The sequence below is a fragment of the Luteibacter sp. 3190 genome (genome assembly GCF_031456385.1).
Taxonomy (GTDB): Bacteria; Pseudomonadota; Gammaproteobacteria; order Xanthomonadales; family Rhodanobacteraceae; genus Luteibacter.
The window spans coordinates 1,590,697-2,048,774 of the sequence record NZ_JAVDUO010000001.1 but is presented as its reverse complement, the minus strand read 5'-3'; the positions used below and the strand labels follow the sequence as shown (position 1 = coordinate 2,048,774).

Annotated in this window: 399 protein-coding genes, 4 tRNA genes, 3 pseudogenes and 1 riboswitch (2 of these 407 only partly in view); of the genes and pseudogenes, 221 read left to right on the top strand and 185 right to left on the bottom strand. The window is 68.2% G+C overall.

The genetic code is table 11. The features are described from left to right. On the bottom strand, positions 1–292 hold the 5' end (the start) of the coding sequence (locus J2X58_RS09285) for a hypothetical protein (RefSeq protein ID WP_310047744.1). The gene continues 896 nt to the left of window position 1, outside the view; the window shows 292 of its 1,188 coding nt (coding positions 1–292); it begins with the start codon at positions 290–292; its stop codon lies off the left edge, out of view. A 301-nt stretch (positions 293–593) separates the two neighbouring features. Here J2X58_RS09285 and J2X58_RS09280 point away from each other — a divergent pair, with 301 nt between their 5' ends. From J2X58_RS09280 to J2X58_RS09230, 11 genes are all read left to right on the top strand, one after another. Continuing rightward, positions 594–1,865 carry an efflux RND transporter periplasmic adaptor subunit gene (locus J2X58_RS09280; RefSeq protein ID WP_090052195.1) on the top strand — a complete coding sequence of 424 codons (1,272 nt, stop codon included), beginning with the start codon at positions 594–596 and terminating at the stop codon, positions 1,863–1,865. 37 nt (positions 1,866–1,902) lie between these two features. Then, positions 1,903–2,613, top strand: coding sequence for an ABC transporter ATP-binding protein (locus J2X58_RS09275; RefSeq protein WP_090052197.1), 711 nt, complete (start codon positions 1,903–1,905; stop codon positions 2,611–2,613). A 27-nt stretch (positions 2,614–2,640) separates the two neighbouring features. Continuing rightward, the gene (locus tag J2X58_RS09270) at positions 2,641–3,948 is read left to right on the top strand and encodes an ABC transporter permease (RefSeq protein ID WP_090176621.1); all 1,308 of its coding nucleotides are present in this window, start codon (positions 2,641–2,643) and stop codon (positions 3,946–3,948) included. Between the two features lie 10 nt (positions 3,949–3,958). Continuing rightward, positions 3,959–5,173, top strand: a complete 1,215-nt coding sequence (locus tag J2X58_RS09265) for an FtsX-like permease family protein (protein ID WP_310047741.1) — start codon at positions 3,959–3,961, stop codon at positions 5,171–5,173. A 10-nt stretch (positions 5,174–5,183) separates the two neighbouring features. Beyond that, complete coding sequence (locus J2X58_RS09260) at positions 5,184–6,488, top strand: ABC transporter permease (RefSeq protein ID WP_310047740.1); 1,305 nt, start codon at positions 5,184–5,186, stop codon at positions 6,486–6,488. Then, positions 6,485–7,708 carry an ABC transporter permease gene (locus J2X58_RS09255; protein ID WP_310047739.1) on the top strand — a complete coding sequence of 408 codons (1,224 nt, stop codon included), beginning with the start codon at positions 6,485–6,487 and terminating at the stop codon, positions 7,706–7,708. The genes J2X58_RS09260 and J2X58_RS09255 overlap by 4 nt, the downstream gene beginning before the upstream one ends. Positions 7,709–7,783: 75 nt before the next feature. Continuing rightward, positions 7,784–9,118 carry a sigma-54 dependent transcriptional regulator gene (locus tag J2X58_RS09250; protein ID WP_090176609.1) on the top strand — a complete coding sequence of 445 codons (1,335 nt, stop codon included), beginning with the start codon at positions 7,784–7,786 and terminating at the stop codon, positions 9,116–9,118. 13 nt (positions 9,119–9,131) lie between these two features. Next, positions 9,132–10,523 (top strand): ATP-binding protein, encoded by a 1,392-nt coding sequence (locus tag J2X58_RS09245; RefSeq protein WP_090052208.1) that lies wholly within the window; start codon positions 9,132–9,134, stop codon positions 10,521–10,523. A 50-nt stretch (positions 10,524–10,573) separates the two neighbouring features. Next, positions 10,574–11,536: an SPFH domain-containing protein gene (locus J2X58_RS09240; RefSeq protein ID WP_090052210.1), complete on the top strand. Its 963-nt coding sequence runs from the start codon at positions 10,574–10,576 to the stop codon at positions 11,534–11,536. A gap of 19 nt (positions 11,537–11,555) precedes the next feature. Beyond that, positions 11,556–11,993, top strand: coding sequence for an NfeD family protein (locus J2X58_RS09235; RefSeq protein WP_255364485.1), 438 nt, complete (start codon positions 11,556–11,558; stop codon positions 11,991–11,993). After that, on the top strand, positions 11,986–13,269 hold the full coding sequence (locus tag J2X58_RS09230; RefSeq protein ID WP_310047737.1) for a threonine/serine exporter family protein: 1,284 nt from the start codon (positions 11,986–11,988) through the stop codon (positions 13,267–13,269). The genes J2X58_RS09235 and J2X58_RS09230 overlap by 8 nt, the downstream gene beginning before the upstream one ends. Positions 13,270–13,405: 136 nt before the next feature. Here the strand turns inward: J2X58_RS09230 and J2X58_RS09225 are convergent, their stop codons facing one another. The 4 genes from J2X58_RS09225 to J2X58_RS09210 all read right to left on the bottom strand — a co-directional run bounded on the left by J2X58_RS09225 (position 13,406) and on the right by J2X58_RS09210 (position 16,695). Next, complete coding sequence (locus J2X58_RS09225; protein ID WP_090052214.1) at positions 13,406–13,786, bottom strand: tautomerase family protein; 381 nt, start codon at positions 13,784–13,786, stop codon at positions 13,406–13,408. A gap of 39 nt (positions 13,787–13,825) precedes the next feature. Continuing rightward, positions 13,826–14,149 (bottom strand): H-NS histone family protein, encoded by a 324-nt coding sequence (locus J2X58_RS09220; protein ID WP_090052216.1) that lies wholly within the window; start codon positions 14,147–14,149, stop codon positions 13,826–13,828. A 354-nt stretch (positions 14,150–14,503) separates the two neighbouring features. Then, the gene (locus tag J2X58_RS09215) at positions 14,504–16,201 is read right to left on the bottom strand and encodes a proline--tRNA ligase (RefSeq protein ID WP_310047735.1); all 1,698 of its coding nucleotides are present in this window, start codon (positions 16,199–16,201) and stop codon (positions 14,504–14,506) included. A gap of 68 nt (positions 16,202–16,269) precedes the next feature. Next, the gene (locus tag J2X58_RS09210; RefSeq protein WP_310047732.1) at positions 16,270–16,695 is read right to left on the bottom strand and encodes a DUF4124 domain-containing protein; all 426 of its coding nucleotides are present in this window, start codon (positions 16,693–16,695) and stop codon (positions 16,270–16,272) included. Between the two features lie 156 nt (positions 16,696–16,851). Here J2X58_RS09210 and pssA point away from each other — a divergent pair, with 156 nt between their 5' ends. From pssA to rimI, 3 genes are read left to right on the top strand one after another with little or no spacing between them, the layout of a single operon-like run. Further along, positions 16,852–17,637 carry a CDP-diacylglycerol--serine O-phosphatidyltransferase gene (gene pssA, locus J2X58_RS09205; protein WP_090052225.1) on the top strand — a complete coding sequence of 262 codons (786 nt, stop codon included), beginning with the start codon at positions 16,852–16,854 and terminating at the stop codon, positions 17,635–17,637. A 4-nt stretch (positions 17,638–17,641) separates the two neighbouring features. Continuing rightward, a complete protein-coding gene (locus tag J2X58_RS09200) occupies positions 17,642–18,103 on the top strand; it encodes a hypothetical protein (protein ID WP_310047731.1) in 462 nt (153 codons plus the stop codon). A gap of 4 nt (positions 18,104–18,107) precedes the next feature. Further along, the gene (gene rimI, locus J2X58_RS09195; protein WP_090052228.1) at positions 18,108–18,581 is read left to right on the top strand and encodes a ribosomal protein S18-alanine N-acetyltransferase; all 474 of its coding nucleotides are present in this window, start codon (positions 18,108–18,110) and stop codon (positions 18,579–18,581) included. A gap of 15 nt (positions 18,582–18,596) precedes the next feature. Here rimI and J2X58_RS09190 read toward each other — a convergent pair whose 3' ends face one another. Then, on the bottom strand, positions 18,597–21,080 hold the full coding sequence (locus J2X58_RS09190; protein WP_310047730.1) for an FtsX-like permease family protein: 2,484 nt from the start codon (positions 21,078–21,080) through the stop codon (positions 18,597–18,599). Further along, positions 21,077–21,763 (bottom strand): ATP-binding cassette domain-containing protein, encoded by a 687-nt coding sequence (locus J2X58_RS09185; protein WP_310047727.1) that lies wholly within the window; start codon positions 21,761–21,763, stop codon positions 21,077–21,079. The genes J2X58_RS09190 and J2X58_RS09185 overlap by 4 nt, the downstream gene beginning before the upstream one ends. Between J2X58_RS09185 and J2X58_RS09180 the strand changes: the two genes are divergently transcribed. The 3 genes from J2X58_RS09180 (at position 21,762) to J2X58_RS09170 (ending at position 24,243) form a co-directional block, all read left to right on the top strand. Then, positions 21,762–22,376, top strand: coding sequence for an arylesterase (locus J2X58_RS09180; RefSeq protein ID WP_310047726.1), 615 nt, complete (start codon positions 21,762–21,764; stop codon positions 22,374–22,376). The genes J2X58_RS09185 and J2X58_RS09180 overlap by 2 nt on opposite strands. A 119-nt stretch (positions 22,377–22,495) precedes the next feature. Further along, complete coding sequence (locus J2X58_RS09175) at positions 22,496–23,224, top strand: response regulator transcription factor (RefSeq protein ID WP_036111366.1); 729 nt, start codon at positions 22,496–22,498, stop codon at positions 23,222–23,224. 26 nt (positions 23,225–23,250) lie between these two features. Beyond that, positions 23,251–24,243, top strand: a complete 993-nt coding sequence (locus J2X58_RS09170) for a HAMP domain-containing sensor histidine kinase (protein WP_090176583.1) — start codon at positions 23,251–23,253, stop codon at positions 24,241–24,243. A gap of 13 nt (positions 24,244–24,256) precedes the next feature. On the opposite strand, the gene J2X58_RS09165 is transcribed toward J2X58_RS09170, so the two are convergent. From J2X58_RS09165 to J2X58_RS09145, 5 genes are read right to left on the bottom strand one after another with little or no spacing between them, the layout of a single operon-like run. Further along, positions 24,257–24,718: a hypothetical protein gene (locus tag J2X58_RS09165; RefSeq protein WP_310047723.1), complete on the bottom strand. Its 462-nt coding sequence runs from the start codon at positions 24,716–24,718 to the stop codon at positions 24,257–24,259. Continuing rightward, positions 24,718–25,896, bottom strand: coding sequence for a sialidase family protein (locus J2X58_RS09160; protein WP_310047722.1), 1,179 nt, complete (start codon positions 25,894–25,896; stop codon positions 24,718–24,720). The genes J2X58_RS09165 and J2X58_RS09160 overlap by 1 nt, the downstream gene beginning before the upstream one ends. 2 nt (positions 25,897–25,898) lie before the next feature. Continuing rightward, a complete protein-coding gene (locus J2X58_RS09155; protein WP_090052240.1) occupies positions 25,899–26,477 on the bottom strand; it encodes a response regulator transcription factor in 579 nt (192 codons plus the stop codon). Continuing rightward, positions 26,474–27,754 carry an ATP-binding protein gene (locus J2X58_RS09150; RefSeq protein WP_254778989.1) on the bottom strand — a complete coding sequence of 427 codons (1,281 nt, stop codon included), beginning with the start codon at positions 27,752–27,754 and terminating at the stop codon, positions 26,474–26,476. The genes J2X58_RS09155 and J2X58_RS09150 overlap by 4 nt, the downstream gene beginning before the upstream one ends. A gap of 53 nt (positions 27,755–27,807) precedes the next feature. Further along, positions 27,808–29,343 (bottom strand): oligopeptide:H+ symporter, encoded by a 1,536-nt coding sequence (locus J2X58_RS09145; protein ID WP_090052242.1) that lies wholly within the window; start codon positions 29,341–29,343, stop codon positions 27,808–27,810. A gap of 297 nt (positions 29,344–29,640) precedes the next feature. Here J2X58_RS09145 and J2X58_RS09140 point away from each other — a divergent pair, with 297 nt between their 5' ends. The 4 genes from J2X58_RS09140 (at position 29,641) to J2X58_RS09125 (ending at position 32,098) form a co-directional block, all read left to right on the top strand. Further along, positions 29,641–30,015, top strand: coding sequence for a diacylglycerol kinase (locus tag J2X58_RS09140; protein WP_090052244.1), 375 nt, complete (start codon positions 29,641–29,643; stop codon positions 30,013–30,015). A 63-nt stretch (positions 30,016–30,078) separates the two neighbouring features. Then, a complete protein-coding gene (locus tag J2X58_RS09135) occupies positions 30,079–30,702 on the top strand; it encodes a LemA family protein (protein WP_310047721.1) in 624 nt (207 codons plus the stop codon). Further along, on the top strand, positions 30,702–31,598 hold the full coding sequence (locus J2X58_RS09130) for a TPM domain-containing protein (RefSeq protein WP_310047720.1): 897 nt from the start codon (positions 30,702–30,704) through the stop codon (positions 31,596–31,598). The genes J2X58_RS09135 and J2X58_RS09130 overlap by 1 nt, the downstream gene beginning before the upstream one ends. Continuing rightward, positions 31,598–32,098, top strand: coding sequence for a TPM domain-containing protein (locus J2X58_RS09125; RefSeq protein WP_310047718.1), 501 nt, complete (start codon positions 31,598–31,600; stop codon positions 32,096–32,098). Before J2X58_RS09130 ends, J2X58_RS09125 begins: the two co-directional genes overlap by 1 nt. Before the next feature lie 164 nt (positions 32,099–32,262). Here J2X58_RS09125 and J2X58_RS09120 read toward each other — a convergent pair whose 3' ends face one another. Continuing rightward, positions 32,263–35,130: a TonB-dependent receptor gene (locus J2X58_RS09120; RefSeq protein ID WP_310047717.1), complete on the bottom strand. Its 2,868-nt coding sequence runs from the start codon at positions 35,128–35,130 to the stop codon at positions 32,263–32,265. Between the two features lie 145 nt (positions 35,131–35,275). After that, complete coding sequence (locus J2X58_RS09115) at positions 35,276–37,252, bottom strand: prolyl oligopeptidase family serine peptidase (RefSeq protein ID WP_310047716.1); 1,977 nt, start codon at positions 37,250–37,252, stop codon at positions 35,276–35,278. Between the two features lie 150 nt (positions 37,253–37,402). On the opposite strand from J2X58_RS09115, the gene lgt reads away from it, so the two are divergent. Beyond that, positions 37,403–38,233, top strand: coding sequence for a prolipoprotein diacylglyceryl transferase (gene lgt / locus J2X58_RS09110; RefSeq protein ID WP_310047715.1), 831 nt, complete (start codon positions 37,403–37,405; stop codon positions 38,231–38,233). 11 nt (positions 38,234–38,244) lie between these two features. Further along, entirely contained in the window at positions 38,245–39,039 is a 795-nt protein-coding gene (locus J2X58_RS09105; RefSeq protein WP_090052254.1) for a thymidylate synthase, read from the top strand. A gap of 24 nt (positions 39,040–39,063) precedes the next feature. On the opposite strand, the gene J2X58_RS09100 is transcribed toward J2X58_RS09105, so the two are convergent. Both J2X58_RS09100 and J2X58_RS09095 read right to left on the bottom strand, forming a co-directional pair. After that, positions 39,064–39,408 (bottom strand): nuclear transport factor 2 family protein, encoded by a 345-nt coding sequence (locus tag J2X58_RS09100; RefSeq protein ID WP_310047714.1) that lies wholly within the window; start codon positions 39,406–39,408, stop codon positions 39,064–39,066. 32 nt (positions 39,409–39,440) lie between these two features. After that, positions 39,441–39,980, bottom strand: a complete 540-nt coding sequence (locus J2X58_RS09095; protein ID WP_310047713.1) for a zinc-binding dehydrogenase — start codon at positions 39,978–39,980, stop codon at positions 39,441–39,443. Between the two features lie 11 nt (positions 39,981–39,991). Between J2X58_RS09095 and J2X58_RS09090 the strand changes: the two genes are divergently transcribed. The 4 genes from J2X58_RS09090 (at position 39,992) to J2X58_RS09075 (ending at position 42,824) form a co-directional block, all read left to right on the top strand. Further along, positions 39,992–40,459 (top strand): helix-turn-helix domain-containing protein, encoded by a 468-nt coding sequence (locus J2X58_RS09090; protein WP_310047712.1) that lies wholly within the window; start codon positions 39,992–39,994, stop codon positions 40,457–40,459. Positions 40,460–40,532: 73 nt separating this feature from the next. Then, positions 40,533–40,898 carry a BlaI/MecI/CopY family transcriptional regulator gene (locus J2X58_RS09085; protein WP_090052261.1) on the top strand — a complete coding sequence of 122 codons (366 nt, stop codon included), beginning with the start codon at positions 40,533–40,535 and terminating at the stop codon, positions 40,896–40,898. Next, on the top strand, positions 40,895–42,007 hold the full coding sequence (locus J2X58_RS09080) for a M56 family metallopeptidase (protein ID WP_310047711.1): 1,113 nt from the start codon (positions 40,895–40,897) through the stop codon (positions 42,005–42,007). Before J2X58_RS09085 ends, J2X58_RS09080 begins: the two co-directional genes overlap by 4 nt. Before the next feature lie 85 nt (positions 42,008–42,092). Continuing rightward, positions 42,093–42,824, top strand: a complete 732-nt coding sequence (locus tag J2X58_RS09075; RefSeq protein ID WP_310047709.1) for a TlpA disulfide reductase family protein — start codon at positions 42,093–42,095, stop codon at positions 42,822–42,824. Between the two features lie 10 nt (positions 42,825–42,834). Here the strand turns inward: J2X58_RS09075 and J2X58_RS09070 are convergent, their stop codons facing one another. Continuing rightward, entirely contained in the window at positions 42,835–43,767 is a 933-nt protein-coding gene (locus tag J2X58_RS09070) for an NADP-dependent oxidoreductase (RefSeq protein WP_310047707.1), read from the bottom strand. Positions 43,768–43,875: 108 nt separating this feature from the next. Between J2X58_RS09070 and J2X58_RS09065 the strand changes: the two genes are divergently transcribed. After that, positions 43,876–44,763, top strand: a complete 888-nt coding sequence (locus J2X58_RS09065; protein WP_310047706.1) for a LysR family transcriptional regulator — start codon at positions 43,876–43,878, stop codon at positions 44,761–44,763. Between the two features lie 79 nt (positions 44,764–44,842). After that, the gene (locus J2X58_RS09060; protein ID WP_310047704.1) at positions 44,843–45,052 is read left to right on the top strand and encodes a DUF2945 domain-containing protein; all 210 of its coding nucleotides are present in this window, start codon (positions 44,843–44,845) and stop codon (positions 45,050–45,052) included. 74 nt (positions 45,053–45,126) lie between these two features. On the opposite strand, the gene J2X58_RS09055 is transcribed toward J2X58_RS09060, so the two are convergent. After that, positions 45,127–45,681 (bottom strand): DUF4142 domain-containing protein, encoded by a 555-nt coding sequence (locus J2X58_RS09055; protein ID WP_310047701.1) that lies wholly within the window; start codon positions 45,679–45,681, stop codon positions 45,127–45,129. A 190-nt stretch (positions 45,682–45,871) separates the two neighbouring features. Between J2X58_RS09055 and J2X58_RS09050 the strand changes: the two genes are divergently transcribed. Next, positions 45,872–46,000: a hypothetical protein gene (locus tag J2X58_RS09050; RefSeq protein ID WP_310047700.1), complete on the top strand. Its 129-nt coding sequence runs from the start codon at positions 45,872–45,874 to the stop codon at positions 45,998–46,000. A gap of 4 nt (positions 46,001–46,004) precedes the next feature. On the opposite strand, the gene J2X58_RS09045 is transcribed toward J2X58_RS09050, so the two are convergent. From J2X58_RS09045 to J2X58_RS08990, 12 genes are read right to left on the bottom strand one after another with little or no spacing between them, the layout of a single operon-like run. Beyond that, positions 46,005–46,298 carry a cytochrome C oxidase subunit IV family protein gene (locus J2X58_RS09045; protein ID WP_310047699.1) on the bottom strand — a complete coding sequence of 98 codons (294 nt, stop codon included), beginning with the start codon at positions 46,296–46,298 and terminating at the stop codon, positions 46,005–46,007. Continuing rightward, a complete protein-coding gene (locus J2X58_RS09040; RefSeq protein ID WP_310047698.1) occupies positions 46,295–46,939 on the bottom strand; it encodes a cytochrome c oxidase subunit 3 family protein in 645 nt (214 codons plus the stop codon). The genes J2X58_RS09045 and J2X58_RS09040 overlap by 4 nt, the downstream gene beginning before the upstream one ends. Next, positions 46,936–48,534 (bottom strand): cytochrome c oxidase subunit I, encoded by a 1,599-nt coding sequence (ctaD, locus tag J2X58_RS09035; RefSeq protein ID WP_310047697.1) that lies wholly within the window; start codon positions 48,532–48,534, stop codon positions 46,936–46,938. Before ctaD ends, J2X58_RS09040 begins: the two co-directional genes overlap by 4 nt. Beyond that, positions 48,521–49,456, bottom strand: a complete 936-nt coding sequence (gene coxB / locus J2X58_RS09030) for a cytochrome c oxidase subunit II (RefSeq protein ID WP_310047696.1) — start codon at positions 49,454–49,456, stop codon at positions 48,521–48,523. The genes ctaD and coxB overlap by 14 nt, the downstream gene beginning before the upstream one ends. Beyond that, positions 49,453–50,271 carry an SCO family protein gene (locus tag J2X58_RS09025; protein ID WP_310047695.1) on the bottom strand — a complete coding sequence of 273 codons (819 nt, stop codon included), beginning with the start codon at positions 50,269–50,271 and terminating at the stop codon, positions 49,453–49,455. Before J2X58_RS09025 ends, coxB begins: the two co-directional genes overlap by 4 nt. Continuing rightward, entirely contained in the window at positions 50,268–50,591 is a 324-nt protein-coding gene (locus J2X58_RS09020; protein ID WP_310047694.1) for a hypothetical protein, read from the bottom strand. The genes J2X58_RS09025 and J2X58_RS09020 overlap by 4 nt, the downstream gene beginning before the upstream one ends. Next, positions 50,588–51,391 (bottom strand): hypothetical protein, encoded by an 804-nt coding sequence (locus tag J2X58_RS09015; protein WP_310047693.1) that lies wholly within the window; start codon positions 51,389–51,391, stop codon positions 50,588–50,590. Before J2X58_RS09015 ends, J2X58_RS09020 begins: the two co-directional genes overlap by 4 nt. Further along, positions 51,388–51,945, bottom strand: a complete 558-nt coding sequence (locus tag J2X58_RS09010) for a cytochrome c (protein ID WP_310047692.1) — start codon at positions 51,943–51,945, stop codon at positions 51,388–51,390. Before J2X58_RS09010 ends, J2X58_RS09015 begins: the two co-directional genes overlap by 4 nt. Further along, complete coding sequence (locus tag J2X58_RS09005; RefSeq protein ID WP_310047691.1) at positions 51,942–52,469, bottom strand: DUF3341 domain-containing protein; 528 nt, start codon at positions 52,467–52,469, stop codon at positions 51,942–51,944. The genes J2X58_RS09010 and J2X58_RS09005 overlap by 4 nt, the downstream gene beginning before the upstream one ends. Next, positions 52,466–53,809, bottom strand: a complete 1,344-nt coding sequence (nrfD, locus tag J2X58_RS09000; RefSeq protein WP_310047689.1) for an NrfD/PsrC family molybdoenzyme membrane anchor subunit — start codon at positions 53,807–53,809, stop codon at positions 52,466–52,468. The genes J2X58_RS09005 and nrfD overlap by 4 nt, the downstream gene beginning before the upstream one ends. After that, a complete protein-coding gene (locus J2X58_RS08995) occupies positions 53,806–56,634 on the bottom strand; it encodes a TAT-variant-translocated molybdopterin oxidoreductase (RefSeq protein WP_310047688.1) in 2,829 nt (942 codons plus the stop codon). Before J2X58_RS08995 ends, nrfD begins: the two co-directional genes overlap by 4 nt. Before the next feature lie 5 nt (positions 56,635–56,639). Continuing rightward, a complete protein-coding gene (locus J2X58_RS08990; protein ID WP_310047687.1) occupies positions 56,640–57,290 on the bottom strand; it encodes a cytochrome c3 family protein in 651 nt (216 codons plus the stop codon). Between the two features lie 150 nt (positions 57,291–57,440). Here J2X58_RS08990 and fdhF point away from each other — a divergent pair, with 150 nt between their 5' ends. The 4 genes from fdhF to J2X58_RS08970 all read left to right on the top strand — a co-directional run bounded on the left by fdhF (position 57,441) and on the right by J2X58_RS08970 (position 62,421). Further along, positions 57,441–60,413 (top strand): formate dehydrogenase subunit alpha, encoded by a 2,973-nt coding sequence (fdhF, locus tag J2X58_RS08985; protein WP_310047685.1) that lies wholly within the window; start codon positions 57,441–57,443, stop codon positions 60,411–60,413. Further along, a complete protein-coding gene (locus J2X58_RS08980; RefSeq protein WP_310047682.1) occupies positions 60,413–60,892 on the top strand; it encodes a DUF1641 domain-containing protein in 480 nt (159 codons plus the stop codon). Before fdhF ends, J2X58_RS08980 begins: the two co-directional genes overlap by 1 nt. Before the next feature lie 111 nt (positions 60,893–61,003). Then, entirely contained in the window at positions 61,004–61,492 is a 489-nt protein-coding gene (locus J2X58_RS08975; protein ID WP_090052291.1) for a dihydrofolate reductase, read from the top strand. Next, a complete protein-coding gene (locus J2X58_RS08970) occupies positions 61,492–62,421 on the top strand; it encodes a Nudix family hydrolase (protein WP_310047680.1) in 930 nt (309 codons plus the stop codon). Before J2X58_RS08975 ends, J2X58_RS08970 begins: the two co-directional genes overlap by 1 nt. A 74-nt stretch (positions 62,422–62,495) precedes the next feature. Here J2X58_RS08970 and J2X58_RS08965 read toward each other — a convergent pair whose 3' ends face one another. The 4 genes from J2X58_RS08965 to uvrA all read right to left on the bottom strand — a co-directional run bounded on the left by J2X58_RS08965 (position 62,496) and on the right by uvrA (position 68,627). Then, the gene (locus J2X58_RS08965; RefSeq protein WP_310047678.1) at positions 62,496–63,254 is read right to left on the bottom strand and encodes an enoyl-CoA hydratase/isomerase family protein; all 759 of its coding nucleotides are present in this window, start codon (positions 63,252–63,254) and stop codon (positions 62,496–62,498) included. 356 nt (positions 63,255–63,610) lie between these two features. Continuing rightward, the gene (locus J2X58_RS08960) at positions 63,611–65,071 is read right to left on the bottom strand and encodes a DUF4139 domain-containing protein (protein ID WP_310047674.1); all 1,461 of its coding nucleotides are present in this window, start codon (positions 65,069–65,071) and stop codon (positions 63,611–63,613) included. A 179-nt stretch (positions 65,072–65,250) separates the two neighbouring features. After that, positions 65,251–65,691, bottom strand: a complete 441-nt coding sequence (locus tag J2X58_RS08955) for a thioesterase family protein (protein WP_090052298.1) — start codon at positions 65,689–65,691, stop codon at positions 65,251–65,253. Continuing rightward, positions 65,688–68,627, bottom strand: a complete 2,940-nt coding sequence (gene uvrA / locus J2X58_RS08950) for an excinuclease ABC subunit UvrA (protein WP_310047671.1) — start codon at positions 68,625–68,627, stop codon at positions 65,688–65,690. The genes J2X58_RS08955 and uvrA overlap by 4 nt, the downstream gene beginning before the upstream one ends. Positions 68,628–68,841: 214 nt before the next feature. On the opposite strand from uvrA, the gene J2X58_RS08945 reads away from it, so the two are divergent. The 4 genes from J2X58_RS08945 (at position 68,842) to cgtA (ending at position 71,389) form a co-directional block, all read left to right on the top strand. Then, entirely contained in the window at positions 68,842–69,366 is a 525-nt protein-coding gene (locus tag J2X58_RS08945) for a DUF2059 domain-containing protein (protein WP_090052301.1), read from the top strand. A gap of 281 nt (positions 69,367–69,647) precedes the next feature. Further along, complete coding sequence (gene rplU / locus J2X58_RS08940) at positions 69,648–69,962, top strand: 50S ribosomal protein L21 (protein WP_090052303.1); 315 nt, start codon at positions 69,648–69,650, stop codon at positions 69,960–69,962. Between the two features lie 20 nt (positions 69,963–69,982). Further along, positions 69,983–70,240 (top strand): 50S ribosomal protein L27, encoded by a 258-nt coding sequence (gene rpmA, locus J2X58_RS08935; RefSeq protein ID WP_072321611.1) that lies wholly within the window; start codon positions 69,983–69,985, stop codon positions 70,238–70,240. Between the two features lie 87 nt (positions 70,241–70,327). After that, entirely contained in the window at positions 70,328–71,389 is a 1,062-nt protein-coding gene (gene cgtA, locus J2X58_RS08930) for an Obg family GTPase CgtA (RefSeq protein ID WP_310047667.1), read from the top strand. A gap of 154 nt (positions 71,390–71,543) precedes the next feature. Here cgtA and rpsT read toward each other — a convergent pair whose 3' ends face one another. Further along, entirely contained in the window at positions 71,544–71,807 is a 264-nt protein-coding gene (gene rpsT / locus J2X58_RS08925) for a 30S ribosomal protein S20 (protein ID WP_090052307.1), read from the bottom strand. Between the two features lie 369 nt (positions 71,808–72,176). Here rpsT and murJ point away from each other — a divergent pair, with 369 nt between their 5' ends. The 6 genes from murJ (at position 72,177) to J2X58_RS08895 (ending at position 79,451) form a co-directional block, all read left to right on the top strand. Further along, positions 72,177–73,784, top strand: coding sequence for a murein biosynthesis integral membrane protein MurJ (gene murJ / locus J2X58_RS08920; RefSeq protein WP_310047665.1), 1,608 nt, complete (start codon positions 72,177–72,179; stop codon positions 73,782–73,784). Positions 73,785–73,873: 89 nt separating this feature from the next. Continuing rightward, a complete protein-coding gene (locus tag J2X58_RS08915; protein WP_310047663.1) occupies positions 73,874–74,827 on the top strand; it encodes a bifunctional riboflavin kinase/FAD synthetase in 954 nt (317 codons plus the stop codon). Between the two features lie 52 nt (positions 74,828–74,879). Further along, the gene (gene ileS / locus J2X58_RS08910; RefSeq protein ID WP_310047661.1) at positions 74,880–77,738 is read left to right on the top strand and encodes an isoleucine--tRNA ligase; all 2,859 of its coding nucleotides are present in this window, start codon (positions 74,880–74,882) and stop codon (positions 77,736–77,738) included. 76 nt (positions 77,739–77,814) lie between these two features. Further along, entirely contained in the window at positions 77,815–78,318 is a 504-nt protein-coding gene (gene lspA, locus J2X58_RS08905; RefSeq protein ID WP_090052314.1) for a signal peptidase II, read from the top strand. Positions 78,319–78,384: 66 nt separating this feature from the next. Beyond that, on the top strand, positions 78,385–79,326 hold the full coding sequence (gene ispH, locus J2X58_RS08900) for a 4-hydroxy-3-methylbut-2-enyl diphosphate reductase (protein WP_090052316.1): 942 nt from the start codon (positions 78,385–78,387) through the stop codon (positions 79,324–79,326). 49 nt (positions 79,327–79,375) lie between these two features. After that, a tRNA-Thr gene (locus J2X58_RS08895) sits at positions 79,376–79,451 on the top strand. A 265-nt stretch (positions 79,452–79,716) separates the two neighbouring features. Here the strand turns inward: J2X58_RS08895 and J2X58_RS08890 are convergent. Together J2X58_RS08890 and J2X58_RS08885 are read right to left on the bottom strand one after the other, a co-directional pair. Continuing rightward, positions 79,717–80,109 (bottom strand): hypothetical protein, encoded by a 393-nt coding sequence (locus tag J2X58_RS08890; protein WP_310047658.1) that lies wholly within the window; start codon positions 80,107–80,109, stop codon positions 79,717–79,719. A 495-nt stretch (positions 80,110–80,604) separates the two neighbouring features. Beyond that, positions 80,605–81,039 carry a hypothetical protein gene (locus J2X58_RS08885; protein WP_310047656.1) on the bottom strand — a complete coding sequence of 145 codons (435 nt, stop codon included), beginning with the start codon at positions 81,037–81,039 and terminating at the stop codon, positions 80,605–80,607. Positions 81,040–81,193: 154 nt separating this feature from the next. Here J2X58_RS08885 and J2X58_RS08880 point away from each other — a divergent pair, with 154 nt between their 5' ends. After that, on the top strand, positions 81,194–81,754 hold the full coding sequence (locus tag J2X58_RS08880) for a GNAT family protein (protein WP_310047655.1): 561 nt from the start codon (positions 81,194–81,196) through the stop codon (positions 81,752–81,754). A 15-nt stretch (positions 81,755–81,769) separates the two neighbouring features. Here the strand turns inward: J2X58_RS08880 and J2X58_RS08875 are convergent, their stop codons facing one another. Next, a complete protein-coding gene (locus J2X58_RS08875) occupies positions 81,770–82,030 on the bottom strand; it encodes a hypothetical protein (RefSeq protein ID WP_310047652.1) in 261 nt (86 codons plus the stop codon). Between the two features lie 119 nt (positions 82,031–82,149). Further along, positions 82,150–82,332: a hypothetical protein gene (locus J2X58_RS08870; protein ID WP_310047650.1), complete on the bottom strand. Its 183-nt coding sequence runs from the start codon at positions 82,330–82,332 to the stop codon at positions 82,150–82,152. Between the two features lie 184 nt (positions 82,333–82,516). Here J2X58_RS08870 and pilV point away from each other — a divergent pair, with 184 nt between their 5' ends. From pilV to J2X58_RS08825, 9 genes are all read left to right on the top strand, one after another. Then, on the top strand, positions 82,517–83,020 hold the full coding sequence (gene pilV / locus J2X58_RS08865; RefSeq protein WP_310047649.1) for a type IV pilus modification protein PilV: 504 nt from the start codon (positions 82,517–82,519) through the stop codon (positions 83,018–83,020). A gap of 11 nt (positions 83,021–83,031) precedes the next feature. Beyond that, complete coding sequence (locus tag J2X58_RS08860) at positions 83,032–84,165, top strand: PilW family protein (protein ID WP_310047647.1); 1,134 nt, start codon at positions 83,032–83,034, stop codon at positions 84,163–84,165. 5 nt (positions 84,166–84,170) lie between these two features. Beyond that, entirely contained in the window at positions 84,171–84,854 is a 684-nt protein-coding gene (locus J2X58_RS08855; RefSeq protein WP_310047645.1) for a PilX N-terminal domain-containing pilus assembly protein, read from the top strand. A 20-nt stretch (positions 84,855–84,874) separates the two neighbouring features. Continuing rightward, on the top strand, positions 84,875–90,349 hold the full coding sequence (locus J2X58_RS08850) for a PilC/PilY family type IV pilus protein (protein WP_310047643.1): 5,475 nt from the start codon (positions 84,875–84,877) through the stop codon (positions 90,347–90,349). 2 nt (positions 90,350–90,351) lie between these two features. Then, positions 90,352–90,774, top strand: a complete 423-nt coding sequence (locus tag J2X58_RS08845; protein ID WP_310047641.1) for a type IV pilin protein — start codon at positions 90,352–90,354, stop codon at positions 90,772–90,774. A gap of 1 nt (position 90,775) precedes the next feature. Continuing rightward, positions 90,776–91,210: a DUF4124 domain-containing protein gene (locus J2X58_RS08840; protein ID WP_310047639.1), complete on the top strand. Its 435-nt coding sequence runs from the start codon at positions 90,776–90,778 to the stop codon at positions 91,208–91,210. Between the two features lie 26 nt (positions 91,211–91,236). Beyond that, positions 91,237–91,812, top strand: coding sequence for a GspH/FimT family pseudopilin (locus J2X58_RS08835; RefSeq protein ID WP_310047637.1), 576 nt, complete (start codon positions 91,237–91,239; stop codon positions 91,810–91,812). A 45-nt stretch (positions 91,813–91,857) separates the two neighbouring features. Beyond that, positions 91,858–91,932: transfer RNA gene (locus J2X58_RS08830), tRNA-Val, on the top strand. A 474-nt stretch (positions 91,933–92,406) separates the two neighbouring features. Further along, positions 92,407–92,736 carry a lipid-A-disaccharide synthase N-terminal domain-containing protein gene (locus J2X58_RS08825; RefSeq protein ID WP_090052338.1) on the top strand — a complete coding sequence of 110 codons (330 nt, stop codon included), beginning with the start codon at positions 92,407–92,409 and terminating at the stop codon, positions 92,734–92,736. A 30-nt stretch (positions 92,737–92,766) separates the two neighbouring features. Here the strand turns inward: J2X58_RS08825 and metH are convergent, their stop codons facing one another. The 3 genes from metH to J2X58_RS08810 are packed head-to-tail and all read right to left on the bottom strand — an operon-like array spanning position 92,767 to position 97,483. Next, on the bottom strand, positions 92,767–95,466 hold the full coding sequence (gene metH / locus J2X58_RS08820) for a methionine synthase (RefSeq protein WP_310047636.1): 2,700 nt from the start codon (positions 95,464–95,466) through the stop codon (positions 92,767–92,769). Beyond that, positions 95,463–96,545 (bottom strand): homocysteine S-methyltransferase family protein, encoded by a 1,083-nt coding sequence (locus J2X58_RS08815; protein ID WP_090176315.1) that lies wholly within the window; start codon positions 96,543–96,545, stop codon positions 95,463–95,465. The genes metH and J2X58_RS08815 overlap by 4 nt, the downstream gene beginning before the upstream one ends. Then, positions 96,545–97,483, bottom strand: a complete 939-nt coding sequence (locus J2X58_RS08810; protein ID WP_310047633.1) for a metalloregulator ArsR/SmtB family transcription factor — start codon at positions 97,481–97,483, stop codon at positions 96,545–96,547. The genes J2X58_RS08815 and J2X58_RS08810 overlap by 1 nt, the downstream gene beginning before the upstream one ends. 145 nt (positions 97,484–97,628) lie before the next feature. Between J2X58_RS08810 and J2X58_RS08805 the strand changes: the two genes are divergently transcribed. Beyond that, the gene (locus J2X58_RS08805; protein WP_310047921.1) at positions 97,629–98,813 is read left to right on the top strand and encodes an acyl-CoA dehydrogenase family protein; all 1,185 of its coding nucleotides are present in this window, start codon (positions 97,629–97,631) and stop codon (positions 98,811–98,813) included. 416 nt (positions 98,814–99,229) lie between these two features. Here the strand turns inward: J2X58_RS08805 and J2X58_RS08800 are convergent. The 3 genes and pseudogenes from J2X58_RS08800 to J2X58_RS08790 all read right to left on the bottom strand — a co-directional run. Continuing rightward, a pseudogene (locus J2X58_RS08800) lies at positions 99,230–102,391 on the bottom strand (multidrug efflux RND transporter permease subunit); the annotation flags it as partial. A gap of 12 nt (positions 102,392–102,403) precedes the next feature. Next, positions 102,404–103,630 (bottom strand): efflux RND transporter periplasmic adaptor subunit, encoded by a 1,227-nt coding sequence (locus J2X58_RS08795; RefSeq protein ID WP_090052349.1) that lies wholly within the window; start codon positions 103,628–103,630, stop codon positions 102,404–102,406. Further along, positions 103,627–104,283: a TetR/AcrR family transcriptional regulator gene (locus J2X58_RS08790; protein WP_090052351.1), complete on the bottom strand. Its 657-nt coding sequence runs from the start codon at positions 104,281–104,283 to the stop codon at positions 103,627–103,629. Before J2X58_RS08790 ends, J2X58_RS08795 begins: the two co-directional genes overlap by 4 nt. A 270-nt stretch (positions 104,284–104,553) precedes the next feature. Here J2X58_RS08790 and J2X58_RS08785 point away from each other — a divergent pair, with 270 nt between their 5' ends. The 3 genes from J2X58_RS08785 (at position 104,554) to J2X58_RS08775 (ending at position 111,358) form a co-directional block, all read left to right on the top strand. After that, on the top strand, positions 104,554–109,473 hold the full coding sequence (locus tag J2X58_RS08785; protein WP_310047631.1) for an NAD-glutamate dehydrogenase domain-containing protein: 4,920 nt from the start codon (positions 104,554–104,556) through the stop codon (positions 109,471–109,473). 154 nt (positions 109,474–109,627) lie between these two features. Then, complete coding sequence (locus tag J2X58_RS08780; protein ID WP_090052354.1) at positions 109,628–110,386, top strand: NAD kinase; 759 nt, start codon at positions 109,628–109,630, stop codon at positions 110,384–110,386. Positions 110,387–110,428: 42 nt separating this feature from the next. Beyond that, on the top strand, positions 110,429–111,358 hold the full coding sequence (locus J2X58_RS08775) for a 5'-nucleotidase (RefSeq protein ID WP_090052357.1): 930 nt from the start codon (positions 110,429–110,431) through the stop codon (positions 111,356–111,358). 7 nt (positions 111,359–111,365) lie between these two features. Here the strand turns inward: J2X58_RS08775 and J2X58_RS08770 are convergent, their stop codons facing one another. Further along, positions 111,366–112,241, bottom strand: a complete 876-nt coding sequence (locus J2X58_RS08770; RefSeq protein ID WP_090052358.1) for a DMT family transporter — start codon at positions 112,239–112,241, stop codon at positions 111,366–111,368. A 77-nt stretch (positions 112,242–112,318) separates the two neighbouring features. Beyond that, positions 112,319–112,870 (bottom strand): hypothetical protein, encoded by a 552-nt coding sequence (locus tag J2X58_RS08765; protein ID WP_310047626.1) that lies wholly within the window; start codon positions 112,868–112,870, stop codon positions 112,319–112,321. 190 nt (positions 112,871–113,060) lie between these two features. Between J2X58_RS08765 and J2X58_RS08760 the strand changes: the two genes are divergently transcribed. Genes J2X58_RS08760 through J2X58_RS08750 form a run of 3 tightly spaced genes read left to right on the top strand, consistent with a single transcriptional unit; the run spans position 113,061 to position 117,130 of the window. Then, positions 113,061–114,230 carry an acyl-CoA dehydrogenase family protein gene (locus tag J2X58_RS08760; RefSeq protein ID WP_090052361.1) on the top strand — a complete coding sequence of 390 codons (1,170 nt, stop codon included), beginning with the start codon at positions 113,061–113,063 and terminating at the stop codon, positions 114,228–114,230. A 3-nt stretch (positions 114,231–114,233) separates the two neighbouring features. Continuing rightward, positions 114,234–114,845: a glutathione S-transferase family protein gene (locus J2X58_RS08755; RefSeq protein WP_175472731.1), complete on the top strand. Its 612-nt coding sequence runs from the start codon at positions 114,234–114,236 to the stop codon at positions 114,843–114,845. Between the two features lie 20 nt (positions 114,846–114,865). Beyond that, complete coding sequence (locus J2X58_RS08750) at positions 114,866–117,130, top strand: thiamine pyrophosphate-dependent enzyme (protein WP_310047622.1); 2,265 nt, start codon at positions 114,866–114,868, stop codon at positions 117,128–117,130. 13 nt (positions 117,131–117,143) lie between these two features. Here the strand turns inward: J2X58_RS08750 and J2X58_RS08745 are convergent, their stop codons facing one another. The 6 genes from J2X58_RS08745 to J2X58_RS08720 form a co-directional block, all read right to left on the bottom strand. Continuing rightward, positions 117,144–118,853, bottom strand: a complete 1,710-nt coding sequence (locus J2X58_RS08745; protein WP_310047621.1) for a diguanylate cyclase — start codon at positions 118,851–118,853, stop codon at positions 117,144–117,146. 180 nt (positions 118,854–119,033) lie between these two features. Then, positions 119,034–121,193, bottom strand: coding sequence for a polyphosphate kinase 1 (ppk1, locus tag J2X58_RS08740; protein WP_310047619.1), 2,160 nt, complete (start codon positions 121,191–121,193; stop codon positions 119,034–119,036). 101 nt (positions 121,194–121,294) lie between these two features. After that, positions 121,295–122,314 carry a UDP-N-acetylmuramate dehydrogenase gene (gene murB, locus J2X58_RS08735; RefSeq protein WP_310047919.1) on the bottom strand — a complete coding sequence of 340 codons (1,020 nt, stop codon included), beginning with the start codon at positions 122,312–122,314 and terminating at the stop codon, positions 121,295–121,297. A gap of 17 nt (positions 122,315–122,331) precedes the next feature. After that, positions 122,332–123,360, bottom strand: coding sequence for a quinone-dependent dihydroorotate dehydrogenase (locus J2X58_RS08730; RefSeq protein WP_310047617.1), 1,029 nt, complete (start codon positions 123,358–123,360; stop codon positions 122,332–122,334). Then, positions 123,360–124,127 (bottom strand): class I SAM-dependent methyltransferase, encoded by a 768-nt coding sequence (locus tag J2X58_RS08725; protein WP_310047615.1) that lies wholly within the window; start codon positions 124,125–124,127, stop codon positions 123,360–123,362. The genes J2X58_RS08730 and J2X58_RS08725 overlap by 1 nt, the downstream gene beginning before the upstream one ends. 16 nt (positions 124,128–124,143) lie before the next feature. Beyond that, positions 124,144–125,679 carry an aldehyde dehydrogenase family protein gene (locus J2X58_RS08720; RefSeq protein WP_310047613.1) on the bottom strand — a complete coding sequence of 512 codons (1,536 nt, stop codon included), beginning with the start codon at positions 125,677–125,679 and terminating at the stop codon, positions 124,144–124,146. A gap of 205 nt (positions 125,680–125,884) precedes the next feature. On the opposite strand from J2X58_RS08720, the gene J2X58_RS08715 reads away from it, so the two are divergent. Next, positions 125,885–126,145 (top strand): hypothetical protein, encoded by a 261-nt coding sequence (locus J2X58_RS08715; protein WP_310047612.1) that lies wholly within the window; start codon positions 125,885–125,887, stop codon positions 126,143–126,145. 45 nt (positions 126,146–126,190) lie between these two features. Here J2X58_RS08715 and J2X58_RS08710 read toward each other — a convergent pair whose 3' ends face one another. Both J2X58_RS08710 and J2X58_RS08705 read right to left on the bottom strand, forming a co-directional pair. Beyond that, positions 126,191–126,421 (bottom strand): hypothetical protein, encoded by a 231-nt coding sequence (locus J2X58_RS08710; protein ID WP_310047610.1) that lies wholly within the window; start codon positions 126,419–126,421, stop codon positions 126,191–126,193. A gap of 26 nt (positions 126,422–126,447) precedes the next feature. Next, a complete protein-coding gene (locus J2X58_RS08705) occupies positions 126,448–127,131 on the bottom strand; it encodes an aminotransferase class I/II-fold pyridoxal phosphate-dependent enzyme (RefSeq protein ID WP_310047608.1) in 684 nt (227 codons plus the stop codon). 383 nt (positions 127,132–127,514) lie between these two features. On the opposite strand from J2X58_RS08705, the gene J2X58_RS08700 reads away from it, so the two are divergent. Both J2X58_RS08700 and J2X58_RS08695 read left to right on the top strand, forming a co-directional pair. After that, positions 127,515–127,591 (top strand) — tRNA-Arg (locus tag J2X58_RS08700). Between the two features lie 81 nt (positions 127,592–127,672). Further along, positions 127,673–129,055, top strand: coding sequence for an FAD-containing oxidoreductase (locus J2X58_RS08695; RefSeq protein WP_310047607.1), 1,383 nt, complete (start codon positions 127,673–127,675; stop codon positions 129,053–129,055). On the opposite strand, the gene J2X58_RS08690 is transcribed toward J2X58_RS08695, so the two are convergent. The 5 genes from J2X58_RS08690 to J2X58_RS08670 all read right to left on the bottom strand — a co-directional run bounded on the left by J2X58_RS08690 (position 129,033) and on the right by J2X58_RS08670 (position 135,464). After that, a complete protein-coding gene (locus J2X58_RS08690) occupies positions 129,033–130,463 on the bottom strand; it encodes an aldehyde dehydrogenase family protein (protein ID WP_310047605.1) in 1,431 nt (476 codons plus the stop codon). The two genes, J2X58_RS08695 and J2X58_RS08690, sit on opposite strands and share 23 nt — an antisense overlap. Before the next feature lie 73 nt (positions 130,464–130,536). Next, the gene (xseA, locus tag J2X58_RS08685) at positions 130,537–131,883 is read right to left on the bottom strand and encodes an exodeoxyribonuclease VII large subunit (protein WP_310047603.1); all 1,347 of its coding nucleotides are present in this window, start codon (positions 131,881–131,883) and stop codon (positions 130,537–130,539) included. Positions 131,884–131,957: 74 nt separating this feature from the next. Next, a complete protein-coding gene (locus J2X58_RS08680; protein WP_310047601.1) occupies positions 131,958–133,565 on the bottom strand; it encodes a carboxyl transferase domain-containing protein in 1,608 nt (535 codons plus the stop codon). A 173-nt stretch (positions 133,566–133,738) separates the two neighbouring features. After that, positions 133,739–134,122 (bottom strand): hypothetical protein, encoded by a 384-nt coding sequence (locus J2X58_RS08675; protein ID WP_090052390.1) that lies wholly within the window; start codon positions 134,120–134,122, stop codon positions 133,739–133,741. A gap of 166 nt (positions 134,123–134,288) precedes the next feature. Beyond that, the gene (locus tag J2X58_RS08670; protein WP_310047600.1) at positions 134,289–135,464 is read right to left on the bottom strand and encodes an acetyl-CoA C-acyltransferase; all 1,176 of its coding nucleotides are present in this window, start codon (positions 135,462–135,464) and stop codon (positions 134,289–134,291) included. A 230-nt stretch (positions 135,465–135,694) separates the two neighbouring features. Between J2X58_RS08670 and J2X58_RS08665 the strand changes: the two genes are divergently transcribed. Beyond that, positions 135,695–138,556: a S8 family serine peptidase gene (locus tag J2X58_RS08665; RefSeq protein ID WP_310047598.1), complete on the top strand. Its 2,862-nt coding sequence runs from the start codon at positions 135,695–135,697 to the stop codon at positions 138,554–138,556. A gap of 69 nt (positions 138,557–138,625) precedes the next feature. Here J2X58_RS08665 and J2X58_RS08660 read toward each other — a convergent pair whose 3' ends face one another. The 16 genes from J2X58_RS08660 to J2X58_RS08585 form a co-directional block, all read right to left on the bottom strand. After that, a complete protein-coding gene (locus tag J2X58_RS08660; protein WP_090052399.1) occupies positions 138,626–139,783 on the bottom strand; it encodes an isovaleryl-CoA dehydrogenase in 1,158 nt (385 codons plus the stop codon). Positions 139,784–139,863: 80 nt separating this feature from the next. After that, positions 139,864–141,954, bottom strand: a complete 2,091-nt coding sequence (yccS, locus tag J2X58_RS08655) for a YccS family putative transporter (protein ID WP_310047596.1) — start codon at positions 141,952–141,954, stop codon at positions 139,864–139,866. A gap of 99 nt (positions 141,955–142,053) precedes the next feature. Beyond that, positions 142,054–142,782: a 3-oxoacyl-ACP reductase FabG gene (fabG, locus tag J2X58_RS08650; protein ID WP_310047595.1), complete on the bottom strand. Its 729-nt coding sequence runs from the start codon at positions 142,780–142,782 to the stop codon at positions 142,054–142,056. Then, entirely contained in the window at positions 142,779–143,252 is a 474-nt protein-coding gene (locus J2X58_RS08645; RefSeq protein WP_310047593.1) for a hotdog family protein, read from the bottom strand. Before J2X58_RS08645 ends, fabG begins: the two co-directional genes overlap by 4 nt. Next, positions 143,249–144,430: a beta-ketoacyl-ACP synthase gene (locus J2X58_RS08640; protein WP_310047591.1), complete on the bottom strand. Its 1,182-nt coding sequence runs from the start codon at positions 144,428–144,430 to the stop codon at positions 143,249–143,251. Before J2X58_RS08640 ends, J2X58_RS08645 begins: the two co-directional genes overlap by 4 nt. Continuing rightward, on the bottom strand, positions 144,427–145,149 hold the full coding sequence (locus J2X58_RS08635) for a class I SAM-dependent methyltransferase (protein ID WP_310047590.1): 723 nt from the start codon (positions 145,147–145,149) through the stop codon (positions 144,427–144,429). The genes J2X58_RS08640 and J2X58_RS08635 overlap by 4 nt, the downstream gene beginning before the upstream one ends. After that, complete coding sequence (locus J2X58_RS08630; protein ID WP_345784560.1) at positions 145,146–145,607, bottom strand: acyl-CoA thioesterase; 462 nt, start codon at positions 145,605–145,607, stop codon at positions 145,146–145,148. The genes J2X58_RS08635 and J2X58_RS08630 overlap by 4 nt, the downstream gene beginning before the upstream one ends. Next, positions 145,597–146,547, bottom strand: a complete 951-nt coding sequence (locus J2X58_RS08625) for a glycosyl transferase (protein ID WP_310047589.1) — start codon at positions 146,545–146,547, stop codon at positions 145,597–145,599. The genes J2X58_RS08630 and J2X58_RS08625 overlap by 11 nt, the downstream gene beginning before the upstream one ends. After that, complete coding sequence (locus J2X58_RS08620; RefSeq protein WP_310047588.1) at positions 146,540–147,712, bottom strand: hypothetical protein; 1,173 nt, start codon at positions 147,710–147,712, stop codon at positions 146,540–146,542. Before J2X58_RS08620 ends, J2X58_RS08625 begins: the two co-directional genes overlap by 8 nt. Then, positions 147,700–147,969 (bottom strand): phosphopantetheine-binding protein, encoded by a 270-nt coding sequence (locus J2X58_RS08615; RefSeq protein WP_310047586.1) that lies wholly within the window; start codon positions 147,967–147,969, stop codon positions 147,700–147,702. Before J2X58_RS08615 ends, J2X58_RS08620 begins: the two co-directional genes overlap by 13 nt. Further along, positions 147,966–148,751 (bottom strand): lysophospholipid acyltransferase family protein, encoded by a 786-nt coding sequence (locus tag J2X58_RS08610; RefSeq protein ID WP_310047583.1) that lies wholly within the window; start codon positions 148,749–148,751, stop codon positions 147,966–147,968. The genes J2X58_RS08615 and J2X58_RS08610 overlap by 4 nt, the downstream gene beginning before the upstream one ends. After that, on the bottom strand, positions 148,727–149,452 hold the full coding sequence (locus J2X58_RS08605) for a beta-ketoacyl synthase chain length factor (protein ID WP_310047581.1): 726 nt from the start codon (positions 149,450–149,452) through the stop codon (positions 148,727–148,729). Before J2X58_RS08605 ends, J2X58_RS08610 begins: the two co-directional genes overlap by 25 nt. Further along, complete coding sequence (locus J2X58_RS08600; protein WP_310047580.1) at positions 149,449–150,675, bottom strand: beta-ketoacyl synthase N-terminal-like domain-containing protein; 1,227 nt, start codon at positions 150,673–150,675, stop codon at positions 149,449–149,451. The genes J2X58_RS08605 and J2X58_RS08600 overlap by 4 nt, the downstream gene beginning before the upstream one ends. Next, positions 150,675–151,937 carry a beta-ketoacyl-ACP synthase gene (locus J2X58_RS08595; protein ID WP_310047579.1) on the bottom strand — a complete coding sequence of 421 codons (1,263 nt, stop codon included), beginning with the start codon at positions 151,935–151,937 and terminating at the stop codon, positions 150,675–150,677. Before J2X58_RS08595 ends, J2X58_RS08600 begins: the two co-directional genes overlap by 1 nt. Positions 151,938–151,947: 10 nt before the next feature. Beyond that, positions 151,948–152,736, bottom strand: coding sequence for a glycosyltransferase family 2 protein (locus tag J2X58_RS08590; RefSeq protein WP_310047577.1), 789 nt, complete (start codon positions 152,734–152,736; stop codon positions 151,948–151,950). 8 nt (positions 152,737–152,744) lie between these two features. Beyond that, positions 152,745–153,014, bottom strand: a complete 270-nt coding sequence (locus tag J2X58_RS08585) for an acyl carrier protein (RefSeq protein ID WP_090052427.1) — start codon at positions 153,012–153,014, stop codon at positions 152,745–152,747. 420 nt (positions 153,015–153,434) lie between these two features. Here J2X58_RS08585 and J2X58_RS08580 point away from each other — a divergent pair, with 420 nt between their 5' ends. Further along, complete coding sequence (locus tag J2X58_RS08580; protein ID WP_255364475.1) at positions 153,435–153,563, top strand: hypothetical protein; 129 nt, start codon at positions 153,435–153,437, stop codon at positions 153,561–153,563. 51 nt (positions 153,564–153,614) lie between these two features. Here J2X58_RS08580 and J2X58_RS08575 read toward each other — a convergent pair whose 3' ends face one another. The 5 genes and pseudogenes from J2X58_RS08575 to J2X58_RS08555 all read right to left on the bottom strand — a co-directional run bounded on the left by J2X58_RS08575 (position 153,615) and on the right by J2X58_RS08555 (position 157,857). Further along, positions 153,615–153,881: a cold shock domain-containing protein gene (locus tag J2X58_RS08575; protein ID WP_310047574.1), complete on the bottom strand. Its 267-nt coding sequence runs from the start codon at positions 153,879–153,881 to the stop codon at positions 153,615–153,617. A gap of 300 nt (positions 153,882–154,181) precedes the next feature. Beyond that, complete coding sequence (locus tag J2X58_RS08570; protein WP_310047572.1) at positions 154,182–154,964, bottom strand: hypothetical protein; 783 nt, start codon at positions 154,962–154,964, stop codon at positions 154,182–154,184. An 837-nt stretch (positions 154,965–155,801) separates the two neighbouring features. Next, positions 155,802–155,993, bottom strand: a pseudogene (locus J2X58_RS08565) (cold-shock protein); the annotation flags it as partial. A gap of 231 nt (positions 155,994–156,224) precedes the next feature. Further along, positions 156,225–157,328 carry a Glu/Leu/Phe/Val dehydrogenase dimerization domain-containing protein gene (locus J2X58_RS08560; RefSeq protein ID WP_090052436.1) on the bottom strand — a complete coding sequence of 368 codons (1,104 nt, stop codon included), beginning with the start codon at positions 157,326–157,328 and terminating at the stop codon, positions 156,225–156,227. A gap of 184 nt (positions 157,329–157,512) precedes the next feature. Next, positions 157,513–157,857 carry a YXWGXW repeat-containing protein gene (locus J2X58_RS08555; RefSeq protein WP_090052438.1) on the bottom strand — a complete coding sequence of 115 codons (345 nt, stop codon included), beginning with the start codon at positions 157,855–157,857 and terminating at the stop codon, positions 157,513–157,515. 187 nt (positions 157,858–158,044) lie between these two features. Between J2X58_RS08555 and J2X58_RS08550 the strand changes: the two genes are divergently transcribed. Then, on the top strand, positions 158,045–158,923 hold the full coding sequence (locus J2X58_RS08550) for an alpha/beta fold hydrolase (RefSeq protein ID WP_310047569.1): 879 nt from the start codon (positions 158,045–158,047) through the stop codon (positions 158,921–158,923). A gap of 90 nt (positions 158,924–159,013) precedes the next feature. Then, entirely contained in the window at positions 159,014–162,466 is a 3,453-nt protein-coding gene (locus J2X58_RS08545) for a methylmalonyl-CoA mutase family protein (protein ID WP_310047566.1), read from the top strand. 125 nt (positions 162,467–162,591) lie between these two features. Here J2X58_RS08545 and J2X58_RS08540 read toward each other — a convergent pair whose 3' ends face one another. Beyond that, entirely contained in the window at positions 162,592–168,036 is a 5,445-nt protein-coding gene (locus J2X58_RS08540) for an autotransporter outer membrane beta-barrel domain-containing protein (RefSeq protein ID WP_310047565.1), read from the bottom strand. 203 nt (positions 168,037–168,239) lie between these two features. Between J2X58_RS08540 and J2X58_RS08535 the strand changes: the two genes are divergently transcribed. Continuing rightward, positions 168,240–169,235 carry a hypothetical protein gene (locus tag J2X58_RS08535; protein WP_310047564.1) on the top strand — a complete coding sequence of 332 codons (996 nt, stop codon included), beginning with the start codon at positions 168,240–168,242 and terminating at the stop codon, positions 169,233–169,235. 36 nt (positions 169,236–169,271) lie between these two features. Continuing rightward, the gene (locus J2X58_RS08530) at positions 169,272–170,078 is read left to right on the top strand and encodes a DUF3014 domain-containing protein (RefSeq protein ID WP_310047562.1); all 807 of its coding nucleotides are present in this window, start codon (positions 169,272–169,274) and stop codon (positions 170,076–170,078) included. A 91-nt stretch (positions 170,079–170,169) separates the two neighbouring features. On the opposite strand, the gene J2X58_RS08525 is transcribed toward J2X58_RS08530, so the two are convergent. Together J2X58_RS08525 and J2X58_RS08520 are read right to left on the bottom strand one after the other, a co-directional pair. Continuing rightward, entirely contained in the window at positions 170,170–171,081 is a 912-nt protein-coding gene (locus J2X58_RS08525) for a peptidylprolyl isomerase (RefSeq protein ID WP_310047561.1), read from the bottom strand. A gap of 47 nt (positions 171,082–171,128) precedes the next feature. Beyond that, positions 171,129–172,547 (bottom strand): aldehyde dehydrogenase family protein, encoded by a 1,419-nt coding sequence (locus J2X58_RS08520; RefSeq protein WP_310047558.1) that lies wholly within the window; start codon positions 172,545–172,547, stop codon positions 171,129–171,131. Between the two features lie 221 nt (positions 172,548–172,768). Here J2X58_RS08520 and J2X58_RS08515 point away from each other — a divergent pair, with 221 nt between their 5' ends. The 3 genes from J2X58_RS08515 to J2X58_RS08505 all read left to right on the top strand — a co-directional run bounded on the left by J2X58_RS08515 (position 172,769) and on the right by J2X58_RS08505 (position 177,865). Beyond that, positions 172,769–173,656, top strand: coding sequence for a LysR family transcriptional regulator (locus tag J2X58_RS08515; RefSeq protein ID WP_310047556.1), 888 nt, complete (start codon positions 172,769–172,771; stop codon positions 173,654–173,656). An 82-nt stretch (positions 173,657–173,738) separates the two neighbouring features. Further along, the gene (locus J2X58_RS08510; RefSeq protein WP_310047554.1) at positions 173,739–175,964 is read left to right on the top strand and encodes a DUF5916 domain-containing protein; all 2,226 of its coding nucleotides are present in this window, start codon (positions 173,739–173,741) and stop codon (positions 175,962–175,964) included. An 83-nt stretch (positions 175,965–176,047) separates the two neighbouring features. Further along, positions 176,048–177,865, top strand: coding sequence for a glycoside hydrolase family 15 protein (locus tag J2X58_RS08505; protein ID WP_310047553.1), 1,818 nt, complete (start codon positions 176,048–176,050; stop codon positions 177,863–177,865). A gap of 19 nt (positions 177,866–177,884) precedes the next feature. Here the strand turns inward: J2X58_RS08505 and J2X58_RS08500 are convergent, their stop codons facing one another. Beyond that, entirely contained in the window at positions 177,885–178,184 is a 300-nt protein-coding gene (locus J2X58_RS08500) for a hypothetical protein (protein WP_090052459.1), read from the bottom strand. 96 nt (positions 178,185–178,280) lie between these two features. On the opposite strand from J2X58_RS08500, the gene J2X58_RS08495 reads away from it, so the two are divergent. Then, positions 178,281–178,877 (top strand): class I SAM-dependent methyltransferase, encoded by a 597-nt coding sequence (locus tag J2X58_RS08495; RefSeq protein WP_090176131.1) that lies wholly within the window; start codon positions 178,281–178,283, stop codon positions 178,875–178,877. Here J2X58_RS08495 and J2X58_RS08490 read toward each other — a convergent pair. Further along, the gene (locus J2X58_RS08490) at positions 178,874–179,650 is read right to left on the bottom strand and encodes a CPBP family intramembrane glutamic endopeptidase (protein ID WP_310047550.1); all 777 of its coding nucleotides are present in this window, start codon (positions 179,648–179,650) and stop codon (positions 178,874–178,876) included. The two genes, J2X58_RS08495 and J2X58_RS08490, sit on opposite strands and share 4 nt — an antisense overlap. A 121-nt stretch (positions 179,651–179,771) precedes the next feature. Between J2X58_RS08490 and J2X58_RS08485 the strand changes: the two genes are divergently transcribed. Beyond that, positions 179,772–181,349, top strand: a complete 1,578-nt coding sequence (locus J2X58_RS08485) for a TerC family protein (protein WP_090052465.1) — start codon at positions 179,772–179,774, stop codon at positions 181,347–181,349. A 6-nt stretch (positions 181,350–181,355) separates the two neighbouring features. Here the strand turns inward: J2X58_RS08485 and J2X58_RS08480 are convergent, their stop codons facing one another. Next, entirely contained in the window at positions 181,356–181,784 is a 429-nt protein-coding gene (locus J2X58_RS08480; RefSeq protein ID WP_090052467.1) for an MAPEG family protein, read from the bottom strand. 104 nt (positions 181,785–181,888) lie between these two features. Between J2X58_RS08480 and J2X58_RS08475 the strand changes: the two genes are divergently transcribed. After that, complete coding sequence (locus J2X58_RS08475; protein ID WP_310047548.1) at positions 181,889–182,755, top strand: neutral zinc metallopeptidase; 867 nt, start codon at positions 181,889–181,891, stop codon at positions 182,753–182,755. Positions 182,756–182,759: 4 nt separating this feature from the next. Then, positions 182,760–183,104, top strand: coding sequence for a YkgJ family cysteine cluster protein (locus J2X58_RS08470; RefSeq protein WP_310047546.1), 345 nt, complete (start codon positions 182,760–182,762; stop codon positions 183,102–183,104). A 39-nt stretch (positions 183,105–183,143) separates the two neighbouring features. Here the strand turns inward: J2X58_RS08470 and J2X58_RS08465 are convergent, their stop codons facing one another. Next, complete coding sequence (locus J2X58_RS08465) at positions 183,144–184,973, bottom strand: DEAD/DEAH box helicase (protein WP_310047545.1); 1,830 nt, start codon at positions 184,971–184,973, stop codon at positions 183,144–183,146. Between the two features lie 145 nt (positions 184,974–185,118). Between J2X58_RS08465 and fghA the strand changes: the two genes are divergently transcribed. Together fghA and rimJ are read left to right on the top strand one after the other, a co-directional pair. Continuing rightward, positions 185,119–185,967, top strand: coding sequence for an S-formylglutathione hydrolase (gene fghA / locus J2X58_RS08460; protein ID WP_310047542.1), 849 nt, complete (start codon positions 185,119–185,121; stop codon positions 185,965–185,967). Next, positions 185,964–186,518 carry a ribosomal protein S5-alanine N-acetyltransferase gene (gene rimJ / locus J2X58_RS08455; RefSeq protein WP_310047541.1) on the top strand — a complete coding sequence of 185 codons (555 nt, stop codon included), beginning with the start codon at positions 185,964–185,966 and terminating at the stop codon, positions 186,516–186,518. The genes fghA and rimJ overlap by 4 nt, the downstream gene beginning before the upstream one ends. A gap of 54 nt (positions 186,519–186,572) precedes the next feature. Here the strand turns inward: rimJ and J2X58_RS08450 are convergent, their stop codons facing one another. From J2X58_RS08450 to J2X58_RS08440, 3 genes are all read right to left on the bottom strand, one after another. Then, positions 186,573–187,949 carry a DEAD/DEAH box helicase gene (locus J2X58_RS08450; protein ID WP_090052479.1) on the bottom strand — a complete coding sequence of 459 codons (1,377 nt, stop codon included), beginning with the start codon at positions 187,947–187,949 and terminating at the stop codon, positions 186,573–186,575. Positions 187,950–188,172: 223 nt separating this feature from the next. Further along, positions 188,173–188,829, bottom strand: coding sequence for a class I SAM-dependent methyltransferase (locus J2X58_RS08445; RefSeq protein ID WP_090052481.1), 657 nt, complete (start codon positions 188,827–188,829; stop codon positions 188,173–188,175). 53 nt (positions 188,830–188,882) lie between these two features. Continuing rightward, positions 188,883–189,182, bottom strand: a complete 300-nt coding sequence (locus tag J2X58_RS08440; RefSeq protein ID WP_310047538.1) for a hypothetical protein — start codon at positions 189,180–189,182, stop codon at positions 188,883–188,885. Between the two features lie 123 nt (positions 189,183–189,305). On the opposite strand from J2X58_RS08440, the gene J2X58_RS08435 reads away from it, so the two are divergent. Together J2X58_RS08435 and J2X58_RS08430 are read left to right on the top strand one after the other, a co-directional pair. Continuing rightward, the gene (locus tag J2X58_RS08435; RefSeq protein WP_310047537.1) at positions 189,306–190,541 is read left to right on the top strand and encodes an MFS transporter; all 1,236 of its coding nucleotides are present in this window, start codon (positions 189,306–189,308) and stop codon (positions 190,539–190,541) included. Positions 190,542–190,593: 52 nt separating this feature from the next. Beyond that, positions 190,594–191,079, top strand: coding sequence for a peptidylprolyl isomerase (locus J2X58_RS08430; RefSeq protein ID WP_090176106.1), 486 nt, complete (start codon positions 190,594–190,596; stop codon positions 191,077–191,079). A gap of 68 nt (positions 191,080–191,147) precedes the next feature. Here J2X58_RS08430 and J2X58_RS08425 read toward each other — a convergent pair whose 3' ends face one another. After that, entirely contained in the window at positions 191,148–191,645 is a 498-nt protein-coding gene (locus J2X58_RS08425) for an Ohr family peroxiredoxin (RefSeq protein WP_090052490.1), read from the bottom strand. A 128-nt stretch (positions 191,646–191,773) separates the two neighbouring features. Next, positions 191,774–192,346 (bottom strand): C40 family peptidase, encoded by a 573-nt coding sequence (locus tag J2X58_RS08420; protein WP_310047534.1) that lies wholly within the window; start codon positions 192,344–192,346, stop codon positions 191,774–191,776. Positions 192,347–192,510: 164 nt separating this feature from the next. Here J2X58_RS08420 and gorA point away from each other — a divergent pair, with 164 nt between their 5' ends. Together gorA and hutG are read left to right on the top strand one after the other, a co-directional pair. Beyond that, complete coding sequence (gene gorA, locus J2X58_RS08415) at positions 192,511–193,872, top strand: glutathione-disulfide reductase (RefSeq protein WP_310047533.1); 1,362 nt, start codon at positions 192,511–192,513, stop codon at positions 193,870–193,872. A gap of 16 nt (positions 193,873–193,888) precedes the next feature. Next, complete coding sequence (gene hutG / locus J2X58_RS08410; protein WP_310047532.1) at positions 193,889–194,677, top strand: N-formylglutamate deformylase; 789 nt, start codon at positions 193,889–193,891, stop codon at positions 194,675–194,677. Between the two features lie 96 nt (positions 194,678–194,773). Here hutG and J2X58_RS08405 read toward each other — a convergent pair whose 3' ends face one another. The 6 genes from J2X58_RS08405 to asnS are packed head-to-tail and all read right to left on the bottom strand — an operon-like array spanning position 194,774 to position 200,044. Continuing rightward, on the bottom strand, positions 194,774–195,196 hold the full coding sequence (locus J2X58_RS08405; RefSeq protein ID WP_310047531.1) for a Rid family hydrolase: 423 nt from the start codon (positions 195,194–195,196) through the stop codon (positions 194,774–194,776). Beyond that, positions 195,186–196,637, bottom strand: a complete 1,452-nt coding sequence (locus J2X58_RS08400; protein ID WP_310047529.1) for an aldehyde dehydrogenase — start codon at positions 196,635–196,637, stop codon at positions 195,186–195,188. Before J2X58_RS08400 ends, J2X58_RS08405 begins: the two co-directional genes overlap by 11 nt. A 9-nt stretch (positions 196,638–196,646) precedes the next feature. Then, the gene (locus J2X58_RS08395) at positions 196,647–197,435 is read right to left on the bottom strand and encodes an SDR family oxidoreductase (protein WP_310047526.1); all 789 of its coding nucleotides are present in this window, start codon (positions 197,433–197,435) and stop codon (positions 196,647–196,649) included. Between the two features lie 35 nt (positions 197,436–197,470). Next, positions 197,471–197,803: a hypothetical protein gene (locus J2X58_RS08390; protein WP_090052504.1), complete on the bottom strand. Its 333-nt coding sequence runs from the start codon at positions 197,801–197,803 to the stop codon at positions 197,471–197,473. Between the two features lie 9 nt (positions 197,804–197,812). Beyond that, positions 197,813–198,625 (bottom strand): MalM family protein, encoded by an 813-nt coding sequence (locus tag J2X58_RS08385; RefSeq protein ID WP_090052506.1) that lies wholly within the window; start codon positions 198,623–198,625, stop codon positions 197,813–197,815. 15 nt (positions 198,626–198,640) lie between these two features. Continuing rightward, complete coding sequence (gene asnS, locus J2X58_RS08380; protein ID WP_090052508.1) at positions 198,641–200,044, bottom strand: asparagine--tRNA ligase; 1,404 nt, start codon at positions 200,042–200,044, stop codon at positions 198,641–198,643. A 121-nt stretch (positions 200,045–200,165) separates the two neighbouring features. On the opposite strand from asnS, the gene J2X58_RS08375 reads away from it, so the two are divergent. The 10 genes from J2X58_RS08375 (at position 200,166) to radA (ending at position 209,703) form a co-directional block, all read left to right on the top strand. After that, positions 200,166–200,492 carry an iron-sulfur cluster assembly accessory protein gene (locus tag J2X58_RS08375; protein ID WP_090052510.1) on the top strand — a complete coding sequence of 109 codons (327 nt, stop codon included), beginning with the start codon at positions 200,166–200,168 and terminating at the stop codon, positions 200,490–200,492. Between the two features lie 136 nt (positions 200,493–200,628). Beyond that, the gene (rpsF, locus tag J2X58_RS08370; protein ID WP_090052511.1) at positions 200,629–201,048 is read left to right on the top strand and encodes a 30S ribosomal protein S6; all 420 of its coding nucleotides are present in this window, start codon (positions 200,629–200,631) and stop codon (positions 201,046–201,048) included. A 15-nt stretch (positions 201,049–201,063) separates the two neighbouring features. Beyond that, positions 201,064–201,294 carry a 30S ribosomal protein S18 gene (rpsR, locus tag J2X58_RS08365; protein ID WP_045830959.1) on the top strand — a complete coding sequence of 77 codons (231 nt, stop codon included), beginning with the start codon at positions 201,064–201,066 and terminating at the stop codon, positions 201,292–201,294. Between the two features lie 106 nt (positions 201,295–201,400). Continuing rightward, positions 201,401–201,847: a 50S ribosomal protein L9 gene (gene rplI / locus J2X58_RS08360; RefSeq protein ID WP_090052513.1), complete on the top strand. Its 447-nt coding sequence runs from the start codon at positions 201,401–201,403 to the stop codon at positions 201,845–201,847. A 171-nt stretch (positions 201,848–202,018) separates the two neighbouring features. Next, positions 202,019–203,434, top strand: coding sequence for a replicative DNA helicase (locus tag J2X58_RS08355; RefSeq protein WP_090052515.1), 1,416 nt, complete (start codon positions 202,019–202,021; stop codon positions 203,432–203,434). 370 nt (positions 203,435–203,804) lie between these two features. After that, on the top strand, positions 203,805–204,560 hold the full coding sequence (locus J2X58_RS08350) for an SGNH/GDSL hydrolase family protein (RefSeq protein ID WP_310047520.1): 756 nt from the start codon (positions 203,805–203,807) through the stop codon (positions 204,558–204,560). A 160-nt stretch (positions 204,561–204,720) separates the two neighbouring features. Then, positions 204,721–205,689 (top strand): CsgG/HfaB family protein, encoded by a 969-nt coding sequence (locus tag J2X58_RS08345; protein ID WP_310047519.1) that lies wholly within the window; start codon positions 204,721–204,723, stop codon positions 205,687–205,689. 384 nt (positions 205,690–206,073) lie between these two features. Then, positions 206,074–207,003, top strand: a complete 930-nt coding sequence (locus J2X58_RS08340; protein ID WP_254779005.1) for a CsgG/HfaB family protein — start codon at positions 206,074–206,076, stop codon at positions 207,001–207,003. 151 nt (positions 207,004–207,154) lie between these two features. Next, complete coding sequence (gene alr / locus J2X58_RS08335) at positions 207,155–208,243, top strand: alanine racemase (protein WP_310047517.1); 1,089 nt, start codon at positions 207,155–207,157, stop codon at positions 208,241–208,243. 68 nt (positions 208,244–208,311) lie between these two features. Continuing rightward, the gene (gene radA, locus J2X58_RS08330) at positions 208,312–209,703 is read left to right on the top strand and encodes a DNA repair protein RadA (RefSeq protein WP_090052523.1); all 1,392 of its coding nucleotides are present in this window, start codon (positions 208,312–208,314) and stop codon (positions 209,701–209,703) included. A 265-nt stretch (positions 209,704–209,968) separates the two neighbouring features. Here the strand turns inward: radA and ccsA are convergent, their stop codons facing one another. Further along, positions 209,969–210,766, bottom strand: a complete 798-nt coding sequence (gene ccsA, locus J2X58_RS08325) for a cytochrome c biogenesis protein CcsA (RefSeq protein WP_090052525.1) — start codon at positions 210,764–210,766, stop codon at positions 209,969–209,971. Positions 210,767–210,879: 113 nt separating this feature from the next. On the opposite strand from ccsA, the gene ffh reads away from it, so the two are divergent. From ffh to rplS, 5 genes are all read left to right on the top strand, one after another. Continuing rightward, on the top strand, positions 210,880–212,259 hold the full coding sequence (gene ffh, locus J2X58_RS08320; protein WP_090052526.1) for a signal recognition particle protein: 1,380 nt from the start codon (positions 210,880–210,882) through the stop codon (positions 212,257–212,259). 132 nt (positions 212,260–212,391) lie between these two features. Next, positions 212,392–212,643: a 30S ribosomal protein S16 gene (gene rpsP, locus J2X58_RS08315; RefSeq protein WP_029213716.1), complete on the top strand. Its 252-nt coding sequence runs from the start codon at positions 212,392–212,394 to the stop codon at positions 212,641–212,643. Then, positions 212,643–213,158 carry a ribosome maturation factor RimM gene (rimM, locus tag J2X58_RS08310; protein WP_090176079.1) on the top strand — a complete coding sequence of 172 codons (516 nt, stop codon included), beginning with the start codon at positions 212,643–212,645 and terminating at the stop codon, positions 213,156–213,158. Before rpsP ends, rimM begins: the two co-directional genes overlap by 1 nt. 20 nt (positions 213,159–213,178) lie before the next feature. Beyond that, a complete protein-coding gene (gene trmD, locus J2X58_RS08305; RefSeq protein WP_090052531.1) occupies positions 213,179–213,922 on the top strand; it encodes a tRNA (guanosine(37)-N1)-methyltransferase TrmD in 744 nt (247 codons plus the stop codon). A gap of 48 nt (positions 213,923–213,970) precedes the next feature. Beyond that, the gene (gene rplS, locus J2X58_RS08300) at positions 213,971–214,372 is read left to right on the top strand and encodes a 50S ribosomal protein L19 (RefSeq protein WP_090052532.1); all 402 of its coding nucleotides are present in this window, start codon (positions 213,971–213,973) and stop codon (positions 214,370–214,372) included. A gap of 127 nt (positions 214,373–214,499) precedes the next feature. Here rplS and J2X58_RS08295 read toward each other — a convergent pair whose 3' ends face one another. Both J2X58_RS08295 and epmB read right to left on the bottom strand, forming a co-directional pair. Then, the gene (locus J2X58_RS08295; RefSeq protein WP_310047514.1) at positions 214,500–216,566 is read right to left on the bottom strand and encodes an EAL domain-containing protein; all 2,067 of its coding nucleotides are present in this window, start codon (positions 216,564–216,566) and stop codon (positions 214,500–214,502) included. Between the two features lie 100 nt (positions 216,567–216,666). Further along, the gene (gene epmB, locus J2X58_RS08290) at positions 216,667–217,692 is read right to left on the bottom strand and encodes an EF-P beta-lysylation protein EpmB (RefSeq protein ID WP_310047512.1); all 1,026 of its coding nucleotides are present in this window, start codon (positions 217,690–217,692) and stop codon (positions 216,667–216,669) included. Between the two features lie 87 nt (positions 217,693–217,779). Here epmB and efp point away from each other — a divergent pair, with 87 nt between their 5' ends. From efp to folE2, 6 genes are all read left to right on the top strand, one after another. Next, positions 217,780–218,361, top strand: coding sequence for an elongation factor P (gene efp, locus J2X58_RS08285; RefSeq protein WP_090052535.1), 582 nt, complete (start codon positions 217,780–217,782; stop codon positions 218,359–218,361). Positions 218,362–218,454: 93 nt separating this feature from the next. Then, entirely contained in the window at positions 218,455–219,792 is a 1,338-nt protein-coding gene (locus J2X58_RS08280) for a TRZ/ATZ family hydrolase (RefSeq protein WP_310047509.1), read from the top strand. Between the two features lie 23 nt (positions 219,793–219,815). Next, entirely contained in the window at positions 219,816–220,520 is a 705-nt protein-coding gene (gene ubiG, locus J2X58_RS08275; RefSeq protein WP_310047916.1) for a bifunctional 2-polyprenyl-6-hydroxyphenol methylase/3-demethylubiquinol 3-O-methyltransferase UbiG, read from the top strand. Then, the gene (gene gph, locus J2X58_RS08270) at positions 220,517–221,197 is read left to right on the top strand and encodes a phosphoglycolate phosphatase (protein ID WP_310047507.1); all 681 of its coding nucleotides are present in this window, start codon (positions 220,517–220,519) and stop codon (positions 221,195–221,197) included. Before ubiG ends, gph begins: the two co-directional genes overlap by 4 nt. Then, the gene (locus tag J2X58_RS08265; RefSeq protein ID WP_310047504.1) at positions 221,194–222,030 is read left to right on the top strand and encodes a squalene/phytoene synthase family protein; all 837 of its coding nucleotides are present in this window, start codon (positions 221,194–221,196) and stop codon (positions 222,028–222,030) included. Before gph ends, J2X58_RS08265 begins: the two co-directional genes overlap by 4 nt. Before the next feature lie 96 nt (positions 222,031–222,126). Then, positions 222,127–223,053 carry a GTP cyclohydrolase FolE2 gene (gene folE2 / locus J2X58_RS08260; protein ID WP_090052545.1) on the top strand — a complete coding sequence of 309 codons (927 nt, stop codon included), beginning with the start codon at positions 222,127–222,129 and terminating at the stop codon, positions 223,051–223,053. A 108-nt stretch (positions 223,054–223,161) separates the two neighbouring features. On the opposite strand, the gene J2X58_RS08255 is transcribed toward folE2, so the two are convergent. From J2X58_RS08255 to yidD, 3 genes are read right to left on the bottom strand one after another with little or no spacing between them, the layout of a single operon-like run. After that, positions 223,162–223,953, bottom strand: coding sequence for a M23 family metallopeptidase (locus J2X58_RS08255; protein ID WP_310047501.1), 792 nt, complete (start codon positions 223,951–223,953; stop codon positions 223,162–223,164). Further along, the gene (locus tag J2X58_RS08250) at positions 223,950–225,290 is read right to left on the bottom strand and encodes a dihydroorotase (protein ID WP_090052548.1); all 1,341 of its coding nucleotides are present in this window, start codon (positions 225,288–225,290) and stop codon (positions 223,950–223,952) included. Before J2X58_RS08250 ends, J2X58_RS08255 begins: the two co-directional genes overlap by 4 nt. Continuing rightward, entirely contained in the window at positions 225,283–225,489 is a 207-nt protein-coding gene (gene yidD / locus J2X58_RS08245; RefSeq protein ID WP_254779219.1) for a membrane protein insertion efficiency factor YidD, read from the bottom strand. Before yidD ends, J2X58_RS08250 begins: the two co-directional genes overlap by 8 nt. 766 nt (positions 225,490–226,255) lie before the next feature. Here yidD and dksA point away from each other — a divergent pair. Beyond that, the gene (gene dksA, locus J2X58_RS08240) at positions 226,256–226,744 is read left to right on the top strand and encodes an RNA polymerase-binding protein DksA (protein WP_090052550.1); all 489 of its coding nucleotides are present in this window, start codon (positions 226,256–226,258) and stop codon (positions 226,742–226,744) included. Positions 226,745–226,873: 129 nt separating this feature from the next. On the opposite strand, the gene J2X58_RS08235 is transcribed toward dksA, so the two are convergent. Both J2X58_RS08235 and cysS read right to left on the bottom strand, forming a co-directional pair. Further along, the gene (locus J2X58_RS08235; RefSeq protein WP_310047500.1) at positions 226,874–227,308 is read right to left on the bottom strand and encodes a SufE family protein; all 435 of its coding nucleotides are present in this window, start codon (positions 227,306–227,308) and stop codon (positions 226,874–226,876) included. Next, entirely contained in the window at positions 227,305–228,684 is a 1,380-nt protein-coding gene (gene cysS / locus J2X58_RS08230) for a cysteine--tRNA ligase (RefSeq protein ID WP_310047499.1), read from the bottom strand. The genes J2X58_RS08235 and cysS overlap by 4 nt, the downstream gene beginning before the upstream one ends. A gap of 224 nt (positions 228,685–228,908) precedes the next feature. Between cysS and J2X58_RS08225 the strand changes: the two genes are divergently transcribed. The 9 genes from J2X58_RS08225 to J2X58_RS08185 all read left to right on the top strand — a co-directional run bounded on the left by J2X58_RS08225 (position 228,909) and on the right by J2X58_RS08185 (position 239,242). Continuing rightward, a complete protein-coding gene (locus tag J2X58_RS08225; RefSeq protein WP_090052555.1) occupies positions 228,909–229,466 on the top strand; it encodes a glycine zipper 2TM domain-containing protein in 558 nt (185 codons plus the stop codon). 369 nt (positions 229,467–229,835) lie between these two features. After that, positions 229,836–230,867, top strand: a complete 1,032-nt coding sequence (locus tag J2X58_RS08220; RefSeq protein ID WP_090052557.1) for an N-acetylornithine carbamoyltransferase — start codon at positions 229,836–229,838, stop codon at positions 230,865–230,867. Between the two features lie 43 nt (positions 230,868–230,910). Continuing rightward, positions 230,911–232,116, top strand: coding sequence for an argininosuccinate synthase (locus tag J2X58_RS08215; RefSeq protein ID WP_090052558.1), 1,206 nt, complete (start codon positions 230,911–230,913; stop codon positions 232,114–232,116). A gap of 9 nt (positions 232,117–232,125) precedes the next feature. After that, positions 232,126–233,223, top strand: a complete 1,098-nt coding sequence (locus J2X58_RS08210; protein WP_310047498.1) for an acetylornithine deacetylase — start codon at positions 232,126–232,128, stop codon at positions 233,221–233,223. Beyond that, complete coding sequence (locus tag J2X58_RS08205; protein WP_090052562.1) at positions 233,213–234,529, top strand: acetylglutamate kinase; 1,317 nt, start codon at positions 233,213–233,215, stop codon at positions 234,527–234,529. The genes J2X58_RS08210 and J2X58_RS08205 overlap by 11 nt, the downstream gene beginning before the upstream one ends. 6 nt (positions 234,530–234,535) lie before the next feature. Continuing rightward, the gene (argC, locus tag J2X58_RS08200) at positions 234,536–235,483 is read left to right on the top strand and encodes an N-acetyl-gamma-glutamyl-phosphate reductase (protein WP_090052564.1); all 948 of its coding nucleotides are present in this window, start codon (positions 234,536–234,538) and stop codon (positions 235,481–235,483) included. An 18-nt stretch (positions 235,484–235,501) separates the two neighbouring features. Next, positions 235,502–236,794, top strand: a complete 1,293-nt coding sequence (locus J2X58_RS08195; RefSeq protein ID WP_310047494.1) for an argininosuccinate lyase — start codon at positions 235,502–235,504, stop codon at positions 236,792–236,794. 61 nt (positions 236,795–236,855) lie between these two features. Then, positions 236,856–237,974 (top strand): glutamate 5-kinase, encoded by a 1,119-nt coding sequence (proB, locus tag J2X58_RS08190; protein WP_310047489.1) that lies wholly within the window; start codon positions 236,856–236,858, stop codon positions 237,972–237,974. A gap of 11 nt (positions 237,975–237,985) precedes the next feature. Continuing rightward, positions 237,986–239,242, top strand: a complete 1,257-nt coding sequence (locus tag J2X58_RS08185) for a glutamate-5-semialdehyde dehydrogenase (RefSeq protein ID WP_310047487.1) — start codon at positions 237,986–237,988, stop codon at positions 239,240–239,242. A 108-nt stretch (positions 239,243–239,350) separates the two neighbouring features. On the opposite strand, the gene J2X58_RS08180 is transcribed toward J2X58_RS08185, so the two are convergent. The 12 genes and pseudogenes from J2X58_RS08180 to J2X58_RS08125 all read right to left on the bottom strand — a co-directional run bounded on the left by J2X58_RS08180 (position 239,351) and on the right by J2X58_RS08125 (position 251,171). After that, positions 239,351–240,052: a hypothetical protein gene (locus J2X58_RS08180; RefSeq protein WP_310047486.1), complete on the bottom strand. Its 702-nt coding sequence runs from the start codon at positions 240,050–240,052 to the stop codon at positions 239,351–239,353. After that, entirely contained in the window at positions 240,049–241,329 is a 1,281-nt protein-coding gene (kynU, locus tag J2X58_RS08175) for a kynureninase (protein ID WP_310047485.1), read from the bottom strand. The genes J2X58_RS08180 and kynU overlap by 4 nt, the downstream gene beginning before the upstream one ends. 20 nt (positions 241,330–241,349) lie before the next feature. Then, positions 241,350–241,850: a hypothetical protein gene (locus J2X58_RS08170; protein WP_310047483.1), complete on the bottom strand. Its 501-nt coding sequence runs from the start codon at positions 241,848–241,850 to the stop codon at positions 241,350–241,352. Positions 241,851–241,946: 96 nt separating this feature from the next. Then, on the bottom strand, positions 241,947–242,972 hold the full coding sequence (locus J2X58_RS08165; protein ID WP_090052581.1) for an amidohydrolase family protein: 1,026 nt from the start codon (positions 242,970–242,972) through the stop codon (positions 241,947–241,949). A gap of 53 nt (positions 242,973–243,025) precedes the next feature. Beyond that, complete coding sequence (locus tag J2X58_RS08160; protein ID WP_310047481.1) at positions 243,026–245,095, bottom strand: FUSC family protein; 2,070 nt, start codon at positions 245,093–245,095, stop codon at positions 243,026–243,028. Positions 245,096–245,206: 111 nt separating this feature from the next. Next, positions 245,207–245,773: an elongation factor P-like protein YeiP gene (yeiP, locus tag J2X58_RS08155; RefSeq protein ID WP_090052584.1), complete on the bottom strand. Its 567-nt coding sequence runs from the start codon at positions 245,771–245,773 to the stop codon at positions 245,207–245,209. A gap of 29 nt (positions 245,774–245,802) precedes the next feature. After that, the gene (locus J2X58_RS08150; RefSeq protein ID WP_090052586.1) at positions 245,803–246,570 is read right to left on the bottom strand and encodes an SDR family NAD(P)-dependent oxidoreductase; all 768 of its coding nucleotides are present in this window, start codon (positions 246,568–246,570) and stop codon (positions 245,803–245,805) included. 93 nt (positions 246,571–246,663) lie between these two features. Beyond that, complete coding sequence (locus J2X58_RS08145; protein ID WP_310047479.1) at positions 246,664–247,233, bottom strand: N-acetyltransferase family protein; 570 nt, start codon at positions 247,231–247,233, stop codon at positions 246,664–246,666. Beyond that, complete coding sequence (locus tag J2X58_RS08140; RefSeq protein WP_256374583.1) at positions 247,230–247,628, bottom strand: GNAT family N-acetyltransferase; 399 nt, start codon at positions 247,626–247,628, stop codon at positions 247,230–247,232. The genes J2X58_RS08145 and J2X58_RS08140 overlap by 4 nt, the downstream gene beginning before the upstream one ends. 87 nt (positions 247,629–247,715) lie before the next feature. Continuing rightward, positions 247,716–248,201 (bottom strand): annotated as a pseudogene (locus J2X58_RS08135) (GNAT family N-acetyltransferase); the annotation flags it as partial. A gap of 63 nt (positions 248,202–248,264) precedes the next feature. Beyond that, positions 248,265–249,164, bottom strand: coding sequence for a hydroxymethylglutaryl-CoA lyase (locus J2X58_RS08130; protein ID WP_310047478.1), 900 nt, complete (start codon positions 249,162–249,164; stop codon positions 248,265–248,267). A 12-nt stretch (positions 249,165–249,176) separates the two neighbouring features. Further along, positions 249,177–251,171, bottom strand: a complete 1,995-nt coding sequence (locus J2X58_RS08125; RefSeq protein WP_310047477.1) for a biotin carboxylase N-terminal domain-containing protein — start codon at positions 251,169–251,171, stop codon at positions 249,177–249,179. Positions 251,172–251,358: 187 nt separating this feature from the next. Between J2X58_RS08125 and J2X58_RS08120 the strand changes: the two genes are divergently transcribed. After that, entirely contained in the window at positions 251,359–251,841 is a 483-nt protein-coding gene (locus J2X58_RS08120; RefSeq protein WP_090052594.1) for a peptidylprolyl isomerase, read from the top strand. Positions 251,842–252,414: 573 nt separating this feature from the next. Here J2X58_RS08120 and J2X58_RS08115 read toward each other — a convergent pair. Together J2X58_RS08115 and J2X58_RS08110 are read right to left on the bottom strand one after the other, a co-directional pair. Further along, a complete protein-coding gene (locus J2X58_RS08115) occupies positions 252,415–253,425 on the bottom strand; it encodes a phospholipase A (RefSeq protein ID WP_310047911.1) in 1,011 nt (336 codons plus the stop codon). Between the two features lie 237 nt (positions 253,426–253,662). Beyond that, positions 253,663–254,202: a hypothetical protein gene (locus J2X58_RS08110; RefSeq protein ID WP_090052598.1), complete on the bottom strand. Its 540-nt coding sequence runs from the start codon at positions 254,200–254,202 to the stop codon at positions 253,663–253,665. A 114-nt stretch (positions 254,203–254,316) separates the two neighbouring features. Between J2X58_RS08110 and J2X58_RS08105 the strand changes: the two genes are divergently transcribed. Then, positions 254,317–255,585 (top strand): crosslink repair DNA glycosylase YcaQ family protein, encoded by a 1,269-nt coding sequence (locus J2X58_RS08105; RefSeq protein ID WP_310047476.1) that lies wholly within the window; start codon positions 254,317–254,319, stop codon positions 255,583–255,585. Here J2X58_RS08105 and J2X58_RS08100 read toward each other — a convergent pair whose 3' ends face one another. Beyond that, positions 255,586–256,056, bottom strand: a complete 471-nt coding sequence (locus J2X58_RS08100) for a hypothetical protein (protein ID WP_310047475.1) — start codon at positions 256,054–256,056, stop codon at positions 255,586–255,588. Positions 256,057–256,383: 327 nt separating this feature from the next. On the opposite strand from J2X58_RS08100, the gene J2X58_RS08095 reads away from it, so the two are divergent. From J2X58_RS08095 to J2X58_RS08075, 5 genes are all read left to right on the top strand, one after another. Beyond that, positions 256,384–256,593, top strand: a complete 210-nt coding sequence (locus tag J2X58_RS08095; protein ID WP_046967385.1) for a cold-shock protein — start codon at positions 256,384–256,386, stop codon at positions 256,591–256,593. 370 nt (positions 256,594–256,963) lie between these two features. Then, positions 256,964–257,167, top strand: coding sequence for a cold-shock protein (locus tag J2X58_RS08090; protein WP_090052602.1), 204 nt, complete (start codon positions 256,964–256,966; stop codon positions 257,165–257,167). 97 nt (positions 257,168–257,264) lie between these two features. Continuing rightward, positions 257,265–258,128, top strand: a complete 864-nt coding sequence (locus J2X58_RS08085; RefSeq protein WP_310047471.1) for an alpha/beta fold hydrolase — start codon at positions 257,265–257,267, stop codon at positions 258,126–258,128. A gap of 82 nt (positions 258,129–258,210) precedes the next feature. Beyond that, on the top strand, positions 258,211–259,092 hold the full coding sequence (locus J2X58_RS08080; RefSeq protein ID WP_310047470.1) for a pirin family protein: 882 nt from the start codon (positions 258,211–258,213) through the stop codon (positions 259,090–259,092). Between the two features lie 14 nt (positions 259,093–259,106). Next, positions 259,107–259,412 carry a DUF962 domain-containing protein gene (locus J2X58_RS08075; protein ID WP_090052604.1) on the top strand — a complete coding sequence of 102 codons (306 nt, stop codon included), beginning with the start codon at positions 259,107–259,109 and terminating at the stop codon, positions 259,410–259,412. A 17-nt stretch (positions 259,413–259,429) separates the two neighbouring features. Here J2X58_RS08075 and cqsA read toward each other — a convergent pair whose 3' ends face one another. The 4 genes from cqsA to J2X58_RS08055 all read right to left on the bottom strand — a co-directional run bounded on the left by cqsA (position 259,430) and on the right by J2X58_RS08055 (position 263,799). Next, positions 259,430–260,692, bottom strand: a complete 1,263-nt coding sequence (cqsA, locus tag J2X58_RS08070) for an alpha-hydroxyketone-type quorum-sensing autoinducer synthase (RefSeq protein WP_090052606.1) — start codon at positions 260,690–260,692, stop codon at positions 259,430–259,432. A gap of 254 nt (positions 260,693–260,946) precedes the next feature. Beyond that, positions 260,947–261,984, bottom strand: a complete 1,038-nt coding sequence (locus J2X58_RS08065) for a response regulator (protein ID WP_090052608.1) — start codon at positions 261,982–261,984, stop codon at positions 260,947–260,949. Then, a complete protein-coding gene (locus J2X58_RS08060) occupies positions 261,984–263,393 on the bottom strand; it encodes a HAMP domain-containing sensor histidine kinase (protein WP_310047469.1) in 1,410 nt (469 codons plus the stop codon). The genes J2X58_RS08065 and J2X58_RS08060 overlap by 1 nt, the downstream gene beginning before the upstream one ends. A 16-nt stretch (positions 263,394–263,409) precedes the next feature. After that, a complete protein-coding gene (locus tag J2X58_RS08055; RefSeq protein WP_090052612.1) occupies positions 263,410–263,799 on the bottom strand; it encodes a cytochrome c in 390 nt (129 codons plus the stop codon). Positions 263,800–263,863: 64 nt separating this feature from the next. Here J2X58_RS08055 and J2X58_RS08050 point away from each other — a divergent pair, with 64 nt between their 5' ends. Then, positions 263,864–264,682 (top strand): tRNA threonylcarbamoyladenosine dehydratase, encoded by an 819-nt coding sequence (locus tag J2X58_RS08050; protein ID WP_310047466.1) that lies wholly within the window; start codon positions 263,864–263,866, stop codon positions 264,680–264,682. On the opposite strand, the gene J2X58_RS08045 is transcribed toward J2X58_RS08050, so the two are convergent. Further along, positions 264,683–265,753 carry a PLP-dependent aminotransferase family protein gene (locus J2X58_RS08045; protein WP_310047464.1) on the bottom strand — a complete coding sequence of 357 codons (1,071 nt, stop codon included), beginning with the start codon at positions 265,751–265,753 and terminating at the stop codon, positions 264,683–264,685. It lies immediately after the preceding gene. 24 nt (positions 265,754–265,777) lie between these two features. Here J2X58_RS08045 and J2X58_RS08040 point away from each other — a divergent pair, with 24 nt between their 5' ends. Continuing rightward, the gene (locus J2X58_RS08040; protein ID WP_090052619.1) at positions 265,778–266,026 is read left to right on the top strand and encodes a GIY-YIG nuclease family protein; all 249 of its coding nucleotides are present in this window, start codon (positions 265,778–265,780) and stop codon (positions 266,024–266,026) included. Between the two features lie 11 nt (positions 266,027–266,037). Here J2X58_RS08040 and J2X58_RS08035 read toward each other — a convergent pair whose 3' ends face one another. Beyond that, entirely contained in the window at positions 266,038–266,436 is a 399-nt protein-coding gene (locus J2X58_RS08035) for a DUF3224 domain-containing protein (protein ID WP_310047461.1), read from the bottom strand. 129 nt (positions 266,437–266,565) lie between these two features. On the opposite strand from J2X58_RS08035, the gene J2X58_RS08030 reads away from it, so the two are divergent. From J2X58_RS08030 to J2X58_RS07995, 8 genes are all read left to right on the top strand, one after another. Beyond that, positions 266,566–267,423, top strand: a complete 858-nt coding sequence (locus tag J2X58_RS08030) for a 2OG-Fe(II) oxygenase (RefSeq protein ID WP_090052623.1) — start codon at positions 266,566–266,568, stop codon at positions 267,421–267,423. A gap of 140 nt (positions 267,424–267,563) precedes the next feature. Further along, positions 267,564–269,711, top strand: coding sequence for a M1 family metallopeptidase (locus tag J2X58_RS08025; protein ID WP_310047458.1), 2,148 nt, complete (start codon positions 267,564–267,566; stop codon positions 269,709–269,711). Next, positions 269,708–270,619 (top strand): hypothetical protein, encoded by a 912-nt coding sequence (locus J2X58_RS08020; RefSeq protein WP_310047457.1) that lies wholly within the window; start codon positions 269,708–269,710, stop codon positions 270,617–270,619. The genes J2X58_RS08025 and J2X58_RS08020 overlap by 4 nt, the downstream gene beginning before the upstream one ends. 536 nt (positions 270,620–271,155) lie before the next feature. After that, the gene (locus tag J2X58_RS08015) at positions 271,156–271,728 is read left to right on the top strand and encodes a hypothetical protein (protein WP_310047456.1); all 573 of its coding nucleotides are present in this window, start codon (positions 271,156–271,158) and stop codon (positions 271,726–271,728) included. 131 nt (positions 271,729–271,859) lie between these two features. After that, positions 271,860–272,291, top strand: coding sequence for a hypothetical protein (locus tag J2X58_RS08010; protein ID WP_310047455.1), 432 nt, complete (start codon positions 271,860–271,862; stop codon positions 272,289–272,291). Between the two features lie 821 nt (positions 272,292–273,112). Then, positions 273,113–273,883, top strand: a complete 771-nt coding sequence (locus J2X58_RS08005; RefSeq protein ID WP_310047453.1) for a hypothetical protein — start codon at positions 273,113–273,115, stop codon at positions 273,881–273,883. A gap of 12 nt (positions 273,884–273,895) precedes the next feature. Then, positions 273,896–276,631, top strand: coding sequence for a hypothetical protein (locus tag J2X58_RS08000; protein WP_310047451.1), 2,736 nt, complete (start codon positions 273,896–273,898; stop codon positions 276,629–276,631). Between the two features lie 73 nt (positions 276,632–276,704). Then, complete coding sequence (locus J2X58_RS07995; protein WP_310047449.1) at positions 276,705–277,172, top strand: hypothetical protein; 468 nt, start codon at positions 276,705–276,707, stop codon at positions 277,170–277,172. A gap of 30 nt (positions 277,173–277,202) precedes the next feature. Here J2X58_RS07995 and J2X58_RS07990 read toward each other — a convergent pair whose 3' ends face one another. The 3 genes from J2X58_RS07990 to J2X58_RS07980 form a co-directional block, all read right to left on the bottom strand. Continuing rightward, a complete protein-coding gene (locus J2X58_RS07990; RefSeq protein ID WP_090052637.1) occupies positions 277,203–277,745 on the bottom strand; it encodes a GNAT family N-acetyltransferase in 543 nt (180 codons plus the stop codon). A 15-nt stretch (positions 277,746–277,760) separates the two neighbouring features. After that, positions 277,761–278,222, bottom strand: a complete 462-nt coding sequence (locus J2X58_RS07985; protein WP_090052639.1) for an SET domain-containing protein — start codon at positions 278,220–278,222, stop codon at positions 277,761–277,763. Between the two features lie 141 nt (positions 278,223–278,363). Further along, positions 278,364–278,690 carry a helix-hairpin-helix domain-containing protein gene (locus J2X58_RS07980; RefSeq protein WP_310047447.1) on the bottom strand — a complete coding sequence of 109 codons (327 nt, stop codon included), beginning with the start codon at positions 278,688–278,690 and terminating at the stop codon, positions 278,364–278,366. Between the two features lie 193 nt (positions 278,691–278,883). On the opposite strand from J2X58_RS07980, the gene J2X58_RS07975 reads away from it, so the two are divergent. From J2X58_RS07975 to J2X58_RS07960, 4 genes are all read left to right on the top strand, one after another. Beyond that, entirely contained in the window at positions 278,884–280,326 is a 1,443-nt protein-coding gene (locus tag J2X58_RS07975; RefSeq protein WP_310047445.1) for a M20 family metallopeptidase, read from the top strand. Then, on the top strand, positions 280,323–281,033 hold the full coding sequence (locus J2X58_RS07970; RefSeq protein WP_310047444.1) for a YggS family pyridoxal phosphate-dependent enzyme: 711 nt from the start codon (positions 280,323–280,325) through the stop codon (positions 281,031–281,033). The genes J2X58_RS07975 and J2X58_RS07970 overlap by 4 nt, the downstream gene beginning before the upstream one ends. A 260-nt stretch (positions 281,034–281,293) precedes the next feature. Then, positions 281,294–281,992, top strand: a complete 699-nt coding sequence (locus J2X58_RS07965) for a C40 family peptidase (RefSeq protein WP_090052646.1) — start codon at positions 281,294–281,296, stop codon at positions 281,990–281,992. Positions 281,993–282,102: 110 nt separating this feature from the next. Further along, a complete protein-coding gene (locus tag J2X58_RS07960) occupies positions 282,103–282,885 on the top strand; it encodes a pseudouridine synthase (RefSeq protein WP_310047442.1) in 783 nt (260 codons plus the stop codon). A 154-nt stretch (positions 282,886–283,039) separates the two neighbouring features. Here the strand turns inward: J2X58_RS07960 and kbl are convergent, their stop codons facing one another. From kbl to tdh, 3 genes are all read right to left on the bottom strand, one after another. Continuing rightward, on the bottom strand, positions 283,040–284,239 hold the full coding sequence (kbl, locus tag J2X58_RS07955) for a glycine C-acetyltransferase (protein ID WP_310047440.1): 1,200 nt from the start codon (positions 284,237–284,239) through the stop codon (positions 283,040–283,042). Between the two features lie 79 nt (positions 284,240–284,318). Then, a complete protein-coding gene (locus J2X58_RS07950) occupies positions 284,319–287,852 on the bottom strand; it encodes a DUF748 domain-containing protein (RefSeq protein WP_310047439.1) in 3,534 nt (1,177 codons plus the stop codon). A gap of 140 nt (positions 287,853–287,992) precedes the next feature. Beyond that, complete coding sequence (gene tdh / locus J2X58_RS07945; protein WP_177191086.1) at positions 287,993–289,027, bottom strand: L-threonine 3-dehydrogenase; 1,035 nt, start codon at positions 289,025–289,027, stop codon at positions 287,993–287,995. Between the two features lie 158 nt (positions 289,028–289,185). Here tdh and J2X58_RS07940 point away from each other — a divergent pair, with 158 nt between their 5' ends. The 7 genes from J2X58_RS07940 to J2X58_RS07910 all read left to right on the top strand — a co-directional run bounded on the left by J2X58_RS07940 (position 289,186) and on the right by J2X58_RS07910 (position 297,758). Beyond that, positions 289,186–291,342, top strand: a complete 2,157-nt coding sequence (locus tag J2X58_RS07940; RefSeq protein ID WP_310047436.1) for a S46 family peptidase — start codon at positions 289,186–289,188, stop codon at positions 291,340–291,342. Between the two features lie 165 nt (positions 291,343–291,507). Continuing rightward, positions 291,508–292,488 (top strand): tRNA (adenosine(37)-N6)-dimethylallyltransferase MiaA, encoded by a 981-nt coding sequence (gene miaA, locus J2X58_RS07935; RefSeq protein WP_310047433.1) that lies wholly within the window; start codon positions 291,508–291,510, stop codon positions 292,486–292,488. 88 nt (positions 292,489–292,576) lie between these two features. Further along, on the top strand, positions 292,577–292,837 hold the full coding sequence (gene hfq / locus J2X58_RS07930; RefSeq protein ID WP_090052656.1) for an RNA chaperone Hfq: 261 nt from the start codon (positions 292,577–292,579) through the stop codon (positions 292,835–292,837). 97 nt (positions 292,838–292,934) lie between these two features. Then, on the top strand, positions 292,935–294,242 hold the full coding sequence (gene hflX, locus J2X58_RS07925; protein WP_310047431.1) for a ribosome rescue GTPase HflX: 1,308 nt from the start codon (positions 292,935–292,937) through the stop codon (positions 294,240–294,242). 164 nt (positions 294,243–294,406) lie between these two features. Continuing rightward, positions 294,407–295,537 carry a protease modulator HflK gene (locus J2X58_RS07920; RefSeq protein ID WP_090052659.1) on the top strand — a complete coding sequence of 377 codons (1,131 nt, stop codon included), beginning with the start codon at positions 294,407–294,409 and terminating at the stop codon, positions 295,535–295,537. Next, a complete protein-coding gene (hflC, locus tag J2X58_RS07915; protein WP_090052661.1) occupies positions 295,534–296,403 on the top strand; it encodes a protease modulator HflC in 870 nt (289 codons plus the stop codon). The genes J2X58_RS07920 and hflC overlap by 4 nt, the downstream gene beginning before the upstream one ends. Before the next feature lie 50 nt (positions 296,404–296,453). Next, entirely contained in the window at positions 296,454–297,758 is a 1,305-nt protein-coding gene (locus tag J2X58_RS07910; RefSeq protein WP_090052663.1) for an adenylosuccinate synthase, read from the top strand. A 72-nt stretch (positions 297,759–297,830) separates the two neighbouring features. Here J2X58_RS07910 and J2X58_RS07905 read toward each other — a convergent pair whose 3' ends face one another. Further along, positions 297,831–298,277 carry a DUF6491 family protein gene (locus J2X58_RS07905; protein ID WP_310047430.1) on the bottom strand — a complete coding sequence of 149 codons (447 nt, stop codon included), beginning with the start codon at positions 298,275–298,277 and terminating at the stop codon, positions 297,831–297,833. Between the two features lie 187 nt (positions 298,278–298,464). On the opposite strand from J2X58_RS07905, the gene egtB reads away from it, so the two are divergent. Continuing rightward, on the top strand, positions 298,465–299,733 hold the full coding sequence (gene egtB / locus J2X58_RS07900; protein ID WP_310047428.1) for an ergothioneine biosynthesis protein EgtB: 1,269 nt from the start codon (positions 298,465–298,467) through the stop codon (positions 299,731–299,733). Continuing rightward, positions 299,730–300,713 (top strand): L-histidine N(alpha)-methyltransferase, encoded by a 984-nt coding sequence (gene egtD, locus J2X58_RS07895; RefSeq protein WP_090052669.1) that lies wholly within the window; start codon positions 299,730–299,732, stop codon positions 300,711–300,713. Before egtB ends, egtD begins: the two co-directional genes overlap by 4 nt. A gap of 98 nt (positions 300,714–300,811) precedes the next feature. Here the strand turns inward: egtD and mfd are convergent, their stop codons facing one another. The 5 genes from mfd to J2X58_RS07870 form a co-directional block, all read right to left on the bottom strand. Beyond that, positions 300,812–304,261, bottom strand: coding sequence for a transcription-repair coupling factor (gene mfd, locus J2X58_RS07890; RefSeq protein ID WP_310047426.1), 3,450 nt, complete (start codon positions 304,259–304,261; stop codon positions 300,812–300,814). A 204-nt stretch (positions 304,262–304,465) separates the two neighbouring features. Further along, on the bottom strand, positions 304,466–305,374 hold the full coding sequence (locus tag J2X58_RS07885) for a cation diffusion facilitator family transporter (protein WP_310047425.1): 909 nt from the start codon (positions 305,372–305,374) through the stop codon (positions 304,466–304,468). Positions 305,375–305,435: 61 nt separating this feature from the next. Continuing rightward, positions 305,436–305,942: a Slp family lipoprotein gene (locus J2X58_RS07880; protein WP_310047423.1), complete on the bottom strand. Its 507-nt coding sequence runs from the start codon at positions 305,940–305,942 to the stop codon at positions 305,436–305,438. 28 nt (positions 305,943–305,970) lie between these two features. Next, entirely contained in the window at positions 305,971–306,870 is a 900-nt protein-coding gene (gene rlmJ, locus J2X58_RS07875) for a 23S rRNA (adenine(2030)-N(6))-methyltransferase RlmJ (RefSeq protein WP_090052678.1), read from the bottom strand. Positions 306,871–306,920: 50 nt separating this feature from the next. Beyond that, entirely contained in the window at positions 306,921–307,463 is a 543-nt protein-coding gene (locus J2X58_RS07870) for a hypothetical protein (RefSeq protein ID WP_310047422.1), read from the bottom strand. Between the two features lie 168 nt (positions 307,464–307,631). Between J2X58_RS07870 and J2X58_RS07865 the strand changes: the two genes are divergently transcribed. The 3 genes from J2X58_RS07865 to J2X58_RS07855 all read left to right on the top strand — a co-directional run bounded on the left by J2X58_RS07865 (position 307,632) and on the right by J2X58_RS07855 (position 310,455). Further along, positions 307,632–308,048: a hypothetical protein gene (locus J2X58_RS07865; protein WP_310047421.1), complete on the top strand. Its 417-nt coding sequence runs from the start codon at positions 307,632–307,634 to the stop codon at positions 308,046–308,048. Between the two features lie 104 nt (positions 308,049–308,152). Then, positions 308,153–309,430 carry a Vi polysaccharide biosynthesis UDP-N-acetylglucosamine C-6 dehydrogenase TviB gene (tviB, locus tag J2X58_RS07860; RefSeq protein ID WP_310047419.1) on the top strand — a complete coding sequence of 426 codons (1,278 nt, stop codon included), beginning with the start codon at positions 308,153–308,155 and terminating at the stop codon, positions 309,428–309,430. Positions 309,431–309,444: 14 nt separating this feature from the next. Continuing rightward, the gene (locus J2X58_RS07855; protein ID WP_310047417.1) at positions 309,445–310,455 is read left to right on the top strand and encodes an NAD-dependent epimerase; all 1,011 of its coding nucleotides are present in this window, start codon (positions 309,445–309,447) and stop codon (positions 310,453–310,455) included. 357 nt (positions 310,456–310,812) lie between these two features. Here J2X58_RS07855 and J2X58_RS07850 read toward each other — a convergent pair whose 3' ends face one another. After that, positions 310,813–313,494 (bottom strand): excinuclease ABC subunit UvrA, encoded by a 2,682-nt coding sequence (locus J2X58_RS07850; protein WP_310047415.1) that lies wholly within the window; start codon positions 313,492–313,494, stop codon positions 310,813–310,815. A gap of 231 nt (positions 313,495–313,725) precedes the next feature. Between J2X58_RS07850 and J2X58_RS07845 the strand changes: the two genes are divergently transcribed. After that, the gene (locus tag J2X58_RS07845; protein ID WP_310047413.1) at positions 313,726–314,109 is read left to right on the top strand and encodes a DUF202 domain-containing protein; all 384 of its coding nucleotides are present in this window, start codon (positions 313,726–313,728) and stop codon (positions 314,107–314,109) included. Between the two features lie 7 nt (positions 314,110–314,116). On the opposite strand, the gene J2X58_RS07840 is transcribed toward J2X58_RS07845, so the two are convergent. Both J2X58_RS07840 and J2X58_RS07835 read right to left on the bottom strand, forming a co-directional pair. Beyond that, positions 314,117–314,839: a pirin family protein gene (locus tag J2X58_RS07840; protein ID WP_310047411.1), complete on the bottom strand. Its 723-nt coding sequence runs from the start codon at positions 314,837–314,839 to the stop codon at positions 314,117–314,119. A gap of 11 nt (positions 314,840–314,850) precedes the next feature. After that, positions 314,851–315,924 (bottom strand): alkene reductase, encoded by a 1,074-nt coding sequence (locus J2X58_RS07835; RefSeq protein WP_310047409.1) that lies wholly within the window; start codon positions 315,922–315,924, stop codon positions 314,851–314,853. Positions 315,925–316,037: 113 nt separating this feature from the next. On the opposite strand from J2X58_RS07835, the gene J2X58_RS07830 reads away from it, so the two are divergent. Continuing rightward, on the top strand, positions 316,038–316,916 hold the full coding sequence (locus J2X58_RS07830; protein ID WP_090052701.1) for a LysR family transcriptional regulator: 879 nt from the start codon (positions 316,038–316,040) through the stop codon (positions 316,914–316,916). Here J2X58_RS07830 and J2X58_RS07825 read toward each other — a convergent pair. Further along, positions 316,888–317,772: a LysR substrate-binding domain-containing protein gene (locus tag J2X58_RS07825; RefSeq protein WP_090052703.1), complete on the bottom strand. Its 885-nt coding sequence runs from the start codon at positions 317,770–317,772 to the stop codon at positions 316,888–316,890. The genes J2X58_RS07830 and J2X58_RS07825 overlap by 29 nt on opposite strands. A gap of 123 nt (positions 317,773–317,895) precedes the next feature. Here J2X58_RS07825 and J2X58_RS07820 point away from each other — a divergent pair, with 123 nt between their 5' ends. Further along, positions 317,896–319,275, top strand: coding sequence for an NAD-dependent succinate-semialdehyde dehydrogenase (locus J2X58_RS07820; RefSeq protein ID WP_090052705.1), 1,380 nt, complete (start codon positions 317,896–317,898; stop codon positions 319,273–319,275). A gap of 72 nt (positions 319,276–319,347) precedes the next feature. Then, on the top strand, positions 319,348–320,538 hold the full coding sequence (locus tag J2X58_RS07815) for an MFS transporter (RefSeq protein ID WP_310047405.1): 1,191 nt from the start codon (positions 319,348–319,350) through the stop codon (positions 320,536–320,538). A 181-nt stretch (positions 320,539–320,719) separates the two neighbouring features. Here the strand turns inward: J2X58_RS07815 and J2X58_RS07810 are convergent, their stop codons facing one another. Continuing rightward, entirely contained in the window at positions 320,720–321,070 is a 351-nt protein-coding gene (locus J2X58_RS07810; RefSeq protein WP_310047403.1) for a hypothetical protein, read from the bottom strand. A gap of 119 nt (positions 321,071–321,189) precedes the next feature. Here J2X58_RS07810 and J2X58_RS07805 point away from each other — a divergent pair, with 119 nt between their 5' ends. The 11 genes from J2X58_RS07805 (at position 321,190) to J2X58_RS07755 (ending at position 334,122) form a co-directional block, all read left to right on the top strand. Then, the gene (locus J2X58_RS07805; RefSeq protein ID WP_310047402.1) at positions 321,190–322,098 is read left to right on the top strand and encodes a LysR family transcriptional regulator; all 909 of its coding nucleotides are present in this window, start codon (positions 321,190–321,192) and stop codon (positions 322,096–322,098) included. Positions 322,099–322,282: 184 nt separating this feature from the next. Beyond that, entirely contained in the window at positions 322,283–323,176 is an 894-nt protein-coding gene (locus J2X58_RS07800; protein ID WP_310047400.1) for a GMC oxidoreductase, read from the top strand. Between the two features lie 51 nt (positions 323,177–323,227). Next, the gene (locus J2X58_RS07795) at positions 323,228–324,130 is read left to right on the top strand and encodes a LysR family transcriptional regulator (protein ID WP_310047398.1); all 903 of its coding nucleotides are present in this window, start codon (positions 323,228–323,230) and stop codon (positions 324,128–324,130) included. A gap of 150 nt (positions 324,131–324,280) precedes the next feature. Next, on the top strand, positions 324,281–325,186 hold the full coding sequence (locus J2X58_RS07790; RefSeq protein WP_310047397.1) for an AraC family transcriptional regulator: 906 nt from the start codon (positions 324,281–324,283) through the stop codon (positions 325,184–325,186). A gap of 154 nt (positions 325,187–325,340) precedes the next feature. Continuing rightward, positions 325,341–326,273 carry a LysR family transcriptional regulator gene (locus J2X58_RS07785; protein WP_310047395.1) on the top strand — a complete coding sequence of 311 codons (933 nt, stop codon included), beginning with the start codon at positions 325,341–325,343 and terminating at the stop codon, positions 326,271–326,273. A gap of 103 nt (positions 326,274–326,376) precedes the next feature. Continuing rightward, the gene (locus tag J2X58_RS07780) at positions 326,377–326,991 is read left to right on the top strand and encodes a glutathione S-transferase (RefSeq protein WP_310047393.1); all 615 of its coding nucleotides are present in this window, start codon (positions 326,377–326,379) and stop codon (positions 326,989–326,991) included. 12 nt (positions 326,992–327,003) lie between these two features. Continuing rightward, on the top strand, positions 327,004–329,058 hold the full coding sequence (locus J2X58_RS07775; protein WP_310047391.1) for a pyridoxamine 5'-phosphate oxidase family protein: 2,055 nt from the start codon (positions 327,004–327,006) through the stop codon (positions 329,056–329,058). A 20-nt stretch (positions 329,059–329,078) separates the two neighbouring features. Beyond that, the gene (locus tag J2X58_RS07770; protein ID WP_310047389.1) at positions 329,079–330,206 is read left to right on the top strand and encodes a hypothetical protein; all 1,128 of its coding nucleotides are present in this window, start codon (positions 329,079–329,081) and stop codon (positions 330,204–330,206) included. Positions 330,207–330,334: 128 nt separating this feature from the next. Continuing rightward, on the top strand, positions 330,335–331,294 hold the full coding sequence (locus tag J2X58_RS07765; protein WP_310047385.1) for an MBL fold metallo-hydrolase: 960 nt from the start codon (positions 330,335–330,337) through the stop codon (positions 331,292–331,294). Positions 331,295–331,384: 90 nt separating this feature from the next. Then, on the top strand, positions 331,385–331,801 hold the full coding sequence (locus J2X58_RS07760) for a heavy metal-responsive transcriptional regulator (RefSeq protein WP_090052732.1): 417 nt from the start codon (positions 331,385–331,387) through the stop codon (positions 331,799–331,801). After that, entirely contained in the window at positions 331,798–334,122 is a 2,325-nt protein-coding gene (locus tag J2X58_RS07755; RefSeq protein WP_310047382.1) for a heavy metal translocating P-type ATPase, read from the top strand. The genes J2X58_RS07760 and J2X58_RS07755 overlap by 4 nt, the downstream gene beginning before the upstream one ends. Before the next feature lie 116 nt (positions 334,123–334,238). Here the strand turns inward: J2X58_RS07755 and J2X58_RS07750 are convergent, their stop codons facing one another. The 4 genes from J2X58_RS07750 to gcvP form a co-directional block, all read right to left on the bottom strand. After that, on the bottom strand, positions 334,239–336,635 hold the full coding sequence (locus J2X58_RS07750; RefSeq protein WP_310047908.1) for a GH92 family glycosyl hydrolase: 2,397 nt from the start codon (positions 336,633–336,635) through the stop codon (positions 334,239–334,241). A 274-nt stretch (positions 336,636–336,909) separates the two neighbouring features. After that, positions 336,910–337,785 (bottom strand): bestrophin family ion channel, encoded by an 876-nt coding sequence (locus tag J2X58_RS07745; RefSeq protein WP_310047381.1) that lies wholly within the window; start codon positions 337,783–337,785, stop codon positions 336,910–336,912. After that, positions 337,782–338,447 carry a carbonic anhydrase gene (locus J2X58_RS07740; protein WP_090055614.1) on the bottom strand — a complete coding sequence of 222 codons (666 nt, stop codon included), beginning with the start codon at positions 338,445–338,447 and terminating at the stop codon, positions 337,782–337,784. The genes J2X58_RS07745 and J2X58_RS07740 overlap by 4 nt, the downstream gene beginning before the upstream one ends. 232 nt (positions 338,448–338,679) lie before the next feature. Then, the gene (gcvP, locus tag J2X58_RS07735) at positions 338,680–341,559 is read right to left on the bottom strand and encodes an aminomethyl-transferring glycine dehydrogenase (protein ID WP_310047379.1); all 2,880 of its coding nucleotides are present in this window, start codon (positions 341,557–341,559) and stop codon (positions 338,680–338,682) included. Between the two features lie 28 nt (positions 341,560–341,587). Beyond that, positions 341,588–341,682, bottom strand: a riboswitch (glycine riboswitch). A 378-nt stretch (positions 341,683–342,060) separates the two neighbouring features. Here gcvP and J2X58_RS07730 point away from each other — a divergent pair. Next, positions 342,061–343,965 carry a ricin-type beta-trefoil lectin domain protein gene (locus J2X58_RS07730; protein ID WP_310047378.1) on the top strand — a complete coding sequence of 635 codons (1,905 nt, stop codon included), beginning with the start codon at positions 342,061–342,063 and terminating at the stop codon, positions 343,963–343,965. Positions 343,966–344,025: 60 nt separating this feature from the next. On the opposite strand, the gene J2X58_RS07725 is transcribed toward J2X58_RS07730, so the two are convergent. Then, a complete protein-coding gene (locus J2X58_RS07725; RefSeq protein ID WP_310047376.1) occupies positions 344,026–344,757 on the bottom strand; it encodes an SDR family oxidoreductase in 732 nt (243 codons plus the stop codon). On the opposite strand from J2X58_RS07725, the gene J2X58_RS07720 reads away from it, so the two are divergent. After that, positions 344,668–345,477 (top strand): TetR/AcrR family transcriptional regulator, encoded by an 810-nt coding sequence (locus tag J2X58_RS07720; protein ID WP_310047374.1) that lies wholly within the window; start codon positions 344,668–344,670, stop codon positions 345,475–345,477. The genes J2X58_RS07725 and J2X58_RS07720 overlap by 90 nt on opposite strands. 61 nt (positions 345,478–345,538) lie before the next feature. After that, complete coding sequence (locus J2X58_RS07715; protein WP_310047373.1) at positions 345,539–346,213, top strand: NAD-dependent epimerase/dehydratase family protein; 675 nt, start codon at positions 345,539–345,541, stop codon at positions 346,211–346,213. A gap of 10 nt (positions 346,214–346,223) precedes the next feature. Here the strand turns inward: J2X58_RS07715 and arsH are convergent, their stop codons facing one another. After that, positions 346,224–346,961 (bottom strand): arsenical resistance protein ArsH, encoded by a 738-nt coding sequence (gene arsH, locus J2X58_RS07710; protein ID WP_310047370.1) that lies wholly within the window; start codon positions 346,959–346,961, stop codon positions 346,224–346,226. 135 nt (positions 346,962–347,096) lie between these two features. Between arsH and J2X58_RS07705 the strand changes: the two genes are divergently transcribed. After that, positions 347,097–347,318 (top strand): hypothetical protein, encoded by a 222-nt coding sequence (locus J2X58_RS07705; RefSeq protein WP_310047368.1) that lies wholly within the window; start codon positions 347,097–347,099, stop codon positions 347,316–347,318. Positions 347,319–347,389: 71 nt separating this feature from the next. Here the strand turns inward: J2X58_RS07705 and J2X58_RS07700 are convergent. Next, positions 347,390–347,474: transfer RNA gene (locus J2X58_RS07700), tRNA-Leu, on the bottom strand. 219 nt (positions 347,475–347,693) lie between these two features. On the opposite strand from J2X58_RS07700, the gene rnr reads away from it, so the two are divergent. The 4 genes from rnr to sugE all read left to right on the top strand — a co-directional run bounded on the left by rnr (position 347,694) and on the right by sugE (position 351,682). Continuing rightward, positions 347,694–350,156 (top strand): ribonuclease R, encoded by a 2,463-nt coding sequence (rnr, locus tag J2X58_RS07695; RefSeq protein ID WP_310047906.1) that lies wholly within the window; start codon positions 347,694–347,696, stop codon positions 350,154–350,156. Beyond that, a complete protein-coding gene (gene rlmB, locus J2X58_RS07690; protein ID WP_090052749.1) occupies positions 350,153–350,899 on the top strand; it encodes a 23S rRNA (guanosine(2251)-2'-O)-methyltransferase RlmB in 747 nt (248 codons plus the stop codon). The genes rnr and rlmB overlap by 4 nt, the downstream gene beginning before the upstream one ends. Continuing rightward, positions 350,896–351,165, top strand: coding sequence for a hypothetical protein (locus tag J2X58_RS07685; RefSeq protein ID WP_090052751.1), 270 nt, complete (start codon positions 350,896–350,898; stop codon positions 351,163–351,165). The genes rlmB and J2X58_RS07685 overlap by 4 nt, the downstream gene beginning before the upstream one ends. A gap of 202 nt (positions 351,166–351,367) precedes the next feature. Then, positions 351,368–351,682 (top strand): quaternary ammonium compound efflux SMR transporter SugE, encoded by a 315-nt coding sequence (sugE, locus tag J2X58_RS07680; RefSeq protein ID WP_090175886.1) that lies wholly within the window; start codon positions 351,368–351,370, stop codon positions 351,680–351,682. A 135-nt stretch (positions 351,683–351,817) separates the two neighbouring features. Here the strand turns inward: sugE and phoU are convergent, their stop codons facing one another. The 6 genes from phoU to rnt form a co-directional block, all read right to left on the bottom strand. Further along, positions 351,818–352,531, bottom strand: coding sequence for a phosphate signaling complex protein PhoU (phoU, locus tag J2X58_RS07675; RefSeq protein ID WP_090175885.1), 714 nt, complete (start codon positions 352,529–352,531; stop codon positions 351,818–351,820). A gap of 22 nt (positions 352,532–352,553) precedes the next feature. Continuing rightward, positions 352,554–353,297 carry a phosphate ABC transporter ATP-binding protein PstB gene (gene pstB / locus J2X58_RS07670; RefSeq protein ID WP_255364499.1) on the bottom strand — a complete coding sequence of 248 codons (744 nt, stop codon included), beginning with the start codon at positions 353,295–353,297 and terminating at the stop codon, positions 352,554–352,556. 82 nt (positions 353,298–353,379) lie between these two features. Beyond that, positions 353,380–354,249 (bottom strand): phosphate ABC transporter permease PstA, encoded by an 870-nt coding sequence (gene pstA / locus J2X58_RS07665; protein ID WP_090052758.1) that lies wholly within the window; start codon positions 354,247–354,249, stop codon positions 353,380–353,382. After that, positions 354,249–355,280: a phosphate ABC transporter permease subunit PstC gene (gene pstC, locus J2X58_RS07660; RefSeq protein ID WP_090052760.1), complete on the bottom strand. Its 1,032-nt coding sequence runs from the start codon at positions 355,278–355,280 to the stop codon at positions 354,249–354,251. The genes pstA and pstC overlap by 1 nt, the downstream gene beginning before the upstream one ends. Before the next feature lie 120 nt (positions 355,281–355,400). Continuing rightward, positions 355,401–356,417: a phosphate ABC transporter substrate-binding protein PstS gene (pstS, locus tag J2X58_RS07655; RefSeq protein ID WP_090052762.1), complete on the bottom strand. Its 1,017-nt coding sequence runs from the start codon at positions 356,415–356,417 to the stop codon at positions 355,401–355,403. A gap of 146 nt (positions 356,418–356,563) precedes the next feature. Continuing rightward, the gene (gene rnt / locus J2X58_RS07650) at positions 356,564–357,232 is read right to left on the bottom strand and encodes a ribonuclease T (protein WP_090175879.1); all 669 of its coding nucleotides are present in this window, start codon (positions 357,230–357,232) and stop codon (positions 356,564–356,566) included. A 210-nt stretch (positions 357,233–357,442) separates the two neighbouring features. Here rnt and J2X58_RS07645 point away from each other — a divergent pair, with 210 nt between their 5' ends. From J2X58_RS07645 to J2X58_RS07630, 4 genes are all read left to right on the top strand, one after another. After that, positions 357,443–358,825, top strand: a complete 1,383-nt coding sequence (locus tag J2X58_RS07645) for a carbohydrate porin (protein WP_310047366.1) — start codon at positions 357,443–357,445, stop codon at positions 358,823–358,825. 295 nt (positions 358,826–359,120) lie between these two features. Continuing rightward, the gene (locus J2X58_RS07640; RefSeq protein ID WP_310047364.1) at positions 359,121–359,474 is read left to right on the top strand and encodes a hypothetical protein; all 354 of its coding nucleotides are present in this window, start codon (positions 359,121–359,123) and stop codon (positions 359,472–359,474) included. A gap of 133 nt (positions 359,475–359,607) precedes the next feature. Further along, positions 359,608–360,297 (top strand): carbonic anhydrase, encoded by a 690-nt coding sequence (locus tag J2X58_RS07635; RefSeq protein ID WP_090052770.1) that lies wholly within the window; start codon positions 359,608–359,610, stop codon positions 360,295–360,297. A gap of 17 nt (positions 360,298–360,314) precedes the next feature. Next, positions 360,315–361,832 (top strand): SulP family inorganic anion transporter, encoded by a 1,518-nt coding sequence (locus J2X58_RS07630; RefSeq protein WP_310047363.1) that lies wholly within the window; start codon positions 360,315–360,317, stop codon positions 361,830–361,832. 162 nt (positions 361,833–361,994) lie between these two features. Here the strand turns inward: J2X58_RS07630 and nth are convergent, their stop codons facing one another. The 4 genes from nth to J2X58_RS07610 all read right to left on the bottom strand — a co-directional run bounded on the left by nth (position 361,995) and on the right by J2X58_RS07610 (position 365,908). Further along, the gene (nth, locus tag J2X58_RS07625) at positions 361,995–362,609 is read right to left on the bottom strand and encodes an endonuclease III (RefSeq protein ID WP_310047902.1); all 615 of its coding nucleotides are present in this window, start codon (positions 362,607–362,609) and stop codon (positions 361,995–361,997) included. Between the two features lie 20 nt (positions 362,610–362,629). Continuing rightward, the gene (gene rsxB, locus J2X58_RS07620; RefSeq protein ID WP_310047361.1) at positions 362,630–363,238 is read right to left on the bottom strand and encodes an electron transport complex subunit RsxB; all 609 of its coding nucleotides are present in this window, start codon (positions 363,236–363,238) and stop codon (positions 362,630–362,632) included. A gap of 25 nt (positions 363,239–363,263) precedes the next feature. After that, positions 363,264–365,363: a methionine--tRNA ligase gene (gene metG, locus J2X58_RS07615; protein WP_310047359.1), complete on the bottom strand. Its 2,100-nt coding sequence runs from the start codon at positions 365,361–365,363 to the stop codon at positions 363,264–363,266. A 98-nt stretch (positions 365,364–365,461) separates the two neighbouring features. Continuing rightward, complete coding sequence (locus tag J2X58_RS07610; protein ID WP_090175869.1) at positions 365,462–365,908, bottom strand: DUF2147 domain-containing protein; 447 nt, start codon at positions 365,906–365,908, stop codon at positions 365,462–365,464. Between the two features lie 159 nt (positions 365,909–366,067). Between J2X58_RS07610 and apbC the strand changes: the two genes are divergently transcribed. The 3 genes from apbC to J2X58_RS07595 all read left to right on the top strand — a co-directional run bounded on the left by apbC (position 366,068) and on the right by J2X58_RS07595 (position 368,365). Beyond that, positions 366,068–367,153 (top strand): iron-sulfur cluster carrier protein ApbC, encoded by a 1,086-nt coding sequence (gene apbC / locus J2X58_RS07605; protein WP_310047356.1) that lies wholly within the window; start codon positions 366,068–366,070, stop codon positions 367,151–367,153. 66 nt (positions 367,154–367,219) lie between these two features. Next, positions 367,220–367,786: a dCTP deaminase gene (dcd, locus tag J2X58_RS07600; RefSeq protein WP_090052782.1), complete on the top strand. Its 567-nt coding sequence runs from the start codon at positions 367,220–367,222 to the stop codon at positions 367,784–367,786. 87 nt (positions 367,787–367,873) lie between these two features. Then, entirely contained in the window at positions 367,874–368,365 is a 492-nt protein-coding gene (locus J2X58_RS07595; RefSeq protein WP_090175865.1) for a hypothetical protein, read from the top strand. Between the two features lie 321 nt (positions 368,366–368,686). On the opposite strand, the gene J2X58_RS07590 is transcribed toward J2X58_RS07595, so the two are convergent. Both J2X58_RS07590 and J2X58_RS07585 read right to left on the bottom strand, forming a co-directional pair. Continuing rightward, positions 368,687–369,106, bottom strand: a complete 420-nt coding sequence (locus J2X58_RS07590; RefSeq protein WP_310047353.1) for an HIT family protein — start codon at positions 369,104–369,106, stop codon at positions 368,687–368,689. Continuing rightward, positions 369,103–369,774: a dienelactone hydrolase family protein gene (locus J2X58_RS07585; RefSeq protein ID WP_310047351.1), complete on the bottom strand. Its 672-nt coding sequence runs from the start codon at positions 369,772–369,774 to the stop codon at positions 369,103–369,105. Before J2X58_RS07585 ends, J2X58_RS07590 begins: the two co-directional genes overlap by 4 nt. A gap of 136 nt (positions 369,775–369,910) precedes the next feature. Here J2X58_RS07585 and rimO point away from each other — a divergent pair, with 136 nt between their 5' ends. Both rimO and J2X58_RS07575 read left to right on the top strand, forming a co-directional pair. Further along, positions 369,911–371,227, top strand: a complete 1,317-nt coding sequence (gene rimO, locus J2X58_RS07580) for a 30S ribosomal protein S12 methylthiotransferase RimO (protein WP_310047349.1) — start codon at positions 369,911–369,913, stop codon at positions 371,225–371,227. Between the two features lie 4 nt (positions 371,228–371,231). Continuing rightward, positions 371,232–372,020, top strand: coding sequence for a DUF3025 domain-containing protein (locus tag J2X58_RS07575; protein WP_090052787.1), 789 nt, complete (start codon positions 371,232–371,234; stop codon positions 372,018–372,020). Positions 372,021–372,116: 96 nt separating this feature from the next. Here J2X58_RS07575 and J2X58_RS07570 read toward each other — a convergent pair whose 3' ends face one another. Then, a complete protein-coding gene (locus J2X58_RS07570) occupies positions 372,117–372,761 on the bottom strand; it encodes a response regulator (RefSeq protein WP_090052789.1) in 645 nt (214 codons plus the stop codon). An 85-nt stretch (positions 372,762–372,846) separates the two neighbouring features. Between J2X58_RS07570 and J2X58_RS07565 the strand changes: the two genes are divergently transcribed. Further along, positions 372,847–376,398 (top strand): transporter substrate-binding domain-containing protein, encoded by a 3,552-nt coding sequence (locus J2X58_RS07565; protein ID WP_310047348.1) that lies wholly within the window; start codon positions 372,847–372,849, stop codon positions 376,396–376,398. A gap of 36 nt (positions 376,399–376,434) precedes the next feature. Here J2X58_RS07565 and greB read toward each other — a convergent pair whose 3' ends face one another. Genes greB through J2X58_RS07550 form a run of 3 tightly spaced genes read right to left on the bottom strand, consistent with a single transcriptional unit; the run spans position 376,435 to position 379,702 of the window. Then, a complete protein-coding gene (gene greB / locus J2X58_RS07560) occupies positions 376,435–376,932 on the bottom strand; it encodes a transcription elongation factor GreB (protein ID WP_090052793.1) in 498 nt (165 codons plus the stop codon). Next, positions 376,929–378,191, bottom strand: a complete 1,263-nt coding sequence (locus J2X58_RS07555; RefSeq protein WP_310047345.1) for a DUF4013 domain-containing protein — start codon at positions 378,189–378,191, stop codon at positions 376,929–376,931. Before J2X58_RS07555 ends, greB begins: the two co-directional genes overlap by 4 nt. A 2-nt stretch (positions 378,192–378,193) precedes the next feature. Next, positions 378,194–379,702 (bottom strand): helicase HerA-like domain-containing protein, encoded by a 1,509-nt coding sequence (locus J2X58_RS07550; protein ID WP_310047344.1) that lies wholly within the window; start codon positions 379,700–379,702, stop codon positions 378,194–378,196. Positions 379,703–379,838: 136 nt separating this feature from the next. On the opposite strand from J2X58_RS07550, the gene J2X58_RS07545 reads away from it, so the two are divergent. Further along, positions 379,839–381,368: a transglycosylase SLT domain-containing protein gene (locus tag J2X58_RS07545; protein ID WP_090052799.1), complete on the top strand. Its 1,530-nt coding sequence runs from the start codon at positions 379,839–379,841 to the stop codon at positions 381,366–381,368. Between the two features lie 6 nt (positions 381,369–381,374). Here J2X58_RS07545 and J2X58_RS07540 read toward each other — a convergent pair whose 3' ends face one another. Beyond that, positions 381,375–381,821: a hypothetical protein gene (locus J2X58_RS07540; protein WP_310047343.1), complete on the bottom strand. Its 447-nt coding sequence runs from the start codon at positions 381,819–381,821 to the stop codon at positions 381,375–381,377. Between the two features lie 137 nt (positions 381,822–381,958). Further along, the gene (asd, locus tag J2X58_RS07535; RefSeq protein ID WP_090175852.1) at positions 381,959–382,804 is read right to left on the bottom strand and encodes an archaetidylserine decarboxylase; all 846 of its coding nucleotides are present in this window, start codon (positions 382,802–382,804) and stop codon (positions 381,959–381,961) included. Between the two features lie 306 nt (positions 382,805–383,110). Between asd and J2X58_RS07530 the strand changes: the two genes are divergently transcribed. Beyond that, positions 383,111–388,483 carry an autotransporter outer membrane beta-barrel domain-containing protein gene (locus J2X58_RS07530; protein WP_310047340.1) on the top strand — a complete coding sequence of 1,791 codons (5,373 nt, stop codon included), beginning with the start codon at positions 383,111–383,113 and terminating at the stop codon, positions 388,481–388,483. A gap of 4 nt (positions 388,484–388,487) precedes the next feature. Here the strand turns inward: J2X58_RS07530 and J2X58_RS07525 are convergent, their stop codons facing one another. Then, positions 388,488–389,408, bottom strand: a complete 921-nt coding sequence (locus J2X58_RS07525; protein WP_310047339.1) for a LysR family transcriptional regulator — start codon at positions 389,406–389,408, stop codon at positions 388,488–388,490. A 123-nt stretch (positions 389,409–389,531) separates the two neighbouring features. Here J2X58_RS07525 and J2X58_RS07520 point away from each other — a divergent pair, with 123 nt between their 5' ends. The 6 genes from J2X58_RS07520 to J2X58_RS07495 all read left to right on the top strand — a co-directional run bounded on the left by J2X58_RS07520 (position 389,532) and on the right by J2X58_RS07495 (position 394,866). Beyond that, the gene (locus tag J2X58_RS07520; protein ID WP_310047337.1) at positions 389,532–389,744 is read left to right on the top strand and encodes a 4-oxalocrotonate tautomerase family protein; all 213 of its coding nucleotides are present in this window, start codon (positions 389,532–389,534) and stop codon (positions 389,742–389,744) included. Between the two features lie 143 nt (positions 389,745–389,887). Then, positions 389,888–390,820: an enoyl-CoA hydratase/isomerase family protein gene (locus J2X58_RS07515; protein WP_090052808.1), complete on the top strand. Its 933-nt coding sequence runs from the start codon at positions 389,888–389,890 to the stop codon at positions 390,818–390,820. Between the two features lie 84 nt (positions 390,821–390,904). Further along, the gene (locus tag J2X58_RS07510; RefSeq protein ID WP_090052810.1) at positions 390,905–391,615 is read left to right on the top strand and encodes an SDR family oxidoreductase; all 711 of its coding nucleotides are present in this window, start codon (positions 390,905–390,907) and stop codon (positions 391,613–391,615) included. Between the two features lie 79 nt (positions 391,616–391,694). Further along, positions 391,695–392,354, top strand: coding sequence for a DsbA family oxidoreductase (locus tag J2X58_RS07505; protein WP_310047334.1), 660 nt, complete (start codon positions 391,695–391,697; stop codon positions 392,352–392,354). A 347-nt stretch (positions 392,355–392,701) separates the two neighbouring features. Then, on the top strand, positions 392,702–393,172 hold the full coding sequence (locus tag J2X58_RS07500) for a hypothetical protein (RefSeq protein ID WP_310047332.1): 471 nt from the start codon (positions 392,702–392,704) through the stop codon (positions 393,170–393,172). Positions 393,173–393,429: 257 nt separating this feature from the next. Further along, complete coding sequence (locus J2X58_RS07495) at positions 393,430–394,866, top strand: catalase (RefSeq protein ID WP_310047330.1); 1,437 nt, start codon at positions 393,430–393,432, stop codon at positions 394,864–394,866. Positions 394,867–394,977: 111 nt separating this feature from the next. Here the strand turns inward: J2X58_RS07495 and J2X58_RS07490 are convergent, their stop codons facing one another. From J2X58_RS07490 to J2X58_RS07465, 6 genes are all read right to left on the bottom strand, one after another. Continuing rightward, positions 394,978–396,921 carry a CocE/NonD family hydrolase gene (locus J2X58_RS07490; RefSeq protein WP_310047328.1) on the bottom strand — a complete coding sequence of 648 codons (1,944 nt, stop codon included), beginning with the start codon at positions 396,919–396,921 and terminating at the stop codon, positions 394,978–394,980. A 10-nt stretch (positions 396,922–396,931) separates the two neighbouring features. Then, the gene (locus J2X58_RS07485) at positions 396,932–399,949 is read right to left on the bottom strand and encodes a TonB-dependent receptor (RefSeq protein ID WP_310047326.1); all 3,018 of its coding nucleotides are present in this window, start codon (positions 399,947–399,949) and stop codon (positions 396,932–396,934) included. Positions 399,950–400,032: 83 nt separating this feature from the next. Beyond that, positions 400,033–400,788, bottom strand: a complete 756-nt coding sequence (locus tag J2X58_RS07480; protein WP_310047324.1) for a DeoR/GlpR family DNA-binding transcription regulator — start codon at positions 400,786–400,788, stop codon at positions 400,033–400,035. Then, positions 400,778–402,439: an ABC transporter permease subunit gene (locus tag J2X58_RS07475; protein WP_310047322.1), complete on the bottom strand. Its 1,662-nt coding sequence runs from the start codon at positions 402,437–402,439 to the stop codon at positions 400,778–400,780. Before J2X58_RS07475 ends, J2X58_RS07480 begins: the two co-directional genes overlap by 11 nt. After that, complete coding sequence (locus J2X58_RS07470; protein WP_310047320.1) at positions 402,436–403,437, bottom strand: ATP-binding cassette domain-containing protein; 1,002 nt, start codon at positions 403,435–403,437, stop codon at positions 402,436–402,438. Before J2X58_RS07470 ends, J2X58_RS07475 begins: the two co-directional genes overlap by 4 nt. Before the next feature lie 29 nt (positions 403,438–403,466). Next, on the bottom strand, positions 403,467–404,468 hold the full coding sequence (locus J2X58_RS07465; protein WP_310047319.1) for an extracellular solute-binding protein: 1,002 nt from the start codon (positions 404,466–404,468) through the stop codon (positions 403,467–403,469). 191 nt (positions 404,469–404,659) lie between these two features. Between J2X58_RS07465 and hisN the strand changes: the two genes are divergently transcribed. From hisN to accD, 13 genes are all read left to right on the top strand, one after another. Further along, on the top strand, positions 404,660–405,451 hold the full coding sequence (hisN, locus tag J2X58_RS07460) for a histidinol-phosphatase (protein ID WP_310047317.1): 792 nt from the start codon (positions 404,660–404,662) through the stop codon (positions 405,449–405,451). Between the two features lie 7 nt (positions 405,452–405,458). Further along, on the top strand, positions 405,459–407,591 hold the full coding sequence (locus J2X58_RS07455; RefSeq protein WP_310047314.1) for a phospholipase C, phosphocholine-specific: 2,133 nt from the start codon (positions 405,459–405,461) through the stop codon (positions 407,589–407,591). Between the two features lie 173 nt (positions 407,592–407,764). After that, entirely contained in the window at positions 407,765–408,685 is a 921-nt protein-coding gene (gene prmB, locus J2X58_RS07450) for a 50S ribosomal protein L3 N(5)-glutamine methyltransferase (RefSeq protein ID WP_090052824.1), read from the top strand. A 17-nt stretch (positions 408,686–408,702) separates the two neighbouring features. Then, a complete protein-coding gene (gene aroC, locus J2X58_RS07445) occupies positions 408,703–409,806 on the top strand; it encodes a chorismate synthase (RefSeq protein WP_310047311.1) in 1,104 nt (367 codons plus the stop codon). Positions 409,807–409,809: 3 nt separating this feature from the next. Then, positions 409,810–410,808 carry a D-glycerate dehydrogenase gene (locus J2X58_RS07440; protein WP_310047309.1) on the top strand — a complete coding sequence of 333 codons (999 nt, stop codon included), beginning with the start codon at positions 409,810–409,812 and terminating at the stop codon, positions 410,806–410,808. Between the two features lie 30 nt (positions 410,809–410,838). Further along, positions 410,839–411,867 carry an aspartate-semialdehyde dehydrogenase gene (locus J2X58_RS07435; RefSeq protein ID WP_310047308.1) on the top strand — a complete coding sequence of 343 codons (1,029 nt, stop codon included), beginning with the start codon at positions 410,839–410,841 and terminating at the stop codon, positions 411,865–411,867. Then, positions 411,867–412,154 carry a hypothetical protein gene (locus J2X58_RS07430; protein ID WP_090052832.1) on the top strand — a complete coding sequence of 96 codons (288 nt, stop codon included), beginning with the start codon at positions 411,867–411,869 and terminating at the stop codon, positions 412,152–412,154. The genes J2X58_RS07435 and J2X58_RS07430 overlap by 1 nt, the downstream gene beginning before the upstream one ends. A 177-nt stretch (positions 412,155–412,331) precedes the next feature. After that, positions 412,332–414,884: a FimV/HubP family polar landmark protein gene (locus tag J2X58_RS07425; RefSeq protein ID WP_310047306.1), complete on the top strand. Its 2,553-nt coding sequence runs from the start codon at positions 412,332–412,334 to the stop codon at positions 414,882–414,884. Positions 414,885–415,625: 741 nt separating this feature from the next. Then, positions 415,626–416,393: a tRNA pseudouridine(38-40) synthase TruA gene (truA, locus tag J2X58_RS07420; RefSeq protein WP_310047304.1), complete on the top strand. Its 768-nt coding sequence runs from the start codon at positions 415,626–415,628 to the stop codon at positions 416,391–416,393. Next, positions 416,390–417,013 carry a phosphoribosylanthranilate isomerase gene (locus J2X58_RS07415; RefSeq protein WP_310047303.1) on the top strand — a complete coding sequence of 208 codons (624 nt, stop codon included), beginning with the start codon at positions 416,390–416,392 and terminating at the stop codon, positions 417,011–417,013. The genes truA and J2X58_RS07415 overlap by 4 nt, the downstream gene beginning before the upstream one ends. Positions 417,014–417,041: 28 nt before the next feature. Continuing rightward, on the top strand, positions 417,042–418,253 hold the full coding sequence (gene trpB, locus J2X58_RS07410; RefSeq protein WP_310047302.1) for a tryptophan synthase subunit beta: 1,212 nt from the start codon (positions 417,042–417,044) through the stop codon (positions 418,251–418,253). Then, positions 418,253–419,053 carry a tryptophan synthase subunit alpha gene (gene trpA, locus J2X58_RS07405; RefSeq protein ID WP_090052840.1) on the top strand — a complete coding sequence of 267 codons (801 nt, stop codon included), beginning with the start codon at positions 418,253–418,255 and terminating at the stop codon, positions 419,051–419,053. Before trpB ends, trpA begins: the two co-directional genes overlap by 1 nt. A 36-nt stretch (positions 419,054–419,089) precedes the next feature. Continuing rightward, positions 419,090–419,962 carry an acetyl-CoA carboxylase, carboxyltransferase subunit beta gene (accD, locus tag J2X58_RS07400; RefSeq protein WP_310047301.1) on the top strand — a complete coding sequence of 291 codons (873 nt, stop codon included), beginning with the start codon at positions 419,090–419,092 and terminating at the stop codon, positions 419,960–419,962. Between the two features lie 551 nt (positions 419,963–420,513). On the opposite strand, the gene J2X58_RS07395 is transcribed toward accD, so the two are convergent. Both J2X58_RS07395 and J2X58_RS07390 read right to left on the bottom strand, forming a co-directional pair. Beyond that, the gene (locus J2X58_RS07395; protein ID WP_090052843.1) at positions 420,514–421,056 is read right to left on the bottom strand and encodes a phosphatase PAP2 family protein; all 543 of its coding nucleotides are present in this window, start codon (positions 421,054–421,056) and stop codon (positions 420,514–420,516) included. Beyond that, positions 421,028–422,188: a glycosyltransferase family 1 protein gene (locus J2X58_RS07390; protein WP_310047298.1), complete on the bottom strand. Its 1,161-nt coding sequence runs from the start codon at positions 422,186–422,188 to the stop codon at positions 421,028–421,030. The genes J2X58_RS07395 and J2X58_RS07390 overlap by 29 nt, the downstream gene beginning before the upstream one ends. 385 nt (positions 422,189–422,573) lie before the next feature. Between J2X58_RS07390 and gltX the strand changes: the two genes are divergently transcribed. From gltX to J2X58_RS07375, 3 genes are all read left to right on the top strand, one after another. Then, complete coding sequence (gene gltX / locus J2X58_RS07385) at positions 422,574–423,977, top strand: glutamate--tRNA ligase (protein WP_310047295.1); 1,404 nt, start codon at positions 422,574–422,576, stop codon at positions 423,975–423,977. 135 nt (positions 423,978–424,112) lie between these two features. After that, positions 424,113–424,388 (top strand): hypothetical protein, encoded by a 276-nt coding sequence (locus J2X58_RS07380; protein ID WP_090052847.1) that lies wholly within the window; start codon positions 424,113–424,115, stop codon positions 424,386–424,388. A gap of 40 nt (positions 424,389–424,428) precedes the next feature. Beyond that, positions 424,429–424,908, top strand: a complete 480-nt coding sequence (locus J2X58_RS07375) for a transcriptional repressor (RefSeq protein ID WP_090052849.1) — start codon at positions 424,429–424,431, stop codon at positions 424,906–424,908. A gap of 122 nt (positions 424,909–425,030) precedes the next feature. Here the strand turns inward: J2X58_RS07375 and J2X58_RS07370 are convergent, their stop codons facing one another. Beyond that, the gene (locus J2X58_RS07370) at positions 425,031–427,046 is read right to left on the bottom strand and encodes a TonB-dependent receptor (RefSeq protein WP_310047293.1); all 2,016 of its coding nucleotides are present in this window, start codon (positions 427,044–427,046) and stop codon (positions 425,031–425,033) included. A gap of 85 nt (positions 427,047–427,131) precedes the next feature. Between J2X58_RS07370 and J2X58_RS07365 the strand changes: the two genes are divergently transcribed. The 3 genes from J2X58_RS07365 (at position 427,132) to J2X58_RS07355 (ending at position 428,819) form a co-directional block, all read left to right on the top strand. After that, positions 427,132–427,578 (top strand): MerC domain-containing protein, encoded by a 447-nt coding sequence (locus tag J2X58_RS07365; protein ID WP_310047292.1) that lies wholly within the window; start codon positions 427,132–427,134, stop codon positions 427,576–427,578. A 38-nt stretch (positions 427,579–427,616) separates the two neighbouring features. Beyond that, on the top strand, positions 427,617–428,576 hold the full coding sequence (locus tag J2X58_RS07360) for a cation diffusion facilitator family transporter (RefSeq protein WP_310047290.1): 960 nt from the start codon (positions 427,617–427,619) through the stop codon (positions 428,574–428,576). Between the two features lie 81 nt (positions 428,577–428,657). Further along, positions 428,658–428,819 carry a 30S ribosomal protein THX gene (locus tag J2X58_RS07355; protein ID WP_090052854.1) on the top strand — a complete coding sequence of 54 codons (162 nt, stop codon included), beginning with the start codon at positions 428,658–428,660 and terminating at the stop codon, positions 428,817–428,819. Between the two features lie 50 nt (positions 428,820–428,869). Here J2X58_RS07355 and J2X58_RS07350 read toward each other — a convergent pair whose 3' ends face one another. From J2X58_RS07350 to J2X58_RS07335, 4 genes are all read right to left on the bottom strand, one after another. Next, a complete protein-coding gene (locus J2X58_RS07350) occupies positions 428,870–429,622 on the bottom strand; it encodes a hypothetical protein (protein ID WP_310047289.1) in 753 nt (250 codons plus the stop codon). Then, a complete protein-coding gene (locus J2X58_RS07345) occupies positions 429,619–431,136 on the bottom strand; it encodes a hypothetical protein (RefSeq protein ID WP_310047288.1) in 1,518 nt (505 codons plus the stop codon). Before J2X58_RS07345 ends, J2X58_RS07350 begins: the two co-directional genes overlap by 4 nt. A 138-nt stretch (positions 431,137–431,274) precedes the next feature. Continuing rightward, positions 431,275–432,510, bottom strand: a complete 1,236-nt coding sequence (gene hutI, locus J2X58_RS07340; protein ID WP_310047287.1) for an imidazolonepropionase — start codon at positions 432,508–432,510, stop codon at positions 431,275–431,277. Then, on the bottom strand, positions 432,507–434,087 hold the full coding sequence (locus J2X58_RS07335; RefSeq protein WP_310047285.1) for a GNAT family N-acetyltransferase: 1,581 nt from the start codon (positions 434,085–434,087) through the stop codon (positions 432,507–432,509). Before J2X58_RS07335 ends, hutI begins: the two co-directional genes overlap by 4 nt. A 51-nt stretch (positions 434,088–434,138) precedes the next feature. Between J2X58_RS07335 and J2X58_RS07330 the strand changes: the two genes are divergently transcribed. Next, positions 434,139–435,491, top strand: a complete 1,353-nt coding sequence (locus tag J2X58_RS07330) for a formimidoylglutamate deiminase (RefSeq protein WP_310047284.1) — start codon at positions 434,139–434,141, stop codon at positions 435,489–435,491. Here J2X58_RS07330 and J2X58_RS07325 read toward each other — a convergent pair. Then, entirely contained in the window at positions 435,455–435,883 is a 429-nt protein-coding gene (locus J2X58_RS07325; protein ID WP_310047283.1) for a hypothetical protein, read from the bottom strand. The two genes, J2X58_RS07330 and J2X58_RS07325, sit on opposite strands and share 37 nt — an antisense overlap. A gap of 234 nt (positions 435,884–436,117) precedes the next feature. Here J2X58_RS07325 and asnB point away from each other — a divergent pair, with 234 nt between their 5' ends. From asnB to treZ, 13 genes are all read left to right on the top strand, one after another. After that, complete coding sequence (asnB, locus tag J2X58_RS07320; protein WP_310047282.1) at positions 436,118–437,788, top strand: asparagine synthase B; 1,671 nt, start codon at positions 436,118–436,120, stop codon at positions 437,786–437,788. 198 nt (positions 437,789–437,986) lie between these two features. Further along, positions 437,987–439,112, top strand: a protein-coding gene (prfB, locus tag J2X58_RS07315) for a peptide chain release factor 2 (protein WP_139206020.1) whose coding sequence is annotated in 2 segments (ribosomal slippage) — positions 437,987–438,061 and positions 438,063–439,112 — 1,125 coding nt in all. Because the reading frame shifts where the segments join, the coding sequence is not laid out codon by codon here. 63 nt (positions 439,113–439,175) lie between these two features. After that, a complete protein-coding gene (locus J2X58_RS07310) occupies positions 439,176–439,565 on the top strand; it encodes a four helix bundle protein (protein WP_310047281.1) in 390 nt (129 codons plus the stop codon). 47 nt (positions 439,566–439,612) lie between these two features. Further along, entirely contained in the window at positions 439,613–441,160 is a 1,548-nt protein-coding gene (gene lysS / locus J2X58_RS07305; RefSeq protein WP_310047280.1) for a lysine--tRNA ligase, read from the top strand. A gap of 4 nt (positions 441,161–441,164) precedes the next feature. After that, the gene (locus J2X58_RS07300) at positions 441,165–441,464 is read left to right on the top strand and encodes a YciI family protein (protein ID WP_310047279.1); all 300 of its coding nucleotides are present in this window, start codon (positions 441,165–441,167) and stop codon (positions 441,462–441,464) included. Next, positions 441,461–441,724 carry a BolA family protein gene (locus J2X58_RS07295; RefSeq protein WP_090052869.1) on the top strand — a complete coding sequence of 88 codons (264 nt, stop codon included), beginning with the start codon at positions 441,461–441,463 and terminating at the stop codon, positions 441,722–441,724. Before J2X58_RS07300 ends, J2X58_RS07295 begins: the two co-directional genes overlap by 4 nt. A gap of 247 nt (positions 441,725–441,971) precedes the next feature. Then, entirely contained in the window at positions 441,972–445,472 is a 3,501-nt protein-coding gene (gene smc / locus J2X58_RS07290) for a chromosome segregation protein SMC (protein WP_310047278.1), read from the top strand. Positions 445,473–445,497: 25 nt separating this feature from the next. Then, positions 445,498–446,481: a cell division protein ZipA gene (zipA, locus tag J2X58_RS07285; protein WP_310047277.1), complete on the top strand. Its 984-nt coding sequence runs from the start codon at positions 445,498–445,500 to the stop codon at positions 446,479–446,481. Positions 446,482–446,748: 267 nt separating this feature from the next. Next, the gene (locus J2X58_RS07280) at positions 446,749–450,021 is read left to right on the top strand and encodes a maltotransferase domain-containing protein (protein WP_310047276.1); all 3,273 of its coding nucleotides are present in this window, start codon (positions 446,749–446,751) and stop codon (positions 450,019–450,021) included. Positions 450,022–450,024: 3 nt separating this feature from the next. Beyond that, the gene (gene treS, locus J2X58_RS07275; RefSeq protein WP_310047274.1) at positions 450,025–453,342 is read left to right on the top strand and encodes a maltose alpha-D-glucosyltransferase; all 3,318 of its coding nucleotides are present in this window, start codon (positions 450,025–450,027) and stop codon (positions 453,340–453,342) included. Between the two features lie 38 nt (positions 453,343–453,380). Further along, a complete protein-coding gene (gene glgB, locus J2X58_RS07270; RefSeq protein WP_310047901.1) occupies positions 453,381–455,525 on the top strand; it encodes a 1,4-alpha-glucan branching protein GlgB in 2,145 nt (714 codons plus the stop codon). An 11-nt stretch (positions 455,526–455,536) separates the two neighbouring features. After that, on the top strand, positions 455,537–457,648 hold the full coding sequence (glgX, locus tag J2X58_RS07265) for a glycogen debranching protein GlgX (RefSeq protein ID WP_310047272.1): 2,112 nt from the start codon (positions 455,537–455,539) through the stop codon (positions 457,646–457,648). Continuing rightward, a protein-coding gene (gene treZ / locus J2X58_RS07260) for a malto-oligosyltrehalose trehalohydrolase (RefSeq protein ID WP_310047269.1) crosses the window boundary here: on the top strand, positions 457,645–458,078 show its 5' portion. It continues 1,321 nt past the right edge of the window; the window shows 434 of its 1,755 coding nt (coding positions 1–434); the start codon lies at positions 457,645–457,647; its stop codon lies beyond the right edge, outside the window. Before glgX ends, treZ begins: the two co-directional genes overlap by 4 nt.

Here is a 458,078-nt window from a genome sequence, read left to right as displayed (position 1 = left end):
CGGTACCGGAGAGCCGGTTCGGCTGCGCGAAAATCCAGGTCGTCAGTGCGTTTGTGTCGGAGGTTTCGGCCAAATATAGCGTACGGGTGCTGGATTGAGCCTCCATCTCCTTCCACTCGTACCTTATGTCGGAATCGTTCACTCGTTCGCGGCGGGTCGGGATATCCTCATATGTGAAAACGCGGGTGCCGTAGAGTGAGTTGCTCACTTTCGACAGCGCATTCAGAAGCGTCGTTTTTCCCTGCCCCGGCTCACCGAGCACCATGACTCTGATCGCTGACTTAGTGGCCATGATCTTACCCTCCCTGGATGTTGTTCCGTTTTGCCGCGTCGAGTTGCATTCGTCGATATGCCGTTCGACGTAAGCAACCGCGTAGCAGTCCGCGCGCTCGTCATGTAACCCGCGCCGGACGGTCGTTGGCGGAAAGACACGATTTGTACCCATCTGCCCGGCCGCGGCCAAGTGTCCGCGCGATCTGTCCGCGGACACTATGTTGCCTGCGAGGTCGAGGCTAAGTTATTGATGCCACGGGGGTTCATCTCTTGGCACGGCGCTTGCTGCATGGATCGGCAAGCACCTCAGGGAAGCCAACATGATCCGCGATACCTCCGCTCAGGACCGTCTCGTCGAAGTCCGCCCGAACCGGCACCGCAAGCTCCTCCTCATCGGCGGCGGCGTCGCGGCCGTGGCGCTGCTCGCGCTGGCGGCGCCGCGCGTCGCGACGATGTTTTCGGCGGACAGCTCGGTCAGCGCGTCGCGCCTGAACTTCGCCACGGTCACCCGCGGCCCCTTCGTCCGCGACATCGCGGCCGAGGGCAAGGTGGTCGCGGCAGTGAGCCCGACGATGTACGCGGCATCCGCCGGCGCGGTCGTGCTGAAGGTGCATGCGGGCGATGTGGTGAAGAAGGGCCAGGTGCTGGCCGTCGTCACCAGCCCCGAGCTGACCAGCAAGCTCGCGCAGGAGAAATCCGCCGCCGACGCGATGGAGGTCGAGTACCTCCGTTCGCAGATCGAGGCGAAGAAGAAGCGCTCCGAGCTGCAGAAGGCGTTCGACAACGCGAGCGTCGACGAGACTACCGCCGAGCGTGATCTCAAGCGCTACCAGGGCGCCTTCAGCAAGGGCGCCGTGCCCGAAGCCGACGTGGACAAGGCCAAGTCGACGCTCGACAAGGCGCAGATCACCACCAAGCACGCGAAGACCGATCTCGCGATGGACAACGACAGCCTCACGTTCGACGTGCAGGCGAAGAAGCTCGCCCACGATCGCCAGGTGCTGATGGTGAAGGACCTGGAGCGGCAGGTCGACGACCTCGAAGTGAAGTCGCCCGTCGACGGGCAGGTCGGCCAGCTCTTCATCGCCGAGCGCGCCACGGTCGCGAAGGATGCCCAGCTGCTCAGCGTCATCGACCTGTCGGCGCTCGAAGTCGAGATGAAGGTGCCGGAGAGCTTCGCGCGCGACCTCGCCATCGGCATGCCGGGCGAGATCAGCGGCAACGGCAAGCAGTGGGACGGCAAGGTGAGCGCCGTGTCGCCCGAGGTGGTGAACGGGGAAGTGTCGGCGCGCCTGCGCTTCGACGGCGACACGCCGAAACAGCTTCGCCAGAGCCAGCGCCTCTCGGTGCGCATCCTGCTCGACCGTCGCGACAACGTGCTCACCGTGCAGCGCGGCTCGTTCGTCGACGAGAGCGCCGGCCGCTACGCCTATGTCGTCAACGACGGCATGGCGGACCGCCGCGACATCCGCGTCGGTGCGAGCAGCATCGACAAGGTCGAAATCCTGGACGGCCTGAAGGAAGGCGACAAGATCGTCGTTTCCGGCGCCGATACCTTCGGTGACGCGAAACACGTCGCCATCAGCCGCTGACCGACCACACCACACACCATCACCCGAGGGACACCCCATGCTCAAGATGACCCACCTCGCCAAGGTCTACCGCACGGAAGTCGTCGAGACCTACGCCCTGCGCGACTTCAACATCGACGTGAAGGAGGGCGAGTTCGTCGCCGTCACCGGTCCCTCGGGCTCGGGCAAGACCACCTTCCTCACCATCGCCGGCCTGCTCGAGACGTTCACGGGCGGCCACTATCACCTCGACGGCGTAGAAGTGAGCCAGCTGGACGACAACGCGCGCTCGCGCATCCGCAACGAGAAGATCGGCTTCATCTTCCAGGCGTTCAACCTCATTCCCGACCTCAACGTGTTCGACAACGTCGAGGTGCCGCTGCGCTACCGCGGCATGAAGGCGGCCGAGCGCAAGCAGCGCATCATGGATGCCCTGGAGCGCGTCGGACTGGCATCGCGCGCCAAGCATTACCCCGCCGAACTCTCGGGCGGTCAGCAGCAGCGCGTCGCCATCGCGCGTGCGCTGGCCGGCTCGCCGCGCCTGCTCCTGGCCGACGAACCCACCGGCAACCTCGACACGCAGATGGCGCGCGGCGTGATGGAGCTGCTCGAGGAGATCCATCGCGAGGGCGCGACCATCGTCATGGTCACGCACGACCCCGAACTCGCCGCCCGTGCGCAGCGCAACGTCCACGTGATCGACGGGCAGGTGGTCGATCTCGCGGAGGAGCCACGCTTCCACGCGCACGCCCACGCCGCGCATTCCTGATCCCGACCCTACCGTCCCGGGGGCCCCATGTTCAGTTACTACCTCCAGCTTGGCCTGCGCAGCCTGCGCCGCAACCCGATGCTCACCGCCCTCATGGTGATGGCCATCGGGTTCGGCGTGGCCGCGTCGATGACCACCTATTCGGTGTTCCGCGCGACGTCGCGCGATCCGATTCCGCAGAAGTCCGACGTGCTCTTCAACGTGCAGGTGGACAACTGGGGCCCGGAGAACATCAAGAAGAACGAGCCGCCGCCGGCGCTCACGTACATCGACGCGACCACGCTGCTGCGCGCGCACAAGGCCAAGCGTCAGACGGTGACGTACCCGATCGGCGTGTCGGTCATCCCCGAGGATCCGGCGCGACTGCCGGTGCGCGAAGGCGCGTACGCGACGGGCGCCGATTTCTTCCCGATGTTCGACGTGCCGTTCCTGCAGGGCAGCGGCTGGACGCTGGACGACGATGAGAAGCACGCCAGCGTCGCGGTGATCACGAAGTCGCTCAACGACAAGCTGTTCAACGGCGGACAGAGCGTCGGCAAGCAGGTCAACCTCGACGGCCACCTGTTCCGCGTGACCGGCGTCATCGAGGACTGGGCGCCGCAGCCGCTGTTCTTCGACGTGCCGAACACCCAGGGCTTCGACGAAGGCGCGGCGCTGTATGTTCCCTTCAACCGCGCGGTCGACCTGAAGTTCCCGAACGACGGCAACAACAATTGCGTGTCCGAGCCGGGCGAGGGGTGGGAGGCCTATCTGCGTTCGGAGTGCATCTGGCTGTCGCTGTGGACCGAGCTGCCGACGAAGGCCGACGAACAGGCGTACCGCCAGTACCTCACGGGTTACGCCGCCGAGCAGCAGCGCACGGGTCGCTTCCGCTGGGCGCCGAACGTCCGCCTGCGCAACGTCGTCGACTGGCTGTCGGTGCAGGAGGTGGTGCCGCCGGAGTCGCAGGTGTCGCTGATCGTCTCGCTGGGCTTCCTGGCGATCTGCCTGGTCAACACGGTGGGCCTCCTGCTGGCGAAGTTCCTTCGTCGCGCCCCCGAGATCGGCGTGCGTCGCGCACTCGGGGCCTCGCGCAAGGAAATCTACGCGCAGTTCCTGATCGAGGCGGGCACCATCGGCGTCGCCGGCGGCCTGCTGGGTCTCCTGCTGACCGGCCTCGGCGTCCTCGGCGTCGGTCTCGTCTTCCCGGAACCCATCGCGCGGCTCGCCAAGCTCGATCCGGTGCTGGTCGTGCTGACGCTCGTCGTCTCGATCGCCGCCTCGGTGATCGCCGCCTTCTACCCCACGTGGCGTGCCGCCCAGGTCCAGCCGGCCTGGCAGCTGAAGTCGAACTGAGGATCGTCCCATGCAGATCAGACCCATTCTTTCGGCCCTCCGGCGGCACAAGGCCGGCACGATCCTCATCGCGTTGCAGATCGCGCTGACGCTGGCCATCGTGTGCAACGCCCTGTTCATCGTCCACGAACGCGTCGAGCGCGTGAGCCGCACCACGGGCATGAACGAATCGGACGTCGTGGCGATCCAGAATCGCTACGTCGGTACGCCGGCGTCGTACGTGCCGCTGGTGAAGACGGACATCCAGGCCCTGCGCGCGATGCCGGGCGTGGAGGATGCATACGCCACCAACGCCTTTCCGCTGCGCCAGGGTGGCTGGTCCACCGGCGTGCAGCTGAAGCCGGACGGCCAGAAGGACGGCGTCCAGACGGCGCTGTACTTCGGTGACGAGCACGCGCTGAAGACGCTTGGCGTGCAGCTGATCGCCGGCCGCAATTTCAACGCCGGCGAGATCACGCCTTTCAATCGCGACGATCGTCCGGCGCCGCCGCAGGTCATCGTGACCAAGAAACTCGCGGACAAGTTGTTCCCCAATGGCGATGCCCTGGGGAAGACGGTGTATTACTCCAAGGGCCGCCCCTCGACCATCGTCGGCATCGTCGCGAAGCTGACCGTGCCGTGGACCGAGGTCGACTTTCCGGAGATGGTGACGATCATGCCGCTGACGTTCAACAGCAGCTACCAGATCTTCCTGGTGCGTGCGAAGCCGGGCCAGCAGGATGCCGTGTTCAGGTCCGTGGCGAAGACGCTCTACGACGTGAACCGCATGCGCGTGCTGCCGGAGAAGTACGGCGTGCGCACGTTCGAGATGGTCCGCAGCCGCGCCTACGAAAAGGATCGCGGCATGGCGATCCTCATGAGCGTGGTCTGCGCGGTCCTTCTCGCCATCACGGCCGCCGGCATCGTGGGTCTGTCGAGCTTCTGGGTCGGGCAGCGGCGCAAGCAGATCGGCGTGCGACGGGCGCTCGGCGCGCGGCGCAGCGACATCCTGAGCTACTTCATGACCGAGAACTTCCTGATCGCGCTGGCGGGTGTCGTGGTCGGCGTGGTCCTCGCCGTCGGCATGAGCCAGTGGATGTTCACGCACTTCGAGATGCAGCGTCTTTCGTTCACGTACATCCTCGTCGGCGTGGTCGCCTTGCTGGCGCTCGGTCAGGCGGCGGTGTTCGCGCCGGCACTGAAGGCCTCCAAGGTGTCGCCGGTCGAGGCCACGCGCAGCGTCTGAAGGGTCGTCGATGTTCGGTTACTACCTGGAGCTCGCCCTGCACAGCTTTCGGCGAAGCAGGGCGCTGACGGCGCTGATGATCGTGGCCGTCGCCCTGGGCATCGGGGCAAGCATGACGACGTTGACCGTCCTGCACGTGCTGTCGGGCGATCCGCTGCCGGGGCGCAGCGGATCGGTCTTCCTGCCGCGGCTCGATCCACGCGACCGCGACGGCTACGACCCGTACGCCGCGCTGCCGTCGCAGGTGACGTGGACCGACGGGGTCGATCTGCTCCACGCGCGTCGGGCTGCGCGCCAGGCGTTGATGGTCGGGGGCGCGACGGCGGTGCAGTCCGACGAGCGTGAGGTCGATCCTTATCTGGTGACGGCGCGTTACACGACGGGCGATTTCTTCGCGATGTTCGGCGTGCCGTTCCGCTTCGGGGCGGGCTGGAGCGCTGCGGAAGATGACGGACACGCGCGCGTCGCGGTGATCGCCGCGTCGCTGAACGATCGGCTCTTCCACGGCAGGAACAGCGTCGGTCGCACGCTCCACGTGGACGGCGCGGATCTTCGGATCGTCGGTGTGCTGGAGCCATGGCGCGCCGTGCCGCATTTCTACGACCTCGCCACCGGCGAATACGCGGGTGCCGAGGAAGTCTTCGTGCCGCTGTTCACGGCGCGCGAGCTGAAGCTGAAGCGCAACGGCGGCATCGAATGCTGGGGACAGGGCAGGACGGACGACGACCGGATGGAAGCCGCGTCGTGCCTCTGGCTGCAGTTCTGGGTGCAGCTGGACGACGCGGCTGCAGTCGCGTCGTATCGCGCGTTCCTCGATGGCTACGCGCACGAGCAGGTCGCACTCGGACGCTTCACCCGGCCGCCGGCGTCGGACCTGACCAACGTGCGGCGTTACCTCGACGAGCGGCAGGTCGTACCCGGCGACGTCCGCCTGCAGGTGTGGATCGCGCTCGGCTTCTTCGTCGTCTGCCTCGTCAACACGGTGGGGCTGATGCTGGCGAAGTTCATGCGAGGCGCGGGCGAGCTGGGGGTCCGGCGGGCGTTGGGAGCATCGCGGCGCAGCGTGTTCACGCAGCTCGTCGTCGAGGCGACGCTGATCGGCGTCGCCGGTGGCGTCGGCGGCCTTCTCTTCGCGTTGCTCGGACTGGCACTGGTCCGCCTGCAGTCGACCGCCGCGGCGCAGCTGGCGCATCTCGACGGCACGATGCTGGCCGCGACGTTCGCGGCGTCGATCGTCGCCACGGCGCTTGCGGGCGTCGTGCCCGCATGGCGCGCGTGCCGCGTCCCGGCCGCCCTGCAACTGAAGAGCCAATGACCATGCGCCTCGACGTGCTGCCCATCCTCTCGACGCTGCGCCGGCATCGGCTGACCGCGACGCTCCTCGTGCTGCAGATCGCGCTCACGTGCGCGATCGTGAGTAACGCCATCTTCCTGATCGGCGACCGGCTCGGCTGGATGATGACGCCCACCGGCATCGCCGAGGATCGCCTCATGCGCATCGTCGTCTCGGACATCGGCCGGCGTGGCGACATCCACGCGCGCGCGCAGGCCGATCTCGCCGAACTGCGTGGGTTGCCCGGTGTCGAGGCCGCGACGATCGGAAACTCGTTGCCGTTCAGCGGTACCACGTGGAACAGCGACGTGAGCCGCTCGCCCGTGCAGGGGGCGACGGCCACCGCCGTCACGCTCTACTACGGCGAGGGTCTGGCGGAGCTCCTCGGGAGTCGCCTCGTCGCGGGGCGCTTCTTTCGTTCCGACGAATACGCCTGGCTCGACGATCACCTGGAGGGGAAGGCGCCCGGTCCGACGGTGACCCTGATCACGCGCGACCTCGCCACGCGTCTGTTCGGTGACGGCAATCCGCTCGGCGGGACGTTGTACATGCATGGCGACGTCCTCCGCGTCGTCGGTGTCCTGGAGCGGTTGCCCGGGGCGGCGGGTTTCACGCGCGACCGCGCCAACGACTCGATCGTCCTGCCGTGGCGGATGGTGCCGGCGTCCGGGGGCGGCTATATCGTGAGAGCGCGCGAGGGCGAAACGGAGAAGGCGCTCGTCGACGCGGTCAAGGCGCTGAAGCGGCTCGATCCGCGCCGGGTGATCGTGAGTGCGCGGACGTATCCGGCCATCCGCGCGCGATTCTTCGCCGACGACCGCGCGACCGCGGTCACGCTCGCCGCCGTCTCGATCGCGCTGCTCGTGATCACGGCGCTCGGGATCGTCGGGCTGGCGAGTTTCTGGGTCGGCCAGCGGCGACGCCAGATCGGCATCCGCCGGGCGCTCGGCGCGAGCCGCAAGGACATCCTCCGCTACTTCCAGACCGAGAACTTCCTGCTGGCGAGCATGGGGATCGGTCTCGGAATGGTGCTCGCCTACGGCATCAACATCGTGCTCATGCGCGAGTACGAACTGCCGGGCCTGCCCCTGGTCTACCTGCCCGTGGGAGCGGCGGTCCTCTGGGCGCTGGGCCAGGCGGCGGTGCTGGCGCCCGCGCTGCGGGCGGCCTCGGTGCCCCCGGTGGTCGCCACCCGTGGCTAGAATGGGAAAGAATGCCGGCGGGGATGCAACCCTTTCGCCGGGAGAGGCATCCATGCGTTCATGCGAAGGGACAAGATGCGCTGCGTACTGATCATCGACGACAACCCCGCCGTGGGCGAGGCGCTCTCGCTCGCGCTGAGCCTGCGCGACATCCGCGCGCTCGTCGCGCTGACGCCGGACGACGGCCTGGCCACGCTCGCTCGCGAGCGCGTCGACGTCGTCATCCAGGACATGAACTTCACCGCCGATACGACGTCGGGTGAAGAGGGCATCGCGCTGTTCAAGCAGATCCGGTCGCGCTACACCGATCTGCCCGTGATCCTGCTCACGGCCTGGACGCATCTCGAGGCGGCCGTGGAACTCGTCAAGGCGGGCGCGGCGGATTACCTCGCCAAACCGTGGGACGACACCAAGCTGCTGGCGACGGTCGAGAACCTGCTCGAACTCTCGGAATCCACGCGCGAGGTCACGCGCGCGCGCGTGGAACGGCGCCGCCGTCGCGAGGCGCTGGAAAGCCGCTACGACCTCGACGGCCTCGTTTTCGCCTCGGAAGCCATGAGCCGGACGGTCGAGCTGGCCTGCCAGGTCGCCCGCTCGGACGTGCCCGTGCTGATCACGGGGCCGAACGGCGCGGGCAAGGAACGCATCGCCGCGATCGTCCACGCCAATTCCGCGGTCCGTCGCGGTCCGTTCGTCGCCGTGAACTGCGGCGCGCTGCCGGGGGAACTGATCGAGGCCGAATTGTTCGGCGCCGACGCGGGTGCGTACACGGGCGCGAACAAGGCGCGCGAGGGTCGCTTCGAAATGGCCGACGGCGGCACCCTGTTCCTCGACGAGATCGGCAACCTGCCGTTGCCCGGGCAGATGAAGCTGCTGCGCGTGCTGGAAACGGGGCAGTTCGAACGTCTCGGCTCGGGTCGCACGCGCCATGCCAAGGTCCGCGTGGTCAGCGCCACCAACGCGGACCTGAAGGCGATGATCGCCGCGGGCACCTTCCGCGAAGACCTCTACTACCGCCTCAACGTCATCGACGTGAATCTGCCGCCGCTTTCCGAACGCGTGGACGACGTCCTTCCGCTCGCCGAGTTCTTCCTCGATGGCCGTGCCACGCTCAGCGAGGACGCGCGCGAAGCGCTGCTGGCGCACGCGTGGCCCGGCAACGTGCGCGAACTGAAGAACGCCATCGCGCGCGCCGCGCTGCTGGCCGCCGACGGCCGCATCGAGCCGGTGCACCTGAACCTGCCGCCGCCGGCGCCGGTGGCGACCCGCAACCTCGACGAGCCCAGCCGCGAATCGGTCGAGGCCGCGCTGGCGTCGGCGGGCGGCGTGGTGAGTCGCGCCGCGAGCAACCTCGGCCTCTCCCGACAGGCGCTTTACCGGCGCATGGAGCGTTACGGGCTGGCCGTTTGACCAGGGCGCCGGGATGAAGACCCTCTCGCTGGAAGGCAAGATGACGCTGGTCGTCGCCGGCTCGGCCATCGTCGGCGCGCTGGTCTTCGCCGGCGTCTCCATCTGGCCCTTCCCGCAGGTGCTCGCCTGGATCCGCGAAGTGCCGGAGAAGGCGGGCAGGGCGCCCGCGATCCACGTGGTGGAATCGTTCGACGGCCGCACCGCGCTGGTCATCTGCCTGCTGGTGCTGCTGCCGCTTTCCGCATGGGTCGCGCATGCGCTCGTGGAACCGCTGCGCCGCCTGATGCGCGCGCTGGAGAGCGCGGTGGCGAGCTATCGCGACGGCGACTTCAGCATGTCGATCGGCACCTCGCGTGGCGACGAACTCGGCGACCTGATCCGCATGCACAACACGCTGGGCCAGACGCTGCGCGACCAGCGGCAGCACCTGGCGCAGCGTGAGTTGCTGCTCGATACAGTGGTGCAGAACACGCCGGTCGCCCTGATCCTCACGGACGCGGCGGGCAAGGTGACCTACGCCAACATCGCCGCGCGCCATCTGTTCAACGAGGGAAGGGCGCTCGCGGGCCTCGATTTCGGGACGGTGCTGGAATCCATGCCCGAAAGCCTGCGCGAGGCGGCGAAGGGAGGAGAGGACGCCCTTTTCTCCGTGGAGATGGAGGGCAGCGAAGAAACCTTCCATCTGTCGCAGCGGGGGTTCCGGCTGCAGGGACGCCCGCACCGGCTGCAGCTCTACCGGCGCATGACGCGCGAGCTCTCGCGGCAGGAAGTCCACACGTGGAAGCGCGTCATCCGCGTCATCAGCCACGAGCTCAACAACTCGCTGGCGCCGATTTCGTCGCTGTCGCATTCGGGGGCCGAGCTCGCACGGCGCGGCGACCTCGCCCGATTGCCCGGCGTGTTCGCCTCGATCGGCGACCGCGCGAAGCACCTGCACAGCTTCATCGCCGGCTACGCCAGCTTCGCCAAGCTGCCGACCCCGCAGGCGCGCGAGGTGCCTTGGGGGCCGTTCCTCGACGGCCTGGCGCTGCACGCGTCGTTCCGGCTCGTGGCGGCGGCGCCCGACCAACCGGGCTGGTTCGATCCGACCCAGGTCGAACAGGTGCTGATCAACCTGATCAAGAACGCGCACGAGGCCGGCGGCGACGCGAACGAGGTCACGCTCGCGGTGCACCATGTCGGCCGCGAGATGCTGGTGGAGGTCGCCGATCGTGGTCCCGGGATGAGCGAAACGGTCCTCGCGCAGGCGCTGCTGCCGTTCTACTCGACCAAGCGGTCCGGGACGGGCCTCGGTCTGGCCCTGGCACGCGAAATTTCTGAGGCGCATGGCGGCCGCATCGCGCTGGCCAATCGCGACGGCGGCGGCCTCCGCGTGACGCTGGTGCTGCCCACGCAATCGCCTTGAGGCGCTTCCCCTATACTCCCGGAACACATCGGGAGAGGGAGAAACGGGCCATGGGAAGTCTTGTCGCGCTGGTCGTCGTGGCGGTGGTCGTGATCGTGCTGGCGAAGCTGATCCGCATCGTGCCGCAGGGCTACGAGTGGACGGTCGAGATGTTCGGCAAGTACACCGGCACCCTGACACCCGGTCTGCATTTCCTGATTCCGTTCGTCTACGCGATCGGGCGCAAGATGAACATGATGGAGCAGGTGCTCGACGTTCCCTCGCAGGACGTCATCACCAAGGACAACGCGGTGGTGCGCGTCGACGGCGTGGTGTTCTACCAGGTGCTCGACGCGGCGAAGGCGGCTTACGAGGTGTCGAACCTCGAAACCGCGGCGCTCGCGCTCATCATGACCAACATCCGCACGGTGCTCGGCTCCATGGATCTCGACGAGAGCCTCAGCCAGCGCGACGCGATCAACGCCAAGCTGCTCAGCGTGGTGGACGACGCGACGCATCCCTGGGGCGTCAAGGTCACCCGCATCGAGATCAAGGACATCTCCCCGCCGCGCGACCTCGTCGACGCCATGGCGCGCCAGATGAAGGCCGAGCGCGAGAAGCGCGCCAACATCCTCGATGCCGAGGGCTTCCGCCAGGCGGCGATCCTCAAGGCCGACGGCGAGAAGCAGTCGGCCATCCTCGAGGCCGAAGGCAAGAAGGAAGCCGCGTTCCGTGAAGCCGAGGCGCGCGAACGCCTCGCCGAGGCCGAAGCGAAAGCCACCACGATGGTTTCGCAGGCGATCGCCGGAGGCGACGTCAACGCGCTGAACTACTTCGTGGCGAACAACTACGTCGAGGCGCTGAAGGAAATGGCGAAGTCGCCCAACCAGAAGACGTTGCTGCTTCCGATGGAAACCACGGGCATCCTCGGCTCGCTCGCCGGCATCGCGGAACTGGCGAAGGATTCGCTGGCGGCGCAGGGCCGGCCTCCGGCCGACGCCGCGCCCAACCGCACGCCGCCCCTGCCGCGCTGACGCCATGGAAAACGTCGCCATGCACTACGTCTGGTGGATCGTCGCGCTGCTGCTGATCGGCGGCGAGGTGGTGCTGCCGGGCTACTTCATGCTCTGGATCGGCATCGCGGCCGCCGCCATGGGCATCGTCCTGCTCGCCGTGCCCGACATGGGCGCTCTGGCGCAGGCCATCGTGTTCGGTGTCTTCGCGTTCGTCTCGTGTTTCGCCTACTGGAAGCTGGTGCGCCCGCGCATCGAGCGCATTCCGCACGGCAACGAGCGCCTGAACCGCCGCGGTGAGCAGCTGGTCGGCCAGCGATTCGTTCTTTGCGAGGCGATCGTGAACGGGCGCGGCAAGGCGAAGGTCGGCGACGGCATGTGGCTCGTCGCGGGGCCCGACCTGCCGCTCGGCGCGCCGGTGGAAGTCATCGGCATCGACGGCACGACCCTGCGCGTGAAGGCGGTGGACGTTGGCTGAAGCCGTGCCGCTGGCGGTACCGGTGAGTTTCGCCACGACGGCGATCAACACCCGCATCGCCTTCCTTACCGAACTCGCCCGCCGGCTGCATCAGTACGGCACGACCGCACCCCGTCTCGAGACGGCCGTCTCGCGCTCGGCGCAACGGCTGGGCCTGTCCGCCGAGGTATGGTCCAGTCCCACGGCCATCATCGTGTCGTTCGCGGATCTGGGACAGGGCGAGGAGAGCGTCGCCCAGGTCACGCAGGTGATGCGCCTGCCCCCCGGTGACGTGAACCTGGGGCGCCTGTGCGAGGCCGACCGGATCGCGGACGCCGTCATCGACGGCAAGATGGAGTTGCGCGAAGGCTTTCATCTGCTGCGCAAACTGGGGGCACCCGAAACCTTCCGCGCGGAACTCGGCGTCATCGCCAGCTACGGGCTTTGCGCCGCCGCCGTCGTGGCGTTGTTGCTGCACAGCTCCTGGCCCGACCTCATCACCGCCGGCGTGATCGGCGTGATCATCGGACTCATCACCGTGGCCTCGGGCAGCCGGCCGCGCCTGGCGGCGGCGAGCGAGGCGATCAGCGCGATGGTCGCGACCGTCATCACCATCGTCGTCAGCGCCTATCTGGTGCCGCTGGCCGTGAAGTCCGTGATCCTCGGTAGCCTGATCGTGCTCATGCCCGGCATGGCGCTGACGACCGCCGTTCGCGAGATATCGAGCCAGCACCTCGTTTCCGGCGTCGCCCGCATGGGCGGTGCCATGGCGACCCTGCTCAAGCTCACGTTCGGTACCGTGGCCGCGAGCCAGCTGTGTGAGGCATTCGGCATCGAACCGCGCAACTACGCGCTGCCGCCGCTGCCGGGCTGGGCCGACTGGCCCATCCTGTTGCTGGGCGCGTTCTCGTTCGCGATTCTGTTCCGGGCCGCGCGCCGCGACTGGCCCGTCGTGATGGCCTCGGTGATCCTCGGTTATCTCGCCACCACGTGGGGCGGAAGCATCTCCGGTTCACTGCCCGGCGCACCCTTCGGCGTCTTCGTGGGTGGCGTGCTGCTGGGCTCGCTGAGCAACGTGTACGCCCGTTACGCGCAGCAACCGGGCGCGGTGGTTCGCGAGCCGGGGATCATCCTCCTGGTACCCGGATCGGTCAGTTTCCGCAGCGTGTCGTACCTGCTGGATCGCGACGCCTCGCTGGGTGTCGACACGGGTCTTCTCGGTGTGACGCTGCTGGTCTCGCTGGTCGCGGGGCTGTTGTTCGGCGACCTGCTGGTGGCGCCACGGCGGTCGTTGTAACCGCGACCGCGCCATTTGTAGGAGCGCACCCGGGCGCGACATCTTCTCGCCCCGATTCCCAAGGTGGCGCGCCAGCTCGGGGGCTCGGCCTCAAAAGATGTCGCGCGCAGGGCGCGCTCCTACCAGAGCACGCCGCTCAGCTGGCGTATTGCGCCACGCCGTTGCCGAACGACCAGTTCTCCTTCTTCACCTCGACGAGGCTGACGAAGACATCGCCGGGCTTCACCCCCGGCGATCGGCCGAGGTTCTCGGCGATCGCCTTGTACAGGGCCTTCTTCTGCTCGACAGTGCGCGTGTCGTTGAACGTGATCTGCACCAGAACGATGTCGTCGGTGCGTTCGATGCCGAGGTAATGGGCGTCGTAGACGAGGCCTTCCGTGTCGTGTTCGGCGATGACCTGGAAACGATCGTCGGCGGGCACGCCGATGCTGACGAGGGCATCGTGCACGGCGCGGCCAAGGGCGGTGCGGTAGGCGGCATCCTTGCCGCGACGCAGATCGATCCGGACGAGAGGCATGAGTGGCTCCCTATGAATGCCGCGGTGCGGTGATGGGGATCAGACCAGGAGGTCTTTTTCCTTCTTGCCGGCCTTGAGCGCATCGTTGAACCAGCGGGGGCGCTTGCCGCGGCCGGACCAGGTCTGCGAGGCGTCGGCGGGGTTGCGGTACTTGGCGGCGACGGTGGCGCCGGCGCGCTTCGACTTCGGGGCGCGGGCGCCGAACACGTCGTCGAACGTGAAGCCCTCGGCCTTGATCAGCGCGTTGATTTTCTCGCGCAGCCGGCCGACCTTTTCCTTACGCAGTTCGGTCTGACGGGTCTGGGCCTTGGCGATCAGCTCTTCGAGCTGGTTATGGTTGAGATTCTTGATATCGACGGCCATTGGCATCTCCTATTGCGTGGATTTGATCAGCGTCGACCCGGCGAATTACGGGTCGCGTAGTGCGCGATTAATGCGGACACACTGAATTGTGACCTAATCCGCGAAATAATGTCATCCATTATCGAGACCTCTGCATGTTTCCGACGTTAGTATCGGAAACGCCCTACAGTCCGGTCTTTACGCGTGCCTTTCCGAAATGGCGCCGACCATTCCCTAGATGGATCATTCGCATGGGATTCGGCCGCGTATCGAGACGGGCTTAGGGCGGTCATCGCATTGGATGTTTCGCATTAATCGAATTAACCCGCGTGCATGAAAAGCACGCGGGCATAATCCATCGGACGTGCGGTTGGCTCATGCCAGGATGGCGAAGAGCTCCTCGCGCGACACGTTGCGCGCTTCGCTGTCGGTGCGCGCTCGGTATTCGAACGTGCCGGCCTCCAGGCCTCGACCGCTGACGACCACGCGGTGCGGGATGCCGATCAATTCCATGTCCGCGAACATCGGGCCCGGGCGCAGGCCACGGTCGTCGAGCACCGCATCGATGCCTTCCTGCGCGAGCGCCTGGTAAAGCGACTCGGCGGCCTCGGCGACCACCGGGTCGTTCTTCGGATTGATGACGCATACCGCGACGCGCCAGGGCGCCATCGCATCGGTCCAGATCATGCCGGCATCGTCGTGGCGTTGCTCGATGGCCGCGGCGACGATCCGGCTGACGCCGACGCCGTAGCAACCCATGAACATGGTCCGCATCTTGCCCTGGTCGTCGAGAACGCCGGCACCCATCGCCTCGGCGTATTTCTGCCCGAGCTGGAAGATATGGCCGACCTCGATGCCGCGGCCGAGGCGGATGGTGCCCCTGCCGTCCGGGGACGGGTCGCCCTCGACGACCTTGCGGATGTCGGCGACGCGGTTGACGCGCGCGTCGCGCTGCCAGTTCGCGCCGGTGTAATGGGTGCCGTCCGCGTTGCCGCCACAGACGAAGTCCGCGAGCACGGCCGCGCTGCGATCGACGATCACGGGGATGGAATCGGGCAGGCCCACGGGACCGATGAAGCCCGGTCGCGTGCCGGTCGCGGCGAGGATCTCGGCCTCGCTCGCGAGCTCGGAGTCGTCCGGCAGCTCGGGCAGGTGCGCCGCCTTCACTTCGTTGATTTCATGGTCGCCGCGCACGCAAAGGGCGACGAGGCCCTCCCGGCCGCGCACGAGGATCGTCTTGACGACCTGCGACGCCGGCACGCCGAGGAACGCGGTGACTTCCTCGATCGTCCGCTGCTTCGGCGTGTCCACGCGCGTCAGCGGGGCGGACGGGGCAGGGCGCTCGACAGCGGGCGCGACCGCTTCCGCCAGTTCGATGTTGGCGGCGTAGGCCGACTCGTCCGAGAAGGCGAGGGCGTCCTCGCCGGCATCGGCCAGCACCTGGAATTCATGGCTCGCGCTGCCGCCGATCGCACCGGTGTCGGCGTCCACCGCGCGGAACGCGAGACCCAGCCGGGTGAAGATGCGGGAGTACGCGTCGTACATCACCTGGTAGGTCTCGGCGAGCGATTCCTGCGTCAGGTGGAACGAGTAGGCGTCCTTCATCAGGAATTCGCGCGCGCGCATCACGCCGAAGCGCGGGCGGATCTCGTCACGGAACTTGGTCTGGATCTGGAAGACGTTGAGCGGAAGCTGCTTGTAGCTCTTCAGCTCGTTGCGCGCGAAGTCGGTCACGACTTCCTCGTGGGTGGGGCCGTAGCAGAAATCCTGTTCCTTGCGATCCTTCATCTTGAGCAGCTGGCCGCCGAACTTCTCCCAGCGGCCCGTCTCCTCCCACAGTTCGCGCGGCTGCACCGACGGCATCAGCATTTCCACCGCGCCCGCGCGGACCATTTCCTCGCGGACGACCTGCTCGACCTTGCGCAGCACGCGCAGGCCCAGCGGCGTCCAGGTGTACAGGCCGGAGGCGAGCTTGCGGATCATGCCCGCGCGCAGCATCAGCTGGTGGCTGGCGATTTCCGCGTCGGCGGGGACTTCCTTGACGGTGGCGAGGTGGAACTGGCTGAGGCGCATCGGCGAGCGGTCCGGACGGTAAAGCCGGGATTATAGGCGTTTACGCCGCGCAGCCGCCGCTCGCTGCGTCACGACTTGCAGTAAAGCGTCATCTGCGCCTGCGTGGTCTCGATCTGCCGCTTGCGAGCGGCGTCGTCGAGGGGGGCCTGGCCCCCCTTCCCGTCATCGACCGACACGACCCGCTCGTTCGCCAGGATGTCGGTATTTTTCCGCAGCTGGTCGCAGAGCTTCTTGCGGTTCGCCGCGGTGTCCTCGGTCGAGGCCGGGTTCGCGGAGGCCTTGCCGTCGTCCGCGGGCCTGGAGTTCGCGGTGGAAGGCGGCGGCGCGGGCGCTTCCACGGTGCCGGTCGTCTTGATCTTCTCGTAGCGGACGCTGCCCGGCGGCGGCGCGTCCGCGTAGTGCGTCACACCCTGCGCATCCTTCCATTTATAGGCCTGGCCGAAGGCGAGCGGGCAGACCGATACGAGAATCGCAAGGGCGACGCAACGACGCATGGGGGCCTTCCGGCAACGATGGTAGAGGTGGGCGACACAAGTATCACCGGCCCGTCGGGCGCGCAAGCGACGGGATCGCGATGCCCGCCCGGCGGCGCCGCACTGACGCTTCACGGCGCCTGGGATACACTGTCGGCCCACGTCACGGAATGGCCCATGAGCGATCCGATCCAGGCCCAGGGGCCGCGTCATCGCGGCATCTACCTGCTGCCGAACCTCTTCACGACGGGCGCGATGTTCGCCGGTTTCTACGCGATCGTGTCCGCGATCGGCGGGCATTACGCGGTGGCGGCGCTGGCCGTTTTCGTCGCCGGCATCCTCGACGGCATGGACGGACGGGTCGCCCGCCTGACCAACTCGCAGAGCGAATTCGGCGTTCAGTACGATTCGCTCTCGGATCTGGTCAGCTTCGGCCTCGCCCCGGCGCTGGTCATGTACACGTGGGCCCTGTCGTCGCTGGCGGCGTATGGCCCGGTCTGGGGCAAGATCGGCTGGGCCGCGGCCTTCATATACGCCGTGTGCGCGGCATTGCGCCTCGCCCGCTTCAATACCCAGGTCGGGGTCGCCGACAAGCGTTACTTCCAGGGCCTGGCCAGCCCGGCCGCGGCCGGGCTGTGCATGTCGTTCGTCTGGACGATGGAGAAGTTCGACATCGCCGGCCCGTCGGTCGCGTTCGTCGCCATGCCCCTGGCGGTCATCGCCGGTCTGCTGATGGTCAGCAACGTGCGCTATTACAGCTTCAAGGCATGGCCGAAGGGCGACCGGGTGCCCTTCATCTGGCTCATCGCGGCGGTGCTGATCGTCGTGCTCCTGCTGGTCGACACCGCCCGGGTGCTGTTCGCCGTGGCGGTGATCTACACGATCTCCGGTCCGATCATGACGCTGTGGGGGCGCGCCACGCGCCGTCGCCGGGCACGTCGTCACGCCAGGGCGCCGGAGTAACGCCGTGGTCGCCGGGCCGGAACGTCGGGATCGTCTGCTCAGGGTGATGGGGGTCACGCCCTGGCGCCTGCGCGGCGCACCGGCCATGCCGGAGATGCCCGTCGACGCCGCCAACGATGCACCGCGTGGTCGCGTCGACTGCGTCGTCGTGCTGCCCGCGAACGCCACCGAGCGCGAACTGGATCTCGTCGGACGTGCCCTGCGCGGTCGAGGCCCCGTTCTCGGGCGCGCCCCGCGCATGCACGTCGACGCGCAGGGCCTTACGGGTGTGCCGGTGGCGCGGTCGTACCTCGTCTTCGGCGAGGCGCAGGCACGGGCGCTGGGTCACGAGCTTCCGGCGGCGGTCATGAGCGAAGCCCAGATCGTTCTCGTCGATCCGCCGGCGGCGATCGTCGCGGACGCCGCGGCGAAGCGACGGCTGTGGAACGGTCTGCGCGCGCTCGGACGCACGCTTCGCGGAGCCTGAGTCGATGGTCGCCGTGGCCCGCCCCTCGACGGAAGTCCGCGCCATGCGCCGCGAGGACCTCGACGCCGTCGTCGCCATCGAACACGCGTCCTACGACTTCCCGTGGAGCGCCGGCATTTTTCGCGACTGCCTGCAGGCCGGGCACAACTGCTGGGTGCTGGTGCACGACGGCGAGATCGCCGGCTACGGCATCCTTTCCGTCGCGGCGGGGGAGGCCCACGTGCTCAACGTCTGCATCGCCGATACGCATCGCGGGCTCGGCTACGGCCGGCGCATGATGCGCCGGCTGATCGATCTCGCCCGCTGGTACGGCGCGGAGCGCATCTTCCTCGAGGTGCGACCGTCGAATCCGGTGGCGAAAGCCCTGTACGACTCCCTCGGATTCACCCAGATCGGCAGACGCCCCTCGTACTACCCGGCGAAGGGCGGTCGCGAGGACGCGATCGTGATGTCGCTGGAGATGGTGGCGCCGGACTGAGCCACCCTCCTGGCATCATCCTTCCCGCAGCAGGGCCATCGGCGACGTGCGCAGCACCTTTCGCGTGCCGAGCAGCCCGATGATCATCACGATGAAAGCGGCGATCGCGGCCGCGGCGACGAGCGGCCATACCGGCGGCACGAAGTCCTCGATGCGGAACACCGCGTTGCCCAGCCACAGACCCGCGCCCAGCGCGCCGAACGCCGCCGTGAGGCCGGCGACGAGCCCGAGCAGCGCGAACTCGCACGCCGCGGCGGCGCGCAGTTGCGCGCGCGTCGCGCCGAGCGTGCGGAGCAGGGCGGCCTCCTTGCGACGCTCCTGCGCGCTCGCCGCGAGCGCGGCCGTCAGCACCAGCGCCCCGGCGAGCAGGCTGAATCCGAGCACCCAGCGCACGGCGCCGCCGACGCGGTCGACGATCTCGCGCACGCGATCGAGCAGCGCGTCGACATCGATGAGGCTGAGGTTGCCGAAGTCGCGCGACACCTTCGCGAGCGCGTCGCCGTGGCCGCGCGGAAGGTAGAAGCTGGTCAGCCACGTGTGCGGCAGTTCGCTCGCATGGGCCGGGTCGAGCAGCAGGAAGAAGTTCACGCGGAACGAACTCCAGTCGACCTTGCGCACGCTGGTGACGCGCGCGTCGAGCGTGCCTTCGCCGACTTCGAAGCTCAGCGTGTCGCCGAGCTTCAGCTGGTAGCGATCGCGCCACGACGTATCCACGGAGACCTCCGCCTGCGCTGGGGTCGCGCCGGCCCACTGGCCCGCGACGACTTCGTTGGAGGGCGGCAGTTCGGCGCTCCACGACAGGCGCAGCTGACGATCGGCGGAATCCCTGGCCTCGTCGTTGGCGAAGGCGATGCGGTCGATCGGCTGGCCGTTGATCGCCGTGAGCTTGCCGACGGCCAGCGGCATCATGTTCGTGCGGCTCGCGCCGAGGGCGCCCAGCGCCTGCGTGAACGCGTCGCGCTGGTCGTCCTGCAGGTTCAGCGCGAACCAGTTCGGCGTGTCGACGGGAAGCTCGCGGCGCCAGCCCTCGAGCAGCGATGGCGCGATGACCGCCAGGAGCAGGAGCGCGCACAGACCCAGCGAAAGCGCCGTGGCCTGGACCAGCGACAGGCCGCGGCGTCGCGCGAGCGCCGCGAGGCCCAGCCGCAACGCCGGGTGCGCGCCGGGCGCGACGCGTCGCGCGATCACGAGCAGCAGCGCGGACAGCAACGCCGCGACGACCGCGACCCCGGCGAGGCTGGCGGCGAGGATGCCGGCAAGCTTCGCGGAATCGCTCTGCACCCAGAGCAGACCGATCGCGGTCACCAGCGGCACGAGGTACAGGGCGTCGAAGCGGCGCACGCGCCGCTGCATCGATTCGCGAAAGACGGCGACGGGTGGCACTTCCGCCAGCCGCACGAGCGGCGGCAGCGCGAAGCCGGCGAGCACGGCGAGGCCCATCGCCGCCGCCGCGAAGGCGGGGCCCAGAGGGAGGCTGGTCGGGATGTTGTCGAACAGCTGGCTGGCGAAATACCACGCGCCCTGGGCGAGGGCCAGCGCGATCGCCATGCCGAGCGCGGCGGCGGGCAGCGCCAGCGCGGCCAGCGTGGTCACCAGGAGAGCGGCGACGCGCCGCCGCGGCGTGCCGAGCGCGCGCAGCAGCGCGACCTCGCCGGCCTTGCGCCGCGCGTAACGTGCCGACGCGAGGGCGATCGCCACGCCTGCGAGCAGCGCCGACAGCAACGCGGTGAGGCGCAGGAAGCTGCTCGCGCGGTCGAATGCCGTGCGCATGCGTTCCTGCATCTTCTCCGGGGTGATGAGCTCGGCACCCTGCGGAAGGGACTCCCGTTCGGCGCTGGCGCGCCACGCGGCGACCGCGCCCGGCGCGCCGGAGACGAGCAGGCGGTGCCGCGCGCGGCTGCCGATGGACAGCAGGCCGGCGTCGCTGGCGTCGTCGAGGTTCATCAGGGCGCGCGGCGCGAGCGCGAAGAGCTCGCCGCCGTCCGGCTGGCGCAGCAGTTCGGCGGCGACGGTGAGGTCGCGTCCACCGACCTGGATCGTCTGCCCCGCGCGGATCCCGAGGCCGACCATGGCACGATGGTCGAGGAACACTTCGCCGCGACCGGGTCCGTGCGCGACGCGGTCGCGGCCGTCGGCACCGCGGACTTCCAGCGTGCCGCGCAGCGGATACGCGCGGTCGGTGGCGAGCACGTCGAGGAGCTGGCTGCGGTCGCCGACGAAGGCGACGCTGCGGAACGAGGCGCCGCGGGTGACCGCGAGGCCATCCGCCTGCGCGGAACGCGACATGGGTTCGGGGAGCGCCGCCGGTGCCGAGACGCCGAGGTCGCCGCCGATGAGTTCGGCCGCGCTGGCGAGGATGCCGCGCTCGATGCGCGTGGAGAGGGTCGCGACGACGCCCAGGGCGATAACCGCGAGCACGAGCGAGGCGGCGAGCGTGCGCAGCTCGACCAGGTGCCACTCGCGGCGCAGCGTGCGCAGGGCGAGGCGCAGCACGTTCATGCGGCGACCCCGAGCCGGCCTTCGTGCAGTTCCGCCGAGCGCGCGCAGCGGGCCGCGAGGCGCGGGTCGTGCGTCACGAGGATCAACGTCGTGGCGTGCTGCCGGTTCATGTCGAAGAGCAGGTCGCCGATGTGCTCGCCGGTGTGCTGGTCGAGGTTGCCGGTCGGCTCGTCGGCGAAGAGGATGCGCGGACGGTGCACGAAGGCGCGGGCGAGGGCCACCCGCTGCTGTTCGCCGCCGGAGAGCTGGGCCGGGTAGTGCCGGCGCCGCGCGGCCAGGCCCACCGCGTCGAGTGCGGCGTGGGCTCGTTCGCGCGCCAAGTCGTCGCCTTCGAGTTCGAGGGGGAGCATCACGTTCTCCTCGGCCGTGAGGGCCGGGAGCAGATGGAACGACTGGAACACGAAGCCCACGAGGCGCCGGCGGATCGCGGCCCGGGCTTCCTCGTCCATCGCCTCCAGCGCCTGGCCGTCGAGCCGGATCCCACCCGTCGTGGGAACGTCGAGGCCCGCCAGCAGTCCCAGCAACGTGGTCTTGCCCGAACCGGAAGCGCCGACGATGGCGAAGCTTTCCCCCTCCGCGACGCGCAGGTTCACGCCCGAGAGGATGTCGAGCCTGCCCTCCGGGCCGAAAACCGACTTGCTAACATCCGTCACTTCGAGAAGAACCCGGGAAGAATCGCTCATGCGCCGTTGCCTTGTCCTGTTGCTGTTGTTCGTCGGATGCACCATCGCCCAGGCGGCTGAAACGCCGCGCAAGGTGCTGGTGCTCGGGGACTCGTTGTCGGCGGCGCACAACATCCCGGTGGAGGCCGGCTGGGTGCGTCTGCTGGACGCGCGCACTTCGAAGATGGCGACGCCGTGGACGATGGTCAATGCCAGCATCAGCGGCGAGACGTCCCTGAGCGGCCGCAACCGCCTTCCGGGCCTGCTGCAGAAGCAGCGCCCGGGCGTCACGATCATCGAACTGGGCGCCAACGACGGGCTGCAGGGACTGCCGCTGGCCCAGCTCGCGCAGAATCTCGACACCATGATCGGCGCCGCCAAGGCGGCCGGGTCGAAGGTGCTCCTGCTGGGGATCGAGCTGCCCGTGAACTACGGTCCGCAGTACCGCGACGGCCTGCGCAAGGTATACGCCGACGCCGCGCGCAAGCACGATGTCGCGCTGGTGCCGTTCCTGCTCGACGGCGTGGCGTTGGACGCCGCGCTGATGCAGGATGACGGCCTGCATCCGAAGGCCGCGGGCGAACCCCGGGTGGCGGAGAATGTGTGGAAAGCGCTTAGCCCGATGCTGCGTTAGTCGACGCCGCCTGCACGTTTCCCTACCCACAATGAATTCTCGTTTTCGGTCTTCACGCTGTTCTCACCGGTCCGGCCGTTAACTCTTCACATTTGTGAATCAGCGAAAGGAGTGGAGCGATGAGCAACCGCGACGAACAGGCAGGCCTGATCCTTCTGGTCGAGGACAACCGCCAGATCGCCGAGATGGTCGGTGAATTCCTGGAGCGCCGGGGCTATTCGGTCGACTACGCCGCCGATGGCGTGAGCGGCCTGCACCTGGCCGTGTCCAACAGCTATGACGTGATCGTGCTCGACCTGATGTTGCCCGGCATGGACGGCCTGGACGTCTGCCGCAAGCTGCGCAAGGACGGCAAGAAGTCCACCCCGGTGCTCATGCTCACCGCGCGCGACACACTGGAAGACAAGCTCGTGGGCCTCGAGGCCGGCGCCGACGACTACCTCGTCAAGCCGTTCGAAGTCCGTGAGCTCGAAGCGCGCCTGCGTGCGCTGATCCGTCGCGATCGCCGCCAGGTCTCGTCCGAGGTGCTCAACGTCGGCGACATGACGCTGGACACCGCCACCCTGCGCCTCACCCGTGGCGGCCAGGAACTCACGGTGTCGCCGATCGGCCTCAAGCTGCTCGCGATCCTCATGCGCGAATCGCCGCGCGTGGTCAGCCGCCGGGACATCGAGCGCGAGATCTGGGGCGACACGCTGCCCGATTCGGATACCCTCCGCTCGCATCTCTACAACCTGCGCCGCGTGATCGACAAGCCGTTCGATCGTCCGCTGCTGCACACGATCCACTCCGCGGGATACCGCCTGGCCGACCTCGACTCCGAAGTCGCCGCGTCGCAGACGGCATGACGCGGGAGCAAGGCCGGAACTGATCGATGGAAGGCAGGGCACCGAAGGAAAAACGGCGACGGCGCGGCTCGTTTCGCGCACGCGTGGCCGTCGTGTTCGTCTTGCAGACGGCGGTGATGATCATCGCCTCGCTGATGGCGGCCAACAACGTGGCCCCCGTCGGCGCGGTGATCGCGATCATCCTGTGCTCGGGCGGGCTGGCCTGGCTCGCCGTGTCGCGGGAGTGGATTCCCGTGGCGGCGCTTGCCCGCCTGCTCGATGGCTGGGATCCCGATCGCCCGAACATGGAAGGGCTCGACCGCGAGGGCGACAAGCGCGCGGACGGCGACATCGGCAGCCTGATCCGGGGCCTGCACGGACTGGCGACCCGAATCGAGGGTTACGGCGAACGGGAGCGAAACTTCACCCGCGATGCCAGCCACGAACTGCGCAGTCCGCTCACGGTCATCAAGATGTCGTCGGACATGCTCGCCGACGAAGCGGAACTCTCCGAGTTCGGCCACCGCTCGCTGGAGCGCATCCGTCGTTCCACGCGGGAACTGGAAGCCCTCGTCGAGGCGTTCCTGATCCTCTCGCGCGAGTCGGATCAGGGGCTGGCCGAGGAGGATTTCGTGGTGAACGCCGTGCTCCGCCAGGAGGTGGATTACGCGCGGGAGCTCATCGCCGGGCGCCCCGTGGAGCTGGTCCTCGACGAGCCGGCCAGTTTCGCGCTGCATGCGTCGCCGCGCGTTTTCGCGGTGCTCTGCGGGCAGCTGATCCGCCACGCGCTGCAGCAGACCGACCAGGGCACGATCGTCGTGACGGTCATGCCGGGCAGCGTCAGCGTGATCAATCCCGCGCTCGACGCGCCGGAGGAAGGCAGCCGCCGCCATGCGGCGGTCGACCGGCACGGCTTCGACCTCGCCATCGCACGTCGTCTCTCGGATCGCTTCCAGTGGCCGCTGGAACTGCGTGCGCTGCCGGGCGCCAGCCGTATCGCCAGCGTGCGCTTCCCGCATCCGCAGCCCGTGGAAGCCTGAGCGTACCCCGCCGTCAGCGGATCAGTCGATCGATCCGCGCGGCGTCGAGCAGACCGCTGGCCGCGTCGCGCGTCCCGTCGGCGCGGATCACCAGCGTGCGCGGCGTCTCGCCGCCCCATGATGGATCGAGCAGGAAGTTGATGCGGTCGGGCGTCGCGTCGGCGTAGGCGCGCGTGGGCAGGCTATCGAGCTTCGCCGTCTTCAGTCGCGCTTCGAGCGCCGCGGCCTGGCTGACGGGGTCCGTGGCGACGATCACGAGCTCGATCCCGGGATGCGATGCGCGGAACCTCGCGAGCGCGTCCAGATTGGCTTCGCAGTACGCGCAGTCGAGGGCCCACAGCGCGATCACGCGCGTCCCTTGCGCCGGTGGCTTCAGCAGGGTGGGAACATCCTTGGGCTGCAACGCCGTCGGCGGCACCGCGAAGGCGGGCGCCGCGAGCACGAGCGCGGCGAACGCAGCAAGCAGCCGCCGCATCACAGCGCCTCCGTCGGCACCAGACGGAACCGGCCGTCGGGGTTCCATGCGACGAACGCGCGATCCTTCCAGACGACCAGCTTCGGCCAGCCGGACGAGCCGTCGGCATGCGCGACGGCGCGCGGCTCGCTGAAGTGCTCGCCGCCGTCGGTGGATTCGCGCAGCGTAAGGTCGAGGCCGTTCGCGGTCATCTGGTGCCAGGCGATCCACACATGCGCGCCGCTGACCGCGACGTCCGCATGCGAGGCGCCGTTGCCGGCCACCGCGACGAGGTGCTTCGGGTCGGCGCCCGGCGCGAGTTGCCCGTACCAGATGGTGGGCTTGCCGTCGGCCGCGCTGAACCACACCGCGTGTCGCGTGCCGCGTCCGTCGATCGCCAGCGAGGGGCCGTGATGCGGGCAACCTTCGATGTGCCACCGCGTGAACGTCGCGCGCTTCACGTTCGGTGCGCCACCGTCCGTCGGCAGCGTCGCGAAGGCGTGGTCGCGGATGTTGTCGCCGTAGATGGCACGGAAGAACGCGTCGACGTGGCCATCGGGCGTCCGCGCGAGCGCGATGCGGCAGCATTCGCAGCTCTGGTCGACGATCTTGCGTTCGGGCGCGAACGTGGCGCCGCGATCGGCCGACCAGCTGTAATAGGTGGCGGCGCCGAGGTAGGGCGCCTTCTTCGCGGTCGCCGCCACGAGGTCGCGCTTGTCGATCCAGGCGACGATCACGTTGCCCTGGGCGTCGACGGCCAGCGAGTCGAAACGATGCGTGATTTCCGCGGTGTCCGTGTGCACCGTCTTCGGCGGGTCGAAATGCGCACCGCCGTCGAGCGATCGCGAGAAGCGCACGAAGCCCGTCCATGGCAGCTTGCGCGGCTGCGACCACGTCACATAGAGCTCGCCTGCCGGGCCCAACGCGACCTTCGGCCGGTTCTCGCCCTCGGCGTAAACGGGCTCGCCGGTCGGGTTGACGATGGTCGACAGAGCGAAAGTGCGGCCCATGTCGTCGGAACGACGCACGCGCACGTGCTCGCCCACGGTATCGACGACCCAGAGGTGTCCCGCGTCGTCGAGTGCCGCGTCGAATCCGAGCGGCGCCTCGTGGCCCATCGCCATGCCGGCCATGGCGTCGTGCGCCTGCCCGGCGGCGGTACAGGCGAGAAGGAAGGCGAGGGCGAGGATGCGGCGCATGTTCAGTGCTCGTCGGGGCGTTCGCGGACGGGGTGCTTGCTGAGCTTCCGCTGCAGCGTGCGGCGGTGCATGCCAAGGCGGCGTGCAGTTTCCGAAATGTTGCCCTCGCACTCGGTGAGCACGCGCTGGATGTGTTCCCATTCCAGGCGGCGCAGCGGTAGGGGTGCATCGGGCGCGTCGACCAGGTCGTCGAGGTCCGGGCCGGAGTCGCCGTCGAGCAGCGCGCGCACCACCGCGTCGGCGTCGACGGGCTTGGCGAGGTAATCGTGGGCGCCACGCTTGATCGCCTCGACGGCGGTCGCGATCGAGGCGTAGCCGGTCAGCAGCAGCACGCGCATGTCGGGCACGAGCGACTGCAGCTCGGGGATCAGGCGCAGGCCGTTCTCGTCGCCGAGCTTCAGGTCGAGCACGCAGAAGCGCGGCTGGTGCCGGCGGGTCAGCGCGCGCGCGTCGTCCGCGTTGTCGCAGGAGATCACCTCGAAGCCGCGCGAGGTGAGGGCACGCCCCAGCACGCGCGCGAAGGTGGCGTCGTCGTCGACGATCAGCAGCGGGCGGCCGGTGGGTGGAACGAGATCGTTCATGCGTGGTCTCCGATGACCGAAAGAGGCAGGCGCAGGCGCATCTGCGCGCCATGGCCCGTGTTGCTGGCCGCCAGTTCGCCGTCGAGGCGTTCCGCGGTGGCCTCGGCGAGCGCGAGCCCGATGCCGAGTCCGGTGTCCTTCTGCGACAGGCCGAGCGTGCCCAGGTCGTCGAACTCGTCGAAACCGGGACCCTCGTCGGTCACCGTCAGCTCCAGCCACGAGCCCACGATGCCGATGCGCAGCGACACCGCCGTGCTGTCGTTCATCGCGGAGGCGTCGGCCGCGTTGTTGAGCAGGTTGATCAGCGCGTGGCGCAGCCCGGGTGGCGAGCGCAGCGCGATGCGCCCCGCGCCGGGTTCGAGCCGGACGTCCACGTCGGCTTCCGGTCGCAGCAACTGGAAGCGTTCGAGGCAGACGTGCACGAATTCGTCGAGCGTGATGCGTTCCGGCACCTGCGAGAGCTGCGCCTGCCCGAAGGCGACCATCTCGCGCAGGATCGTGCGGCACCGCTCCACCTGGCCGTCGAGGAGGTCGAGGTCCTCGCCCAGCAGGTTGTCGGTCGCGTGCTCGCGCCGGATTTCGGGAAGCAGCGTGCGCATCGTCGACAGCGGCGTGTTCAGTTCGTGCGCCGCCCCGGCGGCCTGCGTGGCGATGGCGAGGATGCCCTCGTCGCGCAGCGCGCGTTCGCGGATGCGCTGCACCTCGCCCTGCTGGACGCGGATCGCCTTGGCGAGGTTGCTGATGAACACGCCCAGCAGGATCGCCATGATCACGAAGTTCACGCCCATACCCGCGACGTACAGATCGAAATCCAGGCTCTTGTTGCCAAGGGTCGGCAGGGGCAGGTGGTAGGGCACCAGCAGCACGTAGGCGACGCCGGTGAGGATCGCCACCAGCGACACGCCCGCGATCGAGAGCGCGGCAGCCGAGAGCGCGATGGGCACCAGAAGGAGCGTGACGAACGGATTCGACGCGCCGCCGGTGAAATAGAGCAGGTACCCCAGCACGAGCGTGTCGGCCGCGATGTGCACCACGGCCTCGACCTCCGTCACCTTCCACGGCATGCCGAGGCGGAAGGAGGCCGCGGCGGCGAAGACCGCGAGCACGCAGACGCCGATCATCAGGGGCAGCAGCGGCACGTCGAGCTTCAGCAGCGTGACGCAGGAGAGGATGGCGACGCTCTGCCCGGCGATCGCGCACAGACGCAGCCAGGCGAGGGTTCGTGCGAGCACGAACGGGCCGGAGCGGGACGATGGCGTATGCAGGGTGTCACTCACGGCGTTCTCTTCAAGGCGAAAGGGCCGCCCCGCGGGACGGCCCTTTCGCCGCGTTACAGGTCTTCGTTGTGGACGGGCGGCACCGGCGGCACGTTCGCCAGCGCATGATCGAGCGAGAGCTTCTTCATCAGCGGCAGCATGGCCAGTGCGATCAGCGTGCAGCCGAGGCCGACGAAGCCGAGCTTGTTGAACAGGCTGGTATAGATCGCCAGCGATTCGAGCGGGTTGGTGATGTTGTCGGGAATCGCCGCGACGTTCGCCACGACGCTGCCCATGTACTGAGAGACGCCCACGGCGACGTAATAGGCGCCCATCATGAAGCCGCCCATGCGCGCCGGCACGTAACGGGCGATCATCGCGAGGCCCAGGCCGCTGACCAGCACCTCGCCGAGCGAGTACAGGCCGTAGCCCCACACCATGTACCACGACGAGATCGCGCCGTTCACCGCGGTGGTGGCACCCAGGCCGTACATGAAGAAGCCGGCGGCCACGGCGGCGAAGCCGAGGGCGAACTTCGCGGCGACGGGGAAGTCCTTGCCGTGCTTGCCGAGCGAGTTGTAGAGCCACACGAGGATCGGGGAAAGGATCACGATCCAGATCGCGTTGAGCGACTGGAACTGCTCGGGAATCCAGCGGAACAGCTCGAAGCCGAACAGGCTGAACGACAGGTCGACGTTGCGCTGCGCGAACAGGTTCAGCGAGGTCGACATCTGCTGGTAGAAGATGAAGAAGAAGATCGTCTGCACCGTCAGCACCAGCGCCGCGATCAGGCCGGCGCGCTCGCCGCGCTCGCTCGAACGGATGAGGTGGATGAAGATGCCGAGGATCACGACGCCCGCGAGGTAGACGCAGGCCTTGGCGACGCTCTGGTTCTGCAGGATGTACGCCGAGGCGCCGACGACCGCGAGACCGCCGATGACGACGCCGATGACGTTCTTCGCGACGGGCGGACGCTCGTCGGGCGCGGAGCCGACGTGCGCGAGCGTCTGGCGCATGAAGTAGTAATTGACGAGGCCGAGCACGAGGCCGATGGAGCAGACGCCGAACGCGGTATGCCAGCCGAGCGCGTCGCCGTAGTGCTGGCCGACGTAGTCGCGGATCCAGGGCGTGAGCAGCATCGAGACGGTGGAGCCGATGTTCACCGCCATGTAGTAGATGGTGAACGCGCTGTCGATGCGGACCTCGTCGCCCTCGTAGATCTTGCGCACGAGGTTGCCGGCGTTGGGCTTGAAGAGGCCGTTGCCGAAGACGATCACGCCGAGGGCGAGATAAAGGGCGTACGTGTTGTTGGTCGGGATCCAGAGGAGGGCGTAACCGACCATCAGGACGACCGCACCCGTCAGCATGGTGCGACGGGTGCCGAGGAATTTGTCGCCGATCCAGCCGCCGATGGCGGGGGTGGCGTAGATCAGCGCGGCGGCCGCGCCCCAGACGAGGTTCGCATCGGTGTCGGCGAAGCCGAGCTTCTTCACCATGTAGGTGACCATCAACACCTGCATGCCGTAGAAGCCGAAGCGCTCCCACATTTCGATGAGGAAGACCGTGCTGAACGACTTGGTCTGAGAAACGGGTGGATTCTGGATGGGCATGTATTTTCCGGACACATTGGAAGCAGCGAGTCGGGCGGATCGCCCGGCTCCCATCGCCGGCCTCCTGAACGAAGGCACAACCGTTCAAGCGTAATACAAATGGTCCGACGGGTCGTGTTGCGGCGCCAGAGGGGCGCGGCGATTCGCCACGGCGCTTCGCCCTAAGCCGGCCGGAAGGCGGCCTGTGGCATGATACGGGCCGTTTCCCGCGTCCGAATCCGCTCCGATGCCGCACCGCACCCACTTCCTCACCGCCAGGCGCCTCTGCCCGGCGTCCGCTTCGGCGGCCTGACCGGCATGGCATCGACCGAGCGGCGCGGGCCGCGGCAGATCTATGCGGCCTTCCGCTGGTCGATGCAGGGCCTGCGCGCCTGTTTCCGCCACGAGGCCTCGTTCCGGCTGGAAGTCCTCCTGGCCATCGTGGTGGTGCCGCTCGGCCTGTGGCTCGGGCAGGGGGCGATCGAGAAGATCGTCCTGATCACCTTTCCCATGCTGGTCCTTTCGGCGGAACTGCTCAATTCCGCGATCGAGGCCGTGGTCGACAAGGTCAGTCCGGAATTCCATGAACTGGCCGGCCGGGCCAAGGACATGGGCTCGGCGGCCGTGTTCCTCCTCATGATGATGGTGCTGGTCAGCTGGGCGCTGATCCTCGGGCCGCGGCTGCTGGGGTAGGACATCCACGTGGCCCGGCTTTGCGGTAAGTTGTGCCCCGCACACCCCAAGGAAACCGCCGCCATGAAGACACTCCTCCGCGCGTTCGCCCTCGTCCTTTTCGCCGGCTTCCTGAGCGGCTGCGGATACAACGCCATCCAGCGCGAAGACGAGGCGGTCAAGGCCGCCTGGTCGGAAGTGCTCAACCAGTACCAGCGCCGCGCCGATCTGGTGCCCAACCTCGTCAACACGGTGAAGGGTTATGCGCAGCACGAAGAGCGTGTGCTGACCGAGGTCACCAACGCCCGCGCGAAGGTCGGCCAGACGCAGATCACTCCGGAACTTCTCAACGATCCCGAGGCGCTGGCGAAGTTCCAGGCGGCCCAGGGGCAGCTGACCAGCGCGCTTTCGCGCCTGATGGTGGTGAGCGAAAACTATCCGCAGCTCAAGGCCGATGGCTCTTTCCGCGACCTGCAGGCGCAGCTGGAAGGCACCGAGAACCGCATCACCGTGGCGCGCAACCGCTACGTCGCCGCGGTGCAGAGCTACAACACGCTGATCCGCTCGTTCCCGAACAACCTCACGGCGAAGGTCATGGGTTACCAGGTCAAGCCGAACTTCAGCGTCGAGAACGAGAAGGCGATCTCCACCGCCCCGACCGTCGATTTCGGTTCCACCCCGGCCCCGGCTTCCACGGCCGGTCGCTGATGCGTCGTTTCGCGGCAGCCCTGCTGTTCGCCGTCGCCCTGCTGGTGCCGCCCGCGGCGGCACTGGCGGACGACGTCGCGGTACCGAAGCTCGCGCGGCACGTCACGGACCTCACCGGGACGCTGACGGAGGCGCAGGTGGCGCAGCTCGACGCGCGCCTCGTGGACCTGGAGAAGGCCAAGGGCGCGCAGGTCGTGGTGCTGATGGTGCCGACGACGCAGCCGGAGGACCTCGAGAGTTACTCGCTCAAGGTAGCGGAGACGAACAAGGTGGGGCGCGAAGGGCCCGACGACGGCGTGCTCGTGCTGCTGGCGAAGAACGATCGCCGCGTTCGCATCGAAGTCGGCTACGGCCTGGAAGGGGCGCTGCCGGACGCGATCGCGTCGCGCATCATCCGCGAATACATGGCGCCGAAGCTGCGCGCGAACGATTACTTCGGTGGCATCGACGAAGCGCTCAACGCGATCACCCAGATCGTGCAGGGCGAAGCGTTGCCGCCACCCGTCGCGCCGGACGAGAGCCACGAGCGGCGCCGCGGGGGCCTCGGCCACCTGCTGATTCCGCTGCTGTTCGGGGCGATCTTCCTGCGCGGCATCCTCGGCCGCGCGCCGCTCGGCCTGCGCATGCCGGTCGGTGGCGCGATCGCCGGCGGCCTCGGCTGGCTGTTCCTGCAGTCCATCCTCGGCGGCGTGGTCGGCCTCATCGCCGGCGCGCTGATCATGGCGATTCCCCTCGGCGCCGGCCGTTCGATCGGCGGTGGTGGCTGGGGCGGCTTCGGCGGCTGGGGCGGTGGCGGCGGGTTCGGTGGCGGCGGCTTCGGCGGCGGCGGGGGAGGCGGCGGCTTCAGCGGAGGCGGCGGCAGTTTCGGTGGCGGCGGCGCATCGGGGAACTGGTGATGAATTTAGGACGCATGGCCAGCAACCTCTTCGGCGCCTGGTTCCAGATCGGTCGCCATTTTCCGCGTGAAACGCTGGACGCGATCACGAAGACGGTCGCCGAAGGCGAGGGACGTCACCGTGGCGAACTGCGCGTCGTGATCGAATCGCGCCTGTCCCTGGCCGACGTGGCGGCGGGCGTCACGGCCCGCGACCGCGCCACCGCGCTGTTCTCGCACCTGCGTGTCTGGGATACCGAGGAGAACTGCGGCGTGCTCCTCTACGTGCTGCTCGCCGAGCACCGCATCGAGATCGTCGCGGACCGCGGTATCGCGAAGGCGGTCACGCCGGCCGAATGGGCGGCGATCACGGCGCACATGCGCGACGCGTTCGCGCAGGGGCGCTACCGTGAGGCCGTGCAGACGGGTGTGGCGGAAGCCGGCGACCTACTCGCCCGCCATTTCCCGGGCGACGGCGAACCTCGCAAGAACCAGTTACCGGATCATCCGCTGGTGCTGTGATCCGGATGCCCGCGTTCGCCGCGCTTCCGCAGCGTCATCCCGGTGCAAACCGGGATCCACGGCCTCGGTTCCCATTGGTGCGTGGCGGTAGCGCCGTTCGACGACCGCCCCGCCGTAGGCACCGGCGTACGCCGGTGCGACGGTAAGGGGAGCCGCCCGGCGGCTCAGAAACTCTGCTGGTATCCGACGTACCAGTAGCGGTCGATGTCGAACGCCGGGTTGTACGGCGGGCTGCCGCCGCCGGCGCTCGACACGCTGTAGTAGAGCGGGCCCTTGCGCGCGAAGACGTTGTTCACGCCGACGCGGAAGCTGCCGTTCCACGGTGCCAGCCAGCGCACCTGCAGGTCGTTGAAGGCGACGCCGCCCTTGCGGCTGACGCCCGTGACGCCCGTGAGCGCGTTGATCGCGTCGGGGCGGTTGCATTCGACATCCGCGGACCAGCACGAATCCTTCAGGCCCGAGAACCAGCGTGTGGTCCACGTCGCACCGAAGCGCCGCCACGACCAGTCGAGCGAAAGGTTCGAGCGAACGCGGTAGAGCCCCTGCACCCCGTTCATGTATCCCGCCAGGTGTCGCGGCGCGCTGCCCGGGCTGCCGACCTGCGTGTAATCCTTCAGATAGGTGCTGTCGGAGAGCAGGGTGAACTCGCCGTAGCGCGTCTCGGGGAACCGGTAATGCAGGCCGAGATCGTAGCCTTCGGTGCGCAGCGAACCGAGATTCGCGAGGCTCTCGTCGAGCGATACGATCTGGCCGTCCGCCGCGCGCGTGAAGCGGCCGCACAACGAGGGGTCGTTGCGGACGTAGCAGAAATTGAGGATGTCGCCCGCGAGCACGGGCGTGATCACGTCGCGGATGTCGACCTTGTAATAGTCGAGCGTGATGTCCAGTCCTTCGACGTAGCTCGGGCTGTACACCACGCCGGCGGTGCGGGTGATCGACGTCTCCGGTTTGAGCGCGGGGTTCGCGCCCGTGGTGAAGGCGGTCGGGTTCTGGCCGCCGGTGGCGGAGCCGATGCGCGCACCGGACTGGTCGATCTGCCGGTAGTTCGCCGGCACGCCGGCGGCGGCGCAACGTGCGCGCACCGCGGCATCGGTGGCGGATGCGCCGTACACGCTGTCGCAGGGATCGAGGAAGCTCTCGAAGCTCTCGCTCGCGCCGGCGTACAGGTCGGCCACCGTGGGAGCACGGAACCCTTCCGCGAACGTGGCGCGGAGCAGCAGGTCGTCCACCGGCTTCCAGCGCAGGCTGTACTTGTTGTTCGTGCGGCCGCCGAAGGCGGAGTAGTGCGAGTAACGGCTCGACACGTTCGCCGCCAGTTCGCGCGCGAGCGGGAGGTCCGCGAGGAGCGGCACGTCGAGTTCGAGATAGGCCTCGTTCGCGATGTAGCCGCCGTTCGTCGGAGCGCTGGCGAGCTGGGTCGTCAGTCCCGCCGAATCGGCGGGGTACGGTACGTAACGACCGTTCTCGCGACGGTGCTCGATGCCGCCGGCGACGCGCAGCGTCCCTGCGGGAAGATCGACCAGGCCGCCCGTGAGGTTGGCGATGACGTCGTTCGTTCGCGTGGTCTGGTGCGACGTGCCCGTCGACGTCACGTAACGCCAGACGGCGTCGGGCGTGCCGCCGGGGCCCGCGAGGATGTTCCATGGCACGCAGCCTGCCGCGCGATCCTCGGCGCTGGCGCAGGCGGGCTGGCCGTCGAGCGTCGTCGTTGGCCCCAGCGCCTTGCGCGCGTTCACCAGGTTGATGTTGCCGCTGGTCGTCTGGCTCGCGCGCGTCTCCGAATAGGCGTAGGTGACGTCCCAGTTCCACGCGTGGTCGAGCCAGTCGAACGTGCCTTCGGCACCGGTGTCGAGATGCAGCGCCTTGCTCTTCGCCCAGTTCACGCGGGGCACTTCGGTGGTGCGACGGAAGAACGCGGTGTCGTAACCCGGGAACGGGTTGTAAGCGTTGTCGGCGTCGATCGCGAGGCCGGCGTCGCGTCCCGAACCGCTTTGCAGCGGATAGCCCGCCGCCTGCCAGCGCGTGTCGCGCACCCCGTAGTCGGCCATGCCGCGCAGGGCGATGTCGTCGGTGAGATTGTAGCGACCCGTCGCGAACAGGTTGCGCAACTTGCTGCCGGCGCGGAACGTCATGTCGCGGGCCGTCGCGTACTTGTCGGCGTTGCTGTCGACATCGTACGGGTGGTAGTTCGCGAGGTTGGACGTATCGACGACGCCGGGATGGTTCGCGACGTAGCGGTTGGCGATCCAGCTGCCGTCGCCGGCGTAGTTGCCCGCGCCGGGGGTGCCCGGTGCGCGCGGGTCGACCACGCCGCCCCATGGCCCCATGCCGAGACCGGCATCGGGGTGCCGTGGGCCGTACGCGCTGCGCGTGAGCGAACGCTTCGCATCGCGCAGGTCGTCCGCGTCGTCGTAACTCGCGCCGAGGATCAGCGAGCCGCGCTGGCCGCTCCGGCCCCAGGTGAACGCACCGTGCTTCGTGGCGCCGTCGCCCTTGCCGTTCTGGCCGTAGAGGACGTCGGCCGAGGCGCCTTCGAAGCGGTCGGTCGTGATGATGTTGACCACGCCGCCGATCGCGTCGGAGCCGTAGATGGAGGACGCGCCGTCCTTGAGCACCTCGATGCGCTCGACGATCGCGACGGGAATGGTGGAGAGGTCGGTCAGTCCGCCGAGGCTCGTGGTCCAGCGGCGGCCGTTGACGAGCACGAGCGTGCGCACGGCGCCGAGATTGCGCAGGTTCGCGTAGCGGCCGCCGGCGTCGCCGCTGGAGGAGAGGGTGTCCTGCGGCGTGACCTCGGGCGTCGCTGCCGAGGGCATGCGCGCGACGATGCTGCCGAGATCGGACAGGCCGGTGGCGCGGATGGCCGCGCGGTCCATGGTGAAGACGGGCTGCGCGGTTTCGACATCGGTGCCGCGGATGCGCGAGCCCGTCACGGTGACGTTGACCGGCGCCAGCATTTCGGCCGGCGCGGTCTGCTGGGCATGCACGGCGGTTCCGGACAAGGCGGCCAGGAGCGCACTCGCGAGCGCCATACGTCGCCTCGCGACCTGGCGCGTGTGCCCGGTACTCACGTGCATACCCCAAAACCTCCCAAGCCCCGCCTCACCCCACCCGGGCCCGACGATCGCGCCAACATAGCGCCTGCGGGCCGGGGGGGCAACCTCGCTGCGGATGGGCCTATGGCGCCGCCTGTGCCGTCGCCGGCCTGTCGCCGCCCAGGTGCTTGTCCAGGAACGCCTGCAGCCGGTTGTAGAACTCCTCGACGTTCTCCGGCTTGACGAAGCCGTGCCGCTCGTCGGGCTTGGTCAGCGTCTCGTACGGCTTGTGGGCGGCGTCGAGCGCGGCGCGCATCGCCTTGAACTGCGCGAACGGCGCGCGCTGATCGTCTTCGCCATGGACGAGGAACACCGGCACGTCGATCTTGTCCGCCAGGTGGGTGGGCGAGTTGGCGGCGAGATCGGCCTGGTCCTTGCCGATCACGGTGGTCAGGTAACTGCGGCCCGATTTCCTGTCCTTGATGTCGCCCTTGTTGTACATCATGTCCAGGTCGTAGATGCCGTCGTAACCCACGGCGCACCGGAACATGCCGGGCGCTCGGACGGGCACCATCATCGCCGAGTAACCGCCGAAGCTCGCGCCGTAGACGCACACGCGTCCCGGGTCGGCGAAACGCTGCGCGATGGCCCACTTCACGCCGTCGATCAGGTCTTCCTGGATGCGCGTGCCCCACTTCAGGTAACCCGCCTGCTCGAACGTGCTGCCGCGGCTGCCGGAGCCGCGATAGTTCACCTGCAGCACGAGGTAACCGCGGTTCGCGAGGAACTGCGCGTCGTCCTCGTAGAACCAGTCGTCGGAGACGCCGTGCGGACCGCCATGGGGCATGAGGACCAGTGGCAGGTTCGTTTCGGGCTTGCCCTTCGGGAAGGTCAGGATGGCTTCGAGCTCGAGTCCGTCGCTCGCCTTGAAGCGCAGCGGCCGCCGCTCCGACATCTTCGCCGGATCGATCCACGGCTTGGTGTCGAACAGCTTGCTGACCTTGAACGTCTTCGTGTCGATGATCATGTAGCGGCCCGGCTCGCGGTCGCTCGACACGCTGAACATCAATTGGCCGCCGTCCTCACTGTAATCGACGAAGCTGACGAATTGGCCCGGGAACTTCTGCGACAGGGCCATGTGCAGCTTGGCGATCGGCGACGCCGGATCGATGTAGGTCGGCTGCGGAATGCCCGTGTCGGCGATCGTGCCGAAGGGACGCAGCGGCGCGGGCGTCCACAGGCCGGACGCGCTCACCTCGCTGAAGTCGTCCTTGCGGATGATCTTCGGGTTGCCACCGTCCTCGTCCTGTTCGACGAACGCGCCGCCCTTGCCGTCGGGACTGTACTTCGCGTAGATGCGATTGCTGCCCGCCACGCTCGCGACCGGCGTGAAGTTCTGCTGCTGCGTGCTTCCGGAGAGCTTGTTCCAGCCGCTGCCCTCGCGATGGAACACGACCCAGCGGAACGAGTCGTCCGTGCCGAACGCGAAGCGCGCCTGGCCGTCGGGCGAGATCATGAAGCTCATGCCGCCGATGCCGATGTCGGCCATCTGCTTGCGCGTGCTCGTCTTCGCGTCCACGTCGTAGAGCGTGCTGCGATTCTGGTCGAGCCACGACGTGGCCCGCATGTAGAAGTGCCCGTTGTTCTGCACCGGCAGGCCTTCGATCTCGCCCCAGCCCTCGTCGGTGGCGCGGGTCGCCGCGCGCTTGCCCACGGCCTGGTAGCCGTACAGGTAGTCGGGATTCTTGCCATCGACGTCGATGGACATGATCTCTCCGGTGAGCATCGTCCGGCCGATGGAGCCGTCGACCTTGCCGCGCGCCACGACCAGACGGGTGGGGCTGGCCCAGGCGATCTTCGCCGGTGCCTCGTAGGGTGGCATGCGGATCAGGGTGACCGCCTTGCTCATGTCGCCCACGCGGTAGATCGCGAGGCCGTGCGTCTTGCCGTCCGGGTCGTGGAAGGCGAGCGAGACGTACTGGCCGTCCGGGGACAGGCTCGGGCTGGTCAGCGGCATGCGCCGCGCGAAATCGGCGACGGGCACCAGGTCGGCGGCCGAGGCGGCGGTCGAGGCGAGGCAAAGCGCGGCCAGCATGGGCCGCGCGAGGCGGTTGATCATGGAGTCTCCCCTGTTCGATGTGTCCGTATCGTGCCGTCCCCCCGGACGGCCTCCGTGGGCCGATATAGCCGATCCCCGGCCTCGCCACAAGGCGACCTGCGGACAGGGTGGGGCGGTACACTTGGCGCCTGCATCTCATCCGGGCGTTCCATGGCCACTCCGTACGTCGTCAACATCGATCCCGTCGCGCTCTCGCTCGGTCCGGTCCAGGTCCACTGGTACGGACTGATGTACCTCGGTGGTTTCCTCGGCGGCTGGGCGCTCGGCGAGTACCGTCGCCGCCAGGGCAGGCTGCCGGTCAGCTCCGAGCGCTTCGGCGACCTGATGTTCTACCTGATGATGGGCGTGGTGCTCGGCGGTCGCGTCGGTTACATGCTGTTCTATACGAACATCGACTGGATATGGACCGATCCCGTCGCGCTCTTCCGCGTCTGGGACGGCGGCATGTCGTTCCACGGCGGTCTCCTGGGCGTGCTCGTGGCGGGCCTCTGGTGGTCGCGGCGCAACGGCGTGAAGTTCTTCGACACGGTGGACTTCGTCGCGCCGCTCGTCCCGCTCGGTCTCGGCCTCGGCCGCCTCGGCAACTTCATCAACGGCGAACTGTGGGGCAAGCCCACCGATCTGCCCTGGGCCATGATCTTCCCCCACGCGCCCGACGCGCTGCCGCGCCACCCGAATCCGCTCTACGAATTCGCGCTCGAGGGCTTGGTGATGTTCGTGGTGCTGTGGCTGTATTCGATGAAGCCCCGTCCGCGCTACGCGGTGTCGGGCCTGTTCGGTCTGCTCTACGGATGCTTCCGCTTCGCCATCGAGTTCGTGCGCGTGCCCGACCCGCAGCTGGGCTACCTCGCGTTCGGCTGGGTCACGATGGGCCAGATCCTGTCGCTGCCGCTGATCGCGGTGGGCATCTTCCTGCTGCTGCTTTCGCGGCGGGCGCCCTATGCCCCCGTCGCGCCGGTCACCGCGACGGCGAACGGGTAAAGTCGACGCCCATGCAGCCCTATCTCGATCTCCTCCGTCACGTTCTCGAGCACGGCGCCGAGAAGTCCGACCGTACCGGCACCGGCACGCGCAGCGTGTTCGGCTGGCAGATGCGCTACGACCTCGGCCGCGGTTTCCCGCTGGTCACGACGAAGAAACTGCACCTGCGCTCCATCGTTCACGAGCTCATCTGGTTCCTCAAGGGCGATACGAACATCGCCTACCTCAAGGAAAACGGGGTGAGCATCTGGGACGAGTGGGCCGACGCCAACGGCGACCTCGGACCTGTCTACGGACGACAGTGGCGTGCGTGGCCCACGGCGGACGGCAAGGTCGTGGACCAGATCGCGTGGGTGGTGGAGGAGATCAAGCGCAACCCGGATTCGCGGCGCCTGATCGTTTCCGCGTGGAACGTCGGCGAGTTGCCGAAAATGGCCCTGATGCCGTGCCACACGATGTTCCAGTTCTACGTGGCGAACGGCAAGCTCTCGTGCCAGCTCTACCAGCGTTCGGGCGACATCTTCCTCGGCATTCCCTTCAACATCGCGAGCTACGCGCTGCTGACGCACATGGTCGCGCAGGCGACGGGCCTGCAGCCCGGCGACTTCGTCCACACGATCGGCGACGCGCACCTGTACTCGAATCACATTGAACAGGCGACGAAACAGCTCACGCGCGAACCGCGTCCGCTGCCGAGGCTGGTGCTGAACCCCGAGGTACGCTCGGTGTTCGATTTCCGCTTCGAGGACATCGCCATCGTCGACTACGACCCGCATCCCGCGATCAAGGCACCGGTCGCGGTCTGAGCGGCGCCCCGACCCACGATCGCGTCATGGCGCGATCGTGGCTTCCTCGATGCTGACGAACCGGCCGTCGGGTCCGCGCCGCCCGAAGACGTAGACCTCGCGCGCGATCCGTGCGCCGTTGCGCAGTTCGAGATCGATGACGTGGCGTTCCGCGTAGCGTTCGTCGACGACGAGTTCGTCGAGCACGGACACATCGACGCGGACCAGGTCCTCCTTCAGCACCTCGATGCCGGCGACGAACGCCGCACGGTCGATCCATGCGCCGTCGACACGCTGCCGGAAGGACGGATCGAAATGTCGCTCCGCGGCGTCGGTCGTCGGCACGCCGGGATCGAAGAGATCGAGAATGGCCTTGCGCAGGATCGTCATGGGACTGGCTCCACGGTGGGTGGCTGGTGTGATCAGTCCACGGTCAGCACGATCTTTCCCTGGATATGACCGCGCTCCGCCCGTTCGTGCGCACGGTTCGCTTCCGCCAGCGGATACGTGCTGTCCAGCACGACGCGGATGGCGCCCGAATCGAGCAGGGCCGCGAGTTCGTGCAGTTGGGCCCCGTTCGAGCGCACCTGCGTCGCCGACACCGTGACGCCGAGACGGGCAGCTTCGTCGGCATCCGCGAAGCCCAGCGGGAAGATCGGGAAGAGGGCGCCGCCGCGCTTGATGCTGCGCAGGAAACGGCCGCTGGTCGGTCCGCCGACGGCGTCCACGACGAGGTCGACGTCGCGCACCACGTCTTCGGGAACCGTCTTCGTATAGTCGATGACTTCGTCGGCACCGAGCGACTTCAGCATCTCGCTATGTCGAGACGACGCGGTCGCGATGACGCGCGCGCCCTTCAGCTTCGCCACCTGCACCACGAAATGACCGACGCCGCCCGCCGCGCCGTTGACGAGGACGGTCTTGCCGGCGAGCGGTACCGGATGGTGCGGCCCGGGCTGCACGGCGCGTTTCCATGCGCGATATCGCGCGGCAGGCGGATGTGGGCGTCGGCACGCTCTATCGCCACTTCCCGACCCGGGAGGCGCTGCTGGAAACGCTGCTTCGCTCGAGCTTCGACGATCTGGCCGCGAAGGCCGCGGCACTCGAGAACGACGCGGCCGCCGACCAGGCCCTGGTGGCGTGGCTGGCCGACATCATCGGCTTCACCCATGAGCACCGCGGGATCCTCGCGCCGATGATGAGCGCCATCGAAGATCCGGATTCGGCCCTGCACGACGCGTGCGTGCGGCTCAAGGCGGCGGGTGCCTCGCTGCTGCGCCGCGCCCAGAGCGCCGGGCTGGCGCGGGCCGACCTGGACGGCGCCGAGCTCTTCGATCTCATCGCCGCGCTCGCATGGCTGCGCGAACAGCCGGCGCACGCGGCCCGGTCCGAGAGGCTCTTCAGCATCGTCAGGGACACCATCCTGCGCGTCGACAGGTGAGGCATCTCCGCGACGCCCGTGAGCGCGCTACAGATGTAGTAGCATCGGTCCAACTGCGATGCGCGGAGCGACGATGGTCCCGGCCGACAGCGAACTCGAAGTACTGAAGGCGCTCTGGGAGCGCAGTCCTCAAAGCGCCCGTGAACTGCACGACGCGCTCGCGGAGCGCACGGGATGGGCCGTCTCGACCACGCGCACGGTGCTCGAACGCATGCGGGTGAAGGAGCTCGTCGTGCGCGAAGAGAGCCACGGGCTGGCCGTCTTTTCCCCGGCGCAGACCAAGGTCGAGGTGCTCGGCGAATCGCTGGGCCATCTGTTCCGCAACGTCCTCGAAGTGTCCGGTCGCGTGCCGGTCTCCGCGTTCACCGGCAGCGCGCTGCTCAACGATGCCGAACTCGCGGAACTCGAGCGCATGCTCAACTCGCGCGGCCGCGGATGAACGCCATCGCGCTGGTCATGAGCGGGGCGTGCGGCGTGATCGTCGGCGCCGGGCTCGCGCTGGCGCTGCGCTTCGTCGATCCCGCCCTGGACGCGCGGCGCCGGCATCTCGCCGCGTCCGTGGCGTTCTGGATCACCGCGGCGGTGCCCGCGGTGGTCGTCGCGTCGGTGGCCTGCTTCCCGAACGCGGCGCCGACGACGGGACTATCGATGCTCGGGCCGCTGCTGCCGGACGCCTTGCCGGCGCAGCGCTGGCTGCTCTGGCTGGCCCGCGCCATCGTGGGCCTGGCGGCAGGGTGGGCGGTCTGGCGCTGCCTGCGTCTCGTTCGACAGCTTCGGCGCTTCCGTGCCTTGGCGTTTCTGGGCGAAAGCGATCGCCGCGATACGCTCCCGGTGCGCATCGCGGACGTTCCGGGGGCGATGCTGGTCGGATACCGTCGACCCGCGATCCTGCTGCCGATGTCGGTCGCGACGCATCCTCGGGAGGTGGTCGACGCGCTCGTACGCCACGAGCGGGCGCACGCGCGGCGGCGTGACAACTGGCGACTGCTCGCCGAGCACGCCGCGCTGGCGATGCTGCCGTGGTGCCGTCCGCTGCGGGACCTGCATGCCCAGCTACTCGCCGCGCGCGAAGAACTCTGCGACGCCGACGCCCTGCGCGGCCTCGATGGCGAGACGCGGGCCGGCTATGCCCGTGCCTTGCTCGACGCGCTCCGGCGTTCGGCGAGCGCGGCGGGCGTCGCATCCACCATCGCCGGCCCCGCGTTCGCGGCCCGGCGCCGCGTGGCGGCGATCATCGCGCCCGATGGTCCCGCGCGGGCCGCACATCCGGGACGATGGCTCGCGGCGTTCGTCGCGCTGGCGCTCGCCACCGGCGGGGCGGCGATCGTCCGGCAGGCAGGATCCGCGGCGGAAGCGATCGCGGGATTGGGCGGGATGTCCATTCGTTTCGCAGCCGTCGGCGATGCGTCCGGCACCTACCGGGTATCGACCGTGGGCGGGGCATCGAGCGGAAGCACGCCGGCCCCCGGTGTCTACCGCGTGCGTTTCATCCAGGCGAAGGACGGTCGCTGGGTCGTATCGACGGCGCCTGCCGTGTCGCGCCAGTGAGGTGATCGAAGGACGGCACGGCTTGCGTGCGTCATGCTACACATGTAGCGTATCGCCTACACATGTAGCCCGTCGAGGTGCGTCCGTGATCCGTACGCTTCTATTCACCGCCCTCGTCGGCCTCGGCGCGACTGCCTCGGCGGCCGACGGTCGTCGCCCCGCCGAGGCGTCTTCCATGCTGTCCCAACTCGCGGTGCCCGACGATTACGACGTCGTGTTCCAGGACCCGGACGGGAAGGTCATTCCGTACGAACGCTTCAAGGCGGCGATGGCGTCGCGTCCGTTCGATGTGATCAAGGATGCGAAGGCGCACCGCGCCACGCTGAGGCTCGAAAGCGATGCTGTCATCGCGCAGCGTCGCGCGGCCGAGGCGGCGCCGGCGCCGCAGGTCGCCGCGCCGCGCGCCTTTCCGGACTTCGTCACGTCGACGATCGACGGAAAGTCCGTCTCGCTCGCTTCCTTGCGCGGGAAGCCCTTCGTCGCCAGCTTCTTCTTCGCGCAATGCGCGCCGTGCATCGCGGAAACGCCGGTCCTCTCCGCGTACCACCGGAAGCATCCGGAGGTCCCCGTGGTGGCCTTCACGTTCGACGATCGCGAGACGGCTCGTGAGTTCGTCCGCGCGCGCGGCCTCAACTGGCCGGTCGTCGCCGGCCAGCAGGCCCTGATCGATGCCGTCGGCGTCGCGGTCTATCCCACGCTCATGCGGATCGATGCACAGGGGCGTGTGACGAGCGCGGTGCGCAGCGACACGGTGAAGGCACCGGGCCAGCCCCTCGGCGTGGCCGACCTGGAGCGTTGGATCGGCCCGGTGCACTGATCTACGGCCGTCAGAGCGAGAAGTCGACGACGGTCTTGCCCGGCTGCGACGCCGTGCGGTTCCGCTCGATGGCGGCCGGCAGGTCGTCGAAGGGGACGGTGGCGGCGATGCGCGAGCGCAGCTGGCCGTCGGCGACCTCGTTCGCGATCGTTTCGAGGCGCGCGGCGTCCGGCGTGTTGACGAACCAGAGGCCACGCCGACCGGCCGGCGCCGTCGAAGCGATCGCCGGCGACGCGCTGCTGACGATGGCGCCATCGTCGGCGAGCACCGACCACGACCGGTCGAGGACCTCGCCACCCACGTAATCGAGCACGAGGTCGATGTTCGCGACGGTCTTCTCGAAGGCTTCCTCGTCATACGCGATCACGTGGTCGGCGCCCAGGGCGAGCACCTCGTCGCGGTGCGCGGCGCGGGCCGTGGCGAACACTTTCGCGCCGGCACGGCGGGCGAACTGCACCGCGAAACCGCCCACGCCACCGGCCGCGCCGTGGATCAGGATGCGCTGACCTGCACGGATGGGACCGGCATGATGCAGGCTCTGCCAGGCCGCGATCGCCGCGACCGGCAGCGCGGCCGCTTCGACGAAGTTCATCGACGGCGGGATCCGGCTAAGGATGGCTTCGTCCACGGCGACCAGATCGGCGTAGGCGCCCAGGCCGCCCCGGGGGCCCATCACCCGGTCGCCGGCTTTCAGAGCCGTGACGCCTTCGCCGACGGCCTCGACGGTGCCGGCGAGTTCGATGCCGAGAACGGTCGGCAGGTCGAGCGGGAAGACGTCGCGGACGTAGCCTTCGCGCACCTTCCAGTCCAGGCCGTTGATACCGGCCGCGTGGACCTTGACGAGCACCTGGCCGGGGGCGGGGCTCGGCGCATCGATGGAAGCGACGCCGATGGACTGGGGACCACCGTATTCGTTGAGCTGGAGCGCGCGGATCGTGTTCATGGGTAACTCCTCGATGTGGTGAGTGGCTGTGTGGAAAGACGATAGGTGCTATCGGATTCGAAACACAGTCGCTAGAATTTGGACATTCCGTATCAAATGTGAGACGGCATGGACCTGAACGCCTTGATCGACTTCCAGCTCGTGGCTACCCATGGCGGCTTCGGTCGAGCCAGCCGCGCGAGCGGCCGCTCGAAGGCGACGCTGTCGCGGCGGGTGGCCGATCTCGAGGAACAGCTGGGTGTCCGGCTCATCGAGCGGGGCGGCCAACGTCTCGTGCTGACCGAGGCCGGCCTCGCGCTGGCCGAACGCACGGCCGGACCGATGCACGAGGTGACCGATGCCTTCGCCGCCGCTCGCGATGGCGTGGACACCCCGCGCGGCCTGCTGCGGATCGCCGCGCCCCAACTGTTCTCGCAGCTCGCGCTGGGGCGGCTCGCCGCCGCGTTCCTGAGGCTCCATCCGGAAGTCGAGATCGAGACTGTGTCCGAGGACCGTCGGGCGGACCTCGTGGAAGAGAATTTCGACGTGGCGATCCGGATCAATCCGCCGAAGGACAGCGGGCTGGTCGGCCGCCGATTCGCGCGCGACCGCCTGCTGCTCGTCGCGGCTCCGTCGTTCGCCCAGCCTTCGGGCGGCGCGGATGAGCCGTCCGAGGTGCCGGCGGTCGTGATGGCGGCGAGCTACCGCGATGGCGACACGTGGGCGCGTCGCGATGGCACGCTCGTGCTGGCGCCGCGGCCGGTGCTGCGACTGTCGTCGCTGCTCATGGTGCGCGACGCGGTCGCCGCCGGTGCCGGCGTGGCGCTGCTGCCGCAGTCCATCGCAGGCGAGCTCATCGAACGCGGCGACGTCGTCGACTGGGGCGTCGCGGGCGACGATGTGGAGCTATGGGTACTGCACACGTCCCGTCGGCTCGAGAGTCCGAAGGTGCGTGCCTTCGTCGATTTCATGGCCAGCAGGTACCCCGGCGGCGAGTTCGCGCTTCCCGCGCGGTGATCGCCGACGACGCACGCGTCGCATGCCGTTCACCCTGCCGCTTTCACGCTGGGCATTCCTCAGCAACGGGAACGCAGCCATGGCATCCACCCTCAAGCGCGGCGAAAAGGTCAGCTGGAAAACCTCGCAAGGCACGACGACGGGCAAGGTGGAGAAGAAACTGACGAAGCCCACGAAGATCAAGGGGCACGAGGTCGCCGCGTCGAAGGACAACCCCGAGTACCTCGTCGTCAGCGAGAAGAGCGGCGGTAAAGCCGCGCACAAATCGGGCTCGCTGAAGAAGGTCTGACGTCGACATCGTTCGAGGCCCTGAGGGTCGGGGCCTCGAACGATGTGGCGCGCAGTGCGCGCTTCTACAGGGCGTCAGTGGCCCGCCATGGCGTTCGCACCCTTGCCGGGCAGCTTCTCCGCCATCTGCAGGTGTTCCTTGAGCGTCGGCAGCGTCTTCGCCGCGAACGCCTTCAGTTCGGGATCCTTGCCGCTGGTCGACTCCTTGCTGAAGAGCGCGACGGCCTTCTTGTGGTCCGCGACCATCTTCTTCGCGAAGGCCTGGTCGAAGGCATCGCCCGACTTCTCGCCGATTGCGGCGGCGGCCTTCGTGTCTGCGGGCTTCGGCGCGGTGGCCAGCGGGAGGTTCTTCTGGCCGGCGATGGTCTTCAGCTCGTCGTTGGCCTTCGTGTGATCGGTGACCATCTGCTGGCCGAACGACTTGGTCGCTTCGGAATTACCCTTCGACGCGCCCAGCTGACCAAGCGCGACTTCGGCGAGGCCCGACGCGCTGGCCTCGGTGACGAACATGGCGTCCGCCGCAGGTGCCGAATTCGAACCCGGCGTGTGTTCCTGGGCAAAAGCGGCGGCCGGCAGAACGGCCGCGGCGAGAAGGGCGGCAGCGAGGGCGTGGCGTGGCATGCGTGTCATGGTGTGGCTCCGTGCGGTTGGGCGCTGTGCGCTGGTACCCAAGATGTCGCACCCGGCTCATGAACAGCGCGTGCAGCGGGGATCAACGGCCTGCGTCTTCACGCACGTGCACGTCGCTTCACGTCGCGCCGCGCAAATGACAACGGCGCGTATCCGACGCTGAAACTTCACAGCGAACGGAGAGCATGCCATGAGCAAAGACGACAAACCGATCAACTCGCCGCGCGACTACGATCGGTCGGCGGCCGAACAGGTGGAGAAGAAGCCGAAGGAGCGCGAGTCCCCGCAGCAGGAACACGACAACGATGACCAGGGGTGATCCCTCAGCTGACGATCACGGGCGTGCGCAGCAATACGTCGCCGAGCGTCAGCGCGATCATGATGGCGATCCAGATCACGCCGAAGGCCAACGCGAATCGTGACGCCGGGCCGCTGCGCCGCAGCCTCATGAAGAACAACAGGACGATCGAGGCCTTCAGCGCGGCGATGGCGGGTCCCGCGAACACGTTGAATGCGCCGAGATGAAGACGGGCGATGCCGATGCTGGCGACGAGGAGGATCGCCAGCCCGGCGAGCGCGGCGACGTGTGCTCCGAACGATGGCGGTCGCTCGCTCATGCGCGGCCCACCAGGTAGTACAGCGGGAAGACGAAAACCCAGACGATGTCGACGAGGTGCCAGTACAGCGCCGACACCTCGAGCGCGTGGTGCGACTCGGGGAGGAAATCGCCACGGCGCGTCCGCCAGGCCATCACGCCAAGGAGCACGACGCCGATGGCGACGTGCAGCCCATGGAAGGCCGTCGTCACGTAGTAGAGCACGAAGAACAGCTGCTCCTGCGCGGCGAGGCCGCCCACTTCCTCGTAGCGGAAGCCCGGTATGACGGCGGCCTTGTAATCCGCGTGGTACTCCGCCGCATGGATGCCAAGGAACACGAGGCCGAGGACCGCCGTGAGGACGAGCAGCCACGCCGCGAGGCGCCTGCCGCCCAGCTGCACGTCGCGCAGCGCGAGGGCCACGCTGAAGCTGCTGACGAGGAGGACGCCCGTCTCGACGCCGCCCCACAGGAGATCCGTGTGCCGGCTGCCGGAGGCGAACGCGTCCGGCCACAGCGTCCGCAGGATGGTATACGCGGCGAACAGCACGCCGAAGAACAGTATCTCGGTGGCGAGGAAGGCCCAGATGCCCAGCGTGGCGGCCTCTCGCTGCTGCGCCACGTCGTCGAACGGTTCCGCGGTCCGGGCCTGCCTGATGTTCATGGATGCACGTACGCGTAAGGACCGCCGGTGACCACCGGCACATCGTCGAAGTTGTGCGTCGGCGGCGGGGAGGAGGTCTCCCACTCGAGCCCGCTGGCCTTCCACGGATCGGCGGGAGCGCGCGCGCCGTGCCGGAAGGACCATAGGAAATAGCCGACGGGAAGCAGGTAGGACGCGGCGAGCAGGACCGCGCCGGCCGACGACAGCACGTTGAGCAGCGCGAATTCCGCGGGATAGGTGTGGTAACGGCGTGGCATGCCTTCCGCGCCGGCGAGGAATTGCGGGAAGAAGGTCAGGTTGAAGCCGAGGAACATCAGGATCGCGGCGAAACGCGCCCAGGCCTCCGAGTACATGCGGCCGGTGATCTTGGGCCACCAGAAGTGGATGCCGCCGAGGTAGGCCATCACGGCGCCACCCACCATGATGTAGTGGAAGTGCGCCACCACGAAATAGGTGTCGGTGAGGTTGACGTCGAGCGCGGTGGCTGCAAGGAACAGCCCGGTGAGTCCACCGAGCAGGAACAGGCCGACGAAGCCGAGCGCGTAGATCATCGGCGCGCCGAAGGTGATGTCGCCCTTGTAGAGCGTGGCGGTCCAGTTGAAGACCTTGATCGCCGACGGTACCGCGATGATGAAGCTGAGGATCGAGAACACGATGCTCGCGTACATCGACTGCCCGGCGACGAACATGTGGTGGCCCCAGACGAGGAAGCCGACGATCGCGATGCCGATGATGGACCAGACCATGAACCGGTAGCCGAAGATCTTCCGCCGCACGCTGGCGGTGATCAGCTCGCTCACCACCCCCATGGACGGCAGCACCATGATGTAGACGGCCGGATGCGAATAGAACCAGAAGAAGTGCTGGAACAGCAGCGGGTCGCCGCCGAGCGCGGGATCGAAGATGCCGACGCCCAGCAGGCGTTCGGCCGCGATCAGCGAGAGCGTCATCGCCAGCACGGGCGTCGCGAGCATCATCACCAGCGACACGCCGTACATCGACCAGACGAACAACGGCAGGCGGAACCAGGTCATTCCCTCGGTGCGCAGCGTGTGGATCGTGACGATGAAGTTCAGGCCCGTGAGGATCGACGAGAAGCCGACCACGAAGACGCCGACCACGGCCAGCATGACGTGCGAGTTCGAGAACATCGTCGAGAACGGCGTATAGAACGTCCAGCCCATATCGACGCCGCCCAGCAGCAGGCACGCGACGGTGAAAAGTCCGCCGATGACGTAGAGGTACCAGCTGAAGAGGTTCAGGCGCGGAAAGGCGACGTCGCGGGCGCCGATCATGAGAGGCAGCAGGAAGTTGCCGAGCGTCGTGGGGATGGAGGGAATGAGGAAGAACCAGACCATCACCACGCCGTGGAAGGTGAAGGCCTTGTTGTAGGTATCGGCGGTCATGACGTCGCCGGCGGGTGTCGCCAGTTCCAGCCGGATGAGCGCCGCGGCGATGCCCCCGAGGAAGAAGAAGAACGTGATCGATACCGCGTAGAGGATGGCGATGCGCTTGTGATCGTGCGTGGACAGCCACGACCACAGCGTACTGCCGTCCGTGAGGTAGCTGGGCGGTGCGTGCTTAGCGTGACTCATGCTGTGTCTCCCTGGCCGTGCCGCTGACCTTCAGGTACGCCACGAGGGCGAGGATGTCGCTCTCGCCGATACGACCCTTGTAGCTCGGCATCAGCGGTGCGTAGCCCGCCGCGACTTCGCGGGCGGGGAGGGTGATCGCGTCGTGCAGGTAGCGTTCGTCGGCACGGACCTGGCGGCCATCGGCGAGCGGGACGGTGCTGCCATAGAGTCCGTCGAGACGCGGCGCATGGACCGACGAATGGTCGGCGTGGCAGCCGGCACAGCCGTAGCGGGTGAACAGTTCGCGCCCACGGTCGACGAGCGATCCGCCCGCATGGGCGGCGAGCCAGCGGGCGTGCGCGGCCGGCGTACCCACCACAACCGCGCCGCCCATGCGCGAGTGATCGGTGCCGCAGAACTCGGCGCAGTACAGGTCGTAGGTGCCCGGGCGCGTCGGCGTGAACCATAGCTCGGTGTACCGGCCTGGCAAGACGTCCTGCTTCACGCGGAACGCCGGGATCGACACGTCGTGGATGACGTCCTGCGAGGTCATGACGAGCCGCACGGGCTGTCCCTGGGCGACGTGAAGGATGCCGATCTCACGCTGGCCATCGGGATGCTGGAACTCCCACATCCATTGCTTGCCCACGACGTAGATCGTGGTGGCGTCGGCAGGCGGCGTGCGCATGTCGACCCAGAGCAGCGCGCTCCACACGAAGATGCCGAGGAACATCGCGAAGGGCACGAGCGTCCAGGTCAGTTCGATCCCCAGCTCCCGGTGCGATTCGCCGCTGCGATCGACGCGGCGCCCTCGCCGGAAGCGCACCGCGAAGACGATCATCGTGACGAAGACGCCGATCACCACCGCGACGGACAGTCCGAGCATCGTGTAGAAAAGGCCATCGACACGGCCGGCGAGACTGGATGCCTGGGGCGGCATCATGGCGACCTCCTGCTCAACCACCACGCGCCTGCCGCCATCGCGACCACGAAGAACGAGCCCAGCACCATCATCAGTCGCGTGACAAGCACGCTGTATTTGCCCGTCGACGGGTCGTAGTGCTGGCAGAACAGCACGAGGCGATCGATCGCCGTCCCCAGCCGGCCGCCGGACGCCTCCACGAGGGCGAGGCGCAGCGATGCGGGGTCGTGATCGACGCCGAAGAAGTACCGGGAGACGCGGCCGTCCGGAGTCACGATCGTCAGTCCGGCCGGATGCACGTACTGGCCGTCGCGTGGTTCGCGGAAGTAGCGGAACCCCACAGCGTGCGTCAGGGACTGCACGGTCGACGGCGTGGCCGTCGCCAGCGTCCATGCATCGACCCGCGCGTGCGGTTCCATGGTCGCCAGCATGTCCCGGGCCGAGCGCGCATCCGCGGTCGTTTCGTCCTGCGCGATGCTCACGAACACGATCCGGTAGTCCTTCGCGGGGTCGAGCGGCATCGTCGCCGCCGCGCGCGCCAGGCCATGCAGGGTGAGGTCGCACAGGTTCGGGCACCGGTAGTACCCGAACGCGAGCGCCAGCGGCTTACCGTCCGCGATGGACGCGAGCGAGCGCGTGCGTCCGTCGGCATCGGTGAGACGCACCTCCATGGGCACCGTCGCGCCGAGCCGCTGATCGAAGCCGGCGCGGGCGGCGAGGTCGGGGGGCGGGGGTGTCGAAGCGCCCGTGACGCGTGGTGCCAGCGACGCGAGCGCGAGCGCCGCGGTCAGCACCGTGGCGCGAGCGAGCGCGATGCCCACGCGACGGCCTCTCATCGTACGTCCCCCGTCTCGGGTGGCTGTTTCGCCATCAGCTCCATGGCCCGCTCCACCGGGATGCGTGCGATGCCATGTTCGCGGTCGACCCAGCCCCAGTACTCGGCGTTACGCTGCGCGCGGCGGTAGGTCGCGAGATCACGCGTGGGATCCGGTTGCAGGCGCGGCTCGGGCGGCCGGTGCACATGCTGGAGCGCGGGCGGTGCCCAGCTTCGCCAGAGGACGAAGCACACCGCGAGCACGACGAGCAGCGCCGCGAGCAGCACCGCGCCGGACCAGACGATGCGCCGCGTGTCGAGGTCCTGTCGCTGATGGCTCATGGCATCACCAGCCAGGCGAGGTGGCCGAGTTGACCGACCAGCATCGACAGCGCGGCGGCTCGCAGGATGCCGGCCTGCTCTTTCGCGCGCCGCGCGAGGAGCAGGACGAACGGGACGGCCAGGTGGAAGAAGGTCGCGGCAATGACCACGGCACCCCAGGTATCGCGTGTCCTCGGCAGGTACCAGCGTGCTTCGTACGGCAGGTCGGCCGACCATGCGGTGAGGTAGTCGACGCCGACGACGTACGCCCAGCCGAGGCACAAGGCGAAGAGCAGCGCGCCGATGTCGCGGCGGGTCGTCGCATCGGTTTCGTCGCGTCGCGTGCTCGCCACGGCGGTGGTCATGGCGAGCACGAGCTGGCCCAGCGCGACGACGAGGCCCATGGCGGCAGAACGCCAGTCCGGGGAGAGCGAGACGATCCAGTCGTTCGCGAACACCGTGCACGCGACGAACCAGAGGATGAGGCTGCCCGCCGGTGCGCGCGCCAGCATCGCCCAGGCCAGACCCCACGCGACGAAACATCCCACGGCGCGTCCGGCGAGGAACGGGTAATTCAGGTACCAGCGGCGCGCGTCGTCGACGTGGCCGTGCATCCAGGGAAAGACATGCGCCGCTCCGATCAACAACGGCAGGCCCACCATCGCGGCAAGCGGCAGGAGCGCGCGGAGCATGCGCCAGCGCGGCGCGAGCACGTCGCCCCACGCGCCGCCGGTGAGCCGATGGATCGCGCTCCAGGCGATGGCACCGGCGCTCGCGCCGGTGAGGCCCAGCCAGAACACGAGCCACGCGTGCGCCATCATCGTGCGCCTCCGCTGCCGGGAAGGTCGCGCAGGCGCGCGAGGTCCGACGGCTCCAGGCGGTCGACGGGGGCATGCCGGCTGAACTGCAGCGCGCGGATGTACGCGACGATCGCCTGCCGGTCGGCCGGCGCGACGCGATCGCCGTACGGATACATCACGCCCCAGCCGTGCGCGATCACGTCGTACAGGTGGCGATCGTCCGCGCTGCGCAATCGCGGCTCGTGATAGCTGGGCGGCGCGGGAAAACCCCGCCGCACCACCATGCCGTCGCCGTCACCGCCCGTCCCATGGCACGGCGCGCAGTACACCGTATACCTGTCGCGCCCGCGCTCCAGCACCGCTGGCGTGATCGCCGCCGCCGCGGGCATCGAGGCGGCTCCGCTCGTCGGCACTGAGCCCTGCGGCGGTCTGCGTGTCGCCACATGGTCGTCGAACCGCGCGGCGTCGCTCCCGCTGCGATACGCCGACGGTGCGTACATGTCGTGCATGCCGCGCTCGCAGCCGCACAACAAGAGCGCCACCGCGACACCCATGAGCCGACCGCGCGCGCTCACGACGGAACCTCCGCGTGACGCATGGGATCGAGTGCCGCGACGTCGCGCGCGGTGCCATGCGCGTCCCAGCGCGGGTCGTCGGCGCGCACGAGGAGCAGGAATCCGTCGCGGCTGGCCTCTTCGAACCAGGCGACGTGGAAGACAGGCTGATAGAGGGCGGGGAAGCCGCAGCCGACGAGGAAGGCGATGTAACCGGCGACCACCGCGCCGAGGATGGCGACCTCGAGGGCGGAGGGAACGAACGCGGGCCAGCTCGCGAGGGGCCGGCCGCCGACGTCGAGCGGATAGTCCACCGCCGCGGCGTAGTACTGGAGCAGGAGCAGCGCGATGCCACCCAGGACGCCGCCGGCGAGCATCGCCCGCGGTATCCGGCGCGGTGGCGGTCCGAGCTTTTCCATCAGTCCGTCGACGGCGTAGGGCGTGAAGGCTTCGAGGCGCGTGTACCCACGCTCGCGCAGCGCGTCGACCGCGGCGGAAAGCGCGTGGGCGTCGGGAACCTGCAGGAGGCGGCCATGGACGCTCATGCGCGCCTATCCACGAGCTCGGCGGCGTGCCGGCGCAGTTCGACGATCGACAGGACGGGCATGAGGCGAACGAACAGGAGGAACAGCAAGGCGAACAGGCCGATCGACCCGGCCAGGAACGCCGCGTCCCACCACGTCGGATAGAACATGCCCCAGCTCGATGGCAGGTAGTCGCGGTAGAGGCTGGTGACGATGAGCATGAAACGCTCCATCCACATGCCGGCCAGCACCAGCGCCGCGATCACCAGCAGCGCGGGCGTGCTCCGGCGCACGCGGGGCCACCACAGCGCCTGGATCGCGACGCTGTTGCAGGCGATGGTCAGGCCATAGAGCCAGGCGTAGGCGCCATGGAGGCGGTTCGACTGCACGGCGAGCTCCTGCGGATCGCCGCCGTAATACGCGGTGAACGCTTCCGCGGCGTAGCCATAGGTGACGACGAGGCCGGCGGCGAGCATCAGCCTGGCCAGCTTGTCGAGATGTCCGTCGGTGATGAAGTCGCCGAGCGCATAGGCGCGCCGCAGCGGCACCGCGAGCACGATCACCATGGCCGTGCCGGAGAACAGCGCCCCGGCCACGAAGAACGGAGGGAACAGCGTCGAATGCCAGCCCGGCAGGAGTCCTTCCGAGAAGTCGAGCGCCACCATGCTGTGCACCGAGAACACCAGCGGTACCGCCAGGCCGGCGAGGATCTTCGTCAACGTCGCATGGCGCTCCCACTCCCTGGCTTCGCCCCGCCAGCCCAGCGCGAGCAGACCGTAGAACACCTGCTGGCCTCGCCGCCGTGCGCGGTCCCGTACCGCGGCGAGGTCGGGAACCAGGCCGACGTAGAAATAGAGCAGCGAGACGACGACGTAGGCGCCGATGGCGAAGAAATCCCAGACGAGCGCGCTGCGCCACTGCGGCCAGAGTCCCATGCGATCCGGGTAAGGCGCGAGCCAGTAGGAAAACCAGGGGCGCCCAAGGTGCAGCACCGGGAACAGCGCCGACACGGCGAGCGCGAACACGGTCATCGCCTCCGCGAAGCGGTTGAGCGAGGAACGCCAGCCCTGCCGCGTGAGGTAGAGCGCGGCGGAGATGAAGGTGCCGGCCATGCCGATGCCGATCCACCACACGTAGTTGGTGATGGCGAAGCCCCAGGCCACGGGCATGGCGATGCCCCAGACGCCCACGCCGCGGACGAGCAGCACCGCGATGGACGCCGCGAGCAGGGCCGTGAGCGCGCAGGACGCGGCGAACGCGACTTTCCACGCCGTCCCCGCGCGCCGGTGCAGCACGATGCCGGTCACGATGTCCGTGACCTCGGCGGGCGTGGCGGGGTGGGCGGGTTCGCGGTCGCTCATGCATCCCTCCAGTCGGGCGCCGGGTTGCGCAACGCGGCGAGGTAGGTAGTCCGAGGGCGCGTGCCGAGCTCGTCGAGCAGTGCGTAACGTCGCGGAGAATCGCTGGCGCGCGCCACGGCCGACGCATCGTCGCCCCTGTCGCCGAAGACGATGGCGCGCGTGGGGCAGGCGTCCTGGCACGCGGTGGTGACCGCGTCGCGCGCGATGGGCTGGCCGTCGCGATCTGCGGCGATGTGGGCGCGCTGGATGCGCTGCACGCAGTAGGTGCACTTCTCCATGACGCCCCTGGCCCGCGCCGTCACCTCGGGATTGCGCATCGCCTTCAGGCTCTCGTTCGCGAAGTCCGCGTACTGGAGGAAATTGAATCGACGCACCTTGTAGGGGCAGTTGTTGGAGCAGAAGCGCGTGCCGATGCAGCGGTTGTACACCTGCAGGTTCAGTCCCTCGCGATCGTGCACCGTCGCCTCCACCGGACAGACGACTTCGCAGGGCGCATGCTCGCAATGCATGCAGGGCACCGGCTGATGGTAGGTGCGGGGCGCGCTGGCAGCTCCCTCGTGATAGCGATCCACGCGGATCCAGTGCATGCGACGCCCGCGCGCCACCTCGTCGCGGCCCACCACCGGAATGTTGTTCTCGGCCTGGCAGGCGATGGTGCAGGCGTTGCATCCGATGCAGGCGTTGAGGTCGATGGACATGCCCCACCGATAGTCGCCGCCCGGTTTCTCCGGGTAGAGACTGGCGTGCGGCTCCGGAGGCGGATACGCCGGCAGCCGGTCGGGTGTGCCGCTACGCACGACGTCGCGCCGGCCCATGTCCTGATGCGCCTGCGTCAGGGCAAGCGATGACCGTCCGTCGAGTCGCGTCAGGCGGACGTCGCCGGACGACCATGCGCCGTCGCCATCGCGCAGCGCATAGGCGTCGTGACCGTGGCCTTTCGCGATCCCATGGCGTCGCCCGTAGCCGAGCGTGAGCGTGATCGTGCGAGTGGCCTGTCCCGGCACGACGAGCACCGGCGCGTCGAGGGACCGCCCCTTGCTCTCGATGCGGACCATGTCGCCATCGCGCAGGCCGCGTTCCCGGGCGAGCTCCGGGGATAGCCAGGCCGCGTTTTCCCACGCCAGCGTGGTCACCGGCCGGGGGAGCTCCTGCAGCCACGCGTTCTGGGCGTGGCGTCCATCCCAGAGGTGATCGTCTGGACGGAACACGACTTCCAGCTCCCTTGCGTCAGCCATCGCAGGAGTGCCGGCGACGGAGGCGACGTTGGAGGGCGGCCGGGACACGGGCGCGAGGGAGGCATCCACGACGCCCGTGCGGAGCGCTTCCGTCCAGGCTTCGTCGTCGAAGGCTCTCCAGGTCGCACGTACGCGCGTTAGCGGATCGTCGGACGCGTCGCCCAGAAGCAGGTCGATCACGTCGTGCGCCGAGCGTCCGTCGACGAGCGGCGCGACGATCGGCTGCACGATGCTCGCGGTCCCCTCGACCGAGCGCAGGTCGGACCACGTCTCGAAGGGATGCAACGCGGGGAGGTGCCAATGCGCCGCCTCCGCCGTCTCGTCACGATAGCGTCCCAGGTGCGCGACGCGTCGCGCGCCCGGCAGCGCGGCGGCGAACCCGGGGGCCGTCATCACGGGGTTCGCGTCGAGGATCACGAGGGTATCGACGCGTCCCGCGCGCATGTCCTCGATGAGCGCGGAGGTCGTGTCGGTCGCCTGATCGTCCCGTGCGAGGTCGCGCAGCACGGATCCGCTGTTGCCGAGCCCGTCGTTGATGGCGCGGACCAGCGCGTGGACATCGTTCGCGACGCGCGGACCGGCGAGCACGGCCCCCGCGCCCGCGTGCGCGCGCAGGTCGTTCGCGATGATGTCGACGCGCTCGCGCGTGGCCGCGTCGAGGGCGGGCACCGCGACGTCGACGCCCGTCGCCGCCGCCAGCGCCGTGGCGATGGTGGCGATGTCCGCCGCCGCCACCGGCCATGCGTGGTCGGCGTTGCGGCCGGTCAACGATGGCGACGGTTCGATCGCGTAGAGTCGCGACATCTCGGCCGGATCCGCGCGGCCCGCCGCGAAGTCGCGCGCATGGCGCACATGGCCGGGCAGGGTACCCAGGATATCGGCGTCGAGCGTGACGATGACCCGCGCCTTCGCGAGGTCCGGCCAGGAGTCCGTCGGGCGTCCCGCCGCCGGCTCATGGACGTGCCAGCGCGCCTGCGGGTAGCGGGCGAGCAACGCGTCGCGCTGCCGGGCGAGCGTGGGCGAGTCGATTCCGCCCGAGAGCACGCGCAGGCCGTCGCCGCCGCTGGCGAAGCGGGAGCGCAGCGTGGCCATGTCGGCTTCGAAGGCGGACCAGCTCGCCGGCGCGCCGTTCGTGCGCGGGGCTTGCGAGCGGGCCGGGTCCCATAGGTCCAGGATCGACGCCTGCATGCGCGCGTCGCTGCCGCCGTGACTGGCCGGATGCCGGGGATTGCCATCGACCTTGATGGGCCGTCCATCGCGCAGTTCGACCAGCACCCCGACGACATCGCCGCCCGTGGCGAGCGCGGTCGCGTAGCGCGCCGTCTCGGGCGGTGCGTCGTCGGCGCCGCCGACCTGCGGCACGATCCGCTCGGGCGGCGGCCCCGAACAGGCCGCGAGACCCGCGAAGGCGATCGACGCACCCAGCAGACGCAGGAATCCACGACGGTCGAGCGACGGTTCGATGTCCGCGAGTTGCGGAAACGCCTCGGCGATCAACGGGCGACGCGACGGATCGGCGACCAGTTCGTCGAGCGAGGGCCAGAATCGCGGCGACCCCGGTGCCGGCAACGCGTCGCGGAGCTCGGTCATCGCGCTCATCGGTGGCACACCGAGCAATCGGTGAGCCGGCGCCGATCGATGCGATACGCGTCCACCAACGCCATGCCGAGCCGTTCGTCGTCGCCCGGCTGCCTGTCGTCCATGGCGAACACCTCGTCGTGCGGGCGCACGAAGCGCTCGGGATGGCGATGGCAATCGAGGCACCACCTCATCGACAGCGACGCGACGCGCCGCGTCAGTGGCATGCGGTCGACGCGACCATGGCACGAGACGCAACCCACGCCCTTGGCGACGTGGATCGAATGATCGAAGTAGACGAAGCCGGGCAGGTCGTGCACGCGCATCCAGCGCAGCGGAATGCCGGTACGCGCGCTCTCGATCAACGGGGCGAGCACCGGCTGGTTCGTAAAAAGTTGCGAGTGGCACGTCATGCATGTCGAGATGGAAGGCATGCCGGCCGATGCCCGCGTCTCCACCGTCGCATGGCAGTAGCGGCAATCGAGCCCGACTTCGCCGACATGGTGTTGATGACTGAAGGGCACCGGCTGCTCCACGGCTTCGTGTTCCCCATGCGGCTCCGCGGTCAGCGCGCGCCACGCCGCCACCAGGCCGACAACGACGACCAGCAGTGCGAGCATCGTCAGCTTCGCGTAGAGACCGGATCGCGGGTGGAAGATCTGCGCCATTTCCTCCTCGAGGTCCGGTGTAGCGCGTCGACGCTAGTCGCGTTTCCGTGCGGGCTTCGTGAAGTCCCGTACGGCGTGCGTACACCCGGCGTGGGCGCACGCGCGGCGACGATGACGCTCCGGAATGAAACCCATCGCATCGGGAGGCTCATGTCCGCCATCGAATCCACGGTCGTCGTCGACGGCCTGCCGCACCTCGCACGCGACGGCGAACGTCTCGTCGATCTCTTCGTTCGCAACGGTATCGACGTTCCGCATGTCTGCTACAACGAGGCCCTCGGCCCGCTGCGTACCTGCGACACCTGCTGGGTGGAAGTGAACGGCGAGCTGGTGCGCAGCTGCGAGTGCGTGGCGAGTGACGGCACCACGGTCGATACCCTCGGCGAGCGCCCGCGGGCCGCGCGCGAGGAGGGCATGGACCGCCTGCTCGCGAAGCACGAGCTCTACTGCACCGTGTGCGAGCACAACACGGGGGACTGCACGCTGCACAACACGGTGGCGGCGATGGACATGCCGATTCAGCGTTATCCGTTCGTGCGCAAGCCCTACGCCAAGGACGAATCGAATCCGTTCTATACCTACGATCCCGACCAGTGCATCCTCTGCGGCCGCTGTGTCGAGGCATGCCAGAACGTCGAGGTGAACGAGACGCTCGCCATCGATTACTCGTCCGCGCATCCGCGCGTGCTCTGGGATGGCGGGACCACGATCGAAGGGTCGAGCTGCGTCTCCTGCGGCCATTGCGTGACGGTCTGCCCGTGCAACGCGCTCATGGAAAAGACCATGCAGCCGGATGCAGGCCCCTTCACGGCGATGGACGAAAGGGTGAAACGGCCGCTCATCGACCTGGTGAAGTCGCTGGAGAACACGATCGGGGCCCGGCCGGTCACGGCGCTGTCGGAGATCGACGCCACGATGCGCCAGGCCGAACTCCGCCGCACGAAGACCGTATGCACGTACTGCGGCGTCGGCTGCTCGTTCGAGATGTATACGCGCGACCGGCACATCCTCAAGGTGCAACCGAACCTCGACGCACCGGCGAACGGGATCTCGACCTGCGTCAAGGGCAAGTTCGGCTGGGACTTCGTCAACAGCCCGCAGCGCCTGACCCACCCATTGATCCGCGAAAACGGGGCGTTTCGCGAAGCCACCTGGGACGAGGCGCTCGACCGCGTCGCCAACCGGCTGCGCGACATCCACCAGCGCCATGGTCCGAAGGCCCTGGGCTTCATCGGGTCGAGCAAGGCGAGCAACGAAGAGGCTTATCTCACGCAGAAGATCGCGCGCCTGATCTTCGGCACCAACAGCGTGGACAACTCTTCGCGGTACTGCCAGAACCCCGCGACCATGGGCCTGTTCCGCACGGTGGGTTATGGCGGTGACGCCGGCTCCATCCGCGACATCGAGGCGGCCGGGCTCGTCGTGCTGGTGGGTTCCAACACGGCCGAGTGCCACCCGGTGATCGCCTCCCGGATCAAGCGCGCGCGGAAGCTGCGCGGCCAGAAACTCATCGTGCTCGACCCGCGTCGCCACGAGATGGCCGAGCGGGCGGACATCCACCTCGACGGGCGCGCGGGAACGGATCTGGTGTGGGCCAGCGCGACCGCGCGCTACATCCTGGACGAAGGGCTGGCGGACGAAGCGTTCCTGCGCGAGCGCGTCAACGGTCTCGACGAGTACCGTCGCTCGCTCGATCCCTTCACCCTGGACTTCGCGGAGACGGTGACGGGACTCGCGCGCGAGCGGATCGTGGAGGCGGCGCGGATGATCGCCGGGGCGGGGAGCGTCTGCATCCTCTGGGCGATGGGCATAACGCAGCATACCCACGGCTCGGATACGAGCACCGCGCTGTCGAACCTGCTCCTGGTGACCGGCAACTACGGCCGGCCCGGAACGGGTGGCTACCCGATGCGCGGACACAACAACGTGCAGGGCGCCAGCGACTTCGGCTGCCTCAAGGACGTGTACCCAGGCTACGAGAAAGTCGCCGACGACAAGGTGCGCGAGAAATGGGCCAGGGCGTGGGGCGTGGCGCCGGAACGCCTCTCCAGCGAGCCCGGCCTCGACAACTTCGGGATGGTGGTCGAGGCGGCGAAGGGCAACGTCAAGGCCATGTGGGTGATCGGGGAGGAAACGGCGATCGCCGACGCCGACACCGCCAACGTCGAGAAGGCGTTCCGCGGCCTGGAGTTCTTCGTCGTGCAGGACATGTTCCTCGGGCGTACGGCGCAGTTCGCCGACGTCGTGCTCCCGGCGTGTCCCAGCGTCGAGAAGGAAGGCACGTTCACCAACACGGAGCGACGCATCCAGCGTTTCCATGAAGTGATGCCGCCGCTCGGCGAGAGCCGGCCCGACTGGTGGATCCTCACCGAGGTCGCGAAACGACTCGGCCACGACTGGGGCTACGCCGGTCCGGCGGACGTGATGCATGAATGCGCCGGTATCGCCACGTTGTTCGCCGGAGTCACGTACGAGCGGCTGGACGGCTGGCGCTCGCTGCAATGGCCGGTCGCCGCGGACGGCACGGATACTCCCTTGCTGTACAGCGACGCGTTCCACTTTCCCGATGGTAAGGCGAAGCTGTATCCGCTCGAGTGGAAACCTCCGGTCGAAGATACGGATGCGCAGTTCGACCTGCTTCTCGACAACGGCCGCATGCTCGAGCACTTCCAGTCGACGAACCAGACCGGGCCGGGTGGGCGTATCACCCAGCTTTCGCCGGACTGGTTCGTCGAGATCGGCGCGGACCTCGCGCGCGAACGCGGCATCGTGGACGGCACCTGGCTGAAGGTGACCTCGCGGCGGGCCAGCATCGAAGTCCGCGCGCTGGTCACCGATCGGGTCCATGGCAGGACGCTGTTCCTGCCGATCCATCATGCGAAGCCCGGTGTGAACGCGCTCACCGGCGAACACCACGACCCGGATGTGAATACGCCCGCATACAAGGAACTGGCCGTGCGAATCGAGCGCCTGCCGAAGGGTACGGGTGCATCGCCGTTGCCGCGGCACAACTTCCGTTACGGGAAGCGGACGCCCAACGGTGGCCCGGACGCGTCGGCCAAGTGGGCGCGCGAGGAATACGTCGAGCCGCCGGAAACGATCGAACGACCGGAGACGCTGTGATGGCCGAACCTATCGACTATGCCCCGCGCCCCGCGCGGACGGAGCCCACGGCACACGACGAGTGGGAGCGCCTGCTGCACACCCTGCATGAGCATGGCGTCCTGCGGCTCGCGAACGACCTCGTCGCCCGCAATCAGGACATCGCGCGCATCGTGCTGCGTGGCTTCGAAGCGGAGTCGACCCGGAACGCGCTGCAGAATGTGGCCGCGGTGGCGATGGTGCTCAGTCGCGTCCCTCCCGGCGCCGTCTACAAGTTCGCCGACGCGTTGCGTGAGGCGGCGACGGCATGGGAACCCGGTGCAGGCGAAGCGGGCGCCGCGCCGGGCATCCGTGGGGTCTACCGGCTGCTCAACGACGACGACGCGTGGCGCACGCTCACGCCACTGGTACGCGCGATCGGCCGTTTCGGCCGGGCGATGGCCAGGCCGGCGCCGGAGAAGCCCATCACCGCGCACACCGGCAAGGCAAGCGATGCCTGACGGGCGCCGGTCAAACGATCGTTAGTTCCACCATCACGCGGACAGGACTACTATCGCGAGCGCACGGGCCCGGTGCCCGACCGTTCCGACTGAAACCGTGAAGGATGTTCCATGGCCGTACACCTGGTTGCCGCGCTCGACGAAAACTTTGCCATCGGCAAACAGGGTGGACTGCCCTGGCATCTTCCGGACGATCTTCGGTACTTCAAGACGCTGACGCTCGACAGGGCCGTGCTGATGGGGCGTAAGACCGCCGAATCCATCGGCCGCGCGTTGCCGGGACGCGTGAACTACGTGCTCTCGCGCAAGGGCGAGGCGCCGTTTCCCGGACAGATCACCGTGCGTTCGATTCCCGAGGCGCAGGCGAGCTGCGGTCACACGGGCCTCATGGTCATCGGCGGTGGCGAGGTGTTCCGCGAGGCGCTGCCCTATGCCCGCACGCTGTATCTGACCTGGGTGTACGCCGCGGTCGATGGCGCCGACGTCTTCTTCCCCGGCGTCGATTTCAAGGAATGGACGGAGGTTTCGCGGGTGCGCCACGAGGCGGATGCCGAGCACGCCCACGCCTTCGACATGGTCGAATACGTCCGGAACGTCTGATGCAGGTCGTCGCCGGCGTGCTGGTCGACGCCAACGGACGCATCCTCATCGCGCAGCGGCCACCCGGCAAGCATCTGGCCGGCGCGTGGGAGTTTCCCGGTGGCAAGCTCGAAGCGGGGGAGTCCGCCGTCGCCGCGCTCGAGCGCGAACTGGACGAAGAGCTGGGGATCGCCGTCGATCCCGCGTCGTTCGAGTCGTGCATCCGCGTGCCGTGGGCGTATGGCGAGCGGTCGATGCTGCTGGAGGCGATGCTCGTCCGTCGCTGGACCGGGACGCCGCGTGCGCTCGACGCCGCGGCGATCGCATGGCATGCGCCGCGCGACATCGATCCGTCCATCCTCGCGCCGGCCGACCGGCCCATCCTGGCGGCCATCCGCCTGCCGGTCCATTACCCTATCTCGGCGCCCGACGTGTCGCCCGACGCCGTCATCGCAGGCCTGCTCGCCGCGCTGGCGCGCGGCGAGCGCCTGCTGCAACTGCGGTTGCCGGGGCGTTCCACGGACGTCGCACGCGACGTGGCGAAGGCGGTTCTGCCCGAGGCTCGCCGGGTGGGCGCCCACCTGTTGCTCAACGGCGACATCGAGGGCGCATCGATCCTCGGCACGGGCGTGCATCTTCGTGCCCAGCAACTCGGCGAGCTGAAAGAGCGGCCGCTGCCGTGGACGTCCATGGTGGGCGCGTCGTGCCACGATGCAGCGCAGCTCGCACGCGCCTCGGCGCTGGGCTGCGACTTCGCGACGCTGTCGCCCGTGCTGGCGACGGCCAGCCACCCCGGCGCCGAACCGCTGGGCTGGCCGCGATTCGCGCGGCTGGCCGAGGCGGCGTCGTTGCCGGTCTATGCGTTGGGCGGTCTCGGGCCCGACGATCTGGGAGAAGCGCGGATGCATGCCGCGCAGGGCGTGGCCGGCATCCGCGGGTTCGCTCGATAGCCGGTGATCGCTGCCACCACCTACCCAGGGGTGGGAGCCGATCGTATCGGCGATACAGGCTTGCGAGAGCTTGGCTAGTGCTTGGCCTTCAGCCGCGCCACCAGCGCCAGCAGCACGCCCTGCGTCTCCTCGGCGAAGAAGTCGTCGATGAAGCCCGGATCGAGCAGGTTCGACGTATCGCCCCAGACGGCGACGAGATCGGCGCGGGCGATCTCGCGGGTGCGCAGCATCGCCTTCGGCGGCAGCTTCATCAGGTCGGCGAGCCATAGCGTGGCACGGGTGACCACCTGTTCGACCGTCGCGAGCTCGTCGACCAGGCCGATCGCGTGGGCCTGCTCGGCGTCCACCATCGCACCGGCCACCAGCAGTCGCTCGGTGCGGTAGCCGCCGAGGATGCGGCGCATGGCGAACTGGATCGGCTCGGGCACGGAAAGACCGACCTGCACCTCGTTCAATCCGATCTTGTAGACGCCGTGCGCCATGACACGGTAATCGCAGAACAGCGAGATGACCGCGCCGCCCGCGGGACTGTGGCCGGTGATCGCCGCGACGGTCGGTACGGGCGAGGTCGCCAGTGCGCCGCACAGCGCGAAGAAGGCGTTCCAGAAGTCACGGACGCCCGCGCGGTCGCGCTGGAGCAGGGCGGGGACGTCGACACCCGCCGAAAACATGCCTTGCGCGCCGGAAAGCACGATGCCGCGCGCGCCGTTGGCGGGGGCTCCGACGATCGCCTCGCGCAACGCCTCGACGAGACCGATGTCCAGCGCGTTGACCGGCCCGCGAGCCATGCGGATTTCGTGGATGTCGCCGTCGTGCAGCAGGATGTCGAGCATGGGAGCGCGTCCGTCGGTGTGGGTTGCGTCGATTATGGCGTTTCGGCGGCCGGTGGTGCAGCCGCTTCACCGGCTTCGTTGCCCGCTGCCGCGGGATCGCCGATACGATCGGCTCCCACCGTCCTTTTCGAGCGATGGGAGAGGTAGCTACCGAAGGGTGGGAGCCGATCGCATCGGCGATGGATTGTCCTCACCGTTCCGGTAGCGGCCTTGTGGGAAGGCAGCTACCGAAGGGTGGGAGCCGATCGCATCGGCGATGGATTGTCCTCACCGTTCCGGTAGCGGCCTTGTGGGGAGGTAGCTACCGAAGGGTGGGAGCCGACCGTATCGGCGATCGGGCGCCTTAGCGATGCCGCTTACTGGGCGAGATCCGCGTCCGCCCAGGTATAGCGCACGGCGTAATCAAGCATCGCGCTGCCGTTCGCCGGAACGGTGGCGCTGAACTCCGCCACCTCCGGCGTGACCTTCGACGGCTTCATCGACGACGACGTGATCGTCCAGGCGCGCCAGCGGTTGGGATGTTCGCGAACGGTGACCGTGCGCGCCGTGTCGCCCGCGTTGGTCAGGACGATACGGGTGCTTTCGTCGATCCGGTGCCCCGGCATGTCCGCCGTGAACGCGGTCTGCTCGCGCGTGGCGGACAGGTCGAACGCGTTGCCGAGCGACACCGTGGTGTCCTTGTTCTTCGGCGTGTCGTCGATGCGTCCTTCGCCGAGCAGCTCGGCGTTGCCGTCGCGGTCGGTCGTCAGCACGCGGACGTAACCGGCGGGCAGGCTGTCGAACGCCCTGAAACGGAGGTTGGACACGATCGGCGTGCCGGCGTTGGCGAGGATCGGCTGGCGCTCGGCGTTCGGCCGCGGCGGGAACCACGTGTTGCCGCCGTCGTACACGGCCTCGCGCTGGCAGTCGAGGGTGTGGCGGTCGTACAGCGGCGTCTGGGTGACGCTGCCGTCGGGGAGGTCGACCGGCGTCGGCAGCGTGTAGGTGCGCAGGTCGCCCAGCGTGGCCTGTCGAGGCGCCATCGACTCGGCATCCATGGCGGCCGGGGCCGGCGCGGCACGGACCATGAAGAGCTTGTTCTGGATCGGCGCCTTCGCGCGTCGCGCGTCGCCGGCGACGAGCTTGAGCGAGACGTCCTTCCAGTCGCGTCCGCTACGGTTGGCGATGCTCGCCGCGGCGTCGAAGGTCATGCGGCAGGCGTTGCCCGGCGCGAGCGTCGCGACGTAGGCGCCGCGCCAGCCGAGGCCGGACGTGGGGTAATCGAGGTTGGCGTTCGTCCGGCCCGCCGCGCCGCCGGCGACACGCAACTGCAGCGTGGCGCCACGGGCGAAGTCCGTGCTGTCGGCGGCGCGCAGGGCGGCGTACTGGCGGATGAGCGTGGCGTGGCCGCTGCTGTCGCGCACGACGAGCGCATCGCCACCGCGAACGAGCGTGCCGCTGGCGAGCGCCTGGCCGCTTTCGCCGACCACGACGACATCGTGGCCGACGAGGCCGGCGACGGCACCGTCGAAGCCCTGGCCGAGCAGCAGGCGCTGCGAGACGACGCGGGTGCCCTTGCCGGGAAAGCGCAGCGACAGCGCTTCGCTGTCGAGCGCGGAGGGGAGGCCGTCGATGGAGAGATCCTGCGTGCCGCCCTTCAGGTCGAACGCGCGGCGCTCGTGCACCACGGCGTAACCGTCGCCGGAAACGGCGTCGCCTCCCGTGGCGAAGAGCGCATCGCCGTCGGCGCGGTAGAGCGTGAGCGCGGTGCGCTCATCGGCGGCGAACGCGGGAAGGGAAACGGCGCAAGCGATCGCGAGGACGAGGGGACGTTGCATGATGCTCTCCATGATGATCCTCGCGGATCATACCGGGGCGAAATGAACGGTCGCGATCTTTTGCGGCAGGGTTCGGCAACCGTGCCCGCCGCCGCGGGATCGCCGATGCGATCGGCCCCCACCATTCCGCTCGTGGCCCGAACGGTGGGAGCCGATCGTATCGGCGATGGATGCGTCCTCTAGTCCTGCCGGGCCGCGGCCACGGCGTCGCGGATGACCTGCGGAAGCGGGACCGGGCGGCCGGTCTTCGTATCGATCCAGACCATGGTGACGCTGCCGTCGCAATGGATGCGGGTGGCGTCCTGCGAATCGAGGATGCGGTGGCCGACCGTCATCGAGCTGGTGCCCATGCGATTGGCGTACAGCTCGATCTGGATGTCCGCCGGCCATTCGATGGGCAGGCGATAGTTGATCTCGCTATGGGCCATCACCGGCGCCGCGGACGGGCTGTACCAGTCGCCGGGGAGCTCCTTGAGCCACTTCAGTCGGGCTTCCTGCAGGTAGACCAGGTAGTTCGAATTGTTGACGTGGTTGTACGCGTCGAGATCCTGCCAACGGACGTCCATCGGCGTGATGAAGATCGGCGTCGGGCTCGGGGTCTGGGCGGCTTCGGTGCTCATGCGGTCCTTTTCTTCTTCGCGGGCGTTTTCTTGGCGGCGGCCTTCGTCGGAGCGGCCTTCGCGGTGGTCTTGCGGGCGGCCGCCTTCGCCGGCGCCTTCGTCACCGGCGCCGCCGGCTTGAGGTGCGGCAGCAGGAAGCGGCCGGTGTGCGAGGTCTTCGTCGCGGCGACCTTCTCCGGCGTGCCGCTGACGAGGATCTGTCCGCCGCCCGAGCCGCCCTCCGGACCGAGGTCGACGAGCCAGTCGGCCGTCTTGATGACGTCGAGGTTGTGCTCGATCACCACCACGGTGTTGCCGTGATCCACGAGGCGATGCAGGACGTCGAGCAGCTGCTCGATGTCGTGGAAGTGCAGGCCGGTCGTGGGCTCGTCGAGGATGTACAGCGTGCTGCCGGTGTCGCGCTTCGACAGCTCTTTCGACAGCTTCACGCGCTGCGCCTCGCCGCCGGACAGCGTGGTGGCGCTCTGGCCGAGCTTGATGTAGTCGAGGCCCACCGCCCGCAGCGTTTCCAGCTTGCGTGCGATCACCGGCACGTTCTCGAACAGCTTGAAGGCGTCTTCCACCGTCATGTCGAGCACGTCGGCGATGGTGTGGCCCTTGTACAGCACCTCGAGCGTCTCGCGGTTGTAGCGCTTGCCGTGGCACACGTCGCACGGGACGTATACGTCGGGGAGGAAGTGCATCTCCACCTTGATCATGCCGTCGCCTTCGCACGCCTCGCAGCGGCCGCCGCGAACGTTGAAGCTGAAGCGGCCCGGCGTGTAACCACGTTGGCGCGCCTCGGGCACCTGCGCGTAGAGCTCGCGCAGCGGCGTGAACAGGCCGGTGTACGTGGCGGGATTCGAGCGCGGCGTGCGGCCGATCGGCGACTGGTCGATGTCCACGACCTTGTCGAACAGCTCGAGGCCTTCGATCGATTCGTACGGCGCCGGCTGCTCGCTCGCGCCGTTGAGTTCCATCGCCGCGAGGCGGTAGAACGTGTCGTTGATCAGCGTCGACTTGCCGGAGCCCGACACGCCGGTGACGCAGGTGAACACGCCGACCGGGATGCGGACGTCCACGTCCTTGAGGTTGTTGCCGCTGGCGCCCTTGAGCTCGATCCACTGATCGTCGCGCGCTTCGCGGCGCTTCTCCGGCACGCGGATGCCGCGCTCGCCGGTGAGGTACTTCGCCGTGACGGAGCGCGGCGAGGCGAGCACCTGCTCGAGCGTGCCTTCGGCGACGATGTCGCCGCCGTGCACGCCCGCGCCCGGGCCGATGTCGAGGATGTGGTCCGCGGCGCGGATCGCGTCCTCGTCATGCTCGACCACGATCACCGTGTTGCCCAGATCGCGCAGGCGGGTGAGGGTACCGAGCAGTCGTTCGTTGTCGCGCTGGTGCAGGCCGATGGACGGCTCGTCGAGCACGTACATCACGCCGACCAGGCCCGCGCCGATCTGACTGGCGAGGCGGATGCGCTGCGCCTCGCCGCCAGAAAGCGAATCCGCCTGGCGATCGAGCGTGAGGTAGTTGAGGCCGACATCGTTGAGGAAGGTCAGCCGCTCGCGGATCTCCTTCACGATCTTCACCGCGATCTCGCCACGCCAGCCGGGCAAGGCCAGCGTCTCGAAGAAGGCCAGCGCGTTGTCGATGGCCAGCGAGGTGAGTTCGGGAATGGCGCGGTCGGCGACGAACACGTTGCGCGCCGCCGGGTTGAGGCGCTGGCCGCCGCAGTCCGGACACGGGTGGTCGGAGATGTAGCGCGCCAGCTCCTCGCGAACGGCCGTGGACTCGGTCTCGCGGTAGCGGCGCTCCAGGTTCGGCAGGATGCCTTCGAACTTGTGTTCGCGCGTGACCTTGCCGCCCCGGTCGGTGATGTAGCGGAACGGGATCAGGTCCTTGCCCGAACCGTTGAGCACGGCGTTCTGCGCCGACTTCGTCAGTTCGCGCCACGGCGTCTCCGGATCGAAGCCGTAGTACTTCGCCAGCGACAGGATCATCTGGTAGTAGTAGGCGTTACGACGATCCCAGCCACGAATGGCGCCGCCCGCGAGGCTGAGCTCGGGGTGGCCGACGACGCGCGCCGGGTCGAACACCTGGGTCACGCCCAGGCCGTCGCAGGTGGGGCAGGCGCCGACGGGAGAATTGAACGAGAACAGACGCGGCTCGAGTTCCGGCAGCGAGTAATCGCACATCGGGCACGAGAACCGCGACGAGAACAGCTGTTCGCTGGCCTTCGCGTCGTCCATGTCGACGAGGATGACGATGCCGTCGCCGAGACGAAGCGCGGTCTCGAAGGACTCGGCCAGGCGCTGCTTGATGTCCTCGCGCGGGCGGAAACGGTCGATGACCGCTTCGATCGTGTGCTTCTGGCGCAGGGTCAGCGGCGGGACGGCGTCGAGGTCGTAAACCTCGCCGTCGACGCGGGCGCGCACGAAACCCTGCGCGCGCAGCTGGTCGAACACCTGCACGTGCTCGCCCTTGCGCTCGCGGATCACGGGCGCCAAGAGCATCCAGCGCTTGTCCGGATCCAGCGCGAGCGCGGTGTCGACCATCTGGCTGACCGTCTGCGCTTCGAGCGGAATGCCGTGGTTCGGGCAGCGGGGCGTGCCGACGCGCGCGTAGAGCAGGCGCAGGTAGTCGTACACCTCGGTGATCGTGCCGACGGTGGAGCGGGGATTATGGGAAGTCGACTTCTGCTCGATCGAGATGGCCGGCGAGAGGCCTTCGATCGTGTCCACGTCCGGCTTTTCCATCATCGAGAGGAACTGCCGGGCATAGGCCGACAGCGACTCGACATAGCGACGCTGGCCTTCGGCATAGATGGTGTCGAAGGCCAGCGAGGATTTGCCGGACCCGGACAGCCCCGTAATCACGATCAGGCGATCGCGGGGCAGGTCGAGGTCGATATTCTTGAGATTGTGCGTGCGGGCGCCGCGGATGCGAATGCTGTCCATGTGCCGACGTAGATGGGGGAAGCCACTGACTATACCAAGGCTTTTCGGCCTTCATTCCGCGTCGACCTGTGACTGTTCATCACATTTGTCATGAGGCTCCGGACGCATGCTTCGAGCGGGTTGCCCGAACCGCCCCGGCGGCGGCTACCATGGCGCCGGCCCCTCGGGGGAGGGGATCCGACCCAAGCCAATCATCCGAAGAGGAAGACGACGCATGCGTAAGTGGACAGGGATCGCGGCCGGCCTGGTGCTGGCGTGTAGTGCGGGCCAGGCGCTGGCGGCGCCGCCCAGCGAGGCGCAGGTGCGCCAGCTGATGGAGGCCGTGGGCATGGGCAAGATGCTCAGCCAGATGAACAGCCAGATGGCCGGTGTGATGGCCACCGCGCTGCCGTGCGTGCCGGCCAGCTACTGGCAGGGCTTCGTGGACGCCAACGCGACGAATCAGCTGATCGGCCGCATGGTGCCCGTCTACCAGAAGCACTTCACGGCCGAGGACGTCGACGGCCTGCTGAAGTTCTACCGTTCGCCGCTGGGCCAGAAGGTGATCACGCAGATGCCGGCGACCATGGCCGAGGGCATGCAGATCGGCAAGGCCTGGGGCCAGGAACGCGGCAAGCAGATGATCGGCCAGCTCCAGACCCAGGGCACGCTCAACGCCCAGGGTCAGTGCCCGGCCACGGGCGCGGCGGCGAAGCCCGCTCCGGCGGCACCGGCTCCGGCGCCCGCGAAGAAGAAGTAGCCGCGTCAGGGGCGCGCCTTGTGGAAGCGGCCCTGGCCGCGACAGCCTTTCGCGAGGGGCCGCAGGTCCTGCGGCTCATCGCGAAAACATGTCGCGCGCAGGGCGCGCTCCTACGGTCATCTGGTAACATGCTGATTTTGTTGGTGTCTGGGTAAGGGAGCTAGAGACGCCCGATCTTAACCGCCTGATTGACCTTGCCTTTTGGGTCCCGCTATAATTCGCAGTTCGCAACACCCGTACGACCCTAAAAAGAACTACATAATCAGTAACAGGAATTCACCATGAGCTACGCAGTCATCAAGACCGGTGGCAAGCAGTATCGCGTGATGGCAGGCGAAGTCCTGCGCGTCGAGCTGCTCCCCGCCGAAGTCGATTCCACCTTCACGTTCGACCAGGTCCTCCTCGTCGGCGAAGGCGAGTCGGTCACGGTCGGCGCCCCGCTGGTCGCCGGTGCCACCGTCAGCGCGAAGGTTCGCGCCCACGGCCGCGCCGATAAGATCCGCATCATCAAGTTCCGTCGTCGCAAGCACTACAAGCGCACGCAGGGACATCGTCAGCACTACACCGAAATCGAGATCACGGGCATCAACGCCTGAGTCGCCGGAGGATATAAGTCATGGCACATAAAAAAGGCGTAGGTTCCAGCCGTAACGGCCGCGATTCGAACCCGAAGTACCTCGGCGTGAAGATCTACGGTGGCCAGGCTGTCGAAGCCGGTAACATCATCGTTCGTCAGCGTGGCACCAAGTTCCACGCCGGCGTGGGCGTCGGCCTCGGCCGCGACCACACCCTGTTCGCGCTGGTCGACGGCACCGTGTCGTTCAAGACCCGCGGCGACAAGGGCCGCAAGTTCGTCGACGTCGTCCAGGCGTAAGCCTCGCCCGACGCGATAGCGAAGGCCCCGCCCTAGGCGGGGCTTTTCGTTTGTAGCGCGGCATCACACTCTTTCCAGGTTTTTCCCATGAAATTCGTCGACGAAGCGCAAATCAGGGTCTCGGCCGGTGACGGCGGCAACGGTTGTGTCAGCTTCCGTCGCGAGAAATTCATCCCGTTCGGTGGCCCCGACGGCGGCGATGGCGGCAATGGCGGCTCCGTGTGGCTCGTGGCCGACGAAGGCCTCAACACCCTCGTCGACTTCCGCCACATGCGCTCGTTCAAGGCGCAGCGCGGGCAGGGCGGCATGGGCAGCCAGATGTACGGCAAGGGCGGCGAAGACACCGAGGTGCGCGTGCCCGTCGGCACCGTGGTCACCAACGTCGATACCGACGAGGTGATCGGCGACCTGACGTCGCACGGCCAGCGCCTGAAAGTGGCGCAGGGTGGTCGCGGCGGTCTGGGCAACATCCATTTCAAGAGCTCGGTGAACCGCGCGCCGCGCAAGTCGACGCCGGGGACGCCGGGCGAAGTGCGCGATCTGAAGCTCGAGCTGCGCCTGCTCGCCGATGTCGGTCTGCTGGGCTTCCCGAACGCGGGCAAGAGCACGTTCATCCGCGCCGTTTCGGCGGCGACGCCGCGCGTGGCCGATTACCCGTTCACCACCCTGCATCCGAACCTCGGCGTCGTGCGCATCGGCACGGACCAGAGCTTCGTGATCGCGGACATCCCCGGGATCATCGAGGGTGCGGCCGAAGGCGCCGGCCTGGGCATCCAGTTCCTGCGTCACGTGTCGCGCACCAGTCTCCTGCTGCACGTGGTCGACATCCGCCCCATCGACGGCTCGGATCCCGTCGAACAGGTCCGTGCGATCGAGGCCGAGCTCCAGCAGTTCGACGAGGAGCTCGTCGAGCGTCCGCGCTGGCTGGTGATCAACAAGTCCGACGTCATCGACGACGAGGACGAGCTGAAGACCGTGGTCGACGACATCGTCGCCCGCCTGGACTGGAAGGCGCCGTGGTTCGTCGTTTCCGCCGCGGGCGAGGTGGGTACCTGGGACGTCTGTCTTAAGGTGCAGCAGTTCTTCGATGCCGAGCGCGCGAAGCAGCGCGAGCGCACCGACGAACGCGACGACGTGCGGATGCGGTAGGAGCGCGCCTTGCGCGCGACAGCTTATCGCGAGGCGCAGCAGGGGCTGTAGCGCACGGCCTCAAAACATGTCGCGCGCAGGGCGCGCTCCTACAGACACACAAAAAAAGCCGGCGAACGCCGGCTTTTTTTGTGAGCAGCGATGTCGCGCAGGCTTATGCCAGGTCGCGGATCTTCGCGTTCAGGCGGCTCTTGTGACGAGCGGCCTTGTTCTTGTGGATCAGGCCGCGGGCGGCGTAGCGATCCATCACCGGCACGGCGACGGCGTAGGCGCTGGCAGCGGCTGCCTTATCCTTGGCGTCGATCGCCTTGACGACCTTCTTCAGTGCGGAACGCACCATGGAACGCGCGCTGACGTTGCGCAGACGGCGCTGCTCCGACTGACGCGCACGCTTCTTCGCGGACTTGATGTTGGCCAAGGTAAAGCTCCAGAGTTCGGTTGGTTTTAAAAAAGACGCTTAGTTTGACCTCAAAGGTGGGGTGAGTCAATAGGTTAGGCGGGTGTGGGTGGGGGCGCGACGCGAAGGGAGATGGGGGATGGGAAATGGGGGCGCGATCCCGACGGGCGGTTGAGGGCGCGACAGGCCACCGGCCGGGCGTCGACGCCGGCGCGGAGCTTCCAGCACCCTCTCGCGTCCGCCGGCTACATCGCCCCCAATTCCCAACTCCCACCCCCCGGCCACACCCGCGCCCCGATTTCCCGCCCGCCGCCACACCCCCGCCCCCACATCCGCCTCCCATCGCCCTCCCGGCCTGTCAAACTATCCCTTTTGCCAGCCCTCGACCGGATGAAAACCCCCAGCCTTCTTCGCGGCATGCTCAGTTTCAGCGGCATGACCATGGTTTCGCGCGTGCTCGGGCTCGTCCGCGACATGGCGATCAACGCCTCGTTCGGCGCCAACGCGGCGACCGACGCCTTCTGGGTGGCTTTCCGCATCCCCAACTTCATGCGCCGCCTCTTCGCGGAGGGGTCGTTCTCGACGGCCTTCGTGCCGGTGTTCACCGAGGTGAAGGAGACGCGGCCGCATGCCGATCTCAAGCGGCTGATGGGGCTGACGGCCGGCACGCTCGGCGGCGTGCTGCTCGTGGTCGTGGCCCTGGGCGTCATCTTCGCGCCGCAGGTCACCGCGCTGTTTTCGCCCGGGGCGGTCGACACGCCGGAGAAGTTCGGCCTCACGGTCGACCTGCTGCGGCTCACCTTTCCGTTCCTGCTCTTCGTCTCGCTCACCGCTCTGAGTGGCGGCGCCCTGAACAGCTTCCACCGCTTCGGCCTGCCTGCCCTGACGCCGGTGATCCTCAACCTGTGCATGATCGCGGGCGCGCTCTGGCTGGCGCCGAAGCTGCGGACGCCGATCATGGCGATGGGCTGGGCGATCCTCGTCGCGGGCCTGCTCCAGCTGCTCTTCCAGCTGCCGGCGTTGCGGCAGCTCGACCTGCTGGCGTTGCCGCGCTGGGGCTGGAGTTCGCCGGACGTGCGCCGGATCATGACGCTGATGGTGCCGACGCTGTTCGGCTCCTCGGTCGCGCAGATCAACCTGCTGCTCGACACCGTCATCGCCTCGCTGCTGATCGCAGGGTCGCAGAGCTGGCTGTCGCAGGCGGACCGCTTCCTGGAGCTGCCGCTGGGCGTCTTCGGCGTGGCGCTGGGCACGGTCATCCTGCCGTCGCTGTCGCGCCATCACGTGGCGACGGACAAGGCGGGCTTCTCGCGCGCGCTCGACTGGGGTCTGCGCACGACGCTGCTCATCGCCGTCCCGGCGATGTTCGCGCTGATGATCCTTTCGGTGCCGCTGGTGGCGACGATCTTCCAGCACGGGCGGTTCACGCCGTTCGACACGAAGATGGCGTCGCTGTCGATCTCCGCGCTGAGCTTCGGCCTGCCGGCGTTCGCGCTGGTCAAGGTGGTGCTGCCTGCGTTCTACGCCCGCAAGGACACGAAGACCCCGGTCCGCGCGGGCGTGGCGTCGCTGGTCGCCAACATGGTCTTCAACGTCGCGTTCCTGGCCCTGCTGTTCTTCCTCTGGGCGAGCCCGGCGCAGAAGGCGGGCTCGTGGATGACGGCCCTGGCGACGATCCCGGGCCTGCACATGGCGCTGGGCATGGCCAGCGCGCTGGCCAGCTACCTCAACCTGCTGCTGCTCTGGCGCTGGCTGGGCAAGGCCGGCGTCTACACCCGCCAGCCCGGCTGGCCGAGACACCTGCTTCGCCTCGGCGTGGCCTGCGCCGTGATGGTCGCGGTGCTCCTCGGCGGCCTGTGGGTCTGGCCGGAATGGAGCGACGTGGAGAAGTGGCAGCGGGTGGGGCGTCTCGCGGCGCTGGTGGTCGCGGGCGGCGGTGCGTATGTCGCGAGCCTGTTCGCGCTGGGCTTCCGCCTGCGCGACCTGCGCGCCCACTGAGGTTCCCGCGCGTCGCATTGTGCGGCGCAATGGGGCCGCTATACTGGCCCGATGGCTTTTATTCCGCATCGATTCCAGGACCCCCGGGCATGACGCTGCGACTGCATCGCGACGTCGACGGACCGTGCCTCGCGCCCGGTGGCAGCATCGTCGCGATCGGTGCGTTCGATGGCCTGCATCTCGGTCACCAGGCGATCCTCTCGGAGGTGCGTCGCCGCGCGGAGGCCGCGGGCCTGGCCCCGGCGGTCATCAGCTTCGAGCCGCTGCCGCGTGCGTTCTTCTCGAAGGAGCCCGTGGCGCGTCTTTCGGGGGTCCGCGAAAAAGCCGAGGGCATGACCGCGGCCGGCATCCGCGACCTGCTGTCGCTACGCTTCGACAAGGCCCTGACCGAGATGTCCGCCGAGGACTTCGTCCGCCGGGTCATCGTCGGCCGCATGGCCGCGCGCGAGGTCTGGGTGGGCGAGGACTTCCGCTTCGGTCACCGCCGTGGCGGCGATTTCGCGCTGCTCCAGGCGATGGGCGCGGAGCTGGGTTTCACCGCGCACGCGGTGCGGCCGGTGCTCGTCGACGGCGAGCGGGTGTCGTCCTCGCGGGTGCGCACGCTGCTGGCGGAAAGCGATTTCGCCGGCGCGACCCGCCTGCTGGGGCGGCCGTTCGTGATCGACGGCCATGTCGAGCACGGCCAGCAGCTCGGTCGCACCCTTGGATATCCCACCGCGAACGTCCATCTCACGGACAGGGTGAGCCCCATCCAGGGCATCTTCGCCGTGCGCATCGGTATCGGCGACGGCCCGTGCAGCTGGCCGGGCGTCGCGAGCCTGGGCCGCCGGCCGACGGTGAACGCGGTGCAGGAGCCCCTGCTGGAAGCCCATCTTTTCGATTTCTCCGGCGACCTCTACGGCCAGCGCATCGGCGTGGAGTTCGTGCGGAAGCTGCGCGACGAAGAAAAATTCGACGGCCTCGACGCCCTGACGGCGCAGATGCGCAAGGACGAGATCGCCGCCCGGCAGGCCCTTGGGATGAACCCCATACTTGTCGATTGACGACGGAACGCGCCTCGCGCGCGTCACGCCCCGAAACCCACGGTTCTAAGCGATGACCCAGGACTACAAGAACACCATCAACCTGCCGCAGACGGATTTCCCGATGCGTGGCGACCTGCCCAAGCGCGAGCCGAACTGGCTGGCGACGTGGGAACGCGTGGGGCGCTATGCGCAGATCCAGGAGAAGACGGCGGGCCGCGACAAGGTGTTCGTGCTGCACGACGGCCCCCCGTACGCGAACGGCGCGATCCACCTGGGCCATGCGGTCAACAAGGTGCTCAAGGACGTCGTCGTCAAGTCGAAGCTGATGGCCGGCTACCGCGCACCCTATGTGCCGGGCTGGGACTGCCACGGTCTTCCGATCGAGATCGCGATCGAGAAGAAGTTCGGCAAGGCGGGCGACAAGCTCGACGCCGCGGCATTCCGGCAGAAGTGCCGCGAGTACGCGATGGCGCAGATCGACCTGCAGCGCGTCGACTTCAAGCGCCTCGGCGTCCTCGGCGACTGGGAAAAGCCGTACCGCACGCTCGACTTCACGTACGAGGCCGACATGATCCGCGCGCTCGCGCGCATCGTCGACAACGGCCACGTGGTGCGCGGCGCGAAGCCGGTGTACTGGTGCTTCGACTGTGGTTCGGCGCTCGCCGAGGCCGAGATCGAATACGCCGACAAGACCTCGCCGGCCGTCGACGTCGTCTACGACGCGGTGGATTCGATCTCGTTCGCCGCGCTGTTCGGCGTCGCCGCGGGTGACGCCACCGTCGCCGTGCCCATCTGGACGACCACCCCCTGGACGCTGCCGTCCAGCCAGGCCGTGTCGCTCGGCGGCGAGCTCGAGTATTCGCTGGTCGAGGGTCCGTCGCGCGGCGGCAATCCGCTGCTGCTCGTGATCGCCTCGGCGCTTGTGGAGAAGGCGCTCGCGCGCTACGGCGTGGAGCGCGTGAACGTGCTCGGGCGCGTGCAGGGCGCGGTGCTCGAGAACCAGCCGCTGCGCCATCCGTTCTACGACAAGCAGCTGCCCATCATCCTCGGCGAGCACGTCTCGGACGAGGACGGTACCGGTGCCGTGCACACCGCGCCCGACCATGGCGCGGAAGATTTCACCGTGGGCCAGCACTACGGCATCGGCACGCTGAACTACGTCGACGGCCGCGGCGTCTACCGCGCGGAGGTGCCGCTGGCGGGCGACGTGTCGTTCGCCGGCGTGCACATCTGGAAGGCCAACGACCAGATCGTCGACCTCCTGCGTGACCGCGGCGTGCTGCTCGCCTCGTCGAAGCTCACGCACAGCTACCCGCATTGCTGGCGCCACAAGACGCCGGTGATCTTCCGCGCCACGCCGCAGTGGTTCATCAGCATGGAGCAGGCCGACCTGCGCCGCACCGCGCTCACGTCCATCAAGGGCGTGCGCTGGGTGCCGGGCTGGGGCGAGGAGCGCATCGCGGGCATGGTCGAGGGTCGTCCCGACTGGTGCATCTCGCGCCAGCGCACCTGGGGCGTGCCGATCACGCTGTTCATCGACAAGGTCACGCACGATCCGCATCCGGACTCCGTCGCGCTGATGGAGAAGGTGGCGAAGAAGGTCGCCCTCGAAGGCATCGACTGCTGGTTCACGCTCGATCCGCGCGAGCTGCTCGGCGACGACGCGGACAAGTACGAAAAGGTCACCGACGTCCTCGACGTGTGGTTCGACTCGGGCGTCAGCCACTTCGCGGTGGTGGGCGCGCGTCCCGAACTGCAGGCCGGCGACGCGGGCGAATACAAGGTGATGTACCTCGAAGGCTCCGACCAGCATCGCGGCTGGTTCCAGTCGTCGCTGCTCACGTCGGCCGCCATCAACGGCCGTGCGCCGTACGACCACGTGCTCACCCACGGTTTCACCGTGGACGCGCAGGGTCGCAAGATGTCCAAGTCGCTGGGCAACGGCATCGAGCCCCAGGACATCATGAAGACGCTCGGCGCGGACATCCTGCGCCTGTGGATCTGCTCGACCGACTACCGCAACGAGATGTCGCTCTCGGACGAGATCCTCAAGCGCGTCGCGGATACGTACCGCCGTATCCGCAACACCACGCGCTTCCTGCTCGGCAACCTCGACGGGTTCGACCCGGACAAGCACCTGCTCGCCACCGACGCCTGCCTCGATCTCGATCGCTGGGCGGTGCAGCAGGCGGCGGACACGCAGGCGGCGATCGTGGCGGCGTACGAGCGCTACGACTTCCCGGAGATCGTCCAGCGCATCCAGAATTTCTGCACGAACGAGCTGGGCGCGCTGTACCTCGACATCACGAAGGATCGCCTCTACACGATGCCGACGGACAGCCGCGGCCGGCGCAGCGCGCAGAGCGCGATGTACCGGATCCTCGAGGCGCTGCTGCGCTGGCTGGGGCCGATCGTCACGTTCACGGCGGAAGAGGCCTGGGCGCACATGCCGGGCTCGCGCAGCGAATCGGTGCTGTTCGAGACGTTCTACGACGGCCTCGACGTGCGCCAGGACGGCGAGGCGCGCGGCTGGTGGAGCACGCTGCTCGCCATCCGCGAGACGTCGTCGCGCGTGCTCGAGGGCATGCGAAAGGCCGGTCAGATCGGTGCGTCGCTCGACGCGACGCTGACGATTCACGCCGACCTGCCGACGCAATCCGCGCTGGCGGAATCCGCGAAGGAACTGCGCTTCTTCTTCATCACCTCCGAGGTGACGCTCGCGCCGCTGGAAGGTCGCCCGGCCACGGCCGAGCGTGTCGATCTGGATGGCGCCGAGGTCTACGTCTCGGCGGCGGTGAGCGACGCGGTGAAGTGCGTCCGTTGCTGGCACCATCGCCCGGACGTCGGCGTCGACCCGAACCATCCCGAGGTCTGCGGCCGCTGCGTGGAGAACGTGACGGGACAGGGCGAGGACCGCCGCTGGTTCTGATGCGGCGATCGTCGCCGAACCTTTCCGCGCCGCCGCCCGGCGGCGCGGACCCTCGCAACGCACCGCCCGGATCCGCATGACCGCACGCCCCAAACCCAACGCCCTGTCCTGGCTCTGGCTCGCCGCCGCCATGATCGTCCTCGACCAGCTGACCAAGTGGTGGGCGCTCACGGCCCTGCAGCCGGCCGAGACGCCGCATCCGGTCATCCCGGGCATCCTGAACTGGACGCTCACCTTCAACACGGGCGCGGCGTTCAGCTTCCTGGCGGACAGCGCCGGCTGGCAGCGCTGGTTCTTCGTCCTCCTCGCGGTGGGCGTCAGCGCCTCGCTCGCCGTATGGCTGTCGCGCACGCCGCGCGCCGACTGGCGCACCGCCGCGCCTCTGGCCCTGATCCTGGGCGGCGCGCTGGGCAACGTCATCGACCGGCTCCACGCTGCGAAGGTCACCGATTTCATCCAGGTGTTCCTGGGCAGTTACCCGTTCCCCGTCTTCAACGTCGCCGATTCCGCGATCAGCGTCGGCGCCGTCGCCCTGATCGTCTTCAGCCTCTTCGGCAGCCCGAAGGCTCCCATGCGATAATGGAGAGGTCGGGCGCCCGCGCGGCGCCCATCCCCTTTTCACGGCCCTGAAGGCCCCGAGGTCCCCTTGGACATCCTCCTCGCCAATCCCCGTGGCTTCTGCGCCGGCGTCGATCGCGCCATCGCCATCGTCGAGCGCGCCCTGGAGTCTTACGGCGCGCCGATCTACGTGCGCCACGAAGTCGTGCACAACCGTTACGTGGTCGAGCGCCTGCGCGCCGACGGCGCCGTGTTCGTGGAGGAACTGGACGACGTGCCCGATGGCGCCACCGTGATCTTCAGCGCCCACGGCGTGCCGAAAGCCGTGCGCGAGGAGGCCGACCGCCGCCGCCTCAACGTGTTCGACGCGACGTGCCCGCTCGTCACCAAGGTGCACATGGAAGTCGCGCGCCTCGGCCGCGCCGGCCATGACGTCGTGCTGATCGGCCACGCGGGTCATCCGGAAGTCGAAGGCACGATGGGCCAATGGAACCCGGCGAACACCGGCAGCATCTACCTTGTCGAATCGGTGGAAGACGTCGAGGCGCTGGCACCGGCGCAGCCGGACAAGCTCGCGTTCGTCACGCAGACCACGCTCTCGGTCGACGACACCATCGCCATCATCGGCGCGTTGCGCGCGAAGTTCGCCACCATCGAAGGGCCGCGCAAGGACGACATCTGCTACGCCACGCAGAATCGTCAGGACGCCGTGCGCCGCCTCGCCGATGCCGTGGACCTCGTGCTCGTCGTGGGCTCGGTCAACAGCTCCAACTCCAATCGCCTGAAGGAACTTGCCGAGAAGCAGGGCGTCACCTCGTACCTCATCGACGGCGCCGAGCACATCGAGCGCGAATGGCTCGAAGGCAAGGCCCGCATCGGCGTCACCGCCGGCGCGTCGGCACCGGAGAAGCTGGTGCAGGAAGTCATCGCCCGCCTGCAGTCCTGGGGCGCGGGCACCGTCCGGGAACTCGACGGCGAGGCCGAGAACATCACCTTCGCCCTGCCGAAGGAGCTTCGCCTCGCGGGTTGACCGCGAAGGCTTGCGCCCGGGCCCAAGGTTCCCTAGAATTCCGCTTCTCGCCGGAATAGCTCAGTTGGTAGAGCGCGTCATTCGTAATGATGAGGTCGTAGGTTCGATTCCTATTTCCGGCACCACGCATTCGCCCACGGCCGTCAGGTCGGGCACGAAAAACCCGCCAACAGGCGGGTTTTTTTATGGGCCGCGACGGGGCGCTCGTGTCAAGCACCCATCACGCCTCATAAGAACGCCCCGTTACGCGTTGGAGCGCACCTGGGCGCGATGGGGTGCTCGCGGCAGCACCATCACGCTGTTGGAGCGCACCTGGGCGCGATCAGGTGCTCGCGGCAAGCATCCATCACGCCCATGGCGCGCTCCCGCGACATGAGCGGGCGGTGACGATCAGCCTGGCTTCCTCAGTCTCGCCTTAAGCTCTGCAGACAGGTCCGGTCCATGACTGGGGTCGGATGTTCTGGCACACAGGGCGCTTGCCTGCGCGCCGAGCCATTGTTCGTACTTGGTCGTCCTGACTGTCACGAAGGGCTGCCATGACGGCGCGCCGGAACCTTCGCTCGCGAGGAACTCGCCGCACAGCATGGGCTGGGGAGTGCCATCAGATCCCTCGATGCTGGCCAGATGCACGCGGCGAAAGTCGATGGCCGTTGGCGGCTGATGGGCGCGGAAATCACTGGCAGCGGAGGTCAGCAGATACTCGGCATCCGGCGTCTGCTCCATTGCGGCAGCGGTGCCGGTGACGGCCAGCAGGGCGAGAATGAGGGCAAGTCTTTTCGTCATGGCAAAGCTCCTGGCGGGATGCGCTCTCTATTGAGAAACGGCCCGCCGGAGCGGGCCAAACATTCGTCGCGCTACGCGAGTTCGACCACCCTGTCGGCACCTTCCCGAGCTGTATATACCGGCAAGTACTCGACCCCAACCGTTTCAGCCTCTCTCGCGAGTTTGGAACGAGCTTCGGCGAGGAGCTGTCGCTGCTTTGTGCCGAGCGTCGCGTCATCGTCTCGCACGATAGCATTGACGAGTGCGGCGCGGCCTAGGGTTGCCCTTTTCCTTCGCACGCTGAAGTTCAAAAATCGTCGCGCGTGCGTCTCCGACGCTGGCGCTTGGTCGTTGCCCGTAAAGCACGCCGAAATGAACATAAGGACAACTTTGGCTGCCTGCGGCCATGACCGAGACCACCCGATTTGCCAAGGACCAAGCGCTGGCACTGTTCGATGGCAATCGGGCCGCGCTCTGGGCAAACACCCGATCGCGCCCAGGTGCGCTCCAACGGCGCTATGCCGCGAGGCGTGTGGCGTCTTTCAGGAACCGCAGGCCGATCGAGAGGGCCATGTCGTAGCCGGCCATGGCGTTGCCGGGCACGACGACGCTGACGAGCGAAGGGTGACCGGGTGCGAGCGACGAGGCGTCGGTCGCGGCGCTGCGATCGTGGACTTCGATGTAGGGAACGCGCAGCGCGGATAGCGCGTCGCGGACCGGATCGACCAGCGCGCTGGGCAGCTGTTCGGCGTCGACGTCGAGAAGGAGCAGCTCGGCATCGTCGCCGGGTGCTTCGAGGCATCCGCTGAGCTGCGCGAAGGTGTCGCAGCGGCGCCAGGCAAGATCGACACCGGCCGCCTGCGCGCGTTCCCACAGACGGCACATCGCCGAGCTGCCTGGGTCCGGCATGTCCGACTCGGCGTGCGGTCCGGTGATGACGACGATCGACATCGAAGCGTTCCTTGAATGGGGGACGCCAGTGTCCATGCGGGGTGCGTAAAAAAGCTGCGCCGGACGGGCGCTTTCCGGGTAAGCGCTGCGTAAAGTTTCGGCGGCCGTCGATGGCCGGCTTGCCTTACGCCGTCCGAGCGCCGACGATGCGGCGATGAACGGACCTCTCTTTACCTCGCACACAACTCCCAGGCTGCTGCTCGACCGGCTTCAGCCTTCCGATGGACCCATCCTGTTCGCGTATCGCGGTGACGACGCCGTCGCGCGGTACCAAGGCTGGAAGCCGGCCACGCCCGTCGAAGCGGACGATTTCATCGCCCGCCAGAGCGGACAGGCGTTCGCCGTGCCGGGCAGCTGGTTCCAGCTCGCGGTTCGCGACCGCGGAACGGGCAATCTCGTCGGCGACCTCGGCATCCATTTTCCCGCGACGGTCGACGACGCGATCGAATTCGGTGTATCGCTCCGGCCCGAGTGTCAGGGCCGGGGATACGCCCGCGAGGCCATGGCCGCGATGCTGACGCTGGCGTTCGGTGAGTGGGGTTATCGCCGCGCCGTCGGCTCCGTCGATCCGAGGAACGTGGCGAGCATCGCGCTGCTACGGTCGCTGGGCTTCCGGCAGGAGGCCCACCACGTGGAGAGCTACCGCTTCCGTGGCGAATGGGTGGACGACATGATTTTCGCGATGCTGGCGCGGGAGTGGCCGGCGGCCGGCTAGGGCGCCTCTCTATCGTCAGGCGGCGGCGAGCCGGGCGACCACGGCCGCGCTCGGCGGCGGCAGGTGGAGGAGGGCGGCTTCCGGGAGGTAGCGCCAGTCGCTCAGGCGGCGTGGCAACTTCGCTTCAGGAAACGCGTTCCGCAGATCGCGGATCGCGTCTTCCGGCGTGTCGTAGCGGCCCGCCTCGCGTTCGCCGAACAACGCGCGCCAGCGATGTCCGTGGCGAACGATGCGGAAAGGTGCGTTGGCGAAAGTGAAGACGTACTGGGCGAGCATGGAATGAAACTCCGTTCTTAGCCCGCCCATTTTCCGCGCGTTTTCGTGACCACTTCGTGTTGCCGAGGCGACGCCGGTGTGTCGGAGCACATCCCGGCGTCGTGTCGGTGGTCATTCGTTCAGTCGGGCGCCTTCGCGGGTACAAAGGGCGAAACCGGATCGCTGGCGGGGAAGGTCTCCTCGAGCGCATGGTCCTGGTTCTCGCTCGCGTGCTCCTTCCGCTCCTTCTTCTCCGCCTCGGTCTCCTCGTGCCTGGGCTGGCTGTGGTCGGGGTGCTTGACGTCCTGGCGGTCGTGGTTCATGGCGGTCTGTCTCCGGTTGAGGCCTCGCGCCATGGAGCGCCGGAGAGCGTGAAGGACCGGTCGTCGGTCGGTGGATGCCGCTTGTCGGGTAAAACTTGCCACCTGTCGGGCGGCACCTTGCGCTCTGGCGAGCGCGGGATAGTCTCGAACCTGCCGGATTGGGCCCGGCGAATGGGGGATTAAGGTGATTGATCTGGCATCGCGCCGGTCTGCGCGCGGCGTGTCGCTCATCGAGGTCATGGTAGCCATCCTGGTGTTCAGCATCGGGCTGCTGGGTATCGCGATGCTGCAGATGCGCGGTGCGCAGTTCACCAAGGAGTCGGCCTCCCGCACGAACGCCATCCTGCTCGCTCGCAGCCTGGCCGACTCCATGCGGGCGAATCCGTTGGGAGCACACCCCAAGTCCGGCGACAGCGCGTACGTCTTCGACGGTTCCACGAGCTACTCGGACGCCGATTGCACGACGACCTCCCTCGCCACGCCGGCGGACGTGGCCAAGCGCGACCTCGCGTGCTGGTCGGCCGCCCTGCGCAAAGGGCTCCCGGCGCCGGTGGACAACAAGCCGCAGGCGACGGTCACCGAGAACAAGACGCTCGGCACGCTCGTCATCACGGTGTCCTGGACGGGCGTGGCGGACGACGGCGAGACCGACCCGAACCAGTCCTACAGCTTCAGCTTCCTACAGTGACGGGCCGCCCGATGCAAACCTTCCGACGCGGGGCGAACGGCTTTTCGCTCATCGAGCTCATGGTCTCCCTGGTGGTGGGCCTCGTCGTGCTCGCCGGCCTGGTCAGTGTGCTGATGGGCAGTCGCCAGGCCTACAGCCTGCAGCAGGGCAACAACTTCAACCAGGAAAACGTCCGGTTCGCGGCCACCCGGCTGGCCTGGTCGCTGCGGATGGCCGATTTCTGGGGCGGTGTGAAGCCGGGCGACATCAAGCCCACCACCAACGTCGCGGGCATCGGCAACACGGGATGCACGGCCGCGTGGGTGCTCGACGTGGGCGACGCGACGCATCAGAACGGCATTCATGGTTACGACGGTGGTGCCAGTTTCCCGATCGCGGACTGTGTGCCCGACAGCAACTACGTGAAGGGCTCGGACGTGGTGGTCGTTCGTTACGCCGATACCCACGGTTACGATCCGGACAAGGGCGCGACGACGCCGCGCTTCGACTCCACCGACCTGAACGTGGTGCCGAATCAGACCAGCATCTTCCTCGTGGCAGGCGTCGGCCAGCAGGCGTCGTTCCTGCGCCGGGACGATGCCGTGCCGGCGTCCACCGTGACCACGCCGACGGGCCGTTACGTCTACCCGTTCCAGCTGGAGATGTATTACCTCCGGCCTTGTGCCGACCCGGGTGCCGACGCGCTGTGCGGCACGTCCGACGACGGCGACGCGGATGCGCGGACTCCGTCGCTGGTGCGCATGCGTCTGGATCCCAGCGGCGGCCTCGTCTCCGAGGTCGTCGTCGACGGCATCGAGCAGCTCAACTTCGAATACGCGACGCCCGTTGGCAGCGCTGGCGCCAAGCCCGGCCAGTTCGTCAGGGCTTCCGACGCCAACTGGGAAGCCGTGACCCAGGTGCGCGCCTCGTTCGTGGCGCGGTCGAGCGTGCGCGACACGCGCATGCCGCACCCGGCCGTCCTCACGCTCAGCCCGCATTGCGCCTATGAGATCTCGGCGACGGGCGGCGTGACGTACCCCAGCGTCACGGATACGAACACGTGTCAGCCGAACACGCCGCTTTCCGCCTATGGCGACAACCCCCAGCAGTACGTGCGCACGCTCAATACCCAGGTCGTGCTGCTCCGTAACCGGGTGCGAGGATGACTTCGATGCAGACTCCCATGCAGACTCGCGGGCAGCGAGGCATCGCCCTCTTCGTCGGTCTCATCTTCCTCGTCGTGCTATCGATCGTCGCCGTCATCGCCATGCGCGGCACGCTGGTCGAGATGCGCATGGTCACGAACTCGGCGCGTCACGAATCGGCCTTCGAGGCGTCGGAGGCGCTGCGCAGCCTGCCCGTGAAGCTCTTCGACGAGCATGTCTACGCGCGTGGATGGCCCACCTCGTTCAAGGGCGACGTCCCGGATTCCGAGTTCACGTATTCGACCGACATTCCTTCGGATCTGCTCGCCAAGGCGAAGCAGTCCCTGCAGAACGATTGCGGGTCGGGTACTCCCACGCTCTTCTACGGGCAGCTTCAACCGGCCTGCGGTACCGCACCGAAGGAAACGCTCTACGATCCCAGCACCTGGCGCCCGGACATGATCATCGCGATCTGCGATACCGGAACCAAGTCGTGCGCCGGCGATGTCAGCGCGAAAGTGGCGATCGTCCCCGACGGGTCGACCCTGAGCAAGGGCGCCGGCGGCGCCCAGGCCGCCGGCTACCGGGGACTGGGCATCGGCTCGGCTTCCGGCGGCGCGGAGATGTTCTTCGAAATCCGCAGTATCGCCACCGCTCCGGGCGGCGGCGCCGCCACCACGCACACCCAATACCACCAGATGATCCACTGATGGCATCGAGGATCCGATCGATGAAACGTTTCCCCAGCAACCGTGCGCGATTCTTCGGCGCCGCCCTCGTCGCCTTCGTGGCGGGCGGGTTCGCCGCTTCTCCCGCCGCGCGTGCCGACGCCATCTCGGACGCCGCGACCCAGCGTGCCATCAACTACGCGCTCGATCCACCGCTGGGCATCGCGGGTGCGGCGCCGCTGGTGATGCTCAACCTGTCGCGCGACCATCAGTTGTTCTACAAGGCCTACAACGACTTCACCGATCTGGATGGAGACGGCGCCCTCGATACCACGTACAAGAACTCGCTGACGTACGCGGGCTACTTCGATCCGAAGAAATGCTACGAGTACGCCTCCGGCGTCTTCACGCCGAAGAAGGCGGTCGACGCGAACAATTACTGTACGAGCCAGTGGTCGGGCAACTTCCTCAACTGGGTCTCCATGACGCGCATGGACGAGGTCCGGAAGATCCTGTATGGGGGATACCGGTCGACGGATGCGACGGATTCCACGGTCCTCGAGCGCGCGTTCCTGCCTGCGGATGCGCATTCGTTCGCCAAGTTCTACAACGGCAGCGACATCAACAAGCTGACTCCGTTCACGCCGCCGTCTCCCCCGTCGGTCACCATCAATTCGGTGGCTATCAAGACCGTCACCAGTCAGAAGGGTTCGCCGAAGTACTCGGTCGACTACTGGAGCCTGAAGTTACCGGTATCGCTGTCCACACTCCTGCCCCAGGTCGGCGATCAGATCCGGGTGGTCACCTCGGACCGGCAGACGATCCTGGCGCCTGTCGTGAGCGTGAACTCCCCCGCGGGGTACGTCGAGCTCTACGTCCAGAGCGGCATGGCCACGCAGGCGGATACCAGCGGGAACGTCACGCCGCTCGCTTGCACCGGGTCGAACTGCACCAATACCATCGACCTGATGAAAAAGGCGTCCTCCTGGACCGTCACGAACATGACGCGCACCGGGATCACGTTCTGCAACACCACGGCCGTGGCCAGCGGGCAGGCCTTGTCGCAATCGGTGACGAACGCACCGTCGATCCGGATGGCGTTCGGCGACTACGCTCTCTGGGCATCGAACGAGAAGCGCCAGTGCCGCTGGAACGGCGACGACAGGGACCTGCAGAACGGCTTTGCCGACGGCTTCCGCAGTAACGGCAACCGCATGGCGTATTCCGGGTTGAGTTCGTCGGCCGAGAATCCGGTCAACGACGGTGTCACCACCGCGGAATACACGGCCCGTGTGGCGGTCTGCGTCTCGAAGGCGCTGCTCGGCACGGAAAACTGCAAGCAGTATCCGGACGACAAGACGGCGACGAACAAATACAAGCCCATCGGCCTGCTGCAGAAGTACGCGGAGAACGGGAACATCAAGTTCGGCCTCGTCACGCCGACGTTCGACCACAATGCGTCGGGCGGTGTCTTGCGCGCCGCCCTCCCGGGGCCCGGTACGAACGACGGTAACTTCATCTCGAACGAGATCAATCCGGCCACGGGCCAGATCATCACGGGTACCAATGCTTACAAGGGCATCATCGCCAACATCAATGCCCTGCGCATCTACGGCTACAACTACAACATCGACGACAACTACGGCTCGAAGAACGGTTGTACCTATCAGCAGATCGGCATCGCCAAGACGGCGGATGCGAACAACCGTATCGTGCAGGAAGGCAACTGCTCGTCATGGGGCAACCCCATGGCGGAAAGTTATATCGAGACGCTGCGGTATCTCGCCGGCAAGAAGCCCAACGCGACATTCGCCAGCGGCGACGAGGACAAGGGCCTCGGCATGTCGGTGGTCGCGACCTGGAACGATCCCATCAGCCAGGCGAACTTCTGCGCGGCGCTGAACGTCATCAACTTCAACGCCAGCTCGCTGAGCTACGACACGGACGATACGGGCGGATTCGACGACCTGGCTTCCGGCAAGTCCGTGGCGGCCTGGACGGACCTGATCGGCATCTCCGAAGGCATCAACGGCAAGAGCTGGTTCGTAGGTAACTCCTCTGGCACGAGTGTCGGCAACGACCTTTGCTCGGCCAAGAACGTGACGTCGTTCTCCAGCCTCCAGGGTATCTGTCCGGAAGTGCCCGCGCTCAAGGGCGGCTACCTCATCGCCGGCGCGGCCTATGGCGCGCACGTGATGCCGATCCGAAACCTCGGCAAGGACGCGGACGGGCAACCGATCGTGCCGAGCGGCGACCATTCGTCGCTGAAGGTCAACACGTTCGGCGTGCAGCTGGCCACGAACACCCCGCAGATCCGGGTGGCGGTGCCGGGCGGCGGCGGGAAGTTCGTCACGATCATCCCGGCCTATCGACTGACCTATGTGACATCGGACAACAGGACGCTGATCGGTGGCGGCGCCCTGGTGGACTTCAAGGTCCTGAACCAGTCGTTGAGCGCCGACGGCACGAAGGCCACCGGTACGTTCTACGCCGTGTGGGAAGACAGTTTCGCCGGCGGCGATTACGACCAGGACATGTGGGGCATCATCTCGTATGAAATCACCGCGACGACGGTGAACATCACCACGAAGCCCGTCGCCGCGTCCACGAACCAGGGGCAGGGTTTCGGCTACATCATTTCCGGAACGACCCAGGATGGGCCGCATTTCCATTCCGGCATCTACAGCTTCTCCTACAACGACCCCTCGTCGATCAATGTCTACGACGCGACGGGTACGACCAAACTCAATGCGACCACCGGTCGCATCAACACGAGCGGCGGCTGCAACCAGTGCACGGTGTCCGACCAGGCGACGATGGCGAAGTACACCGTCGGTTCGACCGGTGCGAACACCCTGAGCGATCCGTTGCTCTACGCGTCGAAGTGGGGCGGTTTCCGGCTCGACCCCAACAAGGCGGATGGTACCGATACGCCGTTCAACGACATGAATCCGAGCGACACCAGCAAGTGGGATAGCTCGGGCAAGGGTATCCCCGACAACTACTTCCTCGTCAGCGACCCAGGCAAGCTGGAGACCTCGCTGGATGCGTTGTTCCGCAAGATCCTGGCGAAGATCTCGTCGGGCACGGCGGCCGCTACCGTCTCGAACAGCGCCAATGGCACGGGCGTCACGTATTCCGCCCTGTACGAAGCGGAGCGCACCGACAACAACGGCAAGCGCGCCACCTGGATCGGTTCGCTCACGGGATTGTGGACCGACCAGTACGGCCTGCTGCGCGAGGATGGTAACCACAACGGCCAGCTCGACGACTACAACACCGATCCGGTCATCGAGTACTCGTACCAGTCGTCCGCCCAGCGGACGCAGGCGATCCGCTATACGAGCACCAATCCCGACACCTTCGTGAAGGGGTCGCAGACCACGATCGAACTCACGGACCTGAACTACCTGTGGAATGCCCGGTCCGCCCTGTGGGATCCGACGCTCAACACCGCCACGCAGCGCGACTACGGTCAGCCGTTCAGCAACGCGAACGGCCGCTACATCTTCACGTGGATCGACACGAAGATGGACGGGACGGTCGCCAAGGCCGACGTGAAGCCGTTCATCTGGGACGGCACGGGGAGTAACGGCTTCACGAGCACGACGTACCGCTACCTCAACACGAACACGACGACCGAGGCGCAAGCCATCGTCGGATGGATCCGCGGCACCGAGAGCGCCGCGCTGCGCAATCGCACCGTGGATTACGGTACGACCGCGGCGCTGCAGAAGCGGGTCACCCGCCTCGGCGACATCGTCAACTCGACCCCGCTCGTCGTCGCCGCGCCGGCCGAATCGTACGACCTGCTCTACAACGACACGTCGTACGCGAGTTTCCGCGCCGCGTATCGCAACCGGCGGCAGATGGTGTATGTCGGCGCCAACGACGGCATGATCCACGCCTTCAACGCCGGCTTCTACAACACGAGCTGCCGTGCGTTCACGACGCAGCCGACCGACAAGGTCTGTACGAAGGACGACCGCAGCCTCGCAGGCGGGAACGTGACGGCCCGCACGGCGCATCCGCTCGGCGGGGAGGTGTGGGCGTACGTTCCGAAGAACCTGCTACCGCACCTGCGCTGGCTGACCGACCCCAACTATCGCCATACCTACTACGTGGACGGCACGCCCATCGCGTTCGACGCGAAGGTATGGACCGCGTCGACCAGCGACAAGGTCCATGTGGGCGGCTGGGGCACGATCCTCGTGGTGCCGTTCCGTCTCGGCGGCGGCAAGATCGACATCGATACATCCACCACGAGCACGCCGGCGTCGAAGACGTTCGAGTCGTCGTACGTGATCATGGACGTGACCGATCCGGAGAGCCCGCCGGTGCTGCTCGGCGAGATCGGTTTCGCCGGCGCCCGCGCCTTGTCCATTCCGGCGGTCGCCATGATTCGCGACGTCACCACCGGCAGTCCCAACCGCTTCTTCCTTGCGATCGGTTCGGGCCCGACGGATGCCACTCGCGTCGCCTCGTCGGAGAACCTGCGGGTGAACATCTACGACGTCGCGGCGCTCGCGACCGGCAAGGCCACGGTGGTCAAGACGTTCGATCTCGGTAGCTCGAACAAGGGAAAGAAGAGTTTCGCCGGCGACCTGATCGCATCCGACTACAACCTGGACGGCAAGGCGGAGGGCATTTATTTCGGCAGCGTCTACGACGCGGGCACGGACACGTTCGGCGGCCAGTTCTGGAAGGTGACCATCAACGGCGAGCCCGATGCGACCAAGTGGACGGCCGCGCAGATGCTCGAACTCGGCGACGGCACGAGCAACGGCATGCCGGTGACCATCCGGCCCACGCTCGGCCGGAACGACCGCGGTGCGCCCATGGTGTTCTTCGGTACCGGTCGCATGTTCACCACGAAGGACAAGGCCACCTCCGACCAGCAACGCGTCTACGGCATCATCGACACGTCCCTGCTGACGACCGGCGATCCGCAGGCTGGCCTCGCTCTCACCCAGGGCGCGCTGGTCGACGTCACCGGGCTGAACGTCTACACGGACAAGTCGATCAGTGGCGTGCCCGATGGCAGCCTCATTCCGAAGGGCACGAGCCTGTTCTCCGCGCTGGAATCGGTGTTCGACAACCCGAAGGTCGGGGGCTGGTACCGAAATCTGACGAAGAGCGGAACCAACCCGTCCGAACGCGTGGTCAGCGCGCAGTCCCTGCTCGGTGGCCTCCTGCTGACGGCCACCTACATTCCGGGTACGTCGATCTGCACGGGCCTCGGGACGTCGAACCTGTTCGCTCTCAACTACAAGACGGGGACAGCCGACCCGGGTGCCTTCTTCGGAACCGACGGAAGCAGCACCAAGCCGATGTCGGTGCCGTCGGTGTCGCTCGGGCAGGGCCTGCCGGCGCCGCCGAGCCTGCATGCGGGCGATACGTCGGACGACCGTAACGGCGGCAAGAAGGTGACCGCGTGCACGCAGACGTCGACGGGCGCGATCATCTGCCGCGATGTCGTTACACTCGATCCCGTGACCAGTGGCGAGACGTCCTGGCGCGAGCCCCTGGGGAACTGACGATGATGCAGACACGCTCCACCGTACGCGGCTTCACGCTCATCGAGCTCGTGATCGTGGTGTTGATCGTTGCGATTCTCGCCGCCGTGGCGATTCCTTCGTACCGTCGTTACATCGTGCGCTCCCACCGCGTGGACGCCCAGACGGCGTTGCTGGACCTCGCCGCGCGGCAGGAGCGCTTCTTCTACTCGAACAACGCCTATGCGGACACGCTGGCGAAGCTGAACGCGCAGTCGACGCTCGCCGGCCCGCTCTACGAGGTGAGCGTGGCGAGCGCGTCGAGTTCCGCGTTCGTGGTCTCCGCCAAGGCGCTGGACGGTCAGGCGAAGGACGACCACCAGTGCAAGACGTTGACCCTGAACAATGTCGGTGCCCAGGGGTCCACGGGCGATACCGCGAATGACCCGAAGTGCTGGAGCAAGTGAGATGAGGCATGTCATCCATGGCCTCGCGCTCGGTCTGGTTGGTTTCGCGTGCGCGGCGTCGGCGCAGAATGCGTACAAGTGGACCGACGCACAGGGCGTGACCCACTATTCGGACCAGCCTCCACCGGCGGGCAGGGCGGCCAACACGATCCGGTTGCAGGGGAGCAGCGAGCCGCGTACCGATGGTTCGCCTTCCGCGGTCGCGACATCGCCTTCGAAGGCGCAGGCTCAGGCGCTCGACGAGGCGGACGCGGCGGCCCGCGCGCGTAACTGCGAACGCGCGCGGCAGAACCTCACCACGCTGGCGAGCGGCGCCATGCTCGTGGATAGCACGGACCCTGCCACGGCGAAGCGGCTTCAGGACTTCGAAGTGGAGGATGCGAAGCGCCGGGCGCAGGGTGAGGTTTCCACTTATTGCGGGACGGCAGCCCGATGAAGGGGGCACGCGCGATGCGGAAGGGCATGGAAGGTTTCACCCTCGTCGAGCTGATGGTGACGGTGGCGGTCCTTGCCATCCTCGCGGGACTGGCGGCGCCTTCCTTCGCCGATTTCATGCGGCGCAACCAGGTCACCTCGCAGAGCGCCGAGTTCCTCGGGGCGCTACGGTTCGCGCGGGCGACGGCGATCGAGAAGAATCAGTTCATCTCGATCTGCCCAAGCGCGAAGCCCACGGATGCGAGTCCGCTTTGCGCGGACAGCAACGATTACAGCCAGGGCTGGATCATGTACACCGCCACGGCGGCGAACAAGGCGTTCGAAAGCGGTAACACGCTGGTGCGGGTAAACCAGGCGGCGCCCAACATATCCCTGCTTGCGCCGAGCGCCGGCAAGGTGATCACGTTCAGTTCGCGAGGCGCTTCCACCGCCGGGACGTTGAGATTCCTTCTCTGCTCACGGCGGGGCGGTGACGCGGGCCAGAGCACGCTGCGCGCCACCGGCCGTCGGATCGACCTGCAGGCGTCCGGGCGGGCAGGTATCGCGCCCCTCGACGGCTCGGCCTCGACCGATCAGGCCGAGAAGTACTGCAAGCCGACGTGATCCGTTGACGGTGGTGCACCGGTGACTTAGAATTCCGGGCTCGATGGGCGGTTAGCTCAGCGGTAGAGCACTGCCTTCACACGGCAGGTGTCACAAGTTCGATCCTTGTACCGCCCACCATCGAATCGACGAAAACCCGGCCCAGCGCCGGGTTTTCTTTTTTTCGGGACGGCCCCACCAGGGTCGCCGCAGTCGCACCGGCGCACGCCGGTACCCACGGCCCGAGTGGCTGGCAGGCGACATCGCCTCGGTGAAGGTGGTCGCCGTGGATACCGGCGTTCGCCGGTATGACGAGCGTGGCTGAGGCAAGGGGGTGGCCCGTCGCACCGGCGCACGCCGGTACCCACGTCCCGAGTGGCTGGCAGGCGACATCGCTTCGGTGAAGGTGGTCGCCGTGGATACCGGCGTTCGCCGGTATGACGAGCGTGGGTGAGGCGGGGGGCGGTCCGTCGTACCGGCGCACGCCGGTACCCACGTCCCCGGTTCGTGGGGAGCGAGGGCGCCAACCGCCGTGGTCGCCGGTATGACGAGCCCGCTAAGGCATCCTCACGGCCTGTCGCCTAGAATGCACCGATCGATCGCCCGGACACCGCCATGCACGAAGCCCTCGCCGACCTTCACCTCCTGACCCTGACCCCATGGAAGATCATCGGTCTCCTGGGCACGTTGCTCTTCACGGCGCGCTGGTTCGTCCAGTTCTACGCCACGAAGAAGAACAAGAAGGTCACGGTGCCCATGTCCTTCTGGTACCTGTCGGTAAGCGGCAGCGTGCTCACGCTGGCCTACTTCATCTGGGGCAAGAACGATTCCGTCGGGATCATCCAGACCGCGTTCCCGATGCTCGTTTCGTTCTACAACGTGTTCGCGCACCTGAAGCACCGGGACAAGCAGGAGACGGTGAAGCCGGGTGGGGCGGAGGACTGAGCGCAGGCCCACAAAGCCGGGCCCCGGCCCTCAGTCCGGGTCGTAATCGAGATACGGCGCGAGCCAGCGTTCGGCCTCGGTGCGATCCCAGCCCTTGCGCTTCGCATAGTCCTCGACTTGCTCGCGCGTGAGGCGGCCCACGACGAAGTACTGGCTGTCCGGGTGCGAGAAATACCATCCCGAGACGGCCGCCGTCGGATACATCGCGAAACTGTCCGTGAGTTCGATGAACGTGTGCGCCGTGGCGTCCAGCAGGTCGAACAGCGTGCGTTTCTCGCTGTGTTCCGGGCACGCGGGGTAGCCCGGGGCAGGGCGGATGCCGCGGTAGGCCTCGGAGATAAGCGCCTCGTTGTCCAGGGCCTCGTCCGGCTCGTAGCCCCAGAACTCCTTGCGGACACGCTCGTGCATCCGCTCGGCGAAGGCTTCCGCCAGGCGGTCCGCCAGCGCCTTGAGGAGGATCGACGAGTAATCGTCGTGCACCGCCTCGAAGCGCGCGACGTGCGCGTCGATGCCGATGCCGGCGGTGACGGCGAAGCCGCCGACCCAGTCCTCGACACCGCTGTCGCGCGGCGCGATGAAGTCGGCCAGGCAGAAATCCGGCCGCTCGACGGGCTTGTCGGCCTGCTGGCGAAGATGGCGCAGGGTGGCGACCGGCTTGCGCTTGGCGCTGCCGGGCTCGGCGTACACCTCGATATCGTCGCCGACCTGGTTGGCCGGCCAGAAGCCGATGACGCCCTTCGCCGTGAGCCATTTCTCCGCGATCAGTCGATCGAGCATGGCCTGCGCGTCGCGGTAGAGCTCCGATGCCTGCGTGCCGACGACCTCGTCGGTGAGGATGGCCGGGAACTTGCCCGCCAGCTCCCATGCGTTGAAGAACGGCGACCAGTCGATGTACGAGCGCAGCTCGGCAAGGTCGTAGTCATCGAAGACCGTCACGCCCGGCGTGCGCGGCACGGGTGGCGTGTACGCCTGCCAGTCGCCCTGGAAACGCTGCGCGCGCGCCTTGGCGAGCGGCACGAGCTGCTTGCCGGTGCCGCGGCTCTTGTGCCGCTCGCGCACCTCGGCATACTCGGCGCGCACCTTCGCCATGAACTCGTCGACGAGGTCCTTGCTGACCAGCGACTGCGCCACGCCCACGGCGCGCGAAGCGTCCTTCACCCACACGGTGGGCGACTTGTAGTGCGGTTCGATCCGCAGCGCGGTATGGGCGCGCGACGTCGTCGCGCCGCCGATCATCAGCGGGACCTGGAAGTCCTGCCTCTGCATCTCGCGCGCGACCTGGCTCATCTCCTCGAGCGAGGGCGTGATCAGGCCCGAGAGGCCGATGATGTCGGCGTTCTCGGAACGGGCGACGTCCAGGATCTTCTGCGTCGGCACCATCACGCCGAGATCGATGACCTCGAAGTTGTTGCACTGGAGCACCACGCCCACGATGTTCTTGCCGATGTCGTGGACGTCGCCCTTGACCGTGGCGAGCACGATCTTGCCGTTGTTCTTGCCCGCGTCGCCGGAGCGGAGCTTCTCTTCCTCGATGTACGGAATGAGGTGCGCCACGGCCTTCTTCATCACGCGGGCGGATTTCACCACCTGGGGCAGGAACATCTTGCCCGCGCCGAAGAGGTCGCCGACCACGTTCATGCCGGCCATCAACGGGCCCTCGATGACGTCGAGCGGCCGCTTCGCCGCGAGGCGCGCCTCCTCGGTGTCCTCGACCACGAACTGGTCGATGCCGTGCACCAGCGCATGGCTGAGGCGCTCGACCACCGGCTTCTCGCGCCAGGCGGCGGATTCGACCGCGACCTCGCCCTTGCCGCCCTTATAGCGGTCGGCGATCTCGAGGAGACGTTCGGTCGCGTCGGCGCGGCGGTTGAGCACCACGTCCTCGACGCGCTCGCGCAGCTCCTCCGGCAGGTCGTCGTAGATCGCCAGCGCGCCGGCGTTGACGATGCCCATGTCCATGCCCGCGGCGATCGCGTGGTAGAGGAACACGGAATGGATCGCCTCGCGCACGGGGTTGTTGCCGCGGAACGAGAACGACACATTGGAGACGCCGCCGGAGACGTGCGACGACGGGAAGCGCTTTTTCAGCTCGCGCGTGGCCTCGATGAAGTCGACCGCGTAGTTGTTGTGCTCCTCGATGCCGGTGGCGATCGCGAAGATGTTGGGATCGAAGATGATGTCTTCCGGCGGGAAGTGCACTTCGTCCACGAGCAGTTCGAAGGCGCGCGAGCAGATCTCGATCTTGCGCTCCTTCGTGTCCGCCTGGCCGACTTCGTCGAACGCCATCACCACCACGGCGGCGCCGTACTGGCGGACCTTGCGCGCGTGTTCGAGGAACGCTGCCTCGCCTTCCTTCATCGAGATCGAGTTGACGATGCCCTTGCCCTGCATGCAACGCAGGCCGGCCTCGATCACGCTCCACTTCGACGAGTCGACCATGATCGGCACGCGGGCGATGTCCGGTTCGGACGAGATCAGGTTCACGAAGCGCGTCATGGCGGCCTCGGAATCGATCAGGCCCTCGTCCATGTTGATGTCGATGATCTGCGCGCCGTTCTCCACCTGCTGGCGCGCGACCTCCACCGCCTCTTCGTAGCGGCCTTCCTTGATGAGCTTGCGGAACTGTGCCGAGCCGGTGACGTTCGTGCGTTCGCCGACGTTGATGAAGTTCAGGTCGGGCGTGATGACCAGCGGCTCGAGGCCGGAGAGGCGCGTATATCGGATGCTCATGCGGCTTGCGCGTCGTCCTTCGGCACACGCGGCGCGTACGGCGCCACGGCGGCGGCGATGGCCGCGATGTGGGCCGGCGTGGTGCCGCAGCACCCGCCGACGATGTTGATGAGGCCTTCGGCCGCGAAGCTCTCGATCGTGGCGGCCATGGTCTCGGGCGTCTCGTCGTACTCGCCGAACGCGTTGGGCAGGCCGGCGTTCGGATGCGTGCTGACGGCCGCGCCGGCGATGCGGGAGAGCATCTGCACGTGCGGGCGCAGATCCTCGGCGCCCAGCGCGCAGTTCAGGCCCACGGACAGCGGCTGGATGTGCTCGACGGAGTAGAAGAACGCCTCGGCGGTCTGTCCGGACAGCGTGCGGCCCGAGCGGTCGGTGATCGTGCCGGAGATCATCACGGGCACGCGCGCGCCGAGCTCGTTGAAGAGTTCGCTGAGCGCGAACAGGGCGGCTTTCGCGTTGAGCGTGTCGAAGATGGTCTCGACCATGATCGTGTCGGCACCGCCTTCGATGAGCGCGCGCGCGGCCTCGATGTAGTTCGCCTTCAGCTCCTCGAACGAGACGTTGCGGTAACCCGGGTCGTTGACGTCCGGCGAGATCGACGCCGTGCGGCTCGTGGGACCCAGCACGCCGATGACGAAGCGCGGGCGGTCCGGCGTGCGCGCCGTCATGGCGTCGCAGGCTTCGCGCGCGATGCGCGCGCCCTCGCGGTTGAGCTCCGGCACCAGATGCTCCAGGTGGTAATCGGCCTGGCTGACACGGGTGGCGTTGAACGTATTGGTCTCGATGAAATCCGCGCCGGCTTCGAGATAGGCCTCGTGCACGCCGCGGATGATGTCCGGCTGGGTCAGCAGCAGGAGGTCGTTGTTGCCTTTCAGGTCGCACTCGCCCGGATGGTCGTGACCGTGGTCGTGCGTGCTGTCGTGGCCGCCGGCGAAACGCTCGCCGCGGTAGCCGGATTCGTCGAGCCGGTGGCCCTGTAGCATGGTGCCCATGCCGCCGTCGAGGATCATGATGCGTTCCGCCAGCCCTTTCTGGATCAGGGCGACGCGGTCGGGGTGGAGCCAGGGCAGCGTGCTCATCATGCGTCTCCTTGGGGCTTGCGCGCGAGGAGGCTGACCACCTCGAAGTGCGGCGCGCGGCGTTCGCGGCTGAGGCGCTCGCAGCTGACCACCTCGAGGCCGGCCTTGCGGGCCAGCTCGGTCAGGCCGTCACAGGTGAAGCCGAGGTTGCGGTGATCGAACGGTTCCACCACGGCGCGGTGATCGTGTTCGCCAAGCGTCGAGGCCAGCACGCGACCGCCCGGCTTGAGGACGCGGGCGACCTCGTCGAAAACGGTCTGCGGCCGGTCGGAATAGGTGAGGGCGTGGAGCAGCAGGACAAGGTCGAACTGGCGGTCGCCGAGGTCCAGCGCGTGCATGTCGCCCGTGCGCACATCGACGTTGGAGAACGCCGAAAGGCGCTGGCGCGCCGCGTCGGCCACGCGTTCGGAACTGTCGATGCAGACGATGGAATGGGCGTGGGGCGCGAGCAGCTCGGCGGTGACGCCGTCGCCCGATGCGATGTCGAGGACGTCGCCCGTGGTGAGCAGCTGGAGAAGCGAACGGGCGAGCGTCTCCCACGTGCGGCCGGGCGAGTAGTGGCGTTCCATGTCGCCGGCGACGGTGTCGGCCCAGCCTTCCGCGCGGGCTCGCTGGGCCAGCACGGCGGGGAGGCGTTCGGCGTCTTCGCGCAACAGGGCGTCGCTCAGCGTGTCGCGAAGCGAGGCGACGAGTGCCACGAGGGTCGGATCGGCCTCGACATTGGCGCGGTAGTAGGCGGAGACGCCGGCGCGGCGGTCGCGGACGAGCTCGGCTTCCTTAAGCTTCGCCAGGTGGGTGGACACCCGGGGCTGGGCGAGGTGCAGCACGGCGGCCAGTTCGGCCACCGTCAGTTCCTCGCGGTCGAGCAGGGCGAGAAGCCGGACACGGGTTGGATCGGCCAGGAGCCGCAGCACCGTGGAGGCCGTCGACAGATCCATCCAACATCCTTATATCGCGATATAGAGATACGTAGGATGGGGCCGACGCGCGCGTGCGTCAAGCGGACATGTTGCAGTGCAGGGAGGCTTGTCGCCGCACGGTCGTTAGAATGGCGGGCTCGATTCCACCAGACTTTGCCGGCTCATCGGACCGGCGCGAGGAACACCCATGGATTTCCGTTTTACCGACGATCAGCTGTCGATCCAGTCCATCGCCCGGGACTTCGCCCAGAAGCGCATCGCACCCGTCGCCGCCGAACTCGACGCGAAGGGTGAATTCCCGCTCGAGAACATCCGGGAGATGGGCCAGCTGGGCCTCATGGGCATCGAGGTGCCCGAGGAATACGGCGGCGCGGGCATGGACCCGGTGGCCTACGTGCTGGCCATGGTCGAGATCGCCGCCGCCGATGCCGCCACGTCCACGATCATGTCGGTGAACAATTCGCTGTTCTGCAACGGCATCCTGAAGTACGGCAACGAAGCCCAGAAGCAGACGTACGTTCGCGCCATCGCGTCGGGCGAGGCGATCGGCGCCTATGCCCTCACGGAGCCGCAGTCCGGGTCGGATGCCTCGAACATGCATACGCGCGCCGTGAAGAACGCGGACGGCGACTGGGTCATCAACGGCAAGAAGAGCTGGATCACCTCCGGTCCGGTCGCGCGTTACATCGTGCTGTTCGCCGTGACCACGCCAGGCATCGGTGCCCGTGGGGTGTCGGCGTTCATCATCGACACGAAGCGCGAGGGTTTCCTCGCGGGCAAGACGGAACCGAAGCTCGGCATCCGCGCCTCGGCCACGTGCGAGATCGAGTTCCACGATTACGTCTGCCCGAAGGAAGACCTCCTAGGTGACGAAGGCAAGGGCTTCGGCATCGCCATGGGCGTGCTGGACGCCGGCCGCATCGGCATCGCGTCGCAGGCGGTGGGCATCGCGCGCGCCGCGTACGAGGCCACGCTGCAGTGGTCGCGCGATCGCAAGGCCTTCGGCCACCCGATCGGCACGTTCCAGATGACGCAGTCCAAGATCGCCGACATGAAGTGCAAGCTGGACGCGGCCCTCCTGCTGACGCTGCGCGCGGCGTGGACCAAGGGTCAGGTCGAGAAGACCGGCGGCCGCTTCGGCACCGAGGCTTCGATGGCCAAGCTGGTGGCCTCGGAAGCCGCGATGTGGATCACCCATCAGGCCGTGCAGATCCACGGCGGCATGGGCTATTCGAAGGAAATGCCGCTGGAACGCTACTTCCGCGACGCGAAGATCACCGAGATTTACGAGGGCACGAGCGAGATCCAGCGCCTCGTGATCGCGCGGGCGGAAACCGGCCTGCGCTGATCGCCCCGCGCTCCTCCTGTAGGAGCGGACCTGGCCGCGACGGCTCTTCGCCCCGGTCATCAAGCTCGCGCGCCAGTTCCGGGGTGATCGCGAGAAGATGTCGCGGCCAGGTCCGCTCCCACCATGTCGCTTGATGGGAGCGGACCCGGCCGCGACGGCTCTTCGCCCTGGTCATCAAGGTCACGCGCCAGGTCCGGTCCCGCAAAAAAAAGCCCGGCTTTCGCCGGGCTTTTTCGTTACGGTCGATCCGTTCCGCGTCGCGGGTCCGAGTCGAAGTGGGTGACGTCTCCCACATTCGGCGCGTGCGGCACGATGGTCGTCGACGGGTTGCCACCGCCTGACGGACCGTTCGAGGGGCCGCCGTGCGGGCCGTCGCCGTCCGGATCGTGGCCGGGCTTCGGCATGTTGTGCGACACCTCGTCGAGCTTGTCGCCCAGCAGGCGGCGGACGCTGACGTAGAAGACCGGGATCAGCAGCAGGCCGAGGAACGTGGCGAAGAGCATGCCGCCGATGACGCCCGTGCCGATCGCGTGGCGGGAGTTCGCGCCCGCGCCGGTGGAGATCGCGAGCGGGAACACGCCGAGGATGAAGGCCAGCGACGTCATCAGGATGGGGCGCAGTCGCAGGCGGGCGGCCTCGATGATGCCCTCGCGCAGCGTCTTGCCTTCCTGCTGCTGTTCGACCGCGAACTCCACGATCAGGATCGCGTTCTTCGCCGCCAGACCGATGACGGTGATCATGCCGATCTTGAAGTAGATGTCGTTCGGCAGGCCGCGGAGCATCGAGAAGACGACGGTACCGAGGATGCCGAGCGGCACCACCAGCAGCACGGAAACCGGGATCGACCAGCTTTCGTACAGGGCGGAGAGGCAGAGGAACACGATCACGACCGACAGCGCGAGCAGCAGCGTGGACGAGTTGCCGGACAGGATTTCCTGGTAGGACTGACCGGTCCAGTCGTAACCGAAGCCCTTGGGCAGCTTGTCGTTGACGATGCCTTCGACGATGCCCATGGCCTGGCCGGTGGAGTAACCCGGCGCTTCGTTACCGACGATTTCCACCGCGGAGTAACCGTTGTAGCGGTTGAGCGTCGGCGCGGCCATCGTCCACTTCGAACTGACCACCGTCGACAGCGGGATCATCGCGGCGTCCAGGCCGGTCGAGGCGCTGGCCACCGTGCCGCCCGTCGCGGTCGACGACGTCGAGGACGACGACGAGGAGGCGAGGCCGCTCGGGGTGAAGATGTGCTCGAAGGCGTCGGTGCCCATGCGGTAGGGCGCGTCGGCCTGCAGCATGACGCGCTTGACGCGGCCGCCGTACTGGAAGTCGTTGATGTACACCGGCGCGAGCGTGAGCTGGATCGCGGTGTAGATGTCGCTGACGGACAGGCCCATCGACTGCGCCTGCGTGCGGTCGACCTGCAGCTGGAGCAGCGGCGCGTCTTCCAGCGTGTTCGGACGGATGCCGACCAGCGCCTTGTTCTGCGACGCGGCGCCCAGCAGGATGTTGCGCGCCTGCTGAAGTTCCGCGCGCGACTGGCCGGCACGCGCCTGCAGGTACATGTCGATGCCGCCGAACTGCGACAGGCCACGGATCGTCGGCAGGTTCACCACGAAGATCGTGGCGTCGCGCACGGCCTGCATCTTGCCGTTCATCTGCTGGATGATCTGCGTGGCCGTGAGGTCGCGCTGGTCCCAGTCCTTCAGGCGGATGAAGTTCATGCCGACGTTTTCGCCGGAGCCGACGAAGCTGAAGCCGGAGATCTGGAACACGCCCTCGACCGACGGATCCTTGAGGATGATCGACCGCATGTCGGTCATCACCTTCTCGGTACGGGCGATGCTCGAACCCGGCGGCAGCTGCACGATCGCCAGCGCGTAGCCCTGGTCTTCGTCAGGGACGAAGCTGGTGGGCAGGCGGACGAACAGGAAGCCCATCACCACCGCGATCAGCACGAACACCACCATCCAGCGGGGGGCGTGGCGCACGGCGCTGCTGATGTGGCCCGAATAGGTGCCCTGCACCCAGTCGAACACCTGGTTGAACTTGCGGTAGACGATGTTCTTCTTGTGGTCGTGCGTCGGCTTGAGGATCGTCGCGCACAGCGCCGGCGTGAACGACAGGGCGAGGAAGGCCGAGAAGCCCATCGAGACCGCGATCGTCAGCGCGAACTGCTTGTAGATGATGCCGGATGCGCCGGGCTGCAGCGCCGACGGCACGAACACCGCGGCGAGCACCACCGTGATCGCGATGACCGCGCCGGTGATCTGGCCCATGGCCTTGCGCGTGGCTTCCTTCGGCGAAAGCCCTTCCTCGGACATGATGCGTTCGACGTTCTCGATCACGACGATCGCGTCGTCGACCACGATGCCGATCGCCAGCACCATGCCGAACAGCGTGAGCTGGTTGACGGTGAAGCCCAGCGGCGAGAGGCCGAGGAACGTGCCGAGCAGCGCCACCGGGATGACGAGCGTCGGAATGACCGTGGCGCGGAAGTTCTGCAGGAACAGCAGCATCACGAGGAAGACGAGGATGATCGCCTCGACGAGGGTGTGCACCACTTCCTCGATCGAGATCGTCACGAACTTCGTCGTGTCGTACGGCGCGAACCAGGTCACGCCGTCCGGGAAGCTCTTGGCGAGCTCCGCCATCTTGGCGCGCACGGCGTTGGCGACGTCGAGCGCGTTGGCGCCCGGCAGCAGCTGCACACCGAAAGAACCGGTCGGGGTGCCGTTCCACTGCGCGTTGAAGCCGTAGGTCTGCGGGCCGAGCTCGACGCGCGCGACGTCCTTCAGGCGCACGACCGTGCCGTCGTTGTTGGCGCGCAGGATGATGTCCGAGAACTCCTCGGCCGAGGTGAACCGGCCTTCGGCCGACACCGTGGCGCTGAAGCCCTGGCCGTCCACGGCCGGGTCGGTACCGATCGAGCCGGCGGCGAACTGGACGTTCTGCGTGCTGAGGGCGTTACGCAGGTCGGTGGCCGAGAGGCCGTAGCCGCGCAGCTTGTCCGGGTTCAGCCAGACGCGCATGCCGTACTCCGAACCCAGCTGGCGCGTGCTGCCGACGCCCGGGATACGGGCGATCTGGTCGAGCACCTGCGACGACACGATGTCGGTCAGGCGGTTGCCGTCGATGGTCGGGTTCGACGATGTCAGCGCCACGAACATCAGGAAGTCGGGGTTGGACTTGGCCACCACGACGCCCTGCTGCGTCACTTCCGAGGGCAGGCGGGGCGTCGCGAGCGACACCTTGTTCTGCACCTGGACCTGCGCGATGTCGGGGTCCGTACCGGTCTCGAAGGTCAGCGTCACGGTGGCCGTGCCGCTGGAGCTCGAGGCGGAGCTGAAGTAGAGCAGGTGGTCGATACCGGTCAGCTGCTGCTCGATGACCTGCGTCACGGTCTTCTCGGTCGTGTCCGCGCTCGCGCCCGGGTAGGTCGCCGTGACGACGACCTGCGGCGGTGCGATGTTCGGATACGACTCGATACCCATGTTGAGCAGGGAGATCGTGCCGCACAGGCTGATCAGGATCGCCACGACCCACGCGAAGATGGGGCGGTCGATGAAGAAACTCGGCATGACGAAACTCCCTTACTGCCCGGCCGCGGCGTGGGGTGCGCCGGCGGCGGTCGACGCGCCGGCCGGAGCGGCCTGCGCGGGCGATGCCTTGACCGGGGCGTTTTCCTTCGCCTTGGGCAGGCCCTGGACGATGATCTGGTCGCCCGGCTTGAGGCCGCCGGTGACGATCCAGTTGGGGCCGACGATGCGGTCGGTCTTCACCGAGCGATGGACGGCGGCCGACGGGATCGTCTTGTCCTGGCCCGTCTGGGGATCCTTGACGTGGCCCTCGCCGACGACCATCACGTAGGCGTCGTTGGCGTCGCGCAGCACCGCGGCCTGGGGCACCAGGAACACGTTGTGCAGGTCGCCGAGCGTGGCCTTCACCGTCACGAACTGACCCGGCAGCAGGCGCTGGTCCGGGTTGTTCAGCAGGGCGCGCAGGCTCACGGTGCCGGTCTGCGGATTGACCGTGGCCGACGAGAAGTCGAGCGTGCCGGCCTCGCCGAAGTCCGAGCCGTCCGGCAGCATGATGCGCACGGTCGTCTGGTCGGTCGGCGACAGCGTCGCGGCGCCGGCCGCGGCGGCGCGGCGCATGGCGTCGAGATCGGAGACCGAGACGCTGAAGTTCACGTAGACCTTGTCGAGCTGGTCGACCTGGGTCAGCAGCGTGGTTTCGTTCTGGCCGACGAGGGCGCCCTCGGTGACCTGCTGCTGCCCGGCGCGGCCGTCGATCGGCGAGACCACGTCGGTGAAGCCCAGGTTGATGCGGGCGGACTGCACGTTGGCCTCGGCCTGCTTCACGGCGGCGTCGGCCGTGCGCTGGTTCGCCTCGGCCGTGTCGAGGTCCTGGCGGGACACGTAGTTCTTGCCGATCAGGCCGCGGGCGCGGTCCGCCTGCGCCTTGGCGTTGACCGCCGAAGCACGTGCGGAGGCGAGCTGCGCGAGCTGGGCGTCGAGCTCGGCCTTGAGCGGCTGCGGGTCGATCTGGAACAGCTTCTGGCCCGCCTTGACGTCGGTGCCTTCGTCGTAGAGGCGATGCAGCAGGATGCCGGGCACGCGGGCGCGGACGTCCGCGGTGCGGAACGCGGAGACGCGACCCACCTGGTCCTGCACCAGCGGCGCGTTCTGCGGCTGGACGGTGATCGTGCCGACTTCGGGCGGCGGCGGCTGCTGGGGAGCTTCCTGCTTGTGGCAGGCGGCGAGCGCCGCAGCGAGGCCGAGGGCCAGCAGGGACGAGCGCAGGGGCAGGGGATTCATGGGGACTCCGATCCTTTTCCGGGTTTCTTGTTCGTTCGCGCCCCGGCATCCGGGTGGATGTCGTAAGCGTGCATAAATACTGTTACCGCGTGGCGGGCCCACGCGTCCTGTGCCTTCTGACCCCTCGCGCGCATTCCGAACAAACGCCGGTCGCCTTCGAGCCCATGCAGCATGGACAGGAACAGCTCCGCGGCGACGTCCGGGTCCTCGGCGCGCATGCGTCCCTGTTCCATCGCCTCGGCCATGCAGCGCGCCAGCCGGGTCGCGACGGTATCGATCGCGGTCCGGAAGAACGTCCGCGCCGCCGCGGGAAAGCGCGGCGCCTCGGCGATCAGCATGCGACCCAGCGCCACGTGCGCGTGGTCGATCACGTAAGTCTGGTGCGCCCTGGCGAGTGCATGGAGCATCGAGGCCAGGCCGGCGCTCTCCGGGGCGAGGCTGGCGTGGAGCGGCAAGACCAGTTGTTCGACGGCGGCGTGGAACAGGTTGTCCTTATTGTCGAAATGCGCATACACGGTCTGCTTGGACACGCCCGCCTCGCGTGCCACGGCGCCCATGCTGACGCGATATCCGTCGCGCAGGAAAAGCGCGCACGCCGCCTGGAGCACCCGCTGCTGGTGATCGGAAGCGGGGCGGGCATCCAGGTTCGACATTTCGCATACCTGCTGGACTATACCGTCCAGTTTAGAATCTCCGCCGGACCATCGTCAACGGTCATGCCACGCATTCGCATGCGTATTGTTGCGATGCACATGCGGCGAGGACGAGCAGCGCATGCCGCGACCGGGCGTTTCGTGCGCGATCGATGCGGCGACGCAGTGAAAATACGGCAACGGCGCGCCCCGGCCGGTGTGGCTACATGCCATGCGTGAGAGCTATGCTTTCACGGATTTCCCGACCTTCCCCACATCGATAATCCGCCCATGAATGCGATTCGCGCTGCCGAAAACGGCCCGTTCCACGCCGTTGTCTTCGATGAACTCAAAAAGATCGACTACCCCGCGGAGCGCCTCAACGAGGCGCGCTTTTTTATCGAGGCCTTCTTCGAGCGGATCGCCCCCGCCGACCACGCGCTGCACGCGCCGGATCGCTGGGCCGCGCTGATCGCCGACCTCCTGGGCTTCGCGCGCGAGCGCACGCCGGGTAAAGCGAAGGTTCGTGTGTACAACCCGGGCGTCTCGGGCACCCGCGCGGTGGTCGAGGTCGTCACCGACGACATGCCCTTCCTGGTCGACACCGTGTCGATGGTGGCCGCGGCCCATGCCGACATCCACGCGATCATCCACCCGGTGGTTCCGGTGGTGCGTTCGGCGTCGGGCGTGCTGGAGTCGATCGGTTCCGGCCCGACGACCGAGTCGATCATGCGCTTCGAGATCGATCGCATCGACGACACCGAGCTCGACACCCTCAAGGCGAACGTGGAAACCGCGCTCGCCGACGTCCGCGAGGCCGTGGACGACTGGCGCGCCATGCGCGCGAAGATGGTCGAGGTCGCGGAGGACCTGGGCCGTCGCTCGCTCCCGTACACCGCCGACGAAGTCCGTGAAGCCACCGATTTCCTACGCTGGGTGGCCGACGACCATTTCACCTTCATGGGCTACCGTGAATACGAAGTCGCCGCCGACGCGGGCGACGAGGTCCTGAAGGCTGTGGAAACGTCCGGCCTCGGCATCCTGCGCACCGCCGAACGCTCTCTGGCGCCGCGCTCGCTGCGCACGCTGGCGGCGAACGAGCTGCCGCGCTCGGGCTCCACGGACGCCATCATCCTGACCAAGACCAACGCGCGTTCGCCGATCCACCGTCCGGGCTACATGGACTACATCGGCGTGCTGCGCTTTGACGACAAGGGCCGGCCGGTCGCGGAACAGCGCTTCCTCGGCCTGTTCTCGTCCAACGCGTACATGGCGCACCCGCAGCACGTGCCGCTCGTGCGCGACAAGTGCGAGGCCGTGATGTCCCGCTCCGGCCTGAAGCGCGACTCGCACTCGGGCAAGGCGTTGCGCCACATCCTCGACACGCTGCCGCGCGACGAGCTGTTCCAGTGCAGCACCGACGAGCTCTTCGCGCTGGCCATGGGCCTGCTCGAACTGGCGCAGCGCACGCGCACGCGCCTGTTCATCCGCCGCGACAGCTACGGCCGGTTCTTCTCCTGCCTCGTCTACATCCCGCGCGACCGCTTCAACACCACGGTCCGCGAGCGCGTCGAAGGCGTGCTGCGCGAGGCCTTCCACGGCGAGCACGTCGACTCCGCGGTGCTGATGGGCGAGGCGGCGCTGGTCCGCCTGCACGTCGTGGTGCGCCCGCGCATCGGCGACCATCCGGTGTACGACGCGGCCGCCATCGAGGCGCAGATCGCCTCCATCGCCCGCAACTGGCACGACGAACTGCGCGACCGCCTCATCGAGAGCGCCGGCGAGCAGCAGGGCATCATCCTGGCCAACCGCTACGGCAAGGCGCTGCCGGCCGGCTACGTCGACGAGGTCGCGCCGCAGGTCGCCGCGGCCGACGTCCGCGCGCTGGCGGGGCTCGATGGCCCCGACGCGATCAGCATGTCGTTCTACCACCCGCCGCACCGGCCGGAGGAACTGCGCTTCAAGGTCTACCGTTCCGGCTCCGACATCGCGCTGTCCGAAGTGTTGCCGCAGCTGGAGAACCTCGGCCTGCGCGTGCTCACCGAGCACATGTACGAGGTGAAGGTGGCCGACAGCCGCCTGTTCATCCAGGACTTCGAGGTCCAGCCGGTCGGCCGCCTCGCGTTCGAGGTGGAGCAGGTCGGGACGCTCTTCGAGGACGCCTTCGAGCAGATCTGGCGCGGCAACGCGGAGAACGACGGCTTCAACCGCCTCGTGCTGGGCGCGAAGCTGGGCTGGCGCCAGGTCGCCGTGCTGCGCAGCTACTGCAAGTACCTCCTGCAGACGGGCGTGGCGTTCTCGCAGGCGTACATGGAAGACGCGCTCAACCATTACCCCGCCATCGCCGGCCTCATCGTCGAGCTGTTCAACGCGCGCTTCGATCCACGTCGCGAGAGCCTCGATGGCGCCGAGCGCGAGCGCGCGGAGAGCATGCTCTCGCACGAGATGCACACGCTGATGGACGCCGACACGCTGGCGGCCCATCCGGGCCTGATCGGCAACCTCGTCGCCTCGCTGGGCAGCGCGCGCGCGGACCAGGTCAAGGCGGTGGAGGAGGCGATCGAGGCGTTGCTCGACAACGTCTCCAGCCTCGACGAGGACCGCATCCTGCGCAGCTTCATCGCGCTGGTGCACGCCACGCTGCGCACGAGCTTCTTCCAGGCATGGGACGGCGCGTTCCGTCCCTACATCAGCTTCAAGTTCGACTCGCACAAGGTGCCCGACCTCGCCAAGCCGGTGCCGTACCGCGAGATCTTCGTCTACGCGCCGCGCGTGGAGGGAATCCACCTGCGCTTCGGTCCCGTCGCGCGCGGCGGCCTGCGCTGGTCCGACCGCCGCGAGGACTTCCGCACGGAGGTGCTCGGTCTCGTCAAGGCGCAGATGGTGAAGAACACCGTCATCGTGCCCGTCGGCTCGAAGGGCGGCTTCTTCGTTAAGCGTCCGCCTGCCGGTGCGGATCGCGACGCGCAGCTGGCCGAGGGCATCGCGTGCTATCGCATGTTCATCAACGGCCTGCTGGACATCACCGACAACCTCGTCGAGGGCAGCGTCGTGCCGCCGCACGACGTCGTGCGCCACGACAACGACGATCCGTACCTCGTCGTCGCGGCCGACAAGGGCACCGCCACGTTCTCCGACATCGCCAACGCGATCTCGACCGAGCACGGCTTCTGGCTCGACGACGCCTTCGCGTCGGGCGGTTCCAACGGCTACGACCACAAGGGCATGGGCATCACCGCCAAGGGCGCGTGGGAATCGGTCAAGCGCCACTTCCGTGCATTGGGCCGCGATTGCCAGGCGGAAGACTTCACGGTGGTGGGCGTGGGCGACATGTCCGGCGACGTGTTCGGCAACGGCATGCTGCTTTCGGAGCACATCCGCCTGCTGGCCGCGTTCGACCATCGGCACATCTTCCTCGATCCGGATCCGGATGCCGCGGTGTCGTTCAAGGAGCGCACGCGCATGTTCGCGCTGCCGCGTTCCTCGTGGGACGACTACGACAAGTCGCTGATCTCGGCCGGAGGCGGCGTGTACCCGCGCAGCGCGAAGTCGATTCCGGTGTCGCCGCAGATCCGCGCCGCCCTCGGCATCCGCGCCGAGGTGACGCACATGGCGCCGTCCGACCTGCTCTCGGCGATCCTCAAGGCGCCGGTCGACCTGCTCTGGAACGGCGGCATCGGCACGTACGTCAAGGCGACCAGCGAAACGCACGCCGACGTGGGCGACCGCGCGAACAACGCGCTGCGCGTCAACGGCAGCGAACTGCGCTGCCGCATCGTGGGCGAGGGCGGCAACCTGGGCATGACCCAGAAGGGTCGCATCGAGGCCTCGCAGGCCGGCGTGCTGATGAACACGGACTTCATCGACAACTCGGCCGGCGTGGACACCTCGGATCACGAGGTGAACATCAAGATCCTGCTCAACGACGCCGTGCAGCGTGGCGAGCTCACGTTCGAGGGCCGCAACAAGCAGCTCGCCGAGATGACCGACGAGGTCGGCCGCCTCGTGCTGTGGGACAACTATCGCCAGAACCAGGCGATCACCGTGATGGAGCACCAGTCCGTGCGCCGTCTCGGCTCGATGGCCCACTTCATCAGCACGCTCGAGGCCGAGGGCCTGCTCGACCGCCAGGTGGAGTCGCTGCCGACGGCCGCGGAACTGGCCGACCGTAAACTCCGCGGACAGGGCATGACGCGTCCCGAACTGTCGGTGCTGCTGAGCTACGACAAGATCCGGCTGTTCCAGCAGCTGCTCGATTCCGACGTTCCGGAAGATCCGTACCTCTCGCGCGAACTGGTGCGGTACTTCCCCGTGCCGCTGCACGAGAAGTACGCCGAGCACATGCAGCGCCATCGCCTGAAGCGCGAGATCATCGCCACCGCGGTGACCAACTCGACGATCAACCGCATGGGCGCGACGTTCATGATGCGCATGCAGGAGGACACGGGCCAGGGCCCGGCGGCGATCGCGAAGGCTTATACCGCCGCGCGCGAGATCCTCGACGCGCGCGACCTGTGGGCGGACATCGAAGCGCTCGACGGGAAGATCGCCGAGGACACGCAGATCGACGCCGTCCTGCAGATCTGGTCGTTGCTGCGTCACCTGACGCGCTGGCTGCTGAACCGTCCGGGTGGTTCGCTCGACATCGCCGCCAACGTCGACCGCTACGCCAACGACGTCACGACGCTGCGCAAGGCACTGCCCGATGCCCTGACGAACACGGGTCGCGGCGACTTCGCGGCCAGCCAGGAGAAGTGGGAAGGCCTGGGCGTGCCCAACGCGCTGGCGATCCGCCTGGCCCGCGTGCCGGTGCTGCGCTCCGCGCTCGACATGGTGGAAGTGTCGCGCCAGAGCGGCCGCGACATCGCGACGGTCGCGACGGTGTTCTACGAACTGGCCGAGGCGCTGGACCTCGACTGGCTGCGTGGCCAGATCGAGGCGCTGGCCGTCGAGGGCGCATGGCACGCGCAGGCGCGCGGTTCGTTGCTGGACGAGCTCAACGCCCAGCATCGCGCCCTCGCGCTTCAGGTGCTCAGCGTGGCCGGCGATCGCACGGATGTGAGCCCGGTGAAGGCCTGGCTGGACCGCGACGACCCGACGCTGAAGTACACCCGCGCGATGCTGGCGGAGATCCTCACCCAGAACGCGGATTACCCGATCGCCTCGGTCGCGGTCCGCAGGCTGGCGCAGCTGGCGCAGATCCCGGTGTGATCGATCGGCTCCCACCCTCCGGTAGAAGGCGGACTTCGCTACCGGAGGGGTGGGAGCGGATCGTATCCGCGATCGGATCTGCGGGATCGTTTCGGACTATCCGGGCGAGACACGACGCACTAAGCTCGCCGCTGGACCAGGAAGCTCCCAGCCCATGCGCCTAGCCTTCGTCGCCAGCGAGACCGAAGTCGCCCAACGCGCCCTCACGGCGCTCAAGAAGCGTTACCGCGGCGTCGCGCCGGGCGACGCGGACATCATCGTTTCGCTCGGCGGCGACGGGTTCATGCTGCGCACGCTGCATGCCCATCGCACGCTCGGCATCCCGTTCTACGGCATGAAACTGGGCCGGCTCGGGTTCCTCATGAACCAGCACGCCATGGATCACCTGCCGGAGCGCATCGAAAAGGCGCACCCCGCGGTCCTTCATCCGCTGGAAATGCACTCCACCTGCTGCGACGGCGTCGAGCACCGCGCCCTGGCATTCAACGAGGTGGCCATGCTCCGCCAGAGCAACCAGGCCGCGCACCTGACGGTCAGCCTCAACGGCGAGATGAAGCTCGACGAGCTGGTGTGCGACGGCATCCTCGTCTCGACGCCCGCCGGCTCCACCGCCTACAACCTCTCCGCGCACGGCCCCATCCTGCCGCTCGACGCGAACGTGCTGGCGCTGACGCCCATCAGCCCGTTCCGGCCGCGCCGCTGGCGAGGGGCGATCCTTCCTCACGCCACGCGCGTCGGCTTCGAGACGAAGGATCCGAACAAGCGCCCGATCAGCGCCACGGCGGATTTCCACGAGGTGCGCGACGTGCGTTCCGTGGAAGTGAAGCAGTCGCGGCGGCATGCCGTGCGGTTGCTCTTCGATCCGGAGCACAACCTCCAGCAGCGCATCCTCGACGAGCAGTTCGCGGAGTAGCCGCCGGCGCTTCGAGAAGGCCCATTGCGCTACGATGCCGCCATGAACGACGACACCCACAACGCCCACGCCGCCTCCTCGGTCCGCGACAACCGCCTCGTCGTGGCGATCTCGTCGCGCGCCCTGTTCGACATGGGCGACAGCCACGAACTCTTCGAGCGTGAAGGCCTCGACGCGTACCGCGCGTTCCAGATCGACCACGAAGACGAGCTGCTGCAACCCGGCGTCGCGTTCCCCCTGGTGCAGAAGCTGCTGGGCCTGAACGCGCTCTCCGGCGACCTGCCGCCGGTGGAAGTGATCCTGCTCTCGCGCAACTCGGGCGACACCGGCCTGCGGATCTTCAACGCCATCCAGCATTACGGCCTGAACATTTCCCGCGCCGCGTTCACCAGCGGGGCGCCGACGTCCGACTACATCGCGCCGTTCAAGGCGGATCTCTTCCTCTCCGCGAACGCCGAGGACGTCGGCCGCGCGCTGCGGGCCGGCGTGGCCGCGGCCACCATCCTGCCGTCCACGGCGCCGCAGCGTTCCAGCGAACAGCTGCGCATCGCGTTCGACGGGGACGCCGTGATCTTCGGCGACGAGGGCGAGCGGGTGTCGCAGGAGCAGGGCCTCGACGCGTTCCACCGCAGCGAGACCGAGCGCTGGGCCGAGCCGCTTTCCGGCGGTCCCTTCCGCGGCTTCCTCGCCGCGTTGCACCGTCTCCAGGCCGCGTTTCCGGCCGAGACCTCGCCCATCCGCACCGCGCTGGTCACAGCGCGTTCGGCGCCCGCCCACAAGCGGGTGATCCTCACGCTGCGTCGCTGGGGCGTGCGCATCGACGAGGCCCTGTTCCTGGGCGGCCGGGACAAGGGGCCGTTCCTCGACGCGTTCGGCGCCGACATCTTCTTCGACGACTCCCCGGCGAACGTCGAGTCGGCACGTCGGCACGTCGCCACGGGCCACGTGCCGCACGGGGTCAGCAACCTCTAGTCCGTCGTCAGACGATGTTCGTCCAGCGCCACCAGTTCGTCTTCTTCTCTTCGCGCACGAAGGTGAAGAGGCCGGCGCCCAGGATCATCACGATGCCGATGAGCATCGGCCAGTCCAGGTGGTCGTGGAAGATGAGGTAGCCGAAGAGGATCGCCCAGAGCATCTGGCTGTATTGCGTCGGCGCGACGCGATTGGCGGGCGCGTGCTGCGTCGCGAGCATGAGCAGGACGGCCCCCGCGGCGGCGAGCAGGCCGTAGCCGAGCACCAGGAACCACTGGTGGGCGTTCGGCCAGACGAAATGCGGCAGCATCATGATGAAGCCCGCGATCATCGGGCCGATCACGCCGGCGCCGTAGAGCGTGATGCGCTTTTCGGTCGCCCCGGCCATGCGCAGCGCGATGATCGAGAGCGCGCCGGTGATGCCGCAGATGATCGCCGCCACGTGTCCGACACCGAGGTGGCGGAAACCGGGACGAAGCACCACGAGCACACCGAGAAAACCGACGATGACCGCGGACCAGCGCCGCCAGCCCACCTGTTCGCGCAGGAACACCACGGACAGGATGGTCACGAAGATCGGCAGGAGGAAGATCAGCGAGAACGCCTCGGCCATCGGCAGCGCCGTGAAGGCCATGACCGCCGTGACATTGCCGATGGCGCCGGCCATGGCGCGGAGGAGCCACAGGCCGGGCATCTTCGAGATCACGATCTCGCTCCAGCGATCGCCGGGCTTCTTGAGGAACGGGAAGGCCGCCATGGCGAGCACCGCGCCGAAGAACACCGCCTCGTACGCGGGCAACGTGCCCTCGAGCGACTTCACGAAGGCGTCGCTCCACGCGTAAGCGGCGTAGCAGGCGAAGCCGAGGATGACACCTTTGATCATGGGCGGGCCCGGGTAAGGGTGAGCCCCATTATGCGCCGCCGCGCGTGATCTCCACGCGCGGGACGGCGCCGGGTGCCTCAGAGCTCCCAGTCGTGGAAGATGGCGCCGCGAAGGATCCGGACCGTGGGCTTGCCCGAGGTGCCGTCGAGCAGCGCCCAGGGGCCGCCGCGAGGGGTGCCGGGCCGGAAGCCCACGTAGAAATCCCTGTTGCCGACGCGGGTCCACAAGGCATCGTCGCGGAAGGTCCAGCGCTGCCGGTCGCCGCCGTCGCATTGCGCCCATTCGAGACCGGCCGTCCGGGTCAGGCAGCGGCCGGCATCGTTGACCACTCGACCCGTATCGCCAGGGTTGGGAAGGCTGATCTTCTCCAGTTCGAACGGGTTGTCTTCGCGAAAGACGCCGAGACGGTCGAGTTCCTTGGTGCTGAACCTGTCGAACAGCGTGCCGTCGCCCGGGTACACGGCGGGCATGAGCACGACGGGGCTGTTACGGGTCAGTGCCTGCACTTCGCCATAGGTCGCGGAATCGGTGGACTGCATGACGAGGGTGCCGAACATGTAGCCCTCCGCGGCGGAGGGCCCGGCGAGGGCGAGGCAGGTGAGGGCGAGCAGGTAACGTGAGGAGCGCATCGGAAGGTCCTGTATCGAGGGGGAGGGCGAGTATTCGCCCCGGGCACGGGCGACGGCTGTAGGCGCCGCGCGTCTTGCGCCGTCCGGTCCGGGCCCGTCGCGCCGTCCTCTTGCTGCATGCCCGCATGACCCGGCGTGAAGGCCGCCGCTACAATCGTGGGGTTTCCCCAACCGCATGTGATCGCCCGCCATGGCCCACCGTCTCGACCCGCTCGATCTTTACGACGTCCGTTCGCTGCTCACCGACGAGGAGCGCGCCGTGCAGGACGCCGTCGGCCGTTTCGTCGACGAAAAGGTGCTTCCGATCATCGGCGACGCCTTCGATCAGGGCCGGTTTCCGGCCGAACTGGTACCGGAGATCGCGTCGCTGGGCCTCCTCGGCGCCACGCTGCCCGAGGAATACGGCTGCGCCGGGATGAACGGCGTGAGCTATGGCCTGATCTGCCAGGAACTCGAACGCGGCGATTCGGGCCTGCGCAGCTTCGCCTCGGTGCAGAGCTCGCTGTGCATGTACCCGATCTTCGCCTACGGCTCCGAGGAGCAGAAGCGCCAGTACCTGCCGCGGATGGCCGCCGGCGAAGTGATCGGCTGCTTCGGCCTCACCGAGCCGCACGGTGGCTCCGATCCGGCGAACATGAAGACGGTCGCGCGCAAGGACGGCGGCGACTGGGTGATCAACGGCGCCAAGATGTGGATCACCAACGGCAACCTCGCGCACATCGCGATCGTCTGGGCCCAGACGGACGACGGCATCCAGGGTTTCATCGTGCCGACCGATACCAAGGGCTTCGCCGCGCAGGAAGTGCACAAGAAGATGAGCCTGCGCGCCTCGGTGACGTCGGGCCTGTTCTTCGACGACGTGCGCGTGCCGGACAGCGCGCGCCTGCCGAACGTGAAGGGGCTGAAAGGCCCGCTCGGCTGCCTCAACCAGGCGCGTTACGGCATCACGTGGGGGCCGATCGGCGCCGCGCAGGCGTGCCTGAAGGAAGTGCTCGACTACAGCGCGCAGCGCGTGCTGTTCGGTCGTCCGCTCGCCGCCAACCAGGCCATCCAGGTCAGGTTGGCCGACATGGCCCGGCGCATCACCACCGCGCAGCTGCTTTCGCTGCAGCTGGGCCGCCTGAAGGACGCCGGCCGTCTGCAACCGACGCAGGTGTCGCTCGCGAAGTGGAACAACGTGCGCATGGCGCTCGACATCGCCCGTGACTGCCGTGACATCCTCGGCGGCGCCGGCATCACGACCGAGCATTCGGCGATCCGTCACGCGCTGAACCTCGAATCCGTCATCACCTACGAAGGCACCGAGACCGTGCACCAGCTCGTCGTCGGCCGCGAGCTCACCGGCATCAACGCGTTCTGACCGATGACCGGCATGCCGACCGTCTACGGCCTGCGTTCGTCGGGCAATTGCTACAAGCTGCAGTTGCTGCTGGACATGCTCGGGCGTCCGTATCGCTGGGTCGATACGGACAGCACACGCGGGGCGACGCGCACCGCCGAATTCCTCGCGCTCAATCCCAACGGAAAGGTGCCCTTACTGGTTCTCGACGACGGGCGCCGGCTCGCCGAGTCGAACGCCATCCTGTGCTATCTCGCCGAAGGCACGCCGTACCTTCCTACGACGTCGTGGGACCGTGCGCGCACGCTGCAATGGATGTTCTTCGAGCAGTACAGCCATGAACCCTGCATCGCCGTGGCGCGCTTCATTTGCCGCTGGCTGCCGGAAGACCACGAGCGTCGCGCCGAGCTGCCGCGCCTGCGCGAGCGCGGCGCCCAGGCCCTCGACGTCATGGAAGAGCATCTCTCGCGCGAGCCGTTCTTCAGCGGCGGCGGTTTCGGCGTCGCCGACATCGCGCTGTTCGCCTATACGCATTGCGCCGCCGATGGCGGCTTCGACCTGTCCCGCTGGCCGCTCGTCGGCACCTGGCTGGAGCGCGTCCGCGCGCGGCCCGGTTTCTCGCCGATGTCCGCCTGATCTTTCCTTCCGAGCACGCCATGTCCGTCCCGCAGCCCATCGCCGCCCGTCACAAGGGTTTCAATCGCGCCGAGATCGTCGACCAGAACTTCGTGGAGTTCGTGAGGGAGTGGCGGGGCGACATCGGCCGGCCCCCCCGCGACGATGAGCCCGTGCTCCCCGGGAGCGCGCTGGACGCGAGGGGCTTCCGTGAGCTGTTCGAGTCGCAGCTGATCAGCCGTCACCTCGACCTGATGGCGCGCGTGCTGCGCGTGCAGAACAAGGTGTTCTACACCATCGGTTCGTCGGGCCACGAGGGTAACGCCATGGTCGCGCGGCTCACGCGGCACACGGATCCCGCGTTCCTGCACTACCGCAGCGGCGGCTTCATGGCGGAGCGTTTCCGCAAGCTGCCGGGCATGGATCCCGTGATGGATTCGGCCCTGTCGTTCGCCGCGAGCAGCGAGGATCCCGCCTCGGGCGGACGGCACAAGGTGTGGGGCAGCAAGCCGTTGTGGGTGCTGCCGCAGACCTCGACGATCGCGTCGCACCTGCCCAAGGCGCTCGGCACCGCGATCGCGATCGAACAGGCCCGCCGCATCGACCATACGCTGCCGATCCCGGCCGACTCGATCGCGATCTGCTCGTTCGGCGATGCGTCGTCCAACCACGCCACGGCGCAGACGGCGTTCAACGCCGCCGCCTGGACGGCCTACCAGAAGCTGCCCGCGCCGGTCCTCTTCGTGTGCGAGGACAACGGCATCGGCATCTCGGTGAAGACGCCGGGCGGCTGGGTCGCGAACAACTTCCGTCACCGCGCGAACCTCGATTACTTCTATGCCGACGGCCTCGACCTCGCGGGCGGTTACGCGGACGTCGAGCGCGCCGTCGCGCATTGCCGCGCCACGCGCCGGCCGACGTTCCTGCACCTCGGGACGACGCGCATCATGGGCCATGCGGGAACCGACTTCGAGATCGAATGGCGTTCGGTCGAGGAGCTCGTGGCCCTGGAGGCGACGGACCCGTTGCTGCGCAGCGCGGTCATCGCGCTCGCGTCGGGGCTGTACACGCGCGACGAACTGCTCGAGCTCAACGAGAGCATCCGCCGGCGCTGCTTCGCGGCGGCCGAGGATGCCGACAGCCGCCCGCGCCTCACGGCGCTCGCCGACGTCATGGCGCCGCTGGCGCCGTACACACCCGATGCCGTGCGTGCCGAAGCCACGCGGGCAGCCGATCCCGCCGAGCGCGAGCGCGTGTTCGGCGGAGAAGGAAAGCTTCCGGAGAACCAGCCGCCGCGGCATCTCGCGATCCAGATCGGCCAGGCGCTGCACGACCTGATGGCGAAGTATCCGGAGAGCCTGCTCTTCGGCGAGGACGTCGCGCAGAAGGGCGGCGTCTACACGGTGACCAAGGGGCTGCACAAGGCGTTCCGCAACGCCCGCGTGTTCAACACGCTGCTCGACGAGACGATGATCCTCGGACTCGCGCAGGGCTACGCCAACATGGGCATGCTGCCGCTGCCCGAGATCCAGTATCTCGCGTATTTCCACAACGCCTGCGACCAGATCCGCGGCGAGGCGGCGTCGCTGCAGTTCTTCTCGAACGGTCAGTACCGCAATCCCATGCTCATGCGCGTGGCGTCGCTGGGCTACCAGCGCGGTTTCGGTGGCCATTTCCACAACGACAATTCGATCGCCGCGCTGCGCGACATCCCGGGGCTCGTCGTCGGCTGCCCGAGCCGCGGCGACGACGCGGCGACGATGCTGCGCACGCTCGCGGCCCTGGCGAAGGTCGACGGACGCGTCACGGCGTTCCTCGAGCCCATCGCGCTGTACATGACCAAGGACCTTCACGAACCCGGCGACGGGCAGTGGCAGTTCGGGTATCCCCCGCAGGGCGAGGCCATGCCGCTGGGCGAGGGCCGCGTCTATGGCGAGGATGCCGACGACCTGGTGATCGTCACCTTCGGCAATGGCGTGCCAATGAGCCTGCGCGCCGCGCGGCGCATCGAAAGCGAGCGCGGCTGGAAGGTGCGCGTCGTGGACCTGCGCTGGCTGGTGCCGCTCAACGACGCGTTCATCGCCACGCAGGTGGCGACCGCGAAACGCATTCTCGTCGTGGACGAGGGCCGCAAGAGCGCCGGCGTGGGCGAGGGCGTGATCACCGCGATCGTGGAAGCCGGCCTCGGCCACGTCCCGCTGCGCCGCGTGGTCGGCGCCGATACGTTCACGCCGCTGGCCGGCGCGGCATTCCTGGTGCTGCCGGGCGACGACGACATCGTCGCGGCGGCGAACGAGCTGGCCTGACCGCGGAAGCGGGCTACTTCGCCTCGGCGCGCCTGACCAGCACCGGTCCGGCGTTCCCCGCGCAGACCGCGCGGTTGCGACCGGCGAGCTTCGCCGAATACATCGCGGCGTCCGCCCGCTCGACCAGCGACTGCACGGTGTCGGCCGGCGAGCGCATGGCGAGGCCGATCGACACGGTCAGCGTGGCGTCGGCGGCGTTCATGTCCAGGCGATGCACGCGCCGGCACAGCCGGGTGGCGACTTGCATCGCGTTTTCCTTGTCCACGCCCTGCAGCAGGGCGACGAACTCCTCGCCGCCGAAGCGGGCGAGCAGGTCGGATGGGCGCAGTTCGTGGCGGAGCGCGGTGGCGACGGCGACCAGCGCGCGGTCGCCCGCGGCGTGCCCGTGGCGATCGTTCAGCGCCTTGAAGTGATCGAGGTCGAAGAAGAGCAGGGCGACGGGACGCGCCGTGCCGGCCTCGAATACCCGCGTGGCGGCTTCCGTCCACGCGCGGCGGTTGAGCAACCCCGTGAGGGGATCCACGTCGGCCAGCTCACGGGCCCGGTCGCGATCGTGACGGATCGTCAGGGCGCGGTCGGACAGGCCGATCGACAGCACGATCGCCTCGAACGCGCCAACGGCGATCGCGGCGTCGGGCAGCCAGGGGGCACCCGCCAGCATGCCCTGCTGCTGCGCACCGCACAGCGCGGTCAGGATCAGCAGCGGCGTCCAGCTCACGAGGAAGAACCACGCGTGACGCGATCCGCGGAAGGCCGCGATGCCGCCGGCGACGAGCATCAGCAGCGCACCGAGGAGCACGAGCGGCTGGAGCAGCAGCTGGGCCATGTCGACCAGGAAATCGATGCCGGTCGCACGCAGCACCACGAGCAGGGGCATCACCAGCGCGAACGCGAGTACCGGCGTGCGCAGCAACGGCACGAATTCGTCGATGCGCGCGAAACGCAGCGCGAACAGGGCGGCGAACGAGACGGACAGGGCGGTCGCCGCCGCGCCCAGCACGTCCGCCATGCCGGCCAGCGATTCCATTTCCAGCGGGTGGAAAGCGAAACCGGAGCGCAGGCCCTGGATCAGCGCGTAGCAGAGCAGGTAGGCGGTGTACCAGCCGAAGGTCATGTCGCGCAGGATCACCGCGAAGCACAACGCCATGAGCGCCATCGTCAGCATCACGGCGAAGCAACCGGTGGCGAAGACCATCCAGCTGCCGTCGTCGCGCAGGTAGTCGGGCCAGGTATCGATCGCGATGGTCACCGCGCCGGGCGGCGCGTCACCGGCGTCGAACTTCAGCAACAGGGCCCGCGATGGCGGGATCGTGTCGGGGACGTTGAAGATCAGGCGCCCGTGGCCGTGCAGCGGTGGCCCGAAATCGTCGAGCGCCGTCGAGGCGATGACCTTGTCGCCGTCGAACAAGGACACGCGCCCGTAGCCGGGATGGCGGACACTGAGGACGCGGTCGCCGGCGGTCCACGGCGGCATGGTGCGCACGACCACCCAGGTCCCGGCCGGCGCGTTCGGCAGGATCTGCAACCGGGTCGGGTCGAAGGAGGGCAGCGGCCGCTGGTCGGCTTCGCGAAGGACGCCGGCCGGCGTATCGCCCGGACGGACCTCCCGCCAGTTGGCGGTGACCGTGTTGGCCACGGCGGACCCGGCGAACAGCAGGCAGCAGAGGAGCGTCGCCTGCAAGAGACGATGGATCCACCCGCCGTGCCGGTTGCCTGCCCGCATTCCGATTCCCGCAGATCGCGTTAGCGCGCCCCGACGGGCCGCGCGGCGTGGATCCGGAAGCGTTTCGATCGAGAAACCCCGTCTCCCCCAACTGCTGCGCCCCCATTCTGCCCGTTACCCGGCGCGTTGTCGCCTTGGTCTTTCGGGCTAGCCCTCATGTGGTGCGCGCGGATTCATCGTTCAGGCGGTTTCGGGGGCCGCCAGGCCGCCGAATCGCTCGAGCAACTGCGTCTGGGCGTCGCGGACCGGCTGGCCGGTCGCGGGCTGGAGCAGGACGTAGGTGCCGTCCGGCTGCTGGACCCAGGCCGAGTGATTGTCCGCGAGGTACATGTCGAGCTCCCGGCGCACGCGCTGGCGCAGTTTCTTGCCCTCGATGGGGAAGCAGGTCTCGACGCGGCGGTCGAGGTTGCGCTCCATGAGGTCGGCGCTGGCGAGGAACAGCGCGGGTTCGCCGTCGTTGTGGAACCAGTACACGCGGCTGTGCTCGAGGAACCGGCCGACGACCGAGCGCACGCGGATGTTCTGCGACACCCCGGGAATGCCCGCGCGCAGGCAGCACATGCCGCGCACGATCAGGTCGATCTTCACGCCCGCCTGGCTGGCGCGGTAGAGGGCCCGGATCAGCTTCGGGTCGGTGATCGCGTTGAGCTTGCAGACGATCTCCGCCTTGCGGCCCGCGGCCGCGTGCGCCGCCTCCCGCGCGATGAGGTCGAGCAGGCCCTTCTTCAGCGTGAATGGCGCGTAGAGCATGCGCTTCATCTTCAGCGCCTTGCCCATCCCCGTCAGCAGGCGGAACAGACGATGCACGTCGTCGCACAGGGCTTCGTCCGACGTGAGCAGGCTGTAGTCGGTGTACAGGCGCGCGTTGCCCGAATGATAGTTGCCGGTGCCCAGGTGCGCGTAGCTCACCAGCTTGCCGTTCTCGCGACGCTGCACGAGCATCAGCTTCGCGTGGGTCTTCACGCCGACGACGCCATAGGTCACCACCGCACCGGCCTGTTGCAGGCGCGAGGCGAGGCTCAGGTTGGACTCCTCGTCGAAACGCGCCCGCAGTTCGACCACGGCGGTGACTTCCTTGCCGGCACGGGCGGCCTCCACCAGCGCGTCGACGATCTCGGAGTTCGCGCCGCTGCGATACAGCGTCTGCTTGATCGTCAGCACCTGCGGGTCCTTCGCCGCTTGGCGGAGGAAGTCCACGACGGGCGAGAACGATTCGAACGGGTGATAGAGCAGGATGTCCTGCTTGCCGATCACCGAGAACATGTCTTCCGCTTCCGCCAACGCCTTCGGCAACGCGGGAACGAACGTCGGGAACTGCAGGCGCGCGTAGGCGGGCTGCAGCGTCATCTCGAAGAGGCGCGCGAGGTTGACCGGGCCGTTCACCTCGTAGAGCGCATCGGCTTCGAGCGAGTACTGCTTCAGCAGGTAGTCGACCAGCGGCTTCGGGCAGTTGTCGGCCACCTCCAGGCGCACGGCGTCGCCGTAGCGGCGCGAGAACAGCTCGCCACGGAGCGTGCGCGCGAGATCTTCGACGTCTTCCGGGTCGATGGTGAGGTCGGCGTTGCGGGTCAGGCGGAACTGGTACGAGCCGAGCACGCGCATGCCGGGGAACAGATCGTCGGCGTGCGCGTGGATGATCGACGACAGCAGCACGTAGTTGTCGCCGCCCTCGCTGACCTCGTCGGGCAGCCGGATCAGCCGCGGCAGGATGCGCGGTGCCGGCACGATGGCGAGGCCCGAATCGCGGCCGAACGCATCGGTGCCTTCCAGCTGCACGATGAAGTTCAGGCTCTTGTTCACCAGGCGCGGGAACGGGTGCGTGGGGTCGAGGCCGATCGGCGTGACCAGCGGCGCGACCTCATGCCGGAAATAACGGCGCACCCACAGCTTCTGCTTGTGCGACCACTGGTTGCGCCGGACGATGCGGATGCCTTCCTTTTCCAGCGCGGGAAGGATCTTCTCGTTGAGGATCGTGTACTGGCGCTCGATCTGCCTGTGCGCGACCTCGGCGATCTCGGCCAGCGCGCGCCGCGGCGGGATGCCGTCGGCGCCGATCATCTCGTGGTCGAACGCGATCTGCTGCTTCAGGCCGGCCACGCGGATCTCGAAGAACTCGTCCATGTTGGACGAGAAGATCAGCAGGAACTTCAGGCGCTCGATCAGCGGCTTGGACTCGTCCAGCGCCTGGTCGAGCACGCGGATGTTGAACTGCAGCTGCGACAGCTCGCGGTGGACGTAGAGGCTGGTGTCGTTGAGGTCGACCTCGGGCAGCTCCGGCGTCGGCGCGGTTCGCGCGGTGCCGGCCTTGGCCGGCGCGGTCGATTCGTTGGGTGGCGTCATCGTGTCCAGGGCTGCGTCCTCGTCGCGTGTCGCGACGCCCCCATGGTACGCCGCCCGCGGAAGCGTATGACCGGGGTGTTACAGGGCCGTGACCCGGTGCCTCACACCACCACCGGTTCGGGCTCCAGCGTCACGCCGAACTTCGCCTGCACGCCCGCGATCACCTTCTGCGCGAAAGCCCACAGTTGCGGCCCCGTGGCCTTGCCGTGATTCACCAGGACGAGCGCGTGGCGGTTGGACATACCGGCGTCGCCTTCGCGCTCGCCCTTGAATCCGGCGGCTTCGATCAGCCAGCCCGCGGAGATCTTCGCCGTATCGCCCGCATGCGGCCATACGGGCATGCCGGGATGGGCGAGGGCGAGGGCGTCCGCTTTCGCGGCCGGAACGATCGGGTTCTTGAAGAAGCTGCCCGCGTTGCCGATCACCGCGGGGTCGGGCAGCTTGCGCGAACGCAGGCGGACGACGGCCTCCGCCACGTGGTAGGGCGTGGCGCGGGCGACGCCCATCTTTTCCACTTCCTCGCGGATGCCCGCGTAGTCGAGCGACAACGGACGCTCGCGGGGCAGGGCGAACGTGACCGCGACGACGATCCAGCGTCCGGCCTGCTGCTTGAAGGTGGAGTCGCGGTACGAGAATGCGCAGGCGGCCTTGTCGAGCACGACGAACTCGCCCTTGTGCGTGTCCCACGCCTCGACCGTGTCGATGAATTCCGCGACCTCCACGCCGTACGCGCCGATGTTCTGGATCGGGGAGGCGCCGACCGTGCCGGGGATGAGGATGAGGTTCTCGAGGCCGGCGAATCCCTGCCCGAGCGACCAGCGGACGAAGTCGTCCCAGCGCTCGCCGGCGGCGACGCGGATGAGCACGCGATCGTCGCGCTGGAACGTCTCGACGCCGCGCGTGGCGATGGCCAGCACGGTGCCGTCGAAGTCGCCCTTGATCAGCAGGTTGCTGCCTTCGCCGAGCACGAGCACCTTGCCGCCCTTGACCGCCGGGTAGGCCAGCAGCTCGGGGATCTTCATGGGATCGCGCACTTCCGCCAGCAGCTTCGCGCGCGCATCGACGCGCAGCGTGTTGCGCTGGCCTAGCGGGGCGTCGCTGGCGAGCGAGAAGCCGCCCATGTCCACCGGTGCGTTGTTCATGCCACGACCCCGCGGCGACGGATTTCGGCGACCGCCTCGGCGATCAGCTTCGGGCCGCGATAGACGAGGCCCGAATACACCTGCACGACCGTGGCGCCGGCTTCCATCTTCCCGGCAGCGGTATCGCCGTCGACGATGCCGCCGACGCCCACGATCGGCAGCCTGTCGCCGACGCGCGCACGCATGGCGCGCAACACCGCGGTGGACTTCGCGAACAACGGCCGGCCCGACAGGCCGCCGGTCTCGCCGGCGTGCGGATGTCCGGCGACCTGGCCGCGATCGATGGTGGTGTTCGTGCAGATCACGCCGTCGATGCCCGAAGCCAGCAGCACGTCGGCGATGGCGTCGAGCTCGGCCTCCGTGAGGTCGGGCGCGATCTTCAGCAGCATCGGCCTGCGCTTGCCGTGCTGGCCGGCGAGCCGCTCCTGCGCGTCGCGCAGCGTGCCGATGAAGCGGCGCAGCGTTTCCTCTTCCTGCAGGTCGCGCAGGCCTTTCGTGTTTGGCGAGGAAATGTTCACCGTGATGTAGCTGGCGAGCGGATACGCGCGCTCGAGGCAGAACAGGTAATCGTCGATCGCGCGTTCGTTCGGCGTGTCCTTGTTCTTGCCGATGTTGATGCCGAGCACGCCGCGGAAGCTCGCCTTCTCCACGTTGCGCACCAGCGCGTCGATGCCGCCATTGTTGAAGCCGAGGCGGTTGATGACGGCCTCGTGCTCGGGCAGGCGGAACATGCGCGGCTTGTCGTTGCCGGCCTGCGGCCGCGGCGTCACCGTGCCGATCTCGACGAAACCGAAGCCCATCGCCGCGAGACCGTCGAGGTGGTCCCCGTTCTTGTCGAGCCCGGCGGCGAGTCCCACGGGATTCGGAAAATCGATGCCGAAGGCGCGCACCGGAAGATCCGCGGGCGGTTTCGCGATCAGGCCGGAGAGGCCGCTGCGCTGGGCGACATCCGAGGCGTAGAGCGTGAGACCGTGGGCCGTCTCGGCGTCCAGGGCGAAGAGCAGGGGGCGGATCAGGTCGTACATCAGGGTCCCGGATGACCCGCGAAGACGCGGGTGTCGTATTCGAAATCGACCGTGCCGCCGTCCTGGGTCGCGTCGAACAGCGACCGCAGCGCGTGGAGCATCGGTTCGTGGTTGGGGTGGCCGGGTTTCGGCGCGTAGGAGGACGACATGAGGCGCCCGAGCAGCGCCTCGTGATCGAGCTTCTGCGCGTGCGGGAACGACGCCATGCCGCGATAGCCATGGCCGAACCAGCGCGTCATCGCGTCGTCGTCCGCGTAGCGCTCGGCGACGCTGACGTAGTCGACGCCGTATTCGTGCAGCAGCCGTTCGTAGCCTTCCAGGAATGGCGTGCCGGTCAGCCGGCGCGAATTCCAGAACACGGCCACGAGACCGCGCGGCGACAGGATGCGCGCGAACTCCGCGCGCACCTTCTCCGTATCGAACCAGTGGAACGCCTGCGCGGCGATGACGAGGTCCGTCGAGCCGTCGGGCAGCCCGGTGGCCTCGGCGGAGCCATCGACGGCGACGAAGCGCGCTTCGTCGCGAAGCCACCGGATGGCGGCGTCGCGCATCTTCGCATTCGGTTCCACGGCGGTGACGCGGTGTCCCGCGTCGAGGAAGAGCTTGCTGGAGATTCCCGTGCCGGCGCCGACATCGGCGACGGTCCAGTCGGGGTTGACGCCGAGGCCATGCAGCCAGCCGACCAGCGCGACCGGGTAGTCCGGACGGTAGCGGACATAGTCCTCGACGCGATCGGAGAAGCGTTCGGTGGAGCGCAGGTCGGCCATGGCGTGGTTCTTCGCGTCAGAACTCGAACTTGATGCCTTGGGCCAGCGGCAGCGCGTCGGAGTAGTTGATGGTGTTGGTCTGGCGGCGCATGTAGACCTTCCACGCGTCCGAACCCGATTCGCGGCCGCCGCCGGTTTCCTTCTCGCCACCGAACGCACCGCCGATCTCGGCGCCGGACGTGCCGATGTTCACGTTCGCGATGCCGCAATCCGAACCCGACGCCGAGAGGTACTGCTCGGCGGCTTTCAGGTCCTGCGTGAAGATCGCCGAGGACAGGCCCTGCGGCACGGCGTTCTGTTCCGCGATGGCTTCGTCCAGCGAATCGAACGGCATGACGTAGAGGATCGGCGCGAACGTCTCCGTCTGCACGACCTCGTCGCTGTTCTTCAGCCCGGTGACGATGGTCGGCAGCACGAAGTTGCCCTTGCGGTCGGTGAGCGCCTTGCCGCCGGTGCGAACCGTGCCGCCGGCGGCCTTCGCCTTTTCGATGGCCGCGAGGTAACCCTGCACGCCTTCGGGGCTGTTCAGCGGGCCCATCAGCGTCGTCGGCAGCGTGGGATCGCCGATCTTCTGCTCGACCTGACCGTAGGCCTTGACCAGCGTCTCGACGACGGTGTCGTGCAGCGAGGAATGGACGAGCAGGCGGCGCGTGGTGGTGCAGCGCTGGCCCGCCGTGCCGACCGCGCCGAACACGATCGCGGGAATGGCCAGCTTCAGGTCGGCGGAGGCGTCGACGATGATCGCGTTGTTGCCGCCGAGTTCGAGGAGGCTGCGGCCCATGCGCTTCGCGACGCGCTCGCCGACCATGCGGCCGATCTTCGTCGAGCCCGTGAAGCTGATGAGCGGGATGCGCCGGTCGTCGACGAAGCGCTCGGCGAGCTCGGTGCCCGCGTCGTTGAAGAGGAAGAAGATGTCCGGGAAACCGCCTTCCTTCAGCGCCTCGTTGACGATCTTCATCGTGGCGATGGCCGAGAGCGGCGTCTTCGGCGACGGCTTCCAGATGCAGATGTCGCCGCAGATCGCGGCGAGGAAGGCGTTCCACGCCCACACCGCGACCGGGAAGTTGAACGCGCTGACGATGCCGACCAGGCCCACCGGGTGCCACTGCTCGTACATACGGTGGCCCGGGCGCTCGGAGTGCATCGTGTTGCCGTAGAGCATGCGGCTCTGGCCCACCGCGAAATCCGCGATGTCGATCATCTCCTGCACTTCGCCGTCGCCTTCCGGCTTGATCTTGCCCATCTCGAGGGCGACCAGCGAACCCAGGGCGTCCTTGTGCCTGCGCAGCGCCTCGCCGCACAGGCGGACGGCCTCGCCACGGCGCGGCGCCGGGGTGGTGCGCCATACTGCGAAGGCGTCCTGGGCGCGCTTGACGATGGTCTCGTAATCCGCGGCGCTCGAGGCGTGCACGGTGGCGACCACCTCGCCGGTCGCCGGGTTGGTGGGGCTGAGCGTCCCGGCATCGGTGGTGCCGGCCCACTGGCCCTGGCCGAGGTACGTGCCGGACTCGCTGCCGTTGAGACCGAGCGCTTCGAGAATCTTGGCTGACATCATGCTTTCCTGTGACGGCGCACCGACGGGATGCCCGCGCGCACGGGTAAAACCGGGATTCTAGCAAACACCCCCTTCACGGCCCGTTGTGCGGCGCGGGACGGATGTCGGCGCCGTGTCTGCGCCGCGGCGACCTTCGACCACCTTGCAAAGACGGGCCCAAGTGCACGCTTTGCCTCAACTTGTCCAGTTGACGGAGTGCCCCATGACACGTGTCTACGAGGTTCCCTACCTCCCCGACGACGGCTCGCGCTGGACGCTTCGCCTCGCCGGACAGCCCGTCGGCACCTTCGCATCGCGCTTCGAGGCGCTGCAGGCGGCGGTCAACCGCGCGTCCGCGGACGGCGGCGACGCCGGCATCGGGGTCGAGGGAGCAGACGGTATCTGGCGGCCCTTTGGCAGCGACGTGAAGCGACCGGAGCGCGTACCGCCCCTGCCGCCCAGACGCCTCTCCCTGGTGCGGTAAGCCGCCTCCGTCTTCCGTCCAGGGATCGGTCGGCCGGGCGCGGCGTCATTCCATGAGGCTTGCCAGCTCTGCGCTGCCGTCGCCGAAAGCCGCGATGATCCCGTCGGCCGCCTGGCGGATGTCCCCGGGAGTGTGCGTCGCCATCAGTTGCAACCGGAGCCGCGCCGTGCCCCGCGGTACGCCGGGGTATTCGACGAGGTTCGCGATCACGCCCCGCGCCGGCAATGCGCGCGTCACGAGGCGTGCGAGCGCTTCGTCGCCGATGGGAACTGGCACGATCGGCGAGCGGTTTCCCACGCAGGTCAGGCCCGCAGGTATTCCTTGACCGCCCGTGAGCGTGTCAGCACGAAGCCGCCGTTCGAGGCGAACGTTTTCGAGAAGCTCCCCATGACCAGGTCGATCCGCCCGGTCATGCCTTGTCGGCCGATGGCACCGAGCCCATCGGCGCCGGTGGCACCGAGGTCGTGGGCGACGTCGACGAGCAGCGTCGCGCGATACGCATGACAGACGTCCTGCAACGCTCGCAGGTCCGGGGTGTCGGAGTCCATCGAGAACAGGGACTCGATGACGACGAGGATCGCGTTTCGTGTGTCGCCTGCGCGGATCGTCGCGAGCGTTCGTTCGACCGCGGCCGTGTCGAGATGGGTCGTCGCATGGACGTTGCGCGTCGCATCCCGCGCGCCGCGTTGCAGGCAGGCATGCGCGCGCTCGTCGAGAACAACGTGATCGTCCGCGTGGATGAGGCCCTGTATCGTGCCGTAACCCGCTGCCCAGCCGGTAGGGAAGAGGACGGCATGCTCCATCTGCAGGTAGTCGCAAAGCGTGGCCTTGCCGTAACTCCACAGCGACCGATCGCGGCGCGCCTGCTGCCAGGCGTGGAAGGGGGCGACGCGCTCGAGCAGGTCGGGTCCCGTCGGGCAGGTGAAATCCTTCACGCTTCCCGTCAGCGCGAGCAGCATCCGATCGCGCTCCATCGCATGGTCCATCGCCTGATCCGCGGAGGCCCTCTCCTGGGACCAGCATGGGCGTATCGCGTGGCGCCGTCCACGCGAATCGGTGTGTAAAAGCGGCGCTTCGCGTCGAGAGGTTCGAGATGGGGCAGATCGGGCCGGATCATCAGCACGGACACCAGCCCTTCGTCGACCAGACTGAAGACATGGTGGATGTGGTGCCCGGGTCGCGAGAGGTACGAGCGACAGGTCGAGCGGGCGACCGTGCGAGCGACCTGACCTTGACCTTCTGACCGGAACCCAGCTGCGCCTGCACTCGCCTCACGGTTTCTTCGAACCGTCGGCGACGGGATTTTGTCCTCACGAGAGGCATCCGGTAGCATACGCACGCCGGCCAGCTCGCCCGGCCGGAATCCCGAGGCCCCGTAGCTCAGCTGGATAGAGCGTCCCCCTCCTAAGGGGAAGGTCGCCCGTTCGAATCGGGCCGGGGTCACCATTCCCGCGTCGCGGCTTCGTGCAAGGCATATTTCCCGCCATCCGTTACGATGGGCGGGTCATCGCCTCCGGAGAAAGCACAGTGGCCCGTACGTTCGACGCCATCATCGTGGGAGCCGGCCAGGCCGGGCCCGCGCTGGCCAACCGCCTCACCGGAGCCGGAAAAACCGTCGCCCTCATCGAGCGCCACCTCGTCGGCGGTACCTGCGTGAACACCGGCTGCAAGCCCACCAAGACGCTCGTCGCCAGCGCCTACGCCGCGCGCCTCGCGCAGCGCGGTGCCGAGTACGGCGTCGGTGTCGGCACGATCACGATCGACATGCCGACCGTCGCGGCGCGCGCCCGGAAGGTGATCCTCGATTCGCGCAAGGGCAACGAGGACTGGCTCGCGGGCATGCCGGGTCTCACGCTGATCCGTGGCCACGCGCGGTTCATCGGACCGCGCCGGATCGAGGTCGATGGCGAGACGCTCGAGGCCGCGCAGGTTTTCCTCAACGTCGGCGGCCGCGCACGCGTTCCCGATTTCCCGGGTGTCGACGAGGTCGATTACCTCACCAACAGCACGATCATTCCGCTCGAGTCGGTGCCGGAGCACCTGATCGTCGTCGGCGGTAGCTACATCGGGCTCGAGTTCGCCCAGATGTACCGCCGGTTCGGTGCGAAGGTGACGGTGGTGGAGCAGGGGCCGCGCCTCGTGCAGCGGGAGGACGAGGACGTCTCCGCCGAGATCCGCGCCTTCCTCGAGGACGAGGGCATCGCGGTGCGTACGGGCGCCTGTTGCATCACGCTCGCGAAACACGCCGATGGCGTGGCGGTGGGCGTCGACTGTACCGAAGGCGCGCCCGTCGTCACCGGCTCGCACGTGCTGCTCGCCGTCGGCCGTGTGCCGAACACCGACGATCTCGGCCTGGACAAGGCGGGCGTCGAGGTGGACAAGCATGGCTACATCGTCACCGACGACCATCTGGCGACGACCGCGGAAGGGGTCTGGGCGATGGGCGACTGCAACGGCAAGGGCGCGTTCACGCACACGGCGTGGAACGACTACGAGATCGTGGCCGCGAACCTGCTCGACGGCGGCGATCGCAAGGTGAGCGACCGCATCCTCGGTTACGCGCTTTACGTGGACCCGCCGCTCGGGCGGGTCGGCATGACCGAAACGCAGGCGCGTGCGAGCGGGCGGCCGTTGCTGGTGTCGAAGCGTCCGATGAAGCGCATCGGGCGCGCGGTCGAGAAAGGCGAGACGTACGGCTTCATGAAGATCGTCGCCGATGCGGAAACGAAGCGCATCCTTGGCGCCGCGATCCTCGGTACCGGCGGTGACGAAGCGATCCACGGCATCCTCGACATGATGAACGCCGATGCGTCGATCGGCACCCTGCAATGGGCGGTGCCGATCCATCCGACGGTGTCGGAGCTGATCCCGACCGTCATCGGCGACCTCAGGCCTCCCGCATCACCATGAGCCGGAGCTCGGTCATGTCCTCGATGGCGTAACGCACGCCTTCGAGGCCGATGCCCGACGACTTGGCGCCGCCGTAGGGCATGTTGTCCACGCGGAAACTCGGGACGTCGTTGATGATGACGCCCCCCTGTTCCAGTTCGTCCCATGCGCGCATGGCGTGGCTCAGGTCGTTGGTGAACACCCCGGCCTGCAGTCCGAAATCCGAGTCGTTGGCGATCGCGAGCGCTTCGTCGAAGGTCATGAAGCGTTGCAGGACCGCCACGGGGCCGAAAGCCTCCATGCGTTGCAGTTTCGCCTCGCGCGGCACGTTCTCCAGCAGCGTGGCTTCGAGCATGCTGCCCTTGCGCCCGCCGCCACAGAGCACGCGCGCGCCGGCCTTCCTCGCCTCGCGAATCCAGCCTTCCAGCCGCTCGGCCGCCGTCTCGTCGATCATGGGCCCGAGGAACGTCGACTTCTTCTTCGGATCGCCCGCCTTCAGTGCCTTCACCTTCGCGACCAGCTTGCGCCGGAGCGCGTCGTAGACGTCTTCGTGGACGAGGATGCGCTGCACGCTGATGCAGCTCTGGCCCGACTGATAGAACGCGCCGAAGACGAGGCGGTCGACGACGGCGTCGAGGCGATCGCCCTGGTCGGCATCGACGATGCAGGCGGCGTTGCCGCCAAGCTCCAGCGTCACCTTCTTGTGGCCCGCGCGAGCCTTGAGGTCCCAGCCGACCAGGCCGCCGGTGAACGACAGGAGCTTCAGTCGCGGGTCGGTCACCAGGGGGTCGGCGTGCTTGCCGTCCAGCGGGAGGATCGAGAACGCGCCGCGCGGCAGGTCCGTTTCGGCGAGCACGTCGCCGATGATCAACGCGCCGAGCGGCGTGCGCTCCGACGGTTTGAGCACGAACGGACAGCCCGCGGCGATCGCCGGCGCGACCTTGTGCGCGACGAGGTTCAGCGGGAAGTTGAAGGGCGTGATGAAGCCGACGGGTCCGAGCGGCACGCGGCGCGTATAACCGTGGTATCCCGCCGATCGCTGCGAGAGTTCGAGGTTGATCGTTTCGCCGTTGATCCGCACCGATTCCTCGGCGGCGATCTTGAACGTCTCGACGAGGCGGGTCACCTCGCCCTTCGCGTCGTTGATCGGCTTGCCGGCCTCGACGCAGAGGGCGTAGGCGAGTTCGTCGCGGCGCTGCGTGAAGCGCGTGACGCAGTGCTCGAGCACCGCCTGGCGTTCGTACGGGCGGAACCGCTTCATCGCTGGCGCGGCGGCGTGCGCGGCGGCGATCGCCTTGTCGAGGGCTCCCTCGTCGGGGAGCGCCACGCGAGTCGCGACCTTGCCCGTGTACTTGTCGACGACGTCGAGTTTGCGGGTCGACTTCACCGCGCGGTTCGCGAGGTAGTAGGGGTAGCTCTTGTCGAGCATGGCGATGCCTCGATGGGGTCGGTATGGCCGGAGTGTCGCGCCTGCGACGTTCATCCGCCGTCGACGCGGGATCTCAGTCCTCGCGGCGGACGTGGATCTCGCCGCTGCCGAGCATGACCCGCAGGAGGTCGCCGACGGCGACGTCGCCGGCACGACGGACCACGGCGTCGCGCTGATCGAACACGATCGCGTAGCCACGTTCCAGCGTCGCGAGCGGGCTCACGGCGTGCATGGTGCGTGCCTGCTGCGCGAGGCGCAGCCGGTCGCGCTCCAGGCGACGTTCGATGGTGGTCGCGAGGCGCTGCCGCAGTTCGGCGAGGCGCACGCGCGGCGGGGTCAGGCGCAGGCGCGGATGCTGCGCGGCGAGGCGTGCCTGCAAGCGTTCCAGGCGCGCGCGGCGGAGATGGTTCGACTGGCCGATGGAGAGCTCGAGCCGGCGGCGCAACGCCGCGAGGCGCTGCGCATCGCGCGCGAGCCGCGCCTGCGGACGCTGCGCCGAAAGACGCGCCTGCCATTGATCGGCACGCTGCGCGGCGGCCTGCAGGCGACGCGACATGACGGTGGCCATGCGCTGGCGCAGGCGGTCGAGCCGGCGCTGCAGGTCGGCGCGGTCGGGCACGAGCAGTTCCGCGGCGGCGGATGGCGTGGCGGCGCGAAGATCGGCGACGAAGTCCGCGATGGTGAAATCCACCTCGTGGCCCACGGCGGAGACGACGGGCACCGCGCTCGCGTGGATCGCCCGGGCGACGGTCTCGTCGTTGAACGCCCAGAGGTCTTCGAGCGAGCCGCCGCCACGGGTCACCAGCAGCACGTCGTAGCGATCGCTCGCCGACGCGCGTCGCAACATCGCGGCGATCGCCGGCGGTGCCTCGCGTCCTTGCACCGGCACGGGCAGGACCTCGACCTCGGCGAGCGGGCAGCGCCGGGCGAGCACGCTCAGCACGTCGCGGATCGCCGCGCCGGAAGGCGAGGTGACGACGCCGATACGGCGCGGGAAGGCGGGCAGGGCGCGTTTGCGCTCGGGCGCGAACAGGCCCTCGGCACCGAGTCGCGCCTTGAGCTGCTCGAATTCGCGCTGCAGCGCGCCTTCGCCGGCCGGCTCCATGTGGTCGGCCACCAGCTGGAACTCGCCGCGCGCTTCGTAGAGGCCGACTTTCGCGCGCATCAGCACGTGCATGCCGTCGACCGGACGGAAGCGCAGCCGCGAGGCGGCCGTGCGGAACATCGCGCAGCGCACCTGCGCGTTGGCGTCTTTCAGGGTGAAATACACGTGTCCCGACGCGGGGCGCGCCACGTTGGACAACTCGCCTTCGATCCAGACGCCCATCGGCAGGGCGTCCTCCAGCAGATCGCGCACCAGCCGGTTCAGGCCGGAGGGCGTGAAGATCTCAGCGGGCGCGCGGTCGTCGAAGGCGGACATGGGTCGACGAGGGTATCACGGCCGGAGGGAATGTCGATGGGGCGGGGACTTAGGTGACATTCCTCAGGTGTCGGCTACATCCGGAACACACCGAAGCGTCCCTGTTCGATCGGCGCGTTGAGCGACGCCGAAATCGCCAGGCCGAGCACGCGGCGAGTGTCGGCCGGATCGATGATCCCGTCGTCCCACAAGCGGGCGCTGGCGTAGTACGGATGGCCCTGCTTCTCGTACTGCTCGCGCACCGGCGCCTTGAAGGCTTCTTCGTCTTCCTTGCTCCACGAACCGCCACCGGCCTCGATGCCGTCGCGGCGGACGGTGGCCAGCACCGACGCGGCCTGCTCGCCGCCCATCACGCTGATGCGCGCGTTGGGCCACATCCACAGGAAGCGCGCGCCGTACGCGCGTCCGCACATGGCGTAATTGCCGGCGCCGAAACTGCCGCCGATGACGACCGTGAACTTGGGCACGTGGGAGCAGGCGACGGCGGTGACCATCTTCGCGCCGTCCTTCGCGATGCCGCCGTTCTCGTACTTGCGGCCGACCATGAAGCCGGTGATGTTCTGCAGGAACACGAGCGGCACGTTGCGCTGGTTGCACAGTTCGATGAAGTGCGCGCCTTTCTGCGCCGATTCGCCGAAGAGGATGCCGTTGTTCGCCACGATGCCGACGGGGTAGCCGTGGATGTGCGCGAAGCCTGTGACGAGCGTCTTGCCGTAGCGCGCCTTGAACTCGTGGAACTCGGAGTCGTCGACGAGGCGCGCGATCACCTCGCGGATGTCGAACGGGCGGCGGGTGTCCTCGGGAATCACGCCGTAGAGTTCTTCCGCCGCGTAGCGCGGCTCCACGGGCGCGCGCACCGCCAGCGGCTGTTTCTTGACGCGGTTGAGCGAGCCGACGATGTCGCGCGCTATCGACAGCGCGTGCGCGTCGTTCTCCGCGAAATGGTCGGCGACACCCGAGACCGACGTGTGGACGTCCGCGCCGCCCAGCGCCTCGGCATCGACGACCTCGCCCGTCGCGGCCTTCACCAGCGGTGGGCCGCCCAGGAAGATGGTGCCCTGCTCGCGGACGATGATCGTCTCGTCGCTCATCGCGGGCACGTACGCGCCCCCCGCGGTACACGAGCCCATCACCACGGCGATCTGCGGAATGCCCTGCGCGCTCATGCGCGCCTGGTTGTAGAAGATGCGGCCGAAGTGCTCGCGGTCGGGAAACACCTCGTCCTGCAACGGCAGGAACGCGCCGCCGGAATCCACGAGGTAGATGCAGGGCAGGCGGTTCTCCATCGCGACTTCCTGCGCGCGAAGATGCTTCTTCACCGTCATGGGGAAATACGTACCGCCCTTGACCGTGGCGTCGTTCGCCAGCACCACGACCTCCTGGCCCATCACGCGGCCGATGCCCGCGATGACGCCGGCGGCGGGCGCCGCGCCGTCGTACATGTCGTGCGCGGCGAGCGGCGCGATTTCGAGGAACGGCGAGCCCGGGTCGAGCAGCGCGCGGATGCGCTCGCGCGGCAGCAGCTTCCCACGGGCGACGTGCTTTTCGCGCGCTTTCGCACCGCCGCCTTCGGCCGTGCGCCGGAGCGTTTCGCGAAGATCGTCGGTCAGGCTACGAAGGCGCTGGCTCGCCGCATGGTAATCGGCCGAGCGGGTATCGAGCTGCGAGGTGATGATGGGCATGGAGGCGTTCGCGCGAGGACGAAACGCGAATGATAGCGGGCGGCGGCTAATGGAGAACGTTGCGGCGCGGCAATGCTCGGGGGATGGGAGATGGGAGGTGGGAGCTGGCGATTGCAAAAGAAACGGCCACCCGAAGGTGGCCGTTTCCTGATCCAACATGCAAGCGCGAGGGCTTACTTCTTGGAATCGTCCGCAGCGCTCTTGGCGTTGTCGGCAGCGTCCTTCGCCTGGTCGGCCGACTTTTCAGCCTGGTCGGCGGCGTTGGAAGCGGCGTCCTTCGCGGCGTCGGAAGCGCCACCGGCGGTCGAAGCCGAAGCGGCGGCCTGGGCCTGCGAAGCGGCGTCCTTGGCCTGCTCAGCCGACTGCTGAGCCTGGTCGGCAGCCTGGTTGGTCGCGGCGTTGGCCGACTGGTCGGCGGCCTGCTGGGCCTTGTCCGCCTGCTGCTGGGCATCTGCAGCCGACTTCTGGGCGTCTTGCGCGGAATCCTGCGCGCCGTTGCTGCAAGCTGCCAGAAGCGCGACGAGCGCAGAGGCGAGAAGGGTACGCGTCAAATTCATTGTGGTTCTCCTTAGCCGTGGAATGCCGTTAGGCGGGCGTATTAATAGCTCAGTTCTAATTGCTTAGCTATATGAGGGGCCGTGTCGCTTCAGGGGGCATTAAAGCCCATGCACATGGCGTGATTCTTTTCCTGAAACGTTCCGCCTTATGTCGTAGACATCCGGTTCACACCAGTTCGATGGCGATCGCCGTTGCCTCGCCGCCACCGATGCACAGCGCGGCGACGCCCCTTTTTGCCCCACGTGCCGTCAACGCATTGAGAAGGGTCACCACGATCCGGGCGCCGCTGGCGCCGATCGGATGACCCAGCGCGCAGGCGCCGCCATGCACGTTGACCTTGTCGTGCGGCACGCCGAGTTCACGCATGACGGCCATCGGCACCACGGCGAACGCCTCGTTGATCTCGAACAGATCCACGTCGCCGGCCTTCCAGCCGGCCTTGTCGAGCACCTTCGAAATGGCGCCGACCGGCGCGGTGGTGAACCACTCCGGCTCCTGCGAGTGCGTGGCGTGGGCGACGATGCGGGCGAGCGGGGTGACGCCGCGTGCCTTCGCGTCGTCCGCGGAAAGCAGCACGAGCGCCGCGGCGCCATCGGAGATCGACGACGAGCTCGCCGCGGTGATCGTGCCGTTTTCCTTGCGGAAGGCGGCGCGCAGCGTGGGAATCTTCGCGACGTCGGAGCGGCCGGGCTGCTCGTCCTCGGCGAAGTCCTGCGCGCCCTTGCGGCCCTGCACGGTCACGGGAACGATCTCGTTGGCGAAGGCGTTCGCCTTCTGCGCCGCCTGCGCGCGCTCGACCGACGCGATCGCGTAGGCGTCCTGTTCTTCGCGGGTGAAGTGGTACTTGTCGGCGCACTGCTCGCCGAAGATGCCCATGGCCTTGCCGTCGTACGGATTGGTGAGTCCGTCCCACGCCATGTGATCGACGAGCTGGCCGTCGCCGTAGCGAATGCCCGTGCGCGCCGCGACCATGTGCGGCGCGTTGGTCATCGACTCCATGCCGCCGGCGACGACGATGCTCGCCGAACCGGCCTTGATCAGGTCGTGGCCGAGCATCAGGGCCTTCATGCCGGATCCGCACACCTTGTTGATGGTGGTGCATCCGGTGGCGGTCGGCAGACCGGCTTCGAGCGAGGCCTGGCGGGCGGGCGCCTGGCCGAGGTTGGCCGGCAGCACGCAGCCCATGATCACTTCGCTGACGTCGGCGGGCGCGATGCCGGACTGTTCGAGCGCGGCCTTGATCGCGATGGAGCCCAGCTTGGGGGTGGGGACGCCCGTGAACTGGCCAAGGAAGGAACCGATGGCGGTGCGCTTGGCACCCGCGATGACGATGTCGGACATGGTGACTCCGTGATGCTCGGAAGGCCGCCCGATCGGGCGGAAAACCGTTCGAGTATCGCAAGCCGGCCGGTGGCGGGGCAATCTGCGCCGCGGCATGGCGGCTCCGTGCGCCAGCGCACGGATCGGGAAGGAGGGGGTTGATCTTTTTCTCAAATCTTGTGGCACCATTCTCCCAAGGGGTGCCCACGGATCGCGGGCACGGACATTGATGTCGGGGTCAGGGGAAAAACATGAACACGGTGCAGCTTCCGCGTCGGCGCGAACTCGCGCTCGCCATTTGCGTGAGTATCGGTCTGACCGCCTGCGGCGGCGGCGGAGGCAGCGGGGGCGTCCGCAGCTCGAACATTCCGCGCGACTCGGTGCCGTCGAACAACCTCCCCGCGGATGCGAATACCAATTACAACATCCCGAAGACGCCGAACACGCCCTCGTCGCCCGGCACCTCCATCAAGCAGCCGCCGATCGACGTCCAGATCGCCGCGACCAACGTCAAGCCCGCGCACGATGCCGGCTTTACCGGCGCGGGCGTGACGATCGGCATCGCGGATTCGGGAATCAACCCGAACAATCCGGCGCTCGCCGGGCGCGTCGGCAAGCAGTTCAACTATGTCGACCCGTCGAAGAACAACCTCGCCGTACCCGACGTGCTGGGCCACGGCACGTTCGTCGCCCAGGTGGCGGCGGGGCGGCCGGTCGGCCAGTTCGTCGGTGGCGTCGCGCCCGACGCGACCCTGGTCTCGGCGCGCATCATCGCCGACAAGGAACCGACCGACGACGGATCGGGACAGGGCAACAAGGTGACGTCCTCCGACCCTCTCGATGACGTGAACGACGACCTGCGCAGCGCGGGCGCGAGCATCATCAACAATTCCTGGGGCGGCATCTACTGGGCCGAGAGCGACACGGAGACCACGGCGAATTTCGCGGACGCCTATCTCGCCGCCAACTTCGGTTTCGCGTTGTTCGTCTTCGCGGCGGGCAACAACGGGCAGGCCGACCCGTCGACCATCGCCAAGCTGCCGAGCCTGTCGAGTGGCCTCGAGCATCACTGGATCACGGTGGTCGCGCTGGACAGCGACGACACCACGAAGATCGCCTCTTACTCCAATCGCTGCGGTGTGGCGAAGAATTACTGCATGGCCGCCCCGGGCACGGTCATCGTCACCTCGCCCGACAGCACCGCCGACAAGGTTGGCTACGTCTATGGCGCCGGTACGTCGTTCGCGGCGCCACAGGTGTCCGGCGCCGCGGCCGTGGTGTGGCAGGCGTTCCCGGGTCTGTCGCTGGAGGGTGTGCGCGATGTGTTGCTCGGTACCGCGGACGATCTCGGCGATCCGGGCCCGGACGCCGTGTTCGGCTACGGCCGCCTGAACGTCGGACGCGCGGTGCGTGGTCCGGCGAAGTTCGACTGGGGCGACTTCCAGATCAACGTTGACGTCCAGGACCAGACCTTCGCCAACGACATCTCGGGAGCCGGCGGTCTGGTCGCGCAGGGCGACGAACGCCTGACCCTGAGCGGCAACAACACGTACCAGGGCAAGACGACGGTCCGGTCGAGCCTGACGCTGGAAGCCTTGCATGGCATTCCCGGTGCGCTCGATGTCCAAAACAGTGCGACGGCGATCGTCCACGGCGACATCGGGGGGGACACGAACGTCTCGGCGACGCTGCAAACCGCCGGGACCAGCACGCACATCAACGGCAACTACACGCAGACCGCCACGGGGCGGCTGTCGCAGCTGCTGGGCGCGCCGCTGATCGTGAGCGGCACGGCGTCGCTGGCAGGCAACTTCTACGTGGCAGGCGCCGTGCCGGGCTACGTGCCGACGGCGCACCAGCAGGTGCTCACGGCGCAGTCGGTCAGCGGCACGTTCACCAGCACGACGATGGCGCCGCTCGTCTTCCTCAGCGCGACGCTGCAGTACCTGCCGACGGAGGTCTGGATCGATACCCGAACCCTCAGCGTCAGCCAGGTCGCCAGCACCACCATGACGCAGTCGGCGGCGGCGCAGTCGTCGGCGCAGCGCCTCGACGGAGCATTCCAGCAGATCGACCGGAGCCTGGCGAATCCGGCGGACAACGGCACGTCGTTCGCGACGGGCACGCTCGTCGCGGCGGGCGGCATCCAGCAGTCGCGCGACACGGCGACGGCGCGCGCCTCGCTCGAATCGCTCTCGGGCCAGCTCTACGCCGCGAGCACGGCGGTGACCCTCGCCGGCATCGAGGCGGGCAACGACGCGCTGATGAGCCACCTGGACAGCCAGGGTGCGGGCGGCGCGTGGATGCAGTCGCTGGACGGGCAGGGCGGCCTCAGCCGCTCGGGCTTCGGCAACGTCGGCTTCCAGCTCAACGGTGGCCTGGCGGGTAACGACATCCGCATCGGCAGCAACGGCTTCGCGGGCGTCGCGTTCGCGCAGATGCAGAGCAACGGGCAGCTGTCGGGCAACTTCGATCGCCAGCGCAACCGTTCGACCGAAAGCATGCTCTACGCCGGCTCGCGTGGCGCCAACTGGTACGGCGTCGGCCGGCTCGGCTTCGGCAACTTCCGCGGGAACACGCAACGCCTGCTGCGCTTCGGCGATCAGGCCGCGTTCGCCGGCGGCGACAACACCGGGCACTACAACGTCGCTTACGGCGAGGTCGGTTATCGTACGGATGCAGGCGCGTTCTCGCTGACGCCGTTCGCCAACGTGCAGTACGCCAGCATCCGTCGCGACGCCTTCGAGGAAACGGGCGGCCAGGGCTTCGGCCTCAGCGCGAACGGGCAGACGACCTCGCGTTGGCAGGCCGGCTTCGGCCTGCGCGCCGGCGCCTCGTGGTTCACGTCGATGGGCAAGCTGCACCTCGATGCGAAACTCGGCTGGCAGAACGCGTTCGCCACGAAGGGCGAAGTGTTCTCCGCGCGTTACACCGGCATCGCCCAGTGGGCGCCGGTGGACGGCATCGGTCTGTCGCGTCGCGCCGGCACGGCGGGCATGACGCTCGGATGGGACGTGAGCGACCGGACGCAGGTCGGGTTCGACGTGGACCAGCGCTTCGCGGATCGCGATCACGCGCGCTCGGCGAGCGCGACCTTCCGGATGAAGTGGTAAGTCGAAAATCGGATGTGGGAAGCCCGCGAGCGGGCTTCCCACAGGACATCGGTTATCGCATCGGTCGTTTCAGGACTTGCCGTGGAACAACTCGCGGCCGATCAGCATGCGACGGATCTCGTTGGTGCCGGCGCCGATCTCGTAGAGCTTCGCGTCGCGGAGCAGCCGGCCGGCCGGGAATTCATTGATGTAGCCGTTGCCGCCGAGCGCCTGGATGGCCTCGAGCGCGACCTGCACCGCGTTGGTCGACGCGTTGAGCAGGCAGGCGGCGGGATCGATGCGCGACTTCACGCCGTTGTCGAACTGCTGGGCCACCATGTAGGCGAAGCCACGCGACGATTGCAGCGCGGTGTACATGTCCGCGACCTTCGCCTGCATCATGCCGAACGTGCCGATCGGCGCGTTGAACTGCTTGCGCTCGCGCACGTAGGGCAGCACCAGATCCATGGCCGACTGCATGATGCCGATCGGGCCGCCGGAGAGCACGAGGCGCTCGGTATCGAGGCCGCCCATCAGCACGCGCACGCCCTCGTTGACCTCCCCGACGATGTTCTCGGCGGGAATCTCGCAGTTGTCGAACACCAGTTCGCAGGTGTTCGAACCGCGCATGCCGAGCTTGTCGAGCTTCTGGGCGGTGGAGAAGCCCTTCATGCCTTTCTCGACGATGAAGGCGGTCATGCAGCGGCTGCCCGCGGGACGCGGCGCCGTGCGCATGTACACGAGCAGCACGTCGGCGTCGGGGCCGTTCGTGATCCACATCTTGCTGCCGTTCGCCACCCACACGTCGCCGACGAGTTCCGCGTGGCAGCTCATCGAGCCGACCACGTCCGATCCGGCGCCCGGCTCGCTCATCGCCAGCGCGCCCACCCACTCGCCGCTGGCGAGTTTCGGCAGGTATTTGCGCCGCTGCGCGTCGTTGCCGTTGTGGTAGATGTTCTGCACGCACAGATTCGAATGCGCGCCATAGGAAAGACCCACGGACGCGGACGCGCGCGAGATCTCCTCCATCGCGATCATGTGGGCCAGGAAGCCGAGGCCGGAGCCGCCGAACTCTTCGGGAATGGTCACGCCAAGAAGGCCCATGTCGCCGAACTTGCGCCAGAGGTCTTCCGGGAACACGTTCTCGCGGTCGATGCGGTCGGCGCGCGGCGCGATCTCCTTCTCCGCGAAGGCGTGCACGCTTTCGCGCAGGAGGTCGAGGTCTTCACCGAGGGAGAACGGACGCATGGATGCAACTCCGGGGTAAGCGTGGAAAAAGCTACCCATCGTAGCGTGGGGCGGCCGTCAAGCCACGGCGCGTCGCAGCATCAGAGGGGCGGGAGGGCGGCCATCCGGTCGTGTATCTGGGTCAGCAGGCGGCACTGGGCGGTGAACAGTCGCAGCGCGTCGGGAGCGTCGGCACCCTCATCGGCGACGCTGGCGCCATCCATCGGAGCCTCGGGCGTGCCCGCCCGCACGTGTTCCGCCAGCGCATCGAACCGATGGGCGATCGCGGCGGCGAGCGCCGTGGCCGTCGCGGCGTCCGCCGCGGGCAGCGCCTGCCGGTGCGCGCCGAGCGTCGACAGGTGCGAGAGCCCGGCCTGGAGCTCGGCCACGAGCCGCAACCCCCGCTCGCCCCGCTCGCGCGGATGGCCCGGTTCGGCGAGCAGTTCCGCGACGTTTCCCGCGACGGCTGCCTGGGTGGCATGGGCGTCGCGCCGCGCGACGCGGTAGGGCAGGTCGTCCGCGCGGCCGTCCACGTACTGCGTCGCGATGGCTTGCAGGTAACGAGCGTACGCCAGTAGCGCGTCGGCGACGATGTCGTCGAGCCGGCGGACGCGCCAGTCGGGCAGCACGTAGTGGAGGACCGCGACGGCGACGAGCGCCCCGAGGAGCGTGTCCAGCAGGCGCGGGCCGATGGCCGCGTAACCCGCGCCGACGAGATCGAAGCAGAGCAGGACGAACAGCGTGATCACCGCTGTCGCCGCGGTATAGCGGCGCAACCGGAACGCGAAGAACGCGGCGCCGGCGGCGACGATGACCGGCAACCGCCACTCCCCGCCCGGCAACAGGCGCAGGAGTGCCCAGCCGACGACGAGGCCGATCGTCGTTCCGGCGATGCGCTGGAGGGTGCGCCGGCGCGTGGCGCCGTAGCTGGGCTGGCAGACGAAGAGCGTGGTCAGCAGCACCCAGAATCCATGGCCGGGATGCAGCGCCTGCACCAGCGCATAGCCGGCGAGCATGCCGGTCGTGAGGCGGACGGCGTGGCGGAAATGCATCGAGCGCCGGTTGAGCCGGACGCGGATGCGCGCGAGCGCTTCGCGTGGCGAGGCGGGTTCGCCGTCGTGCAACGCGTTGTCCGCGTCCGCGCGCAGGCTGCCGTCGTTGCCGAGCTCGGCCTGGAGTCGTTCCATGTTCGTCAGCAGCGCGGACAAGGCGTCGTCGACGGCCCGGTCGTCGTGTGCGCGTGCACGGTGCCAGGCGATCGCATCGCGCACGTCCGCGAGCGCGGAGTCGGGCAGGGCGATGGAAGCGATCGGGGCGCCGCGGCGGATCGCATCCGCGCGGTCTCGGCAGGCGATGGCCTGCAGGCGCAGCAGCCGTCCGAACCGGAACATGACGTCGCTGTGGTAGAGCGCCGCCGCAAGTTCGTCGTAGGGGTAGTGCGACGAACTGATCCGCTCGTGGATGTCCTGCGCGACGAAGAACATGGCCAGCCGGGCCGCGGCGCGCCCACGCGGCTGGCGGCGTCCGATGCGGTCGACCAGCGCGCCGCGCGCCGCCGCCAGCGCGTCGACCGTCTCGCGGTTGCGGCGCGCGAACGTCACCGCGAGGCCATGCCGATCGAGGCCGTGCACGGGTTCGAAGAGCGCGGCGCGCGCCTCCATCAGGTTCGCCAGCGAGCCGAACAGCCGGGCGAGCGCGTGGCGCACGGCACGGTGCGGCGCCATGACGCTCCACAGCAGCGAGAGCAGTCCATACCAGGCCGCACCGGCGAGGATGGCGAGTACCTCGCGCCCGTCCCCCGCGGCGTCGGACGCGATCATCGCGTAGACCGAGAGGATCAGGGTGGCGGTCGCGATGGTGGCGTAGCGCCCGCTCGCGGCCCCGAGCATCACGAGAAGGAACGTGCCGAGGCCGAGCACCAGCGCGAAGAGCAGCGGTGTCGCGATGGTGGCTTCGACCAGCGCGGCCGCGGCGGCGAAGCACAGCAGCGTGACGGCGAGGCCGCGCAGGCGTCCGCGCCACGCGTCGTCGGTTTCGGCGAGCGCGCAGGCGATGGCGCCGAGCAGCGCGGGAACGATCGCCGTCGCCGGTCCGCGCGTGGCGCACCAGACCACGATGCCCGTCAGCGCGAGGGCGACGCGGACGACGTCGGCGAAGCGGTCGGATTCGGCGAGGGAGCGAAGGGAGCGCATGGCCCTAGCTTAGGCGACGGACGCCGCGTCGGATGCATCGCCGATACGATCGGCTCCCACCCTTCGGTAGCGGGTCCCCGCGCGGGTCATGACGATCCGTCAGCAGAGTCCGCCGTTCACGGCGAGCACCTGCCGCGTGATGTAACCCGCTTCCGGGCTCATCAGGAAGCGGACGGCCGCGGCGACCTCCTCCGGCGTGCCGGTGCGCTCCATCGGGATGGCTTTCAGGATCTGCTCCACCGGCACGTCGGGATCGAGCATGTCGGTATCGATCAGCCCGGGCGCGACGCAGTTCACGGTGATCCGGCGCTTGGCCAGTTCGACGGCCAGCGCCTTGGCGGCACCGATCACGCCGGCCTTCGAGGCGCTGTAATTGACCTGCCCACGATTGCCGATCAGTCCCGACACCGACGTGATGCACACGATGCGCCCCGCGGCGCGGCGACGAATCATCGGCATCGCCAGCGGATGCAGCACGTTGTAGAAGCCGTCGAGATTCGTGCGCAGCACCTGGTCCCAGTCGTCGGACGTGAGGCCGGGGAACGCGCCATCGCGCGTGAGGCCGGCGTTGCAGACCACGCCGTAGTACGCGCCGTGCGCGGCGACATCGGCCTCGAGGGCCTGGGCGCATGCCGCGCGGTCGGAGATGTCGAACTGGAGGGCGCGCGCGGCGCGGCCTTTCGCCTCGATCGCCTGTTGCACGGCCTCCGCCTCCTCGCGCCGCGAACGGCAGTGCAACACGAGGTCGTAGCCGGCGTCGGCGAGGTTCAGCGCGATCGCGCGGCCGATGCCCCGGCTGGAGCCGGTGACGAGGACGGTGTCGGTCATGGTGGGGTACCCCGGGAATCGAGTGGGTTGCGCGGATCGAGGAATGGCGTGGGATCCGGCGGACTGAAAACGGTGAGGCGCGCCTCGGCGTGCATGCCCGGCGCGTCGATGCGACAGGCGAACGCGCCCATCCCGTCGTCGTCGTGGAACTGGCGCACGGCTTCGACGGTGAGTTTCGTGCCGGTCGGGAACGTGTCCGCGTCGGCGCGGTAGGCGCGCGTGCCGAGAAGGAAGCCCGGGCGCACGGCGCCACCCGCGGCGAGCACCTGGCAGCCGTTCCACGCGGCGATGGCCTGCGCCATGAGCTCCACGCCGGCCCAGGCCGGGAAACCGTGCGTGTCGACGAAGGCGTCGCCGGCCCGCACCACGCGTTCGCAGACGATGCGCTCGGCGTCCCAGGCGACCACGCGGTCGAGCAGGATCATGCGGCCGGCGTGCGGCAGGAGTTCGTCGATCGACCAGGTCGTCATGCGCCACCCGCCAGGATCACGCTCGCGTTGTTGCCGCCGAACGCGAACGAATTGCTCATGAGGTGGCGCCGGCCCGCCGGCAGCGCGTCGCCCACCCGCGTGAAGGCGAGAGACGGAAGGGTGGCATCGGCGTCGCCATCCCATGCATGCGGCGGCAGGCGGCGCCGCGCGTCGCCGAGCGCGAGCCAGCAGAATGCCGCTTCCAGGGCACCGGCGGCGCCGAGCGTATGGCCGGTGAGCGCCTTGGTCGACGAGCAGGCGACCGCGGAGGCGCCGAAGACGGCAGCCATGGCGCGGCTTTCCATCGCGTCGTTGTGCTCGGTGGCGGTACCGTGGAGGTTCACGTAATCGATGCTCGATGCGGCGATGCCCGCGGCGTCGAGCGCGCGACGCATCGCGTCGGTGGCGCCGTGGCCGTCCGGGTCGGGGGACGACATATGGTACGCGTCCGAGCTCGCGCCGCCGCCGAGGAACGCGATCGGCGCATCCTCCCGCGTCATCAGGAACAGCGCGGCGGCCTCGCCGATGTTGATGCCGCGCCGCGAGCGCGAGAACGGCGCGCAGCGCTCTGCCGCCGTCGCTTCGAGGGCGTGGAAGCCGTGGGTGGCGAGGCGGCACAGCGTGTCGGCGCCGCCGCAGATCACGGCGTCGCATAGGCCCATGCGCAGCAGGCGACGCGCGCTGAGCAGCGCGCGTGCGCCCGAGGTGCATGCCGTGGAGATGCCGTACGCGGGACCTGAGGCGCCGAGCCACTCGGCGAGGAAGGCGGCCGGGGCACCGAGCTCCTGGTCGGCATAGCGATAGCCGTCCGGCCACGTGCCGGTGACGCCGCGCGTGGCGATGCCGCGCGTGGCTTCCTCGATGCCGGTGGTGCTGGTGCCGACGACGATGCCCACGCGGGTGGCGCCGAAGCGCGCGATCGCTGCCCGCACGTCGGATTCGATTTCTTGCGCGGCGAGCAGGAGCAGCCGGTTGTTCCGGGTGTCCCGATGCTCGAGGCCGGCCGGCATCGGCGGGAGGTCCGTGTCCACGGCGCCCACCGGCAGCGCGCGCGACGGCACCCAGCCGTCGCGCGGTCGCAGGCCGTGCGCCGCCGCCGCGAACAGCGCGTCGGCGACCGCCGCCTTGCCGACGCCGAGCGAGCAGGCCACGCCGAGGGCGTTCAGGTACGTCCTCATGCGTCGAGGCGAGGCTTTCGCGCGGCCACGTTGACCAGCGTTTCGTCGCGCTTGCCCGGCGGTGGCGGCGCCTTGATGCCCCAGCGCTCCAGGAGGCCGAAATCCTTCGATCGGCTCCACCAGAGGTAGGGCAGCGATACGTGGGCGTCGTCGAAAGCGAAGCCGCGGCCGCGCAGCATCGCGAGGTATTCGTCGGCGCTCTTCTGCACGTGCATCGGATGGCGGAAGAACCAGCGGATCACCCACGTGTCGATGTACGCCCTGGTCGATTCGGCGAAGAGCAGCAGGCCGCCGGGCTTGAGCACGCGCCAGAACTCATCGAGCGCGCGCTCCTGTTCCACGAGATGGTGGAAGGTCTGGTGGCAGAACAGGACGTCGACCGATGCGTCGGGCAGGTCGATGCTGGCGCAGTCGCCAAGCAGGAGCGTCGCCTCGATGCCCTCGCGTCGCGCTTCGGCGTGCGACATCGCGATGCTGTGCGGGTCCGCGTCGAGCCCGATGAGCCGCTGCGGCGCGAACGCGTCGCGCAGCAGGCGGAAGGAGCGGCCCTGACCGCAGCCGACGTCCAGCAACGTGCCGCCCCGTGGCAGCGGCTCGCCGATCAGGCGTTTCAGGTCGTCGATGGCGACGCGCAGCACGTGGTGCTGCCACGTATGCGTGCGCAGGAAGACGAACCCGATCCGGGTTTCTTCGACGTAGGTGGCGCTGGCGTACTTCATGGGGGCGTTCCGTTGCTGCGGCGGGCGTCGTGCCGCGCCAGGCCGCGTTCGATGTCGGCGATGAACACGCCGGGCGACACCAGCTGCATCTCGCCGTCGGCGACGCGGACGGCCACCTGGATGGTGCTGGCGCGAGTCAGCCGTTCGCCGCTGGCGGCATCGCTGACGGTGTAGTGGATCTTCAAACGATTCTCCCATTCGACCAGTTCCGCGCGCACGGCCAGCACCTGGCCGAAGCGGGCGGCGCGCGCATAGCGCAGCTGGATGTCGATGATCGGCCAGACGTAGCCGGTCTCCTTCATCCGCGTGTAGTTGTGGCCGAGCTCGTCGAGCAGCGCGCAGCGCGCGATCTCGAGGTACTTCACGTAATGGCCGTGCCAGACGACGTCCATGGAATCCACGTCGAAGAACGGGACCGTGATGTCGACCCGCGTGGCGTGCACACCCTTAGCGCGCATCGGAAGCTCCGTTCGTACCTTGCCAGTACGGGTGGAAGTTGAACCATTGCAACGGTGCCGCGAGGCAGTGCTGCGCGAGCCACGCCGCGTAGCGCGAGACGGACGCGGCGATGATGGCGTCGCGCCGTCCCCGCTCCCATGTCGCCGCGTCGTCGAAACGGCGCAGGTGGATGCGGTAACGGCCGTCGTGCTTCAGGCAGCAGACGACGTTCACGGGGCAACGCAGCATCGCGGCCATCAGCCACGGGCCTTGCGGAAAGGGAGCCGCAGCCCCGAGGAAGTCGACGTCGATGGCGCGGCCGCCGTGCTCCGGCACGCGGTCGCCCGCGATGGCGATCCATTCGCCGCGATCCACGCGCTGGGCGAGGTCGAGCATCGCCGCGGTGTCGAGGTCGCCGACATGCATGAGGCGCAGGCGCCGGTCGCCCGATTCGCCGAGCAGGCGATTGAAGTGGGCGGCCTTCGGCAGGTGCATCAGCACGTTCAGCGCCACGCCTTCGCCGACCTCCGCCATCGCGCGGCAGACATCGAGGTTGCCCAGGTGCGTGCACACGAGCAGCTGGCCGCGGGCACCCGAAAGCAGCGCGTCGCGCACGCCGTCCGGATCGTCCATGTCGATCGACGAGAGCTTCAGCCTGCCGCGCCATACGTCGAAGCGGTCCAGCATGCACTCGCCGAAGGCGACGTACTGCGCGAAGACGGCGCGCGAGCGGGGAAAGAGGTCCGTGCGGCCGCTCCACGCGACCAGGCGTCGCTGATAGTGACGGACGTTGTGCCGCGCCTGCCGTCCGGTGGCGAAGAAGTAGAGCACGATCAGGTGGATCACCGGCGTGACCGCGCGGCGGCCGAGCAGCTTCACCGCGATCGCCGTGAGCTTCATGCCGAGGAAGCTGCCACGCTCCTTCTGCGCGGCCCAGTGCGACGTCGCCACCTTAAGCATGGGCGCCGTCGACGTGCAGGAAGCCGGACGACACGGCGTCGTCGTCGACGCGCCAGCTGAACTGCACGCGGCCTCGCGCGACATCGTGGCGCAGCGCGAGCTGCACGCGGTCGCCCGGGCGCAGCAGGCGCTGGAACTTCAGCGCGTCGATCGCACGGCATGCGGCAGGCGTGCCGAGGCGGGTCGCCGCCATGGCCAGCGCCCATTCCACCTGGAGGACGCCGGGAAGCACCGGCGCGTCGGGGAAATGCTCCGCGAAACAGGCCAGGTCGAGCGGCAACGCCAGGTCGACCAGCCACGTATCGCCGTCGCGTCGCTCGCCGAGCACGTCGGGCAGCGCGGGCAGCGGTGCCTGGAGAGTCGCGTCGACCTGCGTCCGCTCCGGCAGGGTGTCGACGAAGCGCCAGACGAGCGGCGTGGACAACGCGTCGTCGCCGGCGGCCTCCTGGCCGAGCTCGTTGATCAGTCCGGCGCGGCCATGACGCAGTAGCGCAAGACGTCCCGAAGGGGACAGCGCCACGACCATGCCGGGGCCGAGCTTGCCCGCGTAGCCGCCAGCGGCGTCGGCGACCCAGGGATGCGTCCGCAGCCTGAGCGCCGCGCCGTCCATCGGTGCCTTGTTGATGCGGCGACGCAGCCGCTGGCGCAGGATCCATTCGCCGACGAACAGCGCGCCCATGACGGAATAGGCCAGGATGCCGTTGTAGAACGTCCACCACGACAACGGACCCCATGCGGCGAGGACGCCGGACGCCGTGCCGTTGAGCGCGAAGAAGGCCACCCACACCCAGGTAACGCGTCGCGTGTAGCGCACGGCGACGGGCGGAAGGTCGGGCTCCGTCACGCGCGCGATCCGCTCGATCATCGGCGGGCCGAACTTCAGGCTGAGGCCGAACGCCGCGAGGAGCAGGGCGCAGATCAGGCTGGGATACCAGCGCAGCAGGTGGTCCTCGCCGCCGAAGCCGAGCACGGCGCAGTACACGAGCGTGATGCCGAGCATCCAGCGCCCGCCGGGCTGGCGCAGCAGGGCGGGCGCCCGAACCAGCCACAGGGCACCGAGGATGAGCCCGAAGAGCGGCGTCGACACGTGGTCCATGCCGAAGTACACGATGAACGGGTAGAGGATCCCGATCACCACGAGGACGAGGTTGCTCAACCGGCGCATGGGCTACCGCTCGCTTGCACGTAGAGGGCGAGGCTGCGCACGGTTTCGAAATGCGCGCGCGCATCGCGCGAATCCGCCGCGATGCGCAGGCCGTAACGGTTCTGCAGGGCGAGCGCCAGTTCGAGCGCGTCGACCGAGTCGAGGCCGAGACCCTGGCCGAACAGCGGCTGATCGGCCGCGATGTCTTCCGGGCGGAGGTGGTCGAGCGCGAGCGTCTCGACGATCAGCCGGGCGATGTCGCGTTCCAGTTCGTTCATGCCTTCAGTTCCCTGGCGTAAAGGGCGTGGAGGTGTTCGTTGAGGCGGCGCGAGGCTATCGGCGCGGGAACGCCGTCGCTGAAGCTCGCGACGGGGATATCGTCGCCCACACGCAGCTCCATGCGCACGCGACGGTGCGGCACGCGGTACCACGGTTCCGCCTTGGTCAACGTCGTAGGGCGCACGGTGATGTACACCGGCGTCACCACCCGGGCACCCCGCACCGCGATCGCGGCCGCGCCGCGATGGAACACCGGCGGCTCGCCGGGCGTGGTGCGCGTGCCTTCCGGGAAGACGATCAACGTCTGGCCCTCGCGCAGCACGTCCGCCGCGCGGTCGAGCATGTCGGCGCTGCCGTCGTTGCTGATGTATTGCGCGACGCGGACCGGGCCGCGCATGAAGGGATTCCGCCAGAGGCTGTGCTTCACGACGCAGTTCGCGTCGGGCACGTGCCCGAGCAGGAAGACCACGTCGATCAGCGACGGATGGTTGGCGACGATCAGCTGACCCGGCCGGCCGAGCCGCTCGAGGCCGTCGAAGCGGTAATCGAGTACGCCCATCCGATACATGAATTGCGAGTGCAGCCAGAAGGCGCGTCCGACGGTGCGTCGCGCGCGGCGGCGGCGCAGGGCGGGCGGTCCGGGCCAGTGCAGCACCGCGGGGAGGATCAGCACGCGCAGCAACAGGCCCCCGATGCCGAACAGGGCGAAACTGAGCGCGGTGCCGACGAAGCGCCAGGCCCAGGCGTCGCGGCGGGTCACGCTGTCGGCTGCCAGGTCCATCGTCGCGTCTTCCACGGGTGATCGAGGGTGGCACGATCGTGCAGGGCGCGCACGAAACGCAGCGCGTGCGGGAAGTCCCGGACGGGTGCCGCGCCCTCGTTCGCGTCGAGCGAGAGATGCCAGCCCTGTCCATCCGCCGCGTGCGAGAGGCGCAGTGCCAGCGTATACGAGAACGGCACGTCGTCGATCCATCCGTCGTAAGCGGCGGCAGGCACTTCTTCCGCGACGACGGCGACCACGGCCGGGGCACCCTCGTCGAGCAGTGCGGCCGCCTCCACGATCGCGTGCTCGAAGGTGTCCGCTTCGCCAGCCAGCGCGACGGATTCGCCACGCTGGCCGCGCAGGATCGACCACTGGCCGGCGATCGCGTTGTGCACCGACAGGCCGAACTGCGTGGGGGATAGCGGCGCCTCGCGGCCGATCTCGTCGAGCATCGCGAACGTGCGGGTCGTCTCGCCATGCCGCGAGGCGAAGACGAACGGCAGCTGCTCGTCGTCGCCGCACAGGGGCCACGCGGCGTGCATGACGATGCGCGCCAGCCGGCTGAGGCGGCGCCGCTGCATCGGTGGCACGAACTCGCAGGCCGGCTGTTCGCCGTGGTCGACGATCGCGTGCGGCGCCGCGGCCCATGCCGCCCAGCCGGCGGCATCGTCGATTCCCGGGGCCCAGGCACGCCACGCGTCGACGCTGAGCGCGATCATGCGCCGGCCTCGTGGTAGCGGCGGATCATCAACGCGGCGCAGCTGCCGCCGAAGCCGAAGGTGTTGGAGAGCACGCTGTCCACGGGTGCCGCGAGCTCGCCCTCGACCAGCGGCGCATCGGCGAACGCGGCATCGCGCTCGCCCGCGGGGGCCGGGCCCAGCAGGACGTCGTTCTCCATCATGCCGATGGCCGCGATGGCGTCGAGGGCGCCCGCGGCCGCGGGCGCGTGGCCGATGAGGCCCTTGATCGAGGACATCGGCGGCACGGGATGCCCGCGATCGCCGAAGACGCGGCGCAGCGCCTGCCATTCGGCGAGGTCGCCCGCCACCGTGGCGCAGGCGTGCGTATTGACGTACCCAGGCAAGGTCCCCGCCAGATCGATCGCCTGATGCATGGCCTCGGCCATGCCGTCGGCGGCGGGGCTGATCATGCCGTCGGGATCGGATGCGGCGCCGTACCCGGCCATCTCGGCGAGGATCGTCGCGCCTCTCGCGAGCGCCGAATCCAGCGATTCCAGCACCAGCACGCCGGCGCCGCCGCCGAGCAGGATGCCGTCGCGATCCGCGGCGTACGGCGTGGACACACGCTCGCCGGCCACGCTCGTGGTCGACAGCGCGTTCATCACGTCGAAGCACATGGCGGCCTTGTCGTGCAGCTCCTCGGCGCCGCCGCAGATCACGATCTCCTGCCGGCCGAGCTGGATGAGCTCCATCGCCTGGCCGATCGCGTGGGTGGCGCTGGTGCACGCCGAACCCACCGTGAAACCGCGACCGCCGAAGCCGAACGCCTGGGTGAGCGTCGCGGAGACCGCGCTGCCCATGCTTCGCGGCACGATGAAGGGCGACAGGCGTGAGATGCCCTTCGCATGGAAGACGTCGAGGCCGGCCTCGTATTCGCTCAGCGCCGCGGCGCCCCCCATGACGATGCCGACGTCGCGTTCGCGCACGCGCGACGCGTCGAGGCCGGCTTCGCCGAGCGCTTCGCGCGTGGCGTGCCACGCGTGTTCGGCGGCCTGCGGCAGATAGCGGCGCAGCTTGCGCGGCGGAGGTTCCAGCGCCGAAAGGTCGGCCGGCGCCGCGACCTGGCAGCGCATGCCGAGCGCGGCGAAGTCGGGCATCGCGCGGAAGCCCGCGCGACCGGCGCGCAGGCCGTCGAACAGGGCGGCGCGGCCTGCGCCCAGGCAGGACACCGCGCCCATGCCGGTGACGACCACTCGCCGCATCAGCGGTGCGCCCGGAAGATCAGCGACGTGTTGATGCCGCCGAACGCGAAGTTGTTGTTCATCACGTGATCGGTGCGGATGTCGCGCCCCTCGCCGGTGACGTAATCGAGGACCGCGCATTCCGGATCGGGCGTGTCGAGGTTGATCGTCGGCGCGAACCACCCGCCGCGCATCATCTCGATGGCCCACCACGCTTCCAGCGCGCCGCAGGCGCCGAGCGTGTGGCCCACGTAGCTCTTCATCGAGCTGATCGGCACGCCGCCGCCGAGCACGTCGGCGGTCGCGTGGCTCTCCGCGACATCGCCGCGATCGGTGGCCGTGCCGTGCGCGCTGACGTAGCCGATGTCCGCGGCGGCGAGGCCCGCGTCGTCGAGCGCCATTCGCATCGCGGCGGCCATGGTCTCGCGCGTCGGCTGGGTGATGTGCGCGCCGTCGGAGTTGGTGCCGAAGCCGACGACCTCGGCGTAGATGCGCGCACCGCGGGCCATCGCGTGCTCGTATTCCTCGAGCACGAGCGTCGTGGCGCCTTCGCCGACGACCAGGCCGTCGCGACGCGCATCGAACGGACGCGGCGTCAGCGCGGGTTCGTCGTTGCGCGTGCTCGTGGCGAAGAGGGTATCGAACACGGCCGCGCCGGGACCGGAGAGTTCCTCGGCGCCACCGCAGAGCATCAGGAGCTGCTTGCCCTGCTGGATCGCCTCGTAGCCGTAACCGATCGCCTGGCTGCCGGACGTGCACGCGCTGGACGTGGTGACGACACGGCCCTTCAATCCGAAGAACACGCCGACGTTCACGGCCGTCGTGTGCGCCATCATCTGGATGTAGCTCGTGGCCGTGACGCCCTGCATCGAGCCCGTCTCGAGCATGCGGCCGACCGTGCGCGCGGGTTCGATGCTGCCGCCCGACGAGCCGTACGCGACGCCCATCCGTCCGTCGGCGATGCGTTCGTCGCCGAGGAGGCCGGCGTCGTCGAGCGCGCGTTCGCTCGCCGCGACGGCGAGCTGGGCGACGCGTCCCATCGAGCGGACGTGCTTGCGGGACCAGTGCGCCGGTTGCGTGAAAGCGTCGACCGGCGCGCCGAGGCGTCCGTTGAGCTTGTCGAAGTAGTCCCACTCGCCCATGCGGCGCACGGCGTTGCGGAACTGGCGCAGGCGCGCCTCGATCGTCGGCCAGTCGTTGCCGAGGGCCGTGATGCCACCGATGCCGGTGACGACGACGCGCTTCGGCGCGCGGCCCGGGGTAGGGTGCTGCGGTGCGTTCATGTGCTGACGTTCATCGTTGGCCGGCACGGCCGAGCCTGCGCGCGAGCAGGCGAGGCGCGCGCGGGAGCATGCCGAGGATCAGGCGGGTGTGCATGGCGGTGATGCGGACGTTGTCGCGCCACATGCGGAAATGCGAAAGCCCGCCTTCCGGATAGGTGACGCGCGTCGGGACGTTGCGCACCGGCACGCCCCGCCAGTGCAGTCGCACGGCGATCTCGGTGTCGAAATCCATGCGGGCGGGGAGGGGTTTGCGCGCGATCTCGGCCCGGGTGGCGGCCAGCGGATAGAGCCGGTACCCGCACATCGAATCGTCGATGGCGAACGACAGCGTCTCGAGCCACACGCACGCGTGCGTGAGGTAGCGGCCGTACAGGCGTGCCTTCGGCACCGAATCGTCGTACACGGGGCGACCGCAGATCATGGCGTCGGGCGCGTTTCTGGCTTCGGCGAGGAAGCGCGGCACGTCCGCCGTGTCGTGCTGCCCGTCCGCGTCGATCTGCAGCACGTGCGAGTGTCCGGCGTCGTGCGCCGCGAGGAAGCCGGCCGTGAGGGCGGCGCCCTTGCCGCCATTGCGAGGCAGCCGGATCAGGCGCAGGTCGGCGCGTCCGGCGACCAGCGCGTCGAGGATGTCGCGCGTCGCCGCGTCGGAACCGTCGTCGACGATGATGACCGGAAGGCCGTGCGCGGCAAGCGCGTTCGCGGTCGCCGCGATGGTGCCGCCATGGTTGTAGATCGGAACGACCGCGCAGGGCGCGAAGGTTCGCGCCGCGGTATCGCGCGGTCCGCTGCTGCCCGGCATCGGATCGTTCAGCGCGCGACGAGCGCCTGCACGGTGGCGACGACGTCGCCGACCGTCCGGACGCTCTTGAAGTCCTCCGGCTTGATGCGCGTGCCGGTCATGTCCTGCACCTGGATCGCCAGGTCGATGGCATCGATGCTGTCGAGTTCCAGATCGGTGAACAGGTTGGCATCGGGCGTCACCCGGGCCGGGTCGATCTCGAACGTCTCGTGCAGGACGGACCGCAGGCGCGCGAGGACATCGTCGGAGGTGAAGGTTTCAGCTGGGATCGCGCTCATAGCTCGGTAAGTCCATTTCATCCCCGGGTCGCGCCGGTACCGTGCCCTGCGAGGGCGAACGGTTCCGCGCCACCGCCGAGGCGACGAAGGTGATCGGAATGCTCTGGTTGTTGCCATCCGCCGGATGGCGTCCCCTGACCTAAAAGCGTCGTGCAGGCAAAGCCTTACAAGATCGCCAAGGCCGGGAAAGTGTACCAGATCGCAGTCCATGACAATCGGACTTACGAAAAATCTCAGCTCATCCCCGGCCTGGGCCTGTCCGGCCGTCCCGGACACAACGTCCGCGGACACCGGCGCGCGGAAGCGCGTGGTGCGCCGGACCGCGCGGGAATGCGGTCCGCGGGCCTTCTCCGCGATTGGCACGCCTCTTGCGACACACCTCGCGAGAGCCTGACCGACCACTGCCCGAGGACGATCCCCATGAAATTCGAAACCGCCATCCTGAAGACCTTCTTCGTCGTCGCCGTCCTGACCTGCGCCCTGACGTTCGGCGCGATGGTGACCGCGCCCGTGCCGTCGGCCGCGAACCTGGTCGCGGCTGCGCGATGACCTGGCGCGAGTTCCACCCGTCCGCGAGGACGGGTGGGCGACCTGCGGGAGCTATCCAGGCACGACCGCGCAGGCTTGCAGTCCCTTCGGGCCGTTGCAGGACGTGAAGCTGACTCGCTGTCCTTCCTGCAGGGTCTTGAAGCCCTCGCTTTTGATCTCCGAGTAATGGACGAAGTGGTCATCGTCCTTCGTCCCCTTCGAACCGTCGCTTGAATCGGCCGTGATGAAGCCGAACCCCTTCGCTTCGTTGAACCACTTCACCGTTCCGGTGAGGGAAGTGCCCACCGCGCGCGCTCTATCTTTCGTTGCAATGCTCATGACCGTATCCACTCCTTGATGTGGTGCAGCCTGCGACGGCTTAACATTGCCGTCACCGACAGCGTATGTCGGTCACGCCGATTCCGCGCATCGCCGGGTATCGGCCATGCGTCGTAGGGGCAGCGCGAAACGCGATGACACATCAACATCATCGCGTGAGCCGTTCCGATTTCGCTTAGGCATCGTCGAACGATCGGCGCCTTCGCCGCTGACGATGCAGACGGGCGGCGCGCTCATTCTTCGATGTACTCCGTTCCCTGGTGTCGATGCATGAGCGGCAGCTCCATGCCTCCGTCTCAACTAGCCTGTCTTCGCGCGCCGCCATCGCGCCCACAGGGTCCGGAGCCAGGCGCAGGGCGACCATCGGTCGACCGGTTCTCTTTCGTTGGGCGTCGGTTGTTCGGTGAAACCGGCTCGAGGGAAACGAAAGCGGCCGAAGATGACTTTCAGATCATAGTTGTCAGCGGATCCGGTCAGTCCTGCCATTACCACATGGCTGCCTTCCTGCACGGCGACGCCTGCGGAACGGATGACGTATTCGAGTGGGTCCCAGGCGAAACCGCGGTCCCCAAAACCATGGTCGAGCTGACCATCAACGAGGTACCGGGCGGCAAGGAAGCCGGCGCGCTTGTTGCTTTCCGTCCGTTCGCCCGTCACGACGACGCTGCCGGCTCTGTCGATCGCAGCATCCATGTAGAAGCAGCCGCCGACCCAGGGCGGAGTGGTAGCGATTCCTCCCCTGGCGAACGTGGTGTCGGGACGGCCGTCCTTCGTGATGCCGACCACGAAGCCGAGATTGGCGTTTCTGCGCCCTGCGAGCACGTAGCCGGAGTTCGTCTCCACGAATCCGACCAGCAGGTCCGCGGCGTCGCTGGGGTTGGCATCGTTCGGTACCACGTACGTGCCGTCCGTGCCGAACGTCGTGTCCAACGCCATCTCGCCGTCGTCGCCGGCCACATAGCGGCGCACTTCGGCCCGGCTCTGGGTGCTTCCGGCCAGCAGAAAGCGGTCGCCATCGATCGGTCGCCCGAACATCCGCTCGCCGGCGTACGGGCGGTCCCCGACATGGAACGGCATGAGCATGTATCCGAGGTCGCGGTTGAACGATGAGTCCTGCTGAAAGGGCGTATCCGGATCAGGTCGTACGAGGCGTATGGCGAATCCCCGCGTTTCCTGCAGAGCGTTCTGGGCGCGGCCGATACATAAATGGTGTCGGCCGCTCGCATGAAAAGATCGATCCCGTGAATCGGCGCGAAACCGTCGCCGAGTTTCGGGACGAGGATGCCTCGCTCGCCAAAGGCCGTATCGAAGGCGCCGTCCGGTGACATCGTCGACAGACTCGCAAGATTGATGTCCTCGCCTTCGGGCTTTAGATGGAGCGCGATCAGTATCCGGCCTTCGGGTAACACGCAGATGCGCGTAGGCTCGCGCCGATCCGTTGCCGGCCCGAAGCCGAAGCCATTGCCGGATGGACCGAACGCCGTATCCGGGGTGCCGCCGGGCCTGGATTTGAAGATGGCCCATCGGACCGGTGCGTCCGCCTGCCTGCGTGCAGCCCAATAGCCGATGTAGAGGCTACCGTCGGGGCCAACGGCAGGCGGGGAGGCGTTCGCAGCCCATGCGCGATCGCCCTGCGCGAGCAGCACGCCCTCGTTCCCGAAGGTCCCGTCGATTTTCGACGCCTTCAGCGGCTCGGCGCGGTGATGATCCCCGTCGTGCGTATGTTTGCGAATCACTGTTTCTTCCCTGATCTGCGTGTGGCGGCCAACGAGCTCCTTCGTCGGCTCGGCTCGACTTCACACGGGGTGTGCGTGTCACGCGTCGTTCTTCAAGCCTCGAGACCGTCGGTTGCTGTCACCGGTGCCGATGGGCTGCCTGGTCCCTGTCGTGCGCGTGGTTTTCGCTGGCGCGCCCGCACTTTCGCACGTTGGCGGCTTGCGGGCCTTTGGGGCCATGGTCGAGGTCGAACTCGACTTCCTCTTGCTCATTCAGCGACTTGAATCCCGAGGCCTGTATGGCGCTGTAATGGACGAAGACGTCCTTCTCTCCATTGTCGGGCGCTATGAACCCATACCCCTTTTCCGCATTGAACCACTTCACCTTGCCTTTCATCTCCAAGCTCCACTCCCTGGTCGTCTAGCGATGGCTCCATGCCATCGTGGTGTTATGCAACTGACCCGCCGTGGTACGCGCCTTCGTGGTGGGTTCGTTTCCGGTGCCCACCGTACGCCTGGACGGTTCGCTCCGCGATCTCCCATCGGGTGTAGGAGCGGAAGCCCGTTTCAGGCAAGAAAAAGGCCGCCGGCTTTCGCGGGCGGCCTTTTCGGTGCGACGAAGCGACGCTTACTGACCGCGCATGCGGCCCTGGAAACGTGGCGCGCCGTTACCCATGTGGGGCAGGCGGATCTTGCCGATCGCGTTGATGCGTTCTTCGGCCATGCGATCCGCGGCCTTGTAGGTCGGGATGTTGTCGCGCGAGGAGATCTCGAAGATGCGGCCGACGTTGTAGTAGATCGTGCGCATCATGCGCATGGCGCGCTCGCGGTTGTAGCCGTCGATCTCCAGCGACACGTTCATCACGCCACCGGCGTTCACCGCGTAGTCCGGCGCGTAGAGCACGCCGCGACGGGCGAGCTCGTCGCCGATGGCGTCGGTGGCCAGCTGGTTGTTGGCCGCGCCGCAGATGATCTTCGCCTTGATGCGGTCGATCGTCTGCTCGTTGACCGTGCCGCCGAGGGCGCAGGGGCTGTAGACGTCGGCGTCGACGTCGTAGATCTCGTCGAGACCGACGGCCTCGCAGCCGAGTTCGTCGACGCAACGCTGCACCGCGTCCTTGTTGATGTCGGTGACGAACACCTTGGCGCCCTGCTCGCGGAGCAGCTTGATGAATTCACTGCCGACGTGGCCGCAGCCCTGCACGGCATAGCTGTACTTGCCCACGTCCTCGTTACCGTGCTTCGCCTGCAGCGCGGCCATCAGGCCCTGCAGGGTGCCGAACGCGGTGAACGGCGACGGGTCGCCGGAGCCGCCGTGCACCTGGTGCACGCCCGTGACGTATTCGGTCTCTCGATAGACGTATTCCATGTCGTTGACGTCGATGCCGACGTCCTCGGCCGTGATGTAACGGCCGTTGAGCGAGTTGACGAAGCGGCCGAAGGCGCGGAACAGCGCTTCGGACTTGTCCTTGGAGGGATCGCCGATGATCACGGCCTTGCCGCCGCCGAGGTTGAGGCCGGCGACCGCGTTCTTGTACGTCATGCCGCGCGAAAGGCGCAGGACGTCGTTCACGGCATCCTGCTCGCTCTTGTACGGCCACATGCGCAGGCCGCCCAGGGACGGGCCAAGCACGGTGTTGTGGATCGCGATGATGGCCTTCAGGCCTGCGTCCTTGTTATGGCAGAAGACGACTTCTTCGTGGCCCGTGTTGGCGATGGTTTCGAAAATCATCGAACGAAAACTCCAGTTACAAGCGGCAGCAGCACCGCCCTCGAGGTGAAAACCGGCATGGACCCGGTGGGACGTGACGGTCCAAAAAAATCGCCCCGACCTTGGCAGGAGGGGGCGATATGTCGTGTCAGCTGCCTAGTTTAAACCGTTGCGGGCGTCCGTGTGGGTGCGCCGCAGCACGGGCTCAGCGGTGGCGCCAGTACGGGTCGCGGTGCCAGGTCTCGCGCTCGATGCGCCAGCCGCGGCCATAGGGGCGCCAGACGGGCGGACGGTACACGTAGCCCGGACGCGCCGCGTACCAATGGCCGCCGACCCAGACGTAGCGACCACCGGCCCAGTTCCAGTAGCCGGGCGCCCAGACGTAGCCGGCTCGCGGCCCCGGGACGCGTTCGAAGCGCGGCGGCGGCGGGCGCGTGCCGACGGTGACGGAGACGTATTCCCGCGCGGCCGCGGGCGGGGTGTAGCTCGCGGCGCCGACGGCCAGGCCGAGGGCGGCGACGGCGGCGAGGGTGCGGGTCAGGGAGGCCATGGAATATCTCCTTCGCTCGTAAGCCCGCGACGCGCGGGTTCTCGCGAGGAAAAACGCCGGCCGGTGCACCGGGTTGACCGCGGGCCATCCGGAATGTTCAGCTTCGTGAAAGCCTGGCGCAGGGGAACCCGAGGCACGCTTCCGCGCTCCAAGCCGCACGACTTCCGTATCCACTACCGGTTCCCGCATGAAGCCACCTCGCCGATTCGGTGTACGCACCGTCGCGACCCTGCTCGGTATCCGCGTCGCCTACCGGTTCGGCAGCCGGTTCGCGCCCGCCAGGACGATCGGCCACGCCGCGCGTGTCTTCCAGACGCCGCTGCCGAGCAGCCGCGAACGCGCGGCGCATGCGCTCGCGACCATGACGGCGCGGCGCGAGACGGTGCGGGTCGACGGCGAAGCGGTGGCCACCTACGTCTGGGGCGATCCGTCGACGCAGCCGTACGTGTTGCTCGCGCACGGGTGGTCGAGCATGGGACTACGCTGGGAGAGTTGGGCCCCGCAGCTTCTTGCGAAAGGCTGGGCCGCCGTGGCATTCGACCAGCCGGCGCATGGCCACAGCGGCGGCGGGCTCTGCACGTTGCCGGACTTCGTCCGCACCGTCGCCGCGATCGGACGGCATTACGGCGATGCCGAGGGCGTGGTCGCGCATTCACTCGGCGGTGCCGCGGTGACCCTGGCGCTGGACGACGGGTGGACGGCGAAACGCGTGGTGCTCATCGCTCCGGCGGCGGACCCGCAGGCGGCGACGCGACGGTTCGCCCGGTTCGTCCGGCTGAGCGAACATCTTCGCGGTTCGCTGCACGACGCGCTGGCGAAGCGCACCGGCATCGCGATCGACACGTTACATATCCGGCACCACGCGCCAGCCCGCAGGCAGCCGGTGCTGGTCCTGCACGACATCTTCGATCGGGACGTGCCGGTGGAGGAGGGCGAGCAGTACGCGGAGCACTGGCCCGGCGCCACGCTGCTGAAGACCCGCCACCTCGGCCATCGCCGCATCGTCGACGACGAAGCCGTCATGGCCGCGGCGCTGTCGTTCCTGAGCGGCACGGAGTTCCGCTGACGCACGTTGCGGCGCAGCAAGGGGTCCGGGCACCCCGGCAGTAGAATCGACCGGTTCCCATCCCCGTCGTCGGTCGTACCCGGAGTTTCCATGAGCTCGCAGCCCAAGCACATTCCCGCCAGCCACACCGACGCGGAGACGACGCCGCTGCGCTTCGTCACGGCGGCGAGCCTGTTCGACGGCCACGACGCGGCCATCAACATCATGCGCCGGATCATCCAGAGCCAGGGCGCCGAGGTGATCCACCTCGGGCACAACCGCTCGGTGGAGGACGTCGTGCGCGCGGCCCTCCAGGAGGACGCGGACGCCATCGCGCTGTCCTCGTACCAGGGCGGCCACGTCGAGTATTTCAAGTACATGGTCGACATGCTGCGCGAGCGCGGCGCGGGACACGTGCGCGTGTTCGGCGGCGGCGGCGGCACCATCACGCCCGAGGAGATCAAGGAGCTCCAGGCGTACGGCGTCGAGCGCATCTACCATCCGAACGACGGCATGAAGCTTGGCCTCACCGAGATGATCGAGGACGTCATGGCGCGCACGCGCGCCGCCGTGAAAGAGCGCGGCACCGCGGCGCAGGCGACGGCCTCCGTCGACGACGAGATATCGATCGGCGCCATGCTTTCGGCGATCGAGGAAGACCAGCTCTCCGCGGACGACCTCGCTCGACTGCGCAAGGCGTGGAAGCTCGCCGGCGGCAAGACGCCGGTGCTCGGCCTCACCGGCACCGGCGGTGCGGGCAAGTCGTCGGTCGTCGACGAACTGCTGCTGCGCTTCCTGCACGCGTTCCCGCGGATGCGCATCGCCGTGCTGGCGGTCGACCCGACGCGTCGTCGCAGTGGCGGTGCCCTGCTGGGCGATCGCATCCGCATGAACTCGCTGCGCAGTCCGCGCGTCTACATGCGTTCCATGGCGACGCGCCGGCAGCACGCGGCGACCTCCGTCGTGTTGCACGACTGCATCGATTTCCTCAAGGCGCAGGCGTACGACCTCGTGATCGTCGAGACCGCCGGCATCGGCCAGAGCGATTCGGAGATCGTCGACCTCGTCGACTTCCCCGTCTACGTGATGACTAGCGAATACGGCGCCGCCAGCCAGCTCGAGAAGATCGACATGCTCGATTTCGCCGAGCTGGTGGTGCTGAACAAGTTCGACAAGCGTGGCGCGGAAGACGCCCTGCGCGACGTGCGCAAGCAGTGGAAGCGCAACCGGACGGCGTTCCAGCTCGCCGACGACGCCGTGCCGGTGTACCCGAGCATCGCCAGCCAGTTCAACGACCCGGGCGTCACCTGGATGTTCGCGAACCTGTGCCGCCTCATGCGCGAAAAGCTCGCGCTGCCCGCGGCGGAGTGGACGCCCGACGTCGACACGAGCCTCCGCGAGCCGCGCGCCACGGTGCTCATCCCGGGTAGTCGCGTGCGTTATCTCGCCGAGATCGCGGAGCAGGGGCGTGGCGTCAACGCAGGCATCGCGAAGCAGGCGGAAGCGGCGAGCAAGGCCCAGCACTATTACGAGTCGCTCCGGGACATCGGCGACGAAGACCTCCCGCGCGCGTTCGACCTCTACGACCACGAGCTCCTGGCCATCCACGGCGACCGCTCGCTCGCCGTGCTCCGCCAGCGCTACAACTCGGCCGTGCGCGAACTATCGAGCGAGGCGATCCACCTGCTGCGCGAGTGGCCGGCGCGATTCCAGTCGGTGACGGCGGAATTCAACGAGTACCAGGTGCGCGACAAGGTGATCCGCGTCGAGAACTACCGCGAATCGCTGAGCCACCAGAAGATTCCGAAGGTGTCGCCGCCGAAGACGAAGGACTGGGGCGAGCTGCTGTCGTTCCTCATGCGCGAGAACCTGCCGGGTCATTATCCGTACACCGGCGGCGTCTTCCCTTATCGCCGTGCCGGCGAGGATCCCACCCGCATGTTCGCGGGCGAGGGCACGCCCGAGCGCACCAATCGCCGCTTCCATTACCTGTCGCTCGGCGGCGGCGCCGCGCGCCTGTCGACGGCCTTCGACTCGGTCACGCTCTACGGCGAGGATCCGGCACCGCGTCCGGACATCTACGGCAAGATCGGCAACTCCGGTGTCTCGATCGCCACGCTCGACGACATGAAGAAGCTCTATTCGGGCTTCGACCTCTCCGCGCCGTCGACGTCGGTCTCGATGACGATCAACGGCCCGGCACCGATCATCCTGGCCATGTTCATGAACACGGCGATCGACCAGAACGTCGAGAAGTACCTCAACGAGGAGCCGTCGCGCTGGGAGGCCGCCAACGCGCGCATCGGCGAGCTCTACCCCGACGGCGACCGTCCGCGCTACAACGGCGAACTGCCGCAGGGCAACGACGGCCTGGGACTCGGCCTGCTCGGCGTCTCGGGCGAAGAGGTCGTCGACGCCGAAACGTACGCGCGGATCAAGGCATACACGCTGGCCACCGTGCGCGGCACGGTGCAGGCGGACATCCTGAAGGAAGACCAGGCGCAGAACACGTGCATTTTCAGCACCGAGTTCGCGCTGCGCATGATGGGCGACATCCAGCAGTACTTCGTCGACCACAAGGTGCGCAACTTCTATTCGGTGTCGATTTCGGGGTACCACATCGCCGAAGCTGGCGCGAATCCGATCAGCCAGCTCGCCTTCACGCTGTCGAACGGCTTCACGATCGTCGAGTACTACCTCGCGCGCGGCATGAAGATCGACGACTTCGCGCCGAACCTGTCGTTCTTCTTCTCCAACGGCATGGATCCGGAGTACGCCGTGATCGGCCGCGTGGCCCGGCGAATCTGGGCCCGCGCGATGCGCGAGCGCTACGGCGCCAGCGCGCGCAGCCAGATGCTGAAGTACCACATCCAGACCTCCGGACGTTCGCTGCACGCGCAGGAGATCCAGTTCAACGACATCCGCACCACGCTGCAGGCCCTCTACGCGCTGTTCGACAACTGCAACAGCCTGCACACGAACGCCTACGACGAGGCGATCACCACGCCGACCGAGGAGAGCGTGCGTCGCGCCGTGGCGATCCAGCTCATCATCAACCGCGAGCTGGGCCTGAACTTCAACGAGAATCCCTGGCAGGGAAGCTACGTGGTCGACGAGCTCACCGACCTCGTGGAAGAAGCGGTCTACAAGGAGTTCGAGGCGATCAGCGAGCGCGGCGGCGTGCTCGGCGCGATGGACACGATGTACCAGCGCGGCAAGATCCAGGAAGAGTCGATGTACTACGAGCACAAGAAGCACGACGGCTCGCTGCCGCTCATCGGCGTCAACACGTTCCTGCCGAAGGACCACGGCGGGGAGATCGCCACCGAGATCGAGCTCATCCGCTCGACGCCGGAAGAGAAGGGACAGCAGATCGAGAACGTGCAGCGCTACGGCCGCGCCCGCAACGGCCTCGCGCTCGACAGCCTGAAGACCCTGCAGGCCACCGCCCGCGAACGCCGCAACGTCTTCGAGCAGCTGATGGAAGCCGTGCAGCACAACTCGCTCGGCCAGATCAGCCACGCCCTCTACGACGTGGGCGGGGAGTACCGCCGCAACATGTGACTGTGCCGGGCCCCTGTGGGAAGCGCGCTTGCGCGCGAATGGGTGCTCGCCACCAGGTCGCCCGCTGCCGCGGGATCGCCGATACGATCGGCTCCCGCGGCAGCGGGCGGGTTGCACGTCTCGCTCTAGAAATCCCAGCGCGCGCCCAGGTTGAATCCCCAGCCGCGTGCGCCCGCATCGCCCAGCTGCTTCTGCCAGTCGGCTTCACCGTAGAGCGATAGTCGGTTGGTGAACGCATACGTCCCGCCGAGGCCCACTTCGACCATGCGGCCGAAGGAGCCGCCCGTGAAGCGTTGCGACAGATCGTAGCCTTCGGCGCCGACATCGACGGATGCGCGGCCGCCCCAGCCCCTGACGTAGTTGACCCGAGCGTACGGCGTGGCCTTGGCGCCGCTTTCCGCGGTCCAGTCCCGGTCGACGCGCATGCCCGCTCGCCCGATGGTCTGGGCATAGGGCCGGAAGTGTGTCGTCGAGCCGTCGACATCCGTCTGGTCGCGCAGGGCGATGTGCTGGCGCGTCAGCTGCAGCTGCGGTTCGATCTGCCAACCCTTGCCGAGCTGGAAGGGGTAGCCGGTTTCGACGGATGCGCTCCAGCCGGAGCCGCGGATGCGCGCGGTGTCCTTCGATCTGGCGGTATCGACGTCGCCGGTGTGGCGATCGCCCTGGGCGATGGCGTCGACGTAGAAGCCGTCGGCGTGCTGCCAGGTGACGAACATCGCGATGGAGTTGGTATCGAACCTCGCATGGCTGTAGCCGTCGGCGGCCCTGGGGTCGACGCGTGTCGTGCCGTGCGTGTAGGCGACGCCGGTGCGCAGGACCGAGCGGTCGGCATCGAGCGCGAAGATGTTCATGCCGAGCTGTACCGCATGCGTGTCGATGTCGGCGTCGTAACCGTACTGGCTGAACGAGCGGTCGGTCGTGTAGTCGTAGTTGCCGCCGATGTAGCGGACGAACGGTTCGCCGCCGAGTCCTTCGCCCATGTCGGCCATGTCGCGCGTCTCGCCGAGGCGCCGATGGAGGTTGTCCAGGCTGCGGTAACCGGAAAGCGCGAGTGCCGACGGCGAGGCGATGTACGACGGCAGCTGCGGCACGACGGCGGGCCGCACGTTGCCCGCCGCGATGGGCGTGATGCCGCCGGCGGAGGCCGCCTGCGGCGCGCCATAGGCCTGTCCGGGCGCCGGCGTCGGCGCCGGGGTGTCGGCGGTGGGCGTGGGGCAGGGGCCGTCGCAGACGAGGATGTTCGCGAGCCGGTAATCCCAGTACGCGTTGCCGGCGCCGCCGACGACGCGCTGCGACGCGTCGCTGCTGCCGGGCTGGAACGCGTAGAGGCCGTACTGCCACGGGCCCGCGGCGACATAGCCGCCGTCGAGGCGGAACGCGCCACCGGAAGACGCGCCGGCCACCTGCACGACGGAGATGCCTTCGTCGCGGCCGACGTAGCCGTTCGCGTTGCGGTCCGTCAGGGCGCCGGTGCTGGCGACGGATGGCGTCACGTGCAGCACGGTCTCGCCCGCGGCATCGCCGTTCACCAGCAGGCGATCCGTGTGCTGCGCCGCCAGCGGCCCACCGGCGTCGAGCGTGCTCGCCAGAATCAGGTGCCCGTTGTCGCCGCTATAGTCGCCATCGATCGTCAGGCGGTTGCCCGGCGACCCCGCACCGTTCGTGAGGTCGATCGTTCCCGCGTTGATCACGCGCGCGCTGCCGGCCGCGGAACCGGCGACGAGCGGGTGGACGCCGTCGCCGCCGAAAACGGTGGAGGCGGGGCCGATGAGGAGGTCGCCGTCGGCGAGGCGCAGGTTGTCGGTGAGCGTGAATTTGGCACCGTTGGTCACCGCGACCGTGCTCCAGCCGTTTCCCAGGTCGATGCCCCTGGCGAGGTCGTCGGTGCCGAACGAGCCGCCACGCACGGTCGTGCCATTGAACGTGAGGGCGTTGCCGCCGCCCGATCCCGCCACGAGGTGATAGGTGGTCGACGTGTCGACGTCGCCCAGCGTCGCGCGGTTGCTCGTTCCATCGTCCATCGTCAGGCCACCGTCGAGCGCGCCGCCGGTCCAGGCGAAGGTGTCGCTGCCCGCGCCTGTCGCGATGTCGCCACGGACCAGCCCGCCCTCGAGGGTGACCGCGTCGTTCCCGGCGCTTCCGCGTATCGCCTGCGCCCGGGGCGAGGCGCCCGCGATCGTGCCGCGGTTGACGAACGACGTGCCGCTACCGTTGGCGAGGTCCACGACGGGCGCCGATGCCGATGCCGAACTCAGCGTGCCCGACTGAAGCACCGACGCGGCGGTGCCGGCCACCAACGCGGAACCGCCGGCGGACGAGGCGATGTCGACGTCCGCCGCGGTCGCGACGCTGCCCGTGGTCAGGGCCTGGATGCCGGTCGCGCCGGCCCCGTTCCCGTGGATCGTGAAGCCGCTGCCGACGGCGAGATCGCCGAGCGTCGCGCCTCCATCCGCCGATCGGAACGCGTATCCGGTGCCAGCCCCGTCCACCTCGAACGTGGCCTTCGACGCCGCATCGATGGGCGTCGCCGTGCGCAGGGCGGCACCGTCTCGTACCCGCAGCGTGGCGTCGGCCAACGTGATCGCGCCGGTCCCGGCCGCGTTCTCGATGGCGTTGCCGGAGCCGTTCGTGACGATCGTCGTGCCGCGCACGTCGAGGGACGAGGCGCCTGCGCCGAGCAGGACGCCGTGCGCGCGACCGCCAGCCGTGATCGCCGACTGGCCGGCGCCGAGCATCAGGCCGGCACCGTCCACGAGGTGGACGCCCGCGATACCGTCGTCGACGGCGATCGTGCCGGCCGGGTTCAGTCGCTGCGTGCCGGTGCCTTCGACGCGCACACCCGTGCCGTTGGCGACATGGATCGTGCCGTTGTTCGCGAACGTGCCGCCGGTGCGCAGGAGGGCACCCGTCGCGTCCGGTCCGCCGAGATCGACGATGCGTCCATTCACGCCGCGTCCCTGGTCTTCGACGATGAAGCCGGTCGCGCGCGCGCCGGAAAACGCGACGACACCGGTATTGGTGAGGATCGCACCGTTCCGGGCGACGTAGCCGACGACGTCGCTTGCCGACGACGTGAGGTTCGCCTGGCTCGTCAGCGACGTGCTCGCCAACGGCGCCCCCGTCGCGTCGCCGGTGAGGCTGTGCTTCTGCCCGTCGGCGACACCGGCGATGGCGCCGCTTCCGGTGAGCGTGACGCGCGTCGAGGCGTCCATCGCCGCCATGGAGCCGCCTTCCGCGACCACGCCCCGCGCACCGTTGCCGGACACGGTGATGTCGGCACCGCGCGTGTCGACGAGCGAACCGGTGCCGCTGCCGAGGATGCCGATGGATTCGCTGCCGGACGCCGTGATCGCGAGTCCGCTCGCATCGAAGTTCGCGCCGCCATCGAGGCGGAACAACGTCGACTGCGCGGTGGACACGTCGAGCGCATTGCCACCCGCGACGTTGATCCGAGCGTCGTTGCCGAACGCGTAGAAACCGATCTGCCGGGAACCGGAGGCGAACCGCGGGGCGGCGCCGGTCGCGACATCGACGGTCGCCCGCCCGCGTGCGTGGATCCCGATCGCGCCGTCGCCCAGCAGGTTCACGGCGCCGCCAACGTTGGCGCGGGCGGTCGCGCTGCCCTGGCCTTCGGCCCACACGCCGTAGTTGCGGGTGCCGCTCGCGGGATCGGAAACGCCTGCCACGTCGATGATGCCGGTGTTGGTGACCAGCGACTCCGTCGCGCTCGTGGAGAGCGACTTCAGGCCCGTGCCGTTCACGCCGTTGAGGCGGATCCTGCCGCTGTTGACGACGTTGCCCGCGGCACCGGCGTTCTGCGCGAGGATGCCGACGTTCTCCCGCGGTACGGCCGCGGCCCGCCCGTTCACGTCGATCGTTCCCGAACTGTCGACGTTGGCACCGGCCGCCGTCACGTAGATGCCCGCGGCGTTCTGCGTGAGGGAGCCGAGGGTGATCGTGCCGCGGTTGCGCACGGACGCGGCGTACGGAACATAGATGCCGGTCGTCATCGTGCCCTGGTTGACGGCGATGTCGGCCGCCGGCGACCCGGTCGATGTCTGCGGTCCCCGCCCGACGTAGATCGTCCCGGTGGCGGCGTTGGTGAACGCCGACGACGAATCGCCGAGCGCCACGCCGTCCATCGAACCGTTCGACCGGGAACCGGTGACGCCGACGTTCAGCACGCCGGCATTGGTCGCGCGCGCGTTGGTGCCGACGCGGATGCCGATGGATTTGCCGGCGCCGTTCGCCGAGCCCGTCGCGAGATTGATGACGCCGCCGCTCGCGTTGACGAAACGGCTGCCGGATTGAAGATCCACGACGGTGGAGCCGACCGCGCCGTAGGTGATCGTGTTGTTGGCGTTGCGGAAGAAATTCCCGTTGATGACGCCGTTGTTGCTGCCTGTGGTACCGGCGCCCGTCAGTACCAGCGCCGAGCCGTCGCCGGTATTGTGCGTGGCGGCCAGCGTGCCGTTGTTCACCACGCGCGCACCTGCCTCGCCTCGGACCGCGCCGCCGTTGCTGTTGACGGCTTCGAGCGCCGCGCCCGACGCGATGTTGCCGACCGCCGAGGGACCGACGAGATGCATCACCACGCGGTTACCGATCGCCTGGGCGACCTCGTCCGACGGCCGGTCCGCGCTGACGGCGTAGCCGATCTGTTCGCTGGTGCTGGTGTAGCCCTGGGCGAAAAGCGCACCGTAGCGCGTGGGATCCAGGTTGCCCGTTCGCAGGTTGGCGATGAGGAAGTCGTTGTAGTCGCGCAGTTCCGCAGCGTTGGTGACGGTGTGCGACGAGGTCGTTCCGTCGGAGGTGGTCACGTCGAACGTGCCGCCGTAGTGGGCGACGTAGCTGACGTAGAGGTTGCGCGGCAGCGTGGGGTCGGCGACCTCGCCGGTGAACGTGATGCGGTTGCGCGACGTCCAGTCGATGGCACTCGTCGCGGTGCCGCTGCCGTCGGCGTAGAAGAGCGAGCTTTGCTTGGCCGCCATCGTCCAGCCATTGGTCGCCGAATCGGTGGGGACGCCGCCGCTGCCTATGTTCACCTTCAGCGTTCCACCCGCGCGGGTGACCGTGCCGACGCGGACGTCGAGGTACTGCTGGCCATTGACGTTGACGACGTCCGGTACCGTGGTGCCGCCGTCCACGGCGTTCAGGCCGACGAGGTTGGCCGTGTCGTAGGTCGATACGACGCGACGACCGCCCGTGATCGGATCGGGCACGCTCACGCCGACGTTGCGTGTGCCGGGATTGAGGCGCGGCGCACCGATCCACTGTGAGCCGGAGAGGATCCGGCCGCGTTCCTGCAGCGATGCGATGGTCGTGTTGCGCGTACCGGTATCGCCGGCGGCGAAGCGCTGCGGTCCCGTCAGGGTGAGCGTGGCGCCGGGATCGACGACGGCCGCGCCGGACTGGTTGTCGTTGATCGATGGATCGTACGCGCCGAGCGTCACCGTCTGTGCGTCGGCGCGATGGGTTCCGGAGGAGAGCGCCGCGGCGACGGCGAGGAAGAGGGTGGCGCGTCGACGCCTGCCGCTGGAGACGCGGCATGGTGCGATGGGAGAGCTCATCGTGTTCGTTTGTCCGGTCGGGCACCGACGACTGCGGGTGCCGTGAGGCACGGCCGGTGATCCCTTTCCCGATGCCGCGAACACAGGGGCCCGCCGCAACGTGCCCTTCCCGGGGCGCCATGCTTAGCGATGACCCCACCAACGCGTCAGCGCAAAGTCAGGCCGGTCGCGAATCGGTATAAAGGGCGATTCATGAACCCGACGTGCAGAATCTTGCCGAATACGTGCAATGTTTTTTCGACATCCGGGGCGCACCCATTGCGGCGCACCGTGCGGGAGACACCGCGCGCGATTGCCTGGCATCGTTACCAGAGGTGAATTTTGTGACGCGCTTATCGGTTATTCGGCTAACGTTGTTCGCGACCCTCGCGTCATGCGCTCACGCCGCGGACGTTCCACGGCGTGTGCTCTTCATCGGGAACAGCCTCACCTACGTCAACGACCTACCGAGCGCATTCGTATCGCTCGCTCCCGCCGGCATGGATATACATGTCGATATGATCGCGCGGCCGGGCGCGGCGCTCGCCGACTACGTCGACGATCCCGTGGTTCGCGACGCGCTGGCGAACAACCGATATACCGATGTGGTCCTGCAGGAACGCGGCGGTGACGCGTTCTGTCCGGCTGAGTGCCAGTCCTCCAGAGCGACGCTGGCGGCGGAAACGTCGGCCGCGAAGCTCGCGGGGCTCGCGCGCGCCTCGGGAAGCCGGCTCTTCTATCTGGGCACGTGGCAGACGAGCGCGTCGACCAACGCCGCGCTCGAGTTCGGCGAGCGGAAGATCGCGCAGGCGATCGGCGCGTCGTACATCGAGATTGCGGAGCCGCGGCGCATGCTGATGGTGGAATACCCGTCGCTCCCATGTACGCACTCGGATGGCCAGCATCCCGGGTATGCGACCACGGCGATGATGGCATTGCGGACGTGGAGGGTCGTGGTGGGCGTAGCTTCCACGCGAACTCCATGCGTTGCGGGCGAGGTGCACTACCGCGCGCCGCTGCCGGACGGCGTGTTGCATGTCGACCGGTTGTTAAAGCCTTCGACCTGTCTGATTTCCCGCGATGTGACTGGCGGTCTCGCGGGGGGGCAGTTGATTCCGGGCGATCACGCGAGCACCGATCGCGCGCGAGCGCGCTCCCACCCGAAGTGTGCGGACGTGCCTGGCTTCACGGTCGATTTGAACTCGACCACCCATTCGTAGTCCCATGGGAGCTTGGTTTTTCGTGGGAGCAGCAGGTTGAGCAGTCAGTCGTCGGGTTCGAAGTGGGTCGCGGGACTTCTCGTCGTGGCCATCGCGGTGGTGGTCGGTGTGTTCGTCTATCGCGAGAAACAGGCGCGCGACGGCGCGTCCGCGCCCCCGTTCTCGGCGGTCGGTGCGTCCACGAGCGCGGCGCCGCAGGGCGCCCAGGGCGCGTCGCCGCCGTTGCATCCGGTCGATCCCGCGCATGCGTCGACCGCCGCGTTGCCGTCGCTCGATCAGAGCGACGACGCGATCCTCGCCGGGCTGCTGGGACTGACGAGCGACGAGGCGCTGAAATCGCTGCTGCGTAGCGATGCGATCGTCTCGCGCATGGTCGCCACCATCGACGCGCTGCCGAAGCAGACGATCGGCATGAACGTGCTTCCGCTGCGGACGCCGACGGGGCGGTTCCAGGTACAGTCCGACGACGGCATGTTCGTCGAGTCGAAGAAGAACGTCGAACGCTACGGCACCTACATGTACGTGGCCGAACGCGTGGATCCGCAGGCCGCGGTGGCCTGGTACAAACGCCACTATCCGCTGTTCCAGAAGGCCTATGCGGATCTCGGCACCGGCGGCTATTTCAACGACCGGCTGGTGCAGGTGATCGACCACCTGCTCGACGCGCCGGAGCCGAAGGGCGCGCTGCAGCTGATTCCGGCGAAGGTGGGCTACGTCTACGCGAACCCGGCGTACGAGCAGCTGTCCGTCGGGCAGAAGTTCATGATCCGCGTGGGCGCGGAGAACGAGGCGAAGCTCAAGGCGAAGCTGCGTGCGTTGCGCGAGGCGATCGTGGCGGAGTGAAGACCGCCGCTGCGATCGGCTCCCCCGCTTCGGTCACCGGCACGAGGCACGGCTACCGGAGGGTGGGAGCCGATCGCATCGGCGACAGGCGTCAGGATTTCTTCGACGGGTCGCGCACCGGCACGTTGATGTTGCACAGGTCGATCTTGCCGGCAGGGCGGGTGTAGAACGCGTCCCTGCGGTTGCGCTTCGCTTCGACCAGCGCGGCGAACGTCTTGCTGTCGGTGCGCAGAACCTGGATCGGCGTGCGCTGGGCTTCCGGTACGTCCGCGGCGAGGCGAACGGAAGAGATGGTCACGCGCTGCGCCGGCGTGTCGTAGAAACCCATCGGTTCGCCGCCACGCGGGTAGGCCGACAGGATCTCCATGCCCTTGATCACCTTGCCGGCGACCGCGAGATTGCGGTCGAGGTTGCGCGGCGCCTGTCCGATGATCGCGTACAGCGAGCTGCCGTTGCCGGTTTCCGCGCCCGTGTCGCGCGCCACGCCGACGGTGCCGTAGCAATGCGTGATCCAGGCCTCGCCCTGGCCGTCGCGAGCGACGGGGAAGCCGTCCGAAAAGCCCACTTCCGCGGCATAGACGTCACCGTCGGGCAGCTTCGTGAAGGGATAGGCCTTGCCGTCCTTGCGTGTGAATTCCGGCGCGAGGGTTTCCTTTGCCGTACCCAGCGATTTGGCCTTCTTCTTGTCGTCGCCGTCGGGATCGCCCCATTGGGTGACGAAGTTGTCCTGGACGCGGATGACCTGCGTGCCGTCGAAATAGTGTTCGCGGATCAACGTGCGGATGTTGGCCGCGTGCAGCGGCGACCACTCCTGCGCGAGCTCGATGACGACACGTCCCTGCGGCAGGTCCATGTAGACGAGGTTCTGCGGGTCGGGCGTCCGCCATTCGGCGGGCGTGGCCTTCGCGAGCAGTTCCTTGGGGGTGGGCGTCTTGGCCTCGTCCGCGAGGGAGGGCAGGGCGGCGAGCGCGATGGCGAGGGCAAGGCAGGTGCGTGCGAGCATGGGATCCCCGGGGTGTATGGACCCCGGGGACGTTAGCAGAGCGGCGCTCAGGCGGACAGGATCGCCTTCGGCTCCAGATAGGCTTCGAGCCCGAGAACGCCGTATTCGCGGCCCTGGCCCGACTGCTTGAACCCGCCGAACGGCGCCTTGGGCTCGTGCGCCAGCGTGTTGATCAGCACGCGGCCAGCGTCGATCCGCGAGGCGACGCGAAGCGCGCGGGCGTCGTCGGTCGAATGCACGTACGCCTGCAGACCGTAGGGCGTGTCGTTGGCGATGGCGATCGCTTCCTCCTCGTCGTCGTAAGCGATGATGGACAGGACGGGGCCGAAGATTTCCTCGCGGGCGATCGTCATGTCGTTGGTGACGTCCGTGAACAGGGTCGGGCGCACGAGCCAGCCGCGGTCGTGGCCGTCCGGACGTCCTTCGCCACCGGCGAGCAGCCGGGCGCCTTCGTCGATGCCCTTGCGGATGTAACCCTGCACGCGCTCCCACTGCTTCGCGCTGACCATGGGACCCACGGTGGTCGCCGGATCGTTCGGATCCCCCGACACCACGGCATCCACGGCGTCCTTCGCCATCGCCTCGAACTCGGCCAGCCGCGCGCGGGGGACGAGGATGCGCGTGCCCGCGATGCACGCCTGGCCGCTGTTGTTGAATCCCGCCATGACGGCGAGCGGCACGGCCTTGCCGAAGTCGGCGTCGTCGAGGATCACGCTGGGCGACTTGCCGCCGAGCTCCAGCGTCACGCGTTTCAGCGTCGCCGCGCCGTCGCGGACGATGCCCTTGCCCACGGCGGTGGAGCCGGTGAACGAGATCTTCGCGACGTCCGGGCTGCCGACGATTTCCGCGCCGACGACGTCGCCGCGACCGGTGACGATGTTGAACACACCCGCCGGCGCGCCGGCCTCGTGCAGCGCCTCGGTCACGATCTTCGTCTGCAGCGCGCTCATCTCGCTGGGCTTGATGACGACCGTGCAGCCGGCGGCGATGGCGGTGGCGAGCTTGCCGCAGATGAAGCCGGCGTTGCTGTTCCACGGCGTGATCAGGCCCGCGACGCCCACCGGCTGCATGACGACGGTGGCGATGCCCATGCGGCGTTCGAAGTCGTAATGGCGCAGGGTGTCGATCGCGTCGAGGAAGACGCTCGAGGCGTGTTTCGCCATCCAGCTGCCGCGCGACACGGGGGCGCCGTATTCGAGACGGATCGCCTCGAAGAGGTCATCCTCGCGCGCGGCGATCGCGTCGTGCATGCGCTGGAGCAACGCGATGCGCTCCGCGACGGTGCTGCGCGAGAAGCTTCGGAACGCGCGCTTCGCGGCGGCGATCGCGCGGCGGGCATCCTCGGCGTCGGCGAGGCGCACCGTGCCGATGACTTCCTCGGTCGCGGGGTTGAAGAGCTCGAAGCGTTCCTCGCCGTGGGGGACGACGAAGGCGCCGTCGATGTAGACGTGGTCGATGGTGTGCATGTGGGGAACTCCTCGGAACAGGTGGGTGGGGGTAGGAGCGCGCCCTGCGCGCGACATCTTCTCGCCGCTGTCCCTGGACTCGCGCGCCAGCTCCGGGTCATCGCCTCGGACCATGTCGCGCGCAGGGCGCGCTCCTACGTGCCGTTTCCCCAAAGATGCAGTCGCGCGATTAATCTGATAAGACGGACAAATGCGGATGACCTGTTAAGCGAGGGCGGACAATGCGACCGGGACTGACCGAACTGGAGGCCGTGCTGGCGGTGGCGCGGAAGGGCAGCTTCCGCGCGGCGGCGGCGGCGATGGAAATGTCGACGTCGGCCCTCAGCCAGGCGGTGGCTTCGCTGGAGACTCGGATCGGGACGCGTCTTTTCCACCGCACCACGCGCAGCGTCCGGCTGACGGAGGCGGGCGAGCGCTTCGTCTCGGAGATCGGCCCGGCGCTCGCGGACATCCACGGCGCCATCGAGCGCGCCGGCGACGAGGCGGGCGAGCCGTCGGGCACCCTGCGGATCAACACCTCCGCCGGCGCCGCGCGCCGGGTGATGCGGCCGTACCTGATTCCCTACATGCGACGTTTCCCGGGCGTGCATCTGGATCTGGTCACCGAGGACCGGCTGATCGACATCGTTCGCGAGGGTTTCGACGCGGGCTTCCGCACCGCGGACACGGTGCCCGGCGACATGGTCGCGGTGCCCTTCGGCGCGCCCGTGCGGTTCGCCGTCGTCGGCTCGCCCGGGTACTTCGCGGAACACGGCAGGCCGCGCAGCCCCGCCGATCTGTCGAGGCACGCCTGCGTCCGCGCGCGCATGCCGGCCGGGCACATCTACCATTGGGAGTTCGAAAAGCGTGGCGACGCGATCGCCGTGGACGTCGACGGCCCGCTGACCCTCGACGAGCCGGAACTCATGCTCGCGGCCGCGGAAGCGGGGCTGGGGCTGACCTATCTCGAGGAATTCAACGTGGCCGACTCGCTCGCGGCCGGACGCCTGGAACGCGTGCTCGACGACTGGACGCCGTCGTTCGACCGGCTGTGCCTGTACTACCCGGGACGCCGCCACGTGCCGGCGGCGCTCCGCGCGTTGATCGACCTCATCAGGGAGACCGGCTGAGCGCCATGTGCCAAGGGTCATGGCAAACCTTCGCGGCGCGACAGGCATCCTTTCCCGCAAGTTCTCACGTCCCGGATCCCGCATGCGCCGTCGCGCCCTCCTTGCCTGCCTGCTCGGCCTCGCCGCGCCCGTCCATGCGGACGTGACGATCGACGGCCGGATCGATCCCGTCGAGTGGGCCGGTGCGCGGCGGATCGCCGATTTCCGTGATACCCAGCCCATGACGGGCAAGCCGGGCAGCCAGCCGACCGAAGCCTGGGTGCTGTCGACGCCGAAGGGCCTCGCCGTCGCGATCCGCGTCACGCAGTCGCCGGACATCCCGCGATCGCGCCAGCAGAGCCGGCGCGACGAAGACGCCAGCGTCGACCGCGTGAACGTGATGGTCGATTTCGACGCGGACGGGCGGGTCGGATACGACTTCGAGATCAAATCGCAGGGTGGCATCGCCGACGAGGTGATCACCAACGAATCGGATTTCAGTTACGACTGGGACGGGCGATGGGACCATGCAGTGAGCGAAGACGCCGAGGGCTATTCGGTCGAGGTGCTGATCCCCTGGTACATCGCGCCGATGCGCAAGGCCGGCGGCGAAACGCGCACCATCGGGCTGTACATCGACCGCGTCATCGGCAGCACGGGCGAGCGCATGGCGTGGCCGGCGATCAGCTTCGATCGCGGGCGATTCCTCTCCAGCTTCCAGCGCGTGGAGCTGCCGGCGTATTCGCAGTCGCTGTTCGCCGTGACGCCGTACGTCGTCGGACGCGTCGACCGTGCGAACGGCGGGGCCTCGTTCCAGGAAGGCGCGGACATCCTCTGGAAGCCGAACGGCCAGACGCAGCTGACCGCCACGATCAATCCCGATTTCGGCCAGGTGGAGAGCGACGACCTCGTGGTGAACTTCTCGCCGGAGGAAACGTTCTTCACCGACAAGCGTCCGTTCTTCACCGAAAATCAGGGCATCTTCGACTTCAGCCTGCTCAACGACGACTCGCAGCTGGTCTATACGCGTCGCGTGGGCGGCGCCTCCGACGACGGCCGCGGCGCCGCGGACATCTCCGCGGCCGTGAAGGTCAACGGCAGCGTGGGCTCGACCAGTTACGGCATCCTCACCGCGCAGGAGAAGGGCGACGCGGGGCGGTCGTTCGGGGCGCTCCGGCTCAGCCAGAACGCGGGAGCGCAGACATTCGGCCTGCTCGCCACGCACGTCGGCCATCCCTACCTCGACCGCGACGCGAACGTCCTCGGCTTCGATCACCGCTGGCAACCGAACGGCGCCTTCACGATCACGAGCAACATCGTCGGCAGCAAGATCGACCAGCCAAGGGCGGGCACGTCGGGCCTGGGTGCGACCAGCGTCGCGTTCTGGGAGATGAACGATGTCTGGAGCCAGCAATGGCTGGGCATGTATTTCGGCAAGCGGCTGGACATCGACGATTTCGGCTATCTGCCGCGCAACGACATGACGTATCTGCATTACGAGGTGCGTCGGCGCGTCACGGGTCTGCCGGAGGATTCCGCCTATACGTCGCACCTGTGGCGCTACCGGATATCGGCGCTGCACAACACCGAAGGCCGTGCCGTGAACCGCCGGCTGCGCATCCAGCGCAACAGCCAGCGCCGCGACGGCGGACACGAGCTATGGCGGCTGGACACCTTCACCGCCGCGTACGACGACCTGCTGACGCGCGGCAATCACCCGCTGCGCACGCCGCCGACCGCGCGGCTCAGCTACGAGCGCGATCGTCCGCGCATCGGTCGCTGGGCGTGGGAAGCGGAGGGTGTCGTCATGGGCAACCAGCTCACCGGTTACCGCCGGCTGAGCTATTACTTCAAGTTCACCCCCACGTATTTCATCACCGACGCCTTCAGCGTCTTCGCGGGGGCCAGTTACGAGTGGGACCCGAACTGGCTCATCTGGCAGCACGACAACCTCGTGGGCTCGTTCGACGGGCGCACGGTGGGCATCGACAGCGGCGTGAACTGGAACTTCGGCAACCGGCAGGAGCTGCGGGTCAAGCTGCAGACGCTGGCGGTGGGCGCGACGCTGCGCCAGCGGCTCGAAGTGACGCCGTCGGGCGGCACGGTGCCGAGCGACGCGCCGATCGACGGGCTCGGCGTGGCGAATCTGGGGTTCCAGATCCGCTATCGCTACGAGATCGCACCGTTGTCCAATCTCTACGTCGTTTACAACCGTGGCGGCTATCGCGACGACACCGACGACGATGTCGGATCGCAGTTCCGCCACGGCTTCAGCCTGAAGGACGTGAACGAGGGGCTGGTCAAGGTGGCGTACCGCCTGGAGTTCTGACGCGCCGCCGGTTCAGGGAGTAGAGCCGGGCTTCACGCGGCCTATGGCATTCCTTCGCCGGACGAGGGTCGAAGGAGACCGCAGTGCCACACCGAGCCAATCCGATGCCGGGCCGGACCATCGGCGATCACGGCATCATCGGCAACCTGGATACCACCGCGCTGGTGGCGCTCGATGGCACGATCGACTTCATGTGCTGGCCGCACATGGACAGCCCGTCGGTGTTCGCGTCGCTTCTGGATCCCGACAAGGGCGGCGAGTTCTCGATCTCGCCCGCATTGCGCGACGCGAAGAACATCCAGCTCTACATCCCTGAGACGAACGTCCTGCTGACCCGCTGGATGGCCGACGAGGGCAGCGTGGAGCTCGTCGATTTCATGCCGCACCCCGATGCGGACGCCCGCGTGCCACGCAGCCTGATGCGCCGCATCCGCGTGCAGCGCGGTACCGTGCGTATCCGGGCCTGCTGCCGCCCCCGGCTCGACTACGCGCGCTGCGTGCCGGAAGCGGAGGCGTACGGCGATACCGTGGTGTTCCATGACGGCGCGCATTCGCTGCGGCTGGGCGCGAGCGTGCCTTTGCTCGCCGGCGACGGCGAGGCCTCCGCGGAGTTCGAGCTGCGGCCGGGCGACGAGGTCTGGTTCGCGCTCTGCGACGAGTCCATCGATCCGCCGGACGTCGCCGAGAGCGCGGCGGCGCTCGAGGCGACCGCCAACGCGTGGCGCGCGTGGACCCGGCGGTCCACCTATCGTGGCCGCTGGCGCGAACGCGTGGAGCGTTCGGCCCTGGTGCTGAAGCTGCTGACGTCGCACGAGCATGGCTCCATCGCGGCGGCGGCCACGTTCGGCCTGCCGGAGGCCACGGGCGCGGAACGCAACTGGGATTACCGCGCGAGCTGGATACGCGACGCGTCGTTCACTGTCTACGCCTTCATGCGGCTTGGTCACATCGAGGAGGCCGAGCATTTCCGCCGCTGGACGGCGGCACGCATCATGGACCTGGACGAAGAAGCGTCGCTGCGCATCATGTACGCCCTCGACGGCGAGGAGGCGCAGGAGGAGTCGACGCTCGATCATCTCGCCGGCTATGCCGGATCGCGACCCGTGCGCATCGGCAACGCCGCGCGCACGCAGACCCAGCTCGACATCTACGGCGAGCTGATGGACAGCGTGTACCTCTCCAACAAGTACGGCACCGCGATCAGCCACGCGGAGTGGGAGCACGTGAAGCGGTTCGTCGACCACGTGCGCACGCACTGGAACGAGCCCGACGAAGGCATCTGGGAAATCCGCGATGCGTCGCGCCATTTCCTCCACTCGCGCCTGATGTGCTGGGTGGCGCTCGACCGGGCGGTGCGCCTGGCGATCAAGCGTTCGCTACCGGGGCCGCTCGTCGAATGGGCCGCCGATCGCGACCGGATCGCCGAGGACATCTGGACGAACTTCCGCCATCCGGAGCACGGCTATTTCGTGCAGACGCGTGGTGGCCTGGATCTCGACGCGTCGCTGCTCATGATGCCGCTGGTGCGTTTCGTCTCGGCGACGGATCCGGTCTGGCTGAAGACGCTCGACGCGATCCGGGACCACCTGACGGACGACGGGCTGGTCTTCCGTTATCGCAACGCGGACGGGCTGGACGGCGGGGAGGGCGCCTTCACGACCTGCACGTTCTGGTACGTGGAGTGTCTGGCGCGGGCGGGACGCCTGCACGAGGCGCGCGAGGTGATGGCGCGCGGAGTGGTGTACGCGAACCACCTCGGCCTGTTCTCCGAGGAACTCAGCCTGCGCTCGGACCCGCTGGGTAATTTCCCGCAGGCCCTCACGCACCTGGCGTTCATCAGCGCGGCGTACTACCTCGACCGCCAGCTGTCGAACCCGCAAGGGCAGGTCTGGCAACCCTAGGCGCGCGCCGCGCCCGGCATCAGATCTCGTTCTCGTCGGGGTCGACGAACTCGATGGCGGCCTCGCGCGTGCCGGCCGTTTCCTCGGCGACCTCGCGGACGCGCTCGCCGACCTTTTCGTTGGGCACTTCCACTTCGAGCGTGTACGTGCGCGAGCTCATGTCGTCGGAAAGGTTCTGCGAGCTCGAGTCGTCGCGGAAGTCGTTCATGAAATCGTCGATCTCCTCGACGCGCTCCACCCGGTCGAGGCCGTGGATCGCGGTCTGGACGTCCTCGAAGACGTCGCGGTCGCCGGTGATGCGGAGCTGGATACGGGGCATGACGGTCTCCTGGTTCGATATCGTTCGATGCTGCGGCGGGCCATGTATGCCTGAAGTGTACGCCCCGCTACCATGCATGCTTTGCCGATACCGCCCATGACCAAGACCTACGACCAGGCGTATTTCGACAAGTGGTACCGCAGCGCGGACCACGCCGTCCGCTCGCCCGCCGAGCTGCAGCGCAAGGTGGCCATGGTGCTCGGCCAGGCAGAGTTCTATCTCGGCCGTCCGGTGCGCAACGTGCTGGACGTCGGATGCGGCGAAGCCCCATGGCGCGCCGTTCTGCGGCGCCTGCGCCCCGGCATCGCCTACCGCGGCCTGGAGGCCAGCGAATACGCGGTGGCGCGCTACGGCCGGTCCCGCGACATCGGCCTGGCGCGGTTCGGCCAGCTGGCCCACCTGCGCTTCGACACCCGCTTCGACCTGATCGTCTGCACCGACGTGATGCACTACCTCAAGCCGGCCGAGATCCGCGACGGGCTGATCGGCATCGGCGAGATGGTCGAAGGGCTCGCGTTCCTCGAGGTCTACACCCGCGAGGACGATCCCGGCGGCGATCGCGACGGGTTCATCGGTCGCCCGGCCGCGTGGTATCGCCGGGCCTTCGCCGAGGTGGGGCTGATCCCCGTCGGCTCGCAGTGCTACGCGAGCCCCCGGCTGGCCCGGCACGTGGCGGCGCTGGAAACCTTCTAGCTCGTCGTGGCGGTGAACCAGGCGATGGTGGCCAGGGCGTTGTTCGCCGCGTGCGTCACGAACGCCGGCCAGATCGAGCCGCTGCGCACGCGGAGCCAGGCGCAGAACACGCCCACGAGGATCAGATTGGGCACGGCGTACCAGAGCCAGCCCAGATCGGGCAGGTGCACGGTGCCGAACACGATGGCCGAGATCGCGATGGCCCAGCCGTCGCCCAGGCGCGTGCGCAGAAGGGAGAGCAGGGCGCCGCGGAACAGCAGTTCCTCCACGGCGGGGCCGACGAGCACCACCACGGGCAATAGCGCGACGCGCATGACGATGTGGGCCTTGTCGGCGATGTCGGAAACGGCCTGGCTCACCTCGTGCCCGCCGGCCAGCAGCTGGGTCAACAGCCCGCCCAGGATGGGCGCGGCGATACCCATCGCGGTGCCGATGGCGATGTACGTGCCGGACGGAGCGTTGAAGCCGAGCCCGCCCGGACCGGCCTCGTGCGCCCGGGCCCGTCCCCAGCGGCGCAGGACCAGCCAGTAGGTGAGCGAGGCCGAGCACGCCAGCGTGAGGATGACCACCACGATCAGGCGGTCGGGCGCGTCGGGCACGGACGCCGGGAAGAGGCGCGCCAGTTGCATGGATAGCCCGCCGAACAGTCCGCCGAAGCCGAACTGCATCGCGAAATAGGCGGCGATGCACAGAAGCGTCTCGATGACGCCGGGAGCCCGGCGCGGGGGAGCGAGGTTCGTCGGTGGAAAAGCGGAGGTGTCGTCGTAAGCCATGCGCCAGCCTAGCCAAGCCCCCCGCCACCCGCAACGCGACGACCGGCACAGACCGTCACGCGAGGCCTGTATAGTGGTCCGTCCCTGACGGAGGAAAACGGGCGCCCCGACGCGCCGACCCATGTTCGCATTCGACTGGTTAGCCGACCCATCGGCCTGGGCAGGTCTTCTCACGCTGATCGTGCTGGAGATCGTGCTCGGTATCGACAATCTCGTCTTCGTCGCGATCCTCGCCGACAAGCTCCATGCCCGCCAGCGCGACCACGCGCGCCTGCTGGGCCTCGGCCTCGCGCTGGTGATGCGCCTGTGCCTGCTCGCCGCCATGTCCTGGCTGGTGACGCTCACGCAGCCGCTCTTCGAGTGGCGCGGCTTCGGTCTGTCCTGGCGCGACCTCATCCTGATCGTCGGCGGCGCGTTCCTGTTGTTCAAGGCCACGCTGGAACTGCACGAACGCCTCGAGGCCTCGGAGCACGACGACGGCAAGGCCGGGCGGCGCGCGAGCTTCTGGCTCGTGGTGGCGCAGATCGTCGTGCTCGACGCCGTCTTCTCGCTGGATTCCGTGATCACGGCCGTCGGCATGGTCGATCACCTCTCGATCATGATGATCGGCGTGGTGATCGCGATGGCGCTGATGATCACCGCGAGCAAGCCGCTGACGACGTTCGTCAACGCCCGCCCGACGGTGGTCATCCTCTGCCTGTCGTTCCTGCTGATGATCGGCTTCAGCCTCATCGCCGAAGGTTTCGGATTCCATATCCCGAAGGGCTACCTCTACGCCGCGATCGGCTTCTCGATCATGATCGAGGTCTTCAACCAGACGATGCGGCGCAATCGCCGCCGCTCGCTGCTGGTGGGTGGCCGCGTGATGCGCGACCGCACCGCGAAGGCGGTGCTGCGCCTGCTCGGCGGCAAGCCGGACGGCGAGGAAGGCGATACGGGCAAGGGCGAGGCCGTGCCGGCCGTGGCCGAAACATCGGTCTTCGGCAAGGACGAACTCGAAATGGTGCAGGGCGTGCTCGATCTCTCCCAGCGCCCCGTGCGCTCGATCATGACGCCGCGCACGGAGATCGTCTGGGTGGATCCGGACGAGGACGCGGCGACGCTCCTCGCCGAGGCCCGGGAATCGCCGCATCACTGGATGCTGGTCGCCCGCGGCGACCTCGACGAACTGGTGGGCGTGGTGTCCTCGCGCGACCTGCTCGCCAGCCTGGGCGACCACGGCCGGCTCGACACCGATGGCGTGGTCCGCAAGCCCGTCACGGTGCTGGAGTCGCTCAGCGTGCTCCGCCTGATCGACGAGTTCCGCCGCGCCCCGTTGCAGATGGCGCTGGTGGTCGACGAGTACGGCAGCATCCTCGGCCTCGTCACGCCGGCCGACGTGCTGGAAGTGATCGCGGGCGAGTTCCCGAACGAGACGCGCGAGGGCGATCCCTCGGCGGTGAGCGAGCCGGACGGCGCGTGGCTGCTCGACGCCAGCCTCGACGTGCGTCGCGTGGAACACCTTCTTGGTCACCGCCTCCAGGGTGCGGCCGACGGTAACTTCTCGACGCTGGCAGGGTTCGTGCTGCAGCAGCTGGGTCGCCTGCCCACGGCCGGCGACCGCTTCGAGGCCGACGGCATGGAGTTCGAGGTCACCGCGATGGAAGGCGCCCGTATCCAGCGCGTGCGCGTGATGGCGCTGGCGAACGACGACGAGTGACGGAACTCAGAGCGCCGCGGCGTCTTCCGGCGGCGTCGCGGCGTTTTCCATGATGGCCATGCCCATGCCGCCGGCCGCCATCAGCATCAGCGCCGCCCAGGCCAGCATCGAGACCATGTAGCCGGGACCGCGCCGGCTCGCGTCGCGCACGTAGGCCACGGCGTACCACACGCGACCGGCCAGCCAGACCAGCCCCGCGATGCCCGCCCACAGCGGATCGACGTACTGGGCCGCCAGCCAGAGCGCGGGGATGAACATCACCGCGTTCTCGAGCGTGTTCATCTGCACCCGCCAAGCCCGCTCGAACGCCGGGTCGCCGGAGATGGACGGCGCCTTGATGCCATAACGTTCACGGGCACGGCCTACCATCCAGACCGTGGCGAACATCAGTAGCAGGGTGAGCAGGGTAACGACGGCGGGGAGCTGACTGGTCATGAAACGATCCGGGGGATGTCATCGATCGCGGAGTGTACCGGCAACGGCCCGTGCGATCATGCCGAGCGCGTCCCAAAGAGGGCGCCTACATGGGAGGAACAGCCATGCTGTGGAACAAAGGCCGTAGAAGCGACAACGTGGAGGACGCGGGCGAGGGCGGTGGCGGGCCGTCGTTCGGCGGCCGCGGGCTCGGTATCGGCGGCATCATCGTGCTGGCCATCCTCGGCCTCGTCTTCTTCAAGGATCCCACGGCTCTGCTCGGCCAGGGGGACCCCGGCGCGGGAGCGCCCACACAGACGCAGCAGGCGCCGCGACAGGCCGCCGGCGACGATCCGCAGGTGGATTTCGTCCGTGCCGTGCTCGGCGAGACGGAGGACACCTGGGGCGAGATCTTCGCGGCGAACGGGCAGAGCTACGAGCAGCCGAAGCTGGTGCTATTCCGTGGCGGCGTGCGCACGGCATGCGGTTCGGCGTCGTCGGCCGTCGGCCCCTTCTATTGCCCCGGCGACCACCGCGTCTACCTCGACCTCGGTTTCTTCCAGGACATGCAGACTCGGTTCCACGCCGCGGGCGATTTCGCGCGGGCATACGTCATCGCCCACGAGGTCGGTCACCACGTGCAGAACCTCACGGGCGTGTTCGACAAGGTCAGCGACGCGCGCCGTCGCGGTGCGCGCCTCGAAGGGGCCAGCGGCCTCTCCGTCCGCCAGGAGCTCCAGGCCGACTGTTTCGCGGGTGTCTGGGCGAACCGTTCGCAGCAGCGCCTGCAGTGGCTGCAGGACGGCGACATCGAGTCCGCGCTCAACGCCGCCACGGCGATCGGCGACGACACGCTGCAGGAACAGGCGCAGGGCAGGGTGGTACCGGACTCGTTCACCCACGGCACCTCGGCGCAGCGGGTACACTGGTTCCGCACCGGTTTCGAATCCGGCGACGTCGGCAAGTGCAACACCTTTTCAGGCTCGATCTAGACCCATGACTCACCCCTGCCTGCGCTGCGGCGCATGCTGCGCGACCTACCGCGTCGCCTTCCACTGGATGGAAACGGATCTGGCCGGCGGCATCACGCCGGCCGCGCTGACCGAACACCTCGACCCGCATCGCGTCGCCATGCACGGCACCAATGCGTACGAGCCGCGTTGCCGCTCGCTCGTCGGCGAGGTCGGCGTCGCCGCGCATTGCGGCGTGTACGAGGTGCGGCCTTCGCCGTGCCACGACCTCCAGCCCGCGTGGGAAAACGGCCAGCCCAGCCCGCAGTGCGACAAGGCGCGCATCCGCCATGGCATGCCACCGCTGACACCGGCGGACTTCGCGGCCTGAATCCAAAAAAAAGGCCCCGTTTCCGGGGCCTTTCTTCGATCAGTAATCGCGCTTCTTGCGCGGCGGCTTGCCGCCGCCCGGGCGATTGCCGGTCGGGCGGAAGTTGCCGCGCGGGCGCGGGGCGCCGCCGTGCGGGGCGCCGCTCTGCGGCGATTCCGTGCCGTCCCACTCGCTGATCTTCAGCTGCTGCTGCGCGACCCACACCTTCTTGAGGTGGTTGAACACGTCGGGCGGCATGCCGTCCGGCAGATCGATCAGGCTGTAGTCGTCGCGGATGCTGACGCGGCCGATGAACTTCGCCTCGACACCACCCTCGTTGGCGATGGCGCCGACGATGTTGCCGGGCTTCACGCCGTGCTCGTGGCCGACCTCGATGCGGTAGGTCTTCTTGCCGTTCTCGGTCACGTGCGGACGCGGCTGGCGCATGCCTTCGCGCACCGGACGACGGTCGCTGAAGTCGCCACCGTCGCGCGGCGGACGCTCGCGGTCGAACTCGCGCGGCGGGCGCTCGGTGTACTCGCGCTTCGGCGGCGGCTCGAGCAGCAGCGGCTGGTCGCCCTGGGCGATGCGGGCCAGCGCGGCGGCGATCTCGATCGCCGGCACGTTGTGTTCCTGCTCGTACTTCTCGACCAGCTGCTGGAAGAGACCGAGATCGCCGGTGGCGAGCGTTTCGGTGATGCGCTGGTTGAACTTGCTCACGCGCGTGTCGTTGACCGCCTCGATCGTGGGCAGCTGCATCTGCTCGATCGGCTGACGCGTCGCGCGCTCGATCTGGCGGAGCAGGTTGCGCTCGCGCGGCGTGACGAAGAGGATCGCCTCGCCGCTGCGGCCCGCGCGGCCGGTACGGCCGATGCGGTGCACGTACGACTCGGTGTCGTGCGGGATGTCGTAGTTGAGCACGTGGCTGATGCGCTCGACGTCGAGGCCGCGGGCGGCCACGTCGGTGGCGATCAGGATGTCGAGCTTGCCGGTCTTCAGCTGGTCGATCACGCGCTCGCGCTGCGCCTGCGCGATGTCGCCGTTGATCGCGGCCGCGGCGAAGCCACGCGCCTGCAGCTTGCTGGCGAGTTCTTCGGTGGCGGACTTGGTGCGCGCGAAGACGATCATCGCGTCGAAGCTTTCCGCCTCGAGGATGCGCGTCAGCGCGTCCAGCTTGTGCACGCCGCTGACCCACCAGTAACGCTGGCGGATGTTCGCCGCGGTGGTGGTCTTGTTCTTGATCGTGACTTCGGCCGGATCCTTCAGGTAGGTCTGCGCGATGCGGCGGATGGGCGCCGGCATGGTCGCGGAGAACAGCGCCACCTGGCGGCCCTCGGGCGTCGCCTGGAGCAGCTTCTCGACGTCGTCGATGAAGCCCATGCGGAGCATCTCGTCGGCTTCGTCGAGCACCACGAAACGCAGGCCCGAGAGATCGAGCGTGCCCTTGTCGAGGTGGTCGATGACGCGACCGGGCGTGCCGACCACGACCTGCGCGCCGCGCTTCAGGCCCTGCAGCTGCGGGCCGTAGCTCTGGCCGCCGTAGATCGGCAGGACCTGGAAGCCCGGCAGGTACGTCGCGTACTTCTGGAAGGCCTCGGCCACCTGAATGGCCAGTTCGCGCGTGGGCGCGAGGACGAGCGCCTGCGGCTTGCCCGGCTTCAGGTCGATGCGCGACAACACCGGCAGCGCGAACGCCGCGGTCTTGCCGGTGCCGGTCTGCGCCTGGCCGATAACGTCACGGCCTTCGAGCAGCGCCGGGATCGTGGCGGCCTGGATGGGGGAGGGGGTCTCGTAGCCGACTTCGGTCAGCGCGCGGACGACGTTGGCGTCGAGCGAAAGCGCGCTGAAACCGGGCAGGGCCGGAGCGTTTTCTGTATCGGGGGATGACATGGCGACCTCGGGAGGGGCGCGGCGGCGACATTCGGCGCCGGGCAGTAGCGGTATTGTAGCAGCGATATGCCCTTTCCGCCGTGAGCGTGGGCTACTGTCGCGTGCGCGTTACACTCTTCGGTCAGCTTTCGGAAGGGTCGGGCGGATGTCGGATATCGAAACGGTTTCGGAACAGCGCTGCTTCGGCGGTGTGCAGGGCTTCTTCACGCATCGCTCGGAGGCCTGCGGCGGGCCGATGCGCTTCGCCGTCTACCTGCCCCCCGCTGCGGAGAAGGGCCCGGTTCCCGTGCTGTGGTATCTGGCGGGGCTGACCTGCACGGCCGAGACCTTCACGATCAAGGCCGGGGCGCAGCGCCTCGCCGCAGAACTCGGTCTCGCCCTCGCCATGCCCGACACGAGTCCGCGCGACACCGGCCTGCCGGGCGCGACGGGCGACTGGGAGTTCGGCGAAGGCGCCGGGTTCTACCTCGACGCCACGGAGGCTCCGTGGAGCGACCGGTTCCGCATGTACAGCTACGTGGTCGACGAACTGCCGCGCGTCGTGTCCGGGGCGTTCCCGCTGGACATGGGTCGCCAGGGCATTTTCGGCCACTCGATGGGAGGCCACGGCGCGCTCACGATCGCGTTGCGCAACCCGGGACGGTTCCGCTCGGTCTCGGCGTTCGCCCCGATCGTCGCGCCGTCGGCCGTGCCGTGGGGCGAGAAGGCGTTCCCGCGTTACCTCGGAGACGATCGCAAGGCGTGGTCGCGGTACGACGCCACCAAACTGGTGAAGGACGGCGCGCGCTTCGACGGCACGATCCTCATCGATCAGGGCGAAGCGGATGGCTTCCTCGTGAATCAGCTGCAGCCGCAGCGGTTCGAGGCCGCGTGCGAAGAGGCGGGCCAACCGCTCGAGCTGCGGATGCAGCCCGGCTACGACCACAGCTACTACTTCATCCAGACGTTCGTGGAAGACCATCTTCGCCATCATGCGAAAGCGCTGCTCGCATGAGCGAGCCGGTCAGGATGCGCACGGCGCGGACGATCGTGCGCCTGCTCGACACGGACGAAGCACCGCTGCTCCAGCGCTATCGCGTGGAGAATCGCGATCACCTGCGGCCATGGGAGCCGCTGCGCACGGAGTCGCATTACTCGCTGGAGTGTTGCCGGCTGGCGATCGAAGCCGGACTCGAAGCGGCGCGCGCCGATCGCGGCTACCCGTTCGCCGTGCTTACCCCGGACGGCTCGGAGATGATCGCGAGCTTCACCTTCGCCAACGTCGTGCGGGGTGTCTTCCAGGCCTGCCATCTGGGTTATGGCATCGCGGCGCGGCACGAGGGCAAGGGCCTGATGTTCGAGGCGCTCGACGCCGGTGTCCGCTATGCGTTCGGACCGCTGGACTTCCATCGCGTGATGGCGAATCACATGCCGCACAACGAGCGGAGCGGGCGGCTGCTCGAGCGACTCGGCTTCGAGAGGGAAGGCTACGCGAAGCGTTACCTGAAGATCGACGGTCTATGGGAAGACCATGTCCTGACGGCGAAGGTCAGGACGCAGGGCTGAACGGCGGCGCGAGCCGCGGGAGCGAACGATCGCCCCCGTGGCCGGCCCATCGGATCAGGCCTTGTTGGTCGCCGGGCCGCGACGCTGGCGACGGCGCTTGTGGTTGCCGGTGTTCTCGCCGGTGCCCGCGGCCGAATGGCCGTGCGGACGGTGCGCCGGCGAGCGGTTGCCGCCGGTGCCGCCGTTACGCGCACCGCCGTTGCCGCCCGGACGGCCCTGACCGGCGCCACCCTGCGAACGCGGCTGGCGCTGCTGCTGCTTCGGGCGCGGGGCGCCCGCGTCGAGGCGCAGCGGGCTGCTGGGTTCGAAGCCGGCGACGTTGCTGATCGAGAGATCGGTTTTCAGCAGGCGGCCGATGTCGCGCAGCAGGCCGGACTCGTCGTGGCTGACCAGCGAAATGGCCTGACCCTCGGCACCCGCGCGGCCCGTGCGGCCGATGCGATGCACGTAGTCTTCGGCCACCATCGGCAGGTCGAAGTTGATCACCACGGGCAGCTGGTCGATGTCGATGCCGCGCGCGGCGATGTCCGTCGCGACCAGCACGGTGATGCGGTTGGTCTTGAAGTCGGAAAGCGCGCGTGTGCGCGCGTTCTGGCTCTTGTTGCCGTGGATCGCCGCGGACTTCACGCCCGCCTGTTCCAGGTGACGCACGAGCTTGTCGGCACCGTGCTTCGTGCGGCTGAAGACGAGCGTCTGACGGCGGCTGTCCTGCGCGAGGATGTGCAGGAGCAGGTCGCGCTTGTTGGCGGCATCCACCGGATGCACGACGTGCGTGACCGTGTTGGCGACGGTGTTGGCCGGCGCGGTCGAGACCTCGCGCGGCTCGCGCATGAACTGCTGCGCGAGCGCCTTGATCTCCGGCGCGAACGTCGCGGAGAACAGCAGGGTCTGGCGCTGGCGCGGCACGGCCGCGAGGATGCGCTTGAGCGCCGGCAGGAAGCCCATGTCGAGCATGCGGTCGGCTTCGTCGAGCACGAGCACGTCGACCTTCGACAGGTCGACCGAGCGCTGCTGCATGTGGTCGATGAGGCGGCCCGGGGTGGCGACCACGATGTCGACGCCGCGGCGCAGCGCCTGCAGCTGGTTGCCCATGCCGACGCCGCCGAAGATCACGGTGCTGGAGAGGCGCAGGTACTTGCCGTAGTCGCGCAGGTTTTCCTGCACCTGGGCGGCGAGTTCGCGAGTGGGGGTGAGGATCAGCGCGCGGATCGGGCGACGGCCCTCCGTGCGGGTATCGCCGGCGAGGCGCTGCAGCACCGGGAGCGAGAAGGCGGCGGTCTTGCCGGTACCCGTCTGGGCGGCGGCCATCAGATCGTGGCCGGCGAGGACCTCGGGGATGGCGGCGGCCTGGATCGGCGTGGGCTTCTCATAGCCCGCTTCGGACAGCGCGCGCAGCAACGCGGGCGCGAGGCCCAGCGAATCGAAAGACATGGAGGAACTCCTGCGTGACTCGAGCGTTCCCTGGAACCGCGCTGCGAGTTATGGATTCGGCGACCGCGAGCCGTGACGAAGACGGCAGGCTGGTCGGTGTCGTGCGCGCTTCCGGGGGTGGGGGAACGGGCGGGAAGATCTCACGCCGGGGGTCCGCAAGGGAGTCGGAGCGCAGGCACGACCGGGTCAGTATACCTTATTGCGGCGCACAATGGGATTGGCGTCAACGGGATGCCGTCATCAACCAGCTGTTGTACGGGGTGCGGCCGAACAGGGGCCGGAACGCGACCCGGATGCCGCGAGGCTCCAGCACGCCCCGGATGTCGTCCTCGGTGGGGAAGTACTGGGCGCCGCCCGGGATCCAGCCGACCGCCTTGATGAATTTTTCTTCCCACACGGTCGCCCGGTAGCGCCATGAGCCGTCCCGGATGACGTTGCGCAGGATCAGCACGCCGTCGTCGGCGAGGTGGTCGACGGCGAACGTGAGCAGTTCGCCCTGCCGCTCCCGTGGGAGGTAATGCAGCACGTCGAGCATGGCGACGTGGCCGCGTACCCGCTGTGGCGTCGCCGCATCGGTTTCGCGCAGCGCGATCGCGTCGCCCAGGCCCGCACGCTCCGCGGCGTCGCGTCCCATGGCGATCTTCCGCCCGTCATGGTCCAGCCCGAGATAACCGTCGAGCACGTCGCGGTCGTGCAGGTAATGGCCCAGCAGGCCGAGGCCGCAGCCGATATCGAGCAGCGGGAGACGTCGCCCCGCGATGGCCTCCGCCGTGGCGGCATAGACGGGATCGGTCGCGAGCTTGCCATGGATGTAGATGCGGTCGCCGGGGCGGCGAAAGCGCGAGGCGATGCGGCGTCGCGTGTGGCTGTCGGGGATCATGCGTTCGTCCGTCCTTAGAGAGGCCGGGGCGAGGATGGCCCCGGCCCGTACGCTCAGTTCTGGTTCTGCGGCCGCGCGCTCGCCTTGTTGACGTACGCGTCGTACTCGCCCTTGTCCACCTTGCCGTCGTGGTTCGTGTCGGCTTCGTTGTAATGCGCGCGAAGCTCCTTCACCGCGTCGTTGTCCTTGGGCAGGTCGCTGCGCTTGACGTACTTGCCGTCCTTGCTCACTTCCGAGAACGCGGGCGCACCGCTCTTTCCGGCGTCGTCCTGGGGCGTACCGTGCGCGAAAGCGGCGCCGGTGCCAAGGGTGGCGAGGAGGGCGAATGAAACGATCGATCGCGAGAACTTCATCGAGTACTCCGTCTGTCGTGATGTGGGCCAGTGTAACGAGACACCGTCATGGCGCCGTGAGGCGCCCGGTCGATCTTAGCCCTGTGCTAGCCTCGGCGCCGCCCATGGCTTAAGGAATTTCTCATGCCACTGCCTGCCGCGCTGCGCGATCTCGATCACACGCAGCGGCACACGGTCATCGCCAGCTTCCTCGGCTGGACGCTCGACGCGTTCGACTACTTCCTGCTCACCTTCGTCATCCTCGCGGTGGCCGCCGAATTCCACGTGCCGAGGCAGGAGGTCACCTACGGCCTGTTCCTGACGCTCGCGGCGCGACCCATCGGCGCGCTGATCTTCGGCCGTCTCGCCGACCGCTACGGGCGTCGTCCCGTGCTGATGTTCGACATCGTGCTGTTCTCGGTGCTCGAAGTGCTGTGCGCGTTCGCGCCGTCGCTGGGCATCCTGCTCGGTCTGCGTTTCCTGTTCGGCATCGCGATGGGTGGCGAATGGGGCATCGGCGCGTCGCTGGCGATGGAATCGATCCCCGCGAAGTCGCGCGGGTTCGTGTCGGGCCTGCTGCAGAGCGGCTATCCGTGCGGCTTCTTTCTGGCCGCGCTGGCGAACTGGCTGCTGGTCGACCACATCGGCTGGCGCGGGCTTTTCGTGGTCGGTGCGCTTCCCGCGCTGCTGGTGCTCTACATCCGCCGCAAGGTGCCCGAGTCGCCGGTCTGGGAAGGGCGTCGCGCGCATGCGCGAGAGAGCGTGTTCGTCTCGATGCGCGGGCACTGGAAGCTCTTCGTCTACCTCATGCTGCTGATGGCCGCGTTCAACATGTTCAGCCACGGCTCGCAGGACATGTACCCGACGTTCGTGCAGGAGACGCTGAAGATTCCCGCGGGCTCCGGAACGGCATTCATGCTCACGGCGCTGCTCAACCTCGGCGCGCTCGCGGGCGGTCTCACGTTCGGATCGCTGTCCGAGAGGATCGGCCGGCGCCGGGCGATCATCCTCGCCGCCTTGCTCGCCATCCCGGTAATCCCTTTGTGGACGTATGGCGGCTCGCTGATCCTGCTTGGCCTCGGTGCCTTCCTGATCCAGGTGATGGTGCAGGGCGCCTGGGGCGTGGTGCCGACGCACCTCAACGAGTTGTCGCCCGACGCGGTGCGCGGCACGCTGCCGGGCTTCGCCTATCAGATGGGCAACCTGCTGGCCGCCATCACGGCCACGGCCCAGACCTGGCTGGCGGACCGGCACGGCGGCGACTTCGCCTTCGCCATGTCCACGTGGATCGCAGCGGTGGCCGTGCTCCTGGCCCTGCTCACGTGGCTGGGTCCGGAGGCGAGGGGCGTCGGCTTCGGCAAGGACCGGGGGACGGCGTGACGCCGCGCCCCGGCGCGGCTAAAATGGCGGTTTTCCTCGGGTAGAAATCAACATGCAGGCTGGCAAGGACAAGGTCATCTCGTTCCACTACACCCTTTCCGTGAATGGCGAGAAGGTCGAAAGCTCCTTGGACGGCGGCGAGCCGCTGTGGATCCTGCTCGGCCACGGCCAGCTGATCCCGGGCATGGAAGCCGGCCTCGAAGGCAAGTCCGCCGGCGACAAGGTCGATCTCACGATCGAGCCGGAGCAGGGCTACGGCGTTCGCCAGGAAGGCATGACCCAGCGCGTGCCGAAGAAGTACTTCCCGCAGCAGGGCAAGGGCCTCAAGGCCGGCGACAGCACCGTGCTTTCGCTGAAGGAAGGCGGCAACCGTGTCGTCGTCGTGCAGAAGGTGGGCTCCAGCGTCGTCGACATCGACCTGAACCACCCGATGGCCGGGAAGACCCTCAACTTCAGCATCGACGTGCAGACCGTCCGCGACGCCTCGGAAGAGGAAATCGCGCACGGTCACGCGCATCCGAACGGCGACGCGCACTGAGCGCTTCTCCGCACGAAAAAAAAGGCGCCCATCGGGCGCCTTTTTTTTGCTTCGCTTCCGGTGCCCGATCAGGCGGCCGGGAAGACCTTCGTGCCGTTCACGGTGATCTCGACGTCGATGTTGCCGTGCGTGGCATGCGAGTACGGGCAGACCTCGTTGTGCGCCTGGAGGACGATTTCCTTGGCCTTGGCGGCATCGTTCTCGAGGCTCGGCAGGTGCACGTCGAGCTTGGCGCGGATCGCGAAGCCCTTGCCGTCCTTGCGCTTGCCGAGCTGCACTTCGCTGTCGACGCCGACGCCGTCCACCTTCACCTTCTGGTTGCCGGCGACGAAGCGCACGGCGCCCTCGAAGCACGCGGCGTAGCCCACGGCGAACAGCTGCTCGGGATTGTTGCCACCGCCGTTGCCACCCATCGACTTCGGCAGGCGCAGGTCGACCTTCAGCGGGTCGTCGCCCTGGGTTTCGCCGTGACCGGTGCGGCCGCCCTCGACCTTCGCCTTGACGAAGTACAGCTGGTCGCCGTCGAACTGGGAGATGGTGCCGTCGAACTTGGATGCGTCGCTCATTGCAGTGTCCTTGTCGTCATCAGGGGAGGAGAGGTCCGGCGTCGCCGGCCACGGAGATAATGAAAGCACGCTATTGAATAGCGCGCAACTTAAATTTTCAGCGGTCAGCCCGCGGCGTTGCCATCCGTTCAGTTCAGGACGCGCCGTCCGTAGACGAAGTTCTCTTTCCAGTAGGCGCCGTCGAGCTCGTCCAACCGTACCGTACCGCCCGAGTTCGGGGCGTGGACGAAACGACCCTTGCCGACGTAAACCCCGACGTGGTTCACGTGGCCCCGGCCGAAGAACACGAGGTCGCCGCTGGCGAGTTCGTCCTCGCCGACGCGGGGCTTGTCCAGCGCGGCCATCTCCGCCGACGTGCGGGGGAGCTTCAGGCCGGTGGAGGTGAGGTAGATGTAGTTGATCAGGCCGCTGCAGTCGAAACCGCCCTGCGGGGTATTGCCACCCCAACGATAGGGCGTGCCGACGAGGCCGATGGCGCGGAACAGCACGTCGTTGGCCGCGTCGGCCGGCGGCGCGGCGGCGGGTTGGTTGGACCAGCCCAGGTTCTTCGCGATGGGAACCGCCGAGGCCGGATTGCGGCGCTGCGAGGAGGACGGCTTGTGCGGGGCGCTCCCGCACGCGACGAGCAGCGCCAGCACGGCGCTCATGACGAACGGGCGGAGCCATGTCCGGGGCTGGGCGAAGCGAGCAAAGCGGTGCATCGGGCGTTTCCCCTGTCAGGATCGGCGCACCGAGGTTATCAAATCAATGGGTTGCAAGGAATACCTGTCAAACCGCGCGAATGTTCGATCCGGACGGCGTTTCGATCAAGCCGGCCCCGCAGGGCTTCTGCTACGGTGTGCGATCCCCATCGCTGGAGTGATGCATGACCGTGGAATCCTTCGACCTCATCGTGATCGGCGGTGGCTCGGGTGGGCTCGCGGCGGCGATACGCGCCTCGAAACACCGTGCGCGGGTCGCCTTGCTGGAACCGAAGGAGCTGGGCGGAACCTGCGTCAACGTAGGTTGCGTACCGAAGAAGGCCATGTGGTACGCGGCGCAGATGGCGGAAGCGCAGTACATCGCCGTCGATTACGGCTTCGCCGACAAGCCCGGCAGCCTCGACTGGCCGCGCTTCATCGAGCGACGCGACGCGTACATCGATCGCATCCACACCAAGTACAAGCAGACGCTCGACACCGGTCACGTCACGCTGATCCGCGAGGCGGGGCGCTTCCTCGCGGCGGACCGCATCCAGGCGGGTGCGCGCGAACTCACCGCGCCGCACGTGATCGTCGCCACCGGCTCCAGTGCGAACACGCTCGACAAGCCCGGCTTCGAACGGGCCATGACGTCGGACGACTTCTTCGACCTGCGCGCGTGCCCGCGCCGCACGGCGATCATCGGCGGCGGGTACATCGCCGTCGAACTGGCCGGGGTGCTACGCGCGCTCGGCAGCGATGTCGATGTCTTCGTGCGTGGCCGGCTGATGAGCGGATTCGACGAGGAAATGGCCTACGGCCTTGGCGACGAGATGCGCCAGCACGGCATCCGCATTCACTACCGCTGCCAGATCGACGCGGCGCACGAGAAGGACGGCATGCTGCTGCTCGACTGCGATACGGGGGACCACCCTGGACCCTACGACGCGCTGATCCTGGCGGTGGGCCGGCACGCGAACACCGGGTCGCTGGATATCGGCCGGATCGGTCTGGAGACGGATGCGGACGGCTTCATCGCCATCGACGATTACCAGAACACGAACGTTCCCGGGGTCTACGCGATCGGCGACGTCACGCCGCGCCTCGCGCTGACGCCCGTGGCGGTCTCGGCGGGCCGCAAGCTCGCCGACCGCCTGTTCGCGGGCAAGACCGAGGCGAAGCTCGATTACCAGAACATCCCCAGTGTCGTGTTTTCGCACCCGCCGCTGGGCACCATCGGCATGAACGAGCAGCAGGCGCGCGAGCGTTACGGCGCGGACGTGCACCTCTACAAGCAGTCGTTCGTGCCGATGCAGCTGGCGCTGGCGCATCGTCCGATGACGACGCGGTTCAAGCTCATCTGCGTCGGCGACGATTCGAAGATCGTCGGCATGCAGATGCTGGGGCCGGGCGTGGACGAGATCCTCCAGGGCTTCGCCGTGGCCATCAAGATGGGCGCCACCAAGGCGGATCTGGACGCCACCCTGGCGATCCATCCGACCTCGGCGGAGGAGATGGTGCTGATGGGCGATCGCGTGCCGGGTTGAGCGCTACACTGGCGGCATGACTCCGTACACCCTGCACCGCGGCACCGCGCCGCTCCTGATCAGCCTGCCGCACAACGGCAGCGCGATTCCCGACGACCTCGCCGCGCGCATGAAGCGGCCCGCGCGGCGGAGTCCGGACACCGATTGGCACGTGGCCGAACTCTATGACTTCGCCCGTGCCCTCGGCGCCAGCGTGATCAAGCCCTTCGCCTCGCGCTACGTCGTCGACCTCAACCGTCCTGCGGATGGTCATGCGCTGTATCCAGGCCGGAGCGAGACGGGACTCGTGCCGACGATCCTCTTCAGCGGCGAGCCCATCTACCGTCCCGGCGCCGAGCCGGATGCGACGGAAGTCGCCGACCGGGTGAAGCGCTGGTGGAAGCCTTATCACGCGGCGCTCGCCGACGAGCTGAGGCGCCTGCGCAAGCAGTTCGGCCGCGTCGTGCTGTGGGAAGGCCATTCGATCCGCAGCCATGTGCCCATGCTGTTTGAAGGGCGGCTTCCGGACTTCAATCTCGGCACCGCCGACGGTGCCAGCTGCTCGCCGGCGCTGCAGGCCAGACTCGCCGGGCTCCTGGAGGGGCAGGCCGATTATTCCTGGGCCGTGAACGGCCGCTTCAAGGGCGGGTACATCACGCGTCACTATGGCAGGCCCGACGACGGCGTCGACGCCGTGCAGCTGGAACTCGCCCAGGTCAATTACATGGACGAGGACACGTTCGAATACCTGCCGCGGAAGGCGGCGAACGTGCAGGTGCTGATCGGGGAGATGCTGAAGGTGTGTCTGGAGCCCGCAACGGCCTGAACTCCGTCGTGCGCCATCGCCGATACGATCGGCTCCCACTCCTTCGGTAGCTACGCCTGGCGGATTCCGGTCGGAGCCGATCGCATCGGCGATAGCCTACGAAGCGAGCGCCGCCACGCACTTCAGCTCGATGGCGATCGCTGTCGGTAGCGCGTTCACCTCCACCGTCGTGCGGCACGCGTCCACGCCCGCGAAGGCCTCGGCGTAGAGCCGGTTGTACGTGGCGAAGTCGTTCGCCATGTCCGTGAGGTAGACCGTGACGTCGACGAGGTCTTCGAAGCGCGCGCCGCTGGCCTCGAGCACGGTACGGACGTTCGCGAACACCTGCCGGCATTGCGCCTCGATGTCGTGCGAGACCAGGCGGCCGTCATCGTCCACGACGTTTCCCGGAATGGCGTCGGTTCCCGGCACCCTCGGGCCGATGCCGGAGAGGAACAGCAGCGGGCCGACGCGGCGCGCGTGCGGGTAGGCGCCGACGGGCGCGGGGGCGCCGTCGGCGTGGATGACGTCAGTGGCCATGGTCGATGCAGATGTTCCTGGCTTCGGTGAAGAAACGCATGGCCTCGAACCCGCCTTCGCGCCCGACGCCCGACTGCTTGCTGCCGCCGAATGGCGTGCGCAGGTCGCGCAGCATCCAGCAGTTGACCCAGACGATACCGAAGTCGAGTTGCGCGGCGAAGCGGTGCGCGCGCGACACGTCGCGCGTCCAGACGGAGGCGGCGAGGCCGTACGGCGTGCCGTTGGCGATCGCCAGCGCGTCGTCCTCCGTGTCGAAGGGAATCAGCGTGACGACGGGACCGAAGATTTCTTCCTGGTTGGTCGCCGCATCGGCGGGCAGGCCTTCGATGACCGTGGGCTGGATGAACCACCCGCTCGCGCAGCGTCCCTCCACCGCCACGCGGCCGCCACCCGCGAGGACGCGGCCGCCTTCGTCGCGTGCGCGCGCGATGCAGCCGGTCACCTTCGCGAAATGCGCTTCGGAAACCAGCGCGCCAAGATCGCTGCGCTCGTCGAGCGGATCGCCGACCCGCAGCGCACGGACGCGCTCGAGGTAAGCGTCGCGAAAACGCGCGTAGATCGACCGCTGCACGAGCAGGCGCGAGCCGCACAGGCAGATCTCGCCCTGGTTCGCGAATCCGGAGCGGACGATCGTCGCCATCGACGCGTCGCTGAAATCGAAGTCGTCGAACACGATCGCGGGATTCTTGCCGCCGAGTTCCAGCGACACCTTCTTCAGGCGTGGTGCGGCTGCAGACGCGATCGCCATGCCCGTGCGCGTGCTGCCTGTGAACGAGATCGCCTTGACCGCCTCGTGCGTGACGATGGCCTCGCCGACGACGGGGCCCGTCCCATGCACGATGTTGAGCACACCCGGTGGAAATCCCGCCTCGTCGAGCAGCGTGCCCAGCAGCCACGCGGTGTACGGCGTCACCTCGGAAGGTTTCGCCACGACCGTGTTTCCCGCCGCGAGCGCGGGCGCGATCTTCCAGGTGAACAGGTAGAGCGGCAGGTTCCACGGGCTGATGCAGCCCACCACGCCGAGCGGCAGGCGCAGGGTGTAGTTGATGGCGCCGTGCTCCATCGCATGCGATTCGCCGCTGAACTGACCCGCGGCCGCCGCGAAGAAGCGCAGGTTGGCGACGGCTCGGGGGATGTCGAGCGTGCGGGCGAGGGCGAGCGGCTTGCCGCTGTCCTGCGATTCCGCCGCGGCGAACGCTTCCAGGCGCGCCTCGATGGCGTCGGCGAGACGATGCAGGCATCGCGCCCGGGCCTCGGCCGGTGTCCGGGCCCATCCCGGCGCGGCACGCACCGCGGCGGCCACCGCATCGGCCACGTCGTCGGCATCGGACGCCGGGCAGCGCGCGAAGCTCGCGCCGACGGCCGGGTCGACCACGTCCAGGTAGCCGCCCGCGCGCGGCGCGCGCGAACGACCGTCGATCAGGTTCGCGAGCGCGAGCACGGCCGCCCTTCAGTTCAGGCCGCGGGTGCGGCCGCCGTCGATGGGGATGCTGGTGCCGTTGACGTAGCCGGCGGCGGGGGAGGCGAGGAAGGCGATCATCGCGGCGACTTCCGAGGGCTCGGCGAACCGCGCGGCGGGCACGCTGGCGAGCAGCCCGCGCTCGACCTCGTCGCGGGAGCGCCCGGCCCGGCAGCTTTCCTCGACCAGCGCCTCGAGCCTCGGCGTGCGCGTGTAGCCGGGCAGGATGTTGTTGACGGTGATGCCGTCCTTCGCGACCTCGGAGGCGAGCGTCTTCGCCCAGCCCGCCATGGCCGCGCGCACGGTGTTGGACACGCCGAGGTTTGGAATGGGCTCCTTGACCGACGTGGAGATGATGTTGATCACGCGCCCGTAGCGCGCTTCGCGCATGCCCGGCAGGCAGGCGCGCGTGAGTACCTGCGCGGCGATCACGTGCTGGCGGTAGGCGCTCAGGAACGCCTCGGTGTCGGCGCTCGCGACCGGTCCCGGCGGCGGGCCGCCGCTGTTGTTGACCAGCACGTGCACCGAGTGGTCCGCGACGACGCCCTCCACCGCGGCGGCGAGCGCGTCGGTGTCGAGCATGTCGACGGCGACGTAGCGGTGGGTCTGGCCGGGTTGCGTGGCCGGCAGTTCGGCGGCAAGGGCGGCCAGCGCGTCGGCGGATCGGGAGAGCAGCGTCACGCTGGCGCCGAGTTCGGCCAGCTCGAACGCCGTGGCACGTCCGAGGCCTTGCGAGGCGCCACAGACGAGTGCGTGACGGCCGGTGAGACGAAGATCCATGCGTTCGCTCCCTGGGGCGGTTGGGGTCGGGCGGATCAGCCCTGCTTCATCGCCCACCACTGTATCGCCATTGCGGCGAACCAGCACGGCCACGCGAACCAGGGCGCCAGGCGCCACCAGCGCTGCCAGCGGTTGAGGGCGTCGTCGTTGAACAGGGCCGGCGCGTCCGAGCGCAGCACGCGCCGCACCCGAAGCCAGTTCGCCATGCCGTTCGGCCGGCCGGTGTCGGCTTCGGTGATGGTCTTCCACTGGTCCGGGTAGCGCTGGCGCAGCAGCACGGTGAAACGCCACTGCGCGACGAAGTGCACCAGGAAGAACGCCACGGCGCCGAGCAGGAGCAGCAGATAGAGATAGACGGCGGTCACCATGGCGTCAGCTCAGCTTCCCTTGTCCTTGTCTTTCTTCGTGTCCGGCTCCTGGCGCAGCAGGTCGGTGGTGACCACGCTGCGGATCGTCTGGATCACGCCGTCGCCCTGCTGCGGCTGCTTGCAGACCGCGTTGTTGATCGCGCGCTTGTAGGTGTCGTTCTGGACACCGACGAAGAGCACGCCGTCCGGACCGTGGGCGATCTTGAAGCTGCCGGCCGGGTTCATCTTCACCGGTGCTTCAGCCGAGAACGTGGTGGGCGACTGTTCCCAGTACGTCTGGCCCTGCTGCTGCTTCGCCGAGGAATACACGACGAGGTAGCGCGCCTTGTCGTCCACGACCTTGAACTTGCCGAACGCCCCCGTCGTCTCGCTCGTCCACCCGATGTATTCGCACAGCTGGATGTCTTCGGAATGCAGCGGCTGGAACGCGTCGTCGAGCAGCACCACCGTCGGTGCGAACAGATAGCTCGAGCTCAGCCAGCGTCCGTTGAGTTCGGACTTCATCGCGATGGTGTACGGCAGCGCCGCACCCTGCGGCAGGCGGAACGCGAGGAAGTAGCTGCGGTCGCCATTGAGATTGGCGACCGGGCTGTCCTTGTTGAGCTCGAAGCGCTGCGGCTGCCACGGCAGCATGTCCTGGTAGGACAGGTCGGCGAAGCTGCCGCAGCAGGGTGCCGCGCCTTCGAGCGTCTTCCTCGCGATGTCGATCGTGTTCGTCGGGTTCTCCGGCGGGCGGAAGTTCGGCGGCACGATGCTCCGGCAGGCGCCGAGCGCCACGAGGGCCGCGCCGAGGAGCAGGAGACGGGGTAGGGAAGGGGGCATGATCGTCTCAGGGGTTCAGAAGTCGGCACTCCCGGCCGCTCGGGGGTAGGGGATGGCGTCGCGGATGTTCGACAGGCCGCAGACGTACACCAGCAGGCGCTCGAAGCCCAGGCCGAAGCCGGCGTGGGGGACGGTGCCGTAGCGGCGCAGGTCGCGATACCAGTCGTACGTCGCCTTGTCGAGATGGAACTGGTCCATGCGGCGGTCGAGGTAGTCCAGGCGCTCCTCGCGCTGGGCGCCGCCGATGATCTCGCCGATGCCCGGCGCCAGCACGTCCATGGCCGCGACCGTCTTCCCGTCGTCGTTCAGGCGCATGTAGAACGCCTTGATCTGCTCCGGGTAGTTCATGACGACCACCGGGCGACCGATATGTTCCTCGGCGAGATAGCGCTCGTGTTCGGTCTGCAGGTCGACGCCCCAGGCGACGGGGTGCTCGAACTTCTTGCCCGACTTCTGCAGGATCGAGACGGCCTCGGTGTAGTCGATGCGCTCGAACGGCTTGGCGATGAAGGCTTCCAGGCGCGTGATGGCGTCGGGCTGGACGCGTTCGGCGAAGAACGCCATGTCGTCCGGGCGCTCGTCGAGGACGGCCTTGAAGATGCCCTTGAGGAACAGCTCGGCGAGGTCGGCGTTGTCGTTGAGATCGGCGAACGCGACCTCCGGCTCGACCATCCAGAACTCGGCCAGGTGACGCGTGGTGTTGGAGTTCTCGGCGCGGAAGGTCGGGCCGAACGTGTAGACCTTGCTCATGGCGAGCGCGTAGCCCTCCACGTTGAGCTGGCCCGACACGGTCAGGAACGCCTCGCGGCCGAAGAAGTCCTTGCGGAAATCGATGTTGCCCTTGTCGTCGCGCGGCAGGTTGGCGAGGTCGAGCGTCGACAGGCGGAACATGTCGCCGGCGCCTTCGGCGTCGGAGGTCGTGATGATCGGCGTGTTGATCCAGAAGAAGCCCTGCTCCGTCAGGATGCGGTGGATCGCCGTCATCATCGTGTGGCGCACGCGCGTGACCGCGCCGAACAGGTTCGTGCGCGGACGCAGGTGGGCGACCTCGCGCAGGAACTCCATCGAGTGCTGCTTGGGCTGGATCGGGTAGGTGAGGGGGTTCTCGACGAAACCGGTGACCTCGATGCGGGTCGCCTGGATCTCGAAGGCCTGGCCCTTGCCCTGCGACGGCACGAGCTTGCCGGTGGCGATGACCGCGGCGCCCGCGGAGAGGTGCTTCACGTCCGTCTCGTAGTTCGCGAGATCGGCGGTGGCCACCACCTGGATCGGGGCGAAGCAGGAGCCGTCGCTCACGTTCACGAAGGAAAGCCCACCCTTGGACTCGCGCAGGGTGCGGACCCAGCCGCGGACCGTCACCTCGTGTTCGCCCGCGGATGCACCGCCGGCGAGGGCCTGCTTGACGCTTACCACCGTCATCGATTGAAACTCCAGAAAGGGCGCCGCATGTTGAGGCGCAAGGGACGCGACCCGGCATGATAATGTAAGGGTCGCGTGAACGGCACCGTTCATCGATATACCACGGCCAGAAAACGTTTTCATGAGCATTCAGATCACACCCGCCGCGTCCGACCGCATGCGCGCCTTCCTGGCCAAAGCCCCCGAGGCCAGCGGCGTGCGCTTCTCCGTCAAGCGCATGGGCTGCTCCGGATTCGGCTACGTGGTCGACCTCGCGGGCGACATCGCCGCGGACGACCGGGTGCTGGACATCGACGGCATCCGCGTGGTGGTCGATCCGAAGAGCCTGCCGCTGGTGGAGGGCACCCTCATCGACTTCCAGCGCCAGGGCCTGAACGCCTCGTTCGTCTTCCACAACCCCAACGCCACCGGCGAATGCGGGTGCGGCGAGAGCTTCACGGTCTCCTGAACGCGCGGCCGCTTGCCCCGGGCGGCCCAATCTCCTTACAATGCGCGGCTACCTCTCCGCCCGGAGGGGTTTCTTGCCTCACCGGCCCGCCGGGAGGCTGCCATCCCCGCGAGGGGTGCATCCACAAGGAGCCACCATGCGTCATTATGAAGTCGTGTTCCTGGTCCATCCGGACCAGAGCGAACAGGTGCCCGCCATGATCGAGCGTTACAAGACGCTGATCGAAGGCGACAACGGCAAGATCCACCGTCTGGAAGATTGGGGCCGCCGCCAGCTGGCTTACCCGATCGAGAACCTCGCCAAGGCTCACTACGTGATGCTGAACATCGAGGTTTCGCAGAACGCCCTGAACGAGCTCGAGACGGGCTTCCGTTTCAACGACGCCGTCCTGCGCCACCTCGTGATTCGTCGCGACGAAGCCGACGTCGAGCAGTCCTTCATCCTCAAGAGCAAGGAAAAGGACGAGCAGAAGGGTTCGCGTCGCCGTGACGACGACAACGACGGCGAAGGCCGCGTTGGCCGCGATAACGACAACGATCGCGACAGCGACGACTAATCGGGGATCACAGACATGTCCAAGTTCTTCCGCCGCCGCAAGTTCTGCCGTTTCACCGCCGAAGGCGTGAAAGAGATCGATTACAAGGATCTCAACACCCTGCGCCAGTACATCACGGAGAACGGCAAGATCGTCCCGAGCCGCATCACGGGCACGAAGGCACGCTACCAGCGCCAGCTGGCGACCGCGATCAAGCGCGCTCGCTTCCTCTCGCTGCTGCCGTACACCGACAACCACGACGTCTGATCGTCGGGCGCCCTCGCCATGAGGCCGGGGCGCTCACCTGCAGATATTTCGGACAACCGTCCTGGCTGCACGGGGCCCATTCCGTGCTAACGAAAAGGAACATCCCATGGAACTCATCCTCCTCGAGAAGGTGAAGAACCTCGGTAATCTCGGCGACAAGGTCAACGTCAAGCCGGGTTACGGTCGTAACTTCCTCCTCCCGACCGGTAAGGCCGCTCGCGCGACCGCCGCCAACCTCGAAGCGTTCGAAGCCCGTCGCGCCGAGTACGAAGCCAAGGCCAAGGAGCAGCTCTCCGGTGCCGAGGGTCGTGCCGCCAAGCTCGAAGGCGCCGAGGTCACGATCGAAGTGAACGCCTCGCCGGAAGGCAAGCTGTTCGGTTCGGTCACGCCGCGCGACGTCGCCGAAGCCCTGACCGCCAAGGGTCTGGAAGTCGACAAGAGCGAAGTGATCCAGGCCGAAGGCCCCTTCCGCAACGTGGGCGAGTACGACGTCATCGTCGTCCTCCACGCCGACGTGCAGCAGACGGTCAAGGTCAAGGTCGTCGGCGCGTAAGCCCCGATTCACCGCGATCCACGACGACGGGCGCCGCAAGGCGCCCGTTTTCGTTTCCGTCCACAAGTTATCCACAGACTTATCCTCTCAACGCGTGAGACGTCTGCGCGTATGATCGTCCCCACGGCCAGCCGATCCGGTGTGGGCGCCGTCTGCAACACGAGGTAATCCATGTCCTTCAATCCCGAGCGTGGCGAGCGCGGCGACCGCAAGCGCCGCCGCGAGCCATCCGCCATCGACTCGCTGCGCATCCCGCCCCATTCCATCGAGGCCGAGCAGGCCGTGCTCGGTGGCCTGATGCTCTCGCCGGATTCGCTGGACAAGGTCGCCGACAAGCTCACCGACGACGACTTCTACCGCCGCGACCATCGCATGATCTGGCGCGCCATCAACGAGCTGGCGAACAAGGGCATGCCTTGCGACGCCATCACGCTGGGCGACTGGTTCGTCGCGAACGAGATGGCGGAAATGGTCGGTGGCGCCACGTACCTCATGGAACTGGCGAACTCGACGCCCAGCGCGGCGAACATCGCGGCTTACGGCGACATCGTTCGCGAGAAGTCGGTGATGCGCCAGCTGATCGACGCGGGCACCGCGATCACCGAGGACGGTTTCCGTCCCGAGGGAAAGAGCGTGCAGGAAGTGATGGAACTCGCCGAACAGCGCGTGTTCCGCATCGCCGAGTCGGGCGCGCGTGGCAAGAAGGACATCGTCTCGGTGCGCGAAGCCGCGGGCGAGGCGTTCCGCATGCTCTCGGAGCGTTACGAGAAGCGCGGCCAGCTCACGGGTCTGTCGACCGGATTCACGGACCTGGACGAACTGACGTCCGGCCTGCAGCCGTCCGACCTCGTGATCATCGCGGCGCGTCCGTCGATGGGCAAGACGGCGTTCGCGCTGAACCTCGCCGAGGCCGCGGCGATGCGCGGCAAGAAATCCGTGGCGGTGTTCTCCATGGAAATGTCCGCGTCGCAGCTGGCGTTCCGTCTGATCTCGTCGCTCGGCCGCGTCCACGCGCAGCACCTGCGCAACGGCGACCTCGCCGAGGAGGACTGGCCGCGCGTCACCTCGGCGATCACGATGCTCGCCGACGCGAAGATCTTCATCGACGACACGCCCGCGATGTCGCCGGTGGAAATGCGCTCGCGCTCCCGCCGCCTGCAGCGCGAACACGGCCTGGGCCTGATCGTCATCGACTACCTGCAGCTGATGCAGGTGCCCGGTAACTCGGAAAACCGCGCGACGGAAATCTCGGAGATCTCGCGCGGCCTGAAGGCGCTGGCGAAGGAACTCAATGTGCCGGTGATCGCGCTGTCGCAGCTCAACCGCTCGCTGGAACAGCGCGCCGACAAGCGCCCGATGATGTCCGACCTGCGCGAATCCGGCGCTATCGAGCAGGACGCCGACGTCATCATGTTCATCTACCGCGACGAGTACTACAACAAGGAATCGCCCGATAAGGGCCTCGCCGAAATCATCATCGGCAAGCAGCGAAACGGCCCCACCGATACCGTGAAGCTGGCCTTCCTTGGCCACTACACGAAGTTCGAGAATTGGGCGCCGGATTCGTACGTCGGTACGTTCGACTAGCGGCTGGGCTGGATCGGTGGGAGCCGATGGTATCGGCGATCCCGCGGCAGCGGGCAAGCTCGCCGCAAGCACCCATCGCGGATACGATCCGCTCCCACCCTTCGGTAGCACCGTCACGAGAACCGGGTGGGAGCCGATCGCATCGGCGATCCCGCGGCAGCGGGCAAGCTCGCCGCAAGCACCCATCGCGGATACGATCCGCTCCCACCCTTCGGTAGCACCGTCACGAGAACCGGGTGGGAGCCGATCGCATCGGCGATCCCGCGGCAGCGGGCAAGTGCGCCCCAGGTGTCGGTAGAGCGAACCGCTACTCGCTCCGGGATGACCGGACGCTTTAGGATGCGACGGACCTGTCGAAAAGGATGCTCCGATGCGCCGTATCGCCCTGATGCTCCCGCTCCTCTTCTGCGCCACCGCCACGATCGCCGCCGAGCGCATCGTGCTCCCCGAAACGCCGACCCCCGAACAGCGCGCGGACATCGAGCGCCGCCTCAACGACTGGCCCGACCTCGCGCGCTACGCCGCGGAGAACGCGTCGCTGCCTGCGCCGCGGTCCGGTGAGAAGCGCGTCGTCTTCATGGGCGATTCGATCACCGATGGCTGGGGCAGGGAGGTCGGCGAGTTCTTTCCCGGCCGCGGTTACATCAACCGAGGGATCAGCGGGCAGACGACGCCCCAGATGCTGATCCGCTTTCGACCCGACGTCATCGCGCTCAAGCCGGCGGTGGTCGTGATCCTCGCCGGCACGAACGATCTCTCCGGCAACACCGGTCCCTCCACCGTCGGAGCGATCGAGGACAACCTGTCGTCCATGCTGGACCTGGCGCGCGCGAACGGGATTCGCGTCGTGCTCGCGTCCCTGCTGCCGGTGAACGACGTGCAGAATCCGAAGCAGACGACGCAGCGGCCGCCCGCGTCGATTCGCGAACTGAACGCGTGGATGAGCGCCTATGCGGCGCGCCACCACGTCGTCTATCTCGACTATCACGCGGCCATGGTCGACAAGGACGGCATGCTCAGGAAAGAGCTGAGCGACGACGGCCTCCACCCGAACGCGGCAGGTTACGAGGTGATGGCGCCTCTGGCGCAGAAGGCGATCGACCAGGCCCTCCACGGGCGCCCCTGACAGCGCGCCGCGGGCGATCCGAAGTCTTTTTCGGGGTCACGACCTAAAGACCGTCAGGACCACGATTCCTAGCATGACGCCCCCGTGATGCCTTCGCGTGGGGAGCGCCCGACTGCGCGCGAGGCGAGCCGTTGGGCGCACCTCATAGACAGGATCGATCATGCAAACCACATTCCGACGCGCCGCCTCGGCGACGCTCGCGCTTGCCTGCGTACTGGCGATTTCCGGCTGTACGACCGGCAACCCGATGGTGACCCGCTCGCAGAAGGAGCACGAGGCCAAGGTCGCCGCCATCCCGAAATGCACGCGCAAGCTCGGCACGATTTCGGTCATCGAGCCGGAGGGCGATGTGCACTGGTGGACCCAGCAACAGCTGCCTTCGCCCACGAAGCTCATCAAGGTATTCGTCAGCAAGTCGGGCTGCTTCACGTTGCTCGACCGCGGCATGGGCATGAGCGCCGCGATGCGCGAGCGCGAGCTGGCCGCAGGAGGCGAATTGCGTGGGGGTGCGAACGTCGGGAAGGGTCAGGTCAAGGCGGCCGACTACGTCCTGGTGCCGGACCTCGTCTCGAAGAACGCCGACGCCGGCGGCAGTGCGCTCGGCGCGATCGCGGGCGGGCTGATCGGGGGCAACGTGGGGCGCCTGGCGGGCTCCCTCAACATCAGTTCGAAGACGGCCGACGTCACGCTGACGATCACCGATGTGCGCTCGTCGGAGCAGGTTGCGCTGACGGAAGGCCATGGCGAGAAGAACGATATCGGCTTCGGCGCTTCCGGGCTCTTCCGTGGTGGTAGCGGTGGCATGGGGGCCGGCCTCGGCGGCTACGAGAACACCACCATCGGCCAGGTCATCACGATGGCCTATCTCGACGCGTACACGAAACTCGTGAACGAGATGGGAGGCATGCCGGGCGACGCTTCGGCGGCGAGCAGCCGTCAGTCGGGCCGCATCCGTGTCGCCACGCGCATGTTCGAGAGCTCGACCATGAAAGGCAAAGCGGTACGCACGCTCGACCCCGGCATGACCGTCTACCCGACCGGGGAGAAGTCCGGCGTGAACTGGCAGGTGGAGGACGAGCACGGCAACCGCGGTTGGGTCTCGTCGGCGAACTTCGACCTGGCTCGCTAGCGCTCCTGCGGAAGCCCGGCGCGCGGACCGGGCTTCCGCGTCGGTCGACGCCTTGCGGTGGTCGTGGGTGCCACGACTTGATACCATCGGGCGCGCACCATCCGGCAGGATGGAAACCAAAGGGACGCATCGGGGGATGCAAAGGTGCCGTGTGCATGACCGGCTTCACGACAAGGATCGTCCATCTGCTGGCCGCGCTGTCGCGGTCGCCGCATTCCGTTTCGTTCAATCCATGGCGCACCGCGACTGTTTTTTCAGATCGCGGCGTTCGTCGTGGAAAGTCCGTCGTCCCGCATTCCGATCCGGGCGGGCCGATGGTTGCATACCCGCCGGATCACAAAGGGGCTGGATGATATGGAAGGCACGAGAACTCGGCGCATGGCCATGGTAGCGATCGCCGCGATGGCGACGGCCGTACCCGCCGCACAGGCACAGATCAAGAGCGCGCAGACGTTGCGCAACGAGAAGATGACCGAGATCCCGGTCTGTGCCAAGCCGCTGGGCACGCTCGCGGTGCAGGAGCCCGACGGCGGACAGAGCTGGTGGACAGCGCAGCAACTCCCGGCGCCGTCCAAGCTCATCAAGGTGTTCGTCAACAAGTCGCACTGCTTCACTCTCGTCGATCGTGGCGCGGGCCTGGATTCGGCGATGCGCGAGCGTGAGCTGGGTGCCAATGGCGAATTGCGCGTGAGTTCCAACGTCGGCAAGGGGCAGCTCAAGGCGGCGGATTACGTCATGGTGCCCGACCTGATCTCGAGCAACTCGGATTCGAGTGGTGGCGGTGTAGGCGGCTTGCTGAGCGGCCTCATGGGCAGCAAGGCGGGGCGCATCGCGAGCAATGTGAGCTTCCGCTCCAAGACCGCGGATGTGGTGCTCACCATTACCGATGTCCGGTCGAGCGAACAGGTCGCGATGGCGCAGGGTCAGGCCAAGAAAACGGATCTGGGTATCAACGGTTCGGGCGCCCTCTTCGGCGATTCCGGCGTGGGTGCCGCGGGCGTGGGTGGCTACGCGAACACCGAAATGGGCCAGGTGATCACCATGGCGTACCTTCAGGCCTATTCGGATCTGGTACACGAGCTCGGCGGCCTCAACGGCAACGCGTCCGCGAGTAACGCCCAGCAAGCCGTCACGATGGCGAAGCCGGGGCGACTGCTGGCGAACGCGCAAGGCACCGGTGCGGCCGTGAGGACGCTCGATCCGGGCATGATGCTTTATCCCACGGGTGCCAAAGAAGGCATGATGTGGGAAGTGCAGGACGAACTGGGTAACAAGGGTTGGGTTTCTTCGACGCTGATCCAGTTGGCTCATTGAGTCCAGGCGCGGATCGGAGCGTCTGCTGGCGCCCGATCCGCGGCGGCCGCCTCCCGGGCCGCCGCGTTTTGTCATGCGGTGGCCCCGTGGTCGCCTGACGTAAGCGGCTAAACTGGTGGGCCTGCCAGCCAGCGTCCCGCACTTCGAGCCCATGAGCCGCACCACCGTCGCCACCATCCATCTCGGTGCCCTGCGCCACAACCTCGCCCGCGTTCGCACGCTCGCGGAGGGCGCCCGGGTGATGGCGGTGGTCAAGGCGGATGCCTACGGACACGGGCTGGAGCGGGTCGCACGCGCGCTCGACGGCGAGGCCGAGGCGTTCGCCGTGGCGGCGATCGCCGATGGTCTGCGCCTGCGCGCGGCGGGGCACCGCCAGCGCATCGTGGTGCTCTCGGGTCCGGATACCGCCTCCGACATCGCCGAAATGCAACGGCTGCGGCTGGAAGCGTTGATCCACCACGACGCCCAGCTGCCGTGGCTGGCGAAGGCGGACCCGGCGCGCGGCGCGCTTCGCGTATGGATCAAGGTGGACACCGGCATGCACCGCCTGGGCTTCGACCCGGCACGCGCGAGGGACGTGCATGCGGCCCTCCGCGCCATGCCCGCGATCGATGCCGAGATCGGCCTGATGACGCATTTCGCCTCGTCGGAAGAGTTCGGCGGCAAGGAGACCGCGCTGCAGATCCTGCGTTTCAGGGAAGGGACGGCGGGGCTCCCTGGACCGCGCGCGATGTCCAATTCGGCCGCCGTGCTCGGCTGGCCCGACGCCCGTGGCGACTGGGTCCGCACCGGCGGGCTGCTCTACGGGCTGTCGGTGGTGGAAGGGCGCTCGGGCGCCGACTTCGGATTCCGGGCGGCCATGACCCTGTCCACGCGGCTCGTCGCGATCAATCGCCTCGCGAAGGGCGAGCGCGTCGGCTACAACGGTACCTACGAGTGCCCCGAGGACATGAACGTCGGCGTCGCGGCCATCGGCTACGGCGACGGTTACCCGCGCAGCGCCGCGCCGGGCACACCGCTTCTCGTCAACGGCCGCCGCGCGTCGCTCGTCGGCCGTGTCTCGATGGATCTCATCACGATCGACCTGCGCGCCGTTCCCGATGCGCGTCCGGGCGATCGCGTGACGCTCTGGGGCGAGGGCCTGCCCGTCGAAACGGTCGCCGCCGCCGCGGGCACGATCTCGTACGACCTGACCTGCGGCATGACCCGTCGCGTACTCTTCGTCGAAGACGAGTCCTGAAGGCCGTATCGTCTCCTGCGACGCCTTCGCGATACAAAGACGCATCACTTTCCGGAATCCACGCATCGATGGCCAAGGCCAAGACAGCTTACGTCTGCACGCAGTGCGGCGCCGAACACAGCAAGTGGCAGGGCCAGTGCGCCGAATGCAACGAATGGAACGTGCTTTCCGAGTTCGTGGTGCAGCCGGCCAAGCCCAACGCCGTGGCGACCGGCGCGCGCCGCGGCGGCTATGCCGGCGAGGCGGCAGGCGCGCCGCGCATCACGCCGCTCACCGAGGTGCTGCTGACGGCGGAGGCGCGCACGAACACGGGCATCGGCGAACTCGACCGCGTGCTCGGCGGTGGCCTGGTCGACGGCTCGGTGGTGCTCATCGGCGGCGATCCGGGCATCGGCAAATCGACGCTGCTGCTGCAGATGCTCGGCACGCTCGGCGCGACCCTGCCCAGCCTCTACGTCACCGGCGAAGAGTCGCTCGGCCAGGTGGCACAGCGCGCGCAGCGCCTCGATCTGCCGCTCGGGCCGCTGCACGCGCTGGCCGAAACCTGCATCGAGCGGATCCTCGAGCAGGCGGCGTCCGCGCGGCCCCGCGTGCTCGTCATCGACTCGATCCAGACGATCTGGACCGAGATGCTGACCGCGGCACCGGGTTCCGTCAGCCAGGTACGCGAATCGGCGGCGAAACTCACGCGTTTCGCGAAGGAGACCGGCACGTCCGTCTTCCTCGTCGGCCACGTCACCAAGGAGGGCGGCATCGCCGGTCCGCGCGTGCTCGAGCACATGGTCGACGCCGTGCTGTATTTCGAAGGCGAATCCGGCAGCCGCTTCCGCGTGCTGCGCGCGTTCAAGAACCGCTTTGGCGCGGTGAACGAGCTGGGCGTCTTCGCGATGTCCGAAAAGGGACTTCGCGAAGTGCCGAACCCGTCGGCGATCTTCCTCTCGGCGCATGCGGGCCCCACGCCGGGCAGCGCGGTGATGGTGACGCGCGAAGGCACCCGTCCGTTACTGGTGGAGGTCCAGGCGCTGGTCGACCAGTCGTCGCTGGGCAACCCGCGCCGCGTGGTGCTGGGCCTCGAGCAGAATCGCCTCGCCATGCTGCTCGCGGTACTGCACCGGCACGGTGGCGTGGCGGCCTACGACCAGGACGTCTTCGTCAACGTCGTCGGCGGCATCCGCGTGCAGGAAACCGCGTCCGACGTTCCCGTGCTCATGGCCGTGCTCTCGAGCCTCCGCGATCGGCCGTTGCCGGAGAAGACGATCGCGTTCGGCGAGGTCGGCCTCTCGGGCGAGATCCGCCCGGTGCCCAACGGTGAGGAGCGCCTCAAGGAGGCCGCGACGCACGGTTTCCGCCGCGCCGTGGTACCGGCGGCGAACGCGCCGAAGCGCGGCCGCGTCGGCGACATGGAAGTGATCGGCGTGGAACGGCTGGGGCAGGCGATCGACGCCAGTCGCGACGCGTAGGAAGCGCTCCGCGTCAGGTAGGAGCGGACCTGGCCGCGACGGCTCCTCGCGACACGCCGCAGGACCTGTCACCCGGTCGCGAAAGGCTGTCGCGGCCAGGTCCGCTCGCACAAGAGCTGTCGCGGCCAGGTCCGCTCCCACAAGAGCCATCGCGGCCAGGTCCGCTCCAACGAGAGCCATCGCGGCCAGGTCCGCTCCAACGAGAGCCATCGCGGCCAGGTCCGCTCCAACGAGAGCTGTCGCGGCCAGGCCGGAGGGTGGCGCTTCAGGGCGTGCGGTGAAGGATCAGTTCCAGTACCGCCTTGGTGCCGAAGAACGCCAGCAGCAGGATGCCCATGCCCACGAGCGTGAGGTACACCGCACGGATGCCGCGCCAACCGTGTCGCCAGCGGCCCCAGAGCAGCACGCCGAACACGATCCACGCGATGATCGAGAGCACGGTCTTGTGCACGAGGTGCTGGCCGAACAGGTCGCCCACGAACAGGGCGCCGGTGACGAGCGTGAGGGTCAGCAGCACGAAGCCCACGGCGATCAGCCGGAACAGCAGCACCTCGGTGAGGGTCAGCGGGGGCAGGGCGCGCAGCCAGTGACCGAAGCGGCTGCGTCGCAGCGCGCGCTCCTGGATAGCGAGCAGGATGGCAAGCGCCGCGGCGATCGAGAGGATGCCGAACGCGAACACCGCGATCGTCACGTGCATCTCGATTTGCCAGCTCATCGATTCGGGCGCCGTGCGCGGCGCCAGGAAGGCGTCGATCGCGACGAGGGCCGCCGACAGCGGAAAGATGAGTATTCCCAGCCCGGCGACGGGGCGCGACAGGTTGACCACGAGGGTCAGCGCCGAGGCGATCCAGGCGACGAGCGAGAGCGCCGCGAAGAAGTGCAGGTCGAGGGTGCCCCGATGGGCGGTCAGCAGCACGGCGGCGTGCGCCAGCGCGGCCCCCGTGGCGAGCGTCATGCCGACGCGCGCGAGCGGCTGCCCGCCCGTCGCCAGCGGCCGGGCGAGCACGCCGGCGGCGGACAGGTAGAGCGCGATGGCGGCCAGGGTGAGCGCGGTGACGATCATGGACGCGCAGTGTGGCATAGCGGGTCGCGACCGTGAATGCGACACGATGGCATTCGCCGTGCCCGCTATCCAGCTATAATCCGGAATTCACCGCATCTCATGCCGAATTCCCCATGTTCGAATCGCTCAGCCAACGCCTTTCCGACACCGTCAACCGCCTGCGTGGTCGCGGCCGGCTGACCGAGGAAAACATCCGCGAAACCCTGCGCGAGGTGCGTATCGCCCTGCTGGAGGCCGACGTGGCCCTGCCGGTGGTGAAAGCCCTCGTCGAGCGCGTGAAGGTCCGCGCCGTCGGCCAGGAAGTGCTGAAGAGCCTTTCGCCGGGCCAGGCGCTGGTCAAGGTCGTCAGCGACGAGCTGACCGCGCTGATGGGCGCGGCGAACACCGAGCTCAATCTCGCGGCCCAGCCGCCGGCGATCGTGCTCATGGCCGGCCTGCAGGGCGCGGGCAAGACCACCACGGTCGCGAAGCTCGCGCGCTTCCTCAAGGAGCGCAAGAAGAAGCGCGTGATGGTGGTCAGCTGCGACGTGTACCGTCCCGCCGCCATCGAGCAGCTGCGCACGCTCGCCGGCCAGGTCGACGTGTCGTTCTTCCCGTCGGAAGCCGGGCAGGATCCGGTCGAGATCGCGAAGGCCGCCGTGGTCGCCGCTCGCCGCGAGGTGATCGACGTGCTGCTGGTCGACACGGCGGGCCGCCTGCACGTCGACGACGCGATGATGACCGAGATCAAGGCGCTGCACGGCGCGCTCGATCCGATCGAGACCCTGTTCGTCGTCGATTCCATGACGGGCCAGGACGCCGCCAACGTCGCCAAGGCGTTCTCGGAAGCCCTGCCGCTCACCGGCGTGGTGCTGACCAAGACGGACGGCGACGCCCGCGGTGGCGCGGCGCTCTCGGTGCGCTACGTCACCGGCCGCCCGATCAAGTTCCTCGGCGCCGGCGAGAAGACCGACGCCCTCGAGCCGTTCCATCCGGATCGCGTGGCCCAGCGCATCCTCGGCATGGGCGACGTCCTGTCGCTGGTCGAGGAAGTCGAGCGCAAGGTCGATCAGGAAAAGGCCCAGAAGCTGGCCGAGAAGGTCATCAAGGGCAAGCGCTTCGATCTCAACGACATGCGCGACCAGCTCGAGCAGATGAGCAACATGGGCGGTCTCGCGGGGCTGATGGACAAGCTGCCGGGCATGTCGAGCATCCCGGACAGCGTCAAGTCGAAGGTCAACGACAACGAGCTCAAGCGCATGGTCGCGATCATCGGCTCGATGACCAAGAAGGAGCGTCGCCATCCCGACCTCCTCAACGGATCGCGCAAGGCCCGCGTGGCGCGCGGTTCCGGCACGCAGCCGGCGGATGTGAACCGCCTGCTGAAGCAGTTCATGCAGATGGAGAAGATGATGTCCAAGCTGTCCAAGGGCGGCAGCAAGGGCCTTCTCCGTCAGATGCGGGGCGCCATGAAGGGCATGGGCGGCATGGGCGGGATGATGCCGCCGCGCTGACGCGGCCCGATGAGTCGGGAAGGGGCTGATACCCCTTCCATTTTTCTAAACTTTCGCTAAAATGTCCGGCTTTACCGCGCCCGCTTCTCGCGCGCGCCTTGCCGGTCTGCGGCATTCTGGAGCTCGTAACTTATGGTCAAGATTCGTCTTTCGCGCGGTGGCGCCAAGGGCCGTCCGTTTTATCACGTCGTCGTTACCGACCAGCGCAGCCCGCGCGACGGTCGTAACATCGAGCGCGTCGGCTACTACAACCCGGTCGCTTCGGGCGCTGACAAGCGTCTCGAGCTCGACGTCGCCAAGGTCCAGGCCTGGGTCGCGAAGGGTGCCCAGCTGACCGACAAGGTCCGCGCCCTCGTGAAGGAAGCCGGCAAGCTGGCTGCTTGATGTCGACGGAGTCCGGTAAACGCGTCCGGGTCGGGCGCATTGTCGGACTCCATGGCGTGCAGGGTCAGGTCAAGCTCGAAAGCTGGACCGAGCCCCGCATCCAGATCTTCCGCTACCAGCCATGGCTGCTCACCGCGCCGGGCGTGCAGCGGGAAATGAACGGAGTCCGCGGGCGCGCGCAGGGTAAGGGCATCGTCGCCACCCTGCCGGGCATCGAGGACCGCGACCAGGCCGCTGCGCTCGTCGGCTGCGAGATCACGGTCTCGCGTGACGTGCTGCCGCCGCCCGCGCCAGGCGAGTTCTACTGGACCGATCTCGAGGGCCTCGAGGTCGTCACCACGGAGAACATCGGCCTGGGTCGGGTAAGTCATCTTTTCGCCACCGGTGCCAACGACGTCATGGTGGCGAAGGACGGCGACAAGGAGCGCCTGATCCCGTTCATCCAGGGCCCCTACGTGCATTCGGTCGATCTGGTCGCCGGGCGCATCGTGGTGGACTGGGACCCCGAGTTCTGATCGACGAAGCCTGGACGGTCATGCGCATCGACGTGGTTTCGTTGTTTCCCGATTTCGTCCGCCAGTCGGCCGCGATCGGGGTGGTCGGAAGGGCGCAGCAGCGCGAACTGTTGCAGGTGGAAGCCTGGAACCCTCGCGACTACGCCACCGACAATTATCGCACCGTGGACGGCAGGCCCTTCGGGGGCGGACCGGGCATGGTGATGCTGATCGATCCCCTGCGAGCCACGCTCGCCGCGGTTCGGGCGGCGGCACCGGAACCGGTGCATGTGATTTACCTCAGCCCGCAAGGTGCGCGGCTGACGCAGAAACGGGTGGAAGCGCTGGCGAAGATGCCGCGAATCGCCCTGATCTGCGGACGTTACGAGGGTGTGGACGAACGCCTGATCGAGCACGAGGTCGACGAAGAGCTTTCAATCGGCGATTATGTGCTGTCTGGCGGGGAACTCGGCGCAGCGGTGGTCATCGATGCGGTGGGTCGTCTACAGGAAGGCGCGTTGAACGACGTGCAGTCCGCCCAGCAGGACTCCTTCTCGGATGGCCTGCTGGATTGCCCGCATTACACCCGTCCCGTGCAGCACGATGTATGGGGTGGCGTGCCGGAGGTCCTGCTTTCCGGCGATCACGCGGCCATTCGCCGCTGGCGTCGCAAGCAGTCGCTGGGTCGTACCTGGCTGCGCCGGCCGGATCTGCTAACGCAGCGTGCGCTCGACGATGAGTCGAGAGCATTGCTGGATGAATTCCGCCGTGAGTTTCACGGTTAAACGGTGCGGCCGATATCGACCGCCGTAATAAAAATTGACAGGTGCGCCATGAACAAACTCCTCCAACAGTTCGAAGCCGAGCAGATCACCCGCCAGCTGCCGGATTTCGGTCCTGGCGACACCGTGATCGTCAACGTCAAGGTGAAGGAAGGTAACCGCGAGCGCGTCCAGGCGTTCGAAGGTGTCGTCATCGCCAAGCGCAGCCGCGGCCTGCACTCCGCCTTCACCGTGCGCAAGATCTCGCACGGCACGGGCGTCGAGCGCGTGTTCCAGTCGCACAGCCGTGCGATCGACTCGGTCGAAGTGAAGCGTAAGGGCAAGGTCCGCGGCGCGAAGCTGTACTACCTGCGTGGCCTCGAAGGCAAGGCTGCCCGCATCAAGGAAGACGTCGCCGCCGCCGCTGCCGCCAAGGTCGCGAAGAAGGCTGCCGCCGCTGCCGCCGCCGAGTAATCGGTCGCCGCAAGGTCACGAAAAAGCCCGCGAGCGATCGCGGGCTTTTTTGTTTTCGCCGTCGTTGGAGCGCACCTGGGCGCGAATGGGTGCTTGCCGCAAGCACCCATCGCGCCCAGGTGCGCCCCTACACCGGCATGTATTCCTCGGCCAGCACCTTCGCGGGTTCCTGCAGGAAGTTGCCCTGGATGAAGTCGACGCCGGCCGCGAAGAGCAGCGAGGTACTCACGGCGTCCTCGACCCATTCGGCGACCGTCTGCTTGCCCGACGCGTGGCCTTCCTTGCAGATCTCGGCGATCCGTTTCTGGTTCTCCGGATGCTGCGGCAGGTCGGTCATGAAGCTGCGGTCGATCTTCAGGAAGTCGGCCTCGACGTGGTTGAGCATCTGGAACGAGTTGAGGCCCGATCCGAACTGCTCGATCGCGAAGCCGCCACCCGCCTTGCGCCAGCCCGCGACGAATTCCTGCGTGGGGCGCAGGCTCGTGAGCACCTTCGACTCCGGCATCTCGATGACCAGCCTGCTGCGGCGGAGCTTCGCCGACTCGAGCCGGCGGACGAGCCAGGGCAGCAGCTCGGGGTCTTCGAGCGATTGCAGCGTCATCTTCACGAAGTAGGTCGTGGTCAGGCCGTCGTTCTCGCGGTGGGCGAGGGCGTCGATCGCATGGCCCAGCACCCAGCGGTCGATCGCGGGTAGCAGGCCGTTGCGTTCCGCCACCGGAAAGAAATACGACGGCAGCACGTCGCCCTTCGGGCCGCGCATGCGGACGAGGATCTCGTAGAACTCGCCCGCGGCGTCCTGCAGGCTGATGATCTGCTGGTGGTAGAGACGCAGGCCGTCCTGCGCCAGCGCCTCGCGCACGAGGTCGAGCCAGTACTGCTCGCGCTCGGCGTCGGCTTTCTCGCGGGCGCTCGGGTCGTGCAGTTCCACCCGGTTGCCGCCCTGGTTCTGCGCCGCGCGCAGGCAGGCGCTGGCCTGGTCGAGTACGGCTTCCGTATTGGCGTTCTTCTCGGCGATCAGGGTGCCGCCGATCGTGATCGTGACGGTGAGCGAGCGCGAACCGGCATCGAAGATGGTTTCCGCGATGGTGGTGCGGAGACGCTCCGTGAGCGCCGCGTGCTCGAGGTCGCCGCGCGGGGAGAGGATCAGGCCCAGGGTGTGGTCGCCGAGCACGCCGGCGACGTCCTCGTCGGGGTCGATCGATTCCGTGACCTTGGCGGCGAGGGCCGCGAGCAGGTGGTCGGCGTTGCCGATGCCCGCGCTGGCCACGATCTCCTTCCAGTTGTCCGGTTCCACCAGCAGGACGGCCTGGCCGGCGCGACCGGCCGCCGCCGCAGCGACCGCTTCATCGATGCACTCGAGCGTGCGCGAACGGTTGTAGAGGCCGGTGACGGGGTCGCGCTGGAGTTGCGCGACAAGCGCCGCATCGACCATCTGCTGCCGGAAGACGATCTGCAGGCAGGCCTCGCCCTCGAAGGTCGCATGCGCGAATTCGACCGACGCCTTGAACGTGCCGCCATCGTCGCGCCGCGCGAGCAGCTCCATCGGCGGCGGGATCCTGTCGCCCTTGGACAGGCCGCGCAGCGTGTTCTTGAAGTCGTCCGCATGCGTGCCGGCGACGAGGTCCAGGATCGGCAGGCCGATGATGTCGTCGAACTCGGCGAAGCCGAACGCTTCGAGGTACGCCTGGTTCACACGGACGTGCATGCCTTCGTGCACGTAGGCGATGGCGTCGCGCGACGAGTCGAGCAGGGCGTCGCAACGGCGCTCCGTCTCGCGCAGCGCGGTTTCCAGCCGGCGTACCTGGCGCCGCGTGGAGAGCGCTTCGAATTCACGCTGGACGACGGCGAGCACCTGGTCCGAGCGCTTGCGCAGGGCAACGCCGCGTGCCCCCGCGGCGAAGAGGTCGGCGATGGTGTCGTCGTCCAGGCTGTCGACCACCGCGATCATCGCGAGGTCGCGGCCGCTCGCGTCGAGCTGGCGCATGGTGGTCGCCGTGTCGATGCCCGGCACGCCGGGATTCATCAGCACGAGGTCGGGAATGCTCTCGTCGAGCGCCGCCTGGATGTCGTCGGGCGTGGTCGCCCGCGCGGGGCGGACGGCGATGCCGCCGTTCCGCAAGACATTGATCAAAAGCTCGGCGTCTTCAACCGAGTTTTCGATGAAGAGAATCCTGATGACGTTGTCGTGTTTCATGCCGTTCCGAATTGCCGCTTGCCCATCCCGCGAACCGGCTTGCCGGCCCGCTCCCCCCAGCGCGGTCCGGTCGGATCATGCTGACCGGAAGGTCACCATACTAACGCGCGAAATCGGCAATAGGGCGCTTCGACGGGTCGCCAGGCAGTTCGCGGACCAGCCGGGGCACGAGGTAGCCGGGCAGGCGGGCACGCAGGGCGTCGACGAGCCAGACCGCCCGGTCGTCGTCCACTTCGAAATGGGCCGCGCCCTGCACGCGGTCCAGCTGGTGCAGGTAATACGGCAGGACGCCGGCCGCGAACGATCGCTCGCACAACGCGGCGAGGGTCTTCACCTCGTCGTTGATCCCGCGCAGCAGGACCGCCTGGTTGAGCACCGTGGCGCCCGCCCCGCGCAGGCGGGCACAGGCGGCGTCGACCGCCGCGTCGAATTCGTTGGCGTGGTTGGCATGCAGCACGACCACCTTCTGCAGCGGAATCGCCGCGAGCCAGTCCGTGAAGGCGTCGTCGACGCGCTCGGGAAGCACGACGGGCAGGCGCGTGTGGATGCGCAGCCGGATGACGTGGGGCAGTTCCGCGAGGCCGCGGGTCAGTTCCTCGAGCTTGTGGGTCGCCAGCGAAAGGGGATCGCCACCGGACAGGATGAGCTCGCGGATCGAGGTGTCCTCGCGAACGCGCGCGAGCGCCTCCCGCCATTGGCCCGCCGCCGCGATTTCCTCGCCGTAGGGAAAATGACGGCGGAAGCAGTAACGGCAGTTGACGGCGCAGCTGCCGCTCGCGATGAGCAGGGCGCGGCCGTCGTACTTGTGCAGGATCCCATGGCCGGCCTTCGACGCCATGTCGCCGACGGCGTCGGTCGAGTAGCCCGGGGCGGCATCGTGCTCGGCGCGGCGCGGCAGCACCTGCAGCAGCAGCGGATCGCTCGGGTCGCCGTGGCGCATGCGCGCCGCGAAGCCGCGCGGCACGCGCAGCGGAAAGCCGGCGTCGTCCGGCGGAAGCAGGTCGGCGCGGTCGGCGAGACCGACGGCCGCGAGCAGGGCGGCGGCGTCCGTGAACGATTCCCGCCAGAGCTCGCGCCAGTCCCGGACGGGCGGCGATAGGCGGGAAGTGGGGCTTGCGGTTATCATTGGCGGCCTTGGATCGGGCCCGCGGGCCCGTGACGACCCCATTTTAGCCGCCCAGCGGGGCGGATTTAACTCTGGAGCAGAAAGCGCATGGCGACCCTTGGCCTCAATGACGTCAAAACGGGCAAGAAGATCCTTCACAACGGCGATCCCTGGGTCATCACCGAGGCCGACTTCATCAAGCCGGGCAAGGGCCAGGCGTTCACGCGCATCCGCGTGCGCAACCTGAAGGACGGCCGCACCACCGAGCTGACGCTCAAGTCCAGCGATTCGTACGAAGAGGCCAACGCGGTCGACACCGACGCCACCTTCTCGTACATCGAAGGCACGGGCAACGATCGCGAGTGGGTCTTCATGCACTCGGAAACCTTCGAGCAGTACCGCGCCAACCTGGCCGCCATGGGCGACGCCTGGAAGTGGCTCAAGGGCGACGAGGAGTGCCAGATCACGCTCTTCAACGAAACGCAGATCATCGCGGTGCAGGCGCCGAAGTTCGTCGAGCTGAAGATCGTCGAGACCGATCCGGGCGTCCGTGGCGACACCTCGGGCGGCGGCGGCAAGCCGGCCACGCTCGAGACCGGTGCCGTCGTGCGCGTGCCGCTCTTCGTGAACCAGGACGAAGTGATCAAGGTCGATACCCGCACGGGCGAGTACGACAGCCGCGTCAAGTAAGGTTCCGCACGTTCGACCGACAGGAGCGGCACGGCAGCCCAAGGCGCCGTGCCGTTCTTGTATGAGGCTCCCGACTTCCCCACCGAGGCCCCCATGAGCGAAAGCCCCACCCCGATCGATCTCCTCGTCGAAGCCCGATGGGTCGTCCCCGTCGAGCCGCACGCCGTCGTGCTCGACGACCACGCGGTCGCCGTGCGCGATGGGCAGATCGTGGCCGTGCTGCCGATCGCCGAGGCGCGCACCGCGTTCGCGCCGCGCGAGCGCGTCGAGCTGACCGAGCACGCGGTGATTCCCGGCCTCGTCAACGCGCATACGCACAATCCGATGACGCTGCTGCGCGGACTCGCCGACGACCTGCCGCTGATGACCTGGCTGCAGGAGCACATCTGGCCCGCCGAAGGCCGCGTGATGGGGCCGGACTTCATCCGCGACGGCGTGGAACTCGCCGTGGCCGAGATGATCCGCGGCGGCACCACCTGCGCCAACGAGAACTACTTCTTCCCTGACGTCATCGCGGCCACGTATCGTTCGATGGGTTTCCGCGCCGTCATCGGCCTGCCGGTGATCGACTTCCCGACCGCCTGGGCGAAGACGTCCGACGAATACTTCGACCGCGCGCTCGAGGTCCACGCGTCGCTGCGCGGCGAGTCGCTTCTGACCACCGCGTTCGTGCCGCATGCGCCGTACACGGTGTCCGACGACAACTTCGTGCGCATCCGCGATCTCGCCGCCGAACTCGACATTCCCATCCACCTGCACACGCACGAAACCGCGCAGGAAGTGGAGGAGGCCGTGGCCAAGGACGGCATCCGTCCGTTCGCGCGCCTGCAGAAGCTGGGGCTCGTCAACGAGCGCCTCGTCGCGGTTCACATGACCCAGCTGACCGACGACGAGATCGCCGCGTGCGCGGCGGCCGGCGCGTCGGTGGCGCATTGCCCGGAATCGAACCTCAAGCTCGCCTCGGGCTTCTGTCCCGCGGAAGAGCTGCGCGCCGCGGGCGTCAACGTCTGCATCGGCACCGACGGCTGCGCGTCGAACAACGACCTCGACATGTTCGGCGAAATGCGTACCGCGGCGCTGCTCGCCAAGGCCGTGGCCGGCGACGCGGCCGCCTTCGACGCCGCCTACGCGCTGCGTGCCGCCACGCTCAACGGCGCGAAGGCGATCGGTCTGGGCGACCGCATCGGCTCGATCGAGCCGGGCAAGCGCGCCGACTTCGTCGCCGTGCGTCTGGACGCGCTGGAAACCCAGCCCCTGTACCACGTCGCCTCGCAGCTGGTGTACGCCACCGGGCGGCACCAGGTCAGCGACGTCTGGATCGACGGCGTGCGCAAGCTGTCCGCGGGCGAGCTCGTGGGCATCGACAGCGCGGCGATCCGCGCCAAAGCCCGCGCGTGGCGCGAACGCATCGCGGCGGCGGATCCGGCATGAACGAACCGATGGAGTCCCCAACCATGCAGAACGCCAACGTCAGCGCGGAAGAGATCGCGCGCTTCGAAAAACTCGCCGCGCGCTGGTGGGACCCGGACGGTGAATCCCGGCCGCTGCACGATCTCAATCCCGTGCGTGCGGCCTACGTCGGGGGCCGCGTCGAGCTGCGCGGGGCGAAGGTCGCCGACATCGGCTGCGGCGGCGGTCTGCTCAGCGAGGCGCTGGCGCGCGCCGGTGCGAAGGTCACCGCGATCGACCTGGGCGAGAAGCTGATCCAGATCGCGAAGCTGCATCTGTTCGAATCGAATCTCCAGGTCGACTACCGCGTGCAGTCCTCCACCGAGCTCGCCGAGGCCGAGCCGGCGTCGTTCGACGCCGTCTGCTGCATGGAAATGATCGAGCACGTGCCCGACCCGCTGGCGATCGTGCGCGACCTCGCGGCGATGGTGAAGCCCGGCGGGCAGGTGTTCCTCTCGACCCTCAACCGCACGCCGGCGGCGTTCGGCGCGGCGATCGTCGGCGCGGAGTACCTCATGCGCCTGCTGCCGCGTGGCACGCACCACTACGCGCAGTTCCTCAAGCCGTCCGAGCTGGCCGCGATGCTGCGTCGCTTCGGGCTGGAGATCGAGGACATCCAGGGCCTCGCGTACAACCCGATCACGCGCAATGCGAGCCTTTCCCGGAACACTTCCGTGAACTACGTGCTCGCGGCGAGGAAGGTGGGATGAACCCGCTGCCGTTCAAGCCCGACGGGGTGTTCTTCGACCTCGACGGCACGCTGCTCGACAGCGCGCGCGATCTCTATGCCGCGCTGACCGTGCTGTGCGCGGAGCAGGGCGTCGACGCGCCGCCGTTCGAGCGCGTGCGCGAGGTCGTTTCGCGCGGTTCGCGCGCGATGCTCGGCGTAGCGTTCCCCGCGGCCGACGAGGACGCGATTCTGGCCCTCGTGCCGCGTTTCCTCGAAGTCTACGAAGCGGACATGGCGAGCCACACCACGGCGTTCGACGGCGTGGAGGCCATGCTGGCCGGGCTCGACGCGGCCGGCGTCCGCTGGGGGATCGTGACGAACAAGCCGGGCTTCCTCACCGACGCGCTCCTACCGCGCGCGGTGCGGCACTGGAAGCCGGCGGCCGTCGTGTCGGGCGATACGTTGCCCGTCCGCAAGCCCGATCCTGCACCGGTGCTGCACGCCTGCGCGACCGCGGGCTGCGACCCGGCGCGCTCCGTCTTCGTCGGCGACGACCGTCGCGACGTGCTCGCCGGCAACGCGGCGGGCCTGTACACGGTGGCCGTGCGCTGGGGGTACCTCGACGGCGGCGATCCCGATACCTGGGGTGCCGATGTCGTCGTGGACGGCGTCGCGGATCTCGCCGCGCTGCTCGGCCTGAAGGAGGTCGCGGCATGAGCGACGGCGCCACGCAGAACTTCGTCGACAAGTGGTTGGCCGTACAGCCGCAGCAGCGGATCGCGCTCGGTTTCGTGGACGAGGCCTCGCGCGACGAACGCGTCGCGCTGGCGGCGCTCGAACAGGAGCTGATCTCGTCCGCCTACGGCATCCGCGAGCCACAGGTGGCCGCCGCGAAGCTGCAGTGGTGGGCCGAGGAACTTTCGGGCGCCGCAGCCAGCGGCGGTCGCCATCCGCTCACCAAGGCCCTGTTCGCGAGTCCGCGCGCGAAGCAGGTGCCGTCCGCGCTGTGGGTCGCTCCCGTGCTCGCGGCGATGGCGCAACTGGAGCAGGGCACCTCGTCGGACTTCGCCGCGCAGGTCGCCGCGTCGCGCGGATTGCACGGGGCGCTCGCGGCGCTGGAGAACGCCTGGTGGTTCGGTGTCGACGCGCCGGTGGAATCCGCCGCGCGCGTGGCCACGCTGGCGCACCTCGTCTTCGCGCTGTCGCGGCTCGAGCTCGACGCCGAGCGCGAGCGACTCCCCCTGCCGATGTCGCGACTGGCGCGGCATGGCCTGTCCCGCGGGCAGCTCAAGGCCGACTCGCCGGCGCGCCGCGACGCGATCCGCGCGCAGCTCGCCGAGCTGGCGCAAGGTCTGCGCGAGGCGCTCGCGCTGGCGGAACCCTTGAGTACCTTCCGGGGTGTTGAAGGACGCACGGCGCTCGCCACCGCGAAGTCCGCCTCCCGCGCCGCCGAGCCGTTCGCCGAACTGCACCGGCGCCAGGCGCGCACGGGTCCCGCCACGGCGATCCGCGCCTGGCTCGCCGCCCGGCACGCCGGCCGGTTCGGCTGAACGGATCGTTTCCACGGCGAGCCATTGAGCCAATCAACGCGACCCCCATCTCGGTCACCGTAAGCCGGCCGACGGCTCGTCCCAAGGATCTTCCCCATGTACATCCACGATTCCCCCACCCGCCTGCTGCCCGATGTCGCCTCGCAGGAACACGCCCTGGCCATCGGCACGCTCGACTGGGTGGGCATGGACGGCATGGAAATGCCCGTCGCGTTCGATGCCGGTGACGGCGACGTCCGCTCGACGGGCGCCCGCGTCGGTGCGTTCGTGAACCTCACCAAGCCGGAAGCGCGCGGCATCCACATGTCGCGCCTGTACCTGCTGGTCTCGGACGCCCTCTCGGCGGGACCGCTGACGGTCGCGGGCGTGCGCGGTCTGCTGGAATCGTTCCTGTCGTCGCATGAAGGCCTGTCAGACCATGCGCGCATCACCATCGGTTTCGAGCACCTGGTGCGCCGCAAGTCGCTGCGGAGCGACAACAGCGGATGGCGCGCCTACCCGATCACCATCGACGCCACCCTGAGTGGGTCGGAGTTCTGCCTGCAGATCACCACCGACGTCGTCTATTCGTCCACGTGTCCGGCGTCGGCCGCGCTGTCGCGCCAGCTGATCCAGGACAACTTCGCGAAAACCTTCGCCGCCGACCAGCCGCTCGACCGCGAGACGATCCTCGCCTGGCTCGGCACGGAGCAGGGCATCGTCGCCACGCCGCACGCGCAACGCAGCACGGCGACGATCCGCGTCAAGCCGACGGGCGAGGGCGTGTTCAACCTGATCGGCATGATCGACAACGTCGAGAACGCGCTCGGTACGCCGGTGCAGACCGCCGTGAAGCGTGCCGACGAGCAGGCCTTCGCGCTGGCCAACGGCCAGAACCTGATGTTCTGCGAAGACGCCGCCCGTCGCATCCAGAAAGCCCTCTCGGACGACGGCAACATCGCCGACTTCCACCTTCGCGTGGCGCACCACGAAAGCCTGCATCCGCACGACGCGGTGGCGTTCGCTTCGAAGGTGCAGCGCTAAAGCGAACCGCAGGACCGTAGGAGCGCGCCCTGCGCGCGACATCTTTTCGCGAGGAGCTCAGGCTCTGCAGCTCACGGCTCTCAAGGATGTCGCGCGCAGGGCGCGCTCCTACCGGATCCCCGGCAACAGCAGGGGATCGAGCCTCACCCCGAACCAGTTGAAGCCCCAGTGCACGTGCGGTCCCGTCGCGCGGCCCGTCTTGCCGGCCGCACCGATCACCTCGCCCTGGCTGACGCGCTGACCGACCTTCACGTCGATCCGTGAAAGATGCAGGAAGTTCGACGACAGGCCGAACCCGTGATCGAGCAGCACGGTGCCACCGGTCAGGTAGAGGTCGGGGTTCGCGAAGGTGATCACGCCCGCCGCGGGCGCCTTCACCGGCGTGCCTTCCGGTACCGCGATGTCCATGCCCGAATGCGGCGCCTTCGGATCGCCGTTGTAGATCCGCTGGTTGCCGAAGCGGCCGCTGATCCGCCCCGTCACCGGCCAGACGAAGCCTTTCGCGAAGTCCTCGCGGTCGTCGTCGCGGTTGCGCGCGGCGACCACCGACGCCTGCTCGCGTTCGATGCGAGCCGCGATGGCCGGGGGCGGATTGACCGTCTTCGGCGGCACGCCTTCCACGCGTTCGATCGGCCAGTCGCGAGGCGTGACGGCCACGCTCCGCGTCGTTTTGCCGAGCGTCACGGCCACCGGACCCTGCTCGTCGCGGCCCACGCCGAAGACGAAGACGCCGTCGTCGCCGACGTGCACCGGCTTGCCGGCGACGGCCACCTTCGTGCCGGGCGCCACGTGGCCGATCACCAGCGCGCCTTGCGAGACGGTGGCGGGAAGGTCGGGCACGGCGGCGAGCGCCGTGCCAGCCATCGCCGCCGCGGCGAGCGCCGCTACGATTCTTCTCATCGATCGAAGGTCAGGCGCTGGCCGCGAACGTTTCCGTCCACCGTCTTGCCGTCGAAAACGCGCTGTCCGTTGACGAACGTCGACGCGATGCTGCTGCTGAAGGTGTAACCCTCGAACGGCGACCAGCCGCACTTGGACAGCACCTCTTCGCGCGTCACGGTGTGCGGCTTGTTCGGATCGACGAGCACGAGATCCGCGGCATAGCCTTCCCGGAGGAAGCCGCGGTTCTCGACGTTGAAGAGCTTCGCCGGGTTGTGGCAGACCGTCTCCACGATGCGCTCCAGGGTGAGCCTGCCCTCGGTCACGCGCTGCAGGGCGGCCTGCAGGGCGAACTGCACGAGCGGCAGGCCGGAGGGAGCCTTGTCGTACTTCTGCTCCTTTTCCTCCAGCAGGTGCGGGGCATGGTCCGTGGCGAGCACGTCGAGCCGGCCCTCGGCCAGCGCCTTCGTGATGGCCTCGCGATCGGCTTCCTCCTTGATCGCGGGATTGCACTTGATGAGGAAGCCCTTCTCGTCGTAATCGGCCTTGCCGCCGAAATGGAGGAAGTGCACGCAGGTCTCGGCCGTGATGCGCTTGCCCTCGATCGGGCCCGGCTCGAACAGCGCGAGCTCGTCGGCGGTCGAGATGTGCAGCACGTGCAGGCGGGTGTCGTGCTTCTTCGCGAGCGAGATCGCGAGACGCGTCGACTTGATGCAGGCCTCGCGCGAGCGGATGTTCGGGTGCTCCCACGCCGGGATGTCCTCGCCGTACTTCTCGTGGGCCTTCGCGAGGTTCGCGTCGATCATCGGGGTGTCTTCGCAGTGCGTGATGATCGGCACCGGCGTGTCGCGGAAGATGCCGTCGAGCGTCTCCGGGTTGTCCACCAGCATGTTGCCGGTGGACGCACCCATGAACACCTTCACGCCCGGGGCCGCCTTCGGATCGAGCGCCCGGATCGCCTCGAGGTTGTCGTTGCTGGCACCCATGTAGAACGCGTAATTGACCACGGACGAACCGGCCGCGATGTCGTACTTGTTCTCGAGCGATTCGCGGTCGAGCGCGGGCGGCTTCGTGTTGGGCATCTCCATGAAGCTGGTGATGCCGCCGGCGGCGCAGGCGCGGGATTCGTGCGCGATGTCGGCCTTCTGGGTGAGACCCGGCTCGCGGAAGTGCACCTGGTCGTCGATCATGCCGGGAAGCAGCCACAGGCCCGTGGCGTCGATCACCTGCTCGTCACGTTCCTTTTCCAGATTCTGCGCGATGGTCGCGATTTTTCCGTCACGGACGCGGAGGTCGGCGACGAACCGCTTGCCCTCGTTGACGAGTTCGGCGTTCTTGATGAGCCAGGCATCAGTCATGGGTATGTGCTCCTTGGGCGCCGCAGCGGCGCAGGACGAAGTGATCGGGAACGGGATCGTGGCCGCCGGCGCACATCGGCTGGCACCGCAACAGGCGCCAGGCGCCGAGGGTGCCGCCGCGCAACGGACCGAAGCGCGCTATGGCAACGCGTGCATAATCGGAACAGGATGGGTGGAAGCGGCAGCGGGCTCCCAGCATCGGGCTGAGCCACCGCTTGTAGAAGGACAACAGGAATAGGAGGAGGCGGGTCACTGTGGGTCCGGTGTCGACCGGCGTAGGCCAATGCACAGTATCCCAGAAGATAGGTTGCTGGGGTAACGCATCTGGGCTATAACACCCCGCCGCCACGGCTACCGAGGTGAAGGATATGGCGAAAAACGCTCGTAGTTCCGCAGCCGCCAAAGGCGCCGCCAAGAAGGGCGGGGCAGGCGACGTGAAGAAGACAGGGAAAGTCGTGGCCGGGGCGAAGGCGACGAAGGCGCCGGCGAAGACCGCCGTGCGCGCCGCGGCGAAACCCGCCACGAAGAGCGCCGCGAAGCCGGTTGCCAAGAAGGCGGCCGCGCCCGCGAAGAAGGCCGCTGCCGCGCCGGCGACGAAGGCCGCCGCGAAGAAGCCGGTCGCGAAGGCGGCGCCCGCGAAGGCGGCTCCGGTGAAGAAGGCCACCGCCGCGAAGAAGGAAGCGCCGCGGGCCACCAGCAAGACCACGGCGAAGCCGGCGCCGGCCAAGGCCGCACCGGTCGCCACGACCAAGGCGGCACCCGCGAAGTCCGCCAGCAAGACACCCGCGGCCCCGAAGGCCGCACCCGCCCCGGCGCCGAAGCCGGCGGCCAAGACCGCCGCGGCGGCCGTACCCGCGCCCGACACGGGTCGCAAGGCATCGGCCGTTGCCGCCACACCGCCCCGGACGGCGTCCGCGGTGGGTGGCGAATCCTCATCCAGAACCGAGAAGTCCGCGCAAGCCAGCATGAACAGCACTGCCCCCAATTCCGCCGACAACGGCATCACGCGCGAAGACGGCCGCTACGCGCTGCCCGCTTCCACCATCATCGACCTGCCGAAGGGCTATCGCCCGAACGACGACGAGGAGTACATGAATCCTCGCCAGCTCGCCTACTTCCGCAACAAGCTGAAGGATTGGCGCGAGCAGCTCGTCGAGGAGTCGCGCCAGACGATGGACAACCTCCGCGAGGAAGTCCGCGACGTGGGCGACGAAGCCGAGCGCGCCACCCGCGAGACGGAAAACTCTCTCGAACTGCGCACCCGCGACCGCTACCGCAAGCTGATCTCCAAGATCGACAAGGCGCTGCGCCGCATCGAGGAAGGCCGCTACGGCTTCTGCGAGGAGACCGATGAGGAAATCGGCGTGGACCGTCTCGACGCGCGTCCGATCGCCACGCTCTCGCTCGATGCGCAGGAGCGCCGCGAGCACCTGCAGAAGCAGATGGGCGACTGACGCCTTTCCGGCTTCGCCATGAAGAGCCCCGCATCGCGGGGCTTTTTTTTAACTGCCGTGAGCCGGACGGGAGCCGACCGCATCGGCGATTCCGCGGCGGCGGGCCGCCGGAGCGATAGAGCGAACCCGTCAGTGCCCCAGAGCCTCCGCCGCGTACGCTTTCAGCCTCGCCAGCATCGCTGCCAGCCCGTTCGACCGCGTCGGCGACAGATGCTTGGCCAGCCCGATCTGCTGGATGAAATCCGGCGGCGTGTCGACGATCTCCTGCGCCGACCGATCGGAGTACACCCGCAGGACCAGCGCGATGAGGCCTGAAACGATCGCCGAATCGCTCGCGGCATCGAAGTGCATCTTCGATGCGTCGCCCGAGGGGATCAGCCACACCATCGACTGGCAGCCGTGGACGCGGTTCTCTTCGGTCTTGCGATCGTCCGGGAAGGGCGGCAGCTGCCGGCCGAGGTCGATCAGGTACTGGTAGCGCTCCGTCCAGTCGCCGAAAAAGGCGAACTCCTCGGCGATGGCGGCCTGGGCGTCGAGGGCGGTGGGTTCGAGAGGCGTGCTCATGCCTTCACCACGCTCCAGCGGGTGCCCTGCGCGCCGTCCTCGATCGCGATGCCCAGCTCCTTGAGCTGGTCGCGGATGGCGTCCGAACGGGCGAAGTCCTTCGCCGCGCGGGCCGCGCGGCGCTCCTCGAGGAGCGCCTCGATGGCGGAGGCGTCGATCTCCTCGCCGGTATTGCCCTGCCGGAACCAGGCTTCCGGTTCCTGCTGAAGCAGGCCCAGCAGCGCGCCGCCGCCAATCAGCGCGGCCTTGGCGGCCGCGCGCTCGTCGCCCGTGGCGCGACGGGCCGCATCGGCGAGCTGCGAGAGCTCCGCCAGCGCCTGGGGCGTGTTCAGGTCGTCGCACAGCGCGGCCTCGACCGCCGCCGGCACGACGGGATCGCCCGCGACGACGTTGGCCATGTCGCGCAGCACGCCGTACCAGCCGTCGAGCGTGCGCACGGACTGCGTCATCGCCGCGTCCGACCAGTCCAGCGGCTGGCGGTAATGGCCGCGCAGCAGCATCAGGCGCAGGGCCTCGCCGGGGTGCTTGCCGAGCAGCTCGTGCAGCTGGAGCACGTTGCCGAGCGACTTCGACATCTTGCGGCCGTCGAAGGTCAGCATGCCGTTGTGCAGCCAGAAGCGGGCGAACGTCTTGCCGCCGTGGGCGCACATGCTCTGGGCGATCTCGTTCTCGTGGTGCGGGAACGTCAGGTCGACACCACCGGCGTGGATGTCGATGGTGTCGCCGAGGTGGGCCTCGCTCATGGCGGAGCACTCGATGTGCCAGCCGGGCCGGCCACGGCCCCACGGGCTGTCCCAGCCGGGCAGGGTGTCGTCGGACGGCTTCCAGAGCACGAAGTCGCCCGGGCTCTTCTTGTAGGGGGCGACCTCCACGCGCGCGCCGGCGAGGAGCTCGTCGGGATCGCGGCCCGACAGCGCGCCGTAAGCGGGGAAGGACTCGACGTGGAACAGCACGTGCCCTTCGGCCTCGTACGCGTGCCCGGTGGCGATCAGGCGCTCGATCATCGCCACGATCTGGGGAATGTGATCCGTTGCGTGCGGCTCGACGTCCGGGGGCGCCACGCCGAGGCGGGCGGTGTCCTCACGGTACGCCTGGGCGAAGCGCTCGGTGATCTGGGCGATGGGCACGCCCGCGGCGGCGGCCGCCTTGTTGATCTTGTCGTCGACGTCCGTGATGTTGCGGGCGTAGACCACGTGCGGGAAATGCCGGCGCAGCAGCTTCACCAGGACGTCGAACACGACCGGAGGCCGCGCGTTGCCGATGTGGATGTAGTTGTAGACGGTCGGTCCACAGACGTACATCGTCACCCGCTGCGGATCCAGGGGGGCGAACGCCTCCGTGCGGCGCGAAAGGGTGTTGTAGAGCGAGATCGGCATCGAGGTTCCGTGGGGGCAGCGCGCTTCGGGTGACCGGCCGGAGATAGTAGCAAGGGATGGCCCCGTTCTGGGGCGGGTCGGCCTGCCTCGCACGCGCGGGGGGCGAATCGGTTGACATGGAGAACGCCCTTTTTCTCAGGGCCTTCTAAGCGTGGATTCAGCGTGATCTTGATGAAATGCTCGCCAGCGGGCGCGCCTGTGCACCTGCCTGGAGGTTTACCTACATGTCTCGCCTGCTCATCCCCGCGCTCATCCTCGCGGTTTTCGCCACCGGTGCCAGCGCCCAGGACGGACGCTATGGCCCGCCGCCGGGTCCGCCGCCGGCCGGTCCGGACGACAACACCCATTTCGGCTGGGCCGACGTGCTGCGCGTCGATCCGGTCTACGGCGTCGCGCGTGTCGAAACGCCGCGCCAGGAGTGCTACGACCAGCCGGTGGTCCGCCGCGAATCCAGTGGTAACTCCACGGCCGGCACGATCCTGGGCGCCGTCGTGGGCGGCGTGCTCGGCAACACCGTCGGCAAGGGCGACGGCCGCAAGGCCGCGACCGTGGTCGGCGCGGTCGCCGGCGGCGCCGTCGGCAACAACATCTCCCGCAGCGGCGACCGCACGTACGAAAGCACCGAAACCCGCTGCCGCGACGTCAGCTCGATCTCCGAGCAGCGCCGCATCGCGGGCTACGACGTCGAGTACCGCTACCGCGGCGAGGTCTACGTGTCCCGCCTGAACTACGATCCGGGCGAGCGCCTGCGGGTCCGGGTGAACGTCTCGCCGGCGGATTGAGGCGGGCGACGCGGCGCGACGGAAGGCCACGGGGAACCGTGGCCTTCTCGTTTCCGGGGCCGGCCACCACGCCCGCCTTACCGCCCACCCATTGCGCGCCGCACCAATACCCGGCATCATCGGCGTTCCTTTCAAGGCTCCGACCCTGTGTCCCACACCGTCTACACCGCGATCGTCCTGACCAGCGCCCGTATGGCCGCGGGGATGACGTCGCGTGCTCGTCGACCGTACATCGGATACTCGGCCGGGTAGGCTGTCGCGCGCGTTTCATTCGTACCGACTAAAAAACCCGGCCATGCGCCGGGTTTTTTCGTTTCCGATTCCTCCTTTCCATCACGGCCCCCGGGCCACCGACCGATCTGGACCGCCATGACCGTTCGCCATTTCCTCTCCACCCAGGACTACAGCCGCGCCGAGATCGACGCGCTGCTCGAGCAGGCCGCCGCGTTCAAGCGGTCGCCGCAGGGCCAGCAGCTGGCCGGCAAGTCGATCGCGCTGATGTTCTTCAACCCGTCGATGCGGACGCGGACGAGTTTCGAGCTGGGCGCGTTCCAGCTGGGCGGTCATGCGATCGTGCTCTCCCCGGGCAAGGACGCCTGGCCGATCGAGTTCGAGGTCGGCTCGGTGATGGACGGCGACACGGAAGAGCACATCGCCGAGGTGGCGCGCGTGCTCTCGCGCTACGTCGACCTGATCGCGGTCCGCGCGTTTCCCAAGTTCGTCGACTGGTCCGTCGATCGCCAGGACAAGGTGCTCAACGCGTTCGCGCGGTACGCCACGGTGCCCGTGATCAACCTCGAGACGATCACCCATCCCTGTCAGGAGCTGGCCCACGCGCTGGCGCTGAAGGAGCATCTCGGGGATCTGCAGAACAAGAAATACGTGCTGACCTGGACGTACCATCCGAAGCCGCTGAACACGGCGGTGGCGAATTCGGCGCTGCTGATCGCCACCAAGATGGGCATGGACGTCACGCTGCTGTGCCCGACGCCCGAATACATCCTCGACGAGCGCTACATGGAATTCGCCCGGACCAACGCCCGCGAAAACGGCGGCTCGCTGCAGGTGTCGCACGACATCGAGTCGGCCTACAGCGGCGCGCACGTGATCTATGCGAAGAGCTGGGGCGCCATTCCTTACTTCGGCCGCTGGGACGAGGAAAAGGCGATCCGCGACGCGAACAAGCACTTCATCGTCGACGAGGCGAAGATGGCCCTGACCGACAACGGCCTCTTCAGTCATTGCCTCCCGCTGCGCCGGAACGTCAAGGCGACGGACGCCGTGATGGATTCCCCGGCCTGCATCGCCATCGACGAAGCCGAGAACCGCCTGCACGTGCAGAAGGCGGTCATGGCGTCCCTCATCTCCCAGCCGGGCACGACATCCGGCCTCGGTTTCTGATCCTTCCCATCCGCCAAGCCCACTCTTTTTCCTCGGAGCCCGCATGTCCAGCAACGATATCGTCCTCGCCTTCTCGGGCGGCCTCGACACCAGCTTCTGCGTTCCCTACCTGATCGAGCGCGGCTACGCCGTGCACACCGTCTTCGTGGACACGGGCGGCGTGTCGGCCGAGGAGCGCGAGTACATCGAGCAGCGCGCCCACGAGCTCGGCGCCGCGTCGCATCGCACCGTCGACGCCGCCCAGGCGATCTGGGACACCTTCGTCACGCCGCTGATCTGGGCCGGCGAGTTCTACCAGGGCCAGTACCCGCTGCTGGTCTCGGACCGCTACCTGATCGTGAAGGCGTCGCTGGAGCGCTGCGACGAACTCGGCACGAAGCTGTTCGCGCACGGCTGCACCGGCATGGGCAACGACCAGGTGCGCTTCGACCTCACCGTGAAGGCCCTCGGCGACTACACCATCGTGGCGCCGATCCGCGAGATCCAGCGCGAGCACACGCAGGTGCGCGCGTACGAGCAGAAGTACCTCGAGGACAAGGGCTTCGAAGTCCGCGCCAAGACCAAGCACTACACGATCAACGAGAACGTGCTGGGCGTGACCATCTCGGGCGGCGAGATCGACGCATGGGAGATTCCGGAAGAGGGCGCCGTGGCCTGGTGCGCGCCGCGCTCCGAATGGCCGGTCGAACCGCTGCGCATCGAGCTCGGCTTCGAGAAGGGCACGGCCGTGTCGCTCAACGGGAAGGCCGCGTCGGGCCCCGAGATCCTCGGCTTCCTCAACCGCGAGCTGGCGAAGTACGGCGTCGGCCGCAGCCTCTACACCGGCGACACGAACATCGGCCTGAAGGGCCGCATCGTGTTCGAGGCGCCGGCGCTCACCGCGCTGCTCACCGCGCATCGCGCGCTCGAGGAGACCGTGCTGTCGAAGCAGCAGAACCGCTTCAAGCCGGAGATCGGCCGCAAGTGGACCGAGGTGGCGTACGAGGGCTTCTTCAACGACCCGATCAAGGCGGACCTCGAGGCCTACCTCGTGTCGACGCAGCGAAAGGTCGACGGCAAGGTCGTCATCGAGACGCGCGGCGGCACCGTCTACGCGGTCAAGGTCGAATCGAAGAACATCCTGCATTCGAAGAAGGCCACCTACGCGCAGGCCGCCGACTGGGGCGTCGCGGAGGCCGAGGGCTTCATCAAGCTCTACGGCATGAGCTCGACCATCTGGGCGGAAGTCGACCGCGCGAACGGGAACTGATCCGGACTCATGGACACGCTTCTTCAGGACACCCTCACGCACCTGCGCGCGCTCGTCGGATACGACACGCGCAACCCGCCACGAACCATCGGCACCGACGGGATCTTCGACTACCTCCGCGCGAACCTTCCGGGGTTCCAGGTGGAGGTCACGGACTTCGGAGCTGGTGCCGTGAACCTCTACGCCGTGCGCGGCACGCCGAAATACCTGTTCAACGTGCACCTGGATACCGTGCCGGACTCGCCGCACTGGACGGCGAGCCCGCACGAGCTGCGCGTGACGGAAGATCGCGCGATCGGCCTCGGCGCTTGCGACATCAAGGGCGCCGCGGCCGCGCTCGTGGCCGTCGCCAACGCGAGCCAGGGCGACATGGCGCTGCTGCTGTCGACCGACGAGGAAGCCAACGATGCGCGCTGCATCGACGGCTTCCTCGCGACGCCGCGCGACTACGAGGCGGTGATCGTCGCCGAGCCGACGAAGGGTGAGGCGGTGCTGGCGCATCGCGGCATCCATTCGGTGCAGATGCGTTTCCAGGGCAGGGCGGGGCATGCGTCCGGCGAGCAGAAGCCGTCGGACAGCGCGCTCCACCAGGCGATCCGCTGGGGCGCCGCCGCGCTCGACCACGTGCAGGCGCAGTCGCACGAGCGCTTCGGTGGCCTCACCGGCCTGCGCTTCAACATCGGCAAGGTCGAGGGCGGCATCAAGGCCAACGTGATCGCGCCCACCGCCGACGTGCGCTTCGGCTTCCGGCCGCTGCCGTCGATGGACGCCGACCGTCTCCTCGAGACGTTCCGCACGCTCGTCGAGCCGCATCCCGTGGAATACGGCGAAACGTTCCGTGGCGACTCCCTGCCGGCGGGCGACACCGCCACGGCGGAGGCCCGCCGCCTCGCCGCGCGCGACCTGGCGGACGAACTCGGCATCCCGGTCGGCAACGCCGTCGACTTCTGGACCGAGGCCGCGCTGTTCTCGAAGGCCGGTTACACCTGCTTCGTCTACGGCCCCGGCGACATCGCGCAGGCGCACAGCGCCGACGAATGGGTCGCCCTCGACCAGCTCGCGCATTACGCCCAGACCATCCATCGGACCGTGGACAGTGGACTCTAATAAGCACACCAGGAAAACGATCGTCCGCCTGCTCTCGTCGATGGGCAGCGCGCGCGAAATCCAGCAGTACCTCAAGCGTTTCTCGCAGGTGGACGCCGCGCGCTTCGCCGTGGTGAAGGTCGGCGGCGCGGTCCTGCGCGACGAGTTGCCGGACCTCACGTCGTCGCTGTCGTTCCTGCAGCAGGTCGGCCTGACGCCGATCGTGCTGCACGGCGCGGGTCCGCAGCTCGACGAAGAGCTTTCGGCGGCGGGCATCGAGAAGAAGACCGTCAACGGCTTGCGCGTCACCTCGCCGGAAGCGCTGGCGATCGTGCGCCGCGTGTTCCAGGCGCAGAACCTGCGGCTGGTCGAGGCCCTGCAGGAGGTCGACACGCGCGCCACGTCCGTGCCGTCGGGCGTGTTCACCGCGGACTACCTCGACCAGGACACCTTCGGTCTGGTGGGGCGCGTGCGCGACATCAACCTCGCGCCGATCGAGGCGAGCCTGCGCGCGGGTTCCATTCCGGTGATCGCGAGCCTCGGCGAAACCGACGCCGGCCAGATCCTCAACATCAACGCCGACTTCGCCGCGAACGAGCTCGTGCGCGTGCTGCAGCCGTACAAGATCGTCTTCCTCACCGGCACGGGCGGCCTGCTCGACGGCGACGGCAACGTGATCGATTCGATCAACCTGTCGACCGAGTACGACCAGCTGCTGCAGCAGCCGTGGCTGCATTCGGGCATGCGCCTGAAGATCGAGCAGATCAAGGACCTGCTCGACGACCTGCCGCTGACCTCGTCGGTGTCGATCACGCGGCCCGCCGAGCTGGCGAAGGAACTGTTCACGCACAAGGGTTCCGGCACGCTGGTCCGGCGCGGCGAGCGCGTGCTGCGCTTCGATTCGTGGAACGACGTCGATCTCGACCGCATGCGCCAGCTCATCGAATCGAGCTTCGGCCGCACGCTCGTCGGTAACTACTTCGAACGCACGAAGCTGTATCGCCTCTATGTCTCGGAGAACTACCGCGCGGCGATGATCCTCACGCAGGAGGAAGGCTTCGCGTATCTCGACAAGTTCGCGGTGCTGGACGACGCGCAGGGCGAAGGCCTCGGTCGCGCCGTATGGCAGGTGATGCGCGACGAGAACCCGAAGCTGTTCTGGCGTTCGCGCCACGGCAACGTGATCAACCACTTCTACTACGCGGAGTCGGACGGCTGCTTCAAGCAGACGCGCTGGAAGGTGTTCTGGTACGGCCTGGACAGCTTCGCCGACATCGAACGTTGCGTCGCGCACAGCGCCACGCGCGAACCCACCCTGCAGGACTGAACGGTCATGGCGAACAAGACCATCGGCATCGTCGGCGCGCGTGGCCACACGGGCGCGGAACTGATCAAACTCATCGTCGGTCATCCGGGCCTCGATCTCGCGTTCGTCTCGTCGCGCGAGCTCGACGGGCAGCGCCTGGCCGATCACAGCGACGCCTACGCGGGCGAGCTCCTCTTCAGCAATCTCGATCCGGCCGGCGTGGCGGCCGCCGGCGCCGACGTGGTGGTGCTCGCGCTGCCCAACGGCAAGGCCGCGCCGTACGTGGAGGCGATCGACAAGGCGGGGGGATCCACGGTGATCGTCGACCTCTCGGCCGACTATCGCTTCGACGAGCGCTGGTACTACGGCCTGCCCGAGCTCTACCGCGACCGCTGGCGCGGCGAGAAGCGCATCAGCAATCCCGGTTGCTACGCGACCGCCGTCCAGGTGTCCATCGCGCCGATCAAGGACCTGCTGGCGGCACCCCCGGTGTCCTTCGGCGTGTCGGGTTACTCGGGCGCCGGAACCACGCCGTCCGACCGCAACGATCCCGAGAAGCTGCGCGACAACCTGATGCCGTACTCGCTGACGGGACACATGCACGAGAAGGAAGCGAGCCGCCATCTCGGCCTGCCCGTCGAATTCATGCCGCACGTGGCGCCGCACTTCCGCGGCCTCACCGTCACCACGAACCTGTACCTGGCGAAGCCGGCGAAGCGCGAGGACATCGTGCGCCGCTACGAGGCCCGGTTCGAGAACGAGAAGCTTATCCATGTCGTCGACGAGGCGCCGTGGGTCAGCCGGATCGCGAACCGTCACCATCTCGAGGTCGGCGGCTTCGCGCTGTCGACGGATGGCCGTCGCGTGGTCGTCGTGGCCACCCTCGACAACCTGCTCAAGGGCGCGGCGACCCAGGCCATGCAGAACGTCAATCGCGCGCTCGGCTTCGACGAGCTCACCGCCATCCCGCTGTAGCGCACCAAGGAACCATCGATGACCCAGCCGCTCTGGCAGAAATCCGACACGCAGGTCGACGCGCGCATCATGCGGTTCCTCGCGGGCAACGACGTCGTGCTCGATCGCGAGTTCTTCCTCCACGACATCACCGCGAGCAAGGCGCACGTCGAAGGCCTCGCCAACATCGGGGTCGTCAGCCCGGACGAGCGCGACGCGCTCAAGCGCGAACTCGACGCGCTGGCCGCCGACTTCTCCGCGGGCAGCTTCGTGCTCGACGAGCGTTTCGAGGACGGGCACTCGGCGATCGAGGCGCGCCTGACGGAGCGTCTCGGCGACGCCGGGCGCCGTGTGCATACCGGGCGTAGCCGCAACGACCAGATCCTCGTGGCCACGCGTCTGTGGCTGAAGGAGAAGCTGGCGAGCCTCGAGGCCCTGTGCCGCCGCGTCGCGGAGGTCTGCCTCGAGCGGGCCGCCGGCGAGGCGCTGCCGATGCCCGGCTACACGCACATCCAGCGCGCGGTGGTCTCGTCCACCGGCATGTGGTTCGCCGCGTTCGCGGAGGCGTTCATCGACAACACGCTGCGCGCCCGCCAGGCGCTGGAGCTGATCGACGCGAATCCCCTCGGCACCGCCGCGGGCTACGGCGTGAACGTGGGGCTCGACCGCGCGCATACGACGCAGGCGCTCGGCTTCGGCCGCATGCAGGTGTCGCCGATCTACGCGCAGCTGTCGCGCGGCAAGTTCGAGATGGCGGCGCTCGACGCCGTCGGCACGGCGCTGCTGGACACGCGCCGGCTCGCGTGGGATCTCTCGCTGTTCACCACCGCCGAGTTCGACTTCGTGAAGCTGCCCGCGGAGTACACGACGGGCTCGTCGATCATGCCGAACAAGCGCAATCCCGACGTCGTCGAACTGCTGCGCGCCAGCTACGCGAGCGTGGCGGCGGCGCGTACCGAGATCGAGCAGCTGCTCTCGCTGCCGTCGGGCTACCAGCGCGACCTGCAGTTCTCCAAGGGCTCGCTGTTCCATGGCTTCTCCATGGGGCTCGGCGCCCTGGAACTGCTGCCGGACATGCTCGCCCGTTTCGAGTGGAAGGCCGACCGCATGCGCGCGGCCATCGAGCCGGCGATGTACGCGACCGACGTCGCGATCGAGCAGGCCGTGGCCGGCGTGCCGTTCCGCGACGCGTATCGGGCGGCTGCGGAGACGGCGGCGTCGGCGGGCGAGGGGCGCTCGCCCGAATCGAGTCTCGCCGCGCGCACGTCGCCCGGCGCGGGCAACGACCTGATGCTCGACACGTTGCGCGCGCGCCTCGCGGCGCTGGGCTGACGGCGGATCGCCGCTGGGCGGCGATCCGGGCGGTCGCAAGAGGCGTGGCAGGGGAGGATCGATGGCGTTCACCGAACAAGCGCTGCCACCCTGGCGGCGCGCCGTCCTCAAGGTCGGCAGCAGCCTGCTGACGACGCCGGAGGGCGCCTTGACCGGCGCCCACGCCGTCGCGCTCGCGTCCTTCGTGGCGGCCTCCCGCGCGCAGGGACGCGAGGTGGTGATCGTTTCCTCGGGCGCGGTGGCGGCGGGCCGTGGCCTCGCCGCGCCACAGCAGGGCAGCGGACTGGTCGGACGCCAGGCGCTCGCCGCGCTCGGACAGACGCACCTCGTCGCGCTCTGGCAGGGATTCTTCGACGACGCGCCGGTGGCGCAGGTGCTGCTCACGCACGACGACCTGCGCCACCGGCGCCGTTACCTCAACGCGCGCTCCACGCTGCGTGAATTGCTGGCCCTCGGCGCCATTCCGGTCATCAACGAGAACGACACCGTCGCGGTCGACGAGCTGAAGGTCGGCGACAACGACAACCTCGCGGCCATCGTCGCGGCGCTCGTCGACGCGGACCTCCTGCTCATCGCGTCCGACGTGGCCGGCTTGTACAGCGCGGACCCGCGCGCGGTCATCGACGCGGTGGCCATCGACGATGTCGCGGCCGTCACGCCCGCGCTCCTGGCCAGCGCCGGCGGCGCCGGCAGTCGGGCCGGCACGGGCGGCATGCGCACGAAGCTCGAAGCGGCGGACAAGGCCGCCTCGGCGGGCATCGGGACGGTCATCTTCGACGGCCGGAACGCGGCCGTCGTGGGCCGGCTCGCCAGCGGATCGCTGTCCGGCACGCGTTTCCGCGCGCAGGGCGGCCGTGTCGCCGCGCGTACGTCCTGGTTGCGCCACGCGCCGGTCGCGGGGCGTATCGACATCGACGCGGGGGCGGCGGCCGCGCTGCGTTCGCGCGGGGCGTCGCTCCTGCCCGGCGGCGTGACGAGCGCCACGGGCGACTTCGCACGGGGCGACGTCGTCGAGGTGGGCGAGGGCGACCGCGTCATCGCCCGCGGCATCGCGCAGTACGCGGCGAGCGACATCCGCCGCCTCGCCGGCAAGCACACGCGCGAGATCGAGGCCGTGCTCGGCTACAGTTACGGCGAGACGATCATCCACCGCGACGACCTCGTCGTCCTTCCCGGCTGAGGGAGCGCGCCATGACATCGAATCTTCGCGAACGCGCACTGGCCTGCAGGGACGCCGCCGCCGCGGTGGGGGCGCTGGACACCGCGGCGAAGCGTCGCCTGCTGCACCGGATGGCGTCGTGCCTTGCGGAGGACGCGTCGCTCGTCGTCGCGGCGAACGCGCTCGACATGGAGTCGGCCCGCGCGAACGGGTCGAGCGATGCCATGCTCGATCGCCTGCGCCTCGATCCGTCGCGGATCGACGGCATCGTCACGGCGATCCGCGACGTCGCCGCGTTGCCCGATCCGGTCGGCGTCGTCACGCGTCGCGACGTGAGACCCAACGGCATCGTCGTCGAGCGCGTGCGGATTCCGCTCGGGGTGGTCGCGATGATCTACGAAGCGCGCCCCAACGTCACGGCGGATGCCGCCGCGCTCTGCCTGATGGCCGGCAATACCGTGATCCTGCGCGGCGGATCGGACGCGATGCGCTCGAACCTCGCCATCGCCGCGTCGCTGCGGCGCGCGCTGCGCGAGGAGGGCCTGCCGGAAGCGGCCATCTCCCTGCTGGACGATCCGCGTCGCGAGACGATGGTCGAGCTGCTCCAGCTCGCCGACATCGTCGATCTCGCGATTCCCCGCGGCGGCGAAGGCCTCATCCGCTTCGTCACGGAGCACGCGCGCGTGCCGGTGATCAAGCACTACAAGGGCGTCTGCCACCTCTACGTCGACCGCTCGGCGGACCCCGAGCTCGCGCTGCGCCTGCTCGTCGACGGCAAGACGAGCCGACCCGGTGTGTGCAATGCGCTCGAGACGTTGCTGGTCCATCGCGACATCGCCCCAGCGTTCCTTCCGCTGGCCATCGCGCGACTGCGCGAACTCGGCGTCGAAGTCCGCGCCGACGACGCGACGCGCGCCCTCGTCCCCGGTCTGTCGCCGGCCAGCGAGGACGACTACGCCGCGGAATTCCTGGCGCTGATCCTCGCCGTCCGTATCGTCGACGACATCGACGACGCCATCGCGCACATCCGGCGCCATGGCTCGGATCACACCGAAGTGATCGCCACGACGGATGCCGCGGCGGCAAGCCGCTTCGTCCACGCGCTGCGTTCGGCGGTGGTGATGGTGAACGCGTCGTCGCGCTTCAGCGACGGCGGCGAACTTGGCCTTGGCACGGAAATCGGCATCTCCACGACGCGCCTGCACGCCTACGGCCCCATGGGCGCCGAATCCCTGACGATCGAACGCTTCGTCGTCCGCGGCGAAGGCCAGACCCGCCACCCGACCTGACCCGAATCGCGCCCAGGTGCGCTCCAACAGCCAGTGGGAGCGCACCTGGGCGCGATGGGTGCTTGCGAACGCGCCAATCGCGGCCAGGTCCGCTCCAACGGAGCGAGGTCAGGCGATGGTGCCGAGGCCCGCGCGGATGCGCGTCGAGACCGACAGCATGGCGGCCCAGGCGCGCTCCAGCGCGTCGGCGAGTTCGGCGCGGTCGAGGGCGACGGTTTCCGCGCGGCCGCCTTCGTCGGGCACGTATTCGATCAGCACGCGGTGACCGTCGATCCATGCCTGTTCGCCTACGAGGAACGACGGATCCTCGAACGCGGCGGTGCCCGGCTCGGGGGGCATGGCGAAGGCCGTGCGGGCATCGACCGGTGCCTTGCGCAACAGATCGAGGGCTCGTTCGTACGAACCATCCTCGTCGTCAAGGTAGAGGTCGACGCGATCCATGCGTGGCCCGACGAACAGCTCGACCGAACCGGTGAAGATGGCGTGCGTGGCGTAGCCGTCCAGGCGCAGGCGCGGGTGGGTGAGCACGTCGCGCAACGCGGCCACGTAACGGTCGGTGACATCCGTGTTCTCGCGGAGCCACACGCTGCTGACGTCGTCGATGGCGGTGACGTGGCCGTCCACCTTCGCCTCGACGCCGGCATGCGATACGTGTGCCGGTCGTTCCGGAAGCGCCACGGGGAGGCCGCCGGCGCGAAGGCCGAACATCACGCGGCCGGGCGCGGTGCGCAGCCAGTGCGTCACGCCCTGCATGACGAAACCGTTGCCGCGTTCGCTGTACGGAGCGGGGAACAGTTCCTGCTCGCTCATGCGTTCGCTCCGCGCCACGCTTCGATGGTTTCCACCGCGCCCAGGCAGTCCGCGTAGCGGTTGTACAACGGCGTGGGCGAGAGGCGGATCACATCCGGTTCGCGCCAGTCGCCGACGACGCCGTGGCGCTCGAGATGGGTGAAGAGCGCGCGGCCCGCGTCGCGGCCCGCGCGCACACGCACGGACAACTGCGCGCCGCGCTGCGCCGGGTCGTCCGGCGTCACGATGTCCAGCGTGTCGTCGAGGCGCGTGCGGATGAGCCAGTCGAGGTAAGCGGTGAGGCGACGGCTCTTGGTCGCGAGACGCGGCATGCCCGCGCGCGTGAAGACGTCGAGCGATGCGCGCAGCGGCGCGAGCGCCAGGATCGGTGGGTTCGACAGCTGCCAGCCATCCGCACCGGGCGTGGGCACGAACGTGGGCCCCATCTGGAACCGTGTCGTCTTGTCGTGGCCCCACCAGCCGGCGAAACGCGGGACGTCGTCGCTTGCATGACGCTCGTGGACGAAGGCGCCCGCGACGGCGCCCGGTCCGGCGTTGAGGTACTTGTACGTGCACCAGACGGCGAAGTCCGCGCCGCTGTCGTGCAGGGCGAGCGGAAGGTTGCCCACCGCATGGGCGAGATCGAAGCCGACGACGCAGCCTTGCGCGTGTCCGAGGCGGACGATGGTGGCGAGATCGAACACCTGGCCGGTGCGGTACTGCACGCCGGGCAGCAGCACCAGCGCGACGCGTCGGCCGTGCGTGGCGATGGCGCGCTCGATGGCATCCATCGACAGCGTGCCGCCCGGACCGTCGGGCTCGATCTCGATGAGGTCGGTCGCCGGATCGAAACCGTGGAAGCGAACCTGCGATTCGAGCGCGTAGCGGTCGGTGGGAAACGCTCCGGCTTCCATCAGGATGGCGGGGCGTTCCGTGGTCGGCCGGTAGAAGCTGACCATCATCAGGTGCAGGTTCACGCCCAGGCTGTTCATCGCGACGACTTCGCCGGGGCGTGCGCCCACGACCTCGGCCATCGCGTCGCGCACGTACTCGTGGTAGTGCATCCACGGCGAGCGGCCGCGGAAGTGCGCCTCCACGGCGAGGGCCGCCCAGTCGTCGAGTTCGGCCTCGATCGCCGCGCGCACGCCCTTCGGTTGCAGGCCCAGCGAGTTGCCGCAGAAATAGAGGCTGTCGCGTCCGTCGTGCGGCGGGATGTGGAACTCGTCGCGGAAGGCGCGCAGGGAATCGGCGGCGTCCTGGGCGTCGGCCCAGGCGCGCGTCGCTTCGAAGTCGGTCATGGATCGGGTATCCGGAAGCATCAGGACGGGATGCGCGAGGCGACCTCGGCGCAACCCTTGTCGAAAGCGGCGGCGAACTTCGCGTCGTCGGCCGGACGCACGCAGCGAAGCTGGATCGCGTAGCCGCCCGTGTAGAAGTAGCGCTCGTAGTAATCCTGCTTCACCGGACCTTCCTTGGCCGTGTAGGCATTCTCGGTTGGCGAGGAAGCCTTCCGCGGCGCGTAGTCCTTGAGGCCGGAGGCGCGGCTGCGCATGGTGCCGGCGAATTGCTGGAAGCCATTGAGGTTGGGCACCGGCTGCAGCGTGATCGACACGCGTGCGAGCGTCGCGTCCGCCTGCGTCGAGCCCGGCACCTGGAAGACCTGGCTTTCGCTGTCACGATCCTGCGACTGCATGATCGGCACCCACGCGTCGGGAACGGCGAAGCGGATCTTGCCGTCGGCCATGGCGACGTCGGTGGCGCCCAGGGTGGGGCTGGCGAAGGCGAGGGCGGTCAGAAGGACGCGCAGGGTGCGGTTCACGGTGTGGGTTCCCCAATGGATCGCGGCGCATGCCGCGTAACGGCGGCATTCTGGCACAGCGGACGCGACGCGTTCGCCTGGCGGCCGTGAGGCGCGTCACGCCACCGCGGCGACGGGCTGGAAGCGCGCCATGGGCATGCCCAGCCATTCGAGCGCGGTGCCGTGGAAGAGCCGGGCGCGGTCGGCGTCGGACAGGCCCAGCGCTTCGATGCCCGCGCCCGGCTCCTGCTCGCCGAGCGGGAACGGGTAATCGGTGCCGAGCATGACCCGGTCGGTGCCGGCGGTGGCGAGCAGGTAGCGCAACGCCGCGTCGTCGTGCACGCAGGAATCGAAGTAGAGGCGGGACAGGTACTCGCGTGGATTGCGCGCGTTGTCGGTGGCGACCAGGTCGGGACGCATGCGGAACCCATGCTCGATGCGGCCGATGGAGTACGGAAAACTGCCGCCGCCATGGGCGAGCATGATCTTCAGCGACGGCAATCGCTCCAGCACGCCACCGAAGATCAGCGCGCACGCGGCGCGCGATTGCTCGGCCGGCATGCCGACGAGCCAAGGCAGCCAGTACTTCGGCATGGTGTCGGTGCCCATCATGTCCCAGGGATGGACGAGCACGGCTGCACCGAGGTCGGCCGCGGCCTCGAAGAACGGGAACAGCTCCGGCGCGTCGAGGTTCCATTCGTTGCAGTGCGAACCGATCTGCACGCCCTGCAATCCGAGCTCGTCGATGCAGCGCTCCATTTCCCGGATCGCCAGGGAGGGCGATTGCAGCGGAACCGTGCCGATGCCCGCGTAATGCCGGGGATGCGCCTCGCACACCTGCGCCATGCTGTCGTTGAGGTGCGTGTGCAGCTCGAGCGCCTGGTGGCCCCTCGCCCAGTACGAGAACATCACCGGCACCGTGGACACCACCTGCACGGCGACGCCGAAGCGCGCGTAGTCGGCGATGCGCGCCTCCGCGTCGAACGCCGATTCCCAGACCTCCCGGAAGAACCGGCCGTCCTTGTAGATCCGGTGGTGACCGCTGGTGTGGGTCATCACCGGGAAGCGGTCGTCGCCGTACCGGGCCGCGAGATCGGGCCAGTCACGGGGCAGGATGTGCGCGTGCGTATCGATCTTCAGCATGCGCCCGAGTGTAGCGCCGGGCGCATGACGGAGCCTCTCGCGGTGCAACAAGCCTAGGCCGGGGCGGTCGAACGGCGGGCGACGACGTGGGCGATGGTGTCGACGTTGTCGGTGAGGCGGTCGGTCAGCCGCTCCACGGCGTCGGCCAGCTCGCGGTCGACGCCGCGCGCCAGCGCCTCGGCCAGGGCGCGCTGGTGCTCGCGCAGGGCCGGTGGGGGCGCGACGGCTTCGGTGCGCGTGAGCGCCCCGGACTGCGCGCGCAGCGCCGCCGAGGCCTCGCGGATGAATGCGCCGACGTGCGGCCATGCCTGCGCCGCCGAGGCGTTGTCGATCAGCGATTCGAGCGCCATCGACGTACGTGCGAGGCGGTTGCCGTTGGCGTAGAGCGTTTCGGCCAGTTCGAGCAGCACGGCGGGCGTTCCGGGTTCCGCGCGCATGCGGTCGACCGACGCCTGCGCGTTCGTGCGCGCCGTGCGCGTGCGCGTGCGGACCTCGTACCGGGTCGCCACGTCGGCGGGCGCGACGAGGGCGTCGAGATAGTCCGCATAGGCGCAGAGCATTTCCGAGAGGGCCGAGCGGGCCTGGTGCCGCTCCCACGACGGCCAGAGGAGGTAGGCGAGCAGCGCGAGCGCGCTCCCTAGCGCGGTGTTCAGAACGCGGTCGGACATGGCCGAGAACGGATCGACGCCTTCGAACGAGAGCAACACGACGACGGTGCCCGTGAGCGCGGCCACCGCGATGCCGTAATGCGCGCCGGCGAGGTAGCGGAAGATCACGCAGAGCAGGGCCATGACGGCGAGGTGCGCGACGACGGCATCCGGCGTGATGCGCAGGACGAAGGTGGTCAGCAGGAGGCCGAGCACCGTGCCGACGACGCGCAGCAGGCCGAAGTTGAACGTCGCGGCGAAATCGGGGCGAAGCACGATCGCCGCCGTCATCGGCAACCAGTAGCCATGCGGCAGGGCGAAGTGACGTGAGACCACGAACGCCACCGTGAGCACCACCGCGCAACGCACGGCGTGACGGAAGGCGACCGATCCCGGCGTGACGTTCGCACGCAGGATCGACAGCGCCGACGCGCTCCGTAGCGTCTTGGGCAACGCGGTTTCCGCGCGCTGCGCGCGTTCCTCGCCTCGCGAGCCGGCCCAGTTCGTATTGCGCACGACGGCGGCGAGCTGGCCGGACAACGCCTGGATGTGCGCGCCGATGCCGATGGGCGGGGCGCCCGACAGCAACGCGCGCTCGCTGGCCTGCAGGGTGGCGAGCGCCCGTTCGGCCCGTTGCGGCGGCTCGGCGGCATCGAGGGCGTCGGCCGCGGCGATCAGCACGCGCGAGGCGTCGTTGCGGAACATCTCGCCGACGCCGTGCCGGCCCGATTCCAGTTCGGCGATCGCGACGAGTTCGAGACGGATGCGCTCCGCCAGTTCGAGCAGCACGCGGAAGGCTTCCATGGCGCGCCCATGCGCGTGGTGCCGGCCGAGCAGGGTGACCTGCAGCGTGTTCATCGCGTCGGTGAGGCCGGGAGCCTCGCCGTCTTTCTGCGGCTTGCGCGCGAGTTCCGCCAGCCCGCGGAAGACGACCGCGAGGGCGGCGCGCTCGGGACGATAGCGCTGCAGCGGCCACGCGGCGATGGAGAACACGGCCAGCAACATGCCGCCAGCGAAGATCAGGCCGCCGCCCGCGAAGGCGCCGCGCAGATCCGTGGGGGTCGCCGCCGTGATCACGAGCAGCAGCATGCTGGTCATGCCGACGCGGGCGATGTCGGGGCCGAAGACGACGAGCATGCCGCCGGCGAAACCGCAGACGGCGCAGGCGAGGGCCATCGGCGCGACGTAGTTGCCGATGAGGAAGCCGACGAGCGATGCCACGCCCGCCGCGAGCGCGGCGAGGAACAGGCGGCTGAGCCGCTGCTGGTAGGGACCGGGCTGGTCCGAGAACATGGTGTCGAGCGCGCCGGCGGCGATGCCGATGCCGACCTGCGGATGGCCGGACCAGATGCCCAGGGCGAGCGGCAGGATCACCGCCGCCGTGTTGCGCAGGGCGACGCGCATCGGGACGTCGGGACGCTTCGTGCGGATCAGCGTTTCGATGACGCTGGCACGTAACGAGTAGCCGTTGCTCATGGTTCGGGTGGGCTCATCCATTGAGCCGACCATTCTGCACAAACCTGCCTGACTGAAGGGCAAGCGGGACGAGGGGGACGGAGAACGCGGCCGCGTTTCCGTCCCCGTGCATCACGAAGCGCGACCTGCGAAATCGCCGGTCAGCGTGTTCACGGTGACCTTCTCGCCGGTGGTGATGTACTCGGGCACCTGCACTTCGATCCCGGTGCTCAGGGTCGCCGGCTTGGTGCGCTTGGTGGCGCTGGCACCCTTAAGCTCGGGCGCGGTGTCGGTCACCGTCAGGACGACCGACGTCGGCACCTGCAGGCCGACGGGCGCATCGTCGATCACCTGCACGTAGTAGCCCTCGAGGTCTTCGACGATGTAGCCGGCGTTGTCGCCGACCACCGAGGCGTCGAGCGTGTACTGGGTGTAATCCTCGTCGTCCATGAAGACGAACGCGTCGCCATCCATGTACGAGAACTTCGCCGCGCGGCGCGCGAGCTCCACTTCCTTCAGGTCGTCGTCGGCGCGCAGGCTCAGGTCGAACTTGCGGTTGCCCGGGATCGAGTAGAGCGTGAAGCGGAACGTGACGTTGCCGCCGCGGGCCGTGGGCGAGCTGCGCTCGATGTCGCGGACCTGGTAGACCGTGCCGTCGTTCTCGACGACGTTACCTTTCTTGACTTCGGATGCTTTCATGGGTGTTCGACTTCGATGTCGTGGTTGGATTATTTCGGCGCGAGACGCACGGCGCCGTCGAGGCGGATCGTCTCGCCGTTGAGGTAGCGGCTGGTGAGGATGAAGGCGACCGTGTCGGCGAACTCGTCCGGCTTGCCGAGGCGGGACGGGAAGGGGATCGAGGCCGCCAGCGACTCCTGCACCTGCGGCGGCATGCCGTCGACCATCGGGGTCCAGAAGATGCCCGGCGCGATCGTGTTCACGCGGATGCCGAAGCGGGCGAGTTCGCGTGCCATCGGCAGCGTCATGCCCACCACGCCGCCCTTGGATGCCGAATACGCGGCCTGTCCGATCTGGCCTTCGTACGCCGCGACCGAGGCGGTGTTGACGATCACGCCGCGCTCGCCGTCGTCGCCGGCGCTATTGGATTGCATCAGCTGCGCGGCCGCCTTGGCGACGTTGAAGCTGCCGACCAGGTTGACCATCACCGTGGTGGAGAACGTGGACAGCGGCATGGCGCCGTCCTTGCCGAGGACGCGGCCCGCGCCCAGGATGCCGGCGCAGTTCACGACCACGTTCAGGCCACCCATCGCCTCGCTGGCGGCGGCGACGTTCGCGGCGACGCCATCCTCGGAGGTGACGTCGGTGCGCTGGAACGAGGCGTTCGCGCCGAGCGCGGCGACGGCGGCGCGGCCCTTCTCCTCGTTGACGTCGAAGAGCGCGACCTTCGCGCCCGCGGCGACGAGTCGCTGCGCGACGGCATGACCCAGGCCGGATGCGCCGCCGGTGATGACGGCCCTGACGTGTTCGAGCTGCATGGGAACTCCGGAAAACTGGCAAAGAAGCGCATCTTAGCCGAGGGGGCCCGCGGATGCTTTCCGCGGCAGCACACGGGTTGTGGGAGTTACGGATTACACGGCGGCCAGCAGGTCGCGGAGTTCGCGCGACTGCGCCAGTCGCGCGAACGGGACCACCGGACGGGGCGGATTCGCGGGCTCGGAGAGGAAGAGGCTCCACACGCCGACATCCCACCAGCGGCCCAGCTTGTAGCCCGCCTTGGGCCAGACGCCCGCGGGGGCGAAACCCATGGCCTCGTGCATCGCCACGCTGGTATCGCCGGGCAGGGTGATGACGCCGACCGCCTGGTTGATGCCCTGCAGGCGCATGGCGTCGAGCAGCGTGCCGTAGAGGCGGCGGGCGATGCCGCGGCGGCGGGCTTTCTCGTGCACGTAGATCGAGGTTTCCGCGATCCAGTCGTACGCCGCGCGCTCGCGGAAGCGGCCCGCGTAGGCGTACGCGAGCACCTCGCCGTCTTCCTCCCAGACGAGCCATGGGTGATGGGCGAGTCGTGTGCGAATGCGGCCGGCCATGGCGTCGTCGCCCGGCAGTTCCGTTTCGAAGGTGATGGCGCTGCTCTCGACGATCGGCGCGTAGATGGCGTGGCAGGCGGCGGCGTCGGTGTCGACGGCGATACGGATCACAGGGGCTTTTCCATGAAGATGCTGGACGGGGAGGCGTGATGGTCGCCGAAGGGGCGGCAGCGGCGATAGCCCGCGCGTTCGTAGAGCTCGATCGACTCGGTCTGCGCCGTGCCCGTCTCCAGCTTCACCATGCGTCCGCCGGACGCGCGGATCTCGCGTTCGAGCGCCTCCAGCATCTGCTTGCCGAGACCCATGCCACGGCAGGCCGGCAGCACGTACATGTATTTCAGCTCGGTGTAGTCGCCGTGGTCGACACCCGCGCCACAGGCGAGCGGTGTGCCGTCGACACGCGCGGTCATGAACGTCGTCTGCGGCTGGCGCAGCGCGAGCACGCTGATCGCCGGCGGAGGCACCGGGCGATCGAGGTCGGACAGGTAGATGTGCAGTTCCTCCATCAGCGAGAGCACGTCGGCGCGCCCGGGATCGTCGATGGCGAACACGAGCGACGGCGGCGTCGGCGGGACGATCAGGTCGCCGTCGTTGAGGCTGCGGAGGAAGAAGCGGTCGCAGCTGAAGTGTCCCGTGCCACCCATGGGGGCGTCGATGCGCGTGAAGCCGAGGCGCAGGTACAACGCCTGCGCCGCGTCCATCCCGGTCAGCGTTTCGAGGTAGCAGCGGGAGAAGCCGGCGCGACGTCCCGCGTCGAGGCAGCGGCGGAGCAGCTGCGTCGCCGCGCCGGTGCCGCGCGCTTCCGGCAGGAAGTACATCTTGCGCAGCTCGCAGGTTTCGTCGTCGCCGCCTTCGAGCGGCGCGATGCCGCCGCCGCCCACGGCGCGGCCGTGCATCTCGACCACGAAATACGCGCAGCGCGGCGCCGAATAGGCCGAGGACATCGTGTCCACTTCGCGGTCGTGGATCGCGAAGCCGGGCCCGTCCGCGCCGAACTCGGGCATCACGGTGCGGATCACGGCGGCGATGTCGGCATCGTCGCGGGGGTCGATCGGGCGGATCAGGAAGTCGGCAGGCATGCGTCGATGCTGCCACGCACGACCACGCGCGCCAAGGCGTCCTTGGGCGGCGCTGCCGACGCGTTACGCGGCCGTACGCGCCCGCGTGACCCGGCTCGCCGTCTCCTTGCCCAGCTGGGCCGCCAGCCATGCGCCCGTCTCCACGAGGCGGTCGAGGTCGACGCCCGTCGTCATGCCCATGCCGTGCAGCATGTAGACGACGTCCTCGCTGGCGACGTTGCCGGTGGCACCCTTGGCGTACGGGCAGCCACCGGTGCCGGAGACCGCGCTGTCGATCACGCGCACGCCTTCCTCGAGGCAGGCGAGGATGTTGGCGAGCGCCTGGCCGTAGGTGTCGTGGAAGTGGATGGCGAGCGCGTCCATCGGCACCTCGGCCGCCACGGCGCGCAGCATGGCGCGCGCCTTCGCCGCCGTGCCGACGCCGATGGTGTCGCCCAGCGACACCTCGTGGCAGCCCAGTTCATGCAGCCGGCGCGCGACGCGGACGACGTCCGCGATGGGAACCTCCCCCTGGTAGGGGCAGCCGAGCACGGTGGAGACGTAGCCGCGCACGGCCACGCCATCGGCGCGCGCGCGCTCCATCACGGGCGCGAAGCGATCGATGGACTCGTCGATCGACGCGTTGATGTTCGCGCGGTTGAAGGTTTCCGACGCGGCGGTGAACACGGCCACCTCGGTCGCACCGACCCCGAGCGCGCGCTCGTAACCCTGCAGGTTGGGCACCAGCACGGGATACACGACGCCGGCCGCCTTGCGGATGCCGCGGAAGACCTCGGCGGCGTCGGCGAGCTGCGGCACCCACTTCGGGCTGACGAAACTGGTGGCTTCGATCGTGGCGAGACCGGTGGCCGAGAGGCGGTCGATCAGTTCGATCTTCACCGCGGCCGGAAGCAGGACCTTTTCGTTCTGGAGGCCGTCGCGCGGACCGACTTCGACGATGCGGACATGGCTGGACGTGTTCAATGCGCTCTCCGGTCAGGCCGTTTCGGCGAAGCGCACGAGTACCGCGTCCGCGTCCACGAAATCGCCTTGCGCCGCCGATATCGATTCGATGGTGCCGGCGCGGGGAGCCTTCAAGGCCAGCTCCATCTTCATCGCTTCCATCACCAGCAGTTCCTGTCCTTCCTCGACGCTGTCGCCGACGGCCGCCCGGACGAGGACGATCCGTCCCGGCATCGGCGCGACCAGCTGGCGCGCGCCGGCGGTCTCCTCGCCGGTCCACGCGAACGCGGGCGCGCGTTCGAAGGTCCAGCGGCGTTCGTCGGCGTCGTGCAGGCGGATGTGCGACCCGTGGACGGCGATCGGCACACGCCGGGCCTGGCCGTCGAAACGGGCGGAGAGCACGCCGTCGCCAAGCCGCGCGCCGGACACCGTGCACGCGCGGTCGCCGAGGTGGAGGATGTAATCGCCACCGTGCCCATGGGCATCGATCTCGTGGCGGCGGGCGCCTTCCATGAGCGCGACGACGCGCTTGCCCGGATGGCCCAGGCGCCAGGCATCCGAGGCGGCCCACGGCGAGTGCGGATCCGCGGCGGGCGCGTGGCGGGTCGCCTCGTCGCCGAGCAGGAACGCCGTCGCCGCCGCGAACCGGTCCAGATCGGTGGGCGTGGCGTCGCCGGTGAGGAATTCATCCAGATGGCGGTCGAGGTAGCCGGTGTCGATGCGGCCCTCGACCACGACCGGGTGACGCGCGAGGCGTTCGAGGAACGCGACGTTGGATTTCGGTCCGACGATTTCCGTGTCGGCGAGCGCGGCGCGCAGCCGTTCGAGCGCCTGGGTGCGGTCGCGGTCGTGGACGATCAGCTTCGCGATCATCGGGTCGTAGAAGATCGTGACGGTGTCGCCGGCGACGACGCCGCCGTCGAGCCGCACGTGCGCCGACGCGCGGGGCAGGTCGAGCGAGACGAGGCGCCCCGAACCGGGGAGGAAGTTCGCCTCGGGATCTTCCGCGTACAGCCGCACCTCGATGGCGTGACCGCTCGCGCGGATCGCGTCCTGGGCCAGCGGCAGCGGCTCGCCGGCGGCGACGCGCAGCTGCCACTCCACGAGGTCCAGCCCGAGCGTCTCCTCGGTGACGGGGTGCTCCACCTGCAGGCGCGTGTTCATCTCCATGAAGAAGAACTCGCCGTCCTGCGCGACGATGAATTCCACGGTGCCCGCGCCGACGTAGTCGACGGCGCGGGCCGCCGCGACGGCGGCGGCTCCCATGCGTTCGCGGCGCTCCGCGTCGAGGAAGGGCGAGGGCGTCTCCTCGAGCACCTTCTGGTAGCGGCGCTGCGCGGAGCATTCGCGCTCGTTCAGATGGATGATGTTGCCGTGCGTGTCGCCGAACACCTGGAACTCGATGTGCCGCGGATGCTCCACGTAGCGCTCGAGGATCACGCGCGTGTCGCCGAAGGCGTTCGCCGCTTCACGCTGCGCGGAGGCGAGCGCCTCGGCGAATCCCTCGGCATCGCGCACGATGCGCATGCCCTTGCCCCCGCCACCGGCGGCGGCCTTGATCATCAGCGGAAAGCCCGTGCGCTTCGCTTCGTCGGCGAGATGTGCCGGATCCTGGTCGTCCCCGTGGTAGCCGGGCACCAGCGGCACGGCGTGGCGCTCCATCAGCGCCTTGGCGGCGGCCTTGGAGCCCATCGCGTCGATGCTTTCCGGTCGCGGGCCGATGAAGGCGATGCCGGCGGCCGCGCAGGCGCGCGCGAAGTCCGTGTTCTCCGAGAGGAAGCCGTAGCCGGGGTGGATCGCCTGGGCGCCGCTGCGGAGCGCCACCTCGATGATCGCGTCGCCACGCAGGTACGACTCGGCGGGCCGCGGGCCGCCGATCGGCCAGGCCTCGTCCGCGAGGCGCACGTGCTGGGCATCGGCATCGGCGGTGGAGTACACGGCGACCGTGCGGATGCCGAGGCGGCGGCAGGTCCGGATGACGCGGCAGGCGATTTCGCCGCGGTTGGCGATCAGGATGCGGTCGAACATGCGACTCCCGGCACGGGTCAGGGGCGGAGGGGAAAGGCGGGAAAATTAGCAGATCGCGCGATGTCGGCGGGTTGCGCCGCAGCATCGCGAACGCTTCGTGATTTGCAGTCGCGGAGCGGGTCTTCTAGCCTTGGGGGCCCGGATGGCGCGTCGCGCCGTCCTTTATCTCCTCCAGAGCGAGAATTCCATGCAGATCGCCAACCGCCACGCCGTCTCCTTCCACTACACGCTGACCGACGACCAGGGCAACGTCATCGACAGCTCGGAAGGCCGCGAGCCGCTGGCCTACATCCATGGCGAAGGCCATATCGTCCCGGGCCTCGAGAAGGCGCTGGAAGGCCGCCAGCCGGGCGATCAGTTCAAGGTGGACGTGGTGCCGGAGGAAGGCTACGGCGTGCGTCACGACGAACTCGTGCAGGTGGTTCCGCGCGCGGCGTTCCAGGGCGTGGAAGACCTCCAGCCGGGCATGCAGTTCCAGGGTCGCAACGACCAGGGCAGCATCAACGTCACCGTGAGCAAGATCGAGGGCGACAACGTCACCGTCGACGGCAACCACCCGCTCGCCGGCCAGACGCTGCACTTCGCGGTCGAGATCACCGACGTGCGCGAGGCGACGGAGGAAGAACTGTCGCACGGCCACGTCCACGGCGCCGGCGGTCACCACCACTAAGCCCCGGCGAGAGCACCTGTAGGAGCGCGCCCTGCGCGCGACATCTTTTGAGGCCGTGACCCGGAGCTGGCGCGCCAGCTTGCGGACCGGGGCGAAAAGCCGTCGCGGCCAGGTCCGCTCCCACCATCGCACCTGTGGGAGCGCACCTGGGCGCGACATCTTTTGAGGCCGTGACCGGGAGCTGGCGCGCCAGCCTGCGGACCGGGGCGAAAAGCCGTCGCGGCCAGGTCCGCTCCCACCATCGCACCTGTAGGAGCGCGCCCTGCGCGCGACATCTTTTGAGGCCGTGCCCCGGAGCTGGCGCGCCAGCTTGAGGACCGGGGCGAAAAGCCGTCGCGGCCAGGTCCGCTCCTACCACCATCGCACCTGTAGGAGCGCGCCCTGCGCGCGACATCTTTTGAGGCCGTGACCCGGAGCTGGCGCGCCAGCCTGGGGACTGGGGCGAAAAGCCGTCGCGGCCAGGTCCGCTCCCACCATCGCACCTGTAGGAGCGCGCCCTGCGCGCGACATCTTTTGAGGCCGTGACCCGGAGCTGGCGCGACCGGGTCTGTCCCGGAATCGCCCTCGGCTAACTCAGTACCAGTCGAGCAGCGACACACCCAGGCCCAGGTACGTGGCGCGGTGGTTGTAGTCGATCAGGCTTTCGCCGTAGCCGTTGAACACCTCGAGGTAGCCGCGCAGGTTACCCGCGACCGGGAAACTCCACGTCCCGCGCAGCGAGCCGTGCGAGCGATCGCCGGAGCGGAACGAGTGCCGTGCCGTGAGGCCGAATTCCTGGCGGCCGATCTCGTGCACCACCTGGATCTCGCCGCGACCCATGTAATCCTGGATGTCGGGATTGTCGTCGTCCTTGCGATCCTCGGGGATGCGCCACCACGGACGAAGCATCACCGTCCAGCCTTCGCGTTCGAAGCCGATGTCCGCGATGACGCGGTTCCAGCTTCGCGACAGCGGATCGGCGCGGCCGTTCGATTGATGGTTGACGCCGATGCCGGCGAGGCGGCCCGTCCAGCCGAGGATCTGGTAGTTCGTGTTGAACACCAGCATGGCCTCGGGCTCGTAGTTGGTTTCGCGGAAGGGCCGCGAGTTGTCCTTGTTGTAGACCTGCCAGCGGGACGACTGCGTATAGCCCACCCACACATCGCCGTTGTCGTCGAACAGGTTTTCCGCGACCTTGGTCTTCAGGCTGATCTGGAACTTGGCCTCGACGTTGTCGAGTTTCTGCGGCGTGATCACCGTGTGGTCCGGCGCGGGGCTGTGCGGGCGCGTGTTCTGCTTCGAGCTGGCGAAGATCGGCAGCACGTAGGTGGGCTTGTAGCCGCGCAGGTTGAACGTGCCGAGCTTCGATTCCGGCGACAGTTCCCAGCGGCTGTCGAGCAACGACAGCGGGCGGGCGACCTCTCCGGAATTGCGTGTCGCGAGGTCGACACTGGGCGATCGCGCGGCCGGGTCTTCCTTCTTCGCGGCCTGCGGAAGCCGGTCGCGGCCCACGGCCTTGTCGTAGCAGAGCAGGCGCTGCGCATCGGTTTCGATACCGGCGCAGGCGCGGATGTCGGTGGGGCTGGGGTTCTGCGCGAAGGCCATCCCCGCGTGCAGGCAGGCGTAGACACCGGCGGCGCCAACGGCGCGAATGGATTTCATGGCTTTCGACTCCCTGCGGTCCGGCATGGGGCCGGCGACCCGGGAGTGTAGCCGCCGCAAATGTCTGCGAATCGTGGAGCGCGATCGCCGTCATGCGCGCGTTCATGCGGCGCGTCGGTTCAGTCTGTTCGGGGGCGAGCGCGGAACACCTCGCCCCCGAACGGCATCGGCTGGCGGCGATTACTGACCGCCGGCACCCGACTGGCGCACCCACTTCTCATACGCGGACTTGCTCAGCGTTTCGCCCTTGGTCGCGTACAGCCAGTCGTTGGCGAGCAGCGGATAGGCCTTGGCGTCTTCCTTGGTGATCGACTTCTTGCCCTTGGCCAGCGTTTCGAACGACGGCGGCGGACCCGCCTTCGTCGCCGGAGCCGGGCCGCTGTTCACCGTGACCTGGCCCTGGGGCGTGGGCATCGTCGCGCCCGTGGAGCCCGCCTCCATGCCGGCGGCTGGCGCCGGAGGCATCGGCGCACCGGGCGGCGGCGGAGGCGGCGGCGGGGCCTGGGCGGCCGGCGGCGGCGCGGCCGGATCCGGAGGCAGGGCGTCCGTCGGGGGAGGCGGCGGAGGCACGTTGCCCGGCGGCGGAGGCGGAAGCGGGGTGGCTTCGCCGGGCGGCGGTGGCGGAACCTGATTGGGGGATGATGGCGGGTTCTGGGCGAACGCCGCGCCTGCCAGCAGCAGCGATGCGCCAAAGCCGATGGCGCGTGCACGGTACTTCATGGATGGCCTCCTTTCGTCAGCGGTGGGGGTGCCGTCGAGTGGAGACGACGGCATCGTTGCCGACGCTAGCAAGGAACGATTTAATGGCGACCCAACTGCGAGAAGGCCTCTACCGTGGCGTCACGTGCAACCGACGTGCCTTCGACGGGCACCGTGATCCGGCTGTCTCCGCGGTCCGCCCAGCTGATCCACCTGGGTGCGCAGGGCCTCCTGCGACGAAGCACGCGCAGGGCGCGTCGCGGCGATGTCGTGCCCACGATCGCACGCATGGGCGTGCTGCAGATCGACACGATCAACGTCGTCGCGCGTAGCCCCTACATGGTGCTCTTCTCGCGCCTCGGACCCTATGCGAACGACTGGCTGGACGACGCGCTCGCCGAGGGACGCATCGCGGAGTGCTGGGCCCACGAGGCATGTTTCGTTCCGTCGACCGAGTTCCGCTGGCATCGCGATTATCGTTCGGGCCGCGCGGGGCACTGGGCGCATCGGAGCGCGGAGCGCACGTACGCCGAGGCGCGGATCGACATGGAGACGCTGCTCGACCGGATCCGCCGCGAAGGACCGTTGCGTGCGGCCGACTTCGAGCGCGAGGGCACCGGCACGAAAGGATGGTGGGGCTGGAAGCCGGAGAAGCGATGGCTCGAGGCATGGTTCGCGCTGGGCAGGCTGATGGTCGCCCGGCGCGATCGCTTCCAGCGTGTCTACGACCTTTCGGAGCGCGTTGTCGCCGGCTGGCCGGAGCCACCACCTTCGGGAACGCTCGACGAGGCGACCGTCCGGCGGCATTTCATCGTCGAAAGCGTGCGTGCGCTCGGCATCGCGAAGGCGCGCTGGATCGCCGATTATTTTCGCCTGAAGCCGCGCGTCACCGACGACGAGCTCGCGCCGCTCGTCGCGGACGGCACGCTGTCACGCGTCGAGGTCGATGGGTGGAGCGACGCCGCGTACGTGCACCGGGAGCACGGCGATCTTCTTGCAGAGGGCGCGCGCAACGCGCTGCGTGCTTCCCGGACCACCTTGCTGTCACCGTTCGATCCGGTGGTGTGGGACAGGACCCGGGCCCTCGAGCTGTTCGGGTTCGAATACACGATCGAGTGCTATACGCCGGCGGCGAAGCGGAAATACGGCTACTACGCGTTGCCCATCCTGCATCGAGGCAGGCTCATCGGTCGCGTCGACGCCAAGGCGCACCGGCAGTCGGGCATGTTCCAGGTGATCGGGATATGGCTCGAGGACGGCGTGCAGGCGTCCGTGCCGGTCGTGCAGGGCGTGGCCGAAGCGATATCGACGTGCGCCGCGTGGCACGGCACCCCAAGGGTGGTCGTCGAACGCGGCCAGCCAAGGGGGCTGGCCGCGTTGGTCCAGACGGCGCTGGACGCCTGATCAGCGGGTGGAGGCGGGCGCCGGCACGTCCGCGCAGGACTTGCCGTGCAGGGCTTCCTTGAGCTGGTTCGCGAGCGACGTGCAGCGGTTGCCGAGCTGGTCGCGCATGTCCGGATCCTGCGATTGCTTCAGCAGGCTCGTCCGCATCATGTCGTAGCGGGTGTCGATCTGGTCGCGGGCGTAGATGCCGGCGGCCAGGTGGCAGCTCTTGTAGCTGGCGAGATACTCGTCGCAGGACGCGATGCCGGTGCTCTCGGGCAGCGGCGCGTCCTTGACGCTCGTGCGGGTGGTCGTGCGCGTGGTCGTCGTGCTGGTGCTGCCGGTGGACTTCGTGCCGCCGGTCGCCGGCGTCGCTGTGGTGGTCACGGTGCGGGTGGTGGTCGGGGCCGGCTTCGTCGCGTGGTCCGAACAGGCGGCCAGGGCGAGGGCGCCTGCGAGGAAAGGAATCAGTCGGAGCGTGTGGCGGTTCATGGTCGGCGGTCCCCCTTTCGGTAACGGTGACGGTGGCAAAAACGGACAGTCGAGTCGCACCCCGGGTGCGACGCGGCGCAAGCATGTTCCCACACGGGGTGAAAACCGCGTCAGCGCGGGGCGGTTCGATCGGCGCCCATCGCTATTTGCGTCGAGCGCGAGTATAGTCGGCGGACTGTGTTTGCCGGGGTCATAGAGTTACGTTGACCCGATGCAGCTGATCACGTATCCGCAACATCGCTTCGCTCCTCGCGTTTCCTTGCACACCAGTAACGCAGCGACTTACGTCAAGTCGCTGGTTTCATTCGTAAAAATTGGAGTGTTTCTATGTCGGATCGTGAGATCGGCACCGTCAAGTGGTTCAACGATGCCAAGGGCTTCGGCTTCATTTCCCGTGAGAACGGCCCGGACGTGTTCGTGCACTTCCGCGCCATCCAGGGTAACGGCTTCAAGTCGCTCGCCGAAGGCGAGAAGGTCTCCTTCAAGGTCGTGAACGGCCAGAAGGGCCTGCAGGCCGAAGAAGTCAACAAGGCCTGATACGTCTTGCGACAAGCTTCGTGAAAAGACCGGGCGGAAACGCCCGGTTTTTTTTTGCCCGACGGTCGTGCAGTCTTCCCAGGTCGGCGCCTTTATTCCTAGGCCATTTTCTTATTTGTGAAGCCGGATAAGGCTTTAATCGCATTCATTGGCGTGATCGGCGTCAAAAAATCGACCTGTGTAGGCATTCCCCTACAGAACTTTGGCGAAATGTGGTTATCATCCGACTTACTGTGTCTGCGCGGTCACGAGAGTGACCCGATGTAAGCGAGTAATCCGACGCTCCATCGCCTCACCCGGTCCTGCATGCCCAGTAAGTCGCCGGCTCACGCGAGCCGGGTTATTCGTGTGTTGGATAGAGGTGTGTGTGATGGCAACTGGTACTGTTAAGTGGTTCAACGACGCCAAGGGCTTCGGCTTCATTACTCAGGATGAGGGCGGCCCGGACGTGTTCGTGCACTTCCGTTCGATCCAGGGCAACGGCTTCAAGTCGCTTGCCGAGGGTCAGAAGGTGGAATACACCGTGACCCAGGGCCAGAAGGGCCCGCAGGCGGACAACGTCATTCCCAAGTGAGTCTTGCGGGCAGGCCTTCGGCCGCCCGATATTGCACGACTTCCGCTCCTCCGGCGCCCTGCGCCGGAGGAGCTTTTGCGCGCACGACGGATACCGCATGACGGACGCCACGGACGAACGGGTCGCACGGGAAACCATCCACCTGAGGATGGACGACGGGGCGACCGCCGATCTGCTCTTCTTCTGCCCCCGCGAGCGCTCCCGCGCGGCGTTGCTCTGGGTTCCCGCGCTTGGCGTGGCGGCACGCCACTACGAGCCGTTCGCCCGGGCGCTCGCCGCGCACGGCATCACCGTGGGCATCCACGAATGGCGTGGCCACGGATCGAGCGACCGCCGGGCTGGTCGCCGATGCGACTGGGGCTACCGCGAACTGCTCACCTACGACCTGCCGCGTAGCCTCGATACGCTCGCCACCACCGTCGGGGACATCCCGCTGCACGTGGGCGGCCATAGCCTCGGCGGACAGCTCGCCTGCCTGCTCGCCGGCATGACGCCGCACGAGCTGGCCGGCGTCGCGCTCGTCGCCAGCGGCGCCCCGTACTGGCGCCGCTTCCCCCCGTGGGTGCTGTTCGCGTACGTCGCCGCGCCGATGCTCGCCCACATGGTCGGTCGCCTGCCCGGCAGGCGGATCGGGTTCGGCGGCAACGAGGCGCGTGGCGTGATCGACGACTGGTCCCGTAGCGGCCGCCGTGGCGTTTACGCCGCGGCGGGGCTCGCGGTGGACCTCGAGGCTGCGCTCGGTCGTCAGCGTGCGCCGGTGCGCGCGTTGAGGCTCCAGGACGACTGGCTGGCGCCGGCGTCGTCGCTGGATTTCCTGCTCGACAAGATGCCCGACGCGCCGCGCGACACGGGTGTCGTGACGCCCGACGAGCTCGGCGGCGAACGCGCCGATCATTTCGCCTGGATGAAACAGCCGGCCAGCGTGGCACGCCGCCTCGCGAACGGCATGTTGCAAGGCTGAGCGGCACGCACGGCGACACACGCGTACCATCCGTCCACCCCCACGTTTGCTAGGCTCTCGTCTGTTTCCCGGGGAGAAGCCCATGACCACCATTCCCATCGACGGCAAGCAACGCGACCTTGGTGGCGGCTTCGTCGTACGCCGCATGCTCCCGCATCTGAAAGCGCGCCATGTCGGCCCGTTCGTTTTCTTCGACCAGATGGGGCCGGCGTCGTTCGAGGACGACGCCGGTCTCGACGTGCGTCCGCACCCGCATATCGGTCTGGCCACCGTCACGTGGCTGTTCGATGGCGTCATCCGCCACCGCGACAGCCTCGGCAGCGCCGTCGACATCCGTCCCGGCGAAGTCAACTGGATGACCGCCGGACGGGGCATCGTGCATTCCGAGCGCACGCCGCCGGAGGTCCGCCCCGCCGGCGAGGCGCACAACGGGAATCTGCACGGCATCCAGGTATGGGTGGCGCTGCCGAAGAGCCACGAACGCATCGAGCCCGAGTTCCACCACCACGCCGCGAGCGAACTGCCCGTGGTGGAGCGCGACGGTGCGCGGCTCGTCGTGATCGCGGGCGACGCGTTCGGCGAACGATCGCCGGTACGCGTGTTCGCACCGATGTTCTTCGTCGAGGCGCGGCTGCGGAAGGGCGCACGCGTCGCGATGCCGGCGCAGCACGCCGAGTGGGGCGCCTACGTCGTCGAGGGTGCCGCGCGCTTCGGCGACGTGGAACTCGGCAAGCTCGACATGGCCGTGGCGCACGATGGCGATCCGCCCGAACTCGTCGCGCACGAGGATTCGTTGATCATGCTGTTCGGCGGCGCACCGCTCGATGGCGAGCGCCACCTGTGGTGGAACTTCGTCGCGAGCTCCCCGGAGCTCATCGAGGCGGCCAAGGCCGACTGGTCGGAAGGCCGTTTCCCGATCGTGCCCGGCGACGAATACGAACGCATTCCCTTGCCCACGTACTGAAGACGAGGCGCGTCATGGCACGGTTCGCCAGTTTCCGCGAGTTCTATCCCTATTACCTCGGCGAGCACGCCGACGTGCGCTGCCGGCGCCTCCATTTCGCGGGCAGCTGGGTCGTGCTCGTCGCGCTCGCGATGCTCGTGGCCACCGGCCAGGCCTGGTGGCTCCTGGCGGCCCTGGTCGGTGGCTACGGTTTCGCATGGGTGGGTCACTTCGTCTTCGAGAAGAACCGGCCGGCGACGTTCCGGCATCCGTTCTACAGCTTCATGGGCGACTGGGCGATGTTCCGGGACATCCTGCGTGGACGCGTTTCACTGCGCTGAACGCGTCCACGCGACCGTCACGCGACTTCCGCGGCTGCCGCCTTGCCCTGTTCGCGCTGCTCCCTGCGCGCCGCGCTCCACGTCGGCAACGCCATGTCGTCGCGCGCGACGCGGCACGCGTGCAGGAGCCGCTCGACGTCGCCGTCGCTCATGCCCGCATTCAGCGTGAGGCGGAGCAGCGAACGGTTGACCGTCGTCGCCGGCGCGCTGAACACGGAGCCGAAGATCCCATGCCGCTCCATCACGTCGCGCACGTGGCCGGTCAGGATTTCCTGGCCCGCCTCGAACGCGATGATCTGCTCCGTGCCGTCGCCGATGGGATAGCCGAGCTCGGTCAGCTCGTGGCGCACGCGTCGCGTGACGGCGCGCAGCCGCTGCCTGCGCCAGCCCTCCGTCTGGATCACGCGGTGCGCCGCCGAGAGACCGGCGAGCTCATGCGGGAGTAACGACGAACTGAAGATCGCCGGCAACGCCTCGCAACCGAAGTAATCCTTGAAGCGCGTCGTGCACGCGATGAAACCGGCGCGCGAGCAATACGCCTTCGCGAGGCTCGCCGTGATGAAGTGCACGCGGTCGTTGAGGCCGAGGCTGGCGACGAGGCCTTCGCCGCGCGCGCCATGCGTGCCGAGCGAATGGGATTCGTCGACCACCAGCACGCATCCGTGCGCTTCCGCCACGGCGGCGATGTCCGTGAGCGGCGCGAGGCTGCCGTTCGTGCTGTACACGGCGTCGACGACGATCACGCCGGCGCCGTTGCGCAGCACCTGCCTTTCCAGGTGCGCGACGTCGTTGTGCAGCACCGGCACCGCTTTCGCTCCCGCGCTGCGTATGCCTTCCCATAGCGAGGCGTGCGCGAGCATGTCGATGTAGACCGGAATACGCTCGCCGGCCAGCGACTGGATCAGCCCGACGTTCGCGGCGAAGCCCGACTGGGCGAGGATGCCGTCCTCGCTGCCCACGGCACGGGCGAGCTCGGCCTCGGCCCGATGCAGGGGCTGATCGGCATCCTGCTGGAAGAGGGCGGACATCATCATGCCGAGGCCACCCGTCGCGAGCGCGTCGCGCTGGGCCTCGACGATGTCCGGATGGCCGGCGATGGCGAGGTAATCATTGCTCTGGAGCATCAGGTCGCCGTCGGACGGGCGGCGGCCGCGCAAAATGTGACGGCCACCCCAGTCGATGGCCACCCGTTCATTGTGAAATCGATCGACCCTGCGTGCGACGAATGCCGGAAGCTCCGGCGCCTTGACGATCGGGTGGAGGATGGAAACGTTTTCCATGGTCTGCTCTCTCTGTCAGCGGGCGAACTTCGCCGCCGCCCGACGGACGGCGCACGCGCGCCGGCCTCGCCCTGCCAGGCGCGAAATCGTCACAGAGGTACGCGAACGACCGCCCGCGAGGGCCTGCCGCACCCCATGGCTTTGAGACAGAGAGGGCGCGGCCAGGGGCCGCACCGGTTGGATTTCACGGGCGACAGGGCGCCGCTGCGCCGATCCCGCCGGCGCATGAGAGTGGCGAGCCTGGGATAAAGGCCCTAGATGCGGTGTGAACGGCTGTCCGCGGCCAGGCTGAGATCCTGTTCGCGCAGCCACGTGCGGTACGACTTCACGTGTTGCAGCCGGAAACGCTCCACATCGTCGATGAGGGCGTAGTAGTACCACTGTTCGCCGGAGACGGCAGTCGCGGGGTGCAGCTGAGACTCGGGATCGCGGACGCCCCGGTGGTAGAAGCCGTCGCGGGAGTTGAACCAGGGCAGGGCCGCACCCTGGCGAAGCGCCTCGAGGACGGCCGGAGGCGCCCCGAGATCTGCCGCAATTTCATAGTGGGTGCGCAGGTCCTCGTCCGTCTGGACGAGGAGGAAGCGCCCGATGCCCCAGGCGTCCACCAGCAGCAGGCCGGTCGGATTGCAGTGCACGTAACACTCGACGGGCTGGAAGGTGGCGGTCACCGACTGCAGGACCTCGCGGAACGCGGGATCGCGCAGGAAGCGGAAATTGCCGAGCGCCAGGGTTTCGGCGACGAAGGCGCTGGCGCGCTCGAAGTAGCGGCGCTGCAGTTCCGTGATGGCCGTCTGCAGCTTGGAGATCGCCTCGGGATCGTTCTTGCGGATAAAGCGGTCGATGACGCCCGAATTGAAGGCGTCGATGGCGGTGGCGTCGTCCGCGCGGCCGGTCAGGAGGATCTTGCCGATGTGCGGGTTGGGCAGGCGCTTGCAGAAGCTGATGCCGTCCATTTCGGGCATCGCCTGATCGACCACCACGACCGAGATCTCGGCGAAGCGCTCCGGGTCGTAGACCACGCGGTGGATGGAATCGATGTCCAGCGCGACCAGTTCCTGGGTCTCGGACGGGCGGTCCTTCCAGCGGTAGAGCCAGCCGCCGCCGGGAACGGGCCGGCTGCCGTTGTTGCCCAGCGTCGCCAGCGCGTTGCGCGGCGAGCTGAAGGTCCGCACCCGCATCATCGGGTCGAGCAGCAACGGGACCACGTCGAGGTATTCCTCGTGGTCGTCGACCAGCACGGTGGTGGTCGGGAAATGGAAGGGCTGGATGTCGCCCTGCGAGTTCAACGTCATCACTGCCGGTCCCCGGTCTCCGGATGCGGAAAGGAGAGGGTGAACTCCGTGAATTCCCCCAGATTGGTACGGCACGAGATGCCTCCGCCCATATGCTCCATCGCCGCGCGACAAAAAGCGAGTCCTATACCGAGGCCGGTCACGTTGCCCGTCCCCGCGCTGTCGCTGGCATGGGAGTAAAACCGGTTGAAAATGCGGGGAAGAACGTCCGGAGGGATGCCCGGGCCGGTGTCGTGGACCCGTATCCGGTTGACCAGTTCGCCCGGCTCGACGAAGACCCGGATGTCGCCCTTGCCGGCCCGATCGGTATGAAAAAGTGCATTCCTCAGCAGATTGAAGAGGACGTGGACCACCAGGGCCTCCTCGCCGAGCAGCCGGAAGTCGCCCGCCACCGAGAGGGTGATGCGCTCGCGCTCCGCGCGGGAACCGTAGGGGAAACGTCGCAGCGCCTGGTCCACCAGTTCGCGGGCTGCCAGCGGAGTGAGTGGCACCTCGCCGATCGGCCGGGCCGACAGCAGCAGCATGTCGATGATCGTGTTCGCGTAGGTGACCTCGCGCTCCATGACCCCGATGCTGCGCTCCAGCGCGTGCAGGTTCTGCGCGCGGACCTCCGGCACCGGCAGCCCCTCGGATTCCGCGAGCCGGTGGCTGCGGATCAGGTCGGGCATGAACCGGGCCACGGCGCGGGCCGCGATGCGCAGGGACCCCAGCGGCGTGCGCAGTTCGTGGGCGATGTTGTTGGACGCGGCGGTCAAGGCGTCGATGCGCGACTGCTCCGCCATGTTGGCCGAGACCGTGCACGTCGCGCCGCCGACCATGCCGAACATCAGCAGCGGGACGTATTCGAGCATCGTCCGCGCGTGCAGGTGGGCCTCCGGCGACAGCGCGAAGACCAGCGCGGCCAGCGCGCTGCCGATGGTGAACACGACGAGGAAGCTGGCGATGTCGAACAGCATCATCAGCAGCATCACGCACGCCAGGTGCGTCATCAGCCAGGCCGGCGTGGCGTTGCGCAGGGTCATGTAACCGACGAAGAAGGGCATCGCGATGGTCATCGCGAAGTACCAGTAGGTGGGCAGGTGCGTACGCAGCCGCCGCGGCCACCAGGGCAGCAGGGCCAGCGGGATGAACGTGGCGCTGCAGATCAGCCGCATGGGCAGGTTTTCGTACGGCTGCGGGAAGAGGTACGCCCAGATGGGGTAATACACGGCCAGGCAGAAGCTGCCGACGACGCCGATGGCCACCATCTTGGGCTGCGAGTACCGCGTCCGCAGGAACATCGTGGTTTCGAAGCGCTCGAGCGCGCGCATCAGCAGCCACAACTGCAGCCGGAAGAACTGCCGGGGCCGGGTGGTATCCGGCGTCGCGGCGGTGCCCGGCAAGGCGTCCGTCGTTCGGTCGTCGCTCACGGCTGGGCACCGCCGCTCATCGGTACTGCCGGTGACAGGACTGACACGCCTCGCCGACCGGGGCGAGCGTGGCCGTCAGCGCCTCGCAGTTCGCGGGTGCCGCCGCCACGGCGGCGTCCAGCGCCGTGCCGAGATGGTCGGCCGCCGCGTAGAACGCCGCGTCCATGTCCGGGAAGGCGTCGCGCACGTCCGTGGCGGCGGCGCGCATCCGCCCGAACCGGAGCACGGAGGCCTTGGCATCGCACTGGTTCGCCCGCACGTTGGCGCGCAGTACGCCCATGTGGTGCTGCATCACGGCCATCACGCCCCGATGGAAGGGGGTGCCCTGGTGAAGGGCGGACAGGGCGAAGGTCGCCCCCATCGCGCCTGTCACGAGGCCGAGGATGACGAGTAGCAGCGGGCGCATTGGTGGTCCATCGCATACGAGGACGCCAGCATAGCCCACGGTCACGTTTGTTCAATATGAGACAATGAGCACCTATTCCCCCAGCGAGTCCCCCGTGAGCACGGCCCAGGCCGAACGTTTCGCCGGCATCGAGCGACTGTACGGTCGCGGCACCCTCGACCGCCTCGCCCATGCGCACGTCTGCGTGATCGGCGTGGGCGGCGTGGGCTCGTGGGCGGCCGAGGCGCTGGCACGCAGCGGCATCGGCCGGCTGACCCTGATCGACGGCGACGACGTGTGCCTCTCCAACACGAACCGCCAGATGCACGCGCTGGACGGTCAGTACGGCAAGCCGAAGGTCGGCGTCGTGGCGGAGCGCGCCCATGCCATCAGCCCGACGATCCGGCTCGAGGCGATGGAGCGTTTCCTCACCCCGTCGACGCTCGACGAACTGCTCGACCGCGGCTACGACGTCGTCATCGACGCCTGCGACGCGCTCAAGGTCAAGCTGGAGACCATCGTGTGGTGCCGGCGCCGGAAGGTGCCGCTCGTCACCGTGGGCGCGGCGGGAGGCCGGACCGATCCGACGCAGATCCGCGTGCGCGACCTTTCGCGCACCGAGCACGACGCGATGCTCAGCATGATCCGCAAGAAGCTCCGCCAGGAACATGGCTTCCCGCGGAATCCGGATCGCTTCTTCGGGGTGTCGGCCGTGTACTCGATGCAGAACGTGCAGTATCCGCAGGCGGACGGCACGGTGTGCGGCGTGCGTCCGCCGGGCAGCGATGCGCTCAAGCTCGACTGCGGCGGCGGCCTGGGCGCGGCGACGCACGTCACCGGTGCCTTCGCGTTCGCGGCGGTGGGCAAGGCGCTCGAGAAACTGACCGCGAAACCGAAGGACTGATCAGCGCGCCTCGGCGACGATCGACAGCGCCTCTTCGAGCCGGCCGATGTCCTCCTCGGCGCCGAGCGACAGCCGGACACCCCGCGGCCGTCGGGGCCGCGACACGAAGTTCGACGAGCGCGCCACGCGCACGCCGCGAGCGAGCAGGCGACGCTCCACGCCCACGGGATCCGTCGCCGGAAGCCAGGCGTGCAGGCACGCGCCGTTCACGACCAGATCGTCACCGACGATGCGCCGGGCGAGCCGTCCGCGCTCGCGCATGCTTCCGGCCAGCCCCTGCAGGTGCGCGTCGAGGCTGCCGTCGTCCATGCAGCGCGCGACGACGCGCGGCCAGAGGGTCGGAAGTCCGTCCTGCTCCCGCTGGATCAACGCGGTGGTCGACGCGTGCGATTCGCGGTCCGGGTGGAGCAGCCAGCCGACGCGCAGGCCGGGGCCGAGGATCTTGCCGATGCCGCCCGCGTGGAAGACGCGTTCGGGCGCGAGCGACGCCAGCGACGGCAGCGCCTCGCCGCTGAAGGTCGCGAGCGGCGAATAGACGTCCCCCTCGATGAGGATCAGTCCGAGCTCCCGCGCCGTGGCGACGATCGCCTGGCGCCGCGCGAGCGGCATGGTGACCGTCGTGGGGTTCTGGTACGTGGGCTGGACGTAGAAGACCTGCGCGGCGTGACGGCGCGCGGCCTGGGCGAGCGCTTCGGGCCGGGCGCCGTGCTCGTCCGCCGCGACGTCGACGCACTGGATGCCCATGCCCCGCGCGGCGGTCCGGAAGCCGTGGTACGTGCGCTCCTCGACCAGCACGACCCGGTTCCGCGGCATCGCCACCTGGAGCAGGGTGAGCCCGAGTGCATGCCGCGCGCCGATGGTCAGCGCGATCAGCGCCGGATCGACCTCCGCGTGCCCCGATGCCCGCGCGAGCCAGCGCGCGATCGCTTCGCGGACGTCGAGGGGACCGGCGAGATCGGGATAGGCCAGCGCGTCGGCGTCCACCGTGGTCCGGGCGAGTCGCGCGTTGAGCAGCGTCGCCGCGTTCAGGCGAAGGGGCAGGTTGACGGCAAGATCGTAGTTCGGCGCCATGCGGGCATTGTAGGCTTGCCCACCATGTGGTGCGTCTATCTCATCGAATGCCGTAACGGCGCCTGGTACGCGGGCATCACCAACGACCTGGAGGCGCGCTACGCCGCCCACGTCGCCGGAAAGGGTGCCCGCTACACGCGCGCCAATCCGCCGGTGCGCCTGCTCGGTTCGCGCCCGTTCCCCGATCGCTCGGCCGCGTCGAAGGCCGAGCACGAGGTCAAGCGGCTGCCGAAGGCACGCAAGCTCGCGTGGCTCGGGACGCAGCCTGCGTGACCAGGCGCGGATCAGGGCAACGCGTAGCTCAGGTCGTAGAAGTGCTTGCCGTCGCGGATGTCGATCGTCAGCGTCCCGCTGATCCCCTTGAGGTCGCCGCTGCCTGAGTCCGGCACGATCGTGATGGACAGGTCGCGGCCCGCGGCGGACATGACGCCGCGATGGACGAGCGCGAACGCGCCCTTCCTGCCGCCCAGCGTGCCCTCGAATCGTTCGACCGCGACGTAGGCCGCGGAGCCCGGGGTCGCCGTGCTGGAGGCGGTCAGCATGGTGCCGGCGGACGTTCCATCGAGGTCGCCGTGGAAGACCTTGGCCAGGGTCATCGCCCCGAGTGCCGACCCGTCCCGCTCGTCCGGCTTGCCGGAGGGCGTCAGGGTGACGTCGAACGAACCGTGCGCTTGCTGTGACATAGGGTACCCGTAGGCGATGGAGTGACTTAGGATGAGCGCGACAAGCACGCTCCGGCGCAGGAAACGCATGACGTCCTCCGGTCGGAAAATGGAGCCCTCACGGCTTCCACCGTCGACGAAGATACTGCCATGGAAGCCCGCCCCCATACGAAGATCACCCCCGACTGGCATCGCTGGATCGGCGAGTCGCTGGCCGCCGGCCACGGTCCCGCGGATCTCCTGGCCACGATGCGCGAGCACCGGTTCGACGAGCGCGCCGCGCGCGACGCGATCGCCGACGCCGTGTTCGGCGGGGCCGCGCCGCGCGAGGCGTCCGACGCGGTGCCGGCGTCCTTCCGCAGCCGCCTGGGCGAGGGGCACGTCCTCGACGCCGGCGATCGCCGCGTCCGCGTCCTCGCACGGGTAGCGCGTCCGCTCATCGCCATCCTCGATGGCGTGCTCGACGCCGACGAGTGCGCGGCGCTGCGCGAGATGGCGACGTCGCGTCTCGCGCGCTCGCAGGTCGTCAGCCCCGGCACGGGGCAGGGTGTCGTGCAGTCCATCCGCACCAGCGAGGGGGCCAACTTCGGCCGTTCCGAAAACGAACTGATCGCGCGCGTCGACGCACGCGCGGCGCTCCTCATGCGACTGGGCGAAGAGCACGGCGAAGGCCTGCAGGCGATGCGTTACGGCGTCGGCGCGGAATACGTCGCCCACTACGATTACTTCCCGCCCGACGACCCCGGCAGCAAGGCGCATCTGGCGAGCGGCGGGCAGCGCGTGTCGACCCTCATCATGTACCTCAACGACGTGGAAGCGGGCGGCGAGACCATCTTCCCGCGCATCGATTTCAGCTACGTCCCACGCCTTGGGCAGGCGCTCTATTTCGAGTACACCACGCCCGAAGGCGCGCTCGATCCGCTGTCGCTGCATGGCGGCGCGCCGGTGCTCCGGGGCGAGAAGTGGATCCTGACGAAATGGATGCGCGAGCACGCCTTTCCCGGCTGACGTTGGTGTAAGGTCGACGCTTCGTCGTCCAGGGGGAAGGGGGAACAATGCGCCGCGAGGCTGCCAGGATCGTTCGTTTCGTCGCGGCGGGATGCCTGCTGTGCGCTCAAGCCGCGTGGGGCCAACAGGCGCCGCAATCCGTGCCACCGGCGACGCTTCCCGCGCCCGCCACTTCCGCGGCTCCGCCTCCGCCGCCCGTCGAGATTCCCTTCGCATCGCGCGACGCCGCCTGGGTATCGACGCCCAGCGCGCCCGATGCATGGGGCGGGCCGCGCACCGGTAGCGAGGCGACGCTGTCGGATCGCGTGGTGTCGTACCGCATCCAGGCGCGGCTCGATCCCGAGAAGCACACGGTGGATGGCCAGCAGCAGCTGACGTGGCGCAATCGAAGCGACCGCCCCGTATCGGCCGTGTTCCTCCACCTGTATCTGAACGCCTTCGAAGGGGAGGGCAGCACGTTCTTCACCGAGCGCCGCACGCTCGCCGCGCATGGCGGTTCGCGCGGCACCGACGCCGTGAAGAAAGGCGAGTGGGGCTACATCGACCTGGGCGACGTGGAACAGGACGGCGCGCCGCTGAAGTGGCGCTACGTACATCCCGACGGCGGCCCCGAGACGGACCACACCGTCGTTCGCGTCGATCTCGCGCAGCCCGTGCCCGCGGGCGCGAGCGTCACGCTCGATATGAACTTCCACAGCCAGCTGCCGCGCGTGATCGAACGCACCGGCTACGTCGGCCGCTTCCATCTCGTGGCGCAGTGGTTCCCGAAGATCGGCGTGCTGGAACTGCCGGGCGAGCGCGGCGCCACCGAGCCACGCTGGAACGTGCACGAGTTCCATTTCAACAGCGAGTTCTACGCCGACTTCGGCGAATACGACGTCCGCATGACGCTGCCGAAGGATTACGTGGTCGGCGCGGTGGGCGAGCAGCAGGGCGAACCGACGCCCGAGGGCAACGAGCTCACCTGGCACTTCATCCAGGGCGACGTGCACGACTTCGCGTGGATGGCGGCCCCGGGCTACGCGACGCTCGACGGCGAATACACCGGCCCCGGCAGCCCGAAGGTCAAGGTGCGCGTGATCTACCCGCCGGAATACAAGGCGAGCGCCGCGCCGGCGCTGAAGGCGTCGCTCGATTCGCTGGCGTATTTCTCCTCGACGCTCGGGCCGTACCCGTACAAGACGCTGACGGCGGTCATTCCTCCGTTCAACGCGACGGAAGCGGGCGGCATGGAATATCCGACGTTCTTCACGGCCGGCAGCTACCGCAAGGTGGCGCCGAAGACGCTCGACGAGTTCCTGCTCGATTTCGTGACGATCCACGAGTTCGGTCACGGCTACTTCTACGGACTGCTCGCGTCGAACGAATTCGAGGAGCCGATGCTCGACGAAGGGCTCAACGAGTACTGGGACGATCGCATGCTGCGCGAGCGGAACCAGTCGGTGTACCTCACCACGCCGCTGTGGAAGTTCTTCGGCATCGAGCCGCCGATCGCTCCGTTCCAGCTCGAACGCATGCTGGCGAGGCTGCGCCGCCCGGCCGATCCGCTCGGTCAGAACGCGTGGAACCGGCTTTCCAGCGCCCACTACAGCACTGTCTATTCGCGCACGGCGACGGCCATGCACGATCTCGAGGAGCGACTGGGCAAGGACGTCATGGAAAAGGCCTTCCGCCAGTACTACGCGAGCTGGCACTTCCGCCATCCGTCCATCGCCGACCTGCAGGCGACGCTCAGCGACGCATCCGGCAAGCCGGAGGTCGTCGCGCAGGTGTTCAACCAGTTCGTGTTCGGCACCGACCGCATCGACGACCGCGTGAGCGACATCGTCAGCGAAGAGGTGTTGCCGCTGGCTGGCACCGTCGTGAAGGACGGGCGCCGCGGCGAAGTCGATGGCGAGTCGATCGATGCCTCCGTCGAGAAGCAGCGTGCAGGCTGGAAGAAAGCGCACAAGGACGCGGCTCCCGGCACGGGGCCGTTTCCGTGGAAGACCACCGTGACGGTCTGGCGCGACGGCGCCCGCGTGCCGCAGACGCTGAAGGTCACCTTCATGGATGGCTCGGAGCGGACCGTGCGCTGGGACGACGATCGCCGCTGGGCGCGCTTCACGTTCACCGGCTCGGTGAAGGCGAAGTCCGCCGAGCTGGATCCCGAGCGGAAGATCTATCTCGACCTCGACAAGCTCAACGACAGCCGCACCGTCGAGGAAAATCACGCGGCCTCGCGCCGTTGGGGTTCGGATTTCGCCGCCCTGCTGCAGGGCTTCTACGCGTTGCTGGGGACGCTATGAACACCGATCGCAAACGTTCGTCGCTGGGCGCGCTGGCGCAGGGTGCGCTCGGGGGCCGGCAATGGCGCCTCGCGCTGCTGTGGATCCTCGTGACGCTGCTGCCGGCCGCGGTCGTCGCGCTGCCGTTGTGGCGCGTGCTGGATGGCCTGCTCGGCCACTCCGTGCACGCCGACGCCTGGGCGTCGCACTTCGACGGGTTGATGTTCGGCGATACCTGGACGGCACTCACCACGGACAATCCATGGACCGGCATGGCGCTCGTCGCCGGCACGCTGGTCACACTGGTGTTCGCGCCGTTCCTCGCCGGCATGGTCGTCGCCGGCGGACGCGCCAACCGCGCACTCGGCTTCGGCGGGCTGCTGCAGGGCGGGGCGACCGAGTACGGCCGCATGCTCCGCCTCGGCATCCTCGCCCTGATTCCGTATGGTCTTTTCATCGCCGCGGCGTACGGCGTGACGTCGCTGGCCGACGACCGGGTCGAGACGAGCCTGCTGGCATCGCGTGCCGAGATGTACGAGCACGGCGCGCTGGCGGTCGCCGTCCTGCTGTTCGTCGTCGCGCACGCGATCGTCGAATCGGCACGCGCCCAGTTCATCGCGGACATCGGCCTGCGCTCCGCATTCGTCGCGCTGGGTCGCGGATTCGTGCAGTGCCTGCGCCGACCGTTCGCGACGCTCTTCGTCTATCTCGTGATCACGCTCGTCGGCAGCGTCCTCCTCGTCACCATCGCATCGTGGCGCGGCCACACCACCGCAACCGGCTCGGGATTCTGGACGGGCTTCCTGATCGTGCAGATCGGCGTGATCGTCACGGCGTGGATGCGCACCGCGCGCCTGCTCGCACTCGCCGGCCTCGCCGCGATCAGCCCCCACCGCCGCCGCCGCACGGACTTCGCCCCGGCGCTGTGACAAAGGCCCCGTCGCGCGGGACCGCTGACAAGCATCCTCCTACGGAACGGTAGGAGCCGATCACCCTTGCGACACCCCACCTACCGAAGGGGTGAGAGCCGATCGCATCGGCGACCCCGCGCAGCGGGCAATCTCGCGGGCATCCCCCTACGGAACGGTGGGAGCCGATCGCATCGGCGATCCCGCGCAGCGGGCACCCCACAAGTGAAGCCGCGAGACCGCTGTGCCCTCAACGCCGGCGCGAGGCGACGCAGCATGAGCCGCCAAACATCACCTACAAATCGCCCCACACCGCACCCGCCCCACAACGCCGTCAACCGAAAACATAGAAGTTTTCTGAAAAGTTGCCGTCGCCGCCCACGAATCGGTTGCCATAAGGCACACTCCGCATCCTCGGCAACGCCGTCAGACTCTGCTCCCATGTCTGGCATGACCCGACGGCGTCGTCATCTGTGTGTTTGCGACGATCGTGCCTGACATGCCTCACGGATTTGCGGCATTGGCGACGATTAGGTTGTGCTGCCAAGGAGAGTTTCGTGGGCGACTACAGCAAAACATTCGACTGGATCGAGTTTCCAGAAGGCCGCGTTCGCTACGTAGGACAGAAGCGAGGGAGAGAAGAGCCGCCGATAGATGTCTTTTCCGTGAATATCCAAGGCTGGACCTACTTTGGAGAGATCCGGAGAAGCTACTTGGCGGACCGTAATCACTACGACCTCGAAGTTGCTTCCTTCGGATGGCTCCATGATGACTGGTTTGGCACTGAGCCCGATCCAGCGTACTGCGCAAGCTTTTCAGTTGAACAACTTGCGGGTGTCCAAAGAGCGGTGGTCCAGGCTGTCGCCGTTTGGTACGCGATGAACAAGAGGCCGGCGCTCCTGTACACATCCGAGAAGTCGGGCTTTACAGGAGACATCCGCTTTCTCGGTGGTTGGGCGCTCCTCAAGGATGGGATGTTGACGGGCCGGAGCGTGCGCTACGCGCTGGAGTCGCATGCGCGGCGTGAACATCTCGTCCGACGCTCGACCTGCGCGAAATATGGAGGTTTTCTGAAAAATCGCCGTAACTGTCCACGACCGGATTGCCATCGGTCAGAATCCGCTTCGTAGAGTCGGTTGCGTACCGCCTGGGTCGCGAGGACAGGTGGTTTCTGGCTTCGCGCGGGCTGTGATCCCTCAAGGAAGAAGGATGCGTCCTAGGAACTCACAGGCTCGGATCAAGCTCGACGAGGATCACGCTGGTGGCTAGCTACGAAAAAACGCTTGAATGGATCGATCTTCCCCAAGGAAGGATTCGTTATGCCGGCGGAAGGCGTGGCCGGGATGAGTCTCCGATGCAGACGTTCGCTGAGGAGGTTCGCGGACGGACTTACTACGGTGAAATTCGAAAGTCCTTTCTTCCTGATCGACACACTTACAATCTTGAGGTCGTCTCATTTGGGTGGACGAATCATGACTGGCTCGGTGCCGAGCCGGATCCACGGTACTGCGCGGCGTTTAGCTCGATAGAGCTGTTAGAAGTACAGCAGCTGATCCTTCAGGCAGTGCCTGCATGGCTCGCGCTTGAAGACAGGCCTTCGGTCCTGACCGAGTACGTCGATTCTCGTTTTGCAGGCGAGATCGTCTTTCGGGACGGGTGGGCGCTGGTCAAGGACGACGAGGGCATTGCGTGAAGGAATTCGAGCGCGAAACTGAGCTCATCAACGGTGCAAGGTCCCTGGCGCAGTTTCATGCGACCGGTCGCGGTTAGTGCGTTGAAGTGGGGCAGACCTGCGGATCGTGGAAAGACGGTGCGCGATATCGGCCACGGAAGGAGCGAAGGATGCCGAAAGGTTTTATGTGCCATGCGATGGTCGTGCTGTCGTTCTCCGCGTGCGGCACGTTCGCGGGGCCAGTCGCAACCGAAGCGGCTCGGGACGTGGCAATGAAGTTTTCGATGTCTTCACATTTAGCTGCGTCGTCTTCCGAGGAGGTCTCACAACGAAGCCGGTCCTTGGAAATCAGGCCGTCTATTTCGCCGGCGGTTGCTGACGTCACAGCGCGCCTGATGTCCTACCTCGCCGCAATGACTAGCAACGCCGATGTTGCGCCCGATGCGGTAGGCCTCGGGTTCAATGTGCCGATGACACAACGTGCGGAGGATTCGATTTATCTCAGCCCGCAAGTCGGTGGCGGGTGGAATTACAGTATCAGAACCTGGTCCGGCTTTGGATCCGTTAGGCCAGGCTTATCCTTCCAATTCTATAACTCGTCAGAGAGTGCCGATCCGACCCCGATTTGCGCTCTGAGAATAGACGATGTCCGTCGGCACCTGCTAGCACGGGGTTTCGCTGAACACGTGGTTGCTGGGCACCTTGGCCGTGTTGAATGGCATGAGTTCATTAGAGGTGGAATAAGTCTTATCGTGACTCCGCGAGATGTCGTCACAGCACCCAACGGTGACGAATGTCTCCGGGCGATTGCGACAAATGGAAGCCGGTAATAGGAGGAACAAATGAAGAAACGGAACTTTGCGCTCGAGTCCGCGATTGCATTCTTTGAGCATCCATGGGGCGTTTATGTCGAACGTTGCGGGGGCGCACGAACGGCGCTTGGAGGGGATAATGCTGGTCGCAATCGCTTCGTCGCGGCAGCCTTCTCCAGTCTCGCTGTATGCCTTGCAGGGATCATGCTTCCGTTCGCCGTGGCCAGTGCTCCCTCGACGTCCGCGATGATCATCGCGCACGATCTTGATACGGCCGTCGTTCCAGCGCCTCTTGAACATACCGCGGGTTCGAGATCAAACGCTGCGCCGATACGGTCGCCTGATGCAGTCCATGCCGTCCAACAACTCATGTCGTTCCTGACCAGCCTAAGGAGTCGTGACGAGTTGACGCCTGAGATCGTCGGTCGCGGTTTTGGTGTCCCCATGGTGAGTCAAGCCGATGGATGGTTCTACACCAGCCCAGCGCTTGGCGGCGGATGGAACTATGGTATCGCGATCACCCTGGGCGGCAAGACCATCAAACGAGGATTTTCGTTTGGATTCTACAATCCTGATAGGCGCGCCGACCCAACGCCGGTTTGTCTGCTGACCCTCGAGAATCTGCGCCGGGATCTGGTCGCAGTGGGGTTCGATGAGGTCGCTACGCCAACCGAAATCGGCGGAACCGCCTGGATTAACTTCGCCCGGGGAGACATCGATCTGATCATTGCTGCGCAGGATCAGGTCGCCGCACCGAACGGTGAGCGCTGTCTTAGAGAGATTGCTACGGCTGACGGTTAAAAGGAGTAAGAAATGCCAAGAAGGAACTTTGAGCTTGATTCGGTCATGCGCAAGTCTGTCGACAGCCACGAGTTCGCACCAGAGCAGGTCGAGCGAATTCGACGGGCGCTGGTAGTCGACGCGAACCTTGCGAGTGCTCTGGATCGCGCAGCGAACAGCGGATTTTTTCGTGGTTTTGCGAAAGGATCTGTCGGCGCCCGGGGCCGGCAGATCGGGCACTACGATCGCGAGAGCGGCATCATCGCGCTTCCGCAGACTGTTTTCGCCGATGGAGGAGAGCGCGATCTAAGCGCTGTTCTGCGCATTCAGGCGATGATGGTCGATTTGTCGACGAAGTCGTTTGCCGATGGATCAGGCGTAGGGAGGCTCGTTAGCCAGGATATGCTCGATAATCTCCAGGATACGATCAATCGGTCTCCTGTTCTTGTCTCGGAGATTAGTCGGGCCGTTACCACAAGCGATCCGGCGGACTCGAAACATCGAGTTCTCGAGTCCTTTAATCTTGTCGGACTTGGTAGTGGTGTGGGTGGCAGCTTCGATACATCGGCGCGCGCGATGAACTTCGTCCCCGGCTCATTGATGTCGCAGCCCCTATTCGGGAGTAGCGTTAAGTACAACGCACACGACCTTACTTTTGTCATTGGGCACGAGATACAGCACGGGTTCAACGCAAAGCGAGTTCGGGAGGAGCGTGCGGCATTCGTTCGAGGCGTTCGAGAGATCGCGGAGAGTCGTGATCTGATTCACGATTATACGTCGCTGCTTGAGCAGCGAATCCAATCCGCGCGGAACGACGAAGCTATCGCGGAGATAGCTGGTTGGAATGCACTGATAAGTCGCATCGGGTCTGATGGTGACGAAGTGACACTTGCGCATGTCTTTAAAGTGTCAAAAGGTCGCGCGCTCGATTTTGTTGAGCGCCGACAGGGGGACACGTTCGTGCTGCGTGACAACCTCAAGCTCGACAGCGACATGACGCTTCCGGTGACATTCGAAAACATCGAAGCCATGGGATACAACTATTTCGACCGGCCGGTTGAGCCGGGGCCAGGCGATACCCGCCAAGCTATGCGTCTGGGCGCTGGCGGTGGTTCGGATTACCGGAACTATTATGCAGGGTGGGCCGTGGCGACCATCGCTCACGAAGAGTCGAAGGTTCACCGTCGAGGGAGTCGGCCTGAAATCCAGATCGATATGCGTCATGCTGGTCTCGACGAAGGGATCATGGAGCGCGCAGGCCTCGACCTCCGGCCATCGGAATCGATGCCTTACCTCGACAGCAGTATGCAGCCGGCGGTGCGTCATCGTTTCGATCACACGGCAGATGGGCCGAATCGATTCAAGCATGTGCCTATTTCGGGAGAGTCAGAAGTATTCGACTCCTCTTCCAGGGAGCTTCCTCACGACGAGGACGTGTCCGGAACATCAAGCGCCGGGGGCACGAACGGCACGTTGTCGACAGGCGCACTCATGCGGAAGCACGATGCGCCGGCCGGGGGCTTCGCCGTGCCGCTCGGCGTCGCGCCGCGCTCCTTCGGTTCAGGCCGCCCGAGCGTTGGCGGTTTAGGCGACTCCCATAACGGAGATTTCTCGCGCGCGTCAGGCGCGCGCCCATCGCCGCGTCATGCACTTCATGACACGCCGGGCCTCCCCGCGAACTTTCCCATCTTCGACGCAGCGGAACACCACCGTTTGTTCCTCGAAGCGATGAATCGCCATCGGGAAGAGCAGGCGGAGGCGGTGGAGCATGCGCGGGAAGCGCGCGACGAAAGGCGACACGAGAATGATCGCGTCATCGACGAACGCGCACGGGCCGATCGCGCGCGCGATCAAGAAGAACGGTACTGGGAGGGTCGCGAGGCGTCGGAGCGTGAGCGACGATACGACGATGAGCGATTCGCCGCGGGTCCGCCCGACGAGCATGGCCTGCGTGGCGAGAACGAGGCGGCGCGAAGTGCACAGTCGGCGACCCACAGCCCGCCATTCGCGCATGACGACGCATGGCGCCACGCGTCGCATCTCGAACGGGAGTACGACGGGATCGAGAGCAGCCCATCCGCGGATCGCTCATGGGACAACACGCCTCCGTGGCAGAACGCCCATACGTCCGGGCACGATCCGCTGATGCACGACGCACGGAACGCCGAAACATCACACGATCCCTCGACGATCGACGATGCGTGGTTCATGAGCCTCGACACGCCACGCTGGGACGACACCCGGGAGGCCGAGAGCATCGTGTTTCACCGGGACACCAGCGACAGTCATGGCCGCGGCAGGACCTATGAGAACCCCTTTCCGACGCCGATGCACCCTGTCGTCGGCCCGCCCGCGCCCGATCCCTACGCCAACCTCGACCCGGCCGACCCGTTTTCGTACAACCCCTATCTCCCGGGTATGCCCGAGGAAGACAAGGACATGGCCGACATGTGGCTGGCGTTGCAGTCCAATGACACCCAGGCGATCGATAAGGCGTTCGACAAGCTGGGTGAGCGGCCCGAGGTCCAGCAGCTATTGCAGGAGGCGGCGGACATCATCGAGCGCGAGCGCGTCGAACTGGCCGCGCAGCGCGAGGCGGAGCTCGCGGAGCAACGCAGGATCGACGAGATGATACGCGCGCAACAGGAGGCCGAGTCGCTGCAGCACGGGCCGCGAGGGAAGGTACTCACGCTCGACCTGCAGCCCCTGACGGCGGCGGACATGGGCGGTGCGGTCGGCGGCGGCGACGGCGGCGGCGGCGGCGGTTGAGTTTTTCAGTGGCGAAGGAGCGAGGTCTTCAATGGACGGTTATCGAAACGAACGGGGCACGATGGTACCGGCCATGCAAATCGTCGCGCTGCAGAAAATGGCGGACAGCCAGATCATGCGGCTGGAGCGGACCATCCGCAACGAGGCGGAAGCGGCCGCGCGACTCTTCGACGTGCAGGTCGCGGCATCTCTCAGGACGGCACGCGACGACCAGCAGGTCGTTCTCGGTCAATTGAAGGCCGCCGTAAGCAAGGTGGAGGCGTCGCACGACACGTTCTTCCGCTTCCGCCGGCGCCTCTACGTTGGTATCGGTAGTCTGCTCGTCCTGGCGATCGTCAGTCTCGTGATCGTGTATCAGGTGCTCTTCGGGCATTACCGGCAGGAGTATTCCCGATTGCTCGAGGAGGTGGCGTACCTGAAAACGGTGGACGAGGCCGACGTCGCACCGTGCGGCGACGGGCGGCTGTGCGCGCGCATCGTCAAGGGCGGCGCGCGTTTCGGGGAGAAGAAGGACTATCGGCTCGTCGAGCTGCGCAAGTAGCCGACGAGCCGCGTCACCATCGGCGGGCGCTCAGCCCGCGCGGCGCACTTCGCGGTGCGGCGGGTAGTAAGCGAACAGGTGCGTCGCGCCGCCGAGGAAATCGATGTTGTCGATGTGTTCGCCACCGAGGCGTTCGGCCACGTGGTCGGACGCCTCGTTGCCGATGCGCACGAGGCTGATCACGCGCTGCGCGTGCATCTCCTTCCACGCGAAGTCGAGGATGGCTTCGCCGGCCTCGGTCGCGTAGCCGTGGTGACGATGCTCGGGCTTGAGCATCCAGCCGAGTTCGAGGTCGGGCCAGCCTTCGGGCTTCATCAGACCTGCGCGGCCGATGAATTCGCCGGTGTCCTTCAGTTCGATGGCCCACATGCCGCAGCCGCGAAGCGCCCAGTGACCGAGCAGCATCGCCATCGAACGCCATGCGTTCATGCGATCCAGCGGCTGGCCGTCACCGATCCAGCGCGTGCTGTCGGCGTCCGCGAGCATGGCCGCGTAATCGTCGAAGTGGCGTTCGGTGAGGGCGGTGAGCCGCAGGCGCGGCGTTTCGAGAACGGGAATGTCTGCAAATGGCATCGAAGTGACCAGGTGTCAGCCGAGCAGGCGCGCCAGGGCGCGGGTGCTCTGCGCGAGGCTGTCCTGCCAGGACAAGCCCGTTATTTTCCCACCAGTGGCGGCGTCTTGGAAGCTCTCTTCCTGGCCCGGTGCGAGAAGGTGGCGATAATCGACTGTGATTTCAGTGCCTTGCGGAAGGTCCTTCGCCGCGAAGATGAAGCCGAGGTGCCAGAGGCCGGTCGGCTCGAAACTGTGGTTCACGTAGCACTCGTCGGGCCAGTCCGGCGACACGGTGTAGCGGTCCCCGAACCAGCGGGCGGCGGCGAACAGGTTCGCGGAGAGCTCGGGCGACGACGTGATGTCTTGCCAGCTGTAGGTGGCATCGATGCCGTCGGGGGCGGTCACGATCTGGCCGGCGGCCACGAATTCGTCGACGAACAAGCCCTTGCCGGCGCCGGGGATGGCGGAATCGGCGATGCGGTAACGCGGAAGGATCATTGCTGCATGACGCCCCTGTACCCGCGGGAAGGCAAGTGCCTGCCCGGCATGGGGCGCGAGTGTAGCGCGATCGTCCGGTAATGAAAGAGGGGAGGACCCCGCCCGGCGCCAGGCGGGGTCGTGAACGGCCGGACGGCCTCGTCAGCCCTCGTCGGCGTCCGCTTTCGCCTTGGCCGCGCGGGGCGCTTTCGCTTTCCTGGCCGGTTTGCCGCCGTCGACCTGGATCGCGTCGCGATTGCGGTCGACCAACGAGGCGCCGATTCCCTTGACCTCGGTCAGCTGGTCGGCCGACTCGAACGGACCGTGCGCCTCGCGGTAAGCGACGATGGCCTTCGCCTTGGAAAGGCCGACGCCGTCGAGCGATTCGGCGAGGGTGGAAGCGTCCGCGGTGTTGACGTTCACCGGCGTGGAGGCGAAGGCGAGCGGCGCGAAAAGCAGTGCCGCGAGCGCGGCGAGGTGGCGTTTCATGGTGGTACTCCTCATCGACGCGTCGAATGACGCCGGGGCACTCTGCGGCGCGCCGCGGTTTTCGCGAACCGGCGGCGCGCGCCGTCCCATGTGGGCGCGCGCACCGCCGGCGCCTCGCCGGCACCCACGGCGCCACGGGCGCGGCTGTCGGCGCTGTTACAATCGGTCTTTGTCCCCCACGAGTCCGTTCCCCATGGATACCTCCCGCATCACTTCCTTCGTCAGCGGCCTCTGGGACGCGGAAATCGTCCCGCAGCTGGTCGAGTACATCCGCATCCCGAACAAGTCGCCGATGTTCGACGCGCAGTGGCGGGAACACGGCTACATGGACCAGGCCGTGACGCTCATGGAGACCTGGGCGCGCGGGAAGCTTTCGGCGTTCGAAGGCGCGACGCTCGAGGTCGTCCGCCTCGAAGGCCGTACGCCGCTCATCTACATCGACGTGCCGGCGCAGGGCGTCCAGGGCAAGGGCACGGATGAGACCGTCGTGCTCTATGGTCATCTCGACAAGCAGCCGGAGATGACGGGCTGGGCCGAGGACCTCGGTCCGTGGACGCCGGTGATCAAGGGCGACAAGCTGTACGGCCGCGGCGGCGCCGACGACGGCTACGCCATCTTCGGTTCGCTCGCCGCGCTGCTCGCGCTGCGCGACCAGGGCGTGCCGCACGCGCGCTGCGTCATCCTGATCGAGGCCTGCGAGGAGTCCGGCAGCTACGACCTGCCGTACTACGTCGACCACCTCGCGGACCGCATCGGCAACCCGGCGCTCGTCGTGTGCCTGGATTCCGGTTGCGGCAACTACGATCAGCTGTGGCTGACCACCTCCCTGCGCGGCATGACCGGCGGCAACCTCACCGTCCAGGTGCTGGAAGAGGGCGTGCATTCGGGCGACGCCTCGGGCGTGGTCCCGTCGAGCTTCCGCATCCTGCGCGACATCCTGGGTCGCCTCGAGGATCCGAAGACCGGCACGATCCTTCCGCGCGAGCTGTACGTCGACATCCCGCCGCAGCGCGTGGAGCAGGCCCGTCGTTCGGCCGAGGTGCTCGGCACGGCGGTCTACGACAAGTTCCCGTTCGTCGAAGGCATGAAGCCCGTCACCGACGACCTCTCCGAGCTGGTGCTCAACCGCACGTGGCGCCCGCAGCTCGCGGTGACGGGCATCGGCGGCATGCCGCCGCTCGACAGCGCCGGCAACGTGTTGCGTCCGAAGACGGCGGTGAAGCTCAGCCTGCGCGTGCCGCCGACGCTCTCGGGCGCGGAAGCCGGCCGGTTCCTGAAGCAGCTGCTCGAGAAGGATCCGCCGTACGGCGCGAAGGTGACCTTCGATCTCGAGAAGGACGGCAGCGGCTGGAACGCGCCGGCCCTTTCGCCGTGGCTCGAAGACGCCGTCGCGCAGGCGTCGCAGCACTACTTCGGCGCCCCCGCCGCCTACATGGGCGAAGGCGGCAGCATTCCGTTCATGGGCATGCTGGGCGAGAAGTTCCCCCAGGCGCAGTTCCTGATCACCGGCGTGCTCGGCCCGCATTCCAACGCGCATGGCCCGAACGAGTTCCTGCACATTCCCACCGGCAAGCGCGTGAGCATGGTGGTCGCCGACGTCGTCGCCCGTCACTTCCAGGAAGCGTCGAAGGCATGACGGCCGGGCAGGACACCCTCGCGGGGCGCCTTGCCGCCGTGCGGTCCTCGATCGCGGAGGCCTGCCGGCTCGCCGGGCGCGATCCCGCGGAGGTGACGCTCCTGCCCGTCAGCAAGACCTTCGGCGAGGACGTGGTGCGCGAGGCGGTGGCGCTCGGGCTGCGCCGCTTCGGCGAGAACAAGGTCCAGGAGATCCAGGCGAAGGCCACGGCCCTCGCCGCCGAGGCTCTGGACTGGGTCGTCATCGGCCACCTGCAGACCAACAAGGCGAAGGCGGTCGCGAAGTTCGCGAGCGAGGTCCAGTCGCTCGACCGGCTCGACCTCGCCGTGGCGCTCGACAAGGCCCTCCAGGCGGCGGGGCGGGGCATCGACGTGCTGGTGCAGGTGAAGACCTCGCCCGAGGAGACCAAGTCCGGCCTCGATCCGGACGAGCTTCCCGCCTTCCTCGACGCCCTCCGCGCGTTCTCCAGCCTGCGTGTGCGGGGTCTGATGACGCTGGCCGAGGCGAGCGAGGACGAAGCCCGGGTGAGGGCCTGTTTCCGTACCCTGTATCGGCTGCGTGACAGTGCCCGGCAGGCCGGCCACGCGGTCGACCGGCTGTCCATGGGCATGAGCGGGGACTTCGCTCTGGCCATCGCCGAGGGCAGTACCGAGGTGCGGATCGGCAGTTCGATCTTCGGGGCAAGGGCTTACAAGCCCGCACGATAACCCCTACACATTTTCGGCAAGGAAAAGACGCCCGGACGCGGTCGCGGCCTCACGTTTGTGAAGGCAAGTGGCTCAATCCGTTCAGGATTTCGTCCCACAGCCCGCAGGTTTCTGCGAGATGTCTGAATGTTTCCTAGGAACGGCGTTTTTTAACTTTATGCCAACAACAGGACCAAACGGGTTTGGTAACTTCACCACTCGTTCACGGTCGTCTCACCTTCACGGCGGCTTAACTCCACGATGAATAGGCCTTCTCGCTCATGCACTTAAAGCGACTGACCGCTCTCGCGTTAGCCACCTGCTGTATCGCCATCGTTACACCCGCCGTCGCCGACACGATCACCGCTCCACAGGGTCTCGACCAGTCCGCCACGCTGCTGCTCACCGATCTTCCGGTCTTCGCGCCCGCCACGGGTCTCGCGCAGTCCACCATCCCCGATGTCGCTTCGCTCATCGCCCCGCAGACCGCCGCCGTCGCCGTGAACGACGCCGCCGCGCCGGATGCCGACGATGAAGACGACAGCCTGGTCGCCGCCGCGACCGACAAGCTGGCCGGTCATGTCGACGGTCACGCCCGCGAGGCCCTGATGGCCTTCGCCATGAAGCTCCGCGATATCCGCTACCGCCGTGGTGGCCGCGCACCGTCCACCGGCTTCGATTGCAGCGGCTTCGTCCGCTACGTGTTCATGCACAGCATCGGTCTCGACCTCCCGACCAACTCGGCCAGCCAGTTCCTCGCCGGCCTCAAGGTCAAGCGCAACGAAATGAAGACGGGCGATCTCGTGTTCTTCCGCACCCGCGGCAAGGCGATCTCGCACGTCGGCATCTACATCGACAACGGCCAGTTCATCCACTCGCCGTCGGCCGGCAAGACCGTCCGCGTGGATAGCCTCAACGAGGCCTACTGGTCCAAGCACTTCGTCGGCGCCAAGCGCCCCGAAGGCATCGCCAAGATCTGACGGAAGCCCTTCAACGTATATTTCCGAAACGGCATGCTCCGGCATGCCGTTTTTTTTTGTGCGTTTCCAGGGGCGGTGGCGCTGCCGGGCGCGCATGTATCCTATGCGCCATGCCCCGTCAGCCTCCTCGTGCGCCCGCCACGCGATCGCGCCGTCCCTCCGTTCCCGTCTTCGGCCTGGCCCGCGTTCTCTCGAAGCGCGGCCTCTGTTCGCGCAGCCAGGGCGAGAAGCTGGCGCGGGAGGGCAGGGTCCGGGTGGACGGAAAGATCGTGCGCGATCCCGAGTTTCCGATCGCGGGTCCGGAGCGGATCGAGATCGACGGCGGTGCCGCGCAGGCGGCCGCGCCCGTGTACGTGGCGATGAACAAGCCGCGCGGCATCGTGGTCTCCGCGTCCGACGAGCGCGGCCGCGACACGGTGTATTCGCTGCTCGCCGACGCGGGCTTGCCGTGGCTCGGCCCCGTGGGCCGCCTCGACAAGGCGAGCGAGGGGTTGCTGCTCCTGTCCAACGACACGGTGTGGGCGGCGGGCATCACCGATCCGGCGACGCATGTGCCGAAGACCTACCACGTGCAGGTCGCGGGGCAGCCGGACCAGACCACGCTCGACGCCATGCTCGCGGGCGTCGTCGACGCGGGCGAGACGCTCCGCGCGGGCGCGGCGTCGTTGCTGCGGCAGGGCGAGAAGAACGCGTGGCTCGAAGTGACGCTCGACGAGGGCCGGAACCGCCATATTCGCCGGCTGATGTCCGCGCTCGGATTCGACGTGCAGCGCCTCGTGCGCGTGGCGATCGGCGATCTGCCGCTGGGCGAACTGGCGAAAGGCCAATGGCGGCCCCTGACCGAGGCGGAAGTGGCGATGTTGCGGCGACGTCAGGCGCAGCGGCGGGAGTGAGCTCTTCGCGAAAAGATGTCGCGCGCAGGGCGCGCTCCTACCGGGGCCACGGCGGCATCCCGTGAACCATTGTGCCGCCGATGGCCCCTCGTAGGAGCGCGCCCTGCGCGCGACATCCTTTCGCGGGGCGCCCAGGCCCCGATGCCAGGGGGCGTCAGGCCTTCAGGATGCCCAGGTTCCTCGCCACCTTCGTGAACGCGGCGATGGCGCGGTCGAGGTGCTCGCGCGTGTGCGCGGCGCTCATCTGGGTGCGGATGCGCGCCTTGCCCTGCGGGACCACGGGGAAGAAGAAACCGGTGACGTAGATGCCTTCCTCGAGAAGCTGGCTGGCCATGGCCTGCGCCTGCTTCGCGTCGTAGATCATGACCGGCACGATCGGATGCTCGCCCGGGCGAATGTCGAACCCGGCCTCCGTCATCTTCTCGCGGAAATAGCGGGTGTTCTCCTTCACGCGCTCGCGCAGGTCGCCCGCGGACGCGAGCATGTCGAACACCTTGCTGCCCGCGGCGACGACGTGCGGCGGCAGCGAGTTGGAGAAGAGATAGGGGCGCGAACGCTGGCGCAGCATCTCGATCACTTCCTTGCGACCGGTGGTGAAGCCGCCGAGCGCGCCGCCGAGCGCCTTGCCCAGCGTGCCGGTGAAGATGTCGATCTTGTCCATCACGCCATAGTGTTCGGCCGAGCCGCGGCCGGTGTCGCCGAGGAAGCCGGTGCAGTGGCATTCGTCGATGTGCACGAGCGCGTTGTATTTCTTCGCGAGCGCGGTGATCTCGTCGAGCGGAGCGATGAAGCCGTCCATCGAGAACGCGCCATCGGTCGTGATGAGCTTGGTGCGCGCGCCCGCGGCGTCGGCCGCCTGGAGCTGCGCCTCGAGATCGGCCATGTCGCAATTGGCGTAGCGGAAGCGCTTCGCCTTGCACAGGCGAATGCCGTCGATGATGGACGCGTGGTTCAGCGCGTCGGAGATGACCGCGTCCTCTTCGCCGAGCAGCGGCTCGAACAGGCCGCCGTTGGCGTCGAAGCAGGCGGCGTAGAGGATGGTGTCCTCGGTCCCGAAGAAGTCGGCGATCTGCTTTTCGAGGGCCTTGTGCAGGTCCTGCGTGCCGCAGATGAAGCGCACGCTCGCCATGCCGAAGCCGTGGGTGTCCAGGGCGTCCTTCGCCGCCTGGATGACGTCGGCGTGGTCGGCGAGGCCAAGGTAGTTGTTCGCGCAGAAATTGAGAACTTTTCGACCGTCGGCCAGTTCGATCTCGGCCGACTGCGGGGAGACGATGATCCGCTCCTGCTTGAACAGACCCTGTTCGCGGATGGATTCGAGTTCGCTGGCGAAGCGGTTCTGGCCGGGGTAAGTCATGGCGGGGAGCTTCCGGGACGGAGAAGCCCCCGATTGTGAGGCCTTTGGGCGAGTGAGAAAACCTCGATATCGCCCCGTATCAATGAAGGCCGAAATCCACCCGTGTCGTGGGTCCGCCGTCGTCGATTCCGCTGGCGTCCTTCTTCGGGGCGACGACGAAGACCCGCTTGTCGTCCACCTTCCCCTGGAGCCACTGGCGCACGGCGTTGGCGCGTCGTTCCGCGAGGTGGCGCAGGGCGTCGGCATCCACGGGCATGTTCGTCTCGAGCAGGCGGCGCATGTCCTCCGGCGGCTGCGACTTCGTCAGGCCGATCAGGTTCTTCGCCTTGGGGAACGAGGCGTGGCGGTAGGCGCGTTCGAGGTACTTCTCGCGTTCCTCGTCCGTGGGCGGCGCCGGGTCGTCGCCCTTGTCGTTGACCTGTTCCTGGCGGATCAGGTCGTCGACCATCACCTGGCGCAGCCCGTTATCGTCCTTCGCCGGATCGATCCGGCCGACGATGTCCAGGCTGATCGATGGCTTGTCGTTCAGCACCTTGACCACGTCCGCCAGCTTCGCCTGCGCGCCGGCATCGAGTTCGGCGGAGCCGGGCGCGAAGCCGATGTAGCCGAGGTCCTCGCGACCGCCGCCGATCGACGCCAGCAGCCGGAACGGCGAGGTGACGGCCTTCACGATGAGGTTGCCGATGGCGCGCCAGACCAGCCCGCCGACGCTGAACTGCGGATCGTCGAGCGAGCCGGAGACCGGTATCCGCACGTCGATGCGGCCCTGGCTGTCCTTCAGCAGCGCGACGGCGAGTTTCACCGGCAGGTGCGTGATGCCCGGGCCTTCGATGCGGTTGCCGAAGGTCAGCTGGTCGATGAAGATATGGTTCTCGGCGGTGAGCTTGCGCTGGTCGAGCAGGTAGTGGACGTCCACGTTGAGGCGTCCGCGGGTGATCGGGTAGCCCGCGTATTTGCCGGAGTAGGGTGACAGGTTCGCCAGCGGGATGCCCTCGGCCTTCGCGGCGATGTCGAGGAAGGCCACCGGCGTGAGCGGATTGATGGTGCCGCGGATGTCGACCGGCGCGTTGTTGTCGAGCTGGCCCTGCAGGGTGAGTTCGGCCGGCGCCCCGCCGCCCGTCGTGCCGAACGCGCCCACGTTGCCGGTGAGGCCGGTGACGTCGGCCGTGTAATTGGGCTTGATGAAATTGTCGGTGTAGTTGAGTCGTCCCCGCGTCAGGCTGACGCGGCCGATGCGGATCTCGGGCGCCGGCCCGGACGGCGCGGTGTCGGACGGTGCGGCTTCGGCGGGTGGCGCCGTCGTGCCGCGGGCTTCGGTGACGGACACGGCACCCGGAGGCGCCTCGGGGCTGGCGACGACGTCCTGCAGGTTCAGCCGACCGCTCGCGTTGACGATCACGCGGGCGTAGAAATCGTCCAGCGCGATACCGGCGATGTCGACCTTGGACGCGCCGTTGCCGAGATGCACGCCCATGCCGCTGGCGGAGAGCGAGCCCACGCGGAGGAAATCGGCGTCGGTGAGCTTGTCGAGGATGCGCACGCGGCCGAGCGTCGCGTCACCCTGGTAATCGATCCGCGCCGGCGCGTTTGCACGCAGCACGGCGCGCAGGCGCCCGTCGAGACTGAGCAGCGCGCTGGCGATGCGCACGTTGAGCGGGACGGTCACCAGCGCCTGCAACGGCGCGAGGTCGAGGCGCGTCGCCTTGACGGTGAGGTCGGCGCCGAGCGGTCGCGGCGTGACCTGGCCGGCGATCGCGAACGCGGCGCCCTTGCCGAGTTCGCCGGCGAGGTCGAGGCGCAGCGGCTTCGTCAGGTCGTCGGACAGGCCGTCGATGCCGAACGCCGTCGCCCGCAGCGCGATGGGCCGGCGCTTCGCCGCGTCCGCGTCGCGCAGCGTGACCAAGCCGTCGCCGAGTCCCAGATGGCCGATGCTCCAGCGCCATGGCGTCGCGGCGGGCGCGGGCGTGGCGGGGGGCGCGCTGGTGCGCAGGATCGCCGGTAGGTCGAGGTCGCCGCTGGCGAGCCGTCGCAGGTCGACCGCGAGGCCGTCCAGCGTCAGCCGGTCGAGCCGTGCTTCGCTCGTCGCCAGGTCGAGCGACGCGACGTCGGCGGCGAGCGAGCGCCAGGTGACGGGCGAGATGCGGCCGTCGTGCGGCACGAGGCGGAACCCGTCGAGGTTCGCCTTCGCCGTCGTGACGCGAACGGTGGCGGCGTCGTGCCACTCGAGCGCGAGGTCGCCGTTGGCGCCGAGCGTGCCGCCGGTGATGTCGGCATCGAGAAGTGGCGGTGCCAGCGGCATCAGCGCGGCCAGCGAGATGTCCTTCAGCGTGAGGCGCCCGAGGTAGCGGCTCGCGGCGACGTCGAGCTTGCCCTGCGTGGCAAGGCTGCCGCCCGCCATGCGCGCGGTGGCATCGAGCGTGGCGACGGGAGCCTTGACGGTGCTCAGGCCGCGCAGGTTCACGGCGAGGTCGTCGAGCACGAGGCGAGCCGGCGCCGGCGCGGCGAGGTCGGCGTACTCGAGCCGCGACCCCTTCACGACCAGGCCGTCCACGCGCACGTCGGTCGGCCGGGCGTCGGCGGCCGGCGTCGCGTCGGGGGCCGGGAGCAGGGCGTCGATGCTGCTCTTTCCGCCAGGCAGCCGGGCGTAGCGCACGTCGAGTCCGTCGAGGGCGATCGTGCCGAAGCGGTAGCGCGAGGTCAGTGGCTCGAGCGCGGTCAGCGCGACATCGCCGTGCGCCAGTGCGACGAACGGCTTGCCTTGCGCGTCTTCGATGCGCAGGTCGTCCAGCACCAGCCGGCCCCCGAGCACGATGCGCGGATGGGATTCCGCCATCAGGAAGCGCAGGTCGAGCACGCCGGAGAGCTTGCCGGCAGGAACACGGATGGGCAGGGGGCCCGGGACGAAGCCGATGTAGCGGGAGAGGTCGAGACGATCGAGCCGGAAGGAGACGGTCGATTCGCGGCTGCTGGCGAAGGGTTTGGTGTGTCCCTGCGCGCGCAGCGGACTGCCGTCGACGGTCATCGCCAGCAGCGGTTCGACGAAGATGTCCGTCGCGCTCGGCAGGCTGGCGATGAACGGGATACCGAGCTCGATGCGGTCGACCCGATGCGTCGCGTCGAGCACGCGGTCGTCGAAGTCGATCCGGCCGTCGTGCAGGGCGATGTTCGACAGCGCGAAGCGCGCCGGACCCGTGTCGGGAGTCTTCGGATCGCCCGCGAAGCGGTCGAGGATGTCGGAGATGTTGAATCGTCGTGCCGTGTCGCGGCGCAGGTGGATGCGCGGGCGGTCGATCGTCAGCGCGTCGAGGATGGGCGCCGCGCGGAACAGCGACGCCCACGAGGCGTTGGCGTCGATGCGGTCGACGTCGACGAACGGCGTGCGTCCGTCGGCCTCGGCGATGTGCAGCCGTTCGACGGTCAGGTCGAGCGTGAACGGGTTGAGGTCGATGTCGCCGATCGTGACGGGGCGGCCAAGCGCCGCGCTGGCGTGCTTTTCGGCCTGCGCGCGGATCAGCGGCGGCGCGGCGAGGAAGCCGAGCAGCGCGAAGACCAGCACGACGCCGGCGCACCATGCCGCGATGCGGCGTGCGCGATGTGACCTGTAGACCGTCATCCCATGCTCGCGCGCCCGGCGCCAGTGGGCCCTGCTTCTCTCTCTCAGCGATTCCATGCCGCCGCTCCCGCAATCAAAAAGGCCCCCGCCGGAGTCTACCCGGCGGAGGCCTTCGTGAGCGTGGCGTCAACGCCGGTTATTCAGGTCCAGGAACAGACGACCTTGCCGCTCTGGCCGGCGTCCATGAGGTCGAAACCCTTCTGGAAATCGTCGATGGCGATCTGGTGGGTCAGCACCTTCTGCAGCGGGAAGCCGGTGAGGACCATCTGGGTCATCTTGTACCAGGTCTCGTACATCTTGCGGCCGTAGATGCCCTGCAGGGTGAGGCCCTTGAAGATGACCTTGTCCCAGTCGATGCCGGCGCCGCGCGGCATGATGCCGAGCATGGCGATCTTGCCGCCGTGGTACATGCAGTCGAGCATGTCGGCGAAGGCGCGCGGGTTGCCGCTCATCTCCAGGCCGACGTCGAAGCCCTCGATGTGCAGGTCCTTCACGACGTCCCGCAGCGACTGGTTGGCGACGTTCACCACGCGCGTGGCACCCATGTCGGCGGCGAGCTTGAGGCGGTAGTCGTTGACGTCCGTCACCACCACGTTGCGGGCGCCCACGTGCTTGGCGATGCCCGCGGCGATCACGCCGATCGGGCCGGCGCCCGTGATCAGGACGTCCTCGCCGATCAGGTCGAATTCCAGCGCGCAGTGCGCGGCGTTGCCGTAGGGATCGAAGAACGCGGCCAGCTCGGACGGGATCTGGTCGGGGATCGGCCACAGGTTCGAGGCCGGCATGGTCATGTACTCGGCGAACGCGCCGTTGCGGTTCACGCCGATGCCGATCGTGTTCGGGCACAGGTGCTGGCGGCCCGCGCGGCAGTTGCGGCAGTGGCCACAGACGATGTGGCCCTCGGCCGAGACGCGGTCGCCGACCTTGTAGCCCGTGACGCCGGGGCCGATCTCCGCGATGCGGCCGACGAACTCGTGGCCGATCGTGAGGCCCGGCGTGATCGTCCGCTGGGACCACTCGTCCCACTTGTAGATGTGCAGGTCGGTGCCGCAGATGGCGGTTTTCTCGACCTTGATCAGGACTTCGTTCGGGCCGACCTGCGGCACCGGCACTTCTTCCATCCAGATGCCTTGTTCGGGCTTGCGCTTGACCAGCGCCTTCATCGTCTGCTGCATGGGGATCGGGGGTTCCTGCGAGCGGCCCGCGGCGCGGACCCAAACCGCCATTATATGCCGGGGCGGGTGCTTTTCGTGGTGCGTCGCGCCATTGCCAGCGGCGGGGAGGCCCTCTATGGTCGGACCGCTCTGCACGACCCACAGGGGACATGAGAAACATGCGAATCCGCTCGATGATGCTGGGAGCCGCCATGGCGCTGACGATCGACGCGAAGGCCGACGAGGGCATGTGGATGCCCTCGCAGCTGCCTTCGATTGCGAAGAATCTCAAGGAGGCCGGCTTCCGGGGCGATCCCAGGGACCTCGCCGACCTCACCCGCGCGCCGCTGAACGCGGTCGTCCGGATCGGTGGCGGGACGGGCGCCTTCGTCTCCGCCGAGGGCCTGGTCGTCACCAACCACCACGTGGCCTTCGGCGTCATCCAGTACAACTCCCGGCCCGACCGCGATCTGATCGCGAACGGCTACGTCGCCCCCGACCGGGCGGGCGAGCTCCCGGCGAACCCGGACTACCGCCTGCGCGTGACGGTCGGCTTCGACAAGGTGACCGACACCGTGCTCGCCGCCGCGCGCGGCAAGACCGGCAAGGCCTACTACGACGCGGTCGACGCCGCGAGCAAGGCGCTCGTGGCCGAGTGCGAGAAGGGCGACGGCATCCGCTGCAGCGTCGCCAACATGTTCTACGGGCGCGACTTCTATCTGGTGAAGCAGCTCGAGCTTCGCGACCTGCGCCTCGTCTACGCGCCGCCGCGGGCCATCGGCAACTACGGCGACGAGATCGACAACTTCGTCTGGCCCCGTCACGCCGGCGACTTCACCATCCTGCGCGCGTACGTCGGACCGGACGGCAAGCCGGCCGACTACTCGCCGGAGAACAAGCCCTATCGTCCGCCGTCGCACCTGACGCTCGCGACCGCCGGCGTGGCGGAGGGCGACTTCGTGATGCTCGCGGGCTATCCCGGCATCACCTACCGTCACCGGACCGCCGCGGAGTTCGCCGACCAGATCGAGTGGCGCCTGCCGACCTACGTCGCCGCGATGAAGGCGCTGCAGGACGTCATCGAGACACAGGGCAGGACGGACAAGGAGGCCGGCATCCGCTATGCCTCGCAGCTGCAGTCGCTGAAGAACGGCATCAAGCGCTTCGAAGGCGAGCTGGAGGGCCTGCGCCGCAGCGATGCCGTCGACGTGCGCCGCCAGGACGAGGCCGCCATGCTGGCGTGGCTGGCGAAACAACCCGACGGCGCCGCCCTGAAGCCGGAGATCGACCAGGTCATGGCGCTCATCGCGCAGGGCAAGGACAGTCGCGATCGCGACATGGTGCTCGCGCTGCTGGCCAGCCAGACTCAGCTCATGCGCGGCGCGCTCGCCATCGATCGCCTGTCGGTCGAACGACCGAAGCCGGACGCCGCGCGCGAGACGGGTTACCAGACGCGCGACGAGGAACTCATCAAGAGCCAGCTGAAGCAGGCGCAGCGGCGCTACGATCCGCGCGTGGAAAAAGCGCTGGTGACCTCGCTCATGCTTCGCTACCAGACGCTGCCGGCCGTCCAGCACCTGCCGGAGCTCGACAAGGTCTTCGGCCGCACGCCCGCCGAACTGGCGTCGGCGCTCGATCGCATCTACGGATCGACGAAGCTCGGCGACGAGGCGGAGCGCATGCGTCTGTTCGCGGCGAGCCCGGCGGACGTCGGCAAGAGCGACGACGCGCTGCTGGTCGCGGCGCGCACGCTGCGCCCGGCGCTGCTGCGGCTCGACGATGAGCGCAAGGCGCGCGAGGGCGACCTGCTGCGGCTGCGCCCGGCGTACATGCAGGCGCTGATCGGCTACCGCGAATCGCAGGGCAAGGCGGTCTATCCGGACGCCAACTCCACGCTCCGCGTCAGCTACGGCAAGGTCACGCCGCTCGTCGCGCGCGACGCGGTCACCTACGCGCCGCTGACGACCGTCGCCGGCATCGTCGAGAAGAACACGGGCAAGGCGCCGTTCGACGCGCCGAAGCCGTTGCTCGACGCGATCGCGAAGAGCGACTTCGCCGGCTACGCCGACCCGAAGACCGGCGCGATGCCCGTCGACTTCCTCAGCAACCTCGACACGACCGGCGGCAACTCCGGCTCGCCGGTGCTCAACGCGAAGGGCGAGCTCGTCGGCCTGAACTTCGACAGCAACTGGGAGGCGGTCAGCGCGAGCTGGATGTACGACCCGCGGTACAAGCGCGCCATCCACGTCGACATGCGCTACATGCGCTGGCTGATCGACAAGGTGTATCCGTCGCCCGCGCTGCTGAAGGAGCTTGGCGTCCCCGCGTCGCGTTGATCGCAGGCGTCCGTCGCTTATCCACAACCGGTGTGGATACCGCCTGCATAACCGTGTGGACAAGTCCGTTTCGCCCTTGCGTGGCACGCACTTGCGTCGCGCTGGTCAGTATCTGACCAGCGCGCATGCGCTACCCTTGCGGCCGTTCGCCAGCGCAGTGCCGTCATGAGTCTCGATACACGCCCCCTCGCCATCTTCCTGATGGGCCCGACCGCCTCGGGCAAGACGGCGCTCGCCTGCGAACTGGCCGATCGCTTCCCCGTGGGTCTTGTCAGCGTCGATTCGGCGCTCGTGTATCGCGGGCTCGACATCGGTTCGGCGAAGCCCGACGCGGCGACGCTCGCGCGCTATCCGCACGAGCTGATCGACATCCGCGATCCGTCGCAACCGTATTCGGCCGCCGATTTTCGCGCCGACGCGCTGGCCGCCATGACGCGGATCACCGCGCAGGGCAGGGTGCCGCTGCTTGTCGGCGGCACCGGTCTGTATTTCCGCGCGTTGCAGCGCGGGCTCTCCGATCTGCCCGAAGCCGATCCGGCGCTGCGCGAGACGCTGGCCGCCGAAGCCGCGACGATCGGCTGGGAGGCGATGCATGCCCGCATGGCCGCACTCGATCCCATCGCCGGTGCGCGGATCCGGCCAGGCGATGCGCAGCGCATCCAGCGGGCGCTCGAGGTGATGACGCTCAGCGGGCGCACCTTGAGCGAACTGCAGACGGGCGGGAGTCGCGAGCGCCTGCCCTGGCGGGTGCTCAAGCTGGCGCTGCTTCCCGCCGACCGGACTACGCTGCACGCGCGCATCGCCACACGCTTCGACGCGATGCTGGCGGACGGCTTCCTCGACGAAGTGCGTGGGCTGCGCGAGCGCGGCGACCTTCATCCGGACCTCCCGGCGATACGCGCGGTGGGGTACCGACAGGCGTGGGAGTACCTCGATGGCGACGGCGACGCCACGGAATTCCGCAACCGTGGTATCTATGCAACGCGTCAGCTCGCGAAGCGCCAGATCACGTGGCTCCGGGCCGAGCTCGACGCCCGCACGTTCGACCCGGACCGGGGGGATCCGTTGCCCGAGGTGGAGCGCGCGGTGGAGCAGTTCCTGGGAATGCCGAGGGCGTCACGCTCGGCGCTTCCAGCGGGCATTTAAATGCAGTTAAGATTCAAGACACTTGGGCCGGGGCGCCGTCAGGCGTTTTTTCCCGGACCCGCTCGAGAGGCGTAGGGGAGAACAAGAAATGTCCAAAGGGCAATCGTTGCAGGATCCGTTTCTGAATGCGCTGCGTCGTGAGCGCGTGCCGGTCGCCATCTACCTGGTGAACGGCATCAAGCTGCAGGGCACGATCGAGTCGTTCGATCAGTTCGTCGTGCTGCTGCGCAACCAGGTCAGCCAGATGGTCTACAAGCACGCCATCTCGACCGTGGTGCCGAGCCGGAACGTCCGGGTCGGCGGTCACGAGAATCATTCGGACGCGTCATCGGGTGACGGCGAGGGTTGAGGGGCCCTTCGTCGAGTCCCATATGGAACAAGGACGGGGGCGCGTATGCTTTCCGCTACGCGCGCCCCGTTTCTCATCCATGAGGTCACACCACTAAGTGTTCGATAGACAAAAGAAAGGCGACCGCGCCATCCTGGTGCTTCCGCATTCGCGGGGCGAGGGCGACGCGATCCGCCGTGGCGAGGAATTCGCCGAACTGGTGTCCTCGGCGGGTGCCGAGATCCTCACCAGCATTTCCGCTCGCGTGGCCGAGCCGAATCCCCGTTTCTACATCGGCAGCGGCAAGGCCGACGAGGTCGCCGAGGCCGTCCGCGCGCTGGAGGCCGACCTGGTCCTCGTGGACCACGTGCTCACGCCGGTCCAGGAGCGCAATCTCGAGAAGCATCTGAAGGCCCGCGTGGTCGACCGCGCCGGGCTGATCCTCGACATCTTCGCCCAGCGCGCCCGTTCGCACGAAGGCAAGCTCGAGGTCGAGCTGGCCCAGCTCAAGCACATCGCCACCCGGCTGGTCCGCGGCTGGACCCATCTCGACGCCCAGCGCGGCGGTGCCATCGGCAACCGCGGCCCGGGCGAGACCCAGCTCGAAACCGACCGCCGCCTGCTCGCCGAGCGCGTGAAGATGCTGACGAAGCGGCTGGAGAAGGTGCAGGTCCAGCGCGACCAGCAGCGTCGCGCCCGTCTGCGCAACACCGTGCCGCGCGTCGCGCTGGTCGGCTACACCAATGCCGGCAAGTCGACGCTGTTCAATGCCCTGACCACCGGCGGCGTCTACGCGGCCGACCAGCTGTTCGCCACGCTCGACCCGACGGTCCGCAAGATCGACGGGCTCGCGTGCGGCCCGGCCGTGGTGGCCGACACCGTCGGCTTCATCCGCGAGCTCCCGCACGACCTGGTGGCCGCCTTCCGCGCGACGCTGGCCGAGGCGCGCGACGCCGATCTGCTGATCCACGTCAGCGACGCCGCCGACGAGGAACGCGAGCTGCTCCAGCGCGTCGTCAACGAGGTGCTCGAGGAAATCGGCGCGGGCGACGTGCCCCAGCTGTCGGTGATGAACAAGATCGACCTGGTCGACACCGCGCCGCGCGTCGACCGTGGCGACGATGGCAAGCCCCGCCAGGTCTGGCTCTCCGCCGCGAGCGGCCTCGGCATCGACGGCCTGCGCGAGGCGCTCGGCGAGCTGCTGGGCGGCGACCGCATCCGCGCGGGCCTTGAGCTTCCTCTCACGGCAGGGCGCCTGCATGCCCGTCTGAAGGCGGCCGGCGCCATCGCCGGCGAGGCCGTCGACGAGCACGGCTGGCACCTCGACATCGACGCCCCGCGCTCCGTGCTGGCCCCCTTGCTGGGGGACGATGTGCACGCCCGGCCGCTGCGCGACCTGATCGATCCCCCGCACGCCGAGTTCTGAGCGACCACTCGGCGGTACCCATCTGGTAGAATTCACGTCGTTTGCGTGCCCCAACGGCGCGGTCCCGGGCGCTCGCGCGTCCGGAGCCTACCCCCACCGTCGCGGGTTCACCCCATTGGCTTGCCAGCCGCCCACCCTCCGGTCCCCGAAGGAGACTGTCGCCCATGGCTTGGAACGAACCCGGCAACGGCCAGAAGGATCCCTGGAACCGCAACAGGCCGGGCGGGCGCAAGCCCGACATCGATGCCGCCATCAAGAACCTGAAGGCGCGTTTCGGCCGGTTCGGCGCAGGCAGCGGCGGCGTGTTCGCCATCGTCGTGGTCTTCATCGTGGCCTGGCTGCTGGTCTCCAGCTACACCGTGATCGACGCCCGCCAGGTCGGCGTCGTGCTGCGCTTCGGCCAGTTCTCGCGCGTGCTCCCGCCGGGCTTCCACCTCAAGGCGCCGAGCCCGGTCGAGACGGTCACCAAGGTCGAGACCACGCAGGTGCGTTCGGTGTCCGACAACGTCTCGATGCTCACGCGCGACGAGAACATCATCGCCATCGACTTCAACGTGCAGTACCAGGTCTCCGATGCCCGGAAGTTCCTGTATTCGAACGCCGATCGCGAAGAGACCACCATCCACAACGCCGCCGAGGCGGCCGTCCGCTCCGTCGTCGGCGCGAACATCATGGACAACATCCTGACCACGCCGGGCGTAGACACGCCGGCACCGGCGCAGGCCCCCGTGGCCGGCGTGGCGCCTGCGGCGAAGGAAACCCTGCAGCAGCAGACGCGGGACATCCTCCAGGCCACGCTCGACAAGTACGACGCCGGCATCCTGGTGACGGGCGTCAGCTTCCAGAACGTGTCGCCGCCCGCGCAGGTGAAGGACGCCTTCGACGACGTCAACGCCGCGCGCGAGGACAAGCAGAGCGAAGAGAACAAGGCCCGCGCCTACGAAAGCCAGGTGGTCCCGGTGGCCCGCGGCGAAGCCGCGCGCATCGCGGCGGAAGCCGACGCCGAACGCGTCGAGCGCATCGCGCGCGCCAACGGCGACGTCGAGCGCTTCAGCCTGCTGCTCAAGGAATACCGCGCCGCGCCTGAGGTGACGCGCCGGCGCCTGTGGCTGGAAACCGTCGAGGAAGTCATGGCCGGCAATCCGAAGGTCGTCGATGGCAGCAACGGCAAGAACATCGTCCAGCTCCCGGTGGAGCCCAACAACGGCACCGTCCGCAACGTGCCGGGCGTCGGCACCGTCATCCAGTCCGCGACCACCGACGCCAATCCGAATCCGCAGGGGAGCGCCCAGTGAAGATCGTTTCCGGCCTCATCGTCGTCGCGCTCGTCCTGCTCGGCTTCAACAGCGCCTTCATCGTGAAGGAAGGCGAGAACGCGCTGCTCCTGCAGTTCGGGCGCATCGTGCGCGCGGATTACAAGCCCGGGCTGCACTTCAAGATCCCGGTCGTCCAGCAGGTGATGCGCTTCGACAACCGCATCCTCGGCCTCGACTCCCAGCCCGAGCGTTACTTCACGCTCGAGAAGAAGAGCGTCAACGTCGACTTCTACGTGAAGTGGCGCATCGCCGACAACGCCGCCTACTATCGCGCCACGTCGGGCGAGCAGCTGCAGGCCACGCAGCGCCTCACGCCCATCGTGAAGGACGCCCTGCGTTACGAGTTCAACGCCCGTCCGCTCGAAGACCTCATCGCCGGCGGCCGCAAGGACATCACCGAGCGCGTGCGCCAGCAGACCGACACCGTGGCGCGCAAGAACCTCGGCATCGCCGTCGTCGACGTCCGCATCAAGCGCATCGATCTTCCGGACGAAGTCAGCGGCTCGGTGTACAAGCGCATGCGCGCCGAGCGCCTCCAGCTCGCCAACGAGCTGCGTTACACGGGACAGGAGAGCGCCGAGAAGATCCGCGCCGACGCCGATCGCCAGAAGCTCGTCCTGCTCGCCGACGCCAATCGCGACGCGACGAAGGTCAAGGGCGACGGCGACGCGCAGGCCGCGGCCATCTACGCCCAGGCGTACAGCCAGGACCCCGAGTTCTTCGCGTTCTATCGCAGCCTTTCCGCTTACCGGAAGGCCTTCGCCGACGGCAAGGGCACGTTCGTGCTCAAGCCCGACTCCGAATTCCTGCGCTATCTCAACGACGGCCCCGGCCGCCAGCGCTGATCCCGATCCACATCGCCCGCAAGGGCAACCGCAACGAAGAGAACCATCACATGGGTAAGTCAGTCGTCATTCTCGGCGCGCAATGGGGCGACGAGGGCAAGGGCAAGATCGTCGACCTCCTGACGGAGCGCGTCGGTGCCGTCGCTCGTTTCCAGGGCGGCCACAACGCCGGCCATACGCTGGTGATCAAGGGCAAGAAGACCGTCCTGCACCTGATCCCGTCGGGCATCCTGCGCGACGACGCGCTCTGCCTGATCGGCAACGGCGTGGTGCTCTCGCCCGCGGCGCTGATGAGCGAGATCGCCGAGCTGGAAGAGCAGGGCGTCGACGTCCGCCCGCGCCTGAAGATTTCCCCGGCGACGCCGCTGATCATGCCGTACCACATCGCCGTCGATAAGGCGCGCGAAGTCGCCTCCGGCGCCAAGGCCATCGGCACCACCGGCCGCGGCATCGGTCCGGCATACGAGGACAAGGTCGCCCGCCGCTCGATCCGCGTCGCCGACCTGATGTACCCGCACGAGCTGCCCGAGAAGGTGCAGGCCGCCGTCGAGTACCACAACTTCGTGCTCACCCAGTGGCTGAAGGCCGAGCCGGTCGATTACCAGACCGTCCTCGACGAAGCGCTGACCTGGGGCGAGTACCTGCGCCCGATGGTCGACGACGTCGCCACGATCCTGCACGACGTCCGCCAGGAAGGCGGCAACATCCTGTTCGAGGGCGCGCAGGGCGCGCTGCTCGACATCGACCACGGCACCTACCCGTACGTCACCTCGTCGAACACGACGGTGGGCGGCGCGCTCGCCGGCACCGGCGTCGGCGCGCGCGACATCGACTACGTGCTGGGTATCTGCAAGGCGTACGCCACGCGCGTAGGCGGCGGTCCGTTCCCGACCGAGCTCAACGACGACATGGGCGAGCTCCTGCGCAAGAAGGGCAACGAGTTCGGTGCCAGCACGGGCCGCCCGCGCCGCTGCGGCTGGATCGATCTCGTGGCGCTGAAGCGCGCGGTGCAGATCAACGGCATCGACGGCCTGGCGATCACGAAGCTCGACGTCCTCGACGGCCTGGAAACCATCAAGGTCTGCATCGCGTACGAGTACCGCGGCAAGCGTCGCGAGCTCGCGCCGCTGGACGCCGACGGCTGGGCCGAGTGCAAGCCGGTCTACCTCGAGTTCCCGGGCTGGGAAGAATCCACCGCGGGCATCCGCGACTGGAACAAGCTGCCGCCGGCCGCGCGCGCGTACCTCCGCGCCGTCGAGGAGCTCTCCGGTTGCAAGCTCGCCCTCGTGGCGACGGGTGCCGACCGCGACGACACGATCGTCCTCGACGACCCGTTCGGCGGCGACGACTGCTGATATTCCAGCGGTAAGCGAAAAAAAAACGCCAGCCGGAAGGCTGGCGTTTTTCATTGGAGCGGATCGACCGGGTTACGGCACCGCGCCGGTCGGGCCGGCGCCCGAGCCCTTGGATTGCGCCGCGTCGAGCATCTTGTCGAAGCTGCCCTTGTCGACCTTCTCGATGGACTTGATCTGGCACGGCGGATCGTCGCGGCGGACGATCTGCTCGTTGATGCCGCCGCACATGCGGATGTCCGGGCCGCTCACCGCCTTGTCGCTGTTCGACTGGCGGAAGCGGATGCCGCCACCGAGATCGGCGCGCGGGCAATCCGTCGTGGTGCGGATGCGGTAGTAGTTGGGACCGTTCGCCACGGCAAAGGTGCTGCCGTCGACGACCGCCCAGCGGTTGATCTGGTCGGCACGCATGCAGTCGGCGTAGGGAAGCTCGTCGCGCGCCTGCAGGCCCGACGAGGCGCAACCGGCGGAGAGGGCGCTCAGGGCGAGCAGGGATGCGGAAAGAAGATGTCGGACGTTCATGGCGCTGTCCTTTCGTGGGGTGTCCCCACGTTAAGCCTGAATCGGCGAGGTTGCGAGTATCCATGCGGCCTGGGTGCACCGCTCGTTAAGGTGGCGGACGGCTCCGCTCACGTCCGTTGAACGTTTCCTCCGGCATCGTTTCGGGCATTGGCCGTCGCGTCCCCGGCGGCACCGGAACCGTAGCGTCATGACCGTCCGCCCGCTTGGCACGTCCCCCCACCCATCGGCCAGCACGGAGCTTCTGAATCGTTTTTCCAGCGTACGCCAACGTACGGTGCAGCTGTCCGCGCACCTGCGACCGGAAGACACGGTCGTGCAATCGATGCCGGATGCCAGTCCCACGAAGTGGCATCTCGCCCACACCACATGGTTCTTCGAGCAGTTCATCCTCGAACGCGATCCGGCCTACGTATCGCCGAATCCGGAATGGCACTTCCTCTTCAACTCGTACTACCAGTCGGTGGGGCCGATGCACTCGCGGCCGCGGCGCGGCATGCTCACCCGGCCCACGCTCGACGAAGTGCGGGATTATCGGTCGCGCGTCGACGAGGCGATCGCGGAACGCATCGTGCGCCATGGCGATCCGGAACTGGCGACGCTCATCGAGCTGGGCTGCCAGCACGAGCAACAGCATCAGGAATTGCTGCTGACCGACATCAAGCACGCGTTCGCGCAGAATCCGCTCGAGCCGGCCTTCGCTCCGGACGCGCCGCGTGCCCTGTCGATGGCGGCGCCGGCCCTGGGCTACGTGCCATTCGATGAGGGCGTGGTCGAGGTCGGTTACGCCGGCGACGGGTTCCATTTCGACAACGAGGGCCCGCGTCACCGCACCTACCGGCAGGCGGGCTCGCTGGCCAATCGTCCGGTGACGAACGCGGAGTTCCTGGCCTTCATCCAGGACGGCGGCTATCGCGAGCCGACGCTCTGGCTCTCCGACGGCTGGGCGACGGTGCAGGCGGAGGGCTGGTCGCGGCCCCTGTACTGGGACGAGGCCTGCGAAACCGAATTCACCCTGCATGGGCGCCGTGCCATCGACCCGCACGCCCCCGTTTGCCACGTCAGCTATTTCGAAGCCGACGCCTTCGCACGCTGGGCCGGCGCGCGGCTGCCGACGGAAGCCGAATGGGAAACGATGGCCGCCGGCATTCCCGTGCAGGGCAACTTCCAGGAATCGGGCCTGTTCCACCCGCGCGCGACATCGTTCGAAACAGCCCTGGGCCAGATGTACGGCGACGTTTGGGAATGGACGATGAGCCCTTATGTCAGTTATCCGGGTTTCCGTCCCCTGGCCGGCGCCCTCGGCGAGTACAACGGAAAATTCATGAACGGCCAGTGGGTGCTTCGCGGGGGATCCTGCGCCACGCCCGCCGATCATGTCCGCCCGACGTACCGCAACTTTTTTCCTCCCCATGCCCGCTGGCAGTTCACGGGGATACGACTGGGAACCGATCGATGAGCGCTCAACCGAAAGACATCCGCGTCGACGACCGTCATCCGGATGTCGAGGACACCCTCGAAACCGTCCGTCGCGGTCTGGCGGCGACGCCGAAGCGGCTGCCGTCGCGACTCTTCTACGACGAACGCGGATCGGCCCTGTTCGAGGCGATCTGCGAACAGCCGGAGTATTACCTCACGCGCACCGAGATCGCGATCATGCGCGACCATGCCGCGGACATCGCCGCGACGCTCGGTCCGGATGTCCGCCTGGTGGAGTACGGTAGCGGCAGCGGCATCAAGACGCGCATGCTGCTGGAGCATCTCGAGACGCCGGTCGCGTACGTTCCGGTGGAGATCTCGCGTTCGGCGTTGATGGAGAGCGTCGCGGAACTGGCGACGCGTTTCCCGGACGTGCCGATGCAGCCGGTGTGCGCCGACTTCACGCAGCCGCTGCGCCTGCCGGTCGCGTCGCGCTCACCGCGTCGCACCGTGATCTATTTTCCGGGCTCGACCATCGGCAACTTCGAGACGAAGGACGCCATCCGGATCCTGCGCCAGATGCGCGCCGAGATGAGCGACGGCGGTGGCGTCGTCGTGGGCGTGGACCTGAAGAAGGACACGGCACAGATCGAGGCCGCCTACAACGACGCCGCGGGCGTCACGCGCGACTTCACCCTCAACATGCTGGTGCGGCTGAACCGTGAGATCGGCGCCGACTTCGACGTGGCATCGTTCCGCCACCGCGCGCGTTACAACGCGCTCGCGGGTCGCATCGAGACCGACCTCGTCAGCACGAAGCGGCAGGACGTGCGCGTGGGCGGCGAGACCTTCGCCTTCCGCGAGGACGAAGCCATGCATGTGGAATACAGCTGCAAGTACTCGCTCGACGATTTCGCGCAGATGGCCAGCAAGGCCGGACTCGCGGTGGAAAAGGTCTGGATGGACGAGGACCGCCGTTTCAGCGTGCAGTACCTGGTGCGGTCCAGCCCGGTAGCCTGAGGGCGCGTAATCGCCGATGCGATCAAGGCCTTCGAAGAGCTCCCTACCGAAGGGTGGGAGCCGATCTTATCGGCGATGGGGAGCAGGTGGCCGGAGGCCTAGCCCGGCCTAGGCGCCCCCAGCGACACCAGCAGATCCTGCGCCGTGCGCACTCGCTCCGCCGAACCCGGCAGATCGAGGATCACGCGCAGCTTGTCCTGTCCGTCCATCTTGAACACGCGCGGCTGCTGCTGGATCAGCTTGATCAGTGCCATCGGATCGATGTCGGGCTTCTCGCGGAAGGTGACGCGTCCGCCATTGGCGCCGAAGTCGAGTTTCCGGATGCCCAGCGGCGTCGCCATCAGCTTCAGCTGCGCCACGGCGAACAGGCATTTGGTCTGGTCCGGGAGCAGGCCGAAGCGGTCGATCATCTCCACCTGCAGCTCGCGCAGCCCTTCCTCGTTTCGTGCGCTCGCGATGCGCTTGTACAGCGTCAGGCGCGTGTGGACGTCGGGCAGGTAATCCTCGGGAATCAGCGCCGGCAGGTGCAGTTCGACCTCGGTCTCGTGTTCCGAGGTGAGGTCGAAGTCCGGCACCTTGCCCGATTTCAGCGCACGCACCGCGCGATCGAGCAGCTCGGTGTAGAGCCCGAAGCCGATCTCCTGGATCTGACCCGACTGCTCCTCGCCCAGCATCTCGCCCGCGCCGCGGATCTCGAGATCGTGCGTGGCGAGCGTGAAACCGGCGCCCAGTTCCTCCAGCGACGCGAGCGCTTCGAGGCGCTTCTCCGCGTCGGCCGTCATCGCCTTGCGGTCGGGCACGATCAGATAGGCATAGGCACGATGGTGCGAGCGTCCGACGCGGCCACGCAGCTGGTGCAGCTGCGCCAGGCCGAAACGGTCGGCGCGATTGACGATGATGGTGTTCGCGGTGGGAATGTCGATGCCCGACTCGATGATCGTGGTCGACACGAGCACGTTGAACCGCTGGCGGTGGAAGTCCGCCATCACCTGTTCCAGTTCGCGCTCGGGCATCTGTCCGTGCGCGACGCGGATGCGCGCCTCGGGCACCAGTTCGCCGAGCTCGCGCGCCGTGCGCTCGATGGACTCCACCTCGTTGTGCAGGAAGTACACCTGGCCGCCGCGCGCGAGTTCACGCTGGACGGCTTCGCGGATCAGCGCGGGCTGCCAGGTCGAGATCAGCGTGCGCACGGCGGTGCGATGCGCCGGCGGCGTGGCGATGATGGACAGATCGCGCAAACCGCTCATCGCCATGTTCAGCGTGCGCGGGATGGGCGTGGCGGTCAGCGTGAGCAGATCGACCTCGGCGCGCAGCTTCTTCAGCTGCTCCTTCTGGCGCACGCCGAAGCGCTGTTCCTCGTCGACGATGACGAGGCCGAGGTTCTTGAAGCGGATGTCCGGCTGCAGGAGCTTGTGCGTGCCGACCATGACGTCGACCTGGCCGTCGGCGAGGCGTTCGAGCGCCGCGTCGACTTCCTTCTTCGACTTGAAGCGCGACAGCACGTCGACCCGCACCGGCCAGTCGGCGAAGCGGTCCGCGAAGTTGCGGTAGTGCTGCTGCGCGAGCAGGGTGGTGGGCACGAGCACCGCCACCTGCTTACCGGCCGTGGCGGCCGCGAACGCCGCGCGCAGCGCGACCTCGGTCTTGCCGAAGCCCACGTCGCCGCAGACCACGCGGTCCATGGCGCGCGGCGCGGCCAGGTCGACGATCACCGAATCGATGGCCGCCTGCTGGTCCGGCGTTTCCTCGAACGGGAACGTCGCGGCGAATTCTTCGATCATCTGCCGGTCGACGGGCAGCGACTCGCCCTGGCGCGCTTCGCGCTGGGCGTAGATGGCCAGCAGCTCCGCGGCCACGTCGCGCACCTTCTCGGCGGCCTTCTTGCGGGCACGCTCCCACGCGTCGCCGCCGAGCGAATGCAGCGGCGCCAGTTCCGGCGCGGTGCCCGTGTAGCGGCTGACGAGGCCGAGCTGGGCCACGGGGACGTAGAGCTTGTCGCCCTTGGCGTACTCGATGGTGAGGAATTCACCCGGCATGTCGCCGACGTCGAGCGAGACGAGGCCCTGGTAGCGGCCCACGCCGTGATCGATATGGACGATCGGCGATCCGACGGAGAGTTCCGTCAGGTCCTTGATGATGCTCTCGGGATCGCGCGCGGCGCCGGCGCGGCGCTTGCGGTCGGTGCGCACGCGCTCGCCGAACAGTTCGCGCTCGGTGAGCACCGTGAGCGCCGGTTCCGTGAGCGCGAAACCCTGTTCGAGCGACGCGGCGGTGATGGCCAGCGCCTCACCGCGCGCGAGGAAATCCTTCCAGCCGTCGACGATGACCGGTTTCAGTCCCGCGCCGGCCAGCTGCTCGATGAGCGCCTCGCGACGGCCGGCGGAGTCGGCGGCGATCAGCACGCGTCCCGGGTAGCTGGCGAGGAAATGGCGCAGGGCGGTGCCGGGTTCCTCGCCCTTGCGGTTGAGGGGCACCTCGGGCGCGGGCTGCGTGCCGAGATCGACGGCGTGCTCGTGGCCCTTCGCCACGACGTCGACGCGCGCCTGGCGGTTCAGGCGCTCGCGCAACTGTTCCGGCGGCAGGTAGATCTCCGCCGGGGGAAGCACGGGGCGCTCGATGTCGTGCGCGCGCTGGTCGTAGCGCTCGGCGGTCTGGGTCCAGAACTGTTCGGAGGACTCGAGCGTGCCCTCGCCGAGGACGAACAGCGCGTCGCCCGCGATGTAGTCGAACAGCGTTTCCGTCACCGGGAAGAACAGCGGCAGGTAGTACTCGATGCCGCCCGGCGTCATGCCTTCTTTCATGTCCTGGTAGAGCGGGCAGCGGCGGATGTCGATCGGGAAGCGTTCGCGCAGGTTGGCGCGGAAGTTCTTCGCGGCGTCTTCCGTCAGCGGGAATTCGCGCGCCGGCAGCAGGTCGACGCCGTCGACCTGCTGTTGCGAGCGCTGCGTTTCCGTGTCGAAGGTGCGGATCGACTCCACTTCATCGTCGAACAGTTCGACGCGGTAGGGCTCGCTCGCGCCCATCGCGTAGATGTCGATCAGCGCGCCGCGCACCGCGAAGTCGCCGGGCTCGGTCACCTGCGGCACGTTGCGGTAGCCGGCGGCTTCCAGGCGGCGCTGCTCGGCGGCGAGATCGAGCTTCTGCCCCTTGCGCAGCACGAGGCCCGACCCGGTGATGTGCGTGCGCGGCGCGATGCGCTGCATCAGCGTGGCGACCGGCACGACGAGCACGCCGCGCCGCGTGGTCGGCAGGCGGTACAGGGTGGCGACGCGCTGCGAGACGACTTCCGGATGCGGGCTGAAGACGTCGTACGGCAGGGTTTCCCAGTCGGGGAAATGCAGCACGGGCAACTCGCCCGCGAAGACCGCCAGCTCGCTCTCGAGGTTGTCGGCGCTACGGGTATCGCGCACCACTACGACCAGCAGGCCGTCGTGGGCGCGCGCCGCCTCGGCGATTTCCAGCGCCCAGGACGAGCCGTGCGGCGCGGCCCAGTAGCGGCGGGTCTTGGCGTTGACGGGGAGCGGAGGGCGGGGAAGCGCTACGGGCATGGAATCGGGCGACGGCCTTGCGGACAAGTCGTCGATTGTACTACCCCACGGTCACGCCCCCGTGAGGCGCAAGGCACGGTAGGAGCGCGCCACGCGCGCGACATCTTTTCGCGGAGAGCTCAGGACCTGATGCTCACGGCCTCAAGACATGTCGCGCGCAGGGCGCGCTCCTACCTCAAGGGCGAGCCACGCGTCCGTGGGAGCTCAGTCGGCGATATCCGGCTCGAAGAAGCTCCAGCGGACGTCCCGGAACTTCGCCTTGAAATCGGCCTCGACGATGTTGATGGCCTCGACCATGGCGCGGGCCGTGGGCGTCGGCGCCATCTTCGCCTTGATCGCCACCATGACGTCCGTACCCATCTGCAGGGTCAGGACGTTGTAGACGGTGTCGATCTCGGGGCGGGCCTCGAGGAACGCGAGCATCGCCGCCCGCTGCTTCGGTTCGACGCCCTGGCCGATCAGCAGCGCCTTCACCTCGCGGGCGACGGCGATGGCGACCACGATCAGCAGGACGCCGATGGCGATGGTGCCCAGCGCGTCGAAGAGCAGGTTGCCCGTGAGCATGGTCAGCAGGACGGCGACCAGCGCCAGGCACAGGCCGACGAGCGCGGCGAGGTCCTCGCCGAAGATCACCAGCAGCTCGCTGGCGCGAGTCTCGCGGAACCACTGCCAGAGGGTCCGGCCCTCGCGCGCCTTGTTCACCTCCTGCATGCAGCCGTGCATCGAGATGCCTTCGGTCACGATCGAGAAGGCGAGCACGCCCACGGCCAGCCATGCGTAACGCAGCGGCTCCGGGTGGGTCAGCTTGTGGATGCCCTCGTAGACCGAGAACATGCCGCCGACGCTGAAGAGCAGGATGGCGACGAGGAACGACCAGAAATACAGCGCGCGACCCCAGCCCAGGGGGTAATCCGGCGAGGGCGGCCGCTTCGCCTGGCGCATGCCGAGCAGCAGCAGGCCCTGGTTGCCGCAGTCGGCCAGCGAGTGGACCGCCTCGGCCAGCATCGCGCCCGAACCCGTGAAGATCGCCGCGACCAGCTTGGCGACGAAGATGGCGAAGTTGGCACCGAGCGCGAGAAAGATCGCGCGCTTCGAGTCGGCATGTCCGGACATGAGGTTCCTAGCGTCGAAGGAAGGCCCGCGGCATCTTCCGCGCGGGCCGATCCGCAAGATCTTACCGTATGACGCCGACGCCCACGCCGAAGCTCACGTTCGGATGGCCGCCGGACATCTCCTTGGCCGTCCAGACGTGCGACTGGTTCACCGAGACCAGCGGGAAGGTGTACTGCGCCTGCCCGACGTTGCCGGTACGCGTGCCGTTGAGGCGACCGGCGATGGTCACGAGGCCGCCGGCGGGGTAGTCGAGGCTTTCGACGTAACCCGGCATGGCGGCGATGAAGCGGCCGTTGCCGGTGTCGTTCGACTGCGGCCGCTGCGAGCCGTCGAGCGGATAGGCGAGGACTTCGATCTCGCTGTGGTCCGCGAAGTTGCGGACGTTGACGATGCGGCCGCCCCAGATCACGTCGGCCGAGGCGTAGCGCTCCGGCTCGCGCGCGACCTGTGCCGGCGGCACGGCGGCGTTGTTGGGCGTGGGCTTGTAGATCGGGGCGGGTGCGCAGCCTGCGAGCGCGGCCGCGAGGACGGCGGCGGACAGGGCGAGACGGGCGTTGGTCGGGCGCATGGGTCGACTCCTGGCGTGTGGAGCGACTTTAGCGCCTCCGGACTGAATGCGGCGCGTGCGGACCGTGGGCGGGAGCTTCATCCTTGCCTTCTTCCACCAGCCAGGTCAGCCGGTATTCGGATTCGCCCGGCGTGCCGAGCAGCTTCGGCAGCAGCCGCAACGAGTCGCGAAGGGCGTCATCGAGTTTCCACGGGGCGTTCACGATCACCATGCCGGTGCCGTTGAGGCGTAGCGGGGAGTCGTCCGGCCGCAACAGCAACTCGACCGCCAGCACGCGCTTCGCGCCGCATTTGCCGAGCCAGCGGTGGAACGGCTGCACGTGGCTGCGCAGCTTGATCGGATACCAGACGGCGAACACGCCGGTGGGCCATTTCGCCATGGCCGCCTTCAGCGATTTTTCGATCGTGCGGAACTCGGCTTCCTGCGCCTCGAACGGCGGGTCGATCAGCACCAGCCCGCGCTTTTCCTTCGGCGGCACGAGCGCGTTGAGCGCCTCGTACCCGTCGCGCTGGTGCACGTGCACGCGCTTGTCGTGGTGGAACAGCTGGCGCAGCGCGCCGGCCTCCTCGGGGTGCAGCTCGCACAACTGCGCGCTGTCGGTGGGTCGCATCAGGTGCGCGGCGATCCACGGCGAGCCCGGGTAGAAGCGCATCTCGTCGCCTTCGTTGCAGGCGCGGACGATCTCCAGCCATTTCCACAACAGGGGCGGCAGGCCGGTCGCGGTCCGGAGGACACCGAATCCCGCATCCGCTTCGTTCGTCTTGCGGGCTTCGGAGCCCTTGAGGTCGTAGCGGCCCCGACCCGCGTGGGTGTCGATGTAACAGAAGGGCGAGGCCTTCTGCTCGAGGGCGTCGATCAGGGCCACGAGCACCATGTGCTTGAGGACATCGGCGAAGTTGCCGGCATGGTACGCGTGGCGGTAGTTCATCGACGGAGTATAGCGGGCGCCACCCCCGCCCGCCGCCCCGGAAGGGCGGGTCAGCCCAGCTGGCTGCCCAACCGCAGGTTGATGCCGAGCCGCGTGGCGACGATCCGCATCGCTTCGTCGTCGCGCGACGACGTGATCCAGCCGGCCAGCACCTCGTCGTCGGCCTCGCGGGACCAGAGGGTGTAGCCGTGCTGGTTCAGCTGATCGAACGCGCGCGCGAACACCTCGGCGCCATCGAGGTCCTCGTGGAACTCGTCGTCGTCCGGGTCCCCGTCCCAGTCGATCGTGAGGTTCCAGCGGCTGACCAGCTCGTTGATGGCCTCCACCAGCGTGCGGGTGTCGTCTTCGTCGACCTCGAACCCCGAGCGCCAGTCCGTCACCCGCGCCACGATGTGCATCGGGTCGTCGTCGCCTTCTTCCTCCGCCGTCTCGCGGTAGGCGTTGAACTGCTGGAGCGCGCCGTCCTCGTCGCCCGGATTGATGAGCAGCAGCAACTGCCAGACCTGCTTCTCGACGGTGTCCTCGGCATCCTCGTCGTCGTCGTCGTCGTGGTCGAAACGGTCGTCGTAGTCGTCGTCTTCCCAGGAGGCCATGGCGTTCCAGTGATCGGGTGGGGACGCCCATTATGTGGCAACCGCGCCCGCCCGGAGCCCTTCGCCTACCCATTTTTCTTATTGACCCGTTGCCGAAAACGCGGTGTCCTTGGTTTAGCCATCCATTCGGCTCGGTCCGCGCAGGGCCGGTATCAAGGGGGAATACCTATGAAAGCCGTCACTTTCGCACGGGCGACGGGCGTCGCCATCCTGCTGTTCGCCAGCGGCATCGCCGCGGCCCGGTCCGACGACACGCCGCCGGACTCGATCTGCAGCGTCGTCGGCACGGCCCAGCGTTACGTCGGGACCACGGTCACGGTCAGGGGCGTCGCCAGCACCGAGGGCAAGGTCACCACGCTCTCGGACACCCAGTGCGCCGCCTCGCTGAGCCTGAGCATGGACGACAACGCCAGCAAGAAACGCGACGTGTCGGCGTTCCGCCGGACCGTGGGCGAGAAGGGCGTGAAGGCCGATGCCACCGTCTTCGGGCGCTTCAAGGCCACCGGGGACGCGAAGGCGCCCTACGGGATCGACGTCTACAGCGTGCGCGACGTCAACGAGCTGCCGGCCGCCGAAGGCGGCTGACCGCGCGGCGCTGGCGCGCCGCACGGACGATCCGCTAGGCTTCCGGGCTCCACGGCCATGCCGGGTTCGAGCCCGGTCGCGCCGTTTTCGCCAACGGATGCCCGATGCAGCAGCTGGACAAGGTAAGGGTCGGGGTGATCGGCCTCGGATACGTCGGGCTCCCGCTGGCCGTCGAGTTCGGCAAGCGCTATCCGACCCTTGGGTTCGACATCGACGCCTCCCGCGTGGAGGAGCTGCGTGCCGGCACCGATCGCACCCTGGAAGTGGACAAGGCCGCGCTCGACGCCGCGGCCCGGCTGACCTACGCCAGCGACCTGGATGCGTTGCGCGAGTGCACGGTCTACATCGTCACCGTGCCCACCCCGATCGACAGGGCGAAGCGCCCCGACCTGACGCCGCTCACGCGTGCCAGCGAGACGCTGGGGAAAGTGCTCAAGCGTGGTGACGTGGTCGTCTACGAATCCACGGTCTATCCCGGGTGCACCGAAGAGGTCTGCGTCCCGATCCTCGAACGCGAGTCGGGTCTCGTGTTCAACGAGGATTTCTTCGTCGGCTACAGCCCCGAACGCATCAATCCGGGCGACCGGCAGCATCGCGTTACGACGATCCGCAAGGTCACGTCCGGATCAACGCCGGCGACCGCGGAGTTCGTCGACGGCCTCTACGCCAGCATCATCGACGCGGGCACGTACAAGGCGAGCGCCATCAAGGTCGCCGAGGCCGCCAAGGTCATCGAGAACACGCAGCGCGACCTCAACATCGCGCTGGTCAACGACCTGGCGATCCTGTTCAACAAGCTCGGTATCGACACGCTGGAAGTGCTGGAAGCCGCGGGCACGAAGTGGAATTTCCTTCCGTTCCGACCGGGCCTCGTCGGCGGCCATTGCATCGGCGTCGATCCGTATTACCTCACGCACAAGGCGCAGGAGGTCGGCCACCATCCGGACGTCATCCTCGCCGGTCGTCGCACCAACGACGGCATGGGTCCGTACATCGCGGGTGAGCTGATCCGCCTGATGGTCTGCAAGGGGCTCAACCCGGTCGGCGCGCGCGTGCTCGTGCTGGGCCTGGCCTTCAAGGAAAACTGCCCCGACCTGCGCAACACGCGTGTCGTCGACATCATCGCGTCGCTGAAAACCTATAACGCGACGATCGACGTCCACGATCCCTGGGTGGATGCCGCGGAGGCCGAGCACGAATACGGCCTGCGCACCGTCGCGGCGCCGGACGCCGGCGCGTACGACGCCATCGTCGTGGCCGTGGCGCACCGGCAGTTCCACGCGCTGGGCGCCGAGGGCATCCGCGCCTTCGGCAAGCCGGGCGCGGTCATCTACGACGTCAAATACGTGCTGCCGCGCGACGCGGTGGACGGCAGACTCTGAAGCGGAGCGGATCGATGAAGGTACTGGTCACCGGCACGGCGGGCTTCATCGGGTCGCACGTGGCCATGCGGCTGCTCGAGCGGGGCGACGAGGTGATCGGCCTCGACAACCTCAACGACTACTACGACGTGACGCTGAAGCAGGCGCGCCTCGACCGCTTCCGCGAGCATCCGCGCTACACCCACGTGCATGCCGACCTCGCCGACCGCGAGGCCGTCGCCCGGGTGTTCGCGACGCACCGGCCGCGACGGGTGGTGCACCTCGCGGCGCAAGCGGGCGTGCGCTACGCCGCGCAGAACCCGCATGTGTACGTGTCGAGCAACGTCACCGGCTTCCTGCACGTGCTCGAAGGCTGCCGCGACCTCGGCGTCGAACACCTCGTGTTCGCGTCGACGAGTTCGGTCTATGGCGCCAACCGCACGATGCCGTTCTCGGAGCACGATTCGGCCGAGCATCCGCTGACGCTGTACGCCGCGACGAAGAAAGCCAACGAGCAGATGGCGCACAGCTACGCGCACCTCTACGGCATCCCGAGCACCGGCCTGCGTTTCTTCACGGTATATGGCCCCTGGGGCCGCCCCGACATGGCGCTGTTCCTGTTCACCCGCGCGATCCTCGCCGGCGAGCCGCTGCGCGTGTTCAACCACGGCCGGCATCGGCGCAGCTTCACCTACGTCGACGACATCGTCGAAGGCGTCATCCGCTGCCTCGATCGGCCGCCGACCGTTGACACCGACTGGAACGGCGCCTCGCCCGATCCGTCGTCCAGCGGCGTGGCGCCGTTCCGGCTCTACAACATCGGCAACGAGCAGCCTGTCGAGCTGCTCGACTACATCCGCCGGCTGGAGCAGTGCCTCGGCCGCGAGGCGATCCTGGAGATGCTCCCGCTGCAACCAGGCGACGTGCCCGACACGGCGGCCGACGTGAGCGAGCTGCAACGTGCGATCGACTACGCGCCGCAGGTGTCGGTGGAAGAGGGCGTCGACCGCTTCGTCCGCTGGTACCGCGATTACTACAAGGCCTGACCCGGCATGCTTCGGTAGGATCCGGCCGCGACAGTTCTCGCCAGGGGCGACAGGCCCTGCGGCTCACGGCCCCAACGGCGTCGCGGCCAGGTCCGCTCCAACAGATATCGTGTGGGAGCGGACCCGGCCGCGACAGCTTTTCGCCGGACGCATCAGGCCCCGCGGCTCACGGCCCCAACGGCGTCGCGGCCAGGTCCGCTCCAACAGGTACCGTGTGGGAGCGGACCCGGCCGCGACAGCTTTTCGCGGGGCGCATCAGGCCCCGCGGCTCACGGCCTCAACGGCGTCGCGGCCAGGTCCGCTCCAACAGATATCGTGTGGGAGCGGACCCGGCCGCGACAGCTTTTCGCGGGGCGCTCAGGTCCCGATGCGCCCGGCTCCAACGGCATCGCGGCCAGGCCCGCTCCCACCGCGGGAGACCTCCCGCGCAAGGTACGGGGCCGTGCGGCTATCCGCCGCCGCGGCCACCTCGGTCGGCGGACCCGACGCGACGATCCGGCCGCCCGCCGCGCCCGCGCCGGGTCCGACATCGATGACCCAGTCGCTGCCCGCCACCACACGCATCTCGTGTTCGACGACGACGACGGTGTTGCCGGCGTCGACCAGTCCCTGCAGTTGCGTCACCAGCTTGTCGACGTCCGAAGGGTGCAGGCCCGTCGTCGGCTCGTCGAGCACGTAGAAGTTGCTGCCGCGCTGCGTGCGCTGAAGTTCGGTCGCCAGCTTGATGCGCTGCGCCTCGCCGCCGGATAGCTCCGTCGCCGGCTGTCCGAGGCGCAGGTAGCCGAGTCCGATGTCGCGCAGGAGCAGGAGGGGCTTCAGCACGGCCGCCTCGTCGGCGAAGAATTCACAGGCCTCCTCGACGGTCAGACGCAGGACCTCGGCGATGTTCTTGCCGTTCCAGACGATCTTCAGCGTCTGTTCGTTGTAGCGCGCGCCGTGACAGGTGGGGCAGGGCGCGTACACGCTCGGCATGAAGAGCAGCTCGACGCTGACGAAGCCCTCGCCTTCACAGGTTTCACAGCGCCCCTTGGCGACGTTGAAAGAGAAGCGCCCCGCGTCGTAACGCTTCGCCTTCGCCGCTTTGGTGCTTGCGAACAGCTTGCGTACGTGGTCGAAGAGACCGGTGTAGGTCGCGAGGTTGGAGCGGGGCGTGCGCCCGATAGGTCGCTGGTCGACCTGCACGAGCCGCGTGATCGCTTCGGCACCGGCGTGGATGTGGCCGCCGCCAGGGGTGAGAACGCTCGGTTCCTCGTCCTCGTCGTCGGGACGAGAAGGCTCATGGCCGAGATGTTCGCCGAGCAGCTCGACGAGCGCCTGGCTGACGAGGCTCGATTTGCCCGAGCCCGAGATGCCGGTGACGGCCGTGAACGTTCCCAGCGGGAAGGCGACGTCGAGGTTCGAGAGATTGTTGCGCGTGATGCCGCGCAGTTCGAGCCAGCCGCGCGGCGTCCGGAGCGTTCGCGGTGCGACGGTGCGGTCGCCGAACAGGTAGCGCGCGGTATGCGATCCGCGAACCTGCGCGAGTCCCTCGGGCGGGCCGCTGTACAGGATCTCGCCGCCGCGTTCGCCCGCGTCGGGGCCGACGTCGATCAGCCAGTCCGCACGGCGCATCACGTCGAGGTCGTGCTCGACCACGAAGATCGTGTTGCCCGAACGCTTGAGCTGTTCCAGCGCGGCAAGCAGCGCTTCGCCATCGGCAGGATGCAGCCCCGCCGACGGTTCGTCGAGCACGTAGACCACGCCGAAGAGGTTGGAACGAATCTGCGTCGCGAGGCGCAGGCGCTGCAGTTCTCCCGGCGAAAGGGTGGGACTGCTCCGGTCCATCGAGAGGTAGCCGAGTCCCAGCGCCTGCAGGGTGCCGACGCGTGCGACGAGGTCCTGTGCGATGCGCTGCGCGGCGATGCGTTTTTCCGCCGAGAGATTCGGGGTTCGGCGCACGTCCGAGGAACCGTCGTGCGACGCACCGCCGCCCGCCACACGCTTCGCCGTCGCCGCCTTGCCCGCGGCGCGGCTGCGCGTCGTCGCGGTGCCTGCGTCCTCGAATCGTCCCTCGGCCGCCGGGCGCAACGTCGTGGCCAGCTCGTCGAACGACATCGCGGCGAGGGTGCCGATGTCGACGCCTGCGAAGGTCACCGAGAGCGCTTCGCGCTTGAGCCGCTTGCCACCGCAGACGGGACACACGCTGCCGACCATGTAGCGCGACACCCGCTTCTTCATCAGCGGACTCTGCGTGGTGGCGAACGTGTGCAGCACGTAGCGCCGCGCGCCCGTGTAGGTGCCCATGTAGCTGGGCTCCGTCCTGCGCTTGAGCGCCGCGCGCGTCTCGGCCGGCGTGAAGCCCGCATACACGGGCACCACGGGCTGTTCCTCGGTGAACAGGATCCAGTCGCGTTGTTTCTTCGGCAGGTCGCGCCATGGGACATCGACGTCGTAGCCGAGCGTGACCAGGATGTCGCGCAGGTTCTGCCCGTGCCATGCGGGCGGCCAGGAGGCGATGGCGCGCTCGCGGATCGTCAGGGACGGATCCGGCACCATGGTCTTCTCCGTCACCTCGTAGACCTTGCCGAGGCCATGACAGTGCGGACAGGCGCCCTGCGGGGTGTTGGGCGAGAAATCCTCGGCGTACAGCATCGGCTGCCCCGGCGGGTAGCTGCCGGCGCGCGAGTAGAGCATCCGTACGAGGCTCGACAGCGTGGTGACGCTGCCGACCGACGAGCGCGTGCCCGGCGTCCCGCGCTGCTGTTGCAACGCGACCGCGGGCGGAAGCCCCTCGATGTCGTCCACGTCGGGGACGCCGACCTGGTCGATCAGCCGTCGGGCATATGGCGCCACCGATTCGAAGTAGCGGCGCTGCGCCTCGGCGTACAGCGTGCCGAACGCCAGCGACGATTTACCCGAGCCGGAGACGCCGGAAAACACGACGAGGGCGTCGCGCGGCATCGCGACGTCGATGTCCTTGAGGTTGTGCTCCCGCGCACCGCGAACCTGGACGAAACCCTGGTTCGCCATGGCGTCCATCCCGTCGTTTCGCTTCTTCATGCCGCCATTATCCCGCGCGGGGGGTGCATGGGCCGTGTCGAGCGATCCTCAGTGGGAGCGGACCCGGCCGCGACGCCGTTGGAGCCGTGAGCCGCAGGGCCTGCTGCTCACGGCGAAAAGCTGTCGCGGCCAGGTCCGCTCCAACCAGCGCTCGTCGGTCGAAAGAACAGGCTATTGCGCGACGACATCGGTGCGCGCAGGCTCGACGCCATCGTCCCGCGGAGGCCTGCCTTGATCCCACGATTCACCGACCACTCGGCCAACGAGCGTACCTATCTCGCCTGGGTGCGCACGGCGATCGCCGTGATGGCCTTCGGCTTCCTGGTCGAACGGTTCGACCTGTTCCTGGCGTTCGCCGCGGCGGAGCGTGCGCACGCGTTGCCGGCGCTGCACGTCCGCCTTTCCGAACTGGTCGGTCTTGGCCTGATCCTCGTCGGCGCGCTGATGACGCTGCTCGCGACGCGTCGCTACCGCCGCAACCGTCAGCTGATCGCGGAAGAGGAGCTGCACGAGTACTCGGGCGCCGCGCCGGAGGGGATTCTCGCCACGCTCGTAGTGATCGTGGCGATCTTCCTCGTCGGCTACGTGGCGCAGCAGCTGATCGCGATCGCCTGAACGGCGATCAGTGCACCGGCGGGCCCGAGAAGAACACAGCCAGCGCACGCGCGTCGCCGGCGCGCACGGTGACGGTGCGTGAGGCCTCGGAGGGCCGCCAGCGTGGCGCGGTCATGCCGTTGGCGTCCATCGCCACGCCGTCCACCGTGATCGTGCCGTAGATCGGCAAAACGAAGAGGGCCCGGCCCGCGGCGACCGGCATCGTCCATTCCGCGCCGGGCTTCAGGCAGACGTCGAGCATGGTCACGTCCGTCGGCGGCGCGAGTGGCGAACGCACGTTCTCGTAGCCGCCGAGCGGCACCCGGACGCGCACGCCGGGCTTGAGCACGGTCGGCACGTCCTCGGGTTCGAGCGACAGCGCGGCCGCGGGCATGTTCCGATCCGCCGGCGCGAGGTCCACGAAGATCTGCAGCGAGTGCACGGTCTTGCCTTCGACGGCCGGTACCTCGTCATGCGTGATGCCGCGGCCGGCGGTGGTCCAGTGCAGGCCGCCGGGCCGGATGAGGTTCTCGGTGCCGAGGCTGTCCCGGTTCTGCACGCCGGACTCGGAATCGAGGAACACGTACGACACGGCGGACATGTGCTGGTGCATGTGCGGCGGGAACGTAGGCGCGCTCATCCAGGCGTGGTCGACGCCGAGGAAGGGGCCCAGCTCGCCGGGCGCACCACGTAGCGTGGTGGCCCGGAAGTGCGAACCGAAGTTCATGCGGTGCAGCTTCAGGAGGTTCATCGCGGTCACCGTCAGGCGATTTCGTCGGCGGACAGGGGCGCGTAGTCGATGTAGCCCTCGTCGCCGCCGCCGTAATAGAACTCGCGACGAGCTTCGTTCAGTGGCGCGCCGGTGCGGATGCGTTCGACGAAGTCCGGGTTGGCGAGCACCATCTGGCCGTACGATTCCAGGTCTGCCAGGCCCGCGGCGACATCGGACCCGATGGCATCGCGCGGCCGGCCCGGGCGGTTCACGATGAGGCGGCTGTTCCACATCCCGCGTACCTCGCGCAGGAACGCGTCGTCGCCGAGATGCAGCAGGTGCACGTAGGCGAGGCCGAGGGTGTCGAGTTCGGCGACGAGGTAGCGATAGAGGTCCTTGCCCTCCGGACCTTCGTCGATGCCGTAGTGCGTGAGCCCCGGCGACAGGCGGATCGCGGTGCGGTCCGCGCCGATCTCGTCGACGATGGCGCGGGCGACTTCGAGCGCGAAGCGCGCACGATTCTCGATCGAGCCGCCGTACGCGTCGGTGCGCTGGTTCGCGCTGGGAGCGAAGAACTGCTGCACGAGATACGCGTTGGCGCCGTGGATCTCGACGCCGTCCGCGCCCGCCTCGATGGCGAGCCGCGCGGCGTGACGGAAATCCTGGACCGTCTGCGCGATCTCCGCCGTGGTCAGCGCGCGGGGTGCCGGGATGTCCTGCATGCCGCTGCGCGTGAACATCTGCGCGCCCGGTGCGATCGCCGACGGGGCGACGCCCTGCGTGCCGTGGGGCGTGTTGTCCGGATGCGACATGCGCCCGGCGTGCATCAGCTGCATGAAGATGTGGCCGCCCTTCGCGTGCACCGCGTCGATGGTCTCCTTCCAGCCTTCCACCTGCACCTCGTCATGGATGCCCGGCGTGGTCAGGTAGCCCTGGCCGGCCTCGGACGGCTGCGTGCCTTCGGTGATGATCAGGCCGACGCTGGCGCGCTGGCCGTAGTAGGTGGCCGAGCTGGTGCCCGGGCTGCCGTTGGTCTGCGCGCGCGAGCGGGTCATGGGAGCCATGACGAAGCGGTTGGAAAGCGTCAGGCGACCCAGGCGGACCGTTTCAAACAGGGTGTTCATCGCAGCATCCTCGGGCGGGACCACCCCGCCGCTCTTGACGCAAAGATTGGGCTGCCTCGCGGGCGGGATAAAGATGGTAATCTGGATCAAATTGATCCATTGGTGGAACGGTCGTGGACGATTACCTACGGGAAATGGCGCTGTTCGTCGAAGTCGTCAAAGCGAAGGGCTTCCGCAAGGCCGCCGAGGCGACGGGCATACCCAACTCCACGCTCTCGCGCCGTATCACCGACCTGGAAAAGTCCATCGGCCTGCGCCTCCTCCACCGGACCACCCGGCGCATCGAACTCACCGAAGCGGGGCAGCTGTACTACGAGCGCAGCAAGCGCATCGTCGACGAGGCGCGCCTCGCGCACGAACAGCTCGGCGACATGCTGGCGCAGCCCACGGGCGTCCTTCGTGTATCGCTTTCGGTGGATTTCGCACTGACGTTCCTCGCGCCGCTGATCGCGGAGTTCGCGGGCATCTATCCGGGACTCACGTTCGACTTCGACCTCACGCCCCGGCGGGTCGACCTCGTGAGCGAGCCCTACGACCTGGCGATCCGGATGGGCGAGTCCGCCGACTCCAGCCTCGTCGCGCGCAAGCTCGCCACGCTCACGCCGTATCTCTTCGCATCGCCCCGGTATCTCGAGCGCTCCGGCGAACCGTCGACGCCCGAGGAACTGCTGCACCACGAGTGCTTCTGCATCGCCCGCAACGGTCAGTGGCAATTGCACGGCGAAGGACGCGTGGTGGATCTTCCGATCGGAGGACGCTTCTACGCGAACAGCATCGGCATGATGAAACGGCTCGCGTCGCTCGACCAGGGCATCGTGCTCATGACGGAGCAGGTCGTCGCCGACGAAGTGGCCCAGGGCAAGTTGCGTCGCATCCTGCCGGGGTGGAACGGCAGCCCCATTTCCGTGTACGCGATGACCGAGACGCGCCTGGTTCCGGCGAAGACGCAGCGTTTCATCGATTTCATGAAGGAACGGCTGGCGGCTCGCTGAGCGCCTGGCGCAGCTGCACGAGCGCCGGGCGCTGCCGGCGCGATTGTTCGACGACGAGGTAGTAAGTCTCGTCGCCCTTGTCCACGCGCACGTCGAACGGAGCGATCAGCTTGCCGGAGGCGAGTTCCGCGTCGACGAGGATCTCCTGCGCGACCACCACGCCGAGCCCCGCCTGGGCCGCCTCGTACGCGATGGCCGAACTCTCGAAGTCGCGCCGACGTGCCATGTGCGATGGATCGACGCCGGCGGCCGCGCACCAGGTATCCCAGTCGTCCGGTCGCGCCGTGACGCGCAGCAGCGTCTGCTCGGCGAGCCAGTTCGCGTCGACCGGGCGGCTGCGCTGCACGAGCGACGGCGAGCAGACCGCCACGAGCACGTTGCTCACGAGGGGCGTCGCTTCGTGGCCGGGCCAGTGTCCGTCGCCGAGCCGGATGGAGGCGTCGACGTCGTTGCCGGGAGTCCACTCGGACGACGTCGTCAGGCGGATCTCGATCTGCGGATGCGTCACCTGGAATTCGCTCAGACGAGGAATGAGCCAGCGCGTCGCGAACGTGGTGTACGAGTGCAGGCGGAGGATGGTGCGGGTGCCGTCGCGGAGCATGGCCGCCGTCGCGTTGCGCAGGCCTTCGATGTGACCGGCCACGCGCTGGAAATACGCCGCGCCGCTCGGGGACAGCGCGAGACCGCGGCCTTGCCGTTCGAACAGGTTGGTCTCGAAGAACTCGTCGAGCACCTTGAGCTGCCGGCTGATGGCGCCGGGTGTGACGAACAGCTCGTCGGCCGCGGCACCGACCGCGCCCGTCCGGGCGACGGCTTCGAACGCGACCAGCGCGGTGAGGGGCGGAAGCGGGCGCATGACACTTTCCATAAACTCAACGATTGACCAAAAATAGTCGATAGTCCTCCCCGCTGTCGAGGTGGAGACTCTCTCCCATGCCGCGAATCCGCGGTCGATATCCCCCTGTCGAGGAGTCTTCACATGATCAAGGTCTACAACCCGGCCGACGGCAGCGTCGTCGGCGAAGCCCCCGAAATGACCACGGCCGAGGTGCTGGCCGCCGTGGACCGCACCTGCGACGCCTTCCCGGCGTGGTCGCGCCTGCTGGCCAAGGAGCGCGGCGCGAAGCTGCGCCGCTGGTTCGAACTGGTCAGCGCCGATCGCCGCGCGTTCGCCGAGCTGATGGTGAAGGAGAACGGCAAGTGCCTCAGCGAGGCCCTTGGCGAGATCGCCTACGGCCTGGGCTTCATCGAGTGGTACGCGGAGGAGGCCAAGCGCGTCTACGGCGACACCATCCCGACCCACGCGCATAACGCCCAGGTCATCGTCACGAAGGAGCCCGTGGGCCCCACCGCGGCGATCACGCCCTGGAACTTCCCCTTCATGATGGTCACCCGCAAGATCGCGACGGCGCTGGCCGCCGGCTGCACGATGATCATCAAGCCGTCGGAAGAAACGCCGCTCACCGCGTACAAGCTGCTGGAATACGCCCGCGAGGCCGGGATTCCGGAGGGCGTGTTCGAAATGGTGACGGGCGATCCGAAGACGATCGGCGAGGCGTTCACCAGCGACCCGCGCATCCAGAAGATCTCGTTCACCGGCTCGACCAACGTGGGCAAGCTGCTCGCGCGCAACAGCGCCGACACGCTGAAGAAGATGACCATGGAGCTGGGTGGCAACGCGCCGTTCATCGTCTTCGACGATGTCGACGTCGACGACGCGGTCGCCGGACTGGTCGCCGCGAAGCTGCGCAACTCGGGCCAGGTATGCATCTCGCCGAACCGCGTGTACGTGCAGGACGCGATCTACGACACGTTCGCCGCGAAGCTCAAGGTGGCCATCGAGCGGATCCGCGTGGAGCAGGGCCTGCAGGAAGACTTCGTGGTCGGTCCGCTGATCAACCAGTCGGCGGTCAACAAGGTGGATGCGCTGGTCGCCGACGCGGTGAAGCACGGTGCGACGGTGCTGTCGGGCGGTGAGCTGGCCAGGCCGGATTCGCTGTTCTACAAGCCGACCATCCTGACCAACGTTCCGGACGATGCGCAGGTGCGCACCACGGAAATCTTCGGACCCGTGCTGCCGCTTTACCGGTTCACGACCGAAGAGGAAGTGGTCAGGCGCGCCAACGACAGCGAGTACGGCCTCGTCGCCTATGCCTTCACGCCGAACCTCGGCCGCGCGTTCCGGATGTCGCGCGACATCAAGGCCGGCATGGTGATCCTCAACAGCGGTTCGGTCGGCACGGAATCGGTGCCGTTCGGTGGCGTGAAGCAGTCGGGCTACGGACGCGAAGGCAGCTATTACGGCATCCAGGAATACGTGAGCGTCAAGTACACGCTGATGGCGGGCCTCGACAAGTAACGTCGCCCGTTCCCCCCTCCCGCGCCGTCGTCCGGGTCACCGCGCGACGGCGCTTTCGTCTTCAGGATTCCCATGTCCACGATCCCGTCGATCGCCGGCACGCTCACGCGTGCGCAGGTCGCGAGCATGGCGGTCGCCACCGGCACGACCGTCGCGAACCTCTACTACAGCCAGCCGATCCTCGGCGACATGGCGGCGTCACTTCACGTGACCGGCGCGCAGGCGGGCGTCGTGCCCATCCTTTCGCAGGCCGGGTTCGCGATCGGCCTCGTGTTCGTCGCGCCGCTCGGCGACCTGATCGATCGCAAGCGGCTGGTCATCGCGCTGGAAGCGATGCTCTGCGTCGCCTTGCTCGCGCTCGGCGTCGCGCCGACCCTTCTCGCCGTCTACGTCGCCGCGTTCCTCACGGGCGTCTGCGCCACCGCCGTGCAGGTGATCGTGCCGCTCGCGGCGACGCTCGCTCCGCCGGAACGGCGGGGGCACGTGGTCAGCCAGGTCTTCACGGGCACGCTCACGGGCATCCTGTCCGCGCGGATCGTCGCCGGACTGGTGGCGGCATCGTGGGGATGGCGCGCGATCTTCGAACTCTCGGCGTCCGCCGCCGCGGGCGTCGCGTGCCTGACCGCCGCGATGGTGCCGTCCGAGGGCGTCCGCCATGGGCCGCCGTACCTCAGGCTGCTCGCGTCGACGGCCGCCCAGTGGGGGCGGTTCGCGACGCTGCGCCGGGTGTCGCTGCTCGGTGCGCTGACCTTCGGCGTCTTCTGCGCCTACTGGACGACGCTGACGTTCGAACTGCGCGGCGCGTTCGGCTTCGATACGCGGCAGATCGGCCTCTTCGGCATCGCGGCCGTGCTCGGCGCGGCCGTTTCGCCGCTGGCCGGAAAGCTCTCCGACCGGCTGAAGCCGTCGCGCATGCAGCTCGTCACGCTCGGCGTCCTGCTCGTCGGCACGCTGCTCGCGGCGGCCGGGGCGTCATCCGTCTGGCTCCTCGCGCTCGCGACGGTCGTCATCGACGTCGGCGTGCAGGCGACGCAGGTCAGCAGCCTCGCGCAGGTCTACGCGCTGGATCCGTTGGCCAACAGCCGGATCAACACGGTATACATCGCGACGTTCTTCACGGGCGGCGCGCTGGGAACCACGCTTGGCATCCAGGCCTGGCGCCTCGATGGCTGGACGGCCGTGTGCGTGCTGCTCTGCCTGCTCAGCGCCATCGCGCTCGTCGTCGCCTGGCGCAACGCGGGCGACCGGTCGGCGGCGGACTGATCGGTACCGTCGCCGGGAATGAACAATTATCGATGCTTCGTCCGATAAAGCGGACGGCAGGGTTCCGTAGACTTCGGTGTCCAGCCGTCGGGTGTTCGCCCGGTGGCGCGAAAGCGTTGCGCCGCGCCGCGCTGCGGGGAGAACCATGGTCGATCGACGCACCCGGCGAGGGCGCACAAGCCTAGGAGGACGTGATGTGGAGGTCGCTCTCCCGATGGAGGGGCGAGGGACCGTCGTCGCCAGGCGAATCGCTGTCGAGCGCGGCCGATGCGCGTTCGACTTCCTCGACGAGGCCCACCACGCCCGCGTCCACCGGATGCGGCATCGCGTGACCATCCCGGGCGAGCGTCGTCTGCACGACGATCGCCGCGGACCACACGCGCATCAATCGGGCATCGTGCGCAAGGGTCACGATGCGCCGTGCGCAATGCGCGGCATCTTCGTAATTTCCTGCTTCGAACAGCCGGACCAGAGCGATGGTGTCGTGACTGATCGCGCGAAGCGCATCGATGACGAACGGCTCGGTAGACATCGTTTGGTCCTGACGGCAGGGGTCCCTGCAACGGCATTTCATCACACTTTTCCGGGCCGTGCCGTATGACAATCAGAAACCAGCCTTCCAGGAGCCGCGGCATCGATCGGTTCGAATCGATGCAGCTGCTGCTCAAGGTGGTGGAGACGGGAAGCCTTTCCGCCGCGTCGCGCGACCTCGACATCCCGATCGCGACGGTGAGCCGTCATCTGAGCGAACTCGAGGCACAACTCGGCGCGCGTCTTCTGGTCCGGTCGTCGCGGCGTACGATGCTTACCGAGGCCGGCGAGGCTTACGTCGCTTCGATCCGCGGCATCCTCGATCTGCTGAGGCAGGCCGAGCAGGCCGCGGCCGGTGCCTACAGCGAGGCCAAGGGGGCGATCTACATGACCGCGCCCGTCGTGATGGGACGCACGCACATCGGCCCGCTGATCGCCGAGTTCCTCCCGATGCATCCGGAGGTCGACGTGCGCCTTCAGCTGTCCGACAAGGTCATCCCGCTCGTCGACAAGCAGCTCGACCTCGCGATACGCATCGGCCACCTTCCGGACAGCACGCTCATCGCCAGCGAAGTGGGCAGCGTGCGCCGCGTCACCTGCGCAAGCCCGCTATACCTCGCTCGCCGTGGCATGCCACGCGTACCCGACGACCTCGCGGTCCACGATTGCGTCACCTTCGACAACCTGGCGACGCCCGAGGCATGGCGGTTCATGGAAGGCGGCACGACGCGCAGCGTGCCGGTCCGTTCCCGTCTGGTCGTCAGCGCCGCGGAAGCCGCGCTCGACGCCGCCGAAGCCGGGCTCGGCATCACCCGTCTCCTTTCATACCAGGTTGGCGACGCGGTCCGCCGCGGCGGCCTGGAGATCGTCCTTGAACGCTACGAGTTGCCCGCCTGGCCGGTCCACGTCGTGTATCAGGGGCTGCAGCGCATGCCGCGGCGGCTGGCGGCCTTCCTCGAGTTCGTCACGCCACGGCTGCGCGCTCGACTCTCGGAAGAAGCCTCGTCGTTCGACCGCCGGGTCGTATGAATGTCGATCACGGCGCTACGTGACGATCGATGTGGCGCTTTCGTCAAGAACTGCGTCGGAATGCAAGCCTATCCGCGACGGCCGGCCTAGTATCCGGTGACAAGGGTCCGACGTGTTCGGCCGTCCAGGGGTTCGCTCGGTGTGCATGGGATATGACGTCATCCTCGTCGGCCGGACGTGCTCCATGGACACGCTGGCGCGCCACGCCGGCCTTGGACGCGGACTGCGTGTGCTACACATGGAATGGCGCGCTCCGGGAGACGTGGCTTCGCCGATCGCCGACGGGGCCGGGCCGCCTTCGCTGCTTGCCGCGCGCACACGCGTCGCCGCCGATCGCGTCGTCTTCGATGGCCATCGCGTGGCCGGCGTCGTCGACGCCGACGGGCGCCTGCACCGATCGGCGAACGTCGTGCTCTCGGCGGAACTGATGCTCGGCCCCGCCATCCTGCTTCGATCGGGCATCGGACCGGCGGCGCGCCTCGAAGAGTTCGGCATTCCCGTCGTCCGCAACCTCCCCGTCGGCGAGCGCCTCCTCGTCAAACCGCGTTACCACATCGTGTACGGGTTGCCGCATCGGGGGAAGGACGAGGGGAACGTCGAGGCCCACGCGGTCTACGCCTGTCCGGTGCCCGGCACGGACATCGATCTTTCCCTCCTTCCGCTGAATATCGGGAACGCGCAGGACGATCCGGCGCTTCGCTCGATCGCGCTGGTCGTGTCGATGAGCCGCCCGGAGTCGGTCGGTTACCTGCGGCTTCGCTCACGCGATCCGCGCGTCGCGCCGCGTGTGACTTACAACCTGCTGGCGACGGCGGGGGACAGGAAGCGCATGCTCGGGGGCGTGCGTCTCGCCCGGGCCCTCGCGCGGCAGGGCGAGCTTTCGACGATGCTGGGGGAAGAGCGGGTTCCCGGTGTCGCGACATCGGACGAGCATCTCGAAGCGATGATCCTCGAACAGCTCGCGTCCGCCGCGTCGCCGTCGCCGCGTATCCCGATGGAGTTGGAGGACATCGCGGACGCGTCCGGATCCGTCCACGGTGTGGAAGGGCTTCGGGTATTCGACCCGCTGGGCGCTTGAGTGTCGTGATCGCCTGGATGACACTGCCCGCATCTCCCGAGCCGGCATCGCATGGACCTCCAGTCGCTTTCCGATTTCAACGTGGTCGCCCTGCATGGCGGCTTCAGCGAGGCAAGCCGCAAGACGGGGCGGCCGAAAGCGTCGTTGTCGCGCCGCGTTCGCGAGCTTGAAGAATTCCTCAAGGTCGCCCTCGTCGACCGCGGCGCGAAGCCGTTCCGCCTGACCGACGAAGGTGTGCGCTTCCACGAGGAGACACGCGCGATGCTGGATCGCATCGACGACATCGCGACGGAGTTCGCCTCGACGGCCGAACATCCCAGGGGTAGCCTGCGCGTGAGCGCGCCCATGCTGTTCGCGCATCGCGGCATCGGCAAGATGGCGGCGCGATTCGCCCGCAGCTATCCGGACGTCCAGCTGGAGATCGTCGTCGACGATCGCTTCGTGGACGCGTTCAAGGATGGATTCGACCTCGTCATCCGCGCGAACCCGGAGCCGAACACCGAACTGGCGGGGCGGTGTCTCCGCCGCGACCGCGCCGTCATCGTCGCAGCACCTTCGATTCCCGTGCCGAAGGATGGCGAGGGGTTCCCCGCCATCTTCCTCAGCGCCGCGCGTGCGCAGCGCACGTGGCACATCGACACGGAGGAGGGCGTCCTCGTCACGCATCCGCGCGAGGTGCTGTGCCTGTCGTCGCTGCCGATGATCTGGGACGCCGTTCGCGAAGGCCTCGGCGCGGCCATCCTTCCCGCGTCGCTCGTTCGCGACGACATCCGCGAAGGCCGCCTCGTGCGGTGGGGCGAGCGGGTCGGTCGTCCTATCGAGGTATGGGCGCTCTACCCCGAACAGCGTCGCGGGTCGCCCAAGGTCGTCGCCTTTCTCGACATGCTGGTCGAGGAGTTCAGCACCCACGACGTGGCCGACCCGTCCTCGACCGAAACGCGGTCGCGTCCGTGATGGGCCATGCTTCACGATTCTGAAACGGTGCGTTTCAAAACGACGGATAGATAGCCTCTCCCTAGCGCGCTTACCATCGGGACGTTCGATACGCGGTCCCGCGCAGCCATCGTGTTCGCGCCGGAGTCGGCGTGAATCACGGGACAGCGCATGGCACACGTCGAAGAAATCGACGCGACAATCGTTTCAGGGGCAACTTTCCCGCCCGAAGACTGGACCGTGGACGCGTCTGGCAAAACGCTCTGCCACGGCGGTGTTCTCAGCGTGGGGCCGGGTGTCATTCGTCATGTGGCCGCGCTGGGCGCGGACGCCCAGGTCCTGTTCGTCTCCCTGGACGAAGCGACGGAATTCCGCGTGCGTGCCGTCGATCGCGACGACGACGTCGACGCCGGGGTGGTTCGCCTCCGCCCGGGAAACCGGCCATGGCTGGTGGAAGGCACGGGATCCCCGGGTCGAGTGCTGGTCATGCATTGCGTCGATGTCACCGGGAAGGCACTCAAGGGACTCGCCTGGGCGGATGCGCCCGGCCTGCCGTGCGTGGACCGACCCCTGGTACAGATGGCCGGCGCGCTCGTCTCGCTCGCGAAGGACATCGATGCGCACGGCGACTCGATCGAGCACCTCGTCCGTGCGCTCGTCGCCCACCTCGTCGGCACCCGAGGGGCCGACCCCGCGAACGCGCAGCGTCGCCAGGAAGGGCTCGCTGCGTGGCAGGTGCGACGGGCGACCGATCTGATGCTTTCCCGTCTCTCGGAGCGGGTCTCGTTGCCGGAGATCGCCAGCGCTTGCGGTCTCTCTCCAAGCTATTTCAGCCGACTCTTCAAGGTCTCGACCGGCTTGAGCACGTACCAGTGGTTGCTCGACCAACGAATTGAAAGAGCGAAGACACTGCTCGCGGACACGACGTTGCCTCTGTGCGAAGTCGCTTATGCGTGCGGATTCTCCGACCAGACGCATTTCACGCGAGCGTTCTCGCGGCGTGTGCGCACGACGCCGCTGGTGTGGCGACGCGAAGCCACGTGCGACCATGCCGATGGCGAAAATCGTCATCTGTGATGCGTGAACTCCGTCGCGGGAGCGAATGCTTCCGGCACGCACGAAAGCGGCTGAAAAGTTGATTTCCACATGGGTTTAACGTGCAAGCCACGGCTCGGCACCGCGGCAAGAATGTCGCCTTGCCGTTTGATGACGTTCACGGGCGCGAGGGCGAATGGACCGACTACAGGCGATGGCGATCTTCCTTGCGGTGGTGGAGGAGGGGGGCTTCGCATCCGCAGCGAGGAAACTGGAACTGTCGGCACCCATGGCGACACGCGCCGTGAGCGAACTCGAGAACGCGATGGGTGTGCGTCTGCTGACGCGCACGACGCGCGTCGTGCGCGTCACCGAGACGGGTGCGCGTTACGCCAACGACTGCCGGCGGATCCTCGCCGACGTCGCCGAATCCGAGGAGGCCGCCGCCGGATCGCACGGTGAAGTGCGCGGACGTCTGGTGGTGACAGCGTCGAGCGTATTCGGTCCGATGCGCGTCACGCCCATCGTCACCGAGTATCTGCGCCGTTATCCGGAAGCCGAGGTGGAATGCCGTTTCGTCGATCGCGTCGTCAACATGATCGACGAAGGCGTGGACGTGGCCGTGCGGATCGGCCCCCTCCAGGACTCCGCCTACCAGGCCCGATGTGTGGGGCGCGTGCGACGCGTCGTCTGCGCCTCGCCTTGCTACGTCGCCCGTCACGGAGCGCCTTCCAGTCCGGCGGACCTCGTGGATCACACGATCGTCATGGCGAACGGCATCACGCCGTCCGTCGACTGGCGGTTCGTCGTGGGCGATCAGGCGACGGTCGTCCGCGTGCGCCCGCGCATGACGGTATCCAGCAACGAGGCCGCGATCGGCGCCGCGCTCGCCGGCTTCGGCCTGACGCGTGTCGTCTCCTACATGGTGGACGATCACCTGGCGTCGGGGCGCCTGGTGGAAGTGCTGCGGGACCACGAATCGGTGCCTCTCCCCGTGCACGTGCTGCATCACGAGGGCCGGCACGCGGCCCGAAAGGTACGCGCCTTCGTCGATCTCGCGAGCCAGTCGCTGCGCGACGACAGGCTGCTGCACTGGCAGGCGGACGCCCGCATGGCGCCTGGCGATTGAACCGCGCAGCGAAAGAATCAATTGCGCACCGCGTGGTTTCCCGGGCGGGGCGATGCGTCGACACTTTCTCCACCGACACTCACACCGACCCAGGGACAACACCATGAAGCTCTACTACCACAACCTTTCCGGTCACTCGCACCGCACCCGCCTTTTCCTCGGCCTGCTCGGCGCCGACTACGAGCCGGTCTTCGTCGACCTCATGAAGGGCGAGCACAAGACGGAGTCGTTCCTGCGCATCAACCCGTTCGGCCAGGTGCCCGCGCTCGTCGACGGCGACACGTCGATCGGCGATTCCAACGCGATCCTCGTCTACCTGGCGAAGAAGACGGGCCGCGCCGAGTGGCTCCCGGAGACGCCGGTCGAAGCCGCCCGCGTGCAGCGCTGGCTTTCCGTCGCCGCCGGCGAACTCGCCAACGGCGCGGCGGCCGCCCGTCTGGTCACCGTGTTTGGCGCGAAGCTCGACGCCGACCTCGCGATCAAGAAGGCCCATGCGCTTCTCGCCGTGATGGAGAGCGAGTTGCGGACCCGCGACTGGCTCGCCGGCGCGCAACCCACGATCGCCGACGTCGCGCTGTACAGCTACATCTCCGCGGCACCCGAGGGCAACGTCGATACCTCCGATTACCCGAACGTGCTCGCCTGGCTCGATCGCGTAGAGGCGCTGCCCGGCTTCGTGCCGTTCGACAAGACCGCGGTCGGCCTGGTCCTGGCCTGAAGGAGGCGTGTCATGGAGACGCTACTGAATCCCGTCACCGCGTCTCCCTGGCACGAAGGCGAGCTGACGCTGCAGCGCAGCGTCGGGGTCGAGGAGCGCATGAAGATTCCGGGCCAGCGACAGATGGCCCGGGATTTCATGCCCGACCAGCACCGCGAGTTCTACGCGCAGCTGCCGTTCGTGGTGCTCGGCGCGGTGGACCCGAAGGGCGACGTCTGGGCCACGCTGCGTGCCGGCCCGGAGGGCTTCATGCACTCGCCCGATCCGCGCAGCCTCGTGTTCGACCTGCCGCGCGAGCCGCGCGATCCGGCGGACGCGGGGATGGAGGACGGCGACGGCATCGGGATGCTCGGAATCGAACTGCACACGCGTCGACGCAACCGGCTCAACGGCAACGTCGAGCGAAAGGGCGATAGTGGATTCCGTATCGTCCCCACGCAGAGCTACGGCAACTGCCCGCAATACATCCAGTTGCGCCAGTACCGCTTCGACGCGGCGCCGCCGGGAGATGTAACGGAGTCGAGCGGGCTCGACGAAAAGGCACTGCGGATGATCCGCGCCGCCGACAGCTTCTATGTCGCCTCCTATGTGGTGCGCGACGGTGCGCGCCAGGTCGACGCGTCGCATCGCGGCGGCAAGCCGGGCTTCGTCCACGTCGACGACGACGGCGTCCTGACCATCCCCGATTTCTCGGGCAATCTCTTCTTCAACACGCTGGGCAACTTCCTGCTCAACCCACGCGCGGGCATGGTCTTCGTGGATTTCGCCACGGGCGACCTGCTGCAGATGACGGGCAGCGCGGAGGTCATCCTCGACGCGCCCGAGATCGCCGCGTTCGTGGGTGCGGAACGTCTGTGGCGCTTCCGTCCCGAGCGCGTGATCCACCGGCCCGCGGGGCTCCCGCTGCGTTGGCAGGACGTCGAGGGCGGCGCCTCGCCGAACGCGACGATCACCGGCAGCTGGGAGGATGCGGCAGCCCGTGTCCGGGCCGCCGAGCTGGCGCGCCAGTGGCGTCCGTACCGCGTGGAGGCCATCGTCGACGAGAGCGAGTCGATCCGCTCCTTCCATCTGTCGCCGGCGGACGGCGCGGGTCTGCCGGCGTCGCTTCCCGGCCAGCACCTGCCGATACGGGTGGCGTTGCCGGGCTCGGCGGCGCCCGTGCTGCGCACGTACACCTTGTCGAGCGCGCCATCCGACCCGCGCCTGCGCATCAGCGTGAAGCGGGAAGGTGCGGTATCGAGCCACCTGCACGATGTGCTGCGCGTGGGCGACATCCTGGAGGCCCGGGCGCCCGACGGCGCGTTCACGATGGACTCGCGCGTGCGCAGGCCCGCCGTACTGATCGCCGCGGGCGTCGGCGTGACGCCCGCGCTGGCGATGGCGCGCCATGTGGTGCGGGAGGGACTGCGCACGCGTTATCTGCGGCCTACCTGGGTGTTCCAGGCGGCGCGTTCCCGTCGCGAGCGCGCGTTCGCCGACGAGTTCGCCGCGCTGGTCGCGGAAGCGAAGGGAAGCCTGCGTCACATCCGCATCCTGGCGAACGTCGAGGGTGCGACGATCGGCAGCGACTACGACGTCGAGGGCCGCTTCAGCGCGGACCTGCTGAAGTCGACGTTGCCGTTCGACGACTACGACTTCTACGTTTGCGGACCGGCGGGTTTCATGCAGGACGTCTACGACGGCCTGCGCAAACTGAACGTTTCCGATGCCCGCATCCACGCCGAGAGTTTCGGTCCGTCGTCCCTCGCGCGGCTGCCGGATGCCGGTGCGCCCGCGGTACCCGCCGTGCCTGCTTCCACGACGTCCGTCCCCGTGCTCTTCATGGCGTCCGGGAAGGAAGCACGCTGGGCGCCCGACAGTGGCAGCCTGCTCGATCTCGCGGAACAGCGCGGACTGACACCGGAGTTCAGCTGCCGAAGCGGCACCTGTGGCAGCTGCCGCACGAAGCTCATCAGCGGTGCCGTCACGTATCCGGTTCCCACCGCCCTGAAGGTACCGGACGACGAGGTACTCATCTGCAGCGCGGTACCGGCCGAAGGCTCGGCGCCCCTGCAACTCGAACTCTGAGAACCCTTGCGATGCGTTTCATGAAGACCCGCGAACTGCGTTCCACGATCGACGCCGGCGGGACGCTGCGCCTTTCGCTGGAGGATGCCGAATTGCCTCCGCCGGGCCGCGACGAACTGGTCGTCGAGGTGCGTGCCGCGCCGGTCAATCCATCCGACCTCCGCTTGCTGTTGGGTCCGGTCGATCCGACGACACTCAGGGTCGTGGGCGAAGGCGACGGCGCGGTGGTGGAGGGCAGGGTACCGCAGGTGGCGCTGGGCAGCGTGTCGGCCCGACTCGGGCAGCGCATGCCCGTGGGCAACGAGGGCGCGGGTGTCGTCGTCGCGGCGGGAGAGGACGCGCGCCATCTCGTCGGTCGCACGGTCGCCTTCCTGACGGCGCGAGGAGCCTATGCCACGCATCGTGTGGTTTCGCTACGCGATTGCATCGTCGTCGACGACGACGTGACGCCCGAACAGGCCGCCAGCGCGTTCGTCAATCCGCTCACGGCCTTGTGCATGGTCCAGACGCTTCGGCGTGAAGGGCACACCGCGCTCGTGCATACGGCGGCCGCATCGAACCTCGGCCAGATGCTCAACCGTCTGTGCATCGCGGAAGATGTTCCGCTCGTCAACATCGTGCGCTCGGCGGAGCAGGTGGCGCTGCTTCGCGCGCAGGGCGCCCGGCACGTCGTGGACAGCTCCACCAGCGATTTCGTCCCCCGGCTGACCGATGCGGTGCGTGCGTTGGGCGCGACCCTCGCTTTCGACGCGATCGGTGGCGGTCGCACGGCATCGATCATCCTCGCCGCGATGGAGCGCGTCGGAAAGGAAACCATGACCTCGTACAGCGCCTACGGCTCGCCGGTGCGCAAGCAGGTCTTCAACTACGGTCTGCTCGATCCCGCTCCGCGCATCGTCGACCTCGACGTCGGCACCGCATGGAGCATCGGCGGCTGGTTGATGGTCTGGGAGCTCGCGAAGCTGGATGCCGCGACGGTCGATGCGATGAAGGCGCGTGTCGCAAGGGAGATCCGCACCACGTTCGCCAGCCACTACAAGGGCGGCTTCACGCTCACCGGGTTGCTGAGCGTCGAGGCGCTGAGCGAGTGCATGCGTCGCGGCACGAACCGGAAATACCTCGTGTTGCCCAACGGCGGGAACGCGTGATGCGCTCGCGGCGGATGCTTCGGGGCGTTTATCGCGTGATCCGACAAGATCGGGCGTGTGGAGGGATCCAGAATGGCGTGCGGACCGGCGACGCCGTTACCGGCCCTGCCTCACCAGGGAGAACCAACATGAAACACCTCTCGTCGAACCATGGCCGCGTCGGTACGGCCGTCCTCGCCGCGTTCGCCGTCGCCTTCGCCTGCAGTCCGCTTCATGCGGCCGATACGGCGAAGCCGGTGAGCCCGGTCATCAAGATCAACGAAGCGGCGGCGACCACGCCGATCGATACGACGCCGTTGCGCGGACCGCTGAGCATGCTGTCCGGTTCGGGCGGCAACATCACGGTGCTGGTCGGGAAAGAGGGCAAGCTGCTCGTCGACGCGGGCATCGCCGTGTCGCGGCCGCGCCTCGAACCCGCGATCACCGCGCTCGGGAAGGGCCCCATCAAGTACCTGATCAACACGCACTACCACTGGGACCACACGGACGGCAATCCGTGGGTGCACGAGGATGGCGCGACCATCCTCGCGACGGCGGGCACGGTGCGCCGCGTGTCGACGTCGACGCGCGTGGACGACTGGGATTACACGTTCAAGCCGATGGCGAAGGCGGGCATCCCGACCGACGTGGTCAAGGCGAACCGGACGATCCGTTTCGACGGGCAGACCGTGGAAATCCGGCTGATCGATCCGTCGCACACGGATACCGACCTGTACGTCTTCTTCAAGGAAGCGAACGTCGCCTCGCTCGGCGATCTCTTCTGGAACGGCGTCTACCCGTTCATCGACAACGAGAACGGTGGCGGCATCGACGGCATGATCAAGGCGAACGACGCGATCCTCGCGCAGCTGAACGACGACGTCGTCCTCGTTCCTGGGCACGGTCCGGTCGGCACGAAGAAGCAACTGCAGGATTTCCGGGACATGCTCGCCGGTATCCGCGACAACGTCGCCGCGCTCAAGAAGCAGGGCAAGTCGCGGGATGAAGTCATCGCGGCCAAGCCCACCGCGAAGTACGACGCCGTCTACGGGCATTTCGTGATCGACCCGGATTTCTTCACCCGGATCGTCTACGACGGCCTGAAGTAGGCACGGCCCGGCCATCCGTCCCGCGGAGCGCCGCAGCGCTCCGCGGGCCCTCTTGACTCTCGACCTATATCAAGGGTCTAGACTTTATTCATGACCACTCAATCCGCCCTCACCATCGGCCGCATCGCGCGCAGCGCGGGTGTCGCCATCGACACGATCCGGTTCTACGAGCGGGAGGGGCTGCTGCCCGAGCCCCGCCGCCGGCCTTCCGGCTATCGGGAATACGACGCCAGCGCCGTGGCGCGCCTGCGCTTCATCCGCAAGGCGAAGGACCTCGGATTCACGCTCGACGAGATCCGCGAACTTCTCGCCCTGTCCACCGACCGGCAGGGCGGCGTCGAAGGCGTGCGGGAACGGGCGAGCACCCGGCTGCGTGCGATCGACGACCGCATCGCGGAACTGCAGCGCGTGCGCGCGGGTCTCGCCGAGCTGGTGGATGCCTGTCCAGGGCACGGTGCGCCCGAGGATTGCCCGATCCTCAAGGCCCTCGTGGAGCCGGTCGCATGAGCCACGGCTGCTGTTCGCACGACACCGCTCACGCCGCCGCGACCGTGCTGGATCCCGTCTGCGGCATGACCGTGGACCCGGCGAAGACGGCGCACCACGCCACGCACGAGGGCCACGAATACCACTTCTGCAGCGCACGCTGCCGCGAGCGCTTCGTCGCCGCGCCGGCCACGTTCCTGGCTCCGAAGCCCGCGCCGGCCGACGTCCCGGCCGGCACCGTCTACACCTGCCCGATGCACCCGGAAGTGCGCCAGGTCGGCCCGGGATCGTGCCCGAAGTGCGGCATGGCGCTCGAACCGGCGATGCCGTCGCTGGACGACGACGATGGCGAGGTGCGCTCGCTCGGGCGTCGCCTCGCCGTCCTCGTGGCGCTGACGCTGCCCGTGCTCGTCGTGGCGATGGGCCCGCACCTGTTCGGCTGGATGTGGCCGGAACCCTGGGCGAGCGCGGCGCGCTGGATCGAAGCCGTGCTGGCGACCGTCGTCGTGCTGTGGGGCGGTGCGCCGTTCTTCGCGCGCGGCTGGCGTTCGCTCGTGCCGTGGTCGCCGAACATGTACACGCTGATCGCGCTGGGCACGGGCGTCGCGTGGGTCTACAGCGCGGTCGCATTCGTGGCGCCGTCGTTGTTCCCGGCATCCCTGCGCGACATGCACGGCCATGTCGCCGTCTATTTCGAATCCGCGGCCGTGATCGTCGCGCTGGTGACGCTGGGCGACTTCCTCGAACTGCGTGCGCGTCGGCGGACGGGCGAAGCCCTGCGCGGACTTCTCGGCCTCGTGCCGAAGACCGCCCGGCGCATCGACGCCGATGGGTCGGAGCACGACGTGCCGCTGGAAGCGCTGCGGGTCGGCGATACGCTGCGCGTGCGCCCGGGCGAGAAGGTGCCCGCGGATGGCGACGTGGTCGACGGCGAGAGCCATGTCGACGAATCGATGCTGACCGGCGAGCCCATGCCGGTGGCGAAGAAGGCGCATGACCGGCTCACCGGCGGCACGCAGAACCAGCACGGCGCCCTGACGATGCGCGTCGGGCATGTCGGTGCCGACACGGTGCTCTCGCGCATCGTCGCGATGGTGGCCGAAGCCCAGCGCTCGCGCGCGCCGCTGCAGCGACTGGCCGACCGGGTAGCCGCCTGGTTCGTGCCGGCGGTGGTGGTCATCGCGCTCGCCGCGTTCGCGGCCTGGTGGATGCTCGGTCCCGAACCCGTCCTCGCGCATGCGCTCGTGGCCGCGGTGTCCGTGCTGATCGTGGCGTGCCCGTGCGCGCTGGGTCTCGCCACCCCGATGTCGATCATGGTGGCGAGCGGCCGTGGTGCCGGCGCGGGCGTGCTGTTTCGCGACGCGGCCGCGATCGAGCGCCTGCGCGAGGTCGACGTCCTGGTGTTCGACAAGACGGGCACGCTCACCGAAGGTCGTCCGGTGGTCACGGAGATCGTGACGTTCGCTCGCGACCGCGCGGAGTCGCTCGCGCTGGCGGCGGCGCTGGAGCGTCCGAGCGAGCATCCGCTCGCCCGGGCCATCGTCGCGGCGGCGGAGGCCGAGGGTCTGGCGACATCCGCCGTTTCCGGCTTCCGCGTCGCCGTGGGACGCGGCGTGTCGGGTCGCGTCGACGGCCACGACCTCGCGCTGGGGAATGCGCGACTGATGGACGACGAGCGCGTCGAGATCGGCGCGGCGCACGACGCCGCGGACCGCGCCCGGCGCAAGGGCGCCACGGCGATGTATCTCGCGATCGACGGACGGCTCGCGGCGCTGATCTGCCTCGCGGACGCGGTGAAGCCGTCGACGGCGCCCGCGCTCGAGGCCTTGCGCGAGGCGGGCGTGCGCCTGGTGATGGCCACGGGCGACAACGAGGCGACGGCGAAGGCGCTGGCGGCGTCGCTGCCGATCGACGAGGTGCACGCGGGTGTCTCGCCGGAGGACAAGGCGCGTCTCGTCGCCGCGCTGAAAGCCGACGGAGCGGTGGTCGCTATGGCCGGCGACGGCGTCAACGACGCGCCGGCGCTCGCGGCCGCCGATATCGGCATCGGCATGGGCGACGGCAGCGACATCGCGATCCAGAGCGCGTCCGTGACGCTGCTCAAGGGCGATCTCGCCGGCATCGCGCGCGCACGGGCGCTGTCGGAGGCGACCGTGAAGAACATCCGCCAGAACCTGTTCTTCGCGTTCGTCTACAACGCCATCGGCGTGCCGCTCGCGGCCGGCGCGCTGTATCCGCTGTTCGGCATCACGCTGTCGCCCATGTTCGCCGCGCTGGCGATGAGTCTGAGTTCGGTGTCGGTGGTGGGCAACGCGTTGCGGTTGCGTTCCGAGAAGATCTGACGGAGTCGCGACGCCGGATCGCCGATACGATCGGCTCCCACCCTCCGGTAGCCGCGTAGCTACCGAAGGGTGGGAGCCGATCGTATCGGCGATGGGAACCCGAGACGGTCGCCGTGTCAGCGAACGTCGAACGAAGGCGGTGCGTCCGACGCCTTCGACGCCCATGCCTTGTTCGGCTTCGTCGAGAGATCGAACTCGAGCTTGCCGCCCTTGAGCGCGAAATCCTCCGGCAGCCACGAGCGGGCGGACGGCTTGCCGTTCACCTTCAGCGCGACGACGTACGGATTTCCCGCACCGGCATTCGGCGCCTCGATCACGACGTCGCCGTTCGCGCGATGGATCGTCGCGCGCTTGAAGAGCGGACTGCCCACCACGAGCTCCGCGCGACCCGGAATGGCCGGGTAGACGCCGAGCGACGCGAACACGTACCACGACGACATCTCGCCCAGGTCGTCGTTGCCCGGGATGCCGTTGGGTGCGTTCAGCCAGATCGTGTCGAGCACGCGGCGGACGAGTTCCTGCGTCTTCCAGGGCTGGCCGGCGTAGTTGTAGAGCCACGGCGTGCCGATGGACGGCTCGTTGTCGAGTTCCGCATGCAGCGGACCGGACTTCGTCACCGCGAAGCTGCCGTCGGGCTGGTAGAAGAACGCGTCGAGACGCTTGCGCGCCTTCTCGCGACCGCCCATCGCGTCGAACAGACCGCCGACGTTGAAGGGCACCATCCACACGTACTGCGCGGCGCTGCCTTCGACGAAGCCGTCGCCCGTGGCGGGCGTGAACGCATGGGCTTCCTTGTCGTCGTCGTCCTTCACCAGCGCCCAGGTGCCGTCCGCGTTGCGGTTGCGGATGTAGCCGCCTTCCGGCGTGGCCTGCGGATCGAACAGGTTGCGCCAGTACTGCGCACGATCGAGGAATCGTTTCGATGTGGCGTCGTCGCCGAGGCGCTGCGCAAGCGCGCTGATGCCGAACTCGGCGGCGACCGTTTCGAGCGTGTCGGCCGCCGGACCCCAGGCGGGTGCGCCGACCGGGATGTAATGCAGCTTGAGCCACGCGTCGAGACCGGGACGCTGGCCCACGCATTCGACTTCGCAGCCGTCGTGCGACGTATCGAGTGCCGTGGGGTTGTCCGCGGCGTGCACGAGCGAGGCGAGGGCGCCCTTCGCGTCGAACCCGCGCGCGCCGAAGGCGTGGATACCGGCGATCGATGGCGCCGCCGGGTCGCCGTTCATCACGTGCGTGCCGCCGTTGTTGTGCGTCCAGCGATCCCACACGCCGTTGTTCTGCTGCGCCTGATTGAAGAGGCTCTGCGCGATGTCGCTGGCGGTATCCGGCTCGAGCCACGCGACCAGCGGCAGCTGCGAGCGGTAGACGTCCCAACCGGAGAAGTTCGCGTACTGCGCCCTCTGCATGCCGGCGACGCGATGCACCTTGTCGTCGAATCCCCGATATTCGCCGTTGACGTCGCTGAATACGTTCGGATGCATCAGCGAGTGGTAGAGCGCGGTGTAGAACACCGTGCGCTGGTCGGGCGTGCCGCCTTCGATGTCGATGCGGGAGAGGCGCTCGTTCCAAGCGGCGACGGCCTTGTCGCGCAGGGACTCGAACGTCGTGCCTTTCGGGATCTCGGCGTCGAGGTTCGCCTGCGCGTTCGCGGCGCTCACGTACGAAATGCCGACGCGCACGTTGACGGCGCCGGTGCCCTTGGCGAATCCCACCCATGCGCCCGAACCCTTGCCGGCTTCGGGAAATCCCTTCGGGCCGTAACCCGTGCCGCCCTCGGCGTGCGTGCCACCCTTCGTGACCGTGGTGTCCTGCCACGCGCCGGTCGAGGCGAAGGGCTGGTCGAACTCCGCCACGAAATAGAGGGTGTAGTAGCTGCGGCGGTCCGCCTCGTTGATGTAGCCGCAGAAGTTGCCGCTGGTCACCTGGCCGCTGACGCGGCGGTTGGCCGCGTCGACCGTGACGGATGCGCGCTCCGATCCCACCTCCGAATCCGACGCCCGCACGAGGACGTTCGCCGGCTTGCCGGCGGGGAAGGCGAACCGTGCCGCGCCCGAATGCAACGCGGCGGTGAGGTCGGCCGTCACGCCGTTGTCGAGCGCGACGCGGTAGTGGCCGGCTTTCGCGGTTTCGTTGGCGTGCGAGAACTTCGACGCATACGCATGGCGGAAGTCGGTCGACGGCGACGCGACGATGTCTTCCGTGACCGGCATCAAGGGCACATCGCCCGACGCGCCGGCGCAGCCCCAGCCTTCGACATTGGTCAGGCTGAATCCGCGGATCGCATCGGCACGGTATTCGTAACCGCCCGGCGCGGCGATCGGCGCCTTCTTGCCCGGCAGCGGCGACGCCTCGGGACTGAACTGCAACATGCCGAACGGCACGACCGCGCCTGGAAAGACGTTGCCACCGTTCGTGGTGCCGATCAGCGGGTTGACGAGGTCGGCGGGGCCCGACGACGCGGCGGCGACGGCGGGGACGAGGGCGGCGGCGAGGGCGATCGGACGAAACACGCGCAAGGGGAGTTCTCCGTGGGACCGGTATTTATATCGATTGAAATCTCTGAGGGGCCGGATGTCCCGTGCCATGGGTCATGGTGACGTTGGAGCGGACCTGGCCGCGACACAGGACGTCCCTGTTGGAGCGGACCTGGCCGCGATGGCCGCTCGCGGCTTTAGCTGGGCTTGCGCGCCAGCCCCAAGGATATGGCGAAAAGCTGTCGCGGCCAGGTCCGCTCCCACAAGGGCATGCGGAAGCTGTCGCGGCCGGGACCGCTCCCACGGGCGATTACCAGAGGATGCCGTTCACCGGCTTGCACGGCTCCAGGCCGTGGTTTTCGCCGAGGGCGTCGCGCAGATCGATCTCGATGGCCTGCGTGAGGGTGGTCAGCGGCACGTCGTCTTCGAGGTTCTCGAACGGATTCTGGATGTCGTTGCCGATCTGCAGCAGCGCGAGGAACAGGAAACCCGCCACCGTCGAGCCGAGCGGCGTGTACAGGCCCAGCGTCTCGACCAGGCCCAGCGGCAGCAGCAGGCAGAAGCCGTGCGTGAAGATCGCCGGGTAGGTGGCGTACTGCTGCGGCAGCGGCGTGTTCTTGATGCGTTCCATGCCGCCTTGCGCGTTCGAGATGTCCGACAGCGTCCGCGCGATGGTCGCCAGCAGGATCGGGTCTGGGCCCGAGTCGGCGATCAGTCCGGCGGTACGGGCATGGATCGCGTTGGGCACGTTGGCGACGGTGCGCAACGCGCTGAGGTCCGCGGTCGGCAGGCGGTGGGCGAGTTCGTCCCACGGCTGCTGGCGTCGCAGGTGCAGGCGCAGCGCGTGTACGTAGGCGATCTGCCGGTGGATCACATCCTTCGCGAGGCCGCGGTCGGGCAGCAGCGTGAGGGCCTCTCGGGCGAGCGTGCGCGACGCGTTGACCATCGCGCCCCATAGCGTGCGGGCCTCCCACCAGCGCGCGTACGCGGTGGTGTTGCGGAAGCTCAGGTACACCGCGACCGCGGAGCCGAGCAGGGTGAGCGGCAGCGCGGGGAATTCCACCCAGTGGGCGCCCACGAAGTACCAGAACGCCGTGACCGCGATGTCCCACGCGAGCAGCCAGACCAGCGGCCGCCCGACGTAACGCAGGATGTGTCCGAGGTGAGCCCGCCCCGGAACGATCATCCGCGGCTTTCCCGGCGGATCGCGTCCGCGAGCGGAAGGAAGCGGTCGGACTCCGCGTCGAGGACCGACACGGTGCCTTCGCCGATGTCGTAGACCCAGCCGTGCAGCTGGATCGCCTCGTTGGCCAGCGCGGCCGCCACGGCCGGATGCGTGCGCAGGTGGACGAGCTGCAGGCGCACGTTTTCCTCGATCACGGCGCCGATGGCCTCGGGCCCTTCGATCTTGCGCGCGAACACGGCGCTGCGGGCGGCCTGCGCGTTGCGCAGCCACGCCTCGACCGTCGGCAGGTCTTTCGTGGATTCGGGGTTGAGCAGGCCCTTCATCGCGCCGCAGTCGCTATGGCCGCAGATGACGACGTGGCGGACGCGCAACACCGCGACCGCGAATTCGACGACGGCGGACACGCCACCGAGCATCTCGCCGTAGCCCGGCACGATGTTGCCGATGTTGCGGCAGACGAAGAGTTCGCCCGGCTGGGTCTGCGTGATCATCTCCGGCACCACGCGCGAGTCCGCGCAGGTGATGAAGAGCGTGTGAGGACTCTGGCCTTCGGCCAGTTCGCTGAACAGCTGCTGGGTTTCCGGGAAGACGTTCCGACTGAAGTCTTCGACGCCCTTCAACAGGCCGACGAGGCTGTCGTCGCTGGGGGTTTCCTGGCTCATGGCTTCACCTTCGACATGTGCGCCGTGCGAATGCATGGCGGCTCGAACGGGAAGTTTAAGCCAAAGCGGGCGGGACGGAATGCGTGAGGGTATGGAGCGGCTGACGTGGGAACCGATCCGGCCGTGTGACGCTGTCGCGAGAAGCCATCGCGAAAAGCCATCGCGAAGAGCAATCGCGCCCAGGTGCGCTCCTACTGGTAGGGAGGGGAGCGCACCGGGTGCCGCGGAGGCCTTACGCCTCCACGTCTTCCTTGTAGGCGTCGATCGGGATGCAGGCGCACATCACGTTCTTGTCGCCGTAGACGTTGTCGACGCGCGACACCGGCGGCCAGTACTTCGACAGCTTCAGCGACGGCAGCGGGAACGCCGCCAGCTCGCGCGGGTACGCGTGGGTCCACTCGCTGCCCGTCACCATGGTCGCGGTGTGCGGGGCGTTGCGCAGCGGGTTGTCCTCGCGATCCAGACGGCCGTCCTGCACCGCGGCGATCTCTTCGCGGATCTGGATCATGGCGTCGATGAAGCGGTCCAGCTCGTGCAGCGATTCGCTCTCGGTCGGCTCGACCATCAGCGTGCCCGCGACCGGGAAGCTCAGGGTCGGCGCGTGGAAGCCGAAATCGATGAGGCGCTTGGCGACGTCTTCCGCACCGACGCCCGTGGCGTCCTTGAGCGGACGCAGGTCGAGGATGCATTCGTGCGCCACCAGGCCGTTACGACCGGTGTAGAGCGTCTTGAAGTACGGCTCGAGGCGCTTGGCCACGTAGTTGGCGTTGAGCAGCGCGACCTGGGTCGCCTTGCGCAGGCCTTCCGTGCCCATCAGCGTGATGTACATCCAGGAGATCGGCAGGATGGATGCCGAACCGAACGTGGCCGCGCTGACCATGCCGACCTCGCCCTCGCCGCCGAAGGCGCGCGGCAGGAAGGGAGCCAGATGCGACTTGACCGCGCACGGACCGACGCCCGGGCCGCCGCCGCCGTGCGGGATGCAGAACGTCTTGTGCAGGTTCAGGTGCGAGACGTCCGAACCCCACTTGCCCGGCTTGGCGAGGCCGACCAGCGCGTTCATGTTGGCGCCGTCGGTGTAGACCTGGCCGCCGTGCTTGTGGACGGCTTCGCAGATCGCCACGACATCTTCCTCGAACACGCCGTGCGTGGACGGGTAGGTGATCATGATCGCGGCGAGGCGGTCGGCGTACTTCTCGGCCTTCTCGCGGATGTCGTCGACGTCGACGTTGCCGTTGGCGTCGCAGCGCGTGACCACGACCGTCATGCCGCACATCTGCGCCGACGCCGGGTTGGTGCCGTGCGCCGATTCCGGAATGAGGCAGATGTCGCGATGGCCTTCGCCGCGCGAGCGGTGGTAGGCGCGGATCGCGAGCAGGCCCGCGTATTCGCCCTGCGCGCCGGAGTTCGGCTGCAGGCTGACGGCGTCGTAGCCGGTGCACTCGACCAGCATGGCTTCGAGTTCGTCGATCAGCTGCTTGTAGCCCTGCGCCTGGTCGGCGGGCGCCAGCGGATGGATGTTGGCGAACTCCGGCCACGTCACCGGGATCATCTCGGCGGTGGCGTTGAGCTTCATGGTGCACGAGCCCAGCGGGATCATCGTGCGGTCGAGCGCGAGGTCCTTGTCGGCCAGGCCGCGCAGGTAGCGCAGCAGTTCGTGCTCGCTGTGGTGCGTGTTGAACACCGGGTGCTGGAGGAAATCGACGTCGCGCAGCAGGCCCTGGGGCAGCGCGTCGGGCGTGGCGGCGTCGAGCGCGTCGATGTCGTTCGCGTCCGCGCCGAAGAGGCCGGCGAGCGTGACGACGTCGGCGCGCGTGGTGGTCTCGTCGAGCGAGATGCCGACGCTGGAGGCGTCGATGGCGCGCAGGTTGACGCGAGCGGCGGCGGCCTTCGCATGCAGCGCCTTCGCGTCGACGCCCGTCACGTGCAGCGTGTCGAAGTAATCGCCGCCGACCGAGACGCCGGCCTTGCCCAGCGCGCCGGCGAGGATCGCCGCGAGGCGATGCGTGCGACGCGCGATGCGGACGAGGCCTTCCGGACCGTGATACACGGCGTACATGCTCGCCATCACGGCCAGCAGCACCTGCGCGGTGCAGATGTTGGACGTGGCCTTCTCGCGGCGGATGTGCTGCTCGCGGGTCTGCAGCGTGAGGCGGTAGGCCGGCTTGCCCTCGGTATCGATCGAGACGCCGATGAGGCGGCCCGGCATCGAGCGCTTGTAGGCGTCGCGGCAGGCGAGGTAGGCGGCATGCGGGCCGCCGAAGCCGAACGGCACGCCGAAGCGCTGCGTGTTGCCCACGACGATGTCCGCGCCCCAGCTGCCCGGCGAGGCGATGAGGGTGAGGGCGAGCAGGTCGGTGGCGACGCAGACCACGGCGCCGCGCGCGTGCGTGGCGTCGGCGAGCGCCTTGTAATCGTTGATGCGGCCGTAGGTGTTCGGGTACTGCAGCAGGATGCCGAAGCTGTCGACCGTGCCGGCCTCGGCGTCCGGACCGACGTGCAGCTCGATGCCGACGCCGTCGGCGCGCGTGCGCAGCACGTCGAGCGTCTGCGGATGCACGTCCTGCGAGACGAAGAAGACGTTCGACTTCGACTTGCCGGAACGCTTCGCCAGCGTCATCGCCTCGGCGGCCGCGGTGCCCTCGTCGAGCAGCGACGCGTTGGAGATGTCCATGCCGGTGAGGTCGGCCACCATCGTCTGGAAGTTGATCAGGGCTTCCATGCGGCCTTGCGAGATTTCCGCCTGGTACGGCGTGTACGCCGTGTACCACGCCGGGTTCTCGAGCACGTTGCGCAGGATGACGTTAGGGGTAAGCGTGCCGTAATAGCCCTGGCCGATGAAGCTGCGGAACACGGTGTTCCTGTCGGCGATGGCGCGGATCTTCGCCAGCGCTTCCTCTTCGGTGACGGCGCGCGGCAGCGAGAGCGGGGCGGGGGACTTGATCGAGCCGGGAACGATGGCGTCGGTCAGGGCGTCCAGCGAGGCATGGCCGACCACGGCCAGCATGTCGCCGATCTCGGCGTCGTTGGGGCCGATGTGGCGTTCGATGAACGCGCCATGGTGCTCGAGGTCGCGCAGCGAAGGAGAGGTTTTCTGGCTCATGGGAGGCATCCGGAAGAACGCGCCGTGCCGGCACGTGGGGCGCCCCTCTGTCCTTTTGCCTGAGAGTTTGGAGGCGGGAAGCCTCTTGCACCTTCGGCGCCGGATCGAACCGGTCTCTCCAGAGTGATGACCGCGCGGTGGTATGGGGGCCTGAGCGATTACGGGCGTTGCGCCTTCGGCAGCGGGTCCGTCCGCTTCTCCCACCGAGCTTTACCTCGCCGATTATACAGGCAGGCCGCCAGCCGTGTTCGCCGGACGCCGGAACGCGGCGTCCGGTCCCGAGCCGGGTAGGGCGGTGACGTGGTGCCGTGTCGGGATCCGGGCCAGCGTCGCATGCCGGTCGCCTCGTGTTCGGGTCGGGCTGCTTCCATCTCCAGCGATCGGGCTGCGAACGGCGGTGAACATGGTGCGCCGGTTCTCAACGCTCTCCGTGATCTGATGAGAGTGTTCTCACGCGGCGATGAAATCGCGGGAATAACGTCGTCTCCGGACTACACAAGGAGGTCCCCCATGAAACTCCCCCCGTGCATCCCCGCCCTGTCCGTCGCCATCGCCGCCTCGCTGTCCGCGACGGCTTCCGCCCACACCGATCCTGCCGCGCCCACCCTGATCACCTTCGGTGACGAGAGCGCGGCCACGTCCGCCAGCCGCCTGACGCCCGAACGCATCGACGCCCTCGCGTCGGCCCCGGCGGGCACCGTGCTATCCGAGCTGGACACCGCCACGTTGCCCCTCTCCGCCGCCGAGTCGACGACGCTCCGGCAGCTGTTCTCGAAGGGCGTTCCGGTCCTGCTCCAGATGGATCAGGCCGGCCCCGCCGACCTCGCGCGGGTGACCGAGATCTTCGGTATCGCGCCGACAGGCGGCGATGTCGTCCTGCGCCGTCGCGATGACGGCGGAATCCGCGTCTACGCGCCGACGGCTGGGGCCGACGACGCCGACCTGCTCCTGGCCATGGCCACCGATCGCGATGCCTCTTCGCATGCGACACCGGCGCCGGCGATCCAGGGCAGGGACGTGGCGCGCTTCTCCGCTCGGCTGGAGAGCGCGACCGCAGGCGACACCCCGCTGCTGCCCGCGCGGCATTTCGACGTGAACTTCGTGGACGCCGCCGGCGAGGTCTCGGGTGTCACCGGGATCGACGTGCTGCGTAGTCGCACGGCGGCCGCGGACATCAAGTTCGTCACGATCACCTCCAAGGCGACGGTGACCACCGCGAAGAACGCGATCAGCGACGGAAAGCTGACCGGACAGAACCTCTGGGCGACATGGCTTCCCACGCGTTATCGGGTAGCTCACTCGATCGACGCGGATGGTGCCACGCCGGTGTACGTGGACCACTTTCCCCTCACCGACGGCAGGACGGAGTTCACGCAGACGGATACGAAGATGCGCGGATTCACGGTCGGCGGCTCCACGGGATCCGAGGTCAGTCATTCGGGCAAGCCGGACGAACTGCTCGCGGCGAAATTGCCGTTCAACCTGTCGTTCGGTTATGAGCACAAGTGGCAGTCCAGTGTCACCACCACCTTCAAGGACTATTCGCTGCTCGCCGCGCCCGAGGCCAACCGGTCGGTCCGCTGGACCGCGCTGCTGGCGCCCAAACTGATCAACGTGCTGGTGAAACGCGTGCGCGCGAACGAGCCGCAGCTCACCGAGGAGTGGATGACGCCGATGATGCGTTCGGCGACACTGGAAACGCTGTCGCAGTGGAAATTGCCGGGTGGCTTCGAGGGCATGGCGACCGTCACGGTGGCCGCCGGCTACACGCTCGATCGCAACGAGTGGCGCTGGAAACGGGTCGATCTGGTGCACACGTTCGCGCAGGACGAGCGCGACGTTCCGACATCGTTCGCGATCGACATGTCCGATCCCTACCTATCGGCGGAGACCACCGTGCTGATCCGTTCCGCGGTCGGTTCGGGGCCGTGCCTAACCGGGGGCGACGTGGTCGGGCTCGCCCCGTGCAACGCCACGGACAGGCGGCAGATGTGGGGTCTCGACGCGGCGAAGCGATACGTGAACCGGGCCACGGGGCGCTGCCTCGCGACACAGCCCGCCAGCGGCAACGTCGTCACCGAGGCATGTGAGAACGTCACGTTCGAGAAGCAGTGGCAATGGCGGGCCGATCGCCTGCACTCGCTCGTCGACCACGGGCGTTACCGCCTGTACGTCGAGAACGGGCAGGTGCGCTTCCAGGCGCCGCCGGGACGGTTCCAGGACTACCCGGTGAACCCCTTCGCGACGCCACTCGAACCGTGGACCAACTACCCGAACGCCCCGCGCCCGGGCGTGGACCTGCAGCCGGCACCGGCCGGCTCGCGGCCCATTCCCATCGACGACGCGTGGGCATCGTTCGCACCGGTCAGCGACGACCAGCGCTGGTACGTCGAAGTGCTCCGGCAGGGGCTCTGAGGCGACGACGTGGCGATGGGTGCCATCGCCACGTCGATTCCGCTCAGTGCGTACTGCGCATCACCACGGAGCCGGGCCTTCGCGACCCGTGAACGACGCGGTGGGCGCCGGGTTCGCGGTCGATGCGAGCCGGACGATCTCTTCGGCGCCTTCCTCCAGCGTCTGCGAGCCGCTGTTGCCGTTGAGGTCGGTGGCCGTGTAGCCCGGGCAGGCGACATGGACGGTGATGCCGTCGTTCCTGACCTCGTCGGCGAGGATCACGCTGAACATGTTCAGCGCGGCCTTCGACGCGTTGTAACCGAGCAGCTTCACCGCGGCGAATTCCCAGGCCGGGTCGGCGTTGTAGGTGATCGAGCCGAGGCGGCTGGAGACGTTGATCACGCGGCCGGCGGCCGACTTCTTCACCAGCGGCAGCAGCGCCTGCGTCGCCGCGACGGTACCGAAGTAGTTGGTATCGAAGACGCGCTTCACGGCGTCCAGGTTCGCGGACGCCACGTTGCCGTCGCCTTCGAGCGCCACGCCGGCGTTGTTGATGAGGACGTCGATCCGCCCCTCGTTGGCCTCGATGTCGGCGGCCGCCCGGGTCAGCGAGGCCTCGTCGCCGAGGTCCAGGGGAACGAAGCGGACGTCGATCCCCTCGCCACGCAGCGTGGCTTCGGCGGCCTGGCCGCGGCCGGCGTCGCGGGCGCCGAGGAGGATGCGATGGCCGGCCTTGCCGAGCTGGCGGGCCACTTCCAGACCGATGCCCTTGTTGGCACCGGTGACGAGGGTGACGCGGTCTTGGTGATTCATGGCGGTTCCTTGTTGAATACGGGCGGGGTATCCCCATCCCTCGACTTAGGTATCGCCGCCTGCCTTTCCCATTCGCATATGCCCGCCGCCCCCGAGCACGCCCTGAAACCCCGTAAACGACCGCGCCAGGCCCGTTCGGCCGCCACGGTGGAGGCCATTTTCGAGGCGACGATTCAGGTTTTGCTCTCCGATGGACTCGCGGGTCTGACGACGACGCGGGTGGCCGGCCGGGCAGGGGTATCGGTAGGCACGATGTACCAGTACTTTCCGCACAAGGACGCCCTGCTGTACGCGGTGCTCGAGGATTACCTCGACGATGTCGTCGGCGCGCTCGAGACCGCCTCGGATCGTTACCGGGGGTTGCCCCTCGCCGAGATGTCCGACGGTCTGGTTCACGCGTATCTCGACGCCAAGATGCGCCACCTGCCGGGTGCGCAGGTCCTTTATGTGGTCGCCACCGAACTGGAGACGACCGACCTGATGGGTGACATCTGCGCCCGATGCGAGGCGCCCATCGCACGCATGCTCGCCACCGCCAGCGACGTCCGCTTCGACGACCTTGCGCGTGTCACCGACGCGTTTCGCGCGATGCTCGGCGGCGTCGTGCGCGCGATACTCGAAAACGACGTATCGCCGCGCGCGCTCGCGATGCTTCGAACGGAACTCCCGGTCATGTGTCGTGCGTACCTGCAGGCATCGGCCCGTCCGGTCGAGCCGTGACGCGGGATGGCGTACCGTCGTGTGGCGGGAATATCCTCAACATGATCGTAAGGGGTGGGCGATGGCATTTCGGGTGCTGATCATCGGAGGCACGGGGCAGGTCGGTGCCGCCGTCGTGCGTTCACTGCTCGCCGAGCCGACGTGCGCGGAAGTCGTGCAGATCAACCGCCGCGATGTCGGCCCTTCCACCGACGCCCGCCTTCGCCACGTCACGCTCGACACGTCGTCCGTTTCCTTCGCCGACGCCGTGGCGCGTCTGGCGCGCGACATGCAGGCATCGGGCGAGCCGGTCGTCGGCGCCTCGTGCGTCGGCGTCGGCGCCGGCAGCCTGAAGTGGTCGGAAGACGCATTGATCGCCCTGGAAGTCGGTATCGTCGGCGCTTTCGCTCGCGGCTGCCGCGCTGGCGGCGTCGATCGTTTCGCGCTCCTGTCGGCCGTCGGCAGTACGTCGCGAAGCAGGTTCCGCTACGTCAGGGTCATGGGTCTGAAGGAAGAGGCGGTAACAGCGGTCGGTTTCCCGCGCCTCGCGATATTTCGCCCGGGCATCATCGCCGGCAACGTTCACACGCCCGGTTACGTCGCGTGGCTGGGCCGCCTCGTGCCGGGCAAGTTCGGCGTCGTCGATCAGGACGACATCGCACGCGCGTTCGTCGCCGTGTCGAGGCAGGACGACGGGGAGAGGGGAGTCGTCGTTCTGGAGAATGGCCGGATGAAGGAACTCGCCCGGTCGTTCTGACCGGCACGAATCACGAACGATCCCGCGCGGGCGCCTCCACCGCGCCCGCCGCTTCCGCGAGGCGCCGTTGCGCCGCGTCGCCCTTGCGTTCGCTGTAGCGGCTCACCAGGTAGTCGCTCCTGCCGCGCACCAGCAGCGTGAACTTCACGAGCTCTTCCATGACGTCGACCACGCGATCGTAATAAGCGGACGGCTTCATCCGTCCGTCCTCGTCGAACTCCTGCCAGGCCTTCGCGACCGACGACTGATTGGGGATCGTGACCATCCGCATCCAGCGGCCAAGCACGCGCAGCGCGTTGACCACGTTGAACGACTGCGAGCCGCCCGATACCTGCATCACCGCGAGCGTGCGCCCCTGCGTCGGCCGCACGCTACCGTCGTCGAGCGGCAGCCAGTCGATCTGGTTCTTGAACACGCCGGTGATCGTGCCGTGCCGCTCCGGGCTTATCCATACCTGTCCCTCGGACCACAGCGAGAGCTCCCTGAGGCGCTGGACCTCCGGATGGCTCGCCGGGACGCTGTCGAGCATCGGAAGATCGTGCGGGTCGAACACCCGGGTCTCGGCACCGAGGTGCCGCAGAACGCGTTCCGCCTCGAGGGCGAGCTTCCGCGAATACGACACCGGGCGCAGGGAGCCGTAAAGAATCAGGATCCGCGGCGGATGGCCGCCGTCGTCCGGCGTCCGCAGTCGCGCAGCGTCGGGCAGGGGAAGGTGGTCGATTTCCAGGTGCGGTACGGTGGTTGTCATCGGCATGCCCGGCATCAGTCTCGATTATTCTAGTTTTATCGAAATGACGAGGCAATCGACGCAGGCTCGCCACGTGGCGTACCGCCCGGTGCCGCGCTAGCATCGCCTGATCACTGCTTCGGAGGGCGTGCGGTCATGAATGCGACGGGCAAGGCATGGTTCGGCAGGAAACGCGTGGGCTGGGGCATCGGGCCCCGAAGCTGGGAAGGGTGGCTGGCGATCGCCGCGTACGTCGCGCTGATGATCGCGTCGTCGGCGCTCTCCGCCGGTGGCGCGCATCGCGTCATGGACGCCTCGATCAAGCTCGCGCTGACCGCGGCGCTCATCGTGCTGATGGTGGTGAAATCGCGGCGCTGAAAGCGCGACGCGCGAATACGAAACCCTGAAAACAACAAAGCCCCGCATCGCTGCGGGGCTTCGTCTATAATTGGTGCCCAAGAGAGGACTCGAACCTCCACGGTTTTACCCGCTAGTACCTGAAACTAGTGCGTCTACCAATTCCGCCACCTGGGCAGGTGTCCCGAAGCGATGTTGCCGCCCCGTGAGCCGCGTAGATTAGGTAGGTCGGGGAAACTTGTCAACGATTTTGCACTCAGGATGTGAAACTATTTCGCGTCCCCCTTCAAAGGTCCTTACGTGACGAAGAAAAAGAAAGGTGCGGAAGCCGGTCACGGCCCCCGCAAAGCCAAGGCCAGCCGACCCGGCAAGGCGCTGGCGAAGTACCGCGACCGCATGCCGGCCCCCGCGGTCGTCGATCCCCACGCCGATCGCGAAGCGCAGCGCTACGAAAAGCCCATTCCCAGCCGCGAGGCGATCCTGGCCCTGCTCGAGGAGCGCGGCGAGCTGCTGATGGCCGAGGACATCGCGCGCGCGCTGCGCCTGTTCACCGATTACGAGATCAATGCGCTGGACCGGCGCCTCGGCGCGATGGTCCGCGACGGGCAGCTGCTCCGGAACCGCCGCGGCGGCTACGCGCCGGCGCAGAAGCTCAGCCTCATTCCCGGCCGCGTCATCGCCAACGCCGAGGGTTACGGCTTCCTGCGGCCCGACGAGGGCGGCGAAGACCTCTACCTGTCGCCGTCGCAGATGCGCAGCGTGCTGCACGGCGACCGCGTGCTCGCCAGCGTCGTCGGCATCGACCGTCGCGGACGCCGGCAGGGCGCGATCGTCGAGGTGCTGGAACGCCGCTCGCCGCGCCTGGTCGGGCGCGTGGTGGTGGAGAACGGCGTGACGCTCGTCGAACCCGACGACCGCCGCCTGCACCAGAACATCATGATTCCCGCCGGTCGCGACGCGGGTGCCCGCTCGGGCGAGATCGTCGTGGCCGAGATCACCGATCCGCCGACGCCGCACCGTGGTCCCCTGGGCACCATTCGCGCGGTGCTGGGCGAGCGCCTGCAGCCGTCGCTGGTGGTGGAGATGGCGATCGCCAGCCACGACCTGCCGCACGAATGGCCGGCGCAGGTCGTCCGCCAGGCGGAGGAGGTCGAGCCGAAGGTCACCGCGGAAGAGCGCAAGGGCAAGGTCGACCTGCGCAAGCTGCCGCTGGTCACGATCGACGGCGAGGATGCGCGCGACTTCGACGACGCGGTCTATGCCGAGTCCCTGAAGGGCGGTGGATTCCGTCTCATCGTGGCGATCGCGGACGTGTCGCACTACGTGCCGGTGGGCACGCCGCTCGACGTCGAAGCGTACGACCGCAGCACGTCGACGTATTTCCCCGGCTTCGTCGTGCCGATGCTGCCCGAGACGCTGTCCAACGGCATCTGCTCGCTCAATCCGAAGGTCGAACGCCTCTGCATGGTGTGCGACATGGAGGTCGACGAGGATGGCGAGGTCGTGCGGTCGAAGTTCTACGAGGCGGTGATGTACTCGCATGCGCGCCTCACGTACAACAAGGTCTGGCAGGCCGTCGGCGAGCGCGACGCCGACGTGCGCGACGAGATCGCGGACGTGCTGCCGCAGGTCGAGACGCTCTACAAGCTGTACAAGTCGATGGCGAAGGCGCGCAAGCGCCGCGGTGCGATCGATTTCGAGACGCCGGAGGTGAAGTTCCGCCTCGCGCCGTCGGGCGACGTCGTGTCGATGGGCGCCACCGATCGCAACGACGCGCACAAGCTCATCGAGGAATGCATGATCGCCGCGAACGTGCAGGCGGCGAAGTTCCTCTCGAAGCGCAAGATTCCCGCGTTGTATCGTGTGCACGCGCCACCGCCGGCCGAGAAGTACGAAGACCTCCTGCAGTTCCTGCGCGAGTTCAAGCTCAAGATGCCGCCGGCGGACGAAGTGACCCCGGCCGATTTCTCGGCGCTGCTGAAGAAAGTGCAGGACCGTCCCGAGGCCGAGCTGATCCAGTCGGTGCTCCTGCGCGCGCAGAGCATGGCCGTGTACCACCCCGAGAACCAGGGCCACTTCGGCCTCGCGCTCGACGCGTACGCGCACTTCACCTCGCCGATCCGCCGCTATCCCGACCTGCTCGTGCACCGCGCCATCCGCTACGCGCTGACCAAGGGCAAGCCGGCCGACTACACGTACAGCGAAGCGCAGATGGCCTCCATGGCCGTGCATTGCTCGCAGCGCGAGCGTCGTGCGGAAGAGGCCGAACGCGACGTGGACGAGCGCTTCAAGTGCGCCTGGATGGAGAAGCACGTCGGCGAGGAATTCGCCGGCACGATCACGGGCGTCACGTCGTTCGGCCTGTTCGTCGAGCTCGCGGCGTCGCGCGTTTCGGGGCTGGTGCACGTGTCGCAGCTGCCGAACGATTACTACAAGTTCGATCCGGTGCGTCACCTGCTGTCGGGTGAGCGCACGGGGGCGCGCTACCGTCTCGGTGATTACGTCAGCGTGCAGGTGCTGCGCGCGAGCCTGGAGGATCGCAAGATCGACTTCCGTCTGGTCGCGCGCCTCGACGCGCTGCCGAAGCCGCCTCCGCCGGTGCTCGCGCCGCCGCCGGCACCGGCACCGCGTTCGGGCATGGCGGCCGCCGGCAAGGCCATCGGCCGCGCCGCGAAGAAAGCCGTCGGCAAGTTGTTCGGCACGAAGACGAAGCCGGCCGCGGCCGCCCCCAAGAAGACCGCCGCGAAGGCGGCGACGAAGAAGGCCGCTCCGGAGCCCAGGGCACCGGCGAAGCGTGCCACCGCGAAGACGGCGGCGAAGACCGCACCGCGTAAACCCAGGAGCAAGCCGCAGGTATGAGCGAGACGTGGATCGTAGGCATCAATCCGGTCGAAGGCGCCCTCGCCAACGACCCGGATCGTGTCCGTGAAGTATTGATCGAGCAGAATTCGAAGAACGCGCGCGTCAACGAGATCGCCGCGCAGGCCCGCAAGCTGGGCCTGCCCGTGAAACCGGTGGGCAAGGAGCAGCTCGAGAAGCTCGGTGGCGAGGCCCGCCACCAGGGTGTGATCGCGCGTTACGAAACGCCGCCGCTGCGTGGCGAGAACGACCTGCCCGCGCTGCTCGAGAAGGCCGGCGCCGATGCGCTGGTGCTGGTCCTCGACGGCGTGACCGATCCGCACAATCTTGGCGCGTGCCTGCGCAGCGCGGCGGCGGCGAACGTCACGGCGGTCGTGGTGCCGAAGGATCGAGCCGTGGGCATCACGCCGACGGTGCGGCGCGCCTCCGCCGGCGGCGCGGATCTCGTGCCGGTGATCGCGGCGACCAACCTCGCGCGCGCCATGCGGCTGCTGAAGGACGCCGGCGTGTGGATCACGGGGCTGGACGGCGACACCGACCAGTCGATCTACGACATCGACCTGAAGGGGCCGGTCGCGCTGGTGATGGGTAGCGAGGGCGACGGCATGCGTCGTCTCACCCGCGAGACCTGCGACTTCGTGGCGAAGATTCCGATGCCCGGGGGCATGGAAAGCCTCAACGTGTCCGTGGCCACCGGCATCGTCCTGTTCGAGGCGCTGCGTCAGCGAGGAGTCAAGCGATGAACCTGTTCTGGCACGACTGGGCCGGCCTGATCGGCGTGGCGCTGGTGCTCCTGGCGTTCTTCCTGCTCCAGGCGCACAAGCTCTCGGGGCAGGGGTATCCCTATCAGTGGATGAATCTGGTGGGCGCCTTCGGCATCCTGCTGTCGCTGATCTTCGGCATGTTCAACCTGTCGGCGTTCCTGCAGGAGCTGGCGTGGTTCCTGATCAGCGTCTACGGGATCGTGCGGGGCGTGCGGGCGAGGAAAGCCGCTACCGTCGTGCCCTGACGCCGTCGCGGCTCGTATCGCCGATACGATCGGCTCCCACCCTTCGCTAGGCGGGCGGCCGATCGCATCGACGACACGGGTTACGGCGCGGTCAGGCTGACGCCGTAAAATGCATGATGGCATCGCGCGATGCCGCCTGGCGGGACGACCCGCCGGCGCCTGTCGATTTCGGGGACGACCCCGCGCAACGCGGAGTCAAGCCATGTACTGGATCGTCCTCGTCGTCGCCGGCCTGTTCGAGATCGGCTGGGCCATCGGCCTCAAATACACCGAAGGGTTCACCCGCCTCGTACCCAGCGTGCTGACCGGCGCGGCGATGGTCGTCAGCATCGTGTTGCTCGCGCTCGCGGCGAAGAAACTGCCGCTCGGCACCGCCTACGCCGTGTGGACCGGCATCGGCGCCGTGGGTGCCGTGACGCTCGGGATCGTGCTGTTTGGCGAATCCGCGCAGCCGTTGCGGCTGCTGTGCGTCGGCTTGATCGTGGCGGGTATCGTCGGGCTGAAGCTGACGGCCTGAGCACGATCGGTCGCGTGCCGTCGCCGGTAGGAGCGCGCCCTGCGCGCGACATCTTTTGAGGCCAGGCGCGCAGGCCCCCGACGCTTTCGCGAAACGATGTCGCGCGCAGGGCGCGCTCCTACGACGATTCGGCGCTTATTTCTCGAAATCCGGATTCGCGGTCGTGTCGCGCTTCGTGCGCGGCGCGACCAGCGGTTCGCCGTGCACCACGAACCAGACGTTCTCCGCGATGTTGGTCGCGTGGTCGCCGATGCGTTCGATGTTCTTCGCCATGAACAGCAGGTGCGTGCACGGCGTGATGTTGCGCGGGTCTTCCATCATGTAGGTGAGGAGGGCGCGGAACACCACGGTGTACGCCTCGTCGAGCTCGGCATCGGACTTCCACACTTCGTACGCCGCCTCGGCGTCCTGCTCGTCGTACGCCTTGAGCACGTTGCGCAGCTGGTCGGCGGCGAGTTCGGCGAGGTTCGCGAGGCCGCCGGCCGCGGTGATCGGGGCGACGCGGCTGAGCGGGATCGAGCGCTTGGCCACGTTCGCAGCGTAATCGCCGATGCGTTCGATGTCGGCGGCGATGCGCAGCGCGGCGAACACGTTGCGCAGGTCGCCGGCGATCGGGGCGCGCAGCGCGAGCAGGCGCACCACGTCCTGGCTGACTTCCTGCTCGAGCGAGTCGATGGCGTCGTCGTTGTCGACCACGCGCTGCGCCGCGCGCTCGTCGCGGCGCTCGACGACGTCGATGGCGGCTTCGAGCTGCGCGATGGCGAGCTCGCCCATCCGGACGATCTCGCGGGTCAGGCGCTTCAGTTCGTCGTCGTAGCTCTTGATGATGTGCTGGTGCGTGGTGTTCATCGCTTGCCTCGGAGTCGGGGGCTCAGCCGAAACGGCCGGTGATGTAGTCTTCGGTCTGCTTCTTGTCCGGCTTGGTGAAGATCTTTTCCGTCCGGTCGAATTCGATCAGCTCGCCCATGTACATGAACGCGGTCATGTCGGAGACGCGCGCGGCCTGCTGCATGTTATGCGTCACGATGACGATCGTGAAATCCTTCTTCAGCTCTTCCACCAGCTGCTCGATGCGGCTGGTCGCGATCGGGTCGAGCGCCGAGGTCGGCTCGTCGAGCAGGAGCACTTCCGGCTTCAGCGCGATGCCGCGCGCGATGCACAGACGCTGCTGCTGGCCGCCGGACAGACCGAGCGCGCTGTTCTTGAGCTTGTCCTTCACCTCGTCCCACAGCGCGGCGCCGCGCAGCGCCTGTTCGACGCGGCTTTCCATCTCCGAGCGCGACAGCTTCTCGTGGTGGCGGATGCCGTAGGCGACGTTCTCGAAGATGGTCATCGGGAACGGCACGGGCTTCTGGAACACCATGCCCACCTTGCTGCGCAGGCGGTTGAGCGAGTACTTCGGGTCGAGGATGTTCTCGCCGTCGAGGATGATCTCGCCGCTGGCGCGCAGGCCCGGATAGATCGCGTAGATGCGGTTGAAGATGCGCAGCAGGGTGGACTTGCCGCAGCCGGACGGGCCGATGATGGCCGTCACCTTCTTCTCCGGCACGTCCATCGAGATGTGCTTGAGCGCGTGGAAATCGTTGTAGTGGAAGTTCACGTCGCGCGCGACCATCTTCGGCGCCGCCTGGTCGAGGTCCGCGGTCGCGGCATGGGGCGACGTGCCGAAGCCCGGCTGGGAAGCGACTTCGTTCATGTTAGTCATGGGACACCTTGGAGCGCGAGAAGGCGAAGCGGGCGATCAGGCTGAGCGCCAGCACGAACATGGTGAGGACGAAGGCGCCGGCCCAGGCGAGCACGTTGATGTCGGGGCTCGGGTCCTTCGTGTATTCGTAGATGACCTGCGGCAGGCTCGGCATCTTGTCGATCGGGTTGAACGTCATGAAGTTGTTGCCGAACGCGGTGAAGAGCAGCGGTGCCGTCTCGCCGCTGATGCGGGCCAGCGCCAGCAGCACGCCGGTGACGATGCCGGAGCGCGCCGCGCGGACCAGGATCTGCATCGTGAGCTTCCACTGCGGTACGCCGAGCGAAAGGGCGGCCTCGCGCAGGGTACCCGGCACCAGGCGGAGCATCTCGTCGGTCGTGCGCACGATGACGGGCAGGGCGATCAGGGCCAGCGCGATGCCGCCGGCGATGCCGGAGAACGTCACGTCGCCGTTGGTCAGCCACTTCGACGGCAGCACGACCACGGTGTACACGAACAGACCCAGCACGATCGACGGTGCGGACAGGAGGATGTCGTTGAGGAAGCGGATGGTGGGTCCGAGCTTCGAGCGCATCGAGTACTCGGCCAGCCACGTGCCGGCGGCCACGCCGATCGGCGTGGCGATCAGGATGCCGAGGATGTTGAGGATCAGGCTGCCGACCATGGCGTTGGCCAGACCGCCTTCCTCGCGGTACGCGGTGATCTTGGTGAACAGCTGCGGCTTCAGGCCGGCGATGCCCTGGCTGAGGGTCTCCCAGAGGATCCAGGCCAGGAAGAGCAGGCCGATCGCGGTGGCCGCCATGCTCAGCGCCATCGCGATGACGTTCTTGATCCGGCGCGTGGTGTAGAGGGCCGTGGACATTACTTGCCCTCCTTCGTGGCCAGGCGGCGCAGCATAAGGCGCGCGATGAGCAGCACGATGAAGGTCACCACGAAGAGCAGGAAGGCCAGCGCCATCAGCGCCGAGCGCTGCAGGCCCTGCGCCTCGCCGAACTGGTTGGCGATGGTCGAGGCGATCGAGCTGCCCGTCTCCAGCAGCGACCAGGAGAACTTGAAGGTATTGCCGAGCACGAAGGCCACCGCCATCGTCTCGCCGAGCGCGCGGCCGAGGCCGAGGAAGATGCCGCCGATGACCGCCGTGCGCGTATAGGGCACCACGATGTCCCAGACCACTTCCCACGTGCTGGAGCCCAGGGCGTATGCCGATTCCTTGAGGCGCGTCGGCACCGTCTGGAACACCTCGCGCATCACCGAGGAGATGAAGGGAATGATCATCACCGCCAGCACGAGGCCGGCCGTGAAGACGCCCGCGCCGAAGAACGGATATTCGCTGGCGAAGAACTTCGCGACCCACGGCACGTGCTGCACGATCCACGAGACCTGGCCGTCGGGCGGATCGGCGCTGAAGTTGTTCATCAGCCACGGCTTGACGTGCTCGGCGACGAACGGCGCGAAGATGAAGAGGCCCCACATGCCGTAGATGATCGACGGGATGCCCGCGAGCAGTTCGATGGCGGAGCTGACCGGACCGCGCAGCCACTGCGGGGCGATCTCGGTGAGGAAGAGGGCGATGCCGAAGCTCACCGGCACGGCGAAGAGCAGGGCGATGAACGCGGTGCCCACGGTGCCCATGATCGGCACGAGCGCGCCGTACTGGTCGTTGCTCGGGTCCCAGGCGGCACTGGTGAGGAAGCCGAAGCCGAAGGTATGGAAGGCGTCCATGCCGAGCCACAGCGTGGACCCGGCGGCGCCGACGAGCGCCAGCAGGACGAGCAGGGCACAACCCTTGAGGACCCACCCGAAGAGGCGGTCGTCGCGCGAGTCCTTCGCGTTGCGGGCCGCTTCGGAAGCGCGTTCGGCGCTGGGAACGGCGGTGCTGACGGTGGCGTGCATGCGAATGCGATTCCTGGCTCTTGCAAGCTTGAAGGTCGCCGCCCCGCGAGGAGGCGGCGACCCCGGTAGGTCGTAACCCTGACCGGCCGATGTGTCAGCCGGATGGCAGGGACCGGCCGATTACTTGAAGTCCGAAGCCCAGTAGGCCTGGATCTTCTGCGACAGCGTGGCCGGCAGCGCGACGTAGTCGAGCGAAGCGGCGTCGGCCTGGCCCTTCTCGAGCGACCACTTGAAGAAGTCGAACGCCACCTTGGTGTGCGACGCGTTCTTCGACTTCTTGTACATGATGATCCAGGTCGTCGCGGTGATCGGCCATGCCTGGTCGCCCGAGGCGTTGGTCATGATCACGTTGAAGTCCTTGGCCGAGGCCCAGTCGGCCGTGGCGGCGGCGGCGCCGAACGACTCGGCGTTCGGCTGCACCCACTTGCCGGCGGCGTTCTGCATCTGCGCGAAGGCGATGTTGTTCTTCTTCGCGTAGGCGTATTCGACGTAACCGATCGAGCCCGGGATCTGGCGCACGTACTGCGCGACGCCTTCGTTACCCTTGCCGCCCACGCCGGCCGGCCACTCGACGGCCGTGCCGAACTTCACCTTCGAGGCCCACTCCGGGCTCACCTTCGACAGGTAGTTGGTGAAGTTGAACGAGGTGCCCGAACCGTCCGAGCGGTGCACGACCGTCACCTTGACGTCGGGGATCTTCACGCCCGGGTTAAGCGCGGCGATCGCCGGGTCGCTCCAGCGGGCGATCTTGCCGAGGTAGATGTCGGCGAGCACGGCGCCGGTCAGCTTCAGCTGGCCCGCCTGGATGCCCTGGATGTTCACCACCGGCACGATGCCGCCGACGACGCTGGGGAACTGGCCCAGGCCGAACTTGGTGAGGTCTTCGCTGCTCATCGGGGCATCGGAGGCGCCGAAGTCGATGGTGCCTTCCTTGATCTGGGCGATACCGGCGCCCGAGCCCACGGACTGGTAGTTCAGCTTGTTACCCGTAGCCTCGGCGTACTTGGCCGACCATTTCGAGAGGACGGGATAGACGAAGCTCGAACCGGCACCGGTAATGTCGGTGGCCTGAGCGGCGCCCATGCCGAAGATGGAGGCGGCGACCAGCGCGGCAATACGGAGTTTGCGTGTGAACACGGAGTGATCCTCGGTGGAGAAAGTGTCGGGCGAGGCCCGCCCGGGGCCGTATTCCAGCCCTGCCGTGTTGCAATGAGACGTACCGAATGTTTCAGCGGTATGACACCCGCCGCTTTGCTGTCATATTCAGGAACTTACGAAATCCCTCAAGCGCCTTGCGCGACCAGCGGAACGGCTGTTTCGGCGGCGGCGAGCTCCAGCCGCCGCCAGCGGTTGACGATCTCGCAGAAGAGTTCGGCGGTGCGCTCTGCGTCGTAGATCGCCGAGTGGGCCTCGCGGGTGTCGAAGTCGATGCCCGCCGCCAGCACGGCCTTGCTCAGCACCGTCTGCCCATAGGCCAGGCCACCGAGGGTGGCCGTGTCGAAACAGCTGAAAGGATGGAACGGGTTGCGCTTGTGCGCCACGCGGCGCACGGCCGCGTTGAGGAAGGCGAGGTCGAAGGCGGCGTTGTGGCCGACCAGCACCGCGCGCTGGCAGCCGGCGACCCGCACCGCCTCGCGCACCGCGTTGAATACGTGATCCAGCGCCTGGCGCTCGGGCAGGGCGCCGCGGAAGGGGTGGTCCGGATCGATGCCGGTGACCTCGAGCGAGCGCGGGTCGATGTTCGCGCCGGGAAACGGCTCGACGTTCGCCGCCACGACCGGCTGGGGCACCAGCAGCCCGGACGGTTCCATCGCGATGGTGACGACGGCGATCTCCAGCAGGGCGTCGCGCTCGGCGTCGAAGCCGCCGGTTTCCACGTCGACCACCACCGGAAGGAATCCCCTGAACCGCCCGGCCATGGTCGTAGCGGTGCTGTTACTCGTCGTATCCATCCACGAAGGATATCAGTCCGGCGCCCCTACGGGCACGGGCGTTAAGGAAACGTGCTCGTGTCGCCGTTCTGTCACAAAAACGGCATCGAACCGTAAACGCCGCGGCCCATTCTTCGCGCCGTTGGCCCCGTTGAGGTTTTTCGGACAGAAAAAACTCAGACCGGGGGACAGGGGTTCCACACACATTCCATCCTTAAGCGGAGACATCCCATGCGTTCCAAGTTGCTCACGGTGGCCATCGCCGCCGGTCTGGGCCTGACCAGCTTCTCGGCCCTGGCCGCGACGCCGAAGTCGCAGCCGGCCCGGGTCACGGTCGACGCTGCCACCCTCCAGCAGCTGCAGGCGCAGCTGGCCGCCCTCCAGGCCAAGGTTTCCGAACTGGAAGCCAAGCAGGAAGCGCAGGCCGACGCGCAGGTCGAGACCGCCAAGACGATCAACGACGTCCAGGTCGCCGCCGCCAAGCCGACCGACGACCTGACCAAGCGCCTCGACAAACTCGCCAAGGTCGTGGACAACACCCATGTCGGCGGCACGATGTTCTTCGACGTGTCGAACATCGACCACAACGAGAAGGTCGGCAACGCCCGCGGCCGCCAGGTGGACGGCCACGGCGCCGTCAACGGCACCGGTTTCGACGTCAAGCGCTTCTACCTGATCGTCGACCACACCTTCGATGACGTCTGGTCGGCCAACCTGACCACCGACTTCAACTACCAGTCGACGCTGTCGCAGACCAGCCTCTTCGTGAAGAAGGCCTACGTGCAGGGCAAGTTCGATCCGCTCTTCACCGTGCGCTTCGGTTCGGCCGACATGCCCTGGATCCCGTTCGTGGAGAAGGTGTACGGCTATCGCTACGTCGAGAACACCATCACCGACCGTTCGTTCGAAGGCGGTCGTAGCGGCTCGACCGCGACCGCCGGCGGCGTCGGCGCGTTCGGCAACTCGGCCGACTGGGGTGTCCACGCCCTGGGCGCGACGACCGGCGACAACTCGATCAACTACCAGGTCTCGGTCGTCAACGGCCGTGGCTTCCGCAACCTGAGCCGCTCCAAGTCGGTCGATACCGAAGCCCGCTTCGGCTACTCCCCGATCGAGCAGCTGATCCTGGCCGTCGGCGGCTACACCGGCAAGCGCGGCAACGACGTCGAGAACGGCGCGCCGACCCGCACCGCGACGCGTGGCGACGGCCTCGTCGCCTGGCGCGACAAGACCTGGGGCGTGGGCCTGGAATACTTCCACACCGAAAACTGGGACGACATCCTGAAGTACCCGGGCAGCGGCAACGGCGTCGGCACGGCGCAGGGCACGAAGAAGGACAAGGCCGACGGCTACTCGCTGTTCGCCGACTGGAAGTTCTACGACCAGTTCGCCGTGTTCGCCCGCTACGACAAGGTCGACTACAAGTACACGACCCTCACGAACGTCGAGCGCAAGCTGAAGGACAAGTACTACAACGCCGGCGTCTCGTACGACGTGCTGAAGAACCTGAAGCTCGCCCTCGTCTACAAGCACAACAAGCTCGACGGCCCGTTCGCGACGCCGTACCACTACAAGACCGACGAAGTCGGCTTCTGGGGCATGCTGAGCTTCTGAACCGGTATCGGAAAGGAGTTCGACTCAAGGACGAACCGACGGCGGGCGCAAGCCCGCCGTTTTCTTTTGAGCGTTTTCGCAAACCTGGTGCGTTCACTGACCAGATTGCGAAACGTCTCAGTCCGGTGATGGACGTTCGGACGTCCAAACCCTGAACGCAGCGCACCGTAAACGTGTCGCTCGCATGCGAAAAACCGTGGCCATATCACGTTTTTGGCGAACGGTACGCATCGATTCTGAATTTGGTGCGTCGCCACACTTGCAATCGCTACGTGCGCTGCGTAGGTTCGGCCGCATGGACCGCCATCCCGCCACGCTCCTGCGACGCATCGCCAGCACGTTCCTCGTGCTGATCGCGCTGTTCGTCGTGTGCGGCGGCGTGCAGGCCATGCCGTGTCCGTCGTCCCCGGCCAACGCGGAGACGCAGCACGAGGTGCTCCTCGCCGCGGCCGACGACGGTGTCGCGCCCGACGAGCAGGACGCCGTGCCGTCCCTCGAAGACAATACCGGCGGACTCGACGACACCTTCGACGTGCCGACCGAGCACGCGGTCGCCGTGTCGCACCTTATCGCCGTGCGTCCGCCGGGCATCGCTCCCGGCGCGCACGCGCACGCACCCAACGCCGAGCTTCGCCCTCCGATCGCCTGATCGAGCGGCCCGACCGTGCGCGTCCGCGCACGGTTTCCTTGCATCGCCTCATCCCCCGACGCCGGTCCTCGAGGACCGATCGTCCACGGGCGCCTGCGCCCGACCATCCCGCTTCCCCAACGAGGAATACACCATGGAACGTCTCATCCAGGGTTTCGATCACTTCCGCCGCCACATGACCGACGAGCAGCGCGACACCTTCGCGCGCCTCGCCTCCGGCCAGACGCCGCACACGATGTTCATCACCTGCGCCGACTCGCGCGTGATGCCTGAAATGATCTTCAACGCCCAGCCGGGCGACCTGTTCGTCTACCGTAACGTCGGCAACATCGTTCCGCCGTACGCGCAGCACGTCAGCGGCGTCGTCGCCGCCATCGAATACGCCGTGACGGCGCTGAAGGTGCAGCACATCGTGATCTGCGGCCATTCGGACTGCGGCGCGATGAAGGCCCTGCAGAATCCGGCGGCGCTCAAGGGCAAGCCGTCCGTCGAGCAGTGGCTGAAGCACGCCGACGTCGCCCGTTACGTCGTCGCCGAGAACCGCCCGACGATCCTGGGCGAAGAAGGTCTGCGTTACCTCACCGAGGAGAACGTCGTCGGCCAGCTGGAGCACATGCGTACCTTGCCGGCGGTCGCCGCCGCGATGGCCAACGGCAGCCTGCGCATCCATGGCTGGATCTACGACATCGCCAACACCGAAATCACCGCGTTCGATCCGCTGGAAGGCCGCTTCCGCCCGCTCCTCGCCGACGACGCGAACCACCCGGATGCCACCCCGCACGCGCGCTTCTCCACGCCGCTGCCGGTGGCGACGGCGGCCTGATCAAGGAACATCACGCCATGCGCGCTTACTTCTCCCAGGGCCTCTTTGGCCGCGACCTCCTCGGATCGGTGGTCGTTTTTCTTGTCGCACTGCCGCTATGCATGGGTATCGCGATCGCGTCGGGCATGCCGCCCAGCGCGGGACTGATCACCGGTATCGTCGGCGGCATCGTCGTGGGCGCCATCGCCGGCTCGCCGTTGCAGGTGAGCGGCCCCGCGGCGGGCCTCGCGGTCCTGGTCTTCGAACTCGTGCGCGAGCACGGCGTGGCCGCGCTCGGCCCCGTCGTGCTGCTGGCGGGCCTCATCCAGCTCGTCGCCGGCCTGTGCAAGGTCGGCGTCTGGTTCCGGATGACCTCGCCGGCCGTGGTGGCCGGCATGCTCTCGGGCATCGGCATCCTCATCGTCGCGTCGCAATCGCACGTGCTGCTCGACGCCATCCCGAAGGCACGCGGTCTCGAGAACTTCGCCGCGCTGCCGGCGGCGGCGTGGGAGTCGGTGACCGGCGCGGCGGAAGGGCAGGCGCCCGCGGCGTTGATGATCGGCCTGGGCACGATCGCGATCATGTTCTTCTGGGAAAAGCTTCGTCCGGCGAAGCTGCGCTTCGTTCCCGGTGCGCTGCTGGCCGTCGTGGCGATGACGGCGGCGGCGCAGTTCGGCGCGCTCGACGTCAAGCGGGTGGACGTGCCGGCCAACCTGTTCTCGGCGGTGTCGCTGCCGACGATGGGCAGCCTCTTCGGCCTGTTCGACTCGACCCTGCTGATCGCCGCCGTGACGTTCGCCTTCATCGCGAGCGCCGAGACGCTGCTGTCGGCGGCCGCGGTGGATCGCATGCACGACGGCGTGCGCACGAACTACGACCGTGAGCTGACGGCGCAGGGCGTGGGCAACCTGGTCTGCGGTTTCCTCGGCGCGCTGCCGATGACCGGCGTGATCGTGCGCAGCGCCGCCAACGTGCAGGCCGGCTCGGCCACGCGCATGGCGACGATCTACCACGGCGCCATGTTGCTGGCGTTCGTGATGCTGCTGCCGTGGCTGATGCGGATGACGCCGGTCTCGTGCCTCGCGGGCATCCTCGTGTTCACCGGCGTGAAGATGGTGAACCCGAAGCAGATCAAGGATCTCGCGGCTTACGGCAAGGGCACGGCCGCGGTGTACGTCGCCACGACCGTCGCCATCGTCGCCACCGATCTGCTCACGGGCGTGATCGTCGGCTTTGGCCTGTCACTGCTGCGCCTCGCCTTGCTCTCGTCGAAACTGAAGATGGATGTCACGCACCACGACGAGCCGGGTACGGCGACGCTGCATCTCGAAGGCTCGGCCACGTTCCTGAAAGTGCCGACGATGGCCCGCACGCTGGAGGCGATCCCGCCGAACACGCGTCTGTCGGTGATGATGGATCGACTGCATCACGTCGATCAGGCGTCCCTGGAACTGCTCCGCGAGTGGGGCCGGAACGCGTCGAAGCGTGGTTGCGAACTGATCGTCGACTGGCAGGAGCTCGGCCGACGCGTGGAAGGCGCGCGACGGGCGGCCTGACGGCCGCCCGTCCTCCCTCATCTGTTGGAGCGGACCTGGCCGCGACAGCCCTTCGCGATGAGCAACAGGTCCTGCTGCCGATCGCGAAAAGCCGTCGCGGCCAGGTCCGCTCCCACAGTGCGTCGTCGCGGCCAGGTCGGCTCCCACAGCGGGTCGTCGCGGTCAGGAGGCTTTCGTCTTGTGCCGGTAGGCGCACAGGTCGACGATCGCGCAGGTCGGGCATTCCGGCTTGCGCGCCTTGCACACGTAACGGCCGTGCAGGATCAGCCAGTGGTGGGCATCCTGGATGAACTCCTTCGGGATGACCTTCTCGAGCTTGTCCTCGACCTTGCGGACGTCCGGGCCGGGCGCGAGCCCGGTGCGGTTCGCGACGCGGAAGATGTGCGTGTCGACGGCGATGGTCGGCTGGCCGAACGCGGTATTGAGAACCACGTTGGCCGTCTTGCGGCCGACACCAGGCAGTTCCTCGAGCGCCTCGCGCGTCGTCGGTACCTCGCCGGCGTAGCGGTCGACGAGGATCTGGCTCATGGCGATGAGGTTCTTCGCCTTGTTGTTGTAGAGGCCGATCGTGCTGATGTAGCCCTTGAGCTTCTCGAGGCCGAGATCGAGGATCTTTTGCGGCGTGTTCGCCACGGGGAACAGCTTGCGCGTGGCCTTGTTCACGCCGACGTCCGTGGCCTGCGCGGATAGCGCCACGGCCGCCAGCAGTTCGAACGGGGTCGTGTATTCCAGCTCCGTTTTCGGATGCGGGTTGAGTTCGCGCAGGCGCGTGAACATCTCGACGATGTCGGCCTTCTTCACGTCGGATCCTTCTTCTTCGCTTTCGCCCGCGCGAGCGCTTCGAGTACGGCGTTTCGCGCGGTCGGCGCCGCGACGTCGGCCTTGCTGGCGGCCAGCTGGCGTTCGCGTTGTTCGCGATCGTGGGCGAGGCGGCGCTCGCGACGCTGGAAGCGCGTGCGCGCGGCGTCGGCGTGCGCCTTGTCGCCGGCCTGCGCCAGCGGCATCGGGTCGAGCGCGATGCAGTCGACGGGGCAGGCGGGCACGCAGAGCTCGCAGCCGGTACAGAGATCGGCGATCACCGTGTGCATCTGTTTCGACGCGCCGACGATCGCGTCGACGGGGCAGGCCTGGATGCACTTCGTGCAGCCGATGCAGTCGGCTTCGACCACGCGTGCGAGCGTGCGTGGCTTTTCGATGCCGCGCGAGGTATCGAGCGGTATCGCCGGACGGCCGAGCAGGGCGGCCAGCCGGGCGATGCCGAGCGCACCACCTGGCGGGCAGCGGTCGATCGCCGCCTCGCCGGCGGCGATCGCCTCCGCATACGGGCGGCACCCGTGGAAACCGCATTGCTCGCACTGCGTCTGCGGCAGGAGATCGTCGATGCGGTCGGCGAGCGTTGGCGTCATGGCTGGCGCGTGCCGGGGAGGGAAATCAGCGGACGGTCGCGCCCGGCGCCGCGCCCTGGTCGGCATCGAGCAGGAACAGGTCGCTGCCGCCGTCGCCGGCCGACAGCACCATGCCTTCCGAGATGCCGAAACGCATCTTGCGCGGGGCGAGGTTGGCGATGAAGACGACGTTGCGGCCGACAAGCTTCTCCGGCTCGCCATAGGCGGCGCGGATGCCCGAGAAGATCTGGCGCGTGCCGAGCGGACCGGCATCGAGTTCGAAGCGCAGCAGCTTGTCGGAGCCTTCGACGAACTCGCAGGCGACCACCTTGCCGACGCGCAGGTCGAGCTTCGCGAAGTCGTCGATGGAAATGGTGGCGGTGTCGGTCGTGGCGTCGGTCATCGGCTTCGGTGCTTCTTTGGATTTCTTGGAGGGTTTGGTTTCCGCGGCGACGGCTTTGGCCTGTTCCGCCGGCGAGAGGGATTCCTTCGACGCGTCGACCATGGCGTCGATCCTCTTCGGATCGAGGCGGCCGAACAGCGGCGAGAACGCGTTGACGGTATGGCCGAAGAGCTCGCGGCGCGCGTCGTCGAAGCCGGTGATCGGTGCCGCGAGGAAGGCCTCGGCGGCGGCGACCGTGATCGGCAGGATCGGCTTGAGCAGGCCCGAGAGCAGCCGGAACGCGTTGATGGCGAACGTGCACACCTGCTGCAGCTCGTCGCGGCGGGCCTCGTCCTTCGCGATCACCCACGGCGCCTTCGCGGCGATGTAGCCGTTGACGGCGTCAGCCATCGCGACGAACCGGCGCGAGACCTCGGCGAACTCGTCCGCCTCGTACACCGCCTCGATGCCGTCGTACTGCGCGAGCAGCTCCTTCCAGAGCGCGGTCGCCTCGACGTCGAAACGGGTGGCGAGCGTGCCGCCGAAGTGCGTGTGCAGGAAACCCGCGGTGCGGCTGGCGATGTTCGCCCACTTGCCCACGAGGTGCGAGTTGACGCGCTCCTCGAACGACTTCAGGTCGAGGTCGACGTCGACCGGCTGGGGCCCGAGCATGGTGGCGAAGTAGTAGCGCAGCGCTTCCGGATCGAGCCCCGCGTCGAGGTACGTGCGGGCCTGGATGAACGTGCCGCGCGATTTCGACATCTTCGCGCCGTTGACGGTGAGGTACCCGTTGACGTGCAGCGCGGTGGGCGTGCGCATACCCGCGCCGTGCAGCATCGCCGGCCAGAACAGGCCGTGGAAGTTGATGATGTCCTTGCCGACGAAGTGGTGCATCTCGGCGGTGCTGTCGGTGCCGAGGAAATCGTCGAAGCGCAGGCCCGTGCGCTCGCACAGGGCCTTGAACGAGGCGAGGTAGCCGACGGGCGCGTCGAGCCACACGTAGAAGAACTTGCCCGGCGCGTCGGGGATCGGAAACCCGAAATACGGCGCGTCGCGCGAGATGTCCCAGTCGCGCAGTCCACCGTCGAGCCACTCCGCGAGTTTGGCGGACACGCCGCTGTTCGCGACCGGCTTGCCGTTCGTCAGCTTGCCGGCGAACCAGTCGCGCAGCAGGGTCTCGAACTTGCCGAGCTCGAAGAAGTAGTGCTCCGAATCGCGCAGGACGGGCGTGGCACCCGACATCACCGAGTACGGATTGACGAGGTCGGTCGGCGCGTAGGTGGCGCCGCAGTTCTCGCAGTTGTCGCCGTACTGGTCGGGCGTGCCGCAGTTCGGACAGGTGCCCTTGATGTAGCGATCCGGCAGGAACATGTCGCGCTCGGGATCGTACAGCTGCTGGATGTCGCGGCGGGCGATGTAGCCGGCGTCGCGCAGGCGCGTGTAGATCGCCGTCGCGAGATCCTGGTTCTCGGGCGAGTGCGTGGTGTGGTACTGGTCGTAGCTGAAGTGGAAGTCGGTGAAGTCGGCTTCGTGACCGGCGCGGATCCCCGCGATGTAGTCTTCGGGCGACTTTCCGACCTTTTCGGCCGCGAGCATGATCGGCGTGCCGTGGGCGTCCTCGCCGGCGACGTACCACACCTCGTTGCCCTGCATTCGCTGCGCGCGCGCCCAGATATCGGCCTGGATGTAGCCGAGCATGTGGCCCAGGTGGAGCGGGCCGTTGGCGTAGGGAAGGGCGTTGGTGACGAGGATGCGGCGGGCCATGATTCGCACGGTCGGCTTATGGACCGCGGATTATGGCATGGCCGGCCGGCGCCGGGCCGCCGTTCGGGCGGCCCGCGTCGGTCCCGCGGGACTGGGGCTTATTCCGCCCGCACCCACTCCTGGCTGCGGCCGATGAGCGAGAAGCCGATGTAGCCGTGGACGTCCAGCTTCTTGCCGCCGTCTTCCAGCTTGATCGTGACCTTGTAGATCTTGCCCTTGGCCGGATCGAGGATCTGGCCGCCGGACCATTCGTCGCCGTCCTTCTTCAGGCCCCACATGATGGTCATGCCTTCGATGGGCTTGTCCTTGCGCTCGCCCGAGCACTCGGTGCACTTCGGATGCGGGCCGTGATCCGACTTGAGCACCTGGAGCACCTTGCCCTCCAGCAGCCCGCCGTTCTCGGTGATCTCGACGATCGACTTCACCTCGTGGGTCTTGTCGTCGATGGTCTTCCACTTGCCGACCGGCGTGGTGCTGTCGGCCAGGGCGGGGAGGGCGCTCGCGGCCAGCGCGAGGGCGAGGGTGGTACGGATCAGGTGCTTCATAGGCGTCGCGTTCCCCATACGGTCAGGTACGGCCGGAGCCTGACGAGCGGCGGGGCGGGCGTCAAGCTGCAATGCGCCAGACCGCCGTCCGCTTCCCACGAGGCGGTGGGAGGTTGAGGTGGCATAATGGGCGATCTTCGATTTTCCTCACGTCTCCCAATGACCCAGGCCAGCGAAACCCTCGTCCGCGGCATCCTCGACCGCGTCCTCGATCCCCATTCGGGCCAGCCGCTCGGCGCCGCCGTGCGCGCCGTGGGCGTGGACGGCGACCGCGTGTCGGTCGACATCCAGCTCGGCTACCCGGCCGCCGGTTACGTCGAACAGGCCGCCGCCGAGGCGCGGGCCGCGCTCGAAGCCGATCCGGCCATCGCCGCCGCCGCGGTCTCCGTGAGCTGGCGCGTCCACGCGCACAAGGTGCAGGGCCAGCTGGCGCCGCAGCCCGGCGTCAAGAACATCGTCGCCGTCGCCTCGGGCAAGGGCGGGGTCGGCAAGTCCACGCTCTCGGTGAACCTCGCGCTGGCGCTGGCCGCCGAAGGTGCGAAGGTCGGCATCCTCGATGCCGACATCTATGGCCCGAGCCAGCAGCGCATGCTCGGCCTCAGCGGCAAGCCCGCGTCGCCGGACGGCAAGAGCATCGAGCCGATGCGCGCGCACGGTCTGCAGGCCATGTCGATCGGCGTCCTCATCGAAGAGGACACGCCGATGATCTGGCGCGGCCCCATGGTCACCCAGGCGCTGATGCAGCTGCTCAACGACACGCGCTGGGACGACCTCGACTACCTGATCATCGACCTGCCGCCCGGCACGGGGGACATCCAACTCACGTTGTCGCAGAAGGTCCCGGTGTCGGGCGCCGTCATCGTCACGACGCCGCAGGACATCGCGCTGCTCGACGCCCGCAAGGCGCTGGGCATGTTCCGCAAGGTGGAGGTGCCCGTGCTCGGCGTGGTCGAGAACATGGCGACCCACATCTGCTCGAACTGCGGGCACGAGGAGCACATCTTCGGCCAGGGCGGCGGCGCGCGCATGGCGGCGGACGCGGGCATCGCGTACCTCGGCGACCTGCCGCTCGACATCCGCATCCGCGAGCAGGCCGACCAGGGCAACCCGACCGTCGTCGCGATGCCGGAGTCCGACCTCGCGGCGCGCTACCGTTCGATCGCCCGGCACACGGCGGCGAAACTGTCGCTGCAGGCCCGCAACAAGGCGATTTCGTTCCCCAAGATCGTCATCCAGAACACGTAAGCACACGCCGGCTGGCACGTTCGCCGACGTTCCTATACCTTTCCGGCTCCAGCGAGGGAGACCCAAGTGAGCATCAAGTCCGACAAGTGGATCCGCCGCATGGCCGAGCAGCACGGCATGATCGAGCCGTTCGCCCCCGGCCAGGTCAAGGAGCGCGACGGCCACCGGCTCGTGTCGTACGGCACGTCCAGCTACGGCTACGACGTCCGCTGCGCCGACGAATTCAAGGTGTTCACCAACATCAACTCGACGATCGTCGACCCGAAGGCGTTCGACGAACGCAGCTTCGTCGACATCAAGTCCGATGTCTGCATCATCCCGCCGAACTCGTTCGCGCTGGCGCGCACCGTCGAGTACTTCCGCATTCCCCGCAAGGTGCTGACGATCTGCCTCGGCAAGAGCACGTACGCGCGTTGCGGCATCATCGTGAACGTGACGCCGCTCGAGCCGGAATGGGAAGGCCACGTCACGCTCGAGTTCTCGAACACGACGCCGCTGCCCGCGAAGATCTACGCCAACGAGGGCGTGGCGCAGATGCTCTTCCTCGAGTCCGACGAGGAGTGCGAAGTGTCGTACGCCGACCGTGGCGGCAAGTACCAGGGCCAGCGCGGCGTCACGCTGCCGAGCACCTGAACGGCCTTCACGTCTCCGCCGCGCGCGACACGTCCACGCGGTAGACTCGCCCCTTTCCACGCCTCACCCGATCCACGGAGACACCGCATGATCCGAGTTCCCACCCTGATGGCCCGCGCCGCCGCGGCGATCCTCCTCGCCAGCATGCTGGTGCTCGCCGGCTGCCACCGTGGCGCCTCGAAGTCCGACCCCGCCGTGGCGACGCAGGGCCAGTTCGATTACACGATCAAGGCGTACAAGAGCGGTCAGTTCCTGGTCGACGGCGCCGTGCTTTCCGCCGCCGACACGGGCAGCCACTTCGCCTACCTGAAGGACCAGGGCAAGCTGCCGAAAACGGTCCTGGTGCTGCCGAGCGACGACTCGAAGATCCGCGACAACCACCTCGGCTTCATGGCCCGCATGCAGCTGGATTACGGCTTCACCGTGTACTACGACAAGAAGGGCGAGCTCGTGCGCCTGAACGCGGTGGAAGAGAACGCCCGCCAGCTGGAAGACACCCCGCACAAGGCGGCGCTGCCGGATCGCATGCAGGGTAAGGAAGCCTCGAGCGGCGCTTACGACCCGCAGACGCAGCAGTAAGAAAGCGCGCAAGCGCTTCTGTAGGAGCGAGCCCTGCTCGCGACATCTCTCGCGGGAGGCGACAGGCCCTCGCAAGGATGCCGCGGCAGGGTTCGGTCGTTTCAGGCCCTGCGAGGCCCGGCTCCGCACCGTATCGCCGATACGATCGGCTCCCACCCTCCGGTAGCAGGCCTGCGGCAAGCCACCTACCGAAGAGGTGGGAGCCGATCGCATCGGCGATCCCGCGCAGCGGGCACCCTCGCGATAGGCCACCTACCGAAGGGGTGGGAGCCGATCGCATCGGCGATCCCGCGCAGCGGGCCCACCGCGAAAGCGCACGGCTCAGGCCTCGATACCCAATCCAGCGCGCAAAGCTTCCACGAGCCGCTCCGCCACACCGTCCGCATAAGGCTCCGCGGTCCCCGAGCCCCAAACCGGCCCCGGCCACGCCGCGTCGCCTTCGCGACGGGCGACGACATGCACGTGCAGCTGCCGGACGACGTTGCCCAGCGCGCCCACGTTGAGCTTGTCGCACGGGGCTGACGCACGAAGCGCCGCCGCCGCCTCGTCCACTTCCCGCCAGAGCCGGGCGCGATCGTCGGCCGGCAGGTCGGCGATCTCCACCAGCCCGTGCCGACGAGGCACAAGAACGAGCCACGCGAAACGCGCGTCGCGCATCAAAAGGACGCGGCACAAGGCGAGGTCGCCGACGACGAGGGTGTCGCCGGCGAGTCGCGGATCGAGGTCGAACGGAGCGCTCACGCGAGCTCGCGGGCGAAGAACGCCAGGGTGCGTTCCCAGGCCAGCTTCGCGCTCGGTTCGTCGTAGCTGGCGCGCACGTCGCAGTTGAAACCGTGATCGGCGGGGTAGACCCAGGTGTCCATCTCCGGCTTCAGCTCGCGGTGCTTTTCGACCATGTCCGGCGGGATCGAATGGTCGCGCTCGCCGAAGTGGAAGATCACGTTGGCCTTCGCCGGCTCGGTCAGGAACGGCACGTTGCGCGAGCCGTAGTAGCTCGACGAGGGCAGGCCGTGACGGAGCGCAGCCAGCATGGCGACGGTGCCGCCCCAGCAGTATCCGACGGTTCCGACCTTCACCTTGTAGTTGTCCGCCAGGTACTTCGCGGCGATGACGCTGTCGTCCGTGGGGCGACGCAGCCCGAGTTCGGCCACGCATTTCAGACCCTTGGTCATGCCCTCCTGGTCGTAGCCCGTCTCGACGCCCTTCTCGATCGGGTCGAACAGGGCCGGGGCGATGGCGACGTAGCCCTCGGCGGCGAAGCGGTCGGCGACGCTGCGGATGTGCGCGTTGACGCCGAAGATCTCCTGGATCACCACGATGCCGCCCCGGGGCGTGCCGGCCGGCTCGGCGAGGTACGCGTCCATGTCTTCGTGCGGCCGGGAGGTATCGAGATTCAGGGTGCGACCCATGGGGAAACTCCGTGTGGGGAAAAAGTCCGACAAGGGTAACCGGACGAGGCTGTCGGTGGTCTTACGGACGCCTCGCCGGCCCCGACCGGCCCGACCGGCTATAATGCGCGGTTTCCCCTCCCCGGTACCCACGGCAATGTCCCAGGCCGCTCCCAAAGTCGGTTTCGTCAGCCTCGGCTGTCCGAAGGCGCTCGTCGACTCCGAACGCATCCTCACGCAGCTCAAGGTCGAGGGCTACGAGATCGTGCCGAGCTATGGCGAGGCCGACGCCGTCGTGGTCAACACCTGTGGCTTCATCGATTCGGCGGTGCAGGAATCGCTGGACGCGATCGGCGAGGCGCTGCACGAGAACGGCAAGGTGATCGTCACCGGCTGCCTCGGCAAGCGCCAGGAGCTGATCCGCGAAAGCTACCCCGACGTGCTGGCGATCAGCGGTCCGCAGGATTACGCGAGCGTGATGAGCGCCGTGCACACGGCGATCCCGCCGACGCGCAACAAGTTCCTCGACCTCGTGCCGGACACGGGCGTCAAGCTCACGCCGAAGCACTACGCGTACCTGAAGATTTCGGAAGGCTGCAACCACCGTTGCAGCTTCTGCATCATCCCGTCGATGCGCGGCGATCTCGTCAGCCGCCCGGTCGACCAGGTGCTGATGGAAGCCGAGCGCCTCGTTCGCGGCGGCGTGAAGGAGCTGCTCGTGATCTCGCAGGACACCAGCGCCTACGGCGTCGACGTCCGCTACGCCGAACACACGTGGCGCGAGAAGGCGTATCGCACGCGCATGACCGAGCTCTGCGAAGGCCTGTCCGAGCTCGGCGCGTGGACGCGCCTGCACTACGTCTACCCGTATCCGCACGTCGACGAGATCATGCCGCTCATGGCGGATGGCAAGATCCTGCCGTACCTCGACATCCCGTTCCAGCACGCGAGCCCGCGCATCCTCAAGCTGATGAAGCGCCCGGGCAACGTCGACAAGACACTCGAGCGCGTGCAGAACTGGCGCCGCCAGGTGCCGGACCTCACGATCCGCAGCACCTTCATCGTCGGCTTCCCCGGCGAGACGGACCAGGAGTTCCAGGAACTGCTCGATTTCCTTCGTGAAGCCGAGCTCGATCGCGTCGGCGCGTTCGCCTATTCGCCGGTGGACGGTGCGAAGGCGAACGACCTTCCGGGGCAGATCGACGAGGAACTGAAGGAAGATCGCCTCGAGCAGTTCATGGCGGTTCAGGCGGAGATCTCCGCCGCGAAACTGCAGCGCAAGGTCGGGCGCACGATCAAGGTGCTGGTCGACGAGATCGACACGGATGGTGCATGGGGACGCTCCAGCGCCGACGCGCCGGAAATCGACGGCGCCGTGCGCATCGACGACGGTCAGCTGCTGAAGCCCGGCCAGTTCGTCGACGTGGTCGTCGAAGACGCCGACGCTCACGATCTTTACGGCCGCCTGGCCTGATCCCATGCGCTACGTGGCGCCGACCCGCGAGGCGCTCGACCGGCGCGTCCTCGCGTCGCCGCCGCTGTCGCACTGGTCCGGCTACGCGGCCTTCGTCGAAGGCGACGCGTGGCCGGATGTCGACGCGCTCAACGCGTGCTGGAGCGGCGAGTCGCGCCATCGTTTCGTGACGCAGGACAAGGCGTTGCTTGCCGACGGACTGCATTACGAGGAGCGCATCGCGAAACGCGGTGCGATCGCCACGCGGCCGCGCAACTGGCACGACCTCTTCAACGCGTTCGTGTGGCTGCGGCACGGGCCGCTCAAGCGCGCGCTGAACGCGCGGCAGGTCGCCGAGATCGCGATCATGGGCCCGCGCGAGCGTTCGCGTCCGCAATGCGCGCTCACGCATTTCGACGAGGCCGGGATGGTGGTGAGCCTGCGCGATCCGGCGATGCTGGCGGCGTGGGACACCCACGACTGGCACGCGTTGTTCTGGACCTTCCGCGACGCGTGGCTGCGTGGCGACGCGCGCGTGGAGGTGTTCGGCCACGCGCTGCTCGAGCACGCGCTCACGCCGGGCAAGCTACTCGTCGGCAAGGCGCTCGTGGTGATGGGGCAGGGCGATGCGCTGGCACGATGCGCGGAGGCGATCGCCTCGGGCGCCATCCTCAACGATCCGCTGGAGCTGCGGCCGCTGCCGGTGTCGGGCGTTCCCGGCTGGCATCCGGACACCGGCGACGAGGCGTTCTACACCACGGCACCCTGTTTCCAGCCGCTGCGCGCGGGGCGGGTGTATCCCGCGCCGCTGTAGCGGTGAGGCGAGCACCCATCGCCGATACGATCGGCTCCCACCCCTTCGGTAGGCAAGGCTTTCGGCCGACCGGTGGGAGCCGATCGGCCCGACCCGTCAGACCAGCCCGTGATCGCGCACGTAGTCGCCCAGCAGGCTGTCGTGGTCGACGCCGAGCTTGCGCATCGCGTCGCGCTTCTGGCGGCTGATGGTCTTGACCGACTTGCCCTCGCTATCGGCGATCTGCTGCAGCGAGCGGCCGGCGACGAACTGGCGGATCACCTCGGTCTCGCGCGGCGACAGCGCGGCGCCGGGCATGGCCTCGGAGACCTCGTCGGCCTCGTTGAGGATGTCGAGCAGCGTCTCGCTCAGGTACGTCTCGCCGTCCACCACGGCACGCGCCGCGGTGGCCAGTTCGTCCATCGGCGCGCGTTTGTCGACGATGCCCAGCACGCCGCGATTGAGCATGGACTGCAGGGCCGCCGGACGGTTGATCATCGTCAGCACCACGACCGCGAGGTTCGGGTACTGCTTCACGATGGTGTCGAGCAAGGCGAATCCGTCGTCCTGACGGTCGCTCGGCATGAGAAAATCCGTAATGACGACGTCGCACTCGCGATCGGCCAGCAGGGCCAGGAGCTCGTCCGCGGCCTTCGCCTTGCCGACCACGTCGATGTTGGCGTTCTGCAACGCCAGCGCGCCGCCGACGAGAACCAGCGGATGATCGTCGGCCAGAATGACCCTGAGTGCCTTGGATGGCATGCCTCGTGTTCTCCTTACTGCGTTTGCGGACCAGCGTACTCCGCCCGATTATGCCCACGAAGCTTTCCCTTACGAAGCCCACGAAGTGATCCGACGCATCCTGCTGTTAATTCTGACGACCCTCGCGCTGCCCGTCGCGGCCGCGCCTGAGACGCCGCTCCCGCGCGCGGACGTCGAATGGCTTCGGCACCACCCGGTGCTGACCGTCGGGGCGTACCGGGAGGGCTATCCACCGTTCGAGGAGCTGCGCGACGGGGAACTGGAGGGCCTGGGCCCGGACTACCTGCGCCAGATCGCGGGAGAGCTGGGCGTGACGCTGCAGACGCGGGTCTACGCGACCTGGCCCGAGCTGCTGGCGGGCCTCGCCCGGGGGGAAATCGACGTGGCGACCTCCGTCACGCCGCTGGAGGCCGGGATGCCGGGCATCCGCATCGGCGCCACCTACTTCGAATCCCTGCCATCGCTGGTGGAGCGGGCCGACGCGCCGATCATCCATCGGCCGGGCGACCTGCGCGGCAAGCGCCTCGCCGTGCACACGGGCTACTTCGACCTCGCGGCACTGCGCCGGGAATTGCCGGAAACGACGCTGGTGGAGACGCATTCCACGGCGGACGCCCTGGCCCGCGTACGTTCCGGCGACGTCACGGCCTACATCGACAATCCGTTTTCGGCGCGCGAGTTCGTCTCGCGCGCCGGTCTGGAGCAGGAGCTGCGGGTCGGGGCGCCCCTGGCGCTGCCGATCAGCGCGCTGGCCTTCGCCGTGCCCGCGAACGCCGCGCCGCTGGGCGACGCGATCGACCATGCCCTGCGTGAACTGACGGCCGCCGACCACGGGCGTCTGCGCGCCCGCTGGGTCGGGCGCGAGATCGCCCCTCGCCCGCGCGAAACGGACATTCCGCTCAGCGAGAAGGAAAAGGCTTACCTGAAGGCGTTGCCGCCGCTGCGCCTCGGCGTCGACCCGAGCTACGCCCCCTTCAGCCTGCTCTCCGGGCAGGGCGAGGCCGAGGGACTGGCGCTCGACTACGTGCGCGAGATCGCCGCCGAGTTGGGCTTGCGGCTGACGCAGGTACCCAGCGAGAACTGGTCGGGCACCGTCGAGCGCGTGCGCAAGGGCGACGTCGATCTCGTCGCGGCCATCAACAACCCACAGAGCGCGACCTCGCCGTTCCTCGAACCGAGCGTCCCCTACCTCGATTTCCCGATCATGATCGTGACGCGCGAAGGCGCGCCCACCATCGCCGGCAGCGACGACCTGTCGGGCAAGCGGGTCCTCGGCAACGTCACGCGCGAGCCCATCCGGCGCCTGCTCGCTCGCGTTCCGGGTGTGCACGTGATTCCGGTTGATACGGAGTTCGAAGGCATGCGTCGCCTCGCGGCGGGCGAGGGCGACGCGTTCGTCGGCAACCTCGCCTCCGTGGACTACCACATACGCGAGGCCTTCCTCGGACAGCTGAAGGTCGCCGCGCCGACCGGCGACACCGAAGCCATCGCGATCGGTGTCCGTCGGGACCTCGCGCCGCTGCTGCCGCTGATCAACCGTGTGCTGGTGAACCTCTCCACCCATCGCCAGCAGGAGATCCGCAACACGTGGTTCGCCGCGCACTACGTCGTGGGCCCGACCTGGCGTGAAGTGGCTGGCCGCGTCCTTCCCTTCGTGCTCGTGCTGCTGATTTCGCTCGTGGCGATCAGCTACGCCTATCTCAATCTTCGCCGCGAGACCCGGCGGCGCGAACGCACCGAGCGGCGTCTCGCCGAGGTCACCGCGCACGTGCCCGCCGTCGTCTACGAGGCGGTGCGCGGTACCGATGGCGCCTACACGATGACCTATGTCGGCGGCGACCCGCTGAGCATCCTGGGCCTGGAGCCCGGCACGCTGCTCGCGGGCGACGCGACGATGCTGGCGCCTGTCGCCGACGACGATCGCGAGCGGCTTCGCGACGCGTTCGAGCGCTCGGCGCGCGAGCTCACGCCGCTGCACGTGACCGTGCGGGCGCAGGTCGGCGGACGCGTGCGTTACCTCAGTTCCGACGCCGTGCCGCTGGCCGCCGCCGACGGCAGCGTGCGCTGGAACGGCTACTGGGTCGACGTGACGACGCAGGAACTCGCCTCTCGTGGCGTCGCGCACGCGCGCGACGAAGCCGAAGCGGCGACACGCGCGAAGAGCGACTTCCTCGCGACGATCAGCCACGAGATCCGCACGCCGATGAACGGCGTGATCGGCCTGCTCGACGTGCTCGAGCGCACGCCGCTCGACGCCCGGCAGCGCAAGATGGTCTCCACCATCGAGCATTCCGCCGAAGCGCTGCTGCACATCCTCGACGACGTGCTCGACTTCTCGAAGATCGAGGCCGGTCATCTCGCGCTCGATCCGCAGCCCGCCGATCCCCGGGCGATCGTCGAGGGGGCGGTCGCCATCATGGAGGCGCAGGCGGAGGCGAAGGGTCTGGCGTTGCGCAGCGACATCGACGCGGCGCTCGCACCGGCGGTGATCGTCGACGATGGCCGCCTGCGCCAGGTGCTGCTCAACCTGCTCGGCAACGCGATCAAGTTCACCGCTTCGGGCGAGGTGCGCGTGGGTGTCCACGTGGACGAGCGACATGGCGGGCGCCAGCGCGTCCGCATCGTGGTCGCCGACACCGGCATCGGCATCCACGCGGCCAAGCTGCGCCACGTCTTCGCGCCATTCAGTCAGGCCGAATCGTCCACCACGCGCCGCTTCGGCGGCACCGGACTGGGCCTGAGCATCGCGCGGCGCCTGATCGAGCGCATGGGCGGTCATATCGCCATCGAAAGCGAGCCGGGGCGGGGCACGTCGGTGACCGTGACACTGGAGCTTCCCGTGGCCGATGCCGCGAGCGTGCCGCGCCAGCCCGAGGCACTGGACGTGACGCCGCCCGTGCACGCGCCGCACCCGGCGCGCATCCTGCTCGCCGAGGACCATCCGGTGAACCAGGAGCTGGTGCGCGTGCAGCTGGCGATGCGCGGCTTCCAGTGCGACATCGTCGACGACGGCGTCGCCGCGCTGGAAGCCCTGGACGAAAAGGCATACGACCTGCTGCTCGTCGATTGCCACATGCCGCGCATGGACGGCTACGAGCTCGCGCGCGAGGTGCGCCGGCGTGAAGCCGGCACCGGGCGCCATCTGCCGATCGTCGCGATGACGGCGGACGCGCGCGCCGATCAACGCGAGGTCTGCCTCGACGCCGGCATGGACGACCTCCTGCGCAAGCCCATCCGGCTCGACGCGTTCCACCTCGCGCTGACGCGCTGGCTTACACCGGTGCGCGACGACGTGCCGTCCGTCGACATGGAACGCCTGCGCCGCGCGTTCGGCTCCGACGAGAACATCGTCAGCGTGATCGGCGCCGGCGTGGAAGCGACGCGCGCGGCGCTGGCGCGGTTGCCCGAGGTGCTCGATCGCGCCGATGCCGGCGAGGTCGCGGGATGGATCCATCACATCCTCGGCGGTATCAACGTGTTCGGCCATTCGGACGTCGGCGAACGCGGCGAACGGATGGAACTCGCGCTGCGGGACGGCGGCGAGGTCGATCTCGTGGCGGTGGACGCGTTCGCGGCCGACGTCGCGACGTTCGCGGACGGCCTGGAACGGCTGTCGCGGAGGATGGTTGCACGATGACTCGGGAGGAGCCCACTCTCTCCCGGTCGATGTGGATCAGTACTCGACGGCGACCACGGCGAACCGCGTCCTGCCGCCGGGCAGGTCCGCCTCGAACTCGTCGTCGATGCGCTTCTTCAGTACCGCGCGTGCCATCGGCGAGTCGATGCTGATCCAGCCCTTGCGGGCGTCGGTCTCGTCGGGGCCGACGATGCGATAGCGCACCGTCTCGCCGGACTCGACGTTCTCCAGCTCCATCGTGGCGCCGAAGAACACCGCGTCGCGCTGCGACGGGGCGGCCTCGACCACCTTCAGCACGGGAATGCGCTTGCTCAGGTAGCGCGCGCGGCGATCGATCTCGCCAAGCTGCTTCTTGCGGTACGTGTACTCGGCGTTCTCGGAGCGATCGCCTTCCGCGGCCGCCGCGGCGAGGGCCTTGACCACCTCGGGCCGCACGGTGTGCCACAGATGATCGAGCTCGGCCTTGAGGCGCTCGAATCCTTCGCGCGTGATGATCGCCGTGGAGGAGGGCGATGGCGGACGCCAGCGGCTCATGGTGCCACCGTGCGTGCGCCGTCGAGGCTCGCGAGCAACGCTTCGATATCCACGCCCAGCGGATGGCCGGGATGTTCCGCCAGGAGACGCCGTGCGATGGCCTTCGCTTCATCGGCCTGCCCGAGGCGTTCGTGCATGCGCGCGGCGAGCAGTCCGTAGTGCGGCGCGCCGATGTCCTGCGGCCACGTGCGCACGTAGCCTTCCGCGAGGTGCAGCGCCAGTCGCGTCATGCCGCCGTGCGCCGCCGTGTCGGCCAGTGGGCCGCAGGTGACGGTCGCGTCGGGCAGGAAGGCCGGATCGATGCCGATGCAATCCTGCACCACCCCGAGGGCGCGGCGCGTTTCGCGCGCGACGACGAGGGCGGCGATCCAGATCTGCCCGTGCACCAGCAGTTCGGGCAGGCGGTCCTGCGCGCGAAGCAGTTCGCGGTAGCGCGCGTGCATCGCGGCGGGCGCGAAACCTTCGCGCAGGCGTTCGGTCAGGATGTCGGTGGCGGCCGGCACGTCGTCGCGCGCGATCAGGTTGGCGTGCGCCAGCAGCGCCTGATCGTCGTCGGGCTCCATGAGTGCCGCGATCTCGACCGAGGCGGGCTGGTACCCGAGCGCTTCGTGCTTGTGGTGGATCAGCGCGCCCATCAGGTGGAAGTTGTACAAGGTGAGGTAGTTCGCCACGGCGTAATAGCCCAGCGTACCGAAAAACGTCGGGCCGTGATCGGCCATCGCGTACTGCGCGGCGGCCTGCAGCAGGCTGCTCGCCAGCACCATCGCGAAGAGCATGACATAGCTGGCGCCGAGGCGGCGCACGGCCTCGAACCAGGTGAGCGGATTCAGCGCGGCGCCCACGCCGTCGAACGCGAGCGACATCGTGATCACCGGCAACACGAACGCGAACAGCAGCGCCACGGCGAGGCCGGGGACGCCGAACAGGATCGGCGCGAGCACGGCGAACGCGTTGCCGGTGAGCTGGATGAGGATCAGCGCGACGCTGGTGCCGTCGCCGCCGTTCACGGCGAGCTCCGGCGGATCGGCGTAGCCGTCGGCCGTGTGCCGAAGGCATTCGAACGCGTAGGTGTACAGCGCGACCCACCCGATGGCGACCACCAGCAGCTTCAGGCCGGTGATGGGAAGGAACGCGATCGCCTCGAACAGCGTGATCGCGCCAATCGTGTAGGGCGCGGCGCCGCGCATCGGATAGCGCCAGCCGGTGCGGACGCGCTCGGCGAATGGCGTGGCCGCGTCGGCGAGTTCGTGTCGCGGCATGTTCAGCGCTTTCCGCCGAAGATGCCGCCGAGGATGCCGCGCACGATCTGCTGGCCGACGCGCGAGCCCGCGGTCCGCACCATGGATTTGGCCATCGTCTCGATCATGCCTTGCCGGCGTTTCGTGCCGAACACGGCATCGCGCACCACGCCGCCCCAGCCGGAGTCTTCGTCGGTACCCGCGGCGGATCCGCGCCCCGACGGCACGGGAGGCGCGTCGGCCGTGTTCTTTTCCGCCGCGCGGGCGGCGAGGCGTTCCTCGGCGGATTCGCGGTTGACCGATGTATCGTACTTGCCTCCGACCGGCGATCTCGCGCGGACCGTCGCGCGTTCGTCCGGCGTGATCGCACCGATGCGGCAGGTCGGCGTGGACACGAGCACCTTCTGCACCGGTGACGGCACGCCGCCATCGCCCAGCGTGGACGCGAGCGCCTCGCCGGTGCCGAGCGTGCCGATGGCTTCCGTCACGTCGAGCTTCGGATTGCGCGCGAAGGTTTCGGCCGCGGCCTTCACCGCCTTCTGGTCGCGCGGCGTGAACGCGCGCAGCGCGTGCTGCACGCGGTTGCCAAGCTGGCCGAGGATGTCACCGGGCACGTCGTCGGGATTCTGCGAGCAGAAGTAGACTCCGACACCCTTCGAACGGATCAGGCGCACGACCTGTTCCACGCGCTGGCGCAGCGCCGCGGGCGCGTCGTCGAACAGCAGGTGCGCTTCGTCGAAGAAGAACACCATCTTCGGCACGTCGAGATCGCCGACCTCGGGCAGCTGCTCGAACAGTTCCGAGAGCAGCCAGAGCAGGAAGGTCGAATACAGTCGTGGCTTGAGGATCAGCGTGTCGGCCGCCAGCACGCTGATGACGCCGTGGCCGCTCATGTCCTGGCGCATCAGGTCGGCCAGCTCCAGCGCCGGCTCGCCGAAGAAGGCGTCGGCGCCGTCCTGCTCCAGCTTCAGCAGCGAGCGCTGTATGGCGGCGACGCTCTGCGGGCTGATCAGGCCGTAGCGCGCGGAGATGTCCTTGGCGTGATCGGCGGCGAAGCCGAGCATGGCGCGAAGGTCCGCCAGATCGAGCAGCAGCAGGCCCTCGTCGTCGGCGACGCGGAAGATCACTTCCATGACGCCTTCCTGCGTGTCGTTGAGCTCGAGGATGCGCGAGAGCAGCGTGGGGCCCATCTCGGACACCGTGGCCCGCACGGGGTGACCGGACTTGCCGTAGATGTCCCAGAAGATCACCGGATTCGCCTGCGGCTTCCAGTCGGCGAGGCCGAGGCGGGCGAGGCGCGCGGCGAGCTTGTCGGAAGGCGCGCCGGCCGCCTGGGAAAGGCCGGCGAGGTCGCCCTTGGCATCGGCGAGGAAGCAGGGCACGCCGAGCCGCGAAAAGCCTTCGGCGAGCAGCATCAGGCTGACCGACTTTCCGGTGCCGGTCGCGCCGGCGATCATGCCGTGCCGGTTTCCGTAGCGGGCATCGAGTTCGACGGCCGTCGCTTCGTTGCGTCCCACGAGGATGCTCGCCATGAGTTTTCGTCCTTAAGAAAATGCTGAACAAGTCTACGCAACGGCTCGCCGTTGCGGGAGTTTTTTCGCCGTAGCGCTTGAGTCCGCAGGCCCCCGGCGGTAACGTGGCCCGCATTGTCCGACCCCGAGTAAGTTCATGCCCGTCCGCGTCCCGCGTTCCCTTCTGCTGCTGCCCCTGGCGATCCTCGCGGGTTGCGCTTCCTCCGGTGGTTCGCCCCGGCCCGGAAAGGCCACGCCGGAGGTGAATGCGTTGTACGACCGGATGAACCAGGCGAGCAAGGGGTACGAGGCCTCCATCGACCAGGCTCGCCGGGGCGATACGCCCGCGGCGGACCGCAGCCGCAAGCAGGCGCTGGATCAACTCAAGGACGCGTCGGCCCGTTGCGCGCTGACACCCGGCTGCGACCAGCAGCGCTTCGCCGCCGTGTTCGATCGCCTCCTGCGTCTGAAGGACGGCAGCTTCATCGAGGGCGAGGACGCCGACGACACGGAGCAGGGCGCCGAAGTGGGCGCGCAGCCCGGCGACGCGCAGGGTTCGGTGGTGCTGGGTGCTCTGCCGCAGGCGCAGCGCAGCGTCACGATGCTCAAGGGCCAGCAGTTCTCCGACCTCATGGTGATGAACGGTCCGGTCAAGGCCGCGCTCGAGATGTGGCTGACGCAGCTGCGCCCGAACCTCATGGACGCCTACGTCAACTACCAGATGATGCGCTACAAGATGTGGCCGGCGTACAAGAAGGCCGACCTGCCCGAGGCGCTGCTCTTCGGCATCATGGCGAAGGAGTCCGGCGGCAAGGTGCACGCGGTGTCGCGTTCCGGCGCGTCGGGCCCGCTCCAGTTCATGTACGCGACCGGCCTGCGCTTCGGCCTGTCCAATTCGGACGGCTTCGACCAGCGCTTCGATCCCACGATGGCCGCGCAGGCGAACGCCGAATACATCGACGAACAGCTCGGCGCCTTCAACAACAACCTCGAACTCACGCTCGCCGCGTACAACGGCGGCGAGGGCCGCATGCGGCGCATCGCTGCGACCAGTCCGGGTGCGAGCTTCTACGATCCGCAGATCTACGGGCAGATGTCGGCCGAGACGCGCGACTACGTCCCGATGGTGCTGGCGGCCGCCTGGCTGTTCCTGCATCCGGACAGCTATCACCTGACCTGGCCCAAGGTGGACGGCGAAGCCGGCCAGATCGTGCTGAAGCGGCCCGCGTCGCTCAGCGAGCTGACGGTGTGCCTGGGTTCCGCGCAGGGCATGCCCCAGGGCTGGTTCCGCACCCTCCGGAACCTCAACCCGCGGCTCGACCCGCAGGTGACGCAACCCGTGGGCGCGCGGCTGGAAGTGCCCAAGCAGCTCGAAAAGGCGTATGCGACCAGCTGCACCGACGGCCCCTGGCCGATCCTCGCCAGCGATCTGCACAACGCGGTGAAGATCGTCGCACCGCCGCCGCCGGCGTCGACCTCGGCCGCGCTGGCGAACGGGTCGCCGTCGCCGGCCGCGAAGCCGTCGTCGAGCGCGTCGAAGAGCTACACGGTTCGCCGCGGCGACACGCTCGTCAGCATCGCGCGCAAGAGCAATTGCGCCGACGTCGAGGACATCGCCCGCATGAACGGCCTCAAGGGCCACCAGCTCAAGGTGGGGCAGGCACTGCGCGTGCCCGTGTGTCGCTAGGAGGCGTTACGCCACCGCCTGCGGTTGGCTCATCCACGCGGCGGCGGGGTCACGTCGTTCCGCCGCCGAGAGCTCCTTGATCTGGCGCATCAGGCGCAGGATCTGCCGGTGCAGGTCTTCCATGCCCGGACGACGCGCATCGAGCGTCTCGTGATAGACGGACGCGATCCACAGCGCGACGCCGCGCGTGGCGATCAGCGGGTTGTCGGAGCGCGCCTTGCCCAGCCCGATATCGGGGCCATGGCCGTAGGTGCTGTAGCGTTCTTCCGGCGGGGTGCCGTAGAGGTGGGGGAAATCGCAGGCGGAGGCCTGCTCCATCTCCCGGCGGACCAGCTGCTGCAGATCGGCATGGGCGCGCACGGGCAGTGCGAGCACGACGCGTTCAATGTCGGCGAGCTGCCGGCGGAGGCGGATTTCGCGGTTGACGGCGATGAGATGACTGACCAGACGCATGGACGACTTCCCCTAGTACGGATGCTTCGATCGGACCGATCGCCTTTCCCCGGGAGGCGATGGTCGACGAAGAATACGCTGGCCATGCGTCAAATGTAAGACGTTTTCGTCACATTGTGACGCGGGCGGTCAGTCCCTCAGGCCTCGCCAGCCCAGCGTCCGAGCCGCTGGCCGACGACAACCTGTTGTTGCGGTTGAAGTTCGTCCAGTTCGTAGCCCTCCGGCAGGAGCAGGATCACGGTCGAGCCCATGTTGAAGCGGGCCATCTCGCCGAAGCGTTCGAGGCGGACGCCGCGGCCCCGGCAGTCGTTGCGACGGATCTCATGGGCGTAGGGCGGAATCGCCAGCCCGTCCCACACGGTGGCCACGCTGGAGACCAGGATGGCACCGACCATCACCGACACGAACGGGCCATGCGCACCGTCGAAGTGGCAGACGAGGCGCTCGTTGCGTGCGAACAGGCGCGGAATCGCCTCGACGGCGAAGGGGGCCACGCTGAAGATGCGGCCGGGCACGTGCGTCGTGCCCGTGAGCTCGCCTTCCAGCGGCATGTGCACGCGGTGGTAATCGCGCGGCGACAGGTAGATCGTGACGAAGCTGCCGTTGCGGAAAGGTGCCGCCGCGGCCTCGTCCCCGAGCAGCTCGGCGGCGGTGTATTCCTGGCCCTTGGCCTGGAAGATGCGGCCGTCGCGGATGCGCCCCGACTGGCTGATCCGGCCGTCCGCCGGCGAAACGATCGCCTGCGGGTCCGGGTCCGCGCGCCGCGCATCGGGCTTCAGCTTGCGGGTGAAGAACGCGTTGAAGTGCTGGTAGGCGAACGGATCCGGCTGCGCGGCCTGGCTCATGTCCACGTCGTAGCGCTTGACGATCTCCCCGATGAGGAAGTTCTTCCATGGGGCCCATTCCCAGCGCGTCGCCTGGTAGACGATGCGGGAAAGGAAGCGGTGGGGGAGGATGTACTGCAGCAGGACGTTGGGCTTCATGCGCGGGAGTATAGGGGAGCGCGCCCGATCCACCACCCTCGTCCCGGCCGTCCGGCATAACCATTCCTCCACGCCCGCTTAATGGTTGGCGCGCGATAACCGCGCCGGGACGATCCGTTCGCTGCGTAACGGGTCGATGCCGCGCAGCGGCCATGGAGGCCGGGGCGTGGGCGAGCAGGGGGGAGCCTGCGGCCGTAAACGGACGTGCCACGCGCGCCAGAACCACCGGACACCGGTGGTCGCGACGGGGTAGACGACATGGAATCGTGGCACGCGGCAGCACGCTCCTCGCGGGGCGGCATCGGGATGCATCGCGTTCTCTCCGCCGGCATCGCGCTGGCGCTCCTTGGCACTCCGGTCGACGCCATCGCGCAGACCGTCACGTTGCCGGCCTATAACCCTGTCGACAACGACGCGAAAGTCGGCCAGACGATCGTCGACCCCGGCGGGACCGTCACGCTCAGCGGCAACCAGCAGTTCGTGCCCGGCGTCGCGGGCGGCCAGGACACGACCCTCGGCGCCCTCGACGCGCTGGGTCGCATCCAGTCCGGCAAGGAGTGGATCGGCGCGGCGCGGCTCAATCCCGGCACGCAGAACTTCGGCGTGAGCGTGCCGGACCCGATCACGGGCGGACGGCGCGTCGTGTCGGCCTACAACTCCGCGAACCTCGTGCCCCTTACTCCCTACACGGAGGCCAGCACCGTTCCCGACACGGTGGACGTCGAGGATCAGCAGTACCTCGACGCGCGCATCGGGACGGTGACATCGGCGGGTGGCCGCCTGAACGTCGCCATCGGACAGCCGGGCGCCGAAAGCGGGGCGTCGACCAACGCGTGGACGATGGCGGCGAAGCAGAGTTCGCTGTTCTTCGCGGACGGAACGGGCGGCGCGGCCAGCGACATCGAGTGGACCTCCAGCAACCGCATCATCTTCATCGGCCAGGTCGCCGAGCCCAGCGTGCCGCAGACGTTCGGCGTCACGTTCGTCTCGCATTACGGCGGCACGTTCGCCGTCACCACCACCGACGGCGCCAGCACGACGCACACGGTGACCAACGACGCGGAACTGCGCGCGTACAACGATTTCCTCATCGCGCAGATGCAGGCGGGCAACCTCGATCCCGCCCGTTACGGCGCGCTTTTCGCCCTTGGCTACACGTCGACGACCGAGCAGATCGTCTATGGCATCACCGCGGACAGTCCGCCCGACGAAGTCGCGCAGCCGATCGGAAATCGCATCGCGATGCACCTCGTCGGATCGAACGCCCACGGGCACGTCGCGGCCGGCGCGATGCTGGAAGTGCAGAACGCGAACAATGGCGCGGTGCGCGCGGAGGGTGGGGCGAGCGCCGTGATCGACGGCACGCTGGCCACGGTGCACGCCACCGGCGACGGCACGGCGCTCCTGCTGACCGGTGGCAGCACGGGCACCAACAACGGCGTCATCAACGGCAACTTCTTCCGCAACGCGGCGGGTCTGATCATCAACGGACAGGTCGGCTCGAACGTCGTCGACGTGGTCGCCGGCAGCACGTTCGACAATCCGGGAATACTGAACCTCGCCACCGGCGCGACGAACGGCGCCGGCAAGTCGACGGGCATCCGGGTGGGGGCGGGGAGCGTCGCCACGAACGCGGGCATCGTCAACGTGGGCGTCACCGGCTCGCGCTCGAACGGTTCGATGGACGGGGTGTACGTCAACGACGCGACCGCGCGCTTCACCAACACGGCCACCGGCACGATCTACATCGGCCGCGGTCCTCAGACCGATCCCGCCGCGCCGTCGTTCGACATCGCCGTGAACCAGGGCACGCTCACGACCGGCATCAACGTGCCCGTCGCGGGCAGCGTCACCAACCTCGGTCGCATCGCGATCGGTACGTTCACGCAGAACGCGGCGGGCATCCTCGTGACGTCGCCGACCGCCGTCGTGAACAACGCGGGGATCATCGACGTCGGCGGGCGCGCCGCGGCGGTGCCGCGCGAGAACGTCGGACTGCTCGTCCAGAACGGTGGTGCGGAGGGCGGCGTCACCCACAGCGGCACGATCAACCTGTCCGGCGTCAACGGCACCGGCATCAAGGCGCTGTCGACGGCCGGCGTCGCCTCGCTCGTGTCGTCGACGGGCATCATCAACGTCGCCGGCGGTGCGGATCCCGCGAGCGGCACGCGCAACTACGGCGTCTGGGCCGAAGGACAGGGCGCAGCCACGGCGCGGGCCGACGTGCGCGGCGCGGTGAACCTTCTGGGCGAAGGCGCCATCGGCATCCACGCGCGGGGTCGCGCGACGGTCGACGTCACGGCCGGCGCGGCTCCGGCGTTCGCGTCGGGCACGCGGCAGATCGGGTTCTTCGCCTTTGGCAACGACGCGCACATCAACGTCAACGGCGGTTCCACCCTCGATGTGTCCACCGCGCAGTCGACGCTGTTCCGGCTGGATACGGGCGCCGACTTCGACGGCACGGGCCTGACCATGCGCGCATCCGGCGCGCAGTCCATCGGGATACTCGGCAGCGGCACCGGCTCGGTGCTCAACACGAAGAACGCGGTGATCACCGTATCGGGCGCCGCCGCGCAAGGCGTGATCGCGGAGGGCGGCGCCAACGCGACGATCGACGCCGCCACCACGATGTCGCTGACCGGTGCGGGAGCGATCGCCGGCATCGCGGATGGGCAGAAGCACGCGTTGACGGGCGCCGCGACGGGCTCGCCGCTGGCGTCGACGTCGCTGACGAGTCTCGCGGCGCTCGACGCGTCGCAGGCCGGCGTCATCGGCTACATCGCACGTAACGGCGCGTCGCTGTCGAACGCCGGCGCGATGCGTTTCACCGGCGCGAACGCCACGGGCTTCATCGTGGAAACCGGCGCGCGCGGGACGAACAGCGCGACCGCCGATCTCTCCGGGCCCGCCGCGACGGGCGCGCTGCTGCGCTCGGGCGGCACGTTCGCGAACGACGGTTCGATCCACGTGGGCAGCGGCACCGGCGTCCGCGTCGAGGGCGCCGGAACCCAGCGCCTGAATCCGGCCGGCTCGATCGCCGTGGACGATGGCGTCGCGGGCGTGCAACTGCTGGACGGGGCGGGCCTGCTGCTGGGCGCGGGCGATTCGGCGATCGTCACGCGAGGTGGCGCGCACGGCGTGCTCCTCGATACGGGGGCCACGTCGCTGACGGCCAACGGCACGACGATCGCCACGCTGGGCTCGGGCAGCGCGATCGAGAACGCCGCGGAGATCGCGGCGATCACGCTGAGCGGCGCCACCCTGCGCGTCGGTGACGGCGCGGGACTGCGCACGGCGACGGCGATCGACCCCGCCTCGACGGCGGCGGTGGACATCGAGGGCAGGGGAACCGGCTACGCGTTCCGCCGGGAGGATGGGAGCGTGGCCGATGGCGACCTCACCGTCGGCCCGGGATTCGTCATCCATGCCAACGGTCCCGGCGCGACAGGGATTCAGGCGCTCACCACCGGCGCCGTGGTCTCGGCCGCCGCCGTCGACGTCCGTGACGTCGCGGGTGGCTCCGCGCTCGTCGCCGGCACGTCCTCGTCCGTGACGAACGGCGGCATGCTCATGTCGTCGAGCACGGTGTCGCCCGTGGTGGACCTTGCCAACGGTGGCGGCACACGGTTCACCAACGGTGGCGTCATCGTGGCCGCCACGCCCTCGGCGATCGCCGTGCGTGGCGCCGCGGGACGCGACGCGATCGCGCTGGCTTCCGGCGTCGTGCGCGGCGACGTGGCGACGGGCGACGGCGGCGACACGTTCGCGTGGACCGGCGGTACGCTCGATGGCGGCCTGACCATGGGGGACGGGGCAGGCAACGCGGCGACCATCGGCGCCGTCGATACCGCCACCACGTATCACCTCATGGCGGGCGACGGTGGCGGCAACACGCTGACGTTCGACGGCACGCAGGCCCGGGGCGGATCGTTCACGGCCGACGCGCTTGCCAGGGGCATCAATCTCGGCTCGGGCTGGAACACCATCGCGTTCATCAACGGCGCGTCGTTCACGCTCACCGATCACCTGCGCCTCGCGAACAGCGACGTGACGATCGATGCGTCCTCGACGCTCTTCGCCGGCGACGGCGTGCATCCCGTCATCGCCGGTGCGACGCCCGGTTCGGCCAGCGTCGCGAACGCGGGCCTGATCGATCTCACGAATGGCAGCGGCTCGCCGGGGAATTCCCTCACCATCGATGGAAACTATGCCGGCGGGCCCGGCCGCCTTCGTCTCGTCGGCCGCCTCGACGCCGGCGGGTCCCTCGCGGCACAGGCGACCGACCGCCTGCTCGTGCAGGGCGATGCGTCCGGCGAGACGCGCATCGACGCGTTCGCCGCCACCGCGAGCACGGGCGCGTTCACCGATACGGACGCGAGCGGATACGTGGCTGCCGGCGAAGGCATCTCGATCGTGCAGGTCGCCGGCGCGTCCGCGGGCGGCGCGTTCCGTCTCGACGGCGGATACCTCGCGTTCGGCCCCTGGCAATACGGGCTCTACGCCTTCGCGCCGGAAGCGAGCGACGTGGCGCAGCGCGTCGTCGGCGGCAGCGGCGGCTTCTGGGATTACCGGCTGGCCAACGTGATCGTCTGCGATGGACCGTGCCCCGCGCCGACGACCGCGTCGCCCGCCCCGACGCCAGCCGCAGGCGCGCCGTACGTCGCGCCGGCGGCGGGTGTCGCGCCACTGGCACGGGTCGAGGCGCGGGCGGCCGTCGTCCCGCAGGTGCCCGCGTACGTGGTGTCACCCTCCGCGCTGGCGCTCTATGGGTACCGCACGATCGACAACCTGCACCGGCGCCTCGGTGAGATCCGCGATGCGGAGGGCGACGAGGGGCTCGGCGGCGACACGTTTGTACGCTACCTCGGCGGCGACTATCACTACGCGACCGACCGGTCGTTCCGCGATTTCGGCTTCGACTACGATCTCGACATGCGCGCGGTGCAGGTGGGTGCGAACGTCTTCGCGGTGGACGCGGAACGTTCGGCGCTACGCGCGGGAGTCGCCTACACGCACGGCACGACACGCCTCGATCCGAAGGCCGCCGACGGCTACAGCCATGCGAAGTTCACCTCGAATTCCATCGCGATGTTCGTGACCTGGCAGCACCGCGGCGGTTACTACGTCGACATCGTGGCCTCGGGCGACCGGCATCGTGGCGACATCGATACCGCGCGTGCGAAGGATGTCGCACGGCTGCGCGGCAGTGGCTGGACAGGCTCGGTCGAGACGGGCTATCCGTTCATCCTCGACGGCGGTTGGCGCATCGAACCGCAGCTGCAGCTCGTCCGCCAGCACATCGGGCTGCGAGACCAGACCGATCGTGACGCCACGACCACGCATTACGACGCGTTCGAACAGACCGTCGGCCGGGCGGGGCTGCGCATCGACCGCACATGGCTTACGGACTCGGGCGACAGGGCGACGCCCTACGCGCGCATGAACTATGTACGCGGATGGGGCGGTCGTCCGGACGTCACCGTGGGTGCCGCGGGATACGACGTATCACGGCGGTTCGCGGGCGGGCGCTTCGGCAGGCTGCTGGAATTCGGCCTCGGCGGTACGTACACGTGGATTCGCGGGCTGGCCATTTACGGCGAAGCCGACTGGCAGAAGAACCTCGGCGACGCCGGCGCACGCGGCTGGTCCGCGAACATCGGCGTGCGCTGGACGTTCTGACGCGCTACGACGACGCGGTCGCGACCTCGGTGGTGAGGAAGTCGATGAAGGCGCGGACGCGGGGTGGCACGAACCGACTGTGGGGATAGAGCAGGTTGTAGGGGCGCGAGCGGCCGCCGAGCTTCGGCAATACCTCGACCAGGGTGCCGTCGGCGAGATCTTTCTGCACGACGAAGCGGTACGCCTGGAACAGCCCCGCGCCGGCGCGGGCGAGCGTCACGCCGCCCAGGACGTCCTCGGCCACCGTGTACGCGCTCTCGGCCTCGTACTCCACATCCTGCCCGTCCTCGCGGAACAGCCACGGGATGCGGCGCCCGCTGCTGGGCAGGTCGAACTGGATGCATTCGTGCCCGGCGAGGTCGGCGAGCGTCTTCGGCGCGCGCCGCTCCTTCAGATACGCGGGCGATGCGACGACGACCAGCGGCGCGTCTTCGAGATGCCGAACGATCATCGTCGAGTCCGCCTGCGGGCGGACGCGGATGGCGAGGTCGAAGGCCTCGTCGGCGAAGCCGATGTTGCGATTGCTGATGTGCAGGTCGAGACGGACGTCGGGATGTTCGCGATGAAATGCCGGCAGGAGCGGCAGAAGACGGTAATGGCCGTACGTCGTCGGCACGCTGATGCGCAGCCGCCCCGATAGTCGCGTTTCCTCGCCGGTCGCCATGCGCTCGGCGTCGGCGAACTGCGCGAGCGCCTGGCGGCACTGCTCCATGTAGACGCGGCCGGCGTCGGTGAGCCGGATCTGTCGCGTGCTGCGCACGAACAGGCGAATGCCCAGTCGTGCCTCGAGCCGCGCCACGGCGCGGCTCACCGCCGCGGGCGTGACGCCTGCCGCGGTGGCCGCCGCCGTGAATCCACCCAGCTCGCCCGCCAGGCAGAAGAGCTCGACGCTGCCCAGCATCAGGTCGTCGAATTGCCTGTGCATGGATTACACCATGTAACGATTCAATTGCTTCCGATCTTATTTATCCGCAGGTCGCGCATCAATAGATTATTCACAAGCCCGGGGGCCAACCCGGATCAGTGAACCTGCAGCGGAGCACATCCCATGCCTTTCATCAGCGTTCGCATCACCAAAGAGGGCAATACGCCGGCCCAGAAGGCGCAGGTGATCAGGGAGATCACGGACACGATGGAGCGGGTCCTCGGCAAGGCGCCGGAGCTCACCCACATCGTGATCGAAGAGGTCGCGATGGAGGACTGGGGCTACCGCGGCGTGCCCACCTCGACGCTCAGGGGGCCGGATCCCGGTCCTGCGTGACGGTAAGGAACAAGGCGGTCCGGGAACGTCTTTCCAAGCCGCCACGCCACGGCCGCCGGAAGCTTGGCGGAGCGTTTCCGGGATATCCCTCCCTGCTCGCACCGGGACGGGAGCGGCTCCCATCCACCCGCGGAGGTTACGTCATGAAAAGGCCCTTCCTCGCCATGCTCCTGGCGGTCGGCACGTTCGCCGCCTCACCTGTCTTTGCCAACGATGCTGACGGGCCCGTGGCAACCGGTCGACGGGAGATCCTCGTGGACAAGGTGTCGCCGGCGTACTGGCGAGTCACGTTGCACAACCCGCCGTTCAACATCTTCGGGCCGGAGACGATCCCGCAGTTGAACGAGGTGATCACCGCTATCGAAAAAGACCCGGAGCTGCGCGTGGTGGTGTTCGAAAGCGATGTGCCGGGATTTTTCCTCACGCATTACGACTTCGTTCCGCCGCTGAAGGCCACCACGAGCATGCCGAACGGACCTCTGGGCATGCCGCCGCTGCCGGACATGCTGATCCGCCTGAGCAAGGCCCCGGTGGTATCGATCGCAAAGATTCGCGGACGCGCCTCCGGTGTCGGAAGCGAATTGTCGCTGGCGAGCGACATGCGCTTCGCCAGCCGGGAAAAGGCATTGCTTTCCCAGTTCGAGGTTGGCGCGGGCTTCGTGCCGGGCGGCGGCCCGATGGCCCGGCTCCCGGAACTCATGGGTCGCGGGAGGGCGCTGGAAGTCGTGCTCACCGGTAGCGACATCGACGGCGATCTCGCCGAGCGCTACGGCTACGTGAACCGGTCGCTGCCGGACGCGCAGCTGGATGCTTTCGTCGATGCGATGGCGCAGCGGATTTCGCGCTTCGACAAGCAGACGCTCGCCGACATCAAGGCGGAAGTCGACGCGGTGAGCCTCCCATCGAACGAGCGCATCGCACGCGGCTGGGACAGCTTCATCCAGTCCGTCCAGCGTCCGGCGGCACAGACACGCATCACGGAACTCATGAAAGAGGGCCTGCAGAAGAATCCCGACGTCGAGCGGCGGTTGCCGGTCTACACCGGACGTTTGACGGGCACGACGCCCGAAAAATGACGCGTCACACCAGCGACATCCCTGACCCGGATCTCGCGATCCGGGTTTTTTTTGCCTTTCATCCACCACACAGCGAGAAACATCATGAGCAACGTACAGAAAGTAGCGGTCATCACCGGCGGCTCCCAGGGCATCGGCGCCGGCCTCGTCGAGGGCTATCGCGCCCGCGGTTACAACGTCGTCGCGACCTCACGTTCGATCACGCAGGGCCCCGACGCGGGCGTGCTCGCCATCCCCGGCGACATCGCGGATCCGGCCACGGCCGATCGTGTGATCGGCGAAGCCATCGCGCGTTTCGGCCGCGTCGATACGCTGGTAAACAACGCGGGCATCTTCGTCGCCAAGCCGTTCACCGACTACACGGCCGACGACTACGCCGCGATGATCGGTACGAACCTCACCGGGTTCTTCCACATCACGCAGCGCGCCATCCGCCAGATGCTCGTCCAGGGCTCGGGCCACGTGGTGAACATCACGACGCCCTTCGTCAACCAGGCCATCGCCGGTATCCCGGCCGCGCTCGCGAACATCACGAAGGGTGGTCTGACCTCGGTGGTGAAGGAGCTGGCCGTCGAGTACGCGCAGCAGGGCATCCGCGTCAACGCCGTGGCCCCCGGGTTCATCCGCACGCCGCTGCACAGCGCGGAGGCGCTCGAGTTCCTCGGCACGCTGAATCCGCAGAAGCGGGTGGGCGAGGTGAGCGACGTCGTCGACGCGGTGCTCTACCTGGAGTCGGCGGGCTTCGCCACGGGCGAGGTGCTCTATGTCGACGGCGGCCAGAACGCGGGTCGTTGATTCCCACCCGTCGCGGGCTGGCCGCGATACCGCGAGGGTGCACGTCCGGTGCACCCCCGCGATGCCACGAGGATTTCCCATGAGTGACAACCCGACACCTTTCGCCCTGCAGATCGCCTCCGACGTCATCTGCCCGTGGTGTTACATCGGCAAGCGCAGCCTCGACAAGGCGCTGGCGCGACTGGCGGAGAAAGGCATCGACATCGATGTCGAATGGATGCCGTATCAGCTCAATCCGACGATGCCGCCCGAAGGCATGGATCGCCGCACGTTCCGTAGCGCACGTTTCGGCAGCTGGGCGAACGCCTCGGCGATGGACGCCCGCGCGGTCGCGGCGGGACGCGCCGTCAGCGCGGTCTTCGACTACGACGCGCAGACCCGCACACCCAGCACGCTCGCCGCCCACGCCCTGTCTCGACTCGCGTACGCCGAAGGTGGTTCGTCGCTGCAGCACGACGTGATCGACGCGCTGTTCGTCGCCTACTTCGCGCAAGGCAGGGACATCGGCGACCACGCTGTGCTCGACGCCGTCGCCGTGGATAGCGGCATGTCGCCAGGCGCCGTGGAGCGATCCATCCCGCTGCGTGACGAGATTCCCCGGCTCGAAAGAGCGGTACGCGAGGCCGGCATCACGGCCGTGCCGAGCTACATGACCGGCGGCCGGCTGCTCTTCGCCGGTTCGCAGGACGTGGATGGCTACGTCCGCTTGCTGGAGGCCGCGGCGGTGGCGGCGGCGTGAAGCGGACGCCCTGTGCACCCAGGGTGAAGCAGAATCCGGGCGGCGCCAGCCGCGATGAATGACGACGACTCGACAAGAGGGTTGGTGCGCAGTCACTTGTCGATGGGGTGCCGCTTATGCAGACGAATCGTCGCCGTGGACCGTTCGTTCCGCGTTGCGTGGAGTGAGGATTCGAGAGAAAGTGAACGTGTCGGAATCGCCATGCCCCGGCGATGGACAGGGGCAATGACAAGGAGCGCGTTATGAAAATCGCCTGTATGGGTTTCGTCGCATGTGTGGCCACGGTTTGCTCAGGTGCGGCGACGGCATAGCACCCGGCTCTTTCGTCACCGACCGGTGCGACCGACGTGTCGCGGTCGAAGGCGGAATACCCCCCGACGATTGTTGAGTTCGAGGGTGCGAAGATCGGTGAACTCGGGGAATACACGGAAAACGGCGTCAAGTTCAAGCGGTGGATCAACTTGCCGCATGCTGGTTTCACGACCAAGGGTGCCGACGGCAAGATCTTCAAAGGCAAGTATCTTGTCATCTCGGGCAAGGACGCTGGCGTCCTCATCACTTTGCCCAAGACGGGTGCATGCCGCGTGTCGTTCGATACCGACTGGAGCGAGGATTCGGGGGCCGCCTACGGGGTGGCGCACGAGGGCGGACTCGTGACGGGACAGAACATTTTTCGCGATACGAAACGGGTAACGATCTCCTACCAGTTCCCGCTGGACCAGATCCTCGTTTCGCACAGTGTCACAAGCGCGCCGCACGAGCCGGTCGGCTACATCGACAACATCAGGATCGAGGTCCCGGATGGAGGCTGCCGTTGATTCGTGCGTATCTATTGAGGTGCGTCAGGGTCCACTGACGCACCTGAGCGAATCGGAATGAGTGGATTCCACAAGCCAGCAGCGCGGCGGTTCGTGCAACGTAGGCGAGGATGTCGCTTCGGTCGGCATCCTCCCATAGCCGGCCCCTATCGACGCGATGAAGAGAATGAATTTCCCTTGCGGGTCGGCTGTACCTAACGTTGCAGCCTCGCCGCGGCGACCGCCGCGGCACGACCTATCGCAAGGGTGATACCTGGATGAGCAAGCTGACCACCGCCTTCGGCGCCCCCGTCGTCGACGACAACAACACCATGACGGCGGGGCCGCGTGGCCCGGCCCTTCTGCAGGACGTCTGGTTCCTCGAGAAGCTGGCGCACTTCGATCGCGAGGTCATCCCCGAGCGTCGCATGCATGCCAAGGGCGCGGGAGCCTTCGGCACGTTCACCGTCACCCACGACATCACGAAGTACACCCGCGCGAAGATCTTCTCGGAAGTGGGCAAGAAGACCGAGATGATGGCTCGCTTCTCGACGGTGGCCGGCGAGCGTGGAGCGGCGGACGCCGAGCGCGACATTCGCGGCTTCGCGCTGAAGTTCTACACGGAAGAGGGCAACTGGGACCTCGTCGGCAACAACACGCCGGTGTTCTTCATCCGCGATCCGCTGAAGTTCCCCGACCTCAACCATGCGATCAAGCGCGATCCGCGGACCGGCCTGCGCAGCGCGAACAACAACTGGGACTACTGGACGCTGCTGCCCGAGGCGCTGCACCAGGTCACCATCGTGATGAGCGAGCGCGGCATCCCGAAGTCGTTCCGTCACATGCATGGCTTCGGCAGCCATACCTACAGCTTCATCAACGCGGCCAACGAGCGCTTCTGGGTGAAGTTCACGTTCCGGACCCAGCAGGGCATCCAGAATTACACCGACGCCGAGGCGGGCGCCGCCATCGCCGGCGATCGCGAGACCCACCAGCGCGACCTCTACGAATCGATCGAGCGCGGCGAGTTCCCGAAGTGGACGCTCTACGTGCAGGTGATGCCGGAAGCCGACGCGGCGAAGACGCCGTACAACCCGTTCGACCTGACCAAGGTATGGCCGCACGGCGACTATCCGCTGATCGAGGTCGGCGTGATGGAGTTGAACCGGAATCCGGAGAATTTCTTCCAGGACATCGAGCAGGCGGCCTTCTCGCCGGCGGTGATCGTGCCGGGCATCGGTTTCTCGCCCGACAAGATGCTGCAGGGTCGACTGTTCTCGTACGGCGACACGCAGCGCTATCGCCTGGGTGTGAACTACGCCCAGATCCCGGTGAACGCCGCGCGCTGCCCGGTGCACAGCTACCATCGCGACGGCGCCATGCGCGTGGACGGCAACGGTGGCGGTTCGACGCACTACGAGCCGAACAGCTACGGCGCCCTGCAGGCGCAGCCGGACTTCTCCGAGCCGCCGCTGGATCTGGGTGAAACGGTGGCCAAGCGCTGGAACCACCGCGAGGACACCGACTACTTCTCGCAGCCGCGCAAGCTGTTCGAGATGATGTCGGCGGAGCAGCGCGCCGTGCTGTTCGGTAACACCGCGCGGGCGATCAAGGGCGCGTCGCAGCAGGTCGTCGATCGGCACATCGCCAACTGCACCGCCTGCCATCCGGAGTACGGCCAGGGCGTGGCCGAGGCGATCCGCCAGCTGGGCTGAGGCGTCGCGCTCCGTCACTTCGCGCGCGAGCGCGCTCCCACCCGGTGGCAGATGTCTCGCTACCGGCGGGTGGGAGCGCGCTCGCGCGCGAATGGCGCCCTACCTCGCGCGTCACTGAGTCACGGGCAACTCCACGTACGTGCCGCTCGCCCCATCGCGAACGATCCGCTGCGTCGCCTTGCGGTAGTCCGCCGGCTTCGCATTGAAGATGTTCGGCACGAAGGTCTGCGGGTTGCGGTCGTACAGCGGGAACCAGCTCGACTGGATCTGCACCATCACGCGATGGCCCGGCTGGAACACGTGGTTCACCGTGGGTAGCGGGATCTCGTAGGGCAGCGGCCGGTCGGGCGTGAGCGCCTTCGGCCGGTCGTATCCCTCGCGGTAGCGCCCGCGGAAGATCTCCATCGCCACCGGCAGCTGGTAACCACCCATCGACGGTTTCTCTTCGACCTCGTCGGGATAGACGTCGATCAGCTTGACGACCCAGTCGCTGTCCGTGCCGCTGGTGGAGGCGAGCAGGTGCACGAGCGGTTCGCCGGCCACGCCCATCGGCTTGTCGAGCACGGGCGACACATAGGTGAGCACGTCGGTGCGCGTGGCGAACTGGCGCTGGTCGTCGACCAGCCATTCGGGCCAGCTTTCCACCTGGTCGGGGACACCGTGCGACCACGACTGGATCGGGCGCACGCGATAGGGCACCGGTTTCGCCGGGTCGGACACGTATTCGTCCGAGCCGGCGGCGGGCACCGCTTCGCCCAGGCCGCCATCGGCCTGCACGTACCAGCGGTGGTTCACCGGCGCGCCACCGTGCCGGGACGACGACGGCCAGGTATCGAGCTTGCGCCAGACGTTGTCGCCGGTCACGAACGCGTTGACCGGCGCGATATCCGCTCGAGGCGCCTCATCCTTGAGGTATTGCGCGAGGAACGGTCGGAGGATCTCGCGGCGGAACGTCGTGCCGGTGTCGCTGCCGAGATCGAGGGCGCCGATCGTGTTCGCCTTCTCCCAGGTCTTGGCGTGCCGCCACGGACCGATCACCAGCCACAGCTTCTCGTGCGTCGGATCGCGTGGTGCCAGCGCGCGGTAGACCGCCATGTCGCCGTAGTTGTCTTCCTGGTCCCAGAGGCTGTGCACGAGCATCGTGGGTACCGTCATGGGCTCCTTCGCGGCGATGCGATCGAGCGCCTGCTCGGACCAGAAGCTGTCGTAGGCCGGGTGCGCGAGCAGCTTCTGCCAGAAGCCCAGCGCCTCCATGCCGTAGGCGCGGCCGATGTCGCCTGCCGAGCCGCCGCGGAGGTAGAGATCGTAGTCGTCGCGGTAGCCGCTGGACCAGCCGATGTCGCTGCCGCGGGAGTTCACCATGCCATAGATGTAGGGGATCATCTGCTGGCGGAAGGCGCCGCGGTGGAACCAGTCGTCGCCCATCCAGCCGTCGATCATCGGGTTGATCGGCACGGCGACCTTGAGCGCGGGATGCGGACGGATCGTGGCGACCATCGCCTCGAAGCCGTCGTAGCTGATGCCGATGATGCCGACCTTGCCGTTGGACTCGGGCACGTGTTTCACGAGCCAGTCGATCGTGTCGTAGATGTCGGACGATTCATCGATCGGCGTGGGATTGCCATGGCCGCTGGGGGGACGATTCATCACGAAGTCGCCCTCGGAACCGTGCTTGCCGCGGATGTCCTGGATCACCCGGATGTAGCCGTCCTGCGCGACGATGTCGGCGGGGTTGTCGTAGCCGCGCAGCATCGTGTCGAGCCGCGGGCTGTCGGAGCGATGGCCCATGCCGTCGGCTCCATAGGGTGTTCGCGTGAGCAGGATGCCGGCGTGCCGGGCGCCCTTCGGCAGCACGATGACGGTGTGCAGCTTCACGCCGTCGCGCATGGGAATGTCGATCGTTCGCCGTTCGTAATCGAAGCCCGCGGTCACCGGCGTGAACGTCGCCGGGATTTCCGTGGGCAGATCCTTGTAGGTCCGCTCGCCACCGGCCGCCGGGGTCGCGAGGACCCCGGCGGCGAGCGCGACGAAACCGAGTCGCAACAGTGCTTGCATGACGTCTCCGTCAGAAGTCGTAGGTGATGCCGAAGCGGGCGTAGCGCGGCTGCGTGTAGCTGATGACCTGGTTGTAGCCATCGTTGATCGACTTGCTGCTGCCGGATACGGGGTTGCGCTGCTCGGCGCGCTGCTGGTTCAGCACGTTGAACACGGAAACGTTGAAGGCCAGCTTGCGGTCGGCCCAGAGCGGACGGTATTCGACGTTGAGGTCGACCAGCTGCTGCCACGGTTCGCGGCCCTTGGCGCCGTACGCGGACGGTTCGCCGAAGCAGAAGTGATAGTAACTGCCGTAGCCCGACGGATCGCTCTCGTTCGCGCCATAGCGGCCCAGGCAGGACTTCGGCGTGCCCGACTGCACCGTCAGGTTGGCCGAGAGCAGCCACTCGGCGGCGAGCTGGTACGAGCCGTAGATCTTTAGCTGGTGCTTGCGGTCGTTCGGCAGATAACCGTTCGCGTAGTCCATCAGCGTGGCGTAGTCCCAGTCGCGCGATGCCGACACCGAACCCTGGCCGACGTCGGAACGCACCTGGCCTTCGGTGTTGCCATAGCTGCGCGAGTAGAGGTAGTCGACCTTGGCCGCCCACTTGCCGTCGAACGGATGCGACAGGTACAGGTTCAGGCCGTAGTAGTTGCGCTTCAGGTGGCTGAAGCCGAAGTCGGCGTTGGTCACGGTCACGTCGTAGTAGCCGCCGCCTTCCTTCTTCAGCTGGTAGACGTTGGCGCGGCCGGGATTCGAGAGGTAGCAGCTGCCGACCGTGACCACGTCGATGTCCGCGCCCTGGGCGACCGCGGCGCGCGTGATGGCGCCGTTGTCGCAGACGTCGTCCAGCGCGTTGCGCAGTTTGCGCACCGTGGCCTTCGCGCCCCAGATCCATTCCTTGTTCAGCTGCTGATCCATGCCGAGGATGAACTCGTCCTGGTACTCGGACTTGATGTTCTTGGCGCTGACCGTCTTCGGGTCGGGCGGCTGGCCGTATTCGCCGTTCGGCGAGACGGCACCGCCGGTGGAGGAGGCGATGTACGTGATGCCGGTGGGCAGGCCATTACCGTCGATGCCCGTGTACGTGAAGTACTGGTTGGTCGCCAGCGAGCCGGCCGACGTGCGCAACGCGACGGAGGCGGGCATCGCGAGGAAGTAACGGCCCGCGTTGCCGTAGATCTTCATCGTGGAGTCGCCGTTGACGTCCCAGCTGAAGCCCAGGCGCGGCGCCCACTGCGGCCGCGTGAGGTTGAGGTACGGCTGGCCGGACGGGTTGTAGTTGGTGAACTGGTCGTTGCGCAGGCCCAGCGAAAGCAGCAGGCGGTCGGTCACCTGCCAGTCGTCCATCACGTACTGCGCGCGCTGCTTCACGCGCACCGAGGCGAGCGTGTTGTAGTGGCGGATGTACGCGAAGTAGCCCGTGCCGCCGCCCGGGTAGTTGGCCGGCTTGTCGACGAACGGGCTGTCACTGATGTTGAGGTTCGGATCCTGATGGCCGTACCACAGCTCGTAGCCGTCGCCGCCGATGGTCGTGCCGTCGTCGATGTCGCGCGAGTCCTGGTTGTCGATACCCGCGGTGATCGAGTGGTCGCCGATGCGGTAGTTGAGGTCGACGCGCAGGTTGCGGTTGGTCGACTCGTGATCGGGGTTGTCGATCGTGTCGAGCGTCTGGCCGTTGCCCCGCGGCGTGCCGCCGTTGAGCGCCGGGTTCTGCTGGTTCAGGCCGCCGATGAAGGGACCGGTCACGCCGGTATCGGGCGGCTCGTTGTAGTAGGTGAGCTTCGACTTGCCGTAGAGCGCCGTGAGGGTCAGGTCGTCGGTGATGTAGCTGGTGAACTTGGCGACGTAGACCATGGCCCGGGTCTTGTACGTCGAATCGGTGTTGGCGAAGTCACCGACCTCGTCGGTCTGGTAGTCGTAGTCGTACTTGTTGCCGTTCGTGCGATGGGTCTGGTTGACGCCCGTGAGCTCGAGGATGTTGCTGTCCGTGATGTTCCAGTCGAGCTTGCCGTACCACTTCGGGTCCTTGTACGTGTACTTCGTGTCGTACGCGTGGTTGACGTCGCCGATGCTGTTGCCCTCGCTCCGCTCCATCTCCACGGCGGCGAAGGCGTAGAGCTTGTCCTTGACCAATGGGCCGCCGGCATACGCGCTCACGGTGGACGTCCACTCGTGGTTCCGGTCGTTGCGCTGGACGATCGTGCCCGGCGGATGCGGATTGCCGTGGCCGTAGGTGATGTTGCGGGCGCTCGCGCGCGCGAAGTCGGGCTCCCAGAGCACCTGCGCGCCCGCATGCCATTCGTTGGTGCCGCGCTTGCCCACCTGGCTTATGACGCCGCCGTCCGAACGGCCGTACATGGCGGAGTAGCCGCCGCTGAGCACTTCCTGCTGGTCGATGGCGCCGTACGGCAGCGTGATGCCGCCGAAGCCGCTGAGCGGATCGGTCGTGTTCATGCCGTTGATGTAGTAGGCGTTCTCGGTGACCGACGAGCCGGAGAAGCTGACGAGCGTGTTGCCCATCGCGCCCTTGAAGCTGGTGCTGCCGCGGCTCGCGCCGGGTGCGAGCAGCGCGATGCCTTCGGCGGAACGCTGCAGCGGCAGGCGCGCGAGGTCGCCGGCCGTGATGACGGTGCTGGACGCGACCGTGGCGACGTCGATCTTCGGCAGCTGCGTCGCCGAGACGGTGACCTGGTCGAGCTGCTGCGCGTCCTGCGCGGATGCCGCGGCGGCGACGAAGGAGACGTCTGTCGCGGCGCCGACGCGCAGCGTGACGTTGTCGCGCGAATCGACGACGTTGCCGTTGGACTTCAGCGACACCTTATAGGTGGCCAGCGGCAGCGCATCGGCGGAGTAGCGTCCGCGCGGGTCGACCTGGACCTCGCGGACGATGCCGTTGCTGCCTTCGATCAGCACGGTTTCGCCGACCGCGGCCGGCGCCGAGCCGGCGATGCGGCCCGTGGTGGCCTGGCCGAACGCGGTGCCGGAGAGGACGGCGGCGACCGCGGCGCATAACAGGGTATGACGGAGGGTGGGGCGGGGATGCATGGGAAAGCTCCGGGAAGGCATCGTGGTTGGTTTGTATCGATTGAAAATGTGTGGCTTCGGCGGCCTTCCTGGCGCGTCTTGTTTCAGGCGTAGGCGATCTCGCCCACGGCCTTACGGATGGCGGCGATCGCGCGGGACTTCTCGCTGCGACGGTCGGTGACGAGCACGTCCACGCGGTCGGCGGGACACCAGGCGACGCGGCTGCGCACGCCGATCTTGGAATGGTCGGCCGCGATCACGATGCGGCGGGCGTTCGCGCACATCGCGCGCGCGATTTCGGCTTCTTCCATTTCGAAACTGCTGGCGCCGGCCTTCGCGTCGATGCCGACGGGCGAGAGAATCGCGACGTGCGGCTGGTAGCGCGCGATCTCGGCGACGGTGGACGAACCCTGCGTGCAGCCGATCTGCGCGTTGAACCGCCCGCCAAGGAGGTGCACCTCGTTGGCGTCGCGCGTCGCGAAGCGCGCGGCGACGTCCACCGCGTTGGTCACGATGGTGAGGCCGCTGCGCGTGGCGAGCGCCTCGGCGACGAGGTTCATCGTGCTGCCCGCGTCCATGAAGATCGTCTGGCCGCTTTCGACCAGGCTGGCGACCTTCTTCGCGATGGCGCGCTTCTCGCGCACGCGGGTGGCATGGCGCACGTCGATCGGCGGCTCGTCGCCCGTGAGCACGGCGCCGCCGTGCACGCGACGGATCTCGCCGCGTTCCGCCAGTTCCACGAGATCGCGGCGAATGGTCTCGCGCGACACGCCGAGCTCGGCGACGATGCGCTCGACGGACACCTGGCCGCTCGTGCGCAGCAGGTCGCGGATGCGGGAATGCCGTTCTTCATGCCACATGGTGTCGGTCCTTGAATGCGTGGAGGAGGAGGCGCATCGCGCCGAGCGCGAGGGCACCGACGATCACGACGCACATCGCATAGGCCGCGGCCTGGGCGAGGAAGCCGTTCTCGTCGAGGCGCATCACGGTCACGGAGGCGAGGCCGAGTGTCGGTGTGACGAGGAAGATCACGCCCGACAGCGTCACGAGCGAGCGCATGAACAGGTAGAAGAAGGTGGACACCGCGGCGGGCACGGTGAACGGAAGGATGGCGTCGCGCAGGACGTGCCGCGTGCCGCCGCCGGACGTCACGACCGCGTCTTCCAGCGCCTCGGGCGCCTGCCGCATGCCCGTCTGCATCGTGAGGAACGACTGCGCGTGGTAGTGGTAGAGGCTGCACGCCGCCACCAGCGCGGCGCTGCCGTAGAACACGCCGGACAGCGCGCCGTGGTTGAAGGCGAGCACGTAACCGAGGCCGAGCACCATGCCCGGCACCGCGGCGGGCAGCGAGGCGAGGAACTGCACGGGGCGCGACAGCGTCGCCGGCGCACGGCGCAGGCCGGCGGCGAGTGCGAAGACCAGCGGCGTGCCCGCCACGGCGGCGGTCAGGGCGACGCCGAGCGACGTGGCGACCGGTCCGTAACCGTCGGGCATGCCGGTCGTGTAGTTCGCCAGCGTGAGCGTGCGGTCGTAAGGCCAGAGCTTCACGACGCTGACATAGGCCACGGTCGCGACGATGGCCACGAGCGGCAGCAACGCGATGACGGACACCACGCCGAGGAAGAGATCGCGCGGCGCGTTGCGTCGTGGCACGAGCGGCTGGCCCGGGCGTGCGTCGCCGCTGTCCTGCCGCCGCTTCGCGAGGCGGGCGAGTCCGACGGAAAGCAGCGCGGGGGCGAGCAGCAGGACCCCGAGCGTCGCGCCCATGGCGAAATCGAGCTGACCCACCACTTCGCTGTAGATCTCCATCGCCAGCACGCGGTAGCTGCCGCCGACGACGACCGCGCTGCCGAAGTCCGTGAGCGTTTCGGTGAAGACGAGGAAGGCGGCGGCGAGCAGCGCGTAGCGCAGGCGTGGCAGCGTCACGTCGAGGAACTGTCTCCCGTCGCCCGCGCCCATCGACGTGGCGGCGTCGTAGTGGCGCGCGGGCGTTCGCGCGAGGGCGGCGGATACGATGATCGTCACCTGCGGCAGGCCGTAGAGCGTGTTCGCGAGCAGCAGGCCCCAGAATCCGTAGATGTCGGTCGGCAGGCCGGTGAGCCGATGCACGAGGCCGTTCCGGCCGAGCAGGCAGACGAGCCCGAGGCCGAGCACGAGCGACGGCGCGAGCATCGGCAACAGCAGCGCGCCGCGGATGAGCAACTTGCCGCGCAGGCGGGAGCGATGCAGCGCCATGGCCAGGCACAGGCCCAGGGGCACGGTGGTCGCCGTCGTCGCGAGGCCGATCGCCAGGCTTCGCCACGCCGCGCGGGGCAGGCCGGGATCGTCGAGGAGGCGTGCGAAGTTGGCTATCGTCGGCGTGCCGTCCGCATCCGTGACCGCGCGCCACAGCACGGTGGCGAGCGGGTGGAGGAAGAACAGGACGAGGCCGGCCACCGGCACGGCGAGGAGCAACGTCGCCGCGATGGGGCGCGAACGCGACCACGAGGACGCGGCGGCGAGGGCGTTCATGCGCATACCCAGGCGCCGCGCAGGGCGTCGACCGTCACGATCTGGCCGCGTGACAGCGAGTCGCGACCGGATGCCTCCACCAGGAGGCGGCGGCCACGCCACGACAGCGTCATCCGCGTCAGGTTGCCGAGGAACGTCGTCTCCTCGACGACGCCTTCGCCGCGCGGGTCGGCGACGATGACGATGTCCTCGGGGCGCAGGCAGAGCTCATACGTCGCTTCGGCGCCGGGAGGGCGGCGTTCGAGGAAGCCGGGCAGGGCGTCGCGCACGAACGCGGTGGGCAGCAGGTTCGCGCGGCCCACGAACTCGGCCACGAACCGCGTGCGCGGTCGTTCGTAGAGGTCGCGCGGCGAACCGGACTGCTCGATGCGTCCATGGTTCATGCAGATGATGGTGTCCGCCATCGCCAGCGCTTCGTCCTGGTCGTGCGTCACCATGATGGTGGGGATGCCCAGCCCCCGCTGGAGACTGCGGATCTCCGTGCGAAGCTGCGCCCGGATCGCGGGATCCAGCGCGGAAAGGGGCTCGTCGAGGAGGAGCATCGCGGGTTCGGTGGCGAGCGCGCGGGCCAGCGCCACGCGCTGCTGCTGCCCGCCGGAAAGTTCGTCGGGGAAGCGCGCGCCGAAGCCGCCAAGGCCGACGCGCTCGAGCAGCTCGCTGCTGCGCGCGGCGATCTTCGCCGGCGACTCGCGGCGAAGGCGCATCGGGTAGCCGACGTTGGCCGCGGCGGTCATGTCCGGGAACAGCGAATACGCCTGGAAGACGAGGCCCATGCGGCGGTCGCGCGCGGGGAGGGCGGTGATGTCGCGTCCGCCGAGCGCGATGCGTCCGGCGTCGGGCGTCGTCAGCCCCGCGACGATGCGCAGGAGCGTGGTCTTGCCGCAGCCGCTCGGTCCCAGCAGGCAGACGAACTCGTCCTCGGCGGTGCTGAAGGACACGTCGTCGAGCACCGTGTGCCCGTTCCATGCCTTCGATAGGTCGTCGATCCGCAGGTGCATGTCGCGTTGGTTCCCCTTCGGCCGGCGCGTCAGCGCGTCAGCCGTTTGTACCGGGCGATGAGCGCCGCGCGTTCGCGCGCCGCCGTGGCGAAGTCGCGCGCGGGCAGCGTCGCGACGAGGTCGGCGGGAAGGCCTTCCCGCTGCTGTTCGGCGCTGGGGACGCTGCCCGGCGCCGCCACGATTTCCTTGTAACCGCGATACAGGACGGCGGCCTCGGGCGAGGCCGTCCAGTCGAGGAAGCGTCGCGCGTCGCCGGGGTTCGACGCTTTCGCCATGAGGCCCGACGCTTCGAGCTCGTAGCCTTTGGCGCCTTCGGGAATCACCATCGAGACCGGATAGCCCTGGCGGATCGACTGCATGGCCGAGAACGCGAACGAGATGCCGATCGGGAATTCGCCGATGCGCGCGAGCTTGCACGGTGCCGACCCGGAGAGCGTGACCTGTCCGACGTTACGCGCGATGTCGAGCACCACCTGCATGCCCTTCGGATCGCGACCGGCGTCCGAGAGCGACGAGAGCAGCATGTATCCGGTGCCCGACGAGGCGGGGTCCGGCATGGCGACCTGCCCGTGATAGCGGGGCGATGCGAGGTCGGTCCACCTCCGCGGCATCGGCAGGCCGCGCTCCGCGAGCGCTTCGCGATTCACGCACAGCGCGGCGAGGAAGCCCGTGGGCGCGAACCAGCGGCCGTCCGCGGCGCGGAACGCGGACGGGATGCCATCGATGTGGGCGCCCCGCACGGGTGTGAGTAGCGCGGCGATCCGGGGCTCCAGCATGTCGGTCACCGCCATGCCCCAGATCGCGTCGTTGCGCGGCTGCGCCGATTCGGCGAGCAGTCGCGCGGCGAGGTCGCCGCTGGACAGACGCAGGACGCGGACGTCGATGTCGGGGAGCGCCTTCCTCGCGGCGTCGAGGTACACGGCGATCTCGTCGCTCTCGAGCGCCGAGTACACGGTCACGGTGCCCGCGTGCGCCGCGGCGGAGCCGGCGAGCAGCAGGATGGCGCTTCCGATTTGGCGGTATGGACGCATGGCCGGCTCGACGGATGGCGGTTCGCTTTACGTGTCACCGGGGCGGAAACGACCACCCACCGGTGTGGCGATTTGGGTATATTTGCAAACCTGTGGCGTCGTCGTCCACCAGAGAATTTTCGTTTTTGTCATCAATCCGAAACGTGTAACCGTTAGATCGCGCACGCTTTCCGCATCGGGAGTCCCGCAAGATGGAATCGTTGTCCGCCGCCGAGCGGAAAGAGTTCGAAACGTTCGCGCTGGCGATCGCCGACAACGCTCGCGCGTTGTCGCTGCCCCGGTTCCGCCGTCCGGTCGACGTGACGCTCAAGGGCGACATGAGTCCGGTGACCGCCGTGGATCGCGGCGTCGAATCGATGCTGCGCGATCGCATCGAGCACGCGTGGCCGGCGCACGGGCTGCTCGGCGAGGAATACGGCGCGGCGCGCACGGATGCGGAGTTCGTCTGGTCCATCGATCCGATCGACGGTACGCGCAGCTTCATTTCGGGATGGCCGCTGTGGGGCACGTTGCTGGCGCTGCTCCGGCACGGGCGGCCGGTGCTCGGCGTGCTCGACATGCCCGCGCTGGATGAGCGCTGGATCGGCCACGTCGGCGTCGGCACCACCATGAACGGCGTGCGCTGCCGTACCAGCGCTTGCGAGACGCTCGACGCCGCGACGCTCTACACCACCACGCCGGACATGTTCACGCCCGACGAGTGGGTGCGCTTCGATCGCACGAGCCGGGCCGCCTACACACGCCGCTTCGGCGGCGACTGCTATGGTTACGGCATGCTCGCGTCGGGTCACATCGACGCCGTGATCGAATCGAACCTCATGCCGTACGACTATCTCGCCATCGCTCCCGTCGTGCAGGCCGCGGGCGGCGTCATCACCGACTGGGAGGGCCGTGAACTGGGCCTCGACAGCGGCGGTCGCGTGGTCGCGGCGGCCACGCCGGCGCTGCACGCGGCGCTGATCGAATCGCTCGGGCGGGACTGATACGGCCATGGTCTCCCACGATCGCCGCCGTTTCCTCCATGCCGCGGGTGCGACCGTGGCGGCCTCGTTCGTCGCGCAGGGATTTCCCGCGGCCATCGCGAAGGCGCTGGCGACGGAGCCCGACCGCCGCACGGGCACGCTCGCCGACGTCGGTCACGTCGTGGTGCTGATGCAGGAGAACCGCTCGTTCGACCATTATTTCGGCAGCCTGCGTGGCGTTCGCGGTTTCGCGGATCCACGCGTGCTCGAGCTCGGTAACGGCGACCCGGTCTGGCGCCAGCCGGTGACGCCAGCGCGCACGAAATACTGGAAATCGCGCGGCATCGGCGACGATGTCGCATGGGTCTATCCGTTCCATCTCGACACGCACCGCAGTGGCGACCATCACGAGGGCACCGATCATGGATGGAGCTCCGGCCACGGTGCGTGGAACCTCGGCCGTAACGACCGCTGGATCGAACAGAAGCAGGACGTGCTCACGATGGCGTACCTGCGTCGCGAGGACGCCGCGTTCCACTACGCGCTCGCCGACGCCTTCACCATCTGCGACGCGTACCACGCGTCCGCGCTGGCCGATACCGCGATCAACCGCATCTATCTGTGGAGCGGTACGTCCGATCCGTCGGGCCGGCTCGGACGCAAGGACAACGGTCCCGGCACCGAGGAACGTCCCGACGCGAACGGTTATACGTGGACGACGTATCCGGAGCGACTCGAGAAGGCGGGCGTCACCTGGCGCGTGTACCAGGGCGGCACCGGCGATCCGGGTTCGCCCACCGACAACTACACGGACAACTCGCTCGAGTTCTTCGCCGCGTACCAGGTGAAGGAGGGCGCCGATCCGGCCGGCGCGCTCGTGCGCAACGGCGTGTCCACGCACACGCTGCGCGACCTGCGCGACGACGTGCTGCACGACCGCCTGCCGCAGGTCAGCTGGATCGTCGCGCCGTACAAATACAGCGAACACCCCACCTCGTCGCCGGCCGATGGCGCGGCGTACATCAAGCGCGTGATCGAGGCCCTGACCGCGAACGCGAAGGTGTGGAGCCGCACGGTCCTGTTCCTCAACTACGACGAGAACGACGGGTTCTTCGACCACGTCGTCCCGCCCGCGCCGCCGCTGGAGGACGGCGAGGGCGTCGTGTCTCCCGATCTCGCCGAGGGCCTGAAGGACGAAACGATGGACCTCGACCGGCATCGCCGGATCGCGTCGCCGCTCGTTCCCGGCAGCGATCCCGGCGGGGAGCAGGTGGTCGGCCTCGGCAACCGCGTCCCGATGATCGTCGTCTCGCCCTGGACGCGTGGCGGATGGGTCTGCTCCGAGACGTTCGACCATACGTCCGTGCTGCGTTTCCTGGAGAAGCGCTTCGGCGTTGAGGAGCCGAACATCAGCACGTGGCGGCGCAGCGTTTGCGGCGATCTGACCAGTGCCTTCGATTTCGGCGGCCGGTCCGATCCGTCGATGCCCGCGTTGCGCGTGCCGACCGGCTTCAGCGGAAAGGCGCCGGTCGCGGTGCCCGGCACGCAGACGATGCCGGTGCAGGAACCGGGCACGCGGCCGGCACGGGCGCTCGGTTACGCGTGGCACCTGCGGCATCGCATCGAGGACGGATCCAGCCGTCTTTCCTTCGACAACCACGGCCGGCTCGGCGCGGCGTTCATGGTCTACGACGGGCTCGACCGGGATGCGCCGCCGCGTCGTTATGCGGCCAGCGCGGGCACCGCGATCGAGGATGCGTGGCCCCTTGCGAAGGTCGGCGACGCTTACGACCGGCGTATCCATGGCCCGAATGGTTATTACGCGGCGGTGCGCGGATTCGCCGGCGATGCGCTGGAGGCGTGGGTCCAAGGCGTGGACGGCAAGCGCGCCATCGAGGTCGTCGTGACGAACGGCGGCCCCGACCCGGTTGCGGTGGCGATCTCCGAGGCGTACGGGCCGACGCGACACGAACTCGCGCTCCCGGCCGGTGCGAGCCAGACGCTGACGCTCGATCTCACCGCGAGCGCCGGATGGTTCGACGTGTCGATCCTGACGCCGTCCACGCCGCGCTACCTCCGTCGCTACGCGGGGCATCACGAGGACGGGAAGCCGGCGACCAGCGATCCGGCACGTTCCGCCTCTGCGATTGCCGCGCCGTAGGCACCGGCGTACGCCGGTGCGACGTCGAGGGAGCGGGTGGCGTCCGGCAAGGTTCCCTCACCGTCGCACCGGCGCACGCCGGTGCCCACGGCGAAGCGCCCGGCCCGGCGAAGGCCGCCGCGTCTCCCCGGACGGCTATACTCACGAGCCAGCCCCACCGAATCCCCCCGACCGTGACCAGCGAACTTTCCTCGATCATCGATTTCATCCGCTACGGCGCCAGCCGTTTCTCGGCCGCCGGCCTGACCTTCGGGCACAGCCACGACAATCCGATCGACGAGGCCACGCATCTGGTGCTGGCCGCGCTGCACCTGCCGCCGGACATTCCGCCGGCCTACGGCGCGGGCAAGCTGGTCGCCGCCGAGCGCGAGGCCGTGCTGGCGCTGATCGAGCGCCGGGTCGTCGAGCGCGTGCCGGTGGCCTACCTGGTCGGCGAGACCTGGTTTGCGGGCATGAAGTTCAAGAGCGACCGCCGCGCGCTGGTGCCGCGTTCGCCGATCGCGGAGCTGATCGAGAGCCGCTTCACCCCGTGGCTGGACGATCGCCACGTGGAACGCGCGCTCGACATGTGCACCGGCTCGGGCTGCATCGGCATCGCCATGGCCGAGTACAACCCGGAGTGGAAGGTCGACCTCGCCGACGTCAGCGACGACGCGCTGTCGCTGGCCAACGAGAACATCGTGTTCCAGCACGTCGAGGACCGCGTGCGCGCGGTGAAGTCGGACCTCTTCGCCGGCCTCCAGGGCGAGGTCTACGACCTGATCGTCTCCAACCCGCCCTACGTCACCAACGACGAATACGCCGCGATGCCGGCCGAATACAGCCATGAGCCGGTCCTCGGCCTGACATCCGGCGATGATGGACTGGACCTCACGCTGCGCATGCTCGACGAGGCGGCCGACCATCTGAGCGAGGACGGCCTGCTGATCGTCGAGGTGGGCGACAGCGAGCATGCGCTGGTCAACCTGCTGCCCCGCGTGCCGTTCGTGTGGCTGGAGTTCAAGGTGGGCCAGATGGGGATCTTCGCGCTGGAACGGCGCGACCTCGTCGAGCATGCCGCCGACATCGCCGCCGTTCGCGCCGCAAGAAACTGACCTTCACCGGAAGTACCGTGTCCTCCAATACGTTCGGCAAGATCCTCTCCGTCACCACCTTCGGCGAAAGCCACGGCCCGGCCATCGGTTGCGTCGTCGACGGGTGCCCGCCGGGGCTCGCGCTCGAGCCCGGCGAGTTCCGCGCCGACCTGGAACGCCGCGCGACGGGCCGCTCGCGGCACACGTCGCAGCGGCGCGAGGCCGACGATATCGAGATCCTCTCCGGGGTCTACGAGGGCGTGACCACCGGCACCCCCATCGCGCTGCTGATCCGCAACACGGATGCGCGTTCGAAGGATTACGGCAACATCCTCGACACGTTCCGCCCCGGCCACGCCGACTACACCTACTGGCAGAAGTACGGCGTGCGCGATCCGCGCGGCGGTGGGCGATCCTCGGCGCGCGAGACCACCATGCGCGTGGCCGCCGGCGTCATCGCGAAGAAGTGGCTCGCCCAGCGCCATGGCGTGACGGTGCGCGGGTACGTCGCGCAGATCGGCGACGTCGTGCCGCGCGGCTTCGACGCCGACGCGATCGAGGGTAGCCCGTTCTTCTGGCCCGACGCCGCGCAGGTGCCCGAGCTCGAGGCCTACATGGACGCCCTGCGCAAGTCGGGCGATTCGGTCGGCGCGAAAGTCACCGTGGTCGCCGAGGGCGTGCCGGCGGGGTGGGGCGAGCCGATCTACGGCAAGCTCGACGGCGAGATCGCGGCGGCCATGATGTCGATCAACGCCGTGAAGGGCGTGGAGATCGGCGACGGCTTCGCCGCCGTGGCCCAGCGCGGCACGCAGCATCGCGACGAACTCACGGCCGACGGTTTCCTGTCCAATCACGCGGGCGGCATCCTCGGCGGCATCGCGTCCGGCCAGCCGGTCGTCGTGTCGATGGCGTTCAAGCCGACCTCGAGCATCCTGATCCCGGGTCGCAGCGTCGATCGCGCGGGCCAGCCGACCGAGGTGGTGACCAAGGGCCGCCACGATCCCTGCGTCGGCATCCGTGCCGTGCCGATCGCCGAGGCCATGCTGGCCCTCGTGCTGATGGACCAGGCGCTGCGTCATCGCGCCCAGTGCGGCGACGTGGGCGAGGTGCCGCCGCGGATTCCAGGGGCCGTCCGGGAGTAACCCATGAACAAGCATGTCGTCTGGATTTCCCGCCCGTTCTTTCCCGACATCGTCGATCGCCTGCGGCCGCATTTCGAAGTGCGTGCGGAAACCGAGGAGCTGAAGTTCGGTAGCGCCGACCTCGCGAAGCACCTCGCCGGCGCCGACGCCGCGATCGTCGGGCTCGCGGAGCGCATCGACGCGGCCGCCATCGCCGGCGCCTCGCGCCTGCGTTTCGTCGCGAACCTCGGGGTGGGCTACAACAACCTCGACCTGGATGCCCTGACCGCCGCGGGCATCGGTGCGTCGAACACCCCCGACGTCCTCACAGAGACCGTCGCCGACTACGCCTGGGCGCTGATGCTCGCCGCCGCGCGACGGGTGGGCGAGGCCGAGCGCTGGCTGCGCGACGGCCAGTGGCGCGGCTCCCGCTTCGAGGGCTGGCTCGGCGCGGACGTCCACGGCAAGACGATCGGCATCCTCGGGATGGGCCGCATCGGCCAGGCCGTCGCACGCCGCGCGGCCGGCTTCCGGGCGCAGGTGCTGTATCACAATCGCTCGCGCCTGCCGGCGGAGGTCGAACGCGAATGCGCGGCGACCTACGTCGACAAGGCCACGCTGCTCGGCCGGTCCGACCATCTCATCCTGGTGCTGCCTTACACCGCGCAGAACCACCACGCGATCGGCGAGGCCGAACTGAAGGCGATGAAGCCGACCGCGACGCTCGTCAACATCGCGCGTGGCGGCATCGTCGACGACGCGGCGCTGGCGCGTGCGCTGGCCACCGGCGAGATCGCGGCGGCGGGCATCGACGTGTTCGAAGGGGAGCCCTCGGTCCATCCGGGGCTGCTCGAACGGGACAATATCGTCCTCAGTCCGCACATCGCCAGCGCAAGTCGCGACACACGTCGCGATATGGCGGCGCTGGCTGTGGACAATGTGCTGGCGGCGTTCGGACACGGTCCACACGCCGGCCAGCCACCCACGATCCTCAATCCGGGTGTGCTGGCCGACGCCAGCTGACCTTCCATCCACGCCTGACAAAAGCGAAGCATGAGCAAGAAGACGAGTTACAAGGTGGCCATGGTGGGCGCGACCGGCGCGGTCGGCGAAACCCTCCTGTCGATCCTCGCCGAGCGGGATTTTCCCGTGAGCGAACTGGTTCCCCTGGCGAGCGAGCGCTCGGCGGGCGGTACCGTCGACTTCGCCGGAAAACCGTATACCGTCCAGGACCTTGCGAAATACGACTTCGACGGCGTCGACATCGCGTTCTTCTCGGCCGGCGGATCGGTGAGCCGCGAGCACGCCCCGCGCGCCGCCGCCGCGGGTGCCGTGGTCATCGACAACACCTCCGAGTTCCGCTACCAGGACGACATCCCGCTGGTGGTGTCCGAGGTGAACCCGCACGCCATCGCCGACTACACGGTGCGCGGCATCATCGCCAACCCGAACTGCTCGACGATGCAGATGCTGGTGGCGCTGGCGCCGATCCATCGCGAGGCGGGGATCGAACGCATCAACGTCGCGACGTACCAGTCGGTGTCCGGCGCGGGTCGCAGCGGCATGGAAGAGCTGGGCAAGCAGACCGCCCAGATGCTCAACTTCCAGGACGTGGAGACGGCCAAGTTCCCGAAGCAGATCGCGTTCAACGTGATTCCGCACATCGACGACTTCCAGGCCAACGGCTACACCAAGGAAGAGATGAAGATGGTCTGGGAGACCCGGAAGATCCTCGAGGACGCGTCCATCCAGGTGAATCCGACCGCCGTCCGCGTGCCGGTGTTCTACGGCCACGCAGAGGCGGTGCACATCGAAACCCGCGACAAGATCACCGCCGAACGCGCGCGCGAACTGCTGGAGCAGGCGCCGGGCGTGGTGGTGCAGGACGAGCGCAAGGCCGGTGGCTACCCGACGCCGGTCGGCGACGCGGCCGGGAAGGACCCGGTCTTCGTCGGCCGCATCCGCGAGGACATCTCCCACGAGCGCGGCCTCGACCTGTGGGTGGTCGCGGACAACATCCGCAAGGGTGCCGCGCTCAACGCCGTGCAGATCGCGGAAATCCTTATCGAGGATTACCTGTAATGAACCCTCGCGTCGCCACCTTCCTGCTGCTGATGCTGCCCGCGCTCGCCGCGTCGGCGGCGCAACGGCCGCAGGACCGGGCGACGCGCGCGGACTCGTCGTCCTCCCGCGCGCGGCTCGATGCCCTTCGCGGGCAGGAGAAACGCGAGGACGCCGAAGTCCGCCAGCTGAAGACGCGTGTGGACACGCTGGAGTCGCACTCGAAGGAGGCCGGGCAGGCGCTGGAGGAACGGGATCGCCGGATCGCCGAGCTCCAGCGGCAGCTGGAGGCCGCGCAGGGCCATTGACCGAAGTACATGTAAGGGGGGCGTGTACGGGCCTCGCGAACGACTCAACGTTGTCGCGTAACTATCCGTAGCCGCTATTGTTAGTTGTTGTCGGGGTGCACTACAGTGGCGCCTTCGCGGCCGATCGCCCGATAGAGGCGCGCCGCCGGCATGGATCCAGTTCGGGGGACGTAACACATGAACCGCACGTTGAAGCTTTCGATCATGCTGGCGTTGGCCAGCTGGGGCGGCACCGCCCTGGCTCAGAGTCTGGGTGCCGTCCAGGTGCGCTCCACCATGGATCAGCCGCTGGTCGCCGAGATTCCGCTCACCGGCGTGTCGGGCAACCTTGGCAACGTCCAGGTGGCGCTGGCGTCGGAGGACGCCTTCCGCCGGGCTGGGCTCAATCGCGGCGGCCTTCCCGTCGCCCTGAACTTCACGGTCGCCAAGGGCGCCTCCGGGCAGCCCGTCGTTCGCGTCACCAGTGCCGAGCCGGTCCGCGACACCTACCTCGATTTCCTCGTCGAAGTCTCCTCGGGCGGCAACAAGGTCGTCCGGGAAGTCACCATGCTGCTCGACCCGCCGGGCTCGCCGATCCACCAGGCGGCGTCGACCGCCGAACCGCAGGCTCCCGCCGCGCCTCCGTCGCGTACGTCGGACGTGCCGCCGCGGGTGCCGGCGGCCAGCGACGCGCGTCCCTCGCGCACCGCCGAGACCGCCGCGCCGCCGACGCCGGCTCCCGCGGCGCCCGCTCCCGCGCCTCGCCAGTCGACGCCGCGCCGTGCGTCCGCCGACTCCTATGGCCCGGTGCAGCGTGGCCAGACGCTGTCCACGATCGCCCGCCAGCATGCGGGCGGCGCGGATATGAACCAGATGCTCGTGGCCCTGCAGAAGGCCAATCCGGACGCCTTCTATCGCGACAACATGAACGCGTTGAAGACGGGTGCGGTCCTGCGTATCCCGTCTGCCGACGAGGTGCGTGCGGAGAGCGCAGACGCGGCGCTCTCCGAAGTCCGCCGCCAGAACGAATCCTGGCGCGCCGGTAGCACCCGCGCGCCGTCGACGGTCGCCGATGCCGCCTCCACGGGCGCGAGCCAGCCGAAGGCGAAGTCCGCGGCCAGCGCCGACGACCGTCTCGCCATCGTGCCGTCGAAGGACGGCGGCGACGCCGCGTCCACCCGCGCCGGAACGAAGGGTGGCACGGGCGACGCCCAGGTCGCCGGCCTCCGCCAGGAGCTGGCGACCTCGCAGGAAAGCGTCGCGTCGCTCAAGCAGCAGGGCGCCGAGCTGAAGTCGCGCATCGGCGAGCTCGAGGCGATCGACGCGAAGAACCAGCGCCTTCTAAGCCTGAAGGATTCGGAGATCGCCGAACTCCAGCGCAAGCTGGCCGAAGCGCAGAAGGGCGCGGCCGTCGCGGCCGCTCCGGCTCCAGCACCTGCACCCGCGGCCGCCTCCAGCGCGCCGGTCGCGGCCGCCACGGCACCGGCCACGGCCGCCAGCACCGCGGCCGCCCCGGCCGCTTCCGCGACCGTCGCCACGACGCCGCTCGCGTCCCCGGCGCCCGCCGCGGCGGCGACGGCCGTCGCCGCACCGCCGGCACCGGTCGCGAAGCCGGCCCGGGCCCACGTCACGCCCACGGCTCCGGTCGCCGAGGAAGATCCCTGGTTCATGCAGCCCTGGGCCTGGGGTGGCGGCGCGATCGTCATCCTCCTGCTGCTCGTCGCGGCCGTGTTCGGTCGCAGGAAACCGAAGGCCGCGGCCGCCGTCGCCGGCACGCCGTCGCTCGCCGATCGTTTCGGCCAGGAGCCCACGTTCGGCGACTTCGAGCACACCGACACGATGGATCAGGACCAGCGCGAGATCCTCGACGCGCTGGCGGAGCACCCGGACGACATCGGGCTGCATCTGGAACTGGTCAGCCTGTACTACGGCCGCCGCGACGTCGATCACTTCGAGGCCGCCGCCGAAGCCATGTTCGCCCATGTCGCCGATCCCGAGCAGCCGGAATGGCGCGAGGTGGTGATGATGGGCGAGGACCTCGCCCCGACGCATCCGCTGTTCGGCGGCGTGCCGGTCGACGAGATCGACGATCCGTACGACGACGACACGTACACGGCCGGCTCGCCGCAGCACCCGGATCACGCCGCGGCGCTGGAGGAGTTCGACCTCGGCACCTACGTGACCAGCCCGGATGAAGAGGCCCGTCCTGCGACGCCCGCGCCGCAGAAGCACAGCGAATACCACTTCAATTTCGACCTGACCCCGGTGCAGCGCGCCGAGGCGGATCGCCGTCCGCACGCGCCGGAAGTGTTCGACGTGGACGCGCCGGAATCGCCGTACGCCGAAGCGCACGGCACGCATGAAGGCGATGCGGCGTTCGGCGACGTGCTCGCCAGCGAGACGGCCGCCCACGACGAACCGCGCTCGACCTGGTCGTTCGACGAGGATGCCGATCGCGCGCCGGCGCACGACGAGCCGGCCTTCGAGGCGCCGAAGCACGTGGACGAGCTCCCGCGTTTCGACGAACCGCCGCGATTCGACGAGCCGGTGTTCGCCGACGAAGAGCCGATCGAGGATCACGGCCCGGAAAGCTTCAGTGACGACCCGGTCGACACGAAACTCGACCTCGCCCGCGCCTATCTGGACATGGGCGACGCCGAAGGCGCCCGCCTCATGCTGGACGAGGTGATCGCGGAAGGCTCGCAGATGCAGAAGGACACGGCCCGCCGGATCCTCGACGATATCGTCTGATCGCGAGCACAGGCAGAACGGAAAGCCCCGGCCACCCGCCGGGGCTTTTTTCTTGTAGGAGCGGACCCGGCCGCGACAGCTTCTCGCCGGACGCATCAGGTCCTGCGGCTCACGGCCTCAACGGCGTCGCGGCCAGGTCCGCTCCAACAGCCATCGGTGCGTTGTGGGAGCGGACCCGGCCGCGACCGCTTTTCGCCGAACGCATCAGGCCCCGCGGCTCACGGCCCCAACGGCGTCGCGGCCAGGTCCGCTCCAACAGGTATGGTGTGGGAGCGGACCCGGCCGCGACAGCTTTTCGCCGGACGCATCGGGCCCTGCGGCTCACGGCCCCAACGGCGTCGCGGCCAGGTCCGCTCCAACAGACATCGGTACGGTGTGGGAGCAGACCCGGCCGCGACAGCTTCTCGCGGGGCGCGGCAGGCCCTGCGGCTCACGGCCTCAACGGCGTCGCGGCCAGGTCCGCTCCAACAGCCATCGGTGCGGTGTGGGAGCGGACCCGGCCGCGACAGCTTCTCGCCGGGCGCAGCAGGCCCTGCGGCTCACGGCCTCAACGGCGTCGCGGCCAGGTCCGCTCCAACAGGTATCGTGTGGGAGCGGACCCGGCCGCGACAGCTTTTCGCCGGACGCGGCAGGCCGTGCGGCTCACGGCCTCAACGGCGTCGCGGCCAGGTCCGCTCCCACAGCGGCTCGTTGGCGACGGGATGGTACCCTTTGCGGCTCCCACCACTTCCGACCCACCCCATGCGCATCGCCCTTGGCGTCGAATACGACGGCACCGATTTTCTTGGCTGGCAGCGGCTCAGCCACGCGAAGACCGTGCAGGGCGCGCTGGAAGAAGCGCTGACCTACGTCGCGCACGCGCCGGTGGAAGTGACGGCGGCCGGCCGCACGGATGCAGGCGTGCATGGCCGCTGCCAGGTGGTGCATTTCGATACCGACGTCGTGCGCGACATGCGTGGCTGGGTCCTCGGCGCGTGCTCGAACCTGCCGCACAGCGTGGCGGTGACCTGGGCGCAGCCCGTGGCCGACGACTTCCACGCGCGCTTCTCGGCGCGGGCCCGGCGCTATCGCTACCGCATCCTGCCGCGCTTCGTGCGCCCGGCGCTCGACGCGCGTTTCGTGGCCTGGGAGCGCCGCCAGCTCGACGCCGACACGATGCACGTCGCGGCGCAGGCGATCGTGGGCGAGCACGATTTCTCGGCGTTCCGTGCCGTGTCGTGCCAGGCCGCGCATGCGCGGCGCAACGTGCGGTCGATCCGCGTGTTCCGCGAGGACATCCACGTGGTGGTGGAGATCGAGGCGAACGCGTTCCTGCACCACATGGTGCGCAACATCGTCGGCTCGCTGCTGCCCATCGGTCGCGGGGAGCGCCCGGTCGAATGGATGGCCGAACTGCTCGAGGGCCGGGATCGCGAAGTCGCCGGCGCGACCGCGCCCGCGGAAGGACTCACGTTCCTCGGACCGATGTACGAAGCCCACTGGGGCCTTCCGGCGGAGGTGACGCTATGACGCGCATCAAGTGCTGCGGGATCACGCGTGTCGACGACGTGCAGCTGGCCTCGCGTCTCGGCGCGGATGCCGTCGGTTTCGTGATGACGCGCAAGAGCAAGCGGTTCGTCGATCCTTCGACCGCGGCGACCCTGCGCGATGCCGTGCCGCCGTTCGTCGGCATCGTGGCGCTGGTCATGGACGACGATCCCGCCTACGTGGCGGAGGTCGTGCGCGTCCTGCGGCCGGACATGCTCCAGTTCCACGGTGTGGAAACCCAGGCGGAGTGCGCGGCGCACGGCGTGCGCTGGCTGAAGGCCATCGCGATGGGCGAGGGCGCGCCGGCGCTCGCGCGCCTGCGCGACTACCCAGCAGCGGCCGGCCTCCTGCTCGACGGGCATGGACTGGGCGAGCAGGGCGGCAGCGGCCAGCGCTTCGACTGGTCGCTGATGCCGAAGGATCTCGCGCAGCCGCTGATCCTCGCCGGTGGCCTCACCGCCGACAACGTCGCGGAAGCGATCCGCGTCGCCCGGCCGTGGGCCGTGGACGTCTCCAGTGGCATCGAGGCGTCGCCCGGCATCAAGGATCGGGCTAAGATGGAACGCTTCATTTCCGCCGTGCGCGCCGTCCCCAGCGCGTGAGCGGCCCCCAGCAGATACCGAGAAGGCAATGACGCAGATCACGGATTTCCACGCCTGGCCCGACGCCCACGGTCGGTTCGGCGACTTCGGCGGCATTTACGTCGCCGAGACCCTGATGGAGCCGCTGGCCGAGCTCACCGCCGCCTACGAGAAGCTGCGCTCCGACCCGGCGTTCATCGCCGAGCTCGATCGCGATCTCAAGCACTACGTCGGCCGCCCGAGCCCGGTCTATCACGCCGAGCGGCTGTCGAAGCACGTCGGCGGCGCGCGCATCGTGCTCAAGCGCGAAGACCTGAACCACACCGGCGCGCACAAGATCAACAACACCGTCGGCCAGGCGCTCGTGGCGCGCTACATGGGCAAGTCGCGCATCATCGCCGAGACGGGCGCCGGGCAACATGGCGTGGCCAGCGCCACGGTCGCCGCGCGCATGGGCCTGAAGTGCGTCGTGTACATGGGCGCCGTCGACATCGAGCGGCAGAAGATCAACGTCTACCGCATGCGCCTGCTGGGCGCCGAGGTCGTGCCGGTGACGTCCGGTTCGAAGACGCTGAAGGACGCCCTGAACGAGGCGATGCGCGACTGGGTCACCAACGTCGAGGACACCTTCTACATCATCGGCACCGTCGCGGGCCCGCACCCGTATCCCCAGATGGTGCGCGACTTCAACGCGATCGTCGGCCGCGAGGCGCGCGCGCAGACCATCGAACAGTTCGGCCGCCTGCCCGATGTCGTCACCGCCTGCGTCGGTGGCGGGTCGAACGCGATCGGCATCTTCCACGCGTTCCTCAACGACGGCGGTGTGCGCCTCGTCGGCGCCGAAGCCGCCGGCGACGGCATCGAGACGGGCCGCCATGCGGCTTCGCTCGCCGCCGGCAAGCCAGGCGTGCTGCACGGCAACCGCACGTACGTGCTCTCCGATGCGAACGGTCAGATCGTCGAGACGCATTCGATCTCGGCGGGCCTCGACTACCCGGGCGTCGGTCCCGAGCACGCGTTCCTCAAGGACGCCGGCCGCGCCGAATACGTCGGCGTCACCGACGACGAGGCGCTGGAAGCGTTCCACCTGCTCGCCCGCACCGAGGGCATCCTGCCGGCGCTCGAGTCGAGCCACGCCATCGCCCAGGCGATGAAGCTGGCGCGCGAGCTGCCGAAGGACGGCATCGTCCTCGCCAACCTCTCGGGGCGTGGCGACAAGGACGTGCATACCATCGCCGCCCGCGAAGGAATCGAACTCTGATGAGCCGCATCGAACGCCGCTTCGCGGCGCTGAAGTCCGCCGGCCGCACCGGCCTGATCCCCTTCGTCACCGCCGGCGATCCGTCGCCGGATGGCATGGTGTCGCTGCTCCATGGCCTGGTGGCCGCCGGCGCCGACGTGATCGAGCTTGGCGTGCCGTTCTCCGACCCCATGGCCGACGGTCCGGTCATCCAGCACGCCAGCGAGCGCGCGATCGCGAAGGGCGTCGGCCTGGCGAACGTGCTGGCCTGGGTGGCCGCGTTCCGCGAGACGGACGACGAAACCCCGATCGTGCTGATGGGCTACCTCAATCCGGTGGAGATGTACGGATACGCGGCGTTCGCCGAAGATGCCGTCGAAGCCGGCGTGGATGGCGTCCTGATGGTCGACTGTCCGCTGGAGGAGTCGCACGTCCTGGAACCGCTGCGCGAGGCCGGGCTCGACCAGATCCTGCTCGCGTCGCCGACGACGGCCGAGACGCGCCTGGCCGCCCTCTGCGAGGCGGCGACGGGCTTCCTGTACTATGTATCGTTCGCCGGCATCACCGGCGCGGCCCAGCTGAGCACCGGCGACATCGCCGAGCGCGTCGCCGGCATCCGCGCCCGGTCGAAGGCTCCGGTCGCCGTGGGCTTCGGTGTCCGCGACGCCGAGGGTGCGAAGGCGATCGGCGAATTCGCCGACGCCGTCGTCATCGGCAGCGCCCTGGTCGACCGCCTCGCCGGTGCGACCTCGGCCGACGATGCCGTCGGCAGGGCAAGGGATTTCCTCGCTCCGATCCGCGCCGCGCTCGACGCGCGCTGATCGGGCGAGCGGACGTACAGGTACCGGAGACACACGATGAACTGGCTGCAGAAAATCATGACGCCGAAGACCCGCGCACCCAGCGCGGCCGGTGGCAAGGGCAAGGTGCCGGAAGGCGTCTGGGAGAAGTGCGCGGGTTGCGGCACGGTGCTGTACAAGCCCGAGCTCGAGAAGTCGCTGATGGTCTGCCCGAAGTGCGGCCACCACCACGCGATCTCGGCGCGCGCGCGCCTCGCGGCCTTCTTCGACGAGGGCAGCACCACCGAGCTGTGGCCGAAGATGGAAGCGGTCGACGCCCTGAAGTTCAAGGACCAGAAGAAGTACAAGGACCGCGTGGCCGCCGCGCAGAAGAACACGGGCGAGAAGGACGCGCTGATCGCGATGTCCGGCAGCCTGCTCGAGCGCCCGGTTGTCGCCGTGGCGTTCGAATTCGCGTTCATGGGCGGCTCGATGGGTTCGGTGGTGGGCGAGAAGTTCGCCCGCGCCGCCGAAAAGGCGCTCGCCGAGAAGAGCGCGCTGGTGTGCTTTTCCGCCACTGGCGGCGCGCGCATGCAGGAAGGCCTGTTCTCGCTGATGCAGATGGCGAAGACGTCCGCGGCGCTGGCGCGCATGCGCGATGCCGGCATTCCGTACATCTCCGTTCTCACGCACCCGACCACGGGCGGCGTGTCGGCGAGCCTCGGCATGCTGGGCGACCTCAACGTCGCCGAGCCGAAGGCGCTGATCGGTTTCGCGGGTCCCCGCGTGATCGAACAGACCGTGCGCGAGACGCTGCCGGAAGGTTTCCAGCGTTCCGAGTTCCTGGTCGAGCATGGTGCCGTCGACGTCATCGTCGACCGCCGCGAGATGCGCGACAAGCTCGGCGCCATGCTGGGCATCCTGCAGAAGGCCCCGCGCGCGGCGGCCTGATTCGCCTGATCAAAGCGGCCGCTTCCGTGTGGGAGCGGACCCGGCCGCGACAGCTTTTCGCCGGGCGCGGCAGGCCCTGCGGCTCACGGCCTCAACGGCGTCGCGGCAAGGGCCGCTCCAACAGGTATCGTGTGGGAGCGGACCCGGCCGCGACAGCTTTTCGCCGGACGCATCAGGCCCTGCGACTCACGGCCCCAACGGCGTCGCGGCCAGGGCCGCTCCAACAGGTATCGTGTGGGAGCGGACCCGGCCGCGACAGCTTTTCGCCGGGCGCGGCAGGCCCTGCGGCTCACGGCCTCAACGGCGTCGCGGCAAGGGCCGCTTCAACAGGTATCGTGTGGGAGCGGACCCGGCCGCGACAGCTTTTCGCCGGGCGCGGCAGGCCCCGCGGCTCACGGCTCCAACGGCGTCGCGGCCAGGGCCGCTCCAACAGGTATCGTGTGGGAGCGGACCCGGCCGCGACAGCTTTTCGCCGGACGCATCAGCCTTGTGACTCACGGCCCCAACGGCGTCGCGGCCAGGGCCGCTCCCACCGGCCTGAAGAACGGAGTTCAGACCAGCACGCGTTCCGCCCAGAGCGACAGCGTGCCGAGCCCGCCGCCGATCGCCGTGGCGGCGATCACATCGCTGGGGTAGTGCAGCCCGAGCACCACGCGCGACGCGCCGATCAGCGCCGCGAATCCGATCAGGAAGGGCGCGAGCACGGGGTAGTGCGCGACCGCCACGACCGTGAACGCGACGGCCTGAAGCGTGTGGCCCGAGGGAAAGCTGAACTCGTCGAGCGGCGGGACGTGGGCGATGACGCCGGGACAGGTGCGGAAAGGGCGTGGGCGCCGCGTCCAGCGCTTGAGCACGCGGTAGAGCATGAGGGCGGTGAGGCCCGTCACGGCCATCTGCGCCGCGACGGCGACACCGTGCCAGCCGCCCACGACCGCGATGACGCTCATCAGCGCATACCAGAAGACGCCATCGCCGAGCCGGCTGATGGCGCCGAAGAAGATGCCGATGGCGCGACGCGCGCCCCAGCGGTTGGCCGCGACGCACATGCGCCGGTCCAGGTTCGCCCTACGCGGCGACGGCGGTGCTGCGTTCATGGACGTGCTCCTCGGCCAGTGACTGCATGATCGATTCGAAGGCGGTGACGACCGACTCCGGCGAAAGGCTGGCGACCGAGACGCGCGCGGCACGACCCATCGCGGCGCGCACGGTGGCGTCGGCGCCGAGGGCGGCGGCGCGCTCGATCAGGCCGCCTTCGTTGCCGGGCGCGACCCGGATGCCGTTCTGGCCGTTGCGGATGAATTCACGCGCGGCCGCCTCGGCGTACGCGACCACCGGAACGCCGGAGGCCATGGCCTCGAGCACCACGTTGCCGAACGTCTCGGTGAGGCTCGGAAACACGAACAGATCGGCGCTGGCGTAGTACGCCGCGAGCTCGTCGCCGCGGCGCGTGCCGGCGAAGATGACGTCCGGATGCGCGGCCTGCAGCGCAGCGCGGCCGGGGCCGTCGCCGACGATGACGCAACGCGTGCCCGGCACGCGGCGGGCGAGGGCGCGGTAGGCGTCGATGACGACGTGCAGGTTCTTCTCGGGCGCGACGCGCCCGACACTGAGGACGACCGGCGCGTCATCCGTCACGCCCCAGGAGGCGCGCAGCGCGTCGTCGCGACGTTCCGGATGGAAGCGCAGCGTATCGACCGCGCGGCGCAGCACGCGCACGTCGTGCACGCCGAGATCGTTGAGTTCGGCGGCGAGCTGGCCGGTCGGCACGAGCGTCGTCTGCGCCCGCCGGTGGAACCGCGCGAGGTAGTGCCGCACGAGCGGAGTCAGCGCGCCGAAGCCGTAATGGCCGACGTAGAAATCGAACCGGGTGTGGAACCCCGTGGCGACCGGGATGCCCAGGCGGCGCGCGGCACTGACGGCGCTCCAGCCCAGGGGGCCTTCCGTGGCCACATAGATGGCATCCGGCCGGTCGGAACGCCAGCGGCGTTCGAGACGAAACCGTGCGGGCAGCCCGAAACGCAGGCCCGCGTAGCGAGGCACCGACGCCCCGTCGACCGCGAGGACATCCATGCCCGCGTCGGCCAGCGGTGGTGTCGCGGGGTGGATGGGGCGAACGAGGTCGACGCTGTGGCCGCGGCGGACGATGCCGCGGGCGAGGGACTGGACGGTCAGGGCGACACCGTTGACGTCCGGTGCGTAGGTTTCGGTGACGATGCCGATGCGCATGGCGGTGCCCCTCGTTGCCTGGCTTGGGGCATGGTGGCCCGCCGCCGTGTCGGGGCGGTTATCGCGATATGACCGGTGGATGACAGGGGAGGGTGGGGGTTGGGAGTTGGGAATTGGGGGCGCACTGACGAGCGCCCGAGGGGGCCGCAGCGTTTGGCGTCCCTCGAGGCGAGTGTCACGCCACCGGCCCCCTCGAGCGGCCGCCGTGAACAGCGCCCCCAATTCCCAACCCCCAACCCCCGAACTCAACGCCCCCAATTCCCAACTCCCAACTCCCGAACTCAGCGCCCCCGATTCCCAACTCCCAACTCCAGACGACCAACTCCCGCCCACCCCTCCACCCACGCTAAACTCTCCTATTGCCCTAAAACTCCACGCCGCCCCCATGACCGTCCGCACCCGCTTCGCCCCCAGTCCTACCGGCTACCTGCACATCGGCGGCGCGCGCACCGCGCTGTATTGCTGGCTGGAGGCGCGCCGTCGCGGCGGCGAGTTCGTGCTGCGCATCGAGGACACCGATCGCGAGCGTTCGACGCAGGAAGCCGTGCAGGCGATCCTGGACGGCATGTCGTGGCTGGGCCTCGCGCACGACGAAGGTCCGTACTACCAGACGCAGCGCATGGACCGTTACCGCGAAGTGGCCGACCAGCTGCTGCGCGAAGGGAAGGCGTACTACGCGTACGAGACCAAGGAAGAGATCGAGGAAATGCGCAACGCGGCCATGGCCGCGGGCGTGAAGCCGCGCTACAACGGATACTATCGCGACCGCAACGAGCCGCTGCGCGACGACCCGAACCGCGTCATCCGCTTCAAGAACCCGACCTCGGGCAGCGTGGTTTTCGACGACAAGGTCAAAGGGCGCATCGAGTGGTCGAACGAGGAGCTGGACGACCTCGTCATCTTCCGTTCCGACGGATTCCCGACCTACAACTTCGCCGTGGTGGTCGACGACATCGACATGGGCATCACCGAGGTGATCCGCGGCGACGACCACGTCAACAACACCCCGCGCCAGATCAACATCTACAAGGCGCTGGGCGCGCCGGTGCCCGAGTTCGCGCACCTGCCGATGATCCTCGGTCCCGATGGCCAGAAGCTGTCGAAGCGCCACGGCGCGGTGAGCGTGATGCAGTACCGCGACGACGGCTTCCTGCCGCACGCGCTGCTCAACTACCTCGTCCGCCTCGGCTGGTCGCACGGCGACCAGGAAATCTTCTCCGTCGCGCAGATGACCGAACTGTTCGACGTCGCCGACGTCAACAAGGCGGCGTCGCGCTTCGACGTCACCAAGCTCTCGTGGCTCAACCAGCATTACCTCAAGACCGACGCGCCCGAAACGCTCGGTCCCGAACTCGCATGGCACCTGGCCAGGATCGGCATCGACGTCGCGCAGGGTCCGGATCCCGCGGATGTCGTGGTCGCGCTGCGCGATCGCGTGCAGACGTTCAAGGAAATGGCCGAGCGCGCGAAGATCTGGTACGGCCCGATCGTCGAGTGGGACGAGAAGGCGGTCGAGAAGCACCTGCGCGCGGAAACCGCGCCCGCCGCGCTGAACGCCGCGAAGAACGAACTCGCCGCGCTCGCGGCTTGGACGCCCGAGGCGGTGCACGGCGCGGTCGAACGCGTCGCCGCGTCGCTGGAACTCGGCATGGGCAAGGTCGCCGCGCCGCTGCGTGTCGCCATGACGGGCACGCAGGTCTCCCCGTCGATCGAACACACCATCTACCTCGCCGGGCGCGAGGGCGCGATCGCGCGCATCGACGAGGCGCTGTCGCGGGCGCAGGGCTGAGCGTGGACGGCGACTTCGCCGGGGCAGGCTTTGTGGGAAGTCCGCTTGCGGACGAATGGGTGCTCGCCGCAAGCACCCGTTCGCCCGCAAGCGGGCTTCCCACAGGCGAGCACTTCCCCGGCTAGCGACACGCCCATGGACGAACTGCTAGCCAGAGCCATGCAGGGCGTCGATCCGGATGCGCCGGACGCGTCGGTGCGGATCTTCATGAACCTGATGGCGATCGTGCCGTGGACGGAGCTCGTGCTCTGGCAGATCGCGTTCGTGGTGGTCGGCGCGCTGCTCGGCTACTGGCGCGGACGCGTGAAGGCCGGTGTGATCGGTTCGCTTGTGCTGGGGCCGATCGGCTGGATCTTCCCGTTCCTTCCGCGGCGCACGCCGCCACCATTGCCGGGGTCGAAAAAGCGCTGAAAGGTCCTCATGTTAGGATGACGGACACGAGGATACCGATGTGACCACGCACGCCGCCCACCACCACGCTCACCAGCACCACGACGACGCCCGCGGCTTCGTCGAGGCGGTGGAGATCGCGTCGACCGAGCGCGGCCTGCGCCTCACGCCGTTGCGCCGCGAGGTGCTCGAACTCGTCGCCGGTGCGGGCAAGCCCGTAAAAGCCTACGACCTGCTCGATCGCCTCCGCGAGAAGCACGGCAACGCCGCGCCGCCCACGGTGTATCGCGCGCTCGATTTCCTCCTCGAGAACGGCTTCATCCACAAGCTGGAATCCATCAACGCGTACGTCTCGTGCCATCACCCGGCCGAGGCGCACCAGGTGCCGTTCCTCATCTGCGATACCTGCCAGTGCGCGCAGGAAGTCTGCGACGAACGCGTCGCCGAGCTGATCGAGGCGCAGGCGAAAGCCCTCGGCTTCCGCCCGCAGGCCCAGACCCTCGAAGTGCACGGCATCTGCCGGAACTGCCTCGAGTCCTGACACCGCGGTGGTAGGAGCGCGCCCTGCGCGCGACATCTTTTCGCGACAGCGCCACAGGCCCTGTCAGTCTGTCGCGAAGAGCTGTCGCGGCCAGGTCCGCTCCTACAACCACTGAATCGTGGTCAGAAGAACGCGCGCAGACCCACCGAGACGTTCCGGCCGGGCAGCGGCGCGACATCCTTGAACAACGACGTGGCCGGGCGCGCGGTCTGGTTGGTCAGGTTGTTGCCGTCCACGAAGGCTTCCCACTGGCTGCGTTCGTCGTTGACGAAGGTCCAGGCGAAGTGCGCGTTGACGAGCGTGTAGCCGGCCGTGTCCGTTTCGAACGCGGCGATCCTGTCCTGCTTCATGTAACGCACGGCACCGACGCTGGCGCGGAAGCCATCGGTGTTCCAGCTCAGCGTGCCGCCGACGCGACCGGCGGGGATGCGCGGCACGTTGCCCGCGCCATCCGAGAGCGTCGCGCGCACGGTGTCCCCGAAGACGCGCAGGTCCCAGTGGCCGGAAGGGCCCTTGGCGAGGTGGAAGGTCGCTTCGGCTTCGGCGCCGCGGAACGTCGCGTCGTTCTGCGACCAGATGCGCACCGGCAGGTCGTCCTCGATCTCGCCGGTGTCGGCGAGGTAGATGAAGTTCTTGTACCGGTTGTAGTACGCGGCGATCTTGCCCTCGACGAACTCGCCGTGGAAGTGCAGGCCGAGTTCCGCCTGGTTCGACTTTTCCTTCGTGAGGTCGCTGCCGATCTCGAACGTGTTCGAGGCCTCGTGCGGCCCGTTGGCGAAGAGTTCCTCTTCGGACGGCGCGCGTTCGGCATGATCGAGGTTCAGCGACAGATGCCACTGCTCCGCGAAACGCCAGGCGACACCGGCGGAGAAACTGTTCGGGCTGTAGTCGCGCTTCGGACCGTCGTCCGGATCGACGCTCTGCCTGTCGTGGCGCGCGCCGAGCTCGACCTTGAACGGGCCGAAGTCGCGCTGCTCGGTCAGGAACACGCCGACGCCGCTGGTCGTGGTGGCCGGAACGAACGTCTCCTCGCCGACGGCCGCGAACTGGCGGTGCTGCGTCTGCACGCCGAACGCGCCTTCCCAACCGGCGAGCGGCTCGTGCGTGACGAGAAGGCGGCCCTGGTTGCTGTTCGTGGTGAAGGTGGTGCCCGGAACGTCGCCTTCGTATTCGACGTGCTGGTACGCGCCATGGCCGAGGCTGAAATCGATCTTCGCGATGCCGTCGAACGGCTTCACCAGGCCTCCCTTCAGGGTGTAGTTGGTCTGCGCCATCTTGATGTGGACCGGATCCTCGCCTTCGGCCGGATCGCCGGGTTCCGCAGGGCTACCGTAGAGGTCGAGGAAGCGCGACACCGACAGACCGACGAAGCCCCACGAACCGAGCAGCGACGCGCCCACCGAGCCCGAGGTCGTCTTCACCGCGCTGTTGGCCAGCGTGCCGCCGGGAATGTCGTAGTCCTCGTTGTCGCGGTGCATGCCGTCCACGTGGATGGCGAACCGGTCGTTGCCCGCGTCGAGGCGGAGCAGGCCTGTCTTGCCATCCGAGACGGAGTCGCCGCGCACTTCCGCGCGCCCGGCGAAGCCGTTGTCCGGGGCCTTTTCGGGAACGCGCCCGTCCACGACGTTGACGACGCCGCCGATCGCGCCCGAGCCGTAGAGCAGGGTGGCCGGACCCTTGAGCACCTCGATCTGGTCGGCGAGGAACGGCTCGAGGGTGACCGCGTGGTCCTGGCTGACGTTCGACACGTCCTGGGACGAGAGACCGTTCTCGAGCACCGCCACGCGCGGGCCGTCGAGGCCGCGGATCACGGGTCGGCCCACCGCGGTACCGAGCGCGGAACTCTGCACGCCGGGGATGGAAGACACCGTCTCGCCGAGCGACACACCCTTGGCGTCGTCCAGGGCCGAGCCTGCCAGCACCGCCACGGGCGCCACGATCTGGTCGGCCTTCTGACCGCCCGGCACGGCGTTGACCACGATGGCGTCGAGCTTGTCGACGTGCTTGCGGCTCTTGCCCTGGGCGTCGGTCGCCCCCACCGATGGCGGGGTCCCGTCCTGGGCGGCGTCGTCCGCCATCACGGGCAGGGACGTGCCGAAACTCGCGGCCAGGGCCAGGGCGATAAGGGTTCTGCGCATCGGGTGGAGCTCCAGTTGGGTTTTGCAATGTTATAAAGTATCATCGCTTGCCTCGACCCGTGCAACTAGTCACGCTATGTCTTCCATGACCGACTCCGCCACCGAACCCGAAGTACCGCGCCGCTGGTGGCATGCCGCCGACCGCCTGGGCGCGACGGCGTCCTTCCTGTGCGCCATTCACTGCGCCGCGCTGCCGTTCGTGATCGCGCTGCTGCCGCTCATCGGGCTTTCGTTCCTGGCCGACCACCGCTTCGAAGCCGGTTTCGTCGGTTTCGCCTGCGTGCTGGCCAGCGTCGCGCTCGTCTCCGGCTTCCGGCGTCACCGCCGCCGCCTGCCGTTGCTGCTCGCGGTGCCGGGGCTTCTCCTGCTGATCCTCGGTGTGACGTTCCTGCACGGTGGCTCGCTGTTTGTGCACAGCGTCCTCGTCACGTGCGGCGGTTTCCTCGTCGCCGCGGCGCACTTCGTCAACCTGCGCGTCGACCGCGGCGAGCACGCCGGACACATCCACGGGCCGTCCTGCGCGCACCCGTGATTGTGTAACCGCGTCGCTCGCGCCTAGCCTTCCTTCCCATGGCACACGACCACTCCCATTCGCACGGGCACGCCCACGATCACGACCACAGCCACGTCGAGGGCGGTAGCGAGCGCAAGCTGCGGTTCGCTTTCGTGCTCACGCTGCTCATGCTGGTCGCCGAGGCGGCCGGCGGCATCGTGTCCGGATCGCTGGCGCTGCTGGCCGACGCCGGCCACATGCTGGTCGACGCGCTCGCGCTTCTGCTCGCGTTCTTGGGGGCGCGTTTCGCCGCGCGTCCGGCCGACTCGCGGCGCACCTATGGCTACGGCCGCATCGAAGTCCTCGCGGGCTTCGTCAACGCGCTCACCCAGTTCGCGCTGGTGGCCTTCATCGTCTACGAGGCGGTGCAGCGCCTGTTCCATCCGGAGCCGATCCTCTCGGGCGTGATGCTCGTCGTCGCCGTGCTCGGCCTCGTGGCCAACGTCGTGGTGCTGCGCACGCTGCACGGCCACGATCCCGACGACGTGAACATGGCCGGCGCGAGCCTGCACGTGCTGGGCGACCTGCTCGGGTCGGTCGCGGCCGTGCTCGCGGCACTCGCCGTGCGCTGGCTCGACTGGAACTGGGCCGACCCGGTGCTCTCGATCCTCGTGTCGCTGCTGATCCTGCGCAGCGCCTGGTCGCTCGTGCGTCGCTCGGGCCACATCCTGCTCGAAGGTACGCCCGAGGGCGTCAACCTCGGGGACGTGCAGCGCGAGCTCCACGCCGTCGACGCGATCATCGTGGACATCCACCACGTGCACGTGTGGCAGGTCACCGCCGGCTCGCGCATGGCCACGCTGCACGCCGAGCTCGCGCCCGGCGCGGAGCAGGCGGATCAGGCGCGCGTCCTCACGGCGATCAAGACGTTGCTCAGCGATCGCTGGCGCGTCGATCACGCCACGGTCCAGTTCGATCCGGGCCCGTGCCCCGACGAACTCGAGGGCTGCGGCAAGGCGGGCCCGCACCCGCATTGAGTGGCTCCCCTTGCGCTTTACGCGGCCGCTGATACGATGTCCGGCCGTTCCTCTTCATCATTACGAATCAAGGAGTTTCCCATGGGCAAGGGCGACCGCCGCACCCGTCGCGGCAAGATCTACCGTTCCAGCTATGGCAAGGCCCGTCCGCACGTGGACGTCGTCTCCGGCGCCGCCGTCGCGAAGCCGGCCGCCGCCAAGCCCGCCGCCGCCAAGAAGGCCGCGCCGCGCAAGAAGGCCTGAGCCTTCGCCACGCGTGAAAAAAAATCCCGCCTCGGCGGGATTTTTTTTGCTCAGAGTTCCAGCCGGTCCGCGAATTCGAACGCCCCGTCCGCCGGCGCGGCGATCACGTTCTGCTGGACCATGCCCGGGAAGACGTTGGTGTCGTTGCCGGCGTGGTTGTCGACGTTGAAGAGATAGGGCACATGCGACCAGACGCGGTAGCCCAGCGCCTTGAGCGCGTCCACCTCGGCACGCGCTTCGTCGATGCCCGTCAGGCGCGCGTAGACCAGCGGACGGTGGGTGCGGATCGTGTCGCCAGCACCGGCCAGCAGGTCGACCAGCGCGTGCGACTGGTTGACCTTCAGCAGATGCAGGGCGTCGAGGCGCAGGCTGTCGACGGTGGCCAGGCGGACTTTCTCGTCGCCGGCGCGCGTGCCCGGCAGGAGCGACGCGAGCGACACCTGGCCCTTGCCCTTGCCGAGCCAGACGGGATGGGTGAAGACGTTGTCCAGTCCATTGATCGCGACGTTCGCGCAGGCCTGCTGAAAGCGGATGCGGCGCGGTTCGGCCACGTGGACCTGGCCGGCCGGTCCCACCGCCTGCGCCATCCAGAGGGCGTGGGCGGCGTAGTCGCCGCCGAATTCGAGCACGGTGTGCCCTTCGTCGACGAGGCCGCTGAGCAGCGTGGTTTCCTGTTCGGCCCACTCGCCGTAGAGCTGCAGCGAGCGGGCCGCCGCCGTCTCGGTGGCGACGGGCGTGGCGATCCCGTAACGGGTGGTCCAGAAGGGTTGGCGGGCATCGCCCGTGGGGCTTGCGGTGATCATGGCGGGTCGGTTTCCGTGGGGGAGGGAAGGCTTTCGTAGAGACGCTGGATGGCGCGACGTCGCGCGAGCGCGGCGCTTCGCCACGCGGGGGATGCCTCGGCGAGGAAGGCATGCACCAGCGCGTGCGTGCACGCGTCCTCGGCGGCGGGTGCGGGCAGCAGCGCCGCGCGACGCTCCGCGGCGGTCGCGAGGAGCAGGGCCGTTTCCGCATCGGGCTGGCATCGGTAGGCCTCGTCGAGCAGGCGCTGCGCCTCGTCGAGTCGCGCCAGGCGCGCATCGGTCCGGCACAGGGCGGCACGATGGAGAAGGATCTCGCCACGGCGTCGGCGCGCGCGGTCGCCGCCTTCGCCGCCCTCGCTGGCCAACGCGTCACAGGCGGTCTCGGCCTCGTCGAGCCGCGCGCTGGCGGCGGCACCCAGCGACCACGACGCCCACGCGAGCAGTACGTCGATGCGAGCGTCGATGAGAAGCGGATCGACGGCGCCGGCGAGCCCTGCGGCGAGTTCGCGGATCGCGAAGAGGCGGGTCGCACCGCTCAGGCGCTCGATGTTCGCGAGATGCAGCCGGGCCAGAAGGGCTTCGGCGTGCGGGCGATCGCTTTCCGCCATCGACGCCTTCAGGCGTGCCACGTCGGCCACGATGTCGGTCATGTGCCGCGCCGCGTCGCGTGGTGGCAGTTCGAGGGCGAGTGCGGCGTCGACCGCGGGGGCGAGCCAGCGGGCGAGGCGCTCGTCGTCACCACTGTCGTCGAGGTGGTCGGCAATGACGTCGCGCCACGCACGCAAGCCGTCGGATGATGTGTCGGCGAGTCGCAGGCGCGGATACGTCGGGTCGCCGACCAGGAACGGGCCGGCGTCGCTCGCCACGTTCGCCAGCGTCGCGCGCAGCGTCGGGGACGTCGGCTCGGGTACGGAGCGTCTGTCGTCATGCGGCGGGACGAGGAGATCGACGGCCGGCGCGACCATGTGCAGGCCGGGCGCTTCGTAGCGTGACGGCTGGTAAGTCCAGGTTGGCGACGGTGAGGATACCGGGACCGCGACGGTCGGCGGCGGCGCGGACGGTTCATCCGGGACCTGCTCCGGCGCGTCGTCGGCGGGGTCGACGAAGAACGCGGCGATGCTCGGGGCCGGCGACGCGACCGGACGTCGCCGACGACGAACGAGAACGAAGGCGAGCGCTCCGATACCGCCGCCACCGGCCAGCAACGCCCACGGCGACCATCGCCAGCGCGGGGTCCGTTCGGGGTCGGGAATCCCTCGGGATGCGGCTGTGGTGACGGCGGCGGAGGGCGCGGGCGCCGGTGGTGCCGACGTCGCGGACGCGACCTGGCCGAAACCCTCCATCGCATCGAGCATGCGGTTGACGTCGCGCATCTGCCGCGCGCGGCGTGCGTGCTCGGCCTCGTGATCGACCGCGTTCGTGCAGGCCGCGACCGTCATCGCCAGGAATCCGGCGATCGCCACGGGGATGCGGCGGATGTGGCCCCGGTCGGGGCGCGGCGATGGGTCCTTCAACGATCTTCCTCCGGCCGCGCGGTGGCCTTGCGCGGACGTTCCATGGTCGGACGGCGCCAGAGGCGACGTCCGACCATGTTATGCGGCGGAGCCCGACGGGATCGATGGAAGTTTTCTGAAAAAAGTGCCGGATTTGACTCAGGTCGCGACGCGCTCGCCCGCGACCCAGAGGTCCCGAAGCAGCGACCCGCCGATCCAGTAGCAGAGTTCCGGGAGGTGCTTCACGTTCCACACCGCGATGTCGGCACGCTTGCCCGGCGCGAGGACGCCGCGATCGTCGAGGCCGAGGGCGCGGGCGGCATGGACCGTCGTGCCACGGAGGGCCTCCTCGGGCGTGAGGCGGAACAGCGTGCAGGCCATGTTCATCGCCAGGCGCAGCGACAGCAGCGGCGAGGTGCCCGGGTTGAGATCCGTCGCCACGGCCATCGCCACGCCGTGGTCGCGAAACGCGGCCACCGGCGGCGGACGCGTGTCGCGCAGCGCGTAGTAGGCGCCAGGCAACAGCACCGCCACGGTGCCGGCCGCGGCCATGGCGCGCACGCCGTCGTCGCTCGTCCATTCGAGGTGGTCGGCGGAAAGTCCGTTGTATCGGGCCACGAGCGCCGCGCCGCCCAGGTCGGACAGCTGCTCCGCGTGGAGCTTGACCGGCAGGCCCAGCGCGGTCGCCTTCTCGAACAGGCGCTGCGTCTCGGCGTGCGTGAAGCCGATGCCTTCGCAGAAGGCGTCGACCGCGTCGACCAGTTCCTCGTCGGCGAGCGACGGCAGCATGATGTCGCAGACCAGCGCGACGTACTCGTCGCGTCGTCCGGCGTATTCCGGCGGAAGCGCGTGCAGGCCGAGGAACGTGGTGCGCACGTCGACGCCGAGCACGTCGCCGATCCGCCGTGCCACGCGCAGCATGCGGCGCTCGGCGTCTGGCTCGAGTCCGTAGCCGGACTTGATCTCCAGCGTCGTGACGCCGTCGGCCAGCAGCGCGCGTGCGCGGGGTAGCGACTGGCGCAGCAGCTCGTCCTCGTTCGCGGCGCGGGTCGCGCGCACGCTGGAAACGATGCCGCCGCCCGCGCGGGCGATCTCCTCGTACGTGGCGCCCTCGAGGCGCCGCTCGAACTCCGTCGCGCGGTCGCCGCCGAAGACCAGGTGCGTGTGGCAGTCGATGAGGCCCGGCGTCACCCATGTACCGGGAAGCGATTCGACATGACGCGCGAGCGCATGCGGATCGCCCGGCAGGGCCGACATCGGTCCGGCGAAGACGATGCGGTCGTCGCGCCAGCCGATGGCGGCGCCTTCGATGGCGCCGCAGGGCGCGCCGTCGTCGCGCATCGTCGCCAGGCTCACGTCGACGAGCAGGTGGTCCCAGCGCGTGTCGTCCGTCATGGCTGGCCTTCGCCGGCGACGCCGCGCGCCCAGCGCACCTCGTAGAGGTCGTAGCGACGGTCCTTGAGGTTCTGCACCGCGCCGGAGTTGCGCGCGCGGGCGAGGTTCTCGAGGCGCAGGTCGGCGAACAGGACGGTTTCGATGTTCGGCGTGGAATCCGCCGCGATGCCGTCGCGCGCGAAGGGGAAGTCGCTGGGCGTCAGGATGCAGCTCTGGCCGTACTGGATGTCGAAATTGTTGACGCCCGGCAGGTTGCCCACGTTGCCCGAGAGCACCACATAGCACTGGTTTTCGATCGCGCGCGCCTGCGAGCAGTAACGCACGCGCAGGTAGCCTTCGCGCACGTCGGTGCAGAAGGGTACGAAGAGGATCAGCGCGCCCTGATCCGTGAGGTGGCGTGCCACCTCGGGGAACTCCGAGTCGTAGCAGATCATCACGCCGATCGGGCCGCAGTCGGTCTGAATCGTCGCCGCGGCGTCGCCGCCCGTGATGTTCCAGACGTTGCGCTCGCTCGGTGTCGGATGCAGCTTCTCGCGCTCGTGGATGGACCCGTCGCGCAGGCAGACGTAGCAGACGTTGTGGATGTCGCCGTTCGGCTGACGCGTGGGATGCGAGCCGCCGATGATGTTGATGTTGTAGTGCACGGCCAGACGGTGGAAGAGCGCCTTGACCTCGTCGGTGTACTCTGAAAGGCGGCGGATGGAATCCACCGGCGACAGTTCGGCGTTCTCGATGGACAGCAGCTGCAGCGTGATCAGTTCCGGGAACGCGACGAAGTCGGCGTCGTAATCCGCCGCGATGTCGACGAAGTACTCGACCTGCTTCGCGAATTCGTCGAAGGAGCCGATGCGTCGCTGCTGGTACTGCACCGAGGCGACGCGCACGGAATCCGGCAGCCGGTGGCTCTGCGAGACGCGCGGCACATCGGGCTGGTCGTGTCGCTGCGGGTTGCGCCAGACCAGCAGCGCCGCATAGCCGAGCGATTCGTGGTCGGACGGCACGTACTCGCGCAGCAGGCCGACCATCTCGAAGCCGTTGCGCAGCTGGAAGCTCAGCGTCGGATCGCGGCGGCTGCCGTCCACCACGGCCTGCGCGTACGCCTCCGCGCTGCCGTAGCGGCCGATCGCGCGCGCCAGGCCCGGCATGCGGCCGCCGAACACGATGCCGCGGAGCTTCAGATCGGTGCAGAGCCGCTTGCGTGCCTGGTAGAGCCGCTGCCCGATACGCATGCCCCGGTAGTCGGGATGGACCACGACCTCCATGCCGTAGAGCCAGTCGCCCTTGGGATCGTGGCGCGAGGCGAAGCCGCCGCCCGTGATCTGCATCCAGGTGTGCGGAGCCAGCGCCAGGGATTCGCCGATGCGGAAGGTGGCGCAGAAGCCGACGATGCGCCCTTCGTATTCGACGACGAACTGGCCTTCGGGAAAGTGCGTCTGCTGGCCCTGCAGCATTTCCGCGGAGTGGCCCCATTCGGGCGTGTAGACCCGCGCCGTAAGGGCGACCAGTTCGGGAACGTCGACGGGCCGCGCCTGGCGCAGCAGGAGTTTGGGCGGGTGCGTGTTCGGGGATTCGGTCATGCCCCGATTATGCGCGGTACCATGCGACGAATTCATCGACGGATCGCACCCATGCCGCACGCCGCCTTCAACGCCGACTTCTTCTGGCAGGACGGTGCCTGGCGGGCCGGGGAAGCCCCGCTCGGGGTGACCGCCGGGCGCTTCGCCACGGCGACGCGGGGCGAACGCATCGGCCGCTTCGTGCTTCCGGGCATGCCGAACCTGCATTCGCACGCGTTCCAGCGGGCGATGGCCGGCCTGGCCGAACGCCGCGGTCCGGGCGAGGACAGCTTCTGGACCTGGCGTGAAACCATGTACGCCTTCGCCGAGGCCGTGGACCCCGACGACCTGAAGGCCATCGCCACGCAGCTCTACGTCGAGATGGTCAAGGCGGGTTATACGCAGGTCTGCGAGTTCCATTACCTGCATCATGGCCCGCGCGGCGTGCCGTACGCCGATCCCGCGACGATGTCGCTGGCGCTGATCGAGGCCGCGAAGGAGGCGGGTATCGGCCTGACGCTGCTCCCGGTGCTCTACATGACGGGCGGGTTCGACGGGCGCCCCCTGACGGAGCGGCAACAGCGCTTCCGTCACGACGTGGGCGGATTCGTCCGGCTGCTGGAGCGGCTGGCGCCGTTACAGGACGACATGTTCACCCTCGGCATCGCGCTGCATTCGCTGCGCGCGGTGCCCGAGGACGCGATGCGCGCGTTGCTGGCCACGGGCATCGCGAAGGATCTTCCGGTGCACATCCACATCGCCGAGCAGATCGGCGAGGTGCAGGACTGCCTCTCGGTCCGCGGCGCCCGGCCGGTGGAATGGCTGCTCGACCACGCGGACGTCGACGCGCGCTGGACGCTCGTCCATGCCACGCACCTGACCGCGCACGAGACGGACCGGCTGGCGAAGAGCGGGGCGGTGGCGGGCCTTTGCCCGACCACGGAAGCGAACCTCGGAGACGGCCTGTTCCCGCTGGCGCCGTTCATCGACGCGGGCGGCTCGTTCGGCGTCGGTTCGGACTCGCACATCTCGGTATCGCCCGTCGAAGAGCTGCGCTGGCTCGAATACGGGCAGCGCCTCGTCACGCGCCATCGCAACGTCGCGGCCCGCGTGCCCGAGGAAAGCGTCGGTACAGCGCTATGGCAACGTGCGCTCGACGGCGGCACGCGCGCGGCGGGGGCGGACATCGGTCGCCTGCTCGAGGGGGCGCGCGCCGACCTGCTCGTGCTCGACGACGCGTCGCCGCTGCTGGCGGCACGCGACGAAGCCGACGTGATCGACAGCTTCCTCTTCGCGGGCAACACGCCGCTGGTGCGCGACGTGATGGTCGGCGGGCAGTGGCGCGTTCGCGACTTCGCGCACGCCGGGGAGGAGGCGATCGCCCGGGCTTATCGTGGCGTGGTGGAGAAGCTGGCCGCCGCGTGAGCCGCGGGCCCCGACGGACACTTCGGCTTGCCGTAGAGACCCTCGGCCGACGGCTCGTTTCGCTTCGCGGCCTCGGCGGACGCGTAGATCGACACGCCCAGATCGCAACGGTTGGGACGGAGCGTCAGGCGGACGGTATCCATGCGCGTCCGCGCGACGTCGTCGAGCGAGCAGGTGGTGCCCGGCGCGAGGCGCAGCGTGACGCTGTCGCCGTCGCTGGCGAGCACCTCGAAGCGCGCGTCCGCGCAGCCTTTCCAGCTCAGCGTGTCCTTGCCGATGCTCAGCGTGCGCAGGCCGAGAAAGGCGTTGCTGTACGGGTCCCAGTCGCCGGCGAGCCAGTCGGGCGTGGCGGGCGTGGAGGAAAGGAGGGCGAGGGCGAGCAGGGTGTTCATGCCCGCGATGATAGACGTCCTTCGGTTAACGGGTGCTTGCGCGAGGGTCCCGATCGTGTTCTAGTCGATCCATGATCCGCATCGCCGCCAATAACGCCAATACCAATAATGCCCGGAACTTCGGGAGGGTCGGCGTGTAGGCGGTTGTAAGCGAAACCACCGGAATACACGAAAGGCCCGCCCTCACAGGCGGGCCTTTTTCTTTGCGCGTTTCACCCTTCGGGAGCCACGATCATGTGTTCGATCTTCGGAATGTTCGGTCTGACGGCGGGCGACGATCTCGTCGCCCTGCGTCGCCAGGCCATGGAACTGTCGCAGCGCCAGCGCCACCGCGGGCCCGACTGGAGCGGTGTCTACGTCGACCAGGGTGCGATCCTCGTCCACGAGCGCCTCGCCATCGTCGATCCGGCGAGCGGCGCGCAGCCGTTGCGCTCGGTCGACGGCGAGCTGGCGCTGGCGGTGAACGGCGAGATCTACAACCATCGCGAGCTGCGCGCCGCCAGCGGCTACGCCTTCACCACCGGGTCCGACTGCGAGGTGATCAACGCGCTGTATCGCGAGGAAGGCGCGGGATTCCTGGGCCGGCTCAACGGCATCTTCGCCTTCGCGCTGTGGGACGCGAAGCGGCGCCGGTACCTGATCGCGCGCGACGCGCTCGGCGTGTGTCCGCTGTATTGGGGCCACGATCGCGAAGGGCGCCTCTGCATCGCCTCCGAGATGAAGTCGCTGGTCGGCGTCTGCGCCGACGTCGCACCCTTCCCGCCGGGGCACGTCTACGACAGCGAGCGCGGCGAGGCTGTGCCGTACTGGACGCCGGCATGGCGCGACTACGACGTCACGCAGGGCACAGCCATCGAGCCGGCCGCATTGCGCGCCGCGTTCGAGGCGGCGGTCCACCGGCAGATGATGACGGACGTCCCGTATGGCGTGCTGCTTTCCGGCGGCCTCGATTCCTCGCTGGTCGCCGCGGTAGCCGCGAGCTTCGCGCGCAAGCGCATCGAGGACGACGACCGCGACGAGGCGTGGTGGCCACGGCTGCATTCGTTCGCGATCGGCCTCGAAGGCTCGCCGGACCTGAAGGCGGCGGAGGTCGCGGCCGAGGCGCTGGGCACCGTGCACCACGGGTTCCGCTACACGTTCGAGGAAGGCCTCGACGCGTTGCCGGAAGTGATCCGCCACATCGAGACCTACGACGTCACGACGATCCGCGCCTCCACGCCGATGTTCCTGCTCGCGCGGCGCATCAAGGCGATGGGCGTGAAGATGGTGCTCTCCGGCGAGGGTTCCGACGAGGTGTTCGGTGGTTACCTGTACTTCCACAAGGCGCCGTCGGCCCGGGCGTTCCACGAGGAGACGATCCGCAAGCTGGACGCCCTGCATTACTACGACTGCCTGCGCGCCAACAAATCGATGTCGGCCTGGGGCGTCGAGGCCCGCGTGCCGTTCCTGGACGTCGAATTCCTGGACACCGCGATGGCGTTCGACGCCGAGGCGAAGATGGTGTCCCGCAAGGGGATCGAGAAGGGGGTCCTCCGCGAGGCGTTCGAGGGTGTGCTGCCCGACGAGATCCTCTGGCGGCAGAAGGAGCAGTTCAGCGACGGCGTCGGCTACGGCTGGATCGACGGGCTCAAGGCCCACGCCGAGGCCATGGTCTCCGACCGGGAATTCGCCGCCGCAGCCTCGCGGTTCCCGCTGAACACCCCCGCCACCAAGGAGGCGTTCTTCTACCGGACGATCTTCGAGACGCATTTCCCGGGCGAGGCCTGCGCCGCGACGGTCCCGGGCGGCAAGTCGATCGCCTGCTCCTCGCCGGCCGCGCTGGCGTGGGATCCCGCGTTCGCCGCCGCGGCCGACCCGTCGGGGCGGGCGGTGCGAGGTGTCCATCAGGAGGCCCTCCCGGCGTAGGAGCGCGCCCTGCGCGCGACATCTTTTCGCCCCCGTTACCCAAGCTGGCGCGCCAGCTCCGGGTCACGGCCTCAGAAGATGTCGCGCGCGCGGCGCGCTCCTACGGCAAGAGGCCGCGCAGTGCGGGGTACCGGCGACTTTGCTAAGATTTCGCTCTTTAGCCGGCGCCCTCCGCGCCGCACAGCAGGCGAACCGACCATGATCGAGACCAATCCGATCCTTGCGCAGATCGCGGACCTCAAGGGCCGCGTCGAGTCGCTTAGGGGGTATCTTTGACTACGCCGTCAAGAAAGAACGGCTAGAGGAAGTCAATCGCGAGCTCGAGAGCCCCAACGTCTGGGACGATCCGAAGCGCGCGCAGGAGCTGGGCCGCGAACGCGCGCAGCTCGACACCATCGTGACGGGCGTCGAGGAGATGACCTCCTCGCTCGACGACGCGAAGGAACTGCTGGAGATGGCGGCCGCCGATGGCGACGAGGCCACCGTGCAGTCGATCGTCGACGACCTGAACAAGGTCGACGCCCGCGTCGGCAAGCTCGAATTCCAGCGCATGTTCTCCGGTGAGCTCGATTCGGCGGCCGCGTTCGTCGACATCCAGGCCGGCGCCGGCGGTACCGAAGCCCAGGACTGGGCCGAGATCCTGCTGCGCATGTACCTGCGCTGGGCCGAGTCGCGCGGCTGGAAGGCCGAGCTGATGGAAGTCTCCGGCGGCGAAGTCGCGGGCATCAAGTCCGCCACGTTCCGCGTCGAGGGCGATTACGCCTACGGCTGGCTGAAGACCGAGATCGGCGTGCACCGCCTGGTCCGCAAGAGCCCGTTCGACTCCGACAACCGCCGGCACACCAGCTTCACCTCGGTGTTCGTCTCGCCGGAAGTCGACGACAACATCGAGATCGACATCAACCCGGCCGACCTCAAGACGGACGTCTACCGTTCGTCCGGCGCGGGCGGCCAGCACGTGAACAAGACCGAGTCGGCCGTGCGCATCACGCACATCCCGACCAACACGGTCGTCGCTTGCCAGACCGAACGCAGCCAGCACGCCAACCGCGACCGCGCGATGAAGATGCTGAAGGCGAAGCTGTACGAGCTCGAGCTGCAGAAGCGCAACGCCGAGAAGGACGCGCTGGAAGCGTCGAAGTCCGACATCGGCTGGGGCAGCCAGATCCGCAACTACGTCCTCGACCAGTCGCGCATCAAGGACCTGCGCACGGGCGTGGAACGCTCCGATACCCAGAAGGTGCTCGACGGCGACCTCGACGAATTCGTCGAAGCCAGCCTGAAGGCCGGCCTCGAAGCCGGCTCCAAGCGCGTCGATGCCTGATGGTTGGCGGCACGTTGGACGGTGCCGCCTTCGCCTGGTCGAGGACACACAAGGAGGTGGGAGATGGGAAACGGGGGAGCTCCGTTCGTCAGTTTCCGGGATCTGGAAGCGTGGCAGGAAGCGATGGCACTGACCGTTCGCGTGTATGCATTGTCGGAACGCTTTCCCTCTTCGGAACGATTCGGCTTGTGCTCTCAGCTAAGGCGGGCCGCGGTTTCGATCCCGTCGAACCTTGTCGAAGGGCACGCGCGAGGAGCCACGCGCGATTTCATCCGGTTCATCGGAATGGCGCGTGGTTCGCTCGCCGAAGTCCAGACCCAGGTCGAAATAGCAGGCCGCCTGGGCTACATCGATCTCACGGATGAGTCTTCTGTCATGGCCGGCTGTGACAAACTCGGAAGAATCTTGAGAGGATTGCGAAAGTCGCTGGAACGAAATCTCGCGCAACGATGACAGTCGCGCCCCCACTTCCCATCTCCCATCCCCAAGCCGCCATCCCGATGACCCAAGAGCCCTCCATCAACGCCTCTTCGCCGAACGAAGCCCCGACTGCCGCCGATGAAAATCGTCTCATTGCCGAGCGCCGCGAGAAACTGAAAGCGCTGCGCGCGCAGGGCATCGCCTATCCGAACGACTTCCGGGTCGACAGCTTCGCGGGCGACCTGCAGGCCGAGTTCGCCGACAAGGACACCTGGACCGCCGAGGCCATCGAGGCCGCGCCGCGTCGCGTGGCCGTCGCCGGCCGCATCATCCTGATGCGCGGGCAGGGCAAGGTCAGCTTCGTGCAGATGCAGGACGGCACGGGCCGCATCCAGCTGTTCGTCCACCAGGGCACGCTGGGCGAGGAGGCCTACGACGCGTTCAAGCGCTGGGACCTCGGCGACATCGTCGGTGCCACGGGCGTGCTCATGCGCACGAAGACCGGCGAGCTGTCGGTCAAGGTCGAGGCCATCCGCCTCCTGACCAAGTCGCTCCGCGGCCTGCCGGACAAGCACCATGGTCTGGCGGACGTGGAGCAGCGTTACCGCCAGCGCTACGTCGACCTCATCGTCACCGAGGAATCGCGCCGCACGTTCGCGCTGCGCTCGAAGATCATCAGCCACGTGCGCCGCTGGCTCGAAGCGGAGCCGCGCCGCTTCATGGAAGTCGAGACGCCGATGATGCACGTGATCCCGGGCGGCGCCACCGCGCGCCCGTTCACCACGCATCACAACGCGCTCGACATCCCGCTGTTCCTGCGCGTGGCGCCCGAGCTCTACCTCAAGCGTCTCGTGGTCGGCGGTTTCGACCGCGTCTACGAGATCAACCGCAATTTCCGCAACGAGGGCGTGTCCACGCGGCACAACCCCGAGTTCACGATGCTCGAGCTGTACCAGGCCTACGCCACGTACCACGAGATCATGGACGTCACGGAGGGCATGATCCGCTCGGCCGCCACCGATGTCGTAGGCAGCACGCAGATCGAATGGGACGGCGCCACCGTCGACCTGGGCCCGGCGTTCCGTCGCTGGCGGATGGAAGACGCCGTGCTCGAGCTCAACCCCGAGATCAAGGCGTCCGAGCTGCGCGACCGCGAGGCGATGGCCGCGCACGCCGCCCGTCTCGGCATCCACGTCAAACCCGGCTACGGCTGGGGCAAGCTGCTCCTGGAGATCTTCGAGGCGACGGTCGAGCACACGCTGATCCAGCCGACCTTCATCATCGATCACCCGGTCGAGGTCTCGCCGCTGGCGCGCGAGAACGACACCGACAAGGGCATCACCGACCGCTTCGAGCTGTTCATCAACGGCAAGGAGCTCGCCAACGGCTTCTCCGAGCTCAACGACTCCGAGGACCAGGCCGCGCGCTTCCAGGCGCAGGTGGACGCGAAGGACGCCGGCGACGACGAGGCCATGCATTTCGACGCCGACTACATCCGCGCGCTCGAAGTCGGCCTGCCACCCACGGGCGGCCTCGGCGTCGGCATCGACCGCCTCGTGATGCTCCTCACCGGGTCGTCGTCGATCCGCGACGTGCTCCTCTTCCCGACCATGCGCCCCGAGGTCTGATCCCATGTTCTATGCCATCGTCGCGCTCGATCATCCCGGCACGCTCGCGAAGCGTCTCGAAGCGCGTCCCGCGCACCTGGCGCGCCTCAACGCGCTGAAGGACGAGGGTCGCCTGAAGCTGGCCGGCCCGTTCCCGGCCATCGATTCGCCCACGCCGGGCGAGGCGGGGTTCCAGGGCAGCATGATCGTCGCCGAGTTCGAGAGCCTGGACGCCGCGAAGACCTGGGCGGACGCCGATCCCTACGTCGCCGCGGGCGTGTACCGGGACGTCGCCGTGCGGCCGTTCCTCGCGGTGCTGCCGTGACGGTCGAGAAGGTCGAGCGCATCCGTAGGCTGCTGACCGCGGCGCTCGCCCCGGTCCAGCTGGACGTGATCGACGAGGGCCACAAGCACGCGGGCCACGCGGGGGAGGGCAAGGGCCACTTCTTCGCGCGCATCGTCAGTCCGGCGTTCGCGGGGAAGAATCCGATCCAGCGCCACCGCATGGTCTACGACGCGCTTGGCGAGATGATGCCCGACGGCATCCACGCGCTGTCCATCGAGGCGAAGGCGCCCGGGGAATAACCGGTGCCGCCGTGGGAGCGCGCCCGGGCGCGAATGCTCTTCGTCGGCCTCCGGGAGCTGGCGCGTAGGCTCGCCTACCGAGCGGAATGCCGTCGCGCCCAGGTGCGCTCCTACAATCAATGGCTTAGGCTACTGTCTTCGTGTCATTTCGCGTATTGCGCCGGGCGGACCCCTTTGGCAAAGTGACCGATCTGCCAGGGGGAGGCTCCCGAACGGGGCCCACGGCCGCGTCTCAACGGAAACCATCATGCGTCTGACCACGATCAAGCTGGCGGGATTCAAGTCGTTCGTCGACCCCACCACGCTGCATTTGCCCACCAACATGACCGGCGTCGTCGGTCCGAACGGCTGTGGCAAATCGAACATCATCGACGCCATCCGCTGGGTGATGGGCGAATCCGCCGCCAGCCGCCTGCGCGGCGACTCGCTCACCGACGTCATCTTCTCCGGCTCCAGCGCGCGCAAGCCGGTGGGCCAGGCGGCGGTGGAACTGATCTTCGACAACGCGGACGGCACCATACAGGGCGAATACGCCAGCTTCGCCGAGATCTCGGTCAAGCGCGTCGTCAGCCGCGACGGGCAGTCCGCGTATTTCCTCAACGGCGGCCGCTGCCGCCGCCGCGACATCACCGACCTCTTCCTCGGCACCGGCCTCGGTCCGCGTTCCTACTCGATCATCGAGCAGGGCATGATCAGCCAGATCATCGAGGCGGCGCCGGAAGACCTGCGCACGCACCTCGAGGAGGCCGCCGGCATCTCCAAGTACAAGGAGCGCCGCAAGGAAACCGAAAGCCGCATCAAGTCCACGCGCGAGAACCTCGACCGCGTGCGCGACGTGCGCGACGAGGTCGAGAAGCAGCTCGACCACCTGAATCGCCAGGCGCGCGCCGCGGAACGCTGGAAGGCGTTCAAGGAAGAACACACCCGCCGCGAAGCCGAACTGCGCGCGCTCGAGTACCGCTCGCTGCAGCGTCGCCACGAGGGCGAGGGTTCCGGCCTGCGCGAGGCCGAGCTCGAGATCGAGAAGCAACTGGCCGGGCAGCGCCAGGTCGAGGCGCAGCTGGAAACCGTGCGCGAGCGGCATCAGGGCGCGAGCGAACATCTGAACCAGGTGCAGGCCGAGGTCTACAAGGTCGGCGCCGAGATCGCGCGCGTCGAGCAGCAGGTGCGGCACAACCGCGACCTCACCGAACGCCTGACCCGCTCCCGCGCCGACGCGGAACGCGAGCTCGAGGAACTGCAGGGACACATCGACACCGACCGCGAGCAGATCGAGACGCTGCGCCTCGCGCTGGCGGAGGGCGAGCCGAAACTCGAGGCGCTGCAGCAGATCCAGGACGAGACCGGCGACGCGCAGCGCGCGACCGAATCCCGCCTGGCCGACTGGCAGCAGCGCTGGGACACCCACACCCGCGGCGCGTCCGAATCCAGCCGCGCCGCGGAAGTCGAACGAACCAAGCTGGCCTACCTCGATCGTCAGCTCGTCGATCTGGCCAAACGCCGTGAAGCGCTCGAAGCCGAGCAGCGCGCGACCGATGTCGCGGCGCTCGACGCGGCGTCCGAGCAGCTCGACACCGAACACGAAACGCAGCGCGAGCGCGTGGAGCAGCTGGGCGGCGTGCTCGACCAGCACAAGGTCGCCTACGAGCGCGTGCTCGACGACGAGCGCCAGGTGCAGTCGTCGCTGAACGATGCGCGCCAGCAACTGCAGACCGCGCGCGGCCGCCAGGCCTCGCTGGAAGCGTTGCAGACGGCGGCCCTCGGCCAGGACGAATCGGCCGCGAGCGGCTGGCTCGCCCGGCTGGGCCTCGACCGGTCGCGCCGCCTCGGCGAATCGCTGCAGGTGGACACGGGCTACGAATCCGCCGTCGAGACCGTGCTCGCCGGCGTGCTCGATGGCGTGCTCGTGGACGCGCCCGAAGCGCTCACCGCCGAATTCGACGCGCTGGGCCAGGCCGACGTCGCGCTGTTCGCCGGCGCGAAGGGCGGCCCGGGGCCCGAGGGCACCCTTGCCGCGCACGTGCGCGGTCCGCTGTCCGCGGTGAACCTCCTCTCGAACGTGTTCGTCGCCGACTCGGTCGAGGCGGCCGCCGCGCGCGTCGGCTCGCTCGCGGCGCACCAGTCCGTGATCACCCGTGATGGCGCGTGGATGGGTCCGGGCTGGGCTCGCGTGCTGCGCGCGCAGGGCAACCAGGTCGGCGTGCTCGCCCGCGAACGCGAGATCCGCCAGCTCGCCGAACAGATCGAGACGCTCGAAGCCTCCATCGAGGAGCGCACCGAGCAGCTTGAAACGCTGCGTACGACCAAGTTCGAAACCGAACGCCAGCGCGACGACGCGCAGCGCGAGCTGTATGCCGCGCATCGGCGTCTGTCGGAGCTCGCCGGCCAGTTGCAGAGCCACCGCGGCAAGATGGAAACGGCACGCGCGCGCGCCGAGAAGGTCGGCGGCGAGATTTCGGCCATCGTCGACCAGCTCGACGAACTCGAAGGCCAGGCCCGCGACGCGCGTTCGCGCCTCGACGAGGCCGTCGGCCTGATGGGCGATCGCGAGGACGAACGTCGCGGTCTGGAGAACGAGCGCCGGGAACTGCTCGAAGCACGCGAAGAGGCGCGCATCAACGCGCGCGAAGCCGCCGATCAGGCGCACCAGCTCGCGCTGGGCATGGAATCGAAGCGCGCGGCGCTGACCTCACTCGAGCAGGCGATGGGGCGCCTCGACACGCAGCTGCGCCAGGTCACGGCCCGCCGTGACGAGATCGACCAGCAGCTCGCGGCCGGGTCCGATCCGATCGCCGAACTGGAATCCGAACGCCAGACCTACCTCGACCAGCGCCTGCTGGTGGACAGGCAGCTCGTCGAGGCCCGCCGCGCGCTGGAGGACTGCGACGCCGAGTTCCGCCGCCTGGAGCAGGAGCGCCACCGCATCGAGCAGGTGCTCAACAAGGTGCGCGAGAACGTCTCGGAGAAACGCCTCGCGGCGCAGGCGCTGCAGTTGCGCGCCGACCAGCTCGCGCAGGCCATCCAGGCGTCCGGCCTCGAACTCGAGGCGTTGCTCGCCGAACTGGCGGAGGACGCCGAGCCCGAGCGCTGGCAGCAGCAGCTCGTCGACCTCGCGCAGAAGATCGCCCGCCTCGAGCCCGTGAATCTCGCCGCGATCCAGGAGCACGCCGAGCAGTCGCAGCGCAAGGAGTACCTCGACGCGCAGCTGACCGATCTGGCCGGCGCCCTCGAAACACTGGAAGGCGCGATCAAGAAGATCGATCGCGAGACGCGCCAGCGCTTCAAGGAGACCTTCGACCGCGTCAACGCCGGCGTGCAGGAACTCTTCCCGCGCCTGTTCGGCGGCGGCCACGCCTACCTCGAACTCACGGGCGAAGACCTTCTCGACACCGGCGTCGCCATCATGGCGCGGCCGCCCGGCAAGCGCGTTTCCAACATCACGCTGCTTTCCGGCGGCGAGAAGGCGCTCACGGCCGTGTCGCTCGTGTTCGCGATCTTCGGCCTCAATCCGGCGCCGTTCTGCCTGCTCGACGAGGTGGACGCGCCGCTCGACGAGGCCAACGTCGGCCGCTTCTCGGCGATGGTCCGCGAGATGAGCGAGAAGGTGCAGTTCATCTTCGTGAGCCACAACAAGGCCACCATGGAAGCCGCGCACCAGCTCTGCGGCGTTACCATGCGCGAGCCGGGCGTGTCGCGCCTCGTCCAGGTCGACCTGGCCGAAGCGTCGAAGCTCGCCGGCGTCGCCTGAGCATTACTTTAAGGAACGGAAAACCATGACCCCCGCCATCGGCCTCGCCTGGAATCCCGCGGTTGGCATCCCGATGCTGTTCGTCGGCATCGTCGTCCTCGTGCTGCTCTGGGTCTTCGGCCAGCCGCGCAAGGAGCAGGGCAGGCGCAAGCCGGTGCAGGAGCAGCCGGAGCGCGCGCGTGAGCGCCGCGAGCCGGTCTTCGGCGAAGAGGGCGGGGATGATGTGGAACCGGTCGCCTCCTTCAGCGCACGCGATGAGGACGCGAACGATCCGCTGTTTTCGCCACGCCCGGCGCAGGGCAAACTCGACGTCGACCTCCGCGCCGAACTGGAGCGTCTCGGTGCGTCGCTCGCGGGCGAGCAGACCGAGTCCGCCGCGCCCGTGCTGCGCGAGGACCCGGCGCCGCGCGGGGCCCGCGTCGATCCGCGCCTCGACCTCCCGTTCGACGTCGACGACGCCGTGACGCCGGCACCCGCACCGATTCCGGCACCGGCACCCGCGCCTGCACCGCCGCCGAAGGCGCCGCCACGTTCCGACCTCGGGCGCCGGCCGCCCAGCGCGCCCGTCGAGCGCATCGTCAGTCTGTATGTCGTGTCGCGCGAGGGCAGCCGGTTCAACGGTTCCGATCTCGTCGTGGCGGCCGAGAAGGCCGGCCTCGAGTTCGGCGACATGGGTATCTACCATCGCCTGGTCGACGGTCACCCCGAGAAGGGCCCGATCTTCAGCGTCGCCAACCTGGTCAAGCCAGGCAACTTCGACATGGCCCGCATCGCGACCCTGCAGACGCCGGGCCTGTCCTTCTTCATGGCCCTTCCGGGCCCGATCCCCGCGCTGGACGCCTGGGACGCCATGCTCCCCACGGCCCAGCGCCTTGCCGAACTCCTCGACGGCCTCGTGCTCGACGAAGAACGCAACGCGCTGGGTCGCCAGCGCATCGCGCACATCCGCGACGAACTGCGCGGCTGGGACCGCGGTCACGAGGGCGAAGAGATCAAGTTCGGGCAGTAAGCGGGAGCCCATCCGCACGACCGGCTTCGGGCGCGTTTCCAAACGCACTCGGGACGCGATCTCGCCTGCCCGGTGCCCACACCGGGGCGATGACACGAGCGACCGCGCCCCGGCCGCTCACGTTCCTCCCGAGCGACCGCCACGGATTCACGAACCCGCAACACCCGGATGCGTCACTGTGGAGGCCTTCGCGTGCCCGGGTCATTGGCACGATGCACACATCCGGCCCGGCATGCTTGTGTCCATTGCCCAAGGAACACGAGTCCGATGTCGGCCAGCCCGAGTGCGCCCTTTCGCATCTACTATCTGCATCCGCTGCTCGCGGGGCCCATGACCGCATGGAACGCGTGGATCGATCACGCCGCCTCGCTGGGATTTCGCCAGCTTCTCGTCGCTCCGCCGTTCGAGGCCTCGCCCTGCGGCGATATCTTCGTCACGAGGGACTTCGACCGGCTCAACGCGGCGATCGCCGCCGACGGCGACGCCACGACGCGCCTCGCCCAGATCGCGAAGGCCTGCCGCGCGCGCGGGCTGGAACTATGGCTCGACCTGCCGCTGGACGAGATCGCTTCGGACGCGACCGTCCGGGCCGAGCACCCGGAGTGGTTCCGCGCGGTGGCGGCGCAGCACGGCACGCCGGACCCGCGCTGGACGCCTAGCGAGAGCGACAGCGCGCGCTGGCGTCTCAACGACCCGGAGGTCGTGGACGAAGCGACCGGCTGGTGGACGGATCGCCTGCGACGCTGGGTCGACGCCGGCGTCTCCGGCTTCCGCCTCATGCATCCGCAGCGCCTGCGTGCCGCCGTGTGGAAGACGCTGATCGATACCGTCAACGGGGGCACCGCTCGCGCCGCCTTCCTCGCCTGGACTCCCGGCATCACGCCCGACGAACTCGCCGGTCTGCGCGGCGCGGGCTTCGACGCGGTGGTGTCCTCGGCGGCGTGGTGGGATTTCCGTGCGCCATGGTTCATCGACGAGGCGGAGCGTCTCGCGACCGTCGCGCCCGCGTTGGCCTGCGTGGAAGAGCCTTTCGCGCCACGGCTGGGCGACGAGCTGGGCGAAGAGAATCAGCTCGATCACGCGTATCGGCGCGCCATCGCGTTCTGCGCGACGTCGCCGGCGGGCTGGATGATGCCGATGGGCTTCGAGTTCGCCGTGCACGACGCGCTCGATCCGCGACGCGGCGCACCTGTCACGCCGGGGCAACTCGCCGCGAACGCGGCCGTCGACCTCACCGCATGCGTCAAGACCGCCAACGCGGCGGTCGCCGATCAGGTGGCGACGCTTCCCGCGATCACGCTGCATGCCGGCGTGGCCACGTTCCTCGGCGTCGACGGCGCGGATCCGCGCACGGCGCCGCGGGCGACGTTGACCGTGGTGAACGCGTCGCTCGACCGCGACGTCGTCGTGACCGCGGCCGACGCGCTGGCCGGTGCCGCGAGCCATTTCGCCCCCTGGACGGCCGCGGACGGCCGCAAGGTGTTCGATCAGGGCGACAGCCTCGTGCTCGAGCCCGGCGCGGTCGTGACGCTGACGGGCACGCCGTCCGCGCCGATCAAGCGCAAGCTCGGCGCGTCGGCGCAGAAGGAGGTGCTGCAGGGTGCCACGTCGGCGCCGCGTGTCATCGTCGAAGCCGTGCAGCCCACGGTCGATGGCGGCCGCTTTCCGGCCAAGCGCGTCGTCGGCAAGGCGATTCGTGTCACCGCCGACATCTTCATGGACGGGCACGACGTGCTCGCGGCGCGGCTGCGCTACCGCGCGCAGGACGAAAAAGGCTGGCGCGAAGCGCCGATGTTGCTGGACAACAACGACATCCATGCCGGCAGCTTCACGCCGACGCGCATCGGCCGCTACGAATTCCAGGTCGAGGCATGGCACGACCGCTACGCGACCTGGCACCACGAGGTCGAGGTCAAGCATGCCGCCGGCGTGGACATCGCGCTCGAACTGGAGGAGGGCAGGCTGCTCGTCGAGGCGCGGGCGAAGGACGCCTCGGGTCCGAAGGCCAAGGCGTTGCGCAACCTTGCGGCCGCCGCGGCCAAGACGGAAGGAGCCGAGCGCTTCGCGCTGCTGATGTCCGATGCCGCCGTCGAGTTGATGAGCGTGACGGATCCGCGCGAACGCGCGAGCACGACGCAGGCGTTCGTGATCGAGGTCGACCGTCGCGAGGCCGAGTTCGCCAGCTGGTACGAGCTGTTCCCCCGTTCGATGACCGACGACAAGGCGAAGCACGGCACGTTCCGCAACACGATCGCGCGCCTGCCGGCGATCCGCGACATGGGATTCGACGTGCTGTACTTCCCGCCGATCCATCCGATCGGCAAGGCGTTCCGCAAGGGGCCGAACAACACGCTGACGCCGGGGCCCGACGACCCGGGCAGTCCGTACGCCATCGGCTCGCCGGACGGCGGCCACACGGACATCCATCCGCAGCTCGGCACGCTCAAGGATTTCCGCGCGCTGCGCGACGCGGCGCACGAACACGGCCTCGAGCTGGCGCTCGATTTCGCGATCCAGTGCTCGCCGGATCACCCGTGGCTGAAGGAACATCCCGAGTGGTTCGATTGGCGGCCGGACGGCAGCATCAAGTACGCCGAGAATCCGCCAAAGAAGTACCAGGACATCGTCAACGTCGACTTCTACGCCGACGGCGCGATCCCCTCGCTCTGGCAGGCGCTCTGCGACGCGGTGCTGTTCTGGGCCGCGGAAGGCGTCCGCACGTTCCGCGTCGACAACCCGCACACGAAGCCGTTCCCGTTCTGGGAGTGGATGATCGCCCGGGTCCGCGCGAAGTATCCCGATGCGCTGTTCCTCTCCGAGGCGTTCACGCGGCCGAAGCCGATGTACCGGCTCGCCAAGGTCGGCTTCAGCCAGTCGTACACCTATTTCACGTGGCGTAACTCGAAACAGGAATTCATCGACTACCTCACCGAGCTGACGACCACGCCGCCGAAGGATTTCTTCCGGCCCAACTTCTTCGTCAACACGCCCGACATCAATCCGTACTTCCTGCAGACCTCGGGCCGCCCCGGCTTCCTGATCCGCGCCGCGCTGGCGACCACGCTGTCGGGTCTGTGGGGCATGTACTCGGGCTTCGAGATCTGCGAGTCCGCGCCGATGCCGGGCAAGGAGGAGTACCTCGATTCCGAGAAGTACGAAATCCGCGTCCGCGACTTCGACGCCCCGGGCAACATCGTGCCCGAGATCACCCGCCTCAATCGCATCCGCCGCGCCCACCCCGCGTTGCAGACGCACCTCGGCGTGCGCTTCCTGCCCGCGAACAACGACCAGGTGCTGTTCTTCGAAAAGCGCGCGGGCGACGACCTCGTCCTCGTCGCGATCAGCATGGACCCGCACAACGCGCAGGCGGCGGATCTCACGTTGCCGCTGGGCGACTGGGGTATCGCCACCGACGCCGCGCTCGACATCCACGACCTCCTCCACGACCAACCCCTCACCTGGCGCGGCTCCACCCAACACGTATGGCTCGGCCTCGGCCAGCCGTACGCCGTCTGGCACGTCCGCCTTCCCGGAGTCTGATCCATGGCAACACGCGGCAAAGGAAAGAAGAAGGCCGTCGCTCCCGATTTCTCGAGCGATCCGCTCTGGTACAAGGACGCGATCATCTACCAGGTGCACCTGAAGTCGTACTTCGACGCCAACGACGACGGCGTGGGCGACTTCCAGGGCCTCATCGACAAGCTCGACTACATCGCGGAGCTGGGCGTGAACACGCTCTGGCTGCTGCCGTTCTACCCGAGTCCGCGCCGCGACGACGGTTACGACATCGCCGAGTACAAGGCGGTGCATCCCGACTACGGCAAGCTGGCCGACGCCCGCCGCTTCATCGCCGAGGCGCATGCGCGTGGCCTGCGCGTGATCACCGAGCTGGTCATCAACCATACGTCGGACCAGCATCCCTGGTTCCAGCGCGCTCGCCACGCGAAGAAGGGCTCCGCGGCACGCAATTTCTACGTCTGGTCGGACACCGACCAGGCCTACGACGGCACGCGCATCATCTTCCTCGATACCGAGAAGTCCAACTGGACCTGGGACCCGGTCGCTGGTCAGTACTTCTGGCATCGCTTCTTCTCGCACCAGCCCGACCTGAACTTCGACAATCCCGCGGTGCTCAAGGCCGTGATGGACGTGATGCGCTTCTGGCTCGACATGGGTGTCGACGGCCTCCGTCTGGACGCCGTGCCGTACCTCATCGAACGCGAGGGCACGAACAATGAGAACCTTCCCGAGACGCATCAGATCCTCAAGATGATGCGCGCGGAGATCGACCAGCATTACCCCGACCGCATGCTGCTGGCCGAGGCCAACCAGTGGCCGGAGGACACGCAGGATTACTTCGGCGAAGGCGACGAATGCCACATGGCGTTCCATTTCCCGCTGATGCCGCGCATGTACATGGCGATCGCCCGCGAGGACCGTTTTCCGATCACGGACATCATGCGCCAGACCCCGGCGATTCCGGAGAACTGCCAGTGGGCGATCTTCCTGCGCAACCATGACGAGCTGACGCTCGAGATGGTGACGGACAGCGAGCGCGATTACCTGTGGCAGACCTACGCCGCGGATCGCCGCGCGCGCATCAACCTCGGTATCCGCCGTCGACTCGCGCCGCTGCTGGAACGCGATCGCCGCCGCGTGGAACTGATGAACTCGCTGCTGCTGACGATGCCCGGCACGCCGGTGCTGTACTACGGCGACGAGATCGGCATGGGCGACAACATCCACCTCGGCGACCGCGACGGCGTGCGCACGCCGATGCAGTGGTCGGTCGACCGCAACGGCGGGTTCTCGCGCGCCGATCCCGCCAGCCTCGTGCTGCCGCCGATCATGGATCCGCTCTACGGTTACCAGGCGATCAACGTCGAGGCGCAGTCGCGCGATCCGCATTCGCTGCTGAACTGGACGCGCCGCATGCTCGCGGTGCGCAAGCGCTACAAGGCGTTCGGTCGCGGCACGCTGAAATTCCTCTATCCCGGCAACCGCAAGGTGCTCGCCTACCTGCGCGAGTTCGGCGGCGAACACGTGCTGTGCGTGGCGAACATGTCGCGCGCCCTGCAGGCGGTCGAGCTCGACCTAGCGGCGTTCGACGGCAGCGTGCCGATCGACATCGTCGGCGGGTCGTCGTTCCCGCCGATCGGTCAGCTGCCGTACCTGCTCACCGTGCCGCCGTACGGCTTCTACGCGTTCCAGATCTGCCCGAACGCGCAGATGCCCTCGTGGCACGAGGTGCCGGCCGAGCCGATGCCCGATTACGAGACGCTGGTACTGCGCGGCGCGCTGGTCGAAGGTCCGGTCATGGCGCACCACCGTGGCGTCATCGAGAAACAGGTGCTGCCGGGCTACCTCGCGGTGCGCCGCTGGTTCGCCTCGAAGGACCGCGGCATCGACGGCGTGAAGATCCTCTATGCGGTGCCCTGGCCCGATCGCGGCGACGACCTCATCCTCACCGAGGTCGAAGCGACGCTCTCCGACGGCGGCACCGAGCGGTACAGCCTGCCGGCGGGCATCGTCTGGGAAGACGAGAACCCGAGCGCGCGGGCGCAGCAACTCGCGCTGGCGCGCGTGCGCCGCGGCCGCCGTATCGGCCTGCTTACCGATGGCTTCGCCCTCGACGCCTTCGCCAGCGGCCTGCTGGTCGGCCTGCGCAACGGCACGGAGCTGCCGCTGCACGATGGATCCGTGCGTTTCGAGACCACCGATGCGTTCGGCGCGGTGGACTTCGACCCGGCGATCGAGAACCGCTGGCTGGCGGGTGAGCAGTCGAACAGTTCGATGATCCTGCACGACGCGGGCGTCGTGAAGCTGTTCCGGCGTACGTCCGCCGGAGTGAATCCCGAGGTCGAGATGGGCCGGTTCCTCACGGAACATGGCTACGCCAACACGGCGCCGTTGCTGGGCGAGGTCGTGCGGGTCGGCGAGCACGGCGAGCGCACCACGCTCGCGGTGTTGCAGGGCTTCCTGCGCAATCAGGGCGATGCCTGGCGCTGGACGCTGGATTTCCTGCGCCGCAGCTACGACGAGTACGGCCACTCGGCCGACGACGAGCGCAGGGCGGAGATCGAGGCCGGTTACGACGCCTTCGCGGCCGCCGTGGGCACGCGTCTGGCCGAACTCCATGCGCTGCTCGCGAAGCCGTCCGAGCTCCCGGCGTTCTCGCCTGAGAAGGCGGACGCGAAGACCGCCGACGCGTGGCGGGATGCCATCCGCGCCCAGGTCGAGCGCGCGCTGGCGTCGGTCGATGCCACGCACGAGATGTCGGAAAGCCTCGCCGCCGAAGCGGAGGCGCTGCGCGGCTACGCGGGCGCACTGGGGGATCGCATCGCCACGCTCGCCCGTGCGGGTGTCGGTGCGCCGACGACGCGCACCCACGGCGACTTCCACCTCGGCCAGATCCTGGTCGTGCAGGACGACGCGTACATCATCGACTTCGAGGGCGAGCCGGCGCGGTCGCTCGAGGAGCGGCGCGCGAAGACGTCGCCGCTGCGCGACGTGGCGGGCTTCCTGCGCTCGCTCGACTACGCGGCGGCGATGGCTCGCCGCGGCGAGGACGGGCTCGCGCCCGTCGAGGACGAAGGGTTCGTCGATTACCTCGCACGCTTCCGCGAGCGCTCGACGCGCGTGTTCCTCGCGGCTTACCGCGACGTGCTCGACGCGGCACCCGTCCGCTGGATCGACCCGGACGCGCTCGCGCCCGTGCTCGAGCTCTTCGTCATCGAGAAGGCGGCCTACGAGGTCGTGTACGAGGCGGCGAATCGCCCGGGTTGGCTGGACGTCCCGCTGCGTGGACTGCTCAGCGTCGCGCGCGGCGATACCGCGAACGAACTGAAGGAGGACACGTGACCGATCCCCGCACTTACGGTCTCGGCGACGGGGCCGCGATCGACGCGCTGGTCGAAGGCCGGCATGGCGACCCCTTCGCGATCCTCGGGCCGCACACGGTGGACGGGCGGCGCGTCGTGCGCAGCCTGCAGCCCGGCGCGACGGCGGTGGAAGCGATCGACGCCTCGGGCGGCGTGCTCGGCGAGCTCGAGCGCGTCCACGCCGACGGCCTCTTCGCCGGCTTCGCCGATGGCGACGTGGGCTATCGCCTGCGCGTGCACTGGCCGGCCGCCATCCACGAAACGCACGACCCTTACGCCTTCGGCACGCTGCTCGGCGACGACGACCTGCGGCAGCTTTCCGCTGGCCAGCACATCGAACTGTTCCGCTGCCTTGGGGCCCATCCGGTCACGATCGATGGGGTGCACGGCGTGCGTTTCGCCGTGTGGGCGCCGAACGCGCAGCGGGTGAGCGTGGTCGGCGACTTCGACAGCTGGGACGGCCGTCGCCATCCGATGCGCAAGCGCGTGCCGGCCGGCGTCTGGGAGCTCTTCATTCCCGGGCTGCTGCCGGGCGCGCGTTACAAGTACGAGATCTGGGGCGCCGACGGATCGCTGACCCAGCGGGCGGATCCCGTCGCGCTCGCCGCCGAGCTGCCACCGGCGACGGCATCCATCGTCGCGGATCCGACCGCTTTCCGCTGGACCGACGACGAATGGCTGCGCCGACGCGGCGCGCTGCATCACGCCGGGTCGCCGATCTCCATCTACGAACTGCACGCCGGCTCGTGGCTGCGCGGCAAGGACGGCCAGGACCTGCACTGGGACGAGATCGGGGAACGCCTGATCCCGTACGTCGCCGGGATGGGCTTCACGCATGTCGAGTTGCTCCCGATCTCCGAGCATCCCTTCGGCGGCTCGTGGGGTTACCAGCCGCTGGGCCAGTTCGCACCGACGTCGCGCTTCGGGACGCCCGAAGCGTTCGCGCGCTTCGTCGACCGCTGCCACGAGGCGGGCATCGGCGTGATCGTCGACTGGGTGCCCGCGCATTTCCCGACGGACATCCATGGCCTCGCGCACTTCGACGGCACGCCGCTCTACGAGCACGCCGACCCGCGCGAAGGCTTCCACCAGGACTGGAACACGCTGATCTTCAACCTCGGCCGCAACGAGGTCTCGGCGTTCCTCGTCGCCAGCGCGCTCGCGTGGCTGGAGCGGTTCCACGTCGACGGCCTGCGTGTCGACGCCGTCGCGTCCATGCTCTACCGCGACTATTCGCGCAAGCATGGCGAGTGGGTGCCGAACATCCACGGCGGCCGCGAGAACCTCGAGTCGATCGCCTTCCTGCGCCGCGTGAACCAGCTCGTCGCCGAGCGGCATCCGGACTGCATGACGATCGCCGAGGAGTCGACCGCGTGGCCGGGCGTGACGCAGCCGGTGGAGCAGGGTGGCCTCGGCTTCACGTTCAAATGGAACATGGGCTGGATGCACGACTCGCTGGAGTACATGTCGCGCGACCCGATCCATCGCCGATACCACCACGGCGAGATGACCTTCAGCATGGTCTACGCGTATTCCGAGAAGTTCGTGCTTCCGCTTTCCCACGACGAGGTCGTCCACGGCAAGCGCTCGTTGCTGGGCCGCATGCCCGGCGACGAGTGGCAGCGCTTCGCCAACCTTCGCGCCTATTACGGATTCATGTGGGCCCATCCGGGCAAGAAGCTGCTGTTCACCGGCGGCGAGATCGCCCAGCCGCACGAGTGGAACCACGATGCGCAGATCGCGTGGGACCTGCTCGACCATCCCGCGCACCTCGGCGTGCAGAAGCTCGTCCGCGATCTCAACGCCGTCTACGCCGCGACGCCGGCCCTGCACGCGTGGGACAGCGATCCGCGCGGCTTCCGTTGGGTGATCGGTGACGACGCCGCGCAGAGCGTTTTCGCGTGGCTCCGCTTCGCCGAGGGCGCGCGGCCGGTGCTGGTAGTCAGCAACATGACCCCGACGCCTCGCCACGGCTTCCGTATCGGCGTGCCCGAAGGTGGGCGCTGGCGGGAGGCGATCAACACGGACGCCGCCGACTACGGCGGGTCCGGCGTCGGCAACGAAGGCGAGCGTCACGCGCAGTCCGTGCCCTCGCATGGCTTCGACCAGTCGCTGGTCGTCAGCCTGCCACCGCTATCCACCGTTCTATTCGTCGCCGACTGACCAGGATCACGATGCCCGCCTTACCCGAACGCATGCAATCAGGCACGCCCTATCCCCTGGGTGCGACCTGCGACGGCATGGGCACCAACTTCGCCGTCTTCTCCGCCCATGCCGAGAGAATCGAGCTGTGTCTCTTCGACCCCTCGGGCAAGCGCGAAATCGCGCGTTACGACCTGCCCGAGTGCACGGACGAAGTGTTCCACGGCTACCTGCCGCGTGTACGTGGTGGAACGTTGTACGGGTTCCGCGCGCACGGCCCGTACGCACCGGAGGAAGGACACCGTTTCAACCCCAACAAGCTCCTGCTGGACCCTTACGCGCGTCTGCTGCAGGGGCAGGTCCGCTGGTCGGACGCGCTGCACGGGTATCGCGTGGCCTCGCCGCGTGCCGACCTGTCGTTCGACCGGCGCGACAGCGCGGCGGCGATGCCGAAGGCGGTCGTGGTCGACGAACCCATGCACTGGACGCAGGGCAACCGTCCGCACACGCCGTGGAACGAGACGGTCATCTACGAAACGCACCTGAAAGGCTTCACGAGGAACCTCAAGCGCATCCGTCAGCACGAGCGCGGCACGTTCATCGCCCTGGCCGATCCGTATGTCATCGACTACCTCGTCAAGCTCGGCGTGACCGCGGTGGAACTGCTGCCCGTGCACGCGTACCTGCAGGACCGTCGCCTGACGGAGATGAAGCTGCGCAACTACTGGGGCTACAACACGCTCGCTTTCTTCGCCCCCGAGCCGGCCTATCTCGCGGAGGGCGCGCTCAACGAGATCCGCGCCGCCGTGCAGGCGCTGCACGCGGCGGGCATCGAAGTGATCCTCGACGTGGTCTACAACCACACCTGCGAGGGCAGCGAGCTGGGCACGACGATGTCGTTCCGCGGCCTGGACAACAAGAGCTACTACCGGCTCATGGAGGACAACCCGCGTTACTGCATCAACGACACGGGCACCGGCAACACGGTCAACACCGCGCATCCGCGCGTACTCCAGCTGGTGATGGACTCCCTGCGTTACTGGGTGCAGACGTTCCATGTCGACGGATTCCGTTTCGACCTGGGTGTGAGCCTCGGACGCGAGGGGGACAGGGGCTTCGATCCGAACTGCGGCATGTTCGACGCGATGCGCCAGGATCCGGTGCTGGCCAACGTGAAGCTGATCTCCGAACCATGGGACATCGGTCCCGGCGGCTACCAGCTCGGCAATCATCCGCCGGGCTTCGCCGAATGGAACGGCAAGTACCGCGACGACATCCGCAAGTTCTGGAAGGGCGACGCCAACATGCGCGGCGCGCTCGCGGGTCGCCTGCAGGCCTCCGGCGACCTGTTCGACCACCAGCGCCGCAAGCCCTGGGCCTCGGTCAACTTCGTCACCGCGCACGACGGATTCACGCTCGAGGACCTGGTCAGCTACAACGACAAGCACAACGAAGCCAACGGCGAGGACAACCGAGACGGCGGCAACGACAACGAGAGCTACAACTACGGCGTGGAAGGTCCGACCGATGATCCGGCCATCCGCACCCAGCGCGACCGCGTCAAACGGGCGATCCTGGCGACGCTGTTCTTCTCGCACGGCACGCCGATGCTGCTGGGCGGCGACGAGTTCGGCCGCACGCAACAGGGCAACAACAACGCGTACTGCCAGGACAACGACATCTCCTGGTACGACTGGAAGCTGGCGACCTCGGACGCGGGTCGGCAACTCACCGACTTCGTCGGCCTGCTGACGCGGCTGCGCGAGCAGCACCCGACGCTGCGGGCCAAGCACTTCCTGCGTGGCGATACCGACGTGGTGCCCGGCATGAAGGAGGTCGCCTGGTTCGACGAGAGCGGCACCGAGATGAGCCAGGAAACCTGGGGCTACACGGAAGGGCGCCTGCTCGCGGTCCGTCGCGCGCAGCTGCACGGCGAGAAGCGGGCGGACGTCACGCTGGTGATGCTCAACGCGACGCCGGAAACCCACGTGTTCCACCTGCCGCAGCCCGGGGCGAACTGGCGCCTGCGCTGCAACACGGCGGAGCCTGGCGCGCAGGAGATCCCCTGGAGCGAACCGTCGATCGAGGTGCAGGGCCGTAGCGTCGTGCTGCTGGCCGCGACCGTGAAGCTGGAGAGCGCATGACCGCCGCGTCGTTCCATGCGATGCCTTACGGCTTCAAACCCCTGGGCGACGGACGCACGCGCTTTCGCCTCTGGGCGCCCGACGCCGAGAAGGTCGTCATCGAATTCGACGAGGCGGAACCGACGACGATGCGTGCGCTGGACGATGGGTGGTTCGAGTGCATCTGTCCCGTGGAGGAGGGCGCGGGCTACCGGTTCCGCATCGACGGCCGCGACGGGGTGCCCGACCCGGCCTCCCGTCGTCAGCTCGACGGCGACGTCCATGGCTACAGCGTCGTGACCGACCCTGCGGCCTATCGCTGGCGGAATCCGGAGTGGCGTGGCCGGCCGTGGCGCGAGACGGTGATCTACGAGCTGCATGTGGGCGCGCTCGGCGGGTTCCACGGCGTGGAGATGGTGCTGCCGCACCTCGCGTCGCTCGGCATCACGGC

Coding starts and splice junctions, on each gene's coding strand:
- J2X58_RS09280 (WP_090052195.1), top strand. CDS start 594: ATGATCCGCGATACCTCCGCTCAGGACCGTCTCGTCGAAGTCCGCCCG.
- J2X58_RS09275 (WP_090052197.1), top strand. CDS start 1,903: ATGCTCAAGATGACCCACCTCGCCAAGGTCTACCGCACGGAAGTCGTC.
- J2X58_RS09270 (WP_090176621.1), top strand. CDS start 2,641: ATGTTCAGTTACTACCTCCAGCTTGGCCTGCGCAGCCTGCGCCGCAAC.
- J2X58_RS09265 (WP_310047741.1), top strand. CDS start 3,959: ATGCAGATCAGACCCATTCTTTCGGCCCTCCGGCGGCACAAGGCCGGC.
- J2X58_RS09260 (WP_310047740.1), top strand. CDS start 5,184: ATGTTCGGTTACTACCTGGAGCTCGCCCTGCACAGCTTTCGGCGAAGC.
- J2X58_RS09255 (WP_310047739.1), top strand. CDS start 6,485: ATGACCATGCGCCTCGACGTGCTGCCCATCCTCTCGACGCTGCGCCGG.
- J2X58_RS09250 (WP_090176609.1), top strand. CDS start 7,784: ATGCGCTGCGTACTGATCATCGACGACAACCCCGCCGTGGGCGAGGCG.
- J2X58_RS09245 (WP_090052208.1), top strand. CDS start 9,132: ATGAAGACCCTCTCGCTGGAAGGCAAGATGACGCTGGTCGTCGCCGGC.
- J2X58_RS09240 (WP_090052210.1), top strand. CDS start 10,574: ATGGGAAGTCTTGTCGCGCTGGTCGTCGTGGCGGTGGTCGTGATCGTG.
- J2X58_RS09235 (WP_255364485.1), top strand. CDS start 11,556: ATGCACTACGTCTGGTGGATCGTCGCGCTGCTGCTGATCGGCGGCGAG.
- J2X58_RS09225 (WP_090052214.1), bottom strand. CDS start 13,786: ATGCCTCTCGTCCGGATCGATCTGCGTCGCGGCAAGGATGCCGCCTAC.
- J2X58_RS09220 (WP_090052216.1), bottom strand. CDS start 14,149: ATGGCCGTCGATATCAAGAATCTCAACCATAACCAGCTCGAAGAGCTG.
- J2X58_RS09215 (WP_310047735.1), bottom strand. CDS start 16,201: ATGCGCCTCAGCCAGTTCCACCTCGCCACCGTCAAGGAAGTCCCCGCC.
- J2X58_RS09210 (WP_310047732.1), bottom strand. CDS start 16,695: ATGCGTCGTTGCGTCGCCCTTGCGATTCTCGTATCGGTCTGCCCGCTC.
- pssA (WP_090052225.1), top strand. CDS start 16,852: ATGAGCGATCCGATCCAGGCCCAGGGGCCGCGTCATCGCGGCATCTAC.
- rimI (WP_090052228.1), top strand. CDS start 18,108: ATGGTCGCCGTGGCCCGCCCCTCGACGGAAGTCCGCGCCATGCGCCGC.
- J2X58_RS09190 (WP_310047730.1), bottom strand. CDS start 21,080: ATGAACGTGCTGCGCCTCGCCCTGCGCACGCTGCGCCGCGAGTGGCAC.
- J2X58_RS09180 (WP_310047726.1), top strand. CDS start 21,762: ATGCGCCGTTGCCTTGTCCTGTTGCTGTTGTTCGTCGGATGCACCATC.
- J2X58_RS09185 (WP_310047727.1), bottom strand. CDS start 21,763: ATGAGCGATTCTTCCCGGGTTCTTCTCGAAGTGACGGATGTTAGCAAG.
- J2X58_RS09175 (WP_036111366.1), top strand. CDS start 22,496: ATGAGCAACCGCGACGAACAGGCAGGCCTGATCCTTCTGGTCGAGGAC.
- J2X58_RS09170 (WP_090176583.1), top strand. CDS start 23,251: ATGGAAGGCAGGGCACCGAAGGAAAAACGGCGACGGCGCGGCTCGTTT.
- J2X58_RS09165 (WP_310047723.1), bottom strand. CDS start 24,718: ATGCGGCGGCTGCTTGCTGCGTTCGCCGCGCTCGTGCTCGCGGCGCCC.
- J2X58_RS09160 (WP_310047722.1), bottom strand. CDS start 25,896: ATGCGCCGCATCCTCGCCCTCGCCTTCCTTCTCGCCTGTACCGCCGCC.
- J2X58_RS09155 (WP_090052240.1), bottom strand. CDS start 26,477: ATGAACGATCTCGTTCCACCCACCGGCCGCCCGCTGCTGATCGTCGAC.
- J2X58_RS09145 (WP_090052242.1), bottom strand. CDS start 29,343: ATGCCCATCCAGAATCCACCCGTTTCTCAGACCAAGTCGTTCAGCACG.
- J2X58_RS09140 (WP_090052244.1), top strand. CDS start 29,641: ATGGCATCGACCGAGCGGCGCGGGCCGCGGCAGATCTATGCGGCCTTC.
- J2X58_RS09135 (WP_310047721.1), top strand. CDS start 30,079: ATGAAGACACTCCTCCGCGCGTTCGCCCTCGTCCTTTTCGCCGGCTTC.
- J2X58_RS09130 (WP_310047720.1), top strand. CDS start 30,702: ATGCGTCGTTTCGCGGCAGCCCTGCTGTTCGCCGTCGCCCTGCTGGTG.
- J2X58_RS09125 (WP_310047718.1), top strand. CDS start 31,598: ATGAATTTAGGACGCATGGCCAGCAACCTCTTCGGCGCCTGGTTCCAG.
- J2X58_RS09120 (WP_310047717.1), bottom strand. CDS start 35,130: ATGGCGCTCGCGAGTGCGCTCCTGGCCGCCTTGTCCGGAACCGCCGTG.
- J2X58_RS09115 (WP_310047716.1), bottom strand. CDS start 37,252: ATGATCAACCGCCTCGCGCGGCCCATGCTGGCCGCGCTTTGCCTCGCC.
- lgt (WP_310047715.1), top strand. CDS start 37,403: ATGGCCACTCCGTACGTCGTCAACATCGATCCCGTCGCGCTCTCGCTC.
- J2X58_RS09105 (WP_090052254.1), top strand. CDS start 38,245: ATGCAGCCCTATCTCGATCTCCTCCGTCACGTTCTCGAGCACGGCGCC.
- J2X58_RS09100 (WP_310047714.1), bottom strand. CDS start 39,408: ATGACGATCCTGCGCAAGGCCATTCTCGATCTCTTCGATCCCGGCGTG.
- J2X58_RS09090 (WP_310047712.1), top strand. CDS start 39,992: ATGCGCGATATCGCGCGGCAGGCGGATGTGGGCGTCGGCACGCTCTAT.
- J2X58_RS09085 (WP_090052261.1), top strand. CDS start 40,533: ATGGTCCCGGCCGACAGCGAACTCGAAGTACTGAAGGCGCTCTGGGAG.
- J2X58_RS09080 (WP_310047711.1), top strand. CDS start 40,895: ATGAACGCCATCGCGCTGGTCATGAGCGGGGCGTGCGGCGTGATCGTC.
- J2X58_RS09070 (WP_310047707.1), bottom strand. CDS start 43,767: ATGAACACGATCCGCGCGCTCCAGCTCAACGAATACGGTGGTCCCCAG.
- J2X58_RS09065 (WP_310047706.1), top strand. CDS start 43,876: ATGGACCTGAACGCCTTGATCGACTTCCAGCTCGTGGCTACCCATGGC.
- J2X58_RS09060 (WP_310047704.1), top strand. CDS start 44,843: ATGGCATCCACCCTCAAGCGCGGCGAAAAGGTCAGCTGGAAAACCTCG.
- J2X58_RS09055 (WP_310047701.1), bottom strand. CDS start 45,681: ATGACACGCATGCCACGCCACGCCCTCGCTGCCGCCCTTCTCGCCGCG.
- J2X58_RS09050 (WP_310047700.1), top strand. CDS start 45,872: ATGAGCAAAGACGACAAACCGATCAACTCGCCGCGCGACTACGATCGG.
- J2X58_RS09045 (WP_310047699.1), bottom strand. CDS start 46,298: ATGAGCGAGCGACCGCCATCGTTCGGAGCACACGTCGCCGCGCTCGCC.
- J2X58_RS09040 (WP_310047698.1), bottom strand. CDS start 46,939: ATGAACATCAGGCAGGCCCGGACCGCGGAACCGTTCGACGACGTGGCG.
- ctaD (WP_310047697.1), bottom strand. CDS start 48,534: ATGAGTCACGCTAAGCACGCACCGCCCAGCTACCTCACGGACGGCAGT.
- coxB (WP_310047696.1), bottom strand. CDS start 49,456: ATGATGCCGCCCCAGGCATCCAGTCTCGCCGGCCGTGTCGATGGCCTT.
- J2X58_RS09025 (WP_310047695.1), bottom strand. CDS start 50,271: ATGAGAGGCCGTCGCGTGGGCATCGCGCTCGCTCGCGCCACGGTGCTG.
- J2X58_RS09020 (WP_310047694.1), bottom strand. CDS start 50,591: ATGAGCCATCAGCGACAGGACCTCGACACGCGGCGCATCGTCTGGTCC.
- J2X58_RS09015 (WP_310047693.1), bottom strand. CDS start 51,391: ATGATGGCGCACGCGTGGCTCGTGTTCTGGCTGGGCCTCACCGGCGCG.
- J2X58_RS09005 (WP_310047691.1), bottom strand. CDS start 52,469: ATGAGCGTCCATGGCCGCCTCCTGCAGGTTCCCGACGCCCACGCGCTT.
- nrfD (WP_310047689.1), bottom strand. CDS start 53,809: ATGAGCGACCGCGAACCCGCCCACCCCGCCACGCCCGCCGAGGTCACG.
- J2X58_RS08995 (WP_310047688.1), bottom strand. CDS start 56,634: ATGACCGAGCTCCGCGACGCGTTGCCGGCACCGGGGTCGCCGCGATTC.
- J2X58_RS08990 (WP_310047687.1), bottom strand. CDS start 57,290: ATGGCGCAGATCTTCCACCCGCGATCCGGTCTCTACGCGAAGCTGACG.
- fdhF (WP_310047685.1), top strand. CDS start 57,441: ATGTCCGCCATCGAATCCACGGTCGTCGTCGACGGCCTGCCGCACCTC.
- J2X58_RS08980 (WP_310047682.1), top strand. CDS start 60,413: ATGGCCGAACCTATCGACTATGCCCCGCGCCCCGCGCGGACGGAGCCC.
- J2X58_RS08975 (WP_090052291.1), top strand. CDS start 61,004: ATGGCCGTACACCTGGTTGCCGCGCTCGACGAAAACTTTGCCATCGGC.
- J2X58_RS08970 (WP_310047680.1), top strand. CDS start 61,492: ATGCAGGTCGTCGCCGGCGTGCTGGTCGACGCCAACGGACGCATCCTC.
- J2X58_RS08965 (WP_310047678.1), bottom strand. CDS start 63,254: ATGCTCGACATCCTGCTGCACGACGGCGACATCCACGAAATCCGCATG.
- J2X58_RS08960 (WP_310047674.1), bottom strand. CDS start 65,071: ATGCAACGTCCCCTCGTCCTCGCGATCGCTTGCGCCGTTTCCCTTCCC.
- J2X58_RS08955 (WP_090052298.1), bottom strand. CDS start 65,691: ATGAGCACCGAAGCCGCCCAGACCCCGAGCCCGACGCCGATCTTCATC.
- uvrA (WP_310047671.1), bottom strand. CDS start 68,627: ATGGACAGCATTCGCATCCGCGGCGCCCGCACGCACAATCTCAAGAAT.
- J2X58_RS08945 (WP_090052301.1), top strand. CDS start 68,842: ATGCGTAAGTGGACAGGGATCGCGGCCGGCCTGGTGCTGGCGTGTAGT.
- rplU (WP_090052303.1), top strand. CDS start 69,648: ATGAGCTACGCAGTCATCAAGACCGGTGGCAAGCAGTATCGCGTGATG.
- rpmA (WP_072321611.1), top strand. CDS start 69,983: ATGGCACATAAAAAAGGCGTAGGTTCCAGCCGTAACGGCCGCGATTCG.
- cgtA (WP_310047667.1), top strand. CDS start 70,328: ATGAAATTCGTCGACGAAGCGCAAATCAGGGTCTCGGCCGGTGACGGC.
- murJ (WP_310047665.1), top strand. CDS start 72,177: ATGAAAACCCCCAGCCTTCTTCGCGGCATGCTCAGTTTCAGCGGCATG.
- J2X58_RS08915 (WP_310047663.1), top strand. CDS start 73,874: ATGACGCTGCGACTGCATCGCGACGTCGACGGACCGTGCCTCGCGCCC.
- ileS (WP_310047661.1), top strand. CDS start 74,880: ATGACCCAGGACTACAAGAACACCATCAACCTGCCGCAGACGGATTTC.
- lspA (WP_090052314.1), top strand. CDS start 77,815: ATGACCGCACGCCCCAAACCCAACGCCCTGTCCTGGCTCTGGCTCGCC.
- J2X58_RS08890 (WP_310047658.1), bottom strand. CDS start 80,109: ATGACGAAAAGACTTGCCCTCATTCTCGCCCTGCTGGCCGTCACCGGC.
- J2X58_RS08885 (WP_310047656.1), bottom strand. CDS start 81,039: ATGTCGATCGTCGTCATCACCGGACCGCACGCCGAGTCGGACATGCCG.
- J2X58_RS08880 (WP_310047655.1), top strand. CDS start 81,194: ATGAACGGACCTCTCTTTACCTCGCACACAACTCCCAGGCTGCTGCTC.
- J2X58_RS08875 (WP_310047652.1), bottom strand. CDS start 82,030: ATGCTCGCCCAGTACGTCTTCACTTTCGCCAACGCACCTTTCCGCATC.
- J2X58_RS08870 (WP_310047650.1), bottom strand. CDS start 82,332: ATGAACCACGACCGCCAGGACGTCAAGCACCCCGACCACAGCCAGCCC.
- J2X58_RS08860 (WP_310047647.1), top strand. CDS start 83,032: ATGCAAACCTTCCGACGCGGGGCGAACGGCTTTTCGCTCATCGAGCTC.
- J2X58_RS08855 (WP_310047645.1), top strand. CDS start 84,171: ATGCAGACTCCCATGCAGACTCGCGGGCAGCGAGGCATCGCCCTCTTC.
- J2X58_RS08850 (WP_310047643.1), top strand. CDS start 84,875: ATGAAACGTTTCCCCAGCAACCGTGCGCGATTCTTCGGCGCCGCCCTC.
- J2X58_RS08845 (WP_310047641.1), top strand. CDS start 90,352: ATGATGCAGACACGCTCCACCGTACGCGGCTTCACGCTCATCGAGCTC.
- J2X58_RS08840 (WP_310047639.1), top strand. CDS start 90,776: ATGAGGCATGTCATCCATGGCCTCGCGCTCGGTCTGGTTGGTTTCGCG.
- J2X58_RS08835 (WP_310047637.1), top strand. CDS start 91,237: ATGGAAGGTTTCACCCTCGTCGAGCTGATGGTGACGGTGGCGGTCCTT.
- J2X58_RS08825 (WP_090052338.1), top strand. CDS start 92,407: ATGCACGAAGCCCTCGCCGACCTTCACCTCCTGACCCTGACCCCATGG.
- metH (WP_310047636.1), bottom strand. CDS start 95,466: ATGAGCATCCGATATACGCGCCTCTCCGGCCTCGAGCCGCTGGTCATC.
- J2X58_RS08815 (WP_090176315.1), bottom strand. CDS start 96,545: ATGAGCACGCTGCCCTGGCTCCACCCCGACCGCGTCGCCCTGATCCAG.
- J2X58_RS08810 (WP_310047633.1), bottom strand. CDS start 97,483: ATGGATCTGTCGACGGCCTCCACGGTGCTGCGGCTCCTGGCCGATCCA.
- J2X58_RS08795 (WP_090052349.1), bottom strand. CDS start 103,630: ATGAATCCCCTGCCCCTGCGCTCGTCCCTGCTGGCCCTCGGCCTCGCT.
- J2X58_RS08790 (WP_090052351.1), bottom strand. CDS start 104,283: ATGTCGAACCTGGATGCCCGCCCCGCTTCCGATCACCAGCAGCGGGTG.
- J2X58_RS08785 (WP_310047631.1), top strand. CDS start 104,554: ATGAATGCGATTCGCGCTGCCGAAAACGGCCCGTTCCACGCCGTTGTC.
- J2X58_RS08780 (WP_090052354.1), top strand. CDS start 109,628: ATGCGCCTAGCCTTCGTCGCCAGCGAGACCGAAGTCGCCCAACGCGCC.
- J2X58_RS08775 (WP_090052357.1), top strand. CDS start 110,429: ATGAACGACGACACCCACAACGCCCACGCCGCCTCCTCGGTCCGCGAC.
- J2X58_RS08770 (WP_090052358.1), bottom strand. CDS start 112,241: ATGATCAAAGGTGTCATCCTCGGCTTCGCCTGCTACGCCGCTTACGCG.
- J2X58_RS08765 (WP_310047626.1), bottom strand. CDS start 112,870: ATGCGCTCCTCACGTTACCTGCTCGCCCTCACCTGCCTCGCCCTCGCC.
- J2X58_RS08760 (WP_090052361.1), top strand. CDS start 113,061: ATGGCCCACCGTCTCGACCCGCTCGATCTTTACGACGTCCGTTCGCTG.
- J2X58_RS08755 (WP_175472731.1), top strand. CDS start 114,234: ATGACCGGCATGCCGACCGTCTACGGCCTGCGTTCGTCGGGCAATTGC.
- J2X58_RS08750 (WP_310047622.1), top strand. CDS start 114,866: ATGTCCGTCCCGCAGCCCATCGCCGCCCGTCACAAGGGTTTCAATCGC.
- J2X58_RS08745 (WP_310047621.1), bottom strand. CDS start 118,853: ATGCGGGCAGGCAACCGGCACGGCGGGTGGATCCATCGTCTCTTGCAG.
- ppk1 (WP_310047619.1), bottom strand. CDS start 121,193: ATGACGCCACCCAACGAATCGACCGCGCCGGCCAAGGCCGGCACCGCG.
- murB (WP_310047919.1), bottom strand. CDS start 122,314: ATGGGCGGCTTCTCGCTCGCCAGCGACGCCCCGCTAGGCCAGCGCAAC.
- J2X58_RS08730 (WP_310047617.1), bottom strand. CDS start 123,360: ATGTACGACCTGATCCGCCCCCTGCTCTTCGCCCTGGACGCCGAGACG.
- J2X58_RS08725 (WP_310047615.1), bottom strand. CDS start 124,127: ATGGCCGACCTGCGCTCCACCGAACGCTTCTCCGATCGCGTCGAGGAC.
- J2X58_RS08720 (WP_310047613.1), bottom strand. CDS start 125,679: ATGTCAGCCAAGATTCTCGAAGCGCTCGGTCTCAACGGCAGCGAGTCC.
- J2X58_RS08715 (WP_310047612.1), top strand. CDS start 125,885: ATGACACGTGTCTACGAGGTTCCCTACCTCCCCGACGACGGCTCGCGC.
- J2X58_RS08705 (WP_310047608.1), bottom strand. CDS start 127,131: ATGGACCATGCGATGGAGCGCGATCGGATGCTGCTCGCGCTGACGGGA.
- J2X58_RS08690 (WP_310047605.1), bottom strand. CDS start 130,463: ATGCTCGACAAGAGCTACCCCTACTACCTCGCGAACCGCGCGGTGAAG.
- xseA (WP_310047603.1), bottom strand. CDS start 131,883: ATGTCCGCCTTCGACGACCGCGCGCCCGCTGAGATCTTCACGCCCTCC.
- J2X58_RS08680 (WP_310047601.1), bottom strand. CDS start 133,565: ATGCCCATCATCACCTCGCAGCTCGATACCCGCTCGGCCGATTACCAT.
- J2X58_RS08675 (WP_090052390.1), bottom strand. CDS start 134,122: ATGAATTTGACGCGTACCCTTCTCGCCTCTGCGCTCGTCGCGCTTCTG.
- J2X58_RS08670 (WP_310047600.1), bottom strand. CDS start 135,464: ATGTCCGACATCGTCATCGCGGGTGCCAAGCGCACCGCCATCGGTTCC.
- J2X58_RS08665 (WP_310047598.1), top strand. CDS start 135,695: ATGAACACGGTGCAGCTTCCGCGTCGGCGCGAACTCGCGCTCGCCATT.
- J2X58_RS08660 (WP_090052399.1), bottom strand. CDS start 139,783: ATGCGTCCGTTCTCCCTCGGTGAAGACCTCGACCTCCTGCGCGAAAGC.
- yccS (WP_310047596.1), bottom strand. CDS start 141,954: ATGCGCTCCCTTCGCTCCCTCGCCGAATCCGACCGCTTCGCCGACGTC.
- fabG (WP_310047595.1), bottom strand. CDS start 142,782: ATGACCGACACCGTCCTCGTCACCGGCTCCAGCCGGGGCATCGGCCGC.
- J2X58_RS08645 (WP_310047593.1), bottom strand. CDS start 143,252: ATGACGACCTGGTCGATCGACGAACTCCTGCCGCACGCCGGCCGCATG.
- J2X58_RS08640 (WP_310047591.1), bottom strand. CDS start 144,430: ATGAGGACGTACCTGAACGCCCTCGGCGTGGCCTGCTCGCTCGGCGTC.
- J2X58_RS08635 (WP_310047590.1), bottom strand. CDS start 145,149: ATGAAGTACGCCAGCGCCACCTACGTCGAAGAAACCCGGATCGGGTTC.
- J2X58_RS08630 (WP_345784560.1), bottom strand. CDS start 145,607: ATGCGCGCTAAGGGTGTGCACGCCACGCGGGTCGACATCACGGTCCCG.
- J2X58_RS08625 (WP_310047589.1), bottom strand. CDS start 146,547: ATGCTTAAGGTGGCGACGTCGCACTGGGCCGCGCAGAAGGAGCGTGGC.
- J2X58_RS08620 (WP_310047588.1), bottom strand. CDS start 147,712: ATGCGCCGGTTGAGCAACCTCGTCCTCGTGGTGATCGGGATCCTCTAC.
- J2X58_RS08615 (WP_310047586.1), bottom strand. CDS start 147,969: ATGAACGAACTGGAACGCGACATCGCCCGGCTGATCGTCGAGACGCTC.
- J2X58_RS08610 (WP_310047583.1), bottom strand. CDS start 148,751: ATGGACCTGGCAGCCGACAGCGTGACCCGCCGCGACGCCTGGGCCTGG.
- J2X58_RS08605 (WP_310047581.1), bottom strand. CDS start 149,452: ATGATCGCGCTCAGCGTCGACGCGTGGCGTGCCTGGGCCCCGGGAATC.
- J2X58_RS08600 (WP_310047580.1), bottom strand. CDS start 150,675: ATGCGGCGAGTGGTCGTCACCGGCATGGGCGCGGTGTCCTGCCTGGGC.
- J2X58_RS08595 (WP_310047579.1), bottom strand. CDS start 151,937: ATGAACGCACCGCAGCACCCTACCCCGGGCCGCGCGCCGAAGCGCGTC.
- J2X58_RS08590 (WP_310047577.1), bottom strand. CDS start 152,736: ATGCCGGGCAGCAGCGGACCGCGCGATACCGCGGCGCGAACCTTCGCG.
- J2X58_RS08585 (WP_090052427.1), bottom strand. CDS start 153,014: ATGAGCGCGATCCCAGCTGAAACCTTCACCTCCGACGATGTCCTCGCG.
- J2X58_RS08580 (WP_255364475.1), top strand. CDS start 153,435: ATGAAATTCGAAACCGCCATCCTGAAGACCTTCTTCGTCGTCGCCGTC.
- J2X58_RS08575 (WP_310047574.1), bottom strand. CDS start 153,881: ATGAGCATTGCAACGAAAGATAGAGCGCGCGCGGTGGGCACTTCCCTC.
- J2X58_RS08570 (WP_310047572.1), bottom strand. CDS start 154,964: ATGCTCATGCCGTTCCATGTCGGGGACCGCCCGTACGCCGGCGAGCGG.
- J2X58_RS08560 (WP_090052436.1), bottom strand. CDS start 157,328: ATGATTTTCGAAACCATCGCCAACACGGGCCACGAAGAAGTCGTCTTC.
- J2X58_RS08555 (WP_090052438.1), bottom strand. CDS start 157,857: ATGGCCTCCCTGACCCGCACCCTCGCCGCCGTCGCCGCCCTCGGCCTG.
- J2X58_RS08550 (WP_310047569.1), top strand. CDS start 158,045: ATGAAGCCACCTCGCCGATTCGGTGTACGCACCGTCGCGACCCTGCTC.
- J2X58_RS08545 (WP_310047566.1), top strand. CDS start 159,014: ATGAGCTCGCAGCCCAAGCACATTCCCGCCAGCCACACCGACGCGGAG.
- J2X58_RS08540 (WP_310047565.1), bottom strand. CDS start 168,036: ATGAGCTCTCCCATCGCACCATGCCGCGTCTCCAGCGGCAGGCGTCGA.
- J2X58_RS08525 (WP_310047561.1), bottom strand. CDS start 171,081: ATGCTCGCACGCACCTGCCTTGCCCTCGCCATCGCGCTCGCCGCCCTG.
- J2X58_RS08520 (WP_310047558.1), bottom strand. CDS start 172,547: ATGCACACCATCGACCACGTCTACATCGACGGCGCCTTCGTCGTCCCC.
- J2X58_RS08515 (WP_310047556.1), top strand. CDS start 172,769: ATGCGACCGGGACTGACCGAACTGGAGGCCGTGCTGGCGGTGGCGCGG.
- J2X58_RS08510 (WP_310047554.1), top strand. CDS start 173,739: ATGCGCCGTCGCGCCCTCCTTGCCTGCCTGCTCGGCCTCGCCGCGCCC.
- J2X58_RS08500 (WP_090052459.1), bottom strand. CDS start 178,184: ATGCCCCGTATCCAGCTCCGCATCACCGGCGACCGCGACGTCTTCGAG.
- J2X58_RS08495 (WP_090176131.1), top strand. CDS start 178,281: ATGACCAAGACCTACGACCAGGCGTATTTCGACAAGTGGTACCGCAGC.
- J2X58_RS08490 (WP_310047550.1), bottom strand. CDS start 179,650: ATGGCTTACGACGACACCTCCGCTTTTCCACCGACGAACCTCGCTCCC.
- J2X58_RS08485 (WP_090052465.1), top strand. CDS start 179,772: ATGTTCGCATTCGACTGGTTAGCCGACCCATCGGCCTGGGCAGGTCTT.
- J2X58_RS08480 (WP_090052467.1), bottom strand. CDS start 181,784: ATGACCAGTCAGCTCCCCGCCGTCGTTACCCTGCTCACCCTGCTACTG.
- J2X58_RS08475 (WP_310047548.1), top strand. CDS start 181,889: ATGCTGTGGAACAAAGGCCGTAGAAGCGACAACGTGGAGGACGCGGGC.
- J2X58_RS08470 (WP_310047546.1), top strand. CDS start 182,760: ATGACTCACCCCTGCCTGCGCTGCGGCGCATGCTGCGCGACCTACCGC.
- J2X58_RS08465 (WP_310047545.1), bottom strand. CDS start 184,973: ATGTCATCCCCCGATACAGAAAACGCTCCGGCCCTGCCCGGTTTCAGC.
- fghA (WP_310047542.1), top strand. CDS start 185,119: ATGTCGGATATCGAAACGGTTTCGGAACAGCGCTGCTTCGGCGGTGTG.
- rimJ (WP_310047541.1), top strand. CDS start 185,964: ATGAGCGAGCCGGTCAGGATGCGCACGGCGCGGACGATCGTGCGCCTG.
- J2X58_RS08450 (WP_090052479.1), bottom strand. CDS start 187,949: ATGTCTTTCGATTCGCTGGGCCTCGCGCCCGCGTTGCTGCGCGCGCTG.
- J2X58_RS08445 (WP_090052481.1), bottom strand. CDS start 188,829: ATGATCCCCGACAGCCACACGCGACGCCGCATCGCCTCGCGCTTTCGC.
- J2X58_RS08440 (WP_310047538.1), bottom strand. CDS start 189,182: ATGAAGTTCTCGCGATCGATCGTTTCATTCGCCCTCCTCGCCACCCTT.
- J2X58_RS08435 (WP_310047537.1), top strand. CDS start 189,306: ATGCCACTGCCTGCCGCGCTGCGCGATCTCGATCACACGCAGCGGCAC.
- J2X58_RS08430 (WP_090176106.1), top strand. CDS start 190,594: ATGCAGGCTGGCAAGGACAAGGTCATCTCGTTCCACTACACCCTTTCC.
- J2X58_RS08425 (WP_090052490.1), bottom strand. CDS start 191,645: ATGAGCGACGCATCCAAGTTCGACGGCACCATCTCCCAGTTCGACGGC.
- J2X58_RS08420 (WP_310047534.1), bottom strand. CDS start 192,346: ATGCACCGCTTTGCTCGCTTCGCCCAGCCCCGGACATGGCTCCGCCCG.
- gorA (WP_310047533.1), top strand. CDS start 192,511: ATGACCGTGGAATCCTTCGACCTCATCGTGATCGGCGGTGGCTCGGGT.
- hutG (WP_310047532.1), top strand. CDS start 193,889: ATGACTCCGTACACCCTGCACCGCGGCACCGCGCCGCTCCTGATCAGC.
- J2X58_RS08405 (WP_310047531.1), bottom strand. CDS start 195,196: ATGGCCACTGACGTCATCCACGCCGACGGCGCCCCCGCGCCCGTCGGC.
- J2X58_RS08395 (WP_310047526.1), bottom strand. CDS start 197,435: ATGGATCTTCGTCTCACCGGCCGTCACGCACTCGTCTGTGGCGCCTCG.
- J2X58_RS08390 (WP_090052504.1), bottom strand. CDS start 197,803: ATGGTGACCGCCGTCTATCTCTATCTGCTGCTCCTGCTCGGCGCCGTG.
- J2X58_RS08385 (WP_090052506.1), bottom strand. CDS start 198,625: ATGCCCCCTTCCCTACCCCGTCTCCTGCTCCTCGGCGCGGCCCTCGTG.
- asnS (WP_090052508.1), bottom strand. CDS start 200,044: ATGACGGTGGTAAGCGTCAAGCAGGCCCTCGCCGGCGGTGCATCCGCG.
- J2X58_RS08375 (WP_090052510.1), top strand. CDS start 200,166: ATGAGCATTCAGATCACACCCGCCGCGTCCGACCGCATGCGCGCCTTC.
- rpsF (WP_090052511.1), top strand. CDS start 200,629: ATGCGTCATTATGAAGTCGTGTTCCTGGTCCATCCGGACCAGAGCGAA.
- rpsR (WP_045830959.1), top strand. CDS start 201,064: ATGTCCAAGTTCTTCCGCCGCCGCAAGTTCTGCCGTTTCACCGCCGAA.
- rplI (WP_090052513.1), top strand. CDS start 201,401: ATGGAACTCATCCTCCTCGAGAAGGTGAAGAACCTCGGTAATCTCGGC.
- J2X58_RS08355 (WP_090052515.1), top strand. CDS start 202,019: ATGTCCTTCAATCCCGAGCGTGGCGAGCGCGGCGACCGCAAGCGCCGC.
- J2X58_RS08350 (WP_310047520.1), top strand. CDS start 203,805: ATGCGCCGTATCGCCCTGATGCTCCCGCTCCTCTTCTGCGCCACCGCC.
- J2X58_RS08345 (WP_310047519.1), top strand. CDS start 204,721: ATGCAAACCACATTCCGACGCGCCGCCTCGGCGACGCTCGCGCTTGCC.
- J2X58_RS08340 (WP_254779005.1), top strand. CDS start 206,074: ATGGTAGCGATCGCCGCGATGGCGACGGCCGTACCCGCCGCACAGGCA.
- alr (WP_310047517.1), top strand. CDS start 207,155: ATGAGCCGCACCACCGTCGCCACCATCCATCTCGGTGCCCTGCGCCAC.
- radA (WP_090052523.1), top strand. CDS start 208,312: ATGGCCAAGGCCAAGACAGCTTACGTCTGCACGCAGTGCGGCGCCGAA.
- ccsA (WP_090052525.1), bottom strand. CDS start 210,766: ATGATCGTCACCGCGCTCACCCTGGCCGCCATCGCGCTCTACCTGTCC.
- ffh (WP_090052526.1), top strand. CDS start 210,880: ATGTTCGAATCGCTCAGCCAACGCCTTTCCGACACCGTCAACCGCCTG.
- rpsP (WP_029213716.1), top strand. CDS start 212,392: ATGGTCAAGATTCGTCTTTCGCGCGGTGGCGCCAAGGGCCGTCCGTTT.
- rimM (WP_090176079.1), top strand. CDS start 212,643: ATGTCGACGGAGTCCGGTAAACGCGTCCGGGTCGGGCGCATTGTCGGA.
- trmD (WP_090052531.1), top strand. CDS start 213,179: ATGCGCATCGACGTGGTTTCGTTGTTTCCCGATTTCGTCCGCCAGTCG.
- rplS (WP_090052532.1), top strand. CDS start 213,971: ATGAACAAACTCCTCCAACAGTTCGAAGCCGAGCAGATCACCCGCCAG.
- J2X58_RS08295 (WP_310047514.1), bottom strand. CDS start 216,566: ATGAAACACGACAACGTCATCAGGATTCTCTTCATCGAAAACTCGGTT.
- epmB (WP_310047512.1), bottom strand. CDS start 217,692: ATGATAACCGCAAGCCCCACTTCCCGCCTATCGCCGCCCGTCCGGGAC.
- efp (WP_090052535.1), top strand. CDS start 217,780: ATGGCGACCCTTGGCCTCAATGACGTCAAAACGGGCAAGAAGATCCTT.
- J2X58_RS08280 (WP_310047509.1), top strand. CDS start 218,455: ATGAGCGAAAGCCCCACCCCGATCGATCTCCTCGTCGAAGCCCGATGG.
- ubiG (WP_310047916.1), top strand. CDS start 219,816: ATGCAGAACGCCAACGTCAGCGCGGAAGAGATCGCGCGCTTCGAAAAA.
- gph (WP_310047507.1), top strand. CDS start 220,517: ATGAACCCGCTGCCGTTCAAGCCCGACGGGGTGTTCTTCGACCTCGAC.
- J2X58_RS08265 (WP_310047504.1), top strand. CDS start 221,194: ATGAGCGACGGCGCCACGCAGAACTTCGTCGACAAGTGGTTGGCCGTA.
- folE2 (WP_090052545.1), top strand. CDS start 222,127: ATGTACATCCACGATTCCCCCACCCGCCTGCTGCCCGATGTCGCCTCG.
- J2X58_RS08255 (WP_310047501.1), bottom strand. CDS start 223,953: ATGAGAAGAATCGTAGCGGCGCTCGCCGCGGCGGCGATGGCTGGCACG.
- J2X58_RS08250 (WP_090052548.1), bottom strand. CDS start 225,290: ATGACTGATGCCTGGCTCATCAAGAACGCCGAACTCGTCAACGAGGGC.
- yidD (WP_254779219.1), bottom strand. CDS start 225,489: ATGCTGGGAGCCCGCTGCCGCTTCCACCCATCCTGTTCCGATTATGCA.
- dksA (WP_090052550.1), top strand. CDS start 226,256: ATGAACAGCACTGCCCCCAATTCCGCCGACAACGGCATCACGCGCGAA.
- J2X58_RS08235 (WP_310047500.1), bottom strand. CDS start 227,308: ATGAGCACGCCTCTCGAACCCACCGCCCTCGACGCCCAGGCCGCCATC.
- cysS (WP_310047499.1), bottom strand. CDS start 228,684: ATGCCGATCTCGCTCTACAACACCCTTTCGCGCCGCACGGAGGCGTTC.
- J2X58_RS08225 (WP_090052555.1), top strand. CDS start 228,909: ATGTCTCGCCTGCTCATCCCCGCGCTCATCCTCGCGGTTTTCGCCACC.
- J2X58_RS08220 (WP_090052557.1), top strand. CDS start 229,836: ATGACCGTTCGCCATTTCCTCTCCACCCAGGACTACAGCCGCGCCGAG.
- J2X58_RS08215 (WP_090052558.1), top strand. CDS start 230,911: ATGTCCAGCAACGATATCGTCCTCGCCTTCTCGGGCGGCCTCGACACC.
- J2X58_RS08210 (WP_310047498.1), top strand. CDS start 232,126: ATGGACACGCTTCTTCAGGACACCCTCACGCACCTGCGCGCGCTCGTC.
- argC (WP_090052564.1), top strand. CDS start 234,536: ATGGCGAACAAGACCATCGGCATCGTCGGCGCGCGTGGCCACACGGGC.
- J2X58_RS08195 (WP_310047494.1), top strand. CDS start 235,502: ATGACCCAGCCGCTCTGGCAGAAATCCGACACGCAGGTCGACGCGCGC.
- proB (WP_310047489.1), top strand. CDS start 236,856: ATGGCGTTCACCGAACAAGCGCTGCCACCCTGGCGGCGCGCCGTCCTC.
- J2X58_RS08185 (WP_310047487.1), top strand. CDS start 237,986: ATGACATCGAATCTTCGCGAACGCGCACTGGCCTGCAGGGACGCCGCC.
- J2X58_RS08180 (WP_310047486.1), bottom strand. CDS start 240,052: ATGAGCGAGCAGGAACTGTTCCCCGCTCCGTACAGCGAACGCGGCAAC.
- kynU (WP_310047485.1), bottom strand. CDS start 241,329: ATGACCGACTTCGAAGCGACGCGCGCCTGGGCCGACGCCCAGGACGCC.
- J2X58_RS08165 (WP_090052581.1), bottom strand. CDS start 242,972: ATGCTGAAGATCGATACGCACGCGCACATCCTGCCCCGTGACTGGCCC.
- J2X58_RS08160 (WP_310047481.1), bottom strand. CDS start 245,095: ATGAGCAACGGCTACTCGTTACGTGCCAGCGTCATCGAAACGCTGATC.
- yeiP (WP_090052584.1), bottom strand. CDS start 245,773: ATGAAAGCATCCGAAGTCAAGAAAGGTAACGTCGTCGAGAACGACGGC.
- J2X58_RS08150 (WP_090052586.1), bottom strand. CDS start 246,570: ATGCAGCTCGAACACGTCAGGGCCGTCATCACCGGCGGCGCATCCGGC.
- J2X58_RS08140 (WP_256374583.1), bottom strand. CDS start 247,628: ATGGAGGAACTGCACATCTACCTGTCCGACCTCGATCGCCCGGTGCCT.
- J2X58_RS08125 (WP_310047477.1), bottom strand. CDS start 251,171: ATGTTCGACCGCATCCTGATCGCCAACCGCGGCGAAATCGCCTGCCGC.
- J2X58_RS08120 (WP_090052594.1), top strand. CDS start 251,359: ATGCAGATCGCCAACCGCCACGCCGTCTCCTTCCACTACACGCTGACC.
- J2X58_RS08115 (WP_310047911.1), bottom strand. CDS start 253,425: ATGGCCTTCGCGCAGAACCCCAGCCCCACCGACATCCGCGCCTGCGCC.
- J2X58_RS08110 (WP_090052598.1), bottom strand. CDS start 254,202: ATGAAGTACCGTGCACGCGCCATCGGCTTTGGCGCATCGCTGCTGCTG.
- J2X58_RS08100 (WP_310047475.1), bottom strand. CDS start 256,056: ATGAACCGCCACACGCTCCGACTGATTCCTTTCCTCGCAGGCGCCCTC.
- J2X58_RS08095 (WP_046967385.1), top strand. CDS start 256,384: ATGTCGGATCGTGAGATCGGCACCGTCAAGTGGTTCAACGATGCCAAG.
- J2X58_RS08090 (WP_090052602.1), top strand. CDS start 256,964: ATGGCAACTGGTACTGTTAAGTGGTTCAACGACGCCAAGGGCTTCGGC.
- J2X58_RS08085 (WP_310047471.1), top strand. CDS start 257,265: ATGACGGACGCCACGGACGAACGGGTCGCACGGGAAACCATCCACCTG.
- J2X58_RS08080 (WP_310047470.1), top strand. CDS start 258,211: ATGACCACCATTCCCATCGACGGCAAGCAACGCGACCTTGGTGGCGGC.
- J2X58_RS08075 (WP_090052604.1), top strand. CDS start 259,107: ATGGCACGGTTCGCCAGTTTCCGCGAGTTCTATCCCTATTACCTCGGC.
- cqsA (WP_090052606.1), bottom strand. CDS start 260,692: ATGGAAAACGTTTCCATCCTCCACCCGATCGTCAAGGCGCCGGAGCTT.
- J2X58_RS08065 (WP_090052608.1), bottom strand. CDS start 261,984: ATGACGTTGAACTCGCAGGGCGACATCCAGCCCTTCCATTTCCCGACC.
- J2X58_RS08055 (WP_090052612.1), bottom strand. CDS start 263,799: ATGCGCCCGCTGCTACTCGTCATCCTCGGCCTCGTGACAGGCGCGATG.
- J2X58_RS08050 (WP_310047466.1), top strand. CDS start 263,864: ATGAGCACCTATTCCCCCAGCGAGTCCCCCGTGAGCACGGCCCAGGCC.
- J2X58_RS08045 (WP_310047464.1), bottom strand. CDS start 265,753: ATGGCGCCGAACTACGATCTTGCCGTCAACCTGCCCCTTCGCCTGAAC.
- J2X58_RS08040 (WP_090052619.1), top strand. CDS start 265,778: ATGTGGTGCGTCTATCTCATCGAATGCCGTAACGGCGCCTGGTACGCG.
- J2X58_RS08035 (WP_310047461.1), bottom strand. CDS start 266,436: ATGTCACAGCAAGCGCACGGTTCGTTCGACGTCACCCTGACGCCCTCC.
- J2X58_RS08030 (WP_090052623.1), top strand. CDS start 266,566: ATGGAAGCCCGCCCCCATACGAAGATCACCCCCGACTGGCATCGCTGG.
- J2X58_RS08020 (WP_310047457.1), top strand. CDS start 269,708: ATGAACACCGATCGCAAACGTTCGTCGCTGGGCGCGCTGGCGCAGGGT.
- J2X58_RS08005 (WP_310047453.1), top strand. CDS start 273,113: ATGAAGAAACGGAACTTTGCGCTCGAGTCCGCGATTGCATTCTTTGAG.
- J2X58_RS08000 (WP_310047451.1), top strand. CDS start 273,896: ATGCCAAGAAGGAACTTTGAGCTTGATTCGGTCATGCGCAAGTCTGTC.
- J2X58_RS07995 (WP_310047449.1), top strand. CDS start 276,705: ATGCAAATCGTCGCGCTGCAGAAAATGGCGGACAGCCAGATCATGCGG.
- J2X58_RS07990 (WP_090052637.1), bottom strand. CDS start 277,745: ATGCCATTTGCAGACATTCCCGTTCTCGAAACGCCGCGCCTGCGGCTC.
- J2X58_RS07985 (WP_090052639.1), bottom strand. CDS start 278,222: ATGATCCTTCCGCGTTACCGCATCGCCGATTCCGCCATCCCCGGCGCC.
- J2X58_RS07980 (WP_310047447.1), bottom strand. CDS start 278,690: ATGAAACGCCACCTCGCCGCGCTCGCGGCACTGCTTTTCGCGCCGCTC.
- J2X58_RS07975 (WP_310047445.1), top strand. CDS start 278,884: ATGGATACCTCCCGCATCACTTCCTTCGTCAGCGGCCTCTGGGACGCG.
- J2X58_RS07970 (WP_310047444.1), top strand. CDS start 280,323: ATGACGGCCGGGCAGGACACCCTCGCGGGGCGCCTTGCCGCCGTGCGG.
- J2X58_RS07965 (WP_090052646.1), top strand. CDS start 281,294: ATGCACTTAAAGCGACTGACCGCTCTCGCGTTAGCCACCTGCTGTATC.
- J2X58_RS07960 (WP_310047442.1), top strand. CDS start 282,103: ATGCCCCGTCAGCCTCCTCGTGCGCCCGCCACGCGATCGCGCCGTCCC.
- kbl (WP_310047440.1), bottom strand. CDS start 284,239: ATGACTTACCCCGGCCAGAACCGCTTCGCCAGCGAACTCGAATCCATC.
- J2X58_RS07950 (WP_310047439.1), bottom strand. CDS start 287,852: ATGACGGTCTACAGGTCACATCGCGCACGCCGCATCGCGGCATGGTGC.
- tdh (WP_177191086.1), bottom strand. CDS start 289,027: ATGCAGCAGACGATGAAGGCGCTGGTCAAGCGCAAGCCCGAACAAGGC.
- J2X58_RS07940 (WP_310047436.1), top strand. CDS start 289,186: ATGCGAATCCGCTCGATGATGCTGGGAGCCGCCATGGCGCTGACGATC.
- miaA (WP_310047433.1), top strand. CDS start 291,508: ATGAGTCTCGATACACGCCCCCTCGCCATCTTCCTGATGGGCCCGACC.
- hfq (WP_090052656.1), top strand. CDS start 292,577: ATGTCCAAAGGGCAATCGTTGCAGGATCCGTTTCTGAATGCGCTGCGT.
- J2X58_RS07920 (WP_090052659.1), top strand. CDS start 294,407: ATGGCTTGGAACGAACCCGGCAACGGCCAGAAGGATCCCTGGAACCGC.
- J2X58_RS07910 (WP_090052663.1), top strand. CDS start 296,454: ATGGGTAAGTCAGTCGTCATTCTCGGCGCGCAATGGGGCGACGAGGGC.
- J2X58_RS07905 (WP_310047430.1), bottom strand. CDS start 298,277: ATGAACGTCCGACATCTTCTTTCCGCATCCCTGCTCGCCCTGAGCGCC.
- egtB (WP_310047428.1), top strand. CDS start 298,465: ATGACCGTCCGCCCGCTTGGCACGTCCCCCCACCCATCGGCCAGCACG.
- egtD (WP_090052669.1), top strand. CDS start 299,730: ATGAGCGCTCAACCGAAAGACATCCGCGTCGACGACCGTCATCCGGAT.
- mfd (WP_310047426.1), bottom strand. CDS start 304,261: ATGCCCGTAGCGCTTCCCCGCCCTCCGCTCCCCGTCAACGCCAAGACC.
- J2X58_RS07885 (WP_310047425.1), bottom strand. CDS start 305,374: ATGTCCGGACATGCCGACTCGAAGCGCGCGATCTTTCTCGCGCTCGGT.
- J2X58_RS07880 (WP_310047423.1), bottom strand. CDS start 305,942: ATGCGCCCGACCAACGCCCGTCTCGCCCTGTCCGCCGCCGTCCTCGCG.
- rlmJ (WP_090052678.1), bottom strand. CDS start 306,870: ATGAACTACCGCCACGCGTACCATGCCGGCAACTTCGCCGATGTCCTC.
- J2X58_RS07870 (WP_310047422.1), bottom strand. CDS start 307,463: ATGGCCTCCTGGGAAGACGACGACTACGACGACCGTTTCGACCACGAC.
- J2X58_RS07865 (WP_310047421.1), top strand. CDS start 307,632: ATGAAAGCCGTCACTTTCGCACGGGCGACGGGCGTCGCCATCCTGCTG.
- tviB (WP_310047419.1), top strand. CDS start 308,153: ATGCAGCAGCTGGACAAGGTAAGGGTCGGGGTGATCGGCCTCGGATAC.
- J2X58_RS07855 (WP_310047417.1), top strand. CDS start 309,445: ATGAAGGTACTGGTCACCGGCACGGCGGGCTTCATCGGGTCGCACGTG.
- J2X58_RS07850 (WP_310047415.1), bottom strand. CDS start 313,494: ATGAAGAAGCGAAACGACGGGATGGACGCCATGGCGAACCAGGGTTTC.
- J2X58_RS07840 (WP_310047411.1), bottom strand. CDS start 314,839: ATGAACCTCCTGAAGCTGCACCGCATGAACTTCGGTTCGCACTTCCGG.
- J2X58_RS07835 (WP_310047409.1), bottom strand. CDS start 315,924: ATGAACACCCTGTTTGAAACGGTCCGCCTGGGTCGCCTGACGCTTTCC.
- J2X58_RS07825 (WP_090052703.1), bottom strand. CDS start 317,772: ATGCGCCCGCTTCCGCCCCTCACCGCGCTGGTCGCGTTCGAAGCCGTC.
- J2X58_RS07820 (WP_090052705.1), top strand. CDS start 317,896: ATGATCAAGGTCTACAACCCGGCCGACGGCAGCGTCGTCGGCGAAGCC.
- J2X58_RS07815 (WP_310047405.1), top strand. CDS start 319,348: ATGTCCACGATCCCGTCGATCGCCGGCACGCTCACGCGTGCGCAGGTC.
- J2X58_RS07810 (WP_310047403.1), bottom strand. CDS start 321,070: ATGTCTACCGAGCCGTTCGTCATCGATGCGCTTCGCGCGATCAGTCAC.
- J2X58_RS07805 (WP_310047402.1), top strand. CDS start 321,190: ATGCAGCTGCTGCTCAAGGTGGTGGAGACGGGAAGCCTTTCCGCCGCG.
- J2X58_RS07800 (WP_310047400.1), top strand. CDS start 322,283: ATGGACACGCTGGCGCGCCACGCCGGCCTTGGACGCGGACTGCGTGTG.
- J2X58_RS07795 (WP_310047398.1), top strand. CDS start 323,228: ATGGACCTCCAGTCGCTTTCCGATTTCAACGTGGTCGCCCTGCATGGC.
- J2X58_RS07790 (WP_310047397.1), top strand. CDS start 324,281: ATGGCACACGTCGAAGAAATCGACGCGACAATCGTTTCAGGGGCAACT.
- J2X58_RS07785 (WP_310047395.1), top strand. CDS start 325,341: ATGGACCGACTACAGGCGATGGCGATCTTCCTTGCGGTGGTGGAGGAG.
- J2X58_RS07780 (WP_310047393.1), top strand. CDS start 326,377: ATGAAGCTCTACTACCACAACCTTTCCGGTCACTCGCACCGCACCCGC.
- J2X58_RS07775 (WP_310047391.1), top strand. CDS start 327,004: ATGGAGACGCTACTGAATCCCGTCACCGCGTCTCCCTGGCACGAAGGC.
- J2X58_RS07770 (WP_310047389.1), top strand. CDS start 329,079: ATGAAGACCCGCGAACTGCGTTCCACGATCGACGCCGGCGGGACGCTG.
- J2X58_RS07765 (WP_310047385.1), top strand. CDS start 330,335: ATGAAACACCTCTCGTCGAACCATGGCCGCGTCGGTACGGCCGTCCTC.
- J2X58_RS07760 (WP_090052732.1), top strand. CDS start 331,385: ATGACCACTCAATCCGCCCTCACCATCGGCCGCATCGCGCGCAGCGCG.
- J2X58_RS07755 (WP_310047382.1), top strand. CDS start 331,798: ATGAGCCACGGCTGCTGTTCGCACGACACCGCTCACGCCGCCGCGACC.
- J2X58_RS07745 (WP_310047381.1), bottom strand. CDS start 337,785: ATGATCGTTCCGGGGCGGGCTCACCTCGGACACATCCTGCGTTACGTC.
- J2X58_RS07740 (WP_090055614.1), bottom strand. CDS start 338,447: ATGAGCCAGGAAACCCCCAGCGACGACAGCCTCGTCGGCCTGTTGAAG.
- gcvP (WP_310047379.1), bottom strand. CDS start 341,559: ATGCCTCCCATGAGCCAGAAAACCTCTCCTTCGCTGCGCGACCTCGAG.
- J2X58_RS07730 (WP_310047378.1), top strand. CDS start 342,061: ATGAAACTCCCCCCGTGCATCCCCGCCCTGTCCGTCGCCATCGCCGCC.
- J2X58_RS07720 (WP_310047374.1), top strand. CDS start 344,668: ATGGCCGGCCTTGCCGAGCTGGCGGGCCACTTCCAGACCGATGCCCTT.
- J2X58_RS07725 (WP_310047376.1), bottom strand. CDS start 344,757: ATGAATCACCAAGACCGCGTCACCCTCGTCACCGGTGCCAACAAGGGC.
- J2X58_RS07715 (WP_310047373.1), top strand. CDS start 345,539: ATGGCATTTCGGGTGCTGATCATCGGAGGCACGGGGCAGGTCGGTGCC.
- arsH (WP_310047370.1), bottom strand. CDS start 346,961: ATGACAACCACCGTACCGCACCTGGAAATCGACCACCTTCCCCTGCCC.
- J2X58_RS07705 (WP_310047368.1), top strand. CDS start 347,097: ATGAATGCGACGGGCAAGGCATGGTTCGGCAGGAAACGCGTGGGCTGG.
- rnr (WP_310047906.1), top strand. CDS start 347,694: ATGCCGGCCCCCGCGGTCGTCGATCCCCACGCCGATCGCGAAGCGCAG.
- rlmB (WP_090052749.1), top strand. CDS start 350,153: ATGAGCGAGACGTGGATCGTAGGCATCAATCCGGTCGAAGGCGCCCTC.
- J2X58_RS07685 (WP_090052751.1), top strand. CDS start 350,896: ATGAACCTGTTCTGGCACGACTGGGCCGGCCTGATCGGCGTGGCGCTG.
- sugE (WP_090175886.1), top strand. CDS start 351,368: ATGTACTGGATCGTCCTCGTCGTCGCCGGCCTGTTCGAGATCGGCTGG.
- phoU (WP_090175885.1), bottom strand. CDS start 352,531: ATGAACACCACGCACCAGCACATCATCAAGAGCTACGACGACGAACTG.
- pstB (WP_255364499.1), bottom strand. CDS start 353,297: ATGGTCGCGCGCGACGTGAACTTCCACTACAACGATTTCCACGCGCTC.
- pstA (WP_090052758.1), bottom strand. CDS start 354,249: ATGTCCACGGCCCTCTACACCACGCGCCGGATCAAGAACGTCATCGCG.
- pstC (WP_090052760.1), bottom strand. CDS start 355,280: ATGCACGCCACCGTCAGCACCGCCGTTCCCAGCGCCGAACGCGCTTCC.
- rnt (WP_090175879.1), bottom strand. CDS start 357,232: ATGGATACGACGAGTAACAGCACCGCTACGACCATGGCCGGGCGGTTC.
- J2X58_RS07645 (WP_310047366.1), top strand. CDS start 357,443: ATGCGTTCCAAGTTGCTCACGGTGGCCATCGCCGCCGGTCTGGGCCTG.
- J2X58_RS07640 (WP_310047364.1), top strand. CDS start 359,121: ATGGACCGCCATCCCGCCACGCTCCTGCGACGCATCGCCAGCACGTTC.
- J2X58_RS07635 (WP_090052770.1), top strand. CDS start 359,608: ATGGAACGTCTCATCCAGGGTTTCGATCACTTCCGCCGCCACATGACC.
- J2X58_RS07630 (WP_310047363.1), top strand. CDS start 360,315: ATGCGCGCTTACTTCTCCCAGGGCCTCTTTGGCCGCGACCTCCTCGGA.
- nth (WP_310047902.1), bottom strand. CDS start 362,609: ATGTTCACGCGCCTGCGCGAACTCAACCCGCATCCGAAAACGGAGCTG.
- rsxB (WP_310047361.1), bottom strand. CDS start 363,238: ATGACGCCAACGCTCGCCGACCGCATCGACGATCTCCTGCCGCAGACG.
- metG (WP_310047359.1), bottom strand. CDS start 365,363: ATGGCCCGCCGCATCCTCGTCACCAACGCCCTTCCCTACGCCAACGGC.
- J2X58_RS07610 (WP_090175869.1), bottom strand. CDS start 365,908: ATGAAGCACCTGATCCGTACCACCCTCGCCCTCGCGCTGGCCGCGAGC.
- apbC (WP_310047356.1), top strand. CDS start 366,068: ATGACCCAGGCCAGCGAAACCCTCGTCCGCGGCATCCTCGACCGCGTC.
- J2X58_RS07595 (WP_090175865.1), top strand. CDS start 367,874: ATGATCCGAGTTCCCACCCTGATGGCCCGCGCCGCCGCGGCGATCCTC.
- J2X58_RS07585 (WP_310047351.1), bottom strand. CDS start 369,774: ATGGGTCGCACCCTGAATCTCGATACCTCCCGGCCGCACGAAGACATG.
- rimO (WP_310047349.1), top strand. CDS start 369,911: ATGTCCCAGGCCGCTCCCAAAGTCGGTTTCGTCAGCCTCGGCTGTCCG.
- J2X58_RS07575 (WP_090052787.1), top strand. CDS start 371,232: ATGCGCTACGTGGCGCCGACCCGCGAGGCGCTCGACCGGCGCGTCCTC.
- J2X58_RS07570 (WP_090052789.1), bottom strand. CDS start 372,761: ATGCCATCCAAGGCACTCAGGGTCATTCTGGCCGACGATCATCCGCTG.
- greB (WP_090052793.1), bottom strand. CDS start 376,932: ATGAGCCGCTGGCGTCCGCCATCGCCCTCCTCCACGGCGATCATCACG.
- J2X58_RS07555 (WP_310047345.1), bottom strand. CDS start 378,191: ATGCCGCGACACGAACTCGCCGACGCGGCCACGCCATTCGCCGAGCGC.
- J2X58_RS07550 (WP_310047344.1), bottom strand. CDS start 379,702: ATGGCGAGCATCCTCGTGGGACGCAACGAAGCGACGGCCGTCGAACTC.
- J2X58_RS07545 (WP_090052799.1), top strand. CDS start 379,839: ATGCCCGTCCGCGTCCCGCGTTCCCTTCTGCTGCTGCCCCTGGCGATC.
- J2X58_RS07540 (WP_310047343.1), bottom strand. CDS start 381,821: ATGCGTCTGGTCAGTCATCTCATCGCCGTCAACCGCGAAATCCGCCTC.
- asd (WP_090175852.1), bottom strand. CDS start 382,804: ATGAAGCCCAACGTCCTGCTGCAGTACATCCTCCCCCACCGCTTCCTT.
- J2X58_RS07530 (WP_310047340.1), top strand. CDS start 383,111: ATGCATCGCGTTCTCTCCGCCGGCATCGCGCTGGCGCTCCTTGGCACT.
- J2X58_RS07525 (WP_310047339.1), bottom strand. CDS start 389,408: ATGCACAGGCAATTCGACGACCTGATGCTGGGCAGCGTCGAGCTCTTC.
- J2X58_RS07520 (WP_310047337.1), top strand. CDS start 389,532: ATGCCTTTCATCAGCGTTCGCATCACCAAAGAGGGCAATACGCCGGCC.
- J2X58_RS07515 (WP_090052808.1), top strand. CDS start 389,888: ATGAAAAGGCCCTTCCTCGCCATGCTCCTGGCGGTCGGCACGTTCGCC.
- J2X58_RS07510 (WP_090052810.1), top strand. CDS start 390,905: ATGAGCAACGTACAGAAAGTAGCGGTCATCACCGGCGGCTCCCAGGGC.
- J2X58_RS07505 (WP_310047334.1), top strand. CDS start 391,695: ATGAGTGACAACCCGACACCTTTCGCCCTGCAGATCGCCTCCGACGTC.
- J2X58_RS07495 (WP_310047330.1), top strand. CDS start 393,430: ATGAGCAAGCTGACCACCGCCTTCGGCGCCCCCGTCGTCGACGACAAC.
- J2X58_RS07490 (WP_310047328.1), bottom strand. CDS start 396,921: ATGCAAGCACTGTTGCGACTCGGTTTCGTCGCGCTCGCCGCCGGGGTC.
- J2X58_RS07485 (WP_310047326.1), bottom strand. CDS start 399,949: ATGCATCCCCGCCCCACCCTCCGTCATACCCTGTTATGCGCCGCGGTC.
- J2X58_RS07480 (WP_310047324.1), bottom strand. CDS start 400,788: ATGTGGCATGAAGAACGGCATTCCCGCATCCGCGACCTGCTGCGCACG.
- J2X58_RS07475 (WP_310047322.1), bottom strand. CDS start 402,439: ATGAACGCCCTCGCCGCCGCGTCCTCGTGGTCGCGTTCGCGCCCCATC.
- J2X58_RS07470 (WP_310047320.1), bottom strand. CDS start 403,437: ATGCACCTGCGGATCGACGACCTATCGAAGGCATGGAACGGGCACACG.
- J2X58_RS07465 (WP_310047319.1), bottom strand. CDS start 404,468: ATGCGTCCATACCGCCAAATCGGAAGCGCCATCCTGCTGCTCGCCGGC.
- hisN (WP_310047317.1), top strand. CDS start 404,660: ATGGAATCGTTGTCCGCCGCCGAGCGGAAAGAGTTCGAAACGTTCGCG.
- J2X58_RS07455 (WP_310047314.1), top strand. CDS start 405,459: ATGGTCTCCCACGATCGCCGCCGTTTCCTCCATGCCGCGGGTGCGACC.
- J2X58_RS07440 (WP_310047309.1), top strand. CDS start 409,810: ATGAACAAGCATGTCGTCTGGATTTCCCGCCCGTTCTTTCCCGACATC.
- J2X58_RS07435 (WP_310047308.1), top strand. CDS start 410,839: ATGAGCAAGAAGACGAGTTACAAGGTGGCCATGGTGGGCGCGACCGGC.
- J2X58_RS07430 (WP_090052832.1), top strand. CDS start 411,867: ATGAACCCTCGCGTCGCCACCTTCCTGCTGCTGATGCTGCCCGCGCTC.
- J2X58_RS07425 (WP_310047306.1), top strand. CDS start 412,332: ATGAACCGCACGTTGAAGCTTTCGATCATGCTGGCGTTGGCCAGCTGG.
- truA (WP_310047304.1), top strand. CDS start 415,626: ATGCGCATCGCCCTTGGCGTCGAATACGACGGCACCGATTTTCTTGGC.
- J2X58_RS07415 (WP_310047303.1), top strand. CDS start 416,390: ATGACGCGCATCAAGTGCTGCGGGATCACGCGTGTCGACGACGTGCAG.
- trpB (WP_310047302.1), top strand. CDS start 417,042: ATGACGCAGATCACGGATTTCCACGCCTGGCCCGACGCCCACGGTCGG.
- trpA (WP_090052840.1), top strand. CDS start 418,253: ATGAGCCGCATCGAACGCCGCTTCGCGGCGCTGAAGTCCGCCGGCCGC.
- accD (WP_310047301.1), top strand. CDS start 419,090: ATGAACTGGCTGCAGAAAATCATGACGCCGAAGACCCGCGCACCCAGC.
- J2X58_RS07395 (WP_090052843.1), bottom strand. CDS start 421,056: ATGAACGCAGCACCGCCGTCGCCGCGTAGGGCGAACCTGGACCGGCGC.
- J2X58_RS07390 (WP_310047298.1), bottom strand. CDS start 422,188: ATGCGCATCGGCATCGTCACCGAAACCTACGCACCGGACGTCAACGGT.
- gltX (WP_310047295.1), top strand. CDS start 422,574: ATGACCGTCCGCACCCGCTTCGCCCCCAGTCCTACCGGCTACCTGCAC.
- J2X58_RS07380 (WP_090052847.1), top strand. CDS start 424,113: ATGGACGAACTGCTAGCCAGAGCCATGCAGGGCGTCGATCCGGATGCG.
- J2X58_RS07370 (WP_310047293.1), bottom strand. CDS start 427,046: ATGCGCAGAACCCTTATCGCCCTGGCCCTGGCCGCGAGTTTCGGCACG.
- J2X58_RS07365 (WP_310047292.1), top strand. CDS start 427,132: ATGACCGACTCCGCCACCGAACCCGAAGTACCGCGCCGCTGGTGGCAT.
- J2X58_RS07360 (WP_310047290.1), top strand. CDS start 427,617: ATGGCACACGACCACTCCCATTCGCACGGGCACGCCCACGATCACGAC.
- J2X58_RS07355 (WP_090052854.1), top strand. CDS start 428,658: ATGGGCAAGGGCGACCGCCGCACCCGTCGCGGCAAGATCTACCGTTCC.
- J2X58_RS07350 (WP_310047289.1), bottom strand. CDS start 429,622: ATGATCACCGCAAGCCCCACGGGCGATGCCCGCCAACCCTTCTGGACC.
- hutI (WP_310047287.1), bottom strand. CDS start 432,510: ATGACGGACGACACGCGCTGGGACCACCTGCTCGTCGACGTGAGCCTG.
- J2X58_RS07335 (WP_310047285.1), bottom strand. CDS start 434,087: ATGACCGAATCCCCGAACACGCACCCGCCCAAACTCCTGCTGCGCCAG.
- J2X58_RS07330 (WP_310047284.1), top strand. CDS start 434,139: ATGCCGCACGCCGCCTTCAACGCCGACTTCTTCTGGCAGGACGGTGCC.
- J2X58_RS07325 (WP_310047283.1), bottom strand. CDS start 435,883: ATGAACACCCTGCTCGCCCTCGCCCTCCTTTCCTCCACGCCCGCCACG.
- asnB (WP_310047282.1), top strand. CDS start 436,118: ATGTGTTCGATCTTCGGAATGTTCGGTCTGACGGCGGGCGACGATCTC.
- J2X58_RS07310 (WP_310047281.1), top strand. CDS start 439,176: ATGGGAAACGGGGGAGCTCCGTTCGTCAGTTTCCGGGATCTGGAAGCG.
- lysS (WP_310047280.1), top strand. CDS start 439,613: ATGACCCAAGAGCCCTCCATCAACGCCTCTTCGCCGAACGAAGCCCCG.
- J2X58_RS07300 (WP_310047279.1), top strand. CDS start 441,165: ATGTTCTATGCCATCGTCGCGCTCGATCATCCCGGCACGCTCGCGAAG.
- smc (WP_310047278.1), top strand. CDS start 441,972: ATGCGTCTGACCACGATCAAGCTGGCGGGATTCAAGTCGTTCGTCGAC.
- zipA (WP_310047277.1), top strand. CDS start 445,498: ATGACCCCCGCCATCGGCCTCGCCTGGAATCCCGCGGTTGGCATCCCG.
- J2X58_RS07280 (WP_310047276.1), top strand. CDS start 446,749: ATGTCGGCCAGCCCGAGTGCGCCCTTTCGCATCTACTATCTGCATCCG.
- treS (WP_310047274.1), top strand. CDS start 450,025: ATGGCAACACGCGGCAAAGGAAAGAAGAAGGCCGTCGCTCCCGATTTC.
- glgX (WP_310047272.1), top strand. CDS start 455,537: ATGCCCGCCTTACCCGAACGCATGCAATCAGGCACGCCCTATCCCCTG.